This window comes from Actinosynnema sp. ALI-1.44, from assembly GCF_001984155.1.
Classification (GTDB): Bacteria; Actinomycetota; Actinomycetes; order Mycobacteriales; family Pseudonocardiaceae; genus Kibdelosporangium.
On record NZ_MTQO01000050.1, the window covers coordinates 56,979 to 511,747 of the forward strand.

Annotated in this window: 433 protein-coding genes, 3 tRNA genes, 7 pseudogenes and 2 riboswitches (1 of these 445 only partly in view); of the genes and pseudogenes, 214 read left to right on the forward strand and 229 right to left on the reverse strand. The window is 68.2% G+C overall.

Features of this window, described 5'->3' with window-relative positions:
• The 6 genes from ALI144C_RS32730 to ALI144C_RS32755 form a co-directional block, all read right to left on the reverse strand.
• Positions 1-328: the 5' end (the start) of a deoxyguanosinetriphosphate triphosphohydrolase gene (locus tag ALI144C_RS32730; RefSeq protein ID WP_076991078.1), read on the reverse strand. It extends 920 nt beyond the left edge of the window; the window shows 328 of its 1,248 coding nt (coding positions 1-328); the start codon lies at positions 326-328; its stop codon lies beyond the left edge, outside the window.
• On the reverse strand, positions 325-972 hold the full coding sequence (locus tag ALI144C_RS32735) for a YdcF family protein (RefSeq protein WP_441297581.1): 648 nt from the start codon (positions 970-972) through the stop codon (positions 325-327). The genes ALI144C_RS32730 and ALI144C_RS32735 overlap by 4 nt, the downstream gene beginning before the upstream one ends.
• A gap of 100 nt (positions 973-1,072) precedes the next feature.
• The gene (locus ALI144C_RS32740; RefSeq protein ID WP_076991079.1) at positions 1,073-1,678 is read right to left on the reverse strand and encodes a response regulator transcription factor; all 606 of its coding nucleotides are present in this window, start codon (positions 1,676-1,678) and stop codon (positions 1,073-1,075) included.
• Positions 1,675-2,784: a sensor histidine kinase gene (locus tag ALI144C_RS32745; protein WP_237774433.1), complete on the reverse strand. Its 1,110-nt coding sequence runs from the start codon at positions 2,782-2,784 to the stop codon at positions 1,675-1,677. Before ALI144C_RS32745 ends, ALI144C_RS32740 begins: the two co-directional genes overlap by 4 nt.
• A 17-nt stretch (positions 2,785-2,801) precedes the next feature.
• Positions 2,802-3,521, reverse strand: a complete 720-nt coding sequence (locus ALI144C_RS32750; protein ID WP_076991081.1) for an ABC transporter permease — start codon at positions 3,519-3,521, stop codon at positions 2,802-2,804.
• Complete coding sequence (locus ALI144C_RS32755; protein WP_237774434.1) at positions 3,518-4,417, reverse strand: ABC transporter ATP-binding protein; 900 nt, start codon at positions 4,415-4,417, stop codon at positions 3,518-3,520. The genes ALI144C_RS32750 and ALI144C_RS32755 overlap by 4 nt, the downstream gene beginning before the upstream one ends.
• Before the next feature lie 211 nt (positions 4,418-4,628).
• On the opposite strand from ALI144C_RS32755, the gene ALI144C_RS32760 reads away from it, so the two are divergent.
• The 4 genes from ALI144C_RS32760 (at position 4,629) to ALI144C_RS54800 (ending at position 7,401) form a co-directional block, all read left to right on the forward strand.
• A complete protein-coding gene (locus ALI144C_RS32760) occupies positions 4,629-5,567 on the forward strand; it encodes a hypothetical protein (RefSeq protein ID WP_083753601.1) in 939 nt (312 codons plus the stop codon).
• A 767-nt stretch (positions 5,568-6,334) separates the two neighbouring features.
• On the forward strand, positions 6,335-6,799 hold the full coding sequence (locus ALI144C_RS32765; protein ID WP_441297582.1) for a transposase: 465 nt from the start codon (positions 6,335-6,337) through the stop codon (positions 6,797-6,799).
• On the forward strand, positions 6,796-6,948 hold the full coding sequence (locus ALI144C_RS55835) for a hypothetical protein (RefSeq protein ID WP_168211404.1): 153 nt from the start codon (positions 6,796-6,798) through the stop codon (positions 6,946-6,948). The genes ALI144C_RS32765 and ALI144C_RS55835 overlap by 4 nt, the downstream gene beginning before the upstream one ends.
• Before the next feature lie 204 nt (positions 6,949-7,152).
• Positions 7,153-7,401, forward strand: a complete 249-nt coding sequence (locus ALI144C_RS54800) for an IS3 family transposase (protein ID WP_168211405.1) — start codon at positions 7,153-7,155, stop codon at positions 7,399-7,401.
• A gap of 107 nt (positions 7,402-7,508) precedes the next feature.
• Here the strand turns inward: ALI144C_RS54800 and ALI144C_RS32775 are convergent, their stop codons facing one another.
• A complete protein-coding gene (locus ALI144C_RS32775; RefSeq protein WP_076991084.1) occupies positions 7,509-8,894 on the reverse strand; it encodes a glycine--tRNA ligase in 1,386 nt (461 codons plus the stop codon).
• Positions 8,895-9,234: 340 nt separating this feature from the next.
• Between ALI144C_RS32775 and ALI144C_RS59195 the strand changes: the two genes are divergently transcribed.
• Complete coding sequence (locus tag ALI144C_RS59195) at positions 9,235-9,423, forward strand: hypothetical protein (RefSeq protein ID WP_193441241.1); 189 nt, start codon at positions 9,235-9,237, stop codon at positions 9,421-9,423.
• A gap of 93 nt (positions 9,424-9,516) precedes the next feature.
• On the opposite strand, the gene ALI144C_RS32785 is transcribed toward ALI144C_RS59195, so the two are convergent.
• A complete protein-coding gene (locus ALI144C_RS32785) occupies positions 9,517-9,888 on the reverse strand; it encodes an antibiotic biosynthesis monooxygenase family protein (protein WP_076991086.1) in 372 nt (123 codons plus the stop codon).
• A gap of 66 nt (positions 9,889-9,954) precedes the next feature.
• Here ALI144C_RS32785 and ALI144C_RS32790 point away from each other — a divergent pair, with 66 nt between their 5' ends.
• The 3 genes from ALI144C_RS32790 to ALI144C_RS32800 all read left to right on the forward strand — a co-directional run bounded on the left by ALI144C_RS32790 (position 9,955) and on the right by ALI144C_RS32800 (position 11,094).
• Positions 9,955-10,230 (forward strand): hypothetical protein, encoded by a 276-nt coding sequence (locus ALI144C_RS32790; protein WP_237774435.1) that lies wholly within the window; start codon positions 9,955-9,957, stop codon positions 10,228-10,230.
• A gap of 67 nt (positions 10,231-10,297) precedes the next feature.
• A complete protein-coding gene (locus tag ALI144C_RS32795; protein WP_076991088.1) occupies positions 10,298-10,678 on the forward strand; it encodes an ArsR/SmtB family transcription factor in 381 nt (126 codons plus the stop codon).
• Positions 10,678-11,094 carry a Fur family transcriptional regulator gene (locus ALI144C_RS32800; RefSeq protein ID WP_076991089.1) on the forward strand — a complete coding sequence of 139 codons (417 nt, stop codon included), beginning with the start codon at positions 10,678-10,680 and terminating at the stop codon, positions 11,092-11,094. The genes ALI144C_RS32795 and ALI144C_RS32800 overlap by 1 nt, the downstream gene beginning before the upstream one ends.
• A 95-nt stretch (positions 11,095-11,189) precedes the next feature.
• Here the strand turns inward: ALI144C_RS32800 and ALI144C_RS32805 are convergent, their stop codons facing one another.
• The 16 genes and pseudogenes from ALI144C_RS32805 to ALI144C_RS32870 form a co-directional block, all read right to left on the reverse strand.
• Positions 11,190-11,924, reverse strand: coding sequence for a TIGR03943 family putative permease subunit (locus ALI144C_RS32805; protein WP_076991090.1), 735 nt, complete (start codon positions 11,922-11,924; stop codon positions 11,190-11,192).
• Positions 11,921-12,952: a permease gene (locus ALI144C_RS32810; RefSeq protein WP_076991091.1), complete on the reverse strand. Its 1,032-nt coding sequence runs from the start codon at positions 12,950-12,952 to the stop codon at positions 11,921-11,923. The genes ALI144C_RS32805 and ALI144C_RS32810 overlap by 4 nt, the downstream gene beginning before the upstream one ends.
• Positions 12,949-13,368 (reverse strand): YbjN domain-containing protein, encoded by a 420-nt coding sequence (locus tag ALI144C_RS32815; protein WP_076991092.1) that lies wholly within the window; start codon positions 13,366-13,368, stop codon positions 12,949-12,951. The genes ALI144C_RS32810 and ALI144C_RS32815 overlap by 4 nt, the downstream gene beginning before the upstream one ends.
• Positions 13,365-14,189, reverse strand: coding sequence for an isoprenyl transferase (locus ALI144C_RS32820; RefSeq protein WP_076991093.1), 825 nt, complete (start codon positions 14,187-14,189; stop codon positions 13,365-13,367). The genes ALI144C_RS32815 and ALI144C_RS32820 overlap by 4 nt, the downstream gene beginning before the upstream one ends.
• A 112-nt stretch (positions 14,190-14,301) precedes the next feature.
• Entirely contained in the window at positions 14,302-18,069 is a 3,768-nt protein-coding gene (locus ALI144C_RS32825; protein WP_237774436.1) for a Pls/PosA family non-ribosomal peptide synthetase, read from the reverse strand.
• 185 nt (positions 18,070-18,254) lie between these two features.
• Positions 18,255-18,992 carry a DNA repair protein RecO gene (recO, locus tag ALI144C_RS32830; protein ID WP_076991095.1) on the reverse strand — a complete coding sequence of 246 codons (738 nt, stop codon included), beginning with the start codon at positions 18,990-18,992 and terminating at the stop codon, positions 18,255-18,257.
• Between the two features lie 12 nt (positions 18,993-19,004).
• Positions 19,005-19,451, reverse strand: a complete 447-nt coding sequence (locus ALI144C_RS32835) for a CD225/dispanin family protein (protein ID WP_076991096.1) — start codon at positions 19,449-19,451, stop codon at positions 19,005-19,007.
• A 70-nt stretch (positions 19,452-19,521) separates the two neighbouring features.
• A complete protein-coding gene (locus ALI144C_RS32840; protein WP_076991097.1) occupies positions 19,522-19,956 on the reverse strand; it encodes an RDD family protein in 435 nt (144 codons plus the stop codon).
• A complete protein-coding gene (gene era, locus ALI144C_RS32845) occupies positions 19,956-20,855 on the reverse strand; it encodes a GTPase Era (RefSeq protein ID WP_076991507.1) in 900 nt (299 codons plus the stop codon). Before era ends, ALI144C_RS32840 begins: the two co-directional genes overlap by 1 nt.
• A 20-nt stretch (positions 20,856-20,875) precedes the next feature.
• A complete protein-coding gene (locus tag ALI144C_RS32850) occupies positions 20,876-21,199 on the reverse strand; it encodes a cytidine deaminase (RefSeq protein WP_076991098.1) in 324 nt (107 codons plus the stop codon).
• Positions 21,192-22,508 carry a hemolysin family protein gene (locus tag ALI144C_RS32855; RefSeq protein ID WP_076991099.1) on the reverse strand — a complete coding sequence of 439 codons (1,317 nt, stop codon included), beginning with the start codon at positions 22,506-22,508 and terminating at the stop codon, positions 21,192-21,194. Before ALI144C_RS32855 ends, ALI144C_RS32850 begins: the two co-directional genes overlap by 8 nt.
• Positions 22,509-22,522: 14 nt before the next feature.
• Positions 22,523-23,071 (reverse strand): rRNA maturation RNase YbeY, encoded by a 549-nt coding sequence (ybeY, locus tag ALI144C_RS32860; protein WP_076991100.1) that lies wholly within the window; start codon positions 23,069-23,071, stop codon positions 22,523-22,525.
• A gap of 12 nt (positions 23,072-23,083) precedes the next feature.
• Positions 23,084-23,425, reverse strand: a pseudogene (locus ALI144C_RS57920) (PhoH family protein); the annotation flags it as partial.
• 264 nt (positions 23,426-23,689) lie between these two features.
• Positions 23,690-24,517, reverse strand: a pseudogene (locus ALI144C_RS58745) (LAGLIDADG family homing endonuclease); the annotation flags it as partial.
• A pseudogene (locus ALI144C_RS57930) lies at positions 24,506-25,288 on the reverse strand (PhoH family protein); the annotation flags it as partial. The pseudogenes ALI144C_RS57930 and ALI144C_RS58745, both read right to left, overlap by 12 nt.
• A gap of 104 nt (positions 25,289-25,392) precedes the next feature.
• Positions 25,393-25,743 (reverse strand): histidine triad nucleotide-binding protein, encoded by a 351-nt coding sequence (locus ALI144C_RS32870; protein WP_076991102.1) that lies wholly within the window; start codon positions 25,741-25,743, stop codon positions 25,393-25,395.
• A gap of 774 nt (positions 25,744-26,517) precedes the next feature.
• Here ALI144C_RS32870 and ALI144C_RS57935 point away from each other — a divergent pair.
• The 4 genes from ALI144C_RS57935 to ALI144C_RS32890 are packed head-to-tail and all read left to right on the forward strand — an operon-like array spanning position 26,518 to position 29,669.
• On the forward strand, positions 26,518-26,760 hold the full coding sequence (locus tag ALI144C_RS57935) for a hypothetical protein (RefSeq protein WP_076991103.1): 243 nt from the start codon (positions 26,518-26,520) through the stop codon (positions 26,758-26,760).
• A gap of 50 nt (positions 26,761-26,810) precedes the next feature.
• Entirely contained in the window at positions 26,811-27,911 is a 1,101-nt protein-coding gene (locus tag ALI144C_RS32880; protein ID WP_143231016.1) for a sensor histidine kinase, read from the forward strand.
• Positions 27,901-29,022: a hypothetical protein gene (locus tag ALI144C_RS32885; protein WP_076991105.1), complete on the forward strand. Its 1,122-nt coding sequence runs from the start codon at positions 27,901-27,903 to the stop codon at positions 29,020-29,022. The genes ALI144C_RS32880 and ALI144C_RS32885 overlap by 11 nt, the downstream gene beginning before the upstream one ends.
• Positions 29,013-29,669: a response regulator transcription factor gene (locus tag ALI144C_RS32890; protein ID WP_330359629.1), complete on the forward strand. Its 657-nt coding sequence runs from the start codon at positions 29,013-29,015 to the stop codon at positions 29,667-29,669. The genes ALI144C_RS32885 and ALI144C_RS32890 overlap by 10 nt, the downstream gene beginning before the upstream one ends.
• A gap of 69 nt (positions 29,670-29,738) precedes the next feature.
• On the opposite strand, the gene ALI144C_RS32895 is transcribed toward ALI144C_RS32890, so the two are convergent.
• The 3 genes from ALI144C_RS32895 to hrcA all read right to left on the reverse strand — a co-directional run bounded on the left by ALI144C_RS32895 (position 29,739) and on the right by hrcA (position 32,720).
• On the reverse strand, positions 29,739-30,473 hold the full coding sequence (locus tag ALI144C_RS32895; RefSeq protein ID WP_076991106.1) for a 16S rRNA (uracil(1498)-N(3))-methyltransferase: 735 nt from the start codon (positions 30,471-30,473) through the stop codon (positions 29,739-29,741).
• Positions 30,474-30,475: 2 nt separating this feature from the next.
• A complete protein-coding gene (dnaJ, locus tag ALI144C_RS32900) occupies positions 30,476-31,627 on the reverse strand; it encodes a molecular chaperone DnaJ (RefSeq protein WP_076991509.1) in 1,152 nt (383 codons plus the stop codon).
• A 70-nt stretch (positions 31,628-31,697) separates the two neighbouring features.
• A complete protein-coding gene (gene hrcA, locus ALI144C_RS32905; protein ID WP_076991107.1) occupies positions 31,698-32,720 on the reverse strand; it encodes a heat-inducible transcriptional repressor HrcA in 1,023 nt (340 codons plus the stop codon).
• 342 nt (positions 32,721-33,062) lie between these two features.
• Here hrcA and ALI144C_RS32910 point away from each other — a divergent pair, with 342 nt between their 5' ends.
• The 5 genes from ALI144C_RS32910 (at position 33,063) to ALI144C_RS32930 (ending at position 36,868) form a co-directional block, all read left to right on the forward strand.
• On the forward strand, positions 33,063-34,163 hold the full coding sequence (locus ALI144C_RS32910; RefSeq protein WP_076991108.1) for a helix-turn-helix domain-containing protein: 1,101 nt from the start codon (positions 33,063-33,065) through the stop codon (positions 34,161-34,163).
• A 172-nt stretch (positions 34,164-34,335) separates the two neighbouring features.
• Positions 34,336-34,626, forward strand: coding sequence for a hypothetical protein (locus ALI144C_RS32915; RefSeq protein ID WP_076991109.1), 291 nt, complete (start codon positions 34,336-34,338; stop codon positions 34,624-34,626).
• The gene (locus ALI144C_RS32920) at positions 34,623-35,390 is read left to right on the forward strand and encodes an SDR family oxidoreductase (RefSeq protein ID WP_076991110.1); all 768 of its coding nucleotides are present in this window, start codon (positions 34,623-34,625) and stop codon (positions 35,388-35,390) included. Before ALI144C_RS32915 ends, ALI144C_RS32920 begins: the two co-directional genes overlap by 4 nt.
• Entirely contained in the window at positions 35,368-36,225 is an 858-nt protein-coding gene (locus tag ALI144C_RS32925) for an IclR family transcriptional regulator (protein WP_083753602.1), read from the forward strand. Before ALI144C_RS32920 ends, ALI144C_RS32925 begins: the two co-directional genes overlap by 23 nt.
• Positions 36,226-36,355: 130 nt before the next feature.
• Entirely contained in the window at positions 36,356-36,868 is a 513-nt protein-coding gene (locus ALI144C_RS32930; RefSeq protein ID WP_076991111.1) for a hypothetical protein, read from the forward strand.
• On the opposite strand, the gene ALI144C_RS32935 is transcribed toward ALI144C_RS32930, so the two are convergent.
• Together ALI144C_RS32935 and ALI144C_RS32940 are read right to left on the reverse strand one after the other, a co-directional pair.
• Positions 36,858-37,283: an Hsp20/alpha crystallin family protein gene (locus ALI144C_RS32935; RefSeq protein ID WP_076991112.1), complete on the reverse strand. Its 426-nt coding sequence runs from the start codon at positions 37,281-37,283 to the stop codon at positions 36,858-36,860. The two genes, ALI144C_RS32930 and ALI144C_RS32935, sit on opposite strands and share 11 nt — an antisense overlap.
• A gap of 90 nt (positions 37,284-37,373) precedes the next feature.
• On the reverse strand, positions 37,374-38,873 hold the full coding sequence (locus tag ALI144C_RS32940) for an FAD-dependent monooxygenase (RefSeq protein WP_076991113.1): 1,500 nt from the start codon (positions 38,871-38,873) through the stop codon (positions 37,374-37,376).
• A gap of 85 nt (positions 38,874-38,958) precedes the next feature.
• On the opposite strand from ALI144C_RS32940, the gene ALI144C_RS32945 reads away from it, so the two are divergent.
• Positions 38,959-39,651 carry a TetR/AcrR family transcriptional regulator gene (locus ALI144C_RS32945; protein WP_237774437.1) on the forward strand — a complete coding sequence of 231 codons (693 nt, stop codon included), beginning with the start codon at positions 38,959-38,961 and terminating at the stop codon, positions 39,649-39,651.
• Here ALI144C_RS32945 and hemW read toward each other — a convergent pair whose 3' ends face one another.
• Complete coding sequence (hemW, locus tag ALI144C_RS32950) at positions 39,652-40,869, reverse strand: radical SAM family heme chaperone HemW (RefSeq protein ID WP_237774438.1); 1,218 nt, start codon at positions 40,867-40,869, stop codon at positions 39,652-39,654. It lies immediately after the preceding gene.
• A 315-nt stretch (positions 40,870-41,184) separates the two neighbouring features.
• Between hemW and ALI144C_RS32955 the strand changes: the two genes are divergently transcribed.
• The 10 genes from ALI144C_RS32955 to ALI144C_RS33000 are packed head-to-tail and all read left to right on the forward strand — an operon-like array spanning position 41,185 to position 49,977.
• A complete protein-coding gene (locus ALI144C_RS32955; RefSeq protein ID WP_076991115.1) occupies positions 41,185-42,867 on the forward strand; it encodes a nitrite/sulfite reductase in 1,683 nt (560 codons plus the stop codon).
• Positions 42,864-43,019: an Insertion element protein gene (locus ALI144C_RS57940; RefSeq protein ID WP_076991116.1), complete on the forward strand. Its 156-nt coding sequence runs from the start codon at positions 42,864-42,866 to the stop codon at positions 43,017-43,019. The genes ALI144C_RS32955 and ALI144C_RS57940 overlap by 4 nt, the downstream gene beginning before the upstream one ends.
• Positions 43,016-43,714, forward strand: a complete 699-nt coding sequence (locus ALI144C_RS32965) for a phosphoadenylyl-sulfate reductase (protein WP_076991117.1) — start codon at positions 43,016-43,018, stop codon at positions 43,712-43,714. Before ALI144C_RS57940 ends, ALI144C_RS32965 begins: the two co-directional genes overlap by 4 nt.
• Before the next feature lie 12 nt (positions 43,715-43,726).
• On the forward strand, positions 43,727-44,638 hold the full coding sequence (gene cysD, locus ALI144C_RS32970; RefSeq protein ID WP_076991118.1) for a sulfate adenylyltransferase subunit CysD: 912 nt from the start codon (positions 43,727-43,729) through the stop codon (positions 44,636-44,638).
• The gene (locus ALI144C_RS32975) at positions 44,638-45,963 is read left to right on the forward strand and encodes a sulfate adenylyltransferase subunit 1 (RefSeq protein WP_076991119.1); all 1,326 of its coding nucleotides are present in this window, start codon (positions 44,638-44,640) and stop codon (positions 45,961-45,963) included. The genes cysD and ALI144C_RS32975 overlap by 1 nt, the downstream gene beginning before the upstream one ends.
• Before the next feature lie 33 nt (positions 45,964-45,996).
• Positions 45,997-47,049: an ABC transporter substrate-binding protein gene (locus tag ALI144C_RS32980; RefSeq protein WP_076991120.1), complete on the forward strand. Its 1,053-nt coding sequence runs from the start codon at positions 45,997-45,999 to the stop codon at positions 47,047-47,049.
• Between the two features lie 10 nt (positions 47,050-47,059).
• Positions 47,060-47,845: an ABC transporter ATP-binding protein gene (locus ALI144C_RS32985; protein WP_076991121.1), complete on the forward strand. Its 786-nt coding sequence runs from the start codon at positions 47,060-47,062 to the stop codon at positions 47,843-47,845.
• A complete protein-coding gene (locus ALI144C_RS32990) occupies positions 47,832-48,710 on the forward strand; it encodes an ABC transporter permease (protein ID WP_076991122.1) in 879 nt (292 codons plus the stop codon). Before ALI144C_RS32985 ends, ALI144C_RS32990 begins: the two co-directional genes overlap by 14 nt.
• Positions 48,707-49,444, forward strand: coding sequence for a sirohydrochlorin chelatase (locus tag ALI144C_RS32995; protein ID WP_237774439.1), 738 nt, complete (start codon positions 48,707-48,709; stop codon positions 49,442-49,444). Before ALI144C_RS32990 ends, ALI144C_RS32995 begins: the two co-directional genes overlap by 4 nt.
• Positions 49,445-49,485: 41 nt before the next feature.
• Positions 49,486-49,977 (forward strand): GNAT family N-acetyltransferase, encoded by a 492-nt coding sequence (locus ALI144C_RS33000; RefSeq protein WP_076991123.1) that lies wholly within the window; start codon positions 49,486-49,488, stop codon positions 49,975-49,977.
• On the opposite strand, the gene ALI144C_RS33005 is transcribed toward ALI144C_RS33000, so the two are convergent.
• The 3 genes and pseudogenes from ALI144C_RS33005 to ALI144C_RS33015 all read right to left on the reverse strand — a co-directional run.
• Positions 49,955-50,713: an enoyl-CoA hydratase-related protein gene (locus tag ALI144C_RS33005; protein ID WP_076991124.1), complete on the reverse strand. Its 759-nt coding sequence runs from the start codon at positions 50,711-50,713 to the stop codon at positions 49,955-49,957. The genes ALI144C_RS33000 and ALI144C_RS33005 overlap by 23 nt on opposite strands.
• A 61-nt stretch (positions 50,714-50,774) precedes the next feature.
• On the reverse strand, positions 50,775-51,428 hold the full coding sequence (locus tag ALI144C_RS33010; RefSeq protein ID WP_076991125.1) for a cyclase: 654 nt from the start codon (positions 51,426-51,428) through the stop codon (positions 50,775-50,777).
• Between the two features lie 240 nt (positions 51,429-51,668).
• A pseudogene (locus ALI144C_RS33015) lies at positions 51,669-51,944 on the reverse strand (SDR family oxidoreductase); the annotation flags it as partial.
• Between ALI144C_RS33015 and ALI144C_RS33020 the strand changes: the two are divergent.
• Positions 51,916-52,320: an SbtR family transcriptional regulator gene (locus ALI144C_RS33020; protein WP_076991126.1), complete on the forward strand. Its 405-nt coding sequence runs from the start codon at positions 51,916-51,918 to the stop codon at positions 52,318-52,320. The pseudogene ALI144C_RS33015 and the gene ALI144C_RS33020 sit on opposite strands and share 29 nt — an antisense overlap.
• A gap of 229 nt (positions 52,321-52,549) precedes the next feature.
• Here ALI144C_RS33020 and ALI144C_RS33025 read toward each other — a convergent pair whose 3' ends face one another.
• The 3 genes from ALI144C_RS33025 to ALI144C_RS33035 are packed head-to-tail and all read right to left on the reverse strand — an operon-like array spanning position 52,550 to position 53,492.
• On the reverse strand, positions 52,550-52,810 hold the full coding sequence (locus tag ALI144C_RS33025; protein ID WP_076991127.1) for a barstar family protein: 261 nt from the start codon (positions 52,808-52,810) through the stop codon (positions 52,550-52,552).
• A gap of 2 nt (positions 52,811-52,812) precedes the next feature.
• On the reverse strand, positions 52,813-53,286 hold the full coding sequence (locus ALI144C_RS33030; protein ID WP_076991128.1) for a ribonuclease domain-containing protein: 474 nt from the start codon (positions 53,284-53,286) through the stop codon (positions 52,813-52,815).
• 11 nt (positions 53,287-53,297) lie between these two features.
• Complete coding sequence (locus ALI144C_RS33035) at positions 53,298-53,492, reverse strand: hypothetical protein (protein ID WP_076991513.1); 195 nt, start codon at positions 53,490-53,492, stop codon at positions 53,298-53,300.
• A gap of 67 nt (positions 53,493-53,559) precedes the next feature.
• Between ALI144C_RS33035 and ALI144C_RS33040 the strand changes: the two genes are divergently transcribed.
• Both ALI144C_RS33040 and ALI144C_RS33045 read left to right on the forward strand, forming a co-directional pair.
• On the forward strand, positions 53,560-54,528 hold the full coding sequence (locus ALI144C_RS33040; RefSeq protein ID WP_076991129.1) for a zinc-binding dehydrogenase: 969 nt from the start codon (positions 53,560-53,562) through the stop codon (positions 54,526-54,528).
• Between the two features lie 63 nt (positions 54,529-54,591).
• Positions 54,592-55,215 carry a DUF4230 domain-containing protein gene (locus tag ALI144C_RS33045; protein WP_076991130.1) on the forward strand — a complete coding sequence of 208 codons (624 nt, stop codon included), beginning with the start codon at positions 54,592-54,594 and terminating at the stop codon, positions 55,213-55,215.
• On the opposite strand, the gene ALI144C_RS33050 is transcribed toward ALI144C_RS33045, so the two are convergent.
• Both ALI144C_RS33050 and ALI144C_RS33055 read right to left on the reverse strand, forming a co-directional pair.
• Positions 55,184-56,869, reverse strand: coding sequence for a DUF885 domain-containing protein (locus tag ALI144C_RS33050; protein WP_076991131.1), 1,686 nt, complete (start codon positions 56,867-56,869; stop codon positions 55,184-55,186). The two genes, ALI144C_RS33045 and ALI144C_RS33050, sit on opposite strands and share 32 nt — an antisense overlap.
• Positions 56,866-58,509 (reverse strand): DUF885 domain-containing protein, encoded by a 1,644-nt coding sequence (locus tag ALI144C_RS33055; protein ID WP_076991132.1) that lies wholly within the window; start codon positions 58,507-58,509, stop codon positions 56,866-56,868. Before ALI144C_RS33055 ends, ALI144C_RS33050 begins: the two co-directional genes overlap by 4 nt.
• Before the next feature lie 139 nt (positions 58,510-58,648).
• Here ALI144C_RS33055 and ALI144C_RS33060 point away from each other — a divergent pair, with 139 nt between their 5' ends.
• A complete protein-coding gene (locus ALI144C_RS33060) occupies positions 58,649-59,149 on the forward strand; it encodes a GNAT family N-acetyltransferase (RefSeq protein ID WP_076991133.1) in 501 nt (166 codons plus the stop codon).
• Here ALI144C_RS33060 and ALI144C_RS33065 read toward each other — a convergent pair.
• Together ALI144C_RS33065 and ALI144C_RS33070 are read right to left on the reverse strand one after the other, a co-directional pair.
• The gene (locus ALI144C_RS33065) at positions 59,109-60,155 is read right to left on the reverse strand and encodes a nitronate monooxygenase (RefSeq protein ID WP_076991134.1); all 1,047 of its coding nucleotides are present in this window, start codon (positions 60,153-60,155) and stop codon (positions 59,109-59,111) included. The genes ALI144C_RS33060 and ALI144C_RS33065 overlap by 41 nt on opposite strands.
• Positions 60,156-60,225: 70 nt before the next feature.
• A complete protein-coding gene (locus tag ALI144C_RS33070) occupies positions 60,226-61,887 on the reverse strand; it encodes a chitinase (protein ID WP_076991135.1) in 1,662 nt (553 codons plus the stop codon).
• Between the two features lie 103 nt (positions 61,888-61,990).
• On the opposite strand from ALI144C_RS33070, the gene ALI144C_RS33075 reads away from it, so the two are divergent.
• Together ALI144C_RS33075 and ALI144C_RS33080 are read left to right on the forward strand one after the other, a co-directional pair.
• A complete protein-coding gene (locus ALI144C_RS33075) occupies positions 61,991-62,425 on the forward strand; it encodes an HD domain-containing protein (RefSeq protein ID WP_076991136.1) in 435 nt (144 codons plus the stop codon).
• 125 nt (positions 62,426-62,550) lie between these two features.
• A complete protein-coding gene (locus tag ALI144C_RS33080) occupies positions 62,551-62,814 on the forward strand; it encodes a hypothetical protein (RefSeq protein WP_076991137.1) in 264 nt (87 codons plus the stop codon).
• 34 nt (positions 62,815-62,848) lie between these two features.
• Here the strand turns inward: ALI144C_RS33080 and lepA are convergent, their stop codons facing one another.
• A complete protein-coding gene (gene lepA, locus ALI144C_RS33085; protein ID WP_076991138.1) occupies positions 62,849-64,696 on the reverse strand; it encodes a translation elongation factor 4 in 1,848 nt (615 codons plus the stop codon).
• A 62-nt stretch (positions 64,697-64,758) separates the two neighbouring features.
• Here lepA and ALI144C_RS33090 point away from each other — a divergent pair, with 62 nt between their 5' ends.
• The 3 genes from ALI144C_RS33090 to ALI144C_RS33100 all read left to right on the forward strand — a co-directional run bounded on the left by ALI144C_RS33090 (position 64,759) and on the right by ALI144C_RS33100 (position 67,630).
• Positions 64,759-65,187, forward strand: a complete 429-nt coding sequence (locus tag ALI144C_RS33090) for a type II toxin-antitoxin system PemK/MazF family toxin (RefSeq protein ID WP_076991139.1) — start codon at positions 64,759-64,761, stop codon at positions 65,185-65,187.
• Positions 65,188-65,190: 3 nt separating this feature from the next.
• Positions 65,191-66,027 (forward strand): M48 family metallopeptidase, encoded by an 837-nt coding sequence (locus tag ALI144C_RS33095; RefSeq protein WP_076991140.1) that lies wholly within the window; start codon positions 65,191-65,193, stop codon positions 66,025-66,027.
• A 91-nt stretch (positions 66,028-66,118) separates the two neighbouring features.
• Positions 66,119-67,630 carry a M48 family metallopeptidase gene (locus ALI144C_RS33100; RefSeq protein WP_143231017.1) on the forward strand — a complete coding sequence of 504 codons (1,512 nt, stop codon included), beginning with the start codon at positions 66,119-66,121 and terminating at the stop codon, positions 67,628-67,630.
• Between the two features lie 56 nt (positions 67,631-67,686).
• Here the strand turns inward: ALI144C_RS33100 and ALI144C_RS33105 are convergent, their stop codons facing one another.
• Positions 67,687-68,529: a DMT family transporter gene (locus ALI144C_RS33105; protein ID WP_076991142.1), complete on the reverse strand. Its 843-nt coding sequence runs from the start codon at positions 68,527-68,529 to the stop codon at positions 67,687-67,689.
• A gap of 195 nt (positions 68,530-68,724) precedes the next feature.
• On the opposite strand from ALI144C_RS33105, the gene rpsT reads away from it, so the two are divergent.
• The gene (rpsT, locus tag ALI144C_RS33110) at positions 68,725-68,985 is read left to right on the forward strand and encodes a 30S ribosomal protein S20 (RefSeq protein WP_076991143.1); all 261 of its coding nucleotides are present in this window, start codon (positions 68,725-68,727) and stop codon (positions 68,983-68,985) included.
• Between the two features lie 576 nt (positions 68,986-69,561).
• Here the strand turns inward: rpsT and holA are convergent.
• Positions 69,562-70,542, reverse strand: coding sequence for a DNA polymerase III subunit delta (gene holA / locus ALI144C_RS33115; RefSeq protein ID WP_076991514.1), 981 nt, complete (start codon positions 70,540-70,542; stop codon positions 69,562-69,564).
• 109 nt (positions 70,543-70,651) lie between these two features.
• Positions 70,652-70,766, forward strand: a riboswitch (SAM riboswitch).
• Positions 70,767-70,777: 11 nt separating this feature from the next.
• Between holA and thrC the strand changes: the two genes are divergently transcribed.
• The gene (gene thrC / locus ALI144C_RS33120; RefSeq protein WP_076991144.1) at positions 70,778-72,034 is read left to right on the forward strand and encodes a threonine synthase; all 1,257 of its coding nucleotides are present in this window, start codon (positions 70,778-70,780) and stop codon (positions 72,032-72,034) included.
• 1,029 nt (positions 72,035-73,063) lie between these two features.
• Here the strand turns inward: thrC and ALI144C_RS33125 are convergent.
• Both ALI144C_RS33125 and ALI144C_RS33130 read right to left on the reverse strand, forming a co-directional pair.
• Complete coding sequence (locus ALI144C_RS33125) at positions 73,064-75,448, reverse strand: EAL domain-containing protein (protein WP_076991145.1); 2,385 nt, start codon at positions 75,446-75,448, stop codon at positions 73,064-73,066.
• Positions 75,445-76,059 carry an RNA polymerase sigma factor gene (locus ALI144C_RS33130; protein WP_076991146.1) on the reverse strand — a complete coding sequence of 205 codons (615 nt, stop codon included), beginning with the start codon at positions 76,057-76,059 and terminating at the stop codon, positions 75,445-75,447. Before ALI144C_RS33130 ends, ALI144C_RS33125 begins: the two co-directional genes overlap by 4 nt.
• Before the next feature lie 553 nt (positions 76,060-76,612).
• Between ALI144C_RS33130 and ALI144C_RS33140 the strand changes: the two genes are divergently transcribed.
• From ALI144C_RS33140 to ALI144C_RS59200, 4 genes and pseudogenes are all read left to right on the forward strand, one after another.
• Positions 76,613-77,413 (forward strand): SAM-dependent methyltransferase, encoded by an 801-nt coding sequence (locus ALI144C_RS33140; RefSeq protein WP_076991148.1) that lies wholly within the window; start codon positions 76,613-76,615, stop codon positions 77,411-77,413.
• A 459-nt stretch (positions 77,414-77,872) separates the two neighbouring features.
• A complete protein-coding gene (locus ALI144C_RS33145; protein WP_202819121.1) occupies positions 77,873-78,361 on the forward strand; it encodes a DUF6301 family protein in 489 nt (162 codons plus the stop codon).
• Positions 78,358-78,810: a TY-Chap domain-containing protein gene (locus ALI144C_RS33150; RefSeq protein ID WP_076991150.1), complete on the forward strand. Its 453-nt coding sequence runs from the start codon at positions 78,358-78,360 to the stop codon at positions 78,808-78,810. The genes ALI144C_RS33145 and ALI144C_RS33150 overlap by 4 nt, the downstream gene beginning before the upstream one ends.
• Positions 78,811-78,865: 55 nt before the next feature.
• Positions 78,866-79,024 (forward strand): annotated as a pseudogene (locus ALI144C_RS59200) (tautomerase family protein); the annotation flags it as partial.
• Between the two features lie 47 nt (positions 79,025-79,071).
• On the opposite strand, the gene ALI144C_RS33160 reads toward ALI144C_RS59200, so the two are convergent.
• The 13 genes from ALI144C_RS33160 to ALI144C_RS33220 form a co-directional block, all read right to left on the reverse strand.
• The gene (locus ALI144C_RS33160) at positions 79,072-82,434 is read right to left on the reverse strand and encodes a right-handed parallel beta-helix repeat-containing protein (RefSeq protein ID WP_076991152.1); all 3,363 of its coding nucleotides are present in this window, start codon (positions 82,432-82,434) and stop codon (positions 79,072-79,074) included.
• A complete protein-coding gene (locus ALI144C_RS33165; protein WP_076991153.1) occupies positions 82,431-85,085 on the reverse strand; it encodes a hypothetical protein in 2,655 nt (884 codons plus the stop codon). Before ALI144C_RS33165 ends, ALI144C_RS33160 begins: the two co-directional genes overlap by 4 nt.
• Positions 85,086-86,471 (reverse strand): type VII secretion protein EccB, encoded by a 1,386-nt coding sequence (gene eccB / locus ALI144C_RS33170; protein ID WP_076991154.1) that lies wholly within the window; start codon positions 86,469-86,471, stop codon positions 85,086-85,088.
• A gap of 6 nt (positions 86,472-86,477) precedes the next feature.
• Complete coding sequence (gene eccD / locus ALI144C_RS33175) at positions 86,478-87,875, reverse strand: type VII secretion integral membrane protein EccD (protein ID WP_076991515.1); 1,398 nt, start codon at positions 87,873-87,875, stop codon at positions 86,478-86,480.
• Between the two features lie 5 nt (positions 87,876-87,880).
• The gene (gene eccCa, locus ALI144C_RS33180) at positions 87,881-91,918 is read right to left on the reverse strand and encodes a type VII secretion protein EccCa (RefSeq protein WP_076991155.1); all 4,038 of its coding nucleotides are present in this window, start codon (positions 91,916-91,918) and stop codon (positions 87,881-87,883) included.
• Positions 91,915-93,996 (reverse strand): WXG100 family type VII secretion target, encoded by a 2,082-nt coding sequence (locus tag ALI144C_RS33185; protein ID WP_076991156.1) that lies wholly within the window; start codon positions 93,994-93,996, stop codon positions 91,915-91,917. The genes eccCa and ALI144C_RS33185 overlap by 4 nt, the downstream gene beginning before the upstream one ends.
• 91 nt (positions 93,997-94,087) lie before the next feature.
• Positions 94,088-94,687, reverse strand: a complete 600-nt coding sequence (locus tag ALI144C_RS33190) for a hypothetical protein (RefSeq protein ID WP_143231019.1) — start codon at positions 94,685-94,687, stop codon at positions 94,088-94,090.
• Positions 94,688-94,789: 102 nt separating this feature from the next.
• The gene (locus tag ALI144C_RS33195; protein WP_143231020.1) at positions 94,790-95,092 is read right to left on the reverse strand and encodes a WXG100 family type VII secretion target; all 303 of its coding nucleotides are present in this window, start codon (positions 95,090-95,092) and stop codon (positions 94,790-94,792) included.
• Between the two features lie 46 nt (positions 95,093-95,138).
• Positions 95,139-95,429, reverse strand: coding sequence for a hypothetical protein (locus tag ALI144C_RS33200; RefSeq protein ID WP_076991159.1), 291 nt, complete (start codon positions 95,427-95,429; stop codon positions 95,139-95,141).
• Between the two features lie 209 nt (positions 95,430-95,638).
• A complete protein-coding gene (locus ALI144C_RS33205; RefSeq protein WP_076991160.1) occupies positions 95,639-96,292 on the reverse strand; it encodes a type VII secretion system-associated protein in 654 nt (217 codons plus the stop codon).
• A 52-nt stretch (positions 96,293-96,344) separates the two neighbouring features.
• Positions 96,345-114,695 (reverse strand): inositol polyphosphate kinase family protein, encoded by an 18,351-nt coding sequence (locus tag ALI144C_RS33210; RefSeq protein WP_076991161.1) that lies wholly within the window; start codon positions 114,693-114,695, stop codon positions 96,345-96,347.
• Between the two features lie 62 nt (positions 114,696-114,757).
• On the reverse strand, positions 114,758-115,234 hold the full coding sequence (locus ALI144C_RS33215; RefSeq protein WP_076991162.1) for a hypothetical protein: 477 nt from the start codon (positions 115,232-115,234) through the stop codon (positions 114,758-114,760).
• Positions 115,235-115,239: 5 nt separating this feature from the next.
• A complete protein-coding gene (locus ALI144C_RS33220) occupies positions 115,240-115,653 on the reverse strand; it encodes a YbaB/EbfC family nucleoid-associated protein (RefSeq protein WP_168211407.1) in 414 nt (137 codons plus the stop codon).
• Between the two features lie 662 nt (positions 115,654-116,315).
• Between ALI144C_RS33220 and ALI144C_RS56875 the strand changes: the two genes are divergently transcribed.
• Together ALI144C_RS56875 and ALI144C_RS33230 are read left to right on the forward strand one after the other, a co-directional pair.
• Positions 116,316-116,639 carry a hypothetical protein gene (locus ALI144C_RS56875; RefSeq protein WP_202819122.1) on the forward strand — a complete coding sequence of 108 codons (324 nt, stop codon included), beginning with the start codon at positions 116,316-116,318 and terminating at the stop codon, positions 116,637-116,639.
• Positions 116,636-116,884: a hypothetical protein gene (locus ALI144C_RS33230; protein ID WP_076991164.1), complete on the forward strand. Its 249-nt coding sequence runs from the start codon at positions 116,636-116,638 to the stop codon at positions 116,882-116,884. Before ALI144C_RS56875 ends, ALI144C_RS33230 begins: the two co-directional genes overlap by 4 nt.
• 11 nt (positions 116,885-116,895) lie before the next feature.
• Here ALI144C_RS33230 and ALI144C_RS33235 read toward each other — a convergent pair whose 3' ends face one another.
• Positions 116,896-119,304, reverse strand: a complete 2,409-nt coding sequence (locus ALI144C_RS33235; RefSeq protein ID WP_083753608.1) for a DNA internalization-related competence protein ComEC/Rec2 — start codon at positions 119,302-119,304, stop codon at positions 116,896-116,898.
• A gap of 302 nt (positions 119,305-119,606) precedes the next feature.
• On the opposite strand from ALI144C_RS33235, the gene ALI144C_RS33240 reads away from it, so the two are divergent.
• Positions 119,607-120,359 carry a condensation domain-containing protein gene (locus tag ALI144C_RS33240; protein ID WP_076991165.1) on the forward strand — a complete coding sequence of 251 codons (753 nt, stop codon included), beginning with the start codon at positions 119,607-119,609 and terminating at the stop codon, positions 120,357-120,359.
• A gap of 46 nt (positions 120,360-120,405) precedes the next feature.
• Here the strand turns inward: ALI144C_RS33240 and ALI144C_RS33245 are convergent, their stop codons facing one another.
• The 6 genes from ALI144C_RS33245 to nadD all read right to left on the reverse strand — a co-directional run bounded on the left by ALI144C_RS33245 (position 120,406) and on the right by nadD (position 124,516).
• A complete protein-coding gene (locus ALI144C_RS33245; RefSeq protein ID WP_076991166.1) occupies positions 120,406-121,137 on the reverse strand; it encodes a ComEA family DNA-binding protein in 732 nt (243 codons plus the stop codon).
• A gap of 135 nt (positions 121,138-121,272) precedes the next feature.
• Entirely contained in the window at positions 121,273-122,115 is an 843-nt protein-coding gene (locus tag ALI144C_RS33250; protein ID WP_076991167.1) for a DegV family protein, read from the reverse strand.
• 11 nt (positions 122,116-122,126) lie between these two features.
• Entirely contained in the window at positions 122,127-122,846 is a 720-nt protein-coding gene (gene octT, locus ALI144C_RS33255; RefSeq protein ID WP_076991168.1) for a diglucosylglycerate octanoyltransferase, read from the reverse strand.
• The gene (locus ALI144C_RS33260) at positions 122,843-123,457 is read right to left on the reverse strand and encodes a histidine phosphatase family protein (RefSeq protein ID WP_076991169.1); all 615 of its coding nucleotides are present in this window, start codon (positions 123,455-123,457) and stop codon (positions 122,843-122,845) included. The genes octT and ALI144C_RS33260 overlap by 4 nt, the downstream gene beginning before the upstream one ends.
• The gene (gene rsfS / locus ALI144C_RS33265; RefSeq protein WP_054289465.1) at positions 123,454-123,834 is read right to left on the reverse strand and encodes a ribosome silencing factor; all 381 of its coding nucleotides are present in this window, start codon (positions 123,832-123,834) and stop codon (positions 123,454-123,456) included. The genes ALI144C_RS33260 and rsfS overlap by 4 nt, the downstream gene beginning before the upstream one ends.
• A 67-nt stretch (positions 123,835-123,901) precedes the next feature.
• Positions 123,902-124,516 (reverse strand): nicotinate-nucleotide adenylyltransferase, encoded by a 615-nt coding sequence (gene nadD, locus ALI144C_RS33270; protein ID WP_076991170.1) that lies wholly within the window; start codon positions 124,514-124,516, stop codon positions 123,902-123,904.
• Positions 124,517-124,640: 124 nt separating this feature from the next.
• Between nadD and ALI144C_RS33275 the strand changes: the two genes are divergently transcribed.
• Positions 124,641-125,312 carry a nitroreductase family protein gene (locus tag ALI144C_RS33275; protein ID WP_237774440.1) on the forward strand — a complete coding sequence of 224 codons (672 nt, stop codon included), beginning with the start codon at positions 124,641-124,643 and terminating at the stop codon, positions 125,310-125,312.
• A gap of 30 nt (positions 125,313-125,342) precedes the next feature.
• Here ALI144C_RS33275 and ALI144C_RS33280 read toward each other — a convergent pair whose 3' ends face one another.
• From ALI144C_RS33280 to ALI144C_RS33290, 3 genes are all read right to left on the reverse strand, one after another.
• On the reverse strand, positions 125,343-125,573 hold the full coding sequence (locus ALI144C_RS33280; protein ID WP_076991172.1) for a ferredoxin: 231 nt from the start codon (positions 125,571-125,573) through the stop codon (positions 125,343-125,345).
• Complete coding sequence (locus tag ALI144C_RS33285) at positions 125,570-126,799, reverse strand: cytochrome P450 (RefSeq protein ID WP_076991173.1); 1,230 nt, start codon at positions 126,797-126,799, stop codon at positions 125,570-125,572. The genes ALI144C_RS33280 and ALI144C_RS33285 overlap by 4 nt, the downstream gene beginning before the upstream one ends.
• Before the next feature lie 83 nt (positions 126,800-126,882).
• Positions 126,883-127,464 carry a TetR/AcrR family transcriptional regulator gene (locus ALI144C_RS33290; protein WP_076991174.1) on the reverse strand — a complete coding sequence of 194 codons (582 nt, stop codon included), beginning with the start codon at positions 127,462-127,464 and terminating at the stop codon, positions 126,883-126,885.
• 93 nt (positions 127,465-127,557) lie between these two features.
• Between ALI144C_RS33290 and ALI144C_RS33295 the strand changes: the two genes are divergently transcribed.
• Together ALI144C_RS33295 and ALI144C_RS33300 are read left to right on the forward strand one after the other, a co-directional pair.
• Entirely contained in the window at positions 127,558-129,660 is a 2,103-nt protein-coding gene (locus tag ALI144C_RS33295; RefSeq protein ID WP_076991175.1) for a RecQ family ATP-dependent DNA helicase, read from the forward strand.
• Positions 129,661-129,975: 315 nt separating this feature from the next.
• Positions 129,976-131,256 (forward strand): MFS transporter, encoded by a 1,281-nt coding sequence (locus ALI144C_RS33300; RefSeq protein WP_076991176.1) that lies wholly within the window; start codon positions 129,976-129,978, stop codon positions 131,254-131,256.
• Between the two features lie 6 nt (positions 131,257-131,262).
• Here the strand turns inward: ALI144C_RS33300 and proB are convergent, their stop codons facing one another.
• From proB to ALI144C_RS33330, 6 genes are all read right to left on the reverse strand, one after another.
• Positions 131,263-132,381 (reverse strand): glutamate 5-kinase, encoded by a 1,119-nt coding sequence (gene proB / locus ALI144C_RS33305; RefSeq protein WP_076991177.1) that lies wholly within the window; start codon positions 132,379-132,381, stop codon positions 131,263-131,265.
• Positions 132,378-133,817 (reverse strand): GTPase ObgE, encoded by a 1,440-nt coding sequence (obgE, locus tag ALI144C_RS33310; RefSeq protein WP_237774441.1) that lies wholly within the window; start codon positions 133,815-133,817, stop codon positions 132,378-132,380. Before obgE ends, proB begins: the two co-directional genes overlap by 4 nt.
• A 72-nt stretch (positions 133,818-133,889) precedes the next feature.
• Positions 133,890-134,153 (reverse strand): 50S ribosomal protein L27, encoded by a 264-nt coding sequence (rpmA, locus tag ALI144C_RS33315; protein WP_076991179.1) that lies wholly within the window; start codon positions 134,151-134,153, stop codon positions 133,890-133,892.
• Positions 134,154-134,167: 14 nt separating this feature from the next.
• A complete protein-coding gene (gene rplU / locus ALI144C_RS33320) occupies positions 134,168-134,482 on the reverse strand; it encodes a 50S ribosomal protein L21 (protein WP_076991180.1) in 315 nt (104 codons plus the stop codon).
• Between the two features lie 147 nt (positions 134,483-134,629).
• Positions 134,630-137,434: a translation initiation factor IF-2 N-terminal domain-containing protein gene (locus ALI144C_RS33325; protein ID WP_076991181.1), complete on the reverse strand. Its 2,805-nt coding sequence runs from the start codon at positions 137,432-137,434 to the stop codon at positions 134,630-134,632.
• A gap of 218 nt (positions 137,435-137,652) precedes the next feature.
• On the reverse strand, positions 137,653-138,381 hold the full coding sequence (locus tag ALI144C_RS33330) for a TIGR03936 family radical SAM-associated protein (RefSeq protein ID WP_076991182.1): 729 nt from the start codon (positions 138,379-138,381) through the stop codon (positions 137,653-137,655).
• Between the two features lie 222 nt (positions 138,382-138,603).
• On the opposite strand from ALI144C_RS33330, the gene ALI144C_RS33335 reads away from it, so the two are divergent.
• Positions 138,604-139,995, forward strand: coding sequence for a S8 family peptidase (locus ALI144C_RS33335; RefSeq protein ID WP_076991517.1), 1,392 nt, complete (start codon positions 138,604-138,606; stop codon positions 139,993-139,995).
• 69 nt (positions 139,996-140,064) lie between these two features.
• Here the strand turns inward: ALI144C_RS33335 and ALI144C_RS33340 are convergent, their stop codons facing one another.
• The 3 genes from ALI144C_RS33340 to ALI144C_RS33350 are packed head-to-tail and all read right to left on the reverse strand — an operon-like array spanning position 140,065 to position 143,392.
• The gene (locus ALI144C_RS33340) at positions 140,065-141,987 is read right to left on the reverse strand and encodes a TIGR03960 family B12-binding radical SAM protein (RefSeq protein WP_076991183.1); all 1,923 of its coding nucleotides are present in this window, start codon (positions 141,985-141,987) and stop codon (positions 140,065-140,067) included.
• 29 nt (positions 141,988-142,016) lie between these two features.
• A complete protein-coding gene (locus tag ALI144C_RS33345; RefSeq protein WP_076991184.1) occupies positions 142,017-143,003 on the reverse strand; it encodes a DUF5808 domain-containing protein in 987 nt (328 codons plus the stop codon).
• Positions 143,000-143,392: a GntR family transcriptional regulator gene (locus ALI144C_RS33350; RefSeq protein WP_076991518.1), complete on the reverse strand. Its 393-nt coding sequence runs from the start codon at positions 143,390-143,392 to the stop codon at positions 143,000-143,002. Before ALI144C_RS33350 ends, ALI144C_RS33345 begins: the two co-directional genes overlap by 4 nt.
• A gap of 77 nt (positions 143,393-143,469) precedes the next feature.
• Here ALI144C_RS33350 and ALI144C_RS33355 point away from each other — a divergent pair.
• Together ALI144C_RS33355 and ALI144C_RS33360 are read left to right on the forward strand one after the other, a co-directional pair.
• A pseudogene (locus ALI144C_RS33355) lies at positions 143,470-144,129 on the forward strand (ABC transporter ATP-binding protein); the annotation flags it as partial.
• A gap of 71 nt (positions 144,130-144,200) precedes the next feature.
• Entirely contained in the window at positions 144,201-145,010 is an 810-nt protein-coding gene (locus ALI144C_RS33360; protein WP_076991519.1) for an ABC transporter permease subunit, read from the forward strand.
• Here the strand turns inward: ALI144C_RS33360 and ALI144C_RS33365 are convergent.
• The 10 genes from ALI144C_RS33365 to ALI144C_RS33410 all read right to left on the reverse strand — a co-directional run bounded on the left by ALI144C_RS33365 (position 145,007) and on the right by ALI144C_RS33410 (position 154,924).
• Positions 145,007-145,813, reverse strand: coding sequence for an ABC transporter permease (locus ALI144C_RS33365; RefSeq protein ID WP_237774442.1), 807 nt, complete (start codon positions 145,811-145,813; stop codon positions 145,007-145,009). The two genes, ALI144C_RS33360 and ALI144C_RS33365, sit on opposite strands and share 4 nt — an antisense overlap.
• Before the next feature lie 2 nt (positions 145,814-145,815).
• A complete protein-coding gene (locus tag ALI144C_RS33370) occupies positions 145,816-146,595 on the reverse strand; it encodes an ABC transporter permease (RefSeq protein ID WP_076991186.1) in 780 nt (259 codons plus the stop codon).
• Positions 146,595-147,518, reverse strand: a complete 924-nt coding sequence (locus ALI144C_RS33375) for an ABC transporter ATP-binding protein (protein WP_441297583.1) — start codon at positions 147,516-147,518, stop codon at positions 146,595-146,597. Before ALI144C_RS33375 ends, ALI144C_RS33370 begins: the two co-directional genes overlap by 1 nt.
• A 1,132-nt stretch (positions 147,519-148,650) precedes the next feature.
• The gene (gene ndk / locus ALI144C_RS33380; RefSeq protein WP_076991188.1) at positions 148,651-149,061 is read right to left on the reverse strand and encodes a nucleoside-diphosphate kinase; all 411 of its coding nucleotides are present in this window, start codon (positions 149,059-149,061) and stop codon (positions 148,651-148,653) included.
• Positions 149,062-149,108: 47 nt separating this feature from the next.
• Complete coding sequence (locus ALI144C_RS33385; RefSeq protein ID WP_076991189.1) at positions 149,109-150,632, reverse strand: alkaline phosphatase D family protein; 1,524 nt, start codon at positions 150,630-150,632, stop codon at positions 149,109-149,111.
• Positions 150,633-150,667: 35 nt separating this feature from the next.
• Entirely contained in the window at positions 150,668-151,039 is a 372-nt protein-coding gene (locus ALI144C_RS33390; protein WP_076991190.1) for a DUF4233 domain-containing protein, read from the reverse strand.
• The gene (folC, locus tag ALI144C_RS33395; RefSeq protein ID WP_083753611.1) at positions 151,036-152,520 is read right to left on the reverse strand and encodes a bifunctional tetrahydrofolate synthase/dihydrofolate synthase; all 1,485 of its coding nucleotides are present in this window, start codon (positions 152,518-152,520) and stop codon (positions 151,036-151,038) included. The genes ALI144C_RS33390 and folC overlap by 4 nt, the downstream gene beginning before the upstream one ends.
• Positions 152,430-153,167 (reverse strand): FAD:protein FMN transferase, encoded by a 738-nt coding sequence (locus ALI144C_RS33400; protein WP_076991192.1) that lies wholly within the window; start codon positions 153,165-153,167, stop codon positions 152,430-152,432. The genes folC and ALI144C_RS33400 overlap by 91 nt, the downstream gene beginning before the upstream one ends.
• Positions 153,167-153,574 carry an FMN-binding protein gene (locus tag ALI144C_RS33405; protein ID WP_076991193.1) on the reverse strand — a complete coding sequence of 136 codons (408 nt, stop codon included), beginning with the start codon at positions 153,572-153,574 and terminating at the stop codon, positions 153,167-153,169. Before ALI144C_RS33405 ends, ALI144C_RS33400 begins: the two co-directional genes overlap by 1 nt.
• Before the next feature lie 15 nt (positions 153,575-153,589).
• On the reverse strand, positions 153,590-154,924 hold the full coding sequence (locus ALI144C_RS33410) for a ferredoxin reductase family protein (protein WP_076991520.1): 1,335 nt from the start codon (positions 154,922-154,924) through the stop codon (positions 153,590-153,592).
• 111 nt (positions 154,925-155,035) lie between these two features.
• Here ALI144C_RS33410 and ALI144C_RS33415 point away from each other — a divergent pair, with 111 nt between their 5' ends.
• Positions 155,036-155,734 carry a response regulator transcription factor gene (locus ALI144C_RS33415; protein ID WP_076991194.1) on the forward strand — a complete coding sequence of 233 codons (699 nt, stop codon included), beginning with the start codon at positions 155,036-155,038 and terminating at the stop codon, positions 155,732-155,734.
• On the forward strand, positions 155,731-157,140 hold the full coding sequence (locus ALI144C_RS33420) for a sensor histidine kinase (protein ID WP_076991195.1): 1,410 nt from the start codon (positions 155,731-155,733) through the stop codon (positions 157,138-157,140). Before ALI144C_RS33415 ends, ALI144C_RS33420 begins: the two co-directional genes overlap by 4 nt.
• Positions 157,141-157,169: 29 nt before the next feature.
• Here ALI144C_RS33420 and ALI144C_RS33425 read toward each other — a convergent pair whose 3' ends face one another.
• Both ALI144C_RS33425 and ALI144C_RS33430 read right to left on the reverse strand, forming a co-directional pair.
• Complete coding sequence (locus tag ALI144C_RS33425; RefSeq protein WP_076991196.1) at positions 157,170-157,448, reverse strand: hypothetical protein; 279 nt, start codon at positions 157,446-157,448, stop codon at positions 157,170-157,172.
• Between the two features lie 109 nt (positions 157,449-157,557).
• Positions 157,558-160,191 (reverse strand): valine--tRNA ligase, encoded by a 2,634-nt coding sequence (locus ALI144C_RS33430; RefSeq protein WP_076991197.1) that lies wholly within the window; start codon positions 160,189-160,191, stop codon positions 157,558-157,560.
• A 264-nt stretch (positions 160,192-160,455) separates the two neighbouring features.
• On the opposite strand from ALI144C_RS33430, the gene ALI144C_RS33435 reads away from it, so the two are divergent.
• From ALI144C_RS33435 to ALI144C_RS33460, 6 genes are all read left to right on the forward strand, one after another.
• Positions 160,456-161,340, forward strand: coding sequence for a hypothetical protein (locus ALI144C_RS33435; protein ID WP_076991198.1), 885 nt, complete (start codon positions 160,456-160,458; stop codon positions 161,338-161,340).
• A gap of 132 nt (positions 161,341-161,472) precedes the next feature.
• On the forward strand, positions 161,473-162,270 hold the full coding sequence (locus ALI144C_RS33440; protein WP_083753612.1) for an ABC transporter ATP-binding protein: 798 nt from the start codon (positions 161,473-161,475) through the stop codon (positions 162,268-162,270).
• A complete protein-coding gene (locus ALI144C_RS33445; protein WP_076991199.1) occupies positions 162,267-164,726 on the forward strand; it encodes an ABC transporter permease in 2,460 nt (819 codons plus the stop codon). Before ALI144C_RS33440 ends, ALI144C_RS33445 begins: the two co-directional genes overlap by 4 nt.
• A 72-nt stretch (positions 164,727-164,798) precedes the next feature.
• Positions 164,799-165,230: an SRPBCC domain-containing protein gene (locus ALI144C_RS33450; RefSeq protein ID WP_076991200.1), complete on the forward strand. Its 432-nt coding sequence runs from the start codon at positions 164,799-164,801 to the stop codon at positions 165,228-165,230.
• Positions 165,220-165,588, forward strand: a complete 369-nt coding sequence (locus ALI144C_RS33455) for an ArsR/SmtB family transcription factor (protein ID WP_076991201.1) — start codon at positions 165,220-165,222, stop codon at positions 165,586-165,588. Before ALI144C_RS33450 ends, ALI144C_RS33455 begins: the two co-directional genes overlap by 11 nt.
• Complete coding sequence (locus ALI144C_RS33460) at positions 165,585-166,337, forward strand: DUF899 family protein (RefSeq protein WP_076991202.1); 753 nt, start codon at positions 165,585-165,587, stop codon at positions 166,335-166,337. Before ALI144C_RS33455 ends, ALI144C_RS33460 begins: the two co-directional genes overlap by 4 nt.
• Here ALI144C_RS33460 and ALI144C_RS33465 read toward each other — a convergent pair.
• The gene (locus tag ALI144C_RS33465; RefSeq protein ID WP_076991203.1) at positions 166,327-166,932 is read right to left on the reverse strand and encodes a TetR/AcrR family transcriptional regulator; all 606 of its coding nucleotides are present in this window, start codon (positions 166,930-166,932) and stop codon (positions 166,327-166,329) included. The two genes, ALI144C_RS33460 and ALI144C_RS33465, sit on opposite strands and share 11 nt — an antisense overlap.
• A 76-nt stretch (positions 166,933-167,008) precedes the next feature.
• On the opposite strand from ALI144C_RS33465, the gene ALI144C_RS33470 reads away from it, so the two are divergent.
• Positions 167,009-168,505 carry a carboxylesterase/lipase family protein gene (locus tag ALI144C_RS33470; RefSeq protein ID WP_076991204.1) on the forward strand — a complete coding sequence of 499 codons (1,497 nt, stop codon included), beginning with the start codon at positions 167,009-167,011 and terminating at the stop codon, positions 168,503-168,505.
• Here ALI144C_RS33470 and ALI144C_RS33475 read toward each other — a convergent pair.
• Positions 168,490-169,167 carry an SDR family NAD(P)-dependent oxidoreductase gene (locus tag ALI144C_RS33475; RefSeq protein ID WP_076991205.1) on the reverse strand — a complete coding sequence of 226 codons (678 nt, stop codon included), beginning with the start codon at positions 169,165-169,167 and terminating at the stop codon, positions 168,490-168,492. The two genes, ALI144C_RS33470 and ALI144C_RS33475, sit on opposite strands and share 16 nt — an antisense overlap.
• Positions 169,164-169,583, reverse strand: a complete 420-nt coding sequence (locus ALI144C_RS33480) for a VOC family protein (RefSeq protein ID WP_076991206.1) — start codon at positions 169,581-169,583, stop codon at positions 169,164-169,166. The genes ALI144C_RS33475 and ALI144C_RS33480 overlap by 4 nt, the downstream gene beginning before the upstream one ends.
• Before the next feature lie 184 nt (positions 169,584-169,767).
• Between ALI144C_RS33480 and ALI144C_RS33485 the strand changes: the two genes are divergently transcribed.
• Entirely contained in the window at positions 169,768-170,421 is a 654-nt protein-coding gene (locus ALI144C_RS33485; protein ID WP_076991207.1) for a GntR family transcriptional regulator, read from the forward strand.
• Here ALI144C_RS33485 and ALI144C_RS55840 read toward each other — a convergent pair.
• Both ALI144C_RS55840 and ALI144C_RS33490 read right to left on the reverse strand, forming a co-directional pair.
• Positions 170,411-170,554, reverse strand: coding sequence for an MFS transporter small subunit (locus tag ALI144C_RS55840; RefSeq protein WP_168211408.1), 144 nt, complete (start codon positions 170,552-170,554; stop codon positions 170,411-170,413). The two genes, ALI144C_RS33485 and ALI144C_RS55840, sit on opposite strands and share 11 nt — an antisense overlap.
• Positions 170,551-171,930 (reverse strand): OFA family MFS transporter, encoded by a 1,380-nt coding sequence (locus ALI144C_RS33490; RefSeq protein WP_076991208.1) that lies wholly within the window; start codon positions 171,928-171,930, stop codon positions 170,551-170,553. Before ALI144C_RS33490 ends, ALI144C_RS55840 begins: the two co-directional genes overlap by 4 nt.
• A gap of 73 nt (positions 171,931-172,003) precedes the next feature.
• Between ALI144C_RS33490 and fdhD the strand changes: the two genes are divergently transcribed.
• Both fdhD and ALI144C_RS33500 read left to right on the forward strand, forming a co-directional pair.
• A complete protein-coding gene (fdhD, locus tag ALI144C_RS33495; RefSeq protein WP_076991209.1) occupies positions 172,004-172,837 on the forward strand; it encodes a formate dehydrogenase accessory sulfurtransferase FdhD in 834 nt (277 codons plus the stop codon).
• 161 nt (positions 172,838-172,998) lie between these two features.
• Positions 172,999-173,880, forward strand: a complete 882-nt coding sequence (locus tag ALI144C_RS33500; protein ID WP_083753614.1) for an alpha/beta hydrolase — start codon at positions 172,999-173,001, stop codon at positions 173,878-173,880.
• Between the two features lie 68 nt (positions 173,881-173,948).
• On the opposite strand, the gene clpX is transcribed toward ALI144C_RS33500, so the two are convergent.
• The 4 genes from clpX to tig all read right to left on the reverse strand — a co-directional run bounded on the left by clpX (position 173,949) and on the right by tig (position 178,276).
• Positions 173,949-175,238: an ATP-dependent Clp protease ATP-binding subunit ClpX gene (gene clpX, locus ALI144C_RS33505; RefSeq protein WP_076991210.1), complete on the reverse strand. Its 1,290-nt coding sequence runs from the start codon at positions 175,236-175,238 to the stop codon at positions 173,949-173,951.
• Between the two features lie 286 nt (positions 175,239-175,524).
• Positions 175,525-176,154, reverse strand: a complete 630-nt coding sequence (locus tag ALI144C_RS33510; RefSeq protein WP_076991211.1) for an ATP-dependent Clp protease proteolytic subunit — start codon at positions 176,152-176,154, stop codon at positions 175,525-175,527.
• 30 nt (positions 176,155-176,184) lie between these two features.
• On the reverse strand, positions 176,185-176,787 hold the full coding sequence (locus ALI144C_RS33515; RefSeq protein WP_269086715.1) for an ATP-dependent Clp protease proteolytic subunit: 603 nt from the start codon (positions 176,785-176,787) through the stop codon (positions 176,185-176,187).
• Positions 176,788-176,896: 109 nt separating this feature from the next.
• Positions 176,897-178,276 carry a trigger factor gene (gene tig, locus ALI144C_RS33520; protein ID WP_076991213.1) on the reverse strand — a complete coding sequence of 460 codons (1,380 nt, stop codon included), beginning with the start codon at positions 178,274-178,276 and terminating at the stop codon, positions 176,897-176,899.
• Positions 178,277-178,398: 122 nt separating this feature from the next.
• Between tig and ALI144C_RS33525 the strand changes: the two genes are divergently transcribed.
• Both ALI144C_RS33525 and ALI144C_RS33530 read left to right on the forward strand, forming a co-directional pair.
• A complete protein-coding gene (locus tag ALI144C_RS33525) occupies positions 178,399-178,887 on the forward strand; it encodes an ATP-binding protein (protein ID WP_076991214.1) in 489 nt (162 codons plus the stop codon).
• A gap of 176 nt (positions 178,888-179,063) precedes the next feature.
• Positions 179,064-179,756 carry a DUF5710 domain-containing protein gene (locus ALI144C_RS33530; RefSeq protein WP_202819123.1) on the forward strand — a complete coding sequence of 231 codons (693 nt, stop codon included), beginning with the start codon at positions 179,064-179,066 and terminating at the stop codon, positions 179,754-179,756.
• A gap of 192 nt (positions 179,757-179,948) precedes the next feature.
• On the opposite strand, the gene ALI144C_RS33535 is transcribed toward ALI144C_RS33530, so the two are convergent.
• A tRNA-Pro gene (locus tag ALI144C_RS33535) sits at positions 179,949-180,022 on the reverse strand.
• A gap of 90 nt (positions 180,023-180,112) precedes the next feature.
• Between ALI144C_RS33535 and ALI144C_RS33540 the strand changes: the two genes are divergently transcribed.
• A tRNA-Gly gene (locus tag ALI144C_RS33540) sits at positions 180,113-180,186 on the forward strand.
• Between the two features lie 281 nt (positions 180,187-180,467).
• Here the strand turns inward: ALI144C_RS33540 and ALI144C_RS33545 are convergent.
• From ALI144C_RS33545 to ALI144C_RS33555, 3 genes are read right to left on the reverse strand one after another with little or no spacing between them, the layout of a single operon-like run.
• Positions 180,468-180,779: a helix-turn-helix domain-containing protein gene (locus tag ALI144C_RS33545; protein WP_083753615.1), complete on the reverse strand. Its 312-nt coding sequence runs from the start codon at positions 180,777-180,779 to the stop codon at positions 180,468-180,470.
• The gene (locus tag ALI144C_RS33550) at positions 180,776-181,000 is read right to left on the reverse strand and encodes a hypothetical protein (RefSeq protein ID WP_143231022.1); all 225 of its coding nucleotides are present in this window, start codon (positions 180,998-181,000) and stop codon (positions 180,776-180,778) included. The genes ALI144C_RS33545 and ALI144C_RS33550 overlap by 4 nt, the downstream gene beginning before the upstream one ends.
• On the reverse strand, positions 181,000-181,221 hold the full coding sequence (locus tag ALI144C_RS33555; protein WP_076991218.1) for a hypothetical protein: 222 nt from the start codon (positions 181,219-181,221) through the stop codon (positions 181,000-181,002). The genes ALI144C_RS33550 and ALI144C_RS33555 overlap by 1 nt, the downstream gene beginning before the upstream one ends.
• A 258-nt stretch (positions 181,222-181,479) precedes the next feature.
• On the opposite strand from ALI144C_RS33555, the gene ALI144C_RS33560 reads away from it, so the two are divergent.
• The 7 genes from ALI144C_RS33560 to ALI144C_RS33590 all read left to right on the forward strand — a co-directional run bounded on the left by ALI144C_RS33560 (position 181,480) and on the right by ALI144C_RS33590 (position 186,291).
• Positions 181,480-182,688, forward strand: a complete 1,209-nt coding sequence (locus ALI144C_RS33560; RefSeq protein ID WP_076991523.1) for a helix-turn-helix domain-containing protein — start codon at positions 181,480-181,482, stop codon at positions 182,686-182,688.
• A 103-nt stretch (positions 182,689-182,791) separates the two neighbouring features.
• Positions 182,792-183,028, forward strand: coding sequence for a DUF1152 domain-containing protein (locus ALI144C_RS59205; protein WP_076991219.1), 237 nt, complete (start codon positions 182,792-182,794; stop codon positions 183,026-183,028).
• 108 nt (positions 183,029-183,136) lie between these two features.
• Positions 183,137-183,520: a hypothetical protein gene (locus tag ALI144C_RS33570; RefSeq protein ID WP_083753616.1), complete on the forward strand. Its 384-nt coding sequence runs from the start codon at positions 183,137-183,139 to the stop codon at positions 183,518-183,520.
• Positions 183,521-183,592: 72 nt separating this feature from the next.
• A complete protein-coding gene (locus ALI144C_RS33575) occupies positions 183,593-184,156 on the forward strand; it encodes an NUDIX domain-containing protein (RefSeq protein WP_202819124.1) in 564 nt (187 codons plus the stop codon).
• 44 nt (positions 184,157-184,200) lie between these two features.
• The gene (locus tag ALI144C_RS33580; protein WP_076991220.1) at positions 184,201-184,968 is read left to right on the forward strand and encodes an AAC(3) family N-acetyltransferase; all 768 of its coding nucleotides are present in this window, start codon (positions 184,201-184,203) and stop codon (positions 184,966-184,968) included.
• Positions 184,965-185,867, forward strand: a complete 903-nt coding sequence (locus tag ALI144C_RS33585) for a cyclase family protein (RefSeq protein ID WP_076991221.1) — start codon at positions 184,965-184,967, stop codon at positions 185,865-185,867. The genes ALI144C_RS33580 and ALI144C_RS33585 overlap by 4 nt, the downstream gene beginning before the upstream one ends.
• 19 nt (positions 185,868-185,886) lie before the next feature.
• Positions 185,887-186,291, forward strand: coding sequence for an acyl-CoA thioesterase (locus tag ALI144C_RS33590; protein ID WP_076991222.1), 405 nt, complete (start codon positions 185,887-185,889; stop codon positions 186,289-186,291).
• Here the strand turns inward: ALI144C_RS33590 and ALI144C_RS33595 are convergent.
• Positions 186,285-186,791, reverse strand: coding sequence for a GNAT family N-acetyltransferase (locus ALI144C_RS33595; protein WP_168211409.1), 507 nt, complete (start codon positions 186,789-186,791; stop codon positions 186,285-186,287). The genes ALI144C_RS33590 and ALI144C_RS33595 overlap by 7 nt on opposite strands.
• Before the next feature lie 130 nt (positions 186,792-186,921).
• On the opposite strand from ALI144C_RS33595, the gene ALI144C_RS33600 reads away from it, so the two are divergent.
• Both ALI144C_RS33600 and ALI144C_RS33605 read left to right on the forward strand, forming a co-directional pair.
• Positions 186,922-188,136, forward strand: a complete 1,215-nt coding sequence (locus ALI144C_RS33600; protein ID WP_076991224.1) for a GNAT family N-acetyltransferase — start codon at positions 186,922-186,924, stop codon at positions 188,134-188,136.
• Between the two features lie 78 nt (positions 188,137-188,214).
• Positions 188,215-188,964 carry a hypothetical protein gene (locus ALI144C_RS33605; RefSeq protein WP_076991225.1) on the forward strand — a complete coding sequence of 250 codons (750 nt, stop codon included), beginning with the start codon at positions 188,215-188,217 and terminating at the stop codon, positions 188,962-188,964.
• Positions 188,965-189,013: 49 nt separating this feature from the next.
• Here ALI144C_RS33605 and ALI144C_RS33610 read toward each other — a convergent pair whose 3' ends face one another.
• Genes ALI144C_RS33610 through ALI144C_RS33620 form a run of 3 tightly spaced genes read right to left on the reverse strand, consistent with a single transcriptional unit; the run spans position 189,014 to position 191,028 of the window.
• A complete protein-coding gene (locus tag ALI144C_RS33610) occupies positions 189,014-189,682 on the reverse strand; it encodes an HNH endonuclease family protein (RefSeq protein WP_076991226.1) in 669 nt (222 codons plus the stop codon).
• Positions 189,683-189,738: 56 nt separating this feature from the next.
• Positions 189,739-190,548, reverse strand: a complete 810-nt coding sequence (locus tag ALI144C_RS33615; protein ID WP_076991227.1) for an Fpg/Nei family DNA glycosylase — start codon at positions 190,546-190,548, stop codon at positions 189,739-189,741.
• 12 nt (positions 190,549-190,560) lie between these two features.
• The gene (locus ALI144C_RS33620) at positions 190,561-191,028 is read right to left on the reverse strand and encodes a ribose-5-phosphate isomerase (protein ID WP_076991228.1); all 468 of its coding nucleotides are present in this window, start codon (positions 191,026-191,028) and stop codon (positions 190,561-190,563) included.
• Positions 191,029-191,069: 41 nt separating this feature from the next.
• Here ALI144C_RS33620 and ALI144C_RS33625 point away from each other — a divergent pair, with 41 nt between their 5' ends.
• Both ALI144C_RS33625 and ALI144C_RS33630 read left to right on the forward strand, forming a co-directional pair.
• On the forward strand, positions 191,070-191,759 hold the full coding sequence (locus ALI144C_RS33625) for a 2-phosphosulfolactate phosphatase (RefSeq protein ID WP_076991229.1): 690 nt from the start codon (positions 191,070-191,072) through the stop codon (positions 191,757-191,759).
• Positions 191,756-192,439, forward strand: coding sequence for an MBL fold metallo-hydrolase (locus ALI144C_RS33630; RefSeq protein WP_076991230.1), 684 nt, complete (start codon positions 191,756-191,758; stop codon positions 192,437-192,439). The genes ALI144C_RS33625 and ALI144C_RS33630 overlap by 4 nt, the downstream gene beginning before the upstream one ends.
• Here ALI144C_RS33630 and ALI144C_RS33635 read toward each other — a convergent pair.
• Positions 192,411-193,841 (reverse strand): aldehyde dehydrogenase family protein, encoded by a 1,431-nt coding sequence (locus tag ALI144C_RS33635; protein WP_076991231.1) that lies wholly within the window; start codon positions 193,839-193,841, stop codon positions 192,411-192,413. The two genes, ALI144C_RS33630 and ALI144C_RS33635, sit on opposite strands and share 29 nt — an antisense overlap.
• An 83-nt stretch (positions 193,842-193,924) precedes the next feature.
• Entirely contained in the window at positions 193,925-194,554 is a 630-nt protein-coding gene (locus ALI144C_RS33640) for a mycothiol-dependent nitroreductase Rv2466c family protein (RefSeq protein WP_076991526.1), read from the reverse strand.
• 89 nt (positions 194,555-194,643) lie between these two features.
• On the opposite strand from ALI144C_RS33640, the gene pepN reads away from it, so the two are divergent.
• Entirely contained in the window at positions 194,644-197,208 is a 2,565-nt protein-coding gene (pepN, locus tag ALI144C_RS33645) for an aminopeptidase N (RefSeq protein WP_076991232.1), read from the forward strand.
• Between the two features lie 74 nt (positions 197,209-197,282).
• Here the strand turns inward: pepN and ALI144C_RS33650 are convergent, their stop codons facing one another.
• A complete protein-coding gene (locus tag ALI144C_RS33650) occupies positions 197,283-197,777 on the reverse strand; it encodes a DUF5130 family protein (RefSeq protein ID WP_076991233.1) in 495 nt (164 codons plus the stop codon).
• Complete coding sequence (gene ctaJ / locus ALI144C_RS33655) at positions 197,764-198,018, reverse strand: aa3-type cytochrome oxidase subunit CtaJ (protein WP_076991234.1); 255 nt, start codon at positions 198,016-198,018, stop codon at positions 197,764-197,766. The genes ALI144C_RS33650 and ctaJ overlap by 14 nt, the downstream gene beginning before the upstream one ends.
• Positions 198,019-198,486: 468 nt before the next feature.
• Between ctaJ and ALI144C_RS59210 the strand changes: the two genes are divergently transcribed.
• Positions 198,487-198,828, forward strand: coding sequence for a hypothetical protein (locus tag ALI144C_RS59210; RefSeq protein WP_441297584.1), 342 nt, complete (start codon positions 198,487-198,489; stop codon positions 198,826-198,828).
• A gap of 18 nt (positions 198,829-198,846) precedes the next feature.
• On the opposite strand, the gene ALI144C_RS33665 is transcribed toward ALI144C_RS59210, so the two are convergent.
• Positions 198,847-199,383: an HNH endonuclease gene (locus tag ALI144C_RS33665; protein WP_076991527.1), complete on the reverse strand. Its 537-nt coding sequence runs from the start codon at positions 199,381-199,383 to the stop codon at positions 198,847-198,849.
• A gap of 525 nt (positions 199,384-199,908) precedes the next feature.
• Between ALI144C_RS33665 and ALI144C_RS33670 the strand changes: the two genes are divergently transcribed.
• The 3 genes from ALI144C_RS33670 to ALI144C_RS33680 all read left to right on the forward strand — a co-directional run bounded on the left by ALI144C_RS33670 (position 199,909) and on the right by ALI144C_RS33680 (position 202,893).
• Positions 199,909-200,874 carry a mechanosensitive ion channel family protein gene (locus ALI144C_RS33670; protein ID WP_076991236.1) on the forward strand — a complete coding sequence of 322 codons (966 nt, stop codon included), beginning with the start codon at positions 199,909-199,911 and terminating at the stop codon, positions 200,872-200,874.
• 12 nt (positions 200,875-200,886) lie between these two features.
• Positions 200,887-201,270, forward strand: coding sequence for a globin (locus ALI144C_RS33675; protein WP_076991237.1), 384 nt, complete (start codon positions 200,887-200,889; stop codon positions 201,268-201,270).
• Positions 201,271-201,339: 69 nt separating this feature from the next.
• Positions 201,340-202,893, forward strand: coding sequence for a glycoside hydrolase family 13 protein (locus ALI144C_RS33680; protein ID WP_237774443.1), 1,554 nt, complete (start codon positions 201,340-201,342; stop codon positions 202,891-202,893).
• Between the two features lie 7 nt (positions 202,894-202,900).
• On the opposite strand, the gene ALI144C_RS33685 is transcribed toward ALI144C_RS33680, so the two are convergent.
• The 9 genes from ALI144C_RS33685 to ALI144C_RS33725 all read right to left on the reverse strand — a co-directional run bounded on the left by ALI144C_RS33685 (position 202,901) and on the right by ALI144C_RS33725 (position 221,264).
• On the reverse strand, positions 202,901-203,185 hold the full coding sequence (locus ALI144C_RS33685) for a hypothetical protein (protein ID WP_076991239.1): 285 nt from the start codon (positions 203,183-203,185) through the stop codon (positions 202,901-202,903).
• 70 nt (positions 203,186-203,255) lie between these two features.
• The gene (locus ALI144C_RS33690; protein ID WP_076991240.1) at positions 203,256-203,906 is read right to left on the reverse strand and encodes a hypothetical protein; all 651 of its coding nucleotides are present in this window, start codon (positions 203,904-203,906) and stop codon (positions 203,256-203,258) included.
• On the reverse strand, positions 203,899-204,333 hold the full coding sequence (locus ALI144C_RS33695) for an acyl-CoA thioesterase (RefSeq protein WP_168211410.1): 435 nt from the start codon (positions 204,331-204,333) through the stop codon (positions 203,899-203,901). The genes ALI144C_RS33690 and ALI144C_RS33695 overlap by 8 nt, the downstream gene beginning before the upstream one ends.
• 45 nt (positions 204,334-204,378) lie before the next feature.
• Entirely contained in the window at positions 204,379-209,334 is a 4,956-nt protein-coding gene (locus ALI144C_RS33700) for an NAD-glutamate dehydrogenase (protein WP_076991529.1), read from the reverse strand.
• A 141-nt stretch (positions 209,335-209,475) separates the two neighbouring features.
• Complete coding sequence (locus ALI144C_RS33705; RefSeq protein ID WP_076991241.1) at positions 209,476-215,727, reverse strand: diguanylate cyclase domain-containing protein; 6,252 nt, start codon at positions 215,725-215,727, stop codon at positions 209,476-209,478.
• Positions 215,728-215,739: 12 nt separating this feature from the next.
• Positions 215,740-217,416: an energy-dependent translational throttle protein EttA gene (gene ettA, locus ALI144C_RS33710; protein ID WP_076991242.1), complete on the reverse strand. Its 1,677-nt coding sequence runs from the start codon at positions 217,414-217,416 to the stop codon at positions 215,740-215,742.
• A gap of 75 nt (positions 217,417-217,491) precedes the next feature.
• Complete coding sequence (locus ALI144C_RS33715; protein ID WP_076991243.1) at positions 217,492-217,878, reverse strand: single-stranded DNA-binding protein; 387 nt, start codon at positions 217,876-217,878, stop codon at positions 217,492-217,494.
• Positions 217,879-218,038: 160 nt separating this feature from the next.
• Positions 218,039-220,051, reverse strand: coding sequence for a cytochrome c oxidase assembly protein (locus tag ALI144C_RS33720; protein ID WP_237774444.1), 2,013 nt, complete (start codon positions 220,049-220,051; stop codon positions 218,039-218,041).
• Positions 220,052-220,067: 16 nt separating this feature from the next.
• Positions 220,068-221,264: an MFS transporter gene (locus ALI144C_RS33725; RefSeq protein WP_076991244.1), complete on the reverse strand. Its 1,197-nt coding sequence runs from the start codon at positions 221,262-221,264 to the stop codon at positions 220,068-220,070.
• Between the two features lie 98 nt (positions 221,265-221,362).
• Here ALI144C_RS33725 and ALI144C_RS33730 point away from each other — a divergent pair, with 98 nt between their 5' ends.
• Positions 221,363-222,139: an alpha/beta fold hydrolase gene (locus tag ALI144C_RS33730; protein WP_168211411.1), complete on the forward strand. Its 777-nt coding sequence runs from the start codon at positions 221,363-221,365 to the stop codon at positions 222,137-222,139.
• A 2-nt stretch (positions 222,140-222,141) separates the two neighbouring features.
• Here ALI144C_RS33730 and ALI144C_RS33735 read toward each other — a convergent pair whose 3' ends face one another.
• Together ALI144C_RS33735 and ALI144C_RS33740 are read right to left on the reverse strand one after the other, a co-directional pair.
• On the reverse strand, positions 222,142-222,966 hold the full coding sequence (locus tag ALI144C_RS33735; RefSeq protein WP_237774445.1) for an SDR family NAD(P)-dependent oxidoreductase: 825 nt from the start codon (positions 222,964-222,966) through the stop codon (positions 222,142-222,144).
• Positions 222,963-223,487, reverse strand: coding sequence for a nuclear transport factor 2 family protein (locus ALI144C_RS33740; protein ID WP_076991245.1), 525 nt, complete (start codon positions 223,485-223,487; stop codon positions 222,963-222,965). The genes ALI144C_RS33735 and ALI144C_RS33740 overlap by 4 nt, the downstream gene beginning before the upstream one ends.
• A 62-nt stretch (positions 223,488-223,549) precedes the next feature.
• Between ALI144C_RS33740 and ALI144C_RS33745 the strand changes: the two genes are divergently transcribed.
• Positions 223,550-224,452, forward strand: a complete 903-nt coding sequence (locus ALI144C_RS33745) for a LysR family transcriptional regulator (RefSeq protein ID WP_076991246.1) — start codon at positions 223,550-223,552, stop codon at positions 224,450-224,452.
• Here the strand turns inward: ALI144C_RS33745 and ALI144C_RS33750 are convergent.
• The 5 genes from ALI144C_RS33750 to ALI144C_RS33770 all read right to left on the reverse strand — a co-directional run bounded on the left by ALI144C_RS33750 (position 224,434) and on the right by ALI144C_RS33770 (position 229,386).
• On the reverse strand, positions 224,434-225,024 hold the full coding sequence (locus ALI144C_RS33750) for a hypothetical protein (RefSeq protein WP_076991247.1): 591 nt from the start codon (positions 225,022-225,024) through the stop codon (positions 224,434-224,436). The genes ALI144C_RS33745 and ALI144C_RS33750 overlap by 19 nt on opposite strands.
• On the reverse strand, positions 225,021-226,619 hold the full coding sequence (locus tag ALI144C_RS33755; protein ID WP_076991248.1) for a VWA domain-containing protein: 1,599 nt from the start codon (positions 226,617-226,619) through the stop codon (positions 225,021-225,023). Before ALI144C_RS33755 ends, ALI144C_RS33750 begins: the two co-directional genes overlap by 4 nt.
• Positions 226,616-227,788, reverse strand: a complete 1,173-nt coding sequence (locus ALI144C_RS33760; RefSeq protein WP_076991249.1) for a toxic anion resistance protein — start codon at positions 227,786-227,788, stop codon at positions 226,616-226,618. Before ALI144C_RS33760 ends, ALI144C_RS33755 begins: the two co-directional genes overlap by 4 nt.
• A complete protein-coding gene (locus tag ALI144C_RS33765; protein WP_076991250.1) occupies positions 227,785-228,852 on the reverse strand; it encodes a hypothetical protein in 1,068 nt (355 codons plus the stop codon). Before ALI144C_RS33765 ends, ALI144C_RS33760 begins: the two co-directional genes overlap by 4 nt.
• 282 nt (positions 228,853-229,134) lie before the next feature.
• Positions 229,135-229,386, reverse strand: coding sequence for a helix-turn-helix domain-containing protein (locus ALI144C_RS33770; protein ID WP_076991251.1), 252 nt, complete (start codon positions 229,384-229,386; stop codon positions 229,135-229,137).
• Between the two features lie 100 nt (positions 229,387-229,486).
• Here ALI144C_RS33770 and ALI144C_RS33775 point away from each other — a divergent pair, with 100 nt between their 5' ends.
• Positions 229,487-229,867, forward strand: coding sequence for a hypothetical protein (locus tag ALI144C_RS33775; protein ID WP_143231024.1), 381 nt, complete (start codon positions 229,487-229,489; stop codon positions 229,865-229,867).
• On the opposite strand, the gene ALI144C_RS33780 is transcribed toward ALI144C_RS33775, so the two are convergent.
• Positions 229,851-230,606, reverse strand: coding sequence for an ABC transporter permease (locus ALI144C_RS33780; protein WP_237774446.1), 756 nt, complete (start codon positions 230,604-230,606; stop codon positions 229,851-229,853). The two genes, ALI144C_RS33775 and ALI144C_RS33780, sit on opposite strands and share 17 nt — an antisense overlap.
• Positions 230,603-231,532, reverse strand: a complete 930-nt coding sequence (locus tag ALI144C_RS33785; RefSeq protein ID WP_076991534.1) for an ATP-binding cassette domain-containing protein — start codon at positions 231,530-231,532, stop codon at positions 230,603-230,605. Before ALI144C_RS33785 ends, ALI144C_RS33780 begins: the two co-directional genes overlap by 4 nt.
• Before the next feature lie 67 nt (positions 231,533-231,599).
• Here ALI144C_RS33785 and ALI144C_RS33790 point away from each other — a divergent pair, with 67 nt between their 5' ends.
• The 3 genes from ALI144C_RS33790 to ALI144C_RS33800 are packed head-to-tail and all read left to right on the forward strand — an operon-like array spanning position 231,600 to position 235,491.
• Positions 231,600-232,142, forward strand: coding sequence for a TetR/AcrR family transcriptional regulator (locus ALI144C_RS33790; RefSeq protein ID WP_076991253.1), 543 nt, complete (start codon positions 231,600-231,602; stop codon positions 232,140-232,142).
• The gene (locus tag ALI144C_RS33795) at positions 232,139-232,714 is read left to right on the forward strand and encodes a mycothiol-dependent nitroreductase Rv2466c family protein (protein ID WP_076991254.1); all 576 of its coding nucleotides are present in this window, start codon (positions 232,139-232,141) and stop codon (positions 232,712-232,714) included. Before ALI144C_RS33790 ends, ALI144C_RS33795 begins: the two co-directional genes overlap by 4 nt.
• Positions 232,715-232,725: 11 nt before the next feature.
• Positions 232,726-235,491: a BTAD domain-containing putative transcriptional regulator gene (locus ALI144C_RS33800; RefSeq protein ID WP_168211412.1), complete on the forward strand. Its 2,766-nt coding sequence runs from the start codon at positions 232,726-232,728 to the stop codon at positions 235,489-235,491.
• On the opposite strand, the gene ALI144C_RS33805 is transcribed toward ALI144C_RS33800, so the two are convergent.
• A complete protein-coding gene (locus tag ALI144C_RS33805; RefSeq protein ID WP_168211413.1) occupies positions 235,474-237,372 on the reverse strand; it encodes a S9 family peptidase in 1,899 nt (632 codons plus the stop codon). The genes ALI144C_RS33800 and ALI144C_RS33805 overlap by 18 nt on opposite strands.
• A 61-nt stretch (positions 237,373-237,433) precedes the next feature.
• Between ALI144C_RS33805 and ALI144C_RS33810 the strand changes: the two genes are divergently transcribed.
• Positions 237,434-238,054, forward strand: a complete 621-nt coding sequence (locus ALI144C_RS33810; protein ID WP_237774447.1) for a cysteine hydrolase family protein — start codon at positions 237,434-237,436, stop codon at positions 238,052-238,054.
• On the forward strand, positions 238,051-238,953 hold the full coding sequence (locus ALI144C_RS33815; protein ID WP_076991257.1) for a GlxA family transcriptional regulator: 903 nt from the start codon (positions 238,051-238,053) through the stop codon (positions 238,951-238,953). Before ALI144C_RS33810 ends, ALI144C_RS33815 begins: the two co-directional genes overlap by 4 nt.
• Positions 238,954-238,956: 3 nt before the next feature.
• Here the strand turns inward: ALI144C_RS33815 and ALI144C_RS33820 are convergent, their stop codons facing one another.
• Complete coding sequence (locus ALI144C_RS33820; RefSeq protein ID WP_076991258.1) at positions 238,957-239,406, reverse strand: MarR family winged helix-turn-helix transcriptional regulator; 450 nt, start codon at positions 239,404-239,406, stop codon at positions 238,957-238,959.
• Positions 239,407-239,495: 89 nt separating this feature from the next.
• On the opposite strand from ALI144C_RS33820, the gene ALI144C_RS33825 reads away from it, so the two are divergent.
• The 4 genes from ALI144C_RS33825 to ALI144C_RS33840 all read left to right on the forward strand — a co-directional run bounded on the left by ALI144C_RS33825 (position 239,496) and on the right by ALI144C_RS33840 (position 242,787).
• Positions 239,496-239,894: a hemerythrin domain-containing protein gene (locus tag ALI144C_RS33825; protein ID WP_076991259.1), complete on the forward strand. Its 399-nt coding sequence runs from the start codon at positions 239,496-239,498 to the stop codon at positions 239,892-239,894.
• An 18-nt stretch (positions 239,895-239,912) separates the two neighbouring features.
• On the forward strand, positions 239,913-240,974 hold the full coding sequence (locus ALI144C_RS33830) for a LacI family DNA-binding transcriptional regulator (RefSeq protein ID WP_076991260.1): 1,062 nt from the start codon (positions 239,913-239,915) through the stop codon (positions 240,972-240,974).
• 88 nt (positions 240,975-241,062) lie between these two features.
• A tRNA-Arg gene (locus tag ALI144C_RS33835) sits at positions 241,063-241,135 on the forward strand.
• A gap of 80 nt (positions 241,136-241,215) precedes the next feature.
• Positions 241,216-242,787 carry a tyrosine-type recombinase/integrase gene (locus ALI144C_RS33840; RefSeq protein ID WP_076991261.1) on the forward strand — a complete coding sequence of 524 codons (1,572 nt, stop codon included), beginning with the start codon at positions 241,216-241,218 and terminating at the stop codon, positions 242,785-242,787.
• A 26-nt stretch (positions 242,788-242,813) separates the two neighbouring features.
• Here ALI144C_RS33840 and ALI144C_RS53670 read toward each other — a convergent pair whose 3' ends face one another.
• On the reverse strand, positions 242,814-243,398 hold the full coding sequence (locus tag ALI144C_RS53670; RefSeq protein ID WP_168211414.1) for a DUF4145 domain-containing protein: 585 nt from the start codon (positions 243,396-243,398) through the stop codon (positions 242,814-242,816).
• A gap of 223 nt (positions 243,399-243,621) precedes the next feature.
• On the opposite strand from ALI144C_RS53670, the gene ALI144C_RS33850 reads away from it, so the two are divergent.
• Entirely contained in the window at positions 243,622-244,188 is a 567-nt protein-coding gene (locus ALI144C_RS33850) for an NUDIX hydrolase (RefSeq protein ID WP_076991262.1), read from the forward strand.
• On the opposite strand, the gene ALI144C_RS33855 is transcribed toward ALI144C_RS33850, so the two are convergent.
• Positions 244,156-245,286, reverse strand: coding sequence for a hypothetical protein (locus tag ALI144C_RS33855; RefSeq protein WP_076991263.1), 1,131 nt, complete (start codon positions 245,284-245,286; stop codon positions 244,156-244,158). The two genes, ALI144C_RS33850 and ALI144C_RS33855, sit on opposite strands and share 33 nt — an antisense overlap.
• 182 nt (positions 245,287-245,468) lie before the next feature.
• Entirely contained in the window at positions 245,469-245,858 is a 390-nt protein-coding gene (locus ALI144C_RS33860) for a transcriptional regulator (RefSeq protein ID WP_076991264.1), read from the reverse strand.
• A gap of 170 nt (positions 245,859-246,028) precedes the next feature.
• On the opposite strand from ALI144C_RS33860, the gene ALI144C_RS33865 reads away from it, so the two are divergent.
• The 5 genes from ALI144C_RS33865 to ALI144C_RS33885 are packed head-to-tail and all read left to right on the forward strand — an operon-like array spanning position 246,029 to position 250,014.
• Positions 246,029-246,307 carry a helix-turn-helix domain-containing protein gene (locus ALI144C_RS33865; RefSeq protein WP_076991265.1) on the forward strand — a complete coding sequence of 93 codons (279 nt, stop codon included), beginning with the start codon at positions 246,029-246,031 and terminating at the stop codon, positions 246,305-246,307.
• On the forward strand, positions 246,304-246,672 hold the full coding sequence (locus ALI144C_RS33870; protein ID WP_076991537.1) for a WhiB family transcriptional regulator: 369 nt from the start codon (positions 246,304-246,306) through the stop codon (positions 246,670-246,672). The genes ALI144C_RS33865 and ALI144C_RS33870 overlap by 4 nt, the downstream gene beginning before the upstream one ends.
• Entirely contained in the window at positions 246,669-247,001 is a 333-nt protein-coding gene (locus ALI144C_RS33875) for a hypothetical protein (protein ID WP_076991266.1), read from the forward strand. Before ALI144C_RS33870 ends, ALI144C_RS33875 begins: the two co-directional genes overlap by 4 nt.
• Positions 246,998-247,867: a hypothetical protein gene (locus ALI144C_RS57945; protein WP_076991267.1), complete on the forward strand. Its 870-nt coding sequence runs from the start codon at positions 246,998-247,000 to the stop codon at positions 247,865-247,867. The genes ALI144C_RS33875 and ALI144C_RS57945 overlap by 4 nt, the downstream gene beginning before the upstream one ends.
• Positions 247,864-250,014, forward strand: a complete 2,151-nt coding sequence (locus tag ALI144C_RS33885) for a cell division protein FtsK (RefSeq protein ID WP_237774448.1) — start codon at positions 247,864-247,866, stop codon at positions 250,012-250,014. The genes ALI144C_RS57945 and ALI144C_RS33885 overlap by 4 nt, the downstream gene beginning before the upstream one ends.
• Before the next feature lie 163 nt (positions 250,015-250,177).
• Here the strand turns inward: ALI144C_RS33885 and ALI144C_RS33890 are convergent, their stop codons facing one another.
• Positions 250,178-250,675: a hypothetical protein gene (locus tag ALI144C_RS33890; RefSeq protein WP_076991268.1), complete on the reverse strand. Its 498-nt coding sequence runs from the start codon at positions 250,673-250,675 to the stop codon at positions 250,178-250,180.
• A complete protein-coding gene (locus ALI144C_RS53675; protein ID WP_143231025.1) occupies positions 250,675-251,049 on the reverse strand; it encodes a hypothetical protein in 375 nt (124 codons plus the stop codon). Before ALI144C_RS53675 ends, ALI144C_RS33890 begins: the two co-directional genes overlap by 1 nt.
• A 334-nt stretch (positions 251,050-251,383) precedes the next feature.
• Between ALI144C_RS53675 and ALI144C_RS33900 the strand changes: the two genes are divergently transcribed.
• From ALI144C_RS33900 to ALI144C_RS33910, 5 genes are all read left to right on the forward strand, one after another.
• The gene (locus ALI144C_RS33900) at positions 251,384-252,568 is read left to right on the forward strand and encodes a hypothetical protein (protein ID WP_076991269.1); all 1,185 of its coding nucleotides are present in this window, start codon (positions 251,384-251,386) and stop codon (positions 252,566-252,568) included.
• 40 nt (positions 252,569-252,608) lie between these two features.
• On the forward strand, positions 252,609-253,859 hold the full coding sequence (locus ALI144C_RS54815) for a hypothetical protein (protein WP_143231026.1): 1,251 nt from the start codon (positions 252,609-252,611) through the stop codon (positions 253,857-253,859).
• A gap of 394 nt (positions 253,860-254,253) precedes the next feature.
• Positions 254,254-254,649: a helix-turn-helix domain-containing protein gene (locus ALI144C_RS56880; protein WP_237774449.1), complete on the forward strand. Its 396-nt coding sequence runs from the start codon at positions 254,254-254,256 to the stop codon at positions 254,647-254,649.
• Positions 254,650-254,656: 7 nt separating this feature from the next.
• Positions 254,657-254,812, forward strand: coding sequence for a hypothetical protein (locus ALI144C_RS55845; RefSeq protein ID WP_168211415.1), 156 nt, complete (start codon positions 254,657-254,659; stop codon positions 254,810-254,812).
• A gap of 156 nt (positions 254,813-254,968) precedes the next feature.
• Complete coding sequence (locus ALI144C_RS33910) at positions 254,969-255,691, forward strand: class I SAM-dependent methyltransferase (RefSeq protein WP_076991270.1); 723 nt, start codon at positions 254,969-254,971, stop codon at positions 255,689-255,691.
• 3 nt (positions 255,692-255,694) lie between these two features.
• Here the strand turns inward: ALI144C_RS33910 and ALI144C_RS33915 are convergent, their stop codons facing one another.
• A complete protein-coding gene (locus tag ALI144C_RS33915; RefSeq protein ID WP_237774450.1) occupies positions 255,695-256,537 on the reverse strand; it encodes an RDD family protein in 843 nt (280 codons plus the stop codon).
• Between the two features lie 35 nt (positions 256,538-256,572).
• On the opposite strand from ALI144C_RS33915, the gene ALI144C_RS33920 reads away from it, so the two are divergent.
• Positions 256,573-257,580, forward strand: a complete 1,008-nt coding sequence (locus ALI144C_RS33920; protein WP_076991271.1) for a stage II sporulation protein M — start codon at positions 256,573-256,575, stop codon at positions 257,578-257,580.
• On the opposite strand, the gene ALI144C_RS33925 is transcribed toward ALI144C_RS33920, so the two are convergent.
• The 7 genes from ALI144C_RS33925 to ALI144C_RS33955 form a co-directional block, all read right to left on the reverse strand.
• On the reverse strand, positions 257,577-258,869 hold the full coding sequence (locus ALI144C_RS33925; RefSeq protein ID WP_076991272.1) for a DUF58 domain-containing protein: 1,293 nt from the start codon (positions 258,867-258,869) through the stop codon (positions 257,577-257,579). The two genes, ALI144C_RS33920 and ALI144C_RS33925, sit on opposite strands and share 4 nt — an antisense overlap.
• A 4-nt stretch (positions 258,870-258,873) precedes the next feature.
• On the reverse strand, positions 258,874-259,824 hold the full coding sequence (locus ALI144C_RS33930; RefSeq protein ID WP_076991273.1) for an AAA family ATPase: 951 nt from the start codon (positions 259,822-259,824) through the stop codon (positions 258,874-258,876).
• Positions 259,824-260,942, reverse strand: coding sequence for a DUF4350 domain-containing protein (locus tag ALI144C_RS33935; RefSeq protein ID WP_076991274.1), 1,119 nt, complete (start codon positions 260,940-260,942; stop codon positions 259,824-259,826). Before ALI144C_RS33935 ends, ALI144C_RS33930 begins: the two co-directional genes overlap by 1 nt.
• On the reverse strand, positions 260,939-261,547 hold the full coding sequence (locus ALI144C_RS33940; RefSeq protein WP_330359630.1) for a DUF4129 domain-containing protein: 609 nt from the start codon (positions 261,545-261,547) through the stop codon (positions 260,939-260,941). The genes ALI144C_RS33935 and ALI144C_RS33940 overlap by 4 nt, the downstream gene beginning before the upstream one ends.
• Positions 261,544-262,581 carry a hypothetical protein gene (locus ALI144C_RS33945; protein WP_076991276.1) on the reverse strand — a complete coding sequence of 346 codons (1,038 nt, stop codon included), beginning with the start codon at positions 262,579-262,581 and terminating at the stop codon, positions 261,544-261,546. Before ALI144C_RS33945 ends, ALI144C_RS33940 begins: the two co-directional genes overlap by 4 nt.
• Positions 262,582-263,816: 1,235 nt before the next feature.
• Entirely contained in the window at positions 263,817-266,357 is a 2,541-nt protein-coding gene (locus ALI144C_RS33950; RefSeq protein ID WP_076991277.1) for a polynucleotide kinase-phosphatase, read from the reverse strand.
• On the reverse strand, positions 266,354-267,751 hold the full coding sequence (locus tag ALI144C_RS33955) for a 3' terminal RNA ribose 2'-O-methyltransferase Hen1 (RefSeq protein WP_076991542.1): 1,398 nt from the start codon (positions 267,749-267,751) through the stop codon (positions 266,354-266,356). The genes ALI144C_RS33950 and ALI144C_RS33955 overlap by 4 nt, the downstream gene beginning before the upstream one ends.
• A gap of 390 nt (positions 267,752-268,141) precedes the next feature.
• Here ALI144C_RS33955 and ALI144C_RS33960 point away from each other — a divergent pair, with 390 nt between their 5' ends.
• The 4 genes from ALI144C_RS33960 to ALI144C_RS33975 all read left to right on the forward strand — a co-directional run bounded on the left by ALI144C_RS33960 (position 268,142) and on the right by ALI144C_RS33975 (position 273,115).
• On the forward strand, positions 268,142-268,432 hold the full coding sequence (locus ALI144C_RS33960) for a hypothetical protein (protein ID WP_076991278.1): 291 nt from the start codon (positions 268,142-268,144) through the stop codon (positions 268,430-268,432).
• 765 nt (positions 268,433-269,197) lie between these two features.
• Positions 269,198-270,274 carry a hypothetical protein gene (locus tag ALI144C_RS33965; RefSeq protein WP_143231027.1) on the forward strand — a complete coding sequence of 359 codons (1,077 nt, stop codon included), beginning with the start codon at positions 269,198-269,200 and terminating at the stop codon, positions 270,272-270,274.
• Between the two features lie 165 nt (positions 270,275-270,439).
• On the forward strand, positions 270,440-272,428 hold the full coding sequence (locus ALI144C_RS33970; RefSeq protein ID WP_076991280.1) for a thioredoxin domain-containing protein: 1,989 nt from the start codon (positions 270,440-270,442) through the stop codon (positions 272,426-272,428).
• Positions 272,429-272,515: 87 nt separating this feature from the next.
• Complete coding sequence (locus tag ALI144C_RS33975) at positions 272,516-273,115, forward strand: hypothetical protein (protein WP_076991281.1); 600 nt, start codon at positions 272,516-272,518, stop codon at positions 273,113-273,115.
• A 72-nt stretch (positions 273,116-273,187) separates the two neighbouring features.
• Here ALI144C_RS33975 and trhA read toward each other — a convergent pair whose 3' ends face one another.
• Complete coding sequence (gene trhA, locus ALI144C_RS33980; protein ID WP_076991543.1) at positions 273,188-273,814, reverse strand: PAQR family membrane homeostasis protein TrhA; 627 nt, start codon at positions 273,812-273,814, stop codon at positions 273,188-273,190.
• A gap of 219 nt (positions 273,815-274,033) precedes the next feature.
• On the opposite strand from trhA, the gene ALI144C_RS33985 reads away from it, so the two are divergent.
• Positions 274,034-274,828, forward strand: coding sequence for an isoprenyl transferase (locus ALI144C_RS33985; protein ID WP_237774451.1), 795 nt, complete (start codon positions 274,034-274,036; stop codon positions 274,826-274,828).
• 100 nt (positions 274,829-274,928) lie between these two features.
• Here ALI144C_RS33985 and ALI144C_RS33990 read toward each other — a convergent pair whose 3' ends face one another.
• Complete coding sequence (locus tag ALI144C_RS33990) at positions 274,929-275,282, reverse strand: hypothetical protein (protein ID WP_076991282.1); 354 nt, start codon at positions 275,280-275,282, stop codon at positions 274,929-274,931.
• Positions 275,283-276,020: 738 nt separating this feature from the next.
• Between ALI144C_RS33990 and ALI144C_RS33995 the strand changes: the two genes are divergently transcribed.
• Entirely contained in the window at positions 276,021-277,316 is a 1,296-nt protein-coding gene (locus tag ALI144C_RS33995) for a PhoH family protein (RefSeq protein ID WP_441297589.1), read from the forward strand.
• Positions 277,317-277,349: 33 nt separating this feature from the next.
• Here the strand turns inward: ALI144C_RS33995 and ALI144C_RS34000 are convergent, their stop codons facing one another.
• On the reverse strand, positions 277,350-278,852 hold the full coding sequence (locus ALI144C_RS34000) for an ATP-dependent DNA ligase (protein WP_076991284.1): 1,503 nt from the start codon (positions 278,850-278,852) through the stop codon (positions 277,350-277,352).
• Between the two features lie 163 nt (positions 278,853-279,015).
• On the opposite strand from ALI144C_RS34000, the gene ALI144C_RS34005 reads away from it, so the two are divergent.
• From ALI144C_RS34005 to ALI144C_RS34015, 3 genes are all read left to right on the forward strand, one after another.
• A complete protein-coding gene (locus ALI144C_RS34005; protein ID WP_076991285.1) occupies positions 279,016-279,525 on the forward strand; it encodes a PH domain-containing protein in 510 nt (169 codons plus the stop codon).
• Complete coding sequence (locus tag ALI144C_RS34010; protein ID WP_076991286.1) at positions 279,522-281,039, forward strand: PH domain-containing protein; 1,518 nt, start codon at positions 279,522-279,524, stop codon at positions 281,037-281,039. The genes ALI144C_RS34005 and ALI144C_RS34010 overlap by 4 nt, the downstream gene beginning before the upstream one ends.
• A 96-nt stretch (positions 281,040-281,135) precedes the next feature.
• Entirely contained in the window at positions 281,136-281,768 is a 633-nt protein-coding gene (locus tag ALI144C_RS34015) for a hypothetical protein (protein ID WP_076991287.1), read from the forward strand.
• A 44-nt stretch (positions 281,769-281,812) separates the two neighbouring features.
• Here the strand turns inward: ALI144C_RS34015 and pdxR are convergent, their stop codons facing one another.
• Complete coding sequence (gene pdxR / locus ALI144C_RS34020) at positions 281,813-283,195, reverse strand: MocR-like pyridoxine biosynthesis transcription factor PdxR (RefSeq protein WP_076991288.1); 1,383 nt, start codon at positions 283,193-283,195, stop codon at positions 281,813-281,815.
• Between the two features lie 47 nt (positions 283,196-283,242).
• Between pdxR and ALI144C_RS34025 the strand changes: the two genes are divergently transcribed.
• A complete protein-coding gene (locus tag ALI144C_RS34025) occupies positions 283,243-284,151 on the forward strand; it encodes a DMT family transporter (RefSeq protein ID WP_076991289.1) in 909 nt (302 codons plus the stop codon).
• Here ALI144C_RS34025 and ALI144C_RS34030 read toward each other — a convergent pair.
• Together ALI144C_RS34030 and ALI144C_RS34035 are read right to left on the reverse strand one after the other, a co-directional pair.
• Positions 284,063-284,890, reverse strand: coding sequence for an NAD(P)-dependent oxidoreductase (locus ALI144C_RS34030; protein WP_330359631.1), 828 nt, complete (start codon positions 284,888-284,890; stop codon positions 284,063-284,065). The two genes, ALI144C_RS34025 and ALI144C_RS34030, sit on opposite strands and share 89 nt — an antisense overlap.
• Complete coding sequence (locus ALI144C_RS34035) at positions 284,887-286,287, reverse strand: class II fumarate hydratase (RefSeq protein ID WP_076991291.1); 1,401 nt, start codon at positions 286,285-286,287, stop codon at positions 284,887-284,889. Before ALI144C_RS34035 ends, ALI144C_RS34030 begins: the two co-directional genes overlap by 4 nt.
• A gap of 78 nt (positions 286,288-286,365) precedes the next feature.
• On the opposite strand from ALI144C_RS34035, the gene ALI144C_RS34040 reads away from it, so the two are divergent.
• Positions 286,366-287,337 (forward strand): NAD(P)/FAD-dependent oxidoreductase, encoded by a 972-nt coding sequence (locus ALI144C_RS34040; protein WP_441297585.1) that lies wholly within the window; start codon positions 286,366-286,368, stop codon positions 287,335-287,337.
• Positions 287,338-287,382: 45 nt separating this feature from the next.
• On the opposite strand, the gene ALI144C_RS34045 is transcribed toward ALI144C_RS34040, so the two are convergent.
• On the reverse strand, positions 287,383-287,841 hold the full coding sequence (locus tag ALI144C_RS34045) for a MarR family winged helix-turn-helix transcriptional regulator (RefSeq protein ID WP_076991293.1): 459 nt from the start codon (positions 287,839-287,841) through the stop codon (positions 287,383-287,385).
• A 45-nt stretch (positions 287,842-287,886) separates the two neighbouring features.
• Between ALI144C_RS34045 and ALI144C_RS34050 the strand changes: the two genes are divergently transcribed.
• Complete coding sequence (locus ALI144C_RS34050) at positions 287,887-288,303, forward strand: PPOX class F420-dependent oxidoreductase (protein ID WP_076991294.1); 417 nt, start codon at positions 287,887-287,889, stop codon at positions 288,301-288,303.
• Positions 288,304-288,343: 40 nt separating this feature from the next.
• Here ALI144C_RS34050 and ALI144C_RS34055 read toward each other — a convergent pair whose 3' ends face one another.
• The 4 genes from ALI144C_RS34055 to glpX all read right to left on the reverse strand — a co-directional run bounded on the left by ALI144C_RS34055 (position 288,344) and on the right by glpX (position 291,521).
• Positions 288,344-288,853, reverse strand: a complete 510-nt coding sequence (locus ALI144C_RS34055; protein ID WP_076991295.1) for a L,D-transpeptidase — start codon at positions 288,851-288,853, stop codon at positions 288,344-288,346.
• Positions 288,854-288,925: 72 nt separating this feature from the next.
• Positions 288,926-289,552, reverse strand: coding sequence for a L,D-transpeptidase (locus ALI144C_RS34060; RefSeq protein ID WP_076991296.1), 627 nt, complete (start codon positions 289,550-289,552; stop codon positions 288,926-288,928).
• Between the two features lie 96 nt (positions 289,553-289,648).
• Positions 289,649-290,359, reverse strand: a complete 711-nt coding sequence (locus ALI144C_RS34065) for a S1 family peptidase (RefSeq protein ID WP_076991297.1) — start codon at positions 290,357-290,359, stop codon at positions 289,649-289,651.
• Positions 290,360-290,468: 109 nt separating this feature from the next.
• The gene (gene glpX, locus ALI144C_RS34070) at positions 290,469-291,521 is read right to left on the reverse strand and encodes a class II fructose-bisphosphatase (protein ID WP_076991298.1); all 1,053 of its coding nucleotides are present in this window, start codon (positions 291,519-291,521) and stop codon (positions 290,469-290,471) included.
• A gap of 98 nt (positions 291,522-291,619) precedes the next feature.
• On the opposite strand from glpX, the gene ALI144C_RS34075 reads away from it, so the two are divergent.
• Complete coding sequence (locus ALI144C_RS34075) at positions 291,620-292,204, forward strand: DUF4245 domain-containing protein (RefSeq protein ID WP_143231028.1); 585 nt, start codon at positions 291,620-291,622, stop codon at positions 292,202-292,204.
• Between the two features lie 195 nt (positions 292,205-292,399).
• Here the strand turns inward: ALI144C_RS34075 and ALI144C_RS34080 are convergent, their stop codons facing one another.
• The 5 genes from ALI144C_RS34080 to ALI144C_RS34100 all read right to left on the reverse strand — a co-directional run bounded on the left by ALI144C_RS34080 (position 292,400) and on the right by ALI144C_RS34100 (position 295,698).
• A complete protein-coding gene (locus ALI144C_RS34080) occupies positions 292,400-293,041 on the reverse strand; it encodes a hypothetical protein (protein ID WP_143231029.1) in 642 nt (213 codons plus the stop codon).
• Between the two features lie 231 nt (positions 293,042-293,272).
• Positions 293,273-293,479: an exodeoxyribonuclease VII small subunit gene (locus ALI144C_RS34085; protein WP_076991301.1), complete on the reverse strand. Its 207-nt coding sequence runs from the start codon at positions 293,477-293,479 to the stop codon at positions 293,273-293,275.
• Positions 293,476-293,868, reverse strand: coding sequence for a sugar ABC transporter substrate-binding protein (locus ALI144C_RS34090; protein ID WP_237774452.1), 393 nt, complete (start codon positions 293,866-293,868; stop codon positions 293,476-293,478). The genes ALI144C_RS34085 and ALI144C_RS34090 overlap by 4 nt, the downstream gene beginning before the upstream one ends.
• The gene (gene xseA, locus ALI144C_RS34095; protein ID WP_076991303.1) at positions 293,846-295,123 is read right to left on the reverse strand and encodes an exodeoxyribonuclease VII large subunit; all 1,278 of its coding nucleotides are present in this window, start codon (positions 295,121-295,123) and stop codon (positions 293,846-293,848) included. Before xseA ends, ALI144C_RS34090 begins: the two co-directional genes overlap by 23 nt.
• Entirely contained in the window at positions 295,120-295,698 is a 579-nt protein-coding gene (locus tag ALI144C_RS34100) for a lipid droplet-associated protein (RefSeq protein ID WP_076991545.1), read from the reverse strand. Before ALI144C_RS34100 ends, xseA begins: the two co-directional genes overlap by 4 nt.
• A 90-nt stretch (positions 295,699-295,788) precedes the next feature.
• Here ALI144C_RS34100 and ALI144C_RS34105 point away from each other — a divergent pair, with 90 nt between their 5' ends.
• Complete coding sequence (locus ALI144C_RS34105) at positions 295,789-296,745, forward strand: 4-hydroxy-3-methylbut-2-enyl diphosphate reductase (protein ID WP_076991304.1); 957 nt, start codon at positions 295,789-295,791, stop codon at positions 296,743-296,745.
• Positions 296,746-296,812: 67 nt separating this feature from the next.
• On the opposite strand, the gene ALI144C_RS34110 is transcribed toward ALI144C_RS34105, so the two are convergent.
• The 3 genes from ALI144C_RS34110 to rmuC form a co-directional block, all read right to left on the reverse strand.
• Entirely contained in the window at positions 296,813-297,631 is an 819-nt protein-coding gene (locus tag ALI144C_RS34110) for a DUF6542 domain-containing protein (RefSeq protein ID WP_076991305.1), read from the reverse strand.
• 63 nt (positions 297,632-297,694) lie between these two features.
• Positions 297,695-297,895: a hypothetical protein gene (locus ALI144C_RS54825; protein ID WP_143231030.1), complete on the reverse strand. Its 201-nt coding sequence runs from the start codon at positions 297,893-297,895 to the stop codon at positions 297,695-297,697.
• A 492-nt stretch (positions 297,896-298,387) separates the two neighbouring features.
• Positions 298,388-299,353: a DNA recombination protein RmuC gene (rmuC, locus tag ALI144C_RS34115; RefSeq protein WP_076991306.1), complete on the reverse strand. Its 966-nt coding sequence runs from the start codon at positions 299,351-299,353 to the stop codon at positions 298,388-298,390.
• Between the two features lie 156 nt (positions 299,354-299,509).
• On the opposite strand from rmuC, the gene ALI144C_RS34120 reads away from it, so the two are divergent.
• The 3 genes from ALI144C_RS34120 (at position 299,510) to ALI144C_RS34130 (ending at position 304,262) form a co-directional block, all read left to right on the forward strand.
• The gene (locus ALI144C_RS34120) at positions 299,510-300,661 is read left to right on the forward strand and encodes an exonuclease SbcCD subunit D (protein WP_076991307.1); all 1,152 of its coding nucleotides are present in this window, start codon (positions 299,510-299,512) and stop codon (positions 300,659-300,661) included.
• Positions 300,658-303,615 carry an AAA family ATPase gene (locus ALI144C_RS34125; RefSeq protein WP_076991308.1) on the forward strand — a complete coding sequence of 986 codons (2,958 nt, stop codon included), beginning with the start codon at positions 300,658-300,660 and terminating at the stop codon, positions 303,613-303,615. The genes ALI144C_RS34120 and ALI144C_RS34125 overlap by 4 nt, the downstream gene beginning before the upstream one ends.
• A gap of 71 nt (positions 303,616-303,686) precedes the next feature.
• A complete protein-coding gene (locus ALI144C_RS34130) occupies positions 303,687-304,262 on the forward strand; it encodes a Uma2 family endonuclease (RefSeq protein ID WP_076991309.1) in 576 nt (191 codons plus the stop codon).
• A gap of 2 nt (positions 304,263-304,264) precedes the next feature.
• Here the strand turns inward: ALI144C_RS34130 and ALI144C_RS34135 are convergent, their stop codons facing one another.
• Positions 304,265-304,756, reverse strand: coding sequence for a methylated-DNA--[protein]-cysteine S-methyltransferase (locus ALI144C_RS34135; protein WP_076991310.1), 492 nt, complete (start codon positions 304,754-304,756; stop codon positions 304,265-304,267).
• On the reverse strand, positions 304,753-306,192 hold the full coding sequence (locus tag ALI144C_RS34140) for an AlkA N-terminal domain-containing protein (RefSeq protein WP_076991311.1): 1,440 nt from the start codon (positions 306,190-306,192) through the stop codon (positions 304,753-304,755). The genes ALI144C_RS34135 and ALI144C_RS34140 overlap by 4 nt, the downstream gene beginning before the upstream one ends.
• A 148-nt stretch (positions 306,193-306,340) precedes the next feature.
• On the opposite strand from ALI144C_RS34140, the gene ychF reads away from it, so the two are divergent.
• Positions 306,341-307,414, forward strand: a complete 1,074-nt coding sequence (ychF, locus tag ALI144C_RS34145; RefSeq protein ID WP_076991312.1) for a redox-regulated ATPase YchF — start codon at positions 306,341-306,343, stop codon at positions 307,412-307,414.
• A 7-nt stretch (positions 307,415-307,421) separates the two neighbouring features.
• Here the strand turns inward: ychF and ALI144C_RS34150 are convergent, their stop codons facing one another.
• Positions 307,422-307,844, reverse strand: coding sequence for a hypothetical protein (locus ALI144C_RS34150; protein WP_083753627.1), 423 nt, complete (start codon positions 307,842-307,844; stop codon positions 307,422-307,424).
• Positions 307,845-308,265: 421 nt separating this feature from the next.
• Between ALI144C_RS34150 and ALI144C_RS55850 the strand changes: the two genes are divergently transcribed.
• Positions 308,266-308,418 (forward strand): hypothetical protein, encoded by a 153-nt coding sequence (locus ALI144C_RS55850; protein ID WP_168211416.1) that lies wholly within the window; start codon positions 308,266-308,268, stop codon positions 308,416-308,418.
• 58 nt (positions 308,419-308,476) lie between these two features.
• Here ALI144C_RS55850 and ALI144C_RS34155 read toward each other — a convergent pair whose 3' ends face one another.
• Entirely contained in the window at positions 308,477-309,838 is a 1,362-nt protein-coding gene (locus ALI144C_RS34155) for a M28 family metallopeptidase (RefSeq protein ID WP_076991546.1), read from the reverse strand.
• Between the two features lie 394 nt (positions 309,839-310,232).
• Complete coding sequence (locus ALI144C_RS34160) at positions 310,233-310,535, reverse strand: 4a-hydroxytetrahydrobiopterin dehydratase (protein WP_076991314.1); 303 nt, start codon at positions 310,533-310,535, stop codon at positions 310,233-310,235.
• 24 nt (positions 310,536-310,559) lie between these two features.
• Positions 310,560-310,673, forward strand: a riboswitch (TPP riboswitch).
• Here ALI144C_RS34160 and ALI144C_RS34165 point away from each other — a divergent pair.
• From ALI144C_RS34165 to ALI144C_RS34175, 3 genes are all read left to right on the forward strand, one after another.
• The gene (locus tag ALI144C_RS34165; RefSeq protein ID WP_076991315.1) at positions 310,663-311,673 is read left to right on the forward strand and encodes a thiamine ABC transporter substrate-binding protein; all 1,011 of its coding nucleotides are present in this window, start codon (positions 310,663-310,665) and stop codon (positions 311,671-311,673) included. Its footprint overlaps the riboswitch before it by 11 nt.
• Positions 311,674-311,693: 20 nt before the next feature.
• Entirely contained in the window at positions 311,694-313,205 is a 1,512-nt protein-coding gene (locus ALI144C_RS34170) for an ABC transporter permease (RefSeq protein WP_143231053.1), read from the forward strand.
• Positions 313,205-314,224: an ABC transporter ATP-binding protein gene (locus ALI144C_RS34175; protein ID WP_076991317.1), complete on the forward strand. Its 1,020-nt coding sequence runs from the start codon at positions 313,205-313,207 to the stop codon at positions 314,222-314,224. Before ALI144C_RS34170 ends, ALI144C_RS34175 begins: the two co-directional genes overlap by 1 nt.
• Before the next feature lie 13 nt (positions 314,225-314,237).
• Here ALI144C_RS34175 and ALI144C_RS34180 read toward each other — a convergent pair whose 3' ends face one another.
• Genes ALI144C_RS34180 through ALI144C_RS34190 form a run of 3 tightly spaced genes read right to left on the reverse strand, consistent with a single transcriptional unit; the run spans position 314,238 to position 317,157 of the window.
• Entirely contained in the window at positions 314,238-315,083 is an 846-nt protein-coding gene (locus ALI144C_RS34180) for an ABC transporter permease (protein WP_076991318.1), read from the reverse strand.
• The gene (locus ALI144C_RS34185; protein ID WP_076991319.1) at positions 315,080-316,045 is read right to left on the reverse strand and encodes an ABC transporter ATP-binding protein; all 966 of its coding nucleotides are present in this window, start codon (positions 316,043-316,045) and stop codon (positions 315,080-315,082) included. The genes ALI144C_RS34180 and ALI144C_RS34185 overlap by 4 nt, the downstream gene beginning before the upstream one ends.
• Complete coding sequence (locus tag ALI144C_RS34190) at positions 316,042-317,157, reverse strand: LolA family protein (protein WP_076991320.1); 1,116 nt, start codon at positions 317,155-317,157, stop codon at positions 316,042-316,044. Before ALI144C_RS34190 ends, ALI144C_RS34185 begins: the two co-directional genes overlap by 4 nt.
• Positions 317,158-317,295: 138 nt before the next feature.
• Here ALI144C_RS34190 and ALI144C_RS34195 point away from each other — a divergent pair, with 138 nt between their 5' ends.
• Both ALI144C_RS34195 and ALI144C_RS34200 read left to right on the forward strand, forming a co-directional pair.
• A complete protein-coding gene (locus ALI144C_RS34195; RefSeq protein WP_237774453.1) occupies positions 317,296-318,000 on the forward strand; it encodes a response regulator transcription factor in 705 nt (234 codons plus the stop codon).
• The gene (locus tag ALI144C_RS34200; RefSeq protein ID WP_076991322.1) at positions 317,997-319,325 is read left to right on the forward strand and encodes a sensor histidine kinase; all 1,329 of its coding nucleotides are present in this window, start codon (positions 317,997-317,999) and stop codon (positions 319,323-319,325) included. The genes ALI144C_RS34195 and ALI144C_RS34200 overlap by 4 nt, the downstream gene beginning before the upstream one ends.
• Before the next feature lie 6 nt (positions 319,326-319,331).
• Here ALI144C_RS34200 and ALI144C_RS34205 read toward each other — a convergent pair whose 3' ends face one another.
• Positions 319,332-319,523 carry a ferredoxin gene (locus ALI144C_RS34205; RefSeq protein ID WP_076991323.1) on the reverse strand — a complete coding sequence of 64 codons (192 nt, stop codon included), beginning with the start codon at positions 319,521-319,523 and terminating at the stop codon, positions 319,332-319,334.
• Positions 319,524-319,588: 65 nt separating this feature from the next.
• Complete coding sequence (locus ALI144C_RS34210; protein ID WP_076991324.1) at positions 319,589-320,761, reverse strand: cytochrome P450; 1,173 nt, start codon at positions 320,759-320,761, stop codon at positions 319,589-319,591.
• A gap of 125 nt (positions 320,762-320,886) precedes the next feature.
• On the opposite strand from ALI144C_RS34210, the gene ALI144C_RS34215 reads away from it, so the two are divergent.
• Together ALI144C_RS34215 and ALI144C_RS53680 are read left to right on the forward strand one after the other, a co-directional pair.
• Positions 320,887-321,462 carry a TetR/AcrR family transcriptional regulator gene (locus tag ALI144C_RS34215; RefSeq protein ID WP_237774454.1) on the forward strand — a complete coding sequence of 192 codons (576 nt, stop codon included), beginning with the start codon at positions 320,887-320,889 and terminating at the stop codon, positions 321,460-321,462.
• Entirely contained in the window at positions 321,462-322,181 is a 720-nt protein-coding gene (locus ALI144C_RS53680; protein WP_083753628.1) for a (deoxy)nucleoside triphosphate pyrophosphohydrolase, read from the forward strand. The genes ALI144C_RS34215 and ALI144C_RS53680 overlap by 1 nt, the downstream gene beginning before the upstream one ends.
• 804 nt (positions 322,182-322,985) lie before the next feature.
• Here ALI144C_RS53680 and trpS read toward each other — a convergent pair.
• Entirely contained in the window at positions 322,986-323,951 is a 966-nt protein-coding gene (trpS, locus tag ALI144C_RS34225; protein ID WP_076991326.1) for a tryptophan--tRNA ligase, read from the reverse strand.
• A gap of 228 nt (positions 323,952-324,179) precedes the next feature.
• Between trpS and ALI144C_RS34230 the strand changes: the two genes are divergently transcribed.
• Entirely contained in the window at positions 324,180-324,479 is a 300-nt protein-coding gene (locus ALI144C_RS34230) for a YciI family protein (protein WP_076991327.1), read from the forward strand.
• A gap of 285 nt (positions 324,480-324,764) precedes the next feature.
• Here ALI144C_RS34230 and ALI144C_RS55855 read toward each other — a convergent pair whose 3' ends face one another.
• On the reverse strand, positions 324,765-324,932 hold the full coding sequence (locus tag ALI144C_RS55855) for a hypothetical protein (RefSeq protein ID WP_157232873.1): 168 nt from the start codon (positions 324,930-324,932) through the stop codon (positions 324,765-324,767).
• 166 nt (positions 324,933-325,098) lie between these two features.
• On the opposite strand from ALI144C_RS55855, the gene typA reads away from it, so the two are divergent.
• From typA to ALI144C_RS34295, 13 genes are all read left to right on the forward strand, one after another.
• Positions 325,099-326,997, forward strand: a complete 1,899-nt coding sequence (typA, locus tag ALI144C_RS34235; RefSeq protein ID WP_076991328.1) for a translational GTPase TypA — start codon at positions 325,099-325,101, stop codon at positions 326,995-326,997.
• Between the two features lie 71 nt (positions 326,998-327,068).
• On the forward strand, positions 327,069-327,581 hold the full coding sequence (locus ALI144C_RS34240) for a hypothetical protein (RefSeq protein ID WP_076991329.1): 513 nt from the start codon (positions 327,069-327,071) through the stop codon (positions 327,579-327,581).
• A 161-nt stretch (positions 327,582-327,742) separates the two neighbouring features.
• Positions 327,743-329,389 (forward strand): ABC transporter family substrate-binding protein, encoded by a 1,647-nt coding sequence (locus tag ALI144C_RS34245; protein WP_076991330.1) that lies wholly within the window; start codon positions 327,743-327,745, stop codon positions 329,387-329,389.
• Positions 329,390-329,631: 242 nt separating this feature from the next.
• The gene (locus tag ALI144C_RS34250) at positions 329,632-331,452 is read left to right on the forward strand and encodes an ABC transporter family substrate-binding protein (RefSeq protein ID WP_076991331.1); all 1,821 of its coding nucleotides are present in this window, start codon (positions 329,632-329,634) and stop codon (positions 331,450-331,452) included.
• Positions 331,453-331,597: 145 nt separating this feature from the next.
• Positions 331,598-332,596 carry an ABC transporter permease gene (locus tag ALI144C_RS34255; RefSeq protein ID WP_076991332.1) on the forward strand — a complete coding sequence of 333 codons (999 nt, stop codon included), beginning with the start codon at positions 331,598-331,600 and terminating at the stop codon, positions 332,594-332,596.
• Positions 332,589-333,527 (forward strand): ABC transporter permease, encoded by a 939-nt coding sequence (locus tag ALI144C_RS34260; protein ID WP_076991333.1) that lies wholly within the window; start codon positions 332,589-332,591, stop codon positions 333,525-333,527. The genes ALI144C_RS34255 and ALI144C_RS34260 overlap by 8 nt, the downstream gene beginning before the upstream one ends.
• Entirely contained in the window at positions 333,524-334,711 is a 1,188-nt protein-coding gene (locus ALI144C_RS34265) for an ABC transporter ATP-binding protein (RefSeq protein WP_076991334.1), read from the forward strand. The genes ALI144C_RS34260 and ALI144C_RS34265 overlap by 4 nt, the downstream gene beginning before the upstream one ends.
• Entirely contained in the window at positions 334,708-335,742 is a 1,035-nt protein-coding gene (locus tag ALI144C_RS34270) for an ABC transporter ATP-binding protein (RefSeq protein WP_076991335.1), read from the forward strand. Before ALI144C_RS34265 ends, ALI144C_RS34270 begins: the two co-directional genes overlap by 4 nt.
• A 28-nt stretch (positions 335,743-335,770) precedes the next feature.
• Positions 335,771-336,616, forward strand: a complete 846-nt coding sequence (gene mshB / locus ALI144C_RS34275) for an N-acetyl-1-D-myo-inositol-2-amino-2-deoxy-alpha-D-glucopyranoside deacetylase (RefSeq protein ID WP_193441244.1) — start codon at positions 335,771-335,773, stop codon at positions 336,614-336,616.
• A complete protein-coding gene (locus ALI144C_RS34280; RefSeq protein WP_076991337.1) occupies positions 336,613-337,020 on the forward strand; it encodes a hypothetical protein in 408 nt (135 codons plus the stop codon). The genes mshB and ALI144C_RS34280 overlap by 4 nt, the downstream gene beginning before the upstream one ends.
• A gap of 49 nt (positions 337,021-337,069) precedes the next feature.
• A complete protein-coding gene (locus tag ALI144C_RS34285) occupies positions 337,070-337,906 on the forward strand; it encodes a helix-turn-helix transcriptional regulator (protein ID WP_076991338.1) in 837 nt (278 codons plus the stop codon).
• A 5-nt stretch (positions 337,907-337,911) separates the two neighbouring features.
• A complete protein-coding gene (locus ALI144C_RS34290; RefSeq protein WP_076991548.1) occupies positions 337,912-338,634 on the forward strand; it encodes an MBL fold metallo-hydrolase in 723 nt (240 codons plus the stop codon).
• Positions 338,635-338,637: 3 nt separating this feature from the next.
• The gene (locus ALI144C_RS34295; RefSeq protein WP_076991339.1) at positions 338,638-339,423 is read left to right on the forward strand and encodes a hypothetical protein; all 786 of its coding nucleotides are present in this window, start codon (positions 338,638-338,640) and stop codon (positions 339,421-339,423) included.
• Here ALI144C_RS34295 and ALI144C_RS34300 read toward each other — a convergent pair.
• Positions 339,405-340,130 carry a GNAT family N-acetyltransferase gene (locus ALI144C_RS34300; RefSeq protein WP_076991340.1) on the reverse strand — a complete coding sequence of 242 codons (726 nt, stop codon included), beginning with the start codon at positions 340,128-340,130 and terminating at the stop codon, positions 339,405-339,407. The genes ALI144C_RS34295 and ALI144C_RS34300 overlap by 19 nt on opposite strands.
• Positions 340,131-340,285: 155 nt before the next feature.
• Here ALI144C_RS34300 and fdxA point away from each other — a divergent pair, with 155 nt between their 5' ends.
• Positions 340,286-340,612, forward strand: coding sequence for a ferredoxin (fdxA, locus tag ALI144C_RS34305; protein WP_076991341.1), 327 nt, complete (start codon positions 340,286-340,288; stop codon positions 340,610-340,612).
• The gene (gene dapC / locus ALI144C_RS34310) at positions 340,612-341,697 is read left to right on the forward strand and encodes a succinyldiaminopimelate transaminase (RefSeq protein WP_076991549.1); all 1,086 of its coding nucleotides are present in this window, start codon (positions 340,612-340,614) and stop codon (positions 341,695-341,697) included. Before fdxA ends, dapC begins: the two co-directional genes overlap by 1 nt.
• A 40-nt stretch (positions 341,698-341,737) precedes the next feature.
• Here the strand turns inward: dapC and ALI144C_RS34315 are convergent, their stop codons facing one another.
• Genes ALI144C_RS34315 through ALI144C_RS55860 form a run of 4 tightly spaced genes read right to left on the reverse strand, consistent with a single transcriptional unit; the run spans position 341,738 to position 344,452 of the window.
• Positions 341,738-342,676: a CHAD domain-containing protein gene (locus ALI144C_RS34315; protein ID WP_237774455.1), complete on the reverse strand. Its 939-nt coding sequence runs from the start codon at positions 342,674-342,676 to the stop codon at positions 341,738-341,740.
• 40 nt (positions 342,677-342,716) lie between these two features.
• Positions 342,717-343,694, reverse strand: coding sequence for a 2,3,4,5-tetrahydropyridine-2,6-dicarboxylate N-succinyltransferase (dapD, locus tag ALI144C_RS34320; RefSeq protein ID WP_083753629.1), 978 nt, complete (start codon positions 343,692-343,694; stop codon positions 342,717-342,719).
• Positions 343,695-343,718: 24 nt separating this feature from the next.
• Positions 343,719-344,150, reverse strand: a complete 432-nt coding sequence (locus tag ALI144C_RS34325) for a PIN domain-containing protein (protein ID WP_168211417.1) — start codon at positions 344,148-344,150, stop codon at positions 343,719-343,721.
• Positions 344,147-344,452, reverse strand: coding sequence for a DUF6364 family protein (locus ALI144C_RS55860; RefSeq protein ID WP_076991343.1), 306 nt, complete (start codon positions 344,450-344,452; stop codon positions 344,147-344,149). The genes ALI144C_RS34325 and ALI144C_RS55860 overlap by 4 nt, the downstream gene beginning before the upstream one ends.
• An 87-nt stretch (positions 344,453-344,539) precedes the next feature.
• Between ALI144C_RS55860 and dapE the strand changes: the two genes are divergently transcribed.
• From dapE to ALI144C_RS34345, 3 genes are all read left to right on the forward strand, one after another.
• On the forward strand, positions 344,540-345,610 hold the full coding sequence (gene dapE, locus ALI144C_RS34335) for a succinyl-diaminopimelate desuccinylase (RefSeq protein WP_076991344.1): 1,071 nt from the start codon (positions 344,540-344,542) through the stop codon (positions 345,608-345,610).
• 79 nt (positions 345,611-345,689) lie between these two features.
• Positions 345,690-346,451 (forward strand): TIGR00730 family Rossman fold protein, encoded by a 762-nt coding sequence (locus ALI144C_RS34340; RefSeq protein ID WP_237774456.1) that lies wholly within the window; start codon positions 345,690-345,692, stop codon positions 346,449-346,451.
• On the forward strand, positions 346,433-346,987 hold the full coding sequence (locus ALI144C_RS34345) for a TIGR00730 family Rossman fold protein (RefSeq protein ID WP_076991345.1): 555 nt from the start codon (positions 346,433-346,435) through the stop codon (positions 346,985-346,987). The genes ALI144C_RS34340 and ALI144C_RS34345 overlap by 19 nt, the downstream gene beginning before the upstream one ends.
• Positions 346,988-347,401: 414 nt before the next feature.
• Here ALI144C_RS34345 and ALI144C_RS34350 read toward each other — a convergent pair whose 3' ends face one another.
• Together ALI144C_RS34350 and ALI144C_RS34355 are read right to left on the reverse strand one after the other, a co-directional pair.
• Positions 347,402-348,865 (reverse strand): Dyp-type peroxidase, encoded by a 1,464-nt coding sequence (locus ALI144C_RS34350; RefSeq protein WP_076991346.1) that lies wholly within the window; start codon positions 348,863-348,865, stop codon positions 347,402-347,404.
• A 228-nt stretch (positions 348,866-349,093) separates the two neighbouring features.
• Complete coding sequence (locus tag ALI144C_RS34355; protein WP_076991347.1) at positions 349,094-349,762, reverse strand: lysophospholipid acyltransferase family protein; 669 nt, start codon at positions 349,760-349,762, stop codon at positions 349,094-349,096.
• Between the two features lie 136 nt (positions 349,763-349,898).
• Between ALI144C_RS34355 and folP the strand changes: the two genes are divergently transcribed.
• Both folP and ALI144C_RS34365 read left to right on the forward strand, forming a co-directional pair.
• Complete coding sequence (gene folP / locus ALI144C_RS34360; RefSeq protein ID WP_202819132.1) at positions 349,899-350,714, forward strand: dihydropteroate synthase; 816 nt, start codon at positions 349,899-349,901, stop codon at positions 350,712-350,714.
• Positions 350,711-351,649 carry a glucosyl-3-phosphoglycerate synthase gene (locus ALI144C_RS34365; RefSeq protein WP_076991349.1) on the forward strand — a complete coding sequence of 313 codons (939 nt, stop codon included), beginning with the start codon at positions 350,711-350,713 and terminating at the stop codon, positions 351,647-351,649. Before folP ends, ALI144C_RS34365 begins: the two co-directional genes overlap by 4 nt.
• Here ALI144C_RS34365 and ALI144C_RS34370 read toward each other — a convergent pair.
• From ALI144C_RS34370 to ALI144C_RS34410, 9 genes are read right to left on the reverse strand one after another with little or no spacing between them, the layout of a single operon-like run.
• Complete coding sequence (locus ALI144C_RS34370; protein WP_076991350.1) at positions 351,600-352,085, reverse strand: GNAT family N-acetyltransferase; 486 nt, start codon at positions 352,083-352,085, stop codon at positions 351,600-351,602. The two genes, ALI144C_RS34365 and ALI144C_RS34370, sit on opposite strands and share 50 nt — an antisense overlap.
• Entirely contained in the window at positions 352,082-353,113 is a 1,032-nt protein-coding gene (locus ALI144C_RS34375) for a hypothetical protein (RefSeq protein ID WP_076991351.1), read from the reverse strand. The genes ALI144C_RS34370 and ALI144C_RS34375 overlap by 4 nt, the downstream gene beginning before the upstream one ends.
• Positions 353,110-354,015: a phosphotransferase family protein gene (locus ALI144C_RS34380; protein WP_237774457.1), complete on the reverse strand. Its 906-nt coding sequence runs from the start codon at positions 354,013-354,015 to the stop codon at positions 353,110-353,112. Before ALI144C_RS34380 ends, ALI144C_RS34375 begins: the two co-directional genes overlap by 4 nt.
• Positions 354,012-355,175, reverse strand: coding sequence for a condensation domain-containing protein (locus ALI144C_RS34385; protein ID WP_076991352.1), 1,164 nt, complete (start codon positions 355,173-355,175; stop codon positions 354,012-354,014). The genes ALI144C_RS34380 and ALI144C_RS34385 overlap by 4 nt, the downstream gene beginning before the upstream one ends.
• Positions 355,172-356,116: a Gfo/Idh/MocA family protein gene (locus tag ALI144C_RS34390; protein WP_076991353.1), complete on the reverse strand. Its 945-nt coding sequence runs from the start codon at positions 356,114-356,116 to the stop codon at positions 355,172-355,174. Before ALI144C_RS34390 ends, ALI144C_RS34385 begins: the two co-directional genes overlap by 4 nt.
• Positions 356,106-357,320, reverse strand: a complete 1,215-nt coding sequence (locus ALI144C_RS34395) for a hypothetical protein (RefSeq protein WP_076991354.1) — start codon at positions 357,318-357,320, stop codon at positions 356,106-356,108. The genes ALI144C_RS34390 and ALI144C_RS34395 overlap by 11 nt, the downstream gene beginning before the upstream one ends.
• Complete coding sequence (locus ALI144C_RS34400) at positions 357,317-357,577, reverse strand: acyl carrier protein (RefSeq protein ID WP_083753631.1); 261 nt, start codon at positions 357,575-357,577, stop codon at positions 357,317-357,319. The genes ALI144C_RS34395 and ALI144C_RS34400 overlap by 4 nt, the downstream gene beginning before the upstream one ends.
• A gap of 5 nt (positions 357,578-357,582) precedes the next feature.
• On the reverse strand, positions 357,583-358,758 hold the full coding sequence (locus tag ALI144C_RS34405) for a radical SAM protein (protein WP_076991355.1): 1,176 nt from the start codon (positions 358,756-358,758) through the stop codon (positions 357,583-357,585).
• Positions 358,712-360,016: an MFS transporter gene (locus tag ALI144C_RS34410; RefSeq protein WP_083753632.1), complete on the reverse strand. Its 1,305-nt coding sequence runs from the start codon at positions 360,014-360,016 to the stop codon at positions 358,712-358,714. The genes ALI144C_RS34405 and ALI144C_RS34410 overlap by 47 nt, the downstream gene beginning before the upstream one ends.
• Positions 360,017-360,319: 303 nt before the next feature.
• On the opposite strand from ALI144C_RS34410, the gene ALI144C_RS34415 reads away from it, so the two are divergent.
• The 6 genes from ALI144C_RS34415 to ALI144C_RS34440 all read left to right on the forward strand — a co-directional run bounded on the left by ALI144C_RS34415 (position 360,320) and on the right by ALI144C_RS34440 (position 364,270).
• Positions 360,320-360,658 carry a PadR family transcriptional regulator gene (locus ALI144C_RS34415; protein WP_076991357.1) on the forward strand — a complete coding sequence of 113 codons (339 nt, stop codon included), beginning with the start codon at positions 360,320-360,322 and terminating at the stop codon, positions 360,656-360,658.
• Complete coding sequence (locus ALI144C_RS34420) at positions 360,640-361,317, forward strand: permease prefix domain 1-containing protein (protein ID WP_076991358.1); 678 nt, start codon at positions 360,640-360,642, stop codon at positions 361,315-361,317. Before ALI144C_RS34415 ends, ALI144C_RS34420 begins: the two co-directional genes overlap by 19 nt.
• 16 nt (positions 361,318-361,333) lie before the next feature.
• Positions 361,334-361,645: a DivIVA domain-containing protein gene (locus ALI144C_RS34425; protein ID WP_076991359.1), complete on the forward strand. Its 312-nt coding sequence runs from the start codon at positions 361,334-361,336 to the stop codon at positions 361,643-361,645.
• Positions 361,642-362,232, forward strand: coding sequence for a DNA-3-methyladenine glycosylase I (locus ALI144C_RS34430; RefSeq protein ID WP_330359632.1), 591 nt, complete (start codon positions 361,642-361,644; stop codon positions 362,230-362,232). Before ALI144C_RS34425 ends, ALI144C_RS34430 begins: the two co-directional genes overlap by 4 nt.
• Positions 362,233-362,527: 295 nt before the next feature.
• Complete coding sequence (locus ALI144C_RS34435; protein WP_076991360.1) at positions 362,528-362,695, forward strand: DUF3117 domain-containing protein; 168 nt, start codon at positions 362,528-362,530, stop codon at positions 362,693-362,695.
• Positions 362,696-362,782: 87 nt separating this feature from the next.
• Entirely contained in the window at positions 362,783-364,270 is a 1,488-nt protein-coding gene (locus ALI144C_RS34440) for a leucyl aminopeptidase family protein (protein WP_076991361.1), read from the forward strand.
• Positions 364,271-364,302: 32 nt separating this feature from the next.
• Here the strand turns inward: ALI144C_RS34440 and ALI144C_RS34445 are convergent, their stop codons facing one another.
• Positions 364,303-365,202, reverse strand: a complete 900-nt coding sequence (locus ALI144C_RS34445) for a LysR family transcriptional regulator (protein WP_237774458.1) — start codon at positions 365,200-365,202, stop codon at positions 364,303-364,305.
• Between the two features lie 76 nt (positions 365,203-365,278).
• On the opposite strand from ALI144C_RS34445, the gene ALI144C_RS34450 reads away from it, so the two are divergent.
• Positions 365,279-366,424 carry an MFS transporter gene (locus ALI144C_RS34450; protein ID WP_076991362.1) on the forward strand — a complete coding sequence of 382 codons (1,146 nt, stop codon included), beginning with the start codon at positions 365,279-365,281 and terminating at the stop codon, positions 366,422-366,424.
• A 17-nt stretch (positions 366,425-366,441) separates the two neighbouring features.
• On the opposite strand, the pseudogene ALI144C_RS57950 reads toward ALI144C_RS34450, so the two are convergent.
• Positions 366,442-366,819 (reverse strand): annotated as a pseudogene (locus tag ALI144C_RS57950) (GtrA family protein); the annotation flags it as partial.
• On the reverse strand, positions 366,776-367,948 hold the full coding sequence (glgA, locus tag ALI144C_RS34460) for a glycogen synthase (protein ID WP_076991364.1): 1,173 nt from the start codon (positions 367,946-367,948) through the stop codon (positions 366,776-366,778). The gene glgA and the pseudogene ALI144C_RS57950, both read right to left, overlap by 44 nt.
• A gap of 103 nt (positions 367,949-368,051) precedes the next feature.
• Here glgA and glgC point away from each other — a divergent pair, with 103 nt between their 5' ends.
• Positions 368,052-369,269, forward strand: a complete 1,218-nt coding sequence (gene glgC, locus ALI144C_RS34465) for a glucose-1-phosphate adenylyltransferase (RefSeq protein WP_076991365.1) — start codon at positions 368,052-368,054, stop codon at positions 369,267-369,269.
• A gap of 99 nt (positions 369,270-369,368) precedes the next feature.
• Here glgC and ALI144C_RS34470 read toward each other — a convergent pair whose 3' ends face one another.
• Positions 369,369-370,007, reverse strand: a complete 639-nt coding sequence (locus ALI144C_RS34470; protein ID WP_076991366.1) for an O-methyltransferase — start codon at positions 370,005-370,007, stop codon at positions 369,369-369,371.
• A 216-nt stretch (positions 370,008-370,223) separates the two neighbouring features.
• On the opposite strand from ALI144C_RS34470, the gene sigE reads away from it, so the two are divergent.
• Positions 370,224-370,808 (forward strand): RNA polymerase sigma factor SigE, encoded by a 585-nt coding sequence (gene sigE, locus ALI144C_RS34475; protein WP_269086716.1) that lies wholly within the window; start codon positions 370,224-370,226, stop codon positions 370,806-370,808.
• A complete protein-coding gene (locus ALI144C_RS34480) occupies positions 370,805-371,410 on the forward strand; it encodes a zf-HC2 domain-containing protein (RefSeq protein ID WP_076991368.1) in 606 nt (201 codons plus the stop codon). The genes sigE and ALI144C_RS34480 overlap by 4 nt, the downstream gene beginning before the upstream one ends.
• A gap of 68 nt (positions 371,411-371,478) precedes the next feature.
• On the opposite strand, the gene ALI144C_RS34485 is transcribed toward ALI144C_RS34480, so the two are convergent.
• On the reverse strand, positions 371,479-371,670 hold the full coding sequence (locus ALI144C_RS34485) for a DUF397 domain-containing protein (protein ID WP_076991369.1): 192 nt from the start codon (positions 371,668-371,670) through the stop codon (positions 371,479-371,481).
• 19 nt (positions 371,671-371,689) lie between these two features.
• Positions 371,690-372,577 (reverse strand): helix-turn-helix domain-containing protein, encoded by an 888-nt coding sequence (locus ALI144C_RS34490; RefSeq protein WP_076991370.1) that lies wholly within the window; start codon positions 372,575-372,577, stop codon positions 371,690-371,692.
• Between the two features lie 142 nt (positions 372,578-372,719).
• On the opposite strand from ALI144C_RS34490, the gene ALI144C_RS34495 reads away from it, so the two are divergent.
• The 3 genes from ALI144C_RS34495 to tatB are packed head-to-tail and all read left to right on the forward strand — an operon-like array spanning position 372,720 to position 375,083.
• Positions 372,720-373,091, forward strand: coding sequence for a hypothetical protein (locus ALI144C_RS34495; RefSeq protein ID WP_237774459.1), 372 nt, complete (start codon positions 372,720-372,722; stop codon positions 373,089-373,091).
• A gap of 50 nt (positions 373,092-373,141) precedes the next feature.
• The gene (locus ALI144C_RS34500; RefSeq protein ID WP_076991371.1) at positions 373,142-374,650 is read left to right on the forward strand and encodes a S1C family serine protease; all 1,509 of its coding nucleotides are present in this window, start codon (positions 373,142-373,144) and stop codon (positions 374,648-374,650) included.
• 40 nt (positions 374,651-374,690) lie between these two features.
• The gene (tatB, locus tag ALI144C_RS34505) at positions 374,691-375,083 is read left to right on the forward strand and encodes a Sec-independent protein translocase protein TatB (protein ID WP_076991372.1); all 393 of its coding nucleotides are present in this window, start codon (positions 374,691-374,693) and stop codon (positions 375,081-375,083) included.
• Between the two features lie 205 nt (positions 375,084-375,288).
• Here tatB and ALI144C_RS34510 read toward each other — a convergent pair whose 3' ends face one another.
• Entirely contained in the window at positions 375,289-376,413 is a 1,125-nt protein-coding gene (locus ALI144C_RS34510) for an Mrp/NBP35 family ATP-binding protein (RefSeq protein WP_076991373.1), read from the reverse strand.
• A gap of 138 nt (positions 376,414-376,551) precedes the next feature.
• Here ALI144C_RS34510 and ALI144C_RS34515 point away from each other — a divergent pair, with 138 nt between their 5' ends.
• Positions 376,552-376,971: a MarR family winged helix-turn-helix transcriptional regulator gene (locus ALI144C_RS34515; RefSeq protein WP_076991558.1), complete on the forward strand. Its 420-nt coding sequence runs from the start codon at positions 376,552-376,554 to the stop codon at positions 376,969-376,971.
• Positions 376,972-376,989: 18 nt separating this feature from the next.
• Here the strand turns inward: ALI144C_RS34515 and ALI144C_RS34520 are convergent, their stop codons facing one another.
• Together ALI144C_RS34520 and ALI144C_RS34525 are read right to left on the reverse strand one after the other, a co-directional pair.
• The gene (locus ALI144C_RS34520) at positions 376,990-377,532 is read right to left on the reverse strand and encodes a DUF1003 domain-containing protein (protein ID WP_076991374.1); all 543 of its coding nucleotides are present in this window, start codon (positions 377,530-377,532) and stop codon (positions 376,990-376,992) included.
• Positions 377,525-378,793 (reverse strand): magnesium transporter MgtE N-terminal domain-containing protein, encoded by a 1,269-nt coding sequence (locus ALI144C_RS34525; RefSeq protein WP_076991375.1) that lies wholly within the window; start codon positions 378,791-378,793, stop codon positions 377,525-377,527. Before ALI144C_RS34525 ends, ALI144C_RS34520 begins: the two co-directional genes overlap by 8 nt.
• Positions 378,794-378,889: 96 nt before the next feature.
• Here ALI144C_RS34525 and ALI144C_RS34530 point away from each other — a divergent pair, with 96 nt between their 5' ends.
• The 3 genes from ALI144C_RS34530 to ALI144C_RS34535 all read left to right on the forward strand — a co-directional run bounded on the left by ALI144C_RS34530 (position 378,890) and on the right by ALI144C_RS34535 (position 380,741).
• On the forward strand, positions 378,890-379,171 hold the full coding sequence (locus tag ALI144C_RS34530; RefSeq protein ID WP_076991376.1) for a hypothetical protein: 282 nt from the start codon (positions 378,890-378,892) through the stop codon (positions 379,169-379,171).
• A gap of 144 nt (positions 379,172-379,315) precedes the next feature.
• Positions 379,316-379,465 carry a hypothetical protein gene (locus tag ALI144C_RS55865; RefSeq protein WP_157232876.1) on the forward strand — a complete coding sequence of 50 codons (150 nt, stop codon included), beginning with the start codon at positions 379,316-379,318 and terminating at the stop codon, positions 379,463-379,465.
• Between the two features lie 79 nt (positions 379,466-379,544).
• Positions 379,545-380,741: an acyl-CoA dehydrogenase family protein gene (locus tag ALI144C_RS34535; protein ID WP_076991377.1), complete on the forward strand. Its 1,197-nt coding sequence runs from the start codon at positions 379,545-379,547 to the stop codon at positions 380,739-380,741.
• A 29-nt stretch (positions 380,742-380,770) separates the two neighbouring features.
• Here ALI144C_RS34535 and ALI144C_RS34540 read toward each other — a convergent pair whose 3' ends face one another.
• On the reverse strand, positions 380,771-381,427 hold the full coding sequence (locus ALI144C_RS34540) for a DUF899 domain-containing protein (protein WP_076991378.1): 657 nt from the start codon (positions 381,425-381,427) through the stop codon (positions 380,771-380,773).
• 77 nt (positions 381,428-381,504) lie between these two features.
• On the opposite strand from ALI144C_RS34540, the gene ALI144C_RS34545 reads away from it, so the two are divergent.
• From ALI144C_RS34545 to ALI144C_RS34585, 9 genes are all read left to right on the forward strand, one after another.
• A complete protein-coding gene (locus ALI144C_RS34545; protein WP_076991379.1) occupies positions 381,505-381,963 on the forward strand; it encodes a winged helix-turn-helix transcriptional regulator in 459 nt (152 codons plus the stop codon).
• A gap of 16 nt (positions 381,964-381,979) precedes the next feature.
• Positions 381,980-382,543, forward strand: coding sequence for a general stress protein (locus tag ALI144C_RS34550; RefSeq protein WP_076991380.1), 564 nt, complete (start codon positions 381,980-381,982; stop codon positions 382,541-382,543).
• A 191-nt stretch (positions 382,544-382,734) separates the two neighbouring features.
• Positions 382,735-384,054, forward strand: a complete 1,320-nt coding sequence (locus ALI144C_RS34555; protein ID WP_076991381.1) for an ABC transporter substrate-binding protein — start codon at positions 382,735-382,737, stop codon at positions 384,052-384,054.
• Entirely contained in the window at positions 384,051-384,980 is a 930-nt protein-coding gene (locus tag ALI144C_RS34560; RefSeq protein WP_076991382.1) for a carbohydrate ABC transporter permease, read from the forward strand. The genes ALI144C_RS34555 and ALI144C_RS34560 overlap by 4 nt, the downstream gene beginning before the upstream one ends.
• Entirely contained in the window at positions 384,980-385,822 is an 843-nt protein-coding gene (locus ALI144C_RS34565; protein WP_076991383.1) for a carbohydrate ABC transporter permease, read from the forward strand. Before ALI144C_RS34560 ends, ALI144C_RS34565 begins: the two co-directional genes overlap by 1 nt.
• 2 nt (positions 385,823-385,824) lie before the next feature.
• Positions 385,825-387,006, forward strand: coding sequence for an ABC transporter ATP-binding protein (locus ALI144C_RS34570; RefSeq protein ID WP_076991559.1), 1,182 nt, complete (start codon positions 385,825-385,827; stop codon positions 387,004-387,006).
• Between the two features lie 50 nt (positions 387,007-387,056).
• Entirely contained in the window at positions 387,057-387,386 is a 330-nt protein-coding gene (locus tag ALI144C_RS34575; RefSeq protein WP_076991384.1) for a transcriptional regulator, read from the forward strand.
• Complete coding sequence (locus tag ALI144C_RS34580) at positions 387,383-387,820, forward strand: type II toxin-antitoxin system VapC family toxin (protein WP_076991385.1); 438 nt, start codon at positions 387,383-387,385, stop codon at positions 387,818-387,820. Before ALI144C_RS34575 ends, ALI144C_RS34580 begins: the two co-directional genes overlap by 4 nt.
• 83 nt (positions 387,821-387,903) lie before the next feature.
• Positions 387,904-388,887 (forward strand): hypothetical protein, encoded by a 984-nt coding sequence (locus ALI144C_RS34585; protein WP_076991386.1) that lies wholly within the window; start codon positions 387,904-387,906, stop codon positions 388,885-388,887.
• On the opposite strand, the gene ALI144C_RS34590 is transcribed toward ALI144C_RS34585, so the two are convergent.
• From ALI144C_RS34590 to ALI144C_RS34605, 5 genes are all read right to left on the reverse strand, one after another.
• Positions 388,862-389,794 carry a hypothetical protein gene (locus ALI144C_RS34590; RefSeq protein ID WP_076991387.1) on the reverse strand — a complete coding sequence of 311 codons (933 nt, stop codon included), beginning with the start codon at positions 389,792-389,794 and terminating at the stop codon, positions 388,862-388,864. The genes ALI144C_RS34585 and ALI144C_RS34590 overlap by 26 nt on opposite strands.
• Positions 389,795-389,800: 6 nt before the next feature.
• Entirely contained in the window at positions 389,801-390,634 is an 834-nt protein-coding gene (locus ALI144C_RS34595) for a chromosome partitioning protein ParB (RefSeq protein ID WP_076991560.1), read from the reverse strand.
• Positions 390,627-391,301 (reverse strand): metallophosphoesterase family protein, encoded by a 675-nt coding sequence (locus ALI144C_RS34600; RefSeq protein WP_076991388.1) that lies wholly within the window; start codon positions 391,299-391,301, stop codon positions 390,627-390,629. The genes ALI144C_RS34595 and ALI144C_RS34600 overlap by 8 nt, the downstream gene beginning before the upstream one ends.
• Positions 391,302-391,381: 80 nt before the next feature.
• Positions 391,382-391,531 (reverse strand): hypothetical protein, encoded by a 150-nt coding sequence (locus tag ALI144C_RS55870; protein ID WP_168211419.1) that lies wholly within the window; start codon positions 391,529-391,531, stop codon positions 391,382-391,384.
• Between the two features lie 73 nt (positions 391,532-391,604).
• Positions 391,605-392,684, reverse strand: a complete 1,080-nt coding sequence (locus ALI144C_RS34605) for a magnesium and cobalt transport protein CorA (RefSeq protein ID WP_076991561.1) — start codon at positions 392,682-392,684, stop codon at positions 391,605-391,607.
• A gap of 298 nt (positions 392,685-392,982) precedes the next feature.
• Here ALI144C_RS34605 and ALI144C_RS34610 point away from each other — a divergent pair, with 298 nt between their 5' ends.
• Positions 392,983-393,486: a MaoC family dehydratase gene (locus ALI144C_RS34610; RefSeq protein ID WP_076991562.1), complete on the forward strand. Its 504-nt coding sequence runs from the start codon at positions 392,983-392,985 to the stop codon at positions 393,484-393,486.
• Positions 393,483-394,592 (forward strand): DUF2332 domain-containing protein, encoded by a 1,110-nt coding sequence (locus ALI144C_RS34615; protein ID WP_076991563.1) that lies wholly within the window; start codon positions 393,483-393,485, stop codon positions 394,590-394,592. Before ALI144C_RS34610 ends, ALI144C_RS34615 begins: the two co-directional genes overlap by 4 nt.
• Before the next feature lie 9 nt (positions 394,593-394,601).
• On the opposite strand, the gene ALI144C_RS34620 is transcribed toward ALI144C_RS34615, so the two are convergent.
• Positions 394,602-395,006, reverse strand: a complete 405-nt coding sequence (locus ALI144C_RS34620; protein ID WP_076991389.1) for an NUDIX hydrolase — start codon at positions 395,004-395,006, stop codon at positions 394,602-394,604.
• A 164-nt stretch (positions 395,007-395,170) separates the two neighbouring features.
• On the opposite strand from ALI144C_RS34620, the gene ALI144C_RS55875 reads away from it, so the two are divergent.
• From ALI144C_RS55875 to ALI144C_RS34630, 3 genes are all read left to right on the forward strand, one after another.
• Positions 395,171-395,335 (forward strand): hypothetical protein, encoded by a 165-nt coding sequence (locus ALI144C_RS55875; RefSeq protein WP_168211420.1) that lies wholly within the window; start codon positions 395,171-395,173, stop codon positions 395,333-395,335.
• Positions 395,336-395,353: 18 nt separating this feature from the next.
• On the forward strand, positions 395,354-395,914 hold the full coding sequence (locus ALI144C_RS34625; RefSeq protein WP_076991390.1) for a PH domain-containing protein: 561 nt from the start codon (positions 395,354-395,356) through the stop codon (positions 395,912-395,914).
• Between the two features lie 62 nt (positions 395,915-395,976).
• Positions 395,977-396,858 (forward strand): PHP domain-containing protein, encoded by an 882-nt coding sequence (locus ALI144C_RS34630; protein ID WP_193441245.1) that lies wholly within the window; start codon positions 395,977-395,979, stop codon positions 396,856-396,858.
• Here ALI144C_RS34630 and ALI144C_RS34635 read toward each other — a convergent pair.
• Complete coding sequence (locus ALI144C_RS34635) at positions 396,842-398,533, reverse strand: hypothetical protein (RefSeq protein WP_076991391.1); 1,692 nt, start codon at positions 398,531-398,533, stop codon at positions 396,842-396,844. The genes ALI144C_RS34630 and ALI144C_RS34635 overlap by 17 nt on opposite strands.
• A 310-nt stretch (positions 398,534-398,843) precedes the next feature.
• Here ALI144C_RS34635 and ALI144C_RS34640 point away from each other — a divergent pair, with 310 nt between their 5' ends.
• The 3 genes from ALI144C_RS34640 to ALI144C_RS57955 are packed head-to-tail and all read left to right on the forward strand — an operon-like array spanning position 398,844 to position 400,973.
• The gene (locus tag ALI144C_RS34640) at positions 398,844-399,473 is read left to right on the forward strand and encodes a MarC family protein (protein WP_083753664.1); all 630 of its coding nucleotides are present in this window, start codon (positions 398,844-398,846) and stop codon (positions 399,471-399,473) included.
• Between the two features lie 37 nt (positions 399,474-399,510).
• A complete protein-coding gene (locus ALI144C_RS34645) occupies positions 399,511-400,317 on the forward strand; it encodes a RecB family exonuclease (protein WP_076991566.1) in 807 nt (268 codons plus the stop codon).
• A complete protein-coding gene (locus ALI144C_RS57955; RefSeq protein WP_237774460.1) occupies positions 400,314-400,973 on the forward strand; it encodes a hypothetical protein in 660 nt (219 codons plus the stop codon). Before ALI144C_RS34645 ends, ALI144C_RS57955 begins: the two co-directional genes overlap by 4 nt.
• Positions 400,974-400,975: 2 nt before the next feature.
• Here ALI144C_RS57955 and ALI144C_RS34655 read toward each other — a convergent pair whose 3' ends face one another.
• Positions 400,976-401,449 carry a GNAT family N-acetyltransferase gene (locus ALI144C_RS34655; protein ID WP_076991392.1) on the reverse strand — a complete coding sequence of 158 codons (474 nt, stop codon included), beginning with the start codon at positions 401,447-401,449 and terminating at the stop codon, positions 400,976-400,978.
• 63 nt (positions 401,450-401,512) lie between these two features.
• Between ALI144C_RS34655 and ALI144C_RS34660 the strand changes: the two genes are divergently transcribed.
• Positions 401,513-402,121 (forward strand): TetR/AcrR family transcriptional regulator, encoded by a 609-nt coding sequence (locus ALI144C_RS34660; protein WP_076991393.1) that lies wholly within the window; start codon positions 401,513-401,515, stop codon positions 402,119-402,121.
• On the opposite strand, the gene ALI144C_RS34665 is transcribed toward ALI144C_RS34660, so the two are convergent.
• Genes ALI144C_RS34665 through ALI144C_RS34675 form a run of 3 tightly spaced genes read right to left on the reverse strand, consistent with a single transcriptional unit; the run spans position 402,096 to position 405,949 of the window.
• Positions 402,096-402,962, reverse strand: coding sequence for an alpha/beta fold hydrolase (locus ALI144C_RS34665; RefSeq protein ID WP_076991394.1), 867 nt, complete (start codon positions 402,960-402,962; stop codon positions 402,096-402,098). The genes ALI144C_RS34660 and ALI144C_RS34665 overlap by 26 nt on opposite strands.
• Positions 402,959-404,296: an Rv3212 family protein gene (locus tag ALI144C_RS34670; RefSeq protein WP_083753635.1), complete on the reverse strand. Its 1,338-nt coding sequence runs from the start codon at positions 404,294-404,296 to the stop codon at positions 402,959-402,961. Before ALI144C_RS34670 ends, ALI144C_RS34665 begins: the two co-directional genes overlap by 4 nt.
• Before the next feature lie 45 nt (positions 404,297-404,341).
• Positions 404,342-405,949 carry a DEAD/DEAH box helicase gene (locus tag ALI144C_RS34675; protein ID WP_076991395.1) on the reverse strand — a complete coding sequence of 536 codons (1,608 nt, stop codon included), beginning with the start codon at positions 405,947-405,949 and terminating at the stop codon, positions 404,342-404,344.
• A 256-nt stretch (positions 405,950-406,205) separates the two neighbouring features.
• On the opposite strand from ALI144C_RS34675, the gene ALI144C_RS34680 reads away from it, so the two are divergent.
• Both ALI144C_RS34680 and ALI144C_RS34685 read left to right on the forward strand, forming a co-directional pair.
• Complete coding sequence (locus ALI144C_RS34680) at positions 406,206-406,877, forward strand: ferritin-like fold-containing protein (protein WP_076991396.1); 672 nt, start codon at positions 406,206-406,208, stop codon at positions 406,875-406,877.
• Between the two features lie 44 nt (positions 406,878-406,921).
• Complete coding sequence (locus tag ALI144C_RS34685) at positions 406,922-407,152, forward strand: DUF3107 domain-containing protein (protein WP_076991397.1); 231 nt, start codon at positions 406,922-406,924, stop codon at positions 407,150-407,152.
• Between the two features lie 39 nt (positions 407,153-407,191).
• Here ALI144C_RS34685 and ALI144C_RS34690 read toward each other — a convergent pair whose 3' ends face one another.
• Both ALI144C_RS34690 and ALI144C_RS34695 read right to left on the reverse strand, forming a co-directional pair.
• Positions 407,192-407,506, reverse strand: a complete 315-nt coding sequence (locus ALI144C_RS34690; RefSeq protein ID WP_076991398.1) for a DUF4873 domain-containing protein — start codon at positions 407,504-407,506, stop codon at positions 407,192-407,194.
• Positions 407,503-408,204, reverse strand: coding sequence for a TetR/AcrR family transcriptional regulator (locus tag ALI144C_RS34695; protein ID WP_076991399.1), 702 nt, complete (start codon positions 408,202-408,204; stop codon positions 407,503-407,505). Before ALI144C_RS34695 ends, ALI144C_RS34690 begins: the two co-directional genes overlap by 4 nt.
• A gap of 59 nt (positions 408,205-408,263) precedes the next feature.
• Here ALI144C_RS34695 and ALI144C_RS34700 point away from each other — a divergent pair, with 59 nt between their 5' ends.
• On the forward strand, positions 408,264-409,175 hold the full coding sequence (locus ALI144C_RS34700; RefSeq protein ID WP_076991400.1) for an AurF N-oxygenase family protein: 912 nt from the start codon (positions 408,264-408,266) through the stop codon (positions 409,173-409,175).
• 37 nt (positions 409,176-409,212) lie between these two features.
• Here the strand turns inward: ALI144C_RS34700 and ALI144C_RS34705 are convergent, their stop codons facing one another.
• Positions 409,213-409,839: a TetR/AcrR family transcriptional regulator gene (locus tag ALI144C_RS34705; protein ID WP_076991401.1), complete on the reverse strand. Its 627-nt coding sequence runs from the start codon at positions 409,837-409,839 to the stop codon at positions 409,213-409,215.
• Positions 409,840-409,946: 107 nt separating this feature from the next.
• Between ALI144C_RS34705 and ALI144C_RS34710 the strand changes: the two genes are divergently transcribed.
• From ALI144C_RS34710 to moeZ, 3 genes are all read left to right on the forward strand, one after another.
• Complete coding sequence (locus ALI144C_RS34710; protein ID WP_076991402.1) at positions 409,947-410,924, forward strand: alpha/beta fold hydrolase; 978 nt, start codon at positions 409,947-409,949, stop codon at positions 410,922-410,924.
• Between the two features lie 61 nt (positions 410,925-410,985).
• Positions 410,986-412,077, forward strand: coding sequence for a DUF3152 domain-containing protein (locus ALI144C_RS34715; RefSeq protein ID WP_076991403.1), 1,092 nt, complete (start codon positions 410,986-410,988; stop codon positions 412,075-412,077).
• Positions 412,078-412,152: 75 nt separating this feature from the next.
• On the forward strand, positions 412,153-413,334 hold the full coding sequence (moeZ, locus tag ALI144C_RS34720; protein WP_076991404.1) for an adenylyltransferase/sulfurtransferase MoeZ: 1,182 nt from the start codon (positions 412,153-412,155) through the stop codon (positions 413,332-413,334).
• Between the two features lie 43 nt (positions 413,335-413,377).
• Here moeZ and ALI144C_RS34725 read toward each other — a convergent pair whose 3' ends face one another.
• Entirely contained in the window at positions 413,378-413,869 is a 492-nt protein-coding gene (locus tag ALI144C_RS34725) for a MarR family winged helix-turn-helix transcriptional regulator (protein WP_076991405.1), read from the reverse strand.
• A gap of 158 nt (positions 413,870-414,027) precedes the next feature.
• Here ALI144C_RS34725 and ALI144C_RS34730 point away from each other — a divergent pair, with 158 nt between their 5' ends.
• The 11 genes from ALI144C_RS34730 (at position 414,028) to ALI144C_RS34780 (ending at position 427,599) form a co-directional block, all read left to right on the forward strand.
• Positions 414,028-414,822, forward strand: a complete 795-nt coding sequence (locus tag ALI144C_RS34730) for a TIGR02569 family protein (RefSeq protein ID WP_076991406.1) — start codon at positions 414,028-414,030, stop codon at positions 414,820-414,822.
• 125 nt (positions 414,823-414,947) lie between these two features.
• A complete protein-coding gene (locus tag ALI144C_RS34735) occupies positions 414,948-416,972 on the forward strand; it encodes a molybdopterin oxidoreductase family protein (protein ID WP_076991407.1) in 2,025 nt (674 codons plus the stop codon).
• The gene (locus ALI144C_RS34740; protein ID WP_076991408.1) at positions 416,969-418,393 is read left to right on the forward strand and encodes an FAD-dependent oxidoreductase; all 1,425 of its coding nucleotides are present in this window, start codon (positions 416,969-416,971) and stop codon (positions 418,391-418,393) included. The genes ALI144C_RS34735 and ALI144C_RS34740 overlap by 4 nt, the downstream gene beginning before the upstream one ends.
• A gap of 2 nt (positions 418,394-418,395) precedes the next feature.
• On the forward strand, positions 418,396-419,742 hold the full coding sequence (locus ALI144C_RS34745) for a nitrate/nitrite transporter (RefSeq protein WP_076991409.1): 1,347 nt from the start codon (positions 418,396-418,398) through the stop codon (positions 419,740-419,742).
• A 104-nt stretch (positions 419,743-419,846) separates the two neighbouring features.
• Positions 419,847-422,336 carry a nitrite reductase large subunit NirB gene (nirB, locus tag ALI144C_RS34750; protein WP_076991410.1) on the forward strand — a complete coding sequence of 830 codons (2,490 nt, stop codon included), beginning with the start codon at positions 419,847-419,849 and terminating at the stop codon, positions 422,334-422,336.
• Positions 422,333-422,653, forward strand: coding sequence for a nitrite reductase small subunit NirD (gene nirD, locus ALI144C_RS34755; RefSeq protein ID WP_076991411.1), 321 nt, complete (start codon positions 422,333-422,335; stop codon positions 422,651-422,653). Before nirB ends, nirD begins: the two co-directional genes overlap by 4 nt.
• 5 nt (positions 422,654-422,658) lie before the next feature.
• Complete coding sequence (locus tag ALI144C_RS34760; RefSeq protein ID WP_076991569.1) at positions 422,659-423,786, forward strand: uroporphyrinogen-III synthase; 1,128 nt, start codon at positions 422,659-422,661, stop codon at positions 423,784-423,786.
• Positions 423,783-424,445: a sirohydrochlorin chelatase gene (locus tag ALI144C_RS34765; RefSeq protein ID WP_076991412.1), complete on the forward strand. Its 663-nt coding sequence runs from the start codon at positions 423,783-423,785 to the stop codon at positions 424,443-424,445. The genes ALI144C_RS34760 and ALI144C_RS34765 overlap by 4 nt, the downstream gene beginning before the upstream one ends.
• Positions 424,446-424,729: 284 nt before the next feature.
• Positions 424,730-425,578, forward strand: coding sequence for a hypothetical protein (locus ALI144C_RS34770; RefSeq protein ID WP_076991413.1), 849 nt, complete (start codon positions 424,730-424,732; stop codon positions 425,576-425,578).
• An 85-nt stretch (positions 425,579-425,663) separates the two neighbouring features.
• Positions 425,664-426,617 carry a hypothetical protein gene (locus ALI144C_RS34775; protein ID WP_143231034.1) on the forward strand — a complete coding sequence of 318 codons (954 nt, stop codon included), beginning with the start codon at positions 425,664-425,666 and terminating at the stop codon, positions 426,615-426,617.
• A gap of 22 nt (positions 426,618-426,639) precedes the next feature.
• Entirely contained in the window at positions 426,640-427,599 is a 960-nt protein-coding gene (locus ALI144C_RS34780; RefSeq protein ID WP_143231035.1) for a hypothetical protein, read from the forward strand.
• A 4-nt stretch (positions 427,600-427,603) separates the two neighbouring features.
• Here the strand turns inward: ALI144C_RS34780 and ALI144C_RS34785 are convergent, their stop codons facing one another.
• From ALI144C_RS34785 to ALI144C_RS34795, 3 genes are read right to left on the reverse strand one after another with little or no spacing between them, the layout of a single operon-like run.
• The gene (locus ALI144C_RS34785; RefSeq protein ID WP_076991416.1) at positions 427,604-427,930 is read right to left on the reverse strand and encodes an MGMT family protein; all 327 of its coding nucleotides are present in this window, start codon (positions 427,928-427,930) and stop codon (positions 427,604-427,606) included.
• Position 427,931: 1 nt separating this feature from the next.
• On the reverse strand, positions 427,932-428,585 hold the full coding sequence (locus ALI144C_RS34790; protein WP_076991417.1) for a LuxR C-terminal-related transcriptional regulator: 654 nt from the start codon (positions 428,583-428,585) through the stop codon (positions 427,932-427,934).
• Positions 428,586-428,616: 31 nt separating this feature from the next.
• Positions 428,617-429,384: an alpha/beta fold hydrolase gene (locus ALI144C_RS34795; protein WP_076991418.1), complete on the reverse strand. Its 768-nt coding sequence runs from the start codon at positions 429,382-429,384 to the stop codon at positions 428,617-428,619.
• Between the two features lie 111 nt (positions 429,385-429,495).
• Here ALI144C_RS34795 and ALI144C_RS34800 point away from each other — a divergent pair, with 111 nt between their 5' ends.
• The 4 genes from ALI144C_RS34800 (at position 429,496) to ALI144C_RS34815 (ending at position 434,063) form a co-directional block, all read left to right on the forward strand.
• Positions 429,496-431,025: a spherulation-specific family 4 protein gene (locus ALI144C_RS34800; RefSeq protein ID WP_168211421.1), complete on the forward strand. Its 1,530-nt coding sequence runs from the start codon at positions 429,496-429,498 to the stop codon at positions 431,023-431,025.
• Between the two features lie 94 nt (positions 431,026-431,119).
• A complete protein-coding gene (locus ALI144C_RS34805; RefSeq protein ID WP_237774461.1) occupies positions 431,120-432,421 on the forward strand; it encodes a nucleotide sugar dehydrogenase in 1,302 nt (433 codons plus the stop codon).
• A complete protein-coding gene (locus tag ALI144C_RS34810) occupies positions 432,418-433,356 on the forward strand; it encodes an NAD-dependent epimerase/dehydratase family protein (RefSeq protein WP_076991421.1) in 939 nt (312 codons plus the stop codon). Before ALI144C_RS34805 ends, ALI144C_RS34810 begins: the two co-directional genes overlap by 4 nt.
• On the forward strand, positions 433,353-434,063 hold the full coding sequence (locus tag ALI144C_RS34815; protein WP_202819125.1) for an endo alpha-1,4 polygalactosaminidase: 711 nt from the start codon (positions 433,353-433,355) through the stop codon (positions 434,061-434,063). Before ALI144C_RS34810 ends, ALI144C_RS34815 begins: the two co-directional genes overlap by 4 nt.
• Positions 434,064-434,083: 20 nt before the next feature.
• Here the strand turns inward: ALI144C_RS34815 and ALI144C_RS34820 are convergent, their stop codons facing one another.
• The 6 genes from ALI144C_RS34820 to ALI144C_RS34845 are packed head-to-tail and all read right to left on the reverse strand — an operon-like array spanning position 434,084 to position 442,573.
• A complete protein-coding gene (locus ALI144C_RS34820) occupies positions 434,084-434,950 on the reverse strand; it encodes an NAD-dependent epimerase/dehydratase family protein (RefSeq protein WP_076991423.1) in 867 nt (288 codons plus the stop codon).
• Positions 434,950-435,669: a nucleotidyltransferase family protein gene (locus tag ALI144C_RS34825; RefSeq protein ID WP_076991424.1), complete on the reverse strand. Its 720-nt coding sequence runs from the start codon at positions 435,667-435,669 to the stop codon at positions 434,950-434,952. The genes ALI144C_RS34820 and ALI144C_RS34825 overlap by 1 nt, the downstream gene beginning before the upstream one ends.
• Before the next feature lie 18 nt (positions 435,670-435,687).
• Positions 435,688-437,013: a hypothetical protein gene (locus ALI144C_RS34830; protein ID WP_076991425.1), complete on the reverse strand. Its 1,326-nt coding sequence runs from the start codon at positions 437,011-437,013 to the stop codon at positions 435,688-435,690.
• Entirely contained in the window at positions 437,010-438,437 is a 1,428-nt protein-coding gene (gene pelF, locus ALI144C_RS34835) for a GT4 family glycosyltransferase PelF (RefSeq protein WP_076991426.1), read from the reverse strand. Before pelF ends, ALI144C_RS34830 begins: the two co-directional genes overlap by 4 nt.
• Positions 438,434-440,482 carry an Agd3-related carbohydrate-binding protein gene (locus tag ALI144C_RS34840; RefSeq protein WP_076991427.1) on the reverse strand — a complete coding sequence of 683 codons (2,049 nt, stop codon included), beginning with the start codon at positions 440,480-440,482 and terminating at the stop codon, positions 438,434-438,436. The genes pelF and ALI144C_RS34840 overlap by 4 nt, the downstream gene beginning before the upstream one ends.
• A 6-nt stretch (positions 440,483-440,488) precedes the next feature.
• The gene (locus ALI144C_RS34845) at positions 440,489-442,573 is read right to left on the reverse strand and encodes an Agd3-related carbohydrate-binding protein (RefSeq protein ID WP_202819126.1); all 2,085 of its coding nucleotides are present in this window, start codon (positions 442,571-442,573) and stop codon (positions 440,489-440,491) included.
• Positions 442,574-443,196: 623 nt separating this feature from the next.
• Here ALI144C_RS34845 and ALI144C_RS34850 point away from each other — a divergent pair.
• Both ALI144C_RS34850 and ALI144C_RS34855 read left to right on the forward strand, forming a co-directional pair.
• Positions 443,197-446,382, forward strand: a complete 3,186-nt coding sequence (locus ALI144C_RS34850) for an ATP-dependent helicase (RefSeq protein ID WP_441297586.1) — start codon at positions 443,197-443,199, stop codon at positions 446,380-446,382.
• Positions 446,383-446,432: 50 nt separating this feature from the next.
• The gene (locus tag ALI144C_RS34855; protein ID WP_083753665.1) at positions 446,433-449,672 is read left to right on the forward strand and encodes an ATP-dependent helicase; all 3,240 of its coding nucleotides are present in this window, start codon (positions 446,433-446,435) and stop codon (positions 449,670-449,672) included.
• Here ALI144C_RS34855 and ALI144C_RS34860 read toward each other — a convergent pair.
• Positions 449,646-450,008: a DoxX family protein gene (locus ALI144C_RS34860; protein WP_076991428.1), complete on the reverse strand. Its 363-nt coding sequence runs from the start codon at positions 450,006-450,008 to the stop codon at positions 449,646-449,648. The two genes, ALI144C_RS34855 and ALI144C_RS34860, sit on opposite strands and share 27 nt — an antisense overlap.
• A 103-nt stretch (positions 450,009-450,111) precedes the next feature.
• On the opposite strand from ALI144C_RS34860, the gene ALI144C_RS34865 reads away from it, so the two are divergent.
• A complete protein-coding gene (locus ALI144C_RS34865) occupies positions 450,112-451,194 on the forward strand; it encodes a potassium channel family protein (protein WP_076991429.1) in 1,083 nt (360 codons plus the stop codon).
• Positions 451,195-451,197: 3 nt separating this feature from the next.
• Here ALI144C_RS34865 and lexA read toward each other — a convergent pair whose 3' ends face one another.
• The gene (lexA, locus tag ALI144C_RS34870; protein ID WP_076991573.1) at positions 451,198-451,842 is read right to left on the reverse strand and encodes a transcriptional repressor LexA; all 645 of its coding nucleotides are present in this window, start codon (positions 451,840-451,842) and stop codon (positions 451,198-451,200) included.
• Positions 451,843-451,916: 74 nt separating this feature from the next.
• Between lexA and ALI144C_RS34875 the strand changes: the two genes are divergently transcribed.
• A complete protein-coding gene (locus ALI144C_RS34875; RefSeq protein WP_083753637.1) occupies positions 451,917-452,360 on the forward strand; it encodes a hypothetical protein in 444 nt (147 codons plus the stop codon).
• Positions 452,361-452,395: 35 nt separating this feature from the next.
• Here the strand turns inward: ALI144C_RS34875 and ALI144C_RS55880 are convergent, their stop codons facing one another.
• Positions 452,396-453,607 (reverse strand): neutral zinc metallopeptidase, encoded by a 1,212-nt coding sequence (locus ALI144C_RS55880; protein WP_076991430.1) that lies wholly within the window; start codon positions 453,605-453,607, stop codon positions 452,396-452,398.
• A 15-nt stretch (positions 453,608-453,622) separates the two neighbouring features.
• Positions 453,623-454,657, reverse strand: coding sequence for a neutral zinc metallopeptidase (locus tag ALI144C_RS34885; RefSeq protein WP_168211422.1), 1,035 nt, complete (start codon positions 454,655-454,657; stop codon positions 453,623-453,625).
• Positions 454,658-454,769 lie beyond the last annotated feature (112 nt).

Sequence of the window (454,769 nt, forward strand, 5' to 3'; positions counted from 1 at the left end):
CGAACGGCGGGTGCCCGATGTCGTGGGCGAGGCCGGCCGTGTCGACGATGTCGGGATCGCAGCCCAGCTCCTCCGCGATCTCCCTGCCGATCTGGGCGACTTCCAGCGAGTGCGTCAGCCTGGTCCGCGGCACGCCGTACACCTCGGTGCCCTCACCCGGCCCGACGACCTGGGTCTTGCCCGCCAGCCTGCGCAACGCCGCAGAGTGCAGCACTCGGGCACGGTCCCGCGAGAACGGGCTCCGCCTTGGCGGCGACATGCCCGGCAGCCCGCCACCCTTGCGAGGTTCCTCGAGCCTCCGGGCCGCGTCGTGCGCCGTGTACGTCACTGGAGATCAACACCGATGTCGTCGGCGGGCGCGTTGAAGACGCGGTAGTACAACAGGGCCCCGGTCTCCCTGAGGATGTACTTCGCCTGGGTCTCCCTGGTCTGCACGACCGGGCCCGAGTGCGTCGGCGACGTCCACGCCGACAGTCCCGCGTCGTGGGCCATTGTGCGGGCCCGTAAGGAATGCCACGGGTCACTGACGATCACCGCGGACCGCCAGCCACGGTCCAACGCGGTCTTCGCCACCGCGTTGATCGTTCCCAGGGTGTCGCTGCCCTCGCCGACGACGATGACCTTGGCCCGCGGCACACCATGCGACGTCAGCCACAGCCTGCCTGCCTCGGCCTCCGTGTAGATGTCGCCTGTCCGCCGGCCGCCGCCGGTGATGATGTACCCGGCCACGCCACGGTCGAACAAGTTCTTCGCGTGTTTCAGACGGGCTTCGAGAATCGGGGACGGTCGGCCGTCGTACTGCGCCGCGCCCAGCACGACGACAGCATCCGCCTTGGTCCGGTCGTCCTGCCGGGCTTGCTGCCACACCCGGAACCCGGTGCCACCGACGACCAGGACGAGCATCAGCACGAGGCCAAGCAGGCCCCGGACGATCCACCTCCTGGTCCCCGCCGGACGGGTTTCAACGTTCACTCCCGCATCATGGCAGACGGGTCCGACAGTTCCGGCGTCCCGCTGGCCCAGAAGGGAATCCCCGCAGAAATCCCGGCCGAAATCCCGGTGGGAATCCCGGTCAGAGCCAGCCGCGTTCCTCGGCCAGCCTGGCCGCCTCGGCCCTGGTGCGGGCACCGGTCTTGCCGATCGCGGCGGACAGGTGGTTGCGCACCGTCCCCTCGGACAAGTGCAGCGACTTGGCGATGTCCGAAATGGTGCCGCCGTCGCTGGACTCCGCGAGCACCTCGCGTTCCCGCAGTGTGAGCGGACTCTGCCCGGTGGCGAGCGATTCGGCCGCCAGCGACGGGTCGACGACGCGCAGCCCGGCGTTCACCCGGCGAACCGCGTCCACGAGCTGCTCGGGCGGCGCGTCCTTGACCACGAACCCGGCGGCTCCCGCGGCCAGCGCCCGGCTCAGGTACCCGGGCCGCCCGAACGTCGTGCACATCACGACCTGGCAGCCCGGCATCTCGGCCCGCAGCTCGGCCGCCGCGGCGATGCCGTCCTTGCCCGGCATCTGCACGTCCAGCAGCGCGACGTCCGGTTTGGTCCGCCGGGCCGCTGGCAGCACGTCGTCACCGGTACCGACCTCGGCGACCACCTCGATGTCGGCTTCCAGGCCGAGCATCGCCGCCAGCGCTCCCCGCACGAGTGTCTGGTCGTCGGCCAGCAGCACTCTGATCACGTCGTCACGTCCGCGCGCACCATGAACCCGCCTTCTCCTCGTTGGGCCGCCGTCAGCCTGCCGTCCACCTTCGCCAGGCGCTCACGCAGCCCGGCGAGCCCGTTGCCGTCGTGGTCACCGTCGGCGGACCGTCCGCGACCGTTGTCCACGACCTCGATCCACGACTCGCCCAGCCTGATCTCACACCGGCTCGCGCCACTGTGCCTGATCACGTTGGTCACCGCTTCCCGCAGCACGTACCCGAACGGCTCCCGCAGCTCGCCGGGGACGTCGTCGACCGCCTGCGGCAGGTCGGCATCGATCCCCGCCGCCAACAGCGCCGCCTTGGCGGTGGCGATCTCGGCGGGCAACGACATCTTGCGGTAACCGGACACCGTCGCCCTGATCTCGGTCAGCGCCTGCCGCGACAGCCGCTCCACGTCGTGCACCTCCGCCAGCGCGCGCTCGACGTCCGGCGAGCTTTCCAGTATCCGCCGGGCCAGGCCCGCCTTCAGCGTGATCGTCGTGAGGCTGTGGCCGAGGACGTCGTGCAGGTCACGAGCGACCCTGACGCGCTCTTCGGCCACCGCGAGCGTCCTGATCTCGTCGCGGGCCAACTCCAGTTCGTCCGACTTCCGGAAGAACGCTCGCGCCGTGAAGATCGAGATGGTCAGCACCAGCATGATCACCCCGGAATCGAAGTCCGGCCTGCCGGTCTCGGCCGCCGTCGCGATCAACATCGCCGCCGTGCCGCACAGCCCGTACGCCAGCCCGATCCCGGCGGGCAGCAGTGCCAGCGCCGAGACGATCGCGAACGTCAGATAGGTCAGATCCTCCGCTTCGAGCAGAATCCCCAACACCACGGGAAAGACCGTGGCGATGGCCACATACAGCACGCGGACCAGCGGGGACGAGCACAGCCCGAACCGCAACGAGGCCATGTACGTGACCGAGTACAGCACGACGACAACCAGCACCACAGTGCCGACCCAACCCGCGTACTGCCCGCTGTAACCGTCGATCACCGCTCGAACGAGAAACAAAAGGAACGCGGCAGGGAAAAGCACCTGCCCGATCGTCCGCCGCCGGCTCGGCGGCGGCTCCGGCCAGGTCCACAGGCTGTTCACGAGCTCACGGTACGACGTCAACGGCGCGCACTGTCCAAACGGTAACGACGAATGACAAGCGCACCGAGCACCACCGTCCACGCCGCCAGGACGAGCACGCAGGTGAGCACGTTCTCCGACGACCCGAGCGCCGACGCTCCGATCTGGCTCATCCAGTACGTCGGCAGGATCTTCGCGATGACGCCGAACAAGCCGGGCAATGCCGACAAAGGCACCCAGAGGCCACCGAACATCGCCAGCACCATCATCAGCACACCGGTGATCGACTGCATGCTGTCGGCAGTGCCGTACTGCCCGAGCAACAAACCGAGCAACGCGAACGGAATCGCCGCCAGCCAGACCCCCGCGGTGACCTGAGCCCATTGCGCGGCGTCCAGCGTGACCCCCTGACCGAGCGCGCCGACCAGCGGAACGAGCACGACCGCGGGCAGTGCCACCACCATGCCGACAACGCCCTTGCCGACCAGGTACCCGGCTCCGCTCAGCGGGGTCAGCCGCAACTGCCGCTGCCAGCCGGCGTCCCGTTCGACGGCCACCCGCGCACCGGCGAACAACGCCGCGGAGAACGCGCCCCACGTGATCATGCCGACCATCAGACTGGCCTTCGCGTTCGCGTCGCCTTCGCCGAGGTTCGAGAGGAACACGAACATCAGGATCGGCAACGCGACAGTGAAGATCAGGAACTTGGCCGCGCGCAACGCCCGTTTGATCTCCAGTATCAGATATCCGGTGCTCATCGGGTGATCTCCTGTGCGGTGAGGGCGAGGAAGGCTTCTTCGAGTCCGGCGGCGCTGACCTCGATGTCGCGCGCGTCCGAGTAGTGCAGCAACGCTCGCAACGCGGCGTCGGAGTCCTTGCAGTGCAACTGGATCCGGTCGGCACGCCGTTCGGCGGACGCCACTCCGGGCATGTCGTCGAGCAGTTCGACCGGGACGCCCGGCAGTACGGCGGAGATCGTGCGGCCGGACGCCATCTCACGGACGCTGGCAACGCTGCCGTCCGCGACGACCTTCCCCGCGCGCATGAGGATCACGCGGTCGGCGAACTCCTCCGCCTCGTCCAGGTAGTGCGTCGCGAACAGCACTGTGCGCCCCTGGTCGGTGAATTCCCGCATCGACGCCCAGAACTCCCGGCGGGTGCCGACGTCCATCGCGGCGGTCGGCTCGTCCAGGACGAGCAGGTCGGGGTTGGCGACCAGGGCGACGGCGAACCGGACGCGCTGCCGCTGGCCGCCGGAGAGCTTGGTGCAGCGGCGATTCGCCAACTCCTCGACGCCCGCCCGGCGCATCGCCTCGGCGACCGGCAACGGCTTGCGGTGCAGCGAAGCGATCATCCCGACGGTTTCCTCGACGGTGGCGTCGTCGAGCAGGGTGCCGTTCTGCAACATCGCGCCGATCGCGCCTTCGGCGACCGCCTGGCGCGGGGTGTTGCCGAAGACCAGCACCCGACCGGTGTCGGGCGTGGTCAGCCCGAGGATCATGTCGACGGTGGTCGATTTACCCGCGCCGTTGGGGCCGAGCAGGGCGACCACCTCGCCGGGGGCGATCAGGACGTCGATCGCGTCGACGGCGCGCAACTCGCCGTAGGTCTTGGTCAGTTCCGTGATGCTGACCGCGGCTCCGTGTTCTTTCACGGTGTCGACGATGCGCCCTTTCCCGGCCTGATCAGCAGGCCGCTCGTCATGAATCCGACCATGACATTTGTCGTGGGCCCGTTACCACAAACCGCGGGCGACCTCACCTCGCTCGAGATCAACAACCCCGACTTATCCACAGTCGACAGTTGTCCACAGGCCCGGGCCCGGCGACTTTCCCCACCCCGGCCCCACTGGCCAGAGTGGAAGCATGCCGAACCGAGACCTGATCGATCTGGAAGCACTGTCCCTGCTGTTCCCCCACCGCGTGGCCCTCGCCGCCGACCTTGTCGACCTGGGCCTCACCGGCGCCACGGTGAACCGAAGATGCCTGCCCGGCGGGCCGTGGCAACGCCTTTTACCCGGCGTCCTCCTGCTCGACCGCACCGCTCCCACCAGGTGGCAGCTGATCCAGGCGGCGCTGCGGTATGCGGGTGAAGGCGCTGTGGTGACAGGCAGCGACGCGCTCACGCTGCATGGGTTGCGCCCGATGCTTCCCCACGGACGCGTGCACGTTCTGGTGCCCAGCAGGCGTTTCGTCCGCAGCAGTGCCAGTGTGCTGGTGGAGCGAACCCTGAGTCCGCCCCGTCCCGTGCTCCGGCACGGACTGCTGACGGCCCCGCTCGCCCGGGCCGCCGTCGACGCGGCGAGGCGGATCACCAGCCGGGCCGTGGTGAGCACGGTGTTCGCCGAAGTCGTGTTCCACAAGGGCGTCCGGCTGGACGAGCTGAACACCGAACTTGTCGTGGGCACACGGCGTGGCGCCGCGCTGTGTCAGGAAGTGCTGCACGACATGGGCGGGCGTATCCGCTCAGGTGTCGCGTCCCTGGCTCGTGACCTCGTCCTTCGCGCCGGGCTACCCCCGCCGCGATGGAACGCGCCCGTAGACGACGCCATGGGCAACCCCCTCGGCGCTGTCACCGGGACATGGGACGACATGCGGCTGGCGTGGGACGTGCACGCCTTCGACTTCGACCCCGATCCCGACAGCTACCCGACCGCGCTGAAACGAGGGTCCCGGCTGGCCGCGACCGGCCTCCTCGTTCTGCACACACCGGCCACCCGGCTGCGTTCCGACCCGCAAGGAGTGATCGCCGAGCTGATCGCCACGTTCGACCAAGCCCGAACCCGTGTCTGCCCGAGCGCTTGACCCGTCGCGTCACAAGCACCGCGTGGCCGGGTGTACGCCCCCAGCCGCCTGGCCGCGCGGCCCCACTTGTCTCCAACGAAAGGAGAACCATTTGCTGTTATAGCCGCGAATGTCCCTGCGGACGCTTGTTCCGAGGTCTGGTCGTCCGCATAGGCGATCGTCCGCAGTGGACGGAATCGCTCTGAATGGATTCGTGCTGTGTTCACGCTGCCGGTCCGGTCGCGGACCTCCACCCGCACCGACCGGCAGCTGGACAGGACACCGATCCATAGGCCTCCCGCATGAGCGTTCCGCGCCGATGAACCTGCGGGGCGGCATGGTGTCTACGCAGCCGGGCGGCGTGGTGGTGACCGCAGATCAAACCACCACAACAAGACAGCGTGTTCGCGGATGCGCAGCCTTCCGCCTGGAAGACATCCTCTGTTCCGTGCGTTTAGCGGGCACACGGCGCGCCGGTCGGCGTTGCGGTGATCTCCGCGCCGAGCGCTCTAGGTCGTACACGATCAGGGTGGGCGGAGGGCGTGAACGTCCGCAGTCCTTCAGTCTTTCCCATGTGGCCACGGCAGGTGGAGCTCGTCGGCCAGTGGGACGCACCGGGTCGACAGTCCGGGGAAGCGAGCGTGGAGCGCCCCCGGACGGGTGTCCCCGCTGTTTCCTCGTGAGTCCCGGTGTGCTGGCTGGGACTCACGAGGGACGGCAACCGCAGGTGAACCGCTCCCTGGAAGCTGGACTGGGAATCCAGTTCCGACTCTCCGGGAAGCGGTTCGGTGTATCCAGGAAGTTCGTTGTCTGAGCGGCAGCGGGAGGCTGCTTTCGCGTTGTTCGAGGCTGGGTATGGCGAGAAGGCCGTGTCGGCCCGGTTGGGGGTGTCTGCGACGGCGGTGCGACGCTTGCGTGATCGTTGGAGGCTGCGAGGCGCGGGAGCGCTGGTGATGAACCCGGGCAAGCGGTCGTTCACGTTCGAGTTCAAGCTCGAGGTCGTGCGCCGGTTCGTCGCGGGTGAGGCGAGCGCGATCGAGCTGGCACGCGAGCACGATCTGTCCTCGCCCAAGCTGGTGGAGGGCTGGGTTCGGGCGTACCGGCGTGACGGCGAGGAAGCGTTGCGGTCCAAGCGAAAAGGCCGACCGGCCAAGCCCGCCGACACCTCCAGGCTCAGCGAGCTGGAGCGCTTGCGGCAGGAGAACCTCGAGTTGTCCGCGAAGGTGGCATACCTGGAAAACTGCGGGCCTTGAAGGAGCAGGGGCGAGACCCGCACGCGGAGCTCACAACCGCGATCATCGAGACGTTCGGGCCGCCCACGGCCGCTACGGGCACCCGGCGGATCCACACAGTGCTGACCCGCCAGGGCTGGCAGGTGGCCAAGAAACGGTGCTCACGCTGATGAACACCCTCGGCCTGGTCTGCGAGGTCCGGTGGCCACGCCGCCACCGGTCCTGGCTCGGGCAGACCGGCACGACCGCCAAGAACGCACCCAACCGCGAGTTCACCGCGTCCGCGCCGGACACGAAATGGGTCACTGACGTGACCGAGTTCCGCATCGGGGACCGCAAGGTCTACGACCCTGCTCGCCGCGGCCGCACCGCTGGTGCACTCCGACCAGGGCTTTCAGTACCAGCACGCATCCTGGCGCACCCTGCTGGCCGACGCGGGTCTGACCCAGTCGATGTCGAGACGAGCCCACTGCCCGGACAACTCCGTCGCCGAGAACCTCTTCGGCCATCTGAAGGAAGAAATGGTCCACCACACCACGTTCGACACCGTCGCCGAGTTCACCACGGCCCTCGACGAGTACATCGACTGGTACAACCCGTGTCTCGGCCACTCGAGGGCCTGAGCCCGGTCGAATACCGAGCCCAGGCCCTCGCGGCCTGACCTTCAGTCAGCCAGTCCAGCTTTCGGGGACCAGTTCAGGGGCCAAGTCCTTCTCGGCCCTGTACCGGGTCAGCAGCCCGGCAGTTGGGCGGCCAGGTAGGCCTCGAGCTTGTCGATCGAGACTCGCTCCTGGGTCATGGTGTCGCGTTCGCGGACGGTCACCGCTTGGTCGTTGAGCGAGTCGAAGTCGACCGTGACACAGAAAGGAGTCCCGATCTCGTCCTGGCGGCGGTAGCGGCGGCCGATCGCGCCGGCGTCGTCGAAGTCCGTGTTCCAGTTGCGGCGCAACGCCGCGGCCACGTCGCGTGCCTTCGGGGAGAGGTCCGCGTTACGCGAAAGGGGAAGCACCGCGACCTTGATCGGGGCCAGCCTCCGGTCGAACCGCAGCACGACGCGCTTGTCGACACCGCCCTTGGCGTTGGGCGCCTCGTCCTCGTTGTAGGCGTCCAGCATGAAGGCCATCATCGCGCGGCCGACACCGGCTGCCGGTTCGATCACGTACGGCCGGTAGCGGGAGTCCGTGGTCTGGTCGAAGTAGGACAGGTCCACGCCCGAGTGGTTGGAGTGGGTCGTCAGGTCGAAGTCGGTCCGGTTGGCGATGCCCTCCAGCTCGCCCCACTCACCGCTGGCGATGCCGAAGCGGTACTCGATGTCCACCGTCCGCTTGGAGTAGTGGGACAGCTTTTCCTTCGGGTGTTCGTACAGACGGAGGTTGTCCGGATCCATGCCCAGATCGACGTACCAGCGCATGCGCTCGTCGATCCACGTCTGGTGCCATTCCTCATCGGTGCCGGGCTCGACGAAGAACTCCATCTCCATCTGCTCGAACTCGCGCGTGCGGAAGATGAAGTTGCCGGGGGTGATCTCGTTGCGGAACGACTTGCCCATCTGGCCGATGCCGAACGGCGGCTTGCGACGGGAGGTGGTCTGCACGTTCAGGTAGTTCACGAAGATGCCCTGCGCGGTCTCGGGCCGCAGGTAGGCCATGCCCTCGGCGGACTCGACCGGACCGAGGTAGGTCTTGAGCATCATGTTGAACGCGCGCGGCTCGGTGTACTGGCCGCGGGTACCGCAGTTGGGGCACGGTACGTCGGTCAGGTCGCTCTCGTCGGTCGCCTTGCCGGACCGCTGCTCGTACTCCTCGGCGAGCTGGTCGGCACGGAACCGCTTGTGGCAGCTCAGGCACTCCACCAACGGGTCGGTGAACACCTTCTCGTGGCCGGAGGCGACCCACACGTCACGGGGCAGGATCACCGAGGAGTCGATGCCGACGACGTCCTCGCGGCCCTGCACGACGGCCTTCCACCACTGCCGCTTGATGTTCTCCTTGAGCTCGACGCCCAGTGGCCCGTAGTCCCAAGCCGACCGCGTACCGCCGTAGATCTCCCCGGACGGGTAGACGAAGCCACGGCGCTTGCAAAGGCTGACGACGGTATCTATCCGATCGGCGGGCACGAACACTCCATACAGGTACACGGGGAACAGCTCGGGGACTGCCAGGGTAGCCGCCTGTCAGCGGCCACCACGAGGGGATTCCCCTTTCACCCCATTGGCTTGATCGACACGGATCCGACTTGTGATGCACGCATACGAATCCGACCATTCACCAGAGAGGATACCGCCGAAGGGACCAATCGATGACCACGGTCGAACACCACCAGGCAGAGGCACACCGCCACACCCACGGGCCAGGCTGCGGACACGAGGCCGTCGTGCACGCCGACCACGTCGACTACCTGCACGACGGCCATGTGCACCGGGAGCACGTGACTGACCGCGGCGTGCACTACGACGAGTGCGACGTCTGCACTTGTCCCCATTGCTCGGACTCGTGCGCTGTGTGCTCGTGCTCGGACTGCGCATGTCCGACGTGCAACCACGCGGCGTGTTCGTGCAGCTCATGCTCGGATTCGTGCGCCAACTGCACCTGCGCCGACTGCAGTTGCCCGACTTGCGAACACGCAGCGTGATCCGGCACGAGTAGCGGACGCGTCTCCACACCCCGTTCCTGGAGTTGGACGTGTTCACACGTTCGTGTGCACCTCGTGCCCCCAGGACCAGGGGCGATTCAGCGAGTTCAGCGGGGCATGGCTGGACCGCTGGCGTCGCGTGGGCCCGCAGTACCGGCGTCGGCGGCAACCACGCTGACGCGGTTGTCGGCTTCACCGTCGGTGGCCGTGGTATGGACCTCGTAGGCGCTCGCGTCGCCGCGGGACAGGAACGGGATGACGTGTTCCCGCACGTCAAAGGGGGACATCGCGCGGCGGTAGGCGACCACCGAGGTGAATTCCACAGTCAGCGCCCAGCGGTCGGGGTCGTCGGCGGAGTGCCCGAGCACCGCGCGGACACAGCCGTCCTGGGCGGTCAGCAGTCGTATCGCCTTGGTCGCGTCGGCGGAGAACCCGGCTGACTCCGCTTCCGGCACGGTGAACCCACAGACCAGCAGCACGCTGACGCCTTTCTGCCCGACACTACGATGCGACGACACGGTATCGCCGAGCCGAGGAGGCACACCGTGCGAGGCAGAAGGAACATGCGGGCGCAGCTCATCGCCGGTGACGGGCCGCTGGCGCGGGTGCGGCCGATCGCCGTGTTCGTCGTGGTCATCGCACTGTTTTTGACCGGTGTGCTGGTCAGCGGCCTGATCGGGGCCGTTCTGCTCGGGCTGCTCGCGGCCGGTGTCGGCGTCCTGCTCGCCACCACGTGGTCGGTGCTCAGGCCCAACGAACGGCTGCTGCGCGTGCTCGTCCTGGGGATCCTGATCGCCGTCGCGATCATCCAGCTGCGCTGAACACGACTACCGAATTCATTAGCGACTAGACTTGGGTCAGGGGCGAACCTAGCAAGTGAGGTGGCTGATGCTCGAACAGTCGACGACAGACCTGGGCGTTGATCCGGCCACCACTGAGCATTCGCCGGGGCGGACATCGACAGAGCCAGCTCCAGGGCGCTCACCCGCGACGCTGACCGCGGCGGGCGACCTGCTGCGTGCTCTCGCGGCGCCGGTGCGGATCTCGATCGTGCTGCAGCTGCGTGAGTCCGACCGGTGTGTGCACGAACTCGTCGAAGCGCTCGGGGTGGCCCAGCCCCTGATCAGCCAGCACCTCCGGGTGCTGAAGTCGGCGGGCGTCGTGTACGGCGAACGACACGGCCGTGAGGTGGTCTACCGGCTGGTCGACGAGCATCTCTCGCATATCGTGGTGGACGCGGTAACGCATGTGGAGGAGGCTCACACTTGATGACGATCAACCGCACGCCACCCACCACGGCCCGGCGCTCGACCAAGCAGCGCGCCGCGGTCTCGGAGCTCCTCAACGACCTGGACGACTTCCGTTCGGCCCAGGACCTGCACGAGGAACTGCGCAAACGTGGTGAGGGGATCGGTCTGACAACGGTCTACCGGACCTTGCAGTCGTTGGCGGACGCGGGCGAGGTGGATGTGCTGCGCACGGACACCGGTGAAGCGATCTACCGTCGTTGCTCCAGCCACCACCACCATCACCTGGTGTGCCGCGTATGCGGTCGCACGGTGGAGGTCGAGGGCCCGGCGGTGGAGAAGTGGGCAGACCGGGTCGCCGAGGAGAACGGCTTCTCCGAAGTCAGCCACACCGTGGAGGTCTTCGGTACCTGCGCGAGCTGCACCAAGTCGGGCTGACGACCGCCCTTTCGAGCTGATCGACGCCGGTCAGGCCCCCCGATTCGGGGGCCTGACCGGCGTTCGGCGCTAGTGGTTGGCCAGCGAGAGCCCGGTCAGTACTCGTACGGGTCCGGGGGTTCGGGGACGGACTGGAAGTCGGTCACCGTCACCGTGGGCACGTGCCGGGATTCTTTGGTGGACGTGCCTGGCTGGTAGCGCACGACCGCTTTCACCCAGGTGTCGCTGACCAGGGTGTTCAGTCCTTGCCCTTCGAGCTTCACCTTCACCGGGTAGGCGTCCGCCGCGCAGCAGCCGATGGCGAGCCGCGCCAGGTAGGTGGAGTCGCCGTTGTGCGCGATGAAACCGGTCAGGCGGATGTTGCGGTCGTTCAGCGTTCCGGCCTTGTCCCAGGCCGCTCGGTCGACGAAGTCCATCACGCGCTGGTCGACCACGTCTCCCGCGGGCAGCGCCGGGAAGCTGTACTCCGCGGCCGGTGGTGGCGGCGTTCGTCCCGCTGCCCTGTTCACCGCGTCCTCGCCGAGCGCCGGGGGCGCCAGGAAGACCGCGAGGACCGGCAGGATCAGCAGCCAGGTGCTGTGTGACTGGATGCCGTGCCCGTGGTCATGGCCGTGGTCGTCCACGGCGGCCGTCACCTGTTCCGGCTTTCTCGCCGCCAGCACGTCCCGGGTGATCGACACGAAGGCGATCACCACCATCACCGCGCCCGCCGCGATCAGCCATGCCTGCTGGCCCGGTTTGACGTAGCGCAGGTAGGTGCCGTTCAGCGCGATCTTCAGCAGGGCCCCGCCCAGCAGGACCAACAGGATGTTCTGCGTTTCCCGCTTCACCGCACGCCTCCGAACACCACTAGTCCCGCCACGACCCCGCAGACGATCGCCACCGCGAACGTCATCGGCGCGAACCGGAAGGCGAACTTCTTGCCGAACGTGCCCGCCTGCAGCGCCACCAGTTTCACGTCCACCGCCGGGCCCACCACGAGGAACACCAGGCGCGGCAGCAGCGGGAGCATCGACAGCGACGCGGCGACGAACGCGTCGGCCTCGCTGCAGATCGCGAGGATCACCGCGAGCAGCGCCATCACGATCACGCCGAGGATGATCTGCCCGCTCAGGCTTTCCAACCACGACGCGGGCACGACGACGCTCAGCACCGCCGCGGTCAGGCCACCGATGACCAGGAAGCCGCCCGAGTCGACCAGGTCGTGCCTGGCCGTTTCGACGAAGGTCACCCAACGGGAGCGGCCGTCCCGGTCGGGCAGGCGCCGCAGCGCGCGCTCGGCCATCCACTCCAGCTTGCCGAAGCGCGCCCACAGCCATCCCATCACGATGGCGGTCGCCAGCGAGCCGACGAACCGGGCGAGGACCATTTCCGGGTTGCCGGGGAACGCCACCGCCGTCGAGACCAGGACGATCGGGTTCACGGCGGGCGCCGCCAGCAGGAACGCCAGCGCGACCGACGGCGCCACGCCCTGCTGGATCAGGCGCCGCGACACCGGCACCGACGCGCATTCACAGCCGGGGAGAGCGACACCCGCGACGCCTGCCACCGGCACGGCCAGCGCTTGCCTGCGCGGCAGGACCTTGCGCAACACGCTCGGGGGCACGAACGCCGCGATCGCGCCGCTGATGAGCACCCCGAGCACCAGGAACGGGATCGCCTGGGCGCACACCGCGACGAACTTCGTCGCCCCGGTGCGGATCTGTTCGGAGCTGAGCAGGCTCGCCAACTGGTCCTGGAACACCACCGCGGCGACAAGAAGGACGCAGAGGATCTCCAGCGACCCGATCGGCAGTCGGCGCTTCCTCGGCGCCGGATGATGATGCGTGTCTTCTTGATCCGCTGCGACTGTGGTCACTGGTGCGATCCCGCCACTAGATCCGTCCGGAACGAGGAGGCACCGGACACGACCAGCATGAACAACGTGCCCAGCGCGTTGACGTCGAGACCCTCCGCGGGGAACGTGTAGCGCAGAGTGACGTCGATGCCGTGGTCAGTGTGCACGACCGCCGCGGTTCCGAACAGGGCCTCTCCGCCCCTGTTGGCGACCGACGTCATGACCTCCGCGGAGTCCGGCAGGTCCCACGCCACCACGCACTGCAGGCTCAGCACGTTGAGGCCCTCGGCCAGTTGCATGGCCTGCACCGCGCAGGGCACTTCGCCGTGCCGGAAGGTCAACGCGCCGTCGTCGTCGACGAAGACGTGGTGGTACATCTCCAGTGCCTCGCGGGCCTTGCTGAGCAGTGCCGCCGTGCTCGCGGCCTCGCTTGTCACTGTGGATCTCCCGTTGTTTCGTTGGCGGTCGCCGCGTCGATGGCGCCACCGAAGCGGCGGTCGCGGTTGGCGTACGCCTCGCACGCGCGCCAGAGGTCACGGCGGTCGAAGTCCGGCCACAGGATGTCCATGAACACCATTTCGGCGTACGCGGACTGCCACAGCATGAAGTTCGAGGTGCGCTGCTCACCGGACGGCCGGATGAACAGGTCCACGTCCGGCATCTCGGGCTGGTAGAGGTATTTGGCGATGGTCCGCTCGTCCACCCGGTCGGGGTTGATCTTGCCTGCCGCGACGAGCTTGGCGACCTCCCTGGCGGCGTCGGCGACCTCGGCGCGGCCACCGTAGTTGACGCACATCGTCAGGTTGAGCACATCGTTGTCCTTGGTGCGCTCGTCGGCGATCTTGAGCTCGTTGACCACGCTGCGCCACAGCTTGGGCAGCCGGCCCGCCCACCGCACGTGCACGCCGAGCGCGTCGAGTTCGTCGACGCGGCGGTGGATGACGTCGCGGTTGAAGTTCATCAGGAACCGGACCTCGTCCGGGCTGCGCTTCCAGTTCTCGGTGGAGAAGGCGTAGACCGACAGCCACTTCACCCCGACCTCGATACAGCCCTTCACGACGTCGAGCACGACTTCCTCGCCGCGCTTGTGGCCCTCGGTGCGGGGCAGGCCGCGCTGGTTGGCCCAGCGACCGTTGCCGTCCATGACGATGGCGACGTGCGCGGGCACCTGGTCGAGCACAGGCGGTTTCGCACCGGACGGATGCGGGTCCGGCGGACGGAACTCGGGCCGCTCGCGGTCACGGCGTCGGCGAAGCAACGAACTGCTCCTTCGGGGCTGGGAACAGGGGCACTGACAAGGTACTCACCCCGCGGGTGCGCCCCTGTGGCCACCGCCGTGCGGGCGGTGGCCACAGCCACAGCCACCGGGCCTACTCCCAGGCGCGGACCGGGTTGCCGAGCCAGCGGCTGCGACCCGGCAGGTCCTCGCCACGCATCACCAGCGACACCGGGCCGACCGTGGTCGCGGTGCCGACCGTGGAGCCCGGCAGCGCGATGCTGTTCGGGCCGAGGGTCGCGCCGCCTTCGACCCGGACGGTGTCCAGGCGCATCAGGCGGTCGTGGAACAGGTGTGTCTGCAACACGACACCCCGGTTCACCGAAGCACCCGCGTCGAGGTGCACGAGGTCGCTCTCGGGCAGCCAGTGCGTCTCGATCCACACGCCACGGCCGATCCGGGCGCCGAGGCTGCGCAGCCAGGTGTTCAGCCACGGCGTGCCCGGCGAGCTGCGCACGAGCCACGGCACGGCCAGCAGTTCCACGAAGCAGTCGAACAGCTCGTTGCGCCACACGAACGAGCTCCACAGCGGGTGCTGCCCTGGCCGGAACCGGCCGACGAGCAGCCACTTCGCCGTGGTGGTGAGCGCACACGCGAGCACACCGACAACTCCGAGCAGCACACCGCTGATGGCCAGCGCCATGCCGAGGCCGAAGTTGGTGACGACCTCGTCGAGCACGGCCAGTGCCATCACGCCCAGCAGCGCGCTGAGCACGATCGGCACCACACGGCACGCCTCGATCGCGGCTCGCGCGAGGACAAGCCGCCGCGGTGGTTCGAACGTGCGGGTGGCGTCCACTGTCTCCGCGACGCGCGGCAGTTCGATGGCGGGCCGTCCCAGCCACGACGACCCCGGCGCGGACACTGCGGGGGCAGAGGACAGCACCCCGACCAACGCGCGGTCCGGGACTGCTCGGCCCGGCCCGAGGATGCCGGAATTGCCGAGGAAGGCGCGTTCACCGACCTGCACGTGCCCCAGCCGCATCCAACCGCCGCGCGACTCGAACGGCGCGAGCAAACCGTCGTCGGCGAGGAAACTGCCGTCGCTGACCCGAGTCAACCGTGGCAACGTGACGACTGTGGAAGCCTCGACGTTACGGCCGACACGGGCACCCAACGCACGCAACCAGGTTGGGGTGGCAAGGCTGGCGTACAAGGGAAAGAGATTCACCCGGGAACTACGCATGAGCCGGTCGGTGAGCCACACGCACCAGGCCGCTCGACCCAGCGCCGGATGCGTGCCGTCGGCTATGCCCATCCCGGCCAGACGCACCAGTGAGACGACAACCCCGGCGTACACGACCACCGCACCCACTGTCGCGAACGGAACGATGAGGACCATGTGCCACATGAAGGCACTCAGGGTTTCGTCGTTGCGGACCAACGAGTACCCGAGCAGCACCCACGGGATCGTCAGCAGCACAGGCAGTGCGGCCAGGCCGATGAGCGACGCCGTGTACACGGCGTTCCAGCCACGAGCGCGGGTTGTGCCGCGGGGCTCAGGCCAGTCCTCGCCCGCCGCACCGACGTCATGCAGGGGCGTGCCCGCGTAGCGACGACCGGCCGGAACCGTTGCGGTGACGCAGGAACCCGGCAGGATTTCGGCACCGTCGCCGATACGCGCGCCCGGCAGCACGGTGCTACGCGTGCCGACACGGGTGTCGGCGCCGATGTTGATCGTGCCGACGCGCAGCACGTCACCGTCGAGCCACCAGCCCGCGAGGTCGACTTCGGGTTCGATCGTGCACCGGTCGCCGAAGACCGCGAGGCCGGTCACCGGGGGCATCGAGTGCAGCATGACGTCCGCGCCGACGGCGCAACCGAGGACGCGGGCGTACCGGGAAGCCCAGTGCGTACCGGTGAACCCGGACATGCCGAACGTGGCCGCGATGCGTTCCAGCGTCCACAACCTCAGGTGGACGCGCCCGCCGCGGGGATGTTCACCGGGGGTGATCCCCCGCCGCAGCAGGCGGGTACTCGCGTACACGATGCCCAGCCTGCCGATCGGGCTGACCAGGGCGAGCCAGATGCCCAGCGCGATCCACCACGACGTCCGGGGCGCCCACGGGTCCGGGTCGATCAGGTCGACCAGGTCGTTCAGGATGATCAGGGCGAGCACCCATTTCGCGCCGGTCAGGGTGAACAGCACGAACTGCACGGCCGCCTGCACCAGCCCGGCACGCCGGGGCGTCGGCAGGACTGTGCGGGTCCCGGGTTCGTCCACGTGCAGGGTGTCCAGCCAGCCGGCCTGGTCGGAGAGACTGGGCCGCTGGTAGACATCCGGTACCGAGACCGCCGGGAAACGCTTGCGCACCAAGGAGACCAGTCGCGCGGCGGCCAGGCTGCCGCCGCCGAGGCCGAAGAAGTCGTCGCCGCGGCCGGCCTGCACACCCAGCACTTCGGTCCACTGGTCGCCCAGCCACTGCTCGGTTTCGGTCCGGAACGGCTCGGCGTCGGCGGTGGTCGTGGTCAGCGGCCACGGCAACGCGGCCCGGTCGACCTTCCCGGAGGTCTTCATCGGCAACGCGGGCAGTTCGACCAGACGCGGAACCAGGCCCGCGGGCAGACGGCCGGTCAGGATCTCCCGGGCATACGTCTCGTCGAACGTCTCGCCTGGCACGACATAGCCAACAAGCACAGGCGCACCGGTCGCGGCCTGGTGCACCGCGCACGCGGCGGCCGTGACACCGGGCAACGCGGACAACGCCGCGTCGATCTCGCCGAGTTCCACTCGCCGTCCGGAGATCTTCACCTGGTCGTCCACACGGCCGACGAACAGCAACCCGGCGGCCTCGGCGCGGACGAGATCGCCTGTCCGGTACGCGCGTTCCCAGCCAAGGGCCGCCAGCGGCGCGTACCGCTGGGTGTCACGGACCGGGTCGAGGTAGCGGCCGAGACCGACACCGCCGATCACGAGCTCGCCCACTTCGCCATGCTGGACGAGGTTGCCCGCGGTGTCGACGACCGCGAGTTGCCAGCCGTCCAGGGGCAACCCGATCCGGACGGCTTCGTTGTCGTGCAACCGTGACGCGCACGCCACCACGGTCGCCTCGGTCGGGCCGTAGGTGTTCCATACCTCTCGTCCGTCGGCGGCAAGTCGTGTCACCAACTCGGGTGGACACGCTTCGCCACCGAGGATCAACAACCGCACACCGTCCAACGACTCACGCGGCCACAGCGCGGCGAGCGTCGGCACGGTCGACACGACGGTGACCTTGTGGTCGGCGAGCCAGGTCCCGAAGTCCACACCGGACCGCACCTGGTCACGAGGCGCCGCGACGAGGCACGCGCCGTGCCGCCACGCGAGCCACATCTCCTCGCACGAGGCGTCGAACGCGACCGACAACGCGGCCAGCACACGGTCACCCGGCCCGATGGGGTCGTCCTGGCAGAACAGCCGCGCCTCGGCGTCGACGAACGCGGCCGCCGCGCGGTGGGTGACCGCGACACCCTTGGGCGTGCCGGTCGATCCGGACGTGAAAATCACCCAGGCGTCGTCCGAGTTGTTCGGAGCTTTTCGCACGGCGGCCGCACCGCGACCTGAATTGTGCGAAATTATTTCGAGGTTCGCACCGAGGACGGCACACACCCCGGCCTGTACCCAGACGACGTCGGCCCGGTCGGGTGGATCGTCGAAATCCACAGGCACATAGGCGGCGCCAACGGACAATACCGCCAGTATGCCGACGTAAAGGTCCGATGTGCCGGACGGAATACGCACTCCGACGCGGTCCCCCGCGCCGACGCCTGCGGCAACCAGCCGCTCAGCAACGGCGTTCACCTGCGAAGACAGTTCGGTGTACGTCAGGCAAACGTTCTCGTCCGCCAAGGCGGGCGCATCAGGGAAAGTTCCCGTGGTCACCGCCAGAATGTCGACAAGCGTGCGCGGCGACGGACTCGAATCGGACGTGAAAACAGCAAAACCAGACCCGCTCATTACTACCCCTTTAAGTTCCCCTGCCCTGATTCATGCACCCATCGATAAGGACGATCGAGAGCGCACGAAGTTGTGCGTGACAAGGGCAACACCCAGAGCCGCCGGCGAAGTCAGTATGATTTGCGCTCAACAAGCGGCAGAGACCGCAGTTGACGCTCCAGGTGCCATTGCAGGTGGGCGGCCACGAGACCGCTGACTTCGCGGCGGGCGGAGGAGTTGGACAGGTCCGCCGTGTCCCAGACGCCATGCATGAGCGCGTCCATCAGCACGAACGAGTCCTGCGCCGGGCTGGCTGAGCCAGGCGGACGGCACACGGGACACACCGCGCCCCCCGCGGGCACGCTGAAGGACTGGTGCGGGCCCGGGGTACCGCACTTGGCGCACTCGAACACCGCAGGCGCCCACCCCGCGAAGGCCATGGCCCGCATCAGGAAGGCGTCCAGCAGCAGCGACGGATCGCGCTCGCCCGCCGACAACGCCCGTAAGCAGCCGGCCACCAGCATGTACAGGCGCAGCACGGGCTCGCCCTCTTCGGCCGAGAGGCGCTCGGCCGTCTCCAGCACCGCGCAGGCCGCCGTGTAGCGCTGGTAGTCGTCGACGAGTTTGGGCGCGAAGGCGTCGACCGTCTCGACCTGGGTGATCACGTCGAGCGTCCGGCCGGTGTAGCACTGCACGTCGACGTGGCAGAACGGTTCGAGCCGGGCGCCGAACCGGGATGTCGTGCGCCGCACGCCTTTGGCCACCGCGCGGAGCTTGCCGTGGCGGCGGGTGATCAGGGTGATGATCCGGTCGGCTTCGCCGAGTTTCTGCACGCGCAGCACTACGCCTGTGTCGCGGTACAGAGTCACCTGGTCATTGTCTCAGATCGGCCCGTACCGCGAGAACGCGTTCAGCATGAAGAAGAACATCAGGAATCCGAACACCAGCATGACCCCGCCGATCACGGTGGCGACCACGCACAGCGTCTTGGTGGAGTCCGACGCCTGCCTGGCCAGATCCGGCTGGCCCATCGCCCAGTACCGCTCCACCTGGCCGGACTTGATCAGCGCCGCGATCGCGACCGGCCAGAACAGGAAGATCGCGCCGATCGCCCAGCCGAGGTAGTTCGGTGGCGGCGGCTGTTGTGGGAGGTACGCCGGGTAGCCGTACGGCGGCGGGTATCCCGGCTGCGGGTAGCCCATCGGCTGGTAGCCGGGCGGCGGCGGATAACCCGGCTGTTGCGGATAGGGCGCGAACGGCTGCTGGTAGGTCTGCTGCTGGGCGTCGAGGTACTCGGACGGAACCGGATCCTGCGGCCGTTCAGCCATCGCTCACTCCCCTGCCCTGTACGAGCCAGGATTCCAGAAAACGACACAGAGCGGGTGTCAATGGCGCAACTCAGGCGGCGATGACGACTGTTCCGGCCAGCCGGTCGTGCCCGCCGCGGTAGGTGCTTTCGTCGAACAGCGCGGACACGGCGGGCACAAGGTTCGCGGGAACGCTGGAGATCGCGCGGATGAAGGCGTGAGTGAAACCGGGCGGGCGCCCGGTGGCCACCCGCACGACCTTCACGCGCGCCAGCCGCTTGCCCGGTGTGGCACCGGTCTTCGCGACCAGCACGGTCTCGTACACCACCAGCACGACCTGTGTGGCGAGAAGCACAGTCAGGAAACTGTCCGGGACCGCGACGGCGACGACGATGTACACCGGCAGGAACACGATCACGATGTCGGCCAGCTTGGCCACGATCCGGCCGCCGAGCGGGGCCAGCAACACCTCTCGGAGCTCGCCGACCACCGCGGTCGCCACGTCGGCCCGGTGCGCACCGAGCATCAGAAACCCAGCCTGCGCAACTGCTTCGGGTCCCGCTGCCAGTCCTTGGCGACTTTCACGTGCAGGTCGAGGTAGACCTTCGCGCCCAGCAGCGCCTCGATCTGGGTACGCGCCGCGGTGCCGACCTTCTTGAGCCGCTCACCCTTGTGGCCGAGGATGATGCCCTTCTGGCTCGGCCGCTCCACGTACAGCTCGGCGTGCACGTCGATCAGGTCGTCGCGGCCTTCCCGGAACGCCATCTCCTCGACCACCACCGCGATCGAGTGCGGCAGCTCGTCCCGCACACCTTCCAGCGCGGCCTCCCGCACGAGCTCGGCGACCAGCGTCACCTCGGGCTCGTCGGTCAGCTCACCCTCCGGGTACAGCGGCGGCCCCTCCGGCAGCTGCGTGACCAGCAAGTCCGACAGCTGCCCGACCTGGTAGCCGTTCACCGCGGACACCGGGATGAACTCGGCGAAGTCCATCAGCTCCTGCGCGGCCACCAGCTGCTCGGCGACCTGCGCGGGACCGACGAGGTCGGTCTTGGTCACCACGCCGATCACCGGCGTGCGCTTGGACACCTTCGACAGCTGCTGGGCGATGAACCGGTCACCCGGCCCGATCTTCTGGTCGGCGGGCAGGCAGAAGCCGATGACGTCCACTTCGGACCACGTCGACATGACCACGTCGTTGAGCCGCTGGCCGAGCAGGGTGCGCGGCCGGTGCAGACCCGGTGTGTCCACAATGATCAGCTGGGCGTCCGGCCGGTGCACGATGCCGCGGATGGCGTGTCTGGTGGTCTGCGGCTTGCTGGAGGTGATCGCCACCTTGGTGCCGACCAGCGCGTTGGTCAGGGTGGACTTGCCCGCGTTCGGGCGACCCACGAAACAAGCGAAACCTGACCTGTGGCCGTCGGGAATGTTCACCCGACCATTGTCGCCTACGCCAGCTCCCCTCGGGCATTGGCACGGAGCACGGGCGCAGTCGGCGACAGGTCGTGCACGGCGGCGAGCGATTCGGCGTCCACCGAGTCCGCGTCGGTGACCACGGCAGCGGCTTCGAGGCCGTCGGCTCCGCTGGCCACGGCCGCGGCGACGGCGGCCTGGAGCGCGGTCAACCTCAACGACGGCAACGCGACCGTGCAGGCGGAGTACGTCCGGCCCATCGTGTCGCGGACCGCCGCGCCCTCCGCGGCACCTGTCCGGGCCCTGGCCGACCGCGCCAGCGTGATGATCTTGCTGTCCTCCGGGTCGAGCTCAGCCACGCTCGCCGCTCCTTTCCTTCACCGGTACATCGTCAAGCGTCTTAGCCGAACGGCACACCACCACGGTGGTGATCCGCATCCGGCCGCGGTTGTCCTTGCCGCCTTCAGCGCGCATCCGCAGCCCCGCGACCTCGGCCTCCGCGCCGGGCAGCGGCACCCGGCCGAGGCTCTGGGCCAGCAGGCCGCCGACGGTCTCCACGTCCAGGTCGTCGAACTCGGCACCGAACAGCTCACCCAGGTCCTCGACCGGCAGGCGGGAGCTGACGCGGACCGCGCCGTCCTCGAGGTGCTCGATCGGCGGCCGGTCGTCGGTGTCGGACTCGTCGGTGATCTCGCCGACGATCTCCTCGATGATGTCCTCGATCGTCAGCAGGCCCGCGGTGCCGCCGTACTCGTCGACCGCGATCGCCATGTGGTTGCGCGACAGCTGCATCTCCTTGAGCAGGTCGTCCAGCCGCTTGGTGTCCGGGACGAACTCGGCAGGCCGCATCAGCTCGTGCACCTGGCGCGCCGTGTCGCCGCTGTCGACGACCTGCTTGACCAGGTCCTTGAGGTTCACCACGCCGACGATGTCGTCCACGCTCTCGCCGATCACCGGCAGCCTGGTGAACCCGGTGCGCATCGACAGCGCAAGCGCTTGCCTGACGGACTTCGCCTGCTCGATCCAGATGATCTCGGTGCGCGGCACCATCACCTCGCGTGCGATGGTCGCCCGCAGCTCGAAGACAGAGTGGATCATCTCCCGCTCGTCCTCGTCGACCACGCCGCGTTCACCGGCGAGATCGACGAGCTCCCGCAGCTCCACTTCGGACGAGAACGGGCCTTCCCTGAACCCCTTGCCCGGCGTGATCGCGTTACCGATCACGATGAGCAGGCGGCTCAACGGCCCGAGCACCAGCCCGAGCGCACGCACGGGCGCGGCGGCGACCAGGCCGACCGCGTACGGGTGCTGACGACCGAGCGTCCTGGGACCAACACCGACCAGCACGTACGACACGACGACCATGCCGACGCCCGCGATCAGCACCGCGAGGCCGTCCGGCTGGATCAGGTTGAGACAGGCGACGGTGAACAGCACCGTCGCCACGAGCTCACAGGCCAGCCGCAGCAGCAACAACAGGTTCACGTGCCGCGGCCGGTCGCTGACCACGTACAGCAGCTGACGCGCCCCGGCGCGGCCCGCGCGGAGCAGGCCCTCGACGCGCGCCCTGGAGACCGCGCTCAGCGCCGCGTCGGCCGCGGCGAACAGTCCCGCGAACAGCACCAGCAACACCGCGACTACGAGCAGCGTGGCGGAGTTCGACGTCACCGCGGGGCCTCGCTTCAGTTATGGGGGCGTTTCGGCTCGTCCAGCCCGACCGCACCGAGCACCTTGTCGTCGGCGGTTCGCTGGACGGCCAGCCGTCTCGCTTCGGCCCTGGCCACCCGGAAGTCCGCCAGGATCCTGTTCTGCAGGGAGAACATCTCGCGTTCCTCAGCGGGTTCCGCGTGGTCGTAGCCGAGCAGGTGCAGGCAGCCGTGCACGGTCAGCAGGTGCAACTCGTCCAGCAGGCTGTGGCCCGCCTTGCGCGCCTGGTCCTTGGCGAACGCCGGGCACAGCACGATGTCGCCCAGCAACGCCGGACCCGCCTCCGAGGCGTCCGGGCGGCGCACGGAGTCCAGTTCGTCCTGCGGGAACGCCATCACGTCCGTCGGACCGGGCAGGTCCATCCAGCGCTCGTGCAGGTCGGCCATCACGTCGAGGTCGACGAGCATGATCGACAGTTCGGCGAGCCTGCTGACGCCCATCCGGTCGAGCGCGAACCGGGCGGCGGCGACGATCGAGGCGTCGTCGACCGCCACGCCGGATTCGTTGGCTATCTCGATGCTCACTTGCTCAGAACCTCACCGACCACGGCGGTGGTCGCTCCCGGTGCGCGGCTTGCGGATCTCCGTCTTGTCCTCGTCGACCTGCCAGCGCTCGTAGGCGTCCACGATGTCCGCGACGAGCTTGTGGCGGACCACGTCCGCGCTGGTCAGGGTCGAGAAGTGGACGTCGTCCACGCCGTCGAGGATATCCCGCACCACTTTCAGGCCACTGCGCTGCCCTCCGGGCAGGTCGACCTGGGTGACGTCACCGGTCACCACGATCTTGGACGAGAACCCGAGCCTGGTCAGGAACATCTTCATCTGTTCCGGCGTGGTGTTCTGCGCCTCGTCCAGGATGATGAACGCGTCATTCAACGTGTTGTGCGTCAGCAGGTAATCCTCGGTGACATACAACGAGTCGGCCGCCGCCACCTGGATGCACACGGCCTCTGCGCGACCAGCGGGCTCGATGCTGTCGATGTGCCGCATCGGGCGTCCACCACCGCCAGCAGCGTGGTACTTCTCCCGCTTGCGAGCGAGCCGGAAGGGCTCGATGCCCGATGGAAGGCGGAGATCGACGATGTGTGCGTCGTGGCGGTAGGCGACATCGCGGCCGTTGGCACGACCGGGCTTCCGGCCTTTCGCGGGGCGCACTCGCGTGTAGGCGACACCACCAAGCGACCTGACCAGCCCGATCACGCCATCCTTGAGCGCGGGCGACGTGGTCGTGTACTGGATGCGGCAGGTCCGGTCGAGTTGGGTGACCGGGCCGCCATCGCTGTCGAGCAGTCCCTGCAGGATGGCGAGACGGACCTCAGTGGTGTTCTGGAGGTAGACATCCGGAATGAACTTCGAGTGCGACTTCATGCCGAGTAGGTTGAGCGAGCGGAGCGCACCCGTCACCGGATTCTCCAGGGTGATGACGTCACCCGGCTCCCGCACCCGGTTCAGGATGTAGTCCGGGCCGCTCTTCCACCGAACCGCGACGCCAGGTAGCGCGAATTCCAGCGCTTCGACGAGTTCCGGGTCCCCGGTGGAGAAGGAGGGGGTGGTCGCCCCTGTCAGGCATCCGTCGCCCAACAACAGGCCGAGAGCGTACGGATCCATCGGGACAGTCCGCTCGGGATGACACACAGGCGCGGACAGCACCGGCAGTTCGTAACGCCGGGCATGCGCGGCACGCAGCCTGCCGATCATCTCCTTGGTCTGGAGTACTCGCCAAGGCTTGTTCCGGCGTCGGTCCGAAGCAGTCCGGACCGTCCAGAGGTGCTCACCACAGCAGAGCGCTGACGCGCCGTCCTGAGCAGTGACGCGGTAGATGTCCTTCTCGCCCTGGGGGTACACGCCCAACACGGGTGTAGGTTCGCCATTCGATCCGATGACCAGATCGCCGACCGACAGCTCGCCGATCGGGCGGAAGCCATCCGGCGTGAGCACCTTCGTGGACACCGGTTGCGCCCGACCACGCATGTACGCGAGCGGCGCGACCTCGATCGTGCCCGCCTGGGTCAGCCTCGGGATCGACTCCGGGTCGACCATGTCGTGCAGCGCGTCGTACAACGGCCGCAGGTACGGGTCGATCTTCTCGTAGAGGGTGCCGGGCAGGTAGCCCAGCCGCTCCCCCGCCTCGACCGCCGGCCGGGTCAGGATGATCCGGTTGACCTGCTTGGCCTGCAGCGCCTGCACGGCCTTGGCCATCGCCAGGTACGTCTTGCCGGTACCGGCCGGGCCGATGCCGAACACGACGGTGTGCTTGTCGATCGCGTCGACGTAGTGCTTCTGGTTCAGCGTCTTCGGCCGGATCGTGCGGCCGCGCCTGGACAGGATGTCCAGGCTGAGCACCTCGGCCGGGGACTCGGCCGTGCCTGCGGAGAGCATGCCGATCGAGCGCCGGACGGCGTCGGCGGTCAGCGGCTGGCCGCTGCCCGCGAGCGTGGACAACTCGGCGAAGACGCGCTCGCCGAACGCCACGTCGGCCGGGCTGCCCGACAACGTGACCTCGTTGCCGCGGACGTGGACATCCGCGGCAAGGAGTTCCTCGACGATGCGGAGGTTCTCGTCGCGCGAGCCGAGCAGCGACAGCAGTGCCGCGTCGGGCACGGAGAACCTGGACTGCGCCGCGTGACCGGGCTGATCGGACTTGGGGGCGGACGCGTTGGGGTCCACCTGAGGTGAGCCGTTCTTCCCGTTGACGGGAGTCTCGGATGATCGGGCGGCTCCACCCGGTGCGGTACCGGCCACGAGGCCTCTGGCCTGCTTTCTGCGCTGACGCGCCCTGCTAGTCGTTCGTCGCTGACATTGACGATGCTAGCCGCAGGGGCAGGCAAGTCGCAGCGAATACCTGCTCACGGGGTGCCGAAGTGACCCAACTGTGCACCGCCGAGCAGGTGCATGTGCACGTGGAAAACCGTCTGCCCGCCGTCGGCGCCGGTGTTGAACACCAGGCGGTAGCCGGATTCGGCGAGCCCCTCGGCCTCGGCGACCGCACCGGCGGCGACTGTCAGGTCGCCGAGCAGGGCGGGCTCCTTCTTGGCCAGATCGACCGCGTCGGTGTAATGCGCGCGGGGAACGATCAGGATGTGCGTGGGCGCCTGCGGGTGAAGATCTCGGAACGCGAACGTGGTCTCGGTCTCGTGCACGGCGGTCGACGGCAATTCACCGGACACGATCCGGCAGAACAAGCACTCGGAGCTCATGCGCGAAGACTAATAGCTCCCGATCCCCGCATTTCCGGGACGCCATCAAGGCCCGCGTCCACTCCAGTGGACGCCTGCGAATAGGGAACACCCGGTACGAGAAGGTGGGGAGATCAGATGATGGGAGGCTTGGACGCTCCGCTGCGGCTGGGCTCGCGCCCGCCGCAGCGGAGCTCCGCCGGACCGAGGGGGGAGGTGTCCGGCGGCTTCCATGACGCCCTGACGAGCGCCAAGTCTTGTCGGCGCCCAGGTGGACACCCAGGCGACGGCCTTCGAGGCAGAGCGTAGACCGTCCATCACCAAGTGCGCCACCAGGTCAGGAAAATTGATCTTTCCCGATGACAGGAGCCCCTTGTCAGTCTACGCGCGTCCAGTGGCTCGCAGACCTCACGCGCGATTCCTACTTGGTGGAAGGATGGCTCACTGTGCGCATGACTTCTGGGGGTGTCGTGGCACGTTCCGTCGTTGTGGCGAGCGTGGTCGCGGCCGTCTGTGCCATGGTGCCGATTGCCGCCGCCCAGCCGCAGCCGAGCGTGCGACCGGCTCTGACCTGGTCGGACTGCGGTGGCGGTTTTCAGTGCTCGACGCTGCCGGTGCCGCTTGACCACGACAAACCGTTCGGTTCGAGCATTGACCTCGCCGTGATCCGGTTACCCGCGAGTGATGGGGCCAAACGGATCGGTTCACTGTTCGTGAACTTCGGCGGGCCCGGTTCCGGCGGTTTGCAGCGGCTTCGCCGAACGGGCCAAATGGCCATGGCTGTTCTCCGACGAGGTGCGTTCCCGGTTCGATCTGGTCTCGTGGGATCCGCGCGGGATTGCCGGCAGCGCGGCGGTCCGGTGCTTCGACACGCTGGCCGAGCAGCTGGAGTTCTTCGGAGAATTCCCCGAAATGCCGGTCACCCCTGCGGGTGAGTCGCCGTTCTACGCCAAGTCCGCACAACTCGCGGACCGGGGTGCCGGGACGTTCCCCGCAACTGGCAAGGTCGGCGCACCGGACGCGAACCCCTTCGGCTGACCCGGGTCCGCGTTCGCCGGAGGCAGGTGCGGAAATGGGATGCTTGCCGGGTGCCAGGGGCGGTCGAGCAGAACCTGCGGCGGATGAGCCACGTGATCGTGGCTGCTCTGCGCACCACCGTTCTGGTGGGCGTGACTGTCATCGCGGCACTGCGGGGCGGTCCGGAGCTCTGGTGGGTGCCGGCGGTCGTCGTCGCGTGGAGTGTGACGTTCGTCCTGTGCCGCGACAAGGCGTGGATCGTGCCCGCCGACACGGCACTCGTCGTGGGGCTGTGCCTGGCTCAACAGTGGCTCGTGGCCCCCGAAGACCTCAGCACCAGCACGAACTGGGTGCTCACAGCGGTTTCCGTGACCGCGGTGGCGCATCAGTGGTTCGTCGGCATCGGGGCCGCGAGCGTGTCCGTCACGGCGTTGGTCGCCGCTTACCTGGTGGGCGTGTGGCTGGCGTCCCCCACGGACTGGCTGTCGGCGCTGCCGATCGGCTTGTGGACGTACGGCGAGGCCACGGCTTCGCGCGCATTGTTCTTGCTGCTGAGGTCCGGGGCACGGGCTGTCGACCGGACCGCGGCGCAGTTGGAGCAGACACGGCGGGACACCGCGATCGCCGTCGCCCGCCGCGCCGAGGAACGCCACCACCTCGCCGCGCTGCACGACACCGCGGCCGCGACAATGCTCGCCGCCGGGTTCGGCATGGTCGACGGCAACGAGCCGTGGCTGGCCGAACAAGCGGCGCGGGATATCCGTGTGCTGACCGAGCAGGCCGACGAACCCGTTGGTGTGCTTGATCTTGTCGACGTCCTCGCGGACGTCACGCGGTTCAGCCCGCTGGCCGTCGTGGTGAGCGGTCCGGAGTCGCTGCCGCTGCCCGCCGGGCCCGCGCTGGAAATCGGGCGGTGCGTGCGGGAGGCGCTGACGAACGTCGCGCGGCACGCAGGTGTCGACAGCGCCGAGATCAACACGACGTCCTCGCCGGTCAGCGTTCGGATCGTCGACCGGGGCAAGGGATTCGACCCGGCGGACGTGCCGGTGCACCGGCGCGGCATCTCGGGCTCCATTGTGGAACGGATGCGCCGGGCGGGCGGTACGGCGGCGGTGTTGTCCAAGCCCGGCGGGGGGACGACAGTGCGGTTGGTGTGGCCCCATGACCGGTGAACCAGTCGACTCCACAGTCCGGGACCTGACGATTTCCCAGCTGTCGCGGGGTTTCCGGATGGCGAACCTGGTGATCGTGCTCGTCACCCTGCTGGGTCTGGCGTTGCCGTCGCTGCTGTCGAACGCGGCTGTGTACCACAGCTTCGCCGTGCAGGTCGTCGTGTTCACCGCCCAGGTGCTGGTCGCCGTCATCGCCGGACTGCTGATCCGGCACGAGCGGCTCGGGACCGTCACACGGTGGTTCCTGCTGTTCGTGAGCGTTGCCACGTACTTGGTCGCCACCACCGGGGTCCCCGCGTCGCACCAGGTCGCGCAGGAGACGGACTGGTCGTTCGGGGTGATCGGCTGGCTCGGGATGTTGTTGCTGCTCGACCGGACGGTTCTCGGCGCGGTGCTGTTGCTGAGCGGTGTCAACGTCTTCGCCGCCGGGTACCTGATCGCCATCGGTGAGGACGTGCTCAGGTTCGCCGTCGGCGCGATCCTCGTACTCGGCTTCCAGCTCGCCTTCGCGGCGGCGGCCGGAACGCTGCGCCGGTTCGCCGCGAGCGCGAGCACGGCGGTGCGCGACGCCCAGCGGCTGCGGACCGCGCAGGCTGTCGCCGACCAGGTCCAGTCGGACCGCAGAGCCCGGTACACCGGCCTCGCCGAAACCACCGTCCCGCTGCTCACCGACCTGGCGACCGGCCGCACGGACCTGACCGACGAACGGACACGAGCCAGGTACGCCGTCGAGGCAGCCCGGATGCGCAGGCTTTTCGCCGAGACCGACGAGGTGCCCGATCCCCTTGTGCACGAACTGAAAGCGTGTGTCGACGTGGCCGAACGCAATGGCGTCGCGGTACACATGGACACGTGGGGCGAGCATCCGGTGCCGCCGGTGGAGATCCGCCGTACGCTGATCGAACCGGTCATGCGGACACTCGCGGTGATCTCCGGGACGACCGCGCGTGTCACGGTGCTCGGTTCGGGGAACGCGGTGACCGTCAGCGTCGTCACAGAAGGGGTTGTCGCAGAAGAAGTCACGGACTCGACGGCCGCGGACGCGCCGGTGACCGTGCGCACGACGACCACCGACGGGATGATCTGGGTGGAGGCGACCTGGTGGACGTGATCAACGGGATCAGTGTGGCCGTCGTCGACGACCACCCGGCGATCGCGGCCGGGATCGAGGCGTGGTGTGCCGCAGCGGATCCGCCTGTCCGCGTGGTCGATTCCGGCAGCACGCCCGCGGTGGCGTGGGCCGGTCCGGGTGGCGACGCGGACGTGGTCGTGTTCGACCTGCAACTGGGCGGTCAGGTGCCCGCCTACCGCGACCTGCGGCACCTGGTCGACGCGGGCAGGCAAGTGGTCGTGTACTCGATGCGCGACGACCGGGAGACCGTGCTGACGTGCCTGGACATCGGGGTTTTCGCGTACCTGAGCAAGACCGAGGGACCGAGGCACCTGGTGCCCGCGATCCAGGCCGCGGGCCAGAACCTGCCGTACACGCCGCCGGTGATGGCGCGCGCGTTCGGCACCGACACCCGCACCGAACGCCCCCAACTCACCCCGCGCGAGGTGGACGTGCTCGTCAGCTGGTTCGCCTGCGAGTCCAAGGACATGGTCGCCCGCAAGCTGGGCATCACCGTGCGGACGGTGAACAGCTACATCGACCGGGCCAGGATCCGGTACGCGCACGCTGGCCGTCCGGCGCCGACGAAGGCCGCCTTGGTCGCGCGGGCGATCCAGGACGGCCTCGTCGGGTTGGAGGAGTTGTAGGTCACGGCGTTTGTGGGTTGAACGACCGGCAGCGCGTGGCCTCGGTCGGCATACCGTCGTGACTGGGGGTTACCAGCGGGGGGAGAGAGCGCCGATGGCTCCCAGAGCCACGGCGGCGGCAGTAGAAGCGCGCAGGACGCTCGGACCGAGTCGGACGGCCTGCGCGCCCGCCGCACGCAGCACGGCCATCTCCTCGTCGCTGACGCCGCCTTCCGGGCCGACGACCACGACGATGTCGCCGTGCCGCGGCAATGCGACATCCGCGATCCGCTGACCGGCCGAGCCTTCGAGCACCAGGCCGAGCGCGCCGTCCAGGAGTTCCACCAGGTCCTTGGTGCCGACCGGGTCACGCACTTCGGGCACCCACGGGCGCCGGGCCTGTTTGGCCGCCTCGCGGACCGTGTTGCGCCAACGCGCCAGCGCCTTTTCCCCGCGCGGGCCGTCTTCCCACTTGGCCACGCAGCGGGACGCGCGCCACGGCACGATCTCGTCCGCGCCCGCCTCGGTGGCCAGTTCCACCGCCAGCTCACCGCGATCGCCCTTGACCAGCGCCTGCGCGACCAGCACACGCGGCTGCGGCGCGGGCACGTCCGCTCGCTCGGTCACCCGCAGCCGCAACGCGTCCCGGCCTTCAGGGGCGTCGACCACGCACGTCGCCACACCGCCCGCGCCGTCCGAGACCGTCAGGGTCTCGCCTGGGCGCAGGCGTTTCACCGTTGCCGCGTGCCTGCCTTCCGGGCCGTCGAGGACGAAGTCGCCGTCCCGGGGCAGGGTGTCGACCAGGAACAGCGGTGGTGTGCTCACCGTCAGCGGGAACGGTGCGAGCGCAGCCGGGAGAACAGGCCGCCGCCCTTGCCGTTGGTCGTGGCCAGGCCGCCTTCGTCCTCACCTCGCAGGGACGCCAGCTCCCGCAGCAGCTCCTGCTGGCGCGCGTCCAGCCTCGTCGGCACCTCGACGTCCACGTGCACGTGCAGGTCGCCGCGGCCGTCGACCCGGCCGGACTGACGCAGCTTCGGCATGCCCCGGCCGCTCATCAGCAGCTCGGTCCCGTGCTGGATGCCGGGCTCGAGCTCCAGTTCCTCGACGCCGTCGAGCGTCTCCAGCGGGAGCACGGCACCGAGCGCGGCCGTGGTCATCGGGACGCGCAACGTGCAGTGCAGGTCCGCGCCGGACCGCTCGAACGTCGCGTGTGGCTGTTCCTCGACCTCGACGTACAGGTCACCGGCGGGGCCGCCGCCCGGGCCGACCTCACCCTGGCCGGACAGCCGCACGCGCATGCCTTCCGCGACGCCCGGTGGCACCTTCGCCACGATCGTGCGACGCGAGCGGACGCGGCCGTCGCCCGCGCACTGGCGGCACGGGTCCGGGATGACCTCGCCGAGACCACGGCACACCGGGCACGGCCGCGCGGTCACGACCTGGCCGAGGAACGAGCGCTGTACCGCCTGGATCTCGCCGCGGCCACCGCAGGTCTCGCACACCTCGGGCGCGGTCCCCTCAGCGCAGCCCGACCCGCGGCACAGCTCGCACAGGATCGCGGTGTCGACGGTGAGTTCCCTGCTCACACCGGTGAGGCACTCCTCGAGCGTGAGCCGCATCCGGATCAGCGCGTCCGCACCGGGCTGCACCCGGCTGCGCGGGCCACGCGTGCTGCCTCCGGCCGCGCCGAAGAAAGCGTCCATGATGTCGCCGAGACCGAACCCGGCGAACGGGTCCCGCATGCCACCGCCAGCGGCGGCGTTGTCCAGCGGGTCCCCGCCCATGTCGACGATCTTGCGCTTCTGCGGGTCGGACAGCACCTCGTAGGCGGCTGTGACCTCCTTGAAGCGGTGCTGCGCCTCCTCGTCCGGGTTGACGTCCGGGTGCAGCTCGCGCGCGAGCTTGCGGTAGGCGCGTTTGATCTCGTCGGCACCGGCGTTGCGCTGCACGCCCAGGATGCCGTAATAGTCCCTGGCCACCTTCGTCATGTCCTCCTGCCGCAGTGCGGTCCGCGGTATGGCACCGCACCCGGCTCTGCCCCGTTGATGATCATCGAGCTGTCAGAATCTCCCCGACGTAGTTGGCAACCGCTCGAACCGCGGCGATAGTTCCCGGGTAGTCCATCCGCGTCGGGCCGACGACTCCCATCCCGCCGAGCAGCTCGGTACCGCCGTAGCCGATGGACACCACCGAGGTGCTGCGCATCTGCTCGGCCTCGTTCTCACCGCCGATGTGCACGGTCACCGTGCCCGCGTCCTGCGCGGAGGCGAGCAGCTTGAGGATGATGACCTGCTCCTCGAGCGCCTCCAGCACCTGGCGCAGGGAGCCGGGGAAGTCGGCGACGCTGCGGGTCAGGTTGGCCGTGCCGCCGAGCACCAGCCGCTCCTCCGGGTGGTCCACCAGCGATTCGACCAGCACCGAGCCGACCCGGGTCATGGCGTCGCGCAGGTCGTTCGGCGCGGACTCGATCAGCTCGGCGACCTTGACCGCGGCGTCGGTGAGCCGCTGTCCGGCCAGCGTCGAGTTGATCATCGTGCGCATCCGGGCGAGCGCGTCCTCGGTGATCACGTCGCCGAGGTCGACCATCCGCTGGTCCACCCGGGCGGTGTCGGTGATCATCACCAGCATCAGCCGCGCCGGGGTGATCAGCACCAGCTCGATGTGCCGGACCGCGGCGCGGGTCAGCGTCGGGTACTGCACGACGGCGACCTGCCTGGTCAGCTGGGCGAGCAGGCGCACGCTGCGGCGCAGCACGTCGTCGAGGTCGACCGCGCCTTCCAGGAACGTGCCGATCGCCCGGCGCTCGGCCGCCGAGAGCGGCTTGGCCTCCGAGAGCCGGTCGACGAACAGGCGGTAGCCCTTGTCGGTCGGGATCCGGCCCGCGCTGGTGTGCGGCTGCATGATGTAGCCGTCCTCTTCCAGCGAGGCCATGTCGTTGCGGACCGTCGCGCTGGAAACACCCAGGCTGTGCCGGTCGACGATCGCCTTCGACGCCACCGGCTCGTGGTTGGACACGTAGTCGGCCACGATCGCGCGAAGCACTTCGAAACGACGTTCGTCGGCGTTCACCACTGTCCTCCCCACTCGACTGGCCGGCTCGACCCCGCTGGTGCTCACCTCAAGTTTACGGAGCGACCCGGTGGGTTGGCGCCACCACTTGGTCTCGACTGCGTGGCGGCTGGTCAACACCGGTCCGGGTGACGTGGCGCACCCCTTGGCGGCCGTCGCCGCCACGAACAGAGCAGGGGGACGAATCCGCTGGGTGACCACCCGCCCGGCTGCCGCCACTCTCCGTGCTGGACCACGATTGGTCCAGTGGTTGCGAACGGGGGTTCGTTGGGGGTATTCGGCAGACTTCCGTTCGTGACCACTGGCGATGGTCGTCTGTCCGCGCACCTCTGAGGGAGTTCGCCCGTGCACCCGGATGCCCCCGCCGCCGTGCGGGCATTCGCCCCTGCCCGGCTGACGATGGCCAGGCAGCTCGCGGGCTGGCGCAGGCGGGACCTCGCCAAGGCGATCGACCGCACCGCCGCGGCCGTGTCGCAGTACGAACTGGGCCAGTCCAAGCCCGGCGCCGAGACGCTGTCGCGGTGCGCACGGGTGCTCAACGTGCCGCCGTCGTTCTTCACCATGGGCCGCCCACAGCTGCTCCTGGACACGGCACAGGCTCATTTCCGTTCGTTGCGCGCGACGACCGCGACCCAGCGGCAGCAGGCGCTGGCGTACGTCGAACTGATGTGGGAAGTGCTCGAACAACTCGACCGGGTGATCGAACTGCCCGCGTTGGACGTGGGCATCCCGCTCGGTGTCCCGCACAGCGATCCCGGTCTGACGGCGCGCATAGTGCGCACGGTGTGGGGAGTGCCGGTCGGGCCGGTGGCGCACCTGGTCCGCAATCTCGAGGCACGCGGTGTGGTCACCACGCGCATTCCCATGCCGGACAACGACGCCATCGACGCGTTCTCGTCCGCTTTGACCGGTCGTCCGGTCATCGCGTTGACCTGCAAGGAAAACCCCATGCGGCAGCGGTTCTCGGTCGCGCACGAGCTCGGCCACCTGCTGCTGCACCCTGAGCCGGAGCCGGGCAGCCCGCGGCACGAGCACGAGGCCGACGACTTCGCGGCGGAGTTCCTCATGCCGGAGGACGAGATCCGCGACCAGCTGCCGTGTCCGGCTGACTTCGAGGCGCTCAAGGACCTCGCTGACCACTACGGCGTGTCCACCGCCGCGCTGGCCCACCGCGGCAGGAACCTGGGGGTCTACGACGAGCCCGCTCTCCGGCTGATCACGGCCACGCTCACCCGGCTCGGCTGGCGCACGCACGAACCGGTCAACTCCGGCCACCCCGGCGAACAGCCCGAGCTGCTACGACTGGCTATCGACCTGGCCGCGGCGAACGGGCCCGCGCTGCCGTCGCTGGCCGCCCGGCTCCACATCGGACTGCCCCGGCTGCGCGCGTTGATCGGGCTGTCGGACACGCGCCCGCGCCTCCGGCTCATTACAGGCGCGGGCTGATCACGCCTGTTCACGCCGTACGCGTGCGGCGTTCCCGCGCTGATTCGACACGGTGTCGACGACCACCCAAATGGAGCAGTGGTCTAAACCTTCCCCGAGTTTGGAAAGTTTGTTAACGTTTCAGGCCCCGGTCAGCGGTTCACCACGCCGGTCATCGGTACATGGAGGAGTCGTGGACGTCAGGTACTCGACCAATCCGGCGCAGGCACGCGGGTTCGACACCGCGCAGCCGCATCGGCACCACCTGGTCGAGGACGTGCCGTCACGCCTGGAGCCGACCGGCTCCCCGCGCACGGACCACTTCTGCGAACGGCGCGAGCCCGCAGCTTTCTGCGTCGACGGCCGCGGAGCGGTGATCTACGACGGTACCGCGTACGAGCTCGAACGGGGAGACCTTGTTCACATCGGGCGCGGGCGCTACATCGACGACATGGACCACGCCGCCATGACGGATCCGCGATGACGTACCTCGACGAGCTCTTCTCGCTGGCGGGCAGGACCGCGCTGGTGACCGGCGCCCGCACCGGCATCGGCCGGGCGATCGCGGTGGCACTGGCCGGCGCAGGCGCGGACGTGGTGCTGCTCGGCCACGGCGGCGACTTCTCGCCGGTGCGCGCGGAGATCGCCGCACTCGGGCGTGGACAGTCCACTGTGGTCACCGTGGACCTGTCGGAGCCCGCCGGGGTCGCCGCCGGAGCGCGTGCGGTCCTGGCCGGGCAGCGGATCGACATCCTGGTCAACAACGCGGGAATCATCCGGCGTTCCGACGCGGTCGAGCACTCCCTCGAGGACTGGCGCGCGGTGCTGTCGGTCAACCTCGACTCGGTGTTCGAGCTGACCAAGACTGTCGCCGAACCGATGCTGCGCCGCCGGTCCGGCAAGATCATCACCATCGCTTCCCTGCTCAGCTTCCAGGGCGGGATCAGGGTTGCCGCGTACACCGCGAGCAAACACGCGGTCGCGGGGCTGACGAAGACGCTGGCCAACGAATGGGCAGCAAGCAATGTGCAAGTCAACGCGATAGCCCCCGGCTACTTCGCGACCGACAACACCGCGGCACTGCGCGCCGATCGGCAGCGCGACGCGGAGATCACCGCCCGCGTCCCGATGGGACGGTGGGGTTCTCCCGACGAACTGGCCGGTGCCGCGGTCTTCCTTGCCGGTTCGGCTTCTGACTACGTAACTGGACACGTATTGGCGGTGGATGGTGGCTGGCTCGCTCGCTGAGAACCTGTACCGAGATGTCGTCCCGCTCAACGGGGCGCCCCCACAAGCTCCCGCGCCCAGGGAGGAAGAGACAACCGACAAGCGCAGCCACACCGGCACGCTGGAACGCGGTCTGGCGGTGCTCGAACACGTCGGGCTGCGCCAGGAGATCTCCACCAACGCCATCGCGACCCAACTGGGCCTGTCGCGCAGCGCGATCTACCGGATCGTGCACACGCTCAAGGAACTGGAGTACCTGGAGGCCGACCACGTCACCGGCCGCGTGCGACTCGGCCCGCGCCTGGTCGAACTCGGCGTGCAGGCGATGGCCTCGACGGACCTGCACAAGGCGGCGCCGCAGTACCTCGCCGGGCTCGCCACCCGCAGCGGCGAGACGATCTTCCTGGCCGTGCCGGACGGCGACGGGATGGTCTATGTCGCCAAGGACCGGGGCGCCAACGCGGTCACCCTGCACTGCCAGCTGGGCACAAGGCGCCCGCAGCACGCGTCGTCCCTCGGCAAGGCATGGCTCGCCGCACTCGCCCCCGCCGATCGCGTCGAACGCGTCACCCGGATGCGGCTGGACCGCCTGACGCCCAACACGATCGTCGACCGCACCCAGTTGCTCGACGAACTCGACCGGTCGAGCAAGCGCGGCTGGGCCGTCGACAACGTGGAGAACGAGCCCGATGTGGCGTGTGTCGCCGCGTCGATCCGTGACCGCACAGGGCAACCCGTCGCGGCGATGAGCATCGCGGGCCCAGCCGGGCGCGTGCTCATGCGGATCGAGGAACTGGGTCAGCTGGTCGCGGACACGGCCGGGACGTTCTCGCGCCGCCTGGGTTACCTGCCGTAGCGGGAACGCGCCGTGCTCCAGGATCGGCACCATCCTCAACGGATTGCCCGCGCGGCGTGATCTCGTCGCTCCAGGCCGAAGTGCTCAGCTGGATGATCCCGACGCGCTGACCACGGGTACGGTAGGTGAGGTGAAGCCGGGCCTGCTTGTGTCGATCATCGCCGCGATCGCGCTGGTGATCGCGGGCGCGGCGACGATCGTGCTCGCGGCCAACCAGCCGGAGCGTCCCCGGGACTACTCCTACACACGGGAAACACGCGATCCCAGCCTGCCGCCGGCCTGCATGCACAGGTTCGAGATCTCGTTCCGCACCGACGCGGAGATGATCAAGGCGTCGGACAGCCTCGAGAACGACAGGCGCTTCTACAACCCGAGCTTCATGACGCAGGCGCAGAACTACGAACGGCTCAAGCAGACCTTCGCCAACCAGCCGGAGGTGCTCAAGCTGCTGCGAGAGGACACCGTGCCCGCCACCGGCACCCTGTTCCCGTCCTATTCGGATCCGGGCAACACGCGGGAGCTGATCGAAGAGCTCCGGCGCGAGTACGGGTCCGCCAGAGTGACGGACCCGTGTGAAACGCCCAGCAGCTCCAGGCGACCGGTACCGACCACCGCCACGAGCGCTACGCGGCCTAGCCGGTGACCTCGATGCGGCGGGGCTTGGCCACGTCCTTCTTGGCGACCGTGACGGTCAGGACACCGTCGGCCAGCTTGGCCTCGACCTTGTCCGCGTCCAGGTTGCGCGGCAGCGACAACCGGTAGGAGAACTTGCCGGTGCGGCGAGTGCTGTGCCGCACCGCGCCCTTGTTCTCGCGTTCCTTGAGCTCACCCGTGATCGACAGGCCGGTGCCGTTCAGGTCGACGGTCACGTCCTCTCGCTGGACGCCGGGTACGTCGAGTTCGACCACGTAGTCGGTCTCGGTCTCCGTCACGTCCGCGGCCGGGGTCCACGCGGCCTCCCGGCTGTACCGGCCGAGCTGCGAGAACAAGGTCTCGAACTCGCGGAACGGGTCCCAGCGCTCGGTGGGGCTCAGCGTACGGACTGCAGGCAGCGCCATGATCTTCCACCTCCATCACCACTTCGGCCGCCCTGGCCGAACTACTCACCTCAACGAGGTTGAGCGGAGGCTTGTTCCCAAAGTTGAGTGTTACTCACGCAACTTCAGGACGTGTCGCAGCGCCCCCCGGAGATCCCCCTCGGCATCCGGCGTCCGCCATGCGACGAAGAAGTCCGGCCGGACGAGAACAGCCCCTGCCTCCGTCACGCCGTACGCCTTCGCCCAGGCCTCGCCTTCGAGCAGGTGAGCGGTGAGACCGACCTCCCGCGCCTTGACCACCCAGTGCGCCGAGCCGGTCAGCACCACGAAGCCGCGGCCGAACAGTTCGATCGTGGAAGACCCGTCCGGGAGCACGACGTGTGGCGCACGAGAGCCCGGCCGGCCGGTCGGCTCCGGTTCGAGCAGTTCGCCCTCGTCTCCCGGTTCCAGCACGACGGCGTCGCTGACGTGCCGGTAGCCGAAGAACAACATCGAGGTGGGGTCAGCAGGCGGCATGAGCGTGCCGTCGTCCAGTTCCGGGGCCATCCGATGGACGTAGAAGGTGTACTGCTGCTCGGCGATGTACTCCGAGTACGGCCGCCGCTCGGGTGTGTGGCTGTCGAGCAACTCGGGCCCCGCCTCGCCCTTGATCACCATCGCGAGCTTCCACGCCAGGGAGAACCCGTCCATGATCGCGGTGTTCCCGCCGAACGCGCCGGTCGGCGGCATCACCCTGACCGCGTCGCCGACCAGGTGCACGCGGCCGGAGCTGAACGAGTCCGCCACCCAGTGCTGGGTGTCGCTGTTCCCGCTCACCTCCAGCAACCGGACGTCGAGACCGGGGACACCCGCGGCGACCCGGATCATCTCGACCCATCGGTCCTCGTCGTACTCGCCCGTGCCGACGCCCAGCGCGTACCGGCCGGGCTCGTCGGTGCTGACCAACACGCCACCCGCGCCGGGCAGCTCCGGATTCTTCAGGTATACCAACGCGTTGCGCGGCAGCACGGACGACAGGTCGGCCTCGAAGATCGCACCGACCCCGGTGCCCAGCACACCTCGACCGGCCACGCCGATGCCCAGCGCCTCGCGGATCGGACTGCGGTGGCCGTCGGCGCCGACCATGTAGTCGACACGGACGGTTTCCTCCTCCCCCGTTGCCAGGTCACGCAGCAATGCCACGACGCCGTCCTGGTCCTGGGTGAACTCGACGAGCTCGGTCGAGAAACGCACGGTCGCGCCGAGGTGCACGGCGCGTTCGGCCAGGATCGGCTCCACGCGTTCCTGACTGGCGTTGGCCCAGCCCGCCGACGAGAAGTCCGACAGGTCGGGGCCCCCGTCGTCCACCAGGATCTCGCTGTGGACGGGCCCGGCGGCCGTCCCGGCGACGATGATCCGGAACTGGAAGTCCGGCGGCGACGCGTCGGCGACGCGCTGGTCGACACCCGCCAGCCGCAGCGCTTCCATCGTGTGCGGGAACTGCCCGCGGGCTTTCGGGTGCAGCGACGTCGTGGCGTGCCGCTCGACCACGAGCGACTCCACGCCGTGCAGCCCCAGGAACATCGCCGTGGACAGACCCGACAAACCCGCTCCGACTATCAGAACCCGCATAACCCCTCCCAGGACGAACACCGTTCGATGGTTTCGAACGCTGTTCTAACTTCGAACATCGTTCGTGTCAAGTACAGTGTTCCCCGTGGAGCTACCGGACCCGCCATGGCGCACGGCCGCGCGCAAGCCCGTACGACAGCCGTTGAGCCGCGACAAGATCGTGGACACCGCGCTGGGCCTGCTGGAAAAGGAAGGCATCGACGCCCTGTCGATGCGCCGGGTCGCCCAGGCGCTGAACACCGGACCGGCGTCGCTGTACGCACACGTACGCAACCGCGACGAACTGTGCGAGCTGATGTTCGACCGGATCCTCGGCGAAATCGACTTCCAGCCACCCGACCCGGGGCGTTGGCGCGCGCAGCTCAAACAGCTCTGCTTCGACCAGGTCGCGGCGATGGTCAAATACCCCGGCATCGCCTCGGTCGTGATGAACGCGATGATCCCCCTCGGCCCCAACGCGCTGCGGCACGGCGAGGCGATGCTGGCGATCCTGCGCAGCGGCGGCCTGTCCGAACGGCAGGCGGCATGGGCATTCGACGCGCTCGGCCTCTACGCCAAGGCCTACGCGGCCGAGGTGGCATCGTGGCGGGACGGAGCCGAGGAGGAACTGGCCGAGCGGGGGCGCCAGATGGCCGAGTACATGCGGTCGCTCCCGGCGGGCACGTTCTCGAATCTGATGGCCATCGGGCCGTTGTTCTCCGCCGAGACCGCGCGGGAGCGCTTCGAGTTCGCGATCGACACGTTCATCGCGGGCCTGGACGCGCTGGCAGAGCGCTGATCAGGGCAGCAGGCGGCGCACGATCCCGTCCGCCAGCAGCCGCCCCTCGTCGGTCAGCACCGCGCGGCCCGCGTCGAACGCGGCGTGGCTGAGCAGGCCGTCGGCCACCGCCACCTTCGCCTCGGCCACACCGGGCTCGTCGAGGACGCTCAGCGGAAGTCCTTCGACCAGACGCAGTTCCAGCAGCACGCGCTCGACCCGGCGGTCCTCATCGGACAGTGTTTCCCGTGCGGCTGCCGGGGACCTGCCCTCCGCCAACGTCTGCGCATAGCGCGCCGGGTGTTTCACGTTCCACCACCGCACCCCGCCGACATGGCTGTGCGCGCCCGGTCCGGCGCCCCACCAGTCGTGGCCGCGCCAGTAGTTGAGGTTGTGCCGGCAGCGGGCCGCCGTGGACGCGGCCCAGTTGGACACCTCGTACCAGCGGAAACCACTCGTCGAGAGGACCGCGTCGACCTGCTCGTAGCGTTCGGCGAGCACGTCGTCGTCCGGCGAGGGCAGTTCGCCGCGACGGATCCGCCGCTCCAGCGCCGTGCCCTCCTCGACGATCAACGCGTACGCCGACACGTGGTCGACACCGGCGTCGAGCACCGCGTCCAGCGATGCCTGCAGGTCGTCGGGTCGTTCACCCGGGGTGCCGTAGATCAGGTCCAGGTTCAGGTGCTCGAACCCCGCCGCCCGCGCCTCCGCCGCCGCGGCGACCGGACGGCCGGGTGTGTGCTTGCGGTCCAGGATCCGCAGCACGTGCGGCGCGACGGACTGGGCGCCGAGCGACACCCGGTTGTACCCGGCGCGCAGGATCTCGGCGAAGAACTCCGACGACGTCGACTCCGGGTTGGCCTCGGTGGTCACCTCCGCCCCGGAGGTCAGGCCGAACGAGCCGCGCACCGCGTCCAGCACCGAGGCCAGTCCGCTCGCGCCCAGCAGCGACGGGGTGCCGCCGCCCACGAAGACCGTGCTCACCGGCGGCGCCGACCCCAGTACCCGGGCAGCCAGGTCCAACTCCCGGCGCAGGCCCTCCAGCCAGGACTCCGGCGACGCGGACGTGCCCAGCTCACCGGCGGTGTACGTGTTGAAGTCGCAGTAGCCGCAGCGGGTCGCGCAGAACGGCACGTGCACGTACACCCCGAAGGGCCTGCTGCCCAGCCCGGCGAGCGCCTCGCCCGGCAACGCGCCGTCGGCGGGTGCCGGATCACCAGGGGGAAGTGTGGAGGCCACGTCCAAGATTCTCGCACCCGCATGCCGGGACGAGGGGCGCAGGTCAAGCCCCGGTGTCCCTTGTCCCAGCATGCGGATGGCAGTAGACCACCTGATGGACGCGTGGCACGCTGAGGTCATGTCTGCTGTCGTGCCGGTCCTCCTCGTGGCTCGTCGCCACGTGGATTTCCTGCGCGTCAACAGCGACTTGTGCCGGCGCTGACCCGTTCGCCGGACAGTTGTTTCTTCACACCGGCGTCGGACACGCCGGTTTTCCGTGTCCTCGGATGAGGTCGGGCTGGCGTGTGCGAGCGCCCCGATCCCGAAGGACGCCACATGGCTCCGCCAACCACCACCCCCAAGCGGGCCAAGCAGCGCCGGGGCGAGGGACAGTGGGCACTCGGTTACCGCGAACCGCTCAACCCGAACGAACGCAGCAAGAAGGACGACAACCCGCTCAACGTCCGTGACCGGATCGAGAACATCTACGCGCACGGCGGGTTCGAGTCGATCGACCCGGCCGACCTGCGCGGCAGGTTCCGCTGGTACGGCCTCTACACCCAGCGCAGGCAGGGCATCGACGGCGGCCGCACGGCCACGCTCGAGCCGGAGGAGCTGGACGACGAGTACTTCATGCTGCGCGTGCGCATCGACGGCGGTGCGGTCACGACGCGGCAACTGGCCGTGATCGGCGAGATCTCGCAGACCTACGCGCGCGACACGGCGGACATCACCGACCGGCAGAACATCCAGTACCACTGGATCCGCATCGAGGACATGCCGGTGATCTGGCAGAAACTCGAAGCCGCGGGGATGACCACGATGGAGGCGTGCGGCGACAGCCCGCGTGTGATCCTCGGCTCACCCGTGGCGGGCATCTCCCGTGACGAGGTGATCGACGGCACACCCGCCATCGAGGCGATCAAGAACACCTACATCGGCGACAAGGCCTTCTCGAACCTGCCGCGCAAGTTCAAGACCGCGATCTCCGGTCTGCAGGACATCGCGCACGAGGTCAACGACGTGGCGTTCGTCGGGGTGGTGCACCCGGAGCACGGTCCCGGCTTCGACGTGTGGGTCGGCGGTGGGTTGTCGACCAACCCGATGCTGGGCAAGCGGCTCGGCGCGTGGGTGCCGCTCGACGAGGTGCCGAAGGTCTGGGAGGCGGTGATCAGCGTCTTCCGTGACTACGGCTACCGGCGGCTGCGCCACCGCGCCCGGATCAAGTTCCTCGTCGCCGACTGGGGCCCGGAGAAGTTCCGCGAGGTCATGGAGGAGGAGTACCTCGGGTACAGGATGGTGGACGGCCCCGCGCCGGAAACCCTGGCGTACCAGATCGACCACATCGGCGTGCACGAGCAGAAGGACGGCCGGTTCTACCTCGGCGCGGCACCGATCGCCGGGCGCGTCTCCGGGTCGACCCTGGTCGAGGTCGCCAAAGCCGCCGAACGCGCGGGCTCCGGCCGGGTCCGGTTCACCCCGCACCAGAAGCTGCTGGTGCTGGACGTGCCCGAGGCCGAAGTCCCCGCGCTGAAGGCCGAACTGGCCAAGCTGGGCCTGCAGACCGACCCGTCGCCGTGGCGGCGCGGCGTGATGGCGTGCACCGGCATCGAGTTCTGCAAGCTGGCCATCGTGGAGACGAAGGCCCGTGCGGCCGACCTGGTCTCCGCGCTGGAACAACGGCTGGCCGACGTGCAGGCGGGTGTCGAGCACCCGGTGACCGTGCACATCAACGGCTGCCCGAACTCCTGTGCCCGGATCCAGACCGCGGACATCGGTCTCAAGGGCCAGATCGTCACCGACGCGGACGGCAACCAGGTCGAGGGCTTCCAGGTGCACCTGGGCGGCGGGCTCGGCCTCGACGCCGGGTTCGGCCGCAAACTCCGGGGCCACAAGGTGACCGCCACCGAACTGTCGGACTACGTGGAACGGGTCGTCCGCAGCTACATCAAGCAGCGTTCCGACGGTGAGCGCTTCGCGCAGTGGGTTCAACGCGCGGACGAGGTTGATCTCAAGTGACTGAGCGTGCAACACCGTTTCATTGCCCTTACTGTGGCGAAGAAGACCTTCGCCCACAGGAGGAACCGCAGGCGGCCTGGTTGTGCACCGGGTGCCGCCGCGTGTTCGTGGTGAAATTCGTCGGGATCTCAATGGGACAGGTGTCGAAGTGACGACAGCAACCGATGAGTTAAGGGATCTGGCTGAGAAAGCGTCGGGGGAACTGGCCGACGCGAACGCGGCCGAAGCGTTGGAATGGACCGCGCGGACGTTCGGCGACGACTGGATTCTCGCGTCCAACATGCAGGACGCGGTCCTGATCGACCTCGCGGTCAAGGCGAAGCCGGACTTCGACGTGCTGTTCCTGCAGACCGGCTACCACTTCCCGGAGACCATCGGTCTGCGGGACGCGGTCGCCGCGACCTACCCGGACATCACCATCGTCAACGCCCTGCCGGACAAGACCGTCGCGGAACAGGACGCCGAGGAAGGCCCGGACCTGTGGCAGCGAGCACCGGACCGCTGTTGCGCGATGCGCAAAGTGGTGCCGTTGCGGCGAACCCTGGCCAACTACGACGCGTGGGTCACCGGTGTGCGCCGGGTCGACGCGCCGACCAGGGCGAACACCCCGATCGTGCAGTGGGACGAGCGCAACGGGCTGGTGAAGATCAACCCGATCGCCCCGTGGACCGACGAGGAGTTCCGCGAGTACATCGACCGCAACGGGATCCTGGAGAACCTGCTGGTGGCGGAGGGATATCTGTCCATCGGCTGCGCGCCGTGCACGGCGAAGGTGGCGCCGGGCGCGGATCCCCGCAGCGGCCGGTGGGCGGGTCAATCCAAGACCGAGTGCGGTCTGCACGGCTGAGAAGGGGTATCTGTGACGCTCGCGCTTGACCGTAAAACGGGGAATCTCGACGCGCTGGAGTCGGAAGCGATCCACATCTTCCGCGAGGTGGCGGGCGAGTTCGACCGGCCGGTGATCCTGTTCTCCGGTGGCAAGGACTCGACACTGCTGCTGCACCTGGCGATCAAGGCCTTCTGGCCCGCGCCGGTGCCGTTCCCGCTGTTGCATGTGGACACCGGGCACAACTTCGACGAGGTCATCGAGTTCCGGGACCGCGTCGTGGCCAAACACGGCCTGCGCCTGCACGTGGCGCACGTCCAGGACTGGATCGACGACGGCAGGCTGACCGAGCGTCCCGACGGCACCCGCAACCCGCTGCAGACCGTGCCGCTGCTGGACTCGATCACCGAGCAGAAGTTCGACGCGGTGTTCGGCGGCGGCAGGCGTGACGAGGAACGCGCGCGGGCCAAGGAACGGATCTTCAGCCTGCGCAACGCGTTCGGCCAATGGGAGCCGCGCAGGCAGCGTCCCGAACTGTGGAACCTGTACAACGGCAGGCACCGTCCGGGAGAGCATGTCCGGGTGTTCCCGCTGTCGAACTGGACCGAACTGGACGTCTGGAACTACATCGCCCGGGAGAAGATCGAACTGCCGGACATCTACTACGCGCACGACCGCGAGGTCTACCTGCGCGACGGCATGTGGCTCGCCGAAGGACCGTGGGGCGGCCCGCGCGAGGGCGAGACGCTGGAACGCCGGACGATCCGGTACCGCACGGTCGGCGACGGATCCTGCACGGGCGCGGTCGATTCGGACGCGAGGACCATCGAGGACGTGATCGCCGAGGTCGCCGCGTCGCGGTTGACCGAACGCGGCGCGACCCGCGCGGACGACCGGTTGTCCGAGGCGGCCATGGAGGATCGCAAACGCGAGGGGTACTTCTGATGAGCGATCTTCTCAGGCTCGCGACGGCGGGCAGCGTGGACGACGGGAAGTCCACCCTGGTCGGACGGTTGCTGTACGACACGAAGTCGGTGCTGGCCGACCAGTTGGACGCGGTGCACCGCGCCAGCGCGGACCGCGGCTTGTCCACACCGGACCTGTCGTTGTTGGTCGACGGTTTGCGGTCGGAACGCGAACAGGGCATCACGATCGACGTGGCGTACCGGTACTTCGCCACGCCCAAGCGGTCCTTCGTGCTCGCCGACACACCCGGACACGTCCAGTACACGCGCAACACCGTCACGGGCGCTTCGACCGCGCAGTTGGGGATTCTGCTCGTGGACGCGCGCAACGGCGTCGTCGAGCAAACGCGCAGGCACGCGGCCGTGCTCGCGTTGCTGGGTGTGCCGAGGCTGGTTCTGGCTGTCAACAAGATCGACCTGGTCGGCTACGACGAGTCGAACTTCGAACTGACCGCCAAGGAATTCGCCGCGCACGCCAGCGCGTTGGGGTACGCCGATTCCGAAGTGCTCACCATTCCGGTGTCCGCACTCGTCGGTGACAATGTCGTGGAACGGTCCGACAACACGCCTTGGTATACCGGGCCGACGTTGCTCGAGTACCTGGAAACAGTTCCGGTCGAACCGGATCCGCACCACGTACCGTTCCGTTTCCCGGTTCAGTACGTGATTCGCCCCCGTACTCCCGAGTATCCCGATTACCGCGGCTACGCCGGACAGGTCGCCGCGGGCACCATCACGCCCGGCGAGGAGATCGTCGTGCTGCCGTCGGGATCGCGCAGCATCGTCGAACGCATCGACACCCCGGACGGCGAACTGGCCGAAGCGACAGCCGGCCAGTCCGTCACCCTTGTCCTTTCCCACGATCTGGATATCTCGCGCGGGGACTTGATTTCTGTCGCGAGTACTCCCCCGGTCGTCGCCGACGAGTTCGGTGCGACGCTGTGTTGGTTGGCGGACAAGGATTTGCGGCCGAACGCACGTGTGCTGGTGAAGCACGGGACAAAGACCACTCATGCGTTCGTCACCGAATTGATCTCGCGTTTCGACGAACAAAAGCTGTCCAGTGTGGAGTTGCCCGAATCGTTGCAGTTGAATGAGATCGGCCAGGTTAGGATTCGCACCGCGGAACCGTTGCCCGTGGACGACTACACCGCCAGTCGACGAACCGGAGCATTCCTGGTCATCGACGCGAGTGACGGAACCACATTGGCCGCAGGTCTCGTCGGCGCACCGTTGCCCGTCCGAGACCCCATTCGTGACCCCGTTCGTGACCCCGTTCGTGACGCTGTCGACCCCGGACCCTGACTCCCCTTTCTTGGCGCTTGAGAGGAAAGAACCGTGAGCACAACTCGCACGCTTCGCTTACTGGCCGCCGCGACAGCGGCACTAGCCCTCGCAGCGGGGTGTTCACGAGCCGACAGCGGCAACGCACCGAAACAAGCGCAGGCAGAGGGACCAGCCGAGGTCCGGCTCGGCTACTTCCCGAACGTCACGCACGCGCCGGCGATCATCGGGCACAAGAAGGACTACTACACCAAGGAACTGGGCTCGACGAAGCTCGCGGTGACGAACTTCAACGCGGGACCGGAAGAGGTCAACGCGCTGCTGGGCAAGTCGCTGGACATCGGGTTCATCGGCTCCGGACCGGCGATCAACGCGTACACCAAGTCCAACGGCACGATCCAGCTGGTCTCCGGCGCGGTCTCGGCGGGCGCGCAGCTGGTCACCAAGCCCGAGATCACGTCGATCGAGCAGCTTCCCGGCAAGAACATCGCCACGCCGTCGCTGGGCAACACGCAGGACGTCTCGCTCAAGAAGCTGGTCAAAGAGAAGAACCTGGCAGGCGTCAAGATCACCAACCTGGACAACCCGAAGACGCTGGACGCGTTCCGCAAGGGCGAACTGGACGGCGCGTGGCTGCCTGAGCCGTGGTCGTCGCGGCTGGTGCTCGACGCGGGCGCGAAGGTGCTGCTGGACGAGAAGTCCCTGTGGCCGGACGGTCGTTTCCCGACCACGGTGATCATCGTGCGGCAGGAGTTCCTGCAGCAGTACCCGCAGACCGTCCAGGCGGTCCTGCGTGGCCACGTCAAGGCGACCGAGTGGGCCAGGGGCAACGAGGCCGACGCGAAGAAGGTCGTCAACGACACGCTCAAGGAGCTGACCGGCAACGCGTTGGGCGCGCCGGTGCTGGACAGCTCGTTCAAGGCGATCGAACTGACCATCGACCCGATCGCGTCGACGCTCCCGCAGCTGGCCAAGGACTCGGTCACCGCGGGGATCGTGAAGTCCGCCGCCGACCTGAAGGGCTTCCTCGACCTGTCCGCGCTCAACGAGGCGCTGAAGGCGACCGGCAAACCGGCGGTGGACGCCGCCGGACTGGACAAGAAGTAGGAGCACGGCAATGACCGCCACACTCAGCACTTCCGAGCACGTGCAGTCCGGCATCGCGGTGGAACTCTCGGCGGTGGGCAAGGTGTTCGGCCGCGGGCAACAGGCCGTGGCGGCGCTGGACGGGGTGGACCTCACCGTCGCGCCGGGCGAGTTCGTCTGCCTGTTGGGCGCGTCCGGCTGCGGCAAGTCCACGCTGCTCAACCTGGTCGCGGGGCTCGACGCGCCGACGGCGGGCGAGATCGTGCTGAACACGTCCCGGCCCGCGGTGATGTTCCAGGAAGCCGCGCTGATGCCGTGGCTGACCGCGGCCCGCAACATCGACCTGCCGCTGCGGCTGGCCGGGTTCGGCAAGGCCGACCGGCAGACCAAGGTGGCGGAACTGCTGGATCTGGTGCGGTTGAGCGGCGCCGGGACCAAGCGTCCGCACGAGCTGTCCGGCGGTATGCGTCAGCGTGTGGCCCTCGCGCGCTCGCTCGCCGCGACCCAGCGGGTACAGGGCGCGGACGAACCCGCCATGTTGCTGATGGACGAACCGTTCGCCGCGTTGGACGCGATCACGCGGGATGTGTTGCAGGGTGAGCTGTTGCGTGTGTACGAGCGGACCAACACCGCGGTTCTGTTCGTGACGCACGACGTCCGCGAGGCCGTGCGGCTCGGGCAGCGCGTGGTCCTGCTGTCGTCGCGGCCCGGCCGCGTCGTCCAGGAGTGGTCCACCAAGGACGAAACGAACGAGTCGCTGACCGAGGAGATCACGGCAAGGCTGCGCGAGGTGATCAGCACCCATGCCAAGTCCTGAAGTCCAGGACCTGTCGAAGGTCGAGGCCGGCCTCGACGCGCTCGACACGCCGACCACCACGCAGACCGAGCCGCGTCGGCGGCGCGTCCTGCGTGCGGCGCTGCCACCGGTCATCGCTCTGGTCGTGGTGGTGGCGATCTGGCAGGCGCTGTGGGCAGCGGCCTTCTGGCCGGAGTTCCAGCTGCCCGCGCCGCTCGCGGTCTGGTCGAAGTTCGAGGACCTGGTCGGCACCGGCAAGATCTGGGAGGTGCTGTGGACGTCCATCCACCGCGCCGCGCTCGGATTCCTCGCCGCGGTGGTCATCGCCACGCCACTCGGCTTGCTGGTGGCCAAGGTCCGGCACGTCCGCGCCGCGATCGGCCCGCTGCTGAGCGGGTTGCAGTCGCTGCCGTCGGTGGCGTGGGTGCCCGCCGCGATCCTGTGGTTCGGCCTGAACGACGGGTCGATCTACTTCGTGGTGCTCGCCGGGTCGATCCCGTCGATCGCCAACGGCCTGGTCGCCGGGATCGACCAGATCCCGCCGATCCTGCCGAGGGTCGGCAAGACGCTCGGCGCGGGCAAGCTGGCCGCGGCCAGGTTCATCCTGCTGCCCGCCGCGCTGCCCGGCTACATCGCGGGCCTCAAACAGGGCTGGGCGTTCTCGTGGCGGTCGCTGATGGCGGCCGAACTGATCGCGCAGAGCCCCGACTTGGGCTTCGGGCTGGGCGCGTACCTCAACGAGGGCTCCAACTACAACGACATGGCCGAGGTGCTGACCGCGATCTTCCTGATCCTGATCGTCGGGATCGGCATCGACCTGCTGCTGTTCCGGCCGATCGAACGAGCCGTGCTGCGGGCGCGCGGCCTGACCGGAGCGTTGACGTGATCCCTCTTGTGGCGGTGGCCCACGGCAGCCGCGATCCCCGTTCCGCCGCGACGATCACCGCGCTGGTCGACGTGGTCAAGGCACTGCGGCCGGGCATGGACGCCCGTGTGTCCTTCATGGACCTCTCGGCTCCCCGGCTCGGCGACGTGCTCGCCGGGCTGCGGGGCCCGGTGGTCGTGGTGCCGCTGCTGCTCGGCCGCGCGTACCACGCGAAAGTGGACGTCCCGGCGCTCGTGCGCGAGGCGAGCCTGCGCAACCCGAGGCTGTCGGTGACGGTGTCGGACGTCCTCGGCCCGTCGTCGTGGCTCGAATCGGCCGCGCTGCGCAGGTTGAACACCGCGGGTGCGGCATTCGACGATTCGTCGCTCGGTGTGGTCCTGGCGGGCGCGGGCTCGTCGGACGCCCGTGCCAACGCGCGGGTCGCGGCCATCGCCGAGCGCTGGTCGGTCCAATCAGGATGGTCTGGTGCGGTAGCGGCTTTCGCGGCCTCCGCCACCCCGGACGTCCCCACGGCCGTCGCCGCGCTGCGCGAGCGCGGGGCGTCGCGGATCGCCGTGGCCTCGTGGTTCCTGGCACCGGGTCTGCTGCCCGACCGGGTGTACGAGGCCGCTCTCGCACTGGACCCGCACGCGTTGATCGCCGAGCCGCTCGGTGCGGACCCGGGCGTGGCCGAACTGGTCCTGCACCGCTACGACGAGGCCCTGCAGGGCCTGGACCTGGAACGCACCGGCTGAACGCGGTGTAAATGCTTTGATAGCGCCGTTAGCGTCGAGTCATGGAACTGGTCACCGCCGATCCCCGGTTGCGGCTGCGGACGCTGGAGATGGCAGACGTCGACGACTACTGGCGTCTGGTCGAGCGCAACCGGGATCACCTGGGCAGGCACGGGGACTACGCGGAACTGCGGGCCGCGGATCACGAGATGATCCGCGCCGGGTTCGCCCACCCGCTCGACGGCGAGTTCGCGTTCGGCATCCGGGTGGCCGGTGACCTGGTGGGTGAGATGGTGCTCAACCCGGTCGATCCGCCGCGTTACAGCCTCGGGTACTGGCTCGACGAGAAAGCGACGGGCAACGGCTACGTCACCAACGCGGGCCGGGCGCTGGTCCGGTGGGCACGGGAGAACACCGCGATCACCGACGTCTACGCGGGCGTGACGTTCGGCAACCGGTCCAGCGTTGCCGTGCTGGACCGGCTCGGCTTCACCAAGGTGTCCGATCTGGACACCTACACACGGTTCCGGCTCACGCTCCGGGAACCCAGTTAGGCTTGCGCTTCTGCGCGAACGCGACGATGCCCTCCTGGCCTTCCTCGCTGGCGAAGAACTCGGCCGACAGCTTCAGCATGGTCGCGAAGTCGCCCGGTTGCGAGCGCAGCAGCGCCTTGGTCGCGGCCAGCGCCACCGGTCCGCCGAGGACCAGCATGTCGGTGTAGCGCTTGACTTCGGCGTCCAGTTCGTCGGCGGGCACCGCGGAGTTGATCAGGCCGATGGTCGCGGCCCTGGTCGCGTCGAAGGTCTCGCCGGTCAGGAACAGCTCGTGCGCGGCGCGCGGCAACAGCCGGGGCAGCACGGTCACGGAGATCACCGCGGGCACGACGCCGATGCGGACTTCGGTGAAGGCGAAGGTCGCCGTGGTCGCGGCGATCGCGATGTCGGCGGCCGCGACGATGCCGACGCCGCCTGCCCGCGCCGGGCCCGCGAGCTTGGCGATCACCGGCTTGGGGCCGGTGCGGATCTGGTCGAGGATCTCGGGGAACTCGTTGACGCCCTGGTCTCCCGCAGCGGCCCCGCCCGCTTCCTTGAGGTCCATGCCCGCGCAGAACACTGGTCCGGTGTGGTCGAGCACGATCACCCGGACGTTGTCGTCGTCGATCGCCGCTGACAGGTGCCCGCGCAGTTCGGCCCGCAGTTGACGGGACAGCGCGTTGCGGTTGTGCGGGGAATCGAGCGTGATCGTCGCGACGCCGCGGTCGACGGCAATGTGGACCAGTTCGTCAGCCATGGGCCCATCATGCACCCAGGGCCACCCCGCGCCGGGTGGCCCTCGGCACACATCACCGGAATCAGCCGATAGTCGTGCTGGTCAGCACCGGGCTCGGGTTCGGGTACGCCACCGACGGGGCGTTGACCGGGAACCCGAGGGCGATGATCACGGCGGTGAAGGTCAGCCCGGGGGCGTCGTAGCTGGTGCCGCCGAGCTTGGACTCGATCTTGCCGGACGAACCGGCGGTCAGGTCGATGGTCACCGTGGGCAGTTCGAACGCCGCGCCGCCCTTGAGCGGACCGGCGACCTTGAGCACCACGTCGTTGCCCTCACGGGCGATGCTCGGCGGTGTCGTGCCGAGCCCCGAGCCGCCGCTCACGCTCGCCGAGACGAACGTGGAGTTGGCCGGGATCGGCATCTTCAGCGCGACGGTCTTGATCTCCCTGATCTGGTAGCCGCCACCGGACGACGGGACGGTGTTCGGCGCGGGGTCGATAGTCACCTTCAGCGCGCCACCAGGGGCGACACTCGCCGGTGCGGTCGAGTCGACGTCCTGGGTGAGCACGAGTTCCGCGGTCTGGCCCAGTGCCGACGCGCGGACCTGGTAGTTGATGGTCTGGCCAGCCGCAGAGACAGCCGCGGAGACAGCCGCCGGGGCGGTCGCGCCCAGTGTGAGCAGGGGTGCGAGGGTGAACGCGGCCACCGTGGCCAGCCGCAGGGGAGCCAGCTTCATCGATGCCTCCTTGAGGTTTTATGCCCTTCAGCGTTCATACCCGAGGGTAATTCACGTTTCAACGGTGCGTGTTTCCCAGAGTTTTCACAGCGCTACCCAGCGTGGTGACCTTTCCGCTCGAACATGTCGGGTGTTCGGGGATAGTTGTCGGTAGCTGTGGCGGGCCTTGTGTGGTCAGCAGATGGCTGGGCTGAGGTCCGGCGAGCGATGTCGGCCGATACCAGGAGGGGTCAGCGGTCCTCAGTCCTGGACGGTCGGGCGGATGGTGATGTCGCCGATCTCGACGTCGTCGGGCTGGTCCACGGCGAAGGCGATGGCCCGTGCGACGGCTTCCGGCGGGATGGCGAACTTCGCCATGTTCTCGCGGATGTTCTGGCGCACCGCGGGGTCGTCGACGGAGTCGGCGAGTTCGGTGCTGACGTAGCCAGGCGAGATCGAGGTCGTGCGCAGCACGCCGTCGGTCGACTCCTGCCGCAGACCTTCCAGGATGGTGCGCACTGCGTTCTTGGTCCCGGCGGAGGTCTACCGCCACGACGTCGAGGAGCTCGTCGCGGCCGCACCGGCCCTGCTCGCCGAGCACAACCCGGTAACCGCACTGGCGCACTGGTTCGATCGCGTGGCCGACTACGCACGGGTCAAGCGCGGGGTGTTCGCCGCAGTCGAGGTGGGGATGTGGCAGGACCTCTCCGCGCGCAGCCTTGGCCCGATCGGCGACGCGATGACCGCGCTGCTGGACGCTGGCAAGGCCGCCGGGGCCATCCGGCCCGACATCGACGCCCGCGACGTCATCCTGCTCATCGGCTACCTGACCCGGCTCGACGAGGAGGAATGGGACACCCGCGCCCGACACCTGCTGCACGTCGTCCTCGACGGCCTGCGCTTCCGCGAATGACAAGCCGCTGACACTCATACTGCACGGTCCGCATGTCCCCACGCTCACCGCAGCGACGTAGCAGTTCCGCCGCCGAAGACGGCTCATCCCGTGAACAGGACACGTAAAAGGCTTCCGCCAGACGGTGGTGCGGATGCGACAACCCGCCGCACGGTCATTGGTCCAGACCGACAGCGGCGTCACCGATCGTCCGCGGTTTCCTTCCACCGCACCGAACCGGGTCCGTCGCTCACGCCTCGAGCACGAGCGTGAGCCGGTCCGCGCTGCCGAGGATGTCCACGAACTGCTCGTAGTTGGCCGGGTCGGCCTTCCGCAGCGTCTGCGGCGAGTGCCACACCAGCGTGTGCGTTCCCGGCGGCAGATCGTTCACCACGTCCACCAGCGCGTCCAGGTTGTGTCCGAAGTAGTCGGGGAAGCTCATGGCCTTCGCGAGCGCGTCGAGCATCGCGGCCTTGCTGTGGATCCTGCTGCCGTCCAGCGCGTACTTCATCGTCACTTCCCCGGGTCCACGAGCACGAACGAGTCGTAGTGGTTCTCGGTGTAGTAGAGCTCACGTTCCTTGCCGTAGATGAGTCTGCGCGCACCACGGTCCCTGCTGCCCGGCGTCGGCACGGTGTACTCGTGGTAGTACTCCTTGGCCTTGGCAGGCAGGCGCTTCTCCCGGTTCTCGAACACCACGCCGTCCCGGTCGTACGGGTACGGGCCGCCCTTCTCGATCAGCCGCCAGGTGGTCGCCGCCTCCTGGGGGAGCTTCGACAGGGCCGTGACCCGCAGGCCGGAGTCCTGGCCGGGAACAGCGGTGCCCTGGCCGCCCGGTTTCGCCGGGGCCGTGGTGGCACCCTGTCCACCGTTCTGCCCGCCGTTGCCGGGAGCCGGGTCGGAGGTGACCTCGCGGATCAGCCAGCCCGCCACCACCAGGATGACCAGTCCGACCAGGGCGAACGTGATGCGTCTGCGCGACCCCATGGGGGCCAACCCTAATCGCAGTCCGGTTCCGCGCTCCGCGACGGGCTGACTTTGCCCGCCACGAAATCGACGACGCGGTCGATCAGCCACGCCCCGCCGACGCACACAGGCAGCAACACCGCGATGACGATCGCGAACTGGGCGGGAAACGGCAGCTGCGTGATCCACAGCTCGACGGCGTTCCACCAATCCGACAACCACGACACACCGATGAGGCTACGCCGTGTCCGACCCCACAGGCGCACGAATGGGGTAATCGGTAAGTTGCTGAGCATGTTCGCCGTGTATGCAGCGTCGCCTCAGCCGGACAACCCGCTCGCCGCGCTGACGGTCGGTGACCGGCCCGACCCGGAGGTCCGGGACGGCTGGGTCCGGGTGTCGGTGAAGGCCGCGAGCCTGAACATGCACGACCTGTGGACGCTGCGCGGCGTGGGCATCAAGGCCGACAAGTTCCCGATGATCCTCGGCTGCGACGGCGCCGGTGTGCTCGACGACGGCACCGAGGTGGTGATCCACTCGGTGATCAGCTCGCCGGACTGGACCGGCGACGAGACCCTCGACCCCCGGCGCAGCCTGCTGACCGAGGTGCACCAGGGCACGTTCGCCGAGTCCGTGGTGGTCCCGGCGCGCAACGTGCTGCCCAAACCGGCCAGCCTGTCGTTCGCCGAGGCGGCCTGCATGGGCACGGCGTGGCTGACGGCGTACCGGATGCTGTTCGTGAAGTCCGGGCTGCGGCCCGGCCAGACCATCCTGGTGCAGGGCGCATCCGGCGGCGTGGCGACAGCGCTCGTGCAACTCGGCCGCGCGGCGGGCTTCCGCGTCTGGGTGACCGGGCGGTCGGCGGAGAAGCGCGCGTTGGCCGAGTCGCTCGGCGCGCACGCCACGTTCGAGTCCGGGGCGCGGCTGCCGGAGCGGGTGGACGGTGTGTTCGAGACAGTCGGCAAGGCCACCTGGTCACACTCGGTGAAATCGCTCAAGCCCGGCGGTGTGATCGTGGTCTCAGGCGCGACCAGTGGTCCCGACGCGAACGCGGAACTGGCCCGGGTGTTCTTCCTGCAGCTGAGCGTGATCGGCTCGACGATGGGAACCCGCGACGAACTCGCCGACCTGCTGAACTACTGCGACGTCACCGGCGTGCGGCCGAAGATCGGCACCGAACTGCCGCTGGCCCGCGCCGAAGAGGGCTTCCGGGCGATGCTGGACGGCGAGACAGCGGGCAAGATCGTCTTCACGGCCGCGTAGTCCGAATAGAGCAGCGTCCGCCTCACCCGGAATGGGTACCCCATACGGGAGAGGTGGTGACCTGTGAAGACGCGTTGGCTCAAGCCCGCTGCCCTCGTCGTGGCGGGCGTGCTCGTGGTCGCGGCGGCGCTGCAGATCATCGGCCTGCTGCCGAAGCTCGGTACGTCCACAATAGACAGATCACAACCGGCTGTGCTGCAGGCTATGCGTGACCTCAGCCAGTACCACGCGGCAGCGGGCGACTACCAGGTGGTCGTGGACATCGAGAAGGACGTGGCGTGGGTGCCGTCGTCCATCGCCGGTGAACGGACGCTGTTCGTCGCGGCGGGCTCGGTCGACGCGTTCATCGACTTCGGCAAGCTGGCCGACGGGAACATCAAGGTCTCCGAGGACCGGACCTCGGTGCAGCTGACCCTGCCCGCGCCCCAGTTGGCCAAACCGAACCTGGACAACAAACGCAGCTACGTGTTCAGCCAGGAACGGGGCCTCATCGACACCATCGGCGCGCTCGTGGAACCGCCGCAACAGCAACAGTTCTACGTGGCCGCCGAGCAGAAGATCAGCGAAGCCGCCCAGCGGTCAGGGCTGGTCGAGCGGGCTCGCGGCAACACACGGGCGATGTTGACCGGGATGATGCAGGCGCTCGGGTACCGCGTCACGTTCCAGGAGAGCCCTCCGCCCCAGTGAGTTTCCCAGTGAACTCTCCAGTGAGTTTTCCGGCGATCCAGTCCGTCACGACCTCGTCCAGCACCGGCATCGGCAGTGCGCCGCCACCCAGCACGACGTCGTGGAACTCCTTGATGTCGAAGCGGTCTGCGAGTTCCCGCTCGGCGTTGTCGCGCACGCGCTGGATTTCCAGGCGGCCGACCATGTACGACAGCGCCTGGCCGGGGTCCTCGATGTAGCGGTCGGTTTCCGACTGCACGTCGACGTCGGTCATCACTGTGTTGGCGCGCAGGTACTCCACCGTTTGCTCGCGTGTCCAGCCCATCGCGTGCAGGCCGGTGTCGACCACCAGTCGCGCCGCTCGCATGGAGTCCTCCGCCAGCATGCCCAGCCGGGCCAGGTCGTCGGAGAACAAACCCATCTCGTCCGCCAGGCGCTCCGCGTACAACGCCCAGCCCTCGGCGTACGCGGTGATCGACGCTAGTCGCCGGAGCAGGTGCAGGTCCGTCAACTGCTGGGCGACCGCGATCTGGAAGTGGTGGCCCGGAACGGCTTCGTGGAACGCGATCGACTCGGCGTTGTAGCGGGCCCGCTCAGTCGCCTTGTCCGTGTTCGCCCAGTACGTGCCTTCACGGGAACCGTCGAGCGCGGGCGCGGTGTAGTAAGCGCCCGCGGTCCCGGGCGCTTCGGCGTCCGGGACTTTCTCGACCAGACAACGCTTCTCCGGCACCCGCGCGAACCATTGGGGCGCGACGCTCTCGGCACGGGAAATGGTCGCCTTGGCGTGCGCGATGATCTCGTCGGCGCCGCCCCACAGCAGGGAACGGTCGGTACGCAGCCGCTCCTGCACCTCGGCGGCCGTGCGGACGCCGAAGACGCGGCTGCCGATGGACGCGTACTCGTCCGCCAGCGCTTCGATGAGGTCCAATCCCGTGCGGTGCAACTGTTCCGGCGTGCGTGCCGTGGTCGTGTGCACCCTTGTCACCGCGTCGTACGCCGCGTCGCCATCAGGCAGCCAGCACAGACCCGGCTTGTCGTCCGGGCGGCCGTGCGGCGCCACCTCGTCACGCAGAACCTCGCGATACCGCTCGAACGATGGCCGCACGGCGTCGCGGAGCAGGCGGTCACGTTCCGCGCGCAGACCATCGGTGAGAGACGGTTGCGCGAACGTGTCGGGCGTCTGGTCGAGGTACCGGTCGATGTGCTCGATCGCCATCCGCACCATCCGCGCCACCGGGAGTCGCCGGTCCGCGATCGCCGCGCGGTTGCGGTCAGCCGCCTGTGCCAGGTAGCGCGGGATCTCCGACAGCCGCTGCACGTAATCACGTTCGGTCTGCTCACTGGTGGGCACGACCCGGGGGACGTACGTGGCGAGCCTGATCGCTGGCGCGGTGAAGAAGTTCGCGACCACGTGGTCGGACAGACCAGCGTTGAGCTTGTCCACCAACGACGCCGACTGCTGCAGGACCACGCTGCGGGTGACGCTCGCCGGCGCCAGCTCGGCCTCCGCGGCGATGTGCACCGCGCGGTCGCGGAACTCCGCGTCCGCTTCCTGGCTGAGGTCCCGCAGTTCGTGGTCGTGCCCCGGAATGCCGCCGAGGCTTGCTTCCAGCGGATCTTCCGCGCCGATCAGGTCCAGCAACCGGTCGGCGACGCCGTCGATGGGATCCGTCATGCCGCTACCCCGGCCGTCCACTCCGCCACGATGCGGTCCAGCGTCGCCATCGGCACCGCGCCCGAACCGAGCACGAGGTCGTGGAATCCCTTGATGTCGAACGCGGAGCCCAGCTCGTCCTGCGCCCTCGCCCGCAGACGCTGGATCTCCAGGCGGCCGACCATGTACGACAGCGCCTGGCCGGGCATGCCGATGTAGCGGTCGGTCTCGCCCTGGATCTCCACATCCGACATGACGGTGTTCTCACGCAGGTAGTCCACGGTCTGCTGACGGGACCAGCCGAGCGCGTGCAGACCGGTGTCCACGACCAGCCGCGCGGCTCGTACCGAGTCCTGCGCGAGCATGCCCAGGCGCGCCACGTCATCGGAGTACAGGCCCATCTCGTCGGCCAGCCGCTCGCAGTACAGGCCCCAGCCTTCGGCGTACGAATTGATCGCCGCACAGCGGCGCAGTGCGGGCAGGGAGAGCTCCTGCGCGATCGTGCACTGGAAGTGGTGGCCCGGAACGGCTTCGTGGAACGCCGTGCACTCCGCGACGTACCGGTCCCGCTCCGTCGCCCGGTACGTGTTGGCGTAGTACACACCCTGCTTGCTGCCGTCCTGCGCGGGCGGGTGGTAGTACGCACCGGCCTCGTTCTGTTCGACAGCAGCCGGTGTGCGTTCCAGCAAACAGGAGTGCGACGGCATCAGCCCGAACCAGTCCGGTGCCGCGGCCTCGGCACGGTCCATCGCCGCGCGCGCCCCGGCGAGCAGTTCCTCGGCGCTGTTCCACTTCAACGCCGGGTCGGTGCGCAGCCTGTGGTGCACCTCGGCGACGGTCTTGGCGCCGAACACCCGGCCGCCGATCTCCAGGTACTCCTGGGCCAGTGCCTCGATCAACGCCAGGCCGGTCTGGTGCAGGTCTTCCGGCGTCCGTTCGGTCGTGGTGTGCACACGCGCCAGCGACGCGTACGTCGACTCGCCACCGGGCAGCCAGCACAAGCCGGGTTTCTCATCCGGCCGGCCGTGCGGCGCCACGTCCTGGGCGAGCGCCTCCCGGTACTGGGCGAACGCGGGGCGGACGAGCACGTCCAGCAGCCGGTCACGCTCGGCGGTGTTGGTCACCGGCACCATCCGCAGCGGGTCCTGCGCCGGGTTGGCGAGGTAGTTCTCGAGGTAGGTGAGCGCGTACGCGACGCGGGAGGAGACCGGGGGCCGCCCGCCCGCGATCCCGCCTCGGTGCCGCTCGGCGGCGGTGGCCAGGTACTCCGGGATGGCCGCCAGACGGGTGAAGTAGTTGCGCTCGGCTTCCTCGTCCTTCGGCCGGACCGTCGGCAGCATCCCGTGCAGCCGGGCGATCGGGCTGACCATCATGTCCGCGACCTCGGTCTCGACCAGCCGGGACTGCACGCGCGCGGCGATCGCCTCGGCCTGGTCGATGACCACGTCACGGGTGACCCAGTCGCCGTCGACGCCTTCCTCGCAGGCCTTGGCGCGGCGGGCCGCGTCCAGCGCGCGGGACCGCAAGGTCGCCTGCGCCGCCTCGCCGAGATCGCTCAGCCTGCTGTCCACACCGGGCAGGCCCTGGATCATCTCGCCCAGCGGGTCCTCCTCGATCAGCAGCTGGAGCACCTCGTCGGCGATCTTGTCGATCTGCGTCACAACTCCCCCGTCACCACGTCTGCCAGCACGTCCACCGGCCCTGTACCCACCAACCTGCCACACACCTACGACAGTTTCCGACCCGGCCGCAACTCGTTAATCAAGAGAACCATTCTGATCAGTGCGGTAGACAGTGCGCATGCGAATTCGTTCAGGTGATGACAGCGACCTCGACTCGATCATGGCGTTGGGCGACGAGGCCGTCAGCTGGATGGTCTCGCGGGGAAACACCGAGCAGTGGGGGTCGCGCCCGTGGTCGGAGACCCCGGCGCGGCTGGAGCGGGTGAGATCCATCCTCGCCGAGGGTGACCTGTGGGCCGCCGAGCTCGACGGGGAGGTGGTCGGCGTGCTGATCGTCAGCGACCAGCCAGATCCGCACATCCCGCCCGCCGACGAGCCCGAGGTCTACGTCCGGCTGCTGCTGAGCTCGCGGCGGCACGCGGGTATGAAGATCGGCTCGCAGCTGCTGGACAAGGCGGTCGAGGTGGCGCGTGAGCGCGGCGTGTCGCTGGTGCGTGTCGACTGCTTCCGCGGGGAGGACGGCGAGCTCGTCGGTTACTACGAGCGCAACGGTTTCGAGAAGTCCGGGACGTTCATGGTCAAGGAGTGGCCGGGTCAAGTGCTGAGCAGGCGGATCTGATCGCGGCGCGCAGCTGGGCGTCCAGCCGCGCGACGACCTCCGCGACGGGCCCCTGCGGGGCCTGCGAGTACGCCTGGCCCGCGTACAACGACATCGCCTCCGGGTCGCCTGCCTGCGCCGCGGCCGCCCGGATCGGCTTGGTCATGCTGTTGACCTGGGGATAGGCCGCGGGCGCCAGGTCGGTGTTGCCGGTCAGGAAGCGGTTGACCAGCGCACGGGCCGGGCGTCCGCTGAACGCCCTGGTGACGGCGGTTTCCCTGTTCTCACCCAGCGCTTGCCGGTGCAGCGGCTGTGTTCCGGCCTCGGGGCAACGCAGGAACGCCGTCCCCAGCTGTGCCGCGACCGCGCCTGCCGTCAGCACGGCGGCGATGTCCGCGCCGTGCACGAGACCACCGGCCGCGATCAGCGGTATGTCCACAGCGGCGCCGACCAGTCGCAACGCGGTGAGCAGGCCGTAGGTCGGCGCACCGGACGGCGACCCGTCGTCGGTGAAGATGCCGCGGTGCGCACCGGCCTCGAAACCCTGGACGCACAACGCGTCGGGTCGCAGCGCGGCGGCCAGCCGGGCCTCGGCCGGGCTGGTCACGGTGATCACGATCTTGCTGCCGACCGCGCGCAGCCGCTGCACGTCCGCGACGGACGGCAGGCCGAATGTGAAGGAGACGGTGTCGACCGGGTCGCCCGCCAGCACGTCGATCTTGGCCGGGTACTCGTCGTCGGTCCACGCCGGGCCGCCCGGCTCGATGCCGTAGTCCGACCTGAGCTTCTCCGCGTAGCCGGTCAGATCCACAGAGGACTTCTCACCGGGGACGAAGACGTTGACGCCGAACGGTTTCGTAGTCAGCGCCCTGGTCGCGGCGATCTGCGTGGCCAGCGCGACGGGCGTGATGTACCCCGCCGCGAGGAAACCGTAGGCCCCCGCGTCCACCGCCCCGGCGACGAGTTCCGGTGTGGACGGGCCACCTGCCATCGGCGCGACGACGATGCGCGGGATGCTGGGGATCATGGGAAGAGAATAGAAGCCGGGAGTGGCTCTCGCCCGTGGGCTGAGGCGAGAGCCACTCCCGGGGCACCTCTCAAGGCAGGGTGTCGAGGTGCGGTGCGACAGTGTTCGCGAACTGGTAGCCGTTGGAGGCGTCCCAGTTGATCGACCAGGTCATCGCGCCACGGATGCCCGGCCATGTGGTGCTCGGCTTGAACGATCCGCAGTTGGTGCCGCGGGCCAAGCAGTTGAGCGCGTTGTTGACGTTGCCCGGCGACTGGTAGCCGCCGCCTGCGCCGCGCGGCGACGCGGGCAGGCCGAGCCCGACCTGGTCGGGGCGCAGGCCGCCCTGCAACTGGATGCACGCGAGCGCGGTGAGGAAGTTGACCGTGCTCTGGCTGTGGACCTGCTGGTCGCAGCCCAGCATCGTGCCGGAGTTGTAGTACTGCATGTTGACGATGGTCAGGATGTCCTTGACGGCCAGCGCCAACTGGAAGTAGCCGCCCTGGGTCGACTGCATGTCCACGGTCTGCGGCGCCATCGTGATGACCTTGCCGCCTGCCGCGTGGATGCTGCGCAACGCGTTGCCCATGTGGGTGGCGTTGATGCCGTTCTCCAGGTCGATGTCCACGCCGTCGAAGCCGTAGCTGCTGATCAGGTTCTTGACGTCGGTGGCGAAGTTGTTCGAGGCGTTGGCGTCGCCGACCCAGACCGTCCCCTTCTCACCACCGACCGAGATGATCACCTTCTGGCCACGGGCCTGAACGGTCTTGATGTCCTGCCGGAACTGGGCGTCGGTGTACCCGCCCAGCTGCGACGAGAGACCGGAGTCGAGCGTGAAGCTGACACCGCCGTTGCGCCCGGGAACCGCGTCGACGAAGGCGACCGCGATGATGTCGTACGTCGTGGGCACGTCGGCGAGCCGCAGCGCACGGGCTCCGTTGTAGAAGTTCTGCCAGTAACCGGTCAACACGTGCTTCGGCAGCGGACCGCCGGGGTTGCCACCGCCGGTGCCCGGGGTCGTCACGGACACCGACGTGGTCTTGGGGGATTCGCCCACCGAGTTGACCGAGCTGACCTGGTAGCTGTAGGTCGTCTCCGCGGTCAGACCGCTGTCGTTGTACGAACTGGCGGTGGGTGACGCGATCAGTTGGTTGTTGCGGTACACGCGGTAGCCCGTCGCGTTGGACGGTCCGTTCCACGACAGGCTCGCGCTCGTCGGGCTCGTGGCGGACGCGGAGAAACCAGACGGTGCGGCCGGAAGTGTCGGCGTACCACCGGGTCCGTCGAGCGAGACGTCGTCGGCGTAGAACGTCGGTTGCCCGTACCAGCCGTGGATGTAGACGTTGACGCTGGTGGTCGCCGCGGCGGTGGTGAAGTCGATGGTGAGCTGCTTCCACCCGGCCACCCCCGACCAGGTGTTGCGGTCAGTGAGGCCGTTTCCGTTGACACCTAGGTAGGTGTACGTGCCGTTGACCCACCCGGACAGCTTGTACGCGGTGTTCGGCTGCACGGCGATCTGCTGCGTGCACTGCGAGAAGTCCTGCCCGCTCGGCGTCCCCGCCAAGGAACCGGAACCCGTTCGCACCGGGTTGGTGGCGGCGGCCGCGCCCGTGCACGTCCAACCGGACAGACCGTCCTCGAAACCGGGGTTGTTCACGATGTTGGCGGCGACGGCCGGACTGGCCGGAACCACCACGAGCGCGGCAATAGCGGTGGCGGCGGCCACGAGCAGCCGCCTGGTCCTGCTGACCATGTTCTCTTCTCCACACCCGCGCCCGGTTTGTGGTCTACACCACTAAAATGGACTAGACCAATGGTCTGTGTCAACCCCTAGTTGGCGGGAGTACCGTGCGCGCATGACCTTCGTACTCGACGACGCCATCCGCATCGCGCGCGAAGCACACGCTGGTCAGGTCGACAAGAGCGGAAAGCCCTACATCGACCACCCGCTGCGCGTGATGGCACGCGTGCAGGGCACGCACGCCCAGATGGCAGCGGTCCTGCACGACGTCATAGAGGACACAGCCGTCACCGCGGAAGCCCTGCGCGCACAAGGCTGCCCGGAGAACGTCGTCACCGCAGTGGTCGCGTTGAGCAAGCTCGACGGCGAGGCGATGCCGGACTACCTCAGCCGCGTCGCCGCCGATCCCATTGCCGTACAAGTGAAACGCGCGGACATCGGGGACAACACCGACCCGGTCCGATTGGCCGCGCTCGACACCGGAACGCAGAATCGCCTCCGCGAGAAATACGCGGAGGCGATCCGTCTGCTCGATGAACTGACTGGCTAGTCAAGGCCGGTTCCCCAGCGTCCCCAGCAGTTCGGCAGAGCAGGACCGCTCGGCAGGCGCGACACGGCGATGTCAGGCATCCTGTCCAGGCAACGCACCGCAAGCCGCAGTCGAAGAGGCACCCAATGAATGGCCCTGATCTACCCTCGCCTGACGAACTGTTCGACATCGACGCCTGGCAGTACCGCTGGCCCACCGGAGCCGAGAAGGTGGAACTCTGCCGGGGCGTCATCGTGTTCACCGGCCAGTTCGACGAACGCGACACCGTGATCGCCCAGCGTACATACCCAGGACGGCATGTCGTCCTCAACGAAGACGGCGGTGTCGAGATCCACCCGGCTGGCGAGAACCCGCCTCGCTCGATCCTCGAGGCGGTTCTCGAAGGGTGATCCCCGGAAACGGGAATCCCATGCCCGGGATGCCCTACTTCTTGCCCTTGGGCTTGTCCCCCGCCTCGTCGGTCGACAGCGCGGCGACGAATGCCTCCTGCGGCACTTCGACACGGCCGACCATCTTCATCCGCTTCTTGCCTTCTTTCTGCTTCTCCAGCAGTTTCCGCTTACGGGTGATGTCACCGCCGTAGCACTTGGCGAGCACGTCCTTGCGCATCGCGCGGATCGTTTCCCGTGCGATCACGCGGGAACCGATCGCCGCCTGGATCGGCACCTCGAACTGCTGCCGGGGAATCAGCTCGCGCAGTTTCGTGGCCATCCTGGTGCCGTAGCCGTACGCCGCGTCGCGGTGCACGATCGCGCTGAACGCGTCGACCGGTTCGCCCTGCAGCAGGATGTCGACCTTGACCAAGTTCGCGGTCTGCTCGCCCGCCTCCTCGTAGTCCAATGAGGCGTAGCCGCGGGTGCGGGACTTCAACGAGTCGAAGAAGTCGAAGATGATCTCCGCGAGCGGCATCGTGTAGCGCAGCTCGACGCGGTCCTCCGACAGGTAGTCCATGCCGCCGAGCTGGCCCCGGCGGGCCTGGCACAGCTCCATCACCGTGCCGATGAACTCGCTCGGGCAGATCACCGTCGTCTTCACGATCGGCTCGTAGACCTCCATGATCTTGCCGTCCACCCAGTCGGACGGGTTGGTCACGGTCGTCTCCTCGCCGTCGTCGGTGACCACCCGGTAGACCACGTTCGGCGCGGTCGAGATGAGCTCGAGGCCGAACTCCCGCTCCAGCCGGTCGCGGGTGATCTCCAGGTGCAGCAGGCCGAGGAAGCCGCAGCGGAAGCCGAAGCCCAGCGCCGCCGAGGTTTCCGGCTCGTAGGTCAGCGCCGCGTCGTTGAGCCGCAGCTTGTCCAGCGCCTCGCGCAGGTCCGGGTAGTCCGAGCCGTCCAGCGGGTAGAGGCCCGAGTAGACCATCGGCCGCGGCTCGCGGTACCCGGCCAGCGGCTCGGTCGCGCCCTTGCGCTCGGCGGTGACCGTGTCACCGACCTTGGACTGGCGGACGTCCTTCACGCCGGTGATCAGGTAGCCCACCTCGCCGACGCCGAGGCCCACGCTGGGCTTGGGCTCCGGCGAGATGATGCCGACCTCGAGCAGCTCGTGCACCGCGCCGGTGGACATCATCCGGATCCGCTCGCGCGGGGTGATCTTGCCGTCCACCACCCGGATGTACGTCACGACGCCGCGGTAGGTGTCGTAGACCGAGTCGAAGATCATCGCGCGGGCCGGCGCGTCCGCGTCGCCCTCGGGCGGCGGGACCTTGCGGACGACCTCGTCGAGCAGCTCGCGCACGCCCACACCGGTCTTGGCCGAGACGCGCAGCACGTCCTCCGGCTCGCAGCCGATGATGTGGGCCAGCTCACGCGAGTACTTGTCCGGATCGGCGGCGGGCAGGTCGATCTTGTTCAGCACCGGGATGATCGCCAGGTTGTTCTCCAGCGCCAGGTACAGGTTCGCGAGCGTCTGCGCCTCGATCCCCTGCGCGGCGTCGACCAGCAGGATCGCGCCCTCGCACGCCTCGAGCGCACGGGATACCTCGTAGGTGAAGTCCACGTGCCCCGGGGTGTCGATCATGTGCAGGACGATCTCCTCGTCGTCCAGCACCCACGGCAGGCGCACGTTCTGCGCCTTGATCGTGATGCCGCGTTCCCGCTCGATGTCCATCCGGTCCAGGTACTGAGCCCGCATGGCGCGTTCCTCGACCACGCCGGTGAGCTGCAGCATCCGGTCGGCCAGGGTGGACTTGCCGTGGTCGATGTGCGCGATGATGCAGAAGTTCCGGATGCGCTCCGGCGGCGTGAACGTCGTATCGGCGAACGTGGCCACTGATTCCCTCGCTGTTTGCATGCCTGACCGCTCAATAGTCCCATGACCAGTACGCTCGCCGCGTGCGTGATCCCGGCGAAGACCCCAAGCCAGCCCGCGGCTACGTCCGTCAGGTGCATGTCGTCGAGCCCGGCTCGACCCTGGACTACTCCCCCGACCTCGACGGCCTCGCGGATCCCGGCGAGATCGTCTGGGCCTGGGTCCCTTATGAAGAAGACCCGGACAGGGGTAAGGATAGGCCGTTGCTGGTGATCGGACGAAACGGTCACCGGTTGCTGGCGGTGATGCTGTCCAGCAAGGATCACGAGGGCCAGCGCGGCTGGGTCGGCCTCGGCAGCGGGGCGTGGGACCGCGACGGCCGCGAGTCGTTCGTGCTGCTGAGCCGGATGTACGAGCTGGACGAGGACGACATCCGCCGGGAAGGCGCGGTGCTCGAGCCCGACCGGTTCGAACGAGTGGCCACGGCCATGGCCGCACGCGCCCGGGGCTGACCCGTGCTGGCCGGGTACCTCGCGCTGCTGGTGGCGCTCGCGGCCGGGGTACTCACGGCCGTCGCGGTGACGTTCGGCACCACCTGGACCGTCCTGGTCGTCATCCTCGTGCTGCTGTGGCTGTTCGTGCACTACGTGCTGCGCAGGAAAGCAGGCGCCGGGCAGCAGGGCGCGTGGATCAACCGCAAACGCCACCCCGAGCTGTGGCAGATGGTCGACGAGGTGGCCGAGATCGCGGCGACCAGTGCGCCCGACGAGCTCCGGCTGGGGCCTGAGATGCGCGCCGCCGTACGCGAACACGGCGGTTTCCGGTGTCTGGAGATCGGGCTGCCGCTGCTGGGTGGGCTGTCGGCGAGCGAACTGCGCGCGGTGACCGGTCACACGCTGGCGCTGTTCACGGCCACATCCGTATGGGAGTCACGGTTGCCACGCGCGATCATGCTGCCGTACCGGTTGATCACGAAACCGCAGCTGCGCGCACGCCACGACCAGGCCGAGCAGGTGGCGATCTCGGCGGCGGGCGAAGCCGCGGCGAAGTCCGCGCTGACCAGGCTGCCCGACCTGGACACGGCATGGCGGCGATTCCGGCATTCCGCCGCGCAGGTGACCTACCAGTCGCGCACGCCGGATCTCGTGCAGCGGTTCAACGCCTCCCTCACCCCCTCGCCGGACGAGGCCGGACCGGCGTGGGAACTGCTCACCGAACCGGACAAATCACTTCCTTATCTCCAGCGGCAGCTGTTCGAGGAACTCGGCCCCGAGCACAGGCCTGATCCCGCCGGAAACGATCCCGGTCCGGCCGGTGAAGCTCACGACGAGACCGAAACGAAAACCGACTGACACATTTCCTTGTGGACAAGTGGCCGCCGGCCGGGGCACACTTCCGCGCGCCAGGTCGGGGGATCTGCACATTTTCTGCAAGGGGTGGACTGTGGGGGTACGACTGCGCGCGGGCTTGTCCGTCGTGCTGCTCGCCGGATTCTTCGTCCTGCTGGTCGGGCTGATCGGGGGCCTGGCCGGGCTGGCGATCTACGCACTGGCGACGGGCAGGCTGGCCGGGATCAAGCTGGTCGCGATCGCCGGTGTGGCGATCTTCGCCATCGGCGGAGCGCTGTACAAAGTGCTCAAGCAACGCTCGGAGCCGCACGGCGCGGTGATCACACGCGCCGAGCAGCCCGCGTTGTGGCAGATGATCGACGAGTTGGCGGTGGTCGCCAACACGCGTGGACCTGACGAGATTCGTCTCGTGCCAGAGGTCAACGCCGCGGTATGGGAGGACAGCAGGCTTCTCGGGCTACGGCCTGGGCGCCGGTACATGGAGATCGGTCTGCCGTTGCTCGCCGGAATGACCGTCGGCGAACTGCGGGCCGTGCTGGGCCATGAACTCGGCCACTACAGCCACGGACACACCAAGTACGCGGCCGTGACCTACCGCGCCTCGGCGACCATGGCGCACACGGTCGAGCGGCTGGAGGGTCCGATCGGCTGGCTGTTCGGGTTGTACATGAAGCTGTACTTCGTCGTCGCGCGGTCGGCCAACCGGGCGCAGGAACTGCAGGCGGACGTGCTCGCGGTGCGCGCCGCGGGCAAGACGGCCGCGCGGACCGCACTCGGCAAGATCCCCGCCATGGCACTGGCATGGGGGCACTTCAACCGCAGCTACGTCGGCATGGTCCCGCACGCGGGCCGCACGCCCCAGTTGCTGATGGGCTTCCACTCCTACCTGACCAACGACACGCGCCGCCGTCAACTGGCCGAGGTGCAGGGCGAGATGCTCGACACCGAACCCGCGTCCAAATACGACAGCCACCCGCCCATCCGGGTGCGGATCGCGACCGTCGACCAGATGGCCGAGCCGGACAAGGCGAGCGACACCCGTCCGGCGTGGGCGCTGCTGGTCCGGCCCGACCAGGCGATCCCCCGGCTGGAAAGCCAACTGCTGATCAACGACCTCGGGCCGCGTGCGTCGTGGGAGGAGATCGTGCGGCTCGCGGGCGCCCAGATCGCCGAGAACAACGCGGGTGTGCTCGCCGAGATCGCCAAGCAGACCGGGGTGTCGCGCACGGGCAGCCTCGCCGACGTGCTGACCGCTGTCGAACAGGGCAAGGGCGAACTGCTGGCCGCCCAGGTCCTCGAGGACGACCTGAGCCGGCAGGAACTCGCCGAGGCCGTCCCCGACGTGCTGACCAGCCTGGTCGCCGACACCATCAGCAGCACGCTGATCCGGGCCGGTCGCGCGCACTTCCAACTGGACTGGTCGGGCCCGAAACTGCTGCGGCTGGACGGCGGCGCGGCGCTGGACCTGCTTGAGCTCGTCCGGCCCGCGATGGACGACCCCCGGCAGATGCCGGTACTGCGCGAGTGGATCGCGCGGACGAACGTTTTCCCGGCAGGCGAGGAACCCACTGTGGTGACCGCACCGGTGAGTCCGAAGTGGACTTAAGGCCCCCGCGGGCAGGTGCGACAGCGAAACGTGGCGACGGGCTCGGGCGGTGAACGTCAGGAGGCAGCGATCGCCGCGACCCCGGCGAGCACGATGAACGCACCGGTGAGCCGCCGCACCGGGTCAGGCTCGCCGAGCCAGCGCCACGCGATCAGGCTGCCGAACACGATCGACAGCTCACGAGCGGGCGCGACCATGCTGACAGGCGCGATCCGCATCGCGTACAGCACGCACACGTACGCGACGGGTGACAGGACAGCGATCACCAGGACATCGACCTTGTGTTGCCGCCACAACGCGGCGACCCGACTGCCGTTGCGAGCAGCGACCGGCGCGAGTACGAGGCTCTGGATGACCGCGCCGGTGGCGAAGTAGATCAGCGGCGGCATGCTCTTGACGGAGTGCGCGTCCCACAGCGTGTAGGACGCGATCGTGACACCGGTCAATCCGCCGTAGAACACACTCGGGCCGATCGACACCTGTTTCCGGCCGATACCGACAACGAACACACCCACCACGACCAACGCGGCACCCACCAACGCCCACGGCCCAGGCCGCTCGTGCAGGAACGCCATAGCCGCGATGACGGACAACAACGGCCCACTCCCCCGCGCGACGGGGTACACCACCGACATGTCGCCCACCGCGTAGCTGCGCTGTAGCACGAGGCCATACGCCACATGCAGCACAGCGCTCACCCCCGACGCGAACAGCCAACTCCACTGCGGCTCGGCGTACAGCAGGGCGATAGCCCCGACAGGTAAGCAGATGACAGCCGACGCAGCCTGGTAGAGCCACACGAACAACGCCCCACCCGTGCTCGCCCGCTTGGCAGCGAAGTTCCACGCCGCATGAGCGATCGCGGCGACAAGGACAAGACCAACAGCGACGAGATCCACAAGCCCACCCTGGTACAACCAGGGGCAACGGTGTTACAGGTTTCCCAGGGGGTGGATTCGTCGGCAGCGGTGACGGGTTGTTACCCTGTCCGAGTCGTGCCGTGTGGCGTTCCGCCCAGGAGGAAACCCGCGCTTGCGGGGCCAGCAGAGGTGAGCGGTACGACAACCCGGATAGCGACACTGAGGAGTACCAGCGTGGCCAACATCAAGAGCCAGATCAAGCGCATCAAGACCAACGAGGCCGCCCGCCTGCGCAACAAGTCCGTGAAGTCCTCGGTGAAGACGGCGATCCGGAAGTTCCGCGAAGCCGCCGACGCGGGAGAGAAGGACAAGGCCATCGAGCTGCTGAAGATCGCCAGCCGCCAGCTGGACAAGGCAGCCGGAAAGGGCGTCATCCACGCCAACCAGGCCGCCAACCGCAAGTCGGCACTGGCCAAGCGCGCCAACAGCCTCTGACAAGAACCCCCGAGAAGGGCCCACGCCACCACGGCGTGGGCCCTTCTCGCATTCCACGCCCCGGCCGCCGCCCACCAGCTCCAGGCCCCATCGATCCCACGCGTGCCCACAGCAGCGACGGCCAGCCCACACGAATGACCAGAACCAACCGCCTCAAGCCGATAACCAGCCCCAGGCAGACCGTCGGCAATTCGGGTCGCGGAGTTGAGCGCCGCCCACCAGTCAGCGCAAAATGCAAAACACCCAAAGCCAGCGCAATCGCAACCAGGCTCGGCCAGCAGGGACCAATCTTGAAAGACTCACATGCACTCACCACACCAGCGAATGAACAAATTCCGCGCACATCCCGAACAGCATTCCAGCCACACTGAACCGCAGCTGAACAACCGTCGACCATCATCACACCCACAAGATGAGACAGCGCCAACCGGCAACCGGAACGACAGACGCACCCATCCCACTTACGAAAGCAATTCATACCAACGGCACGCAGGCGCCGACCTGACAAAGGCCACTCTCGAGGGGGTGTCCTGGCGGTGGAGATTTCTTCTCCACCGCCAGGACCGGGCCTGTTTGTCACGCCCTCCGGTGCGCTCTGGCGATTTTGATGATGGCGAGTTCCAGTGCGTAGCCCGCGTCAGCCGCAGCGCCTTTCACATCGGCGTTGAGCGCCGCCACGATCTGCATCGCGTCGGCGAGCCCGGCGGGGTGCCAACCTCGGGTCTGGGTCATCGCCTTGCGGATCTTCCACGGCGGCATGCCCAGCTCACCGGCTGATTTGAACGGGTCGATCCGGCCGAGCGGGGCGATGCGGGCGACTGTGCGGACAGCGTCGGCGAGAGCATCCGCCACCAGGACGTGGGGCACGCCGAGCTGCATGGCCCAGCGCAGTGCCTCGAGTGCACCGGGCAGGTCACCGACGACCGCCTTCTCCGCGACCGCGAAGCCGTTCACCTCCGCGCGCCCGTTGTGGTACTTGCGGACGGCGGTCTCGTCGACCTTTCCGTCGGTGTCCGCCACCAACTGCGCCGCGGCGGACGCCAGCTCGCGCAGGTCCGAGCCGACCGTCTCGATCAGCGCCGCCACCGCCGCCGCGTCGGCGCGGCCACCGGCGACGCGGATCTCGTGCCGGACGAACTCCTCGCGCTCCGTTGCCTTGGTCATCTTCGGGCACTCGGTCACTTGGGCGCCCGCCTTCTTCAAGGCCGTCGGCAAGGACTTGGCCACCTTGGTCCGGCCGCCCCCCGAGTGCAGGACCACAAGGACCACGCCGTCCGCGGGGTTCTTCCCGTAGGCGATGATCGCGTCGGCGATGTCCTGCTGCGCCTCGTGCGCCGCCTCGAGAACGACCACCCGGGCTTCGGCGAACAGCGACGGGCTGACCAGTTCGGTGAGTTGCGGCGTTGTGAGATCAGCCACCCGGACCCTGGTCAGGTCGGCTGTCGGGTCGGCCAGCCGCGCGGCCTCCAGCGCGGCCCGGACCGCTCGATCTACCAGTAGCTCTTCCTCGCCCAGCACCAGTTGCAGCGGCTCGGGCGTCACAGCCGGGGCGTTCACAGACAGCATCCTGCCACGTCTCGCTCTCCCGGATTGTGGGCGCCTTGGGTGGCATCGGGTAAGGACGTTGCCGTAACGTGTCCTGCTGACAGACCCCACAACTGAACATTGCTCATCCAGAGGGGCAGAGGGATCGGCCCGAAGAAGCCCCGGCAACCGGCGTTCACCGTTCAGGTGGCGATCACGGTGCCAATTCCGACCGGCACGAGCCGGAAAGATGAGGAGATACCTCGCGATGACGACCACAGTCGGTGCGCCAACCACCTTCGACCTCGGACCTGCCCAGGCACTGTCGTGCCGGGAATGCGGTCACCAGATCCCACTGGCACCGGAATTCGCCTGTGCCGAGTGTTTCGGCCCGCTCGAGGTCGCTTACTCGTTCGGCCGGATCAGCCGGGCGGACATCGAAGCCGGACCCAGGAACATCTGGCGCTACCGGGGGCTTCTCCCCGTTCCGTCCGATGTAGACGCTTACCCGAACACCGAGCCCGGGCTGACCAGGCTGGTGAAGGCGGACCGCCTCGCCGCCGCGCTCGGCGTGAAAAGCCTGTGGGTCAAGGACGACACCGGAAACCCGACGCACTCGTTCAAGGACCGCGTCGTCGCCGTCGCACTCGCGGCCGCGCGCCAACTCGGTTTCAAGGTGCTCGCCTGCCCGTCGACGGGCAACCTGGCCAACGCGACCGCGGCCGCCGCGGCCCGCGCGGGCTGGGAATCCGTGGTGCTGATCCCGTCTTCCCTCGAGCGGGCGAAGATCCTCACCACCGCGGTGTACGACGGCGCGCTGATCGCTGTCGACGGCAACTACGACGACGTGAACCGCCTGGCCACGGAACTGGCCGCGGAGCACGAGGACTGGGCGTTCGTGAACGTCAACGTCCGGCCGTACTACGCCGAGGGGTCGAAGACCCTGGCGTACGAGATCGCCGAACAACTCGGCTGGCGGCTGCCGGAGCAGGTGGTCGTCCCGATCGCCTCCGGCGCGCAGTTGACCAAGGTGGACAAGGGTTTCCGCGAGCTCGGCTCGCTCGGGCTCGTCGACGAGACGCCGTATCGCGTCTTCGGCGCACAAGCCACCGGGTGCTCGCCCGTGTCAGCGGCCCACAAGGCGGGACATGACGTCGTCCAGCCCGTGCGCCCGAACACCATCGCCCGCTCGCTGGCCATCGGTGCCCCCGCCGACGGCCCGTACGTGCTCGATGTCGTCAACCGCACCAACGGCGCGATCGAGGACGTCAGCGACGAGGAAGTCGTCGAAGGCATCCGGCTGCTGGCCCGCACCGAGGGCATCTTCACCGAGACCGCGGGCGGCGTGACCGTCGCGACGGCGAAGAAGCTGATCGAAACCGGCAAGCTCGACCCGGAGGCCGAGACGGTCCTGCTGATCACCGGCGACGGCCTCAAGACACTGGACGCCATCGAATCCCAGGTCGGCCCGCGCGCCACCGTGCCGCCGTCGGCCGACGCGGTCCACCAGGCGCTCGGCCTGTAAACCCCGTGTTCGGGGCCTTCGCCGCTCACCCGGTGAAGGCCCCTGACAAGCCTGAAGTGCCTTCTGCTGCTGTTACGGAAACCGCGGACCCCCACGCGAGCTCTCGGCGGAGCTTCGCCTGTCCCCCAGTGCCAGTGGTCCAGGCTAGCCGGTCGGCTGTTGGGGCGCTCCTGCTGGTGACCAGACGGAGTGGACGAGTCACGGCGTCAGGTGCCGTCGCCGCTTTGGCATGAACCTGCCTGGGCCCCGGCGAAATCGGACTCAGGGCTCTGAGCGTCCGCATCAGGAAGCTGATGAGTGCGCTGCGGGCAACTCGTTGGGGACGCTGACGATGTCGTCCTCTTCGGGGTCGCCAGTGTGATGGCGCCGCATGATCGAAATGCTGAAAGTGGACACGCAGAACGTTGTTCCCATCTGTTGGGGTGGCACTGAACAACGGGCGGACGAACGTAACCCAGCCTGTCATTGGCGTGCCCTTGAGACGTACGCGAACTCGCGTGTAGTCCGTTGTGGACTCACTGTGGAGTTGGCTGATCACGTGCTCGAAGAACCAGGTGGAGGTGATGACACCGACGGCCGCTGTGTTTCCAGCGAGTTGTGTCTTGAACTCGGGGGCATCCAGCAGCCGGAAGGCGTGGATCAGCGCAGGTGAACTGACACCGTGCGTGTCACGGGTGATTTCCCCTGCGTGCAGAGCGAGCCGGAGCCGAATGCAGGAGCTCACGGGATTGCGTGTGTTGTATCGGCTGATCTCGCTGGCGAGAGTCCCTGGCAACCGGGACGCAACGAACTCCTTGGGGATGTTCGCGGGGACGAGAATGAGTACACCGTCACCTCGGTCTTCACGGTAGCACTCGTTCCACGGTATTCCTGCGTAGTGGAACGCGTGGCTCAGGGCGCGGTAGAGCCCCTCACGGATGACGAGGTGGTCCTGGTGGGTTCGTCGCGGATGGCTGAATCTGTAGACGTCGACCAACACGATTGTCTTGTGTGCCGCGGGAGACCGCGCAGCGCTGTTGTGGAAGACGTTCACTTCGCCACCGCGTGGATCTCCATCGAGCGGCTCACGACAGCTTCCAGGTCCGCTTCGGTGCCCGCGCACCCGGTCAAGTCACCCTCGATCAGAGTCGCACCCAGCCTTCGGACGGCATCTCGTTGTTCACGGGTGCTGATGCCGGGCACAGTGGTTTCCAGACTCAGCGTGTCCGCGCATTCGATCAGAGCCTGAACAACGGGTTTGGTTTCCACGTCCTGGGCAGTGGGGGCTGACTGCGAGAACAAGTTCGCGGCCAACTGGGGATCGAGGACGGCACCGTTGAACGGGGTGCCGGTCAGCCTCGGCATCCTGTTGAGGTGTTCGCCGAACCCATTGATAATGAGAGCGATACCGTTTCCGGTCAGCCCGACCAACTCGCGCCATGACCGACCGTCGTCGTCGAGCAGTGCGCTCACGGGCACACTCAGTTGCAGGAGCCGCTCGGGAAACCGGTACCGAGCCAGTTCGGCTGCGAGGTGCGCGAAGAGTGTGTCGGTCAACGGCTTGCGTCCGGGCAGGTCGATACGGACGAATGGGCTCCGCTCGCCGAACTTCTGGTACCACCGTGCCGCGGTTTCGGCGGCCCGGCTGATCATCCAGTGCCCGGCGGCCGCGGTCGTACCGAAGGTGTCCGCCAGGTCGAGCACCTCGTTGATCGGCGTCCGCCACATCGTGGGGTGTCTCCAGTGGAGGGTGACGTGCGAACCGAGGATGCGGGCGCTGCGCGCTGACCCGATCGGCGCGTGCCTCAGTCGAACGCCGTCGGTCGCGATCGCCTGACCGAGCCCTGCCGCCTCGACGACGCGGCTGGCGGCTGATTCGGCCTCGGCGGCGGGGATGACTCTCGGCTGAGACGAGTTGGTCGTCCGGCGGTTCGTGTCCAGGCTGTGGTCAAGCCATCGGATCAGCGAGTCGGCGTCGCCATGCGGAGGGCCGTCGGTGACCGCACCGATGAGAGGGACAATGGACACTGCCTCCTTGCTGGTCACCGCTACCGGCCCGGTCAGGCTCTGGACGAGCAGCTGGATCGCGGGGCCGATGGCAGCCCACTGATCCGGACCCGCTACCAGGATTGCGATGGTCGTGGCGTCCAGTTGGGTGACCATCTCGGCCTGTTCGGCCGCTGCGCGAGTCCTGGCAGCCAGCTCCTTCGCGACCTTGCCGGAAGCAGCGGAGCCGTAGTGGGCTGTGATCGCGTCCATGTTGTCGAAGCGCACCGCGAACATGCCGACACGACCATTGTTTCGTGTGGACGACAGAGCACTCAACCGGTCCATGAAATGCCGTTTGCTGGGCATGTCGAAGGCCCCGTCGTACCGGGTGGAGTGGTCCAGCCAGCGCCGCAGCGCGCGGTGCTGTGTCACATCCTCCAGTACGAAAGGGATCTCGCCGGGGACATCTTCGTCGTTGCGGTGCCGTCCCCAGTGCACTCTGACCCAGACCGGTGTGGCGTATGGAGAAGTGGCCAGTCGGAATTCCTGTGCGGGTTCGGAAGCGTCGTCATACGCGGGGTGAAGCGACCAGAGCGGCGTCCTTGAGTCGTCGTCGTGGGCCAGACTTGCCAGGTCTCGGTCGATGACCGGCACATCCTCGCCGATCAGCCGGCGCAACGCGTCGTTGGCGGTCGTGATCCGCCCGTCCGGATTCGCGATTCCCATCGGGATGGGAGCCGTGTGCAGGATCTCGTGGAACCGCGCGTTGATCAGCGCGGCGTGCACTGCGGCTTCTTTCGCCCGGTGCAGGGCCTCGATCAGTAGATCCTGTCCTTCCAGGGCGCGTGCTCGAGTGCCCGCGGCGTAGCCTTCGCCGAATCGGCCGATGACCGGTGTCCAGTCCGACGTCTGCGGCAGCCGCTCCTCCAGTGACCGGAAGAACTCGGACAAGATCCGCAACGACTGCCCGAACGCCGCCGGAGTGGTCTTGATCCGTTGTGCCAACTCGTATCCGATTCGATCGACCGGGATGCGGGTCTGCTCCGGAGCGACGACATGCAGGGTGAATTCCCTGAGGAACTCCGACAGGTCGGGACTGAGGTCTTCCGAAACGTAGCTCTCACTACCAATTGCCATGCTCCAACGAGCGGCCACCACTTCTAACCGAGTAGCTGGTGACAGCGGACCGGGTACGTCCGCAGCGGTCGTCGGTCTGCGCGAGGACCCAACCTCCTCGGCCGCTCGCAAGGCATCTCCGGCTTGCAGCCACTCGACGAACCGGTCCCGGTACGCGAGTGTGGCCTGGGGGTGATCGTCCACAACGGCGGTGAGTGCCTGCCCGAGCCCCGACAGCACCCGATCCAGGTCCTCGTCGCTGATCGCGCGTCGCCACACTTTGAGCCTCGATGCGAATCTGGTGGCCCAGTCGCGGAAGTTCCGCATCATCGCGCACCCTCTCCATCATGATCGTCGTCACCATCTGCGGGGGATGCGGGGGGACCGGGATCTGAAAGCGGCGGCGGCTGCCTCGGTGCCCGCCGACCGAGTCGGGTTCGAAGCTGCTTCCTCGCCGCTTCCAACCTGCGTGACACGGTCCGCGTCGAGATGTCCAAGACCTTCGCTATTTCTTCCAATGTGAAACCATTGAGCTGCAAGTTGATGACGTCACGTTCGTCGTCCGGCAAATCTGTTATCTCTTGCAGCGCCTCTCGGTATGCGATTCTCGTCTGGTCGTCGACTTGCGTCAGCCGATCCATGGCAGCGGTTTCAGGATCAGAGACGGTACGCTCTCTTGATGCCTTTCTTTGGTAGTCGACATAGCGGTGGCGTGCTACGTGGAACGCCCACGCTTTTCGATGTTGCGTGTCGGCGAATGTCGACCACTTCTCCCACAGTTCCATCATGATGTCGTGTGCCACTGCTTCCGCGTCGACGCCTGGATCGCGCATGAGCGCAGACCGCGCCACGAATCCGCGAAGCTCGACGTATACACTCTTGAACTCGGCGCTGACTTTGTCGTCCCGAACGGGGCCGTGCTCATTACCGTCATGCGTCACGCCCCGCCGCTCCGCCCTCGAACGACGTGCGCGCTGTCCGTTGCGCACTGTTTAGCCGGTCCCGTCGATGCGGCACTCCGTTCGTACCTGAAGATGAACTGCCGGTACCACTCGGTCCGGCGTCCGGTCGGCAGCGTGTTCAGCCTGAACGGGCGCGCCGCCGCCGTCATGATCATCACCTCGACCACGAGGTCTACTCCTCAGGATTTCCGTAGTCCGATCCATCTCGATCGGTACTTCCGCACTACAAACAGCGGTAGGCGCGAAAGTCAGACACATGTTCACTCATTCGTGTGTCCTGCCATCCGGTCCACCGAAGCGTGGGCGGCATCCGTGATGAGTGCGTAGTCGCTGGTCAGAAGTCAGAGGTTGTCGTCCGTTCAGTCAATTCGATCTTGACGCGCCCCTGCGACTCCGCGTCGGCTGGCCGCGCGTTCATCACGATAAGTGAGCGAGTGACGCGACAGATTGGTGGCGACCCGCCCCCGACCAGCCGAAGTCGAGATATCCGGTGGTCTTATAGACTCAGTGCGTCAGAAGGGAGCAGCAACTGTTGGACGACTCCGATCATCCGCCCTTTCTGAGAACTCCCCACCTCGGTCGAATCCATGACTACATTCTGGGAGGCAGTCTCAATACGCCACTTGATCGGAGAGTCGCCGAAGAACTCCGATCGCGTGTGCCCATACTGGTATCCCTGATCAAGCGCCAGCGTGACTTCCTCGCCGCCGCCGTCACTCATATGCTGGGTCAGGGAATTCGCCAGTTCGTCGTCCTCGGATCCGGTCTACCGACTGCCGGGCACGTACACAGCATCGCGCACCGCAGGTCGATTCCCGCGACGACCGTTTACGTCGACAGCGACACCAGCACCGTCGAGCAGGCCGAGATCATCCTCGCCGGGAACCAGCGCACGACCGTGCTTCGCGGCGACTTCATGGAGCCTGAGACCGTGCTGGCGTCACTCGATCGGCGCACCGCGGTTGATCGCAATGAACCGACTGGGCTGTTCCTGATCGGCGCGCTCGACACCCTTCCCGCGCCCCGTCGTCCTCATCGGCTGATAGCCGCGTACCGCAACGGGTTCTCCCGCACCTGTCACCTTGCGGGGACTCTGCTCGCTGCGCCGCCGAACTCGGATGTCAGCGCGGACGTCGGCACAGCCGCGAAGATCCTCGGCGACATCGGATCCACGCTCATCGTGCGCCCACGCGGAACGCTGCACGTATGGTTGTCCAAGATCAGGCCTCGTGGTACGGCCGTTGACACGGGGTTCGCCGTGTCCGAGTTGCCGCCAGCCGAAGGTACGGCGGGACAACTCACATTCGACCACGCCCTGATGCGTTTCTCCTGACGGCGGAACTGAGCACCTCGCCTTGCGAGGCGACTGAGTGCTGTGAGGGATCGATCGAAGACGCGGTGCGGGGGCGGTGGACGCAAAATGACAGCAGTGCCGTCGTCGTGGCGAGCATGGCGGAATCCCACGTCCGCATCCTTGTCCTCAGCTTGCCTTGCGGCGGAAGCGGGTTGGCTTTCGCCGCAGCCGGGGCGTGCCGTCGTGACCCGACACGCCCGGCTGCGCTGCCGGAGTTCGGCATCCCCACCGCCAGCCCACTGAGACAACGACCGCACGTGGTCGCCCCTGTCACTTTCCTGACCGCTGATCAGGTGCCGACGAACACGGCGGGGAACAAGCCGACCTCAGTGGCACGCCCCAGACGTGGTGATCATCTGCGGGTCACCGGCTGGTACAACGGTCCGGCGGAAGGAGGATGGGGATTGGGTCGCGGGGCCCGGCCCGAGACTGTCCATGGTGGAATGGTGTGCACTGACCGGAGTCGGGGTCGTCGAGTTGGCCACCCGTCTGTGGTCACATGACTGGTCGTGGCGGATGCAGGATGTGCCGGAGTTGGCGGCGGCGTTCGGCTGGCGGATCCTGAGGAGTCGGCCGCAGTGGGTCATGCTCGACAGTGGGTTCGGGATGGCCAGTGGCAAAGTCCGCGGTCGGGATGGGCTGACCGAAGAAGTCCAACTGCGGGTGACTGATTTCGTGACCGAGGATGCGGCCGGGGCGGCGCGGCTGCGTGACGCGTTCGCCGGGATGGCCACCGCGCTGACCGGTGCGTTCGGCGACCCGACCGTCCGGATTCCGGGTAAGCCCGCCGAGGTTCGTTGGGCCGGCGCGGGAACGACCCTGGTGCTGGCCAATCTGGTGGTCTCGGTGGAGCTGTCACTGGTGACCAACTCCTGGCTCGTTTCCCACGACGAAATGATCGAAATGGAAAGGCAGGGACTGCTGTGACCGGATGGGGGACGTTCGCCGAAGGACTGGTCGAGGAGTTGGCGGCGCTGCCTGCCGGCGCGATCGTAAAGATTTACGAGGCCGAGTTTCCCCAGGACGCGGTTCACCGGTACGCGCAGTTCCTGCAACTCGAAGACAGGCTGTGCGCCGAACTGGTCGGCGAGGAGTGGCTCGACCCCACGATGCGTGCCGGCGACGCGGGATGCCGGGTGATCGCCGGCGCGGGCTGGGTGCAACCCGACGACAACCACCACGGCAACTGGTGGTTCGACCTGCCCTGGCCGGCGGACACGGCTGGCTACCGGCAGCTGGTATCGATGGTCGTGACCGGGCTGCGTGACGGTCTCCGGATGGCCAACCCGACAATGCTGGTCTACGAGGCGTGGAACGAACGTGAGGGCAACAGCGCCCTGGACCTACCCCAACTGGGCCTGGCACAACGAGAATGACGCAGGCCGCACCAGCGAAGCGTTTCCAGGTCATCGCCGTCTCCGGCGATGAAGGTTGGACCGCCACTTCCTCGACGGTGATCGGCGCGATCCGGTGGTGGTGGAGATCACGCTCACCCGAGGGCGGACCCGGGACATGAAACTCGCGCTCTACCAAGCGATCGTGGCAAACCTGTCCGAAGTCAGCGTGCGATTGGACGATGTGCAACGCCATCTATGCGAAAACGGTCGCTTACTAGGTTCGACGGCCCACGCGGACGGTCACCCGACCGACGCGAGCCCTTCGTCCAGTGACAGCGATGGCATCGGCGAACGCGTGATGACGTGCAAGTCGGCTGCTGCCAGCGTCCGGGATGCCGCGGTGGTGGCGAGGCGCTGTGCGAGCCCGTGCGCGTCCCAGGCCGTGTGCCTGCCGTTGGACAGCAGGCCACGCAACGCGTTCGCCAAGTCCTCGGGCACCTTGTGGCCGTAGCGGGCGAGTTGCCGCACCGCGAGCGCGGTCAGGTGATCCACGTCGTACTCGCCGAACTCCCACCGCTCGGTGAAGCACTCGCCGAACACTGCGGAGATCTCGAACAGCCGGGTCAGCGCCGTCTCCTCGCCGGACAGGAGGACGACGGGACCGGTTGGGTTGCGGCGCACCGCCTCGACGAGCGCGTCCAGCGTCTCGCTGCGGCGCTCCGCTATATCCGATACCCAGTCGCTGTCCGCGTCGAGCAGCAGCACGCCGCCGTTCGCCTCGTCGAACGCCGTCGACACCAGACTCACCGCCTGGCCCGGCCAGCGCGCGCACAAGTCCTTGCCGATCGACAGCCGCGTCAGGTGCCCGCTGCCGAGCAGCCGCAACTCGGTCAGCCCCTGCGCGTAGAGCGTGGCGACCGCGGTGCGCCCCATGCCCCGGTTGCCGGACAGGACGATGTTCGCCTGTTTTCCCAAGCCCTTGTTGCGTGCTTTGAGCCCGCACAGCCGGACCAGTGTCCGGCCGGCCGCCTCGCGCACCTCCTCCAGGCCGCTGAGCCCCGACAACCGCTGCCAACCCAGTGTGGCCTGCACGGCGGCGACCGGGTTCGTGGTCGCGTCCGGCAGTGCCGCGCGTGGCGCGACCTCGCCCAGCGCGACCAGTTCGCTCGCCAGGTCCTTGCCGATGAGCCTGCTCAGGTCGGTTTCCTTCGACGGCGGTCGCACCGCGAGGCGCGAGGCCTGGTTGTTCACCATCGCCTCGAACAGCTTGCGGGCGACACGACCGTTGCCGAACGTGTCGTTCTTCGGCACGCGCTCGAAGTAATCGGTGAGCGCGTCGACTGCGTCGTCGGTCAGCTCGTAGTAGTGCTTGTGGCACAGGTTGGTCGTGATCGTGACGAGTTCGTCGACGCTGTAGTTGGGGAACTCGATCGTGCGCGAGAACCGCGACGCCAGACCGGGGTTGGAGGCCAGGAACCGCTCGATCAGCTCGGAGTAGCCCGCGACGATCACCACGATCCCGTCGCGGTGGTCCTCCATCATCTTCATCAGCGTGTCGATGGCTTCCTGGCCGAAGTCCGGCCCGCTGCCGCCGGACTGGCTCGACAGGGTGTACGCCTCGTCGATGAACAGCACGCCGCCCATCGCCTTGTTGACGACCTCCGCGGTCTTGATGGCCGTCGCACCGATGTACTGGGCGACGAGATCCGCCCGCGCCACCTCCACCATGTGGCCGCGCGACAGGATGCCGAGCTCCGCGAGGACCGATCCGTACAGCCGGGCAACCGTGGTCTTGCCGGTGCCGGGAGGCCCGGCGAAGACCAGGTGACGGCTCATCGGCGGCATGGGCAGGCCCATCTCCATGCGCCTCTGGGTCATTTTGATCAGGTTGATCAGACCGAGCACCTCGCGCTTCACGCCGTCCAGGCCGACCAGCGTGTCGAGCTCCGCGAGCGGCCCCTCCAACTGGGCACCCATCGCGTCGCCGAGGGACGACGTGTCCTGTTCGTCTGCGACCTGGGCAGTAGCCGAGTCCTGCGAGACCGGTTCGGCGGGGGCCGGGCGCTGCTGGGCAGCGGTGGTGGAGGTCCGCTGTGAGCGCTGCTGCTGGTCGGTGACGATCCCGGTCACCGACAGACGCTCGTGCTCGACGGCCTGGCGCACAGGGCTGCCCCCGCTACCGGTGATCGTGCACTCGGCGACGGACACGGCTTCCTCGGTGTCCAACAAGACACCGTCGCCCGCGCTGTCGGTGATCTCGCAGTCGCGCACGTCGCCGCGCGACCCGCTGAGCAGGTGCACGCCGTGCCGCTGCGCCGAGCGCACCCGGCACCGGGTCACCTGCACCATGCTGCCCGCACGCGCGCTGACGCCGTCCTCTGCCGAGCTGATGACCTCGCTGTCCTGGATGGTGAGACCGGCGTCGTCGGCCAGCAGGCCACCGCCCCGCACCAGCGTGGAGGCGAACTCGCCGCGTGACCCGCTCAACAGCGTGACCAGGTGCGCCGACGAGCCGGTCACGCGCAGGTCGGTCACCTCGCCGTGGGAGTCCCCTGCGAGTGACAGACCGACGTCGTCGCCTGCCTCGATCACCGCGTCGGCGAGCATCAGCCGCGACTTGCCCCTCACCAGCACGGCCGGGCCCGACTCGGGTGTCGCCCGCAGACCCTTCAGCCCGACCGACGACTCGGCGTCGACCAGCACCGCGCCCTGTGACGTGCCCTGGACCCGCAGTGTGCCGAACACCGGCCGGGACGCCGCGTCCACCAGCACACCGACCGGGCTGTCGGTGACCCCGCAGTCGTCGAACCGGGGCGCCGAGCCGCCGGTGACGTAGACGGCGTTGCGGCCGGCTGAGGTGAACCGGCAACCGCGCAGCCGAGGCGCGGCACCGCCCGCGATGTGCACGGCCTGCACAGCCGCGCCGGTGAACTCCGAGTCGGAGATCACGACCTCCCCGGTGCTGCGCACGTAGAGGTCGAGGCTCGCGCTCTCGCTGACTGTCACGTCACGGATTTCCGCGCTGGCTTGCTGCTCGACCACGAGCGCGGGCTTCGCAGCCGCCACGACTTGGCAGTCCTCGATCACCACGCGGCCGCGACCGTTGACGCAGATGCCGTTGCCGCCCGCGTTGCGCACGGAGACACGGCGCAGCACGAGCGAACCCTCTTCGGTCACCACGACACCGGACGACGACGCGTCGACGACCTGGGAGTTCTCCGCCATGCTCGGCATCGACGACGTCACCACGATGCCCGCACCGCCCGTGGTCGTGACGGTGCACCCGCGTAGCACGACGCAGCCCAGGCCGGAGGCAAGCACGGCGGCCCATGACGCCGCCGACACCCGGCAGTCGTCCAGCGCGACCTCGCCCTGGCGGATGTCCAGCGCGGCGAGGTCGGTGTCCTCGCAGGTGAGCAGGAGACCCGAGAACTGGGCGTCCGCGGCGACCACGGCCACGCTGCCGCTACGGGCGATCACCTCGACGGTGCCCGGTCCTTCGTCGGCGGTGACCGTGACCATCCGGCCGACCACGAGGTTCTCCTCGTAGCGGCCCGGCAGCACGCTGATCGTCGCGCCGTCCCTGGCCTCACGCAGCGCCGCGCTGATCGTCGGGTACGAGCCGGGCCGGTCGGCACCCACAACCAGGAGCTGGCGGTTCATCGTCCCTCCTCCTGCTGCGACTTCTGCTGCGACTTCTGCTGCGACTTCTGCTGCGACGCGGTCCGGACAAGGCCGGGCAGCAGCCCGAACCGGGCCGCGGCCTGCGCGGCAACCTGTGTCTGGCCCTTGGACTCCGCCCACGTGTCCAGGCAGCGGCGCAGCGAGTTGATCGCCAGTTCGTCCAGCGACACCCTGTTGTCGTCCACCCGTCCGGACGCGTCGATCTCGCCCGCGGCCAACTCGCGCAGCAACACCTGGCCGCGCCTGCCCGCCGCGGGCTCCGTCAGGCCGAGCACCTTGAAGCTCGTGCCGGGGACGAACAGCACGCGGTCGGTGATCGGGTGCTGTCCGAGTTCGAGCAGTTTCGTGCGGCGCGCGGTCATCGACCACACCAGGACGTCCGTCTGGTTGTCCTCCTGCTGCTTCGCGCAGGGCGCGCTCAGCGCGTTGACGAAGCCCCATTCGGTGAAGTACTTGCGGTTGCGGTAAAGCTCCCACTCCTGCGGCGATGGCGACGCCGAGTACACCGTGGCGCCGCGGTGGGACGGGAGTCTGCTGAGGCCGGAGACCACGCAGCGGGCGAACGGCACGTGTGGCCCGACCTCGCCCGTACGCAACGGCTGGTCCAGTCCGTCGCCCTCGGCGGACAGGTAGAGGTAGATGGCGACGGCGTCGGTCAGCACCCCGCCGGACGACCGCTCCAGCGCACCCCGGAAACCGGGGTGTTCGGACAGGACGCGCGACACCGAGTTGGCCACGGCGGCGTGTTCACGGGCCAGCGTGCGGCGCAGCCACTCGCGCTCCTCGTCCAGCCCGCGCTTGGGCACCAGCGCGGCGGCCGCGGTGGTCGGCGTGGGCTGGAGCACCGTGACGAACGCGGGCTGCTGAACGGCAGTCGGTTGTTCCGGCGCCGGTGGTTCGGCCGAGACCGACGTGGCGAGGGCGTGCGACGGCTCAGCCGGGGTCGCCGGGGTCTGCTCCCGAGGCGCCGACGGCTGCGCCGGTGGACCGGGCTGGGCGTGCACAGCGGGCAACTCCGCGACCGTGGCGGAGTCCACCGGGTGCTGAGCCGCCGGGGTGGACGGCCGCGGCGGCGCAGTCGGTGTCACGGGCGGCGGCACCGGTGCCACCGGCGGCGGGGCGGGGGCCGCCGCCTCGATCGCGAACGCGGGACGCAGGGCCGACACCTCCTCGGACGCCATCGGTGTGACCGCGTCCGGCAGGGCCGTCTCCAGCCGCATGATCACGGTCTCGAACGAGTACGGCCCAGTGAGCACCGGCATGTCCTTGTCCTGACCCGCATCGGCGCCGCGTGGCGCCGGCCCCGCGACCGGCTCCTGTGCCTGCGCCTCCGGGGCCGCCTCGATCGCGCCCATGGCACGACCGGCGACCTCGACCCGTTGCCGCGCCACCGAGTCGGCACGTACGAGACCGCTGAGGGATCGTGTCGCGGGATCGAGGCGACCGATCAGGTCCTCGGCCAGTTCACGCACACGCCGTGACGCTTCGTCCTCGAACAGCACCATGTGCCGGGTCGCGTCCGGCTGTGCGGAGCGGACGGCGAGGGCGTGCGGCAACTCCCGCGGCGGGCGCAGCCACAGTCCCGATTGGACGATCTCGAGCACGACGTCCGGCGCGTACTGGTAGACGGCGGGAGTGACCTCCTCGACACCGAACAACGGCTCGCGGTAGCTGACGAGCAACGGCGGCAGCGCGGCGACGCCAGGCTCGGCGGGCGCGTAGCTCATCTCACCGGCGAACGCCCGCCAGCCGAGCGTGCCGTCCGCGCGCAGCGTGTAGATGTGCGGCTCGGTGCGTGAACCCACCGGGATGCCGGTGTAGCAGATGACCTGTTCGCTCAGGGCATCGGCGATCACCTGACCGAACGCGGTGTCCCCGGAGGACGGCGTGAGCTGGCCGAACTGGACCATGCGGACCTTGCCGCGCAGGTCGTCGGGCAGCCAGCTCCAGAACCGGGTGACGTCGTAGACGGTGGTCGGCGGCGCACCGGGGCAGCCGACCACGACGGTGCACACGTCGGGCTGGCAGGGAAGCGTCTCGATCAACCGCTTGCGATGCGCGCGCAGCACGCTCTCCGGGCCGCGCGGGCGCAGCCACACGCCGCCGGGCAGCGGTTCGGCGACACCGCCCGCGCTTGTCGGCATGACCTCGACGAGCGACGCCGCCGTCTCCCATGTGGGCTGGGGGAAGCGTTTGCCATCCAGCTTCGGCGGCTTGCCCGGCTGGAAGCGAACCCAACCGGTGCCCCACCCCGCGTCGACGAAAAGCGACCCGCCCACGCCCGGCATCACAGCGCCGTCGGGCGCGATGATCGTCCGGTTGAGGCGCTCGGACAGCCATTGGCCCGCGAGGGTGGTGGTCTCACGCGACCGGCCGCCGATGACCAGCCGCACGCCCCGGCGCTTGCGCGGCAACAACTTGGCCGCCGACTCCCACACCGAGAACGAGCTGTCCACCGGCAGGTCGACCACGACGAGCTCGTGGTCAGGGTCCTCGGCCAGGCCGAGCGCCAGGTCCCGGATCTCGTCGCGGAGCACGTTGCGCGGGTGCACGACGAGTGCGTTGCCGATCGTGTGGCCGATCATGTTCGGGTCGCCACCGTCGTCACGACGCTTGGTCAACAGCCTCATTCAGCCACGTCCTTTCTCGAGCACACCCACAGCCGCACGGCTCAACAGCGGACCGCTCGGGATCTGTGCCAGCACCTCGGCCGAGACCGGTTGCGGGGTGATCCCGGCGTAGCCGAGAGCGCTGATGGCGTCGTCATTGGCGAGCTGGTACTTGAACCCCTGGTCGGTGATGAGGAACCGGTCCGGCTTGGCGCCCTTGGCGGTCGGCGCTGGCACCGACGCCGCGAGCAACCCGGTTCCCTGCCTGAGGTATGCGCCGACCCGGTCGTTCATACCGAGGTACGCGTAGTTGCGCTCGGTGGTGACCGCCTGGCTGACGACCTGCGTGCCGTACGGCCGCTGCCGCAGGCAGAACGCCCGTTTCCCGGTGGGGATCGGCTTCGCGGCAAGCAGATCCGGGAGTCGCTTGGTCAGCGAGTCGTCGCCTGAGCGGGGCACCGACGCCATGGTCGCCGTGTCGATGTCGGCGACGGTCTGGCCGTTCTTGGCTTGCAGCAGAGCGGCTTCGGTGCGGGACAACGGTGCCAGGCCGTCGGTCCGCAGGACAGCGAAGTTCTCCGTGCCGTTGCCTGCGACCTGGCGGAAGACCGTGCCGACCGAACGGTCCTGGTTGCCCACCCGTGCGCCTTTGCGGCCCTGGTCGGGAATCGAGGCGGGTGCGACGTCCTGCCCGTTGGGCAATGCGGCGAGCCAGGCGTCCGGCGCGGCCGGTGGTGTCGACGTGCCGAGCCCGAGCGCGACGGCCACCAGCGGCTCGGTCAGCCGGTACTTCGTGTCGCGCAGCACCACGTACTGCTCGCCCTTGGTCGAACCGACCCACATGTACTCGTTCTCGGCCAGCGGTCTGGTCGACGCGCCGCCCGCCGCCTCCGGGTTGGCGTTCATGCTCATCAGCCCGGTGCCCTGCACATCGACACCGCCGGTGTGCGGCAGGCAGAGCAGCCAGGGCGTGCTCACGAGCGCACTCGCCGCGGGCAGCGGGTCGGGGGCGTTCTCGATGCCGATGGTCTGACCGCGCTCCAGTTCGCTGAGCGAGGCACGCGAGATGGACTCGACCTTGGCCCCGGCGCCTTGCAGCAGCATCGCCGACGCGTGGTTGCGCACCGGCACCAGGAAGCCGTGCTGGTATACGAACCGGGCGCCGCTCTCCTTCTCCACGAGAATGACGTTCGGCTTCTTCCACGCCATGTTGCCGCCGGGGTTGATCAGCCCGTACACCCAGAACGCCACGCCGATGAGCAGGGCGAGCACCACGCCGAACACCAGGCCGATCAACGCGCGGCGTGCGGGCGCTTCGCTGTAGTTGGTGTCGCCGAGCAGCAGTGCCGCACTCATCCGCCCGACAAGGGTCTGGTACGCCTGGACGCGGTCCTTCTTGGTCTGCACGGCACGTCACCCGGCCAGTCCGCGGGCCCAGGCGAACGCACCCATCGCGTCGAGCACGAACGGCACCAGCGCGATGCAGCAGAGGTTCTCCATGACATCGCCCATGTGCGGCCAGATGGGCAGCAGCCTGCGGTGCGACGGACGCAGTGCCGCCAGCACAAGCAGCAGCGCGGCCAGGATGAGCCCCAGCGCACCCAGGACCCGTGCCAGGTCGTCCATCCCGGCGAGCATCTTGAGCGAGGGCAGCATGGCACCCCACGTTCCGGCGACCGCGAGCGCGGTGCGCTGGCCGATGTTCAGGAACTCGCGTGAGCGCAGCAGGATCAGCCCCGCGAACAACCCGGCGAGCGTGTACTCGAGCCATCCCGGCTCGATCAGCTGGTAGACGAACGCCACGGCGCAGACAGCCGACGCGCCGATGGCGAGGACGCTGAGGTAGCGGTCGGCGTGCCCGGTCTGGTCGACCACCTGCGCGGCGGGCATCGGCTCGACGTCCACCTTCAGTTCCTCGGCGGTGCGGGGCAACTGCGGGCCGCGCAGCCGGGCCGCGCGGGTCGCGAGCTTCGGCGCGAACAGCAGCAGTGCGAAGAACACGCACATGACGATCGTCGCGGCCTGCTGACGGGTCAGCTCCACGCCGACGTGCAGCCACACGCCGATGATCGCGGCGATCCCCATGATCGTGGTGCTGCCGAACGGAACGATCGGCAGCTCGTGCGCGAACAGCCGCTGCACCACCAGCAACGTCGCCGACGTGACAGCAAGCGCGACGCCACCGAGCAGCACGCCCACCGGGTCGAGGCCGACCGCGCCCGCGACGCCCGCGTGGGCGATGAGCGTGCCGACCCCCGCGTACCAGCACCCGGCGACGCCGACGATCGCGGCGAGGACCCGGTCGGCCAGCGTCCGGGCGACCACCACCGCCGTCGTACACAGCAGCAGCGCCAAAACACCCGACGTGATGGCGGCGGCCATGCTGTTGGCGTACAAAAACATGGATATGCCGATGGCCGCGAACACCAGGGCGGCGAGGCTCAGGAACAGCCTGCGGTTGACTTCCTCGTTCCACCGGTTGCCCTGCCGGTTGACGGCTGTCGCCATACCCTCGGCGACGTCGTCGAAATCCAGCTCCGGCAACGGGTCCTCGGCGCGGGACAGGTAGAACTGCTCGCCGTCGAGCCAGTCGAGCGTCTCCGGGGTGCCGTCCGCGTCGAACGGCTTGTCCCCGAGGCGCTGCAGCACCCAGGACCCGTACTGGTCACCGTCGCGCGAGCGCTCCTCGTCGCGCACCACGTGCCGCACGAGCGTCGGCAGGAGCACCGAAACCGTCGCGGAGACCGGCACGGCGAGGTCGGCCCGCCCGCTGGGGCCGAACACCGTGACACGGCAGAGTTCGGGGTTCATCGTGGTCACGTGCCCTCGTTCCTGGAGAACTTGCCGACGGCCGTCAGGTCGTCGTTCTCCGGGTTGCCCACCGGCACGAAGCCGGTCTGGATCAGCTTCACGCCACGCCGGGTCACGAGCTGGGCGCGGCCGGGTGGGAGCGTGCGCGGGGCCGCCTCGCCGAGGAACTTGCCCTCCTCCTTGGGGTAGGAGAACAACAGGGCGGGCGAACCCAGCTCCCACAGCCGCCGCATCAACGGATCCATCATGCCGCGCATCGCGTTGGCGCTGCTGCGCGCGAGGATCAGGTGGAATCCGATGTGGACTCCCTGAGCCAGCAGCGGCAGCAGCGTGTCCATCGGCGTGCCCATCCCCATGCCGGTGGACATCAGGTCGTAGTCGTCGACGACGACGAACAGCTGCGGGCCTTCCCACCAGTCGCGACGGCGGAGCTGCTCGGAGGAGATCTCCGGGCCGGGCACGCGCTTGTGCAGCGACACGGCCGCTTTGGTGGCGAGGTCGGTCAACGCGTCCGAGCTGACCACGTGGCCGATGCGGTATTCGTCGGGCACCATGCCGTCGAGGTCGCGGCGCGAGTCGGCGATCAGGATCTTCGCCTCGCCCGGCTTGAAACCCGCGACGATCGAGCGCAGCAGCAACCGCAGCGCATTGGTCTTCCCGGTCTCCGCGTCGCCCATCATGAACAGGTGCGGGACGGCGTTGAAGTCGTGCCACACCGGGTTGAGGCGCTGTTCGTCCAAGCCGACGCAGATCCGCAGACCGCCGTTCTCCGGCTTCGGCAGGTCGACCATAGGCAGCCTCGTCGGCAGCAGCCGCACGCCGGGAGCGCTGCGGCCGGGCCAGAACGTCCGCACCTCCTCGACGAACGACTTGGTCGCACCCGCGAGGTCCTCGGTGGCCGACGAGCCGTCGAGACGGGGCAGCGCGGCGAGGAAGCTGAAGCCGGAGCTGGTCAGGCCGCGACCGGGCTGGTTGGGCACGGTCGCCGCCTTGCGGCTCTGCACCTCCGACTCCATCGGGTCGCCGAGCCGCAGCTCGAACCGGGTGCCGAGCACGTCGCGCAGCCACGGCCGGATCTCCGACCAGCGGGTGGACGACACGACCAGGTGGATGCCGAACGACAGACCGCGGGCGGCGATCTCGGTCAGCTTGGTCTCCAGGTCGCCGAAGTCCTGGCGCAGCGTGAACCAGCCGTCGATGATCAGGAAGACCTCGCCGTGCTGGTCGGCGATCCGGCCTTGGCGGCGTGCGACGCGGTAGTCGGCCATGGACTCGAAGCCGTGCTGGGCGAACGCCGCCTCACGCATCTCCATGACCTGGACGACTTCTTCCAGTGTGCGGACGACGCGGTCCCGCTCCATGCGGGTGGCGACGGATCCGACGTGCGGCAGGCCGCTGATCGACATGATGCCGCCACCGCCGAAGTCGAGGCCGTAGAACTGGACCTCTTCGGGCGTGTGGGTGACCGCGAGACCGAGCACCAGGGTGCGCAGCAGCGCGGACTTGCCGGTCATGGGGGCGCCGACGACACCGACGTGGCCGTCCGCGCCGGACAGGTCGGCCACGAGCAGTTCGCGCATCTGCTCGTACGGCAGGTCGACGAGGCCGACCGGGACACGCAGGTGGCCGCGGGTGATCGGGTCGTCGACGCTCATGCCCAGCTCGGGGTGCGGCACGACGCTGGGCAGCAGCGAGTCGAGGCTCGGCGACGCCGACAGCGGTGGCAGCCACACCTGGCGCGCGGCCGGTCCGGCCCCGGCGAGCCGGTTGATCAGCACCTCGGCGACGCTCGGCGCGTCGCCGGTTGGCGCCTCCGGTTCCTCGCCGGTCTCCTGCTCCAGCGGGTCCGCGTCCACCCGGCGGATCTCGTGCGTCCGCGGATTCGGCTGTGTGTAGAAGGGGACGACCTCGCCTGCCGCGACCTCGCCCCCGCTGAGCGGCCCGCCCTCCGGCGCGGTCGTCAGGCACGGGCCGGAGACGTAGGCGCCCTTGAAGCGGATCAGCGTCGACGTGTCGATCTTGAGATACCCGTTGCCCGGTCCCGACGGCAGCTCGTAGGCGTCGGCGACGCCGATGACGCTGCGGGACTCCATGGAGGAGAATGTCCGCAACGCGATGCGGTAGGACAGGTGGCCCTCGACTCGGTGGATGCGGCCCTCGTCGAGCCGCTGCGAGGCGAGCAGCAGGTGGACACCGAGGCTGCGGCCGAGCCTGCCGATGCTGACGAACAGGTCCATGAATTCCGGCTTGCTGCCCAGCAGCTCGGAGAACTCGTCGACGATCACGAGCAGTGTCGGCAGCGCCGGGAGCTGGCCGCCGGTGGTGCGGGCCTTCTCGTAGTCGAACAGCGACGAGTAGCCGCTCTCGCGCAGGATTTCCTGCCGCCGCGTCATCTCACCGTTGAGCGAGTCCTGCATCCGGTCGACGAGGGGGAGTTCGTCGGCCAGGTTGGTGATCACCGCGGACGTGTGCGGCAGCTTCTCCATGCCGATGAACGTCGCGCCGCCCTTGAAGTCCACCAGCACGAAGTTGAGGATCTCCGAGGAGTGCGTGACGGCGAGGCTGCACACCAGGGTGCGCAGCAGCTCGCTCTTGCCGGAACCGGTGGCACCGATCAACATGCCGTGCGGGCCCATGCCGCCCTGCGCCGATTCCTTGAGGTCGATCTCGACGACCTCGCCTTCCTCCGTGACACCGATCGGCACCTGGAGACGGGCGCGTTGCGGGTTCTTGTGCCGCCACTGCGCGTTGACGTCGAACGTGTGCACCTCGCGCAGGCCGAGCAGCGTGGTCAGCTCGAAGTCGTTCTCGAACGGGCGGTCGACCACGTCGACCGTGCCGCTGGTGCGTTTCGGGGCGATCAGCCGGGCCAGCGTGTCGGCCTGGATGACGCCGAGCCCGTCGCAGGAGGCCTTACCCGTCTCGTCACCAGCCGGATAGCTCACCTCGCCGTCGCGGCAGGTGAGCCGGAGTACCTTCACGCCACCCGGCAGCGCACCGGTGGCGTCCAGGAGCACCACGTTGCGCAGGCCGGGGCCGTAGAGCGGCGACTGCTCGGGAATCGCGGCCAGGTGTGCCACGACGACGACGAACGGCTCGGCGACACCGGCCAGCACGCTCTTGTCGTGGTCGCCGCGATCGGTGACCTCCGTCCCCAGCAGTTCGATGAGCTCGTCGTGGTCGCAGGTCAGCATCCGCAGCGGGCCTGCCGCGTCCCGCGCGGAGGGGTGCGCGGTGTGCGGGAGCCACTTCACCCAGTCCCAGTCCGCCTGGTTCTGCGGCGCGGTCAGCACGGCGATCCGCAGCTCGTCCGGAGCGTGGAAGGTGACGAGCTGGCCGATCACCGCACGGACCAGTCCGGTCGCCTCGTCCTGGTCGCCCGCGAACTCGACGCTGGTGAAGCTGCGCAGTCCCAGCGAGATCGGGATACCGGTGACAGTGCGGTAGGTCTCGCTGAACCGCCGTAGCGAGATCGCCGACAGCGGTTCCAGGTCCTCGATCGGCTTGGTCGACGGCGGCAGGAACTCCATGGCCGCCTGCTGGGTGCCGAGCCCGATGCGGACGCGGGCGAAGTCGTCGTGGATGCCGCGCCGCTCCCACAGCCGGGGGCCGCTGGCGATGGACCACAGCCAGGACGGGTCCGGGTGGTTCCACACAACGGCCGCGCGCTGCTCGTTGCTCGTGTCCCTGGCGCGACGCCGCAACTGGTCGATGTAGCGCAGGTAGTCACGCCGCTCGGCGTTGAGCTTCTGTTTGCGCTCGCTCGCGTTGCGGAACAACTGGTTGATCGCCATGGCGACCATGCCGATCGCCATGGCGCCGGACATGATGAAGATGAAGGGCGAGAAGCCGACGGAACCCATCGACGAGAAGATCAGGATCATCGCGATGGGGCCGAGTGCCATCGGCAGGAACATCAGCACCGAGCTGAAGTCCCGCGCGGCGGGTTCCGGCATGACGGGAGGTTCCTGGAGCTCCTCCTGCCCCTCCGGCATCTCGGGACCGGAGATGCGAGGCCCGCGCTTGATGGTGACCGTGCTCATTCGATCACCCCCGGCGGCGCCTTGGAACCGCTGCCCTCCCATGCGGCGTTGTCCTGCCGCAGCAGGTCGGCGGAGGTGCGCTCCTCTTGCTGCTCCTGCTCTTCCTGCTCCTCGTCGCGCTCTGCCGCGGCCAGCTCCTCCTCGGTGAACTCCGTGCCGCTGCAGCTGTGCGTCGACTCCGGCGGGATGTGCTTCGGGATGAGCGCCGACGTGTCGATGTGGATCATGTCGGGTTCGTCGCCGGGGTGGACGGCGCCGGTCCGGCCGGACGTGTGCCCCCACGCGGTGGTCTCGCGAAGGGTGTAGTCCGGGGACTCCGGTGTCCGCTCGCGCTCACCCTCCTGGGGACGAGTTGAGGTGGCGAGCCAGGCAAGGCTTCCCGCGGCGACGTTCCACGCGCTGAAGTCCTCGTTGCCGTCAGCGGGGGCGACGACGGCGACACGATCGTCGAGGTGGCCGGATTGCCCAGTGTCCTCTGTGGCCAGACCGGGCGCGGCCGGACCGTTGGCGGTGCCGGGCGGCGACACCGGGACTCCGGGCGCCTGCGCCTGTTCCTTCTTGCCTGCGGCCCATTCTTGGGGGGTGCTTTCGGTCGAGCCGCCTGCCGGGTCACCGACACCCGGCGGGTTCACGCCCTCCCATGGCGCCGACTCACCGCCGAGTAGGCCGGAGGCGTCGGATCGTTCCGAAGCGTTGCTGCTGCCTGACGGGGACATGGGTGCCATCGGAGGCATCATCGGCTGCATTCCGTTGCCGAGGCCCAAGCCCTTCTGGTCGGACCCACCGCCGTTCGGTGACTCGTTGCCTGCCTTCCAGTCGCGGATGTCGGGCATCTCGACCGGATTGGGGTTGCCCGGCTTGAACTCGCCCGGCTTGTAGTCACCCGGATTGCCCGAGCCTGGGCCGCCCTGATTCGGGTTGGCGCTGTGCTGTTGCTGCTTGAACTGGTTGGGATTGAACTGGTTCTGCTTGAACTCGTTCGGGTTGAACTGGTTCGGGCTGTACTGGTTGGGATTGAACGTGTTTGGACTGAACTGGTTCGGGTTGTACTGATTGGGGTTGTACTGATTGGGGTTGTACTCGTTCGGGTTCGAACTCTGCTTGAACTGGTTCGGGTCGAACTCGTTGGGGTTGTACTCGTTCGGGTTCGAACTCTGCTTGAAGTCGCTCGGGTCGAACTGGTTCGGGTTGTACTGGTTCGGGTTGTACTCCGGCACTTCGTATTCCGGAGCCTTGTACTCGGGCGCTTTGTACTCGGGTGGCGGCTTGAGGTTCGGCGCGTCCGGACCCTTCAACGTGATCCCGTTGGTTTCCACGGGTCCGTATTTCGTTGGATCGTTCGGTCCGTCCACCCCGCCTGGCATCGAGACCGTGACGAGGTCGACCTTGTAGTCCTGCTTCTCGTACTCCCCCGCGAGGCTCTTCAGCACCACCCGCATATCGCGATCGAGCAGCTTCACCACCTCGGGGTACTTCCCGACGTGGATGCGGTTGCCCTCTTCGCTCTCCATGGTGATGTCTTCGGGTGGGTTTTTGAGCGACGCGATGCGCAGCGCCTCTTGGGCGTAGAAGTTGTCGATGTCGTGGATCGTCTTGATGGCCCACTGGAGGTAGTTGCCCGCCGCCCACAACTGCTCGGGGATCGGGTTGAGCCTGGCCGGGCCGCCGTCGAGTTGCGTCGCGTGGCTGGCGAAGGACTCGGCGAAGGGTTTCATCATGCCGACGAACGCCGTGGCCGCCTCGCCCTGCCAAGGCCCGCCCTCACCGGCCAGCGCCTTGGTCTGGTCGTTGATGCTCTTGCCAACCGAGGCAAGGACTTCCTTGGCCATCCGGATCGCCGTGGCCGCGTTCCACAGTGTCTCCGGGTTGGACACGGCGCCGACGTCCAGTTTGTCCCGTGCCTGCTGGCTGATCGCGCCCGCACCGGTGATGCGGGCCATGATCTCTTTCCAGCCCCACTTGTCGTAGTCGGACTTCTCCCCGAAAACGCCGGTGGCGACGACCGAACCGTCATTCTTGTTGACGGTGACGCCTGTGCCACCCGAAGTGGGCTGCTCCTTGGAATTCCCGTCGGGCATGGTGTCAAGCCTTCATGTGAGCGGGTGCTGCCCGCAGGTGCGGAGAAGAGGGCGGATGTGACGGTGCGAAGTATGGGCACGACGGGCCCGATCAGCCCGCAGCACCGCCTGCTGCCTGGCTGGCGCCGCCTGCTGCCTGGTTGATGTAGGTCTTCGCGCTCTGGATGTGTTCCGCCAGGTCCTTGCCGGTGGCGGCGTTCAGTTCCTCCGCGGTCTTGTAGGCGTCAGCGAGCTTCTCCAGCTCGTCGGCACTCACGGTGATCGCGTTGATGGCCTTCTTCACGAAGTCCGACGTCGTCACCACCAACCCCTGACCGGCCTGACCGCCGAGCAACTTGTTGGTCAACTCTCCCGCGTCGTAGAACGCACCCGGCGCCAGCTTGATCTTCTCCAGCTCCGCCTTGACCGTCTTCAACGGCGGGATCAGCGCACGCAGGTTCGTCGCGAACGTCCGCAACGCCGCCGTGCTGACCCGGACACCTCCGCCGGACTGCTCATCGTTCTTCGGAACCGCGGGCGGCGGGAACTTGTTCGTGAAGTACTCGCCGGGCGCCCCGTTCCAGTCACCCGTGTTCGGCGGTATGTGGTCGGGGTCGCCGTCGTATCCCTTCGGGTGCTTCTTGGCGTCGTCGTAACCCTGGTCCTTGTTCTCCTTTGGGTCCTCTTTACCGCCTTCGTCAGTTCTACGCACCTTCACCCCTTCGAACGATCTTCCCGCGGTCCGGCAGTCGCCCCGCAGACAGGCAACAGGGTGCCGCCGCGGGCACACACGCCCCGGCGGCACCACGGAAACTCACTTGACGCTGTAACCGCCCCAGGCGTTCACGCCGGTGTGCTCGATCTTGAGGTAGCCACCAGTGATCTGGTTGAGAGCGACCTCGGCCGAGTTCAGGCTCTGCGGCATCCGGTTGGCCGCGGCGTCCCACTGCTTCTTCGCTTCCAAGTACTGGTCCTTGGCACCGTCCTGCCAGTCCTGCAGAGTGCTGGTGATCTGCTGATGCATGGACTCGAGTTCGGTCTGCAGGCGCTTGGTGACGATGGCCATCTGGTCGCGGACCGTGTCGGCCATGCCGCGGTCAAAAGTGTACGTAGTCAATGCGCTGTCCTTTCAATCGCTGGCGAAGGCGTCCAGGCGGGACCGGTCAGAGACCAGCAAGGCCCGGCCCCACCGGAATGTTGCTGGCGGTCTCGGTGTTGCTCTGCTCGCCCGCGGTGATGATCTTGCGGTTGCCGTTCATGACCTCGATCATCTCGCCGAGTTTGTGCATGATGAAGTTGCAGTCTTCTACCCACCTGTCTATCGACTTGTTGTAGGCGATGGAGGCGGCACCCGTCCAGGTCACCATCAGCGCGGCGTTGGCATCAAGGACGGTCTGCTTACATTTGTTGGCCTCGCTCTGGGTGTTGGCGAGGTGACCCGCGGCCTGCATCATTCCCGGGGTCGTAGTCGACATAGCCATAGGGCATCTCCCTTGCAATACGAACTACTTGTGGCCCGGCAAGCGGGGACTCGCGCAGGCCCGGTCCCACTGGGGCAGATGCCACCACGCCGAACGCCGCGCCGCCAAGAGCCGAGCCCAGGTTCTTGCCCTGACGCGTAATCGCGTTGCGTATTCGGCCACACCTTCACGGAAGACTTGCGTCAACGCCCGGATGTCGCCGGGTCGCCGGGGCTCGTCGGTACGTCCGCCTCCCACGAGACCACCCGCAGACCGTTGGTGTCCTGGTGGTTCGCGTACAGCTCGGCCACCCGCTCGTCCTGCATCATCAGCGTCTCGCGGATGAAGTCGCCGGTGAGCCGCACCGACGCGGGACCCGCCGGGTTGAACAGCACGTCCACTCCGTCGGCGAGCAGCACGACGAGTTCGTCCAGGTCGATCCGCCGCCACTCGGGCGAGCTGATCCGCTGCCGGTGCGGTTCGCCGGTCGCCACGACCACGCACGGCACGTCGTCCGGCGACTTGGTGATCAGCGGACGACCGTCACCGTTCATCGCGACGTCGAACAACGAGTCGCGCAGTACCAGCTGGATGTGCTCGACCTCGGCGCGGCCGTGCAGCACCAGGCGCAGCACGGCGTCCAACGGGTCCGAGGGCGAACCGGCGTCCGCCGGGACGTACTCCGGGTTCGCCCTGAACTTGCCGAGTTTCCCACCGTCCTCGACCGGCCACAGCCCGACGACCGCGTCGAGGGGAGGCGCCTCGCCCTCGGCGGACGGAGTCCACGACGGATCCATCAGCAGAAGCCAGTTGTCCACCGGGCTGTCCGCCCGCGTGCCGTCGATCGTCTCAGTCATCGTGATCCTTCGGTGCTGTCCTCGGATGAGCTGTCCACGTCGGTGCTGGTGGTCATTCGGGATACCACTCGGGATCGAGCGCGGCGAAGGCCTCGTCGACCGCCTGGTACTCGTTCAAGTTGTTGAAGCCGATGATCACCGCGAGCCCGTCGAGCGCCGCCATGCCCAGGTCTCGCTCGACCAGGCTGACCACCACCACGGCCGAGGTCCCCTCCTGGTCGGGTGGCAGATCGGCCAGCGGACGCAACACCGTCCGTAGTGGTATTCCTCCTGGAACCGGCAGGTTCATCGAGTCCAGCCGCTGGAACTCGCTGACGAGTTCGCTGTAGAAGGCGGTCGCCGCGTGCTGCGCCCGCGCGTCGGCATGGGCCTCGTCGTAGCCGTAGCCGTAGACCGTCACCTCGGGCAGCTCCACGTTCCGGCGCAACCGCCACATCGCGGATCGCGCGGACTGGCGGGCAGCACGGCGTACGTCCACCTCGTCGACGTCGGTCGACACAGCGGGGGCGATGGAGTTCGCGGCGAGGTCGTTCAGCGGGATCGGCTCGCGCTGTGGCTCACCATGCACCAGTACCTCGCGGTAGTGACCGCCGCCCACGAGGATCCGGCGACCGCTGCGACTGTTGATCACCGCGTTGTGGCTCGGGGCGATGAGCCTCGGCGCGGGTCCGCCCTGGCTCCACGCCTCCAGCAGGAGGTACGCGGGACTGAGCCCGTTCGCCTCGACGAAGTCGTCGGCCGAGCAGGCGAGCAGGTGCACCTCACCGCCTTGCCACACCCCAGTGTCCTGGAAGGCTCGGCTTCCGCTGATGGCAGCGGCGGCCAGCGCACCGGACAGGCCGACGACATCGCCCACGTGCTGGGGGCGGTTCGTGTTCATCCGGTAGTAGAACTGGCCGGGATCGCTGTGGATGTCGACGACGACCGTACGAGCGGGATGCGCCGTGCCAGGGGTGAGGTACGCGGTGGTGACCGTGCGCAGTCCTCCGTAGCCGTCCGGCGAGGTCTGGATGGAGTAGTAGATCCGGTTGTTCATGGGCCGGTCGTTGACCGCGATGAACGGCGCGGACGACCGGTCGAAGCTGTTGGCGGGGAAGACCGCGCCGCGCGTCCCCAGCCGGTCGTTGGCCCGCGCGAAGCTCACGACGTCGTCCGGTCCGGGCACGACAGCAGCGACCCGTTCGAAGCTCGCCGAGGTCACGTGCAGGGTGCCGTCCGGCTGGAAGGTCAGCACGCCGTGCGGACCGTAGAAGGTGCGCGAGTAACCCGCCGAGACGAACTGCGCGGCGAACTGGTCGAGTCCGACCACCGGGCCGTTGAGGCTCACCAGAAGGAAGGGCTTCTCGTCGCCCTCGGCACCGTCGACGGAGCCGGAGGTGCCCGCGGCCGCACGGACGCGGTCGCCGTCGCGCAGCCGCAGGCCAACGCCCTCCGCCGACAGTGACAGTTCGGTGTCATCCCAGCGGGTTACCTGGTAACCACGTGCGTCGCGTGCGGCGAAGACGAAGACGGGAACCGTCCGCCACGGCAGCCTCACCTGGTTGCCGTCGGCAGTCGTGGCGAACTGCCTGTTGGCGCCGCCCGCGGCGGCCCAGTGCCGCACCCGCGCCAGTGTTGCTCGGTCGCCGGGGTAGCGCAGGAACACGCCGACCTTCTCGCCGTTCGGGCCCTGGATCGACGTCGCCTTCAGGTCGCTGGCCCTCGGCACGGACACCAGCGTCATCGCGCCATCGGCTGTGCGCACGTAAACGTCGTTGAACAGACGCTCGCTGCGCAGCGCGCCCGCGAAGTCGAAGCCGAGCCCGCCGTAGTTGACCAGCACCTCGGTCGCGTCCGTGTCGAGCACCAAGGCGAACTGCGGGTCCGCGGCGAGCCGCGCCCGCACGGCGGGATCGCTCAGCACCAGCATCCCAAGCTGCTTGCCGCCGAGGTCGACCAGCGCCCGGCCTGGGGTCAGCGCGACCCGGGCCCTGCGATCGGTGCCGACCAGGCCCACGGTCAGCGAGTTCGGCCTGCCCGCATGGCTCGTGCGCGTGGGGTGGAGGGAGAGGACACGACCGGACGCCCGATGACGCACATTGGTCAGGGTCAGAGCGGGTCCGGCGACGAACTTGCTGCCGACCAGCAAAGCACCCTTGTGGCTGCCGACCGGGCCGGTGTAGTGGAACGACTGCCACGGCCCGGTCAGCTCGAACAGCCTGGTGAGGAACGCCTCGTTGGCCGACGACGTGCCCGGCGGCGCGGTGTTGTCGTTGGTCACCAGCACCAGTGTCGGACGCACCTCTCCCGTGGTCATCTCGGTGAACCACTGGCTGCCGACGAACTTCTCCGCCATTTCAACCGGGGTGAGCACGGTGTGCCGACCGTCCACCGTCGGCACGTGGAACAAGCCGTCGCGTGCGGACAGCATCAACCACGTCGTGACGTCGCCGACCCATTCCGCGACCACTTCGGCGAACTGGGGCGTGCCGTCCGCGTTGATCTGGGGAGAACCGTCGCTGTCGAAGGTACCGACCCCGATCAGGCCCTCGCTGACCTCACTGATGCCGCGTGCGGCGACGGGTGCCGCGTTCGCGCGCGGTTCGTCGGCCACCACGCTGAGCACCTTCATCCTGCCGCGCGTGTCCCGAAGCGCCATCCACTGGATGTCGTCCGGGGCCATGACAAGGGACCGCACCGGTCGCCCAGTCCCCTCGGCACCCACACCGCCGATGTGGGTCGTGCGTTCGCCGTCCGGTCCGATCGTGACGAACCGACCATCGTCCACCAGCTGGACCGACCCGTCCTCCACCACCTCGACCCGCGAGTCCGGTCCCGTCACCGATCCTCGGAAACCCTGTGTTCGCAACAAGTTCGCGATTCGGCCGAGACGGTCTCCCAGTGCCGGGTCCGCCACCCGGCAGCTCAGCCACAGCAGGTTCGACACCTGTCGCCACCCCTGGTCGCCCGGCAGCCCGGCACTCCACAGCAGACGCGACACGGCACGCTCGGACAGCCGAATTATCCTGCCGTCCGACTTCCGGCGCACCGCGAAGCCGTGCTCGTTGTGGTGCATCGCCACAGCGAGTTCACCGTCGGCGACCACACCCCGGCGGAACGCCTCCCGCGCGATCGACACCTCGTGTTGCCCAGGGCCAGGGAAGAACACCATCCTGGTCCGGCCCGCACCGTCCTCGAACGGCACGAAGTCCACATCGGACAACTCGATGTCGTCCGACGAGATCAAGTCTGCCAACGGGATCGGGTTCTCCAGTGTCCCCACCGGGCCGTCCATCGTGACACCGCCCGGAGCTGTGCCGACATCCGGACCGTGCACTTGCACGCGCACGCGTCCCAACCGCGAATCAGTCACCTTGATGGCCTCGCCCAGGACGTTCACTCGCTCCAGCAGCTGCTCGATCGTGACGTTCGCGGTGCCTGGCGGGTACTCGGCGAGACGGTTGCGCACGGCTTGCTCCACCATCCGACGCAACGGTTCGAGACGGTCATGGACCGGAGTGGATCCGGGCAGACCGAATGTGAAAACTGTCAGGTCGAACCGGGGCAACGCGCCTTGCGGCCCCCGCATCGCGCTGTCGACGAAGCCCTGCGCCATCCACTGGACGCGGTCGCGGTCAACGACCGCCAGGTGGTGTTCGCCTGTCATCCGCGTCTGGAAGTCGGACTGCGCGCGGTAGGAGTCGATGGTTCGCCGAGGGCTGTCGTGGACGGCCAGCTCCCAGTCGCCGTTGCTGGTCCGGTCGCCCGGCGTGCGAATGAAGGTGAATCGCCAGTCCTGCGGTGCGGGCCTGTCGGGGTACTGGCTGGCCGGGAACTCCTCGTCCAATGCCGTTTGCAGCAACGCGGACAGCTCCCGGCCCATCCGGTCGATCACCTGCCGCATGCGCTGGTTGGCCGTCCGGCTCGGACTCAGCCACAGCGTGACGCGTAGATCCAGTCCCTCGTGGGAGCTGGCGGGCGCGATCATCGCCTGCCGGACGATCTCGCGGGCGACCGGAGCGAGGCGCTCGCGGTCGGCGTCGGTGAGGTGCGGTTCGGCCAGCGTGGTGAACTGGCCCCGCGCGACGGCAGACGCCTGCGGCTGCGTCGCGGTTCGCGGCTGTGTCCCGGTTTGCCGCTGGCTCGCGGTGACCAGCGCATTGGACGGCTGCAGCCGCAGCTCCCACCGGCCGAAGTGCTCCGGCGCGGCGTCCTCCCGGAGGTCCCACCCGACGTGCAGCGTCAGGTCGGCGATCGACGACACCGGATACCCGCCCCGGTTCAGGAACTGTTCGACCGCGATGCCGAGTTCGCGGCCGATGATCTGCCTCGTCCGGTCGTGCGCGCTCGCCATCTCGCTCGACGGCCCATGCAGCCGCACGAGGAGGTCGAACTCCGTGTGCCCCTGCCGGACGAACGCGGCGATCCGCGCGGCGGCATGGTTGATCTCAGCGGCAGCTTCGGCCGAGAGCTCCGGATCGCCGCGCTGGAACTCGCCACGTGCGATCGCGGGCTGGTTCGCGACTTGGTCGAAACGCGGGTCGTGGGTACGCGGCGGTGTTTCGGGTGTCTCTGAATGGACGCTGCCAGGATCGGTATCCACGGCGCCCGTCTGCGGGGTTGGCGGTCGGAGGAACGACGGGTATCCGAGCGGTGCGTCGAAGTCGACGTTGTCGAAGACCTCGTCGGGGTGGTAGAGCCATTCGAGTTCAGTGTCCGGGTTCACCTGTTCGACGACGGTGGTGCCGTTGCCCTGGTCGCCGTCGAAGCCGACCAGCTCCTCCATCTGCCCCTGAACGGCTTCGGAATCCACATCGGACTCGACGTCCCGTTCGCCGTCGGAGAAGTCGTCCGCTGCGGCGTTCTCGTGTGGCGGCGAGCTTCCGGAGAACCGAGCGACCTGGTCGGTCTCCTGGGGAGCTGACGCCTCCATGGCCTGATGTCGCGCGACGGTGATGAGATCGAGGTGCACACCGCCGTTCGGTATGGCTCTCCCGTGCAGGGCGAGCCGCACGTGGCCGCGGATCACCTGCTCGACCGTCAGGGCCGAGCCCGGCGGAAGCGCCGCCCGGACCGCGTCGTTCACCGCCTGGGTGACCGTCAGCACCTCCCCGCCCACCGTGTTCGGCGTAGTACGCAGGTCGACGATCAGCAGTGTCTGGTCGCCCGGGTCGGAATCGGCGGCCAGCCCGCTCAGCAGCCTCTCGACCATCAGGTTGAGCCTGCGCCTCGCGGCGCCGGGCAGTACCAGTGGCTGGGCGGAGAACGCGAGTGACAACGAGTCGGAGTCCCGGTAGCTCTGCGGCGTCCGCCGTGGTGAGCCGAACAGACTGACGACCAGCGCCTGGCGCTGTACCAGGTGCCAGCTCGATGTCGTGTACTGGTCAAACTCCAAGCGCACGTCGCCCGGGTTCACGCCGAGGTTGCCCAACTCGGTGCGCACAGCGTCGTCGACCATCGAGAACAACGCCGAGCTGTGCTCCGACAACAGCTCCTCGGGGCCGTCGGCGACGCCTATCCGGACGTCCGGTGATTCCTCACCGTTGGCCACGGCACGCTGGAGTTCACGGGCGATCGACTTCGCGACACGCGTCAACTTCGCCTGGTCGTCCGGTGACAGCCGCAGCGGGTCGTCCGACGAGATGTCGAGCGTCTCCTCGTGGTCGACCCGGTTGCGCGGCATGGCATCCCGCTGCCCGCGAACGAGCTGCGTGGTGAACGGCAACTTCACCAGCGGGGCGGAACCGACCGGCCGCCGAGCCCCGCCCGCCGGGCCGAGGCGCGGCACCTGCGCCTCGGCATCCGTGGTCGGCACGACCCTCAACTCGGGGCCGGGTATCCACGATCCGGCCACGGGCATGCCGTGGCGAGGACCGCCCGCCGGGACGACGTCCAACAGCACGACGGACACGCCGCTGCTCTGCTCGTACGCATCGAACCGCACAAAGCCACGCACCACGTCGTCCACGGTGAGCCCGGCCGGGTTCGGCGTGGTCGCCAGCGCCCGCGCGATGCCATCACGGACGAATGTGCGGGCTACCTGCATCCTGGCGTCGACCTTGCGGTCGAACCGGCTCACGACACCGACGTTCAGCGCGTCGCTGCTGTTCGGCTCCTCGAGCAAACGGCGGGTGAAACCCTCCGCGGCCCACGCGATCCGCTGTCCCGCGGCCTGGGACACGGCGGGAGCCGGGTTCGTCACGAACGGCTCGGTGAGCTGCCTGCTCTCGCGGTAGTCGTCCGGCATGCCATCCGGCGTGCGGTGGGTGCCGAACCCAACGGTGACCGGCTCTCCTGACCGTGCCTGGGTCGCGAAGAGCGTGAAGGTCAAGTCGTCCGGCACGGGGCCGTGAGCGGCGACCGCGTCGTGCAACACGCTTTCCAGCCACTGGTGCAACTCGTGGCGCACACCATGGGGCGGCGGCGTGGGCGTCCGGACGTGCAGCCAGACGTCCGGCATCTGCTTGCCTGCCTCGCGGCGGACGTGCACCTCGCGTGCGAACTCGTCCGCTGCCTGCCGCAGCGCCTGCTGATCCACAGCACTCAGCGTCGAAGGCCGCGTCGAGGTCAGCACGGCGGACCAGTGGTTGACCTTTTCGTGACGCTGCCGGCGGAGGCCGGTCAGGTACTCGTCGAACAAGGTGCCGGGCATCGGAGTCGGTGCGACGACGTCCAGGTACAGCACCGAATGGTCGTGCTTCGGCGATGAGCTCACGTGGAACCGGACGTGCTCCGCGATGAACTGCTCCGGGGGCACGTCGGCGTCCATGGGAAGCGCGGCCCGCACGACGTCGTTGATCAACGCGGTGATCCCACGGGTGCGTGCCGCCGCTTTCGGGGCGGTCGTCCGCAGGTCGACGAGGAGCAGCGGCGGGTGGTCCAGGTCGAAGCCGCCACGCACGCGCCGCATGAAGCCGGTGATCATCTGCTCGGCCCGGCGGCGTGCGGCCGCCGACGGCCGGGCACCCTGGTCGGCGAAGGGAATGTCCAGCGAGGTCATCGCCTCGTAGCTTTGCGGCGCGTGACGCGGAGACGGGTGCACGGTGATGCCCACCGTGGCGTGCTCCACGTCCTCGTTCCCGTCGGAGACATGGTCGAAGTCCAGCCGCAGCGAGGTCGGATCAACACCCCGGCTGGCGACGGCTGCGCGGATCGTGTTCTCGAGCGCACTGAAAATCGCGTCGCCACGCTCGTCCAGCCGTACGGGGGTGTCCGTCAGGCGCAGCCGGACGTCAGGCAACTCCTGGCCCCTGAGAACACGGGAGACGATGTCGTCCGCGACGCGGGCGATGATCTCGTTGAGCCGCGCGCGGTCCGCGGATGGCATCTGGGTGCGCGGTGGCATGTCGCCGCTGAGACGTGCGGTCCACGAATCGGTGACGATCTCGGACCGCTGTGTGTGCACCGTTGGTGGCCGCACCGTGTCGTCGGTGCGGGGCAGCGGGATCAGCTCTGGCGACTGCGGCTCGGTCTCGACGGGCCCGCCGCCCCGGTACCCGATCGGTTCGGGTGCCCTCGGCAGGACCGTGTCCTCGTCCACGTCAGGAGTGACCCGGGTCGGATCGGGCATGCCGGGGATCTGTTCGTCCGGGTCGCCGCCGAAAGTCGCGCCGACCTGGTCGCCGTCCTCGTTCACCAGCGGCGCCGGGGTCTGCTGGATCGGGCTCTGCGGAGTGGAGCTCGGCGGCGTCCGCGGCCTGTCCTGTGGGCGTACCGCGGCGTCGTCCTGATGGACGGGTGGCGTCGACGTGTCGTTCGCGGGGAAGGTGGCGCCGACCCGGTTGCCGCTGAGGTCGACCAACGGGTAGCCCGTGGATTCCTGGTCGGTGCGCGGGCTCCGTGAGAAGAACGAGCCGAACAGGTGCCGCAGCCCGCCGCGGACGCGGCCGGGAGGCGTGTCCGGTGTGACCGCCACAGTCGAGTCAGCCGGGAACTGGGCACCGACCGGGTTGCCGCCCCTGTCGGCCAGCGGCGAGGGCGCAACCGTGTCGTCGGCGCCGTTCCGGTTGACGTCGTTCCGGTCGGTGGCCTGTTCCGGTGCGGTGTCGCCTGCCGTGGCCACGTTGGTCGTGGCCGCTGTGCCGGTCTCGCGCTGCTGGTCCTCCAACGCGTAGGCGGCGGCGATCTCACGGTCGTAGACGGCCTTGGCGTCCCACCACGCCTGCTCGGCCTGCTGCTCGGCCTGCTCGGCGGCGTGCTGTTTCGTCAGCGCCGTCGAGTAGTTCGTCAGTTCGTCGGTGTTCAGTTTTCCGCTGAGCCGCGCGAGGGCGGCCTGCTTGTCGTACGTGTCATGCAGTCTGCGCAACTCGGCTTTGGCGCTGCCCAACGCCCTGTACTTGTCGCGCACGGATGTTGGCGCGTCGTGGGCGCGGGCGTCCCGGAACGCCTTGTCCGCGTCGGCGACGTTGGCCTCCTGCAGGCGGATCTGGGTCGCCAGGTCCGCGATGCGTCGCTCCCGCTTCACCTGCCTGCGCGCTTCCTGCCGGTCGGAGGTCGTGATGACTTCCTCGAGCTCCCGGACTCCGGCGTCCGCGCCCTTCCTCTTCTGCTCGGCATCCAGCCATGCCTTGCCCTTGGCGGCGAGGTGGCGGGTGGCGCCGACGAGTTCGGGGTGCATCGACTCGCCGGTGAGCACGGCGGCGTCCGCGTCGCGCATCCGCAACGCGTACGCGTCGCGGAAGGAAACGTCCTTGTAGGTGACCTTCTCTTTGCCGAACAAGGGCTTGGTGCCGCGCCGGACGACGACGCGGTGGTCGGCGTCGGCGAGCAGGACGCGGGTGAGCTTGTCCTCGGCGGAGTCGGTCGGCGACATCCGGGGGTCGAGCCGCACGTCTCTGCTGGTTTCGAGCTTCTCCGAGTCGGGCCCACCCAGCACGTGGTCCTGGCGGTGCGTGGACGTCGTCTTGTCGTCGAACGCCCCGCGGATCTTGTTCTCCCCGTCCGAGAGCACGGTGTTCGACTCGCCGCCCGCGCCGAAGGGAACGGTCTGCAGCACCTCGACCTTGGTGCCCGTGGTGACCTGGACCTGCGACTTGCCGGTGGTCGAGCCTTCCGAGTTCACGTCGACGGTCGCGCTGGCGCTGGCGAAGCGGGGCTTGAGCGGGATCCGCGTGTGGATCTCGACCGAGCGGTCGAGGCCGTGCTCCAGCGAGACCTTGAACACGCCGCCCGTTTGCGGTTTCATCCCCGCCCTGGAACCCGAAGGAACGAACTCGACCTTCAGCGTCCGTTCGATCCTCTCCATCCGGGAGTCGGTCGCCGGATCGGTGATGCCAAGCGACTCGACCAGCGCCGCCTTGGCTGCGTTCTGGATGTGCCGGATGTTTCCGAGGAAGTGCTCGGGGAAGAACTTGGCCGGGTCGGGCAGTTTCACCGTCGGACGGCCGTCCTCGGTCTCGTCCCGCCACCTGCGCAGGTCCTCGTCCGACATCGCCGCGGTCCGCACCGGGGTACCGGTCTCCACCGAGCCGAGTCGCTCGAAGCGCGGCGCGGGGAACGACTCCTCCGCGATCTTGTGGATCCTGACGTCCTCGGGCGTCGTCACCGAGGCGATGACCTCGCCGTGGCGCTCGATCCTGAGCCGCACGTCGAGCCGACCGCGGTGCACGGCGACGGGGCCCTCGGTGGACGCCTTGTTCGTGTACTTCGTGGCCGACTCCGTGACCTTCTTCCGGTCGCGGTTGCCGAAACCGCCTTCGATGTTGGGACCCGCGCCTACCTGTCCCGTCGCCCGGCCGTCCCGCGCCGGTTCACCCGCCTGCTCGCGGATGGCCAGCGCCGACCGGGCGGACGCGAATATGGTCAGCAGCGTGCGGGCCCTGTTCCTGATCCGCTTGACGCCCAGCTCAACCGACACCGCCGCCTTCAGCTCCTGCACGTTCCGCACGACACCCCGCTGCGGCGACTCGGTGAACGCGGCTTCCGCGATGAGGTTGTAGGTCTTGCCGGTGACGCGGTCCTCCAGCCGGACCGGTGTCATCGTGCCGCCGTTGAGCAGGCTGTTGACCATCCGGCCCGCGTCGCTCAGGAACCACTGGATGGTCTCTATGTTGGCGTTCTTGACGTCCAGCTCGCTGGTGGGCAACAGACGTTGCGCGAGGCCGGGTTCCACGCCGGGAGTGGCCTCGATCTGTGCGCGCATCGTGTCGATCTGCTCTGTCAGGTCGATCGGGTCGATGATGCCGCCCAGACCGATCGACTGCTTGGCCGCCTCGCCCACCCGCAGTGACGCGGGTGGTTCGATGCCGCGTTCCTCAGTGCCGACACCGGGGTCCTGGGTCGGCGTCTCGCCGTTCAACTCGGCGAACTGGTCCTCGGTCAGCCACACCAGTGCCGACTCGGGCACGTCGACGATCTCGCCCGCGACCTCGGGCATGTCGTTGGCGGCCAGTCCGAAGCTGAGGTTGCCCTGGTAACCGGCCTCCGCCACGACCGTGGCCTCGATGTCGACACGTGCCAGCACCATCCGTTGGGGCAGCGTGCTGACCGTGAACTTCTCGGTGTTCTTGACGTGCGCCGTGGCCGACCTGCCGCGGCTGACACCGTAAGGGGACGCGACCACCACGAACACACACCGCGCGGCGACCTCGTTGGAGCTGCCGCCACCGACCTCCGTGAACGGCTTCTGCGAGATGATCGGCACCGCCACGACGTAACCGCGGTACTGGTCAGTCGTACCGGCGCTGCCCGCTGCCTTGTTCGTGCCCTCGATCTGGCTGACGGTCTGCTGGTACTCCGCCGCGGTCACTTGTCGCGCCGAAAGCCTCGGCGTGAATTTCACGCCCACCGTCGCGCTCAGGTCCTCCATGCGGCGACCGTGGTGCAATTGGGCCGCGTTGACGATCGTGGCGCGGTTGAACAGCCGCGGGTCGCGCTTGAGCGACTCGGGCGACAGCCGCGAGTTGATCGCGCGGGCGACGGTCTCGTTGCGTGCCCGCACAATCGGATCGTGGTGGGTGGTGGTGTCCAGCATGTCGAACGCGGACTGCTGTATACGCGGCGCGGCGGTGAACGTCACGACCTCGATGCCGTCGAACCCGCGCGACATCGCGGGCTGTTCCCGCAGCTCGAACGGTCGCGGCGGGTTGTCCATCCGCTGTGTCGGCCGCGGCGCGGGAGCGTCCTGCCGGTCTTCCGGCGTGGTCCAGTCGACGAGCGTGTTCTCCGGAACGAACATGCGCAGGTCGAAGGTCACGTCGTCCGGCGCGGTCAACTGCTCGGTCTCGGGCGCGTGCCTGCCCCGCCTGCCGAAGCTGATCTTGCGGATCTGCTCGCGGTGCCGCTTGCTGTAGTCGATCTCAGTGTGGACCGTCATGTTCGTGCGGAACTGCCGCACCTTGTGGTCGCCGAGTGTGCCGTCCTCGTTGAGAACGCCGCCGCGTCTCCGCTCGATCTTGCGCCTGCCGCCGGACGACAGGGTGGTGTCCCGCATCCACGAGCGGGCGCCACGCACGCCGAACAGCAGCACGCCGAACGGGCTGCTGTTCGGAAGCGACGCGAGCGGCCCGAGCAGACGGCCCTGCGGACCGCCGCCGACCTCGAAGTCGCGGCCCTTGCCCACGTCCGCGTTCGCGGTGTCCTTGGCGCGGAAGACGCCGCGGATCTCGTCGGCGGTAAGCGGATCGCCCTCCTCGATGGCGCTCGTCGTTGCCGTGAGCACGACAGTGACGGTGCGGTCGTGCCACCAACCCGACTTCTTGAGCGGAATGTGGAGCGACGTCTGGACCAACCGGTCACGCAGGTGGTTCAGCTCGGTCGTGGAAAGGGCATCGCTCAGGTCGCGTCCGTGCTTCAGCGCCTCGGCGAGTTTGGCGGTCAGCCGTCCGTTCGCGGACCTGTCGGTGGTGAAAGGCGCGATGAACCGGCGTTTGTTGCTCGAGTGGTTCTGCAGGTGCCGGAGGAACTTCGCCTTGTCGAGATACCAGCCTTCCACCTTCGGCAGCTGCGTCAGAACCGGCCGGAGCGCCTTGTCCAACAGCTCACCGCTGGTGAACTCGTCCATGATGCCGAGCATGGCGTCGCCGCTCTCGAACTCACGGGGACCTCTTTTCGTGCGCTCGTCACCGGATCTGAACGTGCTGTCGGCCGGATCCGCCTCCACCAGCCCCGCACGGCCCGCGTGCATCCTGGCTGCCCAGTTCGTCGCGCCGACGTTGCCGTCCAGCTTCCTCGGCGTCGTCCCCTGCTTGCCGAGCAACCGGAACTCGATGTCGTAGACCACGTCGTAGCGGACGGCAGCGCCTTTGATCTCCAAGGCGTCCTTGACCGCGTGCGACTGTTCCAGCCCTTGGCCCGCGTGGTGCTCGACGTTCGTGTTGAACGCCAAACCGCCCGCCGCCGTGAACCCGGGCTGGAAGTCGGCGCCGCCACCGACGAAGCCGGTGAGCCCGTAGCGGCGCTTCACCCAGCTGTCCGAGGAGTGGCCGAAATGGTCGTGCCGCCGCTCGGTGATCGTCACGCCGTCGCGGATCTCCTGGACCTTCACCCAGCGCGGTACCGCACGCATCTGCACTTGCGTGGTGTGCTGCCGCCACTCGAACCCGCCGCGGTTGCGGCCCTTGAAGATCGGCGGGGAGTCGATCCAGCCGGACTCGGGATCGACGACCGGGACGCCGTTCTCCAGCGTCGGCATAGCCGTCATCTCACGCAGCCGTGCGGCGATGTTGCCCTCGCCGAAGAACTCCTGGATCACTCCGCGGCCGTACGCACCGACTCCGGTGGCCGCTTGGTAACGCTTGCCCAGCGCCGCGATGACCTGCTCGGGGAACGACTTGCCCCGCTTCGGCGACGGATCCCGGTTGACCACCACGGACTCGGGGATGAACTGCTTCGGCAGCGGCTGCGTGACTCTCCTGATACCCCGCTGGTTCAGCAGGTTCTCTCGCACGGGCTGCACGATCCCGTTTCTGCTGCGCTGCTGCGCCGCGAGCACCCGCGCGCCCGGGTTGTCGTCGGTTGCCAGGTCGACCGGCACGCTGAGCAGAACGTTGGCCGTCTCGATGGTCGTCGCCAGGCTGGTGCCGTCCGAGTCGCGGATGGTGAACGTCATCTCGAGCGGGAAGTCCACCTCGTGCGGCGAGGAGAAGCTCATGGCGCTCGAGTCGGCGAGCTCCTGCCGCACGTCGCCACCGGTCTCCTCGGTCGGCGACACCGGGAGGGCAGGGATGGCCTGGACGACGATGCCGGGCAGGGCGGACAACTGGAACATCGGCATGACGTTGGCTTGCCGCTTGCTCGACTCGTGGTTCACGGTCTTCGCCTTGACCTTGGAGCCCTTGCCCAGTGTGTAGCCGACTTTGCCCTTGACCTCCATGCCGTTCTTGATGATCTTGGTGCGGACCTGCACCTCGTAGACCTTGCCGTCACCCTTCACGGAGATCAGGCCACCCGCGTCGCCGACGGTGCCGACAATCGAGTCCTTCAGCTCGTCGGCGGCCTCAGCGGCGCCCTCCCATTTCTTGACGCCCGGCACGTGCCTGCGCAGAATCCGCTCGATCTCCACCGCGGGGCCGTAGGTGTCCCCCTGCTGGCTCGCGATTCCGAGCGACTTGCTCTCCCGCAGGGATCGCGGCAGCTTCTCCCAGACCTGGTCGGCCGTGGGCAGGGCGTCGGGCTTCTTGACGAGGTTGCTCTCGGTTTCCCGAACCTGCAGCTCTTGCCGGTTGCCCCGCCGCTTCGACGAGCGCGTGCCGCCGCGGTCGAACGTCTTGCCTGCCGACTCGCTGCCACCGACGTACACCCTCGGCAGGACCGAACCATCCGGTAGGTCGTCGGTGACCTTGGTGTTGTCGCCCGGCTCCGTCGTGGCCGGTGCCACGGGCCGCACCTCGGTGGGCAGGTCTCCGATGAACCACCCGATCACCTGGGCATACGTTTCGGGCGTGCGGATGGCCGCCATCGGTCGCGGTTCGCCGTCCGGACCGATCTCCAGGTGGTGGCCCATGACCGTGCCGGTGACGTTCAACTGGCCAGGGACCGCCGAGTACTCCTCGACCAGACCGATCATGTGGCCGTACTCGTGCGCGGTCTGGACCGCGAACTGGTCCAGCCGCCAGTGGTTCTGGTCGATCGTCGTGTTCGGGTCGGCGCTGAGGTGCACCTTGTGGTGCGGCACCGTTCCCGGTCTCACCGGCATGATCCGGAAACGCAACAGCTCGCCCTTGGGCGTGCGCAGATTCGCGCCGTTGTAGTAGGTGTCGACGGCGCGCTGCGCTTTCACCAGCATCTGCTGCCGGGTCGCTTCGCTGTGCTGACGAGTGGGGTCGAGATCGACGTACACCGTGATCTCGGCGGTGTCCACCCGCTCACCTCGGCCGTTGGTCTCCTTGGCGCGCCGGACTTCGAACGCCGACCGGACAGTCTCAAGACGGCCGGGCACCGTGCGCAGCCGACCCCGCTGCTTGGGGACCGCCCGCTGCAGGTTCTCACGCGAGTAGCCATGCGGAGTCGCGTAGACGTGCTGTTCCGGGTCCGGCCCTGGCCTGCCCCGGCCGCCGGCACCCGGCGTGATCGGATTTGTGCCGTGTCGGTTGTTCCGCACGTCGACGTTGGTGATCGTGACCACGGGCTTGTTGCCCTGCTGCCTCACATCCGCCGCCGGGCCTGTGTGACGTTGGGCCGAGCCGGGGTCGATGTTCAGTCCGGCGATCCACTGGTTCTCGGTCATCGGGCGGACGACGTTCAGCGCCGGGTCGAACACGACCCAACGGGGACCGTTCTGCCCGGTGACACGCACCGCGACCGCCTCGTGGCTGTTGACCGGGATCTCGACGGGCCGGTCGCCGTCGAGGCCGGTGATCTTCATGCCCGGTCCCGCCGCGGAGATCCGGTACGGGCGGGCACCGAGCTGCCGCAGGGTCTCGGCGACGCGGTGTGCCCGGGAGTCGCCACTGGTCTCGGGGGTGCCGTGGGTCGGCGGCAGTTCGCGGGTGGCGGGGTGTTCGAAGGCGAGCCCGCGCAGTTGCTGGAACCATGCCTCCGCCTCGGCGAGGGAGACAGCGCCCAGCAGGCGGTCAACCTCGGTTCCGGCGCGCCTGCGCACTCTTGCCGCCTGTCCGCGCCGCGCCTTGTCCTGTGACTGGTCAAGTTGCGCCAGCACGCGAAGCGTGTTCTCGCCCAGGCGCAACGACACCAGATCCGCTCGTAGGTCACGTCCCGTCGCCGACCGGTACGCGTCCTCCACCGACTGGATCCGCGGCACATCGCCGCCCAACCCACGCAACACCGACTCGGCACCCGCGAAATTACGCGCGTTGACGTGGTGTTCCAGCAGACGCGCCTGTTCCCGTTGCCACGACCGCGACGTGGACCGGGTGTCCGGGCCGACGACGCCACCTTGGTCCGAAGTGGACTCCGCGTTCGATGGAGACTCGACGGCGGGTGGCCAGTCGTCGCCCGACGGTGCGTCGGAAGCCCGGACCGGACCGGGTAGGGCCATGTCTTGCCCACGTGCGTTGGAATTCGAGCCGGACGAGCGCGACCCGGTGTTCCCGTCCGGAGCCTTCGGGACGACCACGCCACCCTCAAGCGGTGGCGTGACCACATTGTTCCGGGTGCCCTGCCGACCAGGGGGTTCGAGCCGCTCGAATTCGGCGATCAAGTTCTCCAGGCCGGAGATGAAACGGGTGTGGTACTTCTCGAATTGCGGGTCTCGTTGCCAGGCGCCTTCGCGGCGGATGGGGTGCGCGTGATCAATGAGGCTGACCCGTGTCAACGGGAGGTCGGAACCAGGCTCGGTTCCGACGGCGATCAACACGCTTGCGGCGATGAACGTGTAGTGAGACTCCCGGGCCGCGGTCACCACGTCTCGTAGGTCCTCGACGATCCGATCGCGGTGTGTCGTCCACACTTCGTCCGAACTCGCTGTGGGAATGTATTCCGCGATGTGCTCATTGGAGTGTCGACCGGCCTGCAAGCGGGAGTCTCCCATGCCGGGTGCTTGTACGACGCGGTAACCTCTCCGGGAAGATCCGGTGACCTGGTCGCTGACCATCATCTTCGACTTCTTGTACCACGCGGCGGCCAGCGACATCCCGCCACCGCGCAACTCGGTCTTGCTTGCCGTGCGCGCCCCGATCTTCACGTCGAGCAACCGTGGGTCGACCATGTTCACGGTGATGTTCTCGAGGAAGATCTCCGGCCCTGCGTCTTCCTGCCGTGCTGGAGGCTCGATCCCGCGCATCCGCTCCCGGTCATCCACCTCCTGCCTCGTGTACGACGCGGGAATCACCGTCCTGATCGGATCGAGCGATCCACCCCGCATGCTCGCGTGGAAGTCCTCTTCGACCTGATTCGTCGGCTTCTGGAAAATCCTCCGCTCATCCCGGAAACCGAATCCGCCATGACCGCCGGCCCGCTGCGACGACTCCGGCGCCACCGGACCGGGAGTACCCGATTCCGCACCTTGCACGTGGAACACGGGCGAATCCACCGACAGCGACAACCGCGAACCGCTGTGCCGCGAATCCGACTGCGTGGAACCGGATTGTTGTGTCGAGCCGCCCTGTTGTGCCGAACCGGACTGTTGCGTCGAACCGGACTGTTGCGTCGAACCACTTTGCGACTCGGTGGCCCGGATCTGCCCTTGCGGCTGAGTGGACGGCTGCGTGCCTGACTGGGCGGTCTGAGAGGAGTCGGGACCCGGGTTCGCGGCGACGACCGGAGGTGGAGCCTGCGGGAGTACCGCGTCGTCCCGCAGTTCTGGGGTGACGACGCTCTGCACCGATGTCTGGGTGACTGGGTGGTTCGTTGCCGGTTCTTGTGGTGATTGAGGATTCGATGTGGGTGTGTGCGGGGATCTTGGTTCGGGTGTTACGGCGTTGTCGCCTTGTTGCTGGTTGATCCCGGCTGGGTTGTTTCGGTATGGGTCGGTTTGGGTGGTGGACTGACCTGCCTGTGGTTGCTGTCCTGAGTGGGTGGTCTCTGGTGAGCCAGAACCTTCATGTCCGTCCACCGAGCCCTCACCCGTCGCTGCCGGAGGTGGAGCCTGCGGGAGTATCGCGTCGTCCTGCAGTTCCGGGGTGACGACGTTGTGCACTGGTGTCTGGGTGACCGCGTCATTCGTTGCCGGTTCTTGTGGCGACTGAGGATCTGGTGTGGGTGTGTGCGGAGATTCTGGTTGGGGTGTTACGGCGTTGTCGCCTTGTTGCTGGTTGGTCCCGGCTGGGTTGCTCCAAGGCGGGTCGGTTTGGGCGGGGGATTGACCTGCTCGTGGTTGCTGTCCCGGCTGAGTGGTGTCTGGCGAGCCAGAATCTCCATGCCCGTTCTCCGAGCCATAGCCTGTCGAGACTGGAGGTGGAGCCTGCGGAAGAAACTCGTCGTCCTCCAGTTCAGGCGTCACAACACTGTCCACCGGAGTATTCACGTCAGTGGACGACTCGGAGGAGCCATCCGGATCAGGAGCCTCGCCGGACTGACCCCTGCTTGACTCGCCCTCGCCCTCGCCCGAGTCACCTCCGTCTGAGTCACCTCCGTCTGAGTCACCTCCGTGTGAGTCACCGGAGTCCAGAGGCGGCAGGTCATCCGGGCCACCTTCGAACGCGGACATGTCCGGTCCGTCGATCTCACCCGTGCCGTTGATCGCTTTGTCGATCGCGTCCCCGATGTCGCTGGCGCCTTTTTCCACGCCGCCCTGGAAGAAACCACCGACCCCGCCGGTCCAGATGTCGCTCATGTCACCGCCGAGGATGCCCGCGACTCCCGCGCCGACGACCACATCAGCTGTTGCCTCGGTGATGCCGTGGAACAGCTTCGTGTCCTCCCACTCCGGCTTCCAGTTCTTCATGCCCATGTGCATTCCGCCCATGAGGCCACCCGCCGCCGATCCGGCGACGAACTCGACGATCGTGCTTTTGACGTCCCAGTTGTCCCAGGTCCGGTTCTCCTCGAGGATCTGGGTGATCTGGGCCAGCGAGCCCTGGATGACCTCCTCGATGCCCTCCTCGAGCGCCTCGACGAGGATCCTGACCGCCCAGTGCAGCTTGTGCAGGATCTTCTGCACGGCGATGCGAGCGCCGGTGATGAACGAGGGCACCAGCGGGGCGGTGAACGGATTGAACAGCGCCCAGAGGATCGACGCGGCGAACCACGCGATCTCGATCAGCATCGAGTAGACGCCCTGCTCGACGTCGAGCGCGAGCTTCATCAGCGCGGCCGATTGCTGCTTGGCCAGGGAAGCGAGCGGCTGCACGGCCGTGACCAGCTTGCCGACGTGCTCACGGAAAACTCTGCCGACCTTGCCGCCCATGGTCCGCTCGACGGCGCCCGCGAGGTCCTCGACGGCCCTGCCCAGTCCTTCGAGTGTGCCGCCGCTCTCCAGCCACGCCCGAGCCAGTTGGCGGGTGGCCGCGACGTCGACCCTCGCGGCTTTCTGACCACCGACCAGGATCCACAGCCAGTCGAACGTCGGGTCGAACTTGATGTCCACCTGTCAGCTCCGCCCTCGCGGCCAAGTCCGCCGTCGATCGCGTGGCGGGCCGACTTCAGGATCTAGCTTTCGCCTTCGTCGGTGGAGGAGTCGGAGCCAGGCGCCTGCACCTTCACGTTGAGCGCGTTCTTGCCGATGTACTCGTTGTTCGCCTCAGTCGCCGCGCAGAACGCCGCGTACTTGATGAGGCTCTCGCAGATCTGCCCGACGGCACTCGACAGACCGTGTACGCCGGTGACGAACACCTGCGCCCCCTTGACGTACTCGGGTGAGAACCTGTTCCAGGTCTCGTCCGTCTCGCCGTTGACCAGCGGTGCGTACGTCACGTACTCCTCGCTGTTGCGTGCGAACACATGGATGCTCTCCCTGAGGTCGTCGAAGTGGTTCGCGGCGCCGTACAGGCTCTGGGTGTCGACCGCGATCCTGGTGTCCGGGCCGAAGCCGAACGAGTTCGAACCGCCGCCGCCGGACGAACTGCCACCGGAGCCGCTGCTGCTGCCACCACCACCACCACCACCAGGATTGGACTTCGTTGCCATGGGTATCAGTCCCTGATGTTCATCGCGTCGCGGGTAGCGTCCTGCAACTGCGGCTCGGGCAGCAGCAGCGACTGGATGTCGATCTCACCGGAGAACAACTTCTGAGCGTCCACACCGGGCGGCAGCGACGGCGCGATCACCTCGGCCGCTTCGCGTGTCGCCTGCTGCTGGGCGTCGGTGATGGCTTTCAGCACGGCGCCGGCCAGTTCGGTGGGTGTCATGCGCTTGTAAGCGCCGGTAGGGAACTTGATGTCCTTCACGACACCGCCGTGGCCCACCGTCACCGCGACGGTCTGCCGGGGAGCTGCCACCGTGCAGGAGATCTCCTGCAAGCGCCGCTGCGTCTCGTGCACCTCGGCGAACTGCTTGCGGTACTCCGCCATGAGGTGCTCGAGCTGTTCCGAATGCGAAGCCGTCACGTGCACCTTCCTCACCATCTGAAACCGATCAGCACCTTGGCTCAAGAGTGCAACCCGACCTGCGGAAATCACACTGAATCCGCCCGACGCTGCCCTCACACGCAATGCGGGTGCAGGAACGTCCGTTCGAACACTCGACGTCGGGCGGTACGGACCGCGCTGTCGCGGGCAGGCCCGCGGCCCGCGAACACGCAGCACCAGGACCCTGCTTCGCCACGTGCTCGCGACACCATCGCGCTTGGACGAGGAGTGACCCACGCGATCGACCGCGGAGACAAGTCTGGGAGGTCAGGAGACCTGGACGGTCAACCGGCGCTGACCACCGCCACCACGGCGATCAGCACGACGCTGGTAACCGCGCCCGCCGCCCGCCGTGCGAGCGCCGGACGTTCGATGGACCTGATCATCACGTCAAACCAGGGCGGAACACGGTCAACTGCCTGGTGGGTACCCCGAACGGATCACCGGGCTTCGTCGACCTCATCACGATGACCGGCAACCAATCGCGACGATGCTCACCAGGTCTACTTCGGATTCCCGGACCCGGCTCCGGTCGGCCCGGTACCGGACCGGTCGTCATACGGGCGTTGGCGACATCGTTCGCGGCCGCGCAACGGCGGCCTCAGCACAGTGGCCGCCGTGAAATCATTGAAGCTACCCGCGTGCCGAACGCCGCCACCGTAGCCGCCGCCGTTGAAACCCACCACGGTCACCGCGGTCGGCCAGGCCTACCACTGCATCCTCGACAACCGCTGAGGACCGCCGACGAGGTCTTTCGCTCGCGCGAGTTCCTGCTGCGCCGCGTCGGGTTGATCGCCGCCAACCCAGCACTGGCCGAACGAGACCTGATCAAGCTCGCCGACATCGCCGGCGCACGGGCGCGGGCGCTCGAGGGTCGCGGCGTCGAGTCCGGCGAGGCGCGCTTCATCGCCGACGTGGCGATCGCGATCGCCCTGCGCGCCACGTCCTGCTGGATACGTCAGTGATCGACCGGCTGGAGAAGGCGGCGTTCGCCTATCGGGAACCGTCGAAGTCCGACCGCCGCCAAGTCTTCGTGACAGCGGTGCACGAGCGGGCCCAACAGGCAGTGGACCTGTACGCCCCGCTGTTCACCCGCATATCGCGGGTCCTGACCGCCTACACCGACGAACAGGTCGAGACCCTGCGCAGGTTCGCCGAGCAGACGGTCCAGGCCCTGCGGGAGGAAACCGACCGGCTCACCGAAGGGTGAGACCAGTCCGGCTACCCGGGCGGTCCGCGTGGGTCGCCGCGGCGGACCACCGACAGGTCGCCGGTGATCGCCACATCGCCGTCCTGGTCCGTGCGGAGGACTTTCGCGCCCGCCGCCACCAGTCGTGCGACCGTCGTGGGGTTCGGGTGGCCGTAGCGGTTTCCCGCCCCGACACTCACCACCGCTATCCGGGGCCGGACAGCGTCGAGGAACTCCTTTGCCGTGTAACGACTTCCGTGGTGCGGCACTTTGAGCACGTCGGCAGTCAGGTCGGTCGCGTCGTCCAGCAGGTCGGTCTGTGCCGCCAGTTCGACGTCTCCGGTCAGCAGGATCCGCCCGCCGCCGGTCGTCGCCCTCAGGACCAGTGATCCGTTGTTGATCTCGGTTCCGCTCGCTTCCCCTTCCTGACGGGTGTCGACGTGCCGCGGGCCGAGGACCTCGATCCGCAGACCCGGCCAGTCCAACTGTTGCCCGGCGGACAGCCAGGACACCGGCACTTCCGATCGCGCGGCCTGGGTGCGCACATCCCGCCACGCCCACACCGGCAGCCTGCCGGAGCCGACGGCCACCGCGCCTACTTCCTGATCGTCCAGCACCCCGGACAGTCCTCCTACGTGATCGGCGTGCAGGTGCGTGAGGATCACCAGCGGAATCCGCGACACCCCGAGCCGGTCCAGACATCCGGCGACCGCTCCGGGATCCGGTCCGGTGTCGACCAGCACAGCACGCCCCGGTTCGCCTGTCGCCAGGACGACCGCGTCCCCCTGGCCGACGTCGCAGGCCACGGTCGACCACCCCGCAGGCGGCCACCCCGGCGCCAGCATGCGCCCCGGTACCACCACGACCAGCAGGCCCAACGCCACCGCGATGATCAGGGCACGGACTCGTTTGAGCCGCACCAGGAGTACGACGGCGACGAGCACCAACGCCAGCAGCGCACCTCCCCACCACCCGGTCGGCCACTGCATCGACCCGCCGGGGATCGCCGCGGCATGCCGCGCGACCTGGATCATCCAGTACAGCTCCGGCGCGGCCAGCCAGGCGAGTGCCTCGCCGAGCCACGGCAGGATCCCCGCGACGAGCGCGACGAGCAGTCCCAGCACGGTCGCCGGGGCGACCACCGGCGCCGCCAGCAGGTTCGCCGCGACCGCCGTCAAGCTGATCTGCCCGCTCATTCCCGCGATGACCGGCGCTGTCACCAGGTGCGCGGCAGCGGGAACCGCCACGGCCTCCGCGATCATCCGCGGGACGCCACGACCGGTCATCGTCCGCGTCCACCTCGTGGCCAGCAGGACCAGACCACCGGTCGCGAGGACCGACAAGGCGAACCCGAAACTCGTGGCCATCATCGGGTCGTGCAGCACCAGCACGATGACCGAGATCGCCAGGGCGGGCAACGCGGCCCGTTCCCGCCCGACCACCAGCGCCAGCAACCCGACGCCGCCCATCACCGCGGCCCGAAGAACACTCGGCTCCGGCCCGGCCAGCACAACGAAGCCCAGGAGCGTCAACCCGGCACCCGCCGCACACAGCCGCGGCCCCAACCGCAACGTCCGCAGCAGCAGCAAAGTCGCCACGCCCACGATGGCGAGGTTGGCTCCGCTCACGGCCAACAGATGCGCCGTTCCCGCCGCACGGAACTCATCGACCACACGATGCGGAAGCCCGGAGGTGTCACCGACCACCAGCGCGGGCAGCAGCCCAGCCGATTCCGCCGACAACACACCACCTGCCGCCGTACGAAGCCCCGCGCGCAACCCCTCGGCCGCCCGCTGCCACGCCGGTGCGGGCACGACGCCTTCCGGCGGTCCACGAACCCGCAGCACTGCGACGACCGTGTCGCCGGGCGCCAACTGGCCTTCGGCACGAAGTTCCTGCCCAGGCAACAGGTTCGCCCACCCACCCGTCGGAACGAGCAGAACCACCGACCCCGTCGACGGCACAGGGTGCCCCTTCACCTCGGCGTGACGCACGTCCGCGGACACCGATGCCAGTCGTGCACCAGCCTGCTGCCCACCGAACCCCTCGGAGAAGATGGGTCGTGGGCGGTCGGACAGGACGACTGCCAGTCGGGCCGTCTCACCCCGTGCCGCGTGTTCCCGAAGCGGATCGTGCTCCCACGAACGCAACCGCAACGCGGTCGGCATGACCGCGAGGGCACCACACACCACCAGGGACCATCCCATCCCCCGGCGCAACCACCTCGCACGCGCATCACCGTCCAGCCATGACACCGGCAACCAGCTACGAAGGACGCAGAGCCCGAGCGTCGCGCCCACGACTCCGATCACGACCGCGAGCCACCAGCTGACAAGCAAGCCTGAGAAACCCGACAGCCACACCACCACAGCAGCCGGTGCCAACCGCCAATCCCACTTGCGTGATGGCTCGAGCACACCTCGGTCCAGCAAAACACTCACCTCCTCGGGGAACCGATTCGTTGACGGTCAGGAACATCCACCGTGTCGTGTCGTAGCACCGGCGATGCCGAGCGCCGGGCGGCCGGTAGTCGCAAGAACCGAGTCGACCTGGCTTCACGGATAGCCCGGCGCGCTCTGCGAGCACTACACGCACGGTGCTCGACCGGCGCAACCGGTTGGAGACGCACAAGGCGGCAGTGCGGTCCGTGAACTCAAGAAGCAGGTCGGCAAGGCTCCAGACATGGCGGGAATCGCACCCCCGTGAATCCTCACCAGCCGAAGCGGCACGCCACTCGCTGCTGGTGACCAGGTTGCTGTCGCGGATCGGGACGGTCCTCGGCGCCACCGCCGCGATCAGGGACGTGTTCGAGGCGCCCACCCCACGCGGCCTGCTGCACCGGTTGTCCAAGACCGACCGGCCCGCGCTGGCCCGGGCGGACCGCTCCGGCCCGTTGCCGTTGTCCTACGCCCAGCGCAGGTTGTGGTTCCTGCACCGGCTCGACGGCCCGAGTTCCGCGTACAACATCCGGTCTGTGCTGCGGCTCAGCGGTGAGCTGAACGTGCCCGCGCTGCGGCGTGCACTGTCCGATGTGGTCGAATGGCACGAGAGCCTGCGCACGGCGTTCACCGAGGAGGCGCAGGTCGTCCTGCCGGACGCGTTGCGCGCCACGGCCGAGCACGGGTTCGATCTCACGGGGGCGATCCCGATCCGCGCGGCGATGTTCAACGTCGCCGACGGCGACCACGTTCTGCTCGTGCTGATGCACCACATCGCCGGTGACGAATGGTCGGTCGGCCCGCTGTTCTCGGACCTGGGGCACGCCTACCACTCTGGACATGGCGAGTCGCCGAGATCACCGACGGTGGCCGGAATCCGAACCCCAAGAAGCGGCAGTACGGCTGCGTCATGGATGTACGCCAGGATCAGGTCGAATCCGGCCACGCCAGCGCGCAATCCCCAGCGCCGTGCGGAAGGCTTCCGGGGCTGTCACGGTGGTAGGCGGAATTTGGCGATGAGGAGGACGCAGAGCAGCGTTGCGCACCAGATCGAGTGAGCCGGGGTGGTGGGCCAGCTGTGTTCCATGGGCAGGAGGGGAATGGTCATCGCACGGTCACCAGGTCCTTCAGTTTGGTGTATCGGGTTTCGCCGATTCCTTCTATCTCGCGGAGTTGCTCCACCGCCGCGAACAGGCCGTGTTCGGTTCGCCATTCGACGATGCGCTGGGCTGTGACCGCACCGACTCCCGGCAGGCCGTCGAGTTGGGCGACGGTGGCCGTGTTGATGTCGACCTTGGCCGGTTTGGCCTGCGGGGCCGTCATCGCCTCCGGTGGTGGCGGGACGCCGACGTAGATCTGTTCTCCGTCCGTCAGCCGACGGGCCATGTTCAGGGCCAACGAGTCCACATCGGACGCACCACCGGCCGCATCGACGGCGTCGGCGACTCGGGCTCCCTCGGATAAGGTGATGAGACCTGGTTTCGGCACTCGGCCGACGACGCTCACCACGATTCTTCCCGTTGCGGGACGGGTGCCACCGCTCGTCGCCGCGGCGGGCAACGGTGGCGGAGTCTCCTTTTCCGGTTGTGCCGCAATGATTCCGATGGTCGCGCAGGCCGCGACGACGGCTACGGCTGTGGCAACGACCGGTAGCCGGAGAGTGTTCAGGCGCGCTCTGACCGGGGAGCGCGGGCCGGGGGATTCCGGTGGGGTTTCGTCTATCCACTCGGGTGGCGGCTCTGCGGGGACCGCGCCGGTACGGGCCGCGGCCAGTTGCCGCAGGCGGGCTAGGGTGTCGGACTTCCCGGTGGGTTTTCGGCTCGGTGTGGTGACCATGTCTTCGACGCTATGCGGCTTGCCGGGTGGCCGCCTGGGGTGGGCTTTCCTGGTTGTGGACAACTCGCCGCTGTGGACAGGTCCGGAACCGGCTCCGCTTCTCCGGCGGGAATGTCGGTGGTGTGTGGTACGCGGTCAGTCCGGCAGGACCACGACGCCGAGCACGCCTGGACCTGTGTGAGCACCGATGACCGCGCCCAGTTCGGACACCACGCACCCGGAGGAGCGCGGAAGGCGTTCCTCCAGCCGGGTGGCCAGCTCCGCGGCTCGCTCCGGTGCCGCGAGGTGGTGCACGGCAATGGAAACAGGGCCACTGCCCGCCGAGTCGACGGCCAGGTCCACCAGCCGAGCGAGCGCGCGTCCGGTCGTCCGGACCTTCTCCAACGGCATGATCCGCCCGTCCGCCACGTGCAGCACGGGTTTGACCGACAGCGCGGTCCCGACCAGTGCGGCGGCCGCGCCGATGCGACCGCCGCGCCGCAGGTACTCCAGCGTCTCGACCATGAAATACGTCTTGGCCCGGGCGGCGGTGGTCACCGCCTCCGCTTCGACGTCGAGCGCTTTGGCGCCGCCGGCCGCCGCGGCCGCGGCGCGCAACGCGGCGAACCCCAGCCCCATCCCGGTCGTCCGGGCGTCCACCACGCGCACCTTGTCGGCACCGACCTCCTCGGCGGCCAGCCGCGCCGAGTCCCACGTCCCCGACAAGTGCCGCGACAGGTGCACGGACACCACGGCGGACGCACCCGCGTCCAGTTGCTCGCGGTAGACCTTGGCGAACTCGTGCGGCGACGGCCGTGACGTCGTGACCACCATGCGCTGCGACAACGCGGCGGCCAACTGGGTCGGGCCGATGTCGATGCCGTCCAGGCCCGTGCGGTCGTCCATCACGACGTGCAGGGGCACCACGCGCACCGAGTGGCGGGCCGCGAAGCCCTCCGGCAGGTGCGCTGTGGAGTCGGTGACGACGACAACAGCCATGATCGCCGAGCCTACGTCGATTTCGCGCCCGTGGCGGCGGCCAACTCGGCCAAAGCCAGTCCCACCACCTTGTGCGCGTCCCAGCCCCAGTGGATCCCGTCGATGTTGCCGTGCCCGCCGATGACGTGGTCCCCGGTCAGTTCGGCCAGGTCAAGAAGCGGAACACCGGCCGACGCGGCCCAGCGGGAGATGGCCGTCACGCCCGCTGCCCGACCGGTGTGCACACCCCGGTACGCGGGTGAGCGGTGTCTGGGCGGCAGCACACCGACAGCGGGCAGGGTCGGCCGCAGCGCCCGGATCGAGGTCAGGATCAGATCCAGGTACCGGACGGTCAACGCGGGCGGCAACGCCACGGGACGCCCCCGCATGACCTGCGCGAGCCAAGGCTGAGCGGCCAGGTAGCGGGCACGAGCCCAGCGACGCAGCCCGTCGGGCCGCATGTACCGCAGCCCCTGGCGCAAGTACGTCGGCAACGGCGAAGGCAGCGTGTCCATGCTGCCGACGCCGAGGACGAGCACGTCCGCCTTGGGCAGCAGCGTCCACACATGGGGATCACCGACGAGCGACCAGTACGCGTCGCGTGCCGTCCAGCCGAACCCGGCGACCAGGTCCGTCGTCCCACCCAGTTCCGCCGCGGCCACGTTGGGCCACAGCCGGGGCTCGTCGGCGGGCATCGGACCGTCCGGCCCGTGGAAGCTCAGCGAGTCGCCGAAGAACAGCAGGCGACTCATCCGGTGATGCCGGCGTTGTACGCGATCAGCCGCCAGGCGAGCCCGGTGCTGTCCCGCCTGGCCAGCACCGTCCAGTGGCAGTTGCCGATGCCGCCGAGCAGCGGCCAGTTGCGCACCGGCAGGCCGAGCAGCTTGCCGGTCAACGCCGTGATCAGCCCGCCGTGCGTGCCGAGGACGACGGTCTCCTCCTCCCCCGCGTCGAGGTCGGAGACGACCTCGACGGCACGGGCGGCGACCTCCACGCGGGACTCGCCGCCGGGCGGCGCCCAGGTCGCGTCGTTCTGCCACTGGGCGCGGGCGCCCGGGGAGATCGCGTCGACCTCGGCGCCCGTCATGCCCTGCCAGTCGCCGAGGTTGGTTTCACGCAAACGCTTGTCTATCCGCAGCGGGACCCCGGTCGCGTTCACGAACACCGTCGCGGTGTCCGTGGCTCGCCGCAGGTCGGACGCCACGACCAGATCCGGGGAGAACCGGGCCAACGCGGGCACCGCGAACCGTGCCTGGTTCCAGCCGACCTCGGTCAGTTCCGAGTCCAGGTGCCCCTGCATCCGGCTGGATGCGTTGTAGTCCGTCTCCCCGTGCCGCCACAGCACGAGGCGGCGAAGCGTCACGTCGTCTCCTGCCCGGGGCCGTCGGGCTCGAACTCGATCCGGGGGCAGTCCTTCCAGAGCCGCTCGAGCGAGTAGAACGAGCGTTCCTCGGTGTGCTGGACGTGCACGACCACGTCGACGAAGTCGAGCAGCACCCAGCGGCCCTCACGGGCGCCCTCGCGGCGGACCGGCTTGGTCCCCGCCTCGCGCATCTTCTCCTCGACGTTGTCGACGATCGCGCCGACCTGCCGCTCGTTCGGCGCTGAGGCGATCACGAAACAGTCGGTGATCACCAGTTGGTTGGACACGTCGAGAACGACGATGTCACTGGCCAGCTTGTCGGCAGCCGCGTTGGCCGCCACCAGCGCCAGCTTTCGTGCGTCGGGCGTAGCAGCCACATCTCTCCTTGTCCGGCCGTCAACGATGAGTACAGAGGGTACCGGGCGGCGCGGATCGGGTCGCGGGCTATTCCGGGCGGCAGCCGATGGTGCGCTCGGCGTACAGGTTGCGCTTCTGGATGTACTGCACCACGCCGTCGGGAACCAGGTACCAGACGGGTTCGCCGAGCGCGACGCGGTCGCGGCACGCGGTCGACGAGATCGCCATCGCGGGCACCTCGACCAGGCTGACCGAGCCGTCCGGCAGGTGGTGGTCGTCGAGGGTGTAGCCGGGCCTGGTCACGCCGATGAAATGGGCGAGGCCGAACAGCTTCTCGACGTCCCGCCACGACAGGATCTGCGCGAGCGCGTCCGCTCCGGTGATGAAGAACAGCTCCGCGTCCGGCCGCGCGGCCCGCAGGTCCTGCAACGTGTCGACGGTGAACGTGGGCCCGCCGCGGTCGATGTCCACGCGGCTGACCGAGAAACGCGGGTTGGACGCGGTCGCGACGACCGTCATCAGGTACCGGTCCTCGGCCGGGCTGACCTGGCGGTCGCCCTTCTGCCACGGCTCACCGGTCGGGACGAAGATCACCTCGTCCAGGTTGAACCGGGCTTGGACCTCGCTCGCCGCGACGAGGTGGCCGTGGTGCACGGGGTCAAAAGTGCCGCCCATGATCCCGATGCGACAGTTCGCCGACATAGCTCGGCAGAGTACGCGGCATCAACGCCGGTTGTGCGGCCATTACCTGCCGTTTTGCCCAATTGGGTGCCCATTTCACCTGATCACCCGGGCAGGATGGACGGCTATGAGGAGTTGGACACCCATGCACGGCCGGCCCTACCAGCCGACCCCGTACCACCCGCCGCGGATGCCGCAGAACGCCTCCCTCGCCGTCTCCGCCGACCTGCGGGAACGAATGAACCAGCGGCGCACTGTCCGTGCGTTCTCCGATGATCCCGTGCCCGAACAGGTCGTGCTCGACGCGATCGCCGTCGCCGCGACCGCCCCGTCCGGTGCGCACCAGCAGCCGTGGACGTACGTGCTGGTGACCAATCCCGAGACGCGGGCCGCCATCCGCAAGGCCGCGGAGGAAGAGGAGCAGCGCTCCTACGCGGGCCGGTTGGGCGAGGAGTGGCTCGCCGCGCTCGAACCGTTGGGCACGGACGAGCACAAGCCGCACCTCACCGACGCGCCTTACCTGATCGTCGTGTTCCAGCAGCGCTTCTACCTCGACGACAAGGGCGAGAGCCACAAGCACTACTACGTCGACGAGTCCGTGGGGATCTCGGTCGGCATGCTGCTGACGGCACTGCACCTGTCCGGGTTGTGCGCGCTCATCCACACGCCCAGCCCGATGAAGTTCCTGTCGGAGGTGCTGGGCAGGCCGCGCAACGAGAAGGCGTTCGCGGTGATCCCGGTCGGCTACCCGGCCGAGGGCGCGATGGTGCCCGACCTGGTCCGCAAGTCGCTCGACCAGGTGATCGTCCGGGCGTGACACAACCGGACGATCACCTGCTCGGCACTGTTACTCGGTGGGGGCGACGAGGTCGCCGTTGGCCGCGCTGAGCACCCTGATCGCCTCGACCGGGCAGGACTCCGCCGCGTCCACCACGACCTCGTCCTGGTCGACGACGTCGGCCAGCGCGTGCGAGCCGTCGGCCTCCAACTCGAAGTGGTCCGGCGCGATTCCGACGCACATCCCCGAAGAGATGCACGCGTGCCGATCGACCTCGAGCCGCCACTTTGTGTCGCTCACTCACGCACCTCCGACCAGGTGACCGGCAACTCTTGCAGGCCACGTACCAGGCGGCCATGTTTCCACGGCACGTCCTGGGCGTCCACGGCCAACGAGAGGTCGGGGAACCGCCTGACCAACGTTCCGAGTGCCACCTGGAGTTCCAGCCTGGCCAACTGGGCGCCGATGCAGTGGTGCACGCCGTGGCCGAAGGTCAGGTGCGGGTTGACCGGCCGGCCGAGCCGCAGTTCGTCGGCGTCGTCGAACAGGCGCTTGTCCCTGTTGGCGGCGGCGACGTCGGCGAAGACGCCTTCACCTGCGCGGACGGTGACGCCGCCGAGTTCGACGTCCTCCTTGGCGATCCGGACGAACCCCGCGGACGCGCCGAGCGGGGTGTGCCGCAGCAGCTCCTCCACCGCGGTGGTGACCATGTCGGGATTCGCCCGCAGCTTGGCCAGTTCGGCCGGGTGGGCGAGCAGGCTGTAGACGAAGTTGCCGATCTGGTTGGCGGTCGTCTCGTGTCCGGCGACGAGCAACCCGGCAGCGAGCCGGACGATCTCGTCGGAGGCGAGCCTGTCGTCGTTGTCGCGTGCCTGCATCATCGCGGTGAGCAGGTCGTCTTTGGGCTCGGTGCGGCGCTGGTCCAGCAGCCCGGCCATGTAGTCGTTGAGGTCCTGCTGCGCTTGTTCGATCTGTTCGGTGGTGTAGGCGGTGATCGCCAGCGCCGCGTCGGTCCAGGCGCGGAACTTCGTGCGGTCCTCGTAGGGGACGCCGAGCATCTCGCAGATCACCGTGATCGGCAGCGGCCACGACAGGCTGGCCATCAGATCGGCCGGGGAGCCCGTGGCGATCATGTCGTCGAGCAGCGCGTCGACGATCTGCTGGACACGTGGCCGGAGCGTCTCGACGCGCTTGGCGGTGAACGCCTTCGCGGCCAGCTTGCGCAGTCTGGTGTGGTCCGGTGGGTCCATGTCGAGGATGCCGCGGTCGGCTCTGATCAGCGCGGACGACCGGGGGACGTCCTTGCCGAAAGCCTCGGCCCGGCTGAACCGCAGATCGCCGAGGACGACCCGGACGTCCTCGTAGCGCCGGGCGAGCCAGGCCTCGCCGCCGTACGGCAGCCGGATCCGGACCAGCGGTTCGTCGTCCCCGAGCCCGGCCTGCTCGCTGGCGACGTCGAGCGCGACGTAGTCATCGGTGCCGGTCCCACCGAACGGAAAGTCGATCGAGTGTTCCGTAGTAGTCATCGACCTGCCCCTTCACGTTGTAAGCGCATGCTTACAACTTCGAAGGTACCGCCGGTGTAACCAACCGTCAACATACCGTCGCGCTACGCGTCCGTTTCGGACGGTATATCCCGAACCTGTTCCAGCAGCGTCCGGACAGCGGGCAACACGCACGCGATGACGTCGTCGCTGTCGGCACCGGCGAGCGGGTCGCTGCCTGCCACCGATCGCACGATGTCGATACCGACGATCCAGGCGAGCACCAGGTGCGCGCGCAATTCCGCGTTCGGCTCGCCGGTCAGCGCGGACAACGCGCGGATGTAGTCCTGGCCGAGTTGCCCGTGGATCTCCTTGGCCACCGAGTCCTCCCCGGAGGACCGCAGCATGATCTGGACCGCGCGATCACCGTGGCTGTCCTTGTCCAGCAGGCCGCGCAGCATCCGGGCGACGAGCAGTTCGCGCGGGGCTCGCGCGAGCTGGTCGCGGCCCGACCTGGCCACCACTGCCGCGAACAAGGCCTCCTTGCTGCCGAAGTACCGGAACAACAGCGCCTGGTTGACGCCCGCGCGCCGGGCAATGTCGCGTACGGTCGTGCGGTCGTAGCCGCGTTCGGCGAACAAATCCCTTGCGGCGTCGAGCAAAGCCTCTTTGCTCGCGGCCGAGTCGCGCTTGCGTGGTTCGGTCACTACCGCTCCTCAAACCGTACGAACGGTCCATTGGTACGAACTCGTGGGGAGTATCTAAGGTGCTACCGCGGCCAATACGGTAGAGGTGGAACCGTGAACGAACTACGCGAAGACGCCGAGCGCCATCTCAGGGCGCTCGCGGGCGACGGAGCCAGCCTGCGGGACGATCAGTGGACCGCGATCGAGGCGCTGGTCGCCCAGCACAGACGCGCGCTCGTCGTCCAGCGTACGGGGTGGGGCAAGTCGGCGGTCTACTTCGTGGCCACGGCGCTGCTGCGCGCCCGCGGCGCCGGGCCGACGGTGATCGTCTCGCCGCTGTTGGCGTTGATGCGCAACCAAGTCGAGGCCGCCGCGCGGGCGGGCGTGCACGCGGCCACGATCAACTCGGCCAACTCCGACCAGTGGCGCGAAGTCCAGGACTCGGTCAACGCCGGCGACGTCGACGTGCTGCTGGTCAGTCCGGAACGGCTGAACAACCCGGATTTCCGCGACAACGTGCTGCCGTCGCTGACGGCGTCGGCGGGGATGCTCGTCGTGGACGAGGCGCACTGCATCTCCGACTGGGGCCACGACTTCCGGCCGGACTACCGGCGCCTGCGCACACTGCTGACCGAACTGCCGCAAGGCGTCCCGGTGCTGGCGACCACCGCGACGGCCAACGACCGGGTGGTGCGGGACGTCGCGCAACAACTCGGGCTTGGACCGTCCGCAATGGACACGCTGGTGCTGCGCGGCGCGCTGGACAGGGAAAGCCTGCGGCTGGCCGTGGTGCGACTGCCGGACTCGGCGACGCGGCTGGCGTGGCTGGCCGAGCAGCTGCCGAACCTGCCCGGTTCGGGGATCATCTACACGCTGACGGTCGCGGCGGCCGAGGAAGTCGCTTCCTTCCTGCGTGAGCGAGGGTTCGAGTCGCGGGCGTACTCGGGCAAGACCGAGCAGGCCGAGCGGCTGCGAGCCGAGGAGGACCTGCTGGCCAACCGGGTCAAGGCGTTGGTGGCGACGTCCGCGCTCGGAATGGGGTTCGACAAGCCGGATCTCGGGTTCGTCGTGCACCTCGGCGCGCCGCAGTCGCCGATCGCGTACTACCAGCAGATCGGCCGCGCCGGTCGCGGTGTGGACAAGGCCGAGGTGCTGTTGCTGCCCGGCGCGGAGGACAGGGACATCTGGGCGTACTTCGCCTCGCTGGCCTTCCCACCGGAGCCGGTGGTGCGCCAGGTGCTCGACGCGTTGGCGCACGCGGAAGGGCCGATGTCCCTGCCCGCCTTGGAACCACGCGTGGACTTGTCGCGCTCGCGGCTCGAGGTCGTGCTGAAGGTGCTCGATGTGGACGGTGCGGTCCGGCGGGAGCGCGGCGGCTGGGTGCTGCTGGACAGCGACTGGAAGTACGACTCCGACCGGTACGCGCACGTGGCCGAGGCGCGCGTGGCCGAGCAGCAGGCGATGCTCGACTACCAGGCCACCACCGGCTGCCGGATGGAGTTCCTGTTGCGGCAGCTGGACGATCCACACGCGACCGCGTGCGGCCGGTGCGACAACTGCACCGGAAAAGTCTGGGACACGACGGTTTCCACACAGAGCGCGACCCAGGCTCGGGACCGGTTGCGCCGTCCCGGCGTCGAGGTGATGCCGCGCAGGCAATGGCCGCCGGGCATGGCGGCGCTCGGTGTTCCGTTGTCGGGCAAGATCGCCAAGGAACAACAGGCGCTGCCCGGCCGTGCGCTCGGGCGGTTGACCGACATCGGGTGGGGCAACCGGCTGCGGTCGATGCTGGGGACGGCGGCACCGGACGAGCCCGTGCCGGACGACGTGTTCGACGCCTGCGTGAAGGTGCTGTCGACGTGGAAGTGGGACACGCGACCGGTCGCGGTCGCCACCCTGTCTTCGGGCACACGGCCCAAGCTCATCCGCAGCCTGGGTGAGCGGCTCGCCGGGATCGGGCGGCTGGAGTTCCTCGGCGAAGTGGAGATCGCCGGGGGCGCCGACCGGCGCGGCAACAGCGCCCAGCGCCTGGCCGGTCTGTGGAACGCCATGCGCGTCCCGGATTCGCTTGCCTCGGGCGTGCGGGCCGCGGGCGGCCCGGTCCTGCTGGTGGACGACCAGATCGACACGGGCTGGACGATGGCCGTCGCCGCGAAGCTGCTGGCGGACGCGGGCGCGGTGGGGGTGTTGCCGTTCGCTCTGGCGACAACGACCTAGGAGGATGATCCGCCTCGCTTCGGCGATCACCGCGAGGTGTCATCGCGTCGGCGAGGGCACGGGTGGCCATGGCCTGGAGCGCGGTTCGCGAGCTGCGACCGGCTCCTTGGCGTGAAGTGGGGCGTCCGAGTCGGGACATGACCGGGTCTGGCAACTCGTCGAGCCGACAGGGCGGCCTCCGGGGGCATGAGCACATGGTGTCCCGAATATCCGGGAGGTTCAGCGGAATTTCGCGGTGTGTCGAGAGGCGGTCGCGCAGCGTGAAAGCGGTGGGAAACCTACTCATCGGGCGCGCTGTGTGGTTAGGTCCATCGCATGTCGGAGCAGGTGGCAGGGCCGGTTGAGCACAGGTTGCCGGTTCGCAAGCTGGTCGCGGCGAGCATCGGCAACGCGATCGAGTGGTACGACTGGACGGTCTACGCGACGTTCAGCACCTACATCGCGAGTGCGTTGTTCGCGCCGGGCAGTGCGGCGCTGATGGCGACGTTCGCCACGTACGCGTTGGCGTTCTTCTTCCGGCCGCTCGGCGGGTTCCTGCTGGGCAGGTTCGCCGACGTGCGTGGCCGCAAACCCGCGATGATCCTGACCATCGTGTTGATGGCGGGCGGGTCGCTCGCGATCGGGGTGCTGCCGACGTTCGCGGCGGTCGGCTGGCTGGCGCCGATCCTGTTGCTGCTCGCCCGGATCGCGCAGGGCATCTCGCTGGGCGGCGAGGTGTCGAACGCCTCCGCGTACCTCGGCGAGATCGCGCCGTCGTCCCGGCGTGGCCGGTATTCGGCGTTCTTCTACATCTCGACCGGGACGGCTGTGCTGATCGCGTCGCTGCTGGGGTACTTCCTGATCAGGATCCTCGGCAAGGCGGACATGGTCAGCTACGGCTGGCGGATCCCGTTCATCGTCGGCGGTGTGCTCGGCTTCGTCGGCCTGTGGCTGCGCCGCACGATCGACGAGACCGAACACTTCGAGAAGAGCAAGGACAAGGCGCGGAAAGTCTCGAACCCGTTGCTGGTGACGCTGAAGAACCACCCGAAGGCGGTGGGGCAGCTCATCGGCTACTCGATGCTGTCCACGCTCTGCTACTACACGTTCTTCAGCACGCTGACGCCGTTCGCGATCAACGCCAAGAAGGCGGCCGCTGACGACGTGTTCCTGGCGTTGTCGATCGGCACGGCGTTGTTCATCGCGTTGCAGTACCCGATGGGTGCGCTGTCGGATCGTTACGGCCGCAAACCGCAACTGTTGATCTGGTCGGCGGCGACGGCGGTGCTCATCGTGCCGCTGTCCACATTGATCACACCGGGTCTGGGCAATCTCATAGTGGTGTTCTGCGTGGGGTTGGGCCTGTACACGGCGATGACGTCGATCGCCCCGGCGATCATGAGCGAGATGTTCCCGACCGAGGTCAGGGCGCTCGGGATCGGCGCCTGGTACAACGTGACGGTCGCGGTCTTCGGCGGCACGGCCCCGTTGGTGAACACCGCCTTGTCGGACGCGGGCGTGTCGTACGTGTTCTTCTGGTACGTCGCCGTGGGCGCCGCTGTGGCGTTCTTCGTCATCCGCACCCTGCCCGAAACCCGGGGAATGGAGCTGAAGTAGGCGGTCTCAGAAGTTCCGGACGGGCACCAGGTCGTCGGCGTGTACGACCTCACGGCGTTGCTCCGCCGGAAGTTCGTGGCTCGACCTGCCGATGAGGGCGGGCAGTTCGACGGCGTCGAACGCGACGACGCCGCGGGCGACCACAGCGCCGGAGAGGTCCACGAGCTCCACCACGTCACCGGCGTCGAACTCGCCGTCGACGGCGGTGATGCCCGCGCTGAGCAGCGACCGGCGGCGGTGCACCACGGCCGTGACCGCGCCGTCGTCGAGCCAGAGACGACCAGTCGCGCCGGCGGCGTGACCGAGCCAGAAGCGACGCGCGGACAGGCGGGTCCCGGTCGCGGCGAACGCCGTACCGACGTCGGCCATGGTCAGCGCGCGTGGCACGTCCGCCGAAGCGGCCAGCAGGACGGGAATGCCCGCGGACGATGCCAGCCGGGCGGCGGCGAGCTTGGACGCCATGCCGCCGGTGCCGAGACCGGAAGCGCCCTGGGTTCCCGCTCGCACACCGTCCACATCGGAGTCTCCGGTGACCTCGTCGATCCTGCGGGCGGCACCGCGCCGGGGATCACCGTCGTACAAGGCGTCGACGTCGGACAGCAGGAACAGGCCATCCGCGCCGACGAGGTGCGCGACGAGCGCGGCGAGCCGGTCGTTGTCACCGAACCGGATCTCCTCGGTGGCCACGGTGTCGTTCTCGTTCACGACCGGCACGGTGTCCAGCGCGAGCAGCTTCGAGAACGTGCGCTGCGCGTTGCGGTAGTGCGAACGCCGCACGACGTCGTCTGCTGTGAGCAGGACCTGCCCGACTGTGAGCGAATACCGCCCGAAAGACGCGGCATAGGCGTGCGCCAGCGCCAACTGACCGACGGACGCGGCTGCTTGTTGCGTGGCCAGGTCACGCGGTCGGCGCGGGATGCCCAGCGGCGCGAGACCCGCGGCGATGGCGCCTGACGACACCAGCACGACCTGGCTCCCGGCCGCGCGGCGCGTGGCCAACGCGTCCACCAGGTAGTCCAGGCGTGCCGGATCCAGGCCACCCGCGGCGGTGGTCAGGGAAGATGAACCAACCTTGACGACGATCCTGCTCGCTCCGATGAGAGCTTCGCGGGTCGGTGATGTCACTCGTCCTCGTCCTCGACAGCAAGGCCGCGGCGCAGCCTGCGCTGCATCTTGCGCTCCGCCGCGCCCACTCGCTCGTTCTGCTCAAGCCGCACGTCGGTGCCACGCCCGGTCAGCATGGCCGCGACGCCGGGCGTGGACGGCTCCCAGTCGAAGGTCCACGACCCGATCGTGACGGCACACCCGGGCTGTGCGCCCATGGCAGCCAGCGTGTCCTCGACGCCCAGCCGGTTGAGCCGGTCGGCGAGGTATCCGACGGCTTCGTCGTTGTTGAAGTCCGTCTGCAGGACCCAGCGGTTCGGCCGCTCCCCGGTGACGATGAAGCCGGTGTCGTCGTCCGGGTCGGGGATGATCTCGAAACCCTTGTCGTCCACGGCTTTCGGCCGCAGGACGACCCTGGTGGTCTCGACGACCGGCTGGGCGGCCCGGTACTGCTCGACCACCTCGGCCAGCGCGAACGTCAGCTCCCGCAGGCCTTCCCTGGTCGCGGTGGAGATCTCGAACACCGGCCAGCCGCGTTGCTCGAAGTCCGGCCGGACGATGTCGGCGAGGTCCCGCGCGTCCGGGATGTCGATCTTGTTCAGCACCACGACCCTCGGCCGCGACGCCAGGTCGCCGCCGAGCGCCGGGGTGTAGCGCTCCAGCTCGGCCTCCAGCGCGTCCACATCGGACATCGGGTCGCGGTCGGGCTCGTAGGTCGCGCAGTCCACGACGTGCACGAGCACCGCGCACCGCTCGATGTGCCGCAGGAAGTCCAGGCCGAGCCCCTTGCCCTGGCTCGCGCCGGGGATCAGGCCGGGCACGTCGGCCATGGTGAAGACGTGGTCGCCGCTGGTGATCACACCGAGGTTCGGCACCAGCGTGGTGAAGGGGTAGTCCGCGATCTTCGGCCGGGCCGCGGACAGCACCGAGATCAGCGAGGACTTGCCTGCCGACGGGAACCCGACGAGGCCGACGTCGGCAACCGAACGCAACTCGAGGACGAGGTCACGCCGCTCCCCCGGCTCGCCGAGCAGGGCGAACCCGGGTGCTTTGCGCGCCTTGGACGCCAGCGCCGCGTTGCCGAGCCCACCGCGGCCACCCGCGGCCGCCACGAACTGGGTGCCGACGCCGACCAGGTCGGCGAGCACTTCGCCGTCCTCGGTCATGACGACCGTGCCGTCCGGGACCTTCAGCTCCAACGGCGCACCGTTGGCGCCGTCACGGTTGGCGCCCTGGCCGGGTTTGCCGTTGCCGCCGCTGGCGTTCGGCCGGAAGTGGAAGTCGAGAAGGGTGTGCACACCAGGGTCGACGACGAGGATCACGTCGCCGCCGTTTCCCCCGTTGCCGCCGTCGGGACCGCCGAGAGGCTTGTACTTCTCGCGGTGCACGGAGGCAACGCCGTTACCGCCGTCACCGGCGGCGACGTGAATCACCACGCGGTCGACGAATCGGGACACGGTGAAATCCTCTCTGGAACGCACGAGGGGGCGGGCCATCTGAGGCCCGCCCCCTGGTGATGCTTGGTTCTACTAGGCCGATACCTCGACCGGAACGATGTTCACGGTCTTGCGGCCGCGCTTCGCACCGAACTCGACCGCACCGGCGGCCAGCGCGAACAGCGTGTCGTCCTTGCCGCGGCCGACGTTCACGCCGGGGTGGAACTTGGTGCCGCGCTGGCGGATCAGGATCTCACCGGCCTTCACCACCTGACCGCCGTACCGCTTGACTCCCAGGTACTGCGCGTTGGAGTCACGGCCGTTACGAGAGCTCGATGCGCCCTTTTTGTGTGCCATGGCTGGTCAGGTCCTTACTTGGTGATGCCGGTGACCTCGACGCGGGTCAGCTTCTGACGGTGACCCTGGCGCTTGTGGTATCCGGTCTTGTTCTTGAACTTGTGGATGCGGATCTTGGGGCCCTTGGTCTGGGCGACGACCTTGCCGGTCACCGACACCTTGGCCAGCGCGTCGGCATCGGTGGTGACGTCGCCGTCATCGACAACGAGCACAGCCGGGAAGGTGAGCTCGGTGCCCGGCTCGCCCTCGAGCTTCTCGACCTCGACGACGTCGCCCACGGCGACCTTGTACTGCTTGCCGCCGGTCTTGACGATCGCGTACGCGGACACGGAAGTCTCCTGCTTGCTACTCGTTGGTGATGGGGGCCAGGTGCGCCCAGATCAAAGCTGATCGGGCTGCACACGACGTAGCCCGCTGGAAGGCGGGCCACGTACTAGGTTACAACATGGTCCTGCTCGCCCCCTCCGGGGGCCTGTTCAGTTGTCCTGGGCCGCGTTGACCGGAGGTCCGGCCGGACGCGACGCCGACCGCCTGCGCTGACGCCGTGGCGGTGGCGCGAGCACCAGATCGTCGTCGACGCCCTGCGGCACCTCCGACGAGTCAGGAGCCACCTCGGGCTGGGCCGACACGGCGTGGCCGTTGGTGCCCGGCGTGTGCTCCGCGGCTGCGGACCTCGGCTCGGGCGCCGTCTCGCCGTTCCCCGACTGCTCGGGCTCCTCGGCCACCGCGGCCTGGGGCCCGGCAGCCTCGACCACCGCGGCAGCCTCGACCACCGCGGCAGCTTCGACGGCCTCGGCGACCTGGTCGGCCTCGGCGGCGGCTTCCGCTGCCGCCTGCACAGCCTCCGCGGCGGCTTCGGCGGCCACCTCGGCGGACTCAGCCGCTTCCGCGGCCTCGGCGGCCTCCGCTGCCTCGGCACGGGCGCGCTCGGCCTTGGCACGGCGCTCCGCCCGGGTCGGCCGCTCCCGCGTCCGCTCGGCGGGCTTGTCCTCCGCTTTGGCGGACTTCGACGGCTGGTGCTGCTGACCGCCGCCGTTGCCGCCACCACCGTTGGCCTTGAAGCCCAGGTCGGTCGACACGATCACGCCACGCCCGCGGCAGTGCTCGCAGGTGGCGCTGAACGCCTCCAGCAGGCCGGTTCCGACGCGCTTGCGGGTCATCTGGACCAGGCCGAGCGAGGTCACCTCGGCGACCTGGTGGCGTGTCCGGTCGCGGCCGAGGCACTCGGTCAGCCTGCGCAGCACCAGGTCCCGGTTGGACTCGAGGACCATGTCGATGAAGTCGATGACGATGATCCCGCCGATGTCGCGCAGCCGCAGCTGGCGGACGATCTCCTCGGCCGACTCCAGGTTGTTGCGGGTGACCGTCTCCTCGAGGTTGCCGCCCGATCCGGTGAACTTGCCGGTGTTCACGTCGATCACGGTCATCGCCTCGGTGCGGTCGATGACCAGGTAACCGCCGGACGGCAGCCACACCTTGCGGTCCAGCGCCTTGAGCAGCTGCTCGTCGATGCGGAAGTCGGTGAACACGTCCGACGGGCCGACGTGCCGCTGCAGGCGCTCCTGCAGGTCCGGCGCGACGTGCCGGACGTAGGCGTCGATCGTGTCCCACGCCTCGTCGCCCTGCACGACCAGCGCGGAGAAGTCCTCGGTGAACAGGTCGCGGACGACCTTGACCAGCAGGTCCGGCTCCTCGTAGAGCAGCGTCGGCGCGCTGGCCTTCTTGACCTCGTCGGAGCCGTGCGCCTTGTCCTTGATGACCTGCCACTGCGCCTGGAGCCTGCGCACGTCGCGGGCCAGTTCGTCCTCGCTGATGCCCTCCGAGGCGGTCCGGATGATCACACCGGCGTCCTCGGGGACGATCCGCTTGAGGATGTCCTTGAGCCTGCGCCGCTCGTTCTCCGGCAGCTTGCGGCTGATCCCGGTGGCGCCGCCGCCGGGCACGTACACCAGGAACCGGCCCGGCAGGCTGATCTGAGTGGTCAGCCGGGCACCCTTGTGCCCGACCGGGTCCTTCGTGACCTGCACGAGCACGCTGTCCCCGGTGGACAGCGCCTGCTCGATCCGGCGGGCCTTGCCCTCGAGACCGGCGGCGTCCCAGTCGACCTCACCGGCGTACAGCACGGCGTTGCGGCCGCGGCCGATGTCCACGAACGCGGCTTCCATGCTGGGCAGCACGTTCTGCACACGGCCCAGGTAGACGTTGCCGACCAGCGAACCGGAACCGGACGCGGTGACGAAGTGCTCGACGAGCACACCGTCCTCCAGCACACCGATCTGCGTGCGATCGGTCTGCTCGCGCACGATCATCTTGCGGTCAACGGACTCACGACGGGTGAGGAACTCCGCCTCGGACAGGATCGGCGCGCGGCGGCGACCGGCCTCACGGCCGTCCCGGCGACGCTGGCGCTTGGCCTCCAGGCGGGTCGAGCCGCGGACACTGCGCACCTCGTCGCGGTCCGACCTGTCCGGCTTGTCCGCCTTGGGCTTTTCGTCCCGCGCCTCACGGACGTGCACCACCGTGTTCGGCGGGTCGTCCTCGTTGGCCGCGGCCTCGTCGTCGGCCGACCCCTTGCGGCGGCGACGGCGCCTGCGGCGACGGCTCCCGCCGTCGTCGGCGGACTCGTCGCTGTCGTCCTCGGCGGACTCGGCCGCTTCCGGCTCCTCGGCGGACGCGGTGGCTGCCGGGGCCTCGTCGTCGTCCTGCTCGTCGCCGGCCTCGTCGTTCTGCCCGCCCTTGCCCCGGCCGCGGCCACGACGGCCACGACGGCGACGCCGACGGGTCGAGGCGTCGTCGTCCGAGGCGTCGTCGGTGTCGGCCTCGTCGGCCTCCTCCACGGCCTCCTCGGCGGGCTCTTCGACCGGTTCCGGCTTGGCCACCGGACGCGTCTGCGCCTCCGGCGGCAGGAACAGCGGCGACGCCGAGGCGAACAGCGGCTGCCGCGGGCGCCTGATCCCGGTGGCGGGCTCCTCGACCGGCTCCGGCTCGGCCGACTCGGCCTCGGCGACCGGCTCCGCCGGCGAGGGCGACTCCGCCGGTTGCGGCGCCTCGTCCTCTTCCACCTGGGGGGCGAGCGCGTCGACGACGCGCTGCGCCACCTCACGGCTGACGCTGGACTGGGCGCTGCGGACCTCTTCGTCCATGTCCGCGAGGGCCGCCATGACCTCGCGGCTGCTCGCTCCGAGCAGCTTCGCCAGGGCGTGCACCCTGATCTTCGGCGGCAGGTCGATCAAATCCCGCTCGGTGTTGTCGTCACCGGCGGACGCTGTCGTGTCCGACATGTAGCTCCTCCGCCCCCGGGCGCGTCCATGCCTGGACGCGGCCGCACAGGGGCCTCTCCTGTTCGGTCCCCGGCTCGCGGCCGCGGACGTTGTGTGCCGGTCCCTTCGTCGCCTTCCCCTGACGAGAGCCGGTTCGTTGGTTCTCTGCCTTGCCTGGCCCGCCGCGCGAACGGCGGGAATCCTCGCCTCACGCCACCCGCCCACACGGGTGACACAGGTCAGCTGTGGACGTCGTCCCTTGACGGCTCCGGACCCCGGTCAGGGGCCAGCGGGTCGGCGATGCCACCGCCATCGTCGAGCCGTCCCTGGGCCATCCGGGTCGCCTTCGCGGGCACCGGCGGTTCCAGAGCGGCGACGACACGGAGCGCGCTCAGCACGTCGTCCGGTCGCACGACAGGTGTCGTCTGCCGTACAACTACCTCGAGTATCCCATATGGTTCGCCATCCGATGACACTTCACGGGTCCGCGCACGTACAACCGCAGGTCGGACATCGATTGTCCGCATGCCGCTCTTGGTCAGACGCTCCACTTCGGCCACTTCGGCGGCCAGGAACGCGGCCAGCGCGGCGGTCAGGTCGGCGGGCGTGACCCCCGGCACCTCGATCCGCCACTCGCTGGCGTCGATCCGGTCGGCGAGCGACCCGCCGGTGGCCTGGACGGCCTCCAGCAGGTCCAGTCCAGGTGGCATGGCCTTGTCCAGCTCGGGCAGCAGGTCAGCCGGCTCGACCACCTCGACCAGCTGGATCTCCACGTACTCGGCCTCGCTGGCCGCGCCGGTCGGCGCCGCGCCGATCCACGAGATCTTCGGGTGCGGGTTGAAGCCCTGGGAGAACGCCATGGGGACATGCGCGCGTCGCAAGGCGCGTTCGAACGCCCTGGCGATGTCCCGGTGTGACGTGAAACGCAGTCGCCCACGTTTGGCGTAGCGCAACCTGAGCTTCTGCACCCCAGGTGGCGACGGATTGGGCTGGTCTTGACGGCTCAGCGTTACTCCTTCTGGTGGTCTGTGACGGCTCGGCTGGTGCGTACCCGCGTCCGGCTGGCACCGTACCGGCAGACGCGATTGCGTGGATGAACTTGTCTGGCCGACGCGGCGTGGCTACCGTCCCGCAACGTGGACAGCCGGTACCCCCGAGCCGGCCGACGCAATGTATGGAGGTCAGTGGTCGTGCCTCTGGTCCGCCGCGTGAAGGCGGCAGCGGTGCTGACGGCGGTGCTCGCCACCCTGTGCGCGCTGCCGGCCGCAGCCGACCCCACCGACGCCGAGTGCGTCAGCGGGACTCGTACGGTATCCCGCTACATCGTCGTGTTCGCCCCCGGCACGCCCTCGGCGCAGGCGCAGGGCGAGATCACCGCCGCCTGCGGCGTCTCCACCGTCTACTACCCGCAGATCTCGGTGGCGGTGGCGACGTCTGCCGACAGCCGGTTCATCGACCGGATCGGCGTCGACCGCGCCTTCAGCGCGCAACGCGCGACCAGCCGCAAGCGCAAGGCCGAGGAGACCCCCTCGTCCTCGTCAATCCGCCGTTCGGCGACCGTGCCGTCCACGGACCGCGCGGACGAGCAGTGGGACATGACGATGATCAACGCCGACGCCGCCCACGAAGTGACGACAGGCAACCGTGACGTCGTCGTCGGCGTGCTCGACTCAGGCATCGACGCCACCCACCCCGACCTGAAGGACGCCGTAGACCCCGCGCTGTCCGCAGGCTGCCTCACCGGGCGCCCCGACACAACCCCGGCGGCCTGGGCGCCCAAGAACTCACCGCACGGCACACACGTCGCAGGCACGATCGCCGCGGCCAACGACGGCAAGGGCATCACCGGCGTCGCTCCGGGCGTCAGCCTCGCATCGGTGCGCGTGGTCGACGACGACGGCCGCATCTACCCCGAGTACGCGGTGTGCGGCTTCATGTGGGCCGCGGAAAAGCGCATGAACGTCACCAACAGCAGCTACTTCGTCGACCCATGGCTGTTCACGTGCTCGAAAGGCGGACAGCGGGTGGTGCTCGAAGCGCTCACACGCGCGGTGAAGTACGCCTACTCGCGAGGCGTGATGAACGTGGCGGCGGCGACGAACGAGAACGTCGACATGGCCAACCCGCCGAACGCCAACTGCCGCGTGCTCCCGGCGGGATTGCGGGAAGTGCTCGCGGTGTCGTCGGTCGGAGCGGACAAGGTGAAGGCCGGGTACAGCGCCTATGGGCTCGGCGTGATCGACGTGACCGCGCCCGGCGGAGAACGGCTGCGCGGCACCGGCAATCCCGAGAGCGGCTGCGTTCTGTCCACGGTGCCAGGGGGGTACGCGCGGTACTGCGGTACTTCCATGGCGGCGCCGCATGTTTCGGGCGTGATCGCGTTGCTGGCTTCGACGCATCCGAACGCGTCCCCGGCGAGGCTGACGCGGTTGCTGAACGAGCAGTCCCAGGCCGTGCCGTGCCCGGCGGACTACGACCTCAACAAGACAGGCACCCAGGACGCCTACTGCGCGGGATACGCGCCGTACAACGGGTTCTACGGGCACGGGTTGGTTGACGCCCTGGCCGCGGTGACGAACTAACCTCGACTGCTTGCCGACAAGCGACAGGGCGGGCTCCGCGTGGAGCCCGCCCTGTGTCGTCGCCGCCGGTCAGACCGGGGTCAGCGGCAGGAGTTTCTTGCCGGTCGGCCCGACCTCGATGGTCGTTCCCATGGTCGGGCAGACACCGCAGTCGAAGCACGGGGTCCAGCGGCAGTCGTCGAGTTCCTGCTCGTCCAGCGCGTCCTGCCAGTCGTCCCAGAGCCACTGGCGGTCCAGGCCGGAGTCCAGGTGGTCCCACGGCAGGACCTCCGTCTCGCCGCGTTCGCGCGTGGTGAACCAGTCGAGGTCGACGCCCAGCGGTTCCAGCTCCGCCTTGGCCGCGTCGACCCACCGGTCGAACGAGAAGTGCTCGCCCCAGCCGTCGAAGCGGCCTCCTTCGCGCCAGACGCGTTCGATCACGCGGCCGACTCGCCGGTCGCCCCGGGACAGCAGTCCTTCGATCAGGCTCGGTTTGCCGTCGTGGTACCGCATTCCGATGTTGCGGGCCAGGCTTCGGTCCGAGTTGATCTCCGCGCGCAGCTTGCGCAGCCGGTTGTCCACTGTGTCCGGATCGCACTGCGCCGCCCACTGGAACGGGGTGTGCGGCTTGGGCACGAACCCGCCGATCGAGATGGTGCAGCGGATGTCGTTGCGCCCGGCCGCTTTCCGGCCCGCGCGGATGACTTCCTTGGCCATGTGCGCGATCTGCAGCACGTCCTCGTCGGTCTCGGTCGGCAGCCCGCACATGAAGTACAGCTTCACCTGGCGCCAGCCGTTGGCGAACGCCGTCGACACCGTGCGGATCAGGTCCTCTTCGGACACCATCTTGTTGATCACGCGCCGGATCCGTTCACTGCCGCCTTCCGGCGCGAACGTCAGGCCGGATCGCCTTCCGTTGCGCGACAGCTCGTTCGCGAGATCCACGTTGAACGCGTCGACGCGGGTGCTCGGCAGCGACAGCCCGGTGTTCGTGCCTTCGTAGCGGTCCGCGAGACCCTTGGTCACCTGCGCGATCTCCGAGTGGTCCGCGCTGGACAACGACAGCAGGCCGACTTCCTCGAACCCGCTCGCGTCCAGCCCCTTGCGGACCATCTCGCCGATGCCCTCGATGGAACGCTCGCGCACCGGCCGCGTGATCATGCCCGCCTGGCAGAACCGGCAGCCGCGGGTGCAACCGCGGAAGATCTCGACGCTCATCCGCTCGTGCACGCTCTCGGCCAGCGGCACCAGCGGCTGCTTCGGGTACGGCCACGCGTCGAGGTCCATCGTCGTGCGCTTGGCCACCCGCTCGGGCACGCGGTCGCGGTTGGGGCGGGTGTACGCGAGCTCGCCCTCAGGCGTGTAGCCCACGTCGTAGAAGCGCGGGATGTAGACGTTGCCGCGTTCGGCGAGCCTGGTCAGCAGCTCGATCCGGCCCCCGGGCCGCCCTTCGCCCTTCCAGCGCCGGATGACCTCGGTGATGTCCAGCACGGCTTCCTCGCCGTCGCCGAGGACCACCGCGTCGAGGTAGTCGGCCATCGGCTCCGGGTTGAACGCCGAGTGCCCACCGGCCAGCACCACCGGGTGGTCCTCGGTGCGGTCGGCCGCGCGCAGCGGGATGCCGGCGAGGTCCAGCGCGGTCAGCAGGTTCGTGTAGCCCAGCTCGGTCGCGAAGCTCACACCGAGCATGTCGAACGCGCCCACCGGGCGGTGCCCGTCGACGGTGAACTGGGGCACGCCGTGCTCTCGCATCAGCTTCTCGAGGTCCGGCCAGACCGAGTACGTGCGTTCGGCCAGCACGTCCGGCAGCTCGTTGAGGATCTCGTAGAGGATCATCACGCCCTGGTTGGGCAGGCCCACCTCGTAGGCGTCGGGGTACATCAGCGCCCAGCGGACTGTGGCGGAATCCCAGTCCTTCACCGTCGCGTTGAGCTCACCGCCGACGTACTGCACCGGCTTGGCCACCTGGGGCAGCAGCGACTCCAGCTTCGGGAAAACGGACTCGACACTCACAGGGAACCAGGGTAGCGGCCCGGAGAGCATCACCCCCGACGAGGGAGTTCGATGACGCCGAAACCCGCCAGCACGCCGGTCAGAGCGAGCGCGGCGAGCACCGCCCACGCCACGGGGTGGCCGAGGTTCATCGTCCAGCCGATGCCGACGCGTTTGTGCACGAAGACGGCGGAATCCTGCCGGTTGACGTAGACGAGTCCGCCCAGGCGCCAGCGCCGGTCGTCGTCGCGTTGCGTCAACCCGCTGTCCTCGTGTTCCTCACCGGGCATCGCGGGCAGGCGATGCCCGGCTTGACCCGCCCAAGTCGACCACCCGACGAACACGATGACGACAGCGGCTGTCGGCACGACCGCCACCGCTTCCCAGCCCGGGGTGCCGTCCAGCAGGATCGTCAGGTTCATCGCCGCGACCAGCAGCATCATCAGCCGGGCGGTGCCACGCAGGTAGACCCGGTATCTGCGCGCGGAGCCGACGGGCTGGGCGGCGTCCAGGTCGGGCCGGGCACGCACGCTCACCCGGACCGCGAGCGGCACGAGCACAGTGATCACCACCATCGGGATCACGTCACCCCGACGACCCAGGACCATGGCAACCACCAGCACCACCACCGCGGGCAACAGCCACAACAGCGGTACTCGGACGGGATCGGTGCGGAACGTGGTGTCCACGGTCACGCCATAGCGGTGTTCGGCCTGCCACCACTCGGCGCGCTTGATCGCTCGCAGCCGCCGGTGCGCGAGCGCGTAACAGGCGATGTGGGCGATCACCAGCCCGTTGGCGAAAATCCCGACGACGACGGCGTCGTCGTACGCGACGACGCAGACGAGCACGGCGATCGCCGAGACGGCCGCCACCCGGAGCAGGTAGACGCGGCGGACGCCCCGGACCGCCGGGTCCGCCGCGCGGACCGCCGCGACCTGCACACCGAACGGCAGCGTCGGGCGCATCAGCACCGGCACGGCGAGGGCCAGCCCGGTCAGCAGGACGACCACCAGCAGGGCTGCCGGCCCGGTCACGGGTGCACGCCCTCGTACTGATCCAGCAGCACCTTGACGCGTTTGACCAGGTCGGACCGGGTGAAGCCCTGGACGGCCGCTTCGGCGAGGATGACTCGCATCCGGCTGTCCCAGTCGTCGATGAAGCCCGGCTCCGGCGGGCCGGTGTTCGGGTCCCTGCGCACCACGGCGCCGCTCTTGCGGTTGATCCGGATCACGCCCTGCTGTTTGAGCTGGTCGTACGCCTTGCTCACGGTCAGGAAGTTGATCCCGAAGTCCGACGCCAGCTGCCTGGTCGACGGCAGCGGGTCGCCCTCCTTGAGCACGCCGTAAGCGATCGCTTCCAGGATCCGGTCGCGGATCTGCTGGTAGATCGGCACATCGCTGTCCAGGTCCAGTGTCAGCTCCATGACCGGCATGCTACCTACAGCGACTATCTGTTATACATGAACTACTACAGATACAAGTCCTCAATCAGGGGGTGGAGATGATCCGAGTACGACAGCTCCGCAAGGTGTTCGGCACGGCATCCAGTGCGGTGACGGCGGTCGAAGACCTCAGCTTCGACGTCGAGCCGGGCGCGGTGACGGGGTTCCTCGGGCCGAACGGAGCGGGCAAGACCACGACGCTGCGGATGATCCTCGGGCTGGTCACACCGACCGCCGGTACCGCGACCATCGGTGAAAGGCGATACGCGGACCTGCCGAACCCGTCCGGCACGGTCGGAGCCGTGCTGGACAAGTCCGCCTTCCACCCGGGCCGCACATGCCGCGACCACCTCCGCGTGTACGCACGGATGGGCGGCTACCCGGACTCACGAGTGGCCGAGGTACTCGACCTGGTCGGCGCCACCTCATACGCGCACCGCCAGGCGCGGGGCCTGTCCACCGGAATGCGGCAACGCCTGAACCTGGCGACGGCGTTGCTCGGCGACCCGAGGGTGCTGATCCTCGACGAGCCCAGCAACGGTCTCGACCCGGAAGGCATCGCATGGCTGCGCCGGTTCCTGCGTGACCTGGCCGAGCAGGGGCGCACGGTCCTGGTCTCCAGCCACGTGCTGAGCGAAGCCGAGCAGATGGTGGACCACGTGGTGATCATCAGCCGCGGCCGTCTGGTCACGGCGGGCCCCCTCACGGAAGTGACCAGGCACGGCACCCTCGAACAGACCTACCTCGCACTCACCGGAGCCGGAGCCACCGCATGACCACCATGACCACCATGACCAGAGTGACCACGGCGACCGCGTTGATGAGCGCCGAGGCACGGCGGCTGTCCAGCACCCGGCTGTGGCTGTGGGGCCTGCTCGGCGCGCTGGCCACGGGCGGACTGGTGTTCCTGCTGGCGATGGTCGGCCCGGAGAACTTCGACCCGCCGATGCCCGGCCTGGCCACCGCGGCGGGCACACAGATGCTGCTGGGCATGGCCGGCCTGCTGGCGTTCGTCCCGGCACTGCTGGGTACGACGGCCGTGACAGCCGAGTACCGGCACCAGACGATCACGTTCACGTACCTGTTCGCGCCCCGACGCGGCACGGTCTTGGCGGCGAAGCTCAGCGTCTACGCCTTGGCCGGGCTCGCGTACGGGGTCATCGTGGCGGTGGTCGCGGGAGCCGGGCTTGTCGTCGCCGCGTCGGTGCACGGCGTCAGCCTTGGGTTGCCGACAAGCGACGTCGTCGGCTTTCTGGTCCGACTGGTCGCCATGATGACCGTGTACACGTTGCTCGGCGTGGCGTTCGGAGCGTTGCTGCGCAACCAGGTGACCGCGCTTGTGGTGCTGGGTGGTTACTTCTACATGGGCGAAACGCTCCTGCTGCTGATCCCCGGCGTGAACGCGGTCTACCCGTTCCTGCCCGGCGGCGCCAGCGCGGGCCTGACCGGGTTCACCTACGTCGCCCAAGCCGTCTCACAGAGCGGCATATCCACGCCGCACCTGTTGTCCGCCCCGCTCGGCGCGCTCGTCCTGCTCGGCTACGTCGCCGTTGCCGCTGTGCTCGCGTTCGGCACGTCCCTGCGCCGGGACGTCACCTAACTCAGCAACAGCTTCCCCAACCGACGACCCGCCACGAGCAGCCCGACGACGGCCATCACCACGAAGTACGCCAAGTGCCCGAGCATCGCCCATTCCAGGACGCCCGCGGTGAGCCCTCGCATCAGCTCCACCGCGTGGTACAGCGGGGAGAGCCGCACGATCCACTGCAGACCCTCCGGGTAGACGCTCAACGGGTAGAAGGTCGCGGAGAACAGGAACATCGGCAGCAGCGCCAGTTGCACGAGGTCGAAGTCCTGCCAGGACCGCATGAACGTCGTGCACGCCATGCCGACCGCGGCGAACGCCAACGCCACGAGCAGCACCACCGGCAGCGCCAGGATCGTCCACGGCGAGGACGTCAGGCCGACGACGGAGATCACGGTCAGGAAGCCGGTCGCGTAGATCGCGCCGCGGATCAGCGCCCACGAGACCTCGCCGATCGCCACGTCGAACGGGCCGAGCGGAGTGGCGAGCATGCCGTCGTAAACCTTGGCGTACTTGAGTTTGAAGAAGATGTTGAACGTGGAGTCGTACACGGCTCCGTTCATCGCCGACGCGGCCAGCAGCGCGGGCGCGACATACGCCGCGTAACTCATGGTCTGGCCGCCCGGCCCGACCACGTCGCCGATCAGGCGGCTGAACCCGATGCCCATCGCGAACAGGTAGAAGAACGACTCGAAGAAGCCGGAGAGAACGGTCATCCACGCGCGGCGGTTGACCAGGTACGAACGCTCGATGACCGCACGGGCGCGACGCGCGTACAACCCGGGAGGCAACACCCGCCAGACAAGTCCGACACTCACCGCTAGACCTCCAGCCTGCGTCGGAAATACCGGACCGTCAGGAACCACCCGACGGCGGACAGCGCGAGCAGGTACGCCACATGCCCGAGCACCGGCCAGAGTTCGAAGTTCCAGAAAGCGGCGGCACGGGTGAGCTCGGTGCCGTGCCACAGCGGGGTGATCCACGCGAGCGGGCGCACGACCGCGGGGAGTTCGCTGACCGGGTAGAACGTGCCCGCCAGCAGCGTCATCGGCAGCACGATGAACCGGAACACCGGGTTGAACTTGTCCCCCTCGCCCTCGACGGTCGCGGCGAACGCGACCAGCGGCGCGGCGAACGCCATCCCGGTCAGCACGGCGAACACGAGCGACAGGACGATGCCCGGCCCGGCCGCCGCGCCGAGCGCGGTGCCGATGATCGCGAACACGGTCAGCGAGAACGTCAACCTGCCCAGGATCCACAGCAGCTGACCGGTGGCGACCTGGGCCGGGGTGATCGGTGTCGCCGTCATGCCCCAGTACACGCGGCTCCACTTGAAGCCCGAGAGGATCGGGAACGTCGACTCGCCCGCCGCGTTCTGGATCGCCGCGGCGGCCAGCATCGCGGGCATCAGGTAGACGACGTAGCTGTAGCCGTGGGTGAGCCCGCCGGGCTGGATCTGCGAGCCGAGCCCGAACCCCATGGCCACCAGGAAGAAAACCGGGCTGAGCAGGGACGAGAAGACCGTCGCCCGCCAGTTGCGGCGGTACCAGGTCCACATCGACTCGACCACCAGCAGCCGGGCCTGCCAAGGGCGCAGCATCAGTCCACCAACGTCCGGCCAGTCAGGCGCAGGAACACGTCCTCGAGCGTGGAGCGGCGAACCAGGCTGGACACCGGCGTCACTCCCCTGGTGTGCGCCGCGGCCAGCGCCGCCTCGCCGTCGGTGGTGTAGACCAGGACCCGGTCCGGCAGGACCTCCACGCGCTCGCCGAGATCCCGCACCGGCTCGGGGTCCTGCTCGCCCGGCGGGAACCGCAGTTCGAGGACCTCCTTGGTGGAGTAGCGGTCGATCAGCTGACTGGGACTGCCCTCGGCGGCGATCCTGCCCTTGTCCATCACCACGAGCCGGTCGCACAGCTGCTCCGCCTCGTCCATGTAGTGCGTGGTCACGATCAGCGTGACCCCCTGCTGCTTGAGCCGGAACAACCGGTCCCACAACAGGTGCCGGGCCTGCGGGTCCAGGCCGGTCGTCGGCTCGTCGAGCAGCAGCAACTCGGGGTCGTTGACCAGGGACCTGGCGATGGTCAGGCGCCGCTTCATCCCGCCGGACAACGGTTCGACCTCGTCGTCGGCGCGGTCGGCCAGCTGCGCGAACTCCAGCAACTCGGCCGCCTTGTCACGGACGTGTTTGCGGGACAGCCCGAAGTACCGCCCGTACACCTGGAGGTTCTGCCGGACAGTCAGCTCGTTGTCGAGGTTGTCCTGCTGCGGCACGACGCCGAGCCGGGCGCGGATCTTGGGCCCTTCCACGGTCGGGTCCATCCCCAGCACACGCAACTCGCCGCCGGACCGCGGCGAGACACACGCGACCATCCGCATGGTGGACGACTTGCCCGCACCGTTGGGACCCAGGAACCCGAACGCCTCGCCCTTGCGCACCTCGATGTCGATGCCGGCGACAGCCTCGAAGTCCCCAAACCGTTTGGTCAGCCCCTCGGCCAGGACCAGAGGATCAACAGACACCAGGGCACCTTAACCGCCACCACCGACAAACGGCGGGTGGATTACCCGCTTCCACCTCACAGGACAGCCCCCACCCGGCAGGCTTCATCAAGGTCGCCGTCGTTTACCGGTCTTGTTTGTCGGGTCTCGGCCTGGGTTGGTGTGGAGTGTGCAGCCTGCACAGGGTGGTGCTTCGGGGTTTGTCCCTTCCGTATGGCCTGGGCGCGGCCCAACCACACGTGTCCAGAGGTCCGCCAGCACAACCAGCCCCGACGACAGCGCAACGGACCTCTTGACGCGTGTGGTTGCCTCTGGCAGGCCGTACGGAAGGGAGAAACCGCGCCCCTGACCCCCGGGGCACTGCGCCACGACCCGGCGCTGAAGCCGACCTGACCCTTTCCCTTTCGGTGGCCTGCCTCCCGGCGAGGGCTTCTTTTCCCCTCTGTGCCCCGGTGGTTCGGACATCTATGCCCTGGGGCACGGTGACGGTCATGCCGCGGTGTCCCCCGGGTGAAAAGAAGGGCCCTCGCCGGGAGCAGACCTCGGGGCAGGAGGTCTTCGCGCCATGTTCTTCCCGGCGCATGTTTTTATGACCTGGGGTTTCAGGGCGCGGGCGCCTCCTGCCCGTCGACCTGCCCCAGGGAACCACGGACTGTCAAGAGGATCGGTACCGCTGTCGCTGGCGCCGGTTGTCGTAGGCCGACCTCTGGACAGACCGTGGTTGGCTTCGCCCAGGCCGACGGGCAGGAGACACCCCCGAAGCCCACCTCTGCGCTTGCGCGCGAGCTCGTTGGCGCGCGGCCACCTTGGGCCGCGGTTGCGGGCAGTGACTGGGTTCGGATCGCGCACCCAGCTCTGCGCCGGGCACAGCCGATCAGACCGGTGCTGATTGGGGCTGGGCATGGGCATACTCACCACGCGCTCTGGCCCAGATCTTCGCAGTCTCTGAGGCCACATTCTCAACGACCGACCTTGACAGTCCCCCACCCAACCCGGGGGGCGTCCCTGCTCCAGTCTACCGGTGATATGGGCTGGTCGAAGGGCTACCGGCGGGTTGTGGACAACTGGATTTGGTGAAGTAACCATGGGCTTGACGAAGTGGTGTCAAGCGGAGTGCGTGCGAACAGCCGTTCGCACGCACTCGTGGTGGGCCTCAGAGGTTCGGGAACCAGAGGTCGATCTCGCGCTTGGCCGAGTCGGCCGAGTCCGAGCCGTGCACCAGGTTGTACTGCACCTCGGTGCCGAAGTCGCCGCGGATGCTGCCGGGCACGGCCTTCTCGACGGGATCGGTGCCCCCAGCGAGCTGGCGGAACGCGGGGATCGCGCGCACGCCCTCGACCACGATCGCGACGACCGGGCCGCCGGTGATGAACTCGACGAGCGAGCCGAAGAACGGCCGCTCCTTGTGCTCGGCGTAGTGCTGCTCGGCCAGCTCCTTGCTCACGTGCTTGAGCTCGAGCGCGACCAGGCTCAGGCCCTTGCGCTCGATCCGGGAGATGACCTCTCCGACCAGGCCGCGGCTCACACCGTCGGGCTTGACCAGGACAAGGGTGCGCTCGCTCACAGCGGTCCGTACTCCTTCGTGCGGGTTTTCACAGAGATGCCAGCAGACTAACGGTCGCGTCCGGGCCGCAACGTCTTGGTCCACAGCGAGGTGCCGCGGCCGTCGCGCAGCCACACGGTCAGCTCGCCGCTGCGACCGTCCACCGCGACCTCGCCGAAGTGCTGGTAGCCCAGCAGCGGCGAGGTGTTCGCGGCAGGCGGGGCGTGCACGAACTCCGCGACCGGGCCGAACGTCGGGTCCAGCGTGTTCGGGCCGAACGCGCCCGCGTGCAGCGGGCCGGACACGAACTCCCAGAACGGGTCGAAGTCGCCGACCGCCGCCCGGTCCGGGGAGTAGTGGTGCGCGGCGGTGTAGTGCACGTCGGCGGTCAGCCAGACGACGTTGCGCACGCGTCGCTGCGCCAGGGTGCGCAGCACCCACGCGATCTCGTGCTCGCGGCCGCCGGGTTTGCCGGGCAGGCTGTTGGCCACGCCTTCGATGCCGTCGCCGTCCGGCACCGTCAGGCCGATCGGCAGGTCCGCCGCGACGATCTTCCACGTCGCCTGGCTGCGGGCCAGCGAGTCGACCAGCCAGCGGGCCTGGCGGGCGCCGAGGATCTGGCCGACGCCGTCCTTGGGCGCGGTGTTCTTGTCCTTGTATGTCCGCATGTCCAGCACGAACAGCTCCACGCGGCGGCCGAAGCGGAAGCTGCGGTACACGCGGCCGTCGACCGCGCGGGTCTTGTCGACCGGCTGCCATTCGTGGAACGCCTGGAAAGCGCGCTGCGCCAGCACGTCCACGCGCTTCTCGGTGTACTGCGGCAGGTCCAGGATCTCGCCGGGGTACCAGTTGTTGATTACCTCGTGGTCGTCCCACTGCGCGATGACGGGCACCGACGCCGCCAGCCTGCGGACGTTGGCATCGAGCATGTTGTACGCGAACTGGCCGCGGTACTCCGCCAGCGTCTCGGCGACCTTGCTCTTCTCCGGCGTGACGATGTTGCGCCACACCCTGCCGTCGGGCAGCGTGACCTTCTCGACCATCGGGCCGTCGGAGTAGACGGTGTCGCCGCTGTGCAGGAAGAAGTCCGGCTTGCGGTCGGCGATCGCGCCGAATCCCGGCATGCCGCCGATGTCCGGGTTGATGCCCCAGCCCTGCCCGGCGACGTCACCCGACCACGCGAACCGCACGTCGGAGTAACCGAGCGGAGCGGTGCGGAAGCTCCCGGTCAACGGTTCGCTCGTGGTCCTGCCGTCGAGATCCTCGGCGCGCACGCGGTAATACGTCTCACAGCCAGGCAGGACGCCACTCACACGGAGTTTTCCCGTGCCGTCGGTGTCGGGGGTGAGCACGGGGCCACGCAGGCGTCGCGCGTAACGGAACGACGGGTCGTGGGAGACCTCGACCAGCATCCGCGACGGACGGTCCGCCCTGGTCCAGACCAGGGCACCGTCCGTGGTCACGTCACCCGTCTGCACACCGTGTGTGAGAACCGGACGGTCACGGCGTAATACCGCTCCTGCCGGAAGCGCTCCGGCGACAAGCAGTCCGGCGCTGGCCGCACCGGCACGAAGTACTGTTCTTCTGTCCATGTGGGGCGTTGTATCCCGGGCAGGAGAACGGAACGTTAACGCTCTTGCTGACTTGGCAGACGTCCCTCTGCCATTCGCTTGGCCACGTCGCGGCGCAGCCAGAACAGGTACGTCCACACCAGACCGAAGATCAGCCCCAGCACGCCGAGTTCCGGCACCGCGAAGAAGCTGCCGAGCATGACCAGCTGCAGCGCGAGCACGACGTACATCGACCACTTGTGCCGCAGCAGGCCGCAGGTGACGATCAGGCCGAGCACGATCCCGCCGACCAGCAGGCCCTTCCACGACGCGAGCCCGCCGCCGGTGCGGTGCACCACGAGCAGCGCCAGCGCGACGACGATCGCCTCGATGATGAGGGCGCCCGCCATCACACCGCGGAAGCCCTTCATGGGATTGGGAGCCGTCATGCGGGGACCTTCCCGAAGAGTGTCCTGGCCTCGCCCGCGGTGACCACCGACCCGGTGACCACGATCCCGCCGCCGGCCAGCGGTTCGTTCGGGTCGCCGACCTCTTCCACCAGCTGCACCGCCGTCTCCAGCGCGGTGTCCAGTCGCGGTTCGACCACGATCCGCTCGTCGCCGAAGATGTCCCGCGCGATGCTGGCCAGCTCGTCGACGTCCATGGCGCGCGGCGAGGTGGTGCGCGTCAGGATGATGTCGGTCACCGCCGGTTCGAGCGCTTCGAGGATTCCCTTGGCGTCCTTGTCGGCCATCATGCCGACGACCCCGATCAGCCGCCGGAACGCGAACTCGTCCTCCAACGCCGACGCCAGCGCGGCCGCGCCGTGCGGGTTGTGCGCGGCGTCGATGAAAACGCTTGGCGCGGAACGCATCCGCTCGAGTCTGCCGGGCACGACGACCGAGGCGAAGCCTTGCCGGACCGCTTCCACGTCGAGCTGCCGGTCGGCACCCGCGCCGAAGAACGCCTCGACGGCGGCGAGCGCGCGGGCCGCGTTGTCGGCCTGGTGCGCGCCGTGCAGCGGCAGGAAGATGTCGTCGTACACGCCACCGAGGCCTTGCAGCGTCAGCACTTGCCCGCCGACCGCGATGTCCCGGTTGAGCACCGCGAACTCCGAACCCTGGCGGGCCACCGTGGCGTCCACCTCGGCCACCCGCTCCAGCAGGACCTGCGTCACCTCGGGCCGCTGCTCGGCGAGCAGCGCGATCGACCCCGGCTTGATGATCCCGGCCTTCTCCCGCGCGATGCCGGTGATGTCCGGGCCGAGGTAGTCGACGTGGTCGACGGCGACCGGGCCGATCACGGCGATCTCGGCGTCGACGACGTTGGTCGCGTCCCAGCCGCCGCCGAGCCCGACCTCCACCACCGCGGCCTCGACCGGCGCCTCGGCGAACGCCGCGTACGCCATCCCGGCGAGCACCTCGAACTTGCTCATCCTGACGTCGCCCGCGTCGTCCACCATGGACACGTACGGCTCCAGGTCGCGGAAGGTCGCGACGTACTGCTCCGGGCTGATCGGGGCGCCGTCGATCGCGATCCGCTCGGTCACCAGCTGCAGGTGCGGGCTGGTGAACCGGCCGACCCGCAGGCCGATCCTGGTCAGCAGCGCGTCGATCATGCGGGTGGTGGACGTCTTGCCGTTGGTACCGGTGACGTGCAGCACGGGGTAGCCCTGCTGGGGGTTGCCCAGTACGTCCATCAGCGCCTTGATCCGCTCGAGCGACGGCGCGATCTTGGTCTCCGGCCAGCGGGTGTCGAGCTCCGCTTCGACTTCACGGAGAACCTGCAGCGCGTCGGGATCGGTCACGTCGACCGAGTCTAGTGCGGTGCTCGCGGCCCCTATGTCAGGACCGGCAGCTGCGGGGACCGGAACACCCGGTAGTTCGAGTCGACCGCGTGCACGAGGCAGCCCGGCTGCTCGACCGCCCATTCCACGCCGTCGACGCCCATCGCGAACGCGGCCGTCGCGGTCGCGTCGGCGGTGGCCAGGTCGAAGGCGAAAACCGTCATGCTGAGCAGGCCGAACGCGGGCATGCCCGTGCGCCCGTCGATGATGTGGTTACCGCGCTCGTAGGCCGCTGACGTGGCCATGGCGCCGTCGCGCACGGCCACGACCGCGCACACCTCGTGGCTGTCGTCGGGGTGACGGATGCCAACCCGCCACGGCTCGCCGTCGGCCGGTTCACCGGCTGTGACCACGTCCCCACCGGCGTTGATGCAGAACCTGGTCACCCCGGCGGCACGCAGCATCTCGGCGGCCCGCTGCACGGCCCAGCCCTTCACGACCGCGTTCGGGTCGAGGCCACGGCCGGGGAGCTTGGCCTTGAACGCGCCGCCGGACTGGTCCTCGTACGCCTGGCACAGCGCGAGGACGTGCCGCAGGTCGTCGCTGATCCCGTCGGCGCCGATCCGGCCCTCGTCGTAGCGGGTCACCTCGCTGTCCATCCGGAACGGGCTGAACCGCAGGTCGACCTCGTGCAGCCAGGCGAAGACGCGTTCGGCGTCGTCCTCGGTGCCGTCGCGCAGGTCCAAGGAGACCGGCAGGCCCATCAGCTGGCGTACAGCGGTGAAAGTCATCATGCGCCCTTCGCGTCGATCGCTGCCTGCAGGGAGGCGATGTAGGACTGGCTGGTCATGGTGGCGCCGGACACCGTGTCGATCGCCGTGCTCTGCGCGCTGAGCGTTTCCTGGACCAGCCGGGGACCGGCCATTCTGGACGGTCCGGAGCTGGGCAGCTGGAGGAATCTGACGTCGGTGATCCGGTCGCCGGTGAACACCACCTGGACCTGGACGACGCCGTGTTTGTTGCGTTCGGCCGAGCCGTCGACGGTCCTCGGCGCCGTGGTGCCGCCAGACGGGGCGGGCAGGGACGGGACTGTGTCAGCGGGTGGGAGCGCCGCCTGTGCGGACGTGGTCGGCTCGTACTGCCACACGAACGCGAATCCGGCGGCGGTCAGCAGGATGGCGGGTATCGCTCTGCGCATGGTCCGGGGTTCCTCTCAACTGGCCAGGCTGAAACGTTCGGCGTGGATCTGCTCGCGGGGCACACCCAGCTCGCGCAGGGAACGCGTGACCGCGGCGGTCATCGGTGGCGGTCCGCACACGAACACGTCGCGATCGGTGACATCTGCGACCAGGCCACGGACATTGCCCGCGCTGAGCAGTTGGTTGCCGTACGCGTCGCGGGCGGTGACCGGCCCGGTCAGCAGGTGCAGCACGGCACCCCGGGCACGGGCCAGGTCGGACAGTTCCCGCAGCAGCACCGCGTCGTCCTGGTTGTTCACGCGGTACAGCACGACGACGTGGCCACGGATGTCCTCCAGCAGCGCGCGGATCGGCGTGACACCGACACCTCCGGCGACCAGCAACGCGTTCTGTCTCGTCTGGTGCATGGTGGTGAACGCGCCGTAGGGTCCTTCGGCGAACACCCGCGTCCCCGGCTTGACGTGACGCAGCGACGCGCTGCCACCACCGAGTGCTTTCGCGGTGAGCCGCAACGACTTGCCGTCGGGTGCGGCGGACAGCGAGAACGGGTTCGCCGCCCACCAACGGCCCTTGGTCAGGAAGCGCCAGATGAAGAACTGACCGGCCTTGGCGGGCAACCGGTCGAGGTCGCGTCCGGTGATGTACACCGACACGACCTGGTCCGACTCGGGGACGACCGCGGCCACCCGCAGCCGGTGCCGGGAGTTGCGCCACAGCGGCAGAACCACGCGGCCGAGCACCACGGCACCGAGCGCACCGCCCCACAGCGCCCACCAGTAGGCGCGGGCGAACGGGGAGTCCACGAAGGACGAACCGGACAGGATCTGGTGCGAGAACGCCAGGATGACCGCGAGGTACGTGTACAGGTGGATGAAGTGCCAGGTCTCGTAGGCCAGTCTGCGCCGGGCGACCCTGGCCGACACCGCACCGACGGCCATGATCAGCACGAACGCGACGATCGCCCGCAGCACTCCCTCGGTCGTCTCGGCCAATGTCACCAACTCGCCGACCGGACCACTGCCGGACAGGGCGGCGTACCCGAAGACGATGAACACCAGGTGCCCGACCAGCAGCCACAGCACGCCGAAACCGGTCCAGCGGTGCAGGCCGGTCAACCGGTCCATGCCCAGCCGCCGGTCCAGCCACGGCAGCCGGGCGACGAGCACGAGCTGGAAAGCCATCAGCAGCGCGCCGTACATGCCGAACAGGCGGCCGATCGAGATCAACGGATCGGCCGACGGGCCCGCGTCGGCATACAGCACCGCGACGAGCGCGACGTTCGCGCCCAGCACGGCGTACAGGCCGGTGCGCGCGAGCACCCGCGGCCGAGTGAGTGACAGGGTCGTCATGCCACCGAGCTTGGTGAACGAACCTGTGCCGTCGCTGTTGTGAACCTGTCGATCTCCTATCGGCGGCCCGGCCGCCTCGCTGCACGCGCGCGCGTGGCGCACCATGAACAGGTGAACAAGAAAAGCCCGGTGCGGCTGCTGGTCGTCGACGACGAGCCGCACATCGCCGACCTCGTCGCGACGGTCGCCCGTTACGAGGGCTGGAACGCGGTCACCGCGGGCACGGGCGAGGAGGCGCTGCGCCAGGCGGCGAGTTTCGGCCCGGACATCGTCGTACTGGACCTGATGCTGCCCGACGTGGACGGTTTCACGGTGCTGGACGGGCTGCGTTCCAGCGGCGCGATGGTGCCGGTGGTGTTCCTCACCGCGAAGGACGCGACCGCCGACCGCATCGCCGGGCTGACCCGGGGCGGCGACGACTACCTGGTCAAGCCGTTCTCGGTGGAGGAGTTGATGGCCAGGCTGCGCGCGGTGCTGCGGCGCAGCAACGGGCCGACGTGGAAGCGGTCCGTGCTGGAGGTCGCGGACCTGACCATGGACGAGGACACCCGTGAGGTCAGGCGCGCGGGCGAGCCGGTTTCGTTGACGCCCACGGAGTTCGAGCTGCTGCGGTACCTGATGCGCCGCTCCCCCGCCGTGCTGACCAAGGCGCAGATCCTGGACCACGTGTGGGAGTACGACTTCGGCGGCCGGTCCAATGTGGTCGAACTGGTCGTGTCCCATCTGCGCCGCAAGATCGACGACGGCCGCGAGCCGTTGATCCACACCGTCCGCGGCGTCGGTTACGTCGTGCGGCGGCCCGCCGGATGACCAGCAGGATGAACCGCTGGCAACGGACTCCGCTCGGCACCCGTCTCGCGCTCGCTCTGGGCGTGCTGGCGTTGGTGGTGTTCGGGATCGTCGGCACAGTGCTGGTGACCAGCACGCGTGACTACCTGGCGCGGCAGCTCGACGACCAGATGAAGAACACGCAGACCGAACAGTCCAAGTACGGCCGTTTCAAGTCGAAAGCGCCCTACCGGTGGCAGCAGCTGGTGTACAACACGGCGGACGGCACGATCTCGCAGGTCGGCGACACCGGGCTGCCGCCCGCGCAGGACATCGACGAGTTCGTGGCGCTGGCCAGGAAGGTGTCCGGCACCCGGGAGGACCACGCCTACGAGACGATCTTCATCCAGGACCTGGGCCCGTACCGGGCGCGGGCGTGCCAGATCAGCGGCGGGAACATCCTGGTCAGCGCGGCGCCCATCACCGAGTTGAACAGCACGGTCCGGTGGCTGCTGATCGTGTCGATCAGCGCGTTCGGCGCGGCGCTGGTGGTTCTGGTCGTCGCGGGCAGGATCGTGCTGCGCCGTGGCCTGCGCCCGCTGAGCGACATGGCGTCCACAGCGCACGACATCACCTCCCATGACCTGACCGACTCCAGCCACCTGCCGGTCCGGGCGAAGGGCGTGGGCGGCGGCCCGGAGGTGGAGGAACTGCGGACGTCGTTCAACGTGATGCTCGACCACATCGACGCCTCGCTGTCGGCGCGAACGGCGGCGGAGCAGCGGCTGCGCCGGTTCATCGCGGACGCGTCACACGAGCTGCGCACGCCGTTGACGTCGATCCGGGGGTACTCGGACCTGTTCCGCTACGCGGCGGCGAACGAACCGGCCGAACGCGAGGCGCACCTGGCCAAGATCCGCGAGGAGACCGAGCGGATGAGTGTCCTGGTGGACGACCTGCTCCTGCTGGCCAGGCTGGACGCGGACACCCCGCTGCGGCTGGAGGACGGTGACCTGGTCGAGATCGCGTCGGCGGCCGCGCAGGCCTTCGTCGCCGCGCACCCGGACTACCCGTTGGACTTCGACGCGCCCGGCCGGGTACACGTGCACGGCGACCCGATGCGGCTGCGTCAGGTCATGGACAACCTGTTGGCGAACATCGCCCGGCACACTCCGCCGGGAACGAGCGTGGAGCTGAAGGTCAGCAAGGACGCGGTGGTGACCGTGACCGACACCGGCCCGGGGATCCTGCCGGAGCACCAGGCCCGGATCTTCGACAGGTTCTACCGGATCGATGACTCCCGCAGCCGCACGATCGGCGGCGGCACCGGCCTCGGCCTGTCGATCGTGCACTCGATCGTCAGCGCGCACGGCGGCACGGTGAACCTGTCGAGCCAGCCGGGCCGGACGACGTTCATCATCTCGCTGAACACCGGGCAGCTCAGCTGACCGGTTTCACCACGGCTCCAGCGGCGCACCTAGACCAACAAAAGAAGGAAGGGCAGCGCCAGGTTCAGCGCGAACACCACGCCATGGACGGCCAGTGCGGACCATCTCCGCCGCGGGATCGCGAGACCGGCACCGATCACCGGCGCCAGGAGCGTCCAGGGCAGCATCACGCGGCTGTCTCCCGCAAACCCCGCCGCCAAGAACCAGAAGTACGTGACGGCAACCGACATCACCACAAGCACGAAGTGCACGGTCGACACCCTCTCCAGGGAGAACTTGACCGACTTCGTGTTCTCGTTGGTCTGCATACGTTCAGCTTGCCAGAACCGCTGCTGCGAGCACGTGCGCTCGATCCCTCCACTCACCGGCCCGGCCGCCAGTCGACGACTGGGGCGGCCGGGCCGGTGAGGAGGGTGTCTACGCCGGGGGCAGCGCGCTGAGGCGGGCGTTGATCCGGTCGATGTCGGCCAGTGCGGTCTCCCGCCGGACCTTGATCTTGTCGACCACGTCGGCCGGGGCCTTCTCGGTGAACTTCGGGTTGGTCAGCTTGCCCTCGCACTGGGCGAGTTCCTTCTGCGCCACCGCGAGGTCCTTCGTGAGGCGCTTGCGTTCGGCCTCGACGTCCACGGCGCCGGACAGGTCGAGCTCCACCACCACCGACGACGCACCGGGCAGGGCGACCTCCAGCGAGGCGCCTGCGGTGAACCCCTCCTCCGGCGCGGTCAGCCGGGCGAGGGCGGCCACGGCGCTGCGGTGCTCGGCGAGGCCCGCCGCGTCGAGGCCACCCAGCCGGGCACTGACCTTCTGGCCGGGCTTGAGGCCCTGGTCGCTGCGGAACCGGCGGATCTCGGTGATCAGCTTCTGCACGCCCTCGATCCGCCGCGTCGCGTCCGCGTCCGCCGCTTCACCGCTGGTCGACGGCCACGCGGCGATCACGACCGACTCGCCGCCGGTCAGCGCGGTCCACAGCTCCTCGGTGACGAACGGGATGACCGGGTGCAGCAGCCGGAGCACCACGTCGAGCACGTGTCCCAGCACCGCGCGGGTCGCGCCCGTGCGCCCTTCGGCGATCTGGACCTTCGCCAGTTCCAGGTACCAGTCGCAGAACTCGTCCCACGTGAAGTGGTAGAGCGCGTCGCACGCCTTGGCGAACTGGAAGTCGTCCAGCAGGCCGTCCACTTCGGACACCAGACCGTCCAGGCGGTCCAGTATCCAGCGGTCGGCGTCGGTGAGCGCGTCGCGCGACGGCACCGGGATCGCGGTCGTCGCGCCGTTCATCAACGCGAACCGGCTGGCGTTCCACAGCTTGGTGACGAAGTTGCGCGAGCCGGACGCCCACTCCTCGGCCAGCGCCATGTCGCTGCCGGGGTTGGCGCCGCGGGCGAGGGTGAAGCGCAGCGCGTCCGCGCCGTAGCGGTCGAGCCACTCCAGCGGGTCGATCACGTTTCCGCGTGACTTGGACATCTTCTTGCCCTGCGCGTCGCGGATCAGGCCGTGCAGGTAGAGCTGGTCGAACGGCTGCTTGCCGTCCATCGCGTACAGCCCGAACATCATCATCCGGGCGACCCAGAAGAAGAGGATGTCGTAGCCGGTGCACAGCACGCTGGTCGGGTAGAACTTCGCCAGGTCCGCGGTCTTGTCCGGCCAGCCGAGCGTGGAGATCGGCCACAGGCCCGAGGAGAACCACGTGTCGAGCACGTCCGGGTCCTGCGTCCAGCCGTCGCCGGACGGCGGCTGCTCGTCCGGGCCGACGCACACGACCTGGTCGTCCGGGCCGTACCAGACCGGGATCCGGTGCCCCCACCACAGCTGGCGGGAGATGGTCCAGTCGTGCATGTTGTCGACCCAGTCGAAGTAGCGCTTGGCCAACTCCGGTGGGTGCACGGTCGTGCGGCCGTCGCGCACGGCGTCACCGGCGGCGCGGGCCAGCGGCTCGACCTTCACCCACCACTGCATCGACAGGCGCGGCTCCACAACCGTGTCGCACCGCGAGCAGTGCCCGACGGAGTGCAGGTAGGGGCGTTTCTCCGCGACGATCCGGCCCAGCTCACGCAGCGCGGCGACCACAGCGGGCCGGGCCTCGAACCGGTCGAGGCCTTCGAACGGACCCTTCACGGTGACCACGGCGCGCGCGTCCATCATCGTGATCGCCGGCAGGTCGTGCCGCTGGCCGATCTCGAAGTCGTTCGGGTCGTGCGCGGGGGTCACCTTCACCGCGCCGGTGCCGAACTCCGGGTCGACGTGCTCGTCGGCGACGACCGGGATCCGGCGGTCGGTCAGCGGCAGCGGGATCTGCTTGCCGACTAGGTGCCGGTAGCGCTCGTCGTCCGGGTGCACGGCCACCGCGGTGTCGCCGAGCATGGTCTCGGCGCGGGTGGTGGCCACGACGATCGACTCGTCGCCGTCGCCGTAGCGGATGGAGACGAGTTCGCCCTCGTCCTCGGAGTGCTCCACCTCGATGTCCGACAGCGCGGTCTGGCAGCGCGGGCACCAGTTGATGATCCGTTCCGCGCGGTAGATCAAACCGTCGTCGTACATCTTCTTGAAGACGGTCTGCACAGCTTTGGACAGGCCCTCGTCCATGGTGAAGCGCTCACGGCTCCAGTCGACGCCGTCGCCGAGCTTGCGCATCTGGTCGAGGATGCGGCCGCCGTACTCGTCCTTCCACTCCCAGACGCGCGCGACGAACTCGTCCCGGCCCAGGTCGTGCCGGGACTTGCCTTCCTTCTCCGCGAGCGCGCGCTCCACCACGTTCTGGGTCGCGATGCCCGCGTGGTCCATGCCGGGCAGCCACAGCACTTCGTAGCCCTGCATCCGGCGACGCCGGGACATCGCGTCCATCAGCGTGTGGTCCAGCGCGTGCCCCATGTGCAGGGTGCCGGTGACGTTGGGTGGCGGCAGCACGATGGTGAAGGGGGGCTTGTCCGAGGTCGCGTCCGCCTCGAAGTAGCCCGCGTCTACCCAGCGCCGGTACAGCCGTCCCTCTACCTTCTCGGGCGCGAACGCGGCCGGAAGATCGGTAGTTGCCTGGGGGATGGCTGTCTCTGTCACGGTGACAGAGTTTACGAACCGCGCGAAGACGACTTCACGCGCATGCCCACTCCTACGAATGGGTGACGTCCGGGCGCGAGCAGCAGCCAGCGACCACGCGTTGTGACTCAGCGCATTCGGGCCACTACCCGTAACCACTAGTTTTACGCAACGTGGCCACGCTAGGCTCACCAGGTCCGGGGTGGACTGCGACGCGACTGCGACGTGTCTGTCCACGGGGCCTGCCGGGCACCCCTGTTCTCCGCGAGCACGCGCGAGGGAGAAATGCCCGAGGACCCACGACACGGCACGGATGCACCACGCTCGTTCCTCAAGCGCTACCGCGCCAAGGTCGCCATGCTCAGCGTCGGCGCCGCGGTGATCGCGGGGATCGTGACGTTCAACGAGGTCCGGGGCACGGCCGAGCCGAGAACAGTCGACGTTACCGCTGCGGCGCCACCGGTTCAAGTAGATCTCACCCGTCCGTTCACCGGCACCCCGGCCGCGCACTGGCAGGACGGCGAAGCCGGTGTGGTCGCCCCGGTCGCGAGCGCCGTCGGCCCGTTCACCACGCAGCAGGTCGCGGACGCCTACGCCAAGGTGCGCCAGGCCGTGATCACGTCACGGCTCGACCGGGCGGTGCTCGAACAGCACGACGTCGAGCGGTACCTCAAGCTGCTGGCCAGGGACTCGCAGAAGAACATGCGACCGGTGTTCGGCACCGACCCCAACGAAGCGCACGCGTACGCCACCAGACTGGCCACCGGGCAGAAGCTGCTGCCCGCCGAACCCAAGGTGCGCGGCCGGATGTGGGCCGAGCAGGGCACCCGGCAGGGCGAACTCGTGGTGCACACGAACTTCGTGTTCGCGTACGCGTTCGACACCCCCGAGCCGGACAAGGTCAGAGACGTGATGGACATCGTCGCCGTCGACCGCTGGGACGTCGACTACTCGGTGCTGACCGGCAAGTACGCCGCCAGCAGCCTGGGCATCTGGCCGGTGCGCTCACAGGGCTTCACGTACTCCATGGGGTGCGAGGCGCTGCGCGCCGGATACCTCGCCCCCGCCGTCAGCGAGCAGCGCTCGGACCCGGACGGCGGCCGCGGCAAGGACCGCACCACCTACTTCGACCCCGGTAGCGACCTGCCCGCCCAAAGCACCTGCGGCTAGTTGTGCAACCAATGTGGCCTTTGTTGCGTTTTTGGCTACGAAGGCCACATTGGTTGCACAGTCAACTCCGGGGTTGACGGCAGGGTGACGCGTCAGCCCTGGGGCTGAGCCGCGAGATCTGGCCTGGGGCAGATGTGCCGGGCGGCCGGTTCCGGGACCGTCTACGGGGTGCGAACATCCACCAACAGCCCGGCTGTCCACGGCCGCGATCTGTCCAAAGTGTACGGCTCGGGGTCGTCGGGTGACGTGCGCGTCGTCGCGCTCGACGACGTGACAGTCACCTTCCCGCGCGAGCGGTTCACGGCCATCATGGGCCCGTCCGGGTCCGGCAAGTCCACGCTGCTGCACTGCCTCGCGGGTCTGGACCAACCGACCAGCGGCCAGGTCTTCATCGGCGACACGGAGACGTCGTCGCTGTCCGACGCGCAGCTGACCGCGTTGCGGCGTGACCGCGTCGGCTTCGTGTTCCAGGCGTTCAACCTGCTGCCGACGCTGACCGCGTGGGAGAACATCGTGCTCCCGCTCGACCTGGCCGGGCGGCGGCCGGACCAGGCCTTCGCCGACGCGGTCATCGACGGCGTCGGCCTGCGGCACCGGCTCGGGCACAAGCCGAACCAGCTATCCGGCGGGCAGCAGCAACGAGTCGCGTGCGCCCGCGCGCTGATCACCAAGCCGGAGGTGGTGTTCGCCGACGAGCCGACCGGTGCGCTGGACTCCAAGTCCTCCGCGGACGTCCTCGGGTTCCTGCGGCGCAGCGTGGACCACCTCGGCCAGACCGTCGTGATGGTGACGCACGAGCCGTCGGCTGCCGCGTACGCCGACCAAGTGCTGTTCCTCGCCGACGGCCGGGTGGTCGGCGAACTGGCTGCCCCCACCGCCGAGCGCGTCCTCGACCGGATGAAGGACCTCGAGACGGCAGTGGCCCGATGAAGCGCGCGATGCTGCGCGATCTGCTCGCGCACAAGGGAAGGGTCGCGATGACCCTCGTCGCCATCACCCTGGGGGTGGCGTTCGTCGTGGCGACGTGGGTCGTCTCGGACTCGGCCGCCGCGACCTCGCGGGGCGAGGGCGTTCGCGGGGACGTGGGCGTGTCGGTGCGGATTGCCGACGGCGCCCCTGAGCTCACTGTGGCCGACAAGGACCGGTTGGCGGCTATTGCCGGTGTGGCAAGCGCTTCCGGGTCGGTGACCGGGTACGCCGGTGTGGTCGGCGCGAACGGCAAGCTCGTCCGGGCACGCCCGGACAAGGCCGGTACTGGCTGGGACTCTTCGGAACGGTTCGTCCTCAAGGACGGCAGGGCACCGGGCAAGGACGAGGTCGCCCTCGCCGAGCCCCAAGCGAGGGAAGCCGGTCGCAAGGTCGGCGACCGGACGCGGATCCTGCTGGCCGACGGGCGTTCGGTCGACATGGTGGTCGCCGGGCTGTTCACGTACAGGTCGCTGGGCGAACCGGACCCCGTGGTCGCGTTCGGCGATCCCGGTGTGCTGGGCGACAGCTACGCGCGGGTCGAACTGACCGCGCGGCCCGGCGCGAACGTCGACACGATCGCGTCCACCGCGCGGGGCCTGTTCGATCACGCCACCCGCACGGTCGACACCGGCGCGGACCTCGCGGCGCAGGCGCGGGCCAGGGCGGACGAGTCGGCCCGGTCGAGCCGGGAGGGCCTGCTCGGCTTCGCGGCGGTGTCCCTGCTGGCAGGCATGTTCGTCATCGCCAACACGTTCGCGATGCTGGTGACGCAACGGACGCGGCAGTTGGCGCTGCTGCGTGCGATCGGGGCGACTCGCCGCCAAGTGCGCCGTGCCGTGCTGGTCGAGGCGGGCGCGCTCGGCTTCGTCGGCTCGACGCTGGGTGCCATCGTGGGCATCGGACTGGGCCTGCTCGGGTTGGTCGTGAACGCTCCCGAGGGCACGTCCATCTCGCTCACGATCACGCCCACCGGGATTTTGATCGGCTACGCGGCCGGTGTGCTGGTCACGATGATCTCGGCGTACGCGTCGGCGCGGCGGGCCGCGGCGGTGCCCCCGGTCGCCGCGCTGCGGGCGGACGGTTCCTTTGCCCCACGGTCGTTGCGGGTGCGTTCGGTGGCCGGGCTGGTCACTGCCGCGGCGGGTGTCGTCGCGATCGCGCTGACGTTGCGCAACGACTTGTCGACCACCGAGCGGATCGTGAACATGGGCGGCGGGATCGCGATCTGGCTCGGGGTTCTGCTGCTCGCCCCGGCATTGGCCGACGCGGTGCTCCGGCCGGTCGGGCGGCTGCTGAGCCGCCGGGGCGGCCCGGCGGCGCGGCTGGGCATCCGCAACTCCGTGCGCGACTCACGGCGGACCGCTGCCACGACGTCGTCGTTGGTGGTCGGGTTGGCGCTGGTGTGCGCGTTCGCCACGCTCGGTTCGTCGATCACGTCGATGCTCGCTTCCTCGATCAGGGCGACGGTTCCCGCCGCGGCGACGGTGGTGACTGCTCCGGTGGACCGGGTCGCGCTCGGCACGGACGTGCTGGGCAAGGTGAAGTCGGTGCCAGGCGTGGACGTCGTGTCCGCTGACCGCTACGCCTTCGTCAAGGTCACGCACAACGGCTCGACCAGCCCGACCACGATGTCCGCCATCGAACCCGACGGTGTCGTGCGGCCGGAAATCCTTGAGGGCACGGGAGATGTGCGTCGTGGCGCGGTCGTCGGCGAGAACGAGGCGGCGATGATCGGCGCGCGGGTGGGCGACGAGGTGACGCTCGTGCTCGACCCAGCCACGTCGATCACCACCACAATCGTGGGGCTGCACAAGGGGATGGAAGGCAGGCCACTGTTCTATGTGGACGTGGCGACGGTACCGGCTAAGTTCAGGGACGGCGCCGTCACCACGGTGTACGCCACCGGTGCCGACCCCGCGGCGGTACGGGCGGGGATCGCGGCGGCGTTCCAGGACCGGCCGGACGTGGTCGTCACCGATCGCGAAGGCGTGATCGCGGAAGCCACGGAGAGCTTCGAACTGCTGATGGCGCTGATGTACGCGTTGTTCGGCGCGGCCATCGTGATCGCGGCCTTCGGTGTGGTCAACACGCTTGCCCTGTCGGTGATGGAGCGGACGAGGGAGATCGGTGTCCTGCGCGCGGTCGGGGCGGGCAGGACGCTGGTGCGCCGGGCGATCCGCGCCGAGAGTGTCGTGATCTGCTCCTACGGCGGTGTCCTCGGCATCCTCGTCGGCGTGGGCTTCGGGGCCGTCATGCAGCACGCCATGATGGGCCAGTCGTTGTGGGAGTTCTCCGTGCCCTACGGCATCATCGCCGCCGCGCTGGCGGGAATGGTCGTGGTCGGCGTGCTCGCCGCGCTGTGGCCCGCGAGACGGGCGGCTCGCACGGATGTCCTCGCCGCCATCACCACGGCCTGACGCCCCTTTGACGGCGGTGGGCAGCTCGTGCCATAGTGTGGCAACCAACTGGTTGCCACACTGGAGGATCTCATGGCATTCCCCGACCGCATCGAACGCACTGTCGACATCGCGCACACCCCGGACAAGGTGTGGGCGGCGCTCACCACCGCCGAGGGCCTCGGCACGTGGTTCGGCAACACGGCCACCATCGACCTGCGCCCCGGCGGCACGGGCCAGCTGAAATGGGACGAAGGGTTCACACAGAACCTCCGGATCGAGCGGGTGGAGGAGCCGACGGTGTTCGGCTTCACCTGGCAGATCTACGGCCTGCCCGACAACGACCCCCGCCGCACGTACGTCGAGTTCACCCTGGAGCCGGACGGCACGGGGACCCGGCTGACCGTGGTCGAGACCGGGTTCGCCCAGCTTCCCGACGGCGCCTACGCCGAGGCGTACGACGGGAACACCAGGGGGTGGGCGAGCGAACTGGGCGAGCTGATCGACTACCTCAATGCCGCCTGACATCGAAGCGATCGCCGAACAGGTCTTCGTCGCCCTCGCCGACCCGAGCCGCCGCGCCGTCCTGGCCGCGCTGGCGGCCGGGGGACCCGCCACGGTCACCGAACTGGCCGACCGCCTGCCGATCACCCGGCAGGCGATCAGCAAACACCTCACCCTGCTCGCCGACGCCGGACTGGTCACCGCCCAGCCAGGCGAACGCCGCCGGGTGCGCTACCGGCTCCAGTCCGCGCCCATGCAGGTGGCGCAGCAGTTCCTCGCCGCACTCGCCCGCGACTGGGACAACCCGCTCGGCGCGCTCAAGGAACATCTCGATCGCGCCGTTGATGCAAGTGAGGGCTACCGAGAGGAGCAGTCGTGACCAACGAACCTGCGGACCTCGACACCACCGACGAAGCACTGCCCCTGGTCGTGGACCGGGAGACGTTCCAGGCCGAACTGGACAAGCTCCGGGTCCGGGAGAAGGCGCACACCAGGGAAGGCGACGCCATCGCGGCGGCAAGGCGGCGGCTGCCCATGGTGGAGGTGCCCGGCCACCTCGAGCTGACCGGGCCCGACGGCCCGGTCACCCTGCTCGAAGCGTTCGAAGGCCGCCAGCAGCTGATCGTCTACTACTTCATGTGGCACCACGGCCACACCGCTCCCGACCAGTGTGAGGGATGCACGTGGTGCACGACCCAGGTCGCGGAGCTGTCCTACCTGCATTCCCGTGACATCACCTACGCGGTCGTCTGCCAGGGCCCGTACGACGAAGGTGTCCGCTACCGCGAGTTCATGGGCTGGGAGATGCCTTGGTACTCGGCGGAGGAGTCGCTCGACGCGCTCCTCATCGGGCGCCAGGTCGGTCTGATGCACCTGGTGTGTTACGTGCGTGACGGCGACCGCGTCTACGAGACCTACTGGACGAACTACCGCGGCGTCGAGGTCATGGACTACAGCTACGCCTTGATGGATCTGACGGTGTTCGGACGGCAGGAGCCGTGGGAGGACTCGCCGTCCGGCTGGCCCCAGCCGTGGACGGGCAACGCCGAACGCATCCGGACCGACGGCCGCCCGATCGCCCAGTGGTCACGGCTCCACGCCGGGAGATCCGACGACCTCACGTCCTGAAGATCCGGTCGAGGTGGGTTTCGAGCACCTCCAACGCCATGTCCGGCGTGTGGTGACCGATCAGCGCGTGGGTGCTCAAGCCTTCGATCAGACTGAGCAGGAGCCGCGCCTCGGGCTCCGGGTCGACGTCCACGCCCGCGTCCCTGGCTTGGGTGAGCAGCAGCACCAGGAGCGTGTGGAGTTCGGTGTAGCCGGTGCTGAGCCGGGCGGCGAACTCGCTGTCGACCAGCGCTCGGGCCGTGAAGGCCGTGCCTACGCGTAGAGCGTTTCTGTGCAGGTCGTCGATGGGCAGCAGCTCGGTGGCGATGGCACGGATCACCGCTTCGGGCGACGTGTCGCCGGTGTCGGCGAGGCGCTGGCTGACGAACGCGGCGCCGAGTTCGTTCACGCGTCGGAACGCGGCCTGGAGCATCTGGTCCTTGGTGCGGAAGTAGTGCTGGACCCGGCCGAGTGAGACCCCCGCCCTCGAAGCGACGTCCCGCAGGCTGATGCCGTCGAGCCCCTGTTCGCCGATCAGGGCGACGACCGCGTCGACGATCTCGAGCTGCCGCTCGTCGTGGGCGGCTCCGACACCGCGGGTCCGCTGCGTGGACACCTTCCCAATATAGCCGTATTGCCCTGCGCCGAGCATTTCGATACGGTTGACTTGTTTTGAGGGAAGGGGTCCCATCATGCGATGGAGGACGAGACTCACTGTCGTGGCGGCCGTACTGGCCACGATGGTCGTCATTCCAGCGGCGTCCACCGCGAACGTGGTCCGGGTGGAGAACGGCGTGCTTCGAGGGGTGGAAGCAGCGGATTACCGCCTGTTCCAAGCAATTCCGTATGCCGCGGCGCCTGTGGGCGAGCTGCGGTGGCGGTCGCCGCAACCACCCGGCGACTGGAGCGGCGTCCGTGACGCCACCAGACCGGGCGCACGCTGCGCACAACTGGCGTCACAGCAAGGAAACCAAGGCAGCACGGCCGAGGACTGCTTGTTCCTCAACGTGACCGTCCCGCGTGGCGGCACGTCCGGCAAACCCGTGTTCGTCTGGCTGCACGGCGGCGGGTTCACCGAGGAAGCGGGCAGCGACTACGACGCACGGCGGCTGGCGGTCAGCGGCGATGTCGTGGTGGTGACCGTGAACTACCGGCTGGGCATCTTCGGCCTGCTCGCCTACCCCGGCCTTGCCGGGTCCGGCGGATTCGCGTTGGCTGACCAGCAGGCGGCGCTGCGGTGGGTGCGGCGCAACATCGCCCGGTTCGGCGGCGATCCCGGCAACGTCACACTGGCCGGGGAATCCGCCGGAGGCAAGAGTGTCTGCGGGCACCTCTCGTCACCGACGGCGGCGGGCCTGTTCGAACGTGTGATCCTGATGAGCGCGCCCTGCACCGGCACCGTGCCCGCCGGGGCGATGTTCCCCGGCCTGCCGTCGTTCCCGCAGTGGATGCCGACGGCAGAACGCGAGCCCGACGGAAAACGAGTGGCGAACGAACTGGGCTGCGTCGACATCACCTGCCTGCGGCGCCTGTCCACGCGGGAACTGCTGACCAAGCACCACGAGTTCATCTCGCCGACATTCGGCAACGCCGTGCTGCCGCGCGACCCGGCTGCCTCGATCGCGACCGGGCAGGTCCACAAGGTGCCCGTCTTGTCGGGGATCACCAAGGACGAGATGAGCTACACCGCAACGGTTTTCTACGACCTCGCAGGAAAACCGATCACGTCGGCGCAGTACGAATCGCTGGTGGGCACGGCGTTCGGCGACACCAAAACCCTTGTCGCGCAGCGGTATCCGTTGACCCGGTTCGCCTCGCCGAGCCAAGCGTGGGCAGCCATCACCACGGACGTGGTTTTCGCCTGCCCCACAGCGAGACGAAACCGGGACCTCGGCGCGTGGTCGTACGAGTTCGCCGAGCCCAGCCCGCCGGTCCCCGGGTTGACGTTCCCGCCGGGCGCACCGCACGCGTCCGACCTGCCGTACCTGTTCCCCGGCTACGAACAACCGCGAAACACCTTGTCACAGCGCATGATCGAGTACTGGGCGAGGTTCGCCCACACCGGTTCCGTCCCGTGGCCGCGCTACCCCACGACTGCTTCGTTGACCAGCGGGCACCCGGCGCGGGTCGACCTCGCCGCGACACATCAGTGCGAATTCTGGGACACGGTCGGTCAGGTCCGCAGGTAGGAGGCGCCGTTGAGGTCCACAACCGTGCCGGACGCCCACTCGGCAGCGGGCGAGGCCAGGTAGACGACCGCGGCCGCGATCTCCTCCGGCCGCCCGACCCGGCCGAACGGGCTCTGCCGCCGCACGTCGTCGGTCATCATGTCGGCGACGCGATCCGTCGCGACAAAGCCGGGAGCCACCGACGTCACCGCGATCCCGTGCGGCGCAAGGGAGACCGCCAGTGACTGGCCGAGCGAGTGCAGCGCCGCCTTGCTCGCGCCATAGGCGGGCATACCCGGCTCGCCACGGAACGCGCCACGGGAGCCGACGTTGACGATCCGGCCGCTGATCCCCCGGTCGATCATGTGCTTGGCGACGCAGTAGGACATGTTGGCCGCGCCGAACACGTTGACCGCGAACGTCCGCTGCCAGATCGACTGCCAGTCCGCGTACGACAGCTCCGGCAACGAGCCGAGCTCGACCAGACCGGCGTTGTTGACCAGGACGTCGATGCGACCAAGGGTGTCCACCGCGTGGGCAACGGCGCGTTCAACGGCGGCCGGGTCGGCGAGGTCCGCGTCCGCCGAGGACAGCGCGACCACGGAATCGCCCTGCTCGCGGAACGCGTCGGCGATGGCGGCGCCGATTCCGCGAGCGCCGCCCGTGACCAGGACGCCCCTCACTTCGCGAACACCTGCGACTCGTCCTTGAACGCCTTGAACTCCAGCGCGTTGCCCGCCGGGTCGCGGAAGAACATGGTCCACTGCTCACCCGGCTCGCCTTCGAACCGCAGGTACGGTTCGATCACGAACTCGGTCCCGGCCGCGCGCAGCCGGTCGGCCAGGACGTGGAACTCGGGGATGGGCAGGAGCAGCCCGAAGTGCGGGACGGGCACGTCGTGGCCGTCGACCGGGTTGCGGCCGGAGTCGGCGCGCGGGCCGGGCACGACGTGGGTCACGACCTGATGGCCGTAGAAGTTCCAGTCCACCCAGGCGTCGGCCGAGCGGCCCTCGTCGAGCTTCAGCACTCCGCCGTAGAACTCACGGGCCTTGACCAGGTCGTCGACGGGGATGGCGAGGTGAAATCCAGGTCGGTTCATGACTGTTCCGCCTCCCCGACACTTTGACGCTTGGTCACCTTGGGTGAGCACCGCTCAGTTTCAGTGCGTACCGGTGGCTGATTTGCGCCACGGTCCCCTGAGGTGCGGTTGAGTGCCACACGGCCTGCGTTGGATGTCATGGTTCCACCTTGACCCGCGGACGTCCTAATGTCAACATTCAGACATGTTGCGACCAGCAGGCAGGCGTGGCCTGGCGGAGGAGGCGGCCGACCGGATCAGGGACGCGATCTTCGGCGGTGACTTCCCACCCGGGTCGGCGTTGCGCGAGGTCGACCTGGCCGCCCAGCTCGACGTCAGCCGCGGTTCGGTGCGCGAAGGACTGGCGATCCTGGAACGCGAGGGCCTGGTGCAGAGCGAATGGCACCGCGGCACGAAGGTGATCGACCTGACCGCGCGGGACGCCGAGGAGGTCTACTCGGTCCGGGCCGCACTGGAAGGGCTCGCCGGGCGCGCCGCCATCGGCCGCGTCGACCTCACGGCCCTCACCAGGCTGGTCGACACCATGGCGGGCGGGCTGGCTGACGGCGTGCCGAGCGAAAACCTGCTGGCACTGGACATCGAGTTCCACGACACGATCTACCAGGCCACCGCCAACCGGCGGCTGATCGAGGCCTGGTACGCCGTGCGGTCACAGGTCTACCTGTTCCAGCTGACCCGCATCCGCTTGGGACACAACGAATACCGTGCTGTCGTCGTGGACGAGCACCGGCAGATGGTGAAGCTGCTCGAGCGCGGCGAAGCGCACGCGGTCACCCGTTTCGCCGAGGAACACGTGCATTCGGCCTTGCGGGCGCTCACCGAGCAGCTCAGCCCTTGAACAGCTGCGTGACCTTCAGCACCAGCTCGTACACGCCGTAGGCGAACGGCAGCCCCACCCACAACCAGGCGATCGTGATCAGCGGCCTGCGGTCGGCCGGTGCCTGGTCGGTCTCGGGCGTTGGGCCAGTCATCGCGCCACCTCCGCTGCGGTCTTCTCGTGGAACTTGGCGTTGACCGGCCTGACCAGTTCGTTGGCGACGAACCCGATGACGAGCAGCCCGATCATGATGTAGATCGACGTGGTGTACAGCGCCGGGCCGCTCTTGCCCGCCGACTTCTGCGCGTCCGCGATCGCGTTGACGATCAACGGGCCGAGCACGCCCGCCACCGACCACGCGGTCAGCAGGCGACCGTGGATCGCGCCGACCTGGTAGGTGCCGAAGAGGTCCTTCAGGTACGCCGGGATCGTGGCGAAACCCGCGCCGTAGAACGACAGGATCATCATCGCGCACAGGATGAACACGATCTTCGCGTCGTTGCCGACGAGCGCGATGATCAGGTACAGGATCGCGCCGAGTCCCAAGTAGAGCCGGTAGATGTTCTTGCGGCCGATCAGGTCCGACGTGGACGACCACACGATCCGGCCGAGCATGTTCGCCAGCGACAGCAACGCGACGAAGCCCGCGGCGGCGCTGGCCGTCACCGGGGTCGGCGTCTGCCGGAAGAAGTCGCCGATCATCGGCGCGGCCTTCTCCAGGATGCCGATGCCCGCCGTCACGTTGAAGCACAACACCACCCACAGACACCAGAACTGCGGTGTCCTGACGGCGTTCTTCGCCGAGACGTTGGCGGTCGTGATCAGGACGTGCGCCTTGTCGTTGGCGGGGTTGTACCCGGCCGGGCGCCAGCCGTCGGCGGGCACACGCACCAGCAGCACCCCCATGGTCATGAACACCGCGTACGCCAGGCCGTGCACGAGGAACGCCAGCGCGATCGCCCCGTCTTCGACTCCGGTCACCACACCGGTGCTGTTGTAGGTGACGCCGAACGCGTCGAGCATGGCGGTCGACCACGGCGTCGCGATCAACGCGCCCCCGCCGAACCCCATGATCGCGATGCCCGTCGCCATGCCGGGACGGTCGGGGAACCACTTGATCAGAGTCGACACCGGCGAGATGTAGCCAATGCCCAGGCCGATACCGCCCAGGCCGCCGTAGCCGAGCACCACCAGCCAGTACTGCTTGGTGAGCACACCGAGCGCGGCGACGAGGAAGCCGCCGCAGAAGCAGCAGAGCGACACGAACATCGCCCACCGTGGACCGTTGCGCTCCACCCGCGTACCGAACAGCGCCGCGGACAGGCCGAGCATCACGATGCCCAACTGGAACGGCAACGCGCTCTGCGCGCCGCTCAGTGAGAGATACTTCTCCAGCGGGGGCTTGAACACGCTCCAGGCGTACGCCTGCCCGATCGCCAGGTGAACCGACAGGGCGGCGGGCGGAACGAGCCAGCGACTCCAGCCCGCCGGCGCGATACTACGGGAGCGGTCCAGGAATCCGCGGGCCATCGTCGACCTCCCACGCTGCTTGTTGAGTAGGCAAACTAATGGTCTGGACGCATCGCTTCAAGGAGGAGTCCGCATGGGTCGGGTAACCATTCGCCGACCGGTCGTCAAGTTGTCGCCAAACGGTCGACGCCGTACGCCGGACGTGCTGGCCGCCGAGGAGCCGCTGGAGATCCGCGTCGGCGGCAAGGCGCTCGCGGTCACCATGCGCACCCCGGGACACGACGTCGAGCTCGCCCACGGATTCCTGCTCACCGAAGGAGTCATCGGTGACAAAGAGGACGTCTTGACGGCTCGCTACTGCGACAGCGTCGACGACAACGGCCGCAACACCTACAACGTGCTTGACCTGGCGCTCGCGCCAGGCGTGCCACCGCCCGCCACCGGCGTGGAGCGGAACTTCTACACCACGTCCTCGTGCGGGGTGTGCGGTAAGGCCGCACTGGACGCCGTACGGCTGAAAACCCGGCATTCCCCGGCTGGGGACACCACCACGTTCTCCCCCGCCGTGCTGACTGCCCTGCCGGACGCGCTGCGCCAGGCGCAGCGCGTGTTCGACTCCACCGGCGGACTGCACGCGGCCGGACTGTTCCGTGCGGACGGAACCATGCTCGTCGTGCGCGAGGACGTCGGCAGGCACAACGCGGTCGACAAGGTCATGGGCTGGGCCCTGCTCAACGACCACATCCCGCTGACCGGGACAGTCCTGATGGTGTCGGGCCGGGCGTCGTTCGAGCTCGTCCAGAAAGCAGCCATGGCCGGAGTACCCGTGCTCACGGCCGTGTCGGCGCCGTCGTCACTGGCTGTGGAACTGGCCGAGGAGAGCGGCATGACGCTGGCGGGCTTCGTACGCGGCGACTCGATGAATGTCTACACGGGTATCGAGCGACTCCCCGATGACCGTGAGTGACGGACCTAACTGCGCCGAACGGTAATGCCCCGACCCATTCCCCCGATGGTGGCTACGGAAAGCAACTTTCTCGCCCTCAAATACGTCTGAGTGGTAGAGCATGTGTACGGGCGGGGGAAGGACCAGGGGTGGCAGAGACCGAAGAGCCTGAGAAGCGGCGCATGAGCCGCAGGTCGGTGCTCGTCGCGGGCACGGCCGGGCTGGCCACCGCCGGCCTCGTGCTGAGCACCGCCACCGGCACGCTGCCGGTGGCCAACCTGCTCGGGGACGCACTGGGCACCTCGTCCGCGCCGGTCGGCCCGGACGAGGTCGTGATCAAACACGAGCGAGTCCACTCCCAGCGGCGCAAGCGCGACATCGACATGGTCACGCTACTGCCCGACCGGGCCCGTCACCAGAAGCTGCCGGTCTGCCTGCTGCTGCACGGCCTGCACGGCAACGCCCGCCGCGCCGCGCCCACCGGCATGGCCCGCAAGCTGATCGACCTGTCGGCCTCAGGAGCCATCCCGCCGTTCGCGATCGTGGCACTGGACGGCGGCGACAACTACTGGCACGAGAACCAGCGCGGCGACAACTCCATGGCCATGCTGCTCGACGAGGTGCCTCGCTGGATGCGTGAACGCGGTCTCGGCGGCGCCGACGGCACGCCGTTCGCGTGCGCGGGCATCTCCATGGGCGGCTTCGGCGCGTTGCTGTACGGGCGCCGCCGCAACGAACAGGGCAACCCGGCGAAGGCCATCGCGGCCATCTCCCCCGGGCTGTTGACGTCCTGGCGTGAGATGAGCACCCGCAAGGCGTTCAAGGACACCGCCGAGTGGGCGTCGCTCGACCCGCTGCGCAACGTGGACAAGATGGGCAGCGTCCCGGTCGGGATCTGGTGCGGCACCGAGGATCACTTCATCGAAGGCACCCGCAAGTTCATCAAGCTGGCCAAGCCGCAGATCGCGTACACCGGGCCGGGTGGGCACGGCGACCCGTTCTACCGCCGCATCGTCCCGGACGTCCTGGCCTTCCTGGGCAAACACGCCCCCCGAAACGCCTGAACGCCTCTGCCCTTTCCAGGGCGGAGGCGTCCAAGTGCTGATTTCGCGGAGGTTGGTCGTTCCGCCTTTCAGGCCGACTTCTCGCGGCGCTCCCGGCGGGTGGGCTGCCGGGCCACGATCGTCGGGTTCACGTTCTCCCTGACCGTTTGCTCGGTGATCACGACCTTGGCGACGTCCGTGCGGCTCGGGATGTCGTACATCACCGGCTGCAGGACTTCCTCCATGATCGCGCGCAGGCCACGGGCACCGGTGCCGCGCAGGATCGCCTGGTCGGCGATCGCCTCCAGCGCCGTGTCGGTGAACTCCAGCTCCACGCCGTCCATCTCGAAGAGCTTCTGGTACTGCTTCACCAGGGCGTTGCGCGGCTGGGTGAGGATGGTGACCAGTGAGCGCTTGTCGAGGTTCGTCACGCTGGCGACGATCGGCAGACGACCGATGAACTCGGGGATCAGGCCGAACTTGATCAGGTCCTCCGGCATGGTGTCGGAGAACACGTCGCTCTTGTCGATCTCCGCCGCGGTGCGGATCTCCGCGCCGAAGCCGAGGCCGCGCTTGCCGACCCGGTCCTGGATGATCTTCTCCAGCCCCGCGAACGCACCGGCCACGATGAACAGCACGTTCGTCGTGTCGATCTGGATGAACTCCTGGTGCGGGTGCTTGCGGCCGCCCTGCGGCGGAACGCTCGCGGTGGTGCCCTCGAGGATCTTGAGCAGCGCCTGCTGCACGCCCTCTCCGGAGACGTCCCTGGTGATCGAGGGGTTCTCGGACTTGCGGGCGATTTTGTCGACCTCGTCGATGTAGATGATGCCGGTCTCGGCGCGCTTGACGTCGTAGTCCGCTGCCTGGATCAGCTTCAGCAGGATGTTCTCGACGTCCTCGCCGACGTAACCCGCCTCGGTCAACGCCGTGGCGTCCGCGATCGCGAACGGGACGTTGAGCAGTTTGGCCAGCGTCTGGGCCAGGTATGTCTTGCCGCAGCCGGTTGGCCCGAGCATCAGGATGTTCGACTTCGCGAGCTCGACGGTCTCCTCGCGGGAGTCCCGCCCCTCACGGACCCGGTCGCCTGACTGAATGCGCTTGTAGTGGTTGTACACCGCTACGGCGAGGCTGCGTTTAGCGTCGTCCTGGCCGATCACGTACTGGTCGAGGAAGTCGTGGATCTCGGCGGGCTTGGGCAGCTCGTCGAGCTTGACGTCACCGGCCTCGGCCAGCTCTTCCTCGATGATCTCATTGCACAGGTCGATGCACTCGTCGCAGATGTACACGCCGGGGCCGGCGATGAGCTTCTTCACCTGCTTCTGGCTCTTTCCGCAGAAGGAGCACTTGAGCAGGTCTCCGCCGTCACCGATACGTGCCATGACCGCTGACCTTGTCCCCTCCGGCGTACCGGCTGGTACGCCTGGCTTTGTCTCGAGCGTTTCGCCCGCTCGGGTGTTCGATTTCAACACCAGTCGGGGTGACTCCCGCGGCGGCGGTTCTGCCCGCGCACCCCTCGACTGTACGTGCCAAGTGCCACAAAGCGGGAGAACCTGACCCGTCCGTTGCCGAATACCGGTGACAACCCTCGTCACCGACCGTATGCCATCACGGCCCCGCGTGTCGGACGAAACGCGAGATCGGCTGGGACGAGTCAGGTCCGACGGATCAATTCGCCGCGGAAAGCTTGCGGTACGGCAGAACCTCGTCGATGATCCCGTAGTTCTTCGCGTCCTCCGCCGTGAGGATCTTGTCGCGCTCGATGTCGGCCTTGATGTCGTCGGCCGACTTGCGGGTGTGGTGCGCCAGCGTGAGCTCCATCTGGCGACGCAGCCTGCCGATCTCGTTGGCCTGGATCTCCAGGTCGGAGACCTGCCCGTAGACGCCCTCGATCGACGGCTGGTGGATCAGGATCCGCGCGTTGGGCAGCGCCATCCGCTTGCCGGGGGTACCGGCGGCGAGCAGCACGGCCGCGGCCGACGCGGCCTGGCCGAGGCAGGTGGTGCGCACGTCGGGACGCACGTACTGCATCGTGTCGTAGATCGCCATGAGCGAGGTGAATGAACCGCCCGGCGAGTTGATGTACATCTCGATGTCCCGGTCGGGGTCGACCGACTCCAGGTACAGCAGCTGCGCCATCACGTCGTTGGCCGACGCGTCGTCGATCTGCACACCGAGGAAGATGATCCGCTCTTCGAAGAGCTTGTTGTACGGGTTGGACTCCTTGACCCCGTAGCTGGTGCGCTCCACGAAGGAAGGCAGCACATACCGGGACTGTGGGAGCTGGAAGTCACTCACTGCTACTCCTCGTTATCTTTCAGTCACCGGTCAGTTGCGCGCGGACGAGCCGCGGGTGGCAACCTGGTCGACGAAGCCGTACTCGCGGGCTTCCTCGGCGGTGAACCAGCGGTCACGGTCGGCGTCGGCGGTGATCTTCTCGATCGTCTGGCCGGTCTGCTCGGCCGTGATCTCCGCCATCTCGCGCTTCCACTTGCCGAACACCTCGGCGCGGATGGCGATGTCGGACGCGGTACCACCGACACCGGCCGACGGCTGGTGCATCATGATCCGCGCGTGGGGCAGCGCGTAACGCTTGCCCGGGGTGCCCGACGACAGCAGGAACTGGCCCATGGACGCGGCCAGGCCCATCGCCCACGTCTGCACGTCGGGCTCGATCAGCTGCATGGTGTCGTAGATCGCCATGCCCGCGGTGACCGAGCCACCCGGGGAGTTGATGTAGAAGACGATGTCGCGCTTGGGGTCCTCGGCCTCCAGCAGGAGCAGCTGCGCCGTGATCCGGTTGGCGATCTCGTCATCGACCTCGGAGCCGAGGAAGACGATCCGCTCGCGGAGCAGCCGCTCGTACACCGAGTCGTTCAAGGTCAGCCCCGCGGTGCCGGACCGCATCTGGGGCGCGTGGTGTTGCGTCACGTCTGCCTGCCTTCTCCTGAAAGAACTCGAGCTCATCTCTCGCAACCGACATTAACGAAGGCGGGCGGCGCCGACTTCCCGACACCGCCCACGTTCGCTCAGAGCGTCACTACTTGGCCTCGACCGGCTCCGCCTCGACGACCTCGGGTGCGTCCTCCTCGGCCGGGGAGGCCGGGCCGAACAGCGCGTCGAGGTCGATGGAGTTGCCGCTGGCGTCGGTCACCGTGGCCTGGCGCACGATGGAAGCCAGTGCCTTGCCGCGGCGCACGTCGGCGAAGATGGCGCCGAGCTGGCCGGACTGCTGGGCCCGCTGGACGTACTCGTCCGGGCTGACCCCGAAGCGCTGGGCCTGGTAGATGATCCGCTCGGTGAGCTCCTGGTCGGACACGGAGAGGTTCTCCGCGTCGGCGACCGAGTCGAGCACCAGCTGGGTCTTGACGGCCTTCTCGGACTCGCTGCGGACGTCGGCGTCGAACTCCTCGCGCGTCTGGCCCTGCGACTCGAGGTACTCGTTGAACTTGGCGTCGTCGTGGTCGAACGCGTGCACGGCGTCGTGCGCGCGCATCTCGACCTCGGCGCCGACCACGCTCTCCGGCAGCGGGACCTCGGTGGTCTCCAGCAGCGCCTCGAGGACCTTGTCGCGGGCCTGGACACCCTGCTGCATCTTCTTGGCCATCGAGACGCGCTCACGGAGGTTGTCACGCAGCTCGTCGATGGTGTCGAACTCGCTGGCCATCTGCGCGAACTCGTCGTCGGCGTCGGGCAGCTCGCGGACCTTGACCGACTGGACGGTGACGGAGATCTCGGCGTCCTTGCCGGCGAACTCGCCCGCGACCAGCTTGGAGACGAACGTCTTGGTCTCGCCGGCCTCGGAGCCGATGATGGCCTCGTCGATGCCTTCGATCAGCTCGCCGGAGCCGATCTGGTACGACAGGCCGGTGGTGGCGGCCTCCGTGACCTCCTGGCCGTCGACGGTGGCGGAGAGGTCGATGGAGACGAAGTCGCCGTCCTCGGCGGGGCGGTTGGCCCCGGTGAGGGTGCCGAACCGGGCGCGCAGCTCGTCGAGCTGGCGGTCGACCTCCTCGTCGTCGATCTCGATGTCGTCGACGCTGACGGAGAGCTCACCGAAAGCCGGGATGGTGATCTCCGGGCGGACGTCGACCTCGACGGTGAAGGCCAGGTGGTCGCCGTCCTCGATCTTGGTGACCTCGATGTCGGGGCGGCCGAGGGTGCGGACCTCCTCGGCGTTGACGGCTTCCATGTACTTGGCCGGGATGGCTTCGTTGACGACCTCGTCCAGCACGACACCGCGACCGAGGCGGTTCTCCAGCACCTTCGCGGGCGCCTTGCCCGGACGGAAACCAGGGATGCGCACCTGCTGGGCAAGCTTGCGGTATGCGCGGTCGAAGTTCGGCTTGAGCTCGTCGAACGGCACCTCGACGTTGATCCGGACCCTTGTCGGGCTCAGGTGCTCGACGGTGCTCTTCAACGTAAGACTCCTCGTGCGAAATGGCATGTGGGAACACCCGAGCCGAAAAAACAAGCCGGGAGTTACCAGAGAAGTCTAGGCGAGGTGTGCGGGTCGGACGGGCGGGGGTGGATACTGGCCGGATGCGGGTGGCGATCCTGATCGGCCTGCAAGCCTCGGGAAAGACGAGTTTCCACCGGGAACACCTGGCGGGAACCCACGATCACGTGAGCAAGGACAACTTCCCGAAAGCCCGCAACCGGCAGAAACGCCAACTGAGGCTGATCGACGAAGCCCTCACGGCAGGCAGAAGCGTGGCAGTGGACAACACCAACCCCTCACCGGCCGAATGGGCACCCCTCATCGCACTGGCCCACTCGTTCGGCGCCCCGGCCGTCGCCTACTGGTTCCCGGTGGACGTCGAAGCCTCCATCGCCCGCAACGCCGCACGGGCCGACCCGGTACCCGACGTCGGCCTGTTCACCACCCTGCGCCTGATCCGGCAGCCGACCTTGGCCGACGGCTTCGACGAGGTGTACTCGGTGACGATCAACGCCACGGGCGGCTTCGATGTGACTCAAGACACGCAAGCTCGTGAAGAGCGACCGGCTGGTGACACCACACAGACCTGACGTCCGGCCTTGTTCAGCGCCATGGGGTGAACGGTCCATTACGCAGTCCACTCGCTACGCGACTTCCCTGGTCGCAGATGTGGTCCGAGGCGAGCAGCCCGGTCAGTCGAGTTTCGCGACTGCCGAGGTGCACTCTGTGGCGCTGATTTCGATCCATACAGGCAGGGAGGCTCATGGTGAGCGAGCGAATCTGGCTCGACGTGCCGTTCGGGGAGAAGGAGGAAGCCAAGTCCGCGGGCGCCCGGTGGGACCCGTCGGCCAAGCGGTGGTACGCCCCGCACGCAGGCATGACGGCCCTGAACCGCTGGACGGCGCTGCCCGAGATACCCGCACTGCTGCCGGGCGAAGACCGGACTTTCGGGGCGGGGCTGCACGTCGACCTGGTTCCCAGTTCCTGCTGGTTCACCAATGTTCGTTACTGCATCGCCCCACGTGATTGGGAACGGCTGCGCCGCACGCTCACGAGCAGGGCGAACCACCGATGCGAAATCTGCGGGCGTGCGGAAGACCGCGAAGCCCAACGTTGGCTGGAAGCCCACGAACGCTGGTCCTACGACTCGGCCACGTGGACACAGAAGCTGGTCAGACTGATCTGCCTGTGCACGGACTGCCATCGCACGACGCACTTCGGCCTCGCGCAGATCAAAGGCCATGCCGATGCCGCGTTCAAGCATCTGTGCGCGGTCACAGGAATGACCGACTCCCAAGCGCGACAACACATCGACCGCGCCTTCGCGATCTGGCGGGACCGCTCAACGCAGAACTGGCACCTCGACCTGAGCATGATCACGAACGCGGGCATCACCCTCGCAACGCCTCCTGCCGCCAACCAGCGCCCTGGGATAGCAGAAACCCGCCTACGGCGATGAGCACCTCATCGAGCCCGGCACGCACAGTGATCTACCTCACATCAACACAGCGGGTCAAAAACTCCAAGCCTCGCAGGCGTGCCGGGCGGCACGCCTGAAACCGTCCAAGCGGAGTGTCACCGAGCACCTGACCAACCGCACACCTCGCCAGGACAACAAAATGGGGCACCACCAGCGGTGATGCCCCGACTGTCGGGATGACAGGATTTGAACCTGCGACCCTCCGCTCCCAAAGCGGATGCGCTACCAAGCTGCGCTACATCCCGGTACTTCACGACCCCTGATTGCCGGGCCCTGCGTACGTAGCTTAGCGGGACCCGCTACTCTTATTCCGCACCCACCCCCGGTGGGCGCACGCGGGTGTAGCTCAATGGCAGAGCCCCAGCCTTCCAAGCTGGTCATGCGGGTTCGATTCCCGTCACCCGCTCCACCTTCCTCCGAGCTGGTCAGGGCCCTACGGTCCCCCTCCTCCGAGGCTCTGCGAGCCCTTATTCGCCCTACATACTGGCCTGGCCGCGGTCGCCCACCTCTGGTCGATCCGCCCGCGATGTCCTGCACGCGCTCCTCATGAGCGTGAAGGTGGATCGGCACGGTCCGGCCATCAGCTCGCTGAGCGTCGCGCCCGTTCAGCGGCGACGGCACTGCCTCAAGTCGTGCAGATATAGCCCACGGGTGGCTGCCGTTCCGCCGGGCTTGGTTCCGAATGTCCACTCAGGAATCGTGAACCTGCGGTTCGACACCCTCCCCATCCTGCTTGTCGCGAGTCCGGCGAGGCTGCCACGCCTTGTCCACGGTCTCCCGGAGTACAGCCTGTTTCGAGTCAGGAACCTTGTACAGGTCGAGCATCATGCCCAGCTCGTCCGGCCAGGGCAGTTGTCCCTGTTCGATCCTGTGAATCTTGCTTGCCGATCCGCCAAGCTGTTCGCCGACCTTTTCCTGTGTCAGTCCGGAGTTCTCACGCAGTTGGCGGAGCTGCCTTGCCAACGCCAGGCCATCAGCAGTCGGCTTCCACGGTCCCCTCATGACAACCTCCGCAAGCTGTTCGTGAACGCGTCCAATGCCCTGAGCTCTGAGCCCAACTCGCCGTACAGCTCAGACAATTGCTCGATCACTGCCGCCCGGCAGCGCAGGTGCAGGGCCTCTTCCCAAGCGGCAGCAGCGTTGTTGTGGTCCGTGTTGGCGAGCACCGCGAACCGCGCCGCTTGACACCGCAACGACCGCACCACCTCTACGGGCGCTGTCATCACACCCGCTCCTGACATATCGCCGCAAGCTCCCGCGCGGCCTCAGCGAGATCCACCAAGAAGGCCGCGAACTCCGCGCGCTTCTCACGATCCGTCGGCGGCACGAGCGTGAGCGAGTAGGACGCGTCCGCCAAGAACAACCGGACCGGACCCCATTCGTCCTGCGGGTGCAGGATCACCCGCGTGTCAGACCCAACCTGCCACTCAGTTCCTGCAGTCATCTCAAGCCGCCTTCGTCTCGCCAGCGGACTGGTTGACCGAGCAGGCACCGCAGCTTGTGGCCAGACCGGTATGCGCACGGTCCTCTTGAGACTGATTGATACGAATCACGACGTAGACGCTCATCGCCGGGCCTCCCTTCATGCATTCGTCAGACACGAGTCACCCTGTACCGATCAGCATCGGCGCTAGGCTGAGGGAAGACGACGATATGAGCGAGACGCGCATGACATGCGCATAAGGAATCGGAGTTGGTCTTGGTGGAGGCGTTCGGGGAGGCGCTCAAAGCGCTCCGCACCCGTGCCCATATAAGCCAGAGCGAGCTCGCTCAAGCCGCTCTGTGGAGTCAGAGTCAGATCAGCCGGGCCGAGGGCGGGCAGTTCCTCCCCGATCTAGCCATGGTCGAGCGTATCGACGAGGTGCTCCAAGGCCAAGGCCGTCTCACCCAAGCCTTCCACGCCGCCCGCGAACCGCAGCCCAGCTCTCTAGTCGTCGCCAACGGCAGCGATCCGTGGGATGTCAGCGAGCTACTCCGCAGGATGCGCCGCACGGACGTCGGCAAGGAAACCGTCGAGCAGCTTGAGGTCGTGGTTGAGCAGCTTTGCTGCGAGTACGCCTGGCGGGATCCCGAGGAGTTGCGCAGCGACGCCAAGAGCTGGTTGCAGTACGTATCCCAGTTGCTCGAAGGCCCCGTGACACTGCGGGACCACCGCGATCTACTCGTGAGCGCCGGGTGGCTGACCCTCCTCATCGGATGCCTCGATTACGACCTTGGCCGCGTCCGCCAGGCCGAGCTGACCCGCGTTGCCGCCCAGAGTCTCGGCAAGGAAACCGGCCACGGCGAGATCGTTGCCTGGTCGTTCGAGCTCAGCGCCTGGTTTGCCCTCACCCAGGGTCGCCTCCGCTCAGTCGGCGAGTACGCCGAGGCAGGCACGAGGTCAGCGCCCAACGCATCGGTAGCCGTGCAGCTCGCAGCCCAGGCCGCCAAGGCTCAAGCCCGCATGAACAACAAACAGAGCGTTCAAAGCGCCCTGGACCACGGCTACCGCCTACTTGCCAAGCACGAGCACCCCACGCGACCGGAGAACCACTTCGTCATCGACCCGAACAAGTGGGACTTCTACGCGATGGACTGCTACTGGATGGTCGGCGACAACAAGCGAGCCGCGGAACACGCCCACGAGGTGATCCGCCTTTCTCAACGGCCAGACGGCACCGAGAAGAGCCCCATGCGCGCCAGCGAAGCGCGCTTCGTCCTCGCCGTCATAGCTGCCCGAACCGGCGACATCGACGCCGCTGCGGAGTGGACTAGGACTGCCCTGGCGATCAGCCGCAAGTCCATGGGCACACTCTCCATGGTCGTAGAGGACATTATCGGCGAGATTCACCATGCATATCCGAACGACCCCGGCGCCCGAGCCATCATCGACGAAGTCCGCACGACTCGAAAATCATTTCCCAACGCGTGAACACCAGGCCGCTTGCGCATGGCTGTACACCCAATCGCAAGGCTAACGTCACAGAGGTGACCTCCACGCTCTACGTCGCCGCAGGTGGCGGAGGGGCCCCGGAATGGACGGCGAACTCTCCGAACAACAGGTAGTCGAGCGATGCGATACCCTAACACCGCGAAGTATTGCCAGCGGCATCTTCGATTGGCATCCATCTGAGGCTACCGGGTTGCTAACAGCCGCAGCGCAGGGCTACAGGGGCCGAGTCGAAATCCGAGATGCAGGAAGCCTGCCTGAACACCACTCGGGGAACAGTCAGGACCCAGCGCCGCGTGTGTGGCACGGGTTCATCCGGTGAGCCGCCTGGTGGATGCGTTCCGATTGATGAGTTGGCCACCGTGACGGGTCGCGCTGACCGTGCCACAGCATCTCATGTGCAGGTCCTGGGACTGGCAGAATCGTCGGCATGGGGCAACACGATGGCGGGAAGCCGAACCCGATTTTCAGCATCGAGCAAATCATGGCGCCGCTGGAACGGAACATGGCGCAAGCTGGCGACTACAGTTTCGAAAGCATCCGACGGATGGGCAACGCCGTTCCCCTGTGGGTCCATAACAACGGCGACCGTCTGCTGGAGCTGTTTCTCGAACCGATCGGGCAGGACTACTGGCTGCGACCTGGCGAGTCCGTCGTGGTCACTTCGTACGGTCACTGGGATGACCATCCGTTCGAGACTGTCTATGAACCGGATCGAATCACTGTCTGGTGTACGTCCTGGTTCGCCACCGTCACCTACCCCAACGGCCAGGAGGTGCCTGAAGCCCACCAGCGGCCGGATGAGGTTCACTGACCTCCGACCGTTGTGCCCGTGATCGACGTGCCAACCGGGTCCACATCGGACGATCGCTGATCGATGGGCCCCGTGCACGTGCTGTTGGATGTTCGTATGGCTGATCTGTCGGCGGATGAAGTGTTGGACATCGTGGACGAGCACGATCAGGTGGTTGGGCAAGCGCCGCGCAAGGATGTGTACGCCCGTAAGTTGCGGCATCGCTGCGTGTTTGTGCTGGCAAGCGATGCGGGTGGGCGTGTCTTCGTGCATCGCCGCACTGCGCAGAAGCTTGTTTTTCCGTCGCTGTACGACATGTTCGTGGGCGGGGTGGTCGGGGCCGGTGAGTCCTACGACGAGGCCGCCTTGCGTGAGGCTGAGGAGGAACTGGGCGTGTCGGGGTTGGCTGCGCCTGTACCACTCTTCAAGTTTCTCTACGAGACGGCGGACCACTCATGGTGGTCCGCTGTCTATGAGGTGCGGTGCACGCTGGCTGTCGATCCGCAGGTCGAGGAAGTCGCCTGGCATGCTTTTCTCACCGTCGAGGAGTTGGAATCGCGGCTGCCCGAGTGGGCCTGGGTGCCGGACGGCTTGGAGGCGTACCGCCGTCTGCTGGCTTGGCGAGCCGTGCAGGCCGACCGGCGAACCACTTCCTAGCCGGTCACCAGAAGGTTGTTCGCGTGCGTGGTTCACTGGAATTCATGGTCGCGGAGCTTGGTGGGCAGTTGCGGGCGCTCGGTGTTCATGGTGGGGATGTCCTGGTTGTTCATTCGTCCTTTCGGGCCGTTGGGCCGGTTGAGGGTGGTCCGCTTGGTTTGATCGAGGCGTTGCGTGCTGCTGTTGGTGCTGACGGGACGTTGGTCATGCCGTCGATGACTGGGGGCGGCAGGCCTGAGCCGTACGACCCCGTGCGCACTCCGACCAGCGACATGGGCGTTCTTGCCGAGACTTTCTGGCGGTTGCCTGGGGTGCTTCGGGGTGATCATCCGTCGTCGACGTTCGCCGCTGTCGGCCGGTTCGCTGAGCGGATCGTCGCGCCGCAGCCGCTTTCGCCACCGCATGGTTTGGACAGTCCGATCGGTCGGGTCTACGAGCTCGGTGGATCTGTGCTGTTGCTGGGCGTCGGCCACGACGCGAACACCACCATGCACCTCGTTGAGGACCTGGCTGGGGTTCCTTACCGTGGGGAGCACTGGGCGTTGGTTTCCCATGGCGACGGGGTCCGCAAGGTCACCATCAGTGAGCCGGATCATTGCTGTCAGGGATTCGACGCCGCTGACGACTGGCTCGGCGACGCACAGCGTCTAGGGACGGTAGGGAACGCTCAGGCGCGGTTGTTCTCCGCTGCGGATCTGGTGCGGGTCGGTGTACCGAGGGTGACCGCGGATCCCACTGTTCTCCTTTGCCGCCAGGGCAGTGGGTGTATGGAGTGCGACGTGGCACACGCGAGCATCGTGTCCACGGGATGACAGTATCGCCTGGTGTCCAGTGGCGAGTGCAGTTCGACGCGGCCGTTACCTTCAGCAACGGCGGGGCTTTGCAGGCCCAGGAATTCCGGCTCGACATCCCCGGCGACGACATCGACGACGGTGAACTCGGCGAGTTGTTCGTACGGCACCTCGGGCTGTTGATGGTCGGCTCCGTCACCATCTCCAACAAGTCCCTCGTCCAGGAACCCCACAAGGGCTCGCGCGGCACCGAGACCACCGCCGCCACACAGCGCCTCATCGACCTCAGCCACGTCATCGAACACGACATGACCACTCACTCCGGGCTTCCCGGGCCGGAGATCAGCGACTGGTTGTCGTTCACCGACTCACAGGGCCACTATTCGCCCGGCACCGAGTTCCACCTCGGCAAGATCAGCATGGTCGGCAACACCGGCACCTATGTGGACAGTCCGGTGCACCGGTTCCGCGGCGGGCAGGACGTCTCACAGCTGGAACTCGGCCGCCTGGTCGATGTCGACGGCATCGTCGTCCGGGTCGGCGAGCGGGTGATCGACCGCAAGCTGTTGCTGGCCTATGAGGTCACGGGCAAGGCCGTTCTCTTCGACACCGGATGGGACAAGCACTGGGGCACCGCTGAGTACACCAGTGGTCTGCATCCGTTCCTCACTGAGGACGCCGCGCGGTGGCTCGTCGAACAACGATCCGCTGTCGTGGGCATCGACTCCATGAACATCGATGACACGACCGACGGCAAGCGACCCGCGCACACCGCTCTGCTGGGCGCGGGCATTCCTGTGGTCGAGCACTTGACCGGGCTCGATGCGTTGCCGCCACATGGTTTCCGATTCCACGCCGCTCCGCCAGCCGTCAAGGGGATGGGAACGTTCCCTGTTCGGGCTTACGCGCTTGTCGGCTGACTTTGCGCAACAATGTGTCATGTTCGTGCACAGGATCAGGGTTCGCTACAGCGAGTGCGATCAGCAGGGAGTGATGTTCGTCGGGCATTACATGTTCTACTACGACGTCGCGTTGACCGAGTTGTGGCGCGCGCACGTGTGCAGCTATCAGGAGATGGTCGAGAAGGGCGCCGACATGATGGTCGCCGAGTCGCGGCTCCGTTACGTGCGCAGCGCCGCGTTCGACGACGAGGTCGACATCGAGATGCCCGTCCACCACCTCGGCACCACGAGCATGGTCGTCCTGCCCCGGTTCCGGGTCCGCGGTGAACTGATCACCGAAGGCGAGATCAGGCACGTCTTCGTCGACCCCGCCACCAACCAGAAGAAACCGATCCCCGACTTCGTCCGCGCGGCTCTGTCCGCTCTGGACCAGCCTCAGTGACGCAGGTGCCGGATGCTGCGGACGTACTCCAGTTCCAGCACCGGCCTGCCGTCCCCGTAGTCCCATTCCCGCCTGCGCCCCGACTCGCGGAACCCCTCCTTGCGGTAGAAGTGCCGTGAGCGGTTCGCGCCGGACAGCGTCCACACTCTGATGTCGCGGTGCCGCGCCTCGGCGAGCGCCTCCTGCACGCGCTGCATCAGCGTGGACGCGACGCCGGTCCCCCACGCCGACGGGCGTGCGTAACACGCGAAAATCTCACCTTTGCCGTCTTCGCCGGACGTCCCGAAATGGCTGAAGGCCACCACCCGGTGGCCGCGTTCGGCGAGCAGCACCGTACCGCGCAGGTCGCCGTCGGCCAGCAGATCCGCCCATTGGCCGCGGCGGATCTCCACCTGCGCGGCCAGGAACCGCGATTCGAACAAGTCCCGGTACGCCACACGCCAGGCTTCCGCGTGCACCTCGCCGATGCTCGCCGAGTCCTCGGCGTGTGCCTCTCGCACCAGAGTCAGGGTGTCCAGGCGCATGGATCCCTACCCCACGTCATTCCCCGCTCGGCCGGAAATTGCGCACACCATACGTCCACAGGAAACTCAGTGGCAACATCTGGCCGGTTCGATTAGGAATGCGAGGGTGCCAGAGTTCACCGTACGCACCGCCACCGACGCCGACTTCACCACCGTGTTCACCACGTTCATGTCCGCATTCCTGCACGAGATCAAGGACAAGGACGAAGAGTGGTACCGCCACGAGTGGGACCCCGGCCGGATGCACGTCGCGTTCGACGGCGACGAGTGCGTCGGCACAGCAGCCGTCCTGACCCGGCGGATGACGCTGCCCGGCGTCGGGTCGCGGCCGTTCGCGGCGGTCACCACCGTCACGGTGAAGGTGGACCAGCGCAGGCGTGGCGCGCTGACGCAGCTGATGCGGGCACAGCTGCACGAATTGCACGACAAGGGCCTTGAGCCAGTCGCCGCGCTGTGGGCGTCGGAAGGCGGGATCTACGGCCGCTTCGGCTACGGCGTGGCCTCGCAGTACACGCGGGCGAGCATTCCGAAGGGCCTGCGGTTCCGGCCGGGCACGGATGTCGGTGAGCACCGGGTCCGGCTCGTACCCCGTGAGCAGGCGCTTCCGCTCGTCAAAGGGATCTACGACCGGATCGCGCCCCAGCGAACCGGCTGGCTGTCGCGCGACGAGCAGGCATGGACGCTGTACCTGTGGGACGACGAGGCCGACCGGGAAGGCTCCTCGGCACTGACCTTCGCTGTCCACCCGGACGGGTACGTGATTTACCGGACCAAGCGCAAAGAGGGCGACCGCGGCCCGCAAGGCGAACTCGGTGTGTACGAGTTCGCCGCCGACACCCCGGTGGCCGCGGCCGCGCTCTGGCGTTTCCTGCTCGACTTCGATCTGATCTCGGAAATCGACGCGCCGCTGCCGGTCGACGATTCCCTGATCCACGTGGTGGCCGACGCCCGCCAGATCGTGCGCAAGCAGCGGGACGCGCTGTGGGTGCGTCTGGTCGACGTGGACCGCGCGCTCGCCGAGCGCCGGTACTCCGCGCCGCTGGACACCGTGCTCGAGGTGACCGACGAGCTGTGCCCGTGGAATCAGGGCAGGTGGCGGCTGGTCGTGGACTCGTCCGGCGCCGCGACCGTCGAACGGACCGACGCCGAGCCGGACCTGGCCATGGACGTCGTGGTCCTCGGCGCGGTGTACCTCGGCGGCCCGCGGCTGACCGAGCTGGCCGCCTCGGGACGCGTCCGCGAGGTCACTCCCGGGACGCTGATTCCGGCATCTCGGGCATTTCTGGCTGACGATCAGCCATTCTGCCCCGAGGTGTTCTGACGCACATGTCGGGAACCGACACGGTAGCGTTCGACGTTGTCCAATTTGAGGACTTCGAAGCGCTCGAGTGGAGGCGTCGTGGGCACGGCCATCGTGGTGGTTGTACTGATTGTCGTGGTGGGTGGGCTGATCTTCATCGCCGCCAACAAGCGGGCGACAGCTCGGCGCAACGAGCTGGAGAACGCCAAGGCCGACGCGCGCCGCTGGGTCGAACGGCTCGGTGGCCAGGTGATGAACCTGACCGGCACCGACGAGGCGTCCAAGCAGGCCTTGGCCGACGCGTCCGAGCGCTACACCGCCGCCGGATCGCAGATGGACCAGGTGCAGACGGCCGAGCAGGCCAAGCTGGTGACCAAGACGGCGTTGGAAGGCCTGTACTACGTGCGGGCCGCGCGTGAGGCGATGGGCCTGGACCCGGGGCCCGCGCTGCCGGAGGACCGCGAGCAGGCCGAGGCAGGCCGCGTCACCGACGACCGCCGGGTCAACGTCGAAGGCCACGAGTACGCGGCGTCGGCGCGGCCGGGCGAAGGCACGCCGTACTACTACCCCGGTGGTCGCGTCGCGGGCCGTCCGGTGCCGCAAGGCTGGTACAGCGAGCCGTGGTGGAAGCCCGCGCTCGTCGCCGGTGCTTGGGGTGTCGGTACGTTCCTGCTGTTCGACGCGATGTTCTCGGGCATGCACGGTATCCCCGACGCCGCGGCGTGGGAGTCCGGATACGACGCCGGGCAGGCCGACGCCATGGCCGACACGGGCGGTGACGGCGGCGGCGACATGGGCGGCGACTGGGGTGACTTCGGCGGCGGCGATTTCGGCGGCGGGGACTTCTGATTTCCTGGAGCCAGAGAGCGGGCGGTCCGGCGACGGGCCGCCCGTTTCCCTATGCGCAGCTGCTGAGTGCGCGTTCGAGGGCGGTGCGTTCGCTGGCTGTCGTGGTCAACGCGTAGTCGGCTTTGACACCGACGTAGATCCGGGCGTACGAGCAGGCGTAGCCCGTGTTGGGCGGCATCCACTTGTCCGGTGTCTTGTCGCCCTTGGACTGATTGACTTTCCCTTGCACGGCAACGAGGTTGCGCAGGTCGTTGGCGGCGGTCGCCCGGCGGCCGACGTCCCAGCCCGCCGCGCCCGAGCGCCACATCTCCGCCAGCGGCACCACGTGATCGATCTGGATCTTGGCCACACTGGTGATCGTTTCCCCGGTGTACGGGTCTTTCAGCGTGCCCGACGTGACCGAGCAACGCCCTTCCTTCCTGACCACGTCGGCCAGGTCACGGGCGAGGACCTGGCTGCGCTGGTCGCAGCCGTCGCCGTCGACGTCCAGCCACGGCTGCCCGAACACGCAGGTTTCGCCTTTGTCGCAGGAACGTTCGTAGCCGTTGAGCGACGCCGGGGCCTGGGCGACCAGCGCGGCGAGTTTCGCCTTCGCGGTCGCGGCGTCCGGTGTGCCGGTGGGAATCGTCTGGACCGGCACGTTCTGGCCGGGTCCCGTCTGACCAGGTAAGGCGGCGCAGCTCGACAACAGCAGGGCAAGCAACACGACACGGACCATGCCGGTCGGATACCCGCGCCGCGTCGGCGCGAACGACGCCGGTCAGCCGAAAGGCGTTACTCCGCTTGGCAGGTGGGGCACCAGAAGAGGTTGCGCCCGGCCAGTTCCGTCTTGGCCACCGGAGTGCCGCAGACATAGCAGGGCAGCCCGTCACGCCGGTAGACGTAGACCTCGCCGCCGTGCGCGTCCTTGCGCGGCTCGCGGCCCATCACCTCGGGCATGTGCTCGGGCCGGACCGTGTCGATCTGCCCGGCTTTCACGCCGTGGTTCATCAGGTCGACCAGGTCGTTCCAGATCTCCTTGTACAGCGTCTGCTCGAGCTGCCTGCCCGGCAGCAGCGGCGGGATACCGTGCCGGAACAGGACTTCGGCGCGGTAGACGTTGCCCACTCCGGCGATCACGGCCTGGTCCATCAGCAGCGCCGCCAGCGGCACGCGGGAGCGGGAGATCCGCTGCCACGCCCGCTCCGGGTCGGCGTCGCGGCGCAGCGGGTCCGGACCCAGCCGCGCGCGCAACGCCGCCACCTGGTCGGCTGTCCAGAGTTCACACGCGTTCGGACCGCGCAGGTCTGTCCAATGTGTACGCCCGACCAGCCGCATCCTGACCTGTCCGACCGGGTCGAGCAGGGGCAGCTTGCGCTCGTCGAAGATGCCGAGCAGACCGAGGTGGATGTGCACGACCGCATCCGGCCCGTACACGTGGAACAGGTGTTTGCCGTGCGCTTCGGCGCGCACCAGCTTCCGCCCGTCCAAAACAGACGCCTGGGCGGCGAACCGGCCCTGTGGGCTGGACACCTCGACCGGGTGGCCCGCGTAGCGGCGGTGGTGCATCCGGGCGTGCCGGTGCAGCGTGTGACCTTCAGGCATTTGCCCGGAAGTCTACTCCGGCAACGTGGGCGGGGTGCCCGTGCGCTCGTAGTCCAGGATCAGGTCGATCCGGCGCTGGTGCCGGCCGCCTTCGAAGTCCGTGGCCAGGAACGCGTCGACGATTCCCGCCGCTTCCTCGGGGGTGTGCATCCGCGCGCCCACCGCCACGATCTGGGCGTTGTTGTGCTGACGGCCCAGCTTCGCGGTCTCGACGTTGTACGCCAGCGCCGCGCGGCAGCCCTCGACCTTGTTGGCCGCGATCTGCTCACCGTTGCCGGATCCGCCGATCACGACGCCGAGGCTGCCGTCGTCGCCGACCACGCGCCGCGCCGTCTCGATGCAGAACGGCGGGTAGTCGTCCTGCGCGTCGTAGGCATGGGGGCCCACGTCGACCACGTCGTGGCCAGCCTGATTGAGGTGGTCCACCAGATAAGTCTTCAGCTCGTAACCGGCATGGTCACTTCCGAGATACACACGCACGCGCCGAAGTGTGCCATGGACGGGCCTGGAAGGCTGGAGGCATGTTCACTCAGGACGGCTTCGGCGTACGGCTGGAATGGGGCATGGACGGCGTGGAAGCGCTGGCCCCGCACTGCACGGTACTGGTCATCGTGGATGTGTTGAGCTTCACGACCTCGGTCGACCTGATCGTGGGGCAGGGCGCGCGACTGGCGCTGCGGGCGCCGTCGGCGGAGTCGACCGGGCTGCGGCGTCCCAGCGATCTCAAGTCCGTCCAAGCGGGCACGGAGATCGCCTTCACCTCCCCCAACGGCGGCAGGCTCTGCGAGCGGGCCGCTCAGCAGACCCGGGTGATGGCGGGGTGCCTGCGCAACGCCGCCGCGGTCGCGGACAAGGCGATCGACCTGGCCGACCGCGGACCCATCGGTGTTGTCCCCGCCGGTGAGCAGTGGGGCGTGAACATGCACGAGCGGGGCAAGTCCGGCCCGTTGCGGGTGGCGTTGGAGGACTACGTCGGGGCGGGCGCGATCGTGTCGGCGCTGCTGGCCGAGGGGTACAACCCGGCGTCGCCGGAGGCGGCGTTCGCCGCGACCTCGTACCGCACGGCCGAGCCGTACCTGGCGGAGCTGCTGGGCGGCTGCGGGTCCGGCCTGGAACTGGGCGACAAGGGCCTGTCGGAGGACATCGCGCTGGCGGGCCAGGTCAACGTCAGCAAGGCCACGCCGACGTTGATCAACGGTGTGTTCCAGTGATCGAGGTCGCCGACGGCGTCTACGCGATCCGGCACGAGGAACTGGACCTGACCACAGGTCTGGTGGTCGGCGACGAGCAGTGCCTGGTGATCGACACCCCGGGCGACCACGTCCAAGGCGCCGCGCTGGCTGACAAGATCATGACTGTCACGGACAAGCCGTGGCAGGTCGTGTACACGCACAACCACTTCGACCACTGGTACGGCACCGGCCCGTTCATGCCGTGCGAGGTGTGGGCGAACGAGAACTTCCGGTTCGATCCCGAGGAGCGCATGACCTGGGTTCAGCGCTACCTGGACGACGGCAAGCCCGGACTCGCCACCGCGATGGAGGAATCCGAACTCGTCACACCGACGAGGACCTTCACCGCCGAGGCCGAGATCGACCTGGGCGGCCGGAAGGTCGTACTCCGTCACTTCGGTCCCGCGCATTCGTTCTGCGACACCGTGATCGAGGTGCCGGACACGCGGTCCGTCTTCGCGGGCGACCTGGTCGAGCACCCGCACTACATCGAGGACTCGTTCGGGGACGGCGACGTGACCCGGTGGCCCGCGGCGCTGGAAGCGTTGCTGGCACTGGATCCCGTCGTCGTGGTCCCCGGGCACGGCGACCCGGTCGACGCGGAGTTCGTCGCCGGGCAGCGTGAGGTCCTTATCGCTGGATGGCCTTCAGCTCGGTGAACTCCTCGATGCCGTACTTGCCGAGCTCACGGCCGTTGCCGGACTGCCGGTAGCCGCCGAACGGCGCCAGCGGGTTGAACGAGCCGCCGTTGATGCTGACCTGGCCGGTGCGCATCCGCTTGGCCACCGCCAGCCCGCGCTCCGGGTCGCCGGAGAAAACCGAGCCCGACAGGCCGTACACAGTCGAGTTGGCGATCTCGACGGCTTCGTCCTCGTCGCGGTACGGCAGCACGGACAGCACGGGGCCGAAGATCTCCTCCTGCGCGATCACCATGTCGGGGCGCACGTTCGCGAACACCGTCGGCGGCACGTACGCGCCCTTGGCGGGCAGCCCGGAGGTGTCCTCGCCGCCGAACGCGACCGTCGCGCCTTCCTCGACGCCCTTGGCGATGTAGCCGAGGACGCGGTTGCGTTGCGCGGTCGAGGACATCGGCCCGATGCGGGTGCCGTCCTCGTTCGGGTCGCCCACGGTGTACTTCCCGGCCGCGGCGGCGGCCAGTTCGACGATCTCGTCGTGCTTGTCGGCGGGCACGAGCATGCGTGTCCAGGCGGTGCACGTCTGGCCGCCGTTGATGTACGCGTTCGCGATGCCCTTCTTCACAGCCGCGCCCAGGTCGGCGTCGTCGAGGATCACGTTGGCGGACTTGCCACCCAGTTCCAGTGACACGCGCTTGACGGTGCCCGCGGCGGCGGTCGTGACGAGCTTGCCCGCGCGGGTCGAGCCGGTGAACGACACCATGTCGACGCCGGGGTGCGCCGCGATCGCCGCACCGACGACCGGGCCGGTGCCGTGCACCAGGTTCACCACGCCCGCGGGCACACCGGCGGACTCGAGCACAGCCATGAACAGGCCTGCGGTCAACGGGCTGATCTCGCTGGGCTTGAGCACGACCGTGTTGCCCGCCGCCAGCGCCGGGACGATCTTGGCCACGATCTGGTGCAGCGGGTAGTTCCACGGCGTGATGCAGCCGACGACGCCGATCGGTTCGCGCAGCACGAGGGAGTTGCCGATCTCCTCGCTGAACGCGAACCCGCCGTCCAGCAGGTCGGCGACGCTGGTGGTGACCGCGATCGGCAGGGAAGCCTGCACGTTGACGGAGAACGACAGCGGTGACCCCATCTCGGCGGTGATCGTCGCGGCCATCTCGTCGCGCCGTGCGCCGAGCTCGGTGCCGATCCGCCGCAGCAACGCCACCCGATCCTCGACCGACGTCCGCGACCAGCTGGTGAACGCGCGGGAGGCCGCTCGCACGGCCGCGTCCACGTCGGCGGCGGTGCCCGCGGGCACCGCCGCGATCACCTCGTCCGTCGCGGGGTTCACCACGTCGATGGTGTCCGGCCCGCCGTCGAGCTGCTGGCCGTCGATCACGTGGCCGGTCCGAGTGGTGACAGGGGCCGCCATGGGTCACTCCCTCAAGTCGGTGGTGCCGGAACGAGCACTACAGGCACCACCGACCTTAGAACGCCGGGTAACTCACGGGTAACTCAGTTGAAGTTCAGCTCACCCGAGCGTGTGCGCTTGAGTTCGTAGAAGTCCGGGTAGCTCGCGAGCAGCCGGGCCCCGTCGAAGACGTCGAGCGCCTGCTGGCCACGCGGGATGCTGGTGAGCACCGGGCCGAAGAACGCGACACCGTCGATGTGGATCGTCGGCGTGCCCACGTCCATGCCCACCGGGTCCATGCCCTCGTGGTGGCTCTTGCGGAGCGCCTCGTCGTAGTCGGTCGAGGTGGCCGCCTCGGCGAGTTCCGCGGGCAGGCCGACGTCGGCGAGTGCCTCGGCGATGACGGCGTCGTAGTCCTTGCGCCCCTCGTTGTGCAGGCGGGTGCCCAACGCGGTGTACAGGTCGCGCAGCACCTCTTCCCCCTTTGCCTGCGCGGCGGCGATGGCGACACGCACGGGGCCCCACGCGTTGTCCAGCAGCTTGCGGTAGTCCGCGGGCAGGTCGCGGCCTTCGTTGAGGACCGAGAGGCTCATCACGCGGAACCTCAGGTCGATCTTCCTGTGCTTCTCCACCTCGAGGATCCAGCGGGAGGAGATCCACGCGAACGGGCAGACCGGGTCGAAGTAGAAATCGACCTTGGCAGTTTGGTCTGTATTGGCGGTATCGGCGCTCATGTCCTGCACAACCGGATCGGCCGTCAACATCTTCCCCGAAGGCGTGATTGGATACCGTTGTCAACTTCCAGTCGAACCTGAGGTGATCAGTGGCCGCCCCCAACCTGACCAGAACCCAAGCCCAGCAGCGCGCCGAGCTGCTCGAGGTCGGCTCCTACGCGATAGCGCTGGACCTGACCGACGGCGCGGGCCAGCCAGGAGAGGGCACCTTCACCTCCCGCACGACCGTGCGGTTCCGCAGCCGCGAGACCGGCGCGGACTCGTGGGTGGACATCGTCGCCGAGTCGGTGACCAGTGCCACACTCAACGGCGTCGAGCTGGACGTGTCCGGCTACCGCGAGGACGACGGCATCAAGCTGCCGAACCTGGCCGAGTCCAACGAGCTCGTGGTCGAGGCGCAGTGCCGGTACATGAACTCCGGCGAAGGCCTGCACCGGTTCGTCGACCCGGTCGACAACGGCGTCTACCTGTACACGCAGTTCGAGACCGCGGACGCCAAGCGCGTGTTCACGTGCTTCGACCAGCCGGACCTGAAGTCCACCTACCAGATGACGGTGACCGCGCCGTCGGACTGGAAGGTCGTGTCGAACTCCGCGATCGCGTCGGAGGCCGCGACCGGCTCCGGCGCGGTGACCCGCGTCTTCGAGACCACCAAGCCGATGTCGACCTACCTGGTGGCGATCGTCGCGGGCCCGTACGCGGAATGGCGCGACGTGTACAGCGAACCGGGCGAAGAGGACATCCCGCTCGGCCTGTACTGCCGGGCCTCGCTGGCCGAGCACCTGGACGCCGAGCGGCTGTTCGAGGAGACCAAGCAGGGTTTCGCCTTCTACCACAAGAACTTCGGCGTCCGGTACCCGTTCGGCAAGTACGACCAGGCGTTCGTGCCGGAGTTCAACGCCGGCGCGATGGAGAACGCGGGCTGCGTGACCTTCCTCGAGGACTACGTCTTCCGCAGCCGCGTCACCCGCTACCTGTACGAGCGGCGCAACGAGACGCTGCTGCACGAGATGGCGCACATGTGGTTCGGCGACCTGGTGACCATGCGCTGGTGGGACGACCTGTGGCTGAACGAGTCGTTCGCCACGTTCGCCAGCGTCTTCGCGCAGGCCTCGGTGACCGAGTACAAGCACGCGTGGACCAGCTTCGCCAACATCGAGAAGTCGTGGGCCTACCGGCAGGACCAGCTGCCGTCCACGCACCCGGTGGCCGCGGACATCCAGGACCTGGAAGCGGTCGAGGTCAACTTCGACGGCATCACGTACGCCAAGGGCGCCTCGGTGCTCAAGCAGCTCGTCGCCTACGTCGGCGAGGACAACTTCCTGTCCGGGCTGCGGGTGTACTTCGCCAAGCACGCCTGGGGCAACGCGACCCTGGCGGACCTGCTCGGCGCGTTGGAGGAGGCGTCCGGCCGCGACCTGTCGTGGTGGAGCGCGCAGTGGCTGGAGACGACCGGCCTGAACTCGTTGAGCCCGTCGTTCAAACTCGACGCGGACGGCAAGTTCACCGAGTTCGCCGTGACGCAGGGCGGCGCGAAGCCGGGCGCGGGCGAGCTGCGCACGCACCGCGTGGCGGTCGGCGTGTACGACGACGTGGACGGCAAGCTCGTGCGCACGCACCGCGTCGAAGCCGATGTCGACGGCCAGCGCACCGCGATCCCCGAGCTGGTCGGTGTCCCGCGCGGCAAGCTGGTGCTGGTCAACGACGACGACCTGAGCTACTGCACCATGCGGCTCGACCCGGGTTCGCTGGAGACCCTGATCGACCGGATCTCCGACATCGCCGAGCCGTTGCCGCGCACGCTGTGCTGGTCGGCCGCGTGGGAGATGACGCGCGAGGCCGAGCTCAAGGCCCGCGACTTCGTGGCACTGGTGATCAGCGGGGTGGCCGCGGAGACCGAGATCGGTGTCGTGCAGCGGTTGCTGCTGCAGGCACAGACCGCGTTGTCCTCGTACGCCGACCCGGCGTGGGCGCCGGAGGGCTGGCGGCTGCTCACCGACCGGCTGGTCGAGCTCGTGCTCGCCGCGGCACCCGGTTCGGACCACCAGCTCGGGTTCGTCTCGGCGCTGGCGTCGTCCGTGCTGGACGACGAGAAGATCGCGCTGGTGCGGGGCTGGCTGGACGACTCGGCGCCGTTGGACGGCCTCGTCGTGGACACCGACCAGCGGTGGCGGCTGCTGTCCACGTTGGTCGCGCACGGCGCCGCGGGCGCCACCGAGGTCGAGGCCGAGCTGGCGCGTGACTCGACCGCGACGGGCAAGCGGCACGCGGAGCGCGCGTTGGCGTTGCGGCCGGACGCGGAGTCCAAAGCGGAGGCGTGGCAGCGCGCCGTGCACGACGACGACCTGCCGAACGCGGTCAACGAGGCGATCATCGCCGGGTTCTCCCACCCCGGCCAGAAGAAGCTGATCGCGTCCTACGCGGAGAAGTACTTCGAGGACGTCGCCGACGTCTGGGAGCGGCGGTCCAGCGAGCGGGCGCAGCCGGTCGTGCTCGGCCTGTTCCCGGCGTGGCACGTGGACCGCAGCACGGTCGAGGTGGCGGACGCGTGGCTGGCTCAGGAGCGGCCGCCCGCGTTGCGGCGCCTGGTTTCCGAGGGCCGGGCGGGCATCGTCCGAGCCCTCGCCGCGCGCGAGTTCGACCAGCAGTCCTAGCAAAAACCCCTCGTGAGTGGGTGGTCCGGTTCTGACCGGACCACCCACTCACGAGGGGTGAGCTGGGGTTTTGCTTACTGGGCGGGGGTGCCTGCCTGGTCGGCCAGCATGCGCAGGCCGCTGACCAGTCCACCGACCAGGTCGCCTTCCTTGAAGGACGCGACCAACGCCATCACGACCAGCTTCAGGCCGCGGTCGGGCAGGCGGCGGGAGGCTTCCTCACCGGTGACGATCTCGACCGCGCGCTGGCCCGGGGAGACCGCGATCAGCACGGAGTGGCTGACGTCGGCGCTGGTGGCGTGCAGGCGCTCGGCCTCCACCCTGGTGTCGCCGCCGGTGCCGAGCGGTCCCAGGTAGACGCTGAAGGCCAGCTTCGCCGCACGGGACGCCAGAGTCAGCGCCTCGTCCAAGCGGGACAGCTGGACCGGCGTGAACGGCAACGGGGGCGTGGCCTCCTCGTAGGCCCGCGCGATGGACAGGCGTCCGGTGTTCGTGACGACCGTGCCTTCCGGAAGCTGCGACTCGTCGATGACGGCCGGACCGGCCTTGACGACCTCACCAGCTGCCACGGGCACCTCCCCAAGCGGTCCGCGCGTTCGGCGCGGAGTCAGCGTTGTCGTCACCGGCGTGCGCCGGCTGCGCCGTCCCCGCTGGGTTGGCGGTCCACCAGACAGGCGGGTAGTCCCAGTCCTGCCCTGGCCGGTACCTCGGGGTCTTTGCGGCACGCTCGCGCAGCGTCAGCAACGCCACGGCGCCGTAGATGGCCGCCGGGATCACTACGAAGACGAGAATTGTCTCGACCGGGCTCACCCGTCAAAGGTAACCGACACCCCTCCACTTGGGAGAGTTGGCCCCGGTGTCCGCCCCAGTGGGCGTGTCACTCAGTGGGAGGCGTTCCGACTCCGGACAGTCTTATGTCCTGCGGCTTTGGTAACCCGTATGCGCCATGTGTCCCCCAACCGTGTCCCGCACCCGGCTGAGCGGGTAGCGGCGAACGGCCGTATCAATCCCAAACCGAACGGTTGGACCTTCTTGACGGCTTGCGGGTTTTGTCGAACCCTCATAACTTTCACCTGTACGGACCTTGCGGACCCGCTCGAATCGCTACTTCTCACGTTTGAGTCACGAGGAGGACCTGCCATGGCCACGATGACGACCCCCGATCAGGCGACCGTCGACGCTCTGTTCGCTGCATTGTGTGATGGGTACGCCGAGGGAACCCGAGTCACGGCAGGCACCCGCGTCACTCGTGGCACTCGGGTCACTCGCGGAACGAGGGTGACGGCCGATGCGGAAGGTACCCGCGTAACTTGCGGAACCCGCGTCACCCGGGGCACTCGCGTCACGCGCGGCACGCGTGTCACGTCCGGTACACGCGTCACCCGTGAGGGCACCCGTGTGACGCGTGAAGGTACCCGCGTCACCGCAGGTACCCGCGTCACCCGCGAAGGAACCCGAGTCACGGCCGGCACTCGCGTGACCCGTGAAGGAACTCGAGTCACTCGCGAGGGCACTCGCGTGACCTGCGGAACGCGCGTCACCCGGGGCACTCGCGTCACGAGGGGCACCCGCGTCACCCGCGGGACTCGTGTCACCGCGGGTACTCGCGTCACCTCCTGAGCGTTCCGCCAGAGAGGGTCAGGCGGCGGGCTCGCCCAGGTAGGGCAGCCAGAGCGGGTCGGCGTCGGCCACCCCGGCGAGCAGGCGCCAGTGCGGCCCGCGAGGCGCCGCGGGCACGACCCTCAGCCGCCAGCCCAACTCGCTGAGCAGCTTGTCAGCCTTCTTGTGATTGCACTTCGCGCAACTGGCCACACAGTTCTGCCACGTGTGGGGACCCCCACGGCTGCGCGGCACGACGTGATCTATAGTTTCCGCCCGACCGCCGCAGTAAGCGCATCTGTAGCGGTCTCGGTGCATCAGACCGGCACGGGTCAACGGCACGCGCCCGCGGTAGGGCACGCGCACGTAGTTGCTCAGCCTGATCACCGACGGGATCTCCACACCGGACGTGGCGGAATGCATCACGATTCCGGTCGGATCGCCGTGCACGACCTCAGCCTTGCCACAGACCACGAGCACGACTGCCCGCCGCAACGGCAACGCGGTGAGCGGCTCGAACGTGGCATTGAGTAACAGGACCCTGCGCCTGCCCCACGGCGCTACCGGCGCCGATATGGGTTCCGGGAGCGCAGGCGGCCCCGTCGATACGGTCGACGCCGAACGCTGGTCCGCAGCTGGCAGTTGCGGGTGCAGCGCTGTCAGCGACGCGTTCACGGTGCCGGTTGCACCATGTTTCGCGCCGCTGATCGGAGTCGGTTTTCGGTCGAGCACGCGACCACCTCCACCGGGGTGCAGGCCATAGTCGACCACAAACCACACCCCTCGCGCACGTGTGTTGGCATACGTGTCACGTCCCAACTCGTCAAAACCCCCGTGAACGGGTGCTGAACGCCCGCGTTCTAATGGTCACGAACTCCCGTTCGCAACCACTAGTGGTCACGAACGGAAGTCTGTCGGGGGTCTCGACGGCCCAGCTTCCCGCTGGACGCACCGGCCAAAGGCGCCGGTACAACCCCGGTACCGGCCCCTTCGTCCGGCACGCCCAGCGAAAACCTGGATCCGCCGAATACCCCCAACGAACTCCCGTTCGCAACCACTAGCCTGGCGCAAGCCCCAGTCCCCCACCGCAAGATCGGATCGATGAATCCCCTAGGTCTCGAGCCCCCCGCCTGCGTGAAAGAGGACGGAACACTGTGCAAGGCGGTGTTCCAGATGACCGACAACACCTGGGTGGCGGGGGCGGTGCACTGGCTGGCCAACGCCCCGTTGCGGATCCTCATCATCCTGGTGGTGGCGTTCGCCATCCGGTTCATGGCGCGGCGCACCATCGACCGGCTCGCCAAGGGCGCGAGCAACGGCAAGACCCCCCGGCTGCTGCGGCCGCTCAAGGAGCGGGCCCCGCAGGCTGTCGGCGCGCTGGTGTCCGAGCGGCGCCAGCAGCGCGCGCAGACCATCGGCTCGGTGATGAAGTCGCTGGTCTCGTTCCTGGTCTACGGCCTGGCGTTCATCCTGATCCTCGGCGAGATCGGGATCGACCTCGGGCCGATCATCGCCTCGGCCGGGATCGTCGGTGTCGCGATCGGTTTCGGCGCGCAGAACCTGGTCAAGGACTTCCTGTCCGGCGTGTTCATGATGCTGGAGGACCAGTACGGCGTCGGTGACATCGTCGACGTGGGCCCCGCGACGGGAACCATCGAGTCCGTCGGGCTGCGGGTGACCACGTTGCGCGACGTGAACGGCACGGTCTGGTACGTGCGCAACGGCGAGATCCTGCGGGTCGGCAACTCCAGCCAGGGCTTCGCGGTCGCCGTGGTGGACATCCCGCTGGCCTACAGCGCGGACATCGAGGCCGCGACGGACGTGATCCAGCGCATCATGACCGCCGAGGTCGCGGTCGAACCGGTGTCCGACGACGTGCTGGAACCACCGGAGCTGCTGGGTGTGGACAAAATCACACCGGAGAGCATCACCGTGCGGCTGACGGTCAAGGTCCGCGCCGGTCGGCAGTGGGCCGTGCAGCGTGCCCTGCGCGCGCGGATCATCCCGGCGCTGGAGGAAGCGGGCATCGAACCGCCCCTCGGCCGCCTCTACGGCCAGCCGAAGTAGGACAATGGTGACGTGACCCAGGCGCAGAGTTTCTACCAGGCCGTCGGTGGCGAGGAGACGTTCCACCGGATCGTCGCGAGGTTCTACGCCGAGGTGGCCAAGGACGAGATCCTCCGGCCGATGTACCCGGAGGAGGACCTCGGACCGGCCGAGGAGCGGCTGCGGCTGTTCCTGATGCAGTACTGGGGCGGTCCGCACACGTACTCCGACAACCGCGGTCACCCGCGGTTGCGGATGCGGCACCAGCCGTTCCAGATCGGGCCGATCCAGCGGGACGCATGGTTGCGGTGCATGCGGATCGCGGTCGACGAAGCGGGACTGTCCGAGGAACACCGGACGCAGTTGTGGGGCTACCTCGAGATGGCGGCGAACAGTCTGCTCAACAGCTGGGTCTGAGTGATCTTGGGCGAACAGTTAGCTGTTTTCCAGCCGAACCAGCCCCTGACAATGGCAGGATTACCCACCGTGCCAACACACGCCGACGGACCCTGGTGGCAGAACGCGGTTTTCTACCAGGTGTACGTCAGATCGTTCGCCGACTCCGACGGCGACGGGGTCGGTGACCTCGACGGGATCCGGTCCCGGCTGGGCTACCTGGAACTGCTCGGCGTCGACGCGCTGTGGCTGACGCCGTTCTACACCTCCCCGATGGCGGACCACGGGTACGACGTGGCCGACCCGCGCGACGTGGACCCGGTCTTCGGTGATCTGGAGAAGTTCGACCTGCTGGTGGCGGAAGCGCACGAGCGCGGCATCCGGGTGACGATCGACCTGGTGCCCAACCACACCAGCGACCAGCACCCGTGGTTCGCCGCCGCGGTGCAGGCCGGACCGGGTTCGCCGGAGCGCGAGCGGTACTGGTTCCGGCAGGGGTCGTACCCGCCGAACAACTGGACGAGCGTCTTCGGCGGGCCCGCGTGGACCCAGTTGCCGGACGGCGACTGGTACCTGCACCTGTTCGCGCCCGAACAGCCGGACCTGAACTGGGCGAACCCCGACGTGGCCGCCGACCTCGAACGGACACTGCGGTTCTGGCTCGACCGGGGCGTCGACGGGTTCCGCATCGACGTGGCGCACGGCATGGCCAAGCCCGACTCGTTGCCGGACATGGATCCGGCTGTCGCGGCGCAGGGTGCCGGACTCCTGCACGACAACGCGGTCGACCCGAGGTTCGACAACGACGGCGTGCACGAGGTGCACCGGATGATCCGCAAGGTGCTCGACAGCTACCCGGACACCATGGCGGTCGGCGAGATCTGGGTGAAGGGCGACGACCGGTTCGCCCGTTACGTCCGCCCGGACGAACTGCACCTGGGGTTCAACTTCCGGCTCGTGGACGCGGACTTCGACGCCGACGCGGTCCGCACGGCCATCGACGGCTCCCTGCGCGCGGCCGGCGAGAGCACGCCGACGTGGACGCTGTCCAACCATGACGTCGTACGGCACGTCACTCGATACGGTGACGGAGAACTCGGGTTGCGCCGCGCACGGGCGATGACGTTGGTCGAGCTCGCCCTGCCGGGGTCCGTGTACCTGTACAACGGCGAAGAACTGGGCCTGGCCACTGTCGAACTGCCCGAGTGGGCGTTGCAGGACCCGATCTGGGAACGGTCGGGGCACACGCAGCGCGGCCGCGACGGCAGCCGGATTCCCGTTCCGTGGGAAGGAACCGAGCCGCCGTACGGGTTCTCCACGACCGCCGACACCTGGCTGCCGATGCCGTTGGAGTGGGCGCCGCTGACGGTCGAGGCCCAACTGGAGGACGAGGACTCCACGCTGTCGCTGTACCGGCACGGCATCGAGATCCGCAAGACGCACGAGGCGTTCACCGGGACCGAGATCGAGTGGTACGGCGCTCCCGCCGGGTGTTTCGCGTTCCGCCGCAAGGGTGGCGGGCTGATCTGCGCGTTGAACACCTCGCCCGCGCCTGTCCCGGTCCCGCCGGGTGAGGTGCTGCTGGCCAGCCTGCCGCTCGTGGACGGCCAACTGCCCCCGGACGCGGCCGTCTGGCTCGTCTGAGGGCCTGTCAGGATCCGCCGCTGAAGTCGCCGCCCATGTCGGTGGCTCCCGTGTCGCCTGAGTCGTCGGTCAAGGCGTCGTAGACGTACAGGCCCGCCGCGAGCGTCGCCGCACCGCGCAGTCCGTCACCGAGCCGGGTGTGCTTGAGCTGCTGGACGCCCCGCTGGTCGTGTGCCGGGTCGTGGGCGCGGGGTTCCGGCCACGGCTCCGGGTCGGGGAAGGTCTCCGCGAGCCACTGTCCCGCCGGATCGGGCTCGTCGGGCTTCTTCTCGGCATCTGGTTTCTCGGGCATGGCACCAGCATGCCCTGCCGACCGGGCGATTGCTCCTTACGAGTGTCGAACGAACCTGATCAGGCAATTTTCAGACAAGCAGCGGCAACAGAGCGTGCCTGCGCCGTACCACTGCGCCGAACCTGGCGTCGATGCGCAGCCACGAGTCCGTCGCGGTGACCCGGACCTGCTCGTCCGGGCTCTCGTTGCCGAGGAAGCCCATGCCGGACATCGCGAACAGGCAGCGCAACGGCACTTTGATCTCCATACCGTCGCTGCTGACCGTGAGCACTGTCTGGTCGAGCAGTGACGCGGGCGGCGTACCGTGCGGGCCGGCGTTCTCGCGCGCGACCGACAGCCCCCGGTCGGCCAGCGACGACACGACCTCGGCGGGCAGCTGGTCGATGATCTGCCAGCCCTGGCCGGGCGGCAGCGCGGACCGCCACAGCAGGTCGCGCGGCAGGCCGGGGTCGACCGTCTCACCACGCACGATCGCCAGGCCCGCGAGCAGTTCGGTGGCCGACACCGTCACGTCCGCGGGATCCATCGCCCCGCGGACGGTCCGGGTGGCGAGCACGTCGAACGGGGTCGCCACCCAGGCGTCGATCAGGTCCTCACCGGTGGTGCCGCTGGTACGGGATTTGAGCCGGACCACCGAATCGCCGTCGAGCCGGACGGCCCTGGCGACGAACGCGCCCAGGTCGTCCCGCTCGTGCGAATCAGCGAAAGTCAGCTCAGACACCCTCGTCGCCCCCGGACCGCCAGCTTGCCAAGAAGTCGCGCTCCGCGGTCGTCAGGCGCCGCGGTCGCTCGTTCTCCAGATCGTACGGTGCCAGTGTCACGTCCGCGACGACGCCCACCTTGTCGTCCTCCGAAGGTCCACAGTGGACCTCCTGGTGGATGGTGAAGTCGGCCACCCGCAGCCTGCTGATCGACAGGCCGACGCGGAACGGGTTGCCGTTGACGAAAAGCGGTGCCTGGTACACCGCTTCCAGCCGAGCGACCACCAGCCCGCCGTCGACCAGGTCCGCGCCGTGCCGGGCGCCTTCGCCGTACAACAGCTGCAGCCGTGCTTCCTCGAGCAGCGTGATCGTCTGCGCGTGGTTGACGTGCCGGTACGAATCCATGTCGGACCAGCGCGGCCATACTGTCGCGTAGAAGACGCCCACACGAACCTCCCTGCGGTGTCGGTGCGGATTTCTCGGTGCAGTTCTTCAGCGGATCATGCTGCGGATCTGGCGCGCCGCCACGGACAACATGGCGAGATCCATCTGCTTGGCCGACTGCCGCAGTTCGTCGAGCGCTGTGCGCGCACGCGCCAACCGCGACGCGTTCGCCTTCTCCCAGTTCTCGATCTTCTGCCGCGCACTCTGACCCGGGTCGCTGTGCTGCAACGCGTCCAGCGTGATCGACCGCAACGACGAGTACACGTCGTCACGCAACGACAGCCGCGCCAAAGCATGCCAGCGATTGCCCCGCTCAAGGCCGCTGATGAACGTCAGCACTTGGTCCACGTTCAGGTGGTCGGCCATGGCGTAGTACAGCTCCGCGGTCTCCAGCGGGCTGCGTTCCATGTCCAGGCCCGTCTCGCGTTCGGCGAGCTCGGCCACCTCGATCACGTCCAGCAGGCCGTACGCGTCCAGCAGCGCCGCTATCCGCCTGGCCAGTGCCTCCGGCACGCCGTGCTCGACCAGCTGCGCGGTGTCGCGTTCCACCGCCTGCTTGGCCTCGCCGCGCAGCAGGTCGCCGACCTTGGGCGCGATCACCCTGATCACCTTGGCGAACCGGTTGATCTCCGCACCGACCGCCAGTGGCTGCGGCCGGTTGGACAGCAGCCACCGCGACGCGCGGTCCAGCAGCCGCCGGGTCTCCAGGACCATCTGGTCGGCGACCTCGGTCGGCACCCGGTTGTCCAGCGCGTCGATCTCCCGCCAGATCTCCGGCAGGTCGTAGACCCTCGTGACGACCGCGAAGGCGCGCACCGCGTCCGTTGCCGACGCGTTGATCTCCTCGGCCAGCCGGAACGGGTACGTGATGCCCGCGCCGTCGATGACCTCGTTGGCCAGCAGCGTCGTGGTGATCTCCCGGCTGAGCGGGTGCGCGGCGATCGCGTCGCCGAACCGCTCACGCAGCTGGCTCGGGAAGTACTCCGGCAGCCGGGCCGCGAACACGCCCTGGCCGGGCAGCTCACTGGCCAGCAGCTCCTCTTTCAGGCTCAGTTTGACGTGCGCGAGCAGCGTCGCCAGCTCCGGCGAGGTCAGGCCCTGGCCGATCTTCTCCATCTCGCGGAACTTCTGCTTGGTCGGCAGCGCCTCGAGCTCGCGGTCCAGGTCCAGCGCGGCGACCAGGCGGGCGTGCACCGACAGCATCGGCTCGGCGTGTGCCCGGCTGACACCCATCACGGCGTTCTGCCGGTAGTTGTCGGCCAGGACCAGGTCCGCGACCTCGTCGGTCATCTCGGCCAGCAGCTCGTTGCGCTGCGGACCGGTCAGCTGCCCCGCCGTGACCAGGTGGTCGAGCATGATCTTGATGTTGACCTCGTGGTCGGAGCAGTCCACCCCGGCCGAGTTGTCCAGCGCGTCGGTGTTGACCTTCCCGCCGGAGCGGGCGAACTCGATCCGGCCGCGCTGGGTCAGCCCCAGGTTGCCGCCCTCGCCGACGACCTTCACCCGCAGATCCGCGCCGTTCACGCGGAGCGAGTCGTTGGCCTTGTCGCCGACCTCGGCGTGCGACTCGGTCGACGCCTTGACGTACGTGCCGATACCGCCGTTCCACAGCAGGTCGACCTCGGCCAGCAGGATCGCCTTCATCAGCTCGAACGGCGACAGCTTCGTGGTGCCCTCCGGCAGGCCCAGCGCGGCGACCACCTCGTCGGACAGCGGGATCGACTTCGCCGACCGCGGCCAGATGCCGCCGCCCTTGCTGATCAGCGACCGGTCGTAGTCGTCCCACGACGACCGCGGCAGGTCGAACATGCGGCGCCGCTCGGCGTACGACGCGGCCGCGTCCGGGTTGGGGTCGATGAAGATGTGCCGGTGGTCGAACGCGGCGACCAGGCGGATGTGCTCGGACAACAGCATCCCGTTGCCGAACACGTCACCGGACATGTCACCGATGCCGACGACCGTGAAGTTCTCGGTCTGCGTGTCCACGCCGAGCTCACGGAAGTTGCGCTTCACGCTCTCCCACGCGCCACGCGCGGTGATGCCCATGGCCTTGTGGTCGTAGCCGACCGAGCCACCGGAGGCGAACGCGTCACCGAGCCAGAAGCCGTAGCCCGCGGCGACCTCGTTGGCGATGTCGGAGAACGTCGCCGTGCCCTTGTCCGCCGCGACCACGAGGTAGCTGTCGTCGCCGTCGTAACGCACGACCTGCGGCGCCTGGACCGTCTTGCCCGCTTCCAGGTTGTCGGTCAGGTCCAGCAGGCCGGAGATGAACATCCGGTAGCAGGCGATGCCCTCGCCCAGTTGCGCCTGGCGGTCGATGCCCGGGTCACCGGTCGGCACCGGCGGCCGCTTGACCACGAACCCGCCCTTCGCGCCCACCGGCACGATCACGGCGTTCTTCACCGCCTGCGCCTTGACCAGGCCGAGGATCTCCGTGCGGAAGTCCTCCCGGCGGTCGGACCACCGCAGGCCACCGCGCGCGACCGACCCGAACCGCAGGTGCACGCCCTCGACACGCGGCGAGTACACGAAGATCTCGAACCGCGGCCGTGGCTGCGGCAGCTCCGGCACCGCACGCGGGTCCAGCTTCAACGCCAGGTACGGGCGCGGTTTGCCGTCCGCGTCGGTGACCGCGTAGTTCGTCCGCAGGGTCGCGTTGATCAGCGTCAGCAGGCTGCGCAGGATCCGGTCCTCGTCGAGGCTGGTGACCTCGTCGATCATCCCGGCGATCTCGTCCACCTGGGTCTTGAGGCTGCCCAGCCGGGTCCGCTCGTCGGTGTTGACGTCGAACCGGCTCTCGAACAGCCGCACCAGCGCCGTGGCGACCTCGGTGTGCTTGAGGACCGTGTCCTCGATGTACTCCTGGCTGAACGGCGTGCCGGCCTGCCGCAGGTACCGCGAGTAGGCGCGCAGGATCGTGGCCTGCCGCCAGCTCACGCCCGCGCGCAGCACCAGCGCGTTGAACCGGTCCACCTCGGCGTCGCCGCGCCACACCGCCGCGAACGCCTCCTGGAACAGGGTTTTCGCGGCCGTCGCGTCCTCGTCGGAGCGGTGCTCCAGCACCGACGGGTCGATCCGCAGGCCGAAGTCGTAGATCCACCACGCCACGTCACCGTCGCTGCGCAGCTCGTACGGGCGCTCGTCGATCACCTCGACGCCCATCGCCGTGAGCACCGGCAGGACCTGCGACAGCGTGAGGCCGTCACCGCAGAGGAACAGCTTGAACCGCCGTTCCCCCGGCTTGGCGTCCTCGGGGACGTAGAACTGGATGTCCATGTCGCCGACGTCGCCCAGGGCCTGCAGCCTGCGCAGGTCCCGCAACGCCTCGGTGGCGGTGAAGTCCTCCTTGAAGGCCTCCGGGAAGACGTGCGCCAGGCGCTGCCCCTGCTGCGAGGCGGACTCGGAGCCGATCGACACCACGCCGGTGGTGCCGTTGCCGGTCTTCTCCCGCTGCTCGGCGACCACGGCCTCGGCCATCCGGTCCTCCCAGCTGCGGATGGCCAGCGTCAGCCGCTCCTGGATGCGCTGGACGTCCGGCTCGATCTGCTGCTGCGGATCGGTGTGCACGGTGAAGTACACCTGGGCCAGCGAGAACTCGCCGATGCGCGCGTTGTACTCCAGGTTGGCGCCGTTGAGCTCGTCCAGCAGGACTTCCTGCATGGCCAGCCGGGTGGTCGTGGTGTACCGGTCACGCGGCAGGAACACGAAGCACGAGAAGAACCGGCCGTACGGGTCGCGGCGCAGGAACAACCGCAGCCGCCGCCGGTCGGCCAGCGCGATCACACCGGTCGCGGTGGCGTACAACGACTCGGTGTCGGACGAGAACAGCTCGGCACGCGGCCAGTTCTGGATCACCTCGAGCATCCGCTGGCCGGAGTAGGACTCCAGCGGGAACCCGGCCTCGTGGATCACCTCGCGCACCCGGCGCTCGACGACCGGGATGTCCAGCACGTTCTCGTGCAACGCGGTCGTGGTGAACACACCGAGGAACCGGTGTTCGCCGGTGACCTGCCCGTCCTCGTCGAAAGTCTTCACACCGACGTAGTACGGGTACACCGAACGATGCACAGTGGACGGTGCGCTGGCCTCGGTGAGCACGAGCAGCTTCGGCGCGAGCGCGGTCGCCACGATCGAGTCGGGCCCGGCCGTCAGGCTGCGCGCGGCGAGGCTGTCCTGCCGCAGCACGCCGAGCCCGGAGGCGAGCACGGCCTTCAGCGCCGGGTCGCCGTCGCCCCGCACGAGCTCGTACTGGCGGTAGCCCAGGAAGGTGAAATGCCCGTCGGCGAGCCAGCGCAGCAGGTCGATGCCGTCCTGCACGTCCGTGCGCTCCAGCGGCGGCGGGTCGGCCTCCAGCTGGTCGGCGAGGTGGCAGGCCTGGCCGGCCATCTTGGCGGCGTCCTCGACGACCTCACGGACGTCGTTGAGCACCGAGTCGAGGCCGTTGGTGATGGCCCGGCCCCGGTCGGGGTCGGTGACCAGGTCGATCTCGATGTACATCCACGACTCGGCCAGCGCGTCGGCGGGCGGGTTGCCGGGGTCGGCGGTCGGCAGGACCTCACGCAGCGCGCCGGCGACGTCCCTGCGCACCACGACGATGGGGTGCACGACACGCTGGACCTGCACGCCGCTGCGGACCAGCTCGGCGCTGACGCTCTCCACCAGATACGGCATGTCGTCGGTGACGACCTGGATGACGGTCGCGGTGGTGGACCAGCCGTCCGTCTCGGCCGTCGGGTTGATCGGGCGGATCACCGGACGGCCGGGCACCCGCTGCGCGGCCAGGTCGAGGTGCGCGCGCACGGCACCGACCAGGTCGGCCGGAGCGAAGTCGATGACTTCCTCCGGTGGCACGTAGCGGTAGTAGAGCCGGATCAGGTCGGCGATCTCGGGGGCCGACCCGGCGGCGCCTGCCACCAACTCGTCCCTGATCTGCTCAGGGCTGGCGGGAGTGACGGCCTTCCCCGCGACGGTGTTCGGATGGGACTGGACTCCAGTCGAAGTCATGTTCTGCGGCTCCACGCTCATCGGCACCCTGCGCGGCACTTCGTTGTGCCAGATTGTTGTGCCTGCTGCGACCCAACCCTAGTTGGCCGCGCTTGCGTGCCATGCAACCACCAGTGGGACTTGATGTTCATTTAGGGGGCTTCAATAGCCGGTCTCGCCGCGGTGGCGCTCGGCGTCGTCGCCACGTGCGGTGTCGAGGTCCTCGTAGGCGGACAGAATGTCTTCGCCAGCGCCCTCCGAGGTCGACGACTGGTACGCCACAAGAGCTTCGGCGAGCAAATCGGCCAGTTTCAGGTCGGACCGCTCACGGCGCCGCAACCGGCTGGGGCGGTCGTCGGCGGCCCCATCGGCGGCCTGCTCCGCCCTTCTGCGCTGGCGTTCCTGCCTTTCGGACTGCCTGCGGCGGGACAGTTCGTCGACGGGAGGAGGATCGCTCTGAATCGTTCCCTCAACCGGTTCAGGCCGAACGGCGGGGTCGTCGGAACGGTCGGCGACCTCCGGGCGGTGCCGTGACAAACCGTCAGGCCCCAACGAAAAAACCTCACGGTCGTCCTTCCGTGGAGGCGCGGGCGGAGCCGGAGCGGGGCGGCGGCGGGGGAAGTCGTCGAGATCGACCGGACCGGCCTGCTCAGGCGGCAGACCGGAACCAGGGCGACGCGCGGCGGAACCATCGCCCTGCGTACCACGGTTGGCAGATTCGTTGTCCCGGCCGGAAGCGCTGTCCCGGTTGACGAGTTCGGTGTCCAACGACCGGCGCAGCGCGCTCGAACGCCCGGAACCGGCGGCGGCCGGATCCACGGGGGCGTTGGCTGCCGACGCGGTCGCGGGATCGAGACCATCGAGTGAATCGGACTGCCGCTGGAAGACAGTGGCCTCGCCGGGGCGGGCCCGACGCCCGCCGACCTGCTCCTCACCGACGGAGCCCACCACCCGCCGCCGCACGGTCGCCTCACCGGGTGCGCCGCGGCGGCCGGTCGGCTCCGGCGCGTCGGCGGAATCGGCGAACTCATGCCATTTCGCCGACTTGTCCGCAGCATCGGCGAATTCACGCCGCACAGTCGCCTCGCCCGGTGTGCTACGGCGGGCTGGCTCGGGTTCGTCGGGTTCCGTTGGCCTGCGTCGGGTAGCGGGTTCTGCGGATGTTCGTCGGCGGGCGGCCTCGTCGAAGCCGTCCGCTATGTCCGCGAGGTTTCTCCGCTTGGCCGGTGTGCTCGGCACGTCTTCCGCTTGGCCGGTCGACGTCGCTTTTTCTTGTTGTGCCCGGCCAGTTCCCTCGTCGGGGCCGCTCGGGGGTTCCGGCTTTCGGCGACGGCCGGTCGACTCCGGCTGCGGGGCCGCCTCGTCTCGGCCGCTCGGGTGTTCGTCGTCGCGTGACCGCGCTTGGGGTGTGGTGGGTGCTTCGCCCAGGATTTCGTCCAGGCCAAGAGGATCCGGCGTCTGCCTGGCCTCACGGGTGTCTTCCGCCGTTGGCGGCTCCGGGCTGCGGCGGCTTTCGTCGCCTGCTGCTGGCAGGTCACGGGGCTTGCTCGGCCTGTCGAAGATCGCGTCCAGACCAAGGGGATCGCTCGGCCAGCCGGACTGGCCACCCTCCGCCGCGCCGGGCTCAGCGGTGTCCGGCGGCCTGGGGAGACCAGTGTTTTCGGCTGCGGTGTCGGGTTTCCTGCGTCGACCCGTGGTCTCGGCTTCCGTCGGCGCCGCCGCGTCCGGCCCTGGTCGTGGTTTGGCGCGACGACCAGGAGCCGCCGGGTCCGCGGGCTCGACGGTTTCCGGCGCTCGGCGACGACCAACGGATTCCGCGGCACCCGGGGTCGCACGAGGCGGTTCGTCGTCCGAGTCCGGCATCCTGCGGCGCCCGATGGACAGGTGGCCCGCGATGTCGTCCGGATCCTGGCTTTCCGGCGTGCGCCTGCGACCGGTCGATTCGGGGTTTTCCTCGCGGTCAAGGGGTTCCGGCATTCGGCGACGACCGGTGGATTCCGCCTCGCCGGGCGACTCGTCGTGAGCAGCGAATTCCGGCATCCTGCGGCGACCGGTCGACTCGCCTGGTGCTGCGGTCAGGGAGTCGGGTTCCCTTGCCTGCACCGGTTCCGGCATCCGACGACGCCCCACGGCGGCGCCGGGTTCAGGCTCGTCTGATTCAGGCACACGACGACGGCCAGCGGCAGCGCGGGCCGCAGGCTCATCCGAATCCGGCGTACGGCGACGACCAGCAGTATCGGGTACGGGCTCATCCGAATCCACCACGCGACGACCTGCCGGAGTGCGGGGTTCAGGCTCGCCCGCACCCTGCACGCCACGACCAGCCACAGCACGAGATTCCGGCTCGCCCACATCCGGCATCCGACGACGCCCCACAGGAACACCGGATTCAGGCTCGTCCGGATCCGGCGTGCGACGGCCAGCGGCAGCGCGGGCCTCAGGCTCATCCGAATCCGGCATACGACGGCGGCCTGGGGCGGTGTCGGGTTCGGGCTTGGTCGAGTCCGGCGTGCGGCGGCTGCCGGTGGGGTGGGCGGGGTTCGTCGCCGGGGGCTGTGCCTCCTCAGCCAGGCGCGTCGGTTGCTCAGGGGATTCCGGCATCCGGCGCCTGCCTGCCTGCGGTGTGCGGGCGTCGTCTGCGGGTTCCGGCATGCGGCGGCGGCCTGCGGGTTCGTCGTCTGGTTCGACTGCTCGGCGGGTTGGGTCGCGTGGCAGCGCACGGCGGCGGGCGCGGGGGTTCTCCGGGTCCAGTTCCGATGTCCACCGGCGGCGGCGCGGGTCCGGGTCGGCGTCCGGGTCCGGCGGGGACGGGATGTCCGGCCCCAGCGGGAACCCGTGGCCTGGGCGTGGGTCGGCGTCCGGATCTTCTCCGGGCTGGGTGGGCTGCGGGGATCGCCTGCGGCGTCCCGGCCGTGGCTCCGGCTCCACGTCCGGATCCGGCGGGACCGGCACCTCCGGGCCGTCCGGCGGAGTCGGGATGTCGGGCTCGTCCGGCGGGGCGGGAATCTCGTCCGGGTCAGGGGGCAGCGGGATCGAGGCGCGTTCGGCTTCCTCCGCCGCAGCCAGGATTTCGTCACCTGTGTTGCTGTAGGTCCGCATCGGCTGGTCGATCGCGTACTGGTCGAAGCCCGCCGACTGGGCGGCCTTCACCTCGTCGGACGCACGCCTGCGCCCGCCGCTGCCGCGGGAGATGTCGAGCCGGTCGAGAACCGAACGGCCTGCCTCATCTTCGTCCGCGGCGGCGTCGTCGAGCTCCGGGAACGGGGCATCCCCGGTCGACGGCCACTTCCGGCCGACGTCCGGTAACGGGAAACCGGCGAGGTACTCGGCCATTTCCGGATCCGGTCCGTCGCTGGTCAATCCCGTGTACCCCTCCATGTAGGTGTACCCGCTGTCGCCGGGCGGGAGGTCGTAGACCGGCTCGACGGACTGCCAATCCGGCCGGTCGGCCCGCTCCTGCTCCTGGTCGGCGCTGTTGAGTGCTTCACGCGCGGCGCTGAGAAACGCGTCCTCGCTCGTGCCTTCCTGGTACTGGGCCACGCCTGTGCTGACGCTGACGCCCCGCGCCGGGTCCTGCGGGTCCCAGTCGGACGCCGACACCGTCTCCCGCAACGTCGCCGCGAACTGCTCGGCTTCGTCCCTCGTCGTGTCCGGCAGGAGCACGGCCAGTTCGCCTTCGTCCGGACGGGCGAGCTCCGCGTCGTCCGGGGCCATGTCGCGAACGTGGTCGGCCAGTGAGGTCAGCACGTCCGGGTCGATCTCCGGGGGGATCCGGCCCGCGGTGTCGATCGCCTTGATCAGGGCCGCGCTGAACCGGTCGGTGCTGTCCGGGTCCTTCCTGCGGGGCTCCGGCTCGAGTTCGGCCTCCCCACTCGGTTCGAGCCGGACCAGCGTGAGCGCCGTCGGCCGGGCCTGGCGGCGCGCGGCGGCGAGCCTGCGACGAAGGCCCTGGCGGTTGAGCAGGCCCGTCTCCTCGTCGCGCTCGTTCTGCGCGGTGTCCGGCCATTTGGGTTTGTCGGCGTCGGCGGCACGCTTGCCCTTACGCCGTCCCGGCTGGCTCTCGGCTTGCTCGGCCCCGGTCGCCGCCGCGATCGCGGCGCTGGCGGCGAGCGCCGCACTGGCCGTGCCTGCCCAGTCCGTTGGGGACTCGACGGCCGACGCGGCCCAGCTCGACCGGGTCTCGGGGGCGCCACCCGCGCCGGGCTCGTCCACGGTCGGTATGTCCACAGTGGGCAAATCCATGGCGGCGAGGTCGACCGCGGCACGGTCAACGGCTGCCCGGCCAGCAACCCTGTCCACGGCGGCCGGGTCGGCACCCGCCCACTCGGGAACCTCCCTGTCGGCCCACTCCGGCGTGTCCCTGTCCCACTCCGCTGGGCTCCTGTGCGCGGCCACGCGATCCTCGCCAGTCGACCAGTCCGATGCGTCTCTCGTCGCGCCGGAGACATCGTCCGGAGCCCACGACGGGGAATCCCGCTTCGGGGCATCGGCGGCGGCGTTGGGATCGGCGGCGTCTCGGCCAGCGTGGCCAGCGGCGTTGAAGTCGTCGGTGCCGAAGTCGGTGGTACCACGCTCAGCTGTACCGCGCTCAGCGGCGCTGGAGTAGGCAGCGCCGGGATCGGCGGCGCTGGGATCGGCGGAACCACGCCCGGCGCTGCTGGCCTCGGCAGCGTCGGAGTAAGCAGCGCCGGAGTGGGCGGTGCTGGGATCGGCGCCCGCCCAGTCGGGTGCGGCGCGGTCTGCCGCGACCAGGTCCGAACCCGCGCGGGTCTGGCCGGCCAGGTCCATGGCCGCGCGTTCCCGCGCGACCATCTCCCAGCCTGCCAGCTCACGGCCGAGGAGGTCATAGCGGCTGCTGCTCGCGCCACCCGTTGCCGAGCCGGTGGTTCCGGTTTTCCCGGGGCCCCCGCCCCCGCCCCCCTCCCCACCCTCTCCGCCTGCCGTTCCGTAAGCCGCGCTGCCATAGCCCGTGGCCATTCCGCCCACGGTTGGGTAGCCCTCCAGGTCATAGCCCTGGGCGCCTGTGTAAAGCGCACTCAGGTCGTAGTCCTGAGTGGTACCTGTGGCGCTCTGGCGCGTGCTCGCGTCGTCGCCCAGGTAGTCGTGGCTTTCCGTGCTGCGGCCTGTGCGCTCGTAGCCGACGCTGTCGTATGTACCCGCGCCCCGGGTTGGACGGGGTCGTGGGCCTGGGCCGATGTCGCGGCCCGCCAGTTCTCTGCCCGACATCTCCCTGCTGGCCATGTCTCGACTGCCCAGGTCCGTGCCCGGCAGGTCCGATGCCGTCCTCGCCGGGGTCCGCACCACTCGGCGCAGCAGGGCTTCGGTGTCGTCCGGGAGCCTGGTGCCCGCGCCCAACTCCTCGAGGACGACCATCCTGGCGAGGGTGTCGGCCCTGAGCCTGCGTTGCTCCGCCGCGTGGGCCGAGCGCAGCGAGTTCAACGCCTCGGTCAGGTCCCCGTCCGTTTCCTGCGCCGCTGCCAATGCGGTCAGGACGTCGGCGAGCAGACCGTCCAGTTCGTGCCTGTGAGCGACGCGCACGATCTCCGCGAGCAGGGCGTGCGCTTCCTTCGGCCTGCCCGCCGGGAAGTGCACCCTGGTCGCGACGATCAACATCAACCGCCCGATCGCGGCGGCCGACGCTGCTCGCACCGGCTGGTTCAACGTCTGGTCCGCCTGGCCGAGCGCCGCTGTCTCCTCACCGGCGTCCAGCAGTGCGCTGACCATTTCCAGACCCAGTTCGGCTCGTGCCTGCCCGGCGTCCGTGCCCGGGTCCGCCAGACCGTCGAGCAGGGTCATGCCCTCCGTCGCCGCGGCCACCGCTCCGGTCGCATTGCCCCACCGGCGCCGGAAGGACGCGATCCGCGCGCACAGCAAGGCACGCAGCACCCGCCGGACGTCGCCGCTGAGCAGGTCGTCGGCGGCGTAGAGGCGGTCGGCCTCCGAGAACACCTCGTCGATGACCTCCAGCCGCCCGGCCTGTGCCAGGCCCGCCACGATCTCGCCGAGGGCCCCCGCTCGTACCGCGGGCCGCGCATCACTCCCTTCCAACATCGGACGCACGATCACGAAAGCACTGCCGGTCAGCCCGACCGCGCGGGTACTCGCCGCCAGATCGACCCGGACGGCCCCGGCGAGCTCACGGTCACCCGCGTTCTCCGCGGCCCGCAGGGTCGACACAGCCGGTTCGACGGCCTCAGCGTGTTTGCCGAGGCGTACGAGGGCGGCGACCACAAGGGATTTGGCGCGCAAGGCCAGCACTCGGTCCCTGGTCTCGTCGGCACGCGTCGTCGCTTGCCGTGCGAAGACCAAGGTGAGCTCAGGCGCGTGCCACCTCAGCCGGTCGGCGGTGGCGGCGAGCAGTTCGCCGTCCGTTGACCCGCCGTCCGACCGAGATCCCCTCCTGCCCGCCGTCACCGGTGCGGCCGCCTAGTCCCGGGTCAGCTTGCGGTACGTGACCCGGTGTGGCCGTGCCGCCTCGGCACCGAGCCGGTCGACCTTGTTCTTCTCGTAACCCTCGAAGTTGCCCTCGAACCAGAACCACTTGCTCGGGTTCTCGTCGGTGCCCTCCCACGCCAGGATGTGGGTGGCCACGCGGTCGAGGAACCACCGGTCGTGGGAGATGACCACGGCGCAGCCGGGGAACTGCTCCAGCGCGTTCTCCAGCGAGCCGAGGGTCTCGACGTCCAGGTCGTTCGTCGGCTCGTCGAGCAGGATCAGGTTTCCGCCCTGCTTGAGGGTCAGCGCCAGGTTGAGCCGGTTGCGCTCGCCACCGGACAGCACCCCAGCGGGCTTCTGCTGGTCCGCGCCCTTGAAGCCGAACGCGCTGACGTACGCGCGGGACGGCATCTCGACCTGGCCGACCTTGATGTAGTCCAGCCCTTCCGACACGACCTCCCACACGTTCTTGGCCGGGTCGATGCCACCGCGGTTCTGGTCCACGTAGGACAGCAGGACCGTCTCGCCGATCTTGACCGAGCCGCCGTCCGCCTTCTCCAGGCCGACGATGGTCTTGAACAACGTGGTCTTGCCGACGCCGTTGGGACCGATCACGCCGACGATGCCGTTGCGCGGCAGGTCGAACGTGAGCCCCTCGATCAGGGTGCGGTCGCCGAAGCCCTTCTTCAGGTCGTTGACCTGGACCACGACGTTGCCCAGTCGCGGGCCCGGCGGGATCTGGATCTCCTCGAAGTCGAGCTTGCGGGTCTTCTCCGCCTCCGCGGCCATCTCCTCGTAGCGCTCGAGCCGGGCCTTGGACTTGGTCTGCCGCGCCTTGGCGTTGGAGCGGACCCAGGCCAGCTCCTCCTTGAGGCGCTTCTGCAGCTTCTGGTCCTTCTTGCCCTGGACCGCGAGCCGCTCGGCCTTCTTCTCCAGGTACGTGGAGTAGTTGCCCTCGTAGGGGTGGGTCCGGCCGCGGTCCAGCTCCAGGATCCACTCGGCCACGTTGTCCAGGAAGTACCGGTCGTGGGTGACAGCCAGGATGGCACCCGGGTAGGACGAGAGGTGCTGCTCCAGCCAGAGCACGCTCTCGGCGTCCAGGTGGTTGGTGGGCTCGTCGAGCAGCAGCAGGTCGGGCTTGGACAGCAGCAGCTTGCACAGCGCCACCCGGCGCCGCTCGCCACCGGAGAGCACCTTCACGTCGGCGTCCGGCGGTGGGCAGCGCAGCGCGTCCATCGCCTGCTCCAGCTGGGAGTCCAGGTCCCACGCGTCCGCGTGGTCCAGTGCCTCCTGCAGCTTGCCCATCTCCTCCATCAGCTCGTCGGAGTAGTCCGTCGCCATCAGCTCGGCGATCTCGTTGAACCGGTCGAGCTGGACCTTGACCTCGCCGAGGCCCTCCTGCACGTTGCCGAGGACCGTCTTGTCCTCGTTGAGCGGGGGCTCCTGCTGCAGCATGCCGACCGAGTAGCCGGGCGACAGGATCGCGTCCCCGTTGTTCGGCTGGTCCAGCCCCGCCATGATCCGCAGGACGGTCGACTTGCCTGCCCCGTTCGGACCGACGACGCCGATCTTGGCACCCGGGTAGAACGAGATGCTCGCGTCCTCCAGGATGACCTTGTCCCCGTGCGCCTTGCGCACCTTCCTCATGGTGTAGATGAACTCCGCCATGCCGACGATCGTAGAGCGGTCGGTACACGCCGATTACCGTGACTGCCGAGATTGGTGCTGGAGTGACGCCCGCGCTCATGCCGCGACCGCCTCGAGCGGCAGGGTCCGCTGCGTGGCCGCCCGGCAAAACGAGAGGTCGGGACCGATCCCGCTGGCATCCATCTGGATCTCCCAGTGGGTTTGGCCTTCCTTGTCGTACTTGTGGGTGTGCACCCGGCCGGTGACCACGACCGGATCGCCCTTGCCGAGGCTGGCGCCCACGTTCTCGGCCAGTTTCCGGTAGCAGCGGACCGGGACGTAGAGGCTGTTGCCCGCCACCCAGGTGCCCAGCTCCTTGTCGAACTTGCGCTCGGTGGTGGCCACCATGAAGGACGCCATGGTCGTGCCGTCCTGCGTCTGGCGCAGGGAGATGTCGTTGCAGATCCGGCCGGTCAGCGTCAGCTTGGTTTCGTTCCACGCCATCGGGTTTCTCCTTGTCCACGGCTTTTGGGGCTGGTGCCAGCTTGCCGGTGGGTGGCGTGGGCGCGGCAGGGTCCGGCCGCCCGGGCTGTGGACAAGTGCCGGGTGTGGACAAGTCGGCCGTCCGGGGGCTCGGACGGACCCGAATTGTCGGTGGGATGTGCTAGTGGTCCTTTTTACCGTTCATCTGGTCGAGCATCGCGTTGTAGGCGGCCAGTTCCGCTTCGCCGTCCGCGTCCGCCCTGCGGTCGCGGCGGCGGGCTTCCTTCTCGTCCTGGCGCGCCCATTGCACGAGCAGGGCCACCACGACGACCAGCAGCGGGACCTCTCCCGCCGCCCAGGCGATGCCGCCGCCGAGCCGTTGGTCGGACAGCAGGTCGGTGGCCCACGGCAGGCCCAGCGACCGGTAGAAGCGGTCACCGATGATCTGCTGCATGCTCATCAGGACCACGCCGAAGAAGGCGTGGAACGGCATCGAGGCGAACACCATCGCCAGCCTGCCGACGGGCGGCAGCTTGCGGGGCGCCGGGTCGATGCCGATCACCGGCCAGTAGAAGACGTAGCCGGTCAGCAGGAAGTGCGCGTTCATCGCCAGGTGCGCCCAGTGCAGGTCGAGCGCGCTGTCGAACAGGCCGGAGAAGTACAGCACGTAGTAGGACCCGACGAACAGCACCAGCGCGACGACCGGGTGCGTCAGCACCTTGGCCACCGGCGAGTGCACGAACGCCACGATCCATTCCCGTGGCCCCGGCGGGTTGCCCTTGCCCGCGGCGGGCAACGCGCGCAGCGCCAGCGTGACCGCTCCGCCGAGGACCAGCAGGATCGGCGCGAGCATGTTCAGCATCATGTGGCTGATCATGTGGATGCTGAACATCGACGGGGAGTACCGGCCGATCCCCGACGACGTCGCGAGCAGGATCGTCGCGCAGCCGCAGAGCCATGCGACGGTACGGCCGACTGGCCACGCGTCACCGCGGGCACGCAGCCGCCGGACGCCGAGCAGGTACAGCACGGCCATCGCGATCGCCAGCGAGCCGTAGATCAGGTCGAAACGCCAGTCGATCAGCAGTTTCAGGAACGTGGGCGCGCCGTCGAGCGTGTACCCGATGCGCAGTTCGACCGCGCTGGGCTGGGTCACCGCCTGCTGCGGCGGCGGGGTGCGGCCCAGCGCGGCGGCGATGCCGATGGTGAGCATCATGACCAGCACTTCGAACGCGGCCAGCTTGACCAGCGCGCGTCCGGTCCCCCCGGCGACGAGCGCCGCGACGCCGCGTTCCCGCTGGAAGTAGCCGAACACGCCGAGCGCCAGCAGGGCCACGGTCTTGGCGACGACGAGCAGGCCGTAGTTGGTGCTGAACAGGTCCGGCAACGGCAGGCGCACCAAGGCGTTGATCACGCCGGATGCCGCCATCACGATCCAGCAGCACAGCGCGACCTTGGAGAACCGGCTCGCGGCCAGCGCGAGGTGCTCGCCCTTGCGCCTGCCGTGCGCGAGGAGGGCGACCAGACCGCCGACCCAGAGCGCCGCGGCGACCAGGTGCAGGATCAGGCTGTTGGTGGCCAGGTCGTGTTGGCCACCGCTGGAGGAGTGTCCGCTGACGCCCAACGGGAGCAGGCCTGCCACCGAGGCGAAGAACAGCACGGCGGTCCAGCCCCAGGTGAGCACGAGCCGGGTGCCGACCGCGATCAGGAACGCGATGGCCGCCGTGATCAGCCACGTGTTCGTCGGTTCGGAGTTGGGGGCGAGGTCGACGAGGGTCTGGATGTCGAACAGCTGCGACACCGGGCGGCCGAAGGTGTCCGCGGTCGTGAACGGGATCGACAGCAGCGCGCTGACGCACCAGACGACCGCGGCCCAGTTCGCCGTGCGCACGGCCGCGTAGCCGTCCACGGCGAGCACGCCGGACGTCTGCGGCGGCACCATGAACGCCGCGAACAGCAATGAGCCGATGACCAGCACGCTGCTGATCTCCGCGATGACACGCAGCGTGATCATCCCGTACGCGGTGAACGCGCCCGGGTTGGCGACGCCGACCACGTACCGGTTGCTGACGAGCGCGAACAAGGCGGCTGCGACGAGTATCGCGAGCACACCGCCCACCACTAGCAATGGACCGATGCGAGCACGTGCCCGTTTCGTGCCGGTCGCCTGCACAGGTGAGTCGGTGGAGGTCACAGACTGAGGGTAGTCGTCAGCCGGTCACGGTCTCGACGGCCTGTTGGTGGGTTTGCCGTTCGCGTCGCCGCGCGCGGTTGGCCAGCAGCGTCAACGGTGCCATGGCCCACGCGATCAGCGCGGCAACGCCGAGTGCGACGGGCAGGGACGTGGCGTGGGCGATCCCGCCGATCATCGGCGGTCCGAGCAGGAATCCGCTGTAGGCGATGGTCGTGACGAACCCGAGTTCCCGTTCGCCGCCGCCGCCGTCGGCCCGCCGCCCGGCCGCGCCCGCCATTTCCAGTGCGACGGGGAAGCCGTAGGCCAGTCCCATCCCGGCGAGGGCGAAGCCGATGTAGGTGAACGCGGGCACCGGCACGAGCACGGCGACGAACAGGCCGAGCGCGCCGATGGTCGATCCGCCGATCAGCATCCGCTGCGAGCCCCAGCGGCTCTCGATCCGCTCGCCGAGCAGCCGGGCGATCGCCATGCAGACCGAGAACCCGGCGTAGATCAGGGCGGCGGCGGCCTCGCCGATGCCGCGCTGGTGCACGCCGAAGAACGCCGACCAGTCCACGCTGGCGCCCTCGGCCACGGAGGAGCACAGGGCGATGAACCCGAGCAGCCACAACACCGGCCGGGCGACCACGGACCGCTTCTTGCCGGTGTCCCCGGTCGGCGGTGTCAGGTTCTCCACGGGGATGCGGCGGGCGAACGCCACGGCTATCACGGCGCCGAACACGGCCGCGATCGCCAAGTGGCGCAACGGGTTGAGCCCGAGCGACGCGGCGCCTGCCGCACCGAGCGAGCCGACCAGACCGCCGATGCTGAAGGCGGCGTGGAACACGGGCATCATCGCGCGGCCGGACTGGCGGATGGCGGTGACGGCGGCGATGTTCATCGCGACGTCGAGCGCGCCGACCGTGACACCAAGCATGACCAGCACCAACCCGAGTTGCAGCGGCGTGCTCGTTGTGCCGAGCACGGGCAGCACGGCACAACCCGCGAGGGCACTGATCGTGACCATCACGCGGGCGCCGAAGCGGGCGCAGAGCGCGCCGGTCAGCAGCGCTGAGGCGATCATGCCGATGCTGGCGCCGAGCAGGGACAGTCCGAGCGATCCCTCCTGGGCGCCGATCTGGGCGGCCAGCGCGGGCACCCGCGGCGCCCACGACCCGAAGACCACGCCGTTGAGGGCGAAGATCCCCAGCACGGCGGTGATGGCGGCACGCACGGCAGGTCTCCTTCGGATGATCGGATGAAGCGCTTCAGATGCTAACTGAAGCGCTTCAGGCCGCCAAGCGGATCGCGGATCGGGCACAATCGCGGACGATGATCCGCGAGCTGACTTTGCACGGCGGGATACCCGCGCTGGCCTATGGTCAAGGACCGCCCCTGGTCTACGTCAGGGGCCTGGTGCCGCAGGCAGGCAATCCCGACGGCCGCAGCCGCTGGGTGGAGACCCGGCAGATGGACCGGCTGGCCAGGGGCCGCACGATCTACTCGGTCGGCAGACGACCCGGGCTCAAGGCCGGGACGACGATGGCGGAACTCGCGGCGGACCTGGCTGAAGCGATCCGCCGCAAGTTCCGTGAACCGGTCGAGGTCATGGGCATCTCGACCAGCGGGTCGATCGCGTTGCAGGCCGCGGCCGACCACCACGACGCCGTCAGGAAGGTCGTCGCGTGCGCCACCGCGGCGCGGCTGGGCCCGTTGGGCAAGCAGGTGCAGCGGGAATGCCGCGACCTGCTGGCCAAGGGCGAGTACCGCGACGCGATGGCGGCACTGGTCCCCGGTCTGACCGAGAACCAGTGGGCGAAAGGGGCGATGACGCGGGTCATGCGGCTGTCAGGTGCGCCAGAGGACCCCGACGGCATGATCGCGATGCTGGACGCCGAGGACGGCTACGACCTCGCGTGCGAGAACATCGCGGCGCCGACGTTGCTCATCGCCGGTGAGCACGATCTGGTGTACCCGCGTGAACTGGCCGAGCAGACCGCGCAGCGGATCCCGGGCGCCCAGTTGAAGCTGTACGCGGGACGCGGGCACATGGGTGTGTTGCGGGACAAGGACTTCCACCCCGACATCATCCGTTTCCTGGTCAACTGACGTCACGCGGTCAGGAATCCACCGGACGCGTCCAGGTCGGTGCCCACGACCGCGCTGGCGGCCGGTGAGGCGAGGAACATGACCACGCTGGCCATCTCCTCGGGACGCACGATCCGCTTGATCGGGTAGTCCTGGGCGATCTGCTCGTAGGTCATGCCGAACGCCTCGGCCGCGCGCCGCAGCATCGGCGTGTCCACCGCGCCGGGCGCGAACGCGTTGATGCGGATGTTGCTGGCCGCGTACTCCAGGGCCGCGACTTTGGTCAGGGACGCGACGGCGTGTTTGCTGAAGTTGTACGGCGCGATGGTGGCGAACCCGACCTCCGCGGAGATCGACGCGGTGTTCACGATGACACCGCCGCCCTGCGCGAGCATCCGCGGGATCTCGTACTTCATCCCGAGGAACACCCCGGCCACGTTGGTCCGCCAGACCGTTTCCATATCCGCGAGGGACTGCTCGTGCAGCCGAACCGCGCGTGGGCTCTCGATTCCCGCGTTGTTCACCGCGATGTCGAGTCGGCCGTAGCGGCGGACGCACGCGTCCACCAGGTCACGCACCTGGCCTTCCTCGCGGACGTCGGCGCGCCGGAACGTCGCGTCGCCTCCGGCGGACCGGATGCTCGCGGCGACCTGCTCGCCGAGTTGCTGACGCCGTCCGCAGAAGTAGACGCGTGCGCCCGCGGCCGCGAAGGCACGGGCCGTGGCGGCGCCGATCCCTGACGTGGCACCGGTGATCAGCACGACCTTGCCCGACGCGGCCTCCGCGACGCCCGGAACGGCGGCGAGGCCGAGCGCGCCGGTGGCGGCCAGCATCTGCCGCCGGTTCACGCCAGTCTCCTCGGGATCGGGGCGAGCGGGTACTGCCGCCAGAAGAACGCGTCGGCGGCGTGCTGGTCGGCCGCGAAGTTGACCGCCTCGACGATCCGCTTCCCGCGGATCCGGTAGGCCAGCGTCCACGTGATGTCCAGTCCGGCCGGGGTGGTGCTCCAGCCGCGGTGCATGTCGACCACCCAGTCGCCGTCGGCCGCCAGGAACAGGATCTCCGCGCGGAACCCGGACTTCGCCAGCTGCGCGAAGAACGCCAGCACCTCGTCGGGACCGGTCTTGGTGCCCGCGAGCGGGTGGTGGCCGGGGATGGTCCACCGGATGTCCGGTGCGAAGAACTGCCGGAGCGCCTTGAGGTCGCCGGATCCGTACACCTGGTAGTACTTGCGGATCAACGCCACGTTCGGGTGTTCACCCGCCGCGGCCGCCGCCGTGGACGTCGCCGTGGGTGCGGCCAGGACAGTCGCGGCCAGGCCCGCGGCTCCGGCACGGACCACAGTCGCCCGGGATAACCGTTTCTCCATGGCGTCAACGCAACCAGCGCGACCTCACAGCGGTCCAATACCTGTGCCCATACGTTTCAGGCATGGACGTCGACACCCGTGTGCTGCGTTACTTCGTCGCGGTCGCGGAGTGCTTGAGCTTCACCGAGGCCGCCAACCGGCTGTACGTCGCGCAGCCGTCGTTGAGCCGTCAGATCAAGCAGTTGGAGGCCCGGCTCGGTACGGACCTGTTCGTCCGGGCCAGTTCCGCGATCACGTTGACCCGCGCGGGCGAGGCGTTGCTCGACGCGGCACGCCAACAGCTTTCCGGCTGGCAGCACACACTGCGCCTGGTGCGCACCGCCGCGGCAGCGGAAAGCAACGTGGTGCGCGTCGGGTTCGTGGCCACAGGCGGCGGCGCGCTGGCTCGTCAGGCGCGTGCGGTGTTCACCGAACGGTACCCGGACGCGACGATCGCGCCGAAGCGCTTCGACTGGGGCGGTGAGGCACAGGCGTTGCGCGACGGGCTGGCGGACATCGCGTTCGTGTGGCTGCCCGCGGACCTGACCGGGCTGCGTTCGCGGGTTGTGGCCGACGAGCAGCGGTGGGTGGCGATGCGGTCGTCGCATCCCCTTGCCCGGCAGGACAAGATCAGGATCGACGACCTGCGCGACGAGCCGTTGATGTGGACGCGGGTGGCGTCGCCGGAGTGGGTGGACTGGTGGGCGGTCAACCCCCGCCCGGATGGCTCGACGGCGGTGTGGGGCAGGGAGAACGACAACGTCGAGGAAATGCTGGAACACGTGGCCACGGCCACGTCCGGCGTGTGCATCGGACCCGAGTCGATGGCTTCCTACTACACGCATCCCGACCTGACCTGGCGGCCGCTGGTCGACGTGGACCCGTTGCGGATCGCGCTCGCCTGGCCGGAGGACTCGGCGAGCCCGTTGGTCGCGCGGTTCGCCGAGATCGCGTCGGCACTCGCGGATCAGCCGTCCCCGGACTGATCGGCGCGCTGCCGCAGGTACCGCGTGTGATCGGCCTGCTGGGTGATGTCGTCGCGGTAGAACCGTTCGGCGATCCGGTGCGACTCGGCTTCCAGCAGATCCAGCTGGGTCAGCAGTTCGTCGGCCGCACCGCGTTCCTTGCGCGCCAACCACCACGGCACGTTCAGGTAGGACTCGACCGACAGCGGCACGTCCACCCTGGCCAGCCGGATCACGCTGTGCAGCAGGTCAGGGTCGGCTTGCAGCACCCGCGGGCGGTCCAGCATCCCGGTCAGCACCACGGTGATCCTGGCGACGAAATCCGCCGCGGCGCTCGGCATCCGGTCGGCGTGTTTCTCCACTGTGGACGAGACCGTGGCCAGGTCGGTGCGCAGCTGCTCGATCTCGGTGAACGCGTCCCTGGGCACGAGCCGGACCCGTTCCGGTGGCGCGAGCAGCGCACCGGCCGCGTACAGGCCGATCACCACCACAGGCCAGTACCCGCCGACGACGCCGAGGAAGTACAGCGCCACCCCCACCAGGCCCGCGGCGGACCCGGCGAGGTTCTTGGCCGACCCGAGGTAGGAGATCATTGGTAGCCGCGGATCTCCTGGAACACCTTGGCCAGCGGGGTGCTGCGCGCGTCGAACACCTTGCCGCCGGTCAGCGTGGCGACCTTGTTCATCTCGTCCTGGCTGCTTTCGCCGAACAACACGGTGAACACCGGGATCCTCGCGCCACGGCCCGCGGACTCGAAGGTCGCGTACTGGGATCCGTTGGTGTTCTGCCCGTCGGTCATCAGCACGATCGAGGTGAACTTCGCCGGGTCCGGCTGACCCAGCAGCTGGTAGCCACGGGTGAGGCTGTCGTAGATCGCCGTGCCGCCGTTGGCTTTGAGCCCACCGGCGAAGGCCTTGATCCTGTCGAGTTCCGGCCGCGGACCGGTATCCGGCACGACGAACGTGACCGGAGCCGCCGGGGCGCTGGAGAACGGCAGCAAGGTCAGCTCCTCCCGGCCCCGGAACCCCCGGTACTTGCCGACCAGGCTGCCGTCCGCACCGGTCAGCGCGATGAGCGCGGACCGCAGGGCCTCGATGCGCTCACCCTGCATCGAGCCGGACGTGTCCAGTACGTACAGCGTGCGCGACGGGCGGCGGATCTTGTTGAAGTACGCCGACAGCAGCGCGTCGACCGCGTCGGCGCCGGTGGGAAACGGCAGTTCCACCAGGTCGCGCTGGGCGAACTGGCCACCGAGCTCGACGCCGGGGATCGCCGGGCGCCTGCGGGTCTGGTCCATGATCCTGCGCTGCACGTCCGGGGTGCGCAGGTGGTCGGTCAGCCGCTGGTGCGCCGAGCGGGCGTCGTCCGGCGCGTCGGACAGCAGCGTGAACGGGTAGTCCGCGCTGACCACGCCGTCGCTCGGGTACACCAGGGACAACGGTTGCGGCAGTTTGCCGTCGGCGTTCATCGACAGCAGCACCGACTCGTAGTTGACCAGCCCGTCGACCTTCTCGCCGGGATCGGCGCCGGCGGCCCGGCGCTGGTAGGCGTCCGACAGCCAGCCCGACGACCCGGCGGACAACGTCTGCGCGCTGAAGAACTCGGTCAGGCCGGGGGTGATCGCGGCGATCTGGTCCGCGTTCACCGCCGCGCCGGTACCGGCCAGCGCGGAGGCCACACCGACCAACGCGGAGAACCCCGAGTTGGACGCGGACGGATCGGTCATGCCGTACGTGAACGCCTTGGCGCCCGCTGCTTCCGCGATCTGCGCCCACGTGACCCGCTTGCCTTCCCAGCCGAGCCTGCGGACCGCGTCGGCCGACAGGCCGAGCACCACAGGCGAGTTCATGATCTTCACCTGGTTGCCCAGGCGCCTGTCCGCGTCCGGCTGGGTCTGCAGGTAGCGGTTGGAGGAGAACCACACCGCGTCGAACTTGCCGGTCGCCTCGCCGCGCGCCAGGGTCTCCGCGCCTTCGATGGTGCCGCTGAAGGTGAGCTTGACCTGCACACCGGTCGCTTTCGCGGCCTCGTCGAGGATCGGCTGCATGTCGGCCAGTTCGCTGCCCGCGAGCACCCGCAGCACACCCGGCTGCGGCGGGCCGAGCGGGCGCCCGGGATCCGGCTCCGGGGCGGCCGAGTCGCATCCGGCGAGCGCGAGCACCAGCCCTATCGCAAGAAGTTTCCTCATCCCGCCCTCCCCGTAGTCGACCCCTCAGCGGCATTGGACCGGCGAAGGTAGTCCTCGGCGCGGCGCAGTTCGGTGGACAACGCGTCCACGGTGACGGCCATGTTGTGCACGGCTCCGACCTTGAACTCGTCGATCGCGTCCATGGCACGGAAGATCTGGTCGAAGGAGGCCTGGATCGTGCGCACGCCGACAGCCGGGTCGCTGCTGGCGCGGCGGATGTCGGCGGACTGCAGCGTCAGCAGTTCGGCGTTGGTCTGGATCAGGCCCTCGGTCGTGGCCTGCAGCGCGTCGATCTCTTCGTGCACGTCGCGTTGATGGGCGAGGGCGCCGCTGATGACCAGTGCGATCCGCAACGCGGACACAGTCGTGGCGACCGCGCGCTCCACTCCCCTGACCAGCTGGTCGTTGTTGCGGCGCAACAGGTCCAACGCGAGGTAGCCCTGCGCGCAGACCGCCAGCTGGGTCAGGATGTCCTGGTGGCGCTCACGGATCGGGTGCAGCACGTCGCTGCGCAACGCCGTCGCCAGCGCCGGGTCGGCGAGGTCGAGCACGCCAGCCTGCCGGTCGACTGCCTCATCAACCGCGGCCGCGAACGCCGCCGCCTCGGACAGTTTGGTCATGTTCTGCCATAACCGTTCGCGCTCGCCCTTGATGGCAGAGTTGTCGCGGTGCAGCAGGTCCTGGCGCATCCGCAGGTGCACGACCAGGGCGTTCACCGGTTCACGGGCCGCCTGGTAGCGCGCCCACAGCTTGCGGGCCTCGTTGGCCACGGGAATCAGTTTGAAGATCTTCCGGCTGGTCACCGGCAGCTTGGACGGGTCAAGCTCGCGCACGGTCCTGCGTAACTCCGCCAGGCTCAGCGCGATCTCCTGCTGCGGCGAGGACCGCTCACCGCGCGCGCCCTCCAGCGCCTTGGCCGAACGGTCCAGCAACGCGCTCGCGATGCCCGCGGCGACCCGCATGTCCGCCGAGCCGACCGTGAGCAGTTCGTCGAGCACCGCACCGAAGTCCGGGGAGCGCGGGTCCGCCGCGGCGAGACGTTCGGCGAACCGCGCGGCTTTGCCGTTCGCCTCGGCAACGGCCTCGTCGCTGAGGGCGATCATCCCCGCGGCGCGGGCGGGCGGGATCGGCTCGACCGGATCCGGCGGGGTGAGAACGAGATCGGTCACCGGTATTGCCTGCCGATCGTGTCGAGCATCCGCTCCAACGTCTCGTACGACGGCGGCTCGATGATGTCCACCAGTTCCGGCGGCGCGGCCACGCCTTTCTCGGTCAGCACCTGGCCGAGCACGCGCGAGTCGGTGGGGCGGAATCCGAACGTGGCGGCCAGCCTGGTCAGCTCCGGGTCCGTGGTCAGCAACTGGCCGACCTTGTCCCCGTTGTCCGACAACGGCACCAGTGTGTGCTTGGAGAACACGGTCGGCGCGAGGTACAGCATCCGCATGTCCGGGCGGATCGCGCCGTCACCCCGGATCTGCCGGTCGAGGAACTGCGACTCGTAGATCAGGGCCAGTGGCGTCTTGCCCATCCCCGCCGCCAGGTAGTCCTCGAACGGTCCCTCGGTGCTGTTCTGCGTGTACCCCTGGTCGAGGAACAGCTTCGTCAGCTGGGGCAACAGCTTGGTGCTCGCTTCCTCCGTGCTGACAACGGTGTTGCCGTTCGCGACGAACGACACGATCGCCAGGTACATCGACGCGGAGTTGGACTCACGCGGGTCCGTGGTGGTGATCAGCAGGTTCTTGCGCGCGGGGAACGCGGTGTTGCCGGGCAACTGGTCCCAGCGCGTACCGGCTTTGGCCAGTTCGAGGTACTTGGCCACGTCCAGCTGCCCGTTGCGGATCACGCCGTTGGCCGTGAGCAGCGCGACGATCGGCTCGAACGTCGCGACCGCCATCGGCGAGGAGAACGGCGTGTAGCCCGCGGTGATCTTGCGGTCACGCTGGATCCGTTGCGCCGCGGGCGAACTCGACGGGAACACGAACTCGTAACGGCCCAGGTCCACGCTCGTGGCGATCTGCCGTGAGCCCGCGGGGTCCACCTCGACCCGCAGGCCGTGCTTGGCGAACACGTCGATCACGCGTTTGTCGTGGAAGAACGCCAGCTTCTCCGAGCCGATCACCCCGCGCACGACGCGCGCATCCGGTTCGCCTTCCCCCCGTTGGTCGATCACTATCACCACAACGACCGCGACAAGCAGCAACGCAGCGAGCACGATCGACAACCGCCGCTTCACGCGCGGTCGCCTCCCCTCAAGGCCCATGACCATCCATCCCGGATCATCCGGGTTTTCGCGACCGTCGGCAGTGAACTGTTGATGAACGACAGGTGGACGTCGCGCGCGGGGATCGAATTCCGGAATCCCGCCGCCGCCACGCCGCACGACCGGCGGCGAAAAGAAGCGGCCCGCTCGAGCACGAGCGGGCCGCTACATTCCTTGATCGAGGATGGACCAACACGAGTCTCGAAAAAGGAACCCTATGGGCGACGATTCCGGATCGCGATTCCGGGCGACCGTTCAGTCGAGCAGATCGTCCAGACCGAACGAGCCCTTGCCGCCGACCGTCCTGCGCAGCGCTTCGGCGAGGCCGAGGACGAGCGGGCCGAGCGAGGCCGGTTCGGGTTTCGCCTCACCTGTCTCCCATCGTGAAATCTGGAATCTGGAAAGGCCGCACCTGTCGGCCAGTTGTTGCTGGGTCAGCCCGGCGCGTTCCCGCCAAGTACGCAACCGGGCGCCACTGAACGGCAAAGTCAGCGGTGTCCGGGCCATGGTCGAAACAGTAACGCTCACGAGCGCTCCCAACAAGTCGACACCGACCAATTGGCCGGAAATCTCGGCGAAATACAACCCATCGCGCTAGCGTGCGCTGATGAGCGCTTATGAGGATCGTCAGCGGCTGGCCGCCTTGATGAACCGCTCACGCCTCGAGCAGAAGCTGGAATGGAAGGACGTCGCCAAGCGCGGCGAGATCTCCGACCCGACGCTGCGCCGGATCCGCAACAAGCCGGAGTCGACGCTCACCGAGGACGCCAAGATCCGCATCGAGGACGGACTGGGCTGGACCCCCGGTGACGTCGACGGGGTACTGGCGGGCGGCACGTACACCTACCGGCGGCCGATGCTGGACGCGGAGAACGCGTCGGTCGACCAGGTCATCAACTTCATGCTCGACATGGAAGCCAGACGGCGCCCGGACTTCCGGATGCTGCTGTCACGGATCGACGCCCGCTGGTTCACGCCCCCGTCGTGACACCCCGGCGCATCGACCGGGTCCCCACCACCAGGCCGATCAGCGCGACCGCCACCGCGACCAGGCCGCCGTGGAGCACTGACGTGTCGTCGAACCGCCCGGCGAACAGGGCGCGCTGGGCGTCGACGATGTACGACACGGGGTTGACCGCGCCGACCGCGCGCAGCCACGCCGGTCCCTGCTCCAGTGGCAGCAGGACGCCGGACAGCAGCGTCAACGGGAACATCAGGGTCTGGGTGACCACCCAGAACAAGGCGCCGCTGGGCTGCGAGCGGAGGGCGAGCACGAACGACAGCGAGCTGAGCCCGACGCCGAACACGGTCAGCATGAGCAGCCCGGCCAGCACACCACCCGGGTAGAGCCGGAACCCGAGCGTCATCGCCACCGCGACGATCAGCACGGCCTGCACCACCAGGGTGATCGTTTCCTTGAGGTTGCGGCCGACCAGCATGGCGGTCCGGTTGAGCGGCGTGACCATCATGCGTTCCATCGAGCCACCGGTCAGCTCGACCAGCAGCGAGTGCCCGGCGCCCATCGGGCCGACCAGGCACATCATCACGAGGATGCCGGGCACGAACCACTGCCATGTGCCGGTGCCCGTCGAGGTGTCCAGCAGCGACCCGAACAGCAGGAGGAACAGCAGCGGCTGGCCCATCGCGAAGACCAGGCTGACGGGGTCGCGCAGCGCGGGCGTGGCCTCACGGGAGAACACGGTCATGGTGTCGCGCAGGAACTTCACGCCGCCTCCTGGATGCTGCGGCCGGTCAGCGCCAGGAACACGTCGTCGAGCGTCGGCCGGAGAGCCTGTGCGGCGACGACTTTCACCCCGGCCGCGTCGAGTTCGCGCAGGTGTCGCGGCAGCGCGGCGGCCGCGTCCGGGACTCTGATGTGGACGGTGTCACCGTGCGCTTCGAACGGCCCGGCAATCCTGGCCATGTCGGCCTTGCTCTCCAAGGTGAGCGCGATCCGGTCGCCAGCGAGGTCCTTGCGCAGCCGGTCGGCCGTCCCGTCGGCGATGACCAGGCCGTGGTCGATGATCACCACCCGTTCGGCCATCCGGTCGGCTTCCTCGAGGTAGTGGGTGCTCAGCACGAGCGTCATCGCCAGTTCCTCCCGCAGCCGCAGGATGTGCTCCCAGACCTCGGCACGGCTGTGCGGGTCGAGGCCCGTGGACGGCTCGTCGAGCAACAGCAGAGCCGGGCGGTGCACCAGCCCCATCGCGATGTCGACGCGGCGCCGTTGCCCGCCTGACAGCGTGTTCGGTGTGCGCTTGGCCAGCGGGCGCAAGCCGAGCAGGTCGAGCACTTCGTCGGCACGGCGGGTCGCCTCGACGCGTGTCATGCCATGGCTGCGGCCTTGCGTGACGAGTTCGTCGCGGACGCGGAAGTTGTCGCCCGCGCTGTGGTTCTGCCCGACGTAGCCGATACGGGCCCGTACGCCGTCGGGGTCACGGATGATGTCGCGACCCGCCACGGTCGCGGTGCCCGCGGTCGGCGGCAGCAGCGTCGTGAGCATCCGGAACAACGTGGACTTGCCCGCGCCGTTCGGGCCGAGCAGCGCCACCAGTTCGCCGTCGCCGATGTCCATGTCCACCCCGCGCACCGCCTCCACCGTGGTTTTCTTCGTCCGGAAGTGCCGGATCAAGCCGGTCGTCGTCACTGCCATGCGGAACACCGTACACCAAAACGGAACGCTGACGTTCCATTTCTGATTTTAGTGGTACAACTTAGGAGTGGAGAGAACCCGTTCCGCCATCCTCGCCGCCGCCGCGTCCGTCCTCGCCCGCGACCGCGCGGCCACCCTGCCCCAGATCGCCGCAGCGGCAGGCGTCGGACGCACGACGGTGCACCGCTACTACCCCGACCGCGACACCCTGATCAAAGCCGCGGTGGAGGACTCGGCCCAGGTCATCGGCGAGGCGGTCACCGAGGCACGGCTCGACGAGGGAACACCCGTCGAGGCGCTGCACCGGCTCGTCACGGCGTACCTGAGCGTCGGCGACCGGCTGGTGTTCCTGTTCAACGACCCGCACGTCATGCGGGACTACGGCGTCGACCAGCCCGACGGGCCGCCGCCCGGCGATCCCGTGCTGGACCTGATCGAACGGGGCCAGGCGGAAGGCGTCTTCGACGACCAGTCGACGGCCACGTGGATCCAGCACGTGCTGTGGGCGCTGGTCTACACCGGAATCGACGAGGTCAACAAGGGAACCGTCTCGCGGCACGGCGTCGCGGCGACGGTCATCCGCACACTCGAGCGAGGAATTCTCACATGACAGTCGTGGATATCTGGTTCGACCCGTCATGCCCGTACACCTGGGGGACGTCACGGTGGCTGGTCGAGGTCACCAAAGTCAGGCCGGTCTCGGTGCGGTGGAACGTGATGAGCCTGTCCGTGCTCAACGAGGGCCGCGACGACGATCCGGAAGGCGACCCGGAGGGATACCTCTGGTACCCGGTGCGCGTGTGCGCGGCGGTGCGCGAGAAGCACGGCCACGAGGCGCTCGGCAGGTTCTACACCGAGCTGTGGAACCAGGAGAACGGCGCCGACGACTGGATCGGGGACTTCGCACGTGCCCTGCAACGGGCCGGCCTGCCGACCGCACTGGCCACCTCTGGACCGGAGTACGACGACGCCGTGCGCGCCTCCCACGCCGAGGCCATGGCGCGGCTCGGGCCGCACATCGGCACACCGATCGTCGCGGTGGACGACATCGCCTTCTTCGGGCCGGTGCTGTCCCGGGTTCCCACCGGGGAACAGGCCGGACGACTGTGGGACGGTGCTCTGCTGGTCGCGGCCACCCCCGGGTTCAACGAGCTGGTCGGGCACGCACGCACACCGCTGTGAGGAACCATGCCGTGAGAGACAATCGCCCTGTGCGGATCGGGTTGCTCGGGCCGTTGGAGGTCCACAGCGCGGACGGCGCCGACATCCCGGTGCCGGGCGCGAGGCTGCGCGCGTTGCTGACCATCCTGGCGCTGGACCCCGGCAATCCCGTGTCGGTCACGCGGATCGTCGACGGCGTCTGGGGCGAGCAGCGGCCGCATCGGCCCGGCAACGCCGTGCAGGCGCTGGTGTCCAGACTCCGCAGAACCGGCATCGCGGTGGAGGCTCACGCGAACGGCTATGTCCTGGCCGTCGACAGCGTGGACACCCGCGTGTTCGAACAGCTCGTGCGCGGCGGGCAGTGGCGGGAAGCGCTCGACCTGTGGCGCGGGCCCGCGTTGACAGACGTGCGGGACCTGGATTACTTCGCCGCGGCCGTCACGCGGTTGGAGCAGATGCGGTTGACCGCGCTCGAACACGACGGCTCCGTCGCCGAGTTGTCCGCTCTCGTCGCCGAGAACCCGTTGCGGGAGAAGCTGGTCGGCGCGTTGATGCGTGCACTGGACGCCGAGGGACGGACATCCGACGCGCTCGCCCTGTACGCCAGGACACGTGCCGCTCTCGCCGATGAGCTCGGCGCCGACCCGTCGCCCGAGCTGACCGCGTTGCACTCACAGATTCTCCATGGCGCAGCGGATACCAACCTGCGTGCCGCACTGACCAGTTTCGTCGGACGCACGGCGGACGTCGTGGAAGTCCGGCATCTCGTGCGCGGCCACCGGCTCGTCACCCTCACCGGACCTGGCGGCTGCGGCAAGACACGCCTGGCGATCGAGGCAGCGCGGGCGTTGTCCGGCGAGGTCTGGCTGGTCGAACTCGCCGCGCTCACCGACCCCGACGACGTTCCCGCCGCGATCCTCGCCGCACTGGGCATCCGGGATCTCGTCGCGTTGCGCACCCGGGAGTTGCTGCTGGTGCTGGACAACTGCGAGCACCTCGTTGACCGCGTCGCGCGCCTGGCCGACAAACTGCTCGGCGAGTGCCCCGCGCTCAGGATCCTCGCCACCAGCCGTGAACCCCTTGGTATTACAGGGGAAACCATCCGTCAGGTCGACCCGCTCGAACTGCCGCCTGCCGACGCGCCATTGGCCGACGCGTTGTCGTATCCCGCTGTACGACTGCTGTGCGAGCGCGCTTATCCCGGGTTCGTGGCGACAGAAGCCGTTGTCCGGATCTGCCGGGCGTTGGACGGCATCCCCCTCGCCATCGAACTGGCGGCCGCGCGGTTGCGAACCATGCCCGCCGACCAGGTCGCCGCACGACTGGACGACCGGTTCACCGTGCTCACCCAGGGCAGCCGGACCGCGTTGCCCCGCCACCAGACGCTCCGGTCGGTCATCGACTGGAGCTGGGACCTGTTGTCCGAGCGGGAGAAGACCGTGTTGTGCGGGCTCGCGGTGTTCGCCGGTGGTGCGACGCTCGACGCGGCGGAAGCCGTGTGCGGCGCGGACGCGTTGGACGTGCTCACGGCGTTGGCGGACAAGTCGCTTGTCGTCGCGGGTGATCGTTACGGGATGCTGGACACCATCAAGGCGTACTGTCTGGAGAAGATGACCGACCGCGACGAGGTTCACCGCGCGCACGCCTCGTACTTCACCACGCTCTGCGAAACCGCCGACCCGCACCTGCGCCGCGCGGAGCAAGTGGAATGGCTGCACCGCGTCCAAGCCGAGGACGACAACATCAACGCGGCCCTACGCCACGCCACCGACGCGGAAACCGGTGTCCGGTTGACCGCCGCGGCGAGCTGGTACTGGCTGCTCGAATGGTCGCTGCGGTGCCGCAAGGTGCTGGGCGCCGAACTCGGCGCACGCGCGCTGGCGTTGCCCGGCGAGGTCGACGACGAATCGCGCGCGACGGCGTTGGCCGCCATCGCCCAGTTCAACCTCCTCGGCAACGGCGACGAGGAACTCGCCGCGGAGTGGATCGCCGCCGCACGACAACTCGACGGACAGCATCCCATCGCGCGCCTGGCCACCGGCGGCGACTCGGACGACCCGTGGGTCCAGTCGATGGCACGACTGACCCGAGCCACCCAGTCGATCAACGCCGGGCACCCCGAAGAAGCCGGGCTGCGCGAAGCACTGGCCGGGTTCCGGGAGGTCGGCGAACGCTGGGGCATCGCCAACTGCCTCGCAGGCCTCGCGGACCTGGCCTCATGGCGGGGCGACCTGGCCGAAGCCGTCGCGGTGTACGAGCAAGCCGTCGCGGTCACCGAAGAGATCGTGCCGAGCCAGGACGCGTGGAAACCCCGGCTCCGGTTGGCACAGTTGCTGTGGTTGCACGGCGACCATCGGCGCTCAGCCGACACGTTGCGTACGGCCGAGCGTGACGCCGAACGGATCGGGTTGCCCGACGCCGTCACCGCCGCGGCGGGCACCCGTGCCGAGATCGCCCGCTGGTCCGGTGACGTGGAGATCGCACGAGCCGCGTTGGCCCGTGCCGAGGCAGCGGTCGAAGGGATCACCGTGAACTGGGGTTTCCGGGCGATGCTGGCCGACCTGCGCGGGTACCTGCTCGGTGACCGGCATGGAGCTCTGGCGTGGGCACGCCGCGCCCGCAGCGCGCCGCTGATCGCTCATGTCCTTGTTGGACACGCCGACGAGGCTTTGCGCTCGGGTGACGCGGCGGAGGCGGCTCGGCTGCTGGCGGAGTCGGTCCGGATGCGGGGCACGCCGGACCTCGCCAACCCCGACGTCGCCCGGATCCAGGCGGAACTGTCAGCCTCCCGTGCTTGACTCGATCGGACCTGACGGGCGCAGGTGCCGGATGAGGAAGTCCCATGTGCGGCGGTGGACATAGGGCTCGTAGCCCGTGTACACGTGGTCAGCGAGGGGCACGATCAGCATCTCGAAGTCCTTGTCCGCGGCGATCAGTGCCTCGGCCATGCGGTACGTCTGGTCCGGCGGTGCCTGGTCGTCCAGGCCGCCGTGGATCAGCATCAGCTTGCCCGCCAACCGGTCCGCGGCCTCCACATTGGAGAACCGAGCTGTCGTCGCCGGATCGTAAGGGCCGTAGATGTCGGTGTTCGCGGGATCGGTGTAGCGCAGGTCGTGCACACCGGACAAGGCGACTCCGGCCTTGAAGAAGTCCGGGAAGTCCAGCATCGCCCGCACCGTCGCGTACCCGCCGCCGGAGATCCCGCAGATGCCTACCCTGTCGAGGTCCATCCATGGCCGTGTCCGCGCCAACTGCCGCATCGCGGTCACGTGGTCGTCCAAGCCTGCCGCCTGGTTCTGGTAGGAGACGTCGAAGAACGCCTTGTCCCGCCCCGGCATCCCGCGACCGTCGAGAGCGACCACCACGAAACCCAGGGCTACCAACGCCTCCGCGTCATAGCCGTGCCATCCGGCGTCGAACCCCGCGCTGACTCGTGTGGTGAGGGGGACGGGGTACGTGTGGTCGACAACCGGGTAACTCCGTTCAGGGTCGAACCCGTGCGGGCGGTACAGCACGCCGTACACGTCCGTCGATCCGTCGGCTGACTTCACGCAGAACCGTTCCGGAGCCGACCACCCGGTCTCCACCAACCCCGTGACGTCGGCTCGTCCGAGTTCCTCCAGGACCTGGCCGTCCCACGAACGGATCGTGTGCACGGGTGGGGTGTCGGTCGTGGACGCGGTGTCCAGGAAGCGCGAGCCATCCGGCGACACGGAGACCACGTGGTCCACGTCGTCATCAGTCACCTTGGCGAAGCCAGTGCCGTCCAACCGGACACGGCACACCGTGCCGCGGTACGGATCCGCCTGCACGAGCCCGGCGGCGAGGAAGTACACATACTCCGAATCAGCCCACAGGATCTGCTTCACCAGCCACGCACCGGACGTCACCTGCCCGAGCAACTCACCGGACTCCGAGTACCGGTACAGATGCCCCCAGCCATCGCGCTCGGAATACCACAGCACCTCGCCTGACGGCAGGACACGCACCGCGGGCCCAAGCATGGGGTGCTGTGTCGGCACCACACGCGTGGGGCCTGTCTCGTGCACCACTGTGCGCACGTCGCCGGTCGTTGGGTCGAGTCGCCGCAGGCGCAGCCCGTCCTCGCGGGTGAGGAAGTACACGGTGTCGCCCTCCCACCACGCCCACTTCATCTGGATCGGCGACAGCATCGGCATCGCGACCGGCTCGGCGTTCGCCCGTACCACCGTTGAGGTCCGCACGTCGATCACCACGAACTGAGCGTGCTGGATGTCCTTGTCCCCCGGCAGCGCTGAGCGTTTCGACCGCAACTCGTCGAACGACAGCAGGTACTTGCGGCGTATGCCCTCCTGCAACGTGCGGTGGGTGAGCACCTTCGTCGAGTCCGGGGACCACAGCACTGCGGGCGGTGCGTGCGGAAGGCCCATCTTGGTGAACAAGTCCGCGTACATGTAGTAGTCCGGGCTGGCGCCGTAGTCGTGGTCGATGTCGCCGTCCACGGTCAGCGGATGCTCCTCACCGCCCGTACGGATCCACAGGTTGAAGTCACGGCGGAACACCACGGCGGTGCCGTCCGGCGCGGGTATCTCCAGCGGGTTGCCCGTCGGTGTCGCCCACGGCGGCATGATCGTCGCGTTCCGTACGAGGGTGGGCCGATTCGCCGCCAGCAAGCTGAGCGCGGTGTCGTATCCAGTCATGAGGTGACCTTGACCGGGCGTGCTGACATGGATCCGGTGCGCGCTGACAAATGGCTGATACGTGACCGGATCCGTCCGCATCCCGGCCGTGACGTGCCTTCCCCGGCAGGCGCGGATCGACGAGAGTGGTGGCATGACCAAGGCGCTTGTGGTGATCGACGTCCAGGAATCCTTCCGCCAGCGGCCGAACTGGGCCGAGGTGTCCAACCCGGACATCGTCGACGACGTGAACCGGCTGGTGGAGCTGAGCAGGGCGCAGAACGACCTCGTCGTGTGGGTCCTGCACAGCGAGCCGGGCACCGGCACGGTGTTCGACCCGGCCAGCGGGCACGTCCGGCTGATCGACGGGCTCAAGCCGCTCGACGGCGAGCCCGTGCTGACCAAGACGTCGCACAACGCGTTCACCACGACCAGCCTGCAGCAGTCGCTGACGTCGCTGGGGATCCGCGAGTTGCTCGTCAGCGGGATCCGCACCGAGCAGTGCTGCGAGACGACCGCACGGGTGGGCAGTGACCTCGGCTTCGACATGACGTTCGTGACCGACGCCACCGCCACCACCCCGCTGCCGCACTGGAAGACCGGTGCCGTGCTCGGCACCAGGGAACTGATCGAGCGCACGGAGTACGCACTCGCTGGCCGGTTCGCGACGATCAGGACTGTGGCGGAGCTGACCGGATCGTGACCCGAGTGGTGTTCCTGCTCGTGCCTGGACTGCACCTGCTGGACCTCTCGGGGCCCGCGCAGGTGTATTCCAGCGCGGCCGACCTCGGCCTGGGCTACGACCTGGTGTACGTGGGTGAGCAGGCCGAGATCCCCACCGCGCAGGGCGTCGTGCTGAAGGCCGATCCCGTGCTGCCGTCGTTGTCCGCGACCGATCTCGTGCTGGTGCCCGGCTGGCGCTCGCCGCGTCTGGCCGGCACCGGGGCGTTGACTCGCGCGACGCTGGACTGGCTGCGTGACCACCACGCCGCGGGAGGCACAGTCGCGAGCGTGTGCGCGGGTGCGGACGTGCTGGGGCGCGCGGGCTTGCTCGACGGGCGCCGCTGCACGACCCACCATGAGCTGCAGGACGAGTTGGAACGCCGCTATCCGCGTGCCCTGGTTGTACGTGACGTGCTCTATGTCGTGGACGACCGGGTGGTGACCTCGGCGGGGATCGCCAGCGGCATCGACCTGGCGCTGCACCTGGTGACGACACGCCATGGCCCGTCCGCGGCCGCAGCGATCGCACGCACGATGGTCGTGTACGCGCGCCGCAACGGCGACGAGCACCAAGCCAGCGTTCTGCTGCAACACCGGTCGCACGTGAACGAGACCGTGCACCGGATCCAGGACGTCATCGAGACGCGGATGACCGACCGGCTGTCACTGGCCGAACTCGCGCGCCTCAGCGGCTGCAGCGAACGCACGGTCACGCGTCTGTTCACGCGCGCCACGGGCATGACGCCGTTGAAGTACCAGCAGGCGCTGCGTGTCGAACGCGCCCAACACCTCATCGGCCATGGGACCACCGTCGAGTCCGCCGCGCGGATGGTCGGTTTCGAGGACGCCCGGATGCTGCGCCGCTTGCGTTCGCGTTGATCCCTACGCCTCGGTGACGCCGCGTTCGTAGGCCAGCAGGGTCTGGACGAACAGCCGCCGCTGTTCTGCGGTCAACGGGCGCAGCGCGTTCTGCCACGCCTTGGCGCCACGGGCTAGCCACTCGTCGATGGCGGGGCGGTGCCGTTCGGTGATGCTCACGATCCGGCGGCGCCGGTCGTCGTCGTCCTCGCGGCGTTCCAGGATGCCTTTGCGGCTGAGGTCGCCGATCATCAGGCTGACCGTCGCCGGGGCGACTTCGAGGCGTTCGGCCAGGTCGTTGACGGTCATCGGGCCGTCGAAGAGCAGGTAGGACAGCAGCGACAGGTGCCGGGGCGCCAGCGCGAGCGACTGCAGTTCGTCGGGGACCTTGATCTTCTTGGCCCGGCCGACCATGCGCGGCATCAGCAGGAGCAACGCGCGGACGGCGTCGTCGACCTCCAGGCCCGTTGACATGGCCACCCCTCACCAATACCTTTGCATATATAGCTACTTTGCTTTCAAAGCAAAGTCCTTTCCGGCTCATGTTATCCAGGAGGCAGCCCGTGACCACCCCGGAACGCAGGCAAGCCATGGCCGACCAGCTGGTACGAGCGCACGGTGAGCTACGGCTGGAGCTCGCCAGGCTGCGCGAGAACCTCGGCGCGGGCGACCTCGGACGCAGCCTGATCACGCACTGCCTGGCGTACTGCGACAACCTGCACGCCCACCACTCGAAGGAAGACGGCGCACTGGCGCAGATGGGCGACGAGCTGGGAAGCGTGCTGGATCGGGTGCGGCGCGAGCACCGCGTGGTGGCCGAGGCGCTCGGCGAGATCAGGCGGCTGCTCGGCGCGGACCTGCGGGCGGACGAGCTGAAAACCCGCTTCGACCAGCTCGTTGACCAGCTGGAAGATCATTTCGCGTACGAGGAGGCGCAGCTCCTGCCCGTCCTGCGGGCGTAGGTCAGTACGCTTTGGGCCGTGAGTTCCAGGCGACCGACGCTCGACACTGTGGCACGCGAGGTAGGCGTGTCCAGGGCGACGGTGTCCAACGCCTACAACCGGCCGGACCAGTTGTCCGAGCGGTTGCGCGAGGAGATCCTCAGCGCGGCGGCGCGCCTGGGCTACTCCGGGCCCGACCCGATCGCCCGCAGCCTGGCCACCCAGCGGTCCGGCGCGGTCGCCGTGATGCTCGACCGCGGCCTGTCCGCGGCGTTCTCCGACCCGGCGCTGTCGATCATGCTCGACACCCTGGCGTCCACAGTCGACACCGGCGAACGGTCGCTCGTGCTGATGCCAGGCGGCCCCGACGGCGGCGGCCCCAGCCCCGCGGCGGTGGCCAGGGTGCACGCGGACGTCGTGATCGCGTACTCGCTGCCGGACAACGCGCCCGCCATCACCGCGGTCCGCCAACGCGGCCTCCCGCTCGTCGTGGTCGACCAAACCGACGCGGACGTACGCGTCGACGACCGCGCAGGAGCGGCACTGGCCGCACAGCACGTGGTCGCGCTCGGCCACCGCGACGTCGGCGTCCTCAGCCTCGATCTCTCCCCGGACGGCCACACCGGCCCGATGACCAGAGAGCGGATCGACACAGCGGAGTTCCAGGTCACAGTCGAGCGGCTGAACGGCTACCTCGACCACCTCCCGGCGACGGCACCGGTCTGGGAAGCCCCGGACAGCCTGCGCGAACACGGCAGGCGCGGCGCGAGTTGGCTGCTGGCCCAAACCCCTCGGCCAACCGCACTACTGTGCATGTCGGACGAACTGGCAATCGGCGCAATCCGGGCGGCACGTGACATAGATCTCGTCGTACCCCGTGACCTCACCATCGTCGGATTCGACGACACCCCGGCGGCGACCTGGGCGGACCCACCGCTGACGACCGTGCGCCAGGACCTGCTCGAAAAGGGCAGACAGACCGGTGAGCAGGTACTTCGCCTGCTGGACGGCAGACAGACCGACGGCCCGGTGACCATCCCGGTCGTCCTGGTGGCCAGAGCGTCCAGCGGACCGGTACCGGTGGGCCGCCTACCTCGGTGATCTTGTTCACCCAGACTGGTGCGATTCAGAAACACTGAGGCGCCGTCGAACGATCACCCCTCTGAAGGCGGATAACCTGCCGCCCTCAGCCCCCGTAGCTCAGCGGATAGAGCGAGTGACTTCTAATCACTTGGTCGCAGGTTCGAGTCCTGCCGGGGGCACCCAGGTCAAACGGTTGTGAGTCGATCTACCGCGTCCTCCGTGGGGCTACTCGTGGTGCGAACGGTGTTACCCTCGCCACATGGGCACGTCGAAGACTGCGCCCAAGAGGCGCCAACGCGGCGAGATCGAGACACTCCCCTCGGGTTCCCTGCGCGTCAAAATTTATGCAGGAATCGACCCCATTAGTGACCGACGTCACTATCTGACGGAGACGATCCCAGCCGGGCCGAACGCTGCTGACGAGGCCGAGAAGGTCAGGATTCGCCTGATCAACGAGGTGAACGAGCGTCGAAACCCTCGAACCAAGGCAACCGTCAACCAGCTCATGGATCGCTACCTTGAGCTGATCGACGTAGACCCGAACACCCGACAGGGCTACGAGCGGTCGATCCGGAATCACATCCGGCCCCTGATCGGTGGACTCCAGGTCGGCAAGCTGGACGGCGAAACGCTGGACTCGTTCTACGCCGTGCTGCGCACCTGCCGGGCGCACTGCGGCGGGCGTAGGTACATCCAGCACCGCACGGAGCGCCCGCATAAGTGCGACCACCGCTGTGGCCCTCACAAGTGTGTCGGACTGTCGGCTTCATCGATCCGCCAGATCCACTGGTGCCTGAGTGGCGCGCTGAAGCGCGCTGTCCGCTGGCGCTGGCTCAGCGTGAACCCCCTCGAACAAACCGAGCCGCCCAAGGCTCCAGCACCCAAGCCCACTCCCCCGACTGCCAGCCAGGCCGCAGCGATAGTCAACGAGGCATTCAGGGACCTCGTGTGGGGCGTCATCATCTGGCTACTGATGGTGACCGGCGTCCGTCGAGGTGAACTCTGCGCGCTGCGCTGGGGCCAGTTGAACTTGGACGAAGCCGTGTTGACGATCTCCACGAGCGTCAGTCAGGACGGCGCTAAGATCAGGGTGAAGGACACGAAGACCCACCAACAGCGGCGCATCGCCCTAGACACCGTCACTGTGATGTTGCTGCGGTTGTATTTGAAGCTCTGCGAGGCGCTCGCTGCCGAAATGGCTCAGAAGATTGCCCCGGAGGGCTACTTGTTCTCCGCGTCGCTCGACCACAGCACACCGCTCAAACCAGACTCGGTGTCGCAACGGTACGTCCGAATGTGCAAGAAGCTCGGCTGGGACATGAACATCCACGAGCTACGCCACTACTCGGCAACCGAATTGATCGCCGCAGGCGTCGACCCGCGCACGGTCGCTGGACGATTGGGCCACGGCGGTGGCGGAACTACCACGCTCCGCGTATACACCGCTTGGGTTTCCGAGTCTGATCAACGAGCGGTCAAGGACATACCTTCACGCATGCCAACCCCACCTATCGCGTTCGAATCCGAGGGCGCAGCCGTCTCCACGTTGACGCCCGAGCCGCCGAATAGCCCGTACCTGAAGATTGCTGCAGACCTACAGGGGGCTATCTCATGCGGCGCACTCAAGGTTGGTGACGCATTGCCGACCCTGGTCGAAATAACCCAGCAGTACGGCGTCGCGTCTTCAACCGCGAGCCGCGCGATTCAAGAGTTGAAGAACCTTGGGCTCGTCGCGGCGACCCGTGGACGACGCACCACCGTTACCTCCTCACGAACCGCTCCACCCAGCGCAACAATCGTCGATCTACAATCTAGGCGCAAACAGCTGTAATCGCAGCATGAGCGAGCACGGCAAGCTCAGACCGCATCCGCCTGACTGGCAGCGTTGTCACTAGAACTCGCAGCTCTCCTTTGTTTAAATTCATCAAATTTCGCAGCGAGCACGAACATGTAGTCTAGAAGCGCCTCGGAAAATGCAAGCGCATCAACAGCATCTTCCCGAGAAACCGGCCTACCGGTGTAATGCGCCCCCTCGTTCCCAAGAACCCGCAACTCTTGCGCCCAATCGGCAAGCCGACCGTCAATCATTCCTCGGCTTTGAAGTTCCTTCAGACTTTTAACCAGAATTCGCTCACTTATCCCAGCTTCGATACACACACCCTCAAGAGTGCGGCGCACCATTACAACGGCAGCAGTAAACGCCCTGGAGTCGTAGCATTTCCGTGCTTCATCATGCTCACGACGCAATTTCTCCGGAACTGCATTACTCAGCGGCCGACCGTGACTGGGCCAGAGTCGGACAAAGTCACCCCACCCATCGTCATAGTCTTCACGACACATCAAAAAACCTTGACCACACTGGTTACAGCGCAGAAGTTCCAGCAAATACGGCGGACACTCTTCCCAGTTTCTATATTCAACACTTCCACGAATCTCGCCCATCACCGGATTTTCACAGTACGGGCAAACAACAAGATGCGCAGGCGGATGAGACTGCGACGGGACCGAGTCCCACGGGTTAGACATAATTATCCACCCTTCTACTGATCGTATGGTGGCTATCGCTTGAAGCAACTTGGAGTTACCAGCCTGCGATAACGATTCGCTTCCGGCGTACTCCTACCCAAGGTTCGCTGGGCACACTTGACATCCGTAGGCTGCCTCAGTGACTGAGGCACATGGGTCGTGGAAGACGTATGGCGAGCGGCTGGTCTACGACAACCGATGGGTCCGCTTGGGACTTGTGGACGTTGAGGCTCCGAACGGTGAACGCTGGGACTATCACGTAGTCCACTTGGCACCGATCGCCATCGGAATGATTGTGAACCAACAGGACGAGGTCTTGTTGCTGTGGCGCTACCGCTTCGCCACCGAGCAGTGGGGGTACGAGTTGCTCGGTGGTCTGGTGGAAGAGGGTGAAGCCCCAGCGGTTACAGCAGCGCGGGAGATCGAGGAAGAGAGCGGCTGGCGGCCGGTCGGCGAGCCGGAGCACCTCATCGGCTTCGAGCCGTTGCCTGGCCAGGTGACGGCGAAGACGGACGTGTACGTGTGGCGCGACGCCGAGAAGATCGGTGAGCCAACCGATACGGAGGAGGTCGGCCGCTTGGAGTGGGTTCCATTGAGTCGAATCCCGGAACTGGCTGCACAGCAACAGCTCCTGGGCGCAGGAGCGTTGGTCCCCCTGCTGTACTACGTGGCCTCACGCGGTATCGGCACTGCCGGGCAGGATTAGGCGGCTGAGTCGACGTCGCTGCCGGTCGGACTTGATCTGGTTGGCAAGCCGCTTCGCCTCACGTGAATAGGTGAGTGCGGCTTCTCGGTCCCCGGCGGCGGCGTAGGCAACAGCGAGGTCCACGAGCAGACCCGTCTTGCCACGAATGAAGTCGGCAGGCACGCGAGGCAACGTGTGACTGAGTTGGTCAATGGCGTCCGGTTCGCCGAGTCGTGCGAGTGCGTGGCCTCGCCACCGAGCAAGGTGCGAGTCAGCAAGGAACAGGAACGGCAGGGCTGGGTCCACGGGATCAGCAGGGACAAGTGCGTCCGCAGCGTCGAACGCCCGGAGCGCTTCGTCTCGGTGTCCAGCGGCGGCCAGCCCCTCGCCATGTGCAGCGGCAAGCCACGCACGCAAGAGGGACGGCGCGGCGTGGTCTGCAAGCGTACGAGCGGACGCCAGAAGCTCAACGGCGCCGTGCACCTGACCAAGGTCGATCAGGATGAAAGCCTGCTGCGCCGTAGCGTGCGCAAGCAGCGTTGGTGACTGTGCCTGATGCGCGGCGGCCTTGGCGCGCTCGTGGTGGTCCCACGACTGGTTGAACGCGGCACGGTCGAGCGCTTCCCACCCAGCCAAGGCAGAGGCTTCCGTGAGGACTCCGGCGAGCGCTTCACGGTGCCCCTGCGCAGTGCTGAACGTCAGTAGTTCCTCGATCTGCTTGATGGTGCTGCGGAGCTGGTCGAGCAGGACCACGCCACCGAACCGCCGGTCGACGTGCCGAGCGTTCTCGACCTGCTGACTGAACAGTTCGATCATCCCCGCATCGACACTGCGGGCGACCGAGATGCGAGCGATGAGCTCATCGGCGTCGTTGTCGTCCTGCTCTGGCGGGAAACCGAGCTCTTCGTTGGTTCGGCCGTAGACGTCGCGAAACAAGCGCTGATATTGCGCGCTGACAGCTTCCCGACCGTTCTCCCAACGAGACATCTTTGTCTTCATGCTGGCCGCCGACATCACCGGAAGCGCGAGTGCATCCGCACGATGCAGAAGCATCCGGATCACTTCTTCAGCGGAGTAGCCGAGCTGCTTTCTCACCGCTTGAAGCCTGGTTCCAGCCATCTCTCTCCTTGGCCGAATAACTACCCTGACCTGCGAAGTTAATTCGAGTTAACAGGACAAGGGTTAACCGAAGCCAACTGTGGAAGCGCGTGAAAATGCCGTTCTCTGTAGGCATGAACGCGACACGAAATGACAGGTCAGCAACCCAGTGCGGGTTGCTGGCGGGACCGCCGAAGCGGCACCTACCGTTGCCGGTTCTCATCCGCACGGTTGATCACTGTCGTCAGTCTGGTGTTGATCGTGTCAAGCCGTTCGGCGATCTCGTCCAACCGTCCTTCGATGGCGGACAGGCGGTTTGCGACAGGATCGTCGGCGTACTCGATCGGATCGCCGGGTGCGGGCGGCCTGCGGCCCTCCAGCACGGCAGTCAGATGCTGAGGGTGCCAGCCGAGCGCCACAGACAGGGCTTCAAGCGTGCGCGTACCGCGTCGGCGTTCGACGGTGTTGTACTGAAGCTCGCGGATGATGGCCTGCGAAACGGCCGAGCGTTCAGCAAGGACGCGTTGCTTTATCCCGAGCTCGTTCACGCGCTCGTTGATGGCCTTCGCGACCGCCGCCCAATCTTCCGTCACGTATTCCTCCGCGCTCCGCCTCACCACCGAGATTAGCCGTACTCCGTGATTCGGTGGGCGGGACCAAGCAATAGCGCCCGCGGTTGGACCATTCGTGTGCCAAGCACGCTGATATCAGCGTGAATTATCGGCTGAAATTACGCCGATTCACAAAACACAGGGATTCCTCAATGAGCACAGCTATGCCCAACGCCGGTCCACCGGCGTTCTACACAGTCCGAGAAGCGGCACGGATTCTCCGCGTCGGCGCGGCCACGCTGTACCGGGCGATCAGGGAGGACGCCTTCCCCGCCGTCCGCCTGCGCACCCGTTACGTCGTCCCAGCAGTGGCCATTGACTGCCTGCTGGCGGAAGTCGCCGAGTCCGGCGGTTGCGTTGACGTGGCGCAGTTGGCGGCCGAGCGTCGCGCAGCGCGGGAGTTCGAGCAGCGTGGGGGTGCGCGGTGGTGAACCCCGACGACAAGAAGCGACTGGAGAACATCGCCGCACGTTTGGATCGGTTGCGGAACGTCCCAACGGACGTCCTTGCCGACATCGTCAGGTCCCAAGGCTTGTGCATGTGGGCCTACAACGACGACGACCCGGCAGACATGTTGACCGGCATCGACACGCCGGATCGTGAACTTGCTCTCCGGTACTGCGCGGGATGCCCAGTGCAAGACCACTGCCTGGAGTGGGAACTGCGTACCCAAGGCACCGACACGGTAGGGATCTGGGGCGCCATGCCGGAAAGCGATCGACGAGCGCTCTATCCACTGTGGCGAGCTCGTGGTGACCGTCCCGGCGAGCACGCCGACGGAGGTGAGCCGGAATGACAGTCAGCCTTACTCCGCAACAGGTCCTGACCGGCATTGGAGTCCTGCTCGCGTTGTTCTTCGTCTGGCGCGTGGGTGCGAAGCGTGCACGGGCAGCTGCCGACGCGGCGCGGACTGGCGCACGTCTGGTGTCGTTGGCTGGTCGGGTGACGTTCACCGCAGCGCTCATGGTGGGTGTGCAATGGTTGGTGATCACGCACTCTGGCAACGTCACCCTGCTCCTGGTGGTACTCGTTCTGCCTGACCTCCTGGCCGGGTATGTACTCACCAAGGCGTTGACGGTATCCACCATGGACGATCGTCGCCGAAGCCGCGGTGACCGGCGATGAACACGGAAAGTGTTGCACAGCAACAAGGATCGGAAGGGCGGGCTGCCTTCGGGCGGCCCGCCGGCCGATCGGCCAACCGTGTCGAGCAGCTGGCGCGGGACGCGGCAGAGGCGGCAGAGTTCCGCGCGTACCAGACACATCCGGATGTGATCGCGTTTCGAGTGGAGCAAGTGCGGTCACAGGTGGACCGGTTGTGCTGGGCAGGGATCGTGCTTGGTCTGGCGTTCACCATGACCAACGTTCAGCAGTTCGCCGCCGCCGGAGCGATTGCGTGGTCACTGCCGTGGCTGGCGGCGTGGCTGCTCGATCCGACAGTGTCTCTGGTGTTGCTGTCTATCCTGCGGGCAGAGCAGGTCACCGCGCGGTACCAGGTCCAGACCGGAGCGTGGGTGCGGCGGGCAAAGTGGTTCACGCTCGCAGCCACATACGTGATGAACACGTGGTCGTCGTATGCGGCTGGTTCGTTGTCGGGGATCGTGTTGCATTCGGTGCCGCCGTTGGTGGTGTTCGTGGCGGCGGAGGCAATCACTGACCTACGCGACAAGCTCACCGAAGCGGTCACGGCGGCGTTCACCAACGCAACCGCCGTGAACACGCCAGCCGGAGCAACGCCCGTTCACGAGACGCTGGGCGAGACGTCGCCTGTCGCGCGTCGGCCTTTGGCGCGGCGGCGAAAGTTGTTCGCGGATTACATGGCAGAGGCCAGGACGGCATGGCAACCCGGCGTGGCGGTAACTCCTGCGTGGGTTCGACAGGTCACCACGTGTTCCCGGGGCTTGTCGTCACGCCTGGCCGCCGCCCTTGTGTCCGAACTGGAGTCACTCATTGACTCTGATGAGACACCGGAAAGTGAGGCAGAGCAATGACAGTCGACCGTGTGCCTCGTGACCTGGTGAACAGCGCAGGCGTTCACAACGTCGTGCACGTCGGGCCGGTGCTGGACGCTGAATTGGTGAACGGCGACGCCCGGCAGGACGTTCACCCGTCGCCACTCTGGCGACGGCTGGCGTCGTGGTGGCGGCGTTCACCGCGTGTGCCGAGCGCGTTCAAGAGCCGCGCGCAAGCTGTTCAGGCGGCCAAGGACGCCGTTGCTGCGGCGATGCGGTACCCGTTCCGATTCGTAGGCGCGGTGGTCCGTGGCGTGGTAGTGGCAGTTCGGGCATGGCGTCGGTGGGTCACGGTCCAGGACTACCGCACCGCTGCCGAAGAGGCGTCGAAGCTGGCGGACAAGTTCACCGACATTCGTGCACTGACATTGTTCCGGTGGAAGGTCACAGGGACCGTGACACTCGCGGCCACTCTGGTGATGCTCCTGGGTGATCTGCTCTACGGCGTCCACGCGTTCTGGATCGCTGGTCTGGTCGGAGCGGTGGTGTTGGCGATTGTCGGTAGGCGTAAGGATGGCAGTCCGGGTCGTAAGGCAGCGTTGGCCGGTCCACGTACGTTGACGTGGACGATGGACCCGCAGGTGCTCGTGGATGCCTTCCGAGACGCGAAGCTCATCGGCAAGGATGAGGGCCTGCGGTTGGTCGAGCGCGCCACGCGGTCAGGCGATGGTTGGGCAATCACCGTGGATCTCCCGGCGACTCGCAAGGCCGCCGATGTGATCAAGCACCGAGAGGCGCTCGCATCTGCCCTTGCAGTGGATGAAGTGCAGTTGATCGTGGAGCGTGTGCGCGGTGCGGGCGGCCACGCTGGGCGAGTGGCGATGTGGGTTGCCGACGCGGACCCTTACGCCAAGGACTCACCGCCGACGCCGTTGCTACGGGCGGAGTCGTGGGATGCATGGCGGCCAGTGCCGTTTGGCCGTGACCCACGCGACCGCCGGGTAGACCTCCCACTGGTGTGGACTTCGCTTCTCATCGGTGCGCTGCCGAGACACGGCAAGACGATGGCGGAACGGTTGGCCGCCGCTGGGCTGATTCTCGATCCGTACGCACGGTTGTACGTAGCAGACTTCAAGGGTGGCAAGGACTGGAAAGCGTGCGAGCAGTGCGCCTACCGATTCTTCTCCGGCGATGACACCGACCACGTTCTGTTGTTCAAGGCGTGGCTGGAGTCACTGGTGGTTGACGTGCAAGCCCGGTACGCACGCATGCAAAGTCTGGACGACGAGATCTGCCCAGAATCAAAGATCACTCCAGCGATCAGCCGCGATCCAAACGTCGACATGCCGGTCACCGCGGTCATCATCGACGAAGCGCACATACCGTTGGAAGACAAGACAACTGTAGAAGTCGATGGCAGGAAGGTGAAGCTTGGCGACTACGTCGGCGACCTGCTGACGTGGTTGGTGCGCAAGGGTCCAGCGGCGGGCATCGTCGTCATCGCGGCCACTCAGCGGCCGGACTCGAACACCATCCCGTCGCGGTTGCGGGCGGTGCTTGGCTCTCGGTTCGCATTGCGGGTGATGGACTGGCGTGACTCGAACATCATCCTCGGCGAGCAGATGAACACCAGAGGATACGACGCCTCCACACTGCTGGCGTCGCACAAGGGTGTCGGGATTCTGCGGCCGGACGGTGAAGCCAGCAACGGCGACGTGGTAGCGACGACACTGCGAACCTACTACATGTCCAACCAGGACTGGCAGAACATCTGCCAACGCGGACGCGCACTCCGCGAGGCAGCCGGAACGTTGACCGGGTACGCCGTGGGCGAGGACGCCGCATCGGAGTTGGACCAAGCGGTGTTGGTCAGGGCTATCGGGAGCGGTACGAGCGACGACGAGACCGACGAAGCGGTGTTGGAGGTGGTCGAGCCCCTTGCTTCGGTCGTGGCGTACCTCGGTGACGAAGTAGACAGTCGGCCATTCGTACCCACGGCCGAGCTGATCGAGGCGTTGGGAGTGGAGCCGACCGCGTTCGGGCGACAGATGGCTGAGTTGGGGTGCCGCTCACGACGAGAACGCATCTACAGCGAGGATGGATCGACACGGCAGGTACGCGGGTACTTCACCGCTGACATACGCGCAGCCATCGACGACAGCGGTGAGGCTGATGTTGACGAGTGAACCCGTCACACAGGGCGGCACAACCCGTCACGACGAACCAAACACGTCACAACCGCCGTGACGGGTAGAGACCGGCCTGAGCTGGGCGAACTATGACGTGACGGGTGTGACGGGTCCCCGAATGACCCGTCACACCCGTCACGTATTCCCTTGTGGAGCCTGCTTACAGCTCGACCACCGTGAAGGTGGCGGACGTCGTCTCCCTCCCGCAGGCTTCGGCCATGTGCCACGCCACGTGTCCGGGTCCCGTCGCGTCCGGAGGCTGCGGCTCACGCCGAATACCGATGGCGCTGTTGGGTGTCTTTTGGATCCGATCGGCTTGGTCAGCGAACAGCGCAACGGCGAAGGCCAGAACGTCTGTGCGCAGACCTTCGTCCAAGTCCTGCGCGAGACCCACCGTCGCACGTGTCTTCCCGGCACGATCAACGACAACCTGTACCGCGCCTGCGAGCCCCTGCGCGTTGTCCGCGGGCAGCTCGAACACGTCCAGCCCGGCATGAGCCGCAAGGCCAGTCATCCGCCGGTAGGGCGTCGCCTCACGCAGTGGACCGTCAGGGGGATAGTCGGCGTTGACCTCCGCACGCTGCAACTCACCCTTGCAAGCGGCGCAGATTCGGACTCCTTGGCCCGGTGGCTGGTCGATCATCACGATGCCAGGCACTAGTCCTCCTCGGGCTCCGGCGGCAGGACCTTGCCGGGGTCCGACCACACCAGGCGAGTGGTGACACTGCCGACGACCTTGAAGTACTTGAGTGCGGCGTCCGGGTTTTCCAGGAGGAACTGCCTGCGTCCGTCGATACTCACCGCGTAGGCGGCCTTCTCGAACGCCATGCCCCACGCGACACACCTCGCATCGACGCGCGTGCCGTACTCAGCCACGACCGCGAACACGCGCGGCGCCTCATTGGCCACCACCTGAAGGATCAGTTCGTCGAACTCGTCCGCGTCACACAGCGGCTGCTGGTCGGCAGGATCAGGGACGCCAGTCGGTGGGGCCTGCTCAGTGTCGTCGGGCTGCTTCGTTGTGGTCTGCATGGTCCAGACTCCCTTCACGATCATGTCGAATGTGGAGAGTCGTGACCGGTCCAGTCGCGGGTCGGTGACCTCGCCCGGCTCCGGCCACGACTCATCGCACGACGGATGGCGGCCAGGGTCACGGCCGGGCACATGGACCAATGGAGTCCCCAACCGTGACCCTTCGTCCGGCGACTGGGGCACAGTCGAGCGATTCCGCTCTGCCGGACAGCCCAACAAGCCGACTCGTGACTGTGTCAGACTGAAATCAGCTTGCCGTCAGCCCGTTCTGGTGTGAACGACCTGCAGACGACTTGCAACGACCTATAGACGACCTGAGGACCGGAGGCAGGCGATGCCGGACACCTACCCCATGCATCGACCGGCGCGGACTGTGCTCGAACAGCTCATCTGGGAGCGCAGGCAAACCCTCGAAGAGTTTGTCGAGTACGCCGAGACCTTTGCTCGTGAGCACAAAGAGCACGGCACCCTCAGCGTTCGACATCTTCAGCGCCTCATCGCAGGGAGGCGTTCTAACGACCGTCCACTTGGACCAGTTCGACCTACCACCGCAAGACTTCTAGAGCGCATCTTCAATGTTGATATTGACGACTTGCTTGCGCCACCCGCTATCCTAGCCCGCCGAGAAGATTCCAACCCCTCACTCCAGGAGAGACTGCAAACATCAGCACGCGTCGATTATACAGTCATAGACGTGCTCCATAAACAGCTGCAGGAATTGCGTTACATGGATCGAAAAATGGGATCCATGATCACACATGATGAAGTACGGGTGAAGATAAAGCAGGTAGAAGTGCTACTCTCATTCAGCATCTCACCTGCAACTCGCGCCCGATTGGGCGAGCTACTTTCAGAGCTATGCATGCTCGCAGGATGGCAGGCTCTAGACCTTCGGAACCCAGTTGAGTCTTGGCAGTATTATGAGCAGGCAAAATCAGCAGCTCGCGAATCTAGCTCTATCGTCTACGAGATTCACGCACGTGCACAACACGCATTTGTACTTATAGACGCAAACAAGCCCGAAGTTGCCGCCGAACTCTTGGCGACGAGTCGCCGCCACGCAGCGATTTCGTCACCCACCGTTCTCCAAGCATGGCTTGCAGCCGCACACGGTGAGGCACTTGCCGCGTGCCAGCGCAAGCAGGAAAGCGTCGAAGCGTTTGATGACGCTGAGAACCTATTGCCACTTGATTGCTCCGCTTTCGACGGACCATACGTCGCACTGCATCCCGTGCACTTGCAGCGGTGGAGAGGGCACGGTCTAGCAAGACTCGGAACGCCCGACGCTATAGCCACTCTTTTTGCCGCACTCGATCAGCTAGATCCGTCGTTCGCCCGTGCCGAAGCCGCGCTCCAAACAGACTTGGCAATTGCAATTTGCAAGCTAGGAGACCTGCGCGAGGCGAGAAGTCATGCATACCGCGCGGCACACCTCATCCAAACAATCGGTTCTGCTCGACAGCAGTGGCGCATCCAGACGATCCTGGATCGTTATCCGACACACAAAAGTACACCTTAGAGTTACACCAGGATCCTCTGCCGAGAGCTAGCCTGTCTGGATGAACCACATGACCAACCTTCCCGCGATGGCCGTCAACTTGCTTACGCTTGAGTGGGTTCAACTACTGGCCAGCCAAGAGCTAGGGATCGTCAACACTCAAACATCCGGAAAGTCGTCTCGAAATGCCATGGTTGAAAGCAGTTGGCGATTCACAAACGATGACCAAAAAGGGTTCAGCATCGTCAGATCCAATGATGATTCCAGTTGGCGTCTAGAAGTTGACTCGGAGTTCGACAGGCAGACTATTTCATCTATCTTTCAACGCGCTTGCGAAGCCGCCGACAAACAGGACACCGGCCAGGACATTTACCATGAGGCCGTACTAACATCTCCGGCGCCGGACATAAACAGCATCGTAAGCGTTCAGCTGATACGATTGATCGAGGAAGGAACTGTCATATCAGGGGAGAGAAGAATATTACTAGACCGGGTCTTGTTGGACTTTCAACCTGAATCAGTTGACAATAACGAAGCGCCGTGGGCACCATCCACAATGATCAAAGTGTGCATATTCGCACCAGGACCATGCCCCGGCCCTTTTACAAACAAGATCGTCGAAGATTACCTAGAGATGGCGCGCCTAATATGTTCATTCGCAATGGGGCGACCAGTCGATCGCACGAACATCACAGCCGACTTAATATCCGAAGAGCGCGCAGGCGAAGCTAGGTCGAAACGATACGATCGAAATATCCTCACCCTGGCTAAAAAAGGAATCTCGACAGATCTGTTTGAGGTCTTTACCACAAGCGGCGAAGAGGCCATGCTTAAGCTACGCGGGGCGCTCGTAGCTTACGATGCGGCTATCCGACAAACCAACAGCGACATCGCAACTATTCTGCTCGTAGCAGGAATGGAATCTCTGTGCGTTCCTAACGCAGACTGGCGGACAGAACGAGCAGTCACCAGGTTTATTAATGCCGGATTGTCGCTTTGCCCAGACACGATCGATGAGATCATCGCTAACGAATACTTTGAATCCGCATTTAACCTGAAGCGAAAGGGAAGCCTCGCTAAACGCCGAAGAAGCGTAATGAACAAGGTCTACGACCTGCGCTCACGGCCGGTTCACTCCGGGCCCGGAATGATGATCGACCCGATGAGCATAGGAGTGCAGCCTGGGACCCAACGGGTCGCGTTACTCGCTCACCTGTTGTCTGGCATGTGGCTTTCATATGCACAAGCTCCGCGATCATTCCTTACCGGACACCCACAGATAGCGCCGTCTTCGTCGACATCGACGGACTGACACCTGCGCAGCACCTTCAGGGACGAAGCCAGCTTGCCCCTGTCGGACCTGACACGCCGAGCCTGGACCGGGAGTTGCGCTGTACCGATCGTGGTGCGGGTCGTGGTGCGAACTGGTGAGAACAACGGCTCAGACGCGCCGTGGTGCGAGTGATTGAGAGACGAAGTCCCAGGTAGAGACGCTCAGGCTGCCCAAAAGAGACACTTCTAATCACTTGGTCGCAGGTTCGAGTCCTGCCGGGGGCACCCCTTCTTTCCCAGGTCAGCCTTCAGCGCCACTCCTCCTCCTGGGGTCTGGAGGAGCGTGCTGGAGACGGTTACCCGCTCTGATCACGACCCAAACACCGACGATCAAGATCAAGGACTACCTGGAGAAGCACGGCGACCAGGAAACCGTGCGGCTGCGCGTCGACGACGAGTCCGGCACAGAGACGCTCGAGGTTCCACGCGCCGCAGTCGTGTTGATGGCCCGCATCCTGGCGCACATGGCCGCGGGCCGGGGTGTGTCGCTCGTACCGGCGCACGCCGAACTGACCACTCAGCAGGCAGCGGATCTGCTCAACGTCTCCCGTCCTTTCCTGATCAACCTGCTCGAAGCCGGGGAGATCGAGTACCGCACCGTCGGCAGGCATCGCCGCGTGAAGGCTTCCTCATTGCGTCAGTACATGCGCGACGACAACACGAAGCGTCAGGCGGCTGCCGACGAACTCTCCGCGCTGAACCAGCTGAACCAGGAGATGGGCTGCACCGGCGACGTCGGCACCGTGGAGCATCGAGGCAAAGGACGCTGACTCCTCCGTGCTCGATCAGATCTGCCTGAGCAAGAACGAGGTGTACAGCAGGGTCCAGCAGATCGCCGATTCGCGGCACCACCCGCCGACAACGGTCCCAGAGGTGCTGGCGGAACTCGAAAGGAACGGCCTGTTCGAGTCGGCTGCCCGTTTGCGTTCCTGATCCGCCGACTATTCCGTGTTACGTTGGCTCGGCTGGGAGTGTGTCCCGGCCTCATCCTGGAGGAAGCCATGGCTGCCCGGAGCCGAACACCGGGCGAGCGGAAGTACGCCCGGTGCATCGAGTCGTTGACCACTCGTATCCACCAGGAGTTTTCCCGTGTCCACTTGGTACACGACGTTCTTCACCGAACTACCCAACGAGTTCTGGCGGCGGCTGGCGCCTGATCCCGCCGCCGAGGTCGGTTTCGCCGAACGGCACCTGCGGCTGGCGGCCGGTGCCCGTGTTCTCGATGTCCCGTGCGGCAGTGGGCGGCATTCAGTCGCGCTGGCGGCGCGGGGTTATCGCGTGACCGGTGTCGACTCGTCCCGTGAGGCCATCGTGCATGCTCGTTCGCTGTCCACCGATGTGCGGTGGGTCGAGGCTGACATGCGGGATGTTCCCGGTGACGGGTTCGACGCCGCGATCTGCATGGGCAACAGCTTCGGCTACATGGACTACGCGGGCAGCCGCCGGTTCCTCGAGGCGTTGGCTCGTGCTGTCCGGCCGGGCGGTCGGCTGCTCATGGACATCGGGGTCACCGCCGAGTCCGTCCTGCCGGGGTTCGACGGCGGGCGGGAGCCGATGGTCGCCGGTGACATCACCGCGTACGCCGAGTCCGGCTATGACGTGACTACCAGCCGCCTGACCACGGAATACCGGTTCGTGCGGGGTGACCAGGAGCATCTGGGCACCGCCGTGTACCAGGTGTTCACCACCGGTCAGCTCGGTGAACTGCTGGCCGGTGCCGGATTCGGCGAGTTCGGGCACCACAGCGGGACGGACGACCAGCCGTTCCGGCTCGGCAGCCCTCGGTTGTTGCTGACCGCCACCCGGTTGTAGGCGTCAGCTCGGCGGCGCGAACGGGTTGTTGCCGCTGTCGCCAGCGGGCGGCGGAGGCGTGTCGGGGCGTGCCTGCACTGGCGGGTCTGCTTGCTGGTGCCGGCGTGCTTCCTCGCGTGTCCGCCGCTCGGCCAGCACCGCCGAGAGGTACGCCCAAACCGGTGTGCCCGGCGGCATCGGGCTGCCGAGGTGCGCGCTGACCTCGTCTGCCAGCCGGTGGCCGAGGATGTGCGCGGCGTCCGGGTCCAGCTGGTCGAGCCTGCCCAGGTACTGCCGGACGGCCAGCGCCAGGTCGTTCGGCAGGCCCGACACGCTCTGCGTCGACGCCCACCCGGCCAGCGGCGCCGGCATGAAGACCGGCATCGCGCTCTGCTCGGGGATCCGTTCCCTGACCACCAGCGTGCCCGCGAGCATGTCGCCGACACGCTGGCTGTTGCGGGATGCCAGCGACACGACGACCGCGACGCAGCCGAACAGGCCGACGCCCCAGAAGTCGACGAAGAACCCGGCCAGCGCCCGCACGAGGGCGTGCCGGAACCGGATCGGACCGCCGTCGGTGCGCACCACCCGCAGCCCCGCCGCGGCTTTCCCGATCGTCTTGCCCCTGGTCAGCGTCTCGGCGAGGACCGGGTACCCGATCAGCACGACGACGAGCACCAGCAGGGTGATCGCAGACTGCAACGCGTCGTCGAACCCGACCACTCCGCCCGACCCCAGGATCAGGAAGACGACCAGCAGCGTCAGGAACTGGATCAGCACGTCGAGCGCGAACGCCAGGCCGCGACTGGCCAGCCGGGCGACCCGCATCTCCAGCAGTACGGCCTCGCCGCTGACGAGATCTGACACGTCCACCCCCTGGTCAATGCGGAATAGTACGGGGTGTGGACATCGATGTGTTCGTCGCGGCGCACCGCGCCGAGTGGGACCGGCTGGCCGAGCTGGTCCGGCGCGGCGGCAGGCTGCGCGGTACCGAGGCCGACGAACTCGTGCGGCTCTACCAGCGGACGGCCACGCACTTGTCGATCGTGCGCACCGAACTGCCCGACCCCGCGTTGATGGGGCGGCTGTCGACTTTGGTGGCACGGGCCCGGTCGGCGATCACCGGCACCCACAGCCCGGCGTGGCGCGAGGTCGGCCTGTTCTTCTCCCGCCGGTTCCCCGCCGCGCTCTACCTGGGCTGGCGGTGGTGGGTACCGGCCGGGCTGGCGTTCACCGTGGTCGGTTCGCTGATCGCGATCTGGATCGCCGCCAACCCGGACGTGCAGGCCACCGTGGCAGCGCCTGACGAGATCAAGCAGATGACTCAGCCGGGTGGCGCCTATGAGGCGTACTACTCCAGCAACCCGGCTGGGTCGTTCGCCGCGCAGGTGTGGACGAACAACGCGTGGGTCGCCGCGAGCTGCCTGATGTTCGGTGTGCTGCTCGGCCTGCCGGTGATCTACGCGCTGTGGGCCAACGCGTTGAACGTCGGGGTCGGCGGCGGGCTGATGATGTCGGTCGGCCGTGGTGACGTGTTCCTCGGCCTGATCGCCCCGCACGGCCTGCTTGAGCTGACCGCGGTGTTCGTCGCCGCGGGGATCGGGCTCAAACTCGGCTGGACGGTCATCGACCCGCGTGGCAGGCCCCGGCCGCAAGCGCTTGCCGAGGAGGGCAGGCCGGTGGTCGTCGTGGCACTGGGGTTGGTGTGTGTCCTGGCTGTGTCCGGGGTCATCGAGGCGTTCGTGACGCCGTCCGGCCTGCCGACGTGGGCACGCATCGGCATCGGTGTGGTCGCCGAACTGGCGTTCCTCGCGTACGTGTTCATCGTCGGCCGCCGCGCCGCCCGCGCCGGGGAAACGGGCGACGTGGACGCGAAGTACGCGGGCGACAAGCTGCCGACGGCCGCCTAGAGCCTGCCTTCGCCTTTCAGTTCCAGGTACTTGTCGGCCAATGCGGGCGCGAGCTCGTCCGGTGTGGCGTCGACGACGTACACGCCACGGCGCCGCAGCAGACCCGCGACATGGGCGCGTTCCTGCGACGCGCGCGCCGCGGCGGCCGCGTCGAACACGGCTTCCGCGTCGCCTCTCGCCTTGGCCATCTCCTGGATCCTCGGGTCCGCGACCGCGGCGAGCAGCACCACGTGCCGTGCGGTCAACGTGTGCAGGATCGGCAACAGCCCTTGTTCCAACGGATCCGGGTCCAGACCGGTCAGCAGCACCACCAACGAACGGCGTCGGCTGCGGCGCAGCACCTGCGCGGCGATGCCGGAGGCGTCCGACTCCACCAACGCGGGCTGCAACGTGGCCATGCCGTTGACCAAGGCGGGCAACAGCTCCGCCGCGGACGCGCCCTGCACGCTGGCACGGACCTGCCGGTCGTAGGCGATCAGGTCCACGCGGTCACCGGCACGGGAAGCCAGCGCTGCCAGCAGCAGCGCCGCGTCCATCGCCGCGTCCAGCCGGGGGATGTCGCCGACGCGCCCGGCCGACGTCCGGCCGGTGTCGAGCACGATCATCAGGTGCCGGTCGCGTTCCGGCCGCCAGGTCCGGATCATCACGTCGGTCGACCGGGCCGTCGCGCGCCAGTCGATCGAGCGGACGTCGTCACCGGCGACATAGGTGCGCAGCGAGTCGAACTCGCTGCCCTGGCCACGCGCGAGGGTGCGCAGCCTGCCGTCGAGGTCCCGCAGCCGATCCAGCCGGGACGGCAGGTGCTTGCGGCTGGTGAACGGCGGCAGCACGCGAACCGTCCACGCGACGGCGTGCGATCCCTGGCGCGCGGCCAACCCCAGCGGCCCGAACGCGCGAACCGTGACCCGGTAGGCCATCCGGTCGCCTCGGCGGGTCGGCAGCAGCGCGGTGGTCACGGTTCGCGAGCCACGGCCGGGGACGTCCACCGCGTGCCGGTCCGACGCGCCCGCACTGGGCGGCCACGCGTCCCGCAACACACCGCGAACCCTTGCCCTGCCAGGGTTGTGCACGGTCAACGTCACTGAGGCCGGTTCGCCCAGCCGCACCGCCCGGTCGCCGCCACGGGTGAAGCTCAGGCCGCGAACCGATCCTGCCAACGCCAGATCCACCGCGATCGCGACCACGACAGCCCCGGTGACCAGGAAGATCCCAGTCCACGACGGCACCAGCAGGCCGACGACAACCGCGCCGAGCAGCGCCAGCAGCCCGGCTTGTCCGGAGATCGCCACGGGCTCAGCGCGGCACCGGCACGGCCGCGAGCACGCCGTCCAGCACCCCGTCGGTGGTCGCACCTTCCAGCTCGGCCTCCGGCCGCAGCTCCAACCGGTGCCGCAACGTCGGGCGCGCCAACGCCTTCACGTCGTCCGGTGTCACGTACTCCCGGCCGGACAGCCACGCCCAGGCACGGGCCGCGCCCAGCAAGGCCGTCGCGCCACGCGGCGAGACGCCCAGCCGGACGGCGGGCGAGTTCCGCGTCGCCCTGCATATGTCCACAATGTACCCGAGGACCTGCTCGTGCACGGTCAGCGCGAGCACCTCGGCACGACCGGCGTCCAGGTCGGCTTTGGTTGCCACCGGGCGGATCCCGGCCGCGGCGAGGTCACGCGGGTCGAACCCGGCCGCGTGCCGCGCCAGGATGCCGACCTCGTCGTCGCGCGACGGCGTCGGCATGGTCAGTTTCAACAGGAAACGGTCCAACTGGGCCTCGGGCAACGGGTACGTGCCCTCGTACTCGACCGGGTTCTGGGTGGCGATCACGATGAACGGGTCGGGCAGCGGCCGCGGCGTCCCGTCGATCGAGACCTGCCGCTCCTCCATCGCCTCCAGCAGCGCCGACTGGGTCTTGGGCGGGGTGCGGTTGATCTCGTCGCCGATCAGCAGGCTGGTGAACACCGGGCCCTCGCGGAAGACGAAGTCCGCCTTGTGCGGGTCGTAGACGATCGAGCCGGTCACGTCGCCGGGCATCAGGTCCGGGGTGAACTGCACGCGGGTGCACTTCAGGTCGAGCGCGCCCGCCAACGCCCGCACCAGCAGGGTCTTCGCCACACCCGGCACGCCTTCCAGCAGCACGTGGCCCCGGCACAGCAGCGCGATGATCAGGCCGGTGACCGCGGCGTCGTTGCCGACCACCGCCTTGCCGACCTCGGAGCGCAGCGCGACCAGCGCGTCGCGTGAGTTTCCCATCAGTGTGAACCTACCTCATCAACCAAGGCGTCCAGTGCGTCCGCGAGCTGGACGAGCGCTTGTTCAGTGTTCGGCGGCGGTCCGAAAAGGACCGCGTGGACCTCGGCACCGGGCCGCCCGATCCGGGCCGTGACGCTGTCGACGACCGCCGGGGGCTGGGCGTCGGAGGGCAGCCCCAGCGACGGGATCAGCCTGCCGAGCGCGGCTGCCCGCAGCGCGTCGGCGGCGTGGTCGGTGGCGCGGGCACGCCGGTAGAGCCGGGCGCGGCCCTCGGTGGTTTCCGCGGCCCGCACGACAACCGGCAGCGGTTCGGCGACGATCGGGCCGAGCCTGCGCGCCCGCCAGGCCGCGAACAGCAGGACAGCGATCCCGACCTGGCCCAGGGCGAACCACCAGCCGGCCGGGACCAGGTCGTAGAAGCTCTTCTCCTCCCCCGCGCCCGCCCGCGCATCCGACAGCGACGGCATGTACCAGACAAGGCGTTGGTGCTGCCCGAGAACACGCATCGCCAGGGCGGCGTTGCCTTCCTCGGCCAACTGCTCGTTGGTCAGCGGCGTCGCGTCACCCAGCAGCGTGACATCGTCGTCGAACACCAGAGTCCCGTCGTAACAACGAGAAGGGGCGCGGTAGACGACGCCGCCGATCCGTGCGGAACCCGCCGCCTTGAAGTCGCATCCGGGTTCGCGGCTCTTGGCGGTGTCCGTGCGGGCTTGGCCCACCGCCGGCGCCAGGGCGGTCAGCGCCTCGCCGGTGGCACCGATCGCGACGAGTGTGCCTGCCTTGTCGCGCAACGCCGCCAACCGGTCGGGCGCCAGCCAGTCGGGCTGGGTGACCAGCACGGTCGTGTCGCCGTCCACGGTGTCCTGCACGGACTTCAGCGAATCGGCGCGGATGACCTCGACGCCTCGGTCCGCCAGCAGCCGTGCGACGGCCCGGCTGCCCGCCGGGGTGACCGAGTCGGGGTCGACGGCGCCGTCGGTGCCGCCGCCGCGCAGCAACGTGATCACGATCGCGGCGGCGACGATGAACGCGCCGATCAGCACCGGCCCGCGCGCGGCGCGCCAGATCCGGCGGGCGTCCGGGGAAAGGGACGTCTGGGTCGGGGTCCGGGTGCTCATCGGCGGGCGCCGTCCAGCGCCAGGTCGAGGTCGACGAGCGACCGGTGTCCGTCCACTGTGGCGGCACGGCCGCCGTAGCAGACGTCGTCGAAGATCCTTGCCGCGGCGCGCAACGCGTCGGCGTGCTCGGGCAGGCGCGCCCCGGCTGCCCCGGCGACCTCGTCGACTGTCCGACCGGAACGCTCGTCGAGCACACCGCGTTCCTCGAGGCCCCGGACGACCGCCCGGAAGCGCTCCCGGACGGCCTCGGCCAGGTTCCCTTGTGCCTCAGCGGCCAGCGCCGCCCGGCGGTGGTCGGCGGCGGTGAGCTTGCGGCCCGCGAACACCGCCGCGCTCGCCGCGGCGCGCGCCACCTTCCCGACGCGCAGCCGGACGACCACGATCGCGACCATGAGCAGGGCGAACAGGATCGCCAGCCCGACAACACCACCGGGCATGACGCTGGACACGCTGCCCAGCAGCTCGCCGAGCCGGTCGAGCACCCAGCGCAGGACCTTGGCGAACATCGACGGCTCGGCGTCCCGGTACGCCGGGTCGGACAGTTCCCGCACGGCCGCGTCGCGTGCTGCGTCGCGGCCGATGTCGATCGGAACGTCGTTGCTCACCAGGTGGTCGGCGGCTGCGGCGGGGGCTGGCTGACGCCGGCCTGACGGGCCAGTTCGATGTCCATGCCTTCGCGCCGCATCCGGCGGTCGACGTAGATCAGCGTGGTCACGCCGGCGGTGAACGGCATCGTGATGGTCTGCGCGATGATCCCGGCGATGGCCGTGAGCAGCATCGCGACCTCGAAGTCGGGCGCGAGCCCGACCCCGGTGACGTTGTAGAGGTCACCGGAGGCCAGCGAGAAAGGGATCTGCACGATCTGCGCGATCAGCGAGGTCATGATCAGCGCGAGCAGCAGGATGCCGAACGTGCGCCACCACGCGCCGTTGATCAGCCGTTTCGAGCGGCCCAGCGCCGTGCCGACCTTGGCGCCCTCCAGGATCAGCGCGGTGCTGGACAGGCTGAACAGGACGTACAGCCAGACACCGGGGACGATGAACGCGATCGTGCCCGCGGCCACGATCAGCGTGTACAACACGCTCAGCCCGAGCAACGCCCAGAAGCGAGGCCGGATGTGGTTCCACGCCTCGCCGACGGTGATGGGCTGGCCGAGCACGGCCTTGCCCATCACAACGGTGAGCACACCGTTGACGATCATGGCGATCAGCACGGTGACGATCGTGGACGGGATGGTGAGGATCAGCAGGCGCTGCAGGTCCTCGGCGGCCCGGTCAGCCTCGGACGCCGTCAGCGAGAGGTCGCTGTAGAGCAGCGTAGTCTCGTTGACGATGAAGATCATCAGACCGATGGCGAGCAGGTTGGAGATCGTCGCCGCGATCGCCGACACGCCCAGCATCTGCTTGGGGTACGCCCGGATGGCGGAGATCGCGCCGTCGAGGATCTCACCGAGACCCAACGGCCGCAACGGGATCACACCCGGCTTGGCCGCCTGCGGACCCCACTGCGGCGGCGGTGCCGCCGGGTAGTGGGGGTACGGTTGTTGCTGGGGATGGGGCTGCTGCTGGGGCCCTGGCGCGGGATCCTGCGATCTGCCCGACTTGTCGTCGGGTGACGACCAGCCTTCGTTCTCTGTCACCGGAAACCCCCGTGCTTAGGCCCTCATGTGGCGTCCACTTTAGGGGTATTCGCAAGCGTTATACACCGGAGGTGGCAGAGGCGTGATCCACCTGTCGCGTCGATGTCCTGACCGTTGACCCAGTGCGCGTCGGACGAGGCGACGAACGCCACGACGTCGGCGATGTCCACGGGCAGGCCCGCGACGGCGCGTCCCAAGAGGACCTCGAAGCGGTCGCGGCCTCGCCGAAGCTGGCCCGGCCGACCTCAGCACATGAAGCAGGCGACCAGCGCGCCAGCGCAGGTCGACCCAGGACGGTTCGCGGGCATGCGCAGAGCAACCCGCAACGGCCAGCGCGCAAGCGCGGGGGGTTTGCGGCCGCGCACCAGCGCAGGGGTTTGCGGCTTGCGCGCAAGCGCAGGGGTGGGCTTCGGGGGTGTCTCCTGCCCGTCGGCCTGGGCGAAGCCAACCACGGGCTGTCAAGAGGTCGGCCTGCCCAAAGCAGCCCAGCGATAGCGGTACCGATCCTCTTGATAGACCGTGGTTCCCTGGGGCAGGTCGACGGGCAGGGGACACCCGCGCCCTGAAACCCCGGGTCATGAAAGCATGCGCCGGGAGCAACACGGCGCGAAGACCTCCTGCTCAGAGGTCTGCCTCCCGGCGAGGGACCCCGTCTTTGTCTTTCGTCTTTCGTCTTTCGTCTTTCAAACCCGGGATCTCCATTGCGGGTCTGGTGACCACGCCTTAATCCTGGTCAAGGCTCGGGATCCTGCGGGGGAAAAGATAGCCCCTCGCCGGGTGGCAGACCTCCAAGCAGGAGATGGGGTGGGTGTACTCCCTGCCCACAGCCGAGATCCTGTTGTGTGTACCCGAGGCGAGGGCGCCTCCTGCCCGTCGACCTGCCCCAGGGAACCACGGACTATCAAGAGGATCGGTACCGCTATCGCCGGGGCTCCTGGGCAGGCCGACCTCTTGACAGCCCGTGGTTGGCTTCGCCCAGGCCGACGGGCAGGAGACACCCCCGAAGCCCACCTCTGCGCTTGCGCGCAAGCCGCAAACCCCGCGCTGGTGCGCGGCCGCAAACCCCTGCGCTTGCGCGCGAGCCCGTTGGGGTTGGGCTTGCGCGCAAGCCGCCTGCTCTGCGCCTGCGCGCGAGCCACCTGCTCTGCGCCTGCGCGCGAGCCACCTGCCCGCGCTCACCCACTCCACCACCGATCAGGGCCGGGGATAGCGCACAAGTCTCTCCCCCGATCGGCTTACAACCGTGGGTCGACGGGCTCGGACTCCAAAGCAAGCACAGCGAAAACACACTCGTGCACCCGCCACAACGGCTCGCCACGCGCGACACGGTCAAGCGCCTCCAAGCCGAGCGCGTACTCCCGCCCGGCCAGCGACCGCTTACGACCCAAGTTGCGCTGCTTGAGGCGCTTGAGGTGCCGGGGCTCTGTGTAGTCCGGCCCATAGATGATCCGCAGGTATTCCCGGCCACGCACTTTCATCCCCGGCTGCACCAGGCCCCGTCGGCCACGCACGAGGTTGGCGGCCGGTTTGACCACCATGCCCTCGCCTCCCGTCGCGGTCATCTCCTCCCACCACGCGGTCGCGGCTGCCACTGCGTTCTCGTCCGTGGTGTCCACGAACAGGCGCTTTGTTGTGGTGAATAGTGACCGGTCCGCTGCCACCAGCCGGTCGGCGATGTCCAGGTGCCATGAGTGCGGTTCGTGTGCGTACGAGCGGCCCTCGCTGGCCAGCACCTGGAACGGCGCCAGGGTGACACCGTCCAAGCCCTCCGTCGGCCAGCAGTACCGCTGGTATGCGGCTCGGTAGCCGTCCGCGTTGGTTGCTCGCGATCGAGTGGAAGCCAGCAGATCCCCGACGTCCACGCCACGTGAGTCCGCTTTGGACAGCTCTGCCAACGCTGCTGTCAGAGCCGCCGACGACGCCGCGCCGACCGGGGCGTACTGCTGTGTGATGAGGCTGCCCGCTTTGGCGCTCCAGGGCAACAGTTCCGCGTCGAGCAGCAGCCAGTCGGTGTTCAGCTCGTCCCACAGGTCCGCGCAGGCCGCGCGGATGCGGTTGAGCAACTGTTCGGTCAGGTCTGGTTCGAAGAACGACCGGCCGGTGCGTGTGTACACCGCTCCGCCGCCGTCGATCCCGAACCGGGCCGACCCGGAATCCCGGCACACCAGGACTACCGCGCGTGAGCCCATGTGCTTCTCCTCGCACACAACGCTTTGCACGCCGTCAGCGCGGTAGGCGTCGAACGCCTCACGCGGGTGTTCCAGGATGTCGTCGAGCCCCGAGGTGGCGACCGGGCTCATCGTCGGCGGGAGGTACAGCAGCCAGCGCGGGTCGACCGCGAACCGGCTCATCACCTCCAGCGCCGCCGCGGCCTGTTCCGGGCGGACCGAGACGCGACCGTGGTGCGTCGTCTCCACGATGCGCTGTCCCGTCACGTCACCGAGGTCGAGTACGTCCGGGTCACGGCGAGCCACCGCGGGCGGGGGCAACTGCTCCGGCGGCAGCAGCGGCTTGACCGGCTCGTACCAGACCTTGTGGGCCGCGACCGAGACGATCTCCTTCTCCGGGTAGCGCAACGAGGTCAGCCGTCCACCGAACACGCATCCGGTGTCCAGGCACATGGTTCCGTTGACCCACTCCGCTGTCGGTGTCGGCGTGTGCCCGTACAGGACCATCGCGCGGCCGCGGTAGTCGTCCGCCCATGGGTAACGCACCGGGAGGCCGTACTCGTCGGTCTCGCCCGTCGAGTCGCCGTACAACGCGAAACTACGGACTTTGCTCGACGCGCGGCCGTGGTAGTGCTCCGGCAGTCCTGCGTGCGAGACCACGAGGTTTCCGCCGTCCAGCACGTAGTGCGCGATCAGGCCACCGCAGAACTCCTCGACGCGCTTGCGGAACTCCTCGGTCTCCGCGCTCAACTGCTCCAGCGACTCGGCGAGGCCGTGCGAGACGCGGACATTCCGCCCCCGCAACGCCCTTGTCAGCTTCTGCTCGTGGTTTCCGCACACGCAGAAGGCGGTCCCGGCGTCGATCATGCCCATCACGAGCCGCAACACGCCAGGGGTGTCCGGGCCGCGGTCGACGAGGTCGCCGACGAACACCGCCCGGCGGCCTTCCGGGTGCGCGGCACCGACCGCGCGTCCCTCTGAGTCCCTGGACAGCACGTAGCCCAGCTTTTCGAGCAGCTCCTCCAACTCCGCCCGGCAACCGTGCACGTCGCCGATCACGTCGAACGGTCCGGTCTCCCCGCGCTTGTCGTTGAGCAGCGGCTCGACCTCGATCTCGGCCGCGTCGACCTCCTCCGGCGTACGCAACACGTACACCCGCTTGAACCCGTCCTTCTCCAGCGAGCGGGTCGACTTGCGCAGTTCGTTGCGGTGCCTGCGGATCACGTGCGCACCGAAGTCGCGGTCCGCGCGAGCCTCGTTGCGTTCGACGCACAGCGCCTCAGGCATGTCGAGCACGATCGCGACCGGCAGGACGTTGTGCTTCTTGGCCAACGCGATCAGCTGGCCACGCGGCGCGCGCTGCACGTTGGTCGCGTCGATCACGGTGACGAGACCCGCGGTCATCCGCTTCTCGGCGACGAAGTGCAGCGTTTCGAACGCCGGGCCCGACGCGGCCTGGTCGTTCTCGTCATCGGACACCAGGCCGCGGAAGAAGTCGCTCGACAGCACCTGCGTCGGCTTGAAGTGCCTGTGCGCGAAGGTGGACTTGCCCGAGCCGGACGCGCCGACGAGCACGACAAGCGACATGTCTGGAATGGACAGCTTCATCGGGTCACCTCGAACACGGCGAGCTGGGTCGGCGGCCCCACTTCGGGGTCGTCCTGGCCGACGGGGAGGTAGCGGACACGGTAGCCGTGGCGTTCGGCGACACCGTCGGCCCACGCGCGGAACTGCGCGCGAGTCCATTCGAAACGGTGGTCGGCGTGGCGCATCCTCCCCGCGGGCAGCGTCGGGAACCGGACGTTGTACTCGACGTTCGGCGTGGTGACGACAACTGTCGCCGGGCGCGCGGCACCGAAGACGCTGCGCTCCAACGCGGGCAGCCTCGGCTCGTCGAGGTGCTCGATGACCTCCATCAGCACGGCCGCGTCGTAACCGGCCAACGACTGGTCCACATAGGTCAAAGCGGACTGCCGCAGCGTCAACCTCTCGCGTACGCGCTCCGGCGTCCGCTCGAACCGGCGCGCCGCGACTTCCAACGCGCGCGACGACACGTCGACGCCGACGATCTCGGTGAACGAGGTTTCCCTGAGCAGGTCCGTCAACAGAGCGCCACCGCCGCACCCCAGGTCCAGGACCCTTTTCGCCCCGGCAGCCTTCAACACCGCGATGACACTTCCCCTGCGCTGCGTCGCCAGCGGCACCGAGCGGTCCGGCTCCTCGGCGACGACCGGCTCGGCGAGCGCGTTGTCCAGCTCGTCCTCGTCGGTCTCGTCCGCCTCGGCGAGCCTGCTCAACGCGAACCGTACGTACGCCTTGCGGTGCTTGAGGTAGCGCCTGCTGATCAGCTCACGTGACGGGTGCTCGGCCAACCAGCCCTCGCCCGCGCGCAGCAGCTTCGTGACCTCCTCCTCGGTCACCCAGTAGTGCTTGGCGTTGTCCAGTACGGGCAACAGGACGTAAAGGTGCCGCAGCGCGTCGGAAACCCGGTGGGTCCCGGACAGGCGCAGGTCGACGTACGGCGAGTCACCCCACTGCGGGAACTTCGGGTCCAGCGGCACGGTACGGGCGTCGACCTCCCACCCGAGCGGCTCGAACAGCTGCGCGACCAGGTCGGGGCCACCGCGCGACGGCACCGCGGGGACGTGGATCCGCAGCGGGATGGCGGTGTCCGCGAGCTCCTGGTGTGACTTGGCGACGCCGTTCATCGCGGTCTTGAACACCGCGCTCAACGCGACCGCCAGCATCGACCCGGCCGCGTACGGCCGGTCGTTGACGTACTGGTTCAGTGTGAAAGCGCGGTCGTGCCTGCCGCGGACGAGCTCGACCGGGTCGATGTCCAGCAGCAACGCGGCGGTGCACTCGTCCTCGCCTGCCGTGGGGTAGAACACGTGTGCCATGCCCGCCGCGACAGGGAAGGACTGGGCTTTCTCGGGATGCTTGTGCAGCAGGTGGCCGAGATCCGTCGCGGGCTGGTGTGTCGTGGTCAAGGTCAGTAGCACCGCGTGAGTGTCCCGCATCCGACCGCGCCGTTCACCCTCTTTATCCAGGTCGAGCCGCGTGGTGAACCGGCAGGCCCGGGTGTCTGCTGCGCGACTGGACCACCGGCGGCTCCGGAGTGCCGGACGCGATCCGCCGCCAGTCCGGCGACACGCGTATCCGGCCGAGCCGGAGCAGGCAAGTCCACTGTGGTCACCTCACCTGTCTGATGTGGACGATCACTCCTCCCGGTGCGACCGCCGCCGCGACCTGTGACACCGCGCGACCGGATCGTCCGGCATGATCACACATCTGCACACTGAACGCACCAATCGTGGTTCTCCCTTCCGGGTATCTGAACGGGCAAGCGGATCTGCCAGGTCCGCCACACACCCGAAGAACGGAAGGTCGAGATGATGCGCAAATTCCTGTCGGCGGGCGTCCTGTCCGCCGCCGCGGCGGTTGCCCTGATGCCCCTGTTCAGCGCGCAGGCCACCGCCGAGGAGGGAAACGGTTCCGAAGCCGAGTGGACCTACGTCGAAGACTACTTCCACCTCCCGCAGTGCCGGGACGCCGGTGAGGCCGGCGTGGACACCGGGGAATGGGACCACTACAAGTGCGAGTTCCAGACCGTCCCCGGTGAGTGGAACCTCTACGTGATCGACCACGACGACGAGGACGACGAAGAGGGTGACGACGACTGATCGTTCGGTGCGCGACGGTCGCTCGCCCCGATTGTGGGCTCCCACGCCGAGTGACTCGCCGCGTACCGCCTGGGGTGATCCCCGCTCCCGTGGGTGATCCGCGAGCGGGGATCAACTCTGTGGGGGATCAGCTCTGCGGGGGATTAGCTCGAAGGGCGCTGCGTTTTCGGTGCAGAATGCGAGTTGTCGCGAAGCAGCCAGCCTGAATCGCAAATCATGAGGCAGGCAGCGTACCCGATTTTCGTCTGTTTCGCTGCCCTGGGGAACGACGCGTTTTCTTCTGCGCGCGGCGGCGTGAGCGGTCATAGCCGATATCCTGTATGGTTCACCCGGCAAGGTGTTTTTCGCTGAGTCATTCGTTCGAGCTCCGCCTTCCTTGGCCGGGGGCACGTCAGGACGCGTATGGGGGCCGTCGGCCCATGTGAGCTCACCTGGATCGAGTAGGTGCATCGTCTCGTCCGAGGTGGAGCCTGGTGACATACGGCGACACTCCAGTTCACACTTCGCTGATATATCTCGTATCCGTTATGTAACAGTGTGTCTCCACTCTGACCGCCGAAGCTGCTCGGTTGGCCCAAGTGTGAAGCCAGTGGGTGACGTCTGGCATTCGAAAACTACACGTTTAAAGCGAAAATAGCCGGTACGTACGTGATTTTATAATTCCACCGATGGGTATCGCCGTCCACACGATAGAGCGCCTCAAGACGGTTACTTTGAATGAGCGGCCACTGTGGGTCGCTCTACCAAACACAAAGGAGGAGTTCGGTGGCGTTCAATCGTTGGGTAGCGCGGCTAGCGCTGGTAGGCGGGCTCGCATTGGTGTGGCCCATCACCGCCGGTATGGCGAATGCCAGCCCCTGGGACCATGTGCCCGGACACAACGAGGTTGCGGTGAGCAACTTCGAATCGGATGACAACGACACGTTGGTTTCCAACGTGTACTCCCACTCCAACTGGGTGGGGATCGTCAACGACGAGTCCGACGCCAACTGGACGGCCGTGCTCAACGAGGAGTCCGCGTTCAACGCCACGGCTGTCGTCAACGATGACTCGTACGGCAACGACACAGCCGTGGTGAACGAGGAGTCCGCGTACAACGCGACGTCGGTCAGCAATGACGACGCGATCGGGAACGACGCCGCGGTGAGCAACGATGAGTCCATCGACAACACCACCTCGGTGTCGAACGAGGATGCTGACGACAACGTGACTGCTGTCGTGAACGACGATGCGGCTCACAATGATGTTGCGGTGTCGAACGAGGATGCTGACAGCAACGTGACTGCCGTGGTGAACGACGATGCGGCTCACAATGATGTTGCGGTGTCGAACGAGGATGCTGACGACAACGTGACTGCCGTGGTGAACGACGATGCGGGTCACAATGATGTTGCGGTGTCGAACGAGGATGCTGACGACAACGAGACTGCCGTGGTCAACCACCACGCGACCGACAACGACGTCGCGGTGAGCAACACCGACGCTGATGACAACGACACTGCCGTGGTCAACCACCACGCGACCGAGAACGCGTCCGTCGTCAGCAACACCTCTTCATCCGACAACACCACAAGCGTCAACAACATCCACGCCAGCCACAACACGTCGGTTGTGAGCAACTTGGACAGCCACGACAACAACACTGCGATTGCGAACGAGCACTCGACAGAGGCCACGACCGTTGTGAGCAACAACGGCTCCCACGGCAACGACACCGCTGTGATGAACACCAACGCCACCAACACGACCACCGTGGTCGCTGGTAACGGCACTCATCACAACGCCACCACTATCGCCAACAGCGGTCACGGCAACACCACCGTCATCAGCAACAAGGGGTGATCGCCGAAGGTTGATCGGGGAAGAACACAGGTGAGACCGGGAGACGGCCTGGTCTCACCTGTTCCATGCCCGGACACCGCGAGCGGGGTGTCTGCCCGGCTCGACGAGGTGTTCGGCTCGCGTTCTCGTCACCGTTCACGTTGCTGCCGGATCTACGCTGGTGGCATGGCGAATCGACTGACCCAGGCCACCAGCCCGTACCTGCTGCAGCACGCCGGCAACCCGGTCGACTGGTGGCCGTGGGGCCCGGAGGCGTTCGCGGAGGCGGAGCGGCGGGACGTGCCGGTGCTCCTGTCGATCGGCTACGCCGCGTGCCACTGGTGCCACGTGATGGCGCACGAGTCCTTCGAGGATGCCACCACGGCCGCGCTGATGAACGAGCACTTCGTGAATGTCAAGGTGGACCGCGAGGAGCGGCCGGATGTCGACGCGGTCTACATGACCGCGACGCAGGCGATGACCGGGCAGGGCGGCTGGCCGATGACCTGCTTCCTGACCCCGTCCGGCGAGCCGTTCCACTGCGGCACGTACTACCCGCCGACGCCGCACGGCGGCATGCCGTCGTTCAAGCAGCTGCTCGCCGCGATCGTGAACGCGTGGCAGGAACGCCAGGACGATGTCCGCTCGGCCGCGGGCAAGCTCGTCGCCTCACTGGCCAGGCACTCCGCCGCACTGCCTCCGTCCGCAGTGGACGCGTCGGTGCTCGACGGCGCCGTCGCCTCGTTGCTCGGCGACTTCGACCGGCGCAACGGCGGATTCGGTGGCGCGCCGAAGTTCCCGCCGTCCATGGTGCTGGAGTTCCTGATCAGGCACCACGAACGCACCGGATCGGTCGAAGCACTGTCTATTGTGGAAGCAACGGCCGACGCGATGGCAGGCGGCGGACTGTACGACCAGCTCGCCGGAGGCTTCGCCCGCTACAGCGTGGACGCGTCGTGGGTCGTGCCGCACTTCGAAAAAATGTTGTACGACAACGCCTTGCTGCTCGGCGTGTACACGCACCTCGCCCGGCTGACCGGCAGCCCGACCTACCGGCGCGTCGCGGTCGAGACCGCCCGGTTCCTGCTCAGGGACCTCGGCACGCCGGAAGGCGGGTTCGCGTCGTCGCTGGACGCGGACACCGACGGCGTCGAAGGGCTGACGTACGTCTGGACCCCGGCCCAGTTCGCCGAGGTGCTCGGTGACGACGCCGAATGGGCGGCGGACCTGTTCGCCGTGACCCAGGACGGCACGTTCGAGCACGGCACCTCCACGCTGCAACTGCTGCGGGACCCCGACGATCTCGACCGTTTCGAGAGCGTGCGGTCGCGTCTGTCGGCCGTACGCGCGCAACGGCCGCAGCCGGGACGGGACGACAAGGTCGTAGCGGCGTGGAACGGTATGGCGATCACGGCGTTGGCCCAGGCAGGCGTGTACTTCGAACAGCCTGACCTGGTGGCTGCCGCGGCTCGTGCCGCGGACCTGCTGCTGAGCCTGCACGTGGTGGACGGCCGGTTGCGGCGTACATCGCGGGACGGTCAGGTCGGCGAGTCCGCCGGCGTGCTCGAGGACTACGCGTGCCTCGCCGACGGTTTGCTCGCGTTGCACCAGGCGACGGGGGAGCAGCGCTGGCTCGACGCCGCGGTCTCGACGCTGGACAACGCGTTGGAACGGTTCGTGGATCCGGAGAGCCCTGGTGCCTTCTTCGACACGGCCGACGACGCGGAGGTCCTGGTGCACAGGCCCGCGGACCCCTCGGACAACGCCAGCCCGTCCGGGGCCTCGGCGCTGGCTTCGGCCCTGCTCACGGCGTCCGCGCTGGTCGGCCACGACCGTGCCGGAATCTACCGGGAGGCTGCTGAGCAGGCCGTGTCCCGTGCCGGGCTGTTGGCGGAGCGCGCCCCGCGCTTCGCCGGGCACTGGCTCAGCGTCGCCGAGGCTATGGCGCACGGCCCGGTCCAGGTGGCAGTGGTCGGTGACAGCCCCGCCCTGCTCGCCGCGGCCGTCCGCAAGGTGCACGGCGGTGCGATCGTCCTCGCGGGCGAGCCCGATTCCGCGCCGTTGCTGGCCGAACGCCCCTTGGTAGCCGGGCAACCGGCCGCCTACGTGTGCCGCGGGTACGTCTGCGACCGCCCGGTGACCACGGTCGAAGAGCTGCTCACGTCTCTCAGCTGAGCTCCGCTGAGAGAGAACGCCATGGTCAGGCCCCACATACACGCGTAGCTTGAGTAGTGGTGTAATCATGTAATCAAGGAGCTGCGCATGTTTGGAGTACGACACATGGCACGTGGTGGCTGGCATGGACGCGGCGGCTTCAAAGGCCGCGGCGGATGGCAACAGTCGGACCTGCCGTCCGCGGACGACGCGGCAGCCTGGTTCGCCGGACGACTGCCGGACGGGTGGTTCACCGAGCCGCCGACGGTGTCCGTGGACAGGGAAGAGATCATCATCGTCGGCACGCTGCCTGCCGTCGAAGGCGAGTTCGAGGACGACGCGGCCAAGGCGGCGGCGGAATCCGGCCGGATCAGCCGTTTCCGCGAAGACACCAGGGACGAGCGGATCGACATCGCCCGCCAGGCCGAACACCGCTACGGCCGCAAGGTGGCGTGGGGCGCGAAGGTCGGATCGACGGAAGAGCTGTTCACCACCCTCTCCGCACCGGTGATGACCAGGCTGCGCCAACCCGAACGACTGATCCTCGACACCCTCGTCGACGCAGGCGTGGCCCGATCCCGTTCGGAAGCACTGGCGTGGGCAGTCCGCCTGGTCGGCGAACACGCCGACACCTGGCTGGCCGAACTGCGCGACGCCATGTCCAAGGTGGACGACCTGCGCGCGAAAGGCCCGGAGTTCGAGTCCTGAACCCCGCTTGGCCTGCGTTGTACAGCCTTGGGGCGTCACCAGAACCCTGATGACGCCCCATCGGGGCAGTCGTCAGGGGTACATGGCGAGCCAGATCGCGATGTAGTGGCAGATGGCGGCGAGGACTGTGGCGGCGTGGAAGAACTCGTGGTGGCCGAAGTGGCCGGGCCACGGGTTGGGCCATTTCGTGGCGTAGAAGATCGCGCCGACCGTGTACAGCAAGCCGCCGGCCAGGATCAGGACCAGTGCCGCCGGGCCCGCGTAGGTGAGCAGGTCCGGCAGGACGAAAACCGCCACCCAGCCGAGTGCGATGTAGATCGGTGTGCCGAGCCACCGTGGGGCGTGTGGCCAGATCAACTTGAGGGCCACGCCACCCAGCGCACCGCCCCAGACCACCGCGAGGACGATCAGGCCGGTGTCACGCGGCATCGCCAGCAGGGAGAAGGGGGTGTAGGTGCCCGCGATGAACACGAAGATCATCGAGTGGTCCAGGCGCTTCATCCACGCCCTGGTCCGTTCGCTCTCCCACCATGTCCGGTGGTAGAGGGCGCTCACGCCGAACAGGCCGAGCACCGTGGCGCCGTAAATCGATGTCGCGAGGGCGGCCGTACCCGATACCGTCAACGCGGCCAGCGAGATCAGCGCGGCGCCTGTGGCGATCGAGACGAAGAACGACCAGAAGTGGAGCTTCCCCCGCATGCTCGGCTTGTCGGCAGGTGTGGGCCGTTCGAGTGTCGCTGCGGTCACGAGACTCAAGGCTACGGGACCATAACGGTGCGTTGAAGACCCCGTCCTCATTCCACAGAGACTTTTCAGGTTTACTCTGCGCTACAAAGGATGCATGCCCGGCATAGCCGTCGGCCCGCCCGGTCGGCCCAGCGGCTCCCTCTCAGGATCCCCCCGTTACCCTGGTTGGTCGTGGGTCGACGGAGTTGGATCAGACGGCGTGTCGCTGATGTCGTGTACCGCCTTTACGAGGCGCGGCTGACGTCACAGGTGAACGGCCTGGAACGGCGGCCGAGACACATCGGTGTCATGCTGGACGGCAACCGCCGGTGGGCGAGGGCCGCCGGCTTCACGGATGTCGCCGACGGCCACCGGGAGGGTGCCGCCAAGATCGCGCGGCTGCTCGAGTGGTGCCAGGAATCCGGCATCGAGGTCGTCACCCTGTGGCTGCTCTCCACGGACAACCTCAACCGCCCCGACTCCGAACTCGTCCCGTTACTGGAGATCATCGAGGACGTCCTCGACGAGCTCGCCGAGCCGGACATGCCGTGGCAGCTGCGGATCCTCGGCGCGTTGGACCACCTGCCGCCGGAGACCGCGCACCGGCTGACGGACGCAGCGGCCCGCACGAAGAACAAGACCGGTCTGAAGGTGAACGCCGCGGTCGGCTACGGCGGCCGCCAGGAGATCGCGGACGCCGTGCGCAAACTGCTGCTCAAGCACGCCGAGCGGGGCACCACCATCGAGGAACTGGCTGACGTGCTCGACGTCGACCACATCGCCGAGCACCTCTACACCTCCGGCCAGCCCGACCCGGACCTGGTGATCCGCACCTCCGGTGAACAACGCATGTCCGGCTTCCTGCTCTGGCAGTCGGCGCATTCGGAGATGTGGTTCTGCGAGGCGTACTGGCCCGACTTCCGGCGGACCGACTTCCTGCGCGCACTGCGCGATTACGCCATCAGGCACCGCCGGTTCGGCTCCTGACGCGAAGTGTGGCGCGTCATTGTGGCCAGCTGCAGAATTGTTTTGAAACGGATTCGGGCGCCATGGGAATCAATTCCCATGGCGCCCGAAGAAGACCTACTTAGTTGCTGTCTCCACCGTTCTCGGACGCGACACCGGCGTCGCAGGAGTCCGCCTGGCCACTCGGGCTCAGCAGGTCGACGACCACCGCGACGAGGCCGACGGCCACGTTGGTGTCGTTGACGCAGATCGGCACGGTGACCTCGTCCAGCACGTCGACGTCACCGGTGTTGACCAGGCCGAACTGCTCCTTCTGGTCGTTGCCGCCGCCGGGGTACCACACCTTGCCGTGGTTGTACCCGCCCTTGCCGTCGTGGTCGCCGTGGACGCCGGCAGGTGCGGCGAGCGCCGCGCCCCCACCGAGGATCATCAGGCCAGCCGCCGCCGCGGCCACAATGCCAGTCTTCTTCAGCACTTCTCACACTCCTTTTTCGGGATCATCCCGAGCGCATCGCATTTTTCTGTCCGATGAGCCCTCGCGAACAGATTACTGGTGGACGGACATCGCGTCTTGCCGAATCCACCATCGTGTGACACGGCGATTCTGATCACCCCCTTTCTCGGTGCATTTTCCTTTTATTTGTGGCGCACTGTGGCCGGAGCGTGGCGAAAATGCGGGGGAACTCGTCGCGACCACTCGACGCGTCGTCCACTTGACGGGTTACCCCTGGCGGATTGGTGACACAGCGTGATCATCGGGTGGCTGGAACCGCACGCACAGCTCCGATGTGGACCCGCGACACGCCTTCGACCAGGCTTTATCCGGATGTACCGGCTGATGTGCCGAACGTTGCACACAGGTGAAGAATCTTGGAATCACCTGGCTGGCTGCCTGCGAAGTCCTCGCGGCACGGGTAACTTTCGGAAGTGACGGGTCGTGCGCATGCGACTCGTCCCGGGAGGCCCTGGTCGTGGCAGTGATGAGCACGAGGGGGCCGGCACCGGGCCCTCATTGGCGGGGCGCCTGAACAGGCGTCAGTCGTCAAACCGGGGGCCAGGACCGGCCCAACGAGGAAAGCGGACGCCGTGCCGCGTTCGTCAGGGAGTTGCCGTGACCGCACCGCGTTCGGCCAGGCGTTCTGCCGGCCAAGGTTCTTCCCGCAGTTCCTCCCGCGGCGCCTCGCGTCGTACCACCCCCGCACGTCACGTCTACGTGCTGGACACCTCCGTACTGCTCTCGGACCCGTGGGCGTTGACCCGGTTCGCCGAGCACGGCGTGGTGCTCCCGCTCGTGGTCATCTCCGAACTGGAGGGAAAGCGGCACCACCCCGAACTCGGCTGGTTCGCCAGGACCGCCCTGCGCATGCTGGACGACCTGCGGTTGCGCCACGGCAGACTGGACAAGCCGGTGCCGATCGGCGACGCCGACGGCACGCTGCACGTGGAGCTCAACCACTCGGACCCGGCGGTGTTGCCCGCCGGGTTCCGCACGGACTCCAACGACGCCAGGATCCTGGCGTGCGCGCTCAACCTGGCCGCCGAGGACGACGGCCAGATCGTCACCCTGGTCACGAAGGACATCCCGCTGCGGGTCAAAGCCGCCGCGGTCGGCCTGAACGCCGACGAGTACCGCGCGCAGGAAGTCACGCCGTCCGGGTGGACGGGCATGGCCGACGTCGACGTGTCACAGGACGTCGTCGACGCGCTGTTCGCACAGAACGTCGTCGACCTGGCTGACCACGGCGTCGACGAGGTCGCCGACCTGCCCTGCAACACCGGCCTGCGGCTGTTGGCGGGCACGTCCAGCGCGCTCGGCCGGGTCACGCAGGACAAGCAGGTCCGGCTGGTCCGCGGCGATCGCGAGGTCTTCGGCCTGCACGGCCGCTCCGCGGAGCAGCGGATCGCGCTCGACCTGCTGATGGACCCCGACGTGGGCATCGTGTCGCTCGGCGGCCGGGCAGGCACGGGCAAGTCGGCGCTGGCGCTGTGCGCCGGTCTCGAGTCGGTGTTGGAACGCGGCCTGCACCGCAAGGTGGTCGTGTTCCGCCCGGTCTACGCGGTCGGCGGGCAGGAACTGGGCTACCTGCCCGGTTCCGAGAGCGAGAAGATGCAGCCGTGGGCACAGGCTGTCTTCGACACGCTCGGCGCGCTGGTCAGCCCGCCGGTGATCGAGGAGGTGCTCGACCGCGGCATGCTCGAAGTGCTGCCGTTGACCCACATCCGCGGCCGGTCGTTGCACGACGCGTTCGTCATCGTCGACGAGGCGCAGTCACTGGAGCGCAACGTGCTGCTCACGGTGCTGTCCCGGCTGGGAACGGGCTCGCGCGTGGTCCTCACGCACGACGTCGCTCAGCGTGACAACCTCCGAGTCGGACGGCACGACGGCGTCGCCGCTGTGATCGAGAAACTCAAGGGGCACCCGCTGTTCGCGCACGTCACCCTGACCCGCTCGGAGCGTTCGCCGATCGCGGCGCTGGTCACCGAGATGCTGGAGGACTACCCCGGCTGAGCCGGTGCAGGGCCTGACCCGGCGATCGCCGGGTCAGGCCTTTCCGGGGAGTAAGGCACGGACCGCGTCGATGGTGTCGGCGTCGGCCGGGTCCTTGTCCGGGCGGTAGCGCAGCACCCGCGCGAACCGCAGCGCCACGCCGCCCGGGTAGCGCGGGCTCACCTGGGCACCGTCCAGTTCGATCTCCACGACGAACTCCGGCCGGACGTACACCACGTAGTCCTCCTTGCGGGACGCGATGGCCTGGAGTTCCTTCGTCTGCCAGGCAAGCAGTTCGTCGGTCATGCCCTTGAACGTCTTGCCGACCATGATCGGCGGGCCGCCGTCCGGGTCACGCGCGCCAAGGTGCAAATTGGACAGATAGCCCGTTCTCCTGCCGTGGCCCCATTCCGCCGCCAGTACGACGAGGTCGAGGGTGTGCTCGGGTTTGACCTTCTGCCACGCCTTGCCCCGGCGCCCGGCCGCGTACAGCGAGTCCAGCGCCTTCACCATCACGCCTTCGTGCCCCGCGGCGAGCGAGTCGGCCAGGATCTGGTCGGCTTCGCTCGTGCCGCCGGGGATGACGTGGTCGCCGACGGCCTGCCGCAGCGCCTCGTTGCGTTCGCGCAGCGGCGTGTCGAGCAGGTCCACGCCGTCGAGGTGCAGGCAGTCGAAGAAATACGGGCGCAGCAACAGTTCCCGCTGGTTTGTCGCACCGAAACGGCTCATCGTCTCCTGGAACGGGCGTGGTTTCCCGTCGTCCCGCAACGCCAGGGTCTCGCCGTCGAGCACCACCGACCGGCACGGCAGGCCGAGGACGAGCTCGACGAGTTCCGGCACGCTCGCCGTGATCTCCCTGAGCGTCCTGGTGTAGACGTGGACCTCGTCGCCGTCCTTGTGCACCTGGATCCGCGCGCCATCCATTTTGTACTCGACGATCACCTCGCCGAGCTCGGCGAGCGCCGCGTCGAGGCTCTCCGCCGGTGACGCCAGCATCGGCCGGACCGGCCTGCCGACCTCCAGCTTGAACGCGGCGAGCGCGGCCTCCCCGCCCGTCAAGGCGGCCACGGCGGTCACCGTCAACCGGCCGGAGAGCATGAACGCCCGCCGGACCGCCTCGCCGGGCACGTCGGCCGCCGAGGCGATCGCGTCCAGCATCACGCCCTCCAACGCGCCCTGCCGCAGCTCACCGGTCATCAACCGGCGCAGGAACTCCTGCTCGGCCGCTGTCGCCGCCCCGAACAGCTCGGTGAGCAGGTCGACACGCTTCTGCGTGGAGCCCTTTCCCGAGGTCATGGACAGTTCCTGGAGGAGTTCGTCGGTGCGCTCCACCGTCAACCCCGGCTCGGCCGCGGGCGGCACATCCAGGTCGTAGAGCGTGCGCCAGCCCGCACCCGTCCGGCCCTGGCGCGGCGCGCCCGCGAGGAACGCCACAGCGGGTTCGACAGCCTCGGGACCGGCGCCGGACAGCAGCCCGGCCAGCGCCTTGACCTTGGCCAGGCGTGACCTGGTGGCCGCGACAGCGGCCGAGGTGGTGACGACGTCGGCGAGCAACATGGACTCATCCTGCACCCGCCCTCCGACAGTTTCAGGTCGATCATCGTGACGAAGTGGACCGGTGACTGGCACGCGGCGTTGATCGAAATCAGACTTTGGTCGGAGTCGTGCGCTACCTACGGAGAATGGTCCAGGCCCGGTCCGGCGGGGCATAGTTGCGGGTGTGAGTCATGCGATTGCCCACCGGCTTCAGCTGCGCCTGCGTCCGCCCGCGAACCAGGTCCACCCGAGAGCTGTGCTGTGGTGGACGCTGCAGGCCTGCGTGCTCTGGCTGGTGTTGCTCATCGGCGGCGGTGTGGGGCTGTACTTCGGCAAAGCTCCACTGTGGCTGGTCGTCCTGGAGGTCGCCGTCGCGGTCGTCGCCATCGGGGACCTGGTCCTCGAGCCGCGACTGCAGTACCGGGCGCACCGGTGGGAGGTCACCGATCAGGCCGTGTACGTGCAGTCCGGCGTCATCGTCCGTGAGTGGCGGATCGCCCCGCTCTCCCGGGTGCAGACCGTCGACAGCGAGCGTGGACCGCTGCAGCAGTGGCTGAAGCTGGCCACGGTGACGGTCACCACGGCGTCCGCGTCCGGGCCGTTGAAGATCCGGGGGCTCGGCCAGGACGAGGCCGCCGAACTGGTCGACCGGCTGACCGCCATCACGGAGGCGACGCCGGGAGACGCGACATGACCGCGGGCCTGACCGCCGAAACGCCCACGACGACCTGGCAGCGACTGGACCGGAGGACCATCTTCGTCGCGCCGCTGATGCCGCTGCTGTCGGTGATCGGCGCGGTGACGGTGATCGTGTTGTTCCGTGGCTGGGAGAAGGTCGGTTTCTGGGAGCCGGCGATCACAGGGGGTATCGCCGTCGCCCTGTTCGTCGGTACCGCGTGGCACTGGAAGACCACCCGGTACCGGGTCACCGACACGCACGTCGAGTTGCGAATCGGGCTGCTCGTTCGCAAGCACCGGTCGTTACCCAAGGACCGGGTCCGTGCCGTGGACATGTCGGCCAACGTGTTCCACCGGATGTTCGGGTTGAGCGTCGTCACGATCGGCACGGGTCGCCACGTCTCGGAGTCGGACGACGAGTTGAAGCTGGAAGCGGTGTCCGCGGGGGAGGCCGAAAGGCTGCGGACACTGCTTCTGCACCGCGCCGACGCACCGGTCCGGCAGCGGCAGCAGACGGGCACGCTGACCCGGTTCAGCCCGGCGTGGATGCGTTACGCGCCGCTGACCCTGTTCGGGTTCATCGCGGTGGTCGTGCTGATCGGCGGTCTGCTCCAGTTGGCCAGGACGATCGGGCTCGACCTGTGGAAGACCGGCCCGATCCAGACCCTGTTCCACTGGTACGAGGACACGCCGCTCGTCCTGTCGATCGTCGTGACGGCCGTGGTCGTGCTGGTGCTGACGACGTTGCTGTCTGTGCTGCTGTACGCGGTCTTCTACTGGGGTTTCGAGCTGACCCGGCAGAACGGGACCCTGCACGTCCAGTACGGGCTCGTCAACAAGCGGTCGGTGTCCATTGAGGAACAACGGCTGCGCGGAGTTCGTGTCGACGAACCGCTTCTGGTCCGGGCGACCGGCGGGGCGAAGGTCAAAGCCGTCGCGACGGGCCTGAACAAGAAGAAGGACGACGACGACAAGTTCGAGGTCGACGCCGACCTTCTGTTGCCGCAGGCCCCGAAGGAAGAGGCCCGCAAGGTCGTGGCGGCCGTGCTCGACACCTACCCGCCGCCGACCGACACAGCGCTCGCCAAGCACCCGTTCGCCGCGGCACGTCGTCTGGTGATGTGGCACGCGATCGGTGGCGCGGTCCCGGCGGTCGTCCTCGGCGTCCTGTCGGTTCTCGACCTCACGCCGTGGTGGATCGCGCAGGTGCTGCTGGTCCTGGTCCCGATCTCCGCGCTGCTGGGTTACGGCGAGTACCGCGGCCTCGGGCATGCCGTCGACCGGGACTACCTCGTGGTCAGGTCGGGTCTCGCGCCGCGCTCCACGGTCGCGTTGCAGCGCACCGGGGTGATCGGCTGGAAGGTCCGGCAGTCGTTCTTCCAACGCAGGGCCGGGCTGATCAGCGTCACCGCGACGGTCGCCGCGGGCAGTGGCGCGTACACGATCCGGTACGCCGACCAGCAAGGCGCGCTCGAAACCGCCGACACGGCCGTTCCCGGCTTGATGGAGCCGTTCCTCGCCAAGGACTGAGCAGAACTTCTGGTTGCCCCTGCGATGGGATTGAACCGGGTTCGTTACCTGATCGTATCCAAGGGTGAGGCGCAGGGAGGACCAGAGGAGTGGCGTATGTCCCCGTTCGCGAGCAATGGCAGGCACCGGAAACGCGCGACCATCGGGGTGGCGGCAGTGCTCGGGGTCGCGGGCATCGCGGCCGCCGCGTTGGCGTTCAGCGGGGGCAGCAGTGAGGCCGCCGAGTCCTGCCAGGGGCTGGACACCGCGTTGCAGAACAACCTGAACTTCATCGCCGGTCAGCAGGCGAACCCGGATGCGCAGTCGGAGGCGCGGATCGCGAACCGACAGGCGGTCGTCGACCTGATCCAGCAGCGGCGCAAGGCGGCTGGCTGCGACGGCGACGGCGGAGCGGGCGACGCTGTCGAGCAACCCGAGCAACCCGAACAGCCAGGGGGCAGTGCTGAAGAGCCTGGCGGCAATGCCGGTGGCGGCGCTGTTGGCGAGACCGTCTGCCAGGGCTCGACTGTGACGCTGTCCGGTGAGGGCGGCGCGCCCGCCGCGTCCAGCAACCAGTTCCCGACCGGCACCAAGCTGCGAGTGACCAATTTGGACAACGACAAGTCCACCACTGTCGAGGTCACGTCGGTGTCCGGCAGTTGCGCGCTGCTGAACAACACCGCTTTCGAGCAGGTCCGCGAGCCCGGCAAGTTCCTGATCCGGCGCGCCAGGATCGAGCGCGTCGGCTAGCACCCCCACAGTCCCTCCACAGGGGGACCCTTCATGATCCCTGCTCATGAAGGGTTCATTTTCGCCGCCTCCGCGAACTCGTCCACAGCGGCGCGGAGGCGGTCGGGCGTGAGCGTCGCGTAGCCGACGACGAGACCGGGGAAGGTCGGTTGTGTCGCGTAGTCGGCCAACGGTCGCGCGTTCACGCCTCGGGCGGCGAGCGCCTGTGCCAGCAGGCGGTCGTCGACCCCGTCCGGCAACCGGATGACCAGGTGCAGTCCGGCCGCGATGCCGATCGGGCGCCAGCCGGGAAGCTTGTGCGTCAACGCTTCCAGGAACGCGTCACGCCGCCGCCGGTACAGCGCGCGCGTCCGCCGCAGATGCCGGTCGTACCCGCCGGACCGCAGCATCAACGCGAAAGCCGCCTGCGGCAGGGTCGCGCAGCCCATGTCGGTGATCCGCTTGCGGGCGATCACGTTGGCGCGCAGCCGGTCCGGGATCACCGACCAGCCCAGTCGCAGCGCCGGTGCCAGGACTTTGCTGACGCTGCCCTCGTAGATCACCCGCGACGGGTCGAGTGCCTGCATCGCGCTGAGCGCGGGCCGGTCGTAGCGGTGTTCGGCGTCGTAGTCGTCCTCGATGATGTATCCGTCGACGGCATGGGCCCACGCCAGCAAAGCCCGGCGCCGCTCGGGATGCAGCACTGTCCCCAGTGGAAACTGGTGTGCCGCCGTGACGAGCACGGCACGGCAGTCCGTCTTCGCCAGCTCCGACACACGCAGCCCGTCGCAGTCCGCGGGCACGGCGACTGCCTCAAGCCCGTGTGCCTCAACCAGTTCTCGTTCACCGGGGTGGCAGGGGTCCTCCAGCGCGACCTTCGCGTGCCCGGTCATCCGCAGCTGTTCGCAGATCAGCCGCAGCCCGTCGGCCGAGCCGTTGGTGATCACGATCTGGTCCGCTGTCACGGAAACCGCGCGCACCCGGCCGAGGTAGGACGCCAGTTCGGTGCGCAGCGGCCCGAACCCGGCCGGGTCGGGGTAGTCGAGGTCCTCGTCGGGCAGTTCGGCGAGCGCGGCCCGTTGCGCCGCGATCCACTCGGCACGCGGGAACGCCGACAACGCGGGCACACCCGTGCGCAGATCCAGTCGCCACGGCCGGTTCTGCTCAAGCACGTCACACGTCTCGACTGGGCCGATGGTCGCGACTGTGGTGCCGGAACCGTGTCTGGCCAGCAGATATCCCTCGGCGACGAGCTGCGTGTACGCGGACGTGATCGTTCCGCGCGCGACACCCAACTGCCCGGCCAGGTCACGGCTCGACGGCAGCCGCACACCCGGCTGCAGGCGTCCGTCCCTGATCGCGTCCCGCAGGGAGGACTCGATCGCCCGGCCGCGCTTCGGCCCGTCGGGCAGCAGCAGCTCACGCAAAGTGGTCCAGTTTGCGGTCATGGAAGTGGAGCTTAAAGGTAGACCACATCTTGCGGCACGCTGTTGCGGTGAACAAGGCGATGGTGGCTGCCGGGGTGGCGTGTGTGCTGGTGGGAGCCTCGGTACCGATCACGGGCATGCTCGACGGCTACCCGATCCTGGCCGGGCAGGCGATCCGATACGCGGTGGGAGCGCTTGCGCTGCTGCTGTGGCTCAGGGGACGGCTGAAGCCGCCGTCGTGGCGGGACGCGCCCGGCCTGATCGGCATGGTCGGCGCCGGGATGCTCGGGTTCAACGCCGGGATCCTGGTGGCGCAGCGGTACGCCACGCCTGGTTTCGTCGCCGCCGTCCTCGGCGCGAGCCCGCTCGTACTGGCTGTCGTCGCGCCCGCTCTGGCCGGGAAAGTGCCGAACGTCCGCGTGGTTGCCGGGGCGCTTCTGGTGGTGACCGGTGTCGTCGTGTTGACCGGCGGCGGTTCGTGGCACGGCCCTGGGCTGGTGCTGTCGTTGCTCGTGCTGGCAGGAGAAACGTCGTTCACGCTGGCCGGAGTCGGTGTGGTGCGCCGAATCGGCCCGGCCGCCGCCTCGACATGGGCCTGCATCGGCGCCGCGGTGGGCGGGTCCGTGGTCACCACATGGCAGGGCGAGTGGGCGTTGCCAACCTGGCAGCAGGCTGGGGCGTTGGTACTTCTGGGCGTTCTGGTGACAGCGGTGGGCTTCGTCTTCTGGTACCGGGGCGTCTCAGCGCTCGGCGCGGACCGCGTCGGGGTGCTGATCGGCCTGATGCCGCTGTCCGGACTGGGGGTCGCGGTGATCGTCGGCGCACAGACGCTGACGATCACCGCGCTTGTCGGAGCCCTCGTTGTCGCACTGGGTTGTGCGGCAGGCCTCAGCGGAACCCGTGATAGATCGCGGACATGTCGGCGTCGCCGTGACCCCGCTCCGACGCCCGAGCCAGCACCGACCGGATCGCCGTGACGACCGTGGGGTCGATGCCCACCTGGTCCATCGCCTCGGCGATCAACCCGGCGTCCTTGACAGCGCCTTCCAGCGTGAATGCGGGCGTGAAGTCGCCTGCGATCGTCGCCTTGCCCTTGAGCTGGGCGTACGCCGAGTCGGACGCGGCACCGGCGATGCCGTCGAGGAACAGTTGCGGGTCGAGGCCGAGGCTTTCGGCGAACGTGATCGCCTGGCCCGTCCCGGCGACGAGCGCCAGGATCCACGAGTTGAGCACGAGCTTGAGGCGGGTGGCGTCACCCGGCTTGTCCGACACCCACACCGTGCGCTGGCCGACGGCGTCGAAAACCGGCTGCGCCTTGGCCTTCAGCGCCTCCGAGCCGGAAGCGAGGACCAGCAGCGTGCCGTTCTCGGCGGGCTGCTTGGTGCCCAGCACCGGCGCGTCGACGTACCGGTCGTTCGACTCGGCCAGGCGCAGCGTGGCGTCCACGCCGATGGTGCCCATCTGGAGCCACACCGCGTCCGGGACTGCCTGGATGTCCTCGACGACGGAGTCGACGGCATCCGCGTCGAACAGCATCGTGATGACGACGTCCGCGCCCGCGACGGCCTCGGCGGGCGTGTCGGCGACCGTCGCGACGTCCGCCAGCGCCTCGGCCTTGGCACGGGAACGGTTCCACACCCGCAGCGGCAGACCGGCTTTCGCGATGTTGCGGGCCATGCCCGCGCCCATGATGCCGGTACCGAGAAGTGCGATCACTTGTTTCCTCCGCGTGCCATCCGCAGCACGTCCAGTGCCTCGTCGAGTTGCTCGACCGTCAGCTTGCCGGATTCGACGTGACCGCGCTCGATGACCACCTCGCGGATGGTCTTGCGCTCCTTGAGCGACTGCTTGGCGATCGAAGCCGCTTCCTCGTAACCGATGTAGCGGTTCAACGGGGTCACAATGGACGGTGAGGACTCGGCGTACTCACTGGTCCGCTCGGTGTCCACTTCGGTCCCTTCGAGAACCTTGTCGGCCAGCAGGCGCGACACCGCGGCGATCAGCCGCGCGGACTCGAGGACGTTGCGCGCGATCACCGGCAGCATCACGTTGAGCTGGAAGTTGCCCTGGCTGCCCGCGAACGCGACCGCGGCGTCGTTGCCGATCACCTGCGCGACGACCATCATCGTGGCCTCGGAGATCACCGGGTTGACCTTGCCCGGCATGATCGACGACCCGGGCTGCAGGTCCGGCAGCCGCAGCTCGGCGAGGCCGGTGCGCGGACCGGAGCCGAGCCAGCGCAGGTCGTTGGCGATCTTGAACAGCGACACCGCGACGGTCCGCAGCTGACCGGACGTCTCGACGACGCCGTCCTGCGTCGCCTGCGCCTCGAAGTGGTCGCGCGCCTCGGTCAACGGCAGACCCGTCGCCTCGGCCAGCTCCGCTGAGACCAGCCCACCGAAGTTCGCGGGCGCGTTGAGGCCGCTGCCCACCGCGGTCCCGCCGATCGGCAACTCGGCCAGCCTGGGCAGGGACGCCTGCAGCCGCTCGATGCCGTACCGGACCTGCGCGGCCCACGCGCCCGCCTCCTGGCCGAGGGTGATGGGCACCGCGTCCATCAGGTGGGTGCGGCCGGACTTGACGACGTCCGCCCAGTCGTCCGCCCGGTTCCGCAAGGCCGTTGCCAGGTGCTCAAGTGCGGGGATGACGTCCTGCACGACCGCTTCGGTCGCCGCGACGCGGATCGTGGTCGGGAAGGTGTCGTTGGACGACTGCGACGCGTTGACGTGGTCGTTCGGGTGCACGTCGGTGCCGAGCGCGCGGCTGGCCAGCGTGGCGATGACCTCGTTGGCGTTCATGTTCGACGAGGTGCCCGAGCCGGTCTGGAACACGTCGATCGGGAAGTGCTCGTCGTGCCTGCCGTCGGCGACCTCACCGGCGGCCTGCGCGATCGCGTCGGCCGTGGCCGCGTCCAGCACACCGAGCTGCTTGTTCACCCGCGCGGCCGCGCCCTTGAGCAGGCCGAGCGCCCTGATCTGGGCTCGTTCGAGGCCACGACCGGAGATCGGGAAGTTCTCGACGGCACGCTGCGTCTGCGCGCGCCACAGCGCGTCGGCGGGGACACGGACCTCACCCATGGTGTCGTGCTCGATGCGGTACTCACGTTCTGCCATACCGGCAGTCTTCACCCTATTGGCCGGGTTGTGCTCGTCGTAAGCTCGTGATCGTTCCCACCACCACGGGGGTGTCTGTTGACAGACGTCGACTTGTTGATCATCGGGGCCGGACCGACCGGCCTGTTCGCCGCCTATTACGCGGGTTTCCGGGACCTGTCCACCGCGATCGTGGACTCCCTGCCGGAACCGGGTGGTCAGGTGACCGCGATGTACCCGGAGAAGCAGATCTTCGATGTGGCCGGCTTCCCGGCGGTGCGCGGCCGTGACCTGGTAGCGGCGCTGGTAGAGCAGGCCGGGCAGTGGAAGCCGACCTACCTGTTGGGGCGCAAGGCAAGCACCCTGACACCGGCGGACGGCGGCGGCTACGAGGTGGGTCTCGGCGACGGGAGCACCGTTCGCGCGGGCGCGGTGCTGATCACGGCGGGGATCGGCGAGTTCACGCCGCGGCCGTTGCCCGCGGGCGACGGCTGGCTCGGCCGTGGCATGGTCCACTTCGTACCGGAACTGGGCGTGTACCGCGACAAGCACGTGGTCGTCGTCGGCGGCGGCGACTCGGCGTTCGACTGGGCGCTGGCCCTGCACCCGATCGCGGCGAGCGTGAAACTGGTGCACAGGCGGGCCAAGTTCCGCGCGCACCCGCCCACGGTCCGCCAGGTGGAGGCGCTTGGCGTGCCGATCATCACGGACGCCGAGGTCACCATGCTGCGCGGCGAGCCGACCGTGCGGGAAGTGGAGATCACGGTCAAAGGCCAGGACCCTGCGATCCACCAGGCTGACGTCGTGGTCGCGGCGCTGGGGTTCACGGCGGACCTGGGCCCGATCGAGTCGTGGGGCCTGAAGCTGAGCCACCGCGCGATCGACGTGGACAGCACGGGTAAAACGGCCATCGACCGGGTTTACGCCGCCGGCGACGTGGCCAACTACCCGGGCAAGGTCAAGCTCATCGCGACCGGTTTCGGCGAGGCGGCCACCGCCGTGAACAACATCGCGGTGGCGCTGAACCCGGAAGCGCACTTGTTCCCCGGTCACTCCAGCAACGAGGGCTGAAGAGACCTCGTGAGTGTTCACACGGGGTCCGGCCCGTGTGAACACTCACGAGGTTTTCAGGGCTTGGACGACGGCGTGGGTCGCGTCGCCGAGTATTTCGACCTGCTCGCGGGTCAGGTGGTCGAAGAAGTGCCTGCGGACCGATTCCACGTGCAGGGGTGCCGCGGCCTCGATGGCTTTCCGGCCCGCCTTGGTGAGCACTATCGTCGCGCCGCGGGCGTCGTCCGCGCATTCCTCACGGGTGACCAAGCCGCGTTGCTGCATGCGCGTCACGTGGTGCGAGAGCCTGCTCTGAGACCACAGCATGCGTTCGGCCAGTTTCTTCAGGCGGTAGCGGTGGTCGTGTGACTCCGACAATGTCGACAGCACGTCGTAGTCCGGTTCCGACAGGCTTGAGTCGCGCGCCAGGTCACGGTTCAGCTGCGCGTTGAGCAGCAGGAACATCTGCCGGTAGCCGCGCCACGCGCGGTCCTCGGCCTCGTCGAGCCAACGCGGTTGCACCATACCGGACACTGTAGCGTTTGTTGACATGTCATGTAGGTTGCGGGCATGGACGAAAAGCTGAGGGATCTCGTTGCCACGAGTACGAAAGGCGTGCTCGTGACGCTCAAGCGGGACGGTCGGCCGCAGCTGTCGAACGTCAGCTACAAGTTCGCCGACGGCGTCATCCGCGTCTCGGTCACCGACGGCCGCGCCAAAACCAGGAACCTGCTGCGCGACCCGCGGGCGAGCTTCTATGTCACCAACGACACCTTCCGCCGGTACGCGGTCGCGGAAGGCACGGCGACGCTGTCCGATGTCGCGACCGCTCCGGACGACGACGCCGTCGGCGAACTCGTCGAGCTCTACCGGTCCGTCGTGGGGGAGCACCCGGACTGGGACGAGTACCGCGCCGCCATGGTCGCTGACAAGCGCCGGGTCGTGCGCATCCCCGTCGACCGGATCTACGGCCTCGCGATGGACTAGTGATCACGAACCACCCCCAACGAACTTCCATTCGCAACCACTAGGCGACCACCTGAACGCCTGCTTTCACCGCCAGCGCGTCGAAGAAGATCTTGGCGGCCTCCGGGGACAGGTGCACGCACCCGTGTGACGGCTCGGTCAGCGGGCCCTCGTGGAACGCGATCCCGCCCGCCGCGAAGAACACCGAATGCGGCATCGGCAGGCCGTAGATGCTGGACGTGTGCACGGCGTCCTTCCACGCCACCTTGAACGTCCCCACGGGCGTCTCATGCCCCTGCCTGCCGTGCGTGACGGGCACCGGCCCGTACTCGACCAAGCCGTCCTTCAGCAGCCACGCCAGGTTCTGCGACAAGCTCACGCAGGCCCGGACCTGTGCCGTGCACGGCGGTGCCGGGGTGACCACCGGCTGTGGTTCGGGTGACGGCGTGCTCGTCGTGGTCAGCGCAGTCGTGGACGGGCTGGGCGGCGGGACCTGCACGGCCTGCTGTGTCGTGCCCGCACAGGCGGTGAGCAGCAGGGCCGCTGCGGGGAGAACCAAGGCCAAGCGCATGAAAAAACCTTCCCTCCGTGGCGTGCGGGATTACTCACGCCACGGAGGGAAGGTTGGTTGCAAAGAAGCGGGTTACCTGACGACCTCGACGACGTCACCGACGGCCAGCGAGCCGAAGAACTTCTGCGCGGCAGCGGGCGACAGGTGGATGCAGCCGTGCGACAGTTGCTTGAGGCTGCCCTGGTGGAACGCGATACCGCCGTTGAAGAACACCGACCACGGCATCGGTGCGTCGTTGAAGATGCTGCTCTTGTGGTTCTTGTTCTTGAACTGCACCCGGAACGTGCCCGGCGGCGTCAGGTAGCCCTTGCGGCCGTGCGTGATCGGCACCGGGCCGTAGACGACCTTGCCGTCCTCCATCAGCCACGACTGGTTGGTCGACAGCTTGATGCACGCCTTCGCCGCGGTGCTGCACGGCGCCTCGGCGGACTGCGTCGGCTGCGGCTTCGGCGTGGTCGGCTTGGGGGTGGTCTTGCTCGTGGTCGGCTTCGGCGTCGTGGTCTTCGGCTTCGTCGGTGACGACGGTGCCGATGTCGGCGCGGAACTGCTGGTCGGCGCCGACGTCACGGTCGAGGTATCGGTGGTGACCGGCACGACCTGCTTGCCTGCGGCCAGGTCGACCGGCTGCGGCGACGAACAGGCGCTGAGCACGGCCGCTGCGGCCACTGCCGCCCCCACAATCAGCTTGCGTACCCGCATTGTCTCTCCCTCAGCCGGTGAATCCCTCTGTCCTACAAGACGACAAGGTCTACCCTGAGGTTGCGTACGAATTGTCTCGACCGGATCTCGGTGCTGTCACGTGACTTGCGAGTTGATCCAGTCCACATAGGCACTCGCACTGGTGTAGATGGACGGTCCGGTGCCGCACGACTGGCTCTCGTCACCCGCCCTGCTCGTCACGCCGACCAAACGCCAGCCCGTGCCGTCCTTGACGATCTGCGGGCCGCCGGAGTCTCCGTGACACGCCCCCGCGACGCCACCGGGGCTGTCCGTGCACAGCTCCAGCACTCCGTCGATGCCCAGACACCGCGACGCCTCGACCAGCCGGGTGTCGAGCTGCTGGAGCTTCGCCGACGAGCCGCATCCACCGAGTTGGGGACACTTCTGGCCCCAACCGAGCAGCCGGGTCGCCGAGCCGACCGGCGCGCTGCCGATCGGCACGGGCGCCGCCTGGACCGGTTTCGCGAGTTCGACCAGCGCGATGTCGTAGCCAGGGCGCACGCCGTCGTACGCCGGGTGCACGACGATGCTCACGACCGCCGAGACCTCGCCGCCGCGCAGCAGGTCGTTGGTGCCGGTCCGCGCCTTGATGTCGGCCGGTGGGTCGTTCTGCACGCAGTGCGCGGCCGTGAGCACCCAGCCGGGCCGGATCAGCGAGCCCCCGCAGAAGTGCTCGCCAGTGGCGTCCTGGATCGACGCCATGAAGACGTACGGTTGATCGGCGTCCTGCCCGCCGACGATCGGCGGAACCAATGCTGACAGTCCGAATACCAGGGCGCGAAGCACCGTTAGAAACTACGCTCCGCAGCCGAGGACCGCGATCAGGCCGCCGAATGATTCACCGGTGGCCCGAGTCGCGGTCCGTCACCGTCGATTCACCACATCGAGCGAGCGGTCACGGCAGCGGGGGGAGGATTTCCTCGTCCTCGGCGTGCTTCGGGTCGAAGTCGACCGTCGAGTACTCCCGCAGCTTGGTCAGCCGGTGGAAGCCGTCGATCATCCGCACGGTGCCGGACTTGGAACGCATCACGATGGACTGCGTGGTGCAGCCGCCGGACCGGTAGTGCACGCCGCGCAGCAGGTCGCCGTCGGTGATGCCGGTCGCGCAGAAGAAGACGTTGTCGCCGCTGACCAGGTCGTCGGTGGCCAGCACGCGATCGAGGTCGTGGCCCGCGTCGATCGCCTTCTGGCGTTCGGCGTCGTCCTGCGGCCACAGCCGGGCCTGGATCGCGCCGCCCATGCACTTCAGGGCGGACGCGGCGATGATCCCCTCCGGGGTGCCACCGATCCCGAGCAGCAGGTCGACACCGGTGTTCGGCCGGGCGGCGGAGATCGCGCCGGCCACGTCGCCGTCGGAGATGAAGTGGATCCGCGCACCGGCCCGCCGCACCTCGCCGACCAGCTGCTCGTGCCTCGGACGGTCCAAAATGCACACCGTGACGTCGGAAACGTCAGTGTGCTTGGCTTTCGCGACCCGCCTGATGTTCTCGGCGACCGGCGCGGTGAGGTCGATCACGTCGGCCGCCTCGGGGCCGACGGCGATCTTCTCCATGTAGAACACCGCGGACGGGTCGAACATCGCACCGCGCTCGGCGACCGCGAGCACCGCGATGGCGTTCGGCATCCCTTTGGCCATCAGGGTTGTCCCGTCGATCGGGTCGACGGCGACGTCACACGCCGGGCCGTTGCCGTCACCGACCTCCTCGCCGTTGAACAGCATCGGGGCTTCGTCCTTCTCGCCCTCGCCGATCACGACGACGCCCTGCATGGACACCGTCCCGATCAGCTTGCGCATGGCGTCGACCGCCGCGCCGTCGCCGCCGTTCTTGTCACCGCGGCCAACCCAGCGGCCCGCCGACATGGCCGCCGCCTCGGTGACCCTGACCAGTTCGAGTGCGAGGTTGCGGTCCGGCAGTTCACGCCTGCTCGTGGCATCGGCTGAAGTCATCTTCGGCTCCCTGGTCTGGTCGTCGCGACCTGTCGATCCTCGCAGATCGGGCGGGGCCCGAGGAAACGGTGTGTGACGCGAACTGCGACGATGAAGGTGTGTCCGCCCCATCCCGGTTCAAGACAAGCGCGCGCGACATGGTGTTGTCGCTCGTGGTACTGCTCGCGATCATCGGTTCGATCGTGTGGCTGACGCAGGGATGTGAGTTCAGTCCCAGCGGCCCGACGATCGACCCGAGTTCGGCTCCGACCGTGGACGCGTCGAAGGAGCTGGGCGCGGCGGCCCGGCGGGTGGACTTCCCCGTGCGGGTGCCCGCCGTGCCGGACGGCTGGCGCGCGAACTCGTCGAACACCCTTCCGCTCGGCCAAGGACCGACGAGGACGACGGCGGTCAGGGTCGGCTGGATCACGCCTGGCGGGAAGTACCTGCGGTTGAGCCAGTCGAAGGCGCCGGTGGAAGACCTCGTGGTGCTGGAGGCGGGCGGTGGCGTGACGGCGGACACCATCGGCTCGGCCGACGTCGCGGGCATGAAGTGGACCAAGTACCACGGCAGGGGCGACGAGCCCGCGTGGGTGCTCTCGGTGGACGGCGTCCAGCTGCTGATCACCGGCAGCGGAACCGACGACGACTTCCGTGCGCTGGCGACGGCGGCGCAGACGGCCAAGCCGATCACCCGGTCCTGAACCCCGTGAAGCGGCTCGGAGCGTGTCCGAGCCGCCTCACGGTGGGTGCCGTCAGACCTTGGCCAGCGCACCGGCAATAGGTTTGACAATGGTGCGCGAGGGCATTGTTCCTCTTTCAGGCGGGAAATCATGGCCTGGTGAAAAAAGCCCCGTAATCTCGCGAAAAATCAACCCGAGGTGAAAACGAGCGGGTTTTCAGAGGTTGACCGCAAGGCCCTTGCCGAGGAATGTCGCGGCCTCGACGGGAAGGCCTTCGACCGTGTGCAGGTGGTCGGCGATGAGCGCGGCGGCCTGGTCCTTGGTGACACTCTCGATCTCGATGCCCTCGATGAAGTCGGCGAGCTTCGGCGCCCACTCCTTGATGAGGCCCGCGATCGGCTTGAAGATCAGGTCGTTGATGGCGCTGCCGACCTCGGGGATGAGGGTCAGGCCGGAGCCGATGATCTCCAGGATGCCCGCGGCGATCGGGCCGCCGTAGCGCAGTGCGGCGACGAGCACCGGCTGGAGGAACTTCAGCAGCTCCTTGGCGGCGCCGATCAGATCGATGTCCTGAGTGGACACACGAGCGGCGGCGTCCTTGACCGCTGTCAGCTCGGCGGCGAGGGCGGTGTCACCGGCCGCGGCGGCCTGCGCGGTGAGCGCGTCCACCCGCTCCGGGGTGGTGGCCTGGCGCAGGGTGTCCAGCAGGCGCTGGGCGGAATCCTGCTGCGTCGCGGAAATCGAGGCCTGAATCCGGTCGGCCTCGGAAGCGGCGACAGCGGTCGGCGCGAAACCGGCGACGAGAATGGCGGAAGTCACCACGGCGGCAACGGGCTTGACAATGGCGCGTGAAGGCATTTTTTCTCCTGCGGCGGGGTAGGGAAACGTGGCCGAACGCTAAGGGCCGGTCGTCTCCCCGGTCACCGGGATGTGGTGTAACCCTCAGTGTTCGCGCGATTTCACCCCGTGCATAAGTGCCTTCTGTGCTGCGGCCTTTTCCCGAACGCCACTCCGACGTCATCCAGCCGTTGCCAAGTTGGGGGTAACCCGGCGGGGTTATGCCATCAGGACTAGGCCGTGTTTCACGACCTAGGTGTCCTTGTCGGCCGCGGCCAGTGCTGCCTCGACACGCTCCCGCGCGCCGGCCAGGTGGCGGTCGCAGATCTTCGCGAGTGCCTCGCCGCGTTCCCACAGGGCCAGCGAGTCCTCCAGGGACAGGCCGCCCGCTTCCAGTTTGGCCACCACGTCCGCGAGTTCGTCGCGTGCTTGTTCGTAGCCGAGTTGTTCGTCGCTCACTTGATCATGCTCCCAACGCGGGCCACTGCTGTCGCGACCGCTTCGTCGTAGCCTACGAAGGCTTCGGCGAACTCCGCTCCGTCGCGTTCCAGTACCGCGTCTTCGATGCGTTCGCGGGCTTGGGTTATCCGGTCGCGCAGGCGGGTTCCGTCGCCGTACCACCAGGCTGTTCCCGCATAGATCGCGATGGCGTCGGCCAGTTGCCGCAGTCGCTGCGGCAGCAGCCGCCTTCCCGGCGAGTCGCAGCCGCCCAGCAGCGCCGCCCAGCACTCCGCCGCCGCCGCGTCCGCCAGTTCCGCGCTGGCGCGCACCATTTCGGCGCCGGTGGTTTCCGTCGCAGTCATCGTCGACGGGAGGAAGGCCGGTCTAGTCGCCGGTCGGATCGTCACCGTTGCCTCCCCTCGCCGACTCGGATGATTCCTGCTCCTCGGTCACGGTCGCGTGCACGGCGCCGTCTGCCACCCGCACCCGCAGCCGGGTATCGGGTGACGCGTCGGTCACCGACCGTAGAACCCTGAGATTTTCATCCAGAGTGACGAATTGCACAACCGCGTATCCCCGGGCCAGAGTGGCGGCTGGGCCGAGGGTCGTCAAGCGGGCTTTGGTCCCGGTGATCGCGGACTGTTCGGCCTTGACCAGCGAGATGATCTCCCGCCGCGCGCGCTGGCGCGCCACTTCCACCTGTTCAGCGTGCCTTTCCAGCGGTTTCAGCGGGTCGGCGAGCACCGGCCTGCTGCGCAGTTGGTCGAGCAGCCGCCGTTCACGATCCACCCAGCCGTGTAGTGCCCGGCGGGCGCGATCGCGCAGCGTCCGGATCCGGGTCATCTCCTCAGCCACGTCCGGCACGACCCGTTTGCCCGCGTCTGTCGGCGTCGAGCACCGCAGATCGGCGACGTGGTCGAGCAACGGGGTGTCCGGTTCGTGCCCGATCGCGCTGACGACCGGCGTGCGGCAGGCGTAGACCGCGCGGCACAGCGTTTCGTCCGAGAACGGCAGCAGGTCCTCGACGCTGCCGCCGCCCCTGGCGATCACGATCACGTCGACCTGCTCGTCCCGATCCAGCGCCGACAACGCGTCGACGATCTGCGGGACCGCGAGAACCCCTTGCACCGCGACGTTTTCCACGCGGATGTCGACCGACGGCCACCGGGCGCGGGCGTTCACGAGCACGTCGCGTTCGGCCGCCGACGCCCGCCCGGTGATCAACCCGATCCGGCGCGGCAGGAACGGGAGCCTGCGTTTGCGGGACCGCTCGAAAAGCCCCTCGGCCGCCAACAGCTTGCGCAGCCGCTCGATCCGGGCGAGCAGCTCACCGATGCCCACCGCCCTGATCTCGTCCGCGCGCAGGCTCAACGTGCCGCGGTTCATGAAGAACGTCGGACGGCCGTGCACGATCACCCGCGCGCCCTCCGACAGCGGCGGCTGGAACTCACGCAGCAGCTGTCCGGTGCAGGTCACGGTCATCGACACGTCCGCGGCGGGGTCGCGCAACGTGAGGAACGCGGTCTGGTTGCCCGGCCGCAGCGACAACTGGGTGACCTGACCCTCCACCCACACCGCACCGAGCCGCGAGATCCACTCGTTGATCTTGCGGGCGACCGTGCGGACCGGCCACGGCTGCTCGGCGGTTGTCTGTTCGCTCACTGCTGCTCGGGCGGCGACGTGGCCGAGACGGACGCGATCCGGCGGGTCAGCATGCCGATGAACGAGGGTCGCGCCGCGTTCGTCTCCTCGTAGCGCAGCAGCTCATCGAGCTCGTCCTTGGAGAACGTCCGCAGCCGCGCGCGCAGCTGAGGCAGCGACAGCTCGTCGTAGTTGGGCACGCCCGCGGGCGGCTGGGTCCCGCCTTCGACCTCGTCCTCGGCTTCCGCCTCGGCGATCGCCGACTCCTCCATCTGCCACGGGTCGGCCCCGGCCGCGCCGTTGGACGCGGGGTCCGGCGCCGCCGCCGCCGGGCGGCTCACGTCATACGCGTCGACGTCCTCGTCGAACGTCGCCCACTCCGGCGCCTCCTCGACCGGGCGGAACGACGCCAGCGCCTCGTCACCCTTGATGGCGAGCGCGGTGATCTCCTGCTGCACTCTCATCGACAGCTGCATCGCTTGGCTGGCAACGGTTACCGGCAGTCCGACGAGTTTCTCCGGCAACTCACGCGCGCGCTCGACGGCGGTCGCGGCGAGACCGGCGGCGACCCGGAACGGCAGCGGCAAAGGCGTCATGCGCATAGCCTGCCGCAGATCACCCCCAAGACCCAACTAGGACGGCCCTAGGACCCAGGTCACTCGACGTGTCGCCGTACCCTGGGTGTCATGAGCGATACGACCAAACGGGTACTGCTGGCCAAGCCACGTGGTTACTGCGCGGGGGTGGACCGGGCAGTGGTGACCGTGGAGAAGGCGCTCGAGAAATACGGACCGCCGGTTTACGTGCGCAAGGAGATCGTGCACAACCGGCACGTGGTGGAGACGCTGCGCGAACGCGGGGTGATCTTCGTCGACGAGACGTCCGAGGTGCCCGAGGGCGCGCTCGTGGTGTTCTCCGCGCACGGCGTGTCCCCGCAGGTGCACCAGGAGGCGGCGGAGCGCGGCCTGCGCACGATCGACGCCACCTGCCCGCTGGTCACCAAGGTCCACAAAGAGGCTGTCCGGTTCGCCAAGGAGGACTACGACATCCTGCTGATCGGCCACGAGGGCCACGAGGAGGTCGAGGGGACCGCCGGTGAGGCGCCCGACCACATCCAACTGGTCGACACCGCCGAGGACGCCGCCGAGGTGCAGGTGCGCGACCCGAGCAAGGTGATCTGGCTGTCGCAGACCACGCTGTCGGTCGACGAGACCATGCAGCGGGTGGACCAGCTCAAGAACCGCTTCCCGATGCTGTCCGACCCGCCCAGCGACGACATCTGCTACGCCACGTCGAACCGGCAGTTCGCGGTGAAGACGATGGCGCCGGAATGCGACCTGGTGATCGTGGTCGGCTCGCAGAACTCGTCCAACTCCAAGCGGCTCGTGGAGGTCGCGTTGCAGGCGGGCGCCAAGGCGTCGTACCTGGTCGACTTCGCCCACCAGATCGACGAGACCTGGCTGGACGGGGTGGCCACGGTCGGCGTGACCTCGGGCGCGTCGGTGCCGGACCACCTCGTGATGGAGGTCCTCGCGTTCCTGGCCGAGCGCGACTACCTGGACGTTCAGGAGATCACCACGGCGAACGAGAAGATCGCGTTCTCCTTGCCGCGTGAACTGCGCAAGGACGCCAAAACCGGCTGAGTACCACCGGACGACGAAGCAGAAGGGCTACCCGGTTCGCCGGGTAGCCCTTTACTGTGTCTCGGCGTCAGTAGTCGTCGCGCGGACGGGGCCGTGGCGGCTGAGAGCCGCGTGGACGACCACTGCCCTGCTGAGAGTTACGCCTCGGTGGCGCCTCGCCTCGGTCGCGCCTGCTCTCCTGCTCGCGCGCGGGGCGGCGAGTTGGCGGGTTTTGGTCACGTCTGCTCGAGCCCTGCGGCCGCTCACGGGCCTCACCGCGGCCACGGCCGTCCCTGCTGTCCCGGTCGCGCGACGGCCGCCGGGCGGGCCTGAGGTCGTCGAAGTCCGCGTCCTTGTCGCGTTCACGGGGGCGGCGAGCCGGGCGCTCGTCCCCACCGGCATCTAAGCTCGCCGAGCCCGCGTTCGGGTTGCGCTGAAGGAAAAGCCGGATGACGCCGAGCACGATCGTGGCGGCCGTCGCACCCGCCATCCACGGGAACGAGCTGGCCAGCGGCAACGCGACCTCGAAGACCAGCTTCTTCGTGCCGGTCTCGGCCGCGGCGCCGGTCGGCTCCCGCCCCATCAACTGCACCGGGACGAACGTCGCCGCGAAGATCAACGGTGGCTGCACCATGGGCCCGAACAGGTTGCGTCGCCGCACGCCGAGCACCGCCAGCACACAACCAGCCAGGAACAGGGCGTGGTAAAGGCCGAACCCGGTCAAGCTGGTGTCGTCGACGAGTCTGCCCTTGTCGATCACCGCACCGACGATGGCCAGCAGCAACGCCAGCAGGACGGCGCCCCACCAAGGCAGTCCACGGCGGTTGCCCAAGACGGGACGTTCGTCCCACGCGGCCTCGGCCGCGTCCATGTCAAGATCGCTGTCGCGATCGCGCGTGGCGGTCACGCTTCCACACGGTAGACGCTCGCAGGTGAGGGCTGTCGTACCAGCCGTCAATAGCCGCCGGGTTTAGCCCGTTCGGTGTGATTCGAGCCACTCCTCGGGGTCCGCTGTGTCCGATTCGGCCGGGTCCGATGTGGCCGAATACTGCTTCCGGGCAGCGGGCAGCGGGCAGCGGGCAGCGGGCAGCGGAGATCGGGCGCCGGGCACCAGCCCGCCAGCCTTCTGGCAGCGGCCACCGGCCGTGTGCTGACCGCCGGGATCGGGCATCGGCGACCCTCCCTCGGCATCGGGAATCGGCCACCAGTTACCGGGTGCTGGCAGCCGGGCAGCGGGCGTCGGCACTGGCCATCGGGCTGCGGCCGTCTGGCACTAGCCACCGGGTGCTGGTAGTCGGGCGTCGGGCAGCGGGCGTCCGGCGTCGGGCACTGGCCACCAAGCATCGGCCACCAGCCACCAGCCACCAGCCACCAGCCGCCGGGTGCTGGCCGCCGGGCGTCGGCGACCGGTCGTCGGGCACCCAGGCGTCGGCTACCAGGCACTGGCCATCGGGCCGCGGCCGCCGGGTATCGGTCACCAGCCACTGCCCACTAACCACCGGCTGCGGCGACGGGGCATCGGCCGCTGGCCACCGGCTACCGGGCGTCAGCCACCGTGCATCGGGTGCCGTGCATCGGGTGCCGGGCTGCGGCGACCGGGCTGTGGCGGCGTACCTCTTCCGGAACGATCGGTACGCGGCGGTCGACTGTCACCCACCCTCTACTACCCCACGGACCGGCCGTTCGGTTGCCACGTGTCGGCGACAGATTCCTCCTCTCGTTCCGAAACGCCTGTCGTGACCTCGTCTGCGCGTCGGACGGCCGCGATGGGGGTCGGGCTCGCCGCCGCGTCGGTCAGCGGGCCCACGGCCGCGCGGAAGCCCTCAAGGGCGTCCAGTTCACGCCGCCGTGCGGACAGGAACCGCTGCAGGTGGGTACTGGACAGGTTGACCGCGTCGACGGCCGCGCCTGCCATGCGGTGCGCGTTGGCGGCCGTGGCTCGGACGGCTTCGACGTCCGCGGCGAGTGCGCGCTCGGTCGCCGCGAACAGCGCTCCGGACGCGACCACGGCGAAACCAGTGGGCCCGCACAGGAAAACCCGTCTGTCGAGCAGCCACCGCAACAGGTTCGGGTCGGTGTCCAACGCGGCGACCACGGCGGCGTCCGACGGCACGAACATGATCGTGCCGTAGATCGCGTCGGCCCAGCGCTGGTAGCCCTTGCCCGCCAGCTCCGCGGCGCGTGACCGGATGTTGCGGACGTGCACCCGCAACGCGTCCAGCCGCTCGGCCGTGTCGGACGTCTCGACCGCCTCCGCCCACGTGGCCATGGATGCCTTGGCGTCCACGGGAACCCGCCTGCCGTCGCCGACCAGCAGGACCAGGTCGGGCCGGGCCGAGCCGCCGCCCGCGAGGTCGGTCTGCAGCGTGAAGTGGATGCCTTCCCGTAACCCGAGCGCCCTGGCCGTCTCGACGAGCACCTGCTCGCCGAGCTCGCCGCGGCCGGAGATGGACGCGAACGCCACCTCGTAACGCCGCAGCGCCGTGTGCTGCTCGTCGGAGCGCACGCGCTCGGCCGCGAGCTGCTGCATCGCCGCCTCCGTGCGCCGCATCCCGTCGGTGTAGAGCTTCCAGAGCGCCAGCACCGCACCGATGAGCAGCAGGGACAGAACAACCACCGCCCAAGCCACCGGTAGTTCCTTTCTCGTGGGTGAGTCGCGCCATCTTCGCTCAGGGGTACGACAGTTTTCTTGTCTCTGTAGTTCTAGCTGGGGATTTCACTCTGTCGTGGCAACACGCCGGGGGCGGTGCGGGGCAATGTCGGCATCGCCCCCTAACTTGGACGCATGAGGTTGCTGCACACGTCCGACTGGCACGTGGGGCGGACCTTCCACGGCGCGGACCTGCTCGCCGACCAGGAGTCGGTGCTCAGCGGCCTCGCGGACATCGTTGCCGACGAGCGCGTCGACGTCGTGGTGGTCGCGGGCGACATCTACGACCGCGCGGTCCCGTCGGCCGAAGCGGTGCAGGTGTACGAGCGGGTGCTCGTGCGCATCCGGGAGGCGGGTGCGCAGTTGGTGATCACGCCAGGCAACCACGACTCGGCGCCGAGGTTGGGCGCGATCGGGAAGTTCGCGGAGGCGGGCGGTCTGCACATGCGGACGAGGATTCCCGACATCGACCGCCCGGTGCTGCTGCGCGACGACCACGGCGACGTCGCGTTGTACGGAATCCCGTATCTGGAGCCGGAAGTCGCCCGGCACTCGCTGGAGATCAGCGAACGCGGGCACACCGGCGTGCTGTCCGAGGCGATGCGGCGGATCCGTGCCGACCTGGCCGGCAGGCAGGCCCGGTCGGTGGTGCTGGCGCACGCGTTCGTGACCGGCGGTGCGGCGTGCGACTCGGAGCGGCCGATCGCGGTCGGCGGCGTCGAACAGGTGCCGGGGTCGACGTTCGACGGGGTCGACTACGTGGCGCTGGGGCATTTGCACGGCGCGCAGGAACTCGCGAACCACCTGAGGTACTCGGGCAGCCCGCTGGCGTACTCGTTCTCCGAGGCACGGCAGCACAAGTCGGTGTGGCTGGTGGAGATCGACAAGGCGGGCCTGGCCGGGGTCGAGCGCCGGAGGCTGCCGGTGCCGAGGCCGTTGGCCAAGCTCGAAGGCCTGATGGCCGACCTGCTCGGCGACCCGGCCAACGACGAGTTCCGCGAGCACTACCTGTCGATAACGGTGACCGACCAGGTCAGGCCGGTGGATGCCTTGCGGCGCCTGCAGGACCGCTTTCCGCACGCGGTGCACATGGAGTGGCAGCCCGCGGGCGGACGCGGCGCGGAGGCCTTGCGCTACAGCGAGGCTGTGCGGGGCCGGGACGATCTTGACGTGGCGTGCTGTTTCGTCGAGCACGCGCGTGGCGGACGGCCGACCGAGCGCGAGAGTGGCTGGCTGCGCGCGGCGCTGGAGACCGTGACCGCGGCGGAGAGCGAGAAAGAGCGATGAGGCTGCACAGCCTGGAGGTGACCGCCTTCGGCCCGTACCCGGGCACCGAGTCGGTCGACTTCGACGTGCTCGGCGCGGACGGCCTGTTCCTGCTGCACGGCGAGACCGGCGCGGGCAAGACCACACTGCTCGACGCGATCGCGTTCGCCCTGTTCGGCAAGGTCCCGGGGGTGCGCAACGACGCGCGGCGCCTGCGTTGCGACTACGCGGACAACGACACGCTGACCGAGGTCAAGCTGGAGCTGACCGTGCAGGGGCACCGGCTGCGGCTGATCCGCGGACCGGAGTACGAGCGGCCGAAGAAGCGCGGCGACGGAACCACGAAACAGCAGGCCAGGGCGTCGCTGACGTGGATCGGGGATCCGCCGGGCGGGTACGAGCGCGACGGGCTGATCAGGATCGACGAGGTCAGCCGGACGGTCGAACGCCTGCTCGGGATGAGCGCGGAGCAGTTCTTCCAGGTGGTGCTGCTGCCGCAAGGCGAGTTCGCGCGTTTCCTGCGCGCGGACACCCAGGAACGCGAGCAACTGCTGGAGAAGTTGTTCAGCACCTACCGTTTCGCGGACGTCGAACGCTGGTTTCGCGACCGCAGGACGGAATGCTTCCGCGACCTGGAAGTTCGCCGGGCGGGCGCGATGCGCCTCGTGGCGCGTGTGGCGCAGGCCGCGGGGGAGGAGCCGCCGGAGGACCACTCGGCCGACGGCGAGTGGCTCGACCTGGTCGCGGCACGGCTCGGCGAGGCCGAGACGGCGGCGCGGGAGAAGGCCAAGCTGGCCGGTGTGGCCGCCACGACGGCCGAGCAGGAGTTGACCAAGGCGCGTGAGCTGGCCGACCGCGTGCGCAGGTTGCGCAACGCCCGTGCCGAACTCGCCGAGTGCGAGCGAATGCTTCCACAGCAACAGGAGTGGATCGCCGAGCGGGCCAAGGCGCGGCGCGCGGTGCCCGTGGTCGTCGCCAACCGCGGCGCCGGGCAGTTGCAGGTGGAGTTGGAACACGCCACCCGTGCCGAGGAAGAAGCGATTGTCGCGGCGACGAAAGCGGGCTTCAAACGGATCGACGCGGACGAGGCCTACCTGCGTGCGGAGTCGGCCAGGCTGACCGAGGAGGCTGGCGGCCTCGCGCAACTGCTGGAGGACGCGAAGCAGCAGAAGAAGGCCAAGCTGCGGCTGACGAAGCTGATCGACGCGGACTGGGCGGCCGAGGAGAAGGTCACCAGCCTCGAAGCGGAACTGGTCGCGTTGCCCGAGCAGATCAAGGCGGCGGCAGAGGAACTGGCCCAGGCACGGGAAGCGGCGGCACGCCTGGACGGCCTGAAGGCCAAGAAGGCGGAACTGACCGAGCGGATGCGGCTGCGCAAACGCCTCGGTGACGCGGAGGAGCACGTCAAAAGCGCGGAAGCCGTCCTGACCAAGGCGATCGACGCGCACCAGCAGGCACGGGACCACTCGCTGACGATCAGGGCCCGCAGGCTGGACGGGATGGCGGCGGAACTGGCGAGCAGGCTGGCGGCCGGTGCCGCCTGCCCGGTCTGCGGATCGGCGGACCACCCGGCTCCCGCGCACCCGGTCCCGGGAGCGGTCAGCGAGGCCGAGGAAGCGGATGCCCTCGCGATGGAGCAGGACGCCCAGAACGAGCGCGCGCGGGCGGAACGCGACCACCAGGCGGCGATCGCGGACCTGGCGGCGCTGCGGGAACGAATCGCGTCCGGTGACGACTCGTCCAACTTGTCCGAAGTGGACAAACTGCTGGCCGAGACGGCTTCGTTGGCCGCGCGGCGCGAACCGCAGAGCAGGCTCGTCGGTGAGCTGGACAGGCGTTCGGCGTCGATCTCGGCGGAGCTGTCGGCGGCGAAGCAGGAGTTGGCGAGCCTGCGGACCGAACGCGAGCAGATCGGGAAAACCGTGGAGATGCGCCAGAAACGCCTCGACCCGGCCCGAGGCGAATACGCGGACGTGCGGGTGCGGCGCGAACACGTCCTGCTCTCGGCCGCGGCGGTGACCGAACTGCTGCGGGCCCGTGGCCAGCGTGAACAGCTGGCCAAACGGCTGACGACGCAGCGGACCGAAGTGCACGACGCGGCGATCTCGGCGGGGTTCACCGAGGTCACGGAAGCACTGGACGCGGCACGGGACGAACTGCGGCTCGCGGACCTCGACCGGATGATCAGTTCACTGGAGAACAAGGAAGCCGCGGCCAGGGCGGCGCTGGCCGAGCCGGACCTCGCCGACATCGACCCGGAAACCTCGGTCGACCTGGAGGAGTTGGCGGCCGCGCTGACCAAGGCCCGCGAGATCGCGGACGCGGAAGTCGCCGTGCTGCGGGAGGCCGAGCGCCGTTCGGCTGACGTCCGTGCTCTCGCCGCGAGACTGCGTGCGGAATGGTCCGCCCTGGAGCCGGTGGAAGTGGAGTACGCGGACCTCGCCGCGCTGACCGACGTGGTGAACGGCCGAGGGCAGAACTCGCGGCGGATGTCGTTGCGCTCCTACGTCTTGGCCGCTCGGTTGGAGGAAGTCGCGGTCGCGGCGACCGCGCGGTTGTCGCGGATGAGCCAGGGCCGGTACTCGTTCGTGCACTCGGATGCCCGTGGCTCGCATGGCACGCGCGGTGGGCTCGGGCTGGACGTGCTCGACGACTACTCCGGGAAGATCAGGCCAGCCAAGACGTTGTCCGGCGGGGAGTCCTTCCTGGCTTCTTTGGCTCTGGCGTTGGGGTTGGCTGACGTCGTGGCGGCGGAGACCGGCGGGGCATTGCTGGACACGCTGTTCGTCGACGAGGGCTTCGGCACGCTCGACGCCGACACGCTCGACGAGGTCATGGACACTTTGGACGAGTTGCGGGCCGGTGGCCGGGTGGTCGGCCTGGTCTCGCACGTGGAGGAACTGCGTCAGCGGATTCCGGTTCGGCTGCGAGTACGCAAGGCGCGCACCGGATCCCGACTGGAAGTCATCGCCTGACCTGGGCAGATGCCACAGTCGCGCGAAGCCGACCGATGGCTTGCACGCATGTGAGTCGCTACCATGACCGCATGACCGCTCTACCGGACTGGATGCGCCCTCCTCGCGTCGAGGGCTGGTTCGCGGATGACCTTGACCACCTGCCCGAGGCCCCTCGGCACACTGAACTGATCGATGGAGCTCTTGTCTTCATGATGACCCCCCAGCGGTCATGGCACGCACGTGTCGTCAACCGGCTGACCAGCAGCCTGGAGAGCCAGGCCCCGAGTGGGATCGTGGTCGAACTGGAGATGACGGTCCGGTTGGACGAGCGCAACCGGCCCGAGCCTGACATTCTGGCCACGAGTGCACCCTTCGAGTCAGGTCGGACCTGGCACTCGCCCGCCGATGTGCTCCTCGCCGTCGAAGTCGTGTCACCGGAGTCGGCGCATCGCGATCAGCACGTCAAGCTGCGCAAGTATGCGGAGGCCGGAATCCCGCACTACTGGATCGTCGAAGAGCACGAGACGAAACCAGTAGTGCGCGTTTACGAACTGGACAAGCCAACGAACGCTTATAGTCCAGTGGGGATATTCAGGAGTGATTTGAAGCTGGAGTTTCCCTTTCCCATTGTGCTCGACCTGGACAACCTCGTCCGCGCCAAGTAGCCCTAGGCCGTTTCGTGCTCCAGCAGCCACCGCTTGGCGGGCAGGCCCCAGCGGAAGCCGCCGATGCTGCCGTCGGTGCGCAGAACCCGGTGGCACGGAACGAAAAGCGCGACAGGGTTACGCGCGCAAGCGCTGGCCGCGGCCCGAACGGCCGACGGTCGCCCGGCGAGATCGGCGAACTGCGAGTACGTCACGGGAGCACCCGCCGGAACGGTCCGCAGGACCTTCCACGCGTGCTGGATGAACTCGCCTGACCGCTGGTTCACCGCGATGTCCTCGATGGCTTCGACGTCACCGGAGTGGTACGCGACCACAGCCTTGGTGACCTGGCCGAGGTCCGTGCGTTCCCGGATCTCGGCAGGCCGGATCGACGGGTGGATGAGGCCGACGAGGTCGTTGACGTCCCCTGTCCAGCCGGACGCGACGACCTCGTCGCCCCGCACGACGGCCGTGAACGGGCCGATCGGTGTGTCCACAACAGAATACTCAGTCATGATGTCCTCAAGTCTGCTCGCCACAAGTGCATGCCCGCGTACGAGCGCCAAGGCGCCCACGCCGTGGACCGCGCGGCGAGATCGGTGATACCGAGCTTTTCCGCTCCCTTGCGCAACGCCACGTCGCCGGGCAGCAGGATGTCAGGCGCGCCCAGCACGCGCATCTTCACGTAGCCGGACGTCCACGGGCCGATGCCGCTGAACGCCTCCAGTCGGACCGCGAGCTCGTCGGGGTCCGCGCCGACGTGCACGTCCAGGTCGCCGGACGCGATCGCCGCGCTGACCGTGCGGATCGTCTCGATGCGTTTGCGGGGACCCGTGAGCACCTCCGCGCCGTGCTCCGCGATCGCTGCCGGGGTCGGGAACAGCGTCGTCAGGGTGCCGTCCGGGGCTTCGAGGCGCTCGCCGAGCGCGTCGGTGAGCCGCGTCAACGCGGTCCGGGCGGCCGCGACCGTGATCTGTTGGCCGATCAGGGCACGCAGCACGATTTCCGGGCCGTCCACGCTGCCCGGCACGCGGATTCCGGGCGTCTTGAGCACCCACGGCTCCAGCGCCGGGTCCTTGGTCAGCAGTTCGTCGACCGCGCAGGGGTCCGCGTCCAGGTCGAACAGCCTGCGCAGCCTGGCCACCGCGCTGCCTAGGTCACGCATGTCCGACAGGCGCAGCGTGCAGTCGACGTGATCGGGGGCCGGGTACATCCGGGCCGTTCCCGTGCCGTGCGGAAGCCGCAGCGTCCTGGCGTACCCGCCGTCGGTGTCCTCGACTCCCGTGACCGCACGGGCCTTGAGGAAGTCGACGACTCCGGTGCCGTCGAACGGCTGCCGGAACGCCAGGCGCAGGTTCACCTTCCCCGCCGTCGTCAGTGGACGGTGGCGTTTCGCGCCGATCCGCAACTGGGTCGGCGTCGCGGCGAACACCGCGCGGATCGTGTCGTTGAACTGCCGGATGCTCGCGAAGCCCGCGGCGAACGCCACGTCGGCGAACGACAGCGTCGTCGTTTCGATCAGCAACCGCGCCGAGTGCGCCCGGTGCGCCCTGGCCAGTGCCAACGGGCTGGCGCCGAGTTCCGCGGTGAGCATCCGGGTGACGTGCCGCTCCGAGTAGCCCAGGCGTGTCGCGAGCCCGGGGACGCCTTCCCGCTCCACGATCCCGTCCGAGATCAGCCGCATGGCACGACCGGCCAGGTCGGCGCGCAGATTCCACTCCGGTGAACCGGGCACCGCGTCCGGCAGGCACCGGCGGCAGGCCCGGTACCCGGCCGCCTGCGCGGCCGCCGCCGTCGCGTAGAACTCGACGTTGCGGCGCTTCGGCGTGGTCGCCGGGCACGAGGGACGGCAGTAGATGCCGGTCGTACGGACCGCCAGGATGAACTGGCCGTCGAACCGGGGATCCCGGGATGCGACGGCTCGGTATCCGCGTTCCGTGTCGATGAACATGCGTCGACGGTACGTCCCTCGTGCGGGCGCGACTAGCGGGAATCAGACATTGCCGTCGGCGGACCCGCCTGGCCGGTGTGAACAGGGAAGATAATAAGAAGCCTATATAAACGGCAGCCTATATGAGGGGTCGTTAGACTGGTTCGTCGTGAGCCTCACCCTTGGGATCGTCGGCCTGCCGAACGTCGGCAAGTCCACCCTGTTCAACGCGCTGACCAACAACGACGTGCTGGCGGCGAACTACCCATTCGCGACGATCGAGCCGAACGTCGGCGTCGTCCCGCTGCCCGACCCGCGGCTGGACAAGCTGGCCGAAGTGTTCTCGTCGGAGAAGATCGTGCCCGCGACGGTGTCGTTCGTCGACATCGCGGGCATCGTCAAGGGTGCGTCGGAAGGCGAGGGGCTCGGCAACAAGTTCCTGGCGAACATCCGTGAGGCCAACGCGATCTGCCAGGTGATCCGCGTCTTCGACGACCCGGACGTCGTGCACGTCGACGGCACGGTCGACCCGTCCAGCGACATCGAGACGATCAACACGGAACTGATCCTCGCGGACCTGCAGACGCTCGAGAAGGCCCTGCCGCGCCTGGAGAAGGAAGCACGTACCCGCAAGGAGGCCCGCCCGGCTCTCGACGCGGCCAAGAACGCGCAGGAGATCCTCAACTCGGGCAAGACCCTCTTCGCGGCGGACGTCGACAGCACGCTGCTGCGCGAGCTGAGCCTGCTCACACTCAAGCCGTTCCTGTACGTCTTCAACGCCGACGAGGCCGTGCTGACCGATCCGGCGAGGCGCGCGGAGTTGGAGAAGCTCGTCGCACCGGCCGACGCCGTCTTCCTCGACGCGAAGGTGGAAGCGGAACTGCTCGAACTGGACGACGAGTCGCGCCGTGAGCTGCTCGAGTCGATCGGGCAGGCGGAGCCTGGCCTGTACTCGTTGGCACGCGCGGGTTTCCACACCCTCGGCCTGCAGACGTACCTGACCGCGGGTCCGAAGGAGTCCCGGGCGTGGACCATCCGCAAGGGCGACACCGCCCCGCAAGCGGCGGGCGTCATCCACACCGACTTCGAACGCGGCTTCATCAAGGCCGAGATCGTCTCGTACGACGACCTCATCGCCGCCGGGTCCATGGCCGCCGCCAAGTCCGCGGGCAAGGTCCGCATGGAGGGCAAGGGTTATGTGATGGCCGACGGTGACGTGGTGGAGTTCAGGTTCAACGTCTGACGGTGTCCTAGCCGGGCTTCGGAGCGGGCGTTCCGTTCGGCCAGACGCAGGGTGACGTGGCGCCCAGTGAAAGGTCGCCGTTCACGGATTCCTGAATCGACATGCTGAAGCCGTCGTTCTTGTTCTCGACGGAGATCCAGTTCTCCCTCGGCCGCTTGTCGGACAGGACTACGAAGTCATGGCTCGTCCACCACCGCACGAGGGCTTCGGCGACCTCCGCGTTGCGTTCGCGGGGGACATCCCGGAGCCAGTACCTGCGGCTGGCATAGACGCGCCCCAGCGGACCGTTGTCGCTGGGGTCATCGCATTCGGTGTCGTCGAATCGGGACAGCGGTTCGAGTCGCGGTGGTGGAGTCAGGCTCGCGGCTGCGTCTTGCGTGTACTTCTCAGCGCGGTTGTTCGCTTCCTGCTGGGTAATGGTGTTCTTCACGGGGACATCCGATCCTTGGCCGGAACATGACACGAGTATTAGGGCAATCGCCGCGAGAGCCACCGCGCGTACGAGTCGGCCGCTCACGCCGGACGCTGACCGGCGATGATCTTGCCGATGTTCGGCAAGGCGAGCTTGTCCTCGTCCCAGTTACACCATGCTGCTGAACGCGGATGCTTACGCGGCCACCGAGCTGCGTACGACTCGAGGTTTCGGTGCCATCTGTGGTCGGCAGGCTTGGACACGTCCACCCCTTTGGCTGTTACTCCCCGTAAGCCGTTGCTCACGATAGGGCCAGTTGTGTGCGCTCGTGGGGTGAACCCGTTACTCCTACCCGTTCGGACCAATTTTTCTGCGCGCGGTGGCAGGTTTCAACCGTCCGGTGTTTGGCAACTCCTTGAGTGTCCCCAATGGAGGTGTCATGATCATTCTCGGTGCGATCCTGCTCGTCATCGGCTTATTGACCAGTATCTCGATCCTGACGACGATCGGCGGGATCCTGCTGGTGGTGGGCCTGATCCTCACGGTTCTCGGCGCCGTCGGACGTCCGCTCGGCCGCAAGACTTATTACTAGGCACAGCATTGGGGGCCTGTCGGGGGAAATTCCCCGGCAGGCCCCCGAATGCTGTTTGTCAGTGCCGCAGAAGGTCGTAAGCCGCTGCTCCGATCAGCTCAAGCGAAACCTGAAGACGCTCAAGGCTGATGTTGTCTGCGATGGTGTCCTCGGGTGTGTGATAGGTGGGTTCCAGCAGTGCTGGGCCGCCTTCTCCGCGCCAGCTGAAGTTGGCTGCGGGAATGCCTTTCTCGTGGAACGGCACGTGGTCGCTCGAACCGCGGGCGACCGGGCCCTTCGTCCTTGGCTCGTAGCCGAGGCGTTTCGCCGCTGCCCCCACGGCTTGTGTTGTCGCGTTGTTGGCTCCGTCGACCGACAGCAGCCAGTAGATGTGCGCAGGGTCGTACGCCGTGGCGACCATGTCGTTCTGGAATGTGCCGCTGATCCGTTTGATGTCCTTCTCGGACAGTTGGGAAACGTAGTGGCGCGAGCCGATCAGGCCGTACTCCTCCGCTCCCCACAGCGCGAACCGGATCGCCTTGTTGGTCGGCAGGTAGCGCAGCACACGAGCCAGCTCCAAGCACAACACCGTTCCGCTGCCGTCGTCGTTGGCGCCGGGGGAACCGGGAACGCTGTCGTAGTGCGCGGTCACCATGACGACTTTGTTGTCCGGGTTCGGGAACGTCGCCGGACGCTCCGCGATCACGTTGTAGGACGTGAGGTTCCTGTGCCGGACTGTGGTGGCGCTGACCTTCACTGTGCCCTTCGCCAGGCGCTCACGCAGTCGTTCGACGTGAACCTGCGCCAGGCCGAGTACCGGGATGGTCACCGGCGTCGGCAGGGTCGGGGAGAACGCCGACAGCCTGCGCAACGGGTCCGCGCCGATCCGGCCGATCAGGACAGCCGTCGCGCCTCGTTCGGCCGCGGTCCGATACGCGGTGGCGATGTTCGTCACCGCCGCGATGAGCACGACCTTGCCCGTCACGTCCGCGGGGATTGCTGAGCCGTCACCGGCGTCCACGACGACGCCCTCCCGCGTCACGTCCGCGAGGCCCTGCGGCGACGAGCCCATCTGCCAGGTGTCCCGGCCGACCCGCAGCGAGCCGAGGAACTTGTCGTCGATCGGGAACGGCTGCAGCGAAACTTGGTAACGCAGATCACGCAGCACGCGGGCGATGTAGTCCTTCGCGCGCAGCTCCCCCTGGGTACCCGCGATCCGCGGCCCGATCTTGTCGCTGAGGACACGCAGGTGCTCCAACGCACGGCGCGCCCGCACCCGAGCGACGACCGGGAAGTCGCCGAAGTTCAGCGACGGCGTGTGCTGCGCACCGGTCCGCTGCCTCGTCGCCTGCGCGGCAGCCACCGGATTGAGTCCGATCGTCGCAGCTCCGGCCAGTGCCACCGCGCCGGTGAACACCCGGCGTCTGCTCAGATCAGCCATGAACATCCCTCGCTTCCGTGAATCCCCCATTCCGGGTAGCTAAACGGCACGTTCGGGGCGCGAGCAACCTCCGAATGGCCCTTTTTGCCTGGTGGGACACGCGGTACGGGAATGGGGACCGGTAACGAGACCGGCGCGGAGCGTAGCGAGGTCAGCCCTCATCGCCACACCAATTCCCCCAAGGGGATCCCTTGGTTCTCACGTTACCGGAGTGGTCTGACATTTCCGGCGTTCTCGCAGGTCAGGGCCAGTTTTAGCGAGCTTGGGCAGCCTTCACCGCACCACCAATCCGCCAAGGGGGACCCCTGATTTTCACGTTACCGCAGGGGTACGACAGGTCCGGTGTTGTCGCAGGTCAGGGCGTAGATCCCCGATGGCGGAGCGGAGCCCCGGGCTACGCCTGGGATCTGAAGGTGTCGACGACCGAGTCGATCTCGGTGGCCAACGCGGTGTCCTTCGCGGTCAGGCCACCCTCGGAGTGGGTGCTGAGGCTGAACGTCAGCGTCCGCCAGCGGATGTCGATGTCGGGGTGGTGGTCGTCGTTCTCCGCGATCTCCGCCACTCGGTTCACCACCTGGATCGCCTGGGCGAAGCTGTCCAGCTCCACCGTCCGCACGATCGCCGATCCGTCGCGCCGCCAGGACGACAGGTGGTTCAGCGCCGAGGTCAGCTCGTCTTCGGTCAGCAGTTCGGCCATGTGTCCATGGTGCATCTATGCTCACGGTTCTGCCACGGGAGTCCGGTGCGTCCGGGCTGAGAGGAGGGCGAACCAGCCCTCGACCGTATGAACCTGATCCGGGTAATGCCGGCGCAGGGACGGGAGGATGAAGGTGCGCAAAGCCGCAGTTGCCCTGCTCGTGCTGGTCACGGCCGCGGGGTGTTCGCTGGCCACGGAGCAGAAGCCGAGCGGCGAGGGCCAGAAGGTCACGCTGGTCACCCACGACTCGTTCAACGTCCGCAAGGAGCTGCTGGAGGAGTTCCAGAAGTCCAGCGGGATCACCGTCGAGGTGCGCAAGTCGGGTGACGCGGGCGCGTTGACCAACCAGCTCGTGCTGACCAAGGCCAACCCGATCGGTGACGTGGCGTTCGGCGTCGACTCCACGTTCGCCTCGCGGGCGCTCAACGAGAACGTGTTCCAGGCCTATCAGAGCCCTGACGCCAACAAGCGCTACCAGGTCGACGACACCAACCGGCTGACGGCCGTCGACATCGGTGACGTCTGCGTCAACGTGCACACCTCGGGTCTGAAGGGTGTGCCTGAGCCGAAGACGTTCGACGATCTCGCGAACCCCCAGTACAAGGACATGCTGGTCGTGGAGAGCCCGGCCACCTCGTCACCCGGCCTCGCCTTCCTGCTCGGCACGGTCATGCGCTTCGGGGAAAACGGCTGGAAGGACTACTGGACCAGGCTCAAGGCCAACGGCGTCAAGGTCGTCAGCGGCTGGGAGGAGGCCTACAACCAGGAGTTCTCCGGCACGGGCAAGGGCGCAAGGCCGCTCGTGGTCTCCTACGCCTCCAGCCCGGCCGCCACGCCGGACACGAAGGCCCTGCTGGACACCTGCTACCGCCAGATCGAGTACGCCGGTGTCATCCAGGGCGCCAAGAACGCCGACGGCGCCAAGAAGGTCCTCGACTTCATGCTGTCCCAGAAGTTCCAGGCCGAGGTGCCGGAGCAGATGTACGTCTACCCAGTACGCGAGGGCGTCGCGTTGCCCGAGGCGTGGCAGAAGTCCGCGCCGCTGCCGGGTGACCCCGAGGCCACGTTGCCCGCGCAGGACGTCGACCGCAACCGGGAGAGCTGGGTCAACCAGTGGCGCTCGCTCGTCCAAGGGTAGGGATTCTGCTGGTGGCGTTGGTGCCACTGGCGTTCCTCACCTTGTTCTTCGCATGGCCGGTGGTCGCGATCATCGGCCTCGGGGTGCGCGTCCAGCTGTTCGACACGCTGACCAGCGCGGACACGTGGAGCCTTGTCGGGTTCACGCTCGGCCAGGCCGCGGCGTCCACTGTGGTCGCCATCGTCGCCGGGATGCCGTTGGCGTTCCTGCTTGCGCGGTGCAGGCTGCCGGGACGCGGGCTGATCCAGGCGATCGTGCTCGTTCCGTTCGTGCTGCCCACTGTTGTTGTGGGGCTTGCCTTCCGCGGCCTTATGCCGGGCGGCGGGGTCTGGTCGATCGTCCTGGCCAACGCGTTCTTCAACGTCGCGGTCGTCGCGCGGACGGTCAGCGGTCTGTGGGCGAGCATCGACCGGCGCGCCGAGGACGCCGCACGGGCTCTTGGTGCCACGAGGCTGCGTGCGTTCACGTCCGTCACGCTGCCCGCGTTGACCCCGGCGATCGGGTCGGCCGCCGCGGTGGTTTTCCTCTTCTGCTCCACCAGTTTCGGGGTCGTGCTGATCCTTGGCGGCGCCGAGTACCGGACGTTGGAAACCGAGATCTACCTGCGCACGGTTCAACTGTTCGACCTGCCGGGCGCGGCTGCCCTGTCGATTCTCCAACTGGCCGCTGTCGTCACCGCGCTGGTGATCGGCGCGGTGGCGCGCAAACGGCGACAGGCGGCGTTGAAACTTAGTGGTAGCAAGGAAACCGCGCGCAGACCGGTCGGTGGCGAGTGGGTAGTGGTCGGCGTCGCGTACGGCGTGATCGCGCTCCTGCTGACTCCGATCGTCCACCTGATCAGCCAGTCCAGCCTGGCTGGTTTCCGCGCGCTGTCGAGCACAGGGCACGACAACAGCCTGGAAGTCACCGGATTCCGGGCCGCGCTGAACTCGATGGGCACGGCGACCGACGCGACGGTGATCGCGCTCATCCTCGGCGTGCTGTCCTCGGTCGCGTTGACGCGGCTGGGGAAGACCGCCGAATTCGTTGACGTGGCGATGATGCTGCCGCTCGGGGTGTCCGCAGTCACGGTCGGCTTCGGTTACCTGATCACGCTCGACGCGTTGCCCGGCGACCTGCGGACGTCACCGCTGCTCGTCCCGCTGGCGCAGGCGATCGTGGTCACCCCGTTGATCATTCGGATCCTGTTGCCTGTCCTGCGGTCCATCGACGAGCGGCTGCGGCAGGCCGCGGGCACACTCGGCGCGAGCCCGTGGCGGGTGTGGCTGGAAGTGGACGTGCCGCTGGCCGCGCGGTCGCTGGTGACAGCCGCGGCCTTCGGGTACGTCGTCGCGCTGGGGGAGTTCGGTGCGACGAGCTTCCTGGCCCGCCCGGACGCGCCGACCTTGCCGATCGCCATCGGCAGGTTGATCTCGCGGCCCGGTGAGCTGAACAACCAGATGGCGTACGCCGCCTGCACGCTGCTCGTGGTGGTGACGGTCGCGGTCGCCGTGCTGATCGAGCGTTTCCGGACCACGGTGGAGGAGTTCTGATGCGGATCAGGGACCTGACCGTCCGATTCGGTCAGTTCACGGCCGTCGACGGCGTCAGCCTCGACATCGGCGACGGCGAGGTCGTCGCGCTGCTCGGCCCGTCCGGGTGCGGCAAGTCGACGCTGCTGCGTGCCGTCGCGGGCCTCGAACCCCAGGTCGACGGCACGATCCGGTGGGGTGAGCACGACCTGACCAGCGTGCCGGTGCACAAACGCGGCATCGGCCTGGTCTTCCAGGACGGCCAGCTCTTCCCGCACCGCGACGTCGCCGGGAACGTCCGGTTCGGCCTGCGGATGCACAAGATCAACGATCCGCACCGGGTCGACGAACTGCTGGACCTGGTGGGCCTGAGCGGTTACCAGCACAGGAAAGTCACCGAGCTGTCCGGCGGCGAGCAGCAGCGCGTCGCGCTTGCCCGTGCGCTTGCTCCGCAGCCACGCCTGCTCCTGCTGGACGAGCCGTTGTCCGCGCTGGACCGGGCGCTGCGTGAACAGCTGGCGCTGGACCTGGCCCGCCTGCTCAGGAAAGCGGGCACGTCCGCGCTCGTGGTCACGCACGACCACGACGAGGCGTTCACGTTGGCCGACCGCGTCGCCCTGATGCGCCAAGGCAGGGTCGTCCAGACGGGCACCGCGGACGAGGTCTGGCGCTACCCCGTCGACGAGCAGGCCGCGGCGTTCCTCGGCTGCGGCCTGATCCTGGACGCCCGGATCAGCGACGGGGTGGCCACCACCGACCTCGGCGAGATCGCGCTGCCCTGGGCACCGGACGGCGAACACAGGATCGGCCTGCGCCCCAACGCACTCGTCGTGGATCCGGACGGCCCGATCGAAGGCGAGGTCAGCGGACGCGTGCACCGCCGTGACCACGTGCGGCTGCTGGTCAAGCTCGAACACCGGGAGGTGGACGCAGTCGCGAGCATCACCGACGCGCCCCAACCCGGCGAACCCGTGCGCCTACGCCTCGACCCAGACGGATGTGCCCTGGTCGCCCCTCGTGAGTGTTCGGCCGGGTTCTGACCCGTCTGCACACTCACGAGTCTTTGGTGATCATTCGGGCCAGGGCGAGGGAGTAGCCGATCACGATGTAGCAGACCGCCCGCAGCAGCCCGGTCACCAGGTTCTCCGACAGTATCGGGTCACGCAGGACGTCCACGATGGAGTCCCAGCTCTCGGTGATCAGGAACGGGTGCATCCAGTCCAGCACCGGGATCGTGCTGAGCAGACCGAACACGAACAGCCCGCCGATCACCGACGCCAGCACCAGCAGCGGGTGCTCGGTCGACGCGGACACCGCCAGCGCGATCGCGCCGACCGCCCACATCTGCACGATCACCCAGCCGGTGGCCAGCAGCACACGCCACAGGCCCTCGCCGACCGGCAGCGTCGTGCCGGAGATGGACACCAGGCTGCCCGGGCCCGCGATGACCAACCCGGTGACGAACGCGATCAGCGAGGTCATGAGCGCCGCGGCCGCGGACACCACCGCGACGCCGAACGCCTTGATCGCCAGCAGCCTGACGCGGCTCACCGGCGCGAGCAACAGGCCGCGCAACGTGCCGTGGGACGCCTCTCCTGCCAGCGCGTCGGACGCGGTCATGGTCGTGCCCAGCGGCAGGAAGAAGATCATCGTGGTGGACAGCACGATCACCGGGAGCATCAGCGCGTTGCCCGCGACGGCCGCGACGATCGACTGGTCGCCGTTGGCCCGGACCGGCGCGTCCACCAGTTGCGTGCCGATGCCGAACAGGATCGGGTAGAGCGCCAGCAGGCCGAGCAGGATCAACGTCCGCGGCCGCCGGTAGATCCAGCGCAACTCCGAACGCAGCAGGCGGCCGATCGGGGCGCGCACCGGCCCTGGCATCACCTGTGCTGTCATGACGTCTCCGTGAGCTGGGCGAACAGGTCTTCGAGGCCGGTGCGTTGTTTGTGCACCTCGTGGACCGGGATGTCGGCGCGCACCAACGTCGCCACGACCTCGGGTGCCGTCGTCGACGTCAGGTCGACCAGCAGCCCGTCCGGCATGGGACGGGCGGGGATCCGGTTGTCCCGCAACGCGTCGACCGCGGCCGTGATCTCCGGGGTGGACACCAGCAGGCCCGCGTTCGACGCTTCGAGCATGTCCCTGAGCTCACCCTGGGCGACCACGGTTCCCTGGTGCAGCACGGCGACGTGCGTACACGTTGCCTCCACTTCGGACAGCAGGTGCGACGACACCAGCACGGTCGTCCCGGCTGCGTGCAGGTCCGCGATCACCGTACGGACCTCGCGCGTCCCGGCCGGGTCGAGGCCGTTGGTCGGTTCGTCCAGCACCACGAACCGGCGCGGCACCAGCAGCGCCGCTGCCAGGCCCATGCGTTGCTTCATGCCGAGCGAGTAGCCGCGGTACCGGCGGCTCGCCGCGCCTGACAGCCCGACCCGCTCCAGTGCCTCGTCGACCGCCTTGGCGATCGCCGACGACCGCAGCAGCGGCTCGGCCGCCGCGCAGCGCAGCAGGTTCTCCCGCCCCGACAGGAACGGGTGGAACCCCGGGCCTTCGACGAGCGCCCCGACCTGCGGCAACACGGCCTGTGCCGCCTCGGGCAGCCGCGCGCCGAACAGCTCGACCTCGCCCGCTGTCGGGGTGGTCAGGCCCAGCATCATCCGGATGGTCGTGGTCTTGCCCGACCCGTTCGGGCCGAGCATGCCCAGCACCGCGCCTTCCGGGACGTCCAGGTCGACGTGGTCGACCGCGACGGTGTTGCGGTAGAGCTTGCGCAGGCCCCTGGTCCTGGCTGCCAACACAGGGGTGGGCACGGCGCTGGCCGTGCCCACCCCTGCTTCCGCTTCAGCGAATGTCACTTCACCTGTCCGATAGCCTCAGTGAGCACCTGCTCCGGGACGGCGCCGACCGCCACCCGGCCGTCGGTGGTCACCAGTGCGGTCGCCACCTTCGTGGAGAAAACGTACCCGGTGCCCCACGGACCCGAGACCTCCTTGCCGAAGGACTTCAGCAGCGAGGTGACGTCGAAGTCCTTGCCGCGGCCGCCGCCGAAGCCACCCTGGCCGTTCGCGTGCTCCTGGGCCTTGCCCGCCAGCGAGTTCAGGTCACCCGGCAGCTTGGCCACCAGAGTGGTGTCCCAGCCGTCGCCGACCGTCTTCAGGTTCAGGCCGCTGATCATGTCCTGGAAGCCCTTGCGCGCCTCAGCCGGGTCCTTCGGCTGGTGGTCACCCTTGGTTGCTTCCTTGACCGTCGCGCCCTGCGGGGGCGTGAACTGGAACAGCTTGGCGTCCTGCGGGCCGACGTTCAGCTCGGTGAACTCGAGCTTCAGCGCCGGGTCGGACTGGCCGTTGGCCAGCACCTGAAGCCGCAGCGGCAGCCTGGTCTCCGAGTCGACCGCGACGCGGATCTCCCGCAGCAGCGTCCGCTCGGTCGGCTTCGGCGTCACGACCAGCTCGTACGCGGGCCGCTTGGCCACCCGGGCGGTGCCGTCCACCTTGACGTCGCTGTACTGGCGGACCCAGGTCAGCGCTTCCTTGCCGATGGTGGCCGGGTCCTTGCCCGCCAGCTTGCCCGGCTCGACGGCCTTGTCACCGTGGGCGAACTTGGTGACCGTGTTCTTCTGCGAGTCCCAGGTCCAGAGCGTGCCGCCGTCCTCGACGAAGGTCTTCTCCGAGGACTTGCCCGGCAGGGTGGCCCGGAACCGGTTCTGGCCGTCCGACCAGACCGACGCGGACCCGATCCCGTCGAGCAGCTTGATCGGCAGGCCCAGGTTCTCCGACGCGGACACCTTGCCCGCGAGGGCGGGGATCTTGGCGTTCGCGACCGAGTCGACCAGCTGGTCGGCGCTGATCTGCGGCAGTACGGGCGGTGGCTCGTCAGCACCGGCCGGGATGGCGAGGACGCCTAACCCGACCACGCCGGCGAGAACGCCAGTACCCGCGACGGCCAGTACCGCCTTCTTGGTGTTCATCCGTCCACTCCCCGTTTCACGTCATGTGTTGTTCCCGCACCACAGAGATTGCCGGGCGGCACCTGAGATGGGGCTGAGACGCTGAGAGAAAGCTCAGGAATCCCGGCCGCGGAGCTGAGAGGCGGGCATGCTGTCCGCGTGAGACCTCGGGTGCTTGTGGTTGACGACGAACCGGGCGTGCGCCGGGCCCTGCAACGCGGTCTGACCGCGGAAGGGATGGACGTCGTGGTGGCCTCGGACGGCCCGAGCGCGCTGCACGTCGCGCGGACCGGTTCGTTCGACGTCATCCTGCTCGACATCATGCTGCCGGGTTTGTCCGGTTACCGCGTGCTGCAGGCGTTGCGCGGGGAAGGCGTGCGCACACCCGTGCTGCTGGTGTCGGCCAAGGACGGCGAGATCGACCAGGCCGACGGCCTGGACCTCGGTGCTGACGGCTATCTGGTCAAACCGTTCTCGTTCGTGGTGCTCGTCGCCCAGGTGCGGGCTTTGTTGCGGCGCGGCTCGGCCGAGGGCTCCGGCCAGCGGCTGCGGCTGGGCGAGCTCGTGGTGGACCGGGCGACACGGCAGGTCAGCATGGCGGGCGAGCCGGTGTCGCTGAGCCCGCGCGAGTTCGCCGTGCTGGACGTCCTGGCCAGCCGGGCGGGCTCGGTCGTGACCAAGGACGAGTTGCTGAGAGCGGTCTGGGGCGACGAGCAGGCGGCGACACGCAACGCCGTGGAGGTGTACGTCGGCTACCTGCGGCGCAAGCTGGAAGCGGTCGGCGCGGGCGCGATCGTCCGCACGGTACGCGGGCACGGCTACCTGGCGTCCACCGGTGAGATCGACGCCGTGATGGGCACATGAGGAAACTCAAGGAGGCCTGGTTCCGGCGGTCCATCCGGTTCCGGATCGCGACCATGGCCACCGCGGCGACCCTGGCCATCCTGCTCGGCCTGGCCTGGTTGTCCGGGCGGGGGATCGGCGGGCTGCTGATCTCGTCGACCGACCGCGAGCTGAGGCCGATCCTCGACGCCGCGATCGGCGACGTCCGCGCGGGCCGCACACCGCACCCGGACACGCCGTACGTGCAGGTCAGGGTGCTGGACACGGCAGGGGCGCCGCAGGACGGCCTGCCCGGTCTCGGCCTGAAGGACTGGGTCGTGCGCGAGCTGAAGGGCGCCGAGCCGGTGACCCAGTTCGCCGACGACCCGCCGACGCGGTGGATCGGCACAGTCGTCACCGCGCCGGACGGCGCACAACGCCTCGTCGTCGCGGGAACCGGCCTGTCCGGGTACGAGGAGGCGCAGCGGCACGGCCTCAACTGGCTGCTGATCGCGGGCCTGCTCGGCGCGGCCGCCACCGGGATCGCCACGTGGTTCTCCGTGCGGTCGTCGCTGCGCCCGGTGGAACGGATGCGGCTGTCGGCCGCCCGGCTGCCTGCGGGGCAACGGTTGCCGCTGCCCGACTCGCACGACGAGCTGCGGTCACTCGCCGGTGCGATCAACGGACTGCTCGAACGCCGCGACGAGGCGACCGAACGCCTGCGCCGGTTCACCGGTGACGCCGCGCACGAGCTGCGGTCCCCGGTCGCGTCGATCAGGGTGCAGGCCGAAGTGGCCGTCGCCAACCCCGACCCGGTGCTGTCCCAGGAGGTCCTCGCCGACATCGTGCAGGAGTCCGAGCGGCTGTCCACATTGGTGGACGGCCTGCTCACGCTCGCCCGGTCGGACGCGGGGGAACTGCCGGTGGCGCAACCGGTCGACCTCGTCGCCGCCGCGGACGCCGCGATCGCGCGCTGCGGCAACGACTCGGCCAGGGTGACGCTACAGGCGCCGACGGGCTCGGCGTGGGTCCTCGCCGCACCGGCCGAAGTGGACCTCGTGCTGGACAACCTGGTGCGCAACGCGGTGCGTTACGCCCGCGCCCAGATCACCGTCGCGGTGCTGCCCGCGGGCCAGTTCATCCGGCTGATCGTGGACGACGACGGCCCCGGGATCGCACCGGAACACCGGGAGAAGGTGTTCGACCGCTTCTACCGGGTGCAGGACGACCGGGCGAGACAGACCGGTGGATCCGGTCTCGGTCTCGCCCTCGTCGCCGAGCTCGTCCGCAGACGCAACGGACAAGTCCTGGTCACCGAGTCGCCGGACGGCGGCGCGCGGTTCCAGGTCCGGTGGAAGTCCCTCTAGCGGAGGCTATGTCAGGAGTTTGACGGCGCCGGACGGGCAGAGCGTGGCCGCCTGCCGGACCACGTCCTCCTCGCCCGCGTCGGGCTGCTCGTGCAGCACCTTCACGATGCCGTCGTCGTCCTGGTCGAACACATCGGGGGCGGTCAGCACACACATTCCCGCGCCGACGCACACCTCACGGTCACCTTCAACGTGCATATCCCACTCCTACCACTACTTACGCCCCGCCGAGGCCTTCGTCAGGACAATGTCAGGAAACGCGTTCACCACGTCACCGGCAGCGCGTCGACCCCCTGGATCGTCATGATCGGGCGCAGTTCGAGCTCGTCGACCGGCGCCGCCAGGCGCAACCCCGGGACCCGGTCGAACAACGCGGGAAGTGCCAGGTGGAGTTCCGCCCGCGCCAGGTTCTGCCCGAGGCACTGGTGCACGCCGTAGCCGAACGCGACGTGGTGCGCGGCTTCCCGGCCCAGGTCGAAGCGGTCGGGGTCGTCGAACGCGTCCGCCGCGCGGTTGACGAGGCTGCTGGCGATCACGATGCCCTCACCGGCCTTGATGACCACGTCCGCGATGGCGATGTCGTCGACCGCGACGCGCAGGATCGACTCCACGATCGTCAGGTAGCGCAGCAGTTCCTCGACCGAGGCCGGCACGGTGCCCGGGTCGGCCCGGAAGGCGGCGAGCTGCTCCGGGTGTTCGAGCAGGGTGATCACCGACAGGGTGATCATCGACGCGGTGGTCTCGTGGCCCGCGCCGAGCAGCAGCAGCGCTGTGAACGCCAGGTCGTCCGTGGTCATCGCGCCCGTGTCGACATGGTCGGCCTTGAGGCGGGCGATCAGGCCCGGCGGCGGGTCCTGCGCCAGCGCGGTCATGTAGCCGATCAGGTCCTGGGTGGCCTTGACGGACACCTCGGGCGTCCTGCCGCGCAGGATGTCGGACGTGGCTTTCTCGAAGAACTCGTGGTCGGCGTAGGGAACGCCGAGCAGGCGGCTGATCACCAGCGACGGAACCGGCAGGGAGAACGCGGTCACCAGGTCGGTGGGCGGGCCTGCCGCGAGCATGGTGTCGATGGTGTCGTGCACGACCTGCTCGATGTCGGGCCGCATCTCCCGGAGCCGCCGGATGGTGAACTCGGAGATCAGCATGCGCCGCACCCGGTTGTGCTCGGGGTCGTCGCGCACGATGAACGGGCGGTTCGGCGATGTGTGGACGGCCTTGACCGCGGGCGGCACGATCATCGGGAAGCCCGCGTTGGTGCGGTCCGCCGAAACCCGTGGGTCGGCGAGCAGCGCGCGGGCCTGGTCATGGCCGGAGACGACCCATGCCTCCTGGCCGTTGACCAATCGGATCTTGCGCAACGGCGTGCCGTCCCGCAGTTCCTCGTAACCTGAGGCGGGGTGGTACGGGCACGTGCGTTGCTGCGGGTATGTGATCATTCCTTCCCTTTCGTCGCTCCTGCCTTGTATTCTACAAGCGTTGAATTGATTCGCGCAACGTGTTCGGGTCGATGAATGAGCAGGTCATCGGCCATATTGGCGTGTTTTGGCCTATGCTGTTACGGGTGGATTTCGATCATCGGAAGGGGCCACGCCGACGTGGCGAGGCGCTCGAGGAAGCGATCCTGCGTGCGGCCGTCGACGAGCTCACCGAGGTCGGCTACACAGCGGTGAGCATGGAACGGATCGCGATCCGGGCGCGGACCAGCAAAGCGGCGCTCTACCGGCGCTGGCCCGGCCGGGCCGAGCTGATCGTGGACGCCTACACGAGGTTCGCGGCGCACCAGGTCGAAGTGCCGGACACCGGCAGCCTGCGCGCCGACGTCATCGCCCTGCTGAGAGGCATCGCGGACCAGGCCACCCCCGAGACGCTGCACCTGTTCTTCGGCCTGCTGGCCGACGCGGGGGAAGAGTTGCGGGACAGGATCCGAGGGCGGTTCGTCGCGGTGAACCCGGCGCGGATGGTCGCGATCCTCGAACGCGCGGAGGACCGAGGCGAGGTGCGTCCCGGCCTGTCGGAGCGGTTGCGGACACTGCCCCTCGACCTGATGCGCGTGGAAGTCCTGCAGTACGGCGCTGTTGCGGACGAGACGATCGAGTCGATCGTGGACGAGGTCTTCCTGCCGTTGGTGCGGCCCTGATGCCCGCGTTGCGGACCACGGTGACAGTCGACGCGCCCGCGCGTACGGTGGCTGGAGCGGTGATCGAGTTGGTGTCCGAACGGGCGCACGTGGTTTCTGTTTCGTCGGAGCAGATCATCGCGGTGCTGCCGGGAAAACCGTTCCGCGGCGCGCGGTTGACGTCGACCTGCGCGGCTTCCGGTGTGGGGACATCGCTTACGTGCTCGTTGTCCTGGTTGTCGCCCAACGCTTTCGTGGACGGGATAGCGGTCCGCCGACCGGTTCTGTCGCTGTTGGATTCGCTGGCCTCCGGCGTCCGGCAACGGGCGGAGGAGTTGACCGGCGCGACTGTCGTCGTGGGAACGGCGATAGTGCGCGACGGTCGGATCCTGGCTCAGCAGCGGGCTTTTCCCGCTGAAGTAGCCGGGATGTGGGAGCTGCCAGGCGGTCGCGTCGAACCGGGGGAGAGTGACAGCGCGGCTGTTCGGCGCGAATGCCAGGAGGAGTTGGGCATCGAGGTTTCGCCGGGGGACGCGATCGGGCCGGATGTCGTGCTACCCGGCGGGAAACTGCTGCGGATCTACTGTGCTACAACGGAAGCGGACCCGGTAGCGGTAGAGCACAAGGCACTTCGGTGGTTGAACAGGGAAGAACTCGAGGACGTGGAGTGGCTGCCTGCGGATCGAATCCTGGTGCCGGTGTTCCGTGCCCTTGTTGAAGAATCGGCTACCGGGACGTAAGCAACTCAACCCGCAACGGCTTGCGCGCTAGCGCAAAGCAAACCCACAACGGCTTGCGCGCTAGCGCAGAGGTCGGCTTCGGGGGTGTCTCCTGCCCGTCGGCCTGGGCGAAGCCAACCACGGGCTGTCCAGAGGTCCGCCTCCCCAACAGGCGGGCCCAGCGACAGCCCTACGGACCTCTTGATAGTCCGTGGTTCCCTTGGGCAGGTCGACGGGCAGGGGACACCCGCGCCCTGAAACCCCGGGTCACTGAAGCGTGCGCCGGGAGGAACACGGCGCGAAGACCTCCTGCTCAGAGGTCTGCCTCCCGGCGAGGGACCTTCTTTGTCTTTCCGTCTTTTCGTCTTTCCGTCTTTTCAGACCCGGGATCTCCATTGCGGGTCTAGTGACCACGCCTTACTCCTGGTCAAGGCTCGGGATCCTGTGGGGGAAAGATAGCCCCTCGCCGGGTGGCAGACCTCAAAGCAGGAGGTTCTTCGCGTCGTGTTTCTCCCGGCGCATACCTTCATGACCCGGGGTTGTGAGGCGCGGGCGCCTCCTGCCCGTCGACCTGCCCCAGGGAACCACGGACAGTCAAGAGGTCCGTATGACTATCGCTGGGCCCGCCTGTTGGGGAGGCGGACCTCTTGACAGCCCGTGGTTGGCTTCGCCCAGGCCGACGGGCAGGAGACACCCCCGAAGCACCACTCTGCGCTTGCGCGCACGCCGCCTACTCTGCGCTTGCGCGCACGCCGAGCCGTCAAATCCCTGTGCGGTGTGCTGGCGCATGCCGACCTGCATGCGCCAGCGTCTCCGATCTGTGCTTCAACCGATTCCGGCGAGTCGGGTCACCGCTGCCAGCCGGTGCCGTCCGCGTTCCGAGGCGCGTTCGGCGCCCGTACTCCTGATCCGGTCGAGTTCGGCGGGGTCGGCCAGCAGGTCCTCCGTGCGGTTGCGGACACCTCGCAGCTCTTCGATCACGGCGTCCGCCGTCGTTTCCTTGAGCACGCGGTACGAGTCGATGCCGTCGGCCGTGTCCTGCGGTGACTTTCCTGTGCATGCGCTGAGGATCTCGAGCATGTTCGCCACCCCTGGTTGTTCGTCCGGTCGGTACTCGACTCGCTCGTAGCCGTCGGTCACGGCGCGGCGGAACTTGCGGCGGATCATGTCGGGGGCGTCGAGTACGAACACCACACCGGCTTCGTCGCGTGCCGACTTGGCCATCTTGCGTTCGGGGGCTGCCAGGTCACGGATGCGGGCCGCCACCTTCGGGGTCACCGCCTTCGGCACGACGAACGCCTCGCCGTAGGTGCTGTTGAACCTTCGCGCCAGCGCCCTGGCCAGTTCCACGTGCTGTGCCTGGTCCTCGCCCACCGGGACCTCGTCGGCTCCCGGCAGCAGGATGTCCGCCGCCATCAGCACCGGGTACGTCAGCAGGCCCAGTCGGACCGTCTTCGCGCCTGCCGACTTCTCCTTGAACTGGATCATCCTGGCCACCTCGCCGAAGGTGCAGGTGCATTCCAGCACCCACGTCAGCGCGGTCAGCTGGCTGGCGATGTCCGACTGGACGAAGACCCGCTCCGGTTTGATGCCCGAGCCGATCAGCACCGCGAGCATCTCGCGGCTGAGGGCTCTCAGCCGCTGTGGGTTGTACGCCGTCGTCATCGCGTGCATGTCGCTGACGAAGTACAGGTCGTCGTCGGCGCCCTCACGGGCCCACTGGCGGATCGCTCCCAGGTAGTTGCCCAGCTGGGCACGGCCGGACGGGGTCGCGCCGGACAGTCTCGTCATCGGTTGTCCTCCCTCTGCAACGGTGTGGCCGCCGCCGGGGGACATGAAAAAGGCCGCCCGGTGGGCGGCCTGTGGCTTGTCAGCGCACAGCAGGATGGCCGCCTGGCGCGGCCCACCACATGCCGGTGTTGCTGTGCATGCGCTCAGGGTAGCAGGGCGCATAAAGAACGCGTATATGCCGCGCTCATTCGATTCCTCTGGTGCTATGCCGGGCGTACCGTAAATCGCATGTACATCGTGATGCTGGCCTACAAAGCCCCCATAGAAGAGATCGACTATCTCCTGCCTGATCATATGGAATGGCTCAGCAAGCACTATGACGCCGGGCACTTTCTGTGCTCCGGTCGTCAGCCGACGCGGACCGGGCGCGTGATCATCACCCGGCCGATGGCCCGTGCCAAGCTGGAAGCCCTGCTGGCCAGCGATCCGCTGGACATGGCCCACATGGTCCGGCACGAGGTCGTCGAGTTCGAGGCCACGCGCACGGCCCCGGAACTCGCCAGGGTGAACGAAGCGCTCGCCAGTTAGCGCGAAATTGTCGATACCGTGACGACGGTACTGTGATTCGGCGTGAACCGAACTGCCCGGATCGACCGCCAGCCGGTCCGGGCCGACCGCTCGAAATGCGCATTTGAATGTTCTTTTACCAACGCTGTGCACAAATTGGGGCATGGCCCGCTTTGGGTGACGCCGTGGTGGCACCGCCGTACGCCCCGGCCCGTCCCGAGATGAACTCTTCGCGACCCGTGGGCAAACCCTCTGCGGGCCGACGCGGGCACTGGCCGATCCGGTGCTGAGCAGGTGCTCGCCCGCCTAGGCAGCGGCGGCCTTGGCCTTGCGCAGGGCGAGCACCGGGCACTTGCCGCAGCGGTCCTTGGACTTGCAGCACTTCTTCTTGACCTTGCCCGCCTTCATGAGGTTGCGCACTGTTTCCGCGGGCGTCTTGCCCACGTACTTGGCTTTGATCTTCTTCTTGCCCACGCGCGTGCTCCACCCTCGGGTTTGGGGTCGAAGTAAGGCTAGGTTAACCTTGCTTGATCCTCCCTGTGCGGCTGGTCACACCGAAGGTCAGGGTAACCTTTCAGACGGGCCTCGTCCGCATTGGAGCGTGGGGCCATTCCCGTTACCGAGGTACAGGAGCTCTCGCGTGCCCGCATCAGCCACTGCCAGCAGGACCAGGACGGACCTGCGCAACGTCGCGATCGTGGCGCACGTCGACCACGGCAAGACCACTCTCGTCGACGCCATGCTGCGCCAGTCCGGCGCCTTCGGCGAGCGCGCCGAGATGGTCGACCGCGTGATGGACTCCGGCGAACTCGAGCGGGAGAAGGGCATCACCATCCTCGCCAAGAACACCGCGGTCCGCAGGCACACCGCGGACGGCGTGGTCACCATCAACGTGGTCGACACCCCCGGCCACGCCGACTTCGGCGGCGAGGTCGAGCGCGGCCTGTCCATGGTCGACGGCGTGCTGCTGCTGGTCGACGCCAGCGAGGGCCCGCTGCCGCAGACCCGGTTCGTGCTGCGCAAGGCGCTGGCCGCCGGTCTGCCCGTCGTGCTCGTGGTCAACAAGGTGGACCGCCCGGACGCCCGGATCGCGGAGGTCGTCAGCGAGAGCCACGACCTGCTGCTCGACCTCGCGGGCGACCTGGAGCTGGAAGACCTGGACGCCGTGCTGGACCTGCCGGTCGTGTACGCCTCCGCCCGCGCCGGCCGCGCCTCGCTGGCCCAGCCGGAAGACGGCGGCCTGCCCGACAGCGAGAACCTGGACCCGCTGTTCGACGTGCTGCTCAAGCACATCCCGTCGCCCACCGGCGACCCGGACGCGCCGCTGCAGGCACTCGTCACCAACCTGGACGCCTCCAGCTTCCTCGGCCGGATCGCGCTCTGCCGCATCCACGCGGGCAAGCTGCGCAAGGGCCAGACCGTGGCCTGGTGCCGGGCGGACGGCACCGTCTCCAACGTCCGCATCGCCGAACTGCTGGTCACCGAGGCGCTCGAGCGCGTGCCCGGTGAGGAGGCCGAGGCAGGCGACCTCGTCGCCATCTCCGGCATCCCGGACATCACCATCGGCGACACCCTCGCCGACGTGGACAACCCCGTCCCGCTGCCCCGGATCACAGTCGACGAGCCCGCGATCGCCATGACCATCGGTGTGAACACCTCGCCGCTGGCGGGCCGCAACGGCGGCACCAAGCTGACCGCCCGCGTGCTCAAGGCCCGGCTGGACGCCGAGCTCGTCGGCAACGTGAGCATCAAGGTCCTGCCGACCGAGCGCCCGGACACCTGGGAGGTCCAGGGCCGTGGCGAGCTCGCGCTGGCGATCCTGGTCGAGACCATGCGCCGGGAGGGCTTCGAGCTGACCGTCGGCAAGCCGCAGGTGGTCACCAGGACCATCGACGGCAAGCTGTGCGAGCCGTTCGAGCGGCTCACCATCGACGCCCCCGAAGAGCACCTCGGCGCGATCACGCAGCTGGCCGCGGCCCGCAAGGGCAAGCTGGAGCACATGGGCGGGCACGGCACCGGCCGGATCCGCGTCGAGTACGTGATCCCGGCCCGCGGCCTGATCGGCTTCCGCACCGAGTTCCTCACCGAGACCCGGGGTACCGGCATCGCCAACCACGTGTTCGAGGGCTACTTCCCGTGGGTGGGCGAGCTGCGCACCCGGCACAGCGGCTCGTTGGTCGCCGACCGGACCGGCCCGATCACCGCGTACGCGATGATCCAGCTGGCCGACCGCGGCACGTTCTTCGTCGAGCCCGGCCAGGACTCCTACGAGGGCATGGTCGTCGGGGAGAACCCGCGCGCCGAGGACCTCGACGTGAACGTGGCCAGGGAGAAGAAGCTCACCAACATGCGTTCGTCCACCGGTGACGAGCTCGAGCGCCTCGCCCGGCCGCGCAAGCTGGGCCTGGAGGAGGCGCTGGAGTTCTGCGCCAGCGACGAGTGCGTCGAGGTCGCGCCCAGCATCGTCCGCGTGCGCAAGCTGATCCTGGACTCCACCCAGCGCGCCCGCGCCCGGTCGCGCGCCAAGACCCAGGGCTGATCGGGGACTCCTCCCCAGCCCCTCGCCCTACCGTTCGGCCGACACGGTCGCCGGGAGGAAGCGAGGGGCCCTTGATCAGCAGGATGACGGTGCCGTTGGCCATCGTCCTCGTACTCGCCGGTTGCTCTGGGCAGCCCGAGAACCAGGCGCCGCAACCGACGGTGACGACGTCCACGACTTCCAGCACACCGGTGACGACGACAGCCGCGACAACGACGGCTGTCGTCGACCGGACGGCTCGCGTCTGCGAACTGGTGGACGCCGCCGCTTTCAGCCACCTCTTCGCGCAGGGCATGGCGATCGGCCGCTACAAGGACGGCGCCCAACTGCGGACGGCGACTGCCGGGTTGTACGAGGATTTCGCCGCGCGGCTCGGTTCGATAGCCAACCACGCCGAAGGCGCGCTGCGCACGGCGCTGATCGAGTGGGCCGCCACCAGCACCGAAGTCGGCCAGTACGTCGCCAAGACGAAGCCGAAACGCGGCATCGTGATCGAGTACGGCCCCGCGCACCCGCGGTCGCAGGCGGCGGAGAAAGCGGCCGAGGCAGTCTGCGGTCATGATCTGCCGAAGCTCAACCAGTAGTCCGCAAAGGATCCGCCCGCGAAGGTTCACATCGGGACCTGGTGTTTTCCGTCATGCCGCGAAATGCGGTGTTCGCCCTACACGAGCGGCCATGAGCTGGGAAACTCGCGTGCGTGGGTTCTTGGACAATGGCATCCTCTGCCTCAAGGGGGTGTCGAGCCATGCGAATGGCCGTCGCGGTGGTTGCTGCTGTGGCGGTGCTTTCCGCCTGCTCGAACACGCCTCCACCGCCGGTTGTCGGCACGGTCGCGCCGAGGCCGTCGGCCGCCGCGGCCAAGCCCGGCGAGATCGTCGTCGGTGTCGACAGCATCACTGGGGGTTACAACCCGCACGCGCTGGCCGACCAGTCCACGATCACCACCGCGCTGTCCACCCTGTTGCTGCCGAGCGCCTTCCGCACGGCGCCGGACGGCAGCCCGCAGCTTGACCGGACCCTGATGGTCTCGGCCGACGTCACCAAGAACGAGCCGTACACCGTCACCTACCGGATCAGGGGCGACGCCGCCTGGTCGGACGGCGCGCCGATCGCCGCCGAGGACTTCCTCTACCTGCGTGCGCAGATGCGCGACGAGCCCGGTGCCGTCGACTCCGCGGGGTACCGGCTGATCACCGACATCAAGTCCGAGGACAGCGGCAAGGTCGTCCAGGTCACCTTCGCCAGCCCGTACCCGGGCTGGCGGTCGCTGTTCTCGTCGCTGCTGCCCGCCCACCTGCTCAAGGACGCCCCCGGCGGCTGGGATCAGGTGCTGGAGAGCGGTTACCCGGCCACCGCCGGGCCGTTCTCGATCAAGCAGTTGGACATGCCGCGCGGTGAGATCGTGCTCGAACGCAACGAGCGGTACTGGGAGCAGCCCGCGGTCGCCGACCGTGTGACGCTGCGCCGAGCCGACCCGGCTGGCCTGACCGACGCCCTGCGTACCGGCCATGACCAGTTGGTCGTGGCGAGAACGGACGCGGGTGGCGTCGCCATGCTCCAGTCGCTCGGCGACAAGGTCGTGGTGAAGGCGGCGCCACGGCCGAGCGTGGTCAGCCTGTTCCTCCGGCCGGCCGGCCCCGACCTCGCGGACGACCGCGTGCGCACCGCGCTGGTGAACCTGATCGACCGGGACGAGGTCATCAAGGTCGGCAGCGGCGGCGGCCCGAGCACACGGGCGGACTCGCTCGTCCTCGCGCCGTCACAGTCCGGATACGCCCCCACTGGCCCGCTGCCGCAAAATCAGGCCGCGGCGCAGCAACTGCTCACCCAAGCCGGTTACTCGCTCATATCGGGCATCTGGGTACGAGAAGGACGCCCTCTGGCGGTGACGCTGGGTGCCCCGACCGACCGGGAGCCGTACCTGTCGGTCGCCAAGGAGGTCCAGCGGCAACTCGTCGCCGCGGGTGTCCAGGTCACGATGACCACCCAGACCACCGACCAGCTGATGCGCTCCGGCGGTACGGACAAGGGCCCGAACATCCTGGTCGGTCCGCGACCGGTCGGCGACAACCCGGCGGCCGTGCTGGCCTCGGTCTACGGGTGCACACCGGCGAACACCGCCGACCCGAAAACAGCCCTGCCCGGCAACGTCGTCGGGTTCTGCGACCAGAGCCTGCAGCCGACCATCGACGCCGCGCTCAACGGCTCGAAGTCATTGGCCGAGGCTATCGGCATCGTCGAACCCCGGCTATGGCGCCAAGCGGTCGCCTTACCGCTGTTCCAGTTGGCCGATTCGGTTGCCGCCCGAGCGGAATTGACAACGGGTGACCTGACCGCGCCGCTGAACGCCCCGTTCGCGTCAGCGGTCCGGTGGCAACGCAAGCAGAATTAGCTCTCCGTGGTTGTCCGGTTTCGAAATAGTGCCAGCGGGTAACGGATGGGTTGCCGACTGCTATCGACGTGTCACCCTTTGGTCACGATCGGACCGGCATTGGTGACCCACGACCTTTTGACTTCCTAGCGTTCCTCCGCAGTGCGCGGCTCACGGCAGTTGAGCGCGTCTTACAGTCTGGGTGCTTCTCAAGCGACAGATCGGCTTGTGGAGACGACCCTGTGCTAGGAGGGCACGTGTCAATGAGGAGATCAAAGGCAGTCTCCGCGATTGCGCTGTTCGCCGCGGCGAGCATGGTGCTCGGGGCCTGCGGCTCCGGGTCGGACAGCTCGAGCGGTGGCGGGGCCACCGAGCAGAACGCGAAGCCGGGTGAGATCGGCGGGCAGGACAAGATCTACAAGCGCCCCCAGGTTCCCGACCTCGGCACCATCACCACGGTGACCGAGGAGAACTTCCACGACTACAACAACCTGATCGGCGCGACCAACAACGCCTCGAACCTGCTCATGACGGTGGCCACGCTGCCGTCGCCGTACATCGGCGTGTTCGAGAACGGCCAGTTCCTCCAGCAGATCGACGGCGACCTGATGGAGTCGGTCAAGGTCACGTCCACCAGCCCGCAGGTCGTGGAGTACAAGTTCCAGAAGGCTGCCGTCTGGGATGACGGCGCCCCGATCGGCTGCAAGGACATCTACCTGCAGTTCCTGACCCGCGGCAAGGACACCGGCAAGAAGTTCGACTCGTCGACCGCCGGGTACGAGGACATCAAGGAGGTCAAGTGCTCCGATGACCTCAAGACCGCCACGCTGACCTTCGACAAGCCGGTCGCCGACTACCGCGGCCTGTTCTCGTTCACCAACAACGACGCCCTGCTGCCCGCGCACATCCTCGAGAAGCAGACGGGCGTCGCGGACATCACCAAGCTCACACGCACCAGCCCGGAGCTGGTGGCGGACAAGGTCGTGAAGTTCTACACCGAGGGCTGGCTGGGCTACAAGAAGGACATCGGCCCGTCGGCCGGTCCGTTCAAGATCGAGAGCACCGACCTGCGCGACGAGCTCGTGCTGGTGCGCAACGACAAGTACTGGGGCGCGAAGTCCGGCCCGGCGAAGGTGATCGTCCGCACGAACACCAACGCGCAGTCCGCGTCGCAGCAGCTGCAGAACAAGGAAGTCCAGTCGATCGACGTGCAGGCTGACGGCCCGACGGCCATCCAGCTCAAGAACATCCCGTCGGTGAAGGTCTTCGCCCAGGGCGGCCAGACCTACGAGCACATCGACTTCAACATGTCGCGTCCGCTGTTCAAGGACAACCCCGAGGTCCGCCAGGCCGTCGCGACCTGCATCGACCGCAACGCCATCGTCGACAACCTGGTCAAGGACATCGACCCGAACGCCAAGCCGCTCGGCAACTTCGTCTTCATGCCGAACGAGGCCGGGTACGAGGACCACTACCAGGGCATCGGTGAGGGCAAGGTCGCGGACGCCAAGAAGCTGCTCGAGGACAAGGGCTGGAAGCTCGGCGCCGACGGCGTCTACGCCAAGGGCGGCACCCGCGCGGAGTTCACCCTCGGCTACAAGACGGTCGACCGCCGCCACAAGACCTGGCAGCTCGTCGCCCAGAAGTGCAAGGAAGCCGGCATCCAGATCAACTCCGGCCAGAAGGACCAGTTCAACGCCGACGACCTGCCCGCCAGCGCCTTCGACGCGGCACTGTTCGCCTGGGTCGGCGGCCTGACCAAGTCCAGCGCGTTCCAGAACTACCAGACCAAGGAAAAGGGCGGTAACGCCAACTACAACCTGTACTCCAACCCGGAGGTCGACCGCATTTGGGCGGAGGCCAACAGCAACCTCGACTTCGCGGCTCGCACGAAGCAGCTCAACGAGGTCGACAAGCTGATGGCCAAGGACATGCACTCGATCCCGCTGTTCCAGCTGCCGGACTTCACCGCCTCCGATTCGTCCATTGGTGTGACGGGTCCGGACGGCAAGGTCGGCGACATCTCCTACCTGAACTTCCAGGGTGGGCAGACTTGGAACCTTTGGGCCTGGACCAAGCGGTAGTGACAGCTTTCTAATGCTGAACCGGGCTTGATGGGGGCCGGTGCGCGGGCTGTGTCGAACCACGGCTCGCCGCACCGGCCCTGCTCACGTTCAAGTTCATGGCTACCCTGCTACCGCTGGGAGCCGGGCCCTAGGAGTAAGCGAAGTGTTCCGTTACATCGTGCGGCGGATCCTGATCACGATTCCGCTGCTGCTCGTCGGCTCGTTTCTGGTGTTCGCGCTCGTGCAGGGCATGGGTGACCCGCTCGGAGAGTGGAAACTCCAGAAACCGCGAACGCCGGACGAGATCGCGCTCGCATACGAGCGCTCGGGTTACAACGACCCGTTCCTTGAGCGTTATGTGAACTGGGTAGGCGGGTTCGTCCAGGGCGACTGGGGAACGACCGTCATTCCCGGTTCCGGCTCGAAGGATGTTCAGAACGAGGTACTCAACGGCCTGTGGGTCACGTTCCGCCTGGTCATCGGTGCGGAGATCCTCGCGCTGTTGATCGGCATGGCGGTGGGGGTGATCGGTGCCGTCCGCCAGTACTCGATCTTCGACTACTCGGCGACGAGCGTGGCGTTCGTGCTCTTCTCGATGCCGGTGTTCTGCACCGGCCTGATGCTCAAGAGCGCCGCGATCCCCTTCAACAACTTCCTCGAGTCCATCGGCATGAACAGATGGATCACCACAGCCGGGCCGCCGCCGGGCGGCTTCTCAGGCAGCCTGGGAAACCAGATCACCCAGTACATCGGTACGTTCATGCTGCCGACGATCGCTCTGGTCGCGCTCCAGTTCGCGCTCTACAGCCGGTTCCAGCGGGCGTCGATGCTGGATGTGCTCGGCCAGGACTACGTGCGCACGGCACAGGCCAAGGGCCTGTCGCAGGGGCGGGTGGTCTTCCGGCACGCCTTCCGCAACGGCCTGATCCCGGTCGTGACGGTGTTCGCGGTCAACTTCGGCCAGCTCGTCGGCGGGGCGGTGATCACCGAAACGGTGTTCAACTGGTCCGGGATGGGCAAGCTGCTGATCCGCAGCATCTACGAGAAAGAGCCGTACATGGTGCTTGGTGTGGTCATGCTGACGGCGATCGGCATCGTCATATCCAACCTCATCGCCGACATCTTGTACGCACGCCTCGACCCGAGGATTCGCCTTGGCTGACACCACTACCACCACGACCGCGGCGGCGAGCGGCATCGAGATCGCCAAGCCCCGCAAGCAATGGCAGGTCGTCCTGCGCCGGTTCTTCCGGCACAAGGCGGCCATCGCCGGGCTGATCATCTTCGCGCTGCTCGTCCTGGTCGCGATCTTCGGTCCGATGCTGTGGAAGTACGCGGCATCGGACCTCAACCTCGGCCGCTACAAGTCCCCGAGCGCCGACCACCCGTTCGGCACCGGGCAGATCGGTGACGACCTGTTCGCCAAGGTGCTCAGCGGTACCGGCTTCTCGATGCAGATCGCGATCGTCGCCGCGTTGGTCAACACCATCGTCGGCGTCGTGCTCGGCGCGATCGCCGGTTACTACCGCGGCTGGGTCGACAGCGCCGTCTCGCGGTTGACCGACCTCGTGCTGATGATCCCGACCTTCCTCATCGCCGCGGTGCTGTCGCGCAGCACGTTCTCCACCGCGGAGATCGCCAGCGGCGGCGGGTCGAGCAACTGGCTGCAGGTGGCCATCATCCTCGGCTTCACCAACTGGATGATCGTCGCGCGGACGGTCCGGGGCATGGTGCTCTCGCTGCGGGAGAAGGAGTTCGTCGAGGCCGCCAAGGCGCTCGGCGGCGGCCCCGGCCGAGTGATCTTCAAGCACATCCTGCCCAACACGATGGACGTGGTGATCGTCAACGCCACGATCTGCGTCGCGCAGGCGGTGCTGCTCGAGTCCGCGCTGTCGTTCGTCGGGCTCGGCGTCCAGTACCCGGACACGTCGCTCGGCCTGCTGATCAGCGAGAACCAGAACGAGTTGCTGGTGCATCCGTGGCTGTTCTACTTCCCGTTCATCTTCATCGTGCTGATCTCGCTGTCGGTCAACTTCATCGGTGACGGCCTGCGTGACGCGTTCGACCCACGGCAGAAGAGGGTGCGGGCATGAGTGACTTCACAGACTTCGGCGACACCGCGCTCAAGGGTGCGCAGCCGGAGGACCGGGCCACCGGTGGCCTGCTCGAGGTCACCGACCTCTCGGTGGACTTCAACACCGAGGACGGCGCCGTGCACGCGGTGCGCAACGTGTCGTTCTCCTTGGGCCAGCGGGAAGTTCTCGGCATCGTCGGCGAGTCGGGTTCCGGCAAGTCGGTGTCGTCGATGGCGATCATGGGGTTGCTTCCCAAGACCGCCAAGGTGACCGGCTCGATCAAGTTCCAGGGTGAGGAACTCGTCGGCCTGACCTACAAGCAGATGCGGGGTTACCGCGGCAACAAGATCGCCATGATCTTCCAGGATCCGATGACTTCGCTCAACCCGGTTTTCACGGTCGGCTACCAGCTGGCCGAGGCATACCGGGCGCACCACGCCGTCTCCAAGGCGGCGGCGTGGTCCAAGGCGGTGGAGACCCTCGCCCTGGTGGGCATCCCGCAGCCGGACCGGCGGGCGAAGCAGTACCCGCACGAGTTCTCCGGCGGTATGCGCCAGCGCGCGGTGATCGGCATGTCGATCATCAACGATCCTGAGCTGATCATCGCCGACGAGCCGACCACCGCGCTCGACGTGACCGTGCAGGCGCAGATCCTCGAGACGCTGCTGAACATCCGCGACGAGACCAACGCCGCGATCGTGATGATCACCCACGACCTGGGTGTCGTCGCGGGCATGGTCGACCGCGTGCAGGTGATGTACGGCGGCACAGTGGTGGAGACCGGAGGCGTGCACGACGTCTTCGAGTCGCCGAGGATGCCGTACACCGTCGGCCTGCTCGGTTCCATCCCCAACCCGGCACTGCTGGGCAGGCGGCTCACCCCGATCAAGGGCGCGCCGCCGTCGCTGATGAACCTGCCGAGCGGGTGCGTGTTCTCGCCCCGCTGCCCGATCGTCACGGACGAGTGCCACTCCGGTGAGCCCCCGCTCGTGCAGACGGGCAACGACGCGCACAAGGCACGCTGCATCCGGTGGGAGCACCTCGCCGGGATCGACGACCCGCAGCGGCTCTTCGCCACCGACGAGATCGGTGTCGTGGAGAACCCGGCCGCCCTCGTGGCGGAGGCACCGGACCTGGTGCAGGTCGAGGATCTGGCCGACGTGGAGAAGCGGCTGGACGAGCAGCGGGCGGAGGACGCATGAGCGCACAGGCGCTTGAAGTGAAGAAGGACACGGGCACCGCACCCCTGCTCGAGGTCGACGACCTGGTCAAGACGTTCCCGGTGCGCGGCGGTGGGATCATCCCGCGCACGGTCGGCCAGGTGCACGCCGTGTCGGGTGTGAGCTTCTCGTTGGCCGAAGGCGAAACGCTCGGCCTTGTCGGTGAGTCCGGCTGTGGCAAGTCCACGACCGGCCGTGCCGTGCTGCAACTGCACAAGCCCACATCGGGCTCGGTGAAGTTCGACGGCAAGGAACTGACCACGTTGGGCACCCGCGACATGCGCGCGGTCCGCCGGGACATGCAGATCGTGTTCCAGGACCCGTACGCGTCGCTGAACCCGCGCTGGCAGATCAACGACATCGTGTCGGAGCCGTTCAACATCCACGGCTTCCAGGGGTCGGACGCGGAGCGCCAGCAGCGGGTGGACGAGCTGCTCGAGCTCGTCGGCCTCAACCCGGAGCACCGCAACCGCTACGGCCACGAGTTCTCCGGCGGTCAGCGGCAGCGCATCGGCATCGCCCGCGCGCTGGCGCTCAACCCCCGGATGGTCGTCCTGGACGAGCCGGTGTCCGCGTTGGACGTCTCGGTGCAGGCCGGTGTGGTCAACCTGCTGGAGGAGCTGCAGGAACGCTTCAACCTGGCGTACCTGTTCGTGGCGCACGACCTGTCCGTGGTGCGGCACATCTCACACCGCGTGGCCGTGATGTACCTGGGCAAGATCGTCGAGATCGGGCCGAGGGAGGACATCTACAACCGGCCGACCCACCCGTACACGCAGGCGCTGCTGTCCGCCGTGCCGGTGCCCGACCCGCGCCAGGAGCGGGAACGGCAGCGGATCGTGCTCACCGGTGACGTGCCCAGCCCGGTCAACCCGCCGTCGGGCTGCCGGTTCCGGACACGCTGCTGGAAGGCGCAGGACATCTGCTCGCAGGAGGAACCACCGCTGGTCCCGCACGGTTCGGGCGGTCTGGCCTCGGCGTGTCACTTCGCTGAGGAACGCCAGGTGCTCTGACCTGAGTGGCGTTCCATAGGCTGGTGTCGTGATGCTGACTGCTCCGCCGAGGCTGCTGCTGGTCCACGCCCACCCGGACGACGAGAGTCTCTGGACAGGCGGGACCATCGCGAAGTACGCGGCCAACGGTGCCCATGTCACCCTCGTGACCTGCACGCTGGGCGAGGAGGGCGAGATCATCCCCGATGGTCTCGCCCTCCTGGCTGCCGGCGAGTCCGACCAGCTCGGCGGCTACCGCAACGGCGAGCTGCGGGCGGCGTGCGCGGCGCTCGGCGTCGTCGACCACCGGTACCTCGGCGGGATCGGCCGCTGGCGTGACTCCGGAATGGTCGGTGTGCCGTCCAACCAGCACTCGAGGGCCTTCATCAACGGTGACTTCACCGAGCAGGCCGAGCAGCTGCTGGCGATCCTGCGGGAGGTCAAGCCGGACGTCGTCGTCACGTACGGACCGGACGGCGGGTACGGCCACCCCGACCACATCCGTGCGCACGAAGTCACCACCGTGGCTTGTGCACAGGCCGATGTCCGCCGGGTCTTCCACGTGGTGACGTCCGAGCGGGCCACGAACGCGGGCGTGGCCGAACTGGCCGCGGTCGCCGACCTGCCGTACCGGCTGCCGGAGCCGGGCGAACTCCCGGTCACGCCGGACGACGAGATCACCACGGTCGTGCCGATCGCCGACCACCTCGACGCGAAACTGCGCGCGTTGCGGGCACACCAGACCCAGGTCACCGTTTGGCAGGACGACTCGGGCTCGTCGTGCTACGCGTTGTCGAACGACATCGCGCAGCCGATCGTCGGCCACGAGTACTACATCCTGGCCAGCGGCAGGCCGGACGGCGCCGATGCGGACCTGTTCGGCGGGCTCGGATGACCCCGGGCAACGCGCTGAGGCTGCTCGGCCTGCTCGTGGGCAGCTTCGTCCTCGCCGTCGTGGAGTTGCTGTACCTGCCGTTGCGGTTCGACGGCACGATGCTGCCGATGATCGGTGACAGCCTCGTGTTCCCGATCTCCGCCGTGGTCGCGGCGGTGACGATGCCGTGGCTGGTCAAGGCGGCAGGCAGGATCTCACCACGGGTGCTGGTGGCCGGTTCGCCGTTGTGGGTGTGGCTGCTGTGCGTGCTCGTCTCGGCGTTTCCCGGGCCCGGCGGTGACGTCGTGCTGATCGGCGACTGGCGGGCGTTGCTGCTGCTCGGCTGTGGCGCGTTGAGCGGCGCGGTGACGTTGGGCAGCCTGCTCGGCCAGGCGCAGGCCAGGAAATTTTCCCGGCAGGCCTAGGCACCAGGCCTCTGCGGAACCGGGCCGCGGCCAGGCCAGGCTCGATCCCATGACGTCGACGGGGCTGGTGGAGACTGCCCGCGCGGGGGACCTCGACGCGCTGGGGGAGCGGGTTTCGGACGTGGTGGGGCGGTCGATCCGGCACGACGGCTACTACCTGCAGGGGCTCGATCCGTCGGGGATCGAGTCGTTCGGCGTGGGGTCGCTCGGTCCCGGCGCTCATCGATTGCGGATTCCGTTGGTGAGCGGGAGACGCCGGTACGGACTGCTCACCCTGTGGCGGCATGACGAAGAGTTCGAAACGACTCCGGTGCCGTTCGGCCGGACCTTCGCGCCGGTGTTGCGTGAGTACGTCACGTCGGCCGCTTTGGCGCGGTCCGCTCGCCCGTTGCCGCCGGGAGTGCTTGTGGTCGGCCGGGATCGCGTCACCGCGATGAGCGCGGAAGCGCGGGCGTGGCTGGCGGCGATTCCACATTGGACGAAATGGGAGCGTGGCGCGCTGCCGCGCGTGGCGATCCGGCAGCTGTCGAAGGCGGCCCGGCTTGCCCTGGTGGACAAGCGGAAGCCTCGTGCGGTCACGTGTGTGCCGGCGGCGCGGTGCGGCCAGTGGGTCGAGATCCACGGCCAGGTGCTGGCCGACGACCTGACGCTGATCATCCGTCCGGCCAGCGGCGCGCGGCTGGTGTCGTCGTTGAGCTGGTGGTACGGGATCACGCCGCGTGAGCGCCAGGTGCTGGACCTGGTGTGCGAGGGCGGTTCGGCGAAACGGATCGCGCGGGTGCTCGAACTGTCGACGCACACCGTGAACGAGTACCTCCAGTCGATCTACCGCAAGACCCGCTCGAGCGGCCGGGACGAACTGGTCGCCCTGCTTCTGCAAGGGTGAACGCCATGCGCATCACCGTTCTCGGAAGTTGTGGGGCGTGGCCGGAACCCGGCCGGGCGTGCAGTGGCTTCCTGGTCGAGCACGACGGTTTCCGGCTGGTGCTGGACATGGGGTTCGGCGTGGCGTCCCGGCTGTTCGAGGTGTGCCCGGCCTCGTCGGTCGACGCGGTCGCGGTGACACACGAGCATCCCGATCACTGCGTCGACCTGAACGCGTTGCTGCGAGCCAGGTACTACGCCGACGCGCCACGGATTCCCTTGTACTGCACGCCGGGTGTTGTGCGCAGGCTCAGCGTGGTCGAGCCGCGGCCGCCGCTGTCGGACGCGTTCGACATCTTCGACCTGCCGGGCGCGTACCGGGTGGGCCCGTTCGAGCTGACCGGGATCGCGTTGCCGCACCACGTGCCGAACTCGGGGATCCGGCTGGTCACGCGGGACACGGTGTTGGCGTACACCGGTGACACCGGTCCGGTTCCGGCGTTGGTGGAGCTGGCGAGGGACGCGGACGTGTTCATCTCGGAAGCGACGCTCACCGAGCCCCAGGACGAGCCGCGCACGCTGATGAGCGCACGGGAGGCCGGGGAGGTGGCCGCCCGCGCCGGCGCGAAACGCCTGTTGCTGACACATTTCTGGCCGGGGAGCGACCGTGCGGCCGCGGTCGAGCGGGCAGCGGCGGTCTTTTCGGGTGATATCGCTGCGGCTTCCGAAGGCATGGAACTACGCTGCTGAGCTGTGGCAGAGGCGATCACCGATCAGCACGTGGCCGTTGTCCTGCGCGTGTTCGTGCGCAGGTGCGACCCGATGGTGCACCGTCTGCGAGATGACGGTGAACCGGTCGAAGTGGACGAAACAGACCCGGATGTCGATCGGTCCATCGTGGACAAGGTCAAGTCCGTCGTCGCCAGCATCAAGCGGCCGGGCATGAAGGGCTGGGGCCAGCTGCCGATCGACGAGCGCGTGGACTGGTGGATCAGCCGCGTCGGCCGGTTCACCTCACTGCTGGCCTCGGTGACCGGCCTGGCCGGGGTGTGGGGCGACCGGCTGCCGCTGCAGGACATGCTCGGCTCGGCGAGCCAGGGGCTGCTGTTGTGCGCCATCGCTTCCGAACGCGGCGTGGACGACATCGGCGTGAAGGTCCGGCTGCTCGCCTCGATCCTGTTCGACCGCGACATCGACATGCAGACCGCGCGGGGCAAGGGCGACGCGGCCGCCGACGAGGAGATGGTCGCCAAGCTGACCGAGGACCAGGACGGCCCCCCGGTCGAGGAGGTCGAGGAACCGGTCAAGGGCAGGAAGTTCGGCGTCAAGGCCGGGTTCAAGTGGCTGTGGCGGCAGGCCAGGATCCTCTTCTCCATCACCGGTGAGCTGGAGAAACGCCCGCAGGGCCGCTTCTACCACAAGGCAGTGGGCATGCTGCCCGTCGTCGGCATGGCCGGTGACTACCTCGGCGAGCGCTCAGCGTTGAAACGCGCCGCCAAACGCGGCAGCAAGTGGCTGACTCAGCAGGGGATCCAGTAGCGGTAGCGGTGGTGTTCGGTGCACCCGAACCCCTCGTAGAGACGGATCGCGGGGTCGTTGTGCTCTGCGACCTGCAACGCCTGCCGCGTGGCGCCCTTGGCGTGCGCCCACGCGTAGAGCGTCTTGAGCAACCCGACGGCCAGCCCTTGCCGCCGGTACGCCGGTCGCACGGCCAAGCGAGCCACGTGCAGCAGGTCGCCCACCACAGCGCCACGCACCGCCGCGACAACCTGACCGTCGCGTTCGAGCACGCCGTAGCCAACGCCCGGGGCCGAGGACAGCACGTGCCGCTGGGCGGCGGTCGGCTGATCGGACCCGGCCGTGAGCTCCCACCACTGAGTTGACGGAGTGTCGTCGACACGTGCGCCCTCATGTTCGCCTGGAGCGAGTGGTCCGGTCATCACGAGTGATTCCGCGCCTCCCGGGTGGTCCAGGTGGACCCTCCACCCCAGTCGGCCGATCACGGAGTCCAGCACTGTGCCGATCACCACGTGCGCCGTCGGCGCGATGCCGTTGCGCTCGGCGAAACCCGCCGACCTGCGCAGCGCGGTCGGCACGTCGACACCGGGATCTCCGCAGGTCAAGGTGCTGTTGGCGCGCCCGGTGAACCCGCCTGCCGCCCGCATTCGCCAGTCGCCGAGCGGCTCGTCCACCAGGGCGGGCCAGGCCTGCGCGCAGTCGTGCTCCAAGCGGGTGACAACGTCCATGCCGCGATTGTGCAGCGTGGTGCCCTTCCGCCTTGCTGAGATCCTTGTCACCCTCTGACACCGGTTAGTCGTCGGGGGCATGGACGGGGGATACTTGCGATTAACGCGTCTTCCCGAACGCGCGTGTACCAGGTTTCACAAAGGAGCAGAGCACCGTGACCTACGTCATCGCCGAGCCCTGCGTCGACTTGCTCGACAAGGCGTGCATCGAGGAGTGCCCGGTCGACTGTATTTACGAGGGCGACCGGATGCTCTACATCCACCCTGACGAGTGCGTCGACTGCGGTGCCTGCGAGCCGGTCTGTCCGGTGGAGGCCATCTACTACGAGGACGACGTCCCCGATCAGTGGAAGGACTACACCAAGGCCAACGTCGACTTCTTCGACGAGCTCGGTTCGCCGGGCGGGGCGTCGAAGGTCGGTAAGGTCGCCGCCGACCCGCAGTGGATCAAGGACCTGGAACAGCGCGAGACCGAGCATTGATCACGGGTCTGCCCGACTTCCCGTGGGACTCGCTCGCGGGTCCCACGGCCAAGGCTCGTGAGCACCGCGACGGCGTGGTCGACCTCTCGGTCGGCACACCCGTCGACCCGGTGCCCGAGAAGATCAGGGCAGCACTCGCAGCGGTGTCGGATCGTGCCGGATACCCCACCACACACGGCACACCGGAACTGCGTGCGGCGGCGGTCCAGGCGCTGAGCCGCCGTTTCGACGTCGACACGGTCACGGCGAAGGACATCCTGCCGACGATCGGGTCGAAGGAGCTGGTCGCCTGGCTGCCGACGCTGCTGGGCACGAGCCCGGGGTCGATCGTCGTGATCCCGGAGCTGGCGTACCCGACGTACGAGGTCGGCGCCCTGCTCGCCGGGGCGGCGGTGGTGCGCACGGACGGCCTGACAGCACTGGGCCCGCAGAAGCCGTCGATCATCTGGCTGAACTCGCCGTCGAACCCGACGGGCCGTGTGCTCCCGGTCGCCCACCTGCGCAAGGTGGTCACCTGGGCGCGGGAACGCGGCGCGACGGTGATCTCGGACGAGTGCTACCTGTCCCTCGGCTGGGACACGGAGCCCGTGTCCGTGCTGCACCCCTCGGTGAACGAGGGCAGCACCCAGGGGCTCCTGGCGGTGCACTCGCTGTCGAAGTCGTCGAGCTTGGCCGGGTACCGAGCGGGGTTCGTCACGGGGGACCCGGCGCTGGTGGCCGGTCTGCTGTCGGTCCGCAAGCACGCGGGGATGATCGTGCCCCGGCCGGTCCAGGAAGCCATGACGGCGGCCCTGTCCGACGACGACCACGTCAAGGTGCAGAAGGAGCGGTACCGCGTGAGGCGGGACGTGCTGAAGGCGGCGCTGACCGAGGCGGGTTTCAAGATCGACCACTCCGAGGCGGGCCTGTACCTGTGGGCCACGCGCGGCGAGGACGCATGGCAGACCGTGTCGTGGTTCGCCGACCGCGGCGTCCTGGTCGCGCCCGGGACGATCTACGGCCCCACGGGTTCGCAGCACGTTCGGGTGGCCCTGACCGCGACGGACGAGCGGGTGGCAGCCGCGGCGGCCCGGCTCACTGCGTGATCTCCTGAGCCGTGTCCCGCGTGGGCACGGCCCAGTTGTGTCAGCCGGTTTTGCGGTTGAACTCGGCGGCGAAGGCCGCGACCGCGTCCCACCTGTCTCGCCACTGTGACCGGTAGGCGAGGCGGCGGGCGTGTTCGCGTTCGACGAGGCGTCCGGCGACGAAGATCACGGCGGCGTCGTCCTGGCCTTGCAGCAGGCGGCGGATGGTCTCCTCCGCGACGGCCGCGTCCTGGTGCTCGCCGAGGACTTCCTGGAACGCCTTGGTGGCCTTGATCAGCTGCTTGACCGGTTCCTTCCCGGCGGGCCCGACCAGTTCGGCGGCGTAACGCAAACGCTTGCCCTTGATTCGTAGGGCGTGCAGCTGCTCGTCGACCGGGTCGTCGCCCATGGCCGCCACGGCCTTGAACAGCTTGCGGTACGGGCGGTAGATGACGCTGACCACCGCGTTGTCCACCACCCGGTCCGCACTGTCCGAAGTGGTCTGCGGGGCGGACGCCGTGGCCGCGGCCAGCGACGTCAGCAGCGCGGTGTAGCGCTTGGTGCGCAACGCGGCCAGCATCCGGCGCCGTGCCGCCTTCCGCTCCGCGACCAGCCCGCCGAGCAGGCGCTCGACCGCAGCTCGTTCCTCGTCGTCGAACCCGGCCGCTTCCGCTCGCAGCCGGTCGAGCTGCACGTCGATGTCGCGCACCCGGCCGAGCGCGTTGCCCAGCCACTTGAGTTCGACCTGCAGCGGAGACACCACGTCGCCGAGCCCGGCGCCGTCCGCGTTGACCGCTGCGCGGAGGCGCCGGATGGTGACGCGCATCTGGTGCAGGTCCTCCGGGTCCACTCCGGACTTGGTGCCCGCCTCGTGCGCGAGGAGCGCCCGCAGCTGACTGTCCAGCCGCACGCGAACGTGAACGGCTGGCGGGTCCTTGCGACGGGCCGTAACCGGCTCAGGCGGCAGCCCCAGGTCCACGGGCGTCAGAGAAGTGGTCACACCATGAATCTTAAGTGAACGAAATGCCTGTTTCCGCCGGTCAGTCGTTGGCGTGCAGTGCTTCGTTCAGGTGAATACCGGACCCGCTGCGCTCGACGACCTCGACGGTCCCGGTGCTGGAGTTGCGCCTGAACAGCAGGTTGCTCGCACCGGACAGGTCGCGCGCCTTGACCAGCTTGCCGTCCGGCAGCTTGACCTTCGTCCCCGCGGTGACGTACAGGCCCGCCTCGACCACGCAGTCGTCGCCGAGCGAGATGCCGATCCCGGCGTTCGCACCGACCAGGCAGCGCTCACCGATCGTGATCATCTCCTTGCCACCGCCGGACAGCGTGCCCATGATCGACGCGCCGCCGCCGATGTCCGATCCGTCGCCGACGATGACGCCCTGGGAAACCCGGCCTTCGACCATCGACGAGCCCAGCGTGCCCGCGTTGAAGTTGACGAAGCCCTCGTGCATGACGGTGGTGCCGCTGGCCAGGTGCGCACCCAGCCGGACGCGGTCGGCGTCGGCGATCCGGACACCGCTCGGCACGACGTAGTCCACCATCCGCGGGAACTTGTCGATGCCGTGCACGGTCACCGCGCCACGCGCTCGCAGCGCCAACCGGGTCTCCGCGAAGTTCTCCACCGGGCACGGGCCGTGGTTGGTCCACACGACGTTGGCCAGCAGGCCGAAGACGCCGTCGAGGTTCAGGCTGTTGGGGGCGGCGAGCCGGGAGGACAGCAGGTGCAGCCGCAGGTAGACGTCGTAGGCGTCGTGGGGTGGCTCGGCCAGCGCGCTGATCCCGGTCCGGACCGCGATGATCTCGACGCCACGGGCGTTGTCCGGCCCCAGCATCGCGGACACGCCGTTGCCGAGTTCCTCGGCGGCCTCCATCTCGGACAGGTGCTGCGTCCCTGGCGCGGGCGCGTCCCCCAGCTTGGGCTTGGGGAACCAGCAGTCCAGAACGGTGCCATCAGTGGTGACTGTCGCAAGACCGACGCCGTAGGCGCCGCTCGACTCGGGGTTCGCGCTCACACGCAAACGGTAACCAACGATCGGTCAGCGTTCGACGAACGGGTTGCGGATCGTGAGGGACCCGAAGCGCTGACCGTCCTGCATGTCCTCCGACAGCAACGTCGTCGCCCCGCTCCGAAGCGCGCCCTCGATGACCAGCGCATCCCACCAGTTAAGTTGATAACGCTCGCACAGCGTGCTTGCCGTGACCAGTAATTGAGGATCGGTGTCCGTTGCGCACCATTCGCCGTAGGCCGCGACGACCTCGCGTGCTTTGTCATGTGACAGGTTGAGTTTGCGGGTGGCTGTCGAATAGAACTCTTGTAGGACCTGTGTGCTCAACGCTCCTGTGTCGGTATCCCACAGCTTGGCCAGAGTGGCCTGTGCGATCTCGCGCTTTGCCGGATCTCGTCCGTCATGGGCGTAGACCAGGACGTTGGTGTCGATGAAGACCAGCTCAGGGATTGCGCCTGTCACTCGGTGGTTCCTTCGGCTTCCTTGCGGCGTTGCGCTTCTTCTTCGCGCGCGAGCGCGCGGTCGTTTATTTCCTCGCGAGTCCAGGTGATCAGCTCGCCTTCGCCAGGGCGTCGGCGATTGCCGATCTCTTCCATCAGGGCGAGGGCGCGGTATTTAGCTGCCTCGTAACGAGTTACTTCCTCTGTCATCTTGGTGAGCTCTTGCGCGAGCAAGGAGCTGACAGACGTTCCGCGCCGGGCTGCCAGCACCTTCGCCTGATCGATGACCTCTTCGTCTAATTGGACGGTGATGTTCCTCTTCATGGCCTAACGGTACCACGTGGATGTCACGTGCTCCACGTGGCCTCCACGTGCTCCACGTGAAACCCACGTGACGGGTAGCGTGCGGGTGTGACCGTTGAACTTGATCTCACTGCCGACCCGGTGGACCTGACCGCTGTCCTCGTCGACGTCCCGAGCGTCTCGGAGAACGAGGCCGACCTCGCCGACGCGGTGGAACGCGCCCTGCGCGCCCTCCGACACCTGGAAGTGACAAGGTCGGGCAACACGGTCATGGCGCGCACGAACCTCGGGCGCGAGCGGCGCGTGGTGTTCGCGGGCCACATCGACACGGTGCCGATCAACGACAACCTGCCGTCCCGGCGGGAAGGCGGGGTCCTGCACGGCTGCGGGACGGTCGACATGAAAGGCGGCGACGCGGTGATGCTGCACCTCGCCGCCACCATCACCGAGCCGCGCCACGACGTGACCTTCGTGTTCTACGACTGTGAGGAGATCGATGCGAGCCGCAACGGCCTCGGCCGGATCGAGCGGGGCGAGCTCAAGGACTGGCTGCTCGGCGACGTCGCCGTGGTGTGCGAACCGTCCAACGGCGTGATCGAGGCCGGGTGCCAGGGCACGATGCGCATCGAGATCCGCACGACCGGCAAACGCGCCCACACCGCCAGGGCGTGGATGGGCGTGAACGCGATCCACGCGCTCGGTGAGGCCCTGCGCAGGCTGGACGCCTACGAGCCGCGGATCGTGGAGATCGACGGCTGCACGTACCGCGAAGGACTGCAGGCGGTGAAGATCGACGGTGGCGTCGCGGGCAACGTGGTCCCCGACAGCGCCGTGCTCACGGTCAACCACCGCTTCGCGCCTGACCGGGACCTGGCCGCCGCCGAGAAGCACCTGCGTGAGGTCTTCGACGGTTTCGACGTGGCGGTCGTCGACCACGCTGCCGGGGCGCTGCCCGGGTTGCAGGCGCCTCCGGCCAAGGAACTCGTGGAAGCCGCCGGTGGCCAGCCGGTCGCCAAGCTGGGCTGGACGGACGTCGCCCGGTTCGCGGCGCTCGGCATGCCCGCGGTCAACTTCGGCCCCGGTGACCCGACGCTGGCGCACACCAAGGAGGAGCACGTGCACGTCCAGCAGATCAGCGACTGCGCACGTGTGCTGGCCCGCTGGCTGACCGGAGCGTGATCACCGTTGTTCAGGCGGTCACCGCGTCGAGGCGAACAAGTCACCGGTTGGGCAGGTGACCACAACTAGACTTGAGCTGGTGACGACGAACGAAGACCGCCCCAAGGAAAAGCAACGGGGCCCGGTGACCTTGCGCCGCGGGCGCAGCGAGGAGCCGACCACCACAGACCAGCGCCTGCTCGACTCACGTGGCCCGTCCGCGTGGGTGCACACGGACCCGTGGCGCGTGATGCGCATCCAGGCCGAGTTCGTCGAGGGATTCGGCGCGCTCGCCGAGGTGCCGCGCGCGGTGACCGTGTTCGGGTCCGCGCGCACTCCTCGTGACCACCCCGAATACGAGCTGGGCCGCAAGATCGGCGCGGCGCTGGCCGAAGCGGGCTTCGCGGCGCTGACCGGCGGTGGCCCCGGCACGATGGAGGCGGTGAACAGGGGCGCGTCCGAGGCGGGCGGCCTGTCGATCGGGCTCGGCATCGAGCTGCCGTTCGAGCAGGGCCTCAACCCGTGGGTCGACCTCGGCGTGAACTTCCGGTACTTCTTCGTCCGCAAGACGATGTTCATCAAGTACGCGCAGGCCTTCATCTGCCTGCCGGGTGGCTTCGGCACCCTCGACGAGCTGTTCGAGGCGCTGACCCTGGTGCAGACGAAGAAGGTCACGAAGTTCCCGATCGTGCTGTTCGGCAGCGACTACTGGGGTGGCCTGCACAGCTGGCTGCAGGACGTGGTGTTCAAGACGGGCAAGGTCGGCGAGAAGGACCTGGCGCTGATCCACGTGACCGACGACGTCGACGACGCGATCAGCGTGGTCGAGGACGCGTACCGCGCATGGGAGGAAGTCCACTAGTGCGGATCTGCGTGTTCTGCGGCTCCCAGCCGGGCCGCTCGCCCCGCTATGCCACGGCGGCGGCGGAAACGGGGAAACTGCTGGCGAAGCGCGGGATCACCCTGGTCTACGGCGGCGCGTCGGTCGGCACGATGGGCATCGTCGCCGACGCGGCGCTCGACGCGGGCGGCCAGGTGATCGGCGTGATCCCGACGAGCATGGTCGACAGGGAGCTGGCCCACCAGGGCCTCACCGAGCTGCACGTGGTCGGCAGCATGCACGAGCGCAAGGCGCTGATGGCCGAGCTGTCCGACGGGTTCCTGGCGCTGCCCGGGGGCGCCGGGACGCTGGACGAGCTGTTCGAGATCTGGACGTGGGCCCAGATCGGCCTGCACTCGAAGCCGATCGGGATCGTCGACACGGACGGCTTCTACCAGCCGCTGGTCGAGATGGTCGACCACATGGTCATCGAGGGGTTCATCCGGCCCGGGTACCGCGACTTCATCAGCGTCGACAGCGATCCCGCGGCGTTGCTGGACAAGTTCGCCGAACACTAGTTGTCACGACCGGAAGTCTGTCGAGGGTCTCGACGGCCCAGCTTCCCGCTGACCGTACCGGCCAAGGCGCCGGTACAACCCCGGTACCGGCCCCTTCGTCCGGCACTGCCCAGAAGAAATCTGGCTGGCGAAAACCTGGATCCGCCGAATACCCCCAACGAACTCCCGGTCGTAACCACTGGGAAAGGGCCCGGCGACCGCCGAGCCCTTTCCGTTTCGGTGAAGGTAACTCCGTCAAATCCAGTTGTCCACAACCGCCCGGTAACCCCCTTGGCCAGGCCTGCCGCCGGTAGACTGGAGCAGGGACGCCCCCCGGGTCGGGTGGGGGACTGCCTGGGGGTTTGTGTTCCATTCGAGCAGGGCTGCCGGGATGTCGGTCGCGGACTGCTGCTTCAGCGCTGTCACATGTCGCGGTCATCCTGCGAGACGGCGCAGCGTGCTGAGTGAAGGTGCGAAAGCATAAACTGTCCCCTCCGTTCGCACGAACTGTGCGAAATGCAGTTTCTTTCCCTCTGGTTTGGTGTCCAGCTTCAGATTCACGTCGCTGTCCTTGCCGATCACCGGGTCGTTTCCGGTGTCCGTCTGCAGGAAGTCGACGTTGTTGATCCACGCCTGCTGGAGGAACTCGAACTGGATGGCGAGGTCCGCCATGTAGGCGATGAAAACGAGGCCACGGTCGGCGTCCGGGCCGTGTCCCGCTCCGGCTGACGGGTCGAATGGCTGGCCGTACGGGATTCCCCTGCGGATGATGCGCCGCGTGTCGGCGTTGGTGAAGTCGCCGTCGATGCCGTCACGCGGGTTGGTCTTCCTGATGTGCGAGAAATGCGGTGTGGTGTGCCCTTCCGGGTCGGGCACATAACTGATCAGGTTGTCGTCCGGCGCGCCCGGTTTGGTCGGTGGCTCGGCGTTCGGGTTGTGCGCCACCGACGCGCCCGAACGCCACCTGCCGACCGCGCGGGCGGCCAGCCATTCTGTGCCGGTGCCGGGCGGCAGCTCGATCCCCTCCTTGTCGAGCTGCCGACGCGCGGCACCGGCCTGCGCCCACCAGGCGGGCACGTCCTGTGCCAGCCTTCGCACCACGTGGAACGACCCGTTGCGGGTCCATTCCGGCAGTGGGGGCGCGTCCCCGGTCAGCTTGGGATGGCCGACGACGAATTCGCCCGCTGGCAGGATCCGGGTGCCCGGTTTGCCGTCGACGTGGATCGGGTCGCGTGGATCGGGCCGATCGAAGCCGCGCACGCCGGGCTGGCTGACGCCGTCCTTGAACCCGAAGTGCTCGTGTCCCTTGGCTTCGCCCGGCAGGGTCGCGCCCACCTGCTCGAACGTGACCGTCAGCCCGGCGCGGGCCGCGGCGACACGCAGTTCGGACGCCCGGACCTCGAGCTTGGCCTGGTCGTCCGACGCGACCGTGAGCACGGCGTGCACCGGCTGGTCGGCACGGCCGAACAGCCACTGGTCCGGTGCGCTGTCGCCGTCGTCGCCGTTGATCTCCGCACGGGCGAACGCGCCCGACGCGAACGCCTCCACTCCCGGGGGCCGCTGGCCGGGAAACGGCTCAGCGCCCATCAGGAACTTCAGGCCCGCGTACGTCAGGCTCACGTTCACCCACGTCGCGCTCAGCGCTGCCGGATCGCTTCCCGCGAGGGTGTGCCTGGCCGCGCTGAACTCGGTGTTGAAGGCGGCGACCTGGCGGGTCGTCGCGATCTGCGGGATCAGCCTGCGCAGCCAATTCCGCACGGAGTCAAGATCGTCCGGGAACCGCAGGAGCAGGACCGTTTCATGATCCTTGCGAAAACCGGCGAGAATGTCGCCCTGGATGTCATCGGAATGGCGGAGCGGTAGTGCGCGGGCAGCCGCGTCCGCATCTTGGTCGCTCATTGAATCCCCCTGGATTCCCCCTGGTGCGGTGGACGGCTCCCCGTGCCGTCCCCTACTTCCAGTGAGCCCGAGCTGGGCGCCACCTTCAAGGCGATTCACTCGATTGGAGGAAAAAAGGACCAATTGGTCCGGTCTGCGGTCTACTCTCGGCAGTCGGATGCGAGGTGGAATCGTCCGATCTTGTGATGGCTATTCACAAGAACGGTCCAATAGGCTGTGGTATGAGGCTCAGGCCGCGTCCGGCAGCTTGTGGTAAACGTCGACGTATTCCTGGCCGGACAGTTCCATGATCGAATACATGATCTCGTCGGTCACCGCGCGGCGAATGGCTGGCGAGCCGGCCATTCCGTCATACCTGGAAAAGTCCAGCGCCTTGCCGATTCGGATCGTCACCCTGGCCGGACGGGGAAAGCGCTGGCCGGGCGGCTGGATCCGGTCGGTGCCGATCACGGCCATCGGCACGACGGGCACGCCGTTGCTGAGCGCGAGCTGGCCGACGCCGGTGTGCCCGCGGTGCAGCCGCAGGTCACGCGAGCGGGTGCCCTCCGGGTAGATCCCGAACACGTCGCCCTTGGCCAGGACCTTGCTCGCGATCTCGAGCGCGGCGATACCGGCGCGGGCCTGCCCGCGCTGCACGGGCACCTGGCCGATCGCACGCATGAACGCGGTGCGGACGCGGTGGTAGGGGGACTTGCCCTGGAAGTACTCCTCCTTGGCGAGGAAGTTCACCTGCCGCGGCACCACGAGCGGGATCAGGATGCTGTCGAACACCGACAGGTGGTTGCTCGCCAGGATCACCCCGCCGTCGGCCGGGATGTTCTCGACGCCTTCGACCTTCGGCCGGAACAGCACCTTCGCGATCACGGCGCACACAGCACGCAGCACGCGGTAGAACAAGGGGAGCCTCCTGCGGTGGGGGATGCATCTACTCTAAGGCGCCGATTGTCGAATCGATCCGCGCAGTAGGTAACTTCACTGGGTGCTCCCCCTCAAGTTCGGTACCCGCGAGGTGGCCCACGACCGCGCGCTGGTGATGGCGATCGTCAACCGCACCAGGGATTCCTTCTACGACCGCGGCGCCACGTTCGGTGCCGGGGCCGCGATGGCCGCGGTGGCCGCGGCGGTCGCCGACGGCGCGGACATCGTCGACATCGGCGGAGTGCGAGCGGGATCACACGGCGAGGTCGTGGACACCTCGGAGGAATTGCGGCGGGTCATCCCCTTTGTCGAAGCTGTCCGATCCCGGTTCCCCGACGTGGTGATCAGCGTCGACACCTGGCGGCACGAGGTCGCGCAGGCCGCCTGCGAGGCGGGCGCGGACCTGCTCAACGACACCTGGGCCGGTGCGGACCCCCGGCTGGCGGAGGTGGCGGCCGAGTTCGGCGTGGGCGTCGTGTGCTCGCACACCGGCGGCGTCGAGCCGAGGACGGATCCGCACCGGGTCCGGTACACCGACGTGGTCGCCCAGGTCGCGGAGGAGCTGGTGCACGGGGCCACCCGGATGGTCGAGCTCGGCGTGCCCGCGCAGGGTGTCCTGATCGACCCGACGCACGACTTCGGCAAGAACACGTGGCACGGTCTCGAACTGCTCAGGCGGCTGGACGAACTGGTCGCCACCGGCTGGCCGGTGCTGATGGCGTTGTCCAACAAGGACTTCGTCGGCGAGACGCTCGGCGTGGACCTGGCCGACCGGGTGGACGGCACGCTGGCCGCCACCTCGGTCGCGGCGTGGACGGGCGCGCGTGTCTTCCGCGCCCACCAGGTGCGGCAGACCAGGAAGGTGGTCGAGATGGTCGCCAGCATCGCGGGCACCCGCCCGCCTGCCCGCGTCCTGCGGGCGCTCGCGTGAACCCGGCGGCGGCTGCCTGGTTCGCGGCGCGGACCTGGCAAGATCCTAAGTGGACTGTCCGGGAGCTCGCCGAGGCGAAGGCCGGGCGCACGGTCAGCGTGGTGCTGCCCGCGTTGAACGAGGAAGAGACCGTCGGCGACGTCGTGCGCACGGTCCGGCCCCTGCTCGGCACGCTGGTGGACGAGATCGTGGTGATGGACTCCGGGTCGACCGACCGGACCGCCGAGGTGGCCGGGGCGGCCGGGGCGCGGGTGGTCCGCAGGCAGGACGTCGTGCCCGAGCTGGAGCCGTTGCCCGGCAAGGGCGAAGTGCTCTGGCGGTCGCTGGCGGCGACCACCGGCGACCTGGTCGTCTTCCTGGACGCCGACCTGGTCGACCCCGATCCGGCGTTCGTGCCCGCGTTGCTCGGGCCGCTGCTGACCGAGGACGTCCACCTGGTCAAGGGGTTCTACCGGCGGCCGTTGCGGCTGGAGACCGAGGACTACGGAACAGGCGGCGGGCGCGTCACCGAGCTGCTGGCCCGGCCGTTGCTCAACGCCGTCCGGCCCGAACTGTCCGGCCTGGTCCAGCCGCTCGGTGGCGAGTACGCGGCGACCAGGCAGTTCCTGGAGTCCGTGCCCTTCGCCGCCGGGTACGCGGTGGAACTCGCGCTGCTGCTCGACGCCCACTCGCTGTACGGGTTGGACGCGATCGCGCAGGTCAACCTCGGTGTCCGCAAGCACCGCAACCGGAATCTGCTTCAGCTGGGCGTGATGGCGAGCCAGATCCTCGGCGCGGTGCTGCGCCGGTGCGGCATCGAGGGGCCGACGGAGCTGACCCAGTTCGTCCAGGTCGGTGGCGAGTGGATCCCCGACACCGCCGAGTTCGCGGTCGCGGACCGGCCGGCTATGAAGTCTGTTCTCCGCCGTTCTGGTAAGCCATTTCCGCTTCCATGATGGACTCGTCCCTCGGCAATGGGCCGGTCCGGCCGGTCCGCCGGAAGCCCAGTTTTTCGTAGAAGCGTTCCGCCGAGGGGTTCTGCTCGCCCACCCAGAGCGTGACCCGCCGCTTGTCCTTCGCCCAGTCCAGCACCGCCTGCACGGTCCGCGCCGCGAGGCCGGTTCCCCTGGCGTCCGGGTGGGCCCAGATCCGGATCAGCTCGGCCTCGTCGCCGTCGACCGGGAACGCCGACGCGATGGCCTGGACCTTGCCGTTGCGGCTGCCGAGGAACACCACCGACGTGGTCAGCTTCTCGCGCCACTCGGCTTCGGTGTTGCGCTCCTCGTCCCGGAGGGTCGAGCCGAAGGCGTCGGGGGAGTCCGCCAACGCCGTCAGGCGGATCTCCCGGAACGCCGCCCAGTCCGCCGGCTGGGCCTGCACCACCTCGTTCATCGTGCGAGGACCTCCGCGTAGTCCGTGACACGCTCGCGCGCGTCGAGCAGGGCCGTGTGTGCCTTCGCCAGCATGGCCACATCGAAACCGTGAGCACGCCAGTTGTCGAACGAGATACCGAAACCAAGGCGCTCCCACAACTCCGCGTTGCGTTTCTCGTGCGCACCGAACGGCTCCAACAGCACGGATGGTGTCGCTGACCAGAGCGAATCCAGCATGGTGCCGCCGCCCGGCTTGCTCACCGCCGCGAGTGCGGCTCGAGTGAGGTCGTACGAGCCGTGATGCCCCCGGCCGCGGGTGAACGCCACTTCGCCGTCCTTGATCTCGCCGAACGGCGGGTAGCCGTCGTCCAGCCAGGGGTGCCAGTCCGGGTCGATCATGAAGTGCCGGACCGCGTCGTCTTCCCGCACGTCGCTCGGCTCGTAGGCGATGACGTCCAGCACGAACCCGTGTGCTCGCAGTTCGGCCGCGCGTTCCCGGTACGTGCCCATTCCCCAGCCACCGCCGTGGACCAGCAGCCGCCGGTCGCGCTCGTGCCATGTGATGGGTGGGTCGTTGCTGACCGGGATGCTGTACGGCAGCGTTCGGTTCTCCGCGTCGGCCAGCCAGATCGCGCGTGCGTCCGGGGTGGCACCGACCTTCCGGAACGACGGCGAGACGACCGAGTCCACGTGGCAGATGTCCACGTCGGCGTGCTCGTAGCGGTCCAGGATGGGCAGCCAGAAGCCGGAGAACACCACGAACTTCCGTACGTCACGGGATCGCCATGACGCCAGCGCCGCGTCCTGGGCCTCGGCGGGGATCGCGACGGAGGCGTCGCGTGCCACCCGCTGGCCCGCCAAAGCCACGCGGAAGTCCCGGTGGAACGCCCATTTCATCTTCGTCGTCGTCGCGAGGGTGTCCTGCGGCAGCAAGCGTTCCAGCACCGAGACGTGGACGTCCACGCCGCGCTCACGCAACCGGTCGGCCAGCAGCAGGCCCGGCACGTGCACGCCGAGCGCAACCCCGGAGGTCAGGATCTCGATCACAGCTTCGCCGCCGACGCCACCAGGTTCCGGGTGATCAACCTGCGTGTGCCCGCGTCCTCGCTCTGCCGGGGGACGGTCTCGACCAGCATGATCAGGTAGAGGTAGACCTGGTAGCAGGCAAGGCGGTGCGCCACCGGCTCGGTGAACTCCAGCGGCCCGTATCCGTCGAGGAACGCGGCGTCCGCGCGGATGTCCTTGAACAGGGCGAGCGAGACCAGTTCGGCGACCGGGTCGCCCCAGAACGCGCGCTCGCCGTCGATCAGGCCGGTGACCCGGTCACCGTCGAGCAGGATGTTGCCGTCCCACAGGTCGAAGTGGACGAGGACCGGGTGCCCGACGTCGTCGAACGCGGGCGAATCCAGCGCTGCCAGTACCTTCTCGCCCGCGACCGGCAGGTCCACGGCGTACCGCTCGGCGTCGGCGAGCACGGACGTCACCATCTGGCGGAAGGCCGACCGCCACGAGCCGTGCAGGCCCAGTTGGGGATAGCCGAAGCCGGTGCCGGTGATCTTGTGCAGCCTCGCCACGATCTCGCCGAGTTCGCCGCGGAGCTTGGCGCGCTTGTCCTGCTGCGGCTTGTTCGGGTACCACGGCAGGCCGGGGATCTCGGTCATCAGCAGGAAGTCCCGCTCAGCGTGGATCACCTGCGGCACGGGCAGTCCGGCTGCTTCCCGGTAGAGCAGCGCCTCGGTGGTCATCAGGCCTTGTTCGTAGGTCAGCGACGGCGAGGCGGGGTCGGGCGCGACCTTGAGGATGTACCCGGTGTCCGCTGTACGCAGGCGATAGGCCGTGTTGTACGTGCCTTCGGTGAGCTCCTGCCTGGCCAGCACCGCGGCCGGGTCGATGCCGCACGTCGCCAGCACGTCGTCCAGTTCGCCGGAAGACAGCGTCCGTCTGGTCACGAAACCTCCGAAACTCGATGAACCCGCCACGGCAGGGTGTCGCAGACTGCGAGCGTCCGCTCCTCTGACCAGCCGATCCCGTCGCCGCTGAGGTGGGCGAGGAGTTCGCCGTCCGCGGTCCGCCTGGCGCGGATGCCCAACGAGCCGGCGCGGCCGATGTCACGGGGCCCGGCGGCGTCCACAACGGACCCGGTCGCGTCACCGAACGACAGGTCCTGCGGCCGTGAGTCCGGCAGGTACTCGATGAACGGGCACGCGGCGTCTGTGGGCGGGTCCATCACGTGCTGCTGTGCGCCGAGTACGACGTCACGGACCGCGGCGACGTAGTCCCCGGTCAATGCGGCGGGCGGTCGTGGCAACGGCATGAAGGCCGGTACCGTGCACGGCCCCGGCATGGCACGCCATTCCATCCGATTGCGGCGGCTGAGCAACGTGTTGACCAGCACGCTGTCCCCTGGACCGAGGTACGGCAGCATCGCGCACGCGATCCCGGCCACCAGTGACACGAACACCGTGGACCGGTTCTTGCGGGAGAACCGCTCCAGTTCGGCCACTTCGTCCGCGGTGAGCACGCGTCGCCGCAGGGCGAAGCCCGCTGCCGGGGTCGGCGATGGCTGGGCGAGTTCGGTGAACGCGACCTTGCGCCACCATGCGTCGGCCGCGGTGCGACCGTCGTCCAGCAGCCGCGCTTGTGCTTCGGTGTACTGCCAGAACTGAGTCATCGGAGCGGGCAGTGGCCCGCGGTACAAGGCGGCGAGTTCGGCCAGCAGGACCCACAGCGTCACCGGGTCGGCCATCATGTGGTGGATGTGCAGGCACAGCAGGTGCCGGTCGGTCTCCACCTCCGCCAGGCGCAGCCGGACCGGGCTCAGCGCCGTGAACTCGACTGGTGCGTGCAGCAGTTCGGCGGAGGCGTCGACGAGTTCCAGCTCAGCGGGGACTTCCGGCCTGATGACCTGGGCGTCGTCCTCGATCCGCGTACGCAACAAGGCGTTGCGGTCGACCAGTTGCTGAAACGCCTGCTCAAGTCGTCGTACGTGTAGCGGGCCGCGCACTTCGACGACCGCGTTCATGGTGAACCACGGCCCGGTGGACCAGCCGGGCTCGTCGGCGTCGAAGCCGAGCGCGAACCGTTGCCAGACAGCCAGCGGCTTCCTCATCGGACCAGAGCTCCCCTGGCCGTCGCATGGATCCCGGCCAGCAACGCGATCCGCTCGCCCGGCGAGTCGGGGCTGGTGAACAACTGATCCAGTTGTGCTTCGTAGTAGTCGATCGGCGGGAACGACCGGATCTCGGTTCGCGCCCCTTTGATCGACAGGTTCAACGGCAGCGCGGCCGTCGTGGGCCGGAACAGGTTGCGCAGCCGTACGGATGCCGTCTCGAAGAAGAACTCGATCTCGGCGGTGTGCTTCGGCCCGACCGAGCAGTCCAATGTGGCCTCGCGGCCGTCGTCCCACCGCAGGGCGGCGTGGAATGACGTGTCCGTGCCGTTCGGACCGTCGAACGCCGATTCGCCGCTGCCCGTGGCACCTCGCAGGCCGACTGTGGACTGCACGGCCTGCAACCAGTAGCTCGCGCAGTCGAAGAAGATCCCGCCACCGAGCTCAGGCCTGGTGCGGTACGTCCCGTCGGCGGGTGTGAGGAACTGGATCCTCGTGTGAACCCGGCGCAGACCGCCGAACTCGCCGGTGTCGATCATCTGCCGGACAGCCGCCTGCCACGGGTGACCGGCTGTCGGAATCGCCTCGGCCACCTCGACGCCGTTCGCGGCTTCCTTGATCGCCGCGTATTCGGACATGGTCAGGCACAACGGTTTCTCGACGATCACATGCTTGCCTTGGGTCGCCGCGCGGACCGCCCACTCGTGGTGCGCGGAGTTGTGCAGCGATATGTACACCGCGTTGATCCCGGGATCCCGGACCAGTGAATCGTAGTTGTCGTGGACGCGTTCGATGCCGTTCCTGGCGGCGAATTCCCTGGCACGGGCGGGATCGCTCGCGGCAACGGCGTGGACGGTGACGTCCGCGCGGTTGCGGGCGGGCGCGATGATCGCGCGTTCGGCGATCCTGGTGGCGCCGATCAGGCCGAGGTCAAGCCGCATGGACGACTCCTCTGATCGTCATGCCCGCCGCCGCGACGGCGTCGAGCACGCGCTGTCTCAACGCATCGGGCTGCTGGGTGAACAGGGCGAAGTAGAACCGGCCGCCCGGCTCGGTCAACCTGCTGCCGTTGAGGACAAGCACGCCTTCACGTTCGCCGCCGGTGTAGCGCAGCTCGGCCAGGGCCTCGCAGACGGCCGAAATCCCGCCGCCGGGCGGGATCGTGAGCTCCAGCTGGCAGAGATGAGCCGCGAGGCCCTGCTTGGCGGCGCGTTCGTGCAACACCAGTGACAGCAGACCCAACGACTGCCTTGCGTTGATCTCCAGCACCGGCACCAGCGTGCCGTCCCACATCAGCATCGAGTCGACGCCGAACGGGCCGTGGTAACCCGCGGCCGCGAGCCTCCCGGCGACGGTGTCGATGACCCCGTAGTAGCTCCTTTCCCACAGGTAGTCGATGAACTCCGGTGATGGTGGCGACGATCCCATGTGCCGCAGACCCCTGTTGGTCATCACCTGGATACCGAGGTGCCGCCAGGTTCCGTCGGGGTCGACGACCGCATGTGCCGAGAAGTCCCGCTGCACGTCGTACTTCTGCTGGACGAGCAGTTCGATCCGCTTGTCCTGCTTGACCAGCGTCCGCTCGATCGCCCGAAGCACCCCCGGGGATTCCACGACAAGGGCCCCGCGCCCGGACACCCCGTACGGGTCCTTCACGACGGTCGACGGGAACTGGGTGACCGCCGCCGACAACTCGGCCACCGACCGGACGACGACTCCTGTCCCCGGCAGGTCCATCGACCGCGCCAAGGCGTTCGACCACGTCTTGGAGTTCACCTCGGCGACGACAACGTTGTCAGGCAATGACTCGGTCAGCTGTGTGGTCTCGGCGAGCACGGCGTACGGCTCAACGGCGAAACCAGCGACCAAGTCGGGGGACACGTGCCGTTCGATCGGTTCGCCCGGCTCGTCGGCGGTCACGTGTTCGAACGTGATCCCGGCTGACTCCAGACCTTCGCGGACGGACTCGGCCATGGGATACCGGGTGATCAGCCGGTCGGCGGGCGCGCAGAAGCCCGCGAGGAGTTCGTCCATCGCGGCGACCGCGTCGTCGGCACCGGCACGGGATATCGCCGGGAGCGTGGCCAGATCCGTCGGCCGCCACCACTTCTCCGCGTCGAACGTGCCCAGTCGCGCCGTTCTCATCCGGCTGCGAGCGCACTGGTCGACGTGACGTACTCGGTGAACTGGCTGACCGAACGCAGGTGGTCGAGCTCCAGCGTCTCGTAGTCGAGGTCGAGGTCGAACGCGTCCTCGATGCCGAGCAGGAACGAGATCATCTGCAACGAGTCGAGCCCGTACTCGTCGACCAGGTCGGCGTCCGAGGCGATCTGGCCGGGCTCGATCCCGGAGCCGAGCACGCCTGCCAGCACGGTCTTGATGGTGAACTCGGTGTCGGACATGGGTTTCATACTCCGTTCAGGTAGAGCAGGATGCACTTCGAACAGACCGGCATCATGCCGTTGGCCGAGAGGATCTCGCGGATCTCGCGGAACTCGGCGCTCTGCCACAGGTCCTCGACCGGGGTGTCGTAGAGGTTGCCCACCACGAACTCGGGGAAGAACTTGCACGAGCTCACCGCACCGTCCGCGTGCACCTCCATCCGGTTGGACACCGCGAGGCACTTGTTGCGGTGCTGTGCCGGGCGGGACGTGCCGCGGATGAAGTCCTCGACCTCGTCGGCCGCCAGCTGCGGCTGGTAGCGCACCCGGACCCGCCACGGCCGGGAAGCCAGCCGTGCCATGGATTCCCGCAGTACCGGGATCTGCTCCTCCGGCAGCCGGTAGGTGTACGAGTGCCAGGTGGGCTGTTTGGTCTTGGTGTCCGGGGCCAACCAGGCGAAGGACTCCTGGTACACCTTGTCCATCGCCTGCGCCACTTCCGGGCTGATGAACCACGGGAACTGGAAGTACACCGTGTTGACGCCGAGCTCCTCGGCCCACTCCATGAACTCGTACATCGTGTACACGGTCACGTGCGACACCATGCAGGACAGCGAGATCTCGCCGTCGAACTCCCCGTTCCGCTTCAGGTCCAGCATCAGCTGGATGTTCTCCATGGTGCGCTTGAAGGTGCCCTTGCCGCGCAGCGCCTCGTGGTCCTCACCGAGGCCGTCCAGGCTGATCAGCAGGTTCAGGTTCGCGCCGATGCGCAGCAGGTCGTCCAGTTTCCGCTTGAACAGCAACCCGTTCGTGCACATGTTGACCGTGCGCGGGTAGCGCTCAAGAAGTTCGGCGACCTCGTTGAACCTGGTGTGCATGAGCGGCTCGCCGCCCCACAGGAACGTTTTGGAACGGACCGGCGCGGTCGTGCGCAGCACCTGCTCGACGACGTCGACGTCCAGTTCCGTGCGTTGCCGCTGGACGCTGAAGTCGCGGAAGAAGCCCTGCTCGTTCCACTGGTAGCAGTGCGTGCAGCGCAGGTTGCACTTGTAGGTCAGCTGCAGGCTGACTTCCTGGGGCAGCGGGGCCGCGTACCCCGGGTCCGCCAGCAGGTTCCGGCGCGCCCGCGACCGGATCGCGACGGTGTGCTTGATGTCAGCGAACTCCTTGGCGGTCAACGTTCGTGTGGTGGTCGGGTGCATTCGATCCTCCTCCTTGCGTTTCGGCCAGTTCGGGCATGGAGCGCAACAGCAGAACGCTGGCGGCGACGCACGCGCCGCCGACGGCGAGCACGACGGCCAGCCCCGCTGGTGTACCCAGCAGCGACCCCAGCAGGCCTGCGGCGAAACCCGAGGCCAGCGAGCCGAGCGGGATCGTCGACGACGCCATCGTGCGGGCCGTGGCGTGCACAGTGGACTGTTCGCCCGGCGGGGTGAGCCGCTGGCGGATGCTGGTCGTCAGCACGTTCCACACCGGCAGCCAGAACGCCGAACAGACCCTGATCACCAGCAGGAGCACGACCGGCGCGACGACGAGCGTCAGCGGCACGGCCAGCCACACCAGGCCCTCGAACGCACTGGCCAGCAACGCGCTCCGGACGCCGATCCGCGCGGTGATCCGTTGCGTGACGAGTGCGCCGAGCAGCGCGCCGACCGCACCGGCGGCGAGCAGGAATCCGCCACCCAGGCTGGACAGGCCCAGCACCCGGTAGGCGAAGAGCAGCAGGACCGCGTCCACGATCCCGGTGCCGAAGCCGCGTACGGCCGTCGCGCAGACCAGTCGACGCAGCAACGGCCGGCTCCACACGAACGACACACCGGCTCGGATCCGCTTGGCCACCGGCGGTGGTGCCGTCAGGCGCGATGGCAGGTCCTCGACGACCTTGACCCGCGTCCGGCCGAGTGCCGATGCCAGGAACGGCGCCGCGTTCACGGCGATCGCGGTGATCCCGCCGACCAGGCTCGCCACCGCGCCCGCGAGCGCCGGACCGACCAGTTTGGACAGACTGTCCGAGCCCTGCAGCCGCGAGTTCGCCGCGAGCAACTGGCCGGGGGACACCAGCGCGGGCAGGTGGGACTGCCCCGCGATGTCCACGAAAACCGTTGCGATCCCCGCGATGGCGACGACGACCACCATCTGCGTGACGCTCAGCCAACCGGCCGACGCGGCCACGGGGATGCTGAGGAACGCGACGAACCGGACCAGTTCACCGGCGATCATCACGCCGTGCCGCCGCCGTCCGGCCAGCAGCGCCCCGGCGATCATGCCGAAGGCCGGGTACGCCAGCCACCCGGCCGCGGACACGAGTCCGACCTGGGAACTCGACGCGTCCAGCACCAGGATCGCGGCGCTCGGCACGGCGAAGCCGGTCAGCCGGTCGCCGACGAAGCTCATCGTCTGACTGCCCCAGAACCACCGGAACCCGACGGGGAGGCCGGCCGCTGCTGACGTCGGTCGCATCGTCCCCCTAGCCTCGGCGCGCGGCGTGACCTGGCGCTGTCGGTGATCATCCAGATGCGGTGCGTTCTGGTCGACACTCAACTGGCGGCAGTTCCTTCAAGCAAGCAATTAAGTGCGGTGTGATCCACGTTACTTGCGTTGTGCCTGGTCGCCGTGTGGATGGCAACAAATCGCCATGCCGCCCCATCTTGTCGACGAGTAGTGCGGCTACCTGTTGCATGTCTACTCGTAAAACGGAATCCTTGTCAGATCCGGAGCAAAACGCTTGGGCAGTGTGACTTCCAACCCGTAGACTCGCTACGTATGAAGCCGGACGTGCTGCGTGGACACCTCGACGCGCTGTTGCTCGCCACTCTCGACGGCAGGCGCCTGCACGGATACGCCATCATCGAAGCACTTCAGCTGCGTAGCGGCGGTGCGCTCGATCTCCCCACGGGCACGGTCTACCCGGCGTTGCGGCGCCTTGAGCGAGCCGGGTACGTCTCAAGCGAGTGGAGCACTGTGTCGGGCAGGCAACGCCGGACCTACCATCTGACGAAGGCCGGGCAACGCGCGTTGGTCCAGGAGCGGACCGCGTGGCGTGAATTCACGGCCGCCATCGAGGGTGTGCTCGGGGAGGGGCCATGGCCGGCGCAAGCCTGATCGACGACTACGTCGCCGATCTGGACTCGCGGTTAGCGGGGCACCGAAGGACCAAGCTCGACCTGTTGACCGAGGTGCGCGACAGCCTCGAAGACGCCGCGGAGTGCTACCGGGCCGGGGGAGTGTCCGACGAGGACGCGCAACGCAAAGCGGTCGCCGACTTCGGCCGGGTCGGGGAGATAGTCCAGGACTACCAAAGCGAACTCGCCGTCGCGTACGGCTCGCGCACGCTGCGGGCCATCCTCTTCGTCCTGCCCGCACTGCACCTGGCGTGGGAGGGCAGCCGGATGATCTTCCTCGGCCCATGGGAGGCGGTCCCCGGCGGCCCGATGCCCTCGTGGTTCCTGCCGTTCGCGCAGATCAACGACAGCATGGCGTGGGCCGTGGTGATCGCGACCACGCTCGCCCTGCTGTTCGGGCGGTTCATGTCGCGCCGCGCGGCGGACAGCCGTCTGATCGCCCGATGTGTGGCCACGGTCGCGTTGGTCACGGCAACCGTCGCATTGCTGGGGAACCTGTCGATCGGGGTCGTGACCGTGATCGTCAAGCCGATGCTGTTCGCCGTCGCGCCGATGTGCTGGGCGATGTCGCTGTTCGCGTTGCTCGTGTTGTCACGGCTGACCGTGATGGCACGAAAGGCGGTCCGGTTCGCCGCGTAGTGGCAAGATTGCCGGGGTGACCACCGCGCTGTTCTACCTCGTCGTCATGGTCTTCGTCGCGGCTGTGGTGTTCCTGCTCGCCTCGGTGCTGTTCGGCCGTGGTGAGGAGTTGCCGCCGTTGCCTCCCGGCGCGTCGCCGACCAGGCTGCCCGCCGAAGACGTCACCGCCGAAGACGTGGGCAGAGTGAAGTTCCAGATGGTGCTGCGCGGCTACAAGATGTCCGAGGTGGACTGGGTGCTGAGCAGGCTCGGCACCGAGGTCGACGACCTGCGCACCCGTGTGGTGGAACTGGAACGGCAGTTGGCGGACAAGGCGGCCACCCAGTGACGACCAGCGGGAGGACAACCAGCCGGGGGACAGCCGGAACGGGCAAGCGACTGGTCCGCTGCGCGTGGGGCGACTCGACGCCGGATTACGTGTCGTACCACGACGAGGAGTGGGGCGTCCCGCTGCACGGCGTGAACGCGATGTACGAGCGGCTGTGCCTGGAGTCGTTTCAGTCCGGCTTGTCGTGGATCACGATTCTGCGCAAAAGGGAGAACTTCCGCTCCGCGTTCGCCGGGTTCGACCCGGAGGTGGTCGCCGAATTCGACGAGGACGACGTGGCCAGGCTGATGGGCGACGCCGGCATCGTGCGCAACCGGGCGAAGATCGTGGCAGCCATCCGCAACGCGGGCGCCGTGCGGTCGCTCGACGTCCCGCTGGACGAGTTGTTGTGGTCCTTCAAGCCCGCCAGGCACAAGCGGCCGCGCACGATGGCCGACGTGCCCGCCGTGACCGACGAGTCGAAGGCGATGGCCAAGGAGCTCAAACGCCGTGGTTTCGTCTTCGTCGGGCCGACCACGTCATACGCGCTCATGCAGGCCACCGGGATCGTCGACGACCATATCGCCGCGTGCTGGCGGGCGAAGTGAAATGCCGGGGGAAATCGAACCAGTCCGCGCCGCAAGGACGCGTGACCATCTCGTTACCAAAAACGGGGAAAATATGTCGGCGTGTCGCGCCTCGGCGTGTCGCCCGGCGAAGTCGGTGAAGTCACATCCGCGCCCGCTGCCTCGAATCTGTCGCTCCAGGTCGGTGAGTGGTCACCAAACGACACGCAAAAGATCGGTTCGATTTCGCGGCGGTGAGCGGATAGGAGAGAATGGCGTTAGCCGAGGCTGGTTGACCCGGCCTGCGGTGGGCAGGCTATGACGGAGGGAGCACGCTATGGCGGCCATGAAGCCCCGGACCGGTGACGGTCCCCTCGAGGTGACTAAGGAGGGTCGGGGCATCGTGATGCGCGTCCCGCTGGAGGGTGGTGGTCGGCTGGTGGTCGAGATGACACCGGACGAGGCCAGCGCCCTTGGCGACGCGTTGAAGGCTGCCGCGGGCTGACCCGGAGTTACCCCAGGCGGGCCCCGGTATCCGCGAGTGGAGCCGGGGCCGCGTCACGTCTTGAAGCGAGTCGCAGGAGGACCAGCGTTGCGCACGCCCGTGCCGTCATTACCCAGCCCGACGCCCGACATCGAGGTGGCGGCTGCCCCGCGCCGCGGCGTGCCCACAGTGGTCGTCGCGTCCCCGGGTGACGAATCGCCCGAGTACGGCCCGGGCGGAGCGGACCTCGGCACGGACTGGGCGACAGCGGCGGGCCTGACCGGCAAGGCAGGCGAGGTGCACATCGCGCCGGACCACGCCACGGGTGTCCGCTGGGTCGCCGGTGTCGGCGAAGGTGCGGCGGCGGACTGGCGAAAGGCGGGCGCGGCCCTCGTAAGAGCCTTCGAAGCACGCGCGGAAGCAGACTCCGACGCGGGCCGCAAGGTCCCCCGCGCCGTGCAGTTGACCCTGCCGGAGAACACGACACCGGACCAGATCTCCGCGTTCGTGCTGGGCGTGTCCCTCGGCGGCTACCGCTACAAGGTCTCGTCGACGGAGAAACCGCGCCTGAAGTCCCTGCGCCTGGTGACAGCGGAGGACCTGCGACCCGCAGTCGACCGCGCACTGGCTTTCGCCCAGGGCACAGTGGCCACACGTGACATGGGCAACACCCCGTCGAACGTGAAGGACCCGACCTGGTTGGCGTCGGCGGCGGTGAAACTGGCGGCGCGGCTGCCAGGCCTGAAGGTGGAAGTGCGCGACGAGCACTGGCTGGCCGCGCAGGGCTTCGGCGGCCTGCTGGCGGTGGGTGGCGGATCGGCGAGCCCGCCGCGGTTCGTCGAACTGACCTGGCGCCCGACCAAGGCAGCCGGTCCCCACATCGCGTACGTGGGCAAAGGAATCACGTTCGACACAGGCGGGATCTCGCTGAAACCCGCGGACGGCATGCACCTGATGCGAACCGACATGTGCGGCGGCGCGTCGGTCATCGCGGCACTGGTGACCATCGCCCGCCTGGGCCTGCCGGTACGCGTGACCGGCCTGGTGCCGGTGGCGGAGAACCACGTGTCGGGATCCTCGTACCGCCCGGGTGACGTGATCCGCCACTACGACGGCCAGACAACAGAGGTGACGAACACCGACGCGGAAGGCCGGATGGTCCTGGCCGACGCGATCGGCTACGCGGTCCGCCGCGTGCAGCCCGACCTGATCGTGGACGTGGCGACGTTGACAGGCGCGATGAAGGTGTCGCTCGGCGTGCGAACGGGTGGCCTGTTCAGCAGTTCCGACGAACTGGCGGAACGCGTTGCCGCCGCGGGAGCCCGCGCGGGCGAGGCCTGGTGGCGGATGCCGCTGCTGGCGGATCTGGAGGACGAGGTCGTCAGCGAGATAGCCGACTGGCGGCAGTGTCCACCTGGGCCGGGAGGAATCACGGCGGCGTTGTTCCTGCGCAAGTTCACCGGCGGAATCCCCTGGGCGCACATGGACATCGCCGGCCCGGCCCGAGCCGAGAAGATCTATGACGAGGTCGTCCCCGGAGCGACCGGCTTCTCAACCAGAACCTTGGTGGAGCTGGCGGCTTCGTACACCGCGTGAGTGGTTGGCCGGGGTGGAACCCGGCTGACCACTCACGAGTGTTCCCGAGCCCCGCTCAGAGCGAAGTCGCGGAAACTGACGACAGCGGGGCTCAACTGGTCGTGAGCGGGCCACACCAGGGCAAGGGTCCGAAAAGCCCGCGGCGCCAGCGAGATCTCGACAAGCCCAGGAGACAGCAGCTCAGCCTCGGGCAGGATCGAGACCCCCAACCCGGACAACACCAACCCCCGAACGGTGTCCGCCTCCTGCCCCTCGAAAGCCATCCGAGGTGTGAACCCCGCGGCGACACACAGGTCGTCGGTGATCTGCCGCATGCCGAATCCGCGCTCCAGCCCGACGATCTCTTCGGTGACCAGTTCGGCCACGGCCACTTCCGAGCGGCGGGCCAGCCGGTGGGTGTCCGGCAGCACCAGCTTCAGTTCCTGCTCCTGGACAGGTGCCCAGGCCAGTTCCGGGCTACGAGGGGGCGGGCTGTAGAGCGCCAGGTCCACTTCGCCGGACGACATCCAGGCGATGATCTCCGCCCGTGACGACTGGAGCAGTCCGAATCGGACCTGGGGGTGGGTGAACCGGTAGGCCCGCAGCAGTTCCGGCACCATCGACCGGCCGAGCATGTGCAGGAAGCCCAGCACCACCCTGCCCCTGTCCGGGTCGATCTCCTCGACCACCTGACGGGTTCCCGTTTCCAGCGCGCCCATGGCTGATGTCGCCGCGGCGGCGAGCAGGCGTCCTGCTCTCGTCAGCTGGATGCCTCGTCCGTCCTTCACCACCACCGGGGCGCCGATCTCCGTGGACAACGCGGCCAGCCAGCGGCTCACGGTCGGCTGGGGTACGTCCATTTGGGCCGCCACGCGCGTGATGTTCCGCTCGGTGGCGAGCAGGCGCAGCATCGCCAACCGCGGTGCTATCGACGCGGCCAAGGATTCATTCACGTGTGTATCGATGTCTGCACGATAGCGTATTGGACGTATCATTTGCTGCTGCTTAACGTCCTTCACCGTGGACAGAGTGACGATTGGCATCGCCGCGGGCGGGCTCGCGAGTTTCGCGCTTCTCTACGCTCCGCAGCCGGTTCTCCCACTGCTCGCGCAGGAGTACCAGATCACCCCTGGGCACGCGGCGCTCGCCGTCGGTGTCTCCACGGGCGCTCTGGCCGTCGCCGTGTTGCCGATGTCACTGCTGTCCGAGGTCGTCGGGCGGCGGCCGGTCATCCTGGCTTCCGTCGTCGTTTCCACGCTTATCGGGCTATTGCTGCCGTTCGTCGCCGGATTCGAGTTCCTGGTCGTTCTGCGGGCCATTCAGGGCGTCGCGCTCGCCGGATTTCCCGCCGTCGCGATGGCGTATCTCGCCGAGCGGGGACGGCTGAAAGCAATCGGCATGCTCATCGCGGGCAACACCTTCGGCGGAATGGTCGGCCGATTGCTCGCGGGGCAAGTCGGGTCCTATCGAGCCGGTGTCGGACTTGTCGCGGTTGTCGCCGCGATGGCGGCCGTCCTGCTCATCTGGGCACTGCCCAAGGGCGCCGAAACGCACTCCACGCGAATGACCGGTGGGCTCAGGTCCGCGGTCAGCCAACCGGTGCTGTGGTCCCTTTACGTCGTCGCGTTCCTCACCATGGGGGCGTTCGTCGCGCTGTACAACGCGATCGGGTTCCGGCTCGCCGCGCCGCCGCTCGAACTCAGCCCGCAGGTGGCGTCCCTCGTTTTCCTCGCGTACGCCATCGGTGGCCTCAACTCGGCCACCCTCGGCAGCCAGGCCAACCGGCGACGAGTCCTCTTCGGAATGCTCGGTCTCACCGCGCTCGGGATGATCATCACCATCCCGGCGAACGTCGTGACGATCGCGATCGGCTTCGTGCTGCTCACCGCGGGCTGGTTCGCCGGCCACGCCGCCGCGGGCGCCTGGGTCAACGCGGAAGCGCCCAGCAAAGGCCCGGCGTCCGGGTTGTACACGGCCGCGTACTACGCAGGCGCCTCGATCGGCGGCACCGTCGGGACGTCGATCTACGCGGCGTGGGGCTGGAACGTGCTCGTGTTGGTGTCGTTGTCCTGGTTGTCGCTCGGCGCGTTGGGCGTCGCGCTGGTCTTGCGGCGGAACACCCGGTCCAACGCGAAGAACTTGAGCAGGAACACCGGCGCGCCGCTGGCCAGGTAGGCAGCCACCAGGCCGAACGCGTGCCAGCCGCGGTCGTCGATCAACGGGTCCAGCAGCCAGTCCATCACCGTCGTGATGCCGACGGACAACGCGCCTCCCGCCGCGGTCACCACGACGTACGCCACGATCTCGGCCCTGCGGCCCGCGCTGCCCTTGTTGCCCCACGCCCAGCGGCGGATCAGCAGGAAATGCGGTACCGCGCCGACCAGGAACGCGATCGTGCTCGCGGTCATGGCGTTCGCTTCCCACGCCCAGTACATCGCCAGGAGCACCACCTGGCTGATCCCCGTGGCCAGCAGCGAGGCCATCGTGTACCGGGTGAAGATGCGAGTCACACCCCGAGACTTCACCTCATTCACTGAGGACGCCCTCAGGCAGGGCCGACCTGTAGACATCGACAGTCTGGCTCGCGACGTTCGACCAGGCGAAGTCGCGCACCGCACGGTCCCGCCCGGCCGCACCCATCGCCGCGGCCCGGCCGGGGTCGCCGACCAGCTCGTTGACCTTCGCGGCCAGGCCCGCGCGGAACGCGTCGACGTCGTGCTCGTCGTAGTGCACGAGCAAGCCCGTCTGGTCGTCGGCGACGACCTCGGGGATCCCGCCGACGTCCGAGGCGACGACGGCCGTGCCGCACGCCATGGCCTCCAGGTTGACGATGCCGAGCGGCTCGTACACCGACGGGCAGACGAACACCGTCGCGTGGCTGAGGATCTGCCGCACCTCGGCCGGTTGCAGCATCTGCTGGACCCAGAACACGCCTGCCCGGTTCGCCGCCAGCTCGGAGACGGCCTGTTTCGTCTCCTCGGCGATCTCGGGCGTGTCCGGCGCACCGGCGCACAGCACGAGCTGGGCGTCCGGGTCGATGCTGTGCGCGGCGGCGATCAGGTGCCCGACGCCTTTCTGCCGGGTGATCCGGCCGACGAACGCCACGATCGGACGGCTCGGGTCGATGCCGTAGTGCTCAAGCGCGTCCGTCTCGGTGACGGGGTGGTACGCGTTCGTGTCGATGCCGTTGCGGACCACGTGCACACGTGACGGGTCCAACGCGGGGTAGCAGTCGAGCACATCCGCCCGCATGCCCTCGCTGACCGCGATGATGGCGTCGGCCGCCTCGTACGCCGTGCGCTCGACCCATGAGGACAACCGGTACCCGCCCTTGAGCTGCTCGGCCTTCCACGGTCTGCGCGGCTCAAGCGAATGCGCGGTCACCACGTGCGGCACGCCGTGCAGGATCTTGCCGAGATGACCCGCCATGTTCGCGTACCACGTGTGCGAGTGCAGCAGGTCCACGCCTTCGGTTGCCGCCGTCATGGCCAGGTCGACCGACAACGTGCGCAGCGCCGCGTTGGCGTGCTCCAGGCCAGGCGCGGGTACGTGCGAGTGCGCGTCCGCTCTTGCCGCGCCGAACGCGTGGACGTCCACCTCGATCAGTTCACGCAGCCGCGGGACGAGGAAACCGACATGTACGCCTGCCCCGCCGTAGACCTCCGGCGGGTACTCGCGTGTCAGCAGACCGATTCGCACAGGTGGTTACGGTAGTTGCCGTTGCGGCGGTCAGGTGAACGTCACGCCAAACGTGGCGTTTCGATCTGGCAGTTCGCCCGGTCGTGACACTAGGGTTCCCTGCGTGACAGGCCAGCCGAAGGTACTCGGGATCGTGCTGGCGGGAGGCGAGGGCAAACGCCTCTGGCCCCTGACCGCGGACCGGGCCAAGCCAGCTGTTCCGTTCGCCGGGAACTACCGGTTAGTCGACTTCGTACTGTCCAACTTGGTCAACGCCGGCTACCACCGGCTGTGTGTGCTGACCCAGTACAAGTCGCACTCGCTGGACCGGCACATCTCCACGACGTGGCGGTTGTCCAACATCCTCGGCCAGTACGTCACCCCGGTCCCGGCGCAGCAGCGCCTCGGCCCGAGGTGGTACACCGGCAGCGCGGACGCGATCTTCCAGTCGCTCAACCTGGTCTACGACGAACGCCCGGACCACATCGCGGTCTTCGGCGCCGACCACGTGTACCGGATGGATCCGTCCCAGATGGTCGCCCAGCACGTCGACTCCGGCCTCGGCGTGACCGTCGCGGGTATCCGCGTGCCACGCTCGGAGGCGCATGCCTTCGGCTGCATCGACTCGGACGAACAGGGCAGGATCACCCGGTTCCTGGAGAAGCCGAAGGACCCGCCACACGTCCCGGGGGACCCGGACGTGACGTTCGCCTCGATGGGCAACTACGTGTTCCGGACCGAGGTGCTGCTGGAGGCACTGCGGGCGGACGCCGCCAACCCTGACTCCGACCACGACATGGGCGGCGACATCATCCCCATGTTGGTCGACGACGCCAACGCGGCCGTCTACGACTTCGACGACAACGTCGTGCCGGGTGCGACCGAACGTGACCGCGGTTACTGGCGTGACGTGGGGACGCTCGACGCGTACTACGACGCGCACATGGACCTCGTGTCCGTGCATCCGGTGTTCAACCTGTACAACCAGGCATGGCCGATCCGGACCGCGACGCCACCGCTGCCGCCCGCGAAGTTCGTCAACTCGGGTTCGGCGACGGAGTCGATCGTCGGGCCGGGCACGATCGTGTCCGGCGCCCAGGTGCGTGAGTCCGTCGTCAGCGCGGACGTCGTCGTCGAGGACGGCGCCGTTGTCGAGGGCAGTGTGCTGCTGCCGGGAGTGCGCATCGGCAAGGGCGCGGTCGTGCGCCGCGCGATCCTCGACAAGAACGTGATCGTCGCGGACGGCGCCCAGATCGGCGTCGACATCGACGCCGACCGGGAGCGCTACACCGTCAGCGCGGGTGGCGTGACTGTCCTGGGCAAGGGCGCCCAGGTCAGCTGAGAAACCCCCGCGGCTGTGCAACCAATGTGGCCTTCGTTGCGAAAAACGCAACAAAGGCCACATTGGTTGCACAGCGTGTGCCCGGCACCACGCTCGTCCTCAGTTGACCTTCGCGGCCACCAGCAGGCCGTCGCCGATCGGGAGCAGCACGGGCACCAGCCGCTCGTCCTGTTTGACCAGGTGGGCGACCTCCCGCATCGCGTTCGTCTGCGGTTCCTGGTCGTTCGGGTCGGCGACCCGGCCGCCCCACAGCACGTTGTCGAACGCGACCACGCCGCCCGGCCTCAGCAGCCGCACGCCGTGCTCGTAGTAGGCGGGGTACTCCGTCTTCATCGCGTCGACGAAGATCAGGTCATAGCCTTCGTCGGTCAGCCTCGGCAGCACGTCCAGCGCGCTGCCCATGATCAGCCGGGTCCTGCCGGGTGCCACGCCCGCGCCCGCGAACGCCTGGCGGGCAGCCGACTGGTGCTCCGGCTGGACGTCGATCGAGGTCAGCACGCCGTCCTGGGCCATGCCCCGCAGCAGGTAGAGGCCGCTCAGCCCGGCACCTGTGCCGATCTCGACGACCGCCTTGGCCTGCAGGGCCGTGGCGAGGAACTGCAGCGCAGCCCCTCCCGCAGGCCCGATCGGCACGCAGCCGAGTTCACGTCCGCGCGCTCGTGCCGCGCTCAGGGTTTCGTCCTCGGCCAGGTAGTCCTCGACGTAGTCGCGCAGCCCGGCCGGCCATTCGGGTGTCACGCCCGCCGAGATTAGCGGCGTCCGGCCCGATTCAGAGCGAACGCGCCGATCGTGTGGATTCTCAGGTTCGTCTTAGCTGAATCTCACGCACCCCATAACGCCGTACACCAAGCTGTCGACATCAAGGGGAGTCGCACAGCCGAAGTGGGGAACACCGTGAACGAGTCCGTCGTTGCACCAGTCAGTGGACAGACGAGTCCGCGGGAGGATACCCACCTGATGAGCGATTCCGACGTCGCGTTGGCGACGCCAGTCGAGCTGGACGCCCAGCCGACGTGGACACCGCCGAGCTGGGACGAGGTCGTGCGGGAGCACGGCGACCGCGTCTACCGGCTGGCCTACCGCCTCACCGGCAACTCGCACGACGCCGAGGACCTCACTCAAGAGACCTTCATCCGGGTGTTCCGTTCGCTGGCGTCGTACAAGCCGGGCACCTTCGAGGGCTGGCTGCACCGCATCACCACGAACCTGTTCCTGGACATGGCGCGGCGCCGTTCGCGACTGCGAATGGAAGGCCTGCCCGAGGACACCGACCGGCTCGCGGGCGACGACCCGTCGCCGGAGCAGGTCTACTCGGAGACCCACCTGGACCCGGACCTGCAGGGCGCGCTCGACGAGCTGCCGGCCGAGTTCCGTGCCGCCGTCGTCCTGTGCGACGTGGAAGGCCTGTCGTACGAGGAGATCGGTGCGACCCTGGGGGTCAAGCTGGGTACTGTTCGCAGCAGGATTCACCGTGGCCGTCAGGCCCTGCGCGCCTCGCTCGAGCGGCGCCGTGGATTGACCCGGGAGGCATCAGCATGACCGAGTTGCGCGGGTGGAATCTGCCCGAGCAGCACCTCATGCCGGACGCGGTCGTGGCGTTCGTGGACGGTGAGCTGTCCATGGGAGCGCGCGACCGGGTGGCCGCACACATGATCAGCTGCTCGCTGTGCGCCACGGAGATCGCGTCGCAGCGGCAGGCGCGCGCGGCGGTCCGTGCGGCGGACGCCCCGTCGATGCCCGCCGGGCTGCTGGCCAGCCTGCAGGCGATCCCGCAGAACACTGAACTGCCCGGAATGCCGGACGGACTGGCTGTGACCAACGACGGCCAGTTGGTCGCCGTCCAGCGGCCGGACCGCGTCGGCAGCTCGACGAGCACACCGCTGGGCGCCAAGCCCGCGTTGGGTTCGCAGCCCCGCCTCGGTGAAGGTCCGCACGTGCTCGGTCGCGGTCGTCGGACGGCTCAGGGCGCGGGAGTGGTCGTCTCCGGGTTGGTGCTGGGCGCGCTCGTGCTCGTCGCGCCGTCCGGTGCACCGGCTGCCAACGGTGGCGCCGCCACCCCAGGCGCGCCGACGCCCGCCAAGGCGCCCGTCCACGTCGCGTCTGTCCCTGTGCTTGTGGGTCCAGGGCCGATCATTCGCTGAATTTCCTGCACTGACTTTTTTCCTAGGACACGAAGCCCCCGTCATACGAAACGGGGGCTTCGCGGTGTTCAGAGCGACTTGAGCCAGGCGGCGTGCGGGAGGATCAACGCACCTCCACCTGGGTTCTTGCTGTCACGGACGGCGAACGAGCCATTAGCAAGCCTGGCAACCTCGACGCAGTTGCCGCCGCCCGAGCCACCGCCGCCCGAGAAGCTGCTTGTGCGCCATTCAACGCTGGCCAGGAGCTGGTTCTCGGTCATCTCTCGCCCTCCTCGCAGGTCACGTGTAGCTGTTCGCGGCCTCCTCGATCAGGCGGACCGAATCGGCCTCGGGGAGCGCACGCTCAGTGATGGCCCCCCAACTGATAGTACGTTCTCGCACCTTTTCCGGGTCCTCCATGTAGGCGCCGCCGCCGGGGCCTTCGGCGTAACCGAAGTCCGGGACCGGGTCGGGCAACGTCAGGATCGAGAACGGTCCTTCGAGGGCCGGACCCGCGCCGGTCGACTTGGGCAGGACCTGGACCGTGATGTGGTCGGTGCCCGCCTCGTCGATCAGGCGCCGGAGTTGGTTGCGCATGACGGTAGGTGACCCGATCTGCCGCTCGAGGATCGACTCCTCCAAGACAACGTGGTAGCGAAGCGGGTTTGCTCTGGTGATGACTTGTTGGCGGGTCATTCGAGCCATGGCCCGGCGTTCGACCACATCGGGGGTGAGTTCCGGATTGATGCCCTTGATCACCGCGCGGGCGAAGTCGATCGTCTGCAGCAGGCCGGGGACGAGCATCGTCTCGAACTGGCGCAACGCCACCAACGCGGCTTCCACGCTGAGGAAGCCGTGGAAGTCGTCGGGGTGGTCCTTGCGGATCGCTCGCCAGTAGCCGCGTTCGTGCGCGTTGAGGGCCAGGTCGACCAGCCAGGCTCGCGTGTCCGGGTCGGTGACCCGGTACAGGTCGAGCAACACGACGACGTCACGGCTCTGCACACCCTGCTCGCGGTTCTCGATCCGGCTGAGCTTCGCGCTCGACCACTTTCCCGCTCTCGCGGCGAGCAACTGCTCGACAGCCTTGTCGATGGTCAGGCCCGCTTCCTCGCGCATCCGTCGCAACGCCTCGGTCAGCTGCCACCTCCGCACAGTCGCGCTGGCCACGTCGGTGTTGTCTTGGCTCATCACTGCCTCTCATCAGAACGCCCGTGAGCGCTCGTCGCTCAACTGGGTGTCATTGTGAACCTTCTGTTGAATGAGCGGTATTTCGTCGGCACTATGGCCCTTGCCCAAGACGATCGATGGGCAACACCCTACTGGAGGCCTGATGCTATCCGCTGGCGACAACCCGCGCACACCCGAGAGTAAGCGCTCTTCGGCGATCAATAAGCTCTGCGACGCGTTCGTCGTCGATCCGTCGGGGCGGGCTCCGATCCTGGGGCCGGAGGAGTTCCAGAAGGATCTGCAGGACATGGTCAACGACGAGGCGCCGCGGATCTTCGCCGTCGTGCAGGAGTACGGCGACCGCGTCGACGGCCAGATCGCCGCGTGGGGCATGGCCTTCGACGACGGCGTCGACGTCTTCTCGTTGGACCAGGGCACGCGCATCCACGTCCGCAACGCGGAGAACGCCGTCCACTTCTTCAACTTCGGCACGTGGATCCGCGCGCATCTGATCTGGGTCAAGCCGCAGCACTGAGGCCGTCCGTTTACTGGGCTTTCACCACCAGGGAGGCAGGCTTCGCACTGATGAGCCAGCACCCTGAGCAAGATCCGACCCCTGAGCCTGACCGGCTCGGTCCGCGCCCGCTGCGCAGGCCGGCGGTCGACCCTGCTCAGGCCTCCGTGTTCGGCAGGCCCGCGGGCGTGGACAGCGCGTTCGCCGCCCGCAACGGCAGCCACCCGGACCCGGCGCTGCGGACGGCTCCGCCGCCCGCGGCCGCACTGGCCGAGGCGTTCAGCCGATCGCCGCAGGAGTCCGACGTCCTGCTGCAACGCCCGCCAGGTGAGGCGGACGGCGAGCAGGCCGAGGATTCCCCGTTGTGGACCGCGAAGGAGCCGGACCCATGGCGTGACCCGGGTGCGGGCGCCATGATCGGCCCACCGGCGCTCGACAAGCCGGAACCGGAAGCCAAGGTGAGCGCGGCCCCGGCGTCCGGGCGGCTGCTCAGCGTGCCCGAGCTGCTGTTCGGACGCCGCGTGAAGACCAGCGCGTTGATCATCCTGGCCGTGGTCGTGCTGGTGATCGGCGGCGCGGGTGGCGTGGTCGGCTGGTTCATCGCGCGGACAGGGGACTCGCTGACCAGCGACGTCACCCTGGCCGAGGTGCAGCCGAACATCGAACGGCCGCCGGGCTCGATCTCGGACGTCGCCAAGCGGGTGGCACCCGCGGTGGTGACGATCGAGGCGCTCACGGGCCAAAGCGGGTCCACGGGCTCAGGGGCCGTCATCGACGGGCAGGGCTACATCGTCACCAACAACCACGTCATCAGGGACGCCGCGAACGACCAGTCCTCGAAGCTGAACGTCGTGTTCTCGGATGGCAGCAGGGCCGCGGCGAAGCTGGTCGGCCGTGACCCGAAGACCGACCTCGCGGTGCTCAAGGTCCAGGTCAACAACCCCACTGTGCTCCAGTTCGGCAACTCCGAGACAGTGGCGGTCGGTGACTCGGTGATCGCGGTCGGCTCGCCGCTCGGGCTGTCCCAGACGTTCACTCAAGGCATCGTCAGCGCGGTACACCGGCCCCGGCTGTTGAACGGCGAAGGTGGAGACCCGCCGTCGGCCTACGACGCGATCCAGACCGACGCTTCCATCAACCACGGGAACTCCGGTGGTCCGCTCGTCGACGCGGCCGGTGCCATCGTGGGCATCAACACGTCGATCGTCGCCGCGGACGAGGGTTCCGGGTCGATCGGTCTGGGGTTCGCGATCCCCAGCAACGCCGCGCGGAAGATCATCCAGTCCCTCATCCGCGACGGGCAGGTCAAGCACCCGGAGATCGGCGTCAACGCCGTGACCAACGTGAGCGCCGAGTTCTCGCAGGGTGCCCGCGTGGCCAACGTCGTCGAGAACAGCGCGGCCCAGAAAGCCGGGATCCGCGAAGGCGACATCATCACCAAGATCGGCGACCGCATCGTCAGGAACTCGCCCGAGCTGACCGTGGCGGTACGGACACATGAAATCGGCGCGAAGGTTCCGGTCGTACTCGTGCGGGACGGCAGAGAACTGACTGTCGACGTTGTTTTGCAGTCCGACTGAGTCGGTAAGCTGAAGACGCTGACTTGGTGGAGGTTGCGGCATGTTCGAGAGCGTCGGGTGGCTGGAGATCCTCGTCCTGCTGCTGGCTGGGCTGTTCATCCTGGGGCCGGAACGCCTGCCGTCGGCGGCCGCGTGGATCGGCAAGAGCATCCGCAAGGTCCGCGAGTTCGCGACCGGTGCCCGTGACCAGCTGCGCAACGAGATGGGCCCGGAGTTCGACGAACTGCGCAAACCGCTGGAGAACCTCCGCGAACTGCGCAGCTTCGACCCGAAGCGCATGGTGACCCAGCACCTGTTCAACGACGAACCGGCCAACGGCAACAAGCCCAACGGCTACACGCCACCGCCTCCTGCCGCCGCCCCGCCGTCGAGTCAGACCCCGCCGCCGCTCAACCCCGGCGAGAAGCCGCCTTTCGACCCGGACGCCACCTAATCCCCACTCTGCTGTGCAACCAATGTGGCCTTCGGTGCGTCAGATGCAACCAATGTGGCCTTCGTTGCACACACACTCAGCGTAGGGCATCGCCACCTCAAGACCCCACTTTCGTCGCGGCAACGGCCGCGAAGCGTCCCGCCGTGTGCACGACGCCCCTTGGCAGGCGATCCGGCCAAGGGGCGTCGACGACGGCAGAATCCGGTCAGCGGCCAGCCGGTGAGACCGAAAGCATCCGGCCTGCCAGGCCACGAGCCCGGACGGTCAGCCTCTTCGCGACGTCCTTCAGCACCACCGAAGCCGGGGCTTCCGGGTCCAGCGTGACCAGCGGCGTGCCCGCGTCACCGCCTTCGCGCAACCTCGGGTCCAGCGGGACCTGGCCGAGCAGGGGCACCTCCGAGCCGACCGCGCGGCTGAGCGAGTCGGACACGGTCTGCCCGCCGCCCTCGCCGAAGATGTCCATCCGCGAGCCGTCCGGCATCTGCAGCCAGGACATGTTCTCGATCACGCCCGCGATGCGCTGGCGTGTCTGCAGGGCGATCGCGCCCGCGCGTTCGGCGACCTCGGCCGCTGCCTGCTGCGGCGTGGTCACCACGAGGATCTCGGCGTTCGGGATCAGCTGCGCGACCGAGATCGCGATGTCACCCGTGCCGGGCGGCAGGTCGAGCAGCAGGATGTCCAGGTCACCCCAGAACACGTCCGCGAGGAACTGCTGCAACGCGCGGTGCAGCATCGGCCCGCGCCACACCACCGGCGTGTTGCCCGGGGTGAACATGCCGATCGAGATCACCTTCACGCCGTTGGCCTGCGGCGGCATGATCATCTGCTCGACCTTGGTCGGCTTGCCGGTCGCACCCAGCATCCGCGGCACCGAGTGGCCGTAGATGTCCGCGTCGACCACGCCGACGGACAGGCCGCGCTCGGCCATCGCGACAGCGAGGTTCACGGTCACGCTCGACTTGCCGACGCCGCCCTTGCCCGACGCGACGCAGTACACGCGCGTGAGCGAGCCCGGTTCGGCGAAGGGGATCTTCGGTTCGTCGCCGCGCAGCGACTTGCGCATCGCCGTGCGCTGTTCGTCGTTCATGACGTCCAGCTCGACGCGTACTTCGCGCACACCCTCAAGCGCGGACACCGCGGTGGTCACGTCACGGGTGATCTTGTCGCGCAGCGGGCAACCGGCCACGGTCAGGTAAACGCCGACATCGACGAGGCCGTCCGGGTGCACCGTGACGTCCTTGACCATGCCGAGGTCCGTGATCGGGCGGTGGATCTCGGGGTCCTGCACGCCCGCGAGCGCCTTACGGACCGCTTCGACAGTGGGAATCACCCCCCAATGCTACGGCCAGTAGAACGAAACGCCTGGATCGCCCGTGTGAACCAGGGCACTGCGCTTGCAGTTGCGCGCATTCCGTAGCATCGAGTTGTGCCGGAGTTAGGTGCAACCCGGTTGCCCACCCGCAGCGAGATGGACGCTTGGCGTTCATTTCTGCGCGCGCACGCCAAGGTGACCAGGTGTCTCGAAGCCGAACTGCTCACTGAGCAGCGGCTTTCGCTCGGCGCCTACGACGTGCTGGCCGAGCTCGCCTCGGCGCCGGACCGAAGTCTGCGGATGGCCGAGCTGGCCGAGGCCGTCCTGCTGTCCCGGTCGGGTGTCACCCGACTGGTGGATCGGCTCGAGCGGGCAGGCCTTGTCGTCAGGGAGCGCGTCGACGGCGACGGCCGTGGTGTCGTGGCCCGGCTGACGCAGGCAGGCGCGAACAAGCTCGGAACAGCGTCACGGACGCACCTGGCTGGTGTCGTCAAGCACTTCGTCGAACTGCTTGACGAACAGGAGCTGCAGACCCTGAGGGTGTTGACGCGGCGGGTAGCCGACGCTCAACCCTGACGGCCCAACCCCGACGGATCAGCCCTGCTGGTCGTGCCAGGCCGGGTTGTCCTTGATGGTGTCGGCGGACGCCTTGCGCCGGGGTTTGGTGTTGACGTTGAGGTCCTGGCGGAGCCGGTCCAGTTCACCGCGCAGGTAGTCACGCGTCGCGACCTCGCCGACCGCCAGTCGCAACGCGGCCAGCTCACGTGCCAGGTATTCGGTGTCCGCTTTGGTCTGCGCGGCTCGTTTGCGGTCCTCTTCCAGCGAGATCCGGTCCCGGTCGTCCTGCCGGTTCTGCGCGAGCAGGATCAACGGCGCCGCGTACGCCGCCTGCGTCGAGAAGGCCAGGTTGAGCAGGATGAACGGGTACGGGTCCCATCGCAGCGACGCGGCCGCGAGGTTCAACGCGATCCACACGATCACGATCAGCGTCTGCCAGAACAGGAACTTGCCGGTGCCGAGGAACCGCGCCAGCCGTTCGGAGAACCGGCCGAACGCCTCGGGGTCGATCTCGAACCGGAGGAACCGGCGCGGCCTGCCGGGCTGGTCGAGCCTGCGGCGGGTCAGCAGTTCAGGCATCGGTGGTGGCCTCCCACAACCCGTTCTCCCGCCAGCCTTCCGGCAGCAGGTGGTCCAGCACGTCGTCAACGGTGACCGCGCCGAGCAGGTGCTCGGTCTCGTCCACGACCGGCGCGCAGACCAGGTTGTACGCGGCGAAGTACCTGGTCACCTCGCCCAGCGACGCGGTCGGCGGCAGCTTGGCCAGTTCGGTGTCCAGCACGCCCGCGACCAGATCGGACGGCGGTTCACGCAGCAGGCGCTGGATGTGCACGCAGCCGAGGTACCGGCCGGTCGGCGTGGCCGACGGCGGCCGGGTCACGAACACCAGGCTGGCCAGCGCGGGCGTCAGGTCGGGGTTGCGCACGCGCGCCAGCGCTTCCGCGATCGTCGCGTCCGGTGTCAGCACGATCGGCTCCGGCGTCATCAGACCACCGGCCGACTCGGCCGAGTACTCGAGCAGGCGCTTGACCGGTTCGGACTCCTCCGGCTCCATCAGCTCGAGCAGCCTGTTCTTGTCCATTTCGGACAGCTCGGCGAGCAGGTCGGCGGCGTCGTCGGGGTCCATCGCCTCCAGGATGTCGGCGGCGCGTTCGTCGTCGAGGTGCGCGAGCAGGTCCTTCTGGTCCACGTCACCGAGTTCCTCGATCACGTCGGCGAGCCGTTCGTCGTCGAGCGCGTCCGCGACCTCGTAGCGCCGTTTGACCGGAAGGCTGCGCAGCACGGCGGCGACGTCGGCCGCGCGCATCCCTTCGAAGGTGGTGAGAAGTTGTTGTGCGCCTTGGGGTTGCGCCTCCAACTCGACGACACCGGGGCCGCGCACGTCCTCCCACTTGACGATCCGCACCGGGCCCCGCCTGCCGAACCGCCCGGTGCGTTCCCGCAGCGCGACCCGGCCGAGCACCCAGTCACGGGTGCGGGTCGGCTCCATGCCGATGTCGTCGACGACCGCGTTCGCCCCGCTGGCCTCGACGGTGACATGTGCGTCCAGCAGCTGGCCGACGACGAGGACCTCGTTGGGGCGCTGGTGGAAATGCCGCAGGTTCACCGAGCCGGTCGACAGCGTCACCGCGTTCGCCTCGATCGACGTGACCCGCAGCATCGGCACGAAGATGCGCCGCCGTGTCGCCAGTTCGACGACGACACCGAGGACCCTCGGTGGCAGCCGGTCCGCGCGCAGACCCGCGACGACGTCGCGGACGCGGCCGATGCGCTCGCCGTCCGGCCCGAACACGGCAAGACCGGCCAGCTGACCCGCGAAAACGCGGTTGGTGGCACCCACGCGATCAGGCTAGTCCGCACCCGGCAGGAACGCCGGGCGCCCCACGCGCGTCTAGGGGATATGTCACGTGCGCAGGACCCGGTCACCGTGTGATGCGTGCTGGTCGAGGAGACCATCGGCCGCGGTGAGGGGCAACGGTGGGGACTGTACGAGGTCGGCGAGTACGACACGCGAGACGACGCGGTCGAAGCGACGGAGCGGTTGGCAGTGGAGTACCAGCCGCAGCACCCGGCGTTCGAGAAGCAACGCAAGATCTACGAGACCGGCGACGGCTCGTGGGCCGTCTGGCTGCGGGGTGCCACGACGGAGTTCCACTTCCGCCTCACGGTTGCCAAGCGCGTTACCGGACAACGAAAGCCCGATGACGAACAGGAATAGGCGACTGGAAACGCGGCGAAGGTCACAGGGCAATCACCGGAAAAAACCGAGTAATCACCCGGCGTGTCAGGTTGCTATGACCACGACCACAAATAGCTTGATCGATTTGTAATCTCGGGGGAGCAACGGGCAACCCTGGTCGTCATGACCAAACGCATCCGGATCTTCCGCCGCCGTGCGGCCGACGATCTGCTGGAACGCAGCATGCGGACGTGCCCGGGCTGCCAGCGTGACGTGCACGTGTTCGCCGCGGGGTGCCGCCACTGCGGCCACGAGCTGGAAATCGCGAGCTGAGAGCCGCTTCACACTGCGGGAACCCGGGGAAGCGCGATACTGGCCGGTAACTGCCATCGACGCCAACGGGAGCGAAACCATGGCTCGCCTTGCCCAGACAGCCGGACTGACCGACATCCAGAGCGAGATCCTGGCGACGGTCCGGGGCTTCGTGGACAAGGAAGTCATCCCGCACGCCCAAGCCCTCGAGCACGGTGACGAGTACCCGGCCGACATCGTCGAGGGCATGAAGGAAATGGGCCTCTTCGGCCTGACCATCCCGGAGGAGTACGGCGGCCTCGGCGAGTCCCTGCTGACGTACGCGCTCGTGGTCGAGGAGATCGCCCGCGGCTGGATGAGCGTCTCCGGCGTGATCAACACCCACTTCATCGTCGCGCACATGATCAAGCAGCACGGCACGGACGAGCAGAAGCAGCACTTCCTGCCGCGGATGGCGACCGGTGAGGTGCGCGGCGCGTTCTCCATGTCGGAGCCGGACCTCGGCTCGGACGTCGCGGCGATCAAGACCAAGGCCAAGCGCGACGGCGACGACTACGTGATCGACGGCCAGAAGATGTGGCTGACCAACGGTGGAACGTCCACTTTGATCGCCCTGCTGGCCAAGACCGACGAGGGCGCACCGAAAGCCCACCAGAACCTGACCGCGTTCCTGGTCGAGAAGCCCGCGGGCTTCGGCGAGGTCGCGCCCGGCCTGACGATCCCTGGGAAGATCGACAAAATGGGCTACAAGGGCGTGGACACAACGGAAGCGGTGTTCGACGGCTACCGCCTGCCCGCCGCGCGCGTGCTCGGTGAGGCACCGGGCAGGGGCTTCGCGCAGATGATGGACGGCGTCGAAGTCGGCCGCGTGAACGTGGCGGCGAGGGCGTGCGGGATCGCCATCCGCGCCTTCGAGCTGGCGATCGAGTACGCCCAGCAGCGCAAGACGTTCGGCAAGGCGATCGCCGAACACCAGGCGATCGCGTTCAAGCTGGCCGAGATGGCGACGAAGGTCGAAGCCGCGCACCTGATGATGGTGAACGCGGCACGGCTGAAGGACTCCGGCGCCCGCAACGACGTGGAAGCGGGAATGGCCAAGCTGATCGCGTCCGAGTACTGCGCCGAGGTCACCCAGGAATCGTTCCGGATCCACGGCGGTTACGGCTACTCGAAGGAGTACGAGATCGAGCGCCTGATGCGCGAGGCTCCGTTCCTGCTGATCGGTGAGGGCACCAGCGAGATCCAGAAGACCATCATCAGCCGAGGACTGCTGAGGGAGTACAAGTCCCGGGGCTGAAACCGGTTGTGCGGTGGGTCCTGGGCTCTTCAGTACTCGTCCCGCAACCGAACCCGGTTCCAAGTGGGCTCCTGCGGCCAACCGTCCGGAGAGTCCTCCCAGACCTCCTTGCGGCCATATGGAGTGAGGTCGAGCAGGTTGTGGTCCGTGCGCAACCGGTCGACGCCGCGACCGTCCGTGTAGTAGGTGCGGAACACCTCGTCGCCGTCCCGCAGCAGCACACTCAGCCCGAACCCGCCGCCGAGCCCCAAGTCGTCGTAGAAAGCGTTGCCGTAGGCCGAGTACCACGGCAACCGCCAGCCGAACCGGGTCCGCACACCAGCGATCTGCTGGTGCGGCGCGGGAGACATCAGAACCAGCCGGGTGTCGCGGGCGTTGAGGTGCGTCTGGTCCTGTGCGAGGTTGTCGGTGAACGAGCCGCAACCGTCGCAGATGTGGTCGCTGCCCGGCTGCAGCATGAAGTGGTAGACGACCAGCTGCTGCTCGCCGTCGAACAGGTCGATCAGGTTTCCCGGTGCGCCGTCGTGGCTGGTGAACACGTAGTCGGGCGAGAGGCGCACCATCGGCAGCCTGCGTCGCTGCGCGGCCAGTGCGTCCAGCGCCCTGGTGTGCTCCTTCTCCTTGGCCAGCAAGGCTTCCCTGGCCTTCTGCCACTCCGCTGCCGTGACCACGGGTGGACGGTTCATCGTCGACTCCAGTTCCTTGAGGGAACCCTCACTCTATAAGTTCCTTCAGGGAACCTGCAAGAGGTAGGCTCGATCCCATGCAGCGGACCCAGTTCGGTGAGATGGCCTGTTCGATCGCCCGCACCCTCGACGTCATCGGCGAGCCGTGGTCGCCGCTCATCCTCCGCGACGTCTACGTCGGCTTCAGCCGCTTCGACCAGATCCAGCAGGACCTCGGGATCTCCCGCAAGGTGCTCACCGAACGCCTCAAGTGGCTCGTCGCCAACGACGTGCTCGACCGGCGCCCGTACTCCGGCGGCCGGTTCGAGTACGTGCTCACCGACAAGGGGCTGGAGTTGGTCGAACTGCTGATGGTGATGGTCAAGTGGGGTGACCGGTGGACCGCCGGCACGGCCGGCCCTCCTGTGCTCTACCGGCACCACGCGTGCGGTGAGATCAGTCATGTCGAGCTGTCCTGCTCCGTCTGCCACAAGCCCATGACCCCGGCTGACATCGACGTTCTGCCGGGCCCCGCGACGGCCGGGTTCGCGTCCTGATGTCCGGCTTGGCAGGATGGAAGCACTGCTGTGCGGCGTGGAAGAGGTGAATGTCGTGGCCGGTGGTTTCTCTGGGCAAGGGCGGCCCAATCCGGGGTTGCCCCGGTTGCCGACGCCGCCATCGGGCTGGCCGATCGGCTCCTACGACACCTACGAGGGCGCTCAACGCGCGGTCGAGCACCTGGCCGGTCAGGACTTCCCCGTCACCGAGGTGACCATCGTCGGGGTCGACCTGATGCTGGTCGAGCGCATCGTCGGCCGGTTGACGTGGGGAAAGGTGCTCGGCACCGGCGCGCTGTCCGGTGCGTGGTTCGGCCTGTTCGTCGGCATCCTGCTCGCGTACTTCTCCAACCAGGGCGTGTCACTCGTTCCGGTTCTTGTCGGGGTCGCCGCGGGCGTGCTGTTCGGCCTGACCTTCGCGGCCGTCAGCTACATGTCGACACGGGGGCGGCGTGACTTCGCGTCGGCGAGCCAGTTGGTGGCGGGCCGCTACGACGTGCTCTGCCAGCCGAGGAACGCCGAACGCGGCCGGGACCTGCTGGCGAAGCTGTCAATGCGCCCATCGGGTGGTACCCCGTAGAAGCTTCACGCAATCGTTTCTGCAGACACTCCTCCAATCGCTTGCGAGGGGTGATCAAGCCGCCTAAGTTCAGTGGGCCCGAGCGCGTCACGGGTGAGGTTGGGCACACCGCGTTCGGGGGCACATCGAGGTGCCGGGCGCGCGGCTGAGGGGCATGCCCGGTTTCCTCGCAGGACGAGGAGGCAGGGTTCATGCGCAGCGCCAGTCGCACCGCGCGGGGACGACGCCTTGTCGCGGCTCTGGGGGCGGCGATCATCGCCACGCCGCTCGTGGCCGCATGCGGATCAGATTCGGGCATCACGATCAACGTGTACTACTCGCCCGAGCAGGTCTTCGACAAGGTCGTCGCGAAGTGCAACCAACAGGCAAACGGCCGATACACCATCGCATACAACAAGCTGCCACGGGAAGGTGACGGGCAGCGCGAGCAGATGGTCCGCAGGCTGGCCGCGAACGACTCCGAAATGGACGTTCTCGGCCTCGACGTCGTGTGGGTCGCGGAGTTCGCCGAGGCGGGGTGGATTCTCGAGTGGACGGGACAGAACAAGGCCGAGGCGGAACGTGACGTCTTCCCCGGACCGCTGAGCACCGCGCAGTGGAACGGAAAGCTGTACTCGGCGACGAAGAACACCAACGTGCAGCTGCTCTGGTACGACGACCGGCTCACGCCGACGCCGCCGAAGACGTTCGACGAGATGATCTCGGCGGCCGAGCAGCTCAAGAAGGACGGCAAGCCGTACCAGATCCTGTTGACGGCGGCCCAGTACGAGGGCCTGGTGGTCAACTACAACACCATCGTCAACTCCGCGGGCGGGCACATCCTGTCCGACGACGGCAAGAGCGTGGTGATGGACCAGGGCGCGGTCAAGGGCCTCGAGATCCTCAAGCGGCTCGCGTCCGTCGGCGTCACGTCGTCGGATCTGACCTCGGCCAAGGAACAACAGGTCCAGCTCGGCTTCCAGCAGGCCAACAGCAAGGCCGCGTTCCAGCTCAACTGGCCGTTCGTCTACGCCAGCATCAAGTCCGACGCGCCGGACCGGTTCCAGCATCTCAAGTGGACGCAGTACCCGGGCGTGATCCCCGGTCAGCCGTCCAAGCCGACGATCGGTGGCTTCAACCTCGCGGTCAGCGCGTACTCGAAGCACCCGCAGGAGTCGTTCGAGGCGGCGCTGTGCCTGCGCAACGCCGACAACCAGAAGTTCCAGGCGATCAACGAGTCGCTGCCGCCGACCATCCAGTCGGTGTACGACGACCCGACGCCGGTCGACAGGGACAAGCCGGTCGACGAGAAGACGAACCCGACGATGGTGATGGCGTACCCGATGAAGGACGCCGTCTTCGAGTCGCTCAAGGCCTCCGAGTCGCGGCCGCTGACCCCGGCGTACCAGAACGCGTCGACGGTGATCTCGGCGATCCTGTCCCCGCCCGGCGACATCGATCCACCGGCCACGGCCGACCGCCTGCGCCGTGAACTGCAGGATGCGCTCCAGTCGAAAGGGATCCTGCCGTGACCCACGCCGCGGTGAAACCCGCACCGGCCAAGGCGGCCAAGAAGCCGAAGCAGGAGCTCAGCGAAGGCAAACGGGCCGAGCGCAAACTCGGCCTGCTGCTCTGCGCGCCCGCCGCGCTCGTGATGATCGCCGTCACCGGCTGGCCGGTGATCTACTCGATCTGGCTGTCCATGCAGCGTTACGACCTGAGGTTCCCCAACCAGAGCGAGTTCGTCTTCCTGGACAACTACATCACCGTGCTCGGCAGCGGGTACTGGTGGGACGCGTTCGGGCTGACCATGCTGATCACGGTCGTGTCGGTGATCCTCGAACTGGTGCTGGGCATGTGCCTCGCGCTGATCATGCACCGCACGATCGTGGGCCGCGGTCTCGTCCGCACGGTTTCCCTGATCCCGTACGGCATCGTGACCGTGGTCGCCGCGTTCTCGTGGCGCTACGCGTGGGACGACAAGACCGGGTACCTCAGCGACCTCGTGTCGGCGGGTGCCCTGACCGACAAGACGGCCGCGTTCTTCACGGTCGTGCTCGCCGAGGTGTGGAAGACCACGCCGTTCATGGCGTTGCTGCTGATGGCAGGCCTGGCGCTGGTGCCGGACGACCTGCTGAAGGCGGCGTCGATGGACGGCGCCGGGCCGTGGCAGCGGTTCACCAAGGTGATGGTGCCGGTGATGAAGCCGGCGATCCTGGTGGCGCTGCTGTTCCGCACGCTCGACGCGTTCCGCATCTTCGACAACCTCTTCGTGCTCACGCCCGGCACGTCGTCGGTGTCGATCCAGACCTACAACAACCTGATCAAGGGGTTGAACCTCGGTATCGGCTCGACGATGTCGGTGCTGATCTTCATCACGGTCGCGATCATCGCGTTCGTCTTCATCAAGGTGTTCGGTACGGCCGCGCCTGGTTCCGACCCAGGAGGTAAGCGCTGATGGCCATGATGACGACCCGTACGCCGGGCCGGGTCGCCCGGTGGACACTGATCGACATCGTCGTGGTGGTCTACGCACTCGTACCGGTGCTGTGGATCCTGTCGCTGTCGCTGAAGACCAAGTCGGCGATCACCGACAAGAGCTTCATCCCGACCGAGTGGACGTTCCAGAACTACGTCGACATCTTCCAGACCACGGACTTCCTGCGGGCGCTGGTGAACTCGATCGGCATCGCGGTGATCGCGACGGTGATCGCGGTGGTCCTCGGCACGATGGCCGCGTACGCCATCGCCCGGCTGGACTTCCCCGGCAAGCGGGCGCTGGTCGGCGTCTCGCTGCTGATCGCGATGTTCCCGCAGGTCTCGCTGGTGTCACCGCTGTTCGACATGGAGCGGGCACTCGGGCTGTTCGACACGTGGCCCGGCCTGATCCTGCCGTACATCACGTTCGCGCTGCCGCTGTCGATCTACACCCTGTCGGCGTTCTTCCGCGAGATCCCGTGGGAGCTGGAGAAGGCGGCCAAGATGGACGGCGCGACGCCGGGGCAGGCGTTCCGCAAGGTGATCGCGCCGCTGGCGGCGCCCGGCGTGTTCACCACGGCCATCCTGGTGTTCATCTTCTGCTGGAACGACTTCCTCTTCGCGATCTCGCTGACGTCGACGAACGCGTCGCGCACGGTGCCCGCCGCGTTGCAGTTCTTCACCGGCGCCTCGTACTTCGAGGACCCGACCGGGACGGTGTCGGCCGCGGCCGTCGTGATCACCATCCCGATCATCCTGTTCGTGTTGTTCTTCCAGCGCCGCATCGTCGCGGGGCTGACCTCTGGTGCCGTAAAGGGTTGATGATGGCTGAAATCGTGCTTGACAAGGTGACCAAGCGGTACCCGGACGGTGCGCTCGCGGTATCCGAAGCGGACTTCACCATCGCCGACGGCGAGTTCGTCATCCTGGTCGGCCCGTCCGGCTGCGGGAAGTCCACGACGCTGAACATGATCGCCGGGCTCGAGGACATCTCCGACGGTGAGCTGCGCATCGACGGCCAGCGCGTGAACGAGAAGGCGCCGAAGGACAGGGACATCGCGATGGTGTTCCAGTCGTACGCGCTGTACCCGCACATGAGCGTGCGGGAGAACATGGCGTTCCCGCTCCGGCTGGCCAAAGTGGACGACAAGATCGTCAGGCAGAAGGTCGAGCAGGCCGCGGCCACGCTCGACCTGACCCAGCACCTCGACCGCAAGCCGGGCAACCTGTCCGGTGGCCAGCGCCAGCGCGTCGCGATGGGCCGGGCGATCGTGCGCAGCCCCAAGGCGTTCCTGATGGACGAGCCGCTGTCCAACCTGGACGCGAAGCTGCGCGTGCAGATGCGGACGTCGCTGTCCAAGCTGCAGAAGCAGCTCGGCACCACGACGGTGTACGTGACGCACGACCAGACCGAGGCGATGACCCTCGGTGACCGGGTCGTGGTGCTGCGCGGCGGCATCGTGCAGCAGATCGGGTCGCCGCAGTTCCTGTACGAGCAGCCCGCGAACCTGTTCGTGGCGGGGTTCATCGGCTCGCCGTCGATGAACTTCCTGCCCGCGACGCTGGCCGACAACGAGGTCAACTCGCCGATCGGCAAGTTCGCGCTGACCGACCGGATCCGTGCGCTGGTCGAGAAGGCGGGCGCGTCCCGCGAGGTGATCCTCGGCATCCGGCCCGAGCACTTCGAAGACGCCCACCTGCTCGACGACTCGGCCAAAGCGGGCGGCGCGACCTTCGCCGCGACGGTGGACGTGCTCGAGTCGATGGGGTCGGACAAGTACGCCTACTTCACCGTGGAAGGCGACCAGGCCACGTCCCAGGAGTTGGAGGAGCTGGCGGCCGACTCGGGCTCCGCCGACGTACCCGACAGCGGTTCGCAGGTCGTGACCAGGCTTTCCGCGGCTTCGGACGCCCGCCAGGGCGAGTCGTTGGACGTCTGGTTCGACGCCGACAAGGTGCTGCTCTTCGACCCGTCGAACGGGAAGAACCTCACCTACGCCGGATGACATCACGAAATCGCCGTGCTTGCATGCTGTCTTGATGGTAGCATGCAAGCATGGCGCAAGTGAGCTGGCGAGCAGAAGACGCATTAGTGGATCGGGTCCGCAAGGCTGCTGCGGCGCAACGGCGCAGCATGAACGACTTCATGACCCTGGTGCTGGAGGCCGCGACCAATCCGGACCTGGTCAGTGATGAAGCGGCCCGGGTCAGGGAACGTCTTGCGCGGGTGGACCTCTTGGCCGTGACCATGCCTGTCTATGTGGATGAGCATGGTCATGAGCGGTACCGGGTGCGCCCGTCGCGGGAGGAATTCGAGAAGGCCAGGAAGGCGGCAGGTAAGGGAACTCCGCTGTCCGACATTGTCAGCGAGGAGCGGGGCGAGTGACTGTGTACGCCGATTCGTCGGCGCTGGTGAAGATCTACGTCGATGAGCCGGATTGCGAGGTGATTCGGACTGTCCCCTTCATGGTCGTGTCGCAACTGGCTCGGGTGGAGGTGCCGTCGGCGCTCTGGCACAAGATGCGGCTCGGCGACATCAACGACAAGCAAGCCGAATTGCTGGTTGCCGGTTTCGAGGCCGACTACCACGGTACCGAGGACGAGGACTCCAAGTTCGGCGTAGTCGGCGTGGACAAAGTGATCACGGAGGCGGCGGCCCGGTTGGCCCGTCGGCATGGGATGCGATCGCTTGACGCGATCCAGCTCGCTTCCGCGATACTCGCTGCCGAGGCGGACCCGGACATCAGCGTGTTCGCGGCGTGGGGCAAGAAGCTGCGTGCCGCGGCGGAGAAGGAGGGATTCGCGTTGCTTCCCGGGTAGCGGCCCTGACCAGGTGAAACCACTCGTTCGGCCCCTGAAACCGGCACTGTGTGAATGTCATCCTGTACTCGGGGTGATCGATCATGGCCGAGAATGTCACTGTCGGTTGGCAGGTCGGTGCCGATGTCACCGATTGGCAGTTGACGGTCGAATCACGGGCACGGCGGGTTCGGGCGGATCTGGCTGCGTTGCCGCCGGTCCCGGCGAGTGAGGTCGCGCGTAAGGCAGCCGACGTTTCGCTGGAGATCGTGGATGCCGCGCTGCGGAGTGCGGACAACAAGTGGTGGCGTTCCGGGGCTTCCTGGTGGTCGGGCTGGCACATCGAACGCGCGTGGCGTGCGCTGCACGAGGCCGAGATCTACCTGGCCGCAGCGGATCCTGATCTGCCGTCGAAACTGCCTGGGCTGCGGGCCCGGGTGCGGATGTACCTCGAAGAGGGCGACCCGCGCCGTGCCGCCATGGAACGGGAGAACCCCGACCGTGCGACGGTCGTGGACGCGATGCGAGCGGCCTTCGACGCGTCGGACGACGCACACGCCGCCGCGAGGGCGTTGCGCAACAAGCTGATCGTCATCAGCCTGGCCTTGTTCGTCCTCAACTTCACCTTGGGGTTGGTCGGACTGATCAAACCCGGCCTCGTCCCGATGTGCATGCCGCCGAACATGGCTGTACACCAACCGTTGTGCCCGACGGGGACCGGTGCGGCGAGCGGGTGGGACGTCTGGATGGTCCAGCTCTTCGGTGCGCTGGGTGCGACGATTTCCGTTGTGCTACTACTGATCCGGCGCAGACCGGACCTGTCGCCGTACGTCCTCGTCGGATACCAGGCGCTGGTGAAGATCCTGCTGGGTGCCACGTTGTCCGCGGTCGGGCTGCTCGCGTTGGGCGCGGGGCTGGTCAGCGGGATCGTGTACGTCGGGTCGCAGGCCGCCCTGCTGCTCTGGGCTGTGCTTTTCGGGTACGCACAACAGGTCGGTACACGGCTGCTCGACAACTACGCGGACCGGCTGATGGACGAGGTACGTCCGTCGCCCGAGCGCGTCAGCACCTCCGGAGGGAAACGCTAGGGAGGTCGGCCCGCTTCGCGATCCACTGGTCCACGCCGGCCACCAGCGCCGGGGCCTGGATGGCGTGCCGGTGCAGGGCCGCCGCGGCGATGAGGTCCTTGTCCGAGCGGTCCATCGCACCGGTCAGGTGTTCCAGGCACGGGCGGACCAGGGAATCGGCTGACGGCCGGTCGAACTCGGGGTGCAGGTCCTCCAGGATGGCGCTGTACGCGGCGACCTCGCGGGCCACCACGGCCGACGGGACGCCGAGCGTGCCTGCGTGGCCCCACGCCCAGAACGCGAACTTCACCCAGTCCGCGCGGTCGGGCAACGTTCCGAAGCTCCACGAGTGCCCGGTGATCACACGGCAGCGGTAGTGCCACCAGGCGGCCACGTTCTCCGCCGGTTTGCCGCGCTCGATCCAGGCGACCCGCTCGTCCGGGGAGAGCGTGAGCGCGTGCTTCAGGCTTTGCTTGACCGCGTCCCAGGCGCCCCAGTCGTGGTCCGGGTACAGCATCTGGAACCGGGACTGCACGTTGTGGATCTCACCGCCGGACCGGCGCACCATCACCATGATCTTCGAGACCGGCTGGAAGTACTCCACGTGCTCCTGATCGGGTTGCCGGGGCGGTAGTTCGACCATCTCGACGCCACGCCGAGCGAGTTCACCGCTCAGGGCGGTCCAACGCAGCGGGGGATCGAGGCGGTGCGCCTGCGCGGTGAAGTGCGTTCCCCAGACGCCGTGACCGCTTTCCCTCTTGTCCCAGAAGATCTCCAGGATGCCATAGCCCCACCAGAAGGAGAGGCCGTTGACGTTCACGTGGTCGCACTCGCCGAAGACGCGGTGCACGACCGACGGGTCCAGATCGGCGTCGACGCCGTGCACCGCGCCGGTTTCCACGATCCCGGCGAGGAAGTCGATGGTCATCGCTCGCTATCCCTTGCGCAGCGCGGTGATCACGTCGTCGTCCCAGCGGTGGGTGCGCATCAGCCGGTAGCGCTGCTCGCTCACCGCCAGATACGCTTCGGCCTCGGTGCGGTCGCCGATCAGCCCGGCCTGCCGCAGCATGCCGACCACCGGCTCGAACTCCTCGGCGTAGAACCGGGCCGCGACCTCGGTCCGGTTGAGGAACCGGCATTCGTCCTGCATCAGCCGGAAGCCCCACGCCTCGACGGTTTCGCTCAGGATCGTGTAGTTCCACGAGTCGGTGACGACCATCGCCGCGCGGGCCGCGCCCGCGAGCGGCACCCGTTCCAGGAACAGCCGCCGGTCATTCTTGACGATCAGGTCGCCGCGGAAGCGGATGCCGTTCGCCGAGATCTTGGTCCTGACCTCCGTGACGTAGGCCTCGATCGTGGCCTGCCCCAGTGCGTGCGCCACGGACACCCGGTGGTGCCCGTCGGACACGAAGTGCAGGTCGCCGACGCGGTACACCTCGATCGGCGGGATCGGCTCACCCCGGCGCTGCGCGCGGGCCAGGCGCTCCCAGCGCTCCCGCAGCCTGCCGGACATCGGCCGGAACCGGCGGTCGAAGTCCCTGGTGCGGTCCACGCTGCCGACGATCGAGTCCAGCCGGATCACCTGCGGGCCGAGCCTGCGTTCGCCGGTCCGCCCGAGCGCGTCGACCACCTCGTCGAACGGCAGCATGATGTTGACGTCGTCGGGTTCGCGGCGTAGCCACGCCGCCAGGCGGGACAGCACCTGGCGGCGGCGTGCCCGCAGGAAGTCGTTCTCCGCGTCGGCTTGCGGGAACCCCGTGTCACCCATCGGCACCGTCACCTCCCGGTGTGATGTCCAGGATCCGGTAGCCGACCGTGTTGACGACCCTGGTCTCCTCCAGCCGCTGTTCGGTGAGGTGTTCACCATGCGGATGGATGTGTCCGTGCAGCAGCCACGCCGGACGCATCCGGCGCACCGCGTCGTGCAGGCAGGCGAAGCCGCGGTGTGGCGGATCCTCCCGGTCTCCGACTCCCAGCGGTGGCGCGTGCGTCAGCAGTACGTCCACGCCTCGCCCATCTCGACGGTACCGGCGGTGAGCGGTGCGGGCGAGTGATCTCACCCGCCGCGACTGCTGTCTCTCCGTCCACTGGTTCGGGCCGCCGCTGTAGCGGATGGACCCGCCGAGACCGGCGATCCGCAGCCCGGCGACGTCCACCACCCGCCCGTCGGTGTCCACCCAGCCCTGCGGGCCGGGCCACCGCGCCGGGAACCCGTCGCGCGTCCAGAGCCCGCGCCTGCGGGCGAAGCCGCCCAGGTCGGCGTCGTGGTTGCCGGGGACGAGGACACAGGGCAGTTCGAGGGCGTTGGCGAGGTACTCGAGGTAGTCGAACGGCAGGTCGCCCGCGGCGAGCACGAGGTCGACCGAGTGCCTGCGGACCTGGTCGGTCCACAGCGACTCGACGACCTCGTCGGACACGGTCAACACCCTCGGCACGTGCCGAGCATAGGACGAATGCCGCCTTGGTCGCGTTTCGCGCACCGAAGGCCGCATTCGTTGGTCGCGGAAACGCGGCGCTAGCGGGTGAGCAGTTCGGACTGCGGGGCTTGCATCGAGTGCGCGCGTGCGCCCTCGGGGTTGTCCGCGATGGACAGCGTGATCAGGACCAGCCACGCGACGATCACGGTGACGAGCCAGAACATCGGGTTGAACCAGAACCTGGACATGGTGGCCTCCATCAGGGTGTCAGGAGGTGGGCAGGGGCGGGGACCGAGTTGGCGGCCGGGCTTCGTCGCCCGGCTAGAGCCATCGGTTCCTGCGCAGCACCCGGTAGAGCCACGTGCACACCGCGACGATCAGCACCAGTACCAACGGATATCCGAACTTCCAGCGCAGTTCGGGCATGAAGTCGAAGTTCATCCCGTACACGCCGACCACCATCGTCGGGATCGAGATGATCGCGGCCCACGCGGTGATCTTGCGGATGTCGGTGTTCTGCTGGAGCGTGATCTTGGCAAGGGTGGCGTCGATCAGGGTGTTCAGCATCTCGTCGAACGTCGTTACCCGTTCGGTCACCGTCGTGAGGTGGTCGTCCACGTCGCGGAAGTACGAACGGATCTGCTCGGGAACCAGTGGTGTGTAGCCCTCTGCCAAGCGCCGCAACGGGTTCGCCAACGGGGTGACCGCGCGGCGCAGTTCGAGCACCTCGCGCTTCATCAGGTAGATCTGCTCGGCGCTGACCACCGTGCGCGGCTGGAAGATGGTGGTCTCCATCTCCTCGATGTCGTTCTCGAACCGCTCGGACACGTCGAGGTAGCTGTCCACGACCCGGTCGGCGATCGCGTGCAGCACCGCGGCCGGGCCCGCTTTGAGCCGGTCCGGCTCCTTGTCCAGCTCGGCCCGCAGCGAGGCCAGCCCGGAGTGGTTGCCGTGCCGGACCGTGACGATGAAGTCCTTGCCGAGGAACGCCATCAGCTCGCCGGTCTCCACGATCTCGTTGGCCGTGGTCGGCGACGAGTGCTCGACGAAGCGAACCGTCTTGAGCACCATGAACAGCGTTTCGTCGTAGCGTTCGAGCTTGGGGCGCTGGTGCGCCTGCACCGCGTCCTCGACGGCCAGCTCGTGCAGGCCGAACGTCTCCGCGATGCCCGTGATCTGGTCGCTGTCCGGCTCGTGCAGTCCGATCCAGACGAAACCGTCATTGTGCTTGCGCACCTCGGCGATCGCGTCCGCGTGCGTCCAACGGCCGGGGACGCGGCTGCCGTCGCGGTAGATCCCGCAGTTCACGACGTAGGCGGAAACCGGCACCGGCAACGGCGGTCGCGGGGTGCCGCGGTCCGGCTTTCCGCGCAGACCGCTCAGCGGGCGGATCGTAGCCATGGTGGCCTCCAACATGGTCGTGCTCGGGCGTGCGACGTGCCGGAGGGACCCAAGTCCAACCCCGGCCACTGCGAGCGTCCCGGCCGGTACCGCGGGGCCTAGCTGGTGAGGCCGACCCTGCCGGTGGGGACGCTGTTGGTACTCGGCGCGCTATCTGTGCCACTCACAGCTGTCCTCACCTCCCTGGGTCGGGTCGTGCGAGCGGTGGAGTCGCTCACACACCAGTTGCACAGAATACTCCCTGTGCAACCACACTGTCGTCCTCGCCCATCGGCAGCGTTACACGGAGGTAGTTCAAGTGCAGTTCGGTCGCTACTTCGAAGAGTTCGAGATCGGCGCGGTGTACAAGCACTGGCCTGGCAAAACGGTGACCGAGTACGACGATCACCTGTTCTGCCTGATCACCATGAACCACCACCCGCTGCACATGGACGCGCACTACGCGGCGGAGACAACCGACTTCGGCAAGAACGTGGTGGTCGGCAACTACATCTACTCGCTGCTGCTCGGCATGTCGGTGCCCGACGTGTCCGGCAAGGCGATCGCCAACCTGGAAGTGGAATCGCTCAAACACGTCAAACCGACCTTCCACGGTGACACGATCTACGGTGAGACCGAGGTGCTGGACAAGACACCGTCGAAGTCCAAGGACGACCGTGGGGTGGTCTACGTGGAGACTCGTGGGTACAAACAGGACGGGACGATCGTGTGCGTCTTCCGCCGCAAGGTGATGGTTCCCAAACGCTCGTACGGCCAGGCGCGGGGTGGCGAGCAGCCGGGTCGGCCGGAGCCCGTGGCCTGATGGCCTCGCTTGAGCTGGCCAAGGCGCGGCTGACCAACTTCGCCACGCACGAGGCCGCCGGGATCTCGCCGCTGTACGAGTTACTGGCCGGCCGGGCGAAGGACGACGACGAGGTGGCCGCGCTGCTGGCCGCCGCGCCGGAGAACTTCGCGCACGGCACGCTGTTCTTCGCCGCCGCGCAACGCCTCGTCCAGGCGGAGCCGTGGATCGAGCTGGCCAGCTACTACCTGACCATGGGCGGCAGCTTCGGACCGGACGAGCGCGTCTGGACGTTGTTCCGCGAGTTCGTGCTCGACCGCGCGGACAAGATGCGGGAGCTGATCTCCACGCGGACCACGCAGACCAACGAGGTGCGCAGGGCGGCCCCGATGTTCCCGGCCATCGCCATGGCGGCCAAGGAGGCCGCCAAGGTCAGCAAGGGACCGATCGGGCTGCTCGACGTCGGCGCCAGCGCGGGCCTGCTGCTCGGCGTCGACCGCTACGGCTTCCGCTACCAGAACGAGGCGGGCGAGCAGGTCAACGCGGGCCCCGCGAAGACGCCGCTGGTGCTGACCTGCGCCGTGTCGGGGCAGCCGTTGCCCAAGCTGCCGAAGAAGATCGCCGTCGGCGCCAAGGTGGGGCTCGACCGCAGGCCGATCGACCTGCGCGACGAGGAGGAACTCGCCTGGCTGGAGGCCTGCGTCTGGGCCGACCAGCCGGAACGGTCCCGCACGCTGCGCGTCGCCGCCGAGATGCAGGAGAAGGACCGGCCGGTGCTGGTTGCCGGGGACGCGGTCGACGACCTCGCGACGGCTGCCGGCCACGTGCCCGCGGAGCTGCCTCTCGTCGTCATGACGAGCCACGTGCTGCCGTACATGTCGGATGATCGGAGGCAGGAGTTCGTGGCCGCTGTGGCCGCGCTGGCGGCCACCAGACCCCTCTGGTGGGTCAGCCAGGAGCACTACCTCGCCGCGATGACCTACCTGGTGCCCGGTCGCACGGAGCTCGAGGACCACCCCAAGGACAACTGGGGCCTGCTCGGTCTCGTCACGTGGGAGGCAGGCAAGCCGGACGCGCGCCTGCTCGGCCGGACCGGCGCACACGGCCAAAGCCTGTCCTGGCTGTGACAGCGAAACCTATGCGCGAGGCAGCATGGACCAGTCCCGAAGTGTGGGAGCAAGGTCGACGCTGAGCAAATTCGTCCGTTCGAGTGTGGTGAACGTCGCCAGGTCGACCCATGCGGCCTCGGCGGCGTCGTCACCCGCCCGCAGAACGCCCCCGGTGACCTGGCATTCGTAGTCGAAGATCTCGTACAAACCGCTCGCGGCCGGGCGGGTGACGGTGCCGACCAAACGGCCGAGCGAAACGCTCAAACCGGTCTCTTCGCGCAGCTCACGGGCCACGGCGGCCGCGTCGGACTCACCGGGTTCGACCCGTCCGCCGGGGATGGACCACAGGCCCTGACCAGGGGCGTTCGCACGTTTAACCATCAGAAGACGGCCATATGTGTCGTGCGTCACCCCTCCGACGCACCTGATCATACGAACCTGCCCACCCTGCACGACCACGCAGCGTAGCGTGATCGGGCCGGGCCTCTGAGCGCCTGCTCCGAGTGCTGTACAACTCTCGTCAGGTGACCGCCTCGTGCGGTACAACGGTTTTCAACAGGCGCCACTGGGTGCGAAGAAGGACGGGGTTGGTCGTCGTGAACACGAAGAAAATTCTCGTGTTGACCGGAGTCGCTTTGCTCGTGTTCTTCCTGGTAACTCAACCGACGCAGTCGGCGGGCATCGTGACCAACATCATCGACACGCTGAAGGAAGCCGCGGAGGCCGTAATTACCTTCGTCCGCACTGTCTTCAGCGGGTAATCGCGAGATACTGGACACATGTTCGCGCCCAGGGACCCAGACGAGTACCTCCTCGACTCCGAACGAAGAGTGATCCGGGTTCGCCGGCATTGGGCGGTGCTGGCGTGGGATGTCTTCGAGGCGGCGGCGTTGCTCGCTGTCGCCGTGATGATCTCCTACATCCTGCCGCCGTCGATGTGGCTGTTTCAGAACGTGCTCTGGTACGCGGCGCTGATCGTGCTGCTCCGGTTCGCCTACCTGGTGCTCGAGTGGTGGGTGGAGCGGATCGTCGTGACCGACAAACGGTTCATGATGACCACAGGCGTGTTCACGACGAAGGTCCTGATGATGCCGATCGGCAAGGTGACGGACCTCACGTACGAACGTTCGTGGGTGGGCAGGCTGTTCGGCTACGGCACGATGGTCGTCGAGTCGGCTGGTCAGATCCAGGCGCTCAACAAGATCAACTACCTGCCGAAGCCGGAGCAGGTCTACGACGCCATCTCGGAACTGGTGTTCGGTGACAAGAAGGCACAGGCCGAGCGGTTCTCGATGATCAAGGCCAAGAAGGCGGCCTTGGGCAAGAAGGCCGCGGGCTAGCGGTCGGCCGTTGGCCAGGCGCCTGTGCGGAGAGAGCCATGCCATGCAGCACACTGGATGGCATGGTGATCGACCTGCACACGCACTCGTCCGTATCGGACGGCACGGACACGCCGACAGAACTGATCACCACGGCGGCCGAGTCCGGGTTGTCCGTGGTCGCGTTGACCGACCACGACACCACTGCGGGCTGGGCCGAAGCGGCGGCGGCGCTGCCGGACGGCCTGTCACTGGTCCGGGGTGCCGAGCTGTCCTGCGAATCCCCGAACGGGCTCGGTGGCGTGGTCACCGTGCACCTGCTGGCATACCTCTTCGACCCCGACGCGCCCGTGATCGTGGCCGAGCAGTCCCGGCTGCGCGCTGAACGGCGCGAGCGCCTGCACAAGATGGCCAAGCGCATGGCCGCCGACGGCTACCCCGTCGACGCGGACGACCTGCTCGCCTCGCTCCCGGCGGACTCGCCCGCCGGTCGTCCGCACTTGGCCATGGCGTTGGTCCAAGCGGGTGTCGTCGAATCGGTCGACGAGGCGTTCCGGGTGTTCCTCAACTCACGCGGCCGGTTCATGGTCAGCAGACGGGACACCCCCGTGCACACCGCCATCCAGATGATCGCCGACGCGGGTGGCGTGACCGTCCTCGCGCACGCCTTCGCCCGGCACCGCGGCCCGACCCTCACCGCCGACGTGATCAAGGAGCTGGCCGCGGCCGGGCTGAGCGGCCTGGAGGTCGACCACCCCGACCACACCCCGTCCGCCCGCGCGGAACTGGCCGAGCTGGCAGGCGACCTGCGCCTGGTCAAGACCGGCTCGAGCGACTACCACGGCACGAACAAGACGATCAGGATCGGCCAGGAGTCGACATCGCCCGAGGCGCTCGCGGAACTCGTCGCCCGCACGTCCGGCGTCGTTCCCGTGCTGCACGGAAAAGTCATGTCCAGCGGCTGAGCAACCGGGTGGCCAGCTCGACCAGGCCGTGGTCGAGACGGCGGAAGTACGTGGCGCGGCTGAGGTGCAGCTGGTTGGCGACGCCGACGTGGTCACGTCGTCTGCGCAGGTAGTACGCGTGCAGGATGTGCCCGGCCTGTGAGGTCGTCTGGTTCCGCGCGCCCGCCAGTTCCGTGATGGCGGTGGTCAGGAAGTCGTGCAGGACCTCCGGAGTACCGGTGATCACGACCAACGGGCTGCGCGCGAGTTTCACGGAATCGCCGACGTGGTCGAGCGCCTTGCGGATCTCCGCCGCGCACCACCGGACGTCCGCGGGCACGGGCGGCGCGACGCCCGCCGCGGCGAGCCCGTCCAGCCAGCCCGTGACGCGGTCCCACGTAACGAAGTCCTGCGTGAATATCTCCGAATCCCGGCCGCAGTCGTAGGGATCACGGCGGGCGGCACCCGGGTGGTCGAACCCGAACCGGCGGGACAACGCCTGGTACTGCGGCGACGGCGTGGCTATCACGAGCCCGCCGTGCTGCACGCCGACCGTGAGGACGTGCCGCAGGAGCGCGGCGTGTGCGGCCGGTTGGCGCGGGTCGCAGACGGCCATGCCGACGAACGCGCCGTCGACGAGACTTCCGGTGTGCTGCTGGGTGATCGGTTCGATCACCGCCATCGTGTCGTCGGTGATCCGCGGGGTGAAGCTCATCCCGACGGGGTGGCCGTCCGGCCCGCACACCAGGTTGAACCCGTCGGCGGCGTGCGTCAGCCAGTCGTCGAGCATCCGGTTGGTCCTCGCCGGGTTGAGCCCGCCCTGCCGGGCCCATTCCCGCACGAACACGGCGATCTCGTCGTACTCGTCGGGGGAAGCCTTGCGGACGCGGGGGTCCTGGTTCGACGGCGGGAACAGCGACTGCCGGACAAGGGGATCATCGGTGAGGAACAGCGATTGCTCCGTGAGCGCCTGGCGGATCTCGCTGTCGGTCGCGGCGGCGAGCAGCCGCCGGGTGCGGACTGCCGCCTTGGTGATGGCCGTCCGGTGCGCCACCGGTTCGCGCCAGCGGTACCGCAGATCCAGCAGCGTCCGGAACGGCTCGATCACCGCGAGGCCGGTCGTGGTCGCGGTGACCAGGCACGAGTCGGCCAGGTCGGCGAACCAGTCGTGGTCACGCGGGAGCTCGGCCAGTTCGGTCAGCAGCTCCTCGTCGGCCCGGCCGACGACGGCCAGGTCCGCGAGTGCTTCGGCGAACCGGGGTTCGAGCCGCATCTCGCGCAGTGCCCGGTCGGCGACCGCGCCTGGCACGTCCGGCGGGACCTCGCGCAACGCCCGGCACAGACTGCCGACCACCAAGGGCAGCCCGCCGGACAACACCGTGACGATGTCGTGGTCGACGCCGAGCCGCGCGGCCAGTTCCGCCACCTCGGGCGCAGTCCAGCGCGGCACATCGATGACGACCCCATGCGCAGGTTTGCGGCTCGCCAGAACGGCAGGCGGGTCGTTCGGGCCGACGTCGGCGGGGTCGTCGAGGAAGGTCACTGTCTGTGACAAACAGTGGTCCGCGGCCAGTGCGGAGAGGATGGTGGACTTGCCGACCCCGATCGGGCCGACCAGGTTGATCACGCGCGTTCCGGCTGCCAGCAAAGACTTGACCTGGTCGGACACGGACGCCTGGCTCGTGCTCAGCTCCACGCCAGGATGTAATCCGCACCGGTGAATTGGTTACTGGCCCGGCGCATGCTCCACTCGAATGGCCTAACGGGTGACCCGTCCGCGTTCTACCCGCTCACCCCCGGGACGCGGACGGGTCGCCGTTGTCCGCCAGACCCGGGTACTGGGGGTTGACCAAGGTTCTGCGAACGATTGCCGAACACCGACGACGATAGGCGCGCCGCCGGCCGGTGGCGTCTCATCGCAGTCTCAACCCGCTCGCGGCGGCTTTCGGCGCGGCCGTGAACAGGGAGAACGTGCTGATCGGCTGCCGTCCTGTTTGGATGTGCGGGTGGCACTGGCTGACTACTTCGACGCGCGGATGTTCACCGCGACCACCATCACCCTGGTGGTGATCATGGACCCACCGGGCACCATCCCGGTCTTCCTCAGCCTGGTCGGCCGCAAGACGCGAGCGGCGCGGGCCAGGGCGGCCCGGCAGGCCGTGCTCGTCTCGCTCGCGGTGATCTCGCTGTTCGCGATCGGCGGGCAGGCGATCCTGTCGTACCTGCACATCGGGATCCCGGCGTTGCAGGGCGCGGGCGGCTTGCTGTTGCTGATCATCGCGCTGGACCTGTTGCACGGCAGCGGCCACACGGAGGCGCAGGAGGTCGAGGACGTCAACATCGCGCTGGTCCCGCTCGGCACACCGTTGCTGGCCGGACCCGGTGCCATCGCGGCGACGATCGTGTTCGTCCGGCAGGCGGAAGGCAACACCGGGTCGTACGTGGCGCTGGGGTTGGCGATCCTCGCCGTGCACTTCCTGCTGTGGATCTGCCTGCGGTTCTCCGGCGTGGTGATCAGGCTGATCAAGGAAAGCGGCATCACGTTGCTGGCGAAGATCGCCGGTCTGCTGCTGGCGGCGATCGCGGTCCAGCTGCTGGCCGACTCCGTCCGCGGTTTTGTCAGTGGCTCAGGGTAACTTTGAGAACGTGCAAGGGCAGCTCGGATTCGACAGCATGCCGAAGAAGCTCGTGCGGGTCACGCCGTCGAAGCTGGCCACGTGGGTGGATTGCCCGCGTCGCTACCGGATGACGTACGTGGACCGCCCGGCTCCGCAGCGCGGCGGCGCGTACGCGCACTCGACGCTGGGTGCCGTCGTGCACAACGCGTTGCGGGCGTTCTTCGACTTACCACTGGAAAAGCGCACGGTCGAAGCCGGCGCGGCGCTGGTGACGACGCATTGGAAGGACGACGGTTTCGCCGACGGGGCGCAAGCCGCCGTCTACCGCGACCGCGCCCGCGAATGGGTGGCCCGCTACCTGTCGGAGACGGACGTGACCGTCGACCCGATCGGCCTGGAGCGCTGGGTCTCGGCGCCTGCGGGGACGATCGTGGCGGAAGGACGAGTCGACCGCATCGACGACCGCGACGGCGAACTGGTGATCATCGACTACAAAACGGGTCGAAGCGCGCTGACGACGGACGACGCCCGAGGCTCGCAGGCGCTCGCGATGTACGCGATAGCGACAACGCGAACGCTGCGCCGCAAATGCCGCCGAGTGGAACTTCACCACCTGCCAACAGGTGATGTCGCAGTGTGGGAGCACACAGACGAATCGCTGGCGCGCCACCAGGCCCGAGCGGAGGAGACAGCGGAGGAACTGCAGCTCGCCACCGACACACTCGACGCAGGCGGCGACCGGGACGTCCTGTTCCCGCCGCAAGTGGGAAGGCAATGCTCATGGTGCGACTTCCGTCGCCACTGCCCGGAAGGCCAAGCCGCGGGCCCGCCGACAGCCCCGTGGGGGATGCTGGCACCGTGACGCCGGACCAGCCGACGGACGAACTGCCCACCTCCGGCGCGACCGAGGAACTGCCCGCCCCGAACCGGACGCGGGAAGGCAAGCGCGCCGCCGCCAACACGGAGCAGCTGCCCGTCGAAGGTCCGACGCGGCAGCGGGTTTCCCGCAACCGCGCACGACTGGGTCAGGGGTCGGTCGGCGCGGTGCAGGCGACGGAGGAGTTGCCCGCACCGGGCTCGGCGCGTGGGGCTGGTGCGCGCAAGTCGATGCGGGAGGCCAAGCATCCGGGTTCCGGTCACAGCTTGCCGCAGGTGACTGAGGAGTTGTCCGCAGCGGATCCGCCGCAGCGTCCCACGGATGATTTCTCGGTTCCAGGCCCGGAGGCCGTGCGGAAGGACAAGCCCCGCAAGGGCCGGTTCTGGCGTGAGCTGAGCGGTGCCCTGGCGGCTGGGCTTGTGCTCCTTGCCGTCGCTGTTCTGGTTCTGCAGGTCATCTCGTGGAGCAACGGGGTTCCCGGGCTTGGTGTCATCGAGCTCGTCGGGCACCTCGTCGCCGCTGGTCTTGCTGTCTACGCGCAACGGGTGATCGATCGCAGGCCCGGCCGACCCGCGTTGGCCGCGGGTTTTGGCTTAGCCCTTGTCGTTGTGGCGGTGCTTGTTCTGTTCTGGTGGATCTGACGTCAGGTCAGGTCGCGTTCGAAACAGAGTGAGATCGGCGAGCCGATGTAGTTGCCGTACAACGGGATCTCGCGGTAGCCCTCGCGGCGGTAGAAGCGGATGGCGTCGGGCTGTTCCGTTCCTGTCTCCAGGCGGACGGTGTGCCACTGGCGTTCCACCGCGGCTGCTTCCAGTGCGCGCAGCATGCCGGTCGCGACGCCGGTGCCGCGCATGTGCGGGGCGACGTACATGCGCTTGATCTCCGCTGAAGTGGCGTCGAGCCTGCGCAGGGCGCCGCAGGCGATGGCTTGGCCGGTGTTCGCGTCGAGTGCGACCAGGAAGACGTCGACGTCCGCCGCCGTCGGCAGCGGGCCGGGTTCGTGGTCGTCGGTGCCGTAGCGGGCGTCGAGTTCGGCACGCTGCCGGAGCCGGAGGTCCTCGCCCGCCGGGTCGTCCCACGGCCTGGCCTCGATCGTCCACCGCTGTGCGTCGAGCATCGCCCGCTCCTCCCATAACATCTGTTACGGTAACAGTTGTTACGAGTAGGAGGGGTGCGATCCATGTCACGAACAGCCGACATGCCCGCCCAACAGGCGCAGCTGTCCCACGCGGTCTGGAACGTACTGGCCGAGCAGGGCATCGAACGCCTCACGATCCGCGCTGTCGCCGCGGCGGCGGGCTGCACCACCGGGCTCGTCATGCACCGGTTCCCCAACCGCCGGGCGTTGTTGCTGCACGCGCGTCAACTCCTGCACGAACGGACCCGTGAACGCGCCGAGAACCTCGAAGCTGAAGCGTCCACCGCGCGAGCCGCGTTGCGCGCGGTCCTCGCGCAAGGAATGGCGCTCGACGACCGGACCGCGGCCGAAAGCGTTGTGTGGGTGGGGTTCCTGGCCGCCGCAGTCGGTGACGACGAGCTGACCGGCCTGCATCGCACCAACAACAAGTCCTGGCGTGAACGGATCACCCGGCTCGTCGAATCGGTCGAGCCGAACTGGCCACGAGAGCGCGTCACGACCACGGCGTACGCCCTGATCGCGATGGTGGAAGGGGCCGCGGCCTTCGGCTCGACCGATCCGGCCGCCTACCCGCCCGCCACCCAACAGGCCATGCTCGACGCGACCCTCGCCGCGTTCGGGCTGATCAGGCCAGCCACATCCGCCACGTAGACAGCAGAACCCCCAGCAGCGCCCCGGGATTCTCCATCGCGGGCGAGTGCCGGGCGCCGGGGATCACAGCGAAGTCGGCGTCGACCCGTTCGGCCATGTCCCGTTGTGCCGCGATCGGCCAGGCGTCGTCCTCGGCGCCACACGCCACCAGGCACGGTGTGCCCGTGGTTTCCAGCTGACGCGCGAGGCTGTCCACGAGATCGGGCTCGGTCCGCAGCCCCACAGCCATCCCCAGCAGGCACTCGACGCCGCTGCGGCGGAACCGCGCGTCGAGGAACGAGCGCAGCTCCTCCGGCAGTTTCCGCCACGCTGGGTCGTTCTCGTACAGCGCGCGCCGGAAGGTCGCCAACGCCTCGACACCCTGCTCACGCAGGACGGGTTCGGCCAGGTCGAGCATCTTGCGCCGCGGCCCGACCGGCAGTTCGCCTGGGCCGCTGCTGATCAGGGTCAAACCCCGCACCGGAGCGCCGGACAGCACGGCTCCCCTGGCGACCAGGCCGCCGTAGGAATGGCCGACCAACAGGATTGGCCGTCCGTCAGCAGCGAGTTTCCCGACGAGCTCGGCCACCAGGCCGCCGAGCGACGCGGGCAGGTACGCGTCGAGCTCCTTCGGCCCGGCCGACTCGTACTGGCCGGGCAGGTCGATCGCGATCGGTTCGACTCCCGCTTCGGCTATCGGGTCGAGCAGCGGCGTGAAGTCCTCTTTGGACCCGGTGTAACCGGGCACCAGCAAGGCGATGGGGGCGTTCGGCACCGGACGGCGCAACGCGGCCAGCGGACCGTAGCGGCCGGGGAGGTCGACGCGGTCGGCGTGGTGCGGGTCGATCTGGGAGCCGGTCATCGCAGCGCGACCAATGTCGGGCCGCGCTGTTCCAGGACCATCGGGCCCAGCGTGGCCATCTGCACCGGTCCGGTGTGGTCGCCGCGGTTCACCGGCGTCCTGGCCACGCGTGCGCCGGTCACTTGATCGGTCACCAGGTACTCGTCCTTTACCGGTAGCAGCAGGTAACCGGCGAACACCGCGCCGGCGCCCAGCGTGTTCTCCTTCGTCCACAGTGGCCGGAGGTCGGCCGTCGACAGCGCGATGGTCCTGCTGCCGGTGAACCAGAACACCGCGTCGGTGCCCTTGGTGACCGGGACGACGCCGCGCGGCGGGTCCCCGGCGAAGTCGGCGTCCGGCACGTCGACCGGGTACTCGCCGACCTTGTTGCCCTGGCCGTCGTAGACCAGGACCCGGCTCGGGTTCGGCAGCGCGACCGCGGTGTAGGTCTCGTTCAGCGCGATCACCCTGGCGCGACTGCCGCCGATGGTGATGCTGAAGTCGACCTGCGGCTCGTCGCTCTCGTTCTCCTTGCCGGTCGGCTTGTAGACAGTCAGCCGGTCGTCGCCCGTCACGGTGGGGTCCGACTTGGCCGGGCAGCGTTCGATGACACCGATCCGGCCCTGCGTCACGGCGATCGAGCCGTAGGTGCAGCCGACCCGCGGCTGCTTGTCCGGGTTGACGATGTCGGGGACCTCGCCGTACTCCATGGTCTGCACGAGATCGCTGCGCCAGGTGTTAATCAGGCGCTTGCCGGTCGTGGTCACCAACGACCCGTCCGACAGAAGCTGGGTGTCCAGTTCGGCGTCGCCGTTGCGCTGGTGGGCGCGTTCGCCGGTGGTCGACTTGAGCGACGTCACCTCGCTGCACGTGCCGTTGTGGGCCGGGTCGCTCGACGGCAGCGACGTGGAAGTCCTGCGGTAGACCGCGATCGCCTCGTTCCACTCCGCGCCGACTGTGCACAGTGGAATGTCGCGGGCGTAGCGCCAGCGCTGCTTGCCCGTGTACGGGTTGCGGCCGACGACTTCGTTGCCGTCACCGGTGACCACGGACGGTCCGACGGCGACGGGGGCCTGCGTGGCGCCGCTCGGCGCCCGCCACGCCTCGCCGAACGACGGCGGCAGCGTGCTGGGCGCCTGCGGGGTCTCCAGATCGTCCGGCGCGGTCTGCGACGACGTCGCGGCGAAGTCGCCGGACGTGCCGATCAGGACCCACCCGGCGACCACCACCACGACGATCACCAGGACCGCGAGGAAGTCCCTGCGGCGGTGGAACGACGTGCGCGGCGGCCGCGGTGGCTCGTCGGGAACCGGCCCGTCCAGCACGTCTTCCCCGTGCTCGGCGGTCTCCGACACGTCGTCCTCCTCGTGATCGCTCGCGAAGTCCCTACTCCACGCTACTCACGAGGTTTCGCCGGCGTCACGTGCCACCTCGACACCGGCGCGCCGGCGTGTGCGTTGGCGGCGTGGCTTGTCCGCGGCCTTCGACTCGGTGGTGTCCGGCGTGGCCGGAGTCTCCTCCGCGGCGCCGGTCACCTCCTGGCCCGCGCGGCGGCGCCTGCGCTGGCGCTGCCTCGGCGGCCGTTCGTCGCCGCTGTCACTCGCCGGTGCCTCCTTGGCCCGCGGCGAGGCCGAACGGGTCCGCGAACCGGAACCGGAACCGCCACGGCGGCGCTTCTTCTTGCCTCCGGTCAGGTCCTCCTCCTGCTCGGCGTCCAGGCCCGCGCGGGTCTGCATGGCCTCGGGCAGCCTGCCCGTGGCGTCCGCCGGAACGCCGAGGTCGGCGAACAGGTGCTCGGAGGTGGAGTACGTCTCGACCGGCTCGGGCATGTCGAGCTTGAGCGCGTCGCTGATGGTCTTCCAGCGGTACTCCTCGTCCCAGTCGACCAGGGTGACCGCCACACCGGTGCGCCCGGCCCGGCCGGTGCGGCCGATCCGGTGGACGTAGGTCTTCTCGTCCTCGGGGCACTGGAAGTTGATCACGTGCGTGACGTCGTCGATGTCGATACCGCGCGCCGCGACATCGGTCGCGACCAGCACGTCCACCTTGCCGGACCGGAACGCGCGCAGCGCCTTCTCCCTGGCGCCCTGGCCGAGGTCACCGTGCACGGCCGCCGCGGCGAAACCGCGTTCGGCCAGGTCGTCGGCGACTTTCTGGGCGGTCCGCTTGGTCCGCGCGAAGATCATCGTCAGGCCGCGGCCCTCGGACTGCAGGGCGCGCGCGACGATCTCCTCCTTGTCCAGCGAGTGCGCGCGGTAGACGAACTGGCGGGTGCGCTCGTGGATGGCGCCCTGGTCGTTCTCCTCGGCGCGGATGTGCGTCGGCTGGGACAGGAACGTGCGGGCCAGCGTGATGATCGGGCCCGGCATCGTGGCCGAGAACAGCATCGTCTGCCGCTCGTCGGGCACCATCCCGAGGATCCGCTCGATATCCGGCAGGAAGCCGAGGTCCAGCATCTCGTCCGCTTCGTCCAGCACCAACGAGCGGACCTTGCCGAGGACCAGGTGGCGCTGTTCGGCCAGGTCGAGCAGGCGGCCGGGCGTGCCGACGACCACGTCGACGCCCTTGCGCAACGCGGAGATCTGCTGCTCGTACGGGCGTCCGCCGTAGATGGCCAGCAGCCGGACGCCCAGGTGTTTGCCCGCGTCGGTCAGGTCGTGCGCGACCTGGAGACACAGCTCACGGGTCGGGACGACCACGAGCATCTGCGGGGTGCCGTCGCCGGGCGTGTTGAGCCGGTGCAGCAGCGGGACGCCGAAGCCGAGGGTCTTGCCCATACCGGTCCTGGCCTGACCGATGATGTCCTCACCGGCCATCGCCAGCGGGAGCGTCAGCTCCTGGATCGCGAAGGTCCGCTCGATGCCCGCGGCCGAGAGCGCCTTGACGATCTCCTCGCGGACGCCGAACTCGGCGAACGTCGGCGAGTCGGTGCGCACGTGGGCACCGGCCTGCAGCGGGTGGGACGTGTCAGTGTCGGGAACGCCGGCTTCGCTGTGTTCCAGTGCCAGCGGATCCAGATTCTCGTTGTGGGGTGAACTCAGGGTGATCGCCTCTCTTTACCAGTGCGCACTGCCCTGGTTGGGCCGCTCGACCGCTGCCGGGCGCTGGGTGGCGTCGGCGCGGGAGGGCCAGCGTGGCGTGCACACACCCTCCGTGTGACGGCTCTTGGCCGTCACTGTCTTTCAAACGTCGCCTCACGGCGTTGGGATACGCCGGGCGTCACACCCAGTCTACCTGGGCAGTCCTGCCGTTACGCTCACCGCCATGAGCGAGGCTGAATCCGTGGTGGACTCCGCACGGCTGCAGGACGGAGTTGTCGATCTACTGGGGGTGCTGGCCTACGGCGAGCTTTCCGCGTTCGACCGGCTGTCGGAGGACGCCCGCAGCGCGCCGACCCTGGCCGGGCGCGCGGCGCTCGCGGTGATGGCGGCGGCCGAGATCGGGCACTACAGCAAGATCGAGCACTACCTCACCCGGCACGGTGTGCGGCCGACCGAGGCGATGGAGCCGTTCATCCAGCACTTCGAGGCCTTCCACGCCTCGACGCCGCCGCGCAGCTGGCACGAGTCGCTGGTGAAGGCCTACGTGTTCGACGGCCTGGCGGCCGACCTGTACAGCCAGCTGGCGCACTGGCTGGACGACTCGACCAAGGACCTCGTGCTGGGTGTGCTCGCCGACACAGGCCACTCGGCGTTCGCCGAGCGCGAAGTCCGCGCGGCCTGCGAGGCGGACCGGGCGCTGCGTGACAAGCTGACCCTGTGGGGCAGGAGGCTGCTGGGCGAGGGATTGACGCAGGCCCAGTACATCGTGGCCGAGCGCGACGGCCTGACGGAGCTGATCGTGACGGGATCCGGCGACCTCGCCGGGATCGCGGCGCTGTTCCGTCGGCTGCAGCAGGCGCACGGCAAGCGGATGACAGCCCTCGGACTCGGATAACCTTGCCTCGTCACCAAGTGCGGGGAACAAAGCTGGAGGTCAGCGTGGAGGTCAAGATCGGCGTGGTGGACAGCCCGAGGGAGCTGCTCCTCACGAGCAACCTGTCGCCCGACGAGGTTGAGGCGCTGGTGGCCGACGCGCTGAAGAACCCCGCGGGCCAGCTGACCCTCGTCGACGACAAGGGTCGTCGCTACATCATCCCGGCGGCGCGCGTGGCGTACGTCGAGATCGGCACCGCCGACACTCGCAAGGTCGGCTTCTCCGTCAAGGCCTGACCTTGGCTCTCGTGAGTGGTCAGCCGGGTGGGAACTCGGCTAACCACTCACGAGGTCTGTCGCGAATGGGGGCCTGCTTGTGCCCATCACCCGGTATCGGTTCCACGGGTCCGGGTCGGACAGTTCGGCGACGGCCTCGCCGTGCGGGGTTCGCACAGTCGCCTTGATCTTCTTGCCGCTCGCGAGCTCGGTCAGGTCCTGGTTCTGCTTGATGCGGCCGTACCAGCGGTAGTAGCCGTCGATCGGTTGGAAGTAGCCGCGCAGTTCGAGCTCGACCGCCAGCTCCTTGTCGTCGATCAGCAGGGTGGCCGGGCCGGTGTAGCCCTCTTCGTCGTGTTCGTGACCGTCGCTCATCGGGCTCTCCTCAGCTGGACCACTTTGTTGATCTCGATCGGCTTGTCCGGGTCGATCTGGATGTCGTGCTGGCGCAGGAAGCCGTCGATGGCCGACCAGATGATCGTGGTCAGGTACTCCACGAGCGCGTCGCGCGTCATCGACCTGCGGTCCAGCCACCACTCACCGGTCGTCTGCACCATCCCGACGATCGAGTACGCCCACGGTTCCGCCGCGCCCGAGTCGAGCCCCAGTGCGCGCATGTAGTCGCCGAGCAGGCTCGTCAGGGCCGCCGCGATCATCTCCTTGTCCTCGCGGACGGGGTCGGAGTCGACCGGCCTGCCGTTGAAGGCCTTGCGGGCCAGCATCCGGTAGAGGTTCGGGTGGTCCTCGATCACGCTGAAGAAGGCGTCGAGGCTCTTGCGGATCCTCGGCACGGGGGCTTCCTCGCGGTTGATCGCCGGGATCAGCCGTTCGAACAGGATCTCCGTACCGCGCTGGCCGAGCGCGACGAACAGGTCCGCCTTGTCGGTGAAGTGCCGGTAGAGCACCGGTTTGGTCACGCCCGCCGCCGCGGCGACGTGTTCCATCGCGAGGTCGGGACCGTGTTCGTCGAGTGCTTTCAGTGCCGCTTCCACGAACTCCGCGCGACGGGCGGCGCGGTGTTCGCGCCAGCGCTCACGCCGTGCGTCGCCGTCTCTCTTGACACCTTCGCCCATGCGCCTGCATGCTACCAGAGGTAACTGTTACTTCAGGTAACACTAAAGGGGTGTCAACGATGAGCCGCGTGGTGCGAGTTGCCGAGGGATCCGACCGCGAGAAGACCGCCGAGCGGCTGCTGAACTCGTCGGCCGACAAGTTCTACGACCCCCAGGTCGACATCGACTGGAACGCCCCGCTCAACGAAGGCATGTACTACACGCCGGACCACCGCGTCTCGCTGTACGGCACCCATCTGTGGGACCGGTTGACCCCCGAGCAGCGCATCGAGCTGAGCAAGCACGAGGTCGCCAGCGTCGCCAGCAACGGCATCTGGTTCGAGGTGCTGCTGATGCAGATGCTGCTCAAGGACGTCTACCGGATCGACCCGACCACCCGGCACGCCCAGTACGCGCTGACCGAGATCGCCGACGAATGCCGTCACTCGACGATGTTCGCCCGCTTCGTCGAGCGGGTCGGCGCACCCGCGTACGGGCCACCCGCGATCCTCAAGAAACTGGGCAAACTGCTGCCCGTGATCGGCTACGGCCCCGCGCTGTACGGCTCGATCCTGGTCGCCGAGGAGATACTGGACCGCATCCAGCGCGAGAGCATGGCGGACCCCAACGTGCAGTCGCTCGTGCGCATGGTCAACAAGATCCACGTGCTCGAAGAGGCGCGGCACGTCACGTTCGCGCGCCAGGAAGTCGTGCGCGGCATGAAGGAACTGCGCCGCTGGGAACTGCCGTACCAGCAGTTGCTCATCGCGGCCGTCTCCCACGGCATCACCAGCAGTCTGATCAACCCGCGCGTGTACAAGTCCGTCGGACTCGACCCGAGGGAAGCGGCCAAGGTCGCGCGGAACAACCCCTACTTCCAGGAGACGCTGCACTGGGCGGGGGAGCGGATCATGAAGTTCCTCGACGAGGCCGGACTGGTCGGCGGGCCGGGTATGGCGTTCTGGAAGGCGTCCTTCCTGGTCAAACGCTGACCGTGCGCCCCGGCCGCGGATCGGGGGCCGATCGGGATCAGTGCGGCTGCAGCGGGTAACCGCCACCGATGCCGCGCCACGCCAGCGTCGAGATCAGCTTCACGGCCTCGTGCTTGGCGATCGGCCGGTTGCTCGCCAGCCACGACTGGGCCGCGACCTGGCTGGCACCGACGAGGCCGACGGCCAGCAGCCGCGCCCGCTCCTCGTCCATGCCCGCGTCCGCGGTGATGGTCGCCGTGATCGCGTCCACACAGGCCTTGGTCGCGCGCTCGATCGTCTCGTGCACGACCGGCTCGCCGCGAATGTCCGACTGGAACACCAACCGGAACGCCTCACCCTCGCTGTCGACGAAGTCGAAGTACGCCCCGACGGCCGCCTGCACGCGCAGCTTGTTGTCGGTGGTCGAGTCCAGCGCACCCGTCACGCCCGCGATCAGCTGGTCGGCGTGGGTCTGCAGCAGTGCCATGTACAGCTCGAGCTTGCCGGGGAAGTGCTGGTAGAGCACCGGTTTGCTGACCCCGGCCCGCTCGGCGATCTCGTCCATGGCGGCGGCGTGGTAGCCGTTTGCGGCGAACACGTCCTGTGCCGCGGCGAGCAGTTGCGCGCGCCGGGCAGTCCTGGGCAGCCGGGCGCTCTTGGTGCCCTGCTGGATCGTTTCCGACATACGGCCTCCTCGCTTCTCCCCAACCTTACTCGCCGGTATGTCCGTCGGGCGGGTGTCTCGGCATTCGAGCCCGCATAACCACTCTGAACTGCGGGCACACTGGAAAAATGAACCTGACCAGTGAGCGCGCCCCGCTGACCAGAGTCCCGCTGTCCGACGCGCCGCGTCCGCCACTGGACACCACGCAGCTGCCGTGGCCCGGCGAGTACGTCGAGGCCGGTGGTGTCCGGCTGCACATCCGCAGGACGCCGGGCCCGTCCGACGAGACGGCGGTGTTCGTGCACGGCCTCGGCGGATCGTCGATGAACTGGACCGACCTGGCCGGGCAGTTGTCGCTGCACGCGCAGGGCATCGCCGTCGACATGCCGGGAGCGGGTCGGTCCGAACCACCCACCGGGTACACCTTCGACCTGGCCGACCAGGCCGAGACGCTGGCCGCGTTCGTGCGTGGTCTTGGTCACGGACCGGTGCACCTGTTCGGCAACTCGCTCGGCGGGGCGACCGCGATGATCCTCGCGGCCCGCCACCCCGATCTGGTGAAGACGCTGACGCTGGTCTCGCCCGCGGTCCCGGACCTGCGGCCGTTCCCGAGCCGGATGTCCGACCGGCGGATCCCGTTCGCGATGATGCCGATCATCGGCGCGCGGTTCAGACGCCAACTGGCCATGCTGACGCCCATGCAGCGCGCGCAACAACTGGTGAACCTGTGTTTCGCGGACCCGTCGATGGTCCCGCCGCACCGGCTGCACGAGACCGCGAACGAGTTCGTCGAACGATCGAAGATCACGTGGGCGGCGCAGGCGCTGATGAGCCTGACGCTGGGCCTGTTCCGGGCCTGGCTGGTGCCGCCGTCGCAGTCGCTGTGGCGGATCGTGCCCCGGATTTCCGCGCCCACGCTGGTGATCTGGGGCGCGGAGGACAAGCTGGTGACTGTCCGTAAGGCGCCTCGAACCGCGCGGCTGCTGCCCCGCGGACGCCTGCTTGTCCTGCCCCGCACCGGACACGTCGCGCAAATGGAACGGCCAGAGACCGTGGCGCGGGCCACGTTGGGGCTCTGGGAAGCACAACGGGAGGGGGCCTGGTAACCCAGCCGGTTGCGCCATCGTTATCGGAGAGTGATGTGGCACCCTGTAGGTCGTGAGCCGGATGACGCAAGGAGGAGACGTCTCGCCGCCCAAGAAGTCACGTTCCGGAGCATCACGCGCGTCCACGCGGGGACCCCATGGACGTCGCACGACTGATGACCGGTACGAGCGTGGCACGCGACGCGCGTCCGGCGAACCACTGGCAGCGGCGTGGAAACCGGACGCCGAGAACGCCGAGGAGTCGTATCGGCGCATCCCGCCGGTCCGCAAGCGCGGCATCCTGGCCGTCTACGGCTGGCGGCTGTACGCGATCCCGATCCTCCTGGTGATCACCGCGCTCGTGGTGTGGGACACCACCAACACCGAGCCGACCGGCAAGACGCAGCAGGTGGGCAACACCGCGGCGGCGATCGGCGGCACCAACGAGGTCCCCACGGACACCCCGGACGCCACCGAGAAGCCGGTCACCCCGATCGACGCCAAGATCCCCACGGCGGAACTGCCACCGGGCCGTGACTTCACCCAGGCAGGCCCCGAGACGTTCCGCGTGGTCCCCGGCACCGGACCCAAGGTCGGCCAGGGCACGCAGAAGACGTACACGTACTCGATCGAGATCGAGAACGGCATCACCGCGACGGACGTCGGTGGCGGGGACGACGCGTTCGCCGGACTGGTCGACTCCACCCTGGCCGACCCGCGTGGCTGGACAAGCGATCCACGCATCGCGGTGCAGCGCGTGACAGACAAGCCTCTCGTGCGCATCTCGCTGACCACGCCGGAGACGACGCACAAGCTGTGCGGGCGAACCATCCCGTATGAGTCGTCGTGCCGGTTGTCCCGTGACGGTCGCGTCGTCATCAACCTCGCCCGATGGGTGCGTGGGGCGTTGGCCTTCAACGGTGACATGGGGCTCTACCGGGTCTACGCCATCAACCATGAGGTTGGTCACGCGTTCGGCCGCGGTCACGAGGGCTGTGCGCAGAACGACGGGCTCGCGCCGGTGATGATGCAGCAGTCGTTCGGCGTGAACAACAACTACGTTGCCCAGCTCAACGACGCGGTGCCGGGCACGCGAGACCCGGTGAAGGCGGACGGGAAGGTCTGCAAGACCAATCCGTACCCCAACCCGCAGGGTAAGCCGCCCGGTTCCTGATCCCGCAATGTGGGCATCGCGGAAGCATCCGGCCCCCGGCGGTGTTGGATTGGAGCGGACGCTTAGGAGGAGTCGATGCCAGGTAGTTCGCTGCCGCCGCTGGTGGAGCCCGCCGCGGAGCTGACCAAGGACGAGGTGGCCCGCTACAGCAGGCACCTGATCATCCCAGATGTTGGAGTCGACGGTCAGAAGCGGCTGAAGAACGCTCGTGTGCTCGTCGTCGGCGCGGGTGGCCTCGGCAGCCCCGCGCTGCTGTACTTGGCCGCCGCCGGTGTCGGCACGCTCGGAGTCGTCGACTTCGACGTGGTGGACGAGTCGAACCTGCAGCGCCAGGTGATCCACGGCGTGTCGGACGTCGGCAAGCCGAAGGCGGTCTCGGCGCGCGAGTCGATCGCGGAGATCAACCCGTTCGTCAAGGTGAACCTGCACGAGGCGCACCTGAACTCGGAGAACGCACTCGAGATCTTCCGCGACTACGACCTGATCCTGGACGGCACGGACAACTTCGCCACCCGGTATCTGGTGAACGACGCCGCGGTGCTGCTGGGCAAGCCGTACGTGTGGGGTTCGATCTTCCGCTTCGAAGGCCAGGTCAGCGTCTTCTGGGAGGACGCGCCCAACGGCAAGGGCCTCAACTACCGGGACCTCTACCCGGAGCCGCCGCCACCCGGGATGGTCCCGTCGTGCGCGGAGGGCGGCGTGCTCGGTGTGCTGTGCGCGTCGATCGGTTCGGTCATGGTGACCGAGGCGATCAAGCTGCTGACGGGCATCGGCGAGCCGCTGCTCGGCAGGCTGATGGTCTACGACGCACTCGAGATGAGCTACCGGACCATCAAGATCCGCAAGGACCCGGAGAGCCCGAAGATCACCGAGCTGATCGACTACGAGGCGTTCTGCGGAGTCGTGTCCGACGACGCGCAGAAGGCGGCCGCCGGGTCGACCATCACCCCGCGTGAGCTGAAGGAGAAGTTCGACCGGGGCGACAACTTCGCGCTCATCGACGTCCGCGAGCAGCACGAGTACGAGATCGTGTCGATCCCGGGCGCCGTCCTGATCCCGAAGGACCGGATCCTGTCCGGCGAGGCGCTGGCGCAACTGCCCCAGGACAAGCCGATCGTGCTGCACTGCAAGTCGGGCGCCCGCTCGGCGGAAGCCCTTGCCGCGCTGCACAAGGCGGGATTCGCCGACGCTGTGCACGTGGGCAGCGGCGTGCTCGGCTGGGCGCGGGACGTCGACCCGAGCCTGCCGACGTACTGAGGTTTTCTCCGGTGACGGCCCCACGGTTCGCCGTGGGGCCGTTTCACGTGTCGCCCAAGGAGCTCAGCAGGCCGCGCAGCGAACCGGCCAAGTGATCCCGTTCATCCGCGGGCAGTGCTGAGAGCAGGCGGGTCTCATTCGCCACGTGGGCCGCGAGGATGTCGTCGACCAGTGCTCTGCCCTCGCCGGTCAGGCGGACGCGGACCGAGCGGCGGTCTTGTTCGTCGGGGACGCGCTCGACGAAGCCCCGGGCTGTCAGGCGGTCGATCCGGTTGGTGATCGCGCCGGACGTCACCATCGCCGTCCGGATGAGCGCACCGGCCGTCAGCTCGTAGGGCGATCCTGACCTGCGGAGCGCCGCCAGGACGTCGAACTCCCAGCTCTCCAGGCCGTGTCCGGCGAAGAACTCCTTGAGCTCGCGGTCGAGTACGCGGGACAGCCGGGAGATCCGGCCGACGATGCCCATCGGCCACGGGTCGATGTCGGGGCGCTCGGTCCGCCACTGGGCCAGGATCTCGTCCACCGCGTCGCGCATCGGCCACCAACTGTCTCAACGTTCACCTACTTGACGGGAAGGCTACCTCCGGGCGGCCCGTTGTACGCGGTACACCGGCGTCGCCATTCCCACGCCCCCGACACGAATGGCGTGGCGGGGAGCCTCAATCGGGGCGGGACGCGGTAGCGTGCCTGCCGATGGGTACTCCGAAGCCGCCACCACCTCACGTCCGTGCCGCGTTCGGCGCACGGGACGCGGAGCCGGAGTTGATCGACGCCGGTCCGATGTGGCGATGCGGGGACGGCGCCTTCAAGCCGGCCAACAGCCCAGCCGAAGCGGCATGGGTCGCGAAGGCGCTGGGCGAACTGCACGTGCCCGGTCTGCGGATCGGGCGGCCGTTACGAAGCACCGACGGCCGCTGGGTCGTCGGTGGCTGGGCGGCCTACCGCTTCATCGAGGGCCACGCCGAGCCACGGCACGACGAGGTCATCGCCGTCTCGCTCACGCTGCACGAGGCGTTGAAGAACCTGCCGCGTCCCCGCTTCATCGACGCCAGGCAGGACGTGTTCGCCGTCGCCGACCGGGTCGCCGGTGGCGAGCTCGACATGCCGTTGAAAGCCGACCGCGGCGGTGAGCTCTTCGAGGAGCTCAGCACCAAGCGCAAGCCGACCAAGCTGACCAAACAGGTCGTCCACGGCGACCTGTTCGGCAACGTGCTGTTCGTCGGCGAGGCCGACCCCGGCCTGATCGACTTCCGGCCGTACTGGCGCCCGACGGAGTGGGCGGCGGCCGTGGTCGTCGTCGACTCCCTGGCGTGGGGCGGTGCCGACGACGGCATCATCGGCCGGTGGGCGCATCTGGCCGAATGGCCGCAGACGCTGCTGCAGGCGTTGCTGTTCCGGCTGGCCGTGCACGCTCTGCACCCGAAGTCCACTGTCGAGTCGTTGAAGGGCCTCACCCGGGTCGCCGAGCAGGTCGACCAGCTGCTCTGAGTGCGGCCGACCGGACCGGCTCGCCACCCTCACGGTGGAAAAAGGTCCGCTGAGCAGCCAACGTCGCATAGTCGAAACATGGCCGCATCAAGAGGTAACAACGGCTCCTTAGCGTCTTGCGCGTGATGGCCGAGACGCATTGCCCTTACTGCGCGCTGCAGTGCGCGATGACACTGGACGGCGCCCAAGTCACGCCACGCGAGTTCCCCACGAACCGGGGTGGGTTGTGCCAGAAGGGCTGGACGTCCGGCGCGTTGCTCACCAGTCCTGTCAGGTTGACCACGCCGTTGTTGCACGGCCGCCCAGTGAGCTGGGACGCGGCCCTCGATCACATCGCCGAACGGATCGAGCGCATCCAACTCGACCATGGACGCGACGGCATGGCCGTCTTCGGCGGTGGGGGGCTCACGAACGAGAAGGCCTACGCGCTGGGCAAGTTCGCCCGTGTCGCCCTGCGGACCTCGCAGATCGACTACAACGGCCGGTTCTGCATGTCGTCGGCCGCGGCGGCGGGCACCAAGGCGTTCGGCGTGGACCGCGGGCTGCCCTTTCCCGTCACGGATCTCGACGCCGCCGACGTCATCCTCCTGGTGGGCGCCAACCCGGCGGAGACGATGCCGCCGTTCATGCAGCACATCAAGGCCGGTCTGATCGTCGTCGATCCGCGCCGCACCGCCACCGCCGAGCGGGCCGCACTCCACTTGCGCCCCGCACCCGGCACCGACTTGGCTCTCGCACTCGGAATTCTGCATTCAGCCTTCAGCGAGGGATATGTAGAACACGATTACATTGAACGCAGAACTCAGAACTTCGAGGACGCGTGGCGGATTGCGGCGGCGTGGTGGCCGGAGCGCGTGGAGCGCGTCACCGGAGTCGCGGCGACAGACCAGCGCACAGTGGCGCGAATGCTGCATGAGGCCAAGAACGCCTACATCCTCACCGCACGCGGTGCGGAACAGCATGCGAGCGGCACGGACACGGTCAGCGCGTGGATCAACCTGGCGCTCGCGTTCGGCCTGCCCGGCACGCCCGGCAACGGCTACGGATGCCTGACCGGACAGGGAAACGGCCAGGGTGGCAGGGAACACGGCCAGAAGGCCGACCAACTCCCGGGATACCGCAAGATCGACGACCCAGCGGCACGCGAGCACGTTGCGAGGGTGTGGGGCGTCGACCCGCGTTCCCTACCCGGGCCCGGCCGATCGGCATACGAACTGCTCGACGCGCTGGGCCGCCCCGACGGACCGAAGGGTCTGCTTGTCTTCGGCAGCAACCCGGTCGTCTCCGCGCCGCGCGCGACACACGTGACCGAGCGGCTGAAAGCCCTTGACCTGCTTGTCGTCGCGGACTTCGTGCCGAACGAGACCACGGAGCTCGCCGACGTCGTCCTGCCGGTGACCCAGTGGGCCGAGGAGGAAGGGACCCTGACCAACCTCGAAGGCCGGGTGCTACACCGCAGGCCCGCGCTGTCGCCGCCGCCCGGTGTCCGCTCGGACCTGGGAGTGCTGCGGGAACTCGCGATCAGGCTGGGCGCGCCGGCGAAGATGTTCCCCACCATCGCCGAGGAGGTGTTCGACGAGCTCGCCGAGGCCTCCGCCGGTGGGATCGCCGACTACTCGGGCATCACCTACGCCAGGCTGCGTGACGGCGAAGCGCTGCACTGGCCGGTGCCCGACCGCCGCCACCCCGGCACACCAAGGCTTTTCACCGAGCGGTTCGGGCACGCGGACGGCCGGGCCCGGTTCGCCCCTGTCGACCACAAAGGACCGGCTGAGCCTACTGACGACGAGTTCCCGCTGATGGCGACGACCGGGCGGGTGCTGGCGCACTACCAGTCCGGTGCCCAGACCCGACGGATCGACGAGCTCGTCGGCGCCGTGCCGGAGTCCTATGTAGAGGTACATCCGGACACCGCCGCACGAGCCGGTCTCGCCGACGGCGACATGGCCACAGTCGAGTCGCGGCGCGGCGAGGTCTCCGCCCGAGTCCGGTGTGTGGTGTCGATGCGACCGGACACCGTGTTCCTTCCCTTCCACTTTCCGGGTGTGCACAGTGCGAACCGGTTGACCAATCCGGCACTCGACCCGGCGAGCCGGATGCCCGAGTTCAAAGTCTGCGCGGTTCGTCTACTCCATGGGGGCATCGAATGATCCCACGTCAGGTGGTCGTGGCCGGGTACGGGATGGCCGGTGCCCGATTGGCCGAGGAAATACTCAGGCGTGACAAGGAACGTGGACACATAGCACTGACAGTTCTCGGTGCGGAACCACACATTGCCTACAATCGTGTGTTGCTGTCCGGCGTCGTCGCGGGGACCATGAAACCGGAAAACGTTACGTTGCACGGTGACGAATGGCGCGAGAAAGTCCGGCTCGGCATGAGTGTCACGGGGATCGACCGGGGCGCGCGCAAAGTCACGCTCTCCGACGGCAGCACGATCGGCTACGACGTCCTGGTCCTGGCCACCGGCAGTCGCGCGTGGATCCCGCCTGTGCCCGGTCTGCACCCGCAAGCCCCTGGCGTGCACACCTTTCGGACACTCGACGACTGCGCGGGGATCCTCGGTGCGGCCCGGCCAGGTGCGCCGGTGGCCGTGCTCGGTGGCGGACTGCTGGGAATCGAGGCCGCGCGCGGGCTCGCGGCCAGGGGCTGTCAGGTGACCGTGGTGCACCCCGTCGGGCACCTGATGGAACGCCAGCTCGACGAGGCGGCAGGCAGAGTGCTCGCTGCGCAACTGTCCACATTGGGTGTCGAGGTCCGGGTCGGCGCGAAGGTCACCGGCTACGCACCCGGTGACGGCCTGAAGCTCGACGACGGACTGGTTCCCGCGGACATGGTCGTGGTGACCGCCGGTGTGAAGGCGGAGACCGACCTGGCCACCGCGGCCGGGCTGGACGTCGACCGGGGCGTCCTGGTCGACGACTGCCTGCGCACCAGCGATCCGCGGATCCACGCGATCGGCGACTGCGCGCAGCACCCGGGCACGACGGCCGGGCTCGTGCAGTCGGCCTGGGACCAGGCCGAGGTCCTCGCGGACCTGCTGACCGGGACGAACGTGGCGAAGCGGTACCGGGGGACGCCCGTCGTCACCCGGCTCAAGGCCAGGGACGTCGACCTGGCGGCACTGGGCGACGTGCACGCCGACGTGCACACCGCGGACGCGGAAGTCCTGTGCCTCAGCGATCCGACGCGCGGCCGGTACACGAAACTGGTGATCAGACAGGACCGTGTGGCAGGGGCGATCATGATCGGCGCGCCGGACGCGGCGGCCACGATCACCCAACTCTACGACAGCCGCGTGCCCGTGCCGTCCGACCGGCTGGCCGTCCTGTTGGGACGCGCCTTGCCGACCTCGGCGACGGCCGCGGCGAGCCCGGCCGAGCTGCCCGCCAACACTGTGGTGTGCCGGTGCAACTCGGTGACGAAGGCCCAACTGATCACGGCGTGGCGATCCGGCGCCACCGACGTACGCGGACTGGCGTCGGCCACGAGGGCGACGACCGGGTGCGGCAGCTGCCGCGACGCGGTGTGCGGCATAGCCGATTGGCTCTCCGACAAGACACAGGGATGAACATGAAGCGTATCGGTGGACGGTGGATCGACAAGTGGGATCCGGAGGACGAGGAGTTCTGGGCGAACGGCGGCAAGCGGGTCGCCACCCGCAACCTGTGGTTCTCGGTCTTCGCCGAGCACCTGGGTTTCTCGATCTGGACACTGTGGTCGGTCATGGTCCTGTTCATGGGCCCGCAGTACGGCCTTTCCGCCGCGGACAAGTTCCTGCTGGTGTGCACACCGACGGTGGTCGGCGCCCTGATCCGGATCCCGTACACGTTCGCGCCCGCCAAGTTCGGCGGTCGCAACTGGACGGTGTTCTCGGCGGGTCTGCTGCTGATCCCGACCGTCCTCGCGGCGGCCGTGATGCAACCGGGGACATCGCTGGGGACGTTCATGCTCGTCGCCGCGCTCGGCGGAGTCGGCGGCGGCAACTTCGCGTCCTCCATGGCCAACATCAACGCCTTCTACCCGGAACGCAGCAAGGGCTGGGCGCTCGGCCTCAACGCGGGCGGCGGGAACATCGGCGTGGCGGCCATCCAGCTGATCGGCCTGCTCGTGATCGGCACCGCGGGTGCGGGCGCGCCGCGGATCGTGCTGTACATCTACGTGCCGTTGCTGATCCTCGCGGCCATCGGCGCGTTGCTGTTCATGGACAACCTCGGCACGATGAGCGGCGACACCAAGGCACTGCGTGAGGTGGTCAAGGATCCGCAGTCGTGGGTGATGTCGTTCCTGTACATCGGCACGTTCGGCTCGTTCATCGGCTACAGCTTCGCTTTCGGTCTCGTGCTGCAGAACCAGTTCGGCCGTACGCCGATGCAGGCCGCGTCGCTGACGTTCCTCGGCCCGCTGGTCGGTTCGCTGATCCGGCCGGTCGGCGGCTGGCTGTCCGACCGGGTCGGCGGCGCGAAAGTGACACTGTGGACGTTCCTCGCGCTCGCCGTCGGCACGACTGTCACGATCGTCGCGTCGAACGCGGACTCGTTGCCGTTGTTCGTCGCCGCGTTCATCTCGCTGTTCTTCTTCTCCGGACTGGGCAACGGGTCGACGTACAAGATGATCCCGGCGATCTTCCACGCCAAGGCGCAGTCCGCGATCGAGGCCGGAGCCGAGAAGCAGGAGGCGCTGCTGCGGGCCCGGCGGCTGTCCGGTGCCCTGATCGGCCTCGCCGGTGCGATCGGGGCGCTGGGCGGGCTGTTCATCAACCTGGCGTTCCGCGAGTCCTTCATGACCGCGAAGACCGGCGTTCCCGCGTTCGTGGCGTTCCTGGCCTTCTACGGCGTCTGCTTCGCCGTCACGTGGGCGGTCTACCTGCGCAAACCGTCGCCCGTCAAGAGTGGGGAGCACGTCCTCGCAGGTCTGTGACCTGCACGGGGAGGTTCCTTTAACGCGTCGGAAACACCGGTGAACCCGGTTCGACACGCTCACGATCCAGCATGGGACGTGCCAACCAGGGAGGGCCAACTTCTATGACGCGGACTCTGGTCATCGTCGGTTACGGAATGGTCGGTCACCGTCTGGCGCAAGCCATGCGCGACCGTGACGTGGCCGGTGCGTGGCGAATCGTAGTGCTCGCGGAGGAAACGCGGCCGGCTTACGACCGGGTCGCCTTGTCCTCCTATGTGGACACATGGGATGCCGGTGACCTGACACTGCCCGGTGTCGAGGGTGTGGACATCAGGCTCGGCGAGACCGCGCTGGAGATCGACCGGGCCACCCGGGAGATCATCACCAGCAGGGGCGAGCGCGTCGACTACGACGCGCTCGTCCTCGCCACCGGCTCGAAACCGTTCGTGCCACCGGTTCCCGGTCGTGACCTGCCGGGGTGTTTCGTCTACCGCACGATCGACGACCTGGACGCGATCCGCGCGGCCGTCGAGTCGGCCGGGCGCACCGGCAGGCGCGCGGGCATGGTCCTCGGCGGCGGCCTGCTCGGCCTGGAGGCGGCCAACGCGCTGCGGGGGATGGGACTTTCCCCGCACGTGGTCGAACTCGCGCCGCGGCTGATGCCGATCCAGGTCGACGACGGCGGTGCGGGCCTGCTGCGCGACCTGGTCCAGAAGCTGGACCTGACAGTCCACACGGGAACGTCCGCCGAGGTGATCGAGCGCGACGGGCGGCGGATGGTCGTCAAGCTGACCAATGGCGTCGAGCTCGACGTGGACGTGGTGGTGTTCTCCGCGGGCATCCGGCCTCGTGACGACCTGGCCAGGGCCATGGGCCTGACGGTCGGAGCGCGCGGTGGTGTCGTCGTGGACGAAGGCTGCCGCACGGACGACGAGAACATCTACGCCATCGGCGAATGCGCGTGCGTCGACGGAATGGTCTACGGCCTTGTGGCGCCCGGGTACGCCATGGCCGAGGTCGTGGCCGATCGCTTGCTCGGCGGGACGGCCACGTTCCCCGGTGCGGACACGTCCACCAAGCTGAAGCTGCTCGGTGTGGACGTGGCCAGCTTCGGCGACGCGCACGCCACCACCGAAGGCGCGCTCGAAGTCGTGTTCAACAACGCCGTGGCCGGTACGTACGCCAAGGTCGTGGTGTCCGACGACGCCAAGACACTGCTGGGCGGCGTTCTGGTCGGCGACGCGAGCACGTACACCGTGCTGCGCCCGATGGTCGGCCGCGCGATCTCCGGCGACCCGGCCGCACTCATCGCGCCGGCGGGGACCGACATCGCGATGGGCTCGTTGCCCGACGACGCCCAGGTCTGTTCGTGCAACGCGGTGACCAAGGCCACGATCAAGGGTGCGATCGCCGAAGGCTGCGCGGATGTGCCCGGGCTCAAGAGCCGCACCAAGGCGGGCACCACCTGCGGCTCGTGCGTGCCGATGCTCAAGCAGTTGCTCGCCGAAGCCGGTGTCGTGCAGTCGAAGGCCCTGTGCGAGCACTTCGAGTACAGCCGCGCGGAGCTGTTCGAGATCGTCGCGGGCTCCGGCGCGCGCACGTTCACCGAGCTGATCACCAAGCACGGCACGGGTTCCGGCTGCGACATCTGCAAACCGGTGGTCGCGTCCATCCTCGCCTCACTCGGCACCGGACACGTGCTGGACGGTGAACAGGCTTCGCTGCAGGACACCAACGACCACTTCCTGGCCAACCTGCAGCGCAACGGGACGTACTCGGTCGTGCCGAGGATCCCCGGCGGCGAGATCACCCCGGCCAAGCTGATGGTGATCGCCGAGGTCGCCAGGGACTACGGGCTGTACACCAAGATCACCGGCGGGCAGCGGATCGACCTGTTCGGTGCCACCGTCGACCAGCTCCCGCACATCTGGCGGCGGCTGGTGGACGCGGGCATGGAGTCCGGCCACGCGTACGGCAAAGCGTTGCGCACCGTGAAATCCTGCGTCGGCACGACCTGGTGCCGTTACGGCGTGCAGGACTCGGTCGCCCTGGCCATCCAGCTGGAGCTGCGGTACCGGGGATTGCGGTCGCCGCACAAGCTCAAGTCGGCGGTCTCCGGCTGCGCGAGGGAATGCGCCGAGGCGCGCGGCAAGGACTTCGGTGTGATCGCCACCGAGCACGGCTGGAACCTCTACGTCGGCGGGAACGGCGGGTTCAAGCCGCGCCACGCGGATCTGCTCGCCTCCGATGTGGACACCGAAACGCTGATCAGGCTGATCGACCGGTTCCTGATGTTCTACGTCCGCACCGCCGACCGGTTGCAGCGCACGTCCGCGTGGATCGAGGCGATGGACGGTGGACTGGACCACCTGCGGGAGGTCGTGGTGGATGACAGCCTCGGCATCTGCGCCGACCTGGAAGCCGCGATGCGCCAGCACGTCGGCTCGTACGCCGACGAATGGCGTGGCGTGCTGGAAGACCCGGAGAAACTAGCCAGGTTCACCTCGTTCGTCAACGCGCCCGGCACACCCGACCCGACGATCTCGTTCCGTGCGGAGCGTGGCCAGCGGGTCCCCGTCCAGTTGGGCATTCCGGAGGTGGTCTCCCGATGAGTGTCGAGTTCCCGCTCGCCAGCCTGCTGCCCAACCGTGGCGTGGCCGCGTTGTTGCCCGGCGACGTCCAGGTCGCGGTGTTCCGCACCAGCGACGACCAGGTCTACGCACTGTCCAACATCGACCCGTTCTCCCGCGCTGCGGTGATCTCGCGCGGCATCGTCGGTGACCGTGGTGGGGTGCCCGTCGCCGTCTCGCCGATGCACAAGAACGCCTTCGACCTGCGTACCGGGGTGTGCGTGGACGACCCGGAGGTGTCGCTGAAAGTGTTCCCGGTGCGCGTGGACGCGGGCGTGGTCATGGTCGGGGCGCCGTGACGCTCATGGTAGAGACCGAGGTTCCGCCGCTGGCCGGGTACACGGTCGGTGTGACGGCGGCCCGTCGTGCGGACGAGCTCACGGTGTTGCTGGAACGACGTGGTGCCAATGTCATGCAGGGCGCGGCGATCCGGATCGTGCCGCTGCCGGACGACATGCGGCTGCGGGCGTCGACCGAGGACATGATCGCGGACCCGGTGGACTTCGTCGTGGTCACGACGGCGATCGGCTTCCGCGGCTGGGTGGAGGCGGCCGAGGGGTGGGGCCTCAGCCCGGCACTGCTTGACGTGCTCGCGCAGGCGGACGTGTTCGCCCGTGGCCCCAAGGCCAAGGGCGCCGTCCGCGCGGCCGGTCTGGTGGAGAGCTGGTCGCCAGCGTCGGAAAGCAACTCGGAAGTGCTCGAACACCTGCTCGAGTCCGGTGTGGACGGCAAGCGCGTGGCGGTCCAGTTGCACGGCGAACCCCTGCCGCACTTCGTCGGCAGCCTGCGGGCGGCGGGTGCGGAGGTCGTCCAGGTCCCGGTGTACCGCTGGACCCTGCCTGCCGACGTCGGCCCGCTCGAGCGCTTGCTCGACGCGGTGCTGGTCGGGCAGGTCGACGCGTTGACGTTCACCAGCGCACCCGCGGCGGCGAGTGTCCTCGCCATGGCCGAGAGGCAAGGACGCACGGAAGCGCTGCTGAACGCCTTGCGTGGGCCGGTTCTGCCGGTGTGCGTCGGATCGGTGACGGCCGGGCCGTTGCTGGCCGCCGGAATCCCGGTCGCCCAGCCGGACCGGCCGCGGATCGGTGCACTGGCCAGAACGGTCACGACCGAACTGCCCGCGCGTGCGACCCGGCTGCGGATCGGTGACCGCGCACTGGAACTGCGTGGACAGGCGGTCGTGGTCGGCGGTGTGTTGCGAGTCGTACCGCCCGCGCCAATGGCCGTCCTGCGAGCGTTGACCGCGTCACCTGGGCGTGTGCTGTCCCGGCCTGCTCTGGTCGGTGTGCTGCGCAGGCATTCCGGGCGGGACGAGAGCGTGGACGCGCACGCGGTGGAGACAGCGATCGCCCGGTTGCGGTCCGCGCTGGGGGATTCGTCGCTCGTGCAGACGGTTGTCAAGCGTGGCTACCGGTTGGCGATCCCGGTATGACGTTGGTCCTGGTCGCGCACGGCACTCGTGACCCAGCCGGTCGTGAGGTAGTGCACTCGCTGGCCGCTCAGGTGCGCGCTCGTCTGTCCGATGTGGATGTGCGGGTGGCTTTCGCTGACGTCTGTTCGCCTGGCGTGACCGATGTGCTGCGGACGGTCGACGGGCCCGCGGTGCTGGTCCCCGCTTTTCTTGCCTCCGGGTATCACGTCAGGATCGACATCCCCGCGCAGGTCGAAGCGTCGGGGCATCCGGCAGCGGTGGTGACGCGACCGCTTGGGCCGTCCCTCGTGACTGTGGCGTATGAGCGTCTCGTCGAAGCCGGGTGGAGCGGCGAACCGATCGCCTTCGCGGCAGCGGGTTCGTCGGATCCGCGTGCATTGGCCGACATTCACCGTGCGGCAGGGATGTTGAGGGCGCTCGCCGGGGTTGACGTCGAGGTCGGGTATGTGACGACCGCTCGGCCGAGGATCACGGATCTGGTTCGTGGCCGGAGATTCGCGATCGCTTCGTGGCTGTTGGCTCCCGGGTTGTTCCACCGGCTTCTGCGCGACTCTTCGGCGGGCATTGTCGCGGAACCGATCGGTGCTCACGAGCGTGTCGTCGATCTCGTCGAGCGCCGGTACCGTGGCGCACTTCTGCCAGTAACACTCGGCGGGTAGCCATCGATCTTGTGGCGGAAGGCGTTTCACGCGAAGTGCTGACTGGGGGAAAGGGAATCACGGGCGGAGTAAGCCGACTGCGTCGATTGACGCAACCGGTTGCTCCGTAGGGCCTCCAGAAGGAAATTTCGACCGTCGAAGGGGAATCGGTGATCAGACCCGCACGTGTGCTCGTCAGTGCGATCGCCTTGTTCAGCTTTGTTCTTCCAACGGCTGCTGAAGCACAAGCAGCCTGCACCTGGCAACGGGCTGAGCTGCCCGCGCCAGAGGGACACACCAAGCCCGTGGTGAAGGGGATCGGCGGCGAGTACGTGGTCGCCGAGACGACCACAGCGTCCTCGACGCACAACGTGGTTCGTTGGCACAAAGGTGTGGCCACAGTTCTCGGTTCACCTGCGCAGGACCCGACGTACTACATGACGCCGATCGACGTGAGTGCCAACGGAACGGTCCTGGCAACGTGGACGAAGGTGGGCTCGCCATGGGAAAGCCACCCGTATGTCACCCTGCTGGACGGGACGCACAAGTTCCTCCCCGAACCGGGACCGGGAGCGCCGCCGGGGGCGGGGCCGTGGACGACGGCTAAGGCCATCAACGCCCACGGTGATGTCGTCGGCGACGTCGGCATGTACGACGACAACAAACTGGTCCTGTGGAAGGGCTCGGACTACTCCACGGCCAACGTTCTCGGTGCGGGTCACCCCATGGGCATCGACGACTCCGGCTTCATACTGAAGGCACCGGGAATCAAGGTGAAGCCGGGGCAGATCGCGAAGCCGCTGAAGAAGCCCGAAGGTGCGACGTCGATCTACGTCCACGGCTACGACAACGGTACGGCCATCGGAAACGCCAAGATCGGTACCGCTGAGAAGATGACGGTGTGGAACGACGACGGGTCCGTTCGCTACGTCGTCTCCGGCGGTCTGGGGCGTTCCGCCAACGCCAAGGGCATGGCTGTAGGCGGCACGGGTTGGAATGGCAACGACCCGACGTTGTGGCGTGACGGCCAGTCCGCCGAGCTGCCGACTCCGCCTCCGGTCGGTTCGACGACCTTCGTCACCGACCGGGACACGCTGGTCGGAAGCTACTCGGTCGGCAACGACGTCTTTGCCGCCGAGTGGACCTGCTCGTAGGGTGACCCCTTGAACAGGCTGGACGGCTCGGCAGCATCCCGCTGCCGGGCCGTCCCGGCCCCACGACAGTCCAATGGGGGACTCTGTGATCAGATCCGTACGCGTACTGGTCGGCTCGGTCGCGCTGGTCGGCCTGCTGTTCCCGGCGACCGCCCAAGCACAGGCGGCCTGCACGTGGCAGCGGACCGAACTGCCGGTGCCCGCCGGGCACGGCAATCCCGCTGTGAAGGGCGTCGGTGGCGAATACACCGTCGCGCAGACGATGGCAACCCCGACGCCCGGAATCGCCCGCTGGCACAAGGGTGTACCGACCTTGGTCGGGTCGCCGACGCAGGACCCGGCCTTCTACGGCGCTCCGCGCGACGTCAGCGCCAACGGGACGATACTGGCCGAACTCGTGCCGACGGCTGGTCCGCCTGTGGGTGAGCCGTATGTGACACTGCTTGACGGAACCCACAAGTCCCTGGGAACTCCGGCTCCCGGGCAGCAGAAGGTCGCTGTCGGCATCAACGCCAGCGGTGACGTCGTGGGTTACACGTCCATCGACGGCGTCCAACGGCTCGTCCTGTGGAGTGCTTCGGACTACTCCAAGCCGCAGATCCTCGGCGCGGGCGACCCGGTCGGCATCGACGACGACGGCTTCATCCTGGCGAAGCCGGGAATCAGGTATAAGCCGGGCGTGATCGCCAAGCCGCTGAAGAAGCCCGCAGGTGCCACGCAGATCCAGGTGCACGGCTACGACAACAACACGGCGGCCGGTTTGGCCGTCATCGGCGACACCTTCTACGCGACGGTGTGGAACGCGGACGGGTCCGTCCGATTCGTGCTGACCGCCGGTAAGGGGCAGTCGGCCAACAGCCAGGGGTCCGTCCTCAACGGTGGTCCGATCCACAAGCTGTGGCGTGCCGGTCAGGCCGCCGATCTGCCTGTTCCGGGGCCCGCGAACCACACGCAGGCGTTCGTGACCGAACGGGACACCATCGTCGGCAACTACCGCGACGACCTCGACGGCTACGCCGCTGAGTGGACCTGTTCCTAGTCAGAAAACCAAGGGGGATTTCTTGCTCAGATCCGTACGTGTGCTGGTTGGCTCGGTCGCATTGGTCGGCCTGCTTTTCCCAGCGACAGCCCAGGCACAGCAGGCCTGCACGTGGCAGCGCAGCGAGCTGCCCGTGCCAGCCGGGCATTCCGGTCCCGATGTGAAGGGGATCGGCGGTGAGTATTCGGTCGCGCTGACGGGATCGAATCCGGTGCCCGGCATCGTCCGTTGGCGCAACGCGCAACCGACGGTGCTCAGCCTGCCGACAACGGAACCGGGGCTCTACGGCACACCCATCGACGTCAGCGCGAACGGAACCGTCGTGGCCGTGTTGCGTTCGCTGAACGGTCCGGTGCTGAACAAGCCGTACGTCACCAAGGTGGACGGGACACACAAGTTCCTCGCCGACCCGGCTCCGGGCAAGCCAGGAAACCCTGTCGCCATCAACAGCCAGGGTGTCGTCGTCGGGCACGCCGACGTCGACGGTGCGCTGCGGCTGGTCCTGTGGAACGGACCGGACTACAGCAGTGCCACAGTGCTGGGTACGGGTGTGGCCATGGGCATCGACGACGACGGCTTCATCCTGGCGAGGCCGGGGATCAGGTACAAGCCGGGCGTGATCGCGCAGCCGTTGAAGAAGCCCGTTGGTGCGACGTCGATCGACGTGCTCGGCTACGACAACGGCACGGCGGTCGGTTCTGCCGTGACCGGCATGGTGTACCAAGGCGTGGTGTGGAACGCCGACGGCACTGTGCGTTACGTGCTGCCCGGTGGCACGGTGCGTTCGGCGAACAGCCAAGGCACCGCGATCGGCGACGGGGTCTCGGGCGCCAAGCTGTGGCGTGCCGGTCAGCCCGCCGATCTGCCCGTCCCAGGACCATGGATGGCCGGGAACTTCGTCACCGGGCGGGACACCCTGATCGGGACCTACTTGGACATCGAGGGCGGCAACGTCCACGCCGCCGAGTGGACCTGCTCGTAAGCCGCTAGAACAGGCTGGGCGGCTCGGCGTCTTCCTGCTGAGCCGCCTCAGCCCAGCGGTACTGGCGCATGTTCACGCGGTTGCCGTCCGCGAGGACGCCTTCCGCGCGCAGCCGCTCCAGTTGCTCCTCCTGCAAGTGTGACGCCGGGGTGCCGTCCGCGCGCAGGATCCGGTGCCACGGCAGGTCGTGGCCGTCCTCGGCCAGGATCCGGCCGACCAGGCGGGGCGACGGCGCGCCCGCGACGGCCGCGATGTCCCCGTAGGAGGCCACTGAGCCCGGAGGGACGCTTTCGACAACTTCACGCACGCGCTCGTGCAGCTTCTCGTCCATGTCAGCCGTTCAGGTCGTTCAGGTAGGCCAGGACCGCCAGCACACGCCGGTTGTCGTCCTCCGACGGCGGCAGCATCAGCTTGCTGAAGATGTTGTTGGTGTGCTTGCTGATCGCCTTCTCGGTGACGAACATCCGGGCGGCGATCGCCGCGTTGGAGCGGCCCTCGGCCATCAGCGACAGCACTTCCCGTTCCCTCGGCGTCAACGTGCCCAGCGGTTCGTCGCGTTCCCTGCGGGCCAGCAGCTGGGAGATCACGTCCGGGTCCATCGCCGTTCCGCCCGCCGCCACCCGGCGCACCGCGTCGACGAACTGGCCGACCTCGGACACCCGGTCCTTCAACAGGTAGCCGACGCCCCCGGCCCGGTCGGACAGCAGTTCCCGTGCGTAGAGCTGCTCGACGTACTGCGACAGCACCAGGATCGGCAGCCCGGGGACCTGTTTGCGGGCCTCGATCGATGCCCGCAGGCCCTCGTCGGTGAAGGTCGGCGGCATCCGGACGTCGACGACCGCGACGTCGGGCTTGTGCTTCACCAGCGCTTCCAGCAGTGCGGGACCGCTGTCCACGGCTTCGACCACCTCGAAGTCGTGCGCGGCCAGCAACCGGATCAGCCCGTCGCGCAGCAGGGCAAGATCCTCCCCAAGGACAACTCGCACGAGCAGACCCTACCGTGCGCGCACACAGCCGCTAGCGGCCGAGGAAGTCCATGATGAGCCCGGCGGTCTGGACCGGCTGCTCGAAGTACAGCATGTGGCCGCAGTCGAGCTCGGCCGTGGTCAGGTTGTCCCGCAGTGTGATCTTGCACGCCTGGACGAACGCGGGCCGGACGAACGGTGAGCGCAGCGCCGAGACGAGCAGCGTCGGCGTGTCCGGCGGCGGGAGCTGCGCGGCCCTGGTCATCTCGCTCCATGCCGTCGTCGTCGCCGGGTAGCTGTACCGGGGCAGCCAGCTTCCGCCCAGCTGCACGAAGTTCTCGTGCAGCTCCTCCTCCACGTCGAACAGCCCCACCTCGGCCCACTTCTCCCGCAGCCACATGGCCGCCTGTTCGGCGCTGTGCGACACGTGCGGCCACGGCGGCATGGTGTCCATGACGAACTGCGGGTCGAGGCCGATCGCCGGGTCGAGCAGGACCAGCTTCGTCACCCGCTGCGGCGCCAGCCTGGCGAGGTGGATCGCCGCCGCGGCGCCGAAGGAGTGGCCGACGACCGGCAGCCCGGTCACCTTCAGGCTGTCCAAAACGGACAGCAGGTCGGCCGCGTGCTGCTCGAGGGTCCACGGCGGGTAGTGCGTCGAGTTCCCGTGCCCGCGCAGATCCGGTGCTATCACGCGGAAACCGTCGAAGAAGTACTCGGCGAGGCGCTTGAAGTGTCCACCGTGGCCGGTCACGCCGTGCAGCATCAGCACCGGCTTCCCGTCGTCGGGACCGAACTGGCGCACGTGCAACGTCGGGCTCACCGCACCATGATCCCACGTCGCCGGATGATCCCTTTTTTCGGTTGTTTCCGAATTCGTGCCGGAGCCATTACGGTGGGGAGCGGACCGTTGCAGGGTATGGAGGTCGCCCCGATGTCCAGGAAGCTCGCCCTCACCAGCACATTAATCATGGTCGCCCTGTTCCTGCCGGTCCCGGCCGGGGCGGCCGAGATGCGCCAGCAGACCGCCATTCCGGCATATTGGGGACCGGATACGCCGGACGGCATGGAGATCTTCAACCGATTGGCGCAAAACCGGCCGACGAATGGGATCACGGTGCTCAACGGCAGTCGCAGCATGCCGGAGCTGCCGTTCAACCCCGCCTGGGCCACCGCGATCGGCAAGCTGGCCGGATCGGGCACGAAAACGCTGGTCTACGTCGACACCGGCTATCTGGGGGTCGACTTCGGGCACGGCAGTCATCGGACCAGGGCAGGCGGGACTTCGATTCCGGAGTGGCTGGAGCAAATCCGCCGTGACGTCGACGACTGGTACGACGCATACGGCGCGAGCGGACTGGGCGGCATCTTTCTCGACCAGACGATTCTGATCTGCGGCCCCGGCGACGAGTACGCGAAACTCTACGCGGAGATTCGCGACCACATCCGGGCGAAGCACCCCGGCGCGTACATCGTGATCAATCCAGGTGCCCCGGCCGAACGGTGTTACGAGAACGTGGCGGACACCATGGTCTCGTTCGAAGGCGACTTCGACACCTACATGGCGCACACTTCGCCGGACTGGCAACGTGATCACTCCGAACCACGCAAGTTCTGGCACCTCGTGCACAACGTGCCGACCGTCGACGACATGAAAGCCGTGGTCACGCGCAGCAAGAGCAACAACGCGGGATTCGTCTACACGACCGAACGCCGGATGGATCCGTACCCGTGGGGCGGACTGGCGTCCTACTGGGACGCCCAACTGGTCGCGGCGTCCGGGATCGCCGACACGACACCGCCGCATCCGCCGGTCGGGCTCAGCGCGACGACCCGTTCGGACCAGGTCGCGTCCCGCGTACGGCTGTCGTGGCAGACACCGGCCGACGACGTGGCGGTGGCCGGATACGAGGTGTACGCCAATCGCGTCAAGATCGCCGAAACGTACAACAACACATATCAGCTGACCGGCCTGCCGCACGGCAAGCCATACGAGTTCGCGATCAAAGCGCGTGATGCCGCGGGCAATCTCTCGGCCGAGAGCGCGCCATTGATGATCACGACGCCGTCGGCTGGTCCACCGTTGTCGGACGCCGCCGCCTGCCTGAGTGCCGACGTCGCGGAATACCGGGTGAGTTTCGGTGCGCTGTTCGGCCACCACCGGGTGTTCGTCGACTCCGACGACAACCCGTCGACCGGATGGCACCTGCCGCCCGGACTGCCAGCCGGGATCGACCTCTTGATCGAGAACTCGTTTCTGTACCGGTATACCGGCCCCGGCTGGGCGTGGGAACGAGTAGCGGATGTACGACCTCTGGTAGAGGAATTCGGAGGTACTTTCGTATGGCGTGTCCCGGTGGCCGGTCCGGCCCGGCAGACCGTCGTGTTCAGCGGTTTCACCGCCGAGGACCCGCCGGACGAGTACAGCCCGGTGATTACCGCCGAGCGGGTTGCGTCCTGTTGATTCACTCGGCAGGACCAAGGGAAAACTGCTAACGACTCCTCGGTCGGCGCCGACGAACTCCATGGCCGGTGTCAAAAATCCCTGAGGAGTGAGCGTGACTGTTCACATGCCGGATTTACGCAGAATCGGCATCGTTGGAATGGGCTATGTCGGCTTGACGCTGGCGGCCGCGATGGCCCGCAAGGGCTTCGAAGTGCACGGGGTCGACACCGACCCGTTCGTACTCGAATCGCTGTCCCAGGGAAAGCCGCACATCTTCGAGCCCGGTGTGACCGAGACGTTCACCGAACTGATCGGCAAGAACATCTTCATCGCCCGTGAACTGCCCGATGACGGCGTCGACGCGGCGATCATCTGCGTGTCCACGCCCGTCGACGAAACGACCCATGAACCCAGGTTGAAGAACCTGGCCGCGGCGGCCGAACACGTGGCCGACCGGTGCGCGCCGACCACGTTGGTCGTTGTCCGCAGCACGGTCCCGGTCGGTGCGAGCCGTGCCGTCGTGCTGCCGCCGCTGGTCGAGAAGTGGGGCAGCGCACGGCTGGTGATGGCGCCGGAGCGCACGATCCAGGGCCAGGCCCTGCGTGAGCTGGTCGAACTGCCGCAGGTCGTCGGCGGACTCGACGACGAGAGCCGCGAGCTCGGTGTGCGGCTGTTCGGCGGGCTGTCGGCCCAGGTGGTCCCCGTGTCCACTGTGGAAACCGCTGAGCTGGTGAAGCTCACCAACAACTGCCACACCGACGTGATCTACTCGTTCGGCAACGAGGTGGCGATGCTCACCGAGCGGCTCGGTCTCGACCCGCTCGAGGTGATCAGGGCGACCAACCTCGACTACCCGAGGCCCGACATCGCCAAGCCCGGCTACGTCGGCGGCGGGTGCCTGTCGAAGGACCCGTACATCATGATCACCAGCGGCGAGCGCAACGGCTACGTACCGAAGCTCATCGCGGCCGCCCGAACGCTCAACGAGGAAACGCCGGTGCACGTCGCGCACCGGGTGGTCGAGCTGATGTCCGGTAGCCGGACGCTGCTGGTGCTCGGCTGGGCCTACAAAGGTCATCCGCCTACAGACGACATGCGCGGCACGCCGATCGTGTCGATGATGCCGGTGTTCTCGGCGGCGGGGATCCACGTCCTCGGGCACGACCCGCTCGTCCTGCCCCGCGTGATCAGGGAGTACGGCGGTGAACCGGTCGACGTCGCCGAAGGCTTCCAGCGGGCCGACGCGGTGCTGGTGATCACCGACCACCCCGACTACAAGGCGATCGACGTCGACGAGGTGCTGCCCGGCGGGAACGTCCGGCTGGTCTACGACTCGTGGCGGATCCTAAACGCGGACAAGGTCACCGCCAACGGCGTGCGGTACGCGGCGCTGGGCTACGAGGTGCCGGCATGAGGGCGCTCGTGCTCGGCGGCGCCGGGTTCATCGGCGTGCACCTGACCAGGCGCCTGCTCGCCGAAGGGCACGAGGTCACCGTGGTCGACGACTTCTCCCGTGGCCGCAACGACCCCGACCTGGCCGCGCTCGACGTGCCGGTGATCTCGGCCGACCTCACCGACCACGAGTCGTTCGACCGGATCCCGCACGGCTGGGACCAGGTGTACCTGCTGGCCGCGGTGGTCGGCGTGCGCAACGTGGAGAAGGACCCCGGCCGGGTCGTGCACGTCAACACCATGGTCGTGCTGAACGCTTTGGACTGGATCAGGCCGGAGGAGAAGCTGTTCTTCGCCTCGACCAGCGAGGTGTACGCCGGTGGTGTGAGTGCGGGCATCGTGCAGGTCCCGACGCCGGAGACGGTGCCGGTGATGATCGAGGACGTGACCGCGCCGAGGTTCGCCTACGCGGCGAGCAAGCTGCTCGGCGAGGAAGCGGTCGTCCACATGGGACGGGCCAAGGGCCTGTCGTTCGTGATCGGCCGGTTCCACAACGTCTACGGGCCGAGGATGGGCGCGGACCACGTGATCCCCGAGCTCTCCCTGCGGGCCGCCCGCCGCGAGGACCCGTTCAAGGTCTACGGCACCGACCAGTACCGGGCGTTCTGCTACGTCGACGACGCCGTGTCGGCCATGCTGCTGTCGATGGACAAGGTCACCGGCGAGATCGTGCACATCGGCAACGACGAGGAGACCAACATCGGCGACCTGACCAAGCTGGTGTTGCGGATCGCCGACCACGACCCGGTGCTCGACGTCGAGAGCGCACCGGCCGGATCGGTCGCGAGGCGCTGTCCGGACTTGGCGAAGCTGCGCGCGCTCACCGGGTACGAACCCGCTGTGTCATTGGAAGAGGGAGTCAGGCGGACGTTCGAATGGTATCGCGGGAACGCGTGACCCATCCGCGTGGCGGGCCGGTCGCGTTCTACTACGGAACCGACGAGATCGACCGGCTCGCCGCGTTCGATCGCGTGGTGCTGCAGGGCGAGGCGTACTCCGAACAGGACATCGCCTCGCTCGTGGTACGGGGTGTGCGGCCGTTGTGCTACCTGTCGCTGACCGAGGACACCGGGCCACCTGCGGAGTGGCAGCGCACGCAGAGCAACCCGGACTGGGGTGGGCACTTCGTCCACGTCGGACACCCCGGGTGGAGCGAGCACGTGCTGGGCAAGGCCGGTGAGATGCGCAGGCGGGGGTTTCGGGGGTTCTTCCTCGACACGCTGAACATCGAGCTGACGTTCCCCGACGACCTGCCGCACCTGCTGACGCTGGTCGCGGCGATCAGGGAGTCGACCTACCCGGACTACCTGCTGGCCAACCGGGGTTTCGGCCTGTTGCCGCAGCTGGCCGAACTGGTCGACGGCGTGCTGTTCGAGTCCTTCACGTCCCGGTGGGTCGACGACGGCTACGCGCCGTGGCCACCGGACGTGCTCGACGTGCACGCCCGATACGCGGAGATGTTGCTGGGACTGGACGTGGAGGTGTTCGCGCTCGACTACGCGGACACTCCACGGCTGGCCCAGTACGCCCAGCAAAGAGCAGCCAGATTCGGAATGCCCTGTTTCGTGAGCACCCGTGATCTGGGAACACTGCCCGCCGCATGAGGCGGCGGGCAGTGCGGTGTTCACCAGAGCGCGCGGATAGAGGAACGCAGGTCGTGGTGCGGTCGCCAGTTCAGGGTGGTGGTGATCCGGGAGATGTCGGCGGCGATCCACGTGACGGCGCCGGATCGGTGCACCGGCGGGTCGGCCTCGGAGATCTCGCCGGTGTACCCGGCCACTTCGGCGAGCACCTTCACCGCGTCCCTGATCAGCACGGGCACGCCGCTGCCCACGTTCATCACCGGGTACCGAACCTCGTCGGCGAGTGTCACCGCGGCGATCGCGCGGGCGACGTCCCGCACGTCGACGAAGTCCCGGTACGAGTCCAACGGGCCGAGCAGGATCTTGTCGTCGCCGTGGTGCAACGCCGTGCGGATGTTCGCCGCCGCGCGACCGAGCACGGTGTCCGCGCCGATCCCTGGCCCGATCGGGTTGAACACGCGCAGCGACACAGCGTCTACATCGGCTGCGACGACCATGTTGGTGCTGGCGAGTTTCGTGATGCCGTAGGTCGCGACGGGGACGGTCGGGCTGTCCTCGGACACGGGCGTGCCGACGGGGACCACGCCGTACTCGCCTGCCGAGCCGAGCACGACCAGCCGCGCCGACGGCACCGCCGCGGTGATCGCGTCCACCAGGTGCGCGGTCGTGAGCACGTTGGCCGACACCAGGTCCGCGGCGGAGCCGGATAACAGTCCCGTGCAGTTGACCACGACCTCCGGCTTGATCTCCCGCAGCAGCGTCATCAGTTTGCCGACGTCGTCGTTGACCAGGTCGTGCCGCAGCGCGGAACGGCGGCCGACCTGGACCAGGTCGACCTGGCCGGTCAGTTCGGCGACCACCTTGCCGCCGAGGAAACCACTGCCACCGAAGAGCAGCACCCGCTTCATCAAGCCACCGATCCGGGGACGAGCAGCGGGCGCAGCCGTTCGAACTCGCGGTTGGCCTCGTCGTAGTCGTCCGGCCGCCCGATGTCCAGCCAGTACCCGTCGAAGTCGTAGGCCGCGGGGGGTTCGTCCTTGGCCAGCAGGTCGAGCACGAGCTCGTCGAGTCCGAAGGGGACGTTGCGCGGGTAGGGGGCGAGCGTCTTGCGGGACATCGCGTAGACGCCCATGCTCACGCCGTAGGAGAGGGTCGGCTTCTCCACGAACCGCACGATCCGGCCGTCGGCCGTCTCCAGCGTGCCGAAGTCGATCTTCACCTGCCGCTGGTAGGTGGCGATGGTCAGCGGCGCGCCGGTCTGGGTGTGGTGGTGCAGCAGCCCGACGTAGTCCAGATCCGTGAGCACGTCCCCGTTCATCACCAGGAAGTTCTCCGGCAGTAAGTCGAGGAAGTTGAGCAACGGCCCGATCGTCGACAGCGGCGACTCCTCCTGGGAGTAGTCGACCGAGATGCCCCACCGCGAGCCGTCGCCGACGAAGGCCTGGATCAACGACCCGAGGTGGCCGATCGCCAGTGTGGCGCGGGTGAAGCCCTGTGAGCGCAGCTGTTGCATGATGATGTCGAGGATGGCGTACTCCTCACCGATCGGCACCAGCGGTTTCGGCAGCGCCGTCGTGTAAGGCCGCAGTCGTACTCCCCGCCCCCCAGCGAGTATCACCGCGTGCATGGTGTTGCCTCCTTCTTCTCAACGGTAGCGCCGGACCTCGCCCGCGGTCGCCAGCGAGGTCAGCAGGAAAAGCACGAGCAAGGCGGCACAGCCCGTGAGGAAAACCGGGATCTCGTGACCGGGTGCGAAGTGGTTGACGAGCACGTTGGCACTGATGACGACGGGCATGATCGCCAGCGGCCAGCGCAGGCCTTCGTAGCGCATCAACACGAACCCGAGGAAGAACACGCCACCGAGCAGCACGTGCGCGTCCACGAGCAGCGCGCCCCGGGCGGTGAGCAGGCCGAACCGGGCGAGGACGCCGAGCACGACCAGCGCGACGCAGGCCAGGATCACCAGGCACCAGGCCAGTTCCCTGACCAGCAGCCGCTGGGTGGCCCGCCGGAACCGCGTGACGTCCTTGGCCGAGTCCAGTTCGTCCAGCGCCTGCTCGGAATACCGGTGCGCCCGCCACTCCACGGCGCCCATCCCGAGCACCAGCGGCGCGACGGCCAGTCCGAGATCCAGATCGGCCAACACGAACCGCGCGTCCGTGTTCAACATGAACGCCGCGCACAAGGCCGAGTACGCCACACTGGGCGCGGACAGCCTGAGCAACAAGGACATGCGCGGCGGTTTGCGGGTGTCCGGCTTTGCCCGGCCCGTCTCGTGCCACGAGGCGGCCAGGATCAGCGCAATGGACAGTGCGCCGCAGCCGAGTGCCACGGGCAGCACGTCGAGAACGAGATGCGCCGCACCGCCGGCGCACGCGGGAACCATCAGCAACGCCAGGCGTGCCTCCCGCTTGTGGATCACGAGCACGCACGACGAGACCTGGAATCCCATCTGTGCCAGGCAGAACATCCACAGCCGGGTGTCGATCAGCAACGACCCGGCCGCGACGACCCCGAGCCCGACACCGCCGGACAGCCGCAACGACCGCCCGGCGGCGCGGTCGAGACCGTGGCCGAGCAGGCGGTAGGCGACCAGGCTCATGCCCATCGCCCACCACCAGCCGATCGCGGTGGTGAACACCAGGCCGCGGACCATGGTCATCGCGCCGAGCCAGTCGTACGCCGCCGGGTAGGCCAGGCTCGGCAACAGGAAGAGCGGTCCGTGCGACAGTACCCGGAACGTTCTCCTGGTCCGTGGTTCGTCGTCGTGCGTCTCGACGTCACGAGGCAGACGCTTGTACACGACGACGGCGAGCGCGAAGACGTCCTTGACCCCGTAGCGCTCCTGCGCCACCTGGTCGGTGAAACCCTGGCTCTCCAGCACGGCGGCGATCTGCAGCTCGTCGACCGCCCGGCCGATCATCGGCGCGACCCGGTTCGCGAGCTCGTCCACCGCCTCGATCTCGGTCATCGCGTCACCAGCTCGGTGTAGATCGCCCGGTAGCTGTCGTTCCACTGCTGGAGGGTGAAGTTCTCCAGCACCCGCTGCCGGGCGACCCGGCCGAGCTTGCGCCGCAACGACGTGTCGGTGAGCAGCTTGACGCACGCCCGCGCGACGGCCGTGTGATCGCGTGGCGGGACGACGAACCCGGCGTCGCCGACGGCCTCGGACACGCCGCCGACGTTCGTGCACACCTGGGGCCGCCCGGCCGACATCGACTCGACCACGGTGAACGGGAACCCCTCGGACACGCTGGTCAGCGCGACCAGGTGACCCGCGTGGTACGCGTCGATCTGCCGGGGCACACGGCCTTCGAACGTGGCCGACCCGGTCAGCCCCAACTGCTCGATCAGCTCGACGCAGCTGGCGTGGTACCCCTCGTTGACCGGGGTGACCGGGCCGAACATCCGCAGCACCGCGTCCGGGATCTCCTTGCGCACCAGGTGGAACGCCCTGATCAGGGTGTGCAGGTCCTTCAACGGGTCGATCCGGCCGACGAACACGATTGTCGGCAGGTCCGGCTCGTGCTCGACCGGCGGGAAGTCCGCCGGGTCGATGCCGTTGTACATCGTGCGCATGCGGGCGGCGTCCGCGCCGTTGTGCAGCTGCCAGCGACGGTTGTAGCTGGAGTGCGGCGCGAGCATGTCCGCCGCGCGGTAGGCCGCGCCCGCCAGTGCGCGGAAGAAGCTGAGCAGCAACACCTTCACCGAGTGCGGGGTGGGTTCGTTGACGATGCCGAGATAGCGTTCCCGCAGGTACACGCCGTGCTCGGACATCAGGATCGGGGTGCCGTGCGTCCACTTCGCGGCCATCGCGACCAACGCGCTCAGCCCGTTCATCGACAGGTGGCAGATGTCGGCCTCGATCGGTGGGTACGACAGCGGCCGCAGCATGTGTTCCAACAGGTCCGACGCGGTCAGCGCGTCACGCAGGCTGAGCGGTTCCGTCCACGTCGTCATCAGCCGGTCGATGGCCTCGTTGGACACCATCGCCTTGCTCAGGTCCGCCTTCCTGGCGTACTCGAACATCGCGGGCAGCGCGTCCAGCAGCGCGTCGGGGTTGCCCGGCGGTCGCAGCGCTTCGATGAACGCCGCGTGGATCGCGCCGAAACCGCGTCTTTTCCGTCGTTTCCGCTGTTGCGGGCCCCATAACGGAAGGTTCACGACCCGCGCCAGGTTGTCCGGTGTCGGCCAGGTGCTGCGCTCGGACCCGTCGACGGTCAACGCGACCGCTGTGAACTCGTGTTCGGGCATGCCGTTGATCAGCTGGTCGCACCACAGGCTGACACCGCCGGGGTGGAACGGGTAGGCGCCTTCGGAGATCAACGCGACCCGAAGACTTGGCCGGGCCGCCCCGGTGGGCTTGGTCAGGGTGAGGCGCTCGGGTGCGATCATGACCGTGGGCTCGCAGTCACGGTGACGGACTGGCCCGCGTTCACGCCGAGCCGTGAGATCGCGTCGCTGCCGTAGATCTCGGCCTCGTCCGGTCCTTTCTGGTCCTCGTCGGTCGCCTCCCTCGTCTGGATCCCGGTGACGAACAGCGATCCGTCGTTCTTCGCGGTGTAGGTCACGGCGTTCGTCAGCCGGTTCCACACGGCGTCCTCGGTGAGCTGGCCGAAGTGGGACGTGCGGTGCTCCACGTAGTTCGCCAGCGTGACCCAGTCGGTGTTCTTCAACGGGACCCGGTAGTACGCGGTGTACCCGGCGAGAACCGCCTCGATCCAGTCGAACGCGAGGCTCTTGCCGTTCGCGTACTGGTGGAGGTTGCCCTGGTGCAGCGTGTGGACGTATGCGGAGCCGCTCATCACGTGCTGCAGCGCGACTTCAGCCTCGCCCTTGACGATCGCCTCGTAGCTGTGCGCGCCGTATTCGGCGTTGTACAGAGCTTTCTGCTCGTCCGGGGTGACGGCCTCGAACGCGATGTTGGTCGGCCAGTCCGGGACGACGAACACGTCCCGCTGCAACGGGTGGTGGATGCCGCAGTTGAAGCAGGACGGCCGGTGGCCCGCGAAGGACATGTTGCCCTGGACGTAACGCACACCGAGGTCGCTCGCCGCCTTGAGCAGTTCCTTGTTGGACCCGGCCAACCCGTGGTCGGTCGGCGGGTCGGGGGACTCCGGGTCCGGGTTGTACACGCCGAGCCCGGAGTACTCGGGGGTTTTCAGCACCGAGTGCGGGACCTTCAGCCCGCCGGTGGCCGCGTCCAGGAGGTTGCGCTGGATCTCGGTGTGGTTGCGTTCGTAGGGGGTGTCGTTCATCTGCGGGTGTGTGCTGGTGTGGTTGATCCACCGGAACTCACCGGCCAGGCACTTGGTGTAGCTGCTCAGCGGCTCGGTGGTGTCGTCGGAGCAGTGCGCGGGGGCCCGTGCGTCGAACTTGCTGGCGTTGTAGGGCAGGTTGAGCGTGAAGTCCTTCGCCAGCGGGTGGGCCTGGCGTACTTTCTTCTGCTGGTCGGCGACTTCCGCGGCCTCGGCGCCGGTCAGCCGGTACACGTCCTTGGTGCCGTCCGGGTGCAGCCGCAACGTGCTGCTGAACCAGTCGTCGACGTCCACGCCGAACCAGTGCCGTTGTTCGCCGAGGAAGACGCCCCGGGTCGCCCACCGCACGAGCCCGAGACCGAGCAGCTTCGTCGACACGGCGTCTGGGCCGACCGAGAACGTCAACGCGGCCCGTTCCCTGCCGTCGTGGGTGCTGAACACACCGACCACGTCCTGCCCGACGGTCAGGAACGGAGTCGCCTCGCAGCCCAGTCTCGCCCGGTACAGGTAGGACTGGACGATCGGGATCTTGGCGTCGGCGACCAGGTAGTCGAACACCTGGTTGCCCGCCCCGGTCACCGTGGCCAGCTCAGGCGTCGTGCCGACGGCGCCCTCGCCGGCCGGGCGTAAGCAGTAGTCCTCAGGGGACTGACCGGGGAACGTGTTCAACGAGACCTGCCGGACCTGGAACTCGCGTTCGTACTTCCATAACGCGTCCCACTCCTGTGGTTCGAGCGCGGGCTGGTAGTTGCCGTTGTTCGGGTAGAGCAACGCGTTGTTGGTCAACAGGATCGCGTTGTACCGGCCCACGCCGTCCGTCCGCACCAACCGGGTGGTGTCCAGCCGTTCGGTGCGGGCGAGCAGGACGTCGTACGGCGTGCCGATGCCGTCCAGCACTGATTTCCACGCGGCCAGGCCGAAGTCGTCCGTGTCGGTCGCCACCACCAACAGCCGCAGCGCGACGCGCGATCCCGGCCCCGAGTCCGTGTTCTTGGCGCGGATCGGGACGCGTTGCCTGCGGGGCAGCGGTGGTTGGTCCGGCATCCCCGGCTGTGCGGACACACCCGTGGGGCCTGGTGCCTCGAGCCCGGACGGGCTGGTCAGCGTGACGGCGACCAGTCCGAGCGCGACGACGATCAACAGCGGGATCGGAAGGCTCCGACCCAGCACGCGTGGATTCATGCCTGCCTACCTCGGCTGGGCGAGCAACGTCTGTCCCAGCCCGGGGCGCACGCCCAGTTGGGTGATCAGGTCGGTGCCGTACCGCTCGGACGGAACGAGCAGGGCGCCCGCACCGGTGATGAACAACGAGCCGGTGGTGTCGGCCTTGACCGTGACGACATTGGTCACCTTGTCCCACACCACGTCCGGTCCGGCCTTGATCTCGTTGTGGTGCGCGGAGCGGGCCTTCGAGTAGTTCGCCACCCAGGTCCAGTCCGGGCCCTTGAGCGGCACGTTGTAGTAGCCGCTGTACTGCCGGACGACCTCTTCGACCCAGTCGAACGCGAGGCTCTTGCCCGGTGCGTAGTGGTGTGCGTTGCCCTGGTGGAACGTGTGCACGTACACGGACCCGGACAGGACGTGTTCGAGGCCGACCTCCGCCTCCAGCGCGAGGATCTCCGCGTACGTCAGGTTCCTCGGGTGGGTCGGGAACTGGCCGTTCGGGCCGTACAGGCTGTTGTACAGGTACGTTTGCTCGTCGGGAGTGGTGACCTGGTAGCCGATGTTGACCGGCCAGTCCGGCACGACCGACACCGAGGGCTCGAGCGGGTGCGTGATCGCGCAGTTGAAGCACGGCGGCTGGTGGCCCTCGAAGGACATGTTGCCGTGCAGCACCGTCACGCCGAGGTCCTTCGCGGCGCGCAGCAGCTGCGGGTTCGACCCGGTCAGGCCGAAGTCCTTGAGCGGTCCGTTCGGCGTGGTCGAGTAAACGCCGAGCCCGGAGTACGCCGGGGTCTTGAGGATGTCGGCGGGCACGACGAAGCCGGCGTCCCGCCCCACGGTCAGGTTGTCGCGGATCTCGGCGACGTTCTCGGCGTAGCCGGTGAAGTCGAGCGTCGGGTGCTCCAGCGTGTGGTTGATCCACCGGAAGTTGTTGCCCTCACAGCGGGAGAAGCTGCTCAGCGGGTCCGGCGTGTTCATCGCGCTGCAGCGGGACGGCGCGTTCGGGACCAGCCCACCGCCGTTGTACGGGAGGTTCAGGGTGAACTCGTCGGCCAGCGGATACCGGTCCCGCAGGGAGTTCTGCTGCGCGTGGGTCGCCGAGGCCTCGGGGCCGGACAGCCGGAAGCCGGGGTCGGTCTCCAGGCGGCCGTCCGGGTACAGGTGGGCCGTGTGGTTGAACCAGTCGTCGATGTCAAGGTTGAGGAAGTGCCGCTGCTCGCCGATGAACACGCCTCGTGTCGCCCATCGCAGCAGCCCGTAACCAAGCAGGTCGGTGTGCACCTGGTACTCACCGGAGGAGAACGTGAGCGCCGCGCGTTCGCGCCCGTCCGGGGCGGTGGACGTGACCGCGTACACGTCGCTGCCGACGGTCAGCAGCGGCGTGGCCTGGCAGTTCGCCTGCAGCCGTGACCGGTACACATACGATTGGGAGAGGGGAATTCGCGCCGACGCTTTCAGGTAGTCGAAGACCTGGCTACCCGCCTGCGTCAATGCGGCCTGGATCGGTGTGGTGACAGGACCTTCGGTTCCGGCCCGGAGGCAGTAGTCCTCCGGGTACGTACCATATGAGGTGTACAACGAGACCTGACGGATCCCGTGTGCCCTTTCGTACGCCCACAGCGCAGACCACTCGGTCGAATCGAATGCGCTGGTCCCTTCGCTGATCAGCGCGTTGTCGGTAAGCAGGACGGCGTTGTACTTGGCTGTTCCGTCGTTGTTCACGAGGTGGCTGGCCAGCAGCGTCGTGTTCTTCGCGAGTATGACGTCGTATGGCTGGCCGATCCGGTCAAGGGTCGACTTCCACGTCGGCAACCCGAAATCGGTCGCCGAACTCGCGAGAACCAGCACGCGCAACGCGACCTTGCCGCCCGCGTTCACCTGGTGGGAACCGGTGGCGGCCTTGGTGGCCTTTACCGGTCCATTCACCACGGGCAGCTTCGGCGCGGGTGCCTGTTTCGGGCGGGAGACCGCCGCGCGGATCAGCGGATGTTCGTGTGCGTGCTCGACATGCCCGCCACCAGCGGGTGCGCTGCTCGCGGGGCTGGCGACGGAACCGGTGACAGCGGCGGCTAGCAGGACAGGCAAAACCCTCGTCCTGATCCTGTTCATGGACGAAACCCCTCTGGTGGCGTCGTTACTCGGGCATGGCGAGATGGCGAGCGCACCGCTCGCGCAGCGGACGAAGAACTGTTTCCCAATAAGCGGGACGAGGCGCGAAAGCGCTCAGCCGGGCATGAGCCTCCCAGGTGCAGGGCCGGGGCAGCATTGATCGAAAAGGCGTGACGCACTTAGGGGTTCGTCGGCGGAAGTCTGCTTGTTACACGCTGACATTCGCCACTTTTCAGTGGATCATTCTCGATATCATGATCCTCGTGCGGGGAACGGATATCGTCCCACCCGTGACCCGCGTGTTCGCTGATGGGCACCGCATGACATGGCCCGTTCGGCGGTTGTTCGGTGCGGCCGTACGGCGGCGTTGTCACTCGAGTGGATGGGCCATTCGGTAGCTCTCGGCCGATCGGGTGACAATTGCCCGCTTTCGCTTGTTTTTATGACCGAACACAATGATCGACGCAATTTATCCGGCAACTGGGAATGACGTTTGCCATGCCTGTCACCGGATGGGCGGTCGCGCGGGCCCCGGGGGCCGATCGCAACCACTTAGGTGATCAACATCCTGGTCAGGGGGTGTCGCTCACCCGGATGTCGGAGCGCCGTGATTCCATCGTGACGTGGTGACGAAGTCCGCGCCGCTGCTCGTACGGGCTCCGCACCGCCCTCGCAGGGGTCTGAACTGGGACGACGCGGCCGCCCAGCTGATCGAGGGCGGTGGCGGCTTCTGTCGCGTCCTCGGCGGACCCGGGACCGGCAAGACGACCCTGCTGGCGCACAGTGCCGCACGGCGTATCGCGGACGGCGTCGACCCCGAGAACATGCTGATCCTCACGACCAACCGGCGAGCAGCCGCCGCGTTGCGGACACAGATCGCCAGTCTGCTCGCCGACGGTGGCATGCCCACAGCGCGTGACCCGCTTGTACGCACGGTCCACTCCTATGCGTTCGCTGTGCTGAGGTTGCATGCGTCATTGCGGGACGAGCCGGGGCCTCGGCTGCTGAGCGGTCCGGAACAGGACTCCGTCTTCCGGGATCTGCTGGAAGGCGACCTCGAGCGCGGCGCCGCCTACTGGCCGAAACGCCTGCGGCCCGCGCTGACCATTCCCGGTTTCGCCGACGAACTGCGTGACCTGCTGCTGCGGGCCGCCGAACGGGGCATCGGCCCGGACGACCTGGCTGCGCTCGGGCGGCGGTACTCGCGGGACGAATGGGTCGCGGCGGGACGGTTCGGCAAGCAGTACGAACAGGTCACGTTGCTCGCAGGCGCGGCGGACACCGGTGTGGCGCAGGCGAGCGGGCCCGCGTTGGACGCCGCGGAGCTGGTCGACAGCGCCCTTGTCGCGTTCGAGACCGACGACGAGTTGCTCGACCAGGAACGCGCGCGCGTCCGCCACCTGTATGTCGACGACGCGCAGCACCTGGACCCGTTGCAGTACCAGCTGGTCGAAACGCTGGCCGAGGGCGGCGGCGAGTTCGTCCTGGCCGGGGACCCGGACCAGGCGATCTTCTCCTTCCGCGGCGCCGATCCGCGGTTGCTGGCCGACGCGGACCCCAGCGGGCTCAACACGGTCGTCCTCACCACCGGCCACCGGATGTCCACCCAGGTCAGGGAAGCCGTCGGCCGCCTGGCCATGCGGCTGCCCGGCGCGGGGCCGCAGCGGCGGATCCAGGAAGGTCGTGGTGTCCCCGCCGACGGCAACGTGGCAGTGCGGCTGCACCCGTCGGCCGCCGCCGAGGCCAACTGGGTCGCCGACCAGTTGCGGCGGGCGCACCTGATCGACGAGGTGCCGTGGTCGGAGATGGCCGTGGTCGTCCGCTCGGCGACACGGTCGATTCCCGTGCTGTACCGGGCTTTGGCGGCGGCCGGTGTGCCTGTCGTGATCCCCACCGACGAGTTGCCGTTGGCGCAACAACCAGCCGTACGGCCGTTCCTCGCGTTGCTTGAGTGCGCCGCCGATTCCACGGCGTTGACCGCCGACACGGCCGCGATGCTGTTGTCGTCACCGCTCGGCGGCGCGGATCCAATGGCGTTGCGACGGTTGCGGCGTGGGCTGAGGCGTCTTGAGTTGGCCGCGGACGGAGACCGTTCCAGTGATGAGTTGCTTGTGGAGGCGCTCGACACGCACGACAAGCTCGCCGCCTTGGATGACGCGGAGGCCGCGCCGTTGCGCCGGGTCGCCGCCTTGCTCGCCGGGGCGCGCAAGGCGATCGCCGACGGCGCGGGTGTCGAGCAGGTGCTGTGGGAGATCTGGCAGGGCAGCGGACTCGAGCGCCGCTGGGTCGCGCAGACCGAGCGTGGCGGGACCTCCGGCGCGCACGCGGACCGTGACCTGGACGCGATCGTCGGGCTGTTCCACGCCGCGGCGAAGTACGCCGACCGGCTGCCCGGCGCCGGTGTCGCCCGGTTCGCCGATTACCTGACCGCGCAACAGATCGCGGGCGACAGCCTCGCCGCCAAGGCGCCGACGGGCGAGTCCGTCGCGCTGCTCACCGCGCACGCGGCCGCGGGCCGCGAATGGACGGTCGTCGCCGTGCCGGGCGTGCAGGAGGGCGCATGGCCGGACCTGCGGCTGCGTGGCTCGTTGCTGGGCGTCGAGCAGATGGTGGACGTGCTCAACGGCGCCGACCCGTACGAATACGTGTCGATGACCGCGCCGATCCTGGCCGAGGAACGCCGGTTGTTCCTGGTCGCGGCGAGCCGGGCCCGGTGGCGGCTGCTCGTGAGCGCGATCCGCGGTGAGGAGGAACAGCCGTCCCGGTTCCTCGGCGAGCTCGCCGAGTTCGAGGACGAGGAGCTGGCGTTCGTCTCGCTGTCGGCCACCCGGTCGCTCGTCCTGGCCGACCTGGTCGGCGAACTGCGCAAGGTGGTGTGCGACGGCGAGGAGTCCGCGCCGCGCCGCAGCCGTGCCGCCCGGCAGTTGGCCAGGCTGGCCGAGGCCGGTGTGCCGGGCGCGCACCCGGACTCCTGGTACGGCCTCGCGCAGATGTCCAGTGCGGTCGCGCTGCGGGAGAAGACCGAGCCGGTCAGGGTCTCACCCTCCACAGTGGACGTGTTAGCCAAGTGCCCGCTGCGCTGGGTGGTCGAGCGGCACGGCGGGCAGGACCCGGTCGAACTGCACGTGATCACCGGCACGCTCGTGCACGCGCTGGCCCAGGCGGCGGCGGAGGGCGCGAACGAGCGGGAACTGCGCGCCCAGCTCGACGAGACGTGGAAACAGGTCGACGCGGGTGCGCCCTGGTACTCCAAGCGCGAGAAGCAGCGCGTGCACGGCATGCTCGACACGTTCCTCAGCTGGCTGACGGGGACCCGCTCGCAGCTGACCCAGGTGGCGGTCGAGCACGACGTGGACGTCGACCTGCCGCAGGAGGAGGACGGCCCGCGGATCAGGCTGCGCGGCCGCGTCGACCGGCTGGAGGCCGACGCGGACAAACGGCCGGTCGTGATCGACATCAAAAGCGGCAAAACCCCCGTCAGCAAGGACGAAGCGGCCCAGCACCCGCAGCTGGCGGTGTACCAGCTGGCGGCGGCGTACGGCGCCTTCAAACAGCTGGGGCTCGACACCGACTCCGGCGGCGCGCGCCTGGTGTTCGTGGCCAAGAAGGACCGCAAGACCGGCGCGGCGGAACGCGTCCAGGAACCGGTCGAAGGCGAAGCCGTCCAGGAGTGGCTTGAGGTGGTCCGCAAGGCGGCGGCCGACAGCATCGGCCCGGACTACGAGGCGCGCGAGAACCCCGACTGCTCCCGCTGCCCGGCCAGGACCAGCTGCCCGTTGCACCCGGCCGGACGCCAGGTGACGGAGTGATGGATGGACGTTTCCGCATGTAGAGTCGGGTCGCCGTGAACTCCGACCTGATGACTCCGAGGCAGCTCGCCGCCGCGCTCGGGCTGCCCGCGCCGACCGACGAGCAAGCGACCGTGATCGCGGCGCCTGCCGAACCGGCGTTGGTCGTCGCGGGCGCGGGGGCGGGTAAGACCGAGACGATGGCCGGTCGCGTGGTGTGGCTCGTCGCGAACGGCTTGGTCGTGCCGGAGCGGATCCTCGGGCTGACGTTCACGCGCAAGGCCGCCCGGCAGCTGGCCGACCGCGTCCGGGCGCGGCTGCGCAGGCTGGCCGGGTCCGGGGTGCTGGAGCGGCTGGACCCGAGCGGCGAACGCAAGGCGGCCGTGATCACCGGCGAACCGACCATTCTCACGTACCACGCCTACGCCGGGCGGCTCGTCAGCGAGCACGGGCTCAGGCTGCCGGTCGAACCGGCGGCGCGGCTGCTGACCGAGACGTCCTCGTGGCAGCTGGCGCACCGGCTGGTCAGCACCTGGACCCAGGACCTGGACACCGACCGCGTGCCCGCGACGATCACCCGGTACCTGCTCGACCTCGCCGGTGAGCTGGGAGAGCACCTGGTCGAGGCGGACAAGCTCGCTGAGCACGCCGACCGGCTCTGCCAGTTGATCGAGGCCGCGCCGCGTGGCCCGCGGCAGGCGGCGGAGCCGTCCCAGAAACTCAAGGAGATCATTGCCGCGCAACGGTTTCGCGTCGCGCTGCTGCCCATGGTCGACGCGTACGCCGAACGCAAGCGCAAGGACGGCGTGCTCGACTTCGCCGACCAGATGGCGATCGCGGCACGGCTCGCGCGTGACCACCCCGAGGTCGTCAAAGGAGAACGAGTCAAATACGGCGCCGTGCTGCTGGACGAATACCAGGACACCGGCCACGCGCAGCGCGTGCTGCTGCGGTCCCTCTACGGCCAGGGCGAGCCGATGCCCGTCACCGCTGTGGGGGACCCCGCGCAGGCGATCTACGGCTGGCGCGGCGCGAGCGCGGCGAACCTGCCCCGGTTCACCACGGACTTCCCCAACGAGGACAAGCGCCCGGCCACCCGCTACGGCCTGCTCACCAGTTTCCGCAACCCGCCCGAGGTGCTCACCCTCGCCAACCTGATCTCCGAGCCGTTGCGGCGCAGCGGCCTTGAGGTGGACGAACTGCGCGCGCGGGAGGACGCCAACGACGGCGACGTGCACTGCGCGTTGTTCCCGGACGTCCACGCCGAGCTGGAATGGCTCGGTGACGCGGTGGCGAGCCGGTGGCGCGCCGCAGTGGAGGCCAACGGCAAACCGCCCACGGCCGCGGTGCTGGTGCGCCGCCGCGCGGACATGGCCGACATCGCGACCGTGCTGCGTGCCCGTGGCCTGCCGGTCGAGGTCGTCGGGCTCGGCGGCCTGCTGGACGAACCGGAAGTCCGTGACCTGGTCAGCACGCTGCGAGTGCTCGTCGACCCGCTCGCGGGCACGGCCGCGACCCGGCTGCTGACCGGGTCACGCTGGCGGCTGTCCGCGGCCGACCTGGCCGCGTTGTGGCGCAGGGCGACCGAACTGGCCGGGCTGCACGCCCCGGACCAGCTGGATCCGTTGCTCGGCGCCGTGCCGGGGGAACGGGCCGAGCAGGCCGGGCTGGTCGACGCGCTCGACGACCCCGGCGACCCGAAGCGGTACTCCACCTTGGGCTACAACCGCATCCGCGGCCTCGGCGGTGAGCTCACCCAGCTGCGGCGGCGGCTCGACCAGTCGCTGCCCGAGCTCGTCGCGGACGTCGAACGCACCATGCAGCTGGACATCGAGGCCTCGGCCCGGCCCGGCCCGATCGCCCGCGTGCACCTGGACGCGTTCGCCGACGTCGTCGCCGACTACGCGCAGCACAGCCCGTCGGCGAGCCTGATGTCCTTCCTGGACTACCTGTCCGCCGCGGAGGACGCCGAGGACGGACTGGAACCCGGCGAGGTCGAAGTGGCCGAGGACCGGGTGCAGGTGGTGACCGTCCACTCCGCGAAGGGCCTGGAATGGGAGGTCGTCGCGATCCCGCACGTCGTGACCGACGTGTTCCCGTCGAAGCGCCGCGGGTCGAGCTGGCTGCGTTCGGTGACCGAGCTGCCCGCGTCGCTGCGGGGTGACGCGGCGGACCTGCCGGAGCTGCGGCTGTACGCGGACATGAACCGCAAAGAGGTCGAAGAGGCGCTGCAGCTGCACAACGAGGGCTTCGCCGAGCGGTCGCTGACCGAGGAACGGCGGCTGTTCTACGTCGCGCTGACCCGCTCCGAGCACAGCCTGCTGGTGTCCGGCCACTGGTGGGGCCGGACCAGCGCGAAACCCAAGGGGCCGTCGGAGTTCCTCATCGAACTGTCCGAAGTGGATGTCGCGGTGGTCGACCACTGGGCGCCCGCGCCGCCCGAGGACGAGGTGAACCCGATCGCCAACGCGGCCAGGGTCACCCGCTGGCCGATCGACCCGCTCGGCAAACGCCGCCAGGACGTGCTCGACGGCGCCGACCAGGTCCGTGCCGAGCTGGCGAAGCTCACCCGCGGCAAACCACCCGAAGACACCGACCAGCTGCTGCTGGAGCTGGAGGAGGAAGATCCCGACGGCTGGAAACGCGACACGGACGTGCTGCTCGCCGAGCGCGCGGCGGCGATGACCAAACGGGAGAAGATCGTGTTGCCCGGCCAGCTGTCGGTGAGCCAGCTCGTCGAACTGGCCGCCGACCCGGACGCGCTGGCCCGCAGGCTGCGCCGCCCGTTGCCGTTCCCGCCCAACCCGGTGGCCCGGCGCGGAACCGCGTTCCACGCGTGGCTCGAGCGCAAGTTCGGCTCCGGCCGTCTGCTCGACCTGGACGAACTGCCCGGCGCGGCCGACGACAGCGCGTTCGCCGACGAGGACCTGGACGCGTTGCGCACGGCGTTCATGACCAGCTCGTGGGCCGATCGGATCCCGCACGAGGTCGAGGTGCCGTTCACGTTCGACGTCGACGGCGTGTCCATCCGTGGCCGGATGGACGCGGTGTACGTGGACGACGACGGCGGCTGGACCGTGGTGGACTGGAAGACCGGCCGTGTGCCGGACGACGCGCACCTGCCCGCGTTGGCCGTGCAGCTCGCCGCCTACAGGTTGGCGTGGGCCCAGCTCGTCGACGTGCCGGTGGAGCGTGTACGCGCGGCCTTCCACTACGTCCGCGAGGACCACACGCTGCGCCCGGCGGACCTGCTCGACGCGGACGGTCTGCGCGCTCTCGTAGGCTCAATTAGCTCGGTCTCGGACGCGTAGCGCCCACTTCACGAGCGGCCACTGGAACGGCAACCGGCCGTACGCGGCAACGCGCGCCGACGGGGTCTTCGCGTCCAGTGCCATCTTGACGTTGCCGGGGAACACCGCGACGAACAACAACGCCGCCAGCAGCCCACCAAGCCGCCTTGTCCTGGGCACGGCGACCAGCAGTGCCGTCCCGAGCTCGCCGACCCCGGACGCGTACGTCCAGGTCCTGGCGTTGCCGGGCAGCTGCCGCGGGATCAGTCGATCGAACGGCTTCGGCACGAGGAAGTGCAACGTGCCCATGCCGCCGAGCATGACGGCCAGGAGAATCGCTCGCCGGGATTCGGTCATGCGCAGGAGGCTACTCGCCAGTAGCCGGACGCACGAGCAACAACGTGACCCAGCGAACGCTAGGGTGCCGCACGTTGGCGTCCCATTGGGGGAGAGTGCAGACATGATCAGGCGACTGACAGCCTCCGACCGGCTCACCGACCGGCCGGACCATTCGCTGGTCGGTGTCATCAGGATCCCCGAGGGCACGGTCAGCCCGGTCACGGCGATCGTGCGCCGGGTGATCGGCGCCCTGCTCGCGCTCGTCGCGGCGGTCGTCATCGTGTACCTGGACCGGGACGGCTACCGCGACGTCAACGGTGACGGCCTGTCGCTGCTGGACGCGATCTACTACGCCACTGTTTCCCTGTCGACCACCGGATACGGCGACATCACGCCGTGGAGCCCGTCGGCACGGCTGGTGAACGTCCTCGTCATCACGCCGTTGCGCGTGCTGTTCCTGATCGTGCTGGTCGGGACGACCCTCGCGGTGCTCACCGAGCGGTCCCGGCAGGCGTTCAAGATCCAAGTTTGGAGGAAAAAGGTGCGGGACCACGTTGTGGTGGTCGGCTTCGGCACGAAGGGCCGGTCCGCGGTCAGCGCGGTGCTCACCGACGGCATGAAACCGGGCCAGATCGTCGTAGTCGACACCGACCAGAACTCGCTCGACGCGGCGTCCGCGCTCGGCCTGGTCACCGTGCTCGGCTCGGGAACACGCTCGGACGTGCTCCGAGTAGCCGGTGTCGACCGGGCGCGAGCGGTGGTGGTGGCGGCCAACCGCGACGACTCGGCCGTGCTGATCACGTTGACCGCACGGGAGATGGCGCCCAAGGCGCAGATCGTCTCCGCGGTGCGGGAAGCGGAGAACGTGCACCTGCTGCGCCAGTCCGGCGCGGACTCGGTCGTGGTGTCCAGCGAGACGGCCGGCCGCCTGCTGGGCATGGCGACGCACACGCCGAACGTCGTCGACATGGTCGAGGACCTGATCACCCCGGACAGCGGACTCGCGATCGCCGAACGGGACGTCGAGCCGGACGAGATCGGCGGCTCGCCCCGGCACATGTCCGAGATCGTGCTCGGCGTGGTCCGCGGCAAGAAGCTCTACCGCGTGGACTCCGTCGAAGCCGACGCGATCGAGGAGGGCGACCGGCTGCTGTACGTCCGCAAGGTCACCCCACCCGCCGAGAACGAAGAGAAAAGCTCGTGAGGTTCAGACGCTGCGGAGGACGGAGACGACGACGCCGAGGATGACCGCGTTGTCGCCGTCGATGACGTCGTAGGCCGGGTTGCGGGGCTCCAGGTACACGTGGCCGTCGCGGCGGCGGTAGACCTTCACCGTCGCCTCCTCGTCGATCATCGCGGCGACGATCTGGCCGGAGTGCGCCTCGGACTGCTGCTTGATCACGACCATGTCGCCGTCGCAGATGGCTGCGTCGATCATGGAATCACCGCGGACGCGCAGCGCGAAGACGTTGCCGCGGCCGGTCAGGTCGCGCGGCAGGGTCAGCGTGTCGTCGACGTGCTGCTCGGCCGCGATCGGCACACCGGCGGCGATGTCGCCGACAACGGGGACGCTCACCGAGTCGCCGGAATCCCGGCTGCCCGACTCCCGCAGGAACGCGCGCACGTCGATCGGCCGGGACACGGACGCGCTGCGCCGCAGGTACCCCTTGTCCTCCAGCGCGGCGAGGTGCTTCGACACCGTGGACGTCGACCGCAGGCCGACCGCGTCGCCGATCTCGCGGGTGCTCGGCGAATAGCCCTCGCGGTTCACGCAGTCCTGGATCGTCGCCAGGATCTGCTGTTGCCGCAGCGGGAGTTCGGATGCGTCGAGGTGGTCGAAGACGTCGGTCACCTGCGGAAGCGTACCGGTCAGGCGTACGGGGCACGCGGATGACGCGGCGGTCGGCGTTCTGACACCATCCACCTGTGGAGGTTCGCCCGGACGCGTTCCGTCTCCTCGTGGTCGTCCTGCTCGGAATCCTCGTCAGCCTGACGCTGTGGTTGTCGGCGCCAGGTCTCTTCGGGCTGGCCGAGGACGGACCGGGCACCGCCACCGTCACCGCGACGGTGCGCAAGGGCGTCGGGTGTTCCGGCGCCGGGAGCGGCGAGATCGTCACGTTCGTCCACGAAGGCAGCGAACACCAAGCCACTTTGGACGCCTGCGGGCACCGCGCGGGCGAATCGGTCGACGTGGGCATGCCCGCCGAAGTCGGCACGAACATGACTGTGCACGCCGCCGAGGCCGCCACCGGCGAGAGCGACGCGCGCAGACCGGTGGCTTTCGTCCTGTTCCTCCTGGCCTGTTTCGCCGGTGGCGGCTTCGCCTACCTGTACGGAAGGAAGGGGACACGAAGCGGGGCTTTGTGCTGAGCGCACGCGTTCGACTTCGGTTGTTCAGTTCGGGTTCAGCCCACGCTGCTCGCCGGTGCCAGGTACGTGTTGCACTGGAAGGTCCGGTTCTTGCGGTAGCCCTGTTCCTGCCAGGCGCCGTAGTTCTGCCGTTTGCCGTGGTCACGTGGGCCGTTGGGGTTGTTGTCGTCGCCGCGGGTGTAGCCGTCGGCGAGCATGTCGCGGGACACCTGGTCGGTGATCGAGCCCTTGCCGTTCCACGCGCCCGCGAACCACATCCCGCCGAGGCACTGCGCCTGTAACTCCTTGCGGCGCTGCAGTTCCAGTCCCGCCGCCGAGTCCGGGCCGACCTCGTACATCTGGTCGAACACCGCGCTGAGCGAACCGCTCAACGCCTGGATGTGGTGGCCGTACTCGTGCGCGAACACCGCGAGGTACGCGCCGATCTTGGCTCCGTTGGTCTGTGTCTGCAGGCCCTCGAACGGCATGTAGATGGTGGCGTCCGGGCCGCAGTAGAACGCCGCGAAGTTGTCCTTCTCGGTCACCGCGCCGCAGCCCGTCGAGAACCGCTTTCCTTGTGGGAAAACGATCTTCGGCGGGGAGAAAGGCAGGTTGGCGCGTTGCATGACCGGCGCCCACGCGTTTTGCAGGCACGGCGCGGCTGCGGTGAAGAACGCCTGTGCCGCGGCCGCGGTGCTCTGCCACTTCGGCAGGTTGCACGTCACCGCGTTCGTGCCGTTCTCCCCGGCGAACAACGGGTTGTCCTTGGTTTTCCGCACCGGGACCGGCCCGCGCGGGGTCGTCTGCGTCTGGGTACGGGTCTGCGTCGGCGTGGACCGTCCGGAGGTCGTGGTTGTGGTGGTGGTGGTCGTTGTTGTCGTCGGCTGCGTGGTTGTGGTGAACGGGCCGCTCGCGCTGGTTGTGGGCGTCGACGTGTCGTAGCCCGAGTCGGCCACGCTTCTGGACTTGTGCTTGTTGCCGTCCATGGCTGCCATGAACCCGACGAAACCGCCGACCACCACAAGCACGCTGATCAGGCTGATCGTCACGATCGCGCCCGTGTTGGACTTCGGCCGGTATGGCGGCGGCATGAAACCGTGCCCTGGCGGCGGTCCCATCCGTGGCGGGGCCGGGGGAATGGGCGCGTAGGGCGAACGCCGCTGGAACTGCGGCGGCGCGGGTAACGGCCGCGGCGGTGGCGCCACCGGCCGGGGCGGCGGGTATCCGGGCGGCGGCGGGTATCCGGGTCCGTACGGCGGTCGAGTCATCGAATTCCCCAGGAGTCAGCTGACACTGTTCGCGGGCGCCAGGTAGGTGTTGCACTGGTAGGTGCGGTTCTTCTCGTACCCGTGCCGCTGCCAGGCGCCGTAGTTCTGCCGTTTGCCGTGGTTACGCGGCCCGCGCGGGTTGTTGTCGTCGCCGCGGGTGTAGCCGTCGGCGAGCATGTCGCGTACGACCGCGTCGGTGATCGAGCCCTTGCCGTTCCACGCGGCGGCGAACCACATCCCGCCGAAGCACTGGGCCTGCAACTCCTTGCGGCGCTGGACCTCCAGGCCCGCGGCGGTGTCCGGGCCGAGGTCGTACGCCTCGTCGTGCGCGGCCTTCAGCGACCCGCTCATCGCCTGGATGTGGTGGCCGTACTCGTGCGCGAACAGTGCCAGGTAGTTGCCGATGCGGGTGCCGTTCATGTCGGTCTGCAGTCCCTCGAACGGCATGTAGATCGTCATGTCGGGGCTGCAGTAGAAGGCGGCGACGTCCTCTTTGGTCGAGTCGGCCACACCGCAGCCGCTCTCCCAGCGCTTCCCGCTGGGGAAGACGATCTTAGGCGGTGTGAACGGCAGGTTGGCGCGTTGCAGCACCGGTGCCCACGCGGCCTGCATGCACGGCATCGCGGCGGTGAAGAACGCCTGCGCGGCCTGTGGCGTGCTGCGCCACTGCGGCAGGTTGCACGTCACAGTGTTGGTGCCGTTCTCCCCGGTGAAAAGCGGGTTGTCCTTGGTCTTGTAGACCGGCTTGGGCCCGCTCTGCGTTGTCGTCGTCGTCCGGGTTGTTGTGACCGTTGTCGTCGACTGGGTGGTGGGTGACTGCGAAGTCGTGCCCGCTGCGGAAGGCACGGCGGAGGTCGACGGCGGGTACTCATAGCCGGAGTCGGCGACGCTCGACGACTTGTTCTTGCCACTGTCGAGCACGGCGAGGACACCGATCAGCCCACCGACCACGACGAGCACGCTCACCAGGCTGATCGTCACGATCTTGCCGGTGTTGGACTTGCGCCGGTACGGATCCACGTGCCACGCCGGTACCGCGGGCCGAGGCATGGGATAGGGCTGACGTGGGCGGTACATCGGGGGCGCGGGCATGGCCATCGGTGGCGGAGCGACGGGCCGCGGCGCGGGCGAGCCAGGTGGTGGGAACCCGCCTCGACCTGGT

Excerpts from the sequence above, each read along its gene's own strand:
- ALI144C_RS34270 (WP_076991335.1), top strand. The coding sequence starts at position 334,708 with ATGAGCGCACAGGCGCTTGAAGTGAAGAAGGACACGGGCACCGCACCC.
- ALI144C_RS34760 (WP_076991569.1), top strand. The coding sequence starts at position 422,659 with ATGGTAGAGACCGAGGTTCCGCCGCTGGCCGGGTACACGGTCGGTGTG.
- ALI144C_RS33555 (WP_076991218.1), bottom strand. The coding sequence starts at position 181,221 with ATGACTGCAGGAACTGAGTGGCAGGTTGGGTCTGACACGCGGGTGATC.
- ALI144C_RS34735 (WP_076991407.1), top strand. The coding sequence starts at position 414,948 with ATGGCCGAGACGCATTGCCCTTACTGCGCGCTGCAGTGCGCGATGACA.
- ALI144C_RS32885 (WP_076991105.1), top strand. The coding sequence starts at position 27,901 with ATGACCGGTGAACCAGTCGACTCCACAGTCCGGGACCTGACGATTTCC.
- nirB (WP_076991410.1), top strand. The coding sequence starts at position 419,847 with ATGACGCGGACTCTGGTCATCGTCGGTTACGGAATGGTCGGTCACCGT.
- ALI144C_RS34180 (WP_076991318.1), bottom strand. The coding sequence starts at position 315,083 with ATGACAGCACAGGTGATGCCAGGGCCGGTGCGCGCCCCGATCGGCCGC.
- moeZ (WP_076991404.1), top strand. The coding sequence starts at position 412,153 with ATGCCAGGTAGTTCGCTGCCGCCGCTGGTGGAGCCCGCCGCGGAGCTG.
- ALI144C_RS34135 (WP_076991310.1), bottom strand. The coding sequence starts at position 304,756 with ATGACTGAGTATTCTGTTGTGGACACACCGATCGGCCCGTTCACGGCC.
- ALI144C_RS32870 (WP_076991102.1), bottom strand. The coding sequence starts at position 25,743 with ATGAGCTCCGAGTGCTTGTTCTGCCGGATCGTGTCCGGTGAATTGCCG.
- ALI144C_RS33400 (WP_076991192.1), bottom strand. The coding sequence starts at position 153,167 with ATGACTTTCACCGCTGTACGCCAGCTGATGGGCCTGCCGGTCTCCTTG.
- ALI144C_RS34605 (WP_076991561.1), bottom strand. The coding sequence starts at position 392,684 with ATGGCTACGATCCGCCCGCTGAGCGGTCTGCGCGGAAAGCCGGACCGC.
- ALI144C_RS34210 (WP_076991324.1), bottom strand. The coding sequence starts at position 320,761 with ATGATCACATACCCGCAGCAACGCACGTGCCCGTACCACCCCGCCTCA.
- ALI144C_RS34655 (WP_076991392.1), bottom strand. The coding sequence starts at position 401,449 with ATGCTCGACGCACAGCGGTGGACGATCGAGGCCAGGCCGTGGGACGAC.
- ALI144C_RS33435 (WP_076991198.1), top strand. The coding sequence starts at position 160,456 with ATGCCCGAGGACCCACGACACGGCACGGATGCACCACGCTCGTTCCTC.
- ALI144C_RS34825 (WP_076991424.1), bottom strand. The coding sequence starts at position 435,669 with ATGCACGCGGTGATACTCGCTGGGGGGCGGGGAGTACGACTGCGGCCT.
- ALI144C_RS34390 (WP_076991353.1), bottom strand. The coding sequence starts at position 356,116 with ATGCGGCTTGACCTCGGCCTGATCGGCGCCACCAGGATCGCCGAACGC.
- ALI144C_RS33785 (WP_076991534.1), bottom strand. The coding sequence starts at position 231,532 with ATGGCAGTGACGACGACCGGCTTGATCCGGCACTTCCGGACGAAGAAA.
- ALI144C_RS33125 (WP_076991145.1), bottom strand. The coding sequence starts at position 75,448 with ATGATGCGGAACTTCCGCGACTGGGCCACCAGATTCGCATCGAGGCTC.
- ALI144C_RS34785 (WP_076991416.1), bottom strand. The coding sequence starts at position 427,930 with ATGGACGAGAAGCTGCACGAGCGCGTGCGTGAAGTTGTCGAAAGCGTC.
- ALI144C_RS33025 (WP_076991127.1), bottom strand. The coding sequence starts at position 52,810 with ATGAAGTACGCGCTGGACGGCAGCAGGATCCACAGCAAGGCCGCGATG.
- clpX (WP_076991210.1), bottom strand. The coding sequence starts at position 175,238 with ATGGCACGTATCGGTGACGGCGGAGACCTGCTCAAGTGCTCCTTCTGC.
- ALI144C_RS33975 (WP_076991281.1), top strand. The coding sequence starts at position 272,516 with ATGTTTGGAGTACGACACATGGCACGTGGTGGCTGGCATGGACGCGGC.
- ALI144C_RS34820 (WP_076991423.1), bottom strand. The coding sequence starts at position 434,950 with ATGAAGCGGGTGCTGCTCTTCGGTGGCAGTGGTTTCCTCGGCGGCAAG.
- ALI144C_RS33000 (WP_076991123.1), top strand. The coding sequence starts at position 49,486 with ATGGAACTGGTCACCGCCGATCCCCGGTTGCGGCTGCGGACGCTGGAG.
- ALI144C_RS33640 (WP_076991526.1), bottom strand. The coding sequence starts at position 194,554 with ATGAGCGCCGATACCGCCAATACAGACCAAACTGCCAAGGTCGATTTC.
- trhA (WP_076991543.1), bottom strand. The coding sequence starts at position 273,814 with ATGCGGGGGAAGCTCCACTTCTGGTCGTTCTTCGTCTCGATCGCCACA.
- ALI144C_RS33750 (WP_076991247.1), bottom strand. The coding sequence starts at position 225,024 with ATGATCTCCTACCTCGGGTCGGCCAAGAACCTCGCCGGGTCCGCCGCG.
- ALI144C_RS34700 (WP_076991400.1), top strand. The coding sequence starts at position 408,264 with ATGAGCCGCGTGGTGCGAGTTGCCGAGGGATCCGACCGCGAGAAGACC.
- ALI144C_RS34125 (WP_076991308.1), top strand. The coding sequence starts at position 300,658 with ATGAGGCTGCACAGCCTGGAGGTGACCGCCTTCGGCCCGTACCCGGGC.
- trpS (WP_076991326.1), bottom strand. The coding sequence starts at position 323,951 with ATGACGAGACTGTCCGGCGCGACCCCGTCCGGCCGTGCCCAGCTGGGC.
- ALI144C_RS57945 (WP_076991267.1), top strand. The coding sequence starts at position 246,998 with ATGAACACGGAAAGTGTTGCACAGCAACAAGGATCGGAAGGGCGGGCT.
- ALI144C_RS34175 (WP_076991317.1), top strand. The coding sequence starts at position 313,205 with ATGCGGATCAGGGACCTGACCGTCCGATTCGGTCAGTTCACGGCCGTC.
- ALI144C_RS53670 (WP_168211414.1), bottom strand. The coding sequence starts at position 243,398 with ATGGGCGAGATTCGTGGAAGTGTTGAATATAGAAACTGGGAAGAGTGT.
- ALI144C_RS34515 (WP_076991558.1), top strand. The coding sequence starts at position 376,552 with ATGGACGCTTGGCGTTCATTTCTGCGCGCGCACGCCAAGGTGACCAGG.
- ALI144C_RS33390 (WP_076991190.1), bottom strand. The coding sequence starts at position 151,039 with ATGACGGCTCCCAATCCCATGAAGGGCTTCCGCGGTGTGATGGCGGGC.
- ALI144C_RS34055 (WP_076991295.1), bottom strand. The coding sequence starts at position 288,853 with ATGCGCTTGGCCTTGGTTCTCCCCGCAGCGGCCCTGCTGCTCACCGCC.
- ALI144C_RS34620 (WP_076991389.1), bottom strand. The coding sequence starts at position 395,006 with ATGATCAGGTGCGTCGGAGGGGTGACGCACGACACATATGGCCGTCTT.
- ALI144C_RS33970 (WP_076991280.1), top strand. The coding sequence starts at position 270,440 with ATGGCGAATCGACTGACCCAGGCCACCAGCCCGTACCTGCTGCAGCAC.
- ALI144C_RS33775 (WP_143231024.1), top strand. The coding sequence starts at position 229,487 with ATGAGCGCTTATGAGGATCGTCAGCGGCTGGCCGCCTTGATGAACCGC.
- ALI144C_RS32925 (WP_083753602.1), top strand. The coding sequence starts at position 35,368 with ATGGTGGCTGGCTCGCTCGCTGAGAACCTGTACCGAGATGTCGTCCCG.
- ALI144C_RS32990 (WP_076991122.1), top strand. The coding sequence starts at position 47,832 with ATGCCAAGTCCTGAAGTCCAGGACCTGTCGAAGGTCGAGGCCGGCCTC.
- ALI144C_RS33590 (WP_076991222.1), top strand. The coding sequence starts at position 185,887 with ATGTTCGTGCACAGGATCAGGGTTCGCTACAGCGAGTGCGATCAGCAG.
- ALI144C_RS59205 (WP_076991219.1), top strand. The coding sequence starts at position 182,792 with ATGGACGGCGAACTCTCCGAACAACAGGTAGTCGAGCGATGCGATACC.
- ALI144C_RS55860 (WP_076991343.1), bottom strand. The coding sequence starts at position 344,452 with ATGAAGAGGAACATCACCGTCCAATTAGACGAAGAGGTCATCGATCAG.
- ALI144C_RS33625 (WP_076991229.1), top strand. The coding sequence starts at position 191,070 with ATGTTCACTCAGGACGGCTTCGGCGTACGGCTGGAATGGGGCATGGAC.
- ALI144C_RS33855 (WP_076991263.1), bottom strand. The coding sequence starts at position 245,286 with ATGGCTGGAACCAGGCTTCAAGCGGTGAGAAAGCAGCTCGGCTACTCC.
- ALI144C_RS33445 (WP_076991199.1), top strand. The coding sequence starts at position 162,267 with ATGAAGCGCGCGATGCTGCGCGATCTGCTCGCGCACAAGGGAAGGGTC.
- ALI144C_RS33685 (WP_076991239.1), bottom strand. The coding sequence starts at position 203,185 with ATGCCCGAGAAACCAGATGCCGAGAAGAAGCCCGACGAGCCCGATCCG.
- ALI144C_RS34690 (WP_076991398.1), bottom strand. The coding sequence starts at position 407,506 with ATGAGCGACGGTCACGAACACGACGAAGAGGGCTACACCGGCCCGGCC.
- ALI144C_RS34860 (WP_076991428.1), bottom strand. The coding sequence starts at position 450,008 with ATGACCGAATCCCGGCGAGCGATTCTCCTGGCCGTCATGCTCGGCGGC.
- ALI144C_RS33930 (WP_076991273.1), bottom strand. The coding sequence starts at position 259,824 with ATGGGAAACTCACGCGACGCGCTGGTCGCGCTGCGCTCCGAGGTCGGC.
- ettA (WP_076991242.1), bottom strand. The coding sequence starts at position 217,416 with ATGGCGGAGTTCATCTACACCATGAGGAAGGTGCGCAAGGCGCACGGG.
- ALI144C_RS34590 (WP_076991387.1), bottom strand. The coding sequence starts at position 389,794 with ATGACCATCGACTTCCTCGCCGGGATCGTGGAAACCGGCGCGGTGCAC.
- ALI144C_RS34575 (WP_076991384.1), top strand. The coding sequence starts at position 387,057 with ATGGCGCAAGTGAGCTGGCGAGCAGAAGACGCATTAGTGGATCGGGTC.
- ALI144C_RS33615 (WP_076991227.1), bottom strand. The coding sequence starts at position 190,548 with ATGCCTGAAGGTCACACGCTGCACCGGCACGCCCGGATGCACCACCGC.
- ALI144C_RS34045 (WP_076991293.1), bottom strand. The coding sequence starts at position 287,841 with ATGGTGCAACCGCGTTGGCTCGACGAGGCCGAGGACCGCGCGTGGCGC.
- ALI144C_RS34370 (WP_076991350.1), bottom strand. The coding sequence starts at position 352,085 with ATGAACGAGGTGGTGCAGGCCCAGCCGGCGGACTGGGCGGCGTTCCGG.
- ALI144C_RS34265 (WP_076991334.1), top strand. The coding sequence starts at position 333,524 with ATGAGTGACTTCACAGACTTCGGCGACACCGCGCTCAAGGGTGCGCAG.
- ALI144C_RS33370 (WP_076991186.1), bottom strand. The coding sequence starts at position 146,595 with ATGCTGCGCCCTTGGCAGGCCCGGCTGCTGGTGGTCGAGTCGATGTGG.
- ALI144C_RS33525 (WP_076991214.1), top strand. The coding sequence starts at position 178,399 with ATGCGGGTGGCGATCCTGATCGGCCTGCAAGCCTCGGGAAAGACGAGT.
- ALI144C_RS34395 (WP_076991354.1), bottom strand. The coding sequence starts at position 357,320 with ATGAGAACGGCGCGACTGGGCACGTTCGACGCGGAGAAGTGGTGGCGG.
- ALI144C_RS55850 (WP_168211416.1), top strand. The coding sequence starts at position 308,266 with ATGATCATTCTCGGTGCGATCCTGCTCGTCATCGGCTTATTGACCAGT.
- ALI144C_RS33840 (WP_076991261.1), top strand. The coding sequence starts at position 241,216 with ATGGGCACGTCGAAGACTGCGCCCAAGAGGCGCCAACGCGGCGAGATC.
- ALI144C_RS34060 (WP_076991296.1), bottom strand. The coding sequence starts at position 289,552 with ATGCGGGTACGCAAGCTGATTGTGGGGGCGGCAGTGGCCGCAGCGGCC.
- ALI144C_RS33700 (WP_076991529.1), bottom strand. The coding sequence starts at position 209,334 with ATGACTTCGACTGGAGTCCAGTCCCATCCGAACACCGTCGCGGGGAAG.
- ALI144C_RS34665 (WP_076991394.1), bottom strand. The coding sequence starts at position 402,962 with ATGACCGGCTCCCAGATCGACCCGCACCACGCCGACCGCGTCGACCTC.
- ALI144C_RS33275 (WP_237774440.1), top strand. The coding sequence starts at position 124,641 with ATGCACGGCCGGCCCTACCAGCCGACCCCGTACCACCCGCCGCGGATG.
- ALI144C_RS33005 (WP_076991124.1), bottom strand. The coding sequence starts at position 50,713 with ATGGCTGACGAACTGGTCCACATTGCCGTCGACCGCGGCGTCGCGACG.
- ALI144C_RS33020 (WP_076991126.1), top strand. The coding sequence starts at position 51,916 with ATGGTGCGCACTGCGTTCTTGGTCCCGGCGGAGGTCTACCGCCACGAC.
- ALI144C_RS33350 (WP_076991518.1), bottom strand. The coding sequence starts at position 143,392 with ATGGAGCTGACACTGGACCTGGACAGCGATGTGCCGATCTACCAGCAG.
- ALI144C_RS34845 (WP_202819126.1), bottom strand. The coding sequence starts at position 442,573 with ATGAACAGGATCAGGACGAGGGTTTTGCCTGTCCTGCTAGCCGCCGCT.
- ALI144C_RS33545 (WP_083753615.1), bottom strand. The coding sequence starts at position 180,779 with ATGAGGGGACCGTGGAAGCCGACTGCTGATGGCCTGGCGTTGGCAAGG.
- ALI144C_RS34435 (WP_076991360.1), top strand. The coding sequence starts at position 362,528 with ATGGCGGCCATGAAGCCCCGGACCGGTGACGGTCCCCTCGAGGTGACT.
- ALI144C_RS33010 (WP_076991125.1), bottom strand. The coding sequence starts at position 51,428 with ATGAAGCTGGCTCCCCTGCGGCTGGCCACGGTGGCCGCGTTCACCCTC.
- ALI144C_RS34345 (WP_076991345.1), top strand. The coding sequence starts at position 346,433 with ATGGGAGGAAGTCCACTAGTGCGGATCTGCGTGTTCTGCGGCTCCCAG.
- ALI144C_RS34570 (WP_076991559.1), top strand. The coding sequence starts at position 385,825 with ATGGCTGAAATCGTGCTTGACAAGGTGACCAAGCGGTACCCGGACGGT.
- ALI144C_RS33730 (WP_168211411.1), top strand. The coding sequence starts at position 221,363 with ATGATCCGCGAGCTGACTTTGCACGGCGGGATACCCGCGCTGGCCTAT.
- ALI144C_RS34680 (WP_076991396.1), top strand. The coding sequence starts at position 406,206 with ATGAGCGAGGCTGAATCCGTGGTGGACTCCGCACGGCTGCAGGACGGA.
- ALI144C_RS34595 (WP_076991560.1), bottom strand. The coding sequence starts at position 390,634 with ATGGGTGACACGGGGTTCCCGCAAGCCGACGCGGAGAACGACTTCCTG.
- ALI144C_RS33795 (WP_076991254.1), top strand. The coding sequence starts at position 232,139 with ATGACAGTCGTGGATATCTGGTTCGACCCGTCATGCCCGTACACCTGG.
- ALI144C_RS33740 (WP_076991245.1), bottom strand. The coding sequence starts at position 223,487 with ATGGAGAAACGGTTATCCCGGGCGACTGTGGTCCGTGCCGGAGCCGCG.
- ALI144C_RS34405 (WP_076991355.1), bottom strand. The coding sequence starts at position 358,758 with ATGCACCCGACCACCACACGAACGTTGACCGCCAAGGAGTTCGCTGAC.
- ALI144C_RS32920 (WP_076991110.1), top strand. The coding sequence starts at position 34,623 with ATGACGTACCTCGACGAGCTCTTCTCGCTGGCGGGCAGGACCGCGCTG.
- ALI144C_RS32840 (WP_076991097.1), bottom strand. The coding sequence starts at position 19,956 with ATGCTCGGTGCGCACCGGGCCGACGTGGCGACCGCGGTGGTCGGCGAG.
- ALI144C_RS54815 (WP_143231026.1), top strand. The coding sequence starts at position 252,609 with ATGAACCACATGACCAACCTTCCCGCGATGGCCGTCAACTTGCTTACG.
- ALI144C_RS33160 (WP_076991152.1), bottom strand. The coding sequence starts at position 82,434 with ATGAACCGCCAGCTCCTGGTTGTGGGTGCCGACCGGCCCGGCTCGTAC.
- thrC (WP_076991144.1), top strand. The coding sequence starts at position 70,778 with ATGACGACCACAGTCGGTGCGCCAACCACCTTCGACCTCGGACCTGCC.
- ALI144C_RS34745 (WP_076991409.1), top strand. The coding sequence starts at position 418,396 with ATGAAGCGTATCGGTGGACGGTGGATCGACAAGTGGGATCCGGAGGAC.
- ALI144C_RS34100 (WP_076991545.1), bottom strand. The coding sequence starts at position 295,698 with ATGACGCCTTTGCCGCTGCCGTTCCGGGTCGCCGCCGGTCTCGCCGCG.
- ALI144C_RS34830 (WP_076991425.1), bottom strand. The coding sequence starts at position 437,013 with ATGACCGAGATCGAGGCGGTGGACGAGCTCGCGAACCGGGTCGCGCCG.
- ALI144C_RS33610 (WP_076991226.1), bottom strand. The coding sequence starts at position 189,682 with ATGGTCCGTGTCGTGTTGCTTGCCCTGCTGTTGTCGAGCTGCGCCGCC.
- ALI144C_RS34190 (WP_076991320.1), bottom strand. The coding sequence starts at position 317,157 with ATGAACACCAAGAAGGCGGTACTGGCCGTCGCGGGTACTGGCGTTCTC.
- ALI144C_RS33450 (WP_076991200.1), top strand. The coding sequence starts at position 164,799 with ATGGCATTCCCCGACCGCATCGAACGCACTGTCGACATCGCGCACACC.
- ALI144C_RS34485 (WP_076991369.1), bottom strand. The coding sequence starts at position 371,670 with ATGACCGAGAACCAGCTCCTGGCCAGCGTTGAATGGCGCACAAGCAGC.
- ALI144C_RS32750 (WP_076991081.1), bottom strand. The coding sequence starts at position 3,521 with ATGAGCACCGGATATCTGATACTGGAGATCAAACGGGCGTTGCGCGCG.
- ALI144C_RS32985 (WP_076991121.1), top strand. The coding sequence starts at position 47,060 with ATGACCGCCACACTCAGCACTTCCGAGCACGTGCAGTCCGGCATCGCG.
- ALI144C_RS33500 (WP_083753614.1), top strand. The coding sequence starts at position 172,999 with ATGAGCCGCAGGTCGGTGCTCGTCGCGGGCACGGCCGGGCTGGCCACC.
- ALI144C_RS33820 (WP_076991258.1), bottom strand. The coding sequence starts at position 239,406 with ATGTCAACGGGCCTGGAGGTCGACGACGCCGTCCGCGCGTTGCTCCTG.
- ALI144C_RS34140 (WP_076991311.1), bottom strand. The coding sequence starts at position 306,192 with ATGTTCATCGACACGGAACGCGGATACCGAGCCGTCGCATCCCGGGAT.
- ALI144C_RS34555 (WP_076991381.1), top strand. The coding sequence starts at position 382,735 with ATGCGCAGCGCCAGTCGCACCGCGCGGGGACGACGCCTTGTCGCGGCT.
- pelF (WP_076991426.1), bottom strand. The coding sequence starts at position 438,437 with ATGATCGCACCCGAGCGCCTCACCCTGACCAAGCCCACCGGGGCGGCC.
- ALI144C_RS33805 (WP_168211413.1), bottom strand. The coding sequence starts at position 237,372 with ATGACTGGATACGACACCGCGCTCAGCTTGCTGGCGGCGAATCGGCCC.
- ALI144C_RS33715 (WP_076991243.1), bottom strand. The coding sequence starts at position 217,878 with ATGGCGTGGAACGAAACCAAGCTGACGCTGACCGGCCGGATCTGCAAC.
- ALI144C_RS33405 (WP_076991193.1), bottom strand. The coding sequence starts at position 153,574 with ATGCGCAGAGCGATACCCGCCATCCTGCTGACCGCCGCCGGATTCGCG.
- octT (WP_076991168.1), bottom strand. The coding sequence starts at position 122,846 with ATGAGTCGCCTGCTGTTCTTCGGCGACTCGCTGAGCTTCCACGGGCCG.
- ALI144C_RS34810 (WP_076991421.1), top strand. The coding sequence starts at position 432,418 with ATGAGGGCGCTCGTGCTCGGCGGCGCCGGGTTCATCGGCGTGCACCTG.
- ALI144C_RS34865 (WP_076991429.1), top strand. The coding sequence starts at position 450,112 with ATGATCAGGCGACTGACAGCCTCCGACCGGCTCACCGACCGGCCGGAC.
- ALI144C_RS33670 (WP_076991236.1), top strand. The coding sequence starts at position 199,909 with ATGAATCCCCTAGGTCTCGAGCCCCCCGCCTGCGTGAAAGAGGACGGA.
- ALI144C_RS34500 (WP_076991371.1), top strand. The coding sequence starts at position 373,142 with ATGAGCCAGCACCCTGAGCAAGATCCGACCCCTGAGCCTGACCGGCTC.
- ALI144C_RS33250 (WP_076991167.1), bottom strand. The coding sequence starts at position 122,115 with ATGGCTGTTGTCGTCGTCACCGACTCCACAGCGCACCTGCCGGAGGGC.
- ALI144C_RS34385 (WP_076991352.1), bottom strand. The coding sequence starts at position 355,175 with ATGAGGAAGCCGCTGGCTGTCTGGCAACGGTTCGCGCTCGGCTTCGAC.
- ALI144C_RS34035 (WP_076991291.1), bottom strand. The coding sequence starts at position 286,287 with ATGGCAGAACGTGAGTACCGCATCGAGCACGACACCATGGGTGAGGTC.
- ALI144C_RS34410 (WP_083753632.1), bottom strand. The coding sequence starts at position 360,016 with ATGCGACCGACGTCAGCAGCGGCCGGCCTCCCCGTCGGGTTCCGGTGG.
- ALI144C_RS34710 (WP_076991402.1), top strand. The coding sequence starts at position 409,947 with ATGAACCTGACCAGTGAGCGCGCCCCGCTGACCAGAGTCCCGCTGTCC.
- ALI144C_RS34245 (WP_076991330.1), top strand. The coding sequence starts at position 327,743 with ATGCGAATGGCCGTCGCGGTGGTTGCTGCTGTGGCGGTGCTTTCCGCC.
- ALI144C_RS34000 (WP_076991284.1), bottom strand. The coding sequence starts at position 278,852 with ATGTTGCTCGCCGACGTCGTCACCACCTCGGCCGCTGTCGCGGCCACC.
- eccD (WP_076991515.1), bottom strand. The coding sequence starts at position 87,875 with ATGAACCCCGAACTCTGCCGTGTCACGGTGTTCGGCCCCAGCGGGCGG.
- ALI144C_RS32935 (WP_076991112.1), bottom strand. The coding sequence starts at position 37,283 with ATGGCGCTGCCTGCAGTCCGTACGCTGAGCCCCACCGAGCGCTGGGAC.
- ALI144C_RS34015 (WP_076991287.1), top strand. The coding sequence starts at position 281,136 with ATGTCCCCGTTCGCGAGCAATGGCAGGCACCGGAAACGCGCGACCATC.
- ALI144C_RS34490 (WP_076991370.1), bottom strand. The coding sequence starts at position 372,577 with ATGAGCCAAGACAACACCGACGTGGCCAGCGCGACTGTGCGGAGGTGG.
- ALI144C_RS34765 (WP_076991412.1), top strand. The coding sequence starts at position 423,783 with ATGACGTTGGTCCTGGTCGCGCACGGCACTCGTGACCCAGCCGGTCGT.
- ALI144C_RS33040 (WP_076991129.1), top strand. The coding sequence starts at position 53,560 with ATGTTCGCCGTGTATGCAGCGTCGCCTCAGCCGGACAACCCGCTCGCC.
- ALI144C_RS34050 (WP_076991294.1), top strand. The coding sequence starts at position 287,887 with ATGGACGAAAAGCTGAGGGATCTCGTTGCCACGAGTACGAAAGGCGTG.
- ALI144C_RS55880 (WP_076991430.1), bottom strand. The coding sequence starts at position 453,607 with ATGACTCGACCGCCGTACGGACCCGGATACCCGCCGCCGCCCGGATAC.
- ALI144C_RS34280 (WP_076991337.1), top strand. The coding sequence starts at position 336,613 with ATGACCCCGGGCAACGCGCTGAGGCTGCTCGGCCTGCTCGTGGGCAGC.
- ALI144C_RS33070 (WP_076991135.1), bottom strand. The coding sequence starts at position 61,887 with ATGGTCAGCAGGACCAGGCGGCTGCTCGTGGCCGCCGCCACCGCTATT.
- folC (WP_083753611.1), bottom strand. The coding sequence starts at position 152,520 with ATGGGCGGTCGAGCAGCCGGGCTGCCTCGTGCACGCGGTCGACTCGAA.
- ALI144C_RS34105 (WP_076991304.1), top strand. The coding sequence starts at position 295,789 with ATGAGCGATACGACCAAACGGGTACTGCTGGCCAAGCCACGTGGTTAC.
- ALI144C_RS33185 (WP_076991156.1), bottom strand. The coding sequence starts at position 93,996 with ATGCCCGACGGGAATTCCAAGGAGCAGCCCACTTCGGGTGGCACAGGC.
- ALI144C_RS34695 (WP_076991399.1), bottom strand. The coding sequence starts at position 408,204 with ATGGGCGAAGGTGTCAAGAGAGACGGCGACGCACGGCGTGAGCGCTGG.
- nirD (WP_076991411.1), top strand. The coding sequence starts at position 422,333 with ATGAGTGTCGAGTTCCCGCTCGCCAGCCTGCTGCCCAACCGTGGCGTG.
- ALI144C_RS33205 (WP_076991160.1), bottom strand. The coding sequence starts at position 96,292 with ATGACTGAGACGATCGACGGCACGCGGGCGGACAGCCCGGTGGACAAC.
- ALI144C_RS33900 (WP_076991269.1), top strand. The coding sequence starts at position 251,384 with ATGCCGGACACCTACCCCATGCATCGACCGGCGCGGACTGTGCTCGAA.
- folP (WP_202819132.1), top strand. The coding sequence starts at position 349,899 with ATGGCGATCGTCAACCGCACCAGGGATTCCTTCTACGACCGCGGCGCC.
- ALI144C_RS33865 (WP_076991265.1), top strand. The coding sequence starts at position 246,029 with ATGAGCACAGCTATGCCCAACGCCGGTCCACCGGCGTTCTACACAGTC.
- ALI144C_RS55870 (WP_168211419.1), bottom strand. The coding sequence starts at position 391,531 with ATGTCCAGGTTCTGGTTCAACCCGATGTTCTGGCTCGTCACCGTGATC.
- pdxR (WP_076991288.1), bottom strand. The coding sequence starts at position 283,195 with ATGACCGCAAACTGGACCACTTTGCGTGAGCTGCTGCTGCCCGACGGG.
- ALI144C_RS33550 (WP_143231022.1), bottom strand. The coding sequence starts at position 181,000 with ATGACAGCGCCCGTAGAGGTGGTGCGGTCGTTGCGGTGTCAAGCGGCG.
- ALI144C_RS34080 (WP_143231029.1), bottom strand. The coding sequence starts at position 293,041 with ATGCCTTCACGCGCCATTGTCAAGCCCGTTGCCGCCGTGGTGACTTCC.
- ALI144C_RS34725 (WP_076991405.1), bottom strand. The coding sequence starts at position 413,869 with ATGCGCGACGCGGTGGACGAGATCCTGGCCCAGTGGCGGACCGAGCGC.
- ALI144C_RS33875 (WP_076991266.1), top strand. The coding sequence starts at position 246,669 with ATGACAGTCAGCCTTACTCCGCAACAGGTCCTGACCGGCATTGGAGTC.
- ALI144C_RS34290 (WP_076991548.1), top strand. The coding sequence starts at position 337,912 with ATGCGCATCACCGTTCTCGGAAGTTGTGGGGCGTGGCCGGAACCCGGC.
- ALI144C_RS34250 (WP_076991331.1), top strand. The coding sequence starts at position 329,632 with ATGAGGAGATCAAAGGCAGTCTCCGCGATTGCGCTGTTCGCCGCGGCG.
- ALI144C_RS33360 (WP_076991519.1), top strand. The coding sequence starts at position 144,201 with ATGACCAGAGTGACCACGGCGACCGCGTTGATGAGCGCCGAGGCACGG.
- ALI144C_RS34160 (WP_076991314.1), bottom strand. The coding sequence starts at position 310,535 with ATGGCCGAACTGCTGACCGAAGACGAGCTGACCTCGGCGCTGAACCAC.
- ALI144C_RS34705 (WP_076991401.1), bottom strand. The coding sequence starts at position 409,839 with ATGTCGGAAACGATCCAGCAGGGCACCAAGAGCGCCCGGCTGCCCAGG.
- ALI144C_RS34565 (WP_076991383.1), top strand. The coding sequence starts at position 384,980 with ATGGCCATGATGACGACCCGTACGCCGGGCCGGGTCGCCCGGTGGACA.
- ALI144C_RS33215 (WP_076991162.1), bottom strand. The coding sequence starts at position 115,234 with ATGGCAACGAAGTCCAATCCTGGTGGTGGTGGTGGTGGTGGCAGCAGC.
- ALI144C_RS34540 (WP_076991378.1), bottom strand. The coding sequence starts at position 381,427 with ATGAACCGTCCACCCGTGGTCACGGCAGCGGAGTGGCAGAAGGCCAGG.
- ALI144C_RS34660 (WP_076991393.1), top strand. The coding sequence starts at position 401,513 with ATGTCACGAACAGCCGACATGCCCGCCCAACAGGCGCAGCTGTCCCAC.
- ALI144C_RS32975 (WP_076991119.1), top strand. The coding sequence starts at position 44,638 with ATGAGCGATCTTCTCAGGCTCGCGACGGCGGGCAGCGTGGACGACGGG.
- ALI144C_RS33410 (WP_076991520.1), bottom strand. The coding sequence starts at position 154,924 with ATGACGACCCTGTCACTCACTCGGCCGCGGGTGCTCGCGCGCACCGGC.
- ALI144C_RS34130 (WP_076991309.1), top strand. The coding sequence starts at position 303,687 with ATGACCGCTCTACCGGACTGGATGCGCCCTCCTCGCGTCGAGGGCTGG.
- ALI144C_RS34585 (WP_076991386.1), top strand. The coding sequence starts at position 387,904 with ATGGCCGAGAATGTCACTGTCGGTTGGCAGGTCGGTGCCGATGTCACC.
- ALI144C_RS34625 (WP_076991390.1), top strand. The coding sequence starts at position 395,354 with ATGTTCGCGCCCAGGGACCCAGACGAGTACCTCCTCGACTCCGAACGA.
- ALI144C_RS33935 (WP_076991274.1), bottom strand. The coding sequence starts at position 260,942 with ATGAGCACCCGGACCCCGACCCAGACGTCCCTTTCCCCGGACGCCCGC.
- ALI144C_RS34495 (WP_237774459.1), top strand. The coding sequence starts at position 372,720 with ATGCTATCCGCTGGCGACAACCCGCGCACACCCGAGAGTAAGCGCTCT.
- ALI144C_RS34645 (WP_076991566.1), top strand. The coding sequence starts at position 399,511 with ATGCCGAAGAAGCTCGTGCGGGTCACGCCGTCGAAGCTGGCCACGTGG.
- ALI144C_RS54825 (WP_143231030.1), bottom strand. The coding sequence starts at position 297,895 with ATGCCCGATCCCGGCGGTCAGCACACGGCCGGTGGCCGCTGCCAGAAG.
- ALI144C_RS34165 (WP_076991315.1), top strand. The coding sequence starts at position 310,663 with ATGAAGGTGCGCAAAGCCGCAGTTGCCCTGCTCGTGCTGGTCACGGCC.
- ALI144C_RS34730 (WP_076991406.1), top strand. The coding sequence starts at position 414,028 with ATGGGTACTCCGAAGCCGCCACCACCTCACGTCCGTGCCGCGTTCGGC.
- ALI144C_RS34420 (WP_076991358.1), top strand. The coding sequence starts at position 360,640 with ATGGCCGGCGCAAGCCTGATCGACGACTACGTCGCCGATCTGGACTCG.
- ALI144C_RS33570 (WP_083753616.1), top strand. The coding sequence starts at position 183,137 with ATGGGGCAACACGATGGCGGGAAGCCGAACCCGATTTTCAGCATCGAG.
- ALI144C_RS34120 (WP_076991307.1), top strand. The coding sequence starts at position 299,510 with ATGAGGTTGCTGCACACGTCCGACTGGCACGTGGGGCGGACCTTCCAC.
- tatB (WP_076991372.1), top strand. The coding sequence starts at position 374,691 with ATGTTCGAGAGCGTCGGGTGGCTGGAGATCCTCGTCCTGCTGCTGGCT.
- ALI144C_RS33060 (WP_076991133.1), top strand. The coding sequence starts at position 58,649 with ATGCGAATTCGTTCAGGTGATGACAGCGACCTCGACTCGATCATGGCG.
- ALI144C_RS53675 (WP_143231025.1), bottom strand. The coding sequence starts at position 251,049 with ATGCAGACCACAACGAAGCAGCCCGACGACACTGAGCAGGCCCCACCG.
- ALI144C_RS34550 (WP_076991380.1), top strand. The coding sequence starts at position 381,980 with ATGGAAGCACTGCTGTGCGGCGTGGAAGAGGTGAATGTCGTGGCCGGT.
- ALI144C_RS33325 (WP_076991181.1), bottom strand. The coding sequence starts at position 137,434 with ATGTCGGACACGACAGCGTCCGCCGGTGACGACAACACCGAGCGGGAT.
- ALI144C_RS34415 (WP_076991357.1), top strand. The coding sequence starts at position 360,320 with ATGAAGCCGGACGTGCTGCGTGGACACCTCGACGCGCTGTTGCTCGCC.
- ALI144C_RS33420 (WP_076991195.1), top strand. The coding sequence starts at position 155,731 with ATGACCAGCAGGATGAACCGCTGGCAACGGACTCCGCTCGGCACCCGT.
- ALI144C_RS33080 (WP_076991137.1), top strand. The coding sequence starts at position 62,551 with ATGAATGGCCCTGATCTACCCTCGCCTGACGAACTGTTCGACATCGAC.
- ALI144C_RS33490 (WP_076991208.1), bottom strand. The coding sequence starts at position 171,930 with ATGGCCCGCGGATTCCTGGACCGCTCCCGTAGTATCGCGCCGGCGGGC.
- ALI144C_RS32795 (WP_076991088.1), top strand. The coding sequence starts at position 10,298 with ATGCTCGAACAGTCGACGACAGACCTGGGCGTTGATCCGGCCACCACT.
- ALI144C_RS33755 (WP_076991248.1), bottom strand. The coding sequence starts at position 226,619 with ATGAGGAAACTTCTTGCGATAGGGCTGGTGCTCGCGCTCGCCGGATGC.
- ALI144C_RS33950 (WP_076991277.1), bottom strand. The coding sequence starts at position 266,357 with ATGAAGCTGTCCATTCCAGACATGTCGCTTGTCGTGCTCGTCGGCGCG.
- ALI144C_RS33245 (WP_076991166.1), bottom strand. The coding sequence starts at position 121,137 with ATGGTCACCACACCGAGCCGAAAACCCACCGGGAAGTCCGACACCCTA.
- ALI144C_RS34800 (WP_168211421.1), top strand. The coding sequence starts at position 429,496 with ATGTCCAGGAAGCTCGCCCTCACCAGCACATTAATCATGGTCGCCCTG.
- ALI144C_RS34480 (WP_076991368.1), top strand. The coding sequence starts at position 370,805 with ATGACCGAGTTGCGCGGGTGGAATCTGCCCGAGCAGCACCTCATGCCG.
- ALI144C_RS34010 (WP_076991286.1), top strand. The coding sequence starts at position 279,522 with ATGACCGCGGGCCTGACCGCCGAAACGCCCACGACGACCTGGCAGCGA.
- ALI144C_RS33455 (WP_076991201.1), top strand. The coding sequence starts at position 165,220 with ATGCCGCCTGACATCGAAGCGATCGCCGAACAGGTCTTCGTCGCCCTC.
- ALI144C_RS33165 (WP_076991153.1), bottom strand. The coding sequence starts at position 85,085 with ATGAGGCTGTTGACCAAGCGTCGTGACGACGGTGGCGACCCGAACATG.
- glpX (WP_076991298.1), bottom strand. The coding sequence starts at position 291,521 with ATGACTTCAGCCGATGCCACGAGCAGGCGTGAACTGCCGGACCGCAAC.
- rpmA (WP_076991179.1), bottom strand. The coding sequence starts at position 134,153 with ATGGCACACAAAAAGGGCGCATCGAGCTCTCGTAACGGCCGTGACTCC.
- ALI144C_RS55840 (WP_168211408.1), bottom strand. The coding sequence starts at position 170,554 with ATGACTGGCCCAACGCCCGAGACCGACCAGGCACCGGCCGACCGCAGG.
- nadD (WP_076991170.1), bottom strand. The coding sequence starts at position 124,516 with ATGTCGGCGAACTGTCGCATCGGGATCATGGGCGGCACTTTTGACCCC.
- ALI144C_RS33425 (WP_076991196.1), bottom strand. The coding sequence starts at position 157,448 with ATGCAGACCAACGAGAACACGAAGTCGGTCAAGTTCTCCCTGGAGAGG.
- ALI144C_RS34630 (WP_193441245.1), top strand. The coding sequence starts at position 395,977 with ATGGTGATCGACCTGCACACGCACTCGTCCGTATCGGACGGCACGGAC.
- ALI144C_RS34205 (WP_076991323.1), bottom strand. The coding sequence starts at position 319,523 with ATGCACGTTGAAGGTGACCGTGAGGTGTGCGTCGGCGCGGGAATGTGT.
- ALI144C_RS33470 (WP_076991204.1), top strand. The coding sequence starts at position 167,009 with ATGCGATGGAGGACGAGACTCACTGTCGTGGCGGCCGTACTGGCCACG.
- ALI144C_RS33745 (WP_076991246.1), top strand. The coding sequence starts at position 223,550 with ATGGACGTCGACACCCGTGTGCTGCGTTACTTCGTCGCGGTCGCGGAG.
- ALI144C_RS34200 (WP_076991322.1), top strand. The coding sequence starts at position 317,997 with ATGAGGAAACTCAAGGAGGCCTGGTTCCGGCGGTCCATCCGGTTCCGG.
- ALI144C_RS33300 (WP_076991176.1), top strand. The coding sequence starts at position 129,976 with ATGTCGGAGCAGGTGGCAGGGCCGGTTGAGCACAGGTTGCCGGTTCGC.
- ALI144C_RS33385 (WP_076991189.1), bottom strand. The coding sequence starts at position 150,632 with ATGGACAGAAGAACAGTACTTCGTGCCGGTGCGGCCAGCGCCGGACTG.
- ALI144C_RS33440 (WP_083753612.1), top strand. The coding sequence starts at position 161,473 with ATGTGCCGGGCGGCCGGTTCCGGGACCGTCTACGGGGTGCGAACATCC.
- ALI144C_RS33885 (WP_237774448.1), top strand. The coding sequence starts at position 247,864 with ATGACAGTCGACCGTGTGCCTCGTGACCTGGTGAACAGCGCAGGCGTT.
- ALI144C_RS34535 (WP_076991377.1), top strand. The coding sequence starts at position 379,545 with ATGGCTCGCCTTGCCCAGACAGCCGGACTGACCGACATCCAGAGCGAG.
- ALI144C_RS33285 (WP_076991173.1), bottom strand. The coding sequence starts at position 126,799 with ATGACTACTACGGAACACTCGATCGACTTTCCGTTCGGTGGGACCGGC.
- ALI144C_RS34285 (WP_076991338.1), top strand. The coding sequence starts at position 337,070 with ATGACGTCGACGGGGCTGGTGGAGACTGCCCGCGCGGGGGACCTCGAC.
- ALI144C_RS34230 (WP_076991327.1), top strand. The coding sequence starts at position 324,180 with ATGTACATCGTGATGCTGGCCTACAAAGCCCCCATAGAAGAGATCGAC.
- ALI144C_RS34155 (WP_076991546.1), bottom strand. The coding sequence starts at position 309,838 with ATGGCTGATCTGAGCAGACGCCGGGTGTTCACCGGCGCGGTGGCACTG.
- ALI144C_RS34400 (WP_083753631.1), bottom strand. The coding sequence starts at position 357,577 with ATGTCCGACACCGAGTTCACCATCAAGACCGTGCTGGCAGGCGTGCTC.
- ALI144C_RS34300 (WP_076991340.1), bottom strand. The coding sequence starts at position 340,130 with ATGGACGTTGTCACCCGCTTGGAGCACGACTGCGCGCAGGCCTGGCCC.
- ALI144C_RS34545 (WP_076991379.1), top strand. The coding sequence starts at position 381,505 with ATGCAGCGGACCCAGTTCGGTGAGATGGCCTGTTCGATCGCCCGCACC.
- ALI144C_RS33960 (WP_076991278.1), top strand. The coding sequence starts at position 268,142 with ATGATGCGCAAATTCCTGTCGGCGGGCGTCCTGTCCGCCGCCGCGGCG.
- ALI144C_RS34885 (WP_168211422.1), bottom strand. The coding sequence starts at position 454,657 with ATGCCTCGGCCCGCGGTACCGGCGTGGCACGTGGATCCGTACCGGCGC.
- ALI144C_RS34715 (WP_076991403.1), top strand. The coding sequence starts at position 410,986 with ATGACGCAAGGAGGAGACGTCTCGCCGCCCAAGAAGTCACGTTCCGGA.
- ALI144C_RS32940 (WP_076991113.1), bottom strand. The coding sequence starts at position 38,873 with ATGCGGGTTCTGATAGTCGGAGCGGGTTTGTCGGGTCTGTCCACGGCG.
- ALI144C_RS32760 (WP_083753601.1), top strand. The coding sequence starts at position 4,629 with ATGCCGAACCGAGACCTGATCGATCTGGAAGCACTGTCCCTGCTGTTC.
- ALI144C_RS33580 (WP_076991220.1), top strand. The coding sequence starts at position 184,201 with ATGGTCGCGGAGCTTGGTGGGCAGTTGCGGGCGCTCGGTGTTCATGGT.
- ALI144C_RS33585 (WP_076991221.1), top strand. The coding sequence starts at position 184,965 with ATGACAGTATCGCCTGGTGTCCAGTGGCGAGTGCAGTTCGACGCGGCC.
- ALI144C_RS32800 (WP_076991089.1), top strand. The coding sequence starts at position 10,678 with ATGACGATCAACCGCACGCCACCCACCACGGCCCGGCGCTCGACCAAG.
- ALI144C_RS33770 (WP_076991251.1), bottom strand. The coding sequence starts at position 229,386 with ATGGCCCGGACACCGCTGACTTTGCCGTTCAGTGGCGCCCGGTTGCGT.
- ALI144C_RS32955 (WP_076991115.1), top strand. The coding sequence starts at position 41,185 with ATGGCTCCGCCAACCACCACCCCCAAGCGGGCCAAGCAGCGCCGGGGC.
- ALI144C_RS34350 (WP_076991346.1), bottom strand. The coding sequence starts at position 348,865 with ATGAGCGACCAAGATGCGGACGCGGCTGCCCGCGCACTACCGCTCCGC.
- ALI144C_RS34855 (WP_083753665.1), top strand. The coding sequence starts at position 446,433 with ATGACTCCGAGGCAGCTCGCCGCCGCGCTCGGGCTGCCCGCGCCGACC.
- ALI144C_RS33635 (WP_076991231.1), bottom strand. The coding sequence starts at position 193,841 with ATGGCGGCCCCTGTCACCACTCGGACCGGCCACGTGATCGACGGCCAG.
- ALI144C_RS32835 (WP_076991096.1), bottom strand. The coding sequence starts at position 19,451 with ATGGCTGAACGGCCGCAGGATCCGGTTCCGTCCGAGTACCTCGACGCC.
- ALI144C_RS33200 (WP_076991159.1), bottom strand. The coding sequence starts at position 95,429 with ATGATGCAGGCCGCGGGTCACCTCGCCAACACCCAGAGCGAGGCCAAC.
- ALI144C_RS34740 (WP_076991408.1), top strand. The coding sequence starts at position 416,969 with ATGATCCCACGTCAGGTGGTCGTGGCCGGGTACGGGATGGCCGGTGCC.
- eccCa (WP_076991155.1), bottom strand. The coding sequence starts at position 91,918 with ATGAGCACGGTCACCATCAAGCGCGGGCCTCGCATCTCCGGTCCCGAG.
- ALI144C_RS34520 (WP_076991374.1), bottom strand. The coding sequence starts at position 377,532 with ATGCCTGAACTGCTGACCCGCCGCAGGCTCGACCAGCCCGGCAGGCCG.
- ALI144C_RS33480 (WP_076991206.1), bottom strand. The coding sequence starts at position 169,583 with ATGAACCGACCTGGATTTCACCTCGCCATCCCCGTCGACGACCTGGTC.
- ALI144C_RS33075 (WP_076991136.1), top strand. The coding sequence starts at position 61,991 with ATGACCTTCGTACTCGACGACGCCATCCGCATCGCGCGCGAAGCACAC.
- ALI144C_RS33065 (WP_076991134.1), bottom strand. The coding sequence starts at position 60,155 with ATGATCCCCAGCATCCCGCGCATCGTCGTCGCGCCGATGGCAGGTGGC.
- ALI144C_RS33485 (WP_076991207.1), top strand. The coding sequence starts at position 169,768 with ATGTTGCGACCAGCAGGCAGGCGTGGCCTGGCGGAGGAGGCGGCCGAC.
- ALI144C_RS33050 (WP_076991131.1), bottom strand. The coding sequence starts at position 56,869 with ATGACGGATCCCATCGACGGCGTCGCCGACCGGTTGCTGGACCTGATC.
- ALI144C_RS55865 (WP_157232876.1), top strand. The coding sequence starts at position 379,316 with ATGACCAAACGCATCCGGATCTTCCGCCGCCGTGCGGCCGACGATCTG.
- ALI144C_RS34840 (WP_076991427.1), bottom strand. The coding sequence starts at position 440,482 with ATGAATCCACGCGTGCTGGGTCGGAGCCTTCCGATCCCGCTGTTGATC.
- fdhD (WP_076991209.1), top strand. The coding sequence starts at position 172,004 with ATGGGTCGGGTAACCATTCGCCGACCGGTCGTCAAGTTGTCGCCAAAC.
- ALI144C_RS33030 (WP_076991128.1), bottom strand. The coding sequence starts at position 53,286 with ATGGGGTCGCGCAGACGCATCACGTTCGCCCTGGTCGGACTGGTCATC.
- ALI144C_RS53680 (WP_083753628.1), top strand. The coding sequence starts at position 321,462 with ATGCCCGCGTTGCGGACCACGGTGACAGTCGACGCGCCCGCGCGTACG.